At 74.3% G+C, this 453,230-nt stretch carries 387 protein-coding genes, 1 tRNA gene, 10 pseudogenes and 1 riboswitch (2 of these 399 cut by a window edge); of the genes and pseudogenes, 217 read left to right on the forward strand and 181 right to left on the reverse strand.

Going from position 1 to position 453,230, the window contains the following annotated elements; genetic code table 11:
- A protein-coding gene (locus tag QPK52_RS23725; RefSeq protein ID WP_410539495.1) for a GntP family permease crosses the window boundary here: on the reverse strand, positions 1–771 show its 5' portion. Its footprint begins 654 nt before the window's first position; only the first 771 of its 1,425 coding nucleotides appear in the window; it begins with the start codon at positions 769–771; the stop codon falls past the left edge of the window.
- Between the two features lie 576 nt (positions 772–1,347).
- On the opposite strand from QPK52_RS23725, the gene QPK52_RS23730 reads away from it, so the two are divergent.
- Positions 1,348–2,343: a glycoside hydrolase family 6 protein gene (locus QPK52_RS23730; protein ID WP_410539496.1), complete on the forward strand. Its 996-nt coding sequence runs from the start codon at positions 1,348–1,350 to the stop codon at positions 2,341–2,343.
- Positions 2,344–2,375: 32 nt separating this feature from the next.
- Complete coding sequence (locus tag QPK52_RS23735) at positions 2,376–2,816, forward strand: DoxX family protein (RefSeq protein WP_410539497.1); 441 nt, start codon at positions 2,376–2,378, stop codon at positions 2,814–2,816.
- Positions 2,817–2,896: 80 nt separating this feature from the next.
- Here the strand turns inward: QPK52_RS23735 and QPK52_RS23740 are convergent, their stop codons facing one another.
- Complete coding sequence (locus QPK52_RS23740; RefSeq protein WP_410539498.1) at positions 2,897–4,180, reverse strand: ROK family protein; 1,284 nt, start codon at positions 4,178–4,180, stop codon at positions 2,897–2,899.
- Between the two features lie 411 nt (positions 4,181–4,591).
- Between QPK52_RS23740 and QPK52_RS23745 the strand changes: the two genes are divergently transcribed.
- The 4 genes from QPK52_RS23745 (at position 4,592) to QPK52_RS23760 (ending at position 10,326) form a co-directional block, all read left to right on the forward strand.
- The gene (locus QPK52_RS23745; protein WP_410539499.1) at positions 4,592–6,277 is read left to right on the forward strand and encodes an ABC transporter substrate-binding protein; all 1,686 of its coding nucleotides are present in this window, start codon (positions 4,592–4,594) and stop codon (positions 6,275–6,277) included.
- Positions 6,278–6,354: 77 nt separating this feature from the next.
- Positions 6,355–7,344 carry an ABC transporter permease gene (locus QPK52_RS23750; protein WP_093656434.1) on the forward strand — a complete coding sequence of 330 codons (990 nt, stop codon included), beginning with the start codon at positions 6,355–6,357 and terminating at the stop codon, positions 7,342–7,344.
- A gap of 19 nt (positions 7,345–7,363) precedes the next feature.
- Positions 7,364–9,319, forward strand: coding sequence for a dipeptide/oligopeptide/nickel ABC transporter permease/ATP-binding protein (locus tag QPK52_RS23755; protein ID WP_410539500.1), 1,956 nt, complete (start codon positions 7,364–7,366; stop codon positions 9,317–9,319).
- Positions 9,316–10,326 (forward strand): ABC transporter ATP-binding protein, encoded by a 1,011-nt coding sequence (locus QPK52_RS23760; RefSeq protein WP_410539501.1) that lies wholly within the window; start codon positions 9,316–9,318, stop codon positions 10,324–10,326. The genes QPK52_RS23755 and QPK52_RS23760 overlap by 4 nt, the downstream gene beginning before the upstream one ends.
- A gap of 282 nt (positions 10,327–10,608) precedes the next feature.
- Here the strand turns inward: QPK52_RS23760 and QPK52_RS23765 are convergent, their stop codons facing one another.
- Entirely contained in the window at positions 10,609–12,810 is a 2,202-nt protein-coding gene (locus tag QPK52_RS23765) for an alpha-galactosidase (protein ID WP_410539502.1), read from the reverse strand.
- A gap of 319 nt (positions 12,811–13,129) precedes the next feature.
- Between QPK52_RS23765 and QPK52_RS23770 the strand changes: the two genes are divergently transcribed.
- Together QPK52_RS23770 and QPK52_RS23775 are read left to right on the forward strand one after the other, a co-directional pair.
- Positions 13,130–15,628: a glycoside hydrolase family 2 protein gene (locus QPK52_RS23770; RefSeq protein ID WP_410539503.1), complete on the forward strand. Its 2,499-nt coding sequence runs from the start codon at positions 13,130–13,132 to the stop codon at positions 15,626–15,628.
- Positions 15,629–16,552 carry a LacI family DNA-binding transcriptional regulator gene (locus QPK52_RS23775; protein ID WP_410539504.1) on the forward strand — a complete coding sequence of 308 codons (924 nt, stop codon included), beginning with the start codon at positions 15,629–15,631 and terminating at the stop codon, positions 16,550–16,552.
- 113 nt (positions 16,553–16,665) lie between these two features.
- Here QPK52_RS23775 and QPK52_RS23780 read toward each other — a convergent pair whose 3' ends face one another.
- Complete coding sequence (locus tag QPK52_RS23780) at positions 16,666–17,031, reverse strand: chaplin (protein WP_410539505.1); 366 nt, start codon at positions 17,029–17,031, stop codon at positions 16,666–16,668.
- Positions 17,032–17,256: 225 nt separating this feature from the next.
- Between QPK52_RS23780 and QPK52_RS23785 the strand changes: the two genes are divergently transcribed.
- Together QPK52_RS23785 and QPK52_RS23790 are read left to right on the forward strand one after the other, a co-directional pair.
- Entirely contained in the window at positions 17,257–18,066 is an 810-nt protein-coding gene (locus tag QPK52_RS23785) for an SDR family oxidoreductase (protein ID WP_410539506.1), read from the forward strand.
- 160 nt (positions 18,067–18,226) lie between these two features.
- Positions 18,227–19,012 carry a VOC family protein gene (locus QPK52_RS23790; protein WP_410539507.1) on the forward strand — a complete coding sequence of 262 codons (786 nt, stop codon included), beginning with the start codon at positions 18,227–18,229 and terminating at the stop codon, positions 19,010–19,012.
- 31 nt (positions 19,013–19,043) lie between these two features.
- Here QPK52_RS23790 and QPK52_RS23795 read toward each other — a convergent pair whose 3' ends face one another.
- The 4 genes from QPK52_RS23795 to QPK52_RS23810 all read right to left on the reverse strand — a co-directional run bounded on the left by QPK52_RS23795 (position 19,044) and on the right by QPK52_RS23810 (position 22,663).
- On the reverse strand, positions 19,044–20,849 hold the full coding sequence (locus QPK52_RS23795) for a RecQ family ATP-dependent DNA helicase (protein WP_410539508.1): 1,806 nt from the start codon (positions 20,847–20,849) through the stop codon (positions 19,044–19,046).
- A gap of 67 nt (positions 20,850–20,916) precedes the next feature.
- Complete coding sequence (locus QPK52_RS23800) at positions 20,917–21,681, reverse strand: metallophosphoesterase family protein (protein ID WP_410539509.1); 765 nt, start codon at positions 21,679–21,681, stop codon at positions 20,917–20,919.
- Positions 21,678–21,965, reverse strand: coding sequence for a BON domain-containing protein (locus QPK52_RS23805; protein ID WP_410539510.1), 288 nt, complete (start codon positions 21,963–21,965; stop codon positions 21,678–21,680). The genes QPK52_RS23800 and QPK52_RS23805 overlap by 4 nt, the downstream gene beginning before the upstream one ends.
- Positions 21,962–22,663, reverse strand: a complete 702-nt coding sequence (locus QPK52_RS23810) for a hypothetical protein (protein ID WP_410539511.1) — start codon at positions 22,661–22,663, stop codon at positions 21,962–21,964. Before QPK52_RS23810 ends, QPK52_RS23805 begins: the two co-directional genes overlap by 4 nt.
- A 593-nt stretch (positions 22,664–23,256) precedes the next feature.
- Between QPK52_RS23810 and QPK52_RS23815 the strand changes: the two genes are divergently transcribed.
- From QPK52_RS23815 to QPK52_RS23825, 3 genes are all read left to right on the forward strand, one after another.
- On the forward strand, positions 23,257–23,931 hold the full coding sequence (locus QPK52_RS23815; protein WP_410539512.1) for a DUF4230 domain-containing protein: 675 nt from the start codon (positions 23,257–23,259) through the stop codon (positions 23,929–23,931).
- Positions 23,932–24,181: 250 nt separating this feature from the next.
- A complete protein-coding gene (locus QPK52_RS23820) occupies positions 24,182–25,138 on the forward strand; it encodes an alpha/beta fold hydrolase (protein WP_410539513.1) in 957 nt (318 codons plus the stop codon).
- A 94-nt stretch (positions 25,139–25,232) separates the two neighbouring features.
- Entirely contained in the window at positions 25,233–26,057 is an 825-nt protein-coding gene (locus tag QPK52_RS23825) for a MerR family transcriptional regulator (protein WP_410539514.1), read from the forward strand.
- Positions 26,058–26,133: 76 nt separating this feature from the next.
- Here the strand turns inward: QPK52_RS23825 and QPK52_RS23830 are convergent, their stop codons facing one another.
- A complete protein-coding gene (locus tag QPK52_RS23830; RefSeq protein WP_410539515.1) occupies positions 26,134–26,883 on the reverse strand; it encodes an SDR family oxidoreductase in 750 nt (249 codons plus the stop codon).
- A 239-nt stretch (positions 26,884–27,122) separates the two neighbouring features.
- Here QPK52_RS23830 and QPK52_RS23835 point away from each other — a divergent pair.
- Positions 27,123–27,428, forward strand: a pseudogene (locus tag QPK52_RS23835) (STAS domain-containing protein); the annotation flags it as partial.
- A 66-nt stretch (positions 27,429–27,494) separates the two neighbouring features.
- On the opposite strand, the gene QPK52_RS23840 reads toward QPK52_RS23835, so the two are convergent.
- Together QPK52_RS23840 and QPK52_RS23845 are read right to left on the reverse strand one after the other, a co-directional pair.
- Positions 27,495–28,517 (reverse strand): sigma-70 family RNA polymerase sigma factor, encoded by a 1,023-nt coding sequence (locus QPK52_RS23840; RefSeq protein WP_410539516.1) that lies wholly within the window; start codon positions 28,515–28,517, stop codon positions 27,495–27,497.
- Between the two features lie 169 nt (positions 28,518–28,686).
- The gene (locus tag QPK52_RS23845) at positions 28,687–29,934 is read right to left on the reverse strand and encodes an FUSC family protein (RefSeq protein WP_410539517.1); all 1,248 of its coding nucleotides are present in this window, start codon (positions 29,932–29,934) and stop codon (positions 28,687–28,689) included.
- 317 nt (positions 29,935–30,251) lie between these two features.
- On the opposite strand from QPK52_RS23845, the pseudogene QPK52_RS23850 reads away from it, so the two are divergent.
- From QPK52_RS23850 to QPK52_RS23860, 3 genes and pseudogenes are all read left to right on the forward strand, one after another.
- A pseudogene (locus tag QPK52_RS23850) lies at positions 30,252–31,877 on the forward strand (SpoIIE family protein phosphatase); the annotation flags it as partial.
- A 408-nt stretch (positions 31,878–32,285) separates the two neighbouring features.
- Positions 32,286–34,814 carry a molybdopterin oxidoreductase family protein gene (locus QPK52_RS23855; RefSeq protein ID WP_410540454.1) on the forward strand — a complete coding sequence of 843 codons (2,529 nt, stop codon included), beginning with the start codon at positions 32,286–32,288 and terminating at the stop codon, positions 34,812–34,814.
- Entirely contained in the window at positions 34,814–35,287 is a 474-nt protein-coding gene (locus QPK52_RS23860) for a hypothetical protein (RefSeq protein ID WP_410539518.1), read from the forward strand. The genes QPK52_RS23855 and QPK52_RS23860 overlap by 1 nt, the downstream gene beginning before the upstream one ends.
- A 63-nt stretch (positions 35,288–35,350) precedes the next feature.
- Here the strand turns inward: QPK52_RS23860 and QPK52_RS23865 are convergent, their stop codons facing one another.
- The 5 genes from QPK52_RS23865 to paaI all read right to left on the reverse strand — a co-directional run bounded on the left by QPK52_RS23865 (position 35,351) and on the right by paaI (position 40,855).
- The gene (locus QPK52_RS23865; protein ID WP_410539519.1) at positions 35,351–36,451 is read right to left on the reverse strand and encodes a B12-binding domain-containing protein; all 1,101 of its coding nucleotides are present in this window, start codon (positions 36,449–36,451) and stop codon (positions 35,351–35,353) included.
- Positions 36,448–38,217: a PP2C family protein-serine/threonine phosphatase gene (locus tag QPK52_RS23870; RefSeq protein ID WP_410539520.1), complete on the reverse strand. Its 1,770-nt coding sequence runs from the start codon at positions 38,215–38,217 to the stop codon at positions 36,448–36,450. Before QPK52_RS23870 ends, QPK52_RS23865 begins: the two co-directional genes overlap by 4 nt.
- A 198-nt stretch (positions 38,218–38,415) precedes the next feature.
- Entirely contained in the window at positions 38,416–38,901 is a 486-nt protein-coding gene (locus tag QPK52_RS23875) for an MSMEG_6728 family protein (protein ID WP_410540455.1), read from the reverse strand.
- A 137-nt stretch (positions 38,902–39,038) separates the two neighbouring features.
- The gene (paaK, locus tag QPK52_RS23880) at positions 39,039–40,397 is read right to left on the reverse strand and encodes a phenylacetate--CoA ligase PaaK (RefSeq protein WP_410539521.1); all 1,359 of its coding nucleotides are present in this window, start codon (positions 40,395–40,397) and stop codon (positions 39,039–39,041) included.
- Complete coding sequence (paaI, locus tag QPK52_RS23885) at positions 40,394–40,855, reverse strand: hydroxyphenylacetyl-CoA thioesterase PaaI (protein WP_410539522.1); 462 nt, start codon at positions 40,853–40,855, stop codon at positions 40,394–40,396. The genes paaK and paaI overlap by 4 nt, the downstream gene beginning before the upstream one ends.
- Positions 40,856–41,169: 314 nt before the next feature.
- Between paaI and QPK52_RS23890 the strand changes: the two genes are divergently transcribed.
- The 3 genes from QPK52_RS23890 (at position 41,170) to QPK52_RS23900 (ending at position 45,605) form a co-directional block, all read left to right on the forward strand.
- The gene (locus QPK52_RS23890) at positions 41,170–42,027 is read left to right on the forward strand and encodes a 3-hydroxyacyl-CoA dehydrogenase family protein (RefSeq protein ID WP_410539523.1); all 858 of its coding nucleotides are present in this window, start codon (positions 41,170–41,172) and stop codon (positions 42,025–42,027) included.
- Positions 42,028–42,177: 150 nt separating this feature from the next.
- The gene (locus QPK52_RS23895) at positions 42,178–44,151 is read left to right on the forward strand and encodes a hypothetical protein (protein ID WP_410539524.1); all 1,974 of its coding nucleotides are present in this window, start codon (positions 42,178–42,180) and stop codon (positions 44,149–44,151) included.
- A gap of 5 nt (positions 44,152–44,156) precedes the next feature.
- Positions 44,157–45,605, forward strand: coding sequence for a branched-chain amino acid ABC transporter substrate-binding protein (locus tag QPK52_RS23900; protein ID WP_410539525.1), 1,449 nt, complete (start codon positions 44,157–44,159; stop codon positions 45,603–45,605).
- A gap of 60 nt (positions 45,606–45,665) precedes the next feature.
- Here QPK52_RS23900 and QPK52_RS23905 read toward each other — a convergent pair whose 3' ends face one another.
- The 4 genes from QPK52_RS23905 to QPK52_RS23920 form a co-directional block, all read right to left on the reverse strand.
- Positions 45,666–46,067, reverse strand: a complete 402-nt coding sequence (locus QPK52_RS23905; RefSeq protein ID WP_410539526.1) for an OsmC family protein — start codon at positions 46,065–46,067, stop codon at positions 45,666–45,668.
- Between the two features lie 139 nt (positions 46,068–46,206).
- Positions 46,207–46,617 carry an SRPBCC family protein gene (locus QPK52_RS23910; protein ID WP_410539527.1) on the reverse strand — a complete coding sequence of 137 codons (411 nt, stop codon included), beginning with the start codon at positions 46,615–46,617 and terminating at the stop codon, positions 46,207–46,209.
- A 101-nt stretch (positions 46,618–46,718) separates the two neighbouring features.
- Positions 46,719–48,065, reverse strand: a complete 1,347-nt coding sequence (locus QPK52_RS23915) for a 6-phospho-beta-glucosidase (protein WP_410539528.1) — start codon at positions 48,063–48,065, stop codon at positions 46,719–46,721.
- Positions 48,066–48,189: 124 nt separating this feature from the next.
- Entirely contained in the window at positions 48,190–48,426 is a 237-nt protein-coding gene (locus tag QPK52_RS23920) for a hypothetical protein (protein ID WP_093656373.1), read from the reverse strand.
- A gap of 286 nt (positions 48,427–48,712) precedes the next feature.
- Between QPK52_RS23920 and QPK52_RS23925 the strand changes: the two genes are divergently transcribed.
- The 4 genes from QPK52_RS23925 (at position 48,713) to QPK52_RS23940 (ending at position 53,221) form a co-directional block, all read left to right on the forward strand.
- Positions 48,713–50,092, forward strand: coding sequence for an MFS transporter (locus QPK52_RS23925; RefSeq protein ID WP_410539529.1), 1,380 nt, complete (start codon positions 48,713–48,715; stop codon positions 50,090–50,092).
- 102 nt (positions 50,093–50,194) lie between these two features.
- Positions 50,195–51,421 carry an anhydro-N-acetylmuramic acid kinase gene (locus tag QPK52_RS23930; RefSeq protein WP_410539530.1) on the forward strand — a complete coding sequence of 409 codons (1,227 nt, stop codon included), beginning with the start codon at positions 50,195–50,197 and terminating at the stop codon, positions 51,419–51,421.
- 12 nt (positions 51,422–51,433) lie between these two features.
- The gene (locus QPK52_RS23935; RefSeq protein WP_410539531.1) at positions 51,434–51,886 is read left to right on the forward strand and encodes an RrF2 family transcriptional regulator; all 453 of its coding nucleotides are present in this window, start codon (positions 51,434–51,436) and stop codon (positions 51,884–51,886) included.
- Between the two features lie 144 nt (positions 51,887–52,030).
- Positions 52,031–53,221, forward strand: coding sequence for a globin domain-containing protein (locus tag QPK52_RS23940; RefSeq protein ID WP_410539532.1), 1,191 nt, complete (start codon positions 52,031–52,033; stop codon positions 53,219–53,221).
- Positions 53,222–53,263: 42 nt separating this feature from the next.
- Here QPK52_RS23940 and QPK52_RS23945 read toward each other — a convergent pair whose 3' ends face one another.
- The 3 genes from QPK52_RS23945 to QPK52_RS23955 all read right to left on the reverse strand — a co-directional run bounded on the left by QPK52_RS23945 (position 53,264) and on the right by QPK52_RS23955 (position 56,083).
- The gene (locus QPK52_RS23945) at positions 53,264–53,917 is read right to left on the reverse strand and encodes a phosphoribosyltransferase (protein WP_410539533.1); all 654 of its coding nucleotides are present in this window, start codon (positions 53,915–53,917) and stop codon (positions 53,264–53,266) included.
- Positions 53,918–54,002: 85 nt separating this feature from the next.
- Complete coding sequence (locus QPK52_RS23950; protein ID WP_218158244.1) at positions 54,003–54,665, reverse strand: dienelactone hydrolase family protein; 663 nt, start codon at positions 54,663–54,665, stop codon at positions 54,003–54,005.
- Positions 54,666–54,760: 95 nt separating this feature from the next.
- Entirely contained in the window at positions 54,761–56,083 is a 1,323-nt protein-coding gene (locus QPK52_RS23955) for an endonuclease Q family protein (protein ID WP_410539534.1), read from the reverse strand.
- A gap of 84 nt (positions 56,084–56,167) precedes the next feature.
- Positions 56,168–56,231, forward strand: a riboswitch (guanidine-III (ykkC-III) riboswitch).
- Positions 56,232–56,271: 40 nt separating this feature from the next.
- Here QPK52_RS23955 and QPK52_RS23960 point away from each other — a divergent pair.
- Positions 56,272–56,586 carry a DMT family transporter gene (locus QPK52_RS23960; RefSeq protein WP_093656359.1) on the forward strand — a complete coding sequence of 105 codons (315 nt, stop codon included), beginning with the start codon at positions 56,272–56,274 and terminating at the stop codon, positions 56,584–56,586.
- Positions 56,587–56,644: 58 nt separating this feature from the next.
- On the opposite strand, the gene QPK52_RS23965 is transcribed toward QPK52_RS23960, so the two are convergent.
- Positions 56,645–56,833: a hypothetical protein gene (locus tag QPK52_RS23965; protein ID WP_410539535.1), complete on the reverse strand. Its 189-nt coding sequence runs from the start codon at positions 56,831–56,833 to the stop codon at positions 56,645–56,647.
- A gap of 254 nt (positions 56,834–57,087) precedes the next feature.
- Here QPK52_RS23965 and QPK52_RS23970 point away from each other — a divergent pair, with 254 nt between their 5' ends.
- The 6 genes from QPK52_RS23970 to QPK52_RS23995 all read left to right on the forward strand — a co-directional run bounded on the left by QPK52_RS23970 (position 57,088) and on the right by QPK52_RS23995 (position 62,882).
- On the forward strand, positions 57,088–58,197 hold the full coding sequence (locus QPK52_RS23970; RefSeq protein WP_093656355.1) for an LLM class flavin-dependent oxidoreductase: 1,110 nt from the start codon (positions 57,088–57,090) through the stop codon (positions 58,195–58,197).
- A gap of 99 nt (positions 58,198–58,296) precedes the next feature.
- Entirely contained in the window at positions 58,297–59,013 is a 717-nt protein-coding gene (locus QPK52_RS23975; protein ID WP_410539536.1) for an FMN reductase, read from the forward strand.
- A 57-nt stretch (positions 59,014–59,070) separates the two neighbouring features.
- On the forward strand, positions 59,071–60,039 hold the full coding sequence (locus QPK52_RS23980; protein WP_410539537.1) for a helix-turn-helix domain-containing protein: 969 nt from the start codon (positions 59,071–59,073) through the stop codon (positions 60,037–60,039).
- 57 nt (positions 60,040–60,096) lie between these two features.
- On the forward strand, positions 60,097–60,579 hold the full coding sequence (locus tag QPK52_RS23985) for a VOC family protein (RefSeq protein ID WP_410540456.1): 483 nt from the start codon (positions 60,097–60,099) through the stop codon (positions 60,577–60,579).
- Between the two features lie 136 nt (positions 60,580–60,715).
- Positions 60,716–61,783 (forward strand): glutathione S-transferase family protein, encoded by a 1,068-nt coding sequence (locus tag QPK52_RS23990; RefSeq protein ID WP_410539538.1) that lies wholly within the window; start codon positions 60,716–60,718, stop codon positions 61,781–61,783.
- Between the two features lie 88 nt (positions 61,784–61,871).
- Entirely contained in the window at positions 61,872–62,882 is a 1,011-nt protein-coding gene (locus QPK52_RS23995) for a zinc-binding dehydrogenase (protein ID WP_410539539.1), read from the forward strand.
- Between the two features lie 239 nt (positions 62,883–63,121).
- Here QPK52_RS23995 and snpA read toward each other — a convergent pair whose 3' ends face one another.
- Complete coding sequence (gene snpA, locus QPK52_RS24000; protein WP_410539540.1) at positions 63,122–63,778, reverse strand: snapalysin; 657 nt, start codon at positions 63,776–63,778, stop codon at positions 63,122–63,124.
- A 338-nt stretch (positions 63,779–64,116) separates the two neighbouring features.
- Here snpA and QPK52_RS24005 point away from each other — a divergent pair, with 338 nt between their 5' ends.
- A complete protein-coding gene (locus QPK52_RS24005) occupies positions 64,117–65,277 on the forward strand; it encodes a LysR substrate-binding domain-containing protein (RefSeq protein ID WP_410539541.1) in 1,161 nt (386 codons plus the stop codon).
- Positions 65,278–65,357: 80 nt separating this feature from the next.
- On the opposite strand, the gene QPK52_RS24010 is transcribed toward QPK52_RS24005, so the two are convergent.
- Positions 65,358–65,513, reverse strand: a complete 156-nt coding sequence (locus tag QPK52_RS24010) for a hypothetical protein (RefSeq protein WP_410539542.1) — start codon at positions 65,511–65,513, stop codon at positions 65,358–65,360.
- Between the two features lie 367 nt (positions 65,514–65,880).
- Here QPK52_RS24010 and QPK52_RS24015 point away from each other — a divergent pair, with 367 nt between their 5' ends.
- A complete protein-coding gene (locus QPK52_RS24015) occupies positions 65,881–66,516 on the forward strand; it encodes a hypothetical protein (RefSeq protein ID WP_410539543.1) in 636 nt (211 codons plus the stop codon).
- Positions 66,517–66,623: 107 nt separating this feature from the next.
- On the opposite strand, the gene QPK52_RS24020 is transcribed toward QPK52_RS24015, so the two are convergent.
- From QPK52_RS24020 to QPK52_RS24040, 5 genes are all read right to left on the reverse strand, one after another.
- A complete protein-coding gene (locus QPK52_RS24020; protein WP_410539544.1) occupies positions 66,624–67,502 on the reverse strand; it encodes a carbohydrate-binding protein in 879 nt (292 codons plus the stop codon).
- 76 nt (positions 67,503–67,578) lie between these two features.
- Positions 67,579–68,514 carry a helix-turn-helix domain-containing protein gene (locus QPK52_RS24025; RefSeq protein WP_410539545.1) on the reverse strand — a complete coding sequence of 312 codons (936 nt, stop codon included), beginning with the start codon at positions 68,512–68,514 and terminating at the stop codon, positions 67,579–67,581.
- Positions 68,515–68,585: 71 nt separating this feature from the next.
- Positions 68,586–70,661: a neutral/alkaline non-lysosomal ceramidase N-terminal domain-containing protein gene (locus QPK52_RS24030; protein WP_410540457.1), complete on the reverse strand. Its 2,076-nt coding sequence runs from the start codon at positions 70,659–70,661 to the stop codon at positions 68,586–68,588.
- Between the two features lie 389 nt (positions 70,662–71,050).
- Entirely contained in the window at positions 71,051–71,614 is a 564-nt protein-coding gene (locus QPK52_RS24035) for a GNAT family N-acetyltransferase (RefSeq protein ID WP_410539546.1), read from the reverse strand.
- A 91-nt stretch (positions 71,615–71,705) separates the two neighbouring features.
- Positions 71,706–71,864 (reverse strand): hypothetical protein, encoded by a 159-nt coding sequence (locus tag QPK52_RS24040; RefSeq protein ID WP_410539547.1) that lies wholly within the window; start codon positions 71,862–71,864, stop codon positions 71,706–71,708.
- A 209-nt stretch (positions 71,865–72,073) separates the two neighbouring features.
- Between QPK52_RS24040 and QPK52_RS24045 the strand changes: the two genes are divergently transcribed.
- From QPK52_RS24045 to QPK52_RS24055, 3 genes are all read left to right on the forward strand, one after another.
- Positions 72,074–73,102 carry a LacI family DNA-binding transcriptional regulator gene (locus QPK52_RS24045; RefSeq protein WP_410539548.1) on the forward strand — a complete coding sequence of 343 codons (1,029 nt, stop codon included), beginning with the start codon at positions 72,074–72,076 and terminating at the stop codon, positions 73,100–73,102.
- 177 nt (positions 73,103–73,279) lie between these two features.
- Positions 73,280–73,660 carry a DUF1304 domain-containing protein gene (locus QPK52_RS24050; protein ID WP_410539549.1) on the forward strand — a complete coding sequence of 127 codons (381 nt, stop codon included), beginning with the start codon at positions 73,280–73,282 and terminating at the stop codon, positions 73,658–73,660.
- A 137-nt stretch (positions 73,661–73,797) separates the two neighbouring features.
- Positions 73,798–74,244: a hypothetical protein gene (locus QPK52_RS24055; RefSeq protein ID WP_410539550.1), complete on the forward strand. Its 447-nt coding sequence runs from the start codon at positions 73,798–73,800 to the stop codon at positions 74,242–74,244.
- A 146-nt stretch (positions 74,245–74,390) separates the two neighbouring features.
- Here QPK52_RS24055 and QPK52_RS24060 read toward each other — a convergent pair whose 3' ends face one another.
- The 4 genes from QPK52_RS24060 to QPK52_RS24075 form a co-directional block, all read right to left on the reverse strand.
- Positions 74,391–75,047 carry a DUF433 domain-containing protein gene (locus tag QPK52_RS24060; RefSeq protein ID WP_410539551.1) on the reverse strand — a complete coding sequence of 219 codons (657 nt, stop codon included), beginning with the start codon at positions 75,045–75,047 and terminating at the stop codon, positions 74,391–74,393.
- An 82-nt stretch (positions 75,048–75,129) separates the two neighbouring features.
- Complete coding sequence (locus QPK52_RS24065) at positions 75,130–76,077, reverse strand: hypothetical protein (RefSeq protein WP_410539552.1); 948 nt, start codon at positions 76,075–76,077, stop codon at positions 75,130–75,132.
- Between the two features lie 270 nt (positions 76,078–76,347).
- Positions 76,348–76,482, reverse strand: coding sequence for a DUF397 domain-containing protein (locus QPK52_RS24070; RefSeq protein ID WP_410539553.1), 135 nt, complete (start codon positions 76,480–76,482; stop codon positions 76,348–76,350).
- Complete coding sequence (locus QPK52_RS24075) at positions 76,439–77,350, reverse strand: helix-turn-helix domain-containing protein (protein ID WP_410539554.1); 912 nt, start codon at positions 77,348–77,350, stop codon at positions 76,439–76,441. Before QPK52_RS24075 ends, QPK52_RS24070 begins: the two co-directional genes overlap by 44 nt.
- A 176-nt stretch (positions 77,351–77,526) precedes the next feature.
- Here QPK52_RS24075 and QPK52_RS24080 point away from each other — a divergent pair, with 176 nt between their 5' ends.
- Both QPK52_RS24080 and QPK52_RS24085 read left to right on the forward strand, forming a co-directional pair.
- Positions 77,527–77,994 carry an ATP-binding protein gene (locus QPK52_RS24080; protein WP_410539555.1) on the forward strand — a complete coding sequence of 156 codons (468 nt, stop codon included), beginning with the start codon at positions 77,527–77,529 and terminating at the stop codon, positions 77,992–77,994.
- Positions 77,995–78,059: 65 nt separating this feature from the next.
- On the forward strand, positions 78,060–78,566 hold the full coding sequence (locus tag QPK52_RS24085) for a GNAT family N-acetyltransferase (RefSeq protein ID WP_093656329.1): 507 nt from the start codon (positions 78,060–78,062) through the stop codon (positions 78,564–78,566).
- A 28-nt stretch (positions 78,567–78,594) separates the two neighbouring features.
- Here the strand turns inward: QPK52_RS24085 and QPK52_RS24090 are convergent, their stop codons facing one another.
- The 3 genes from QPK52_RS24090 to QPK52_RS24100 form a co-directional block, all read right to left on the reverse strand.
- Positions 78,595–79,122, reverse strand: coding sequence for a DinB family protein (locus QPK52_RS24090; RefSeq protein ID WP_410539556.1), 528 nt, complete (start codon positions 79,120–79,122; stop codon positions 78,595–78,597).
- An 82-nt stretch (positions 79,123–79,204) separates the two neighbouring features.
- The gene (locus QPK52_RS24095; RefSeq protein ID WP_410539557.1) at positions 79,205–79,675 is read right to left on the reverse strand and encodes a DUF5959 family protein; all 471 of its coding nucleotides are present in this window, start codon (positions 79,673–79,675) and stop codon (positions 79,205–79,207) included.
- A 210-nt stretch (positions 79,676–79,885) separates the two neighbouring features.
- Entirely contained in the window at positions 79,886–80,554 is a 669-nt protein-coding gene (locus QPK52_RS24100) for a class I SAM-dependent methyltransferase (RefSeq protein WP_410539558.1), read from the reverse strand.
- 168 nt (positions 80,555–80,722) lie between these two features.
- On the opposite strand from QPK52_RS24100, the gene QPK52_RS24105 reads away from it, so the two are divergent.
- Complete coding sequence (locus QPK52_RS24105; RefSeq protein ID WP_410539559.1) at positions 80,723–81,367, forward strand: CBS domain-containing protein; 645 nt, start codon at positions 80,723–80,725, stop codon at positions 81,365–81,367.
- A 140-nt stretch (positions 81,368–81,507) separates the two neighbouring features.
- On the opposite strand, the gene QPK52_RS24110 is transcribed toward QPK52_RS24105, so the two are convergent.
- Together QPK52_RS24110 and QPK52_RS24115 are read right to left on the reverse strand one after the other, a co-directional pair.
- Positions 81,508–83,019, reverse strand: a complete 1,512-nt coding sequence (locus QPK52_RS24110; protein ID WP_410539560.1) for a membrane-associated oxidoreductase — start codon at positions 83,017–83,019, stop codon at positions 81,508–81,510.
- 90 nt (positions 83,020–83,109) lie between these two features.
- Positions 83,110–84,939, reverse strand: a complete 1,830-nt coding sequence (locus QPK52_RS24115; protein WP_410539561.1) for an AMP-dependent synthetase/ligase — start codon at positions 84,937–84,939, stop codon at positions 83,110–83,112.
- Positions 84,940–85,337: 398 nt separating this feature from the next.
- On the opposite strand from QPK52_RS24115, the gene QPK52_RS24120 reads away from it, so the two are divergent.
- Positions 85,338–86,309, forward strand: coding sequence for a polysaccharide lyase family 1 protein (locus tag QPK52_RS24120; RefSeq protein ID WP_410539562.1), 972 nt, complete (start codon positions 85,338–85,340; stop codon positions 86,307–86,309).
- Between the two features lie 172 nt (positions 86,310–86,481).
- A complete protein-coding gene (locus tag QPK52_RS24125) occupies positions 86,482–90,117 on the forward strand; it encodes a substrate-binding domain-containing protein (RefSeq protein WP_410539563.1) in 3,636 nt (1,211 codons plus the stop codon).
- Between the two features lie 165 nt (positions 90,118–90,282).
- On the opposite strand, the gene QPK52_RS24130 is transcribed toward QPK52_RS24125, so the two are convergent.
- From QPK52_RS24130 to QPK52_RS24140, 3 genes are all read right to left on the reverse strand, one after another.
- Entirely contained in the window at positions 90,283–91,665 is a 1,383-nt protein-coding gene (locus QPK52_RS24130; protein WP_410539564.1) for a carbohydrate-binding protein, read from the reverse strand.
- A gap of 149 nt (positions 91,666–91,814) precedes the next feature.
- Positions 91,815–93,446, reverse strand: coding sequence for a DNA translocase FtsK (locus QPK52_RS24135; RefSeq protein ID WP_410539565.1), 1,632 nt, complete (start codon positions 93,444–93,446; stop codon positions 91,815–91,817).
- Between the two features lie 243 nt (positions 93,447–93,689).
- Complete coding sequence (locus QPK52_RS24140) at positions 93,690–94,664, reverse strand: LysR substrate-binding domain-containing protein (protein ID WP_410539566.1); 975 nt, start codon at positions 94,662–94,664, stop codon at positions 93,690–93,692.
- A 113-nt stretch (positions 94,665–94,777) separates the two neighbouring features.
- On the opposite strand from QPK52_RS24140, the gene QPK52_RS24145 reads away from it, so the two are divergent.
- Positions 94,778–95,605, forward strand: a complete 828-nt coding sequence (locus tag QPK52_RS24145; protein WP_410539567.1) for a methyltransferase domain-containing protein — start codon at positions 94,778–94,780, stop codon at positions 95,603–95,605.
- Here the strand turns inward: QPK52_RS24145 and map are convergent.
- Positions 95,592–96,359 carry a type I methionyl aminopeptidase gene (map, locus tag QPK52_RS24150; RefSeq protein WP_410539568.1) on the reverse strand — a complete coding sequence of 256 codons (768 nt, stop codon included), beginning with the start codon at positions 96,357–96,359 and terminating at the stop codon, positions 95,592–95,594. The genes QPK52_RS24145 and map overlap by 14 nt on opposite strands.
- Positions 96,360–96,480: 121 nt before the next feature.
- Here map and QPK52_RS24155 point away from each other — a divergent pair, with 121 nt between their 5' ends.
- The 4 genes from QPK52_RS24155 to QPK52_RS24170 all read left to right on the forward strand — a co-directional run bounded on the left by QPK52_RS24155 (position 96,481) and on the right by QPK52_RS24170 (position 99,074).
- A complete protein-coding gene (locus QPK52_RS24155) occupies positions 96,481–96,756 on the forward strand; it encodes a helix-turn-helix domain-containing protein (RefSeq protein WP_093656301.1) in 276 nt (91 codons plus the stop codon).
- A 202-nt stretch (positions 96,757–96,958) separates the two neighbouring features.
- Positions 96,959–97,564, forward strand: coding sequence for a TetR/AcrR family transcriptional regulator (locus tag QPK52_RS24160; protein WP_410539569.1), 606 nt, complete (start codon positions 96,959–96,961; stop codon positions 97,562–97,564).
- A gap of 11 nt (positions 97,565–97,575) precedes the next feature.
- The gene (locus QPK52_RS24165; RefSeq protein ID WP_410539570.1) at positions 97,576–98,457 is read left to right on the forward strand and encodes an alpha/beta fold hydrolase; all 882 of its coding nucleotides are present in this window, start codon (positions 97,576–97,578) and stop codon (positions 98,455–98,457) included.
- Positions 98,458–98,561: 104 nt separating this feature from the next.
- Positions 98,562–99,074, forward strand: coding sequence for a GNAT family N-acetyltransferase (locus QPK52_RS24170; RefSeq protein WP_410540458.1), 513 nt, complete (start codon positions 98,562–98,564; stop codon positions 99,072–99,074).
- A 25-nt stretch (positions 99,075–99,099) separates the two neighbouring features.
- On the opposite strand, the gene QPK52_RS24175 is transcribed toward QPK52_RS24170, so the two are convergent.
- Positions 99,100–99,357 (reverse strand): hypothetical protein, encoded by a 258-nt coding sequence (locus tag QPK52_RS24175; RefSeq protein ID WP_410540493.1) that lies wholly within the window; start codon positions 99,355–99,357, stop codon positions 99,100–99,102.
- A 269-nt stretch (positions 99,358–99,626) separates the two neighbouring features.
- Here QPK52_RS24175 and QPK52_RS24180 point away from each other — a divergent pair, with 269 nt between their 5' ends.
- On the forward strand, positions 99,627–100,001 hold the full coding sequence (locus QPK52_RS24180) for a cupin domain-containing protein (protein WP_245769892.1): 375 nt from the start codon (positions 99,627–99,629) through the stop codon (positions 99,999–100,001).
- A gap of 114 nt (positions 100,002–100,115) precedes the next feature.
- On the opposite strand, the gene QPK52_RS24185 is transcribed toward QPK52_RS24180, so the two are convergent.
- From QPK52_RS24185 to QPK52_RS24200, 4 genes are all read right to left on the reverse strand, one after another.
- Complete coding sequence (locus QPK52_RS24185; RefSeq protein WP_410539571.1) at positions 100,116–100,544, reverse strand: pyridoxamine 5'-phosphate oxidase family protein; 429 nt, start codon at positions 100,542–100,544, stop codon at positions 100,116–100,118.
- Positions 100,545–100,677: 133 nt separating this feature from the next.
- Positions 100,678–101,385 (reverse strand): response regulator, encoded by a 708-nt coding sequence (locus QPK52_RS24190; RefSeq protein ID WP_410539572.1) that lies wholly within the window; start codon positions 101,383–101,385, stop codon positions 100,678–100,680.
- A gap of 222 nt (positions 101,386–101,607) precedes the next feature.
- A complete protein-coding gene (locus QPK52_RS24195; RefSeq protein ID WP_410540460.1) occupies positions 101,608–102,222 on the reverse strand; it encodes a CBS domain-containing protein in 615 nt (204 codons plus the stop codon).
- A 132-nt stretch (positions 102,223–102,354) separates the two neighbouring features.
- Positions 102,355–102,816 carry a Crp/Fnr family transcriptional regulator gene (locus QPK52_RS24200; protein ID WP_093656288.1) on the reverse strand — a complete coding sequence of 154 codons (462 nt, stop codon included), beginning with the start codon at positions 102,814–102,816 and terminating at the stop codon, positions 102,355–102,357.
- Between the two features lie 306 nt (positions 102,817–103,122).
- On the opposite strand from QPK52_RS24200, the gene QPK52_RS24205 reads away from it, so the two are divergent.
- Both QPK52_RS24205 and QPK52_RS24210 read left to right on the forward strand, forming a co-directional pair.
- Positions 103,123–103,758 (forward strand): hypothetical protein, encoded by a 636-nt coding sequence (locus tag QPK52_RS24205; protein WP_410540461.1) that lies wholly within the window; start codon positions 103,123–103,125, stop codon positions 103,756–103,758.
- 252 nt (positions 103,759–104,010) lie between these two features.
- On the forward strand, positions 104,011–104,901 hold the full coding sequence (locus QPK52_RS24210) for a universal stress protein (RefSeq protein ID WP_410539573.1): 891 nt from the start codon (positions 104,011–104,013) through the stop codon (positions 104,899–104,901).
- 76 nt (positions 104,902–104,977) lie between these two features.
- On the opposite strand, the gene QPK52_RS24215 is transcribed toward QPK52_RS24210, so the two are convergent.
- The gene (locus tag QPK52_RS24215) at positions 104,978–106,021 is read right to left on the reverse strand and encodes an MBL fold metallo-hydrolase (protein ID WP_410539574.1); all 1,044 of its coding nucleotides are present in this window, start codon (positions 106,019–106,021) and stop codon (positions 104,978–104,980) included.
- Positions 106,022–106,104: 83 nt separating this feature from the next.
- Here QPK52_RS24215 and QPK52_RS24220 point away from each other — a divergent pair, with 83 nt between their 5' ends.
- Positions 106,105–107,112 carry a LysR substrate-binding domain-containing protein gene (locus QPK52_RS24220; RefSeq protein ID WP_410539575.1) on the forward strand — a complete coding sequence of 336 codons (1,008 nt, stop codon included), beginning with the start codon at positions 106,105–106,107 and terminating at the stop codon, positions 107,110–107,112.
- Here the strand turns inward: QPK52_RS24220 and QPK52_RS24225 are convergent.
- From QPK52_RS24225 to QPK52_RS24235, 3 genes are all read right to left on the reverse strand, one after another.
- Complete coding sequence (locus tag QPK52_RS24225) at positions 107,082–107,996, reverse strand: serine hydrolase (RefSeq protein WP_410539576.1); 915 nt, start codon at positions 107,994–107,996, stop codon at positions 107,082–107,084. The genes QPK52_RS24220 and QPK52_RS24225 overlap by 31 nt on opposite strands.
- A 69-nt stretch (positions 107,997–108,065) precedes the next feature.
- Positions 108,066–109,280, reverse strand: a complete 1,215-nt coding sequence (locus QPK52_RS24230) for an acyl-CoA dehydrogenase family protein (RefSeq protein ID WP_410539577.1) — start codon at positions 109,278–109,280, stop codon at positions 108,066–108,068.
- Positions 109,281–109,296: 16 nt separating this feature from the next.
- Positions 109,297–109,767 carry an SCP2 sterol-binding domain-containing protein gene (locus QPK52_RS24235; protein ID WP_093656276.1) on the reverse strand — a complete coding sequence of 157 codons (471 nt, stop codon included), beginning with the start codon at positions 109,765–109,767 and terminating at the stop codon, positions 109,297–109,299.
- A 79-nt stretch (positions 109,768–109,846) separates the two neighbouring features.
- On the opposite strand from QPK52_RS24235, the gene QPK52_RS24240 reads away from it, so the two are divergent.
- Positions 109,847–110,581, forward strand: a complete 735-nt coding sequence (locus QPK52_RS24240; RefSeq protein WP_410539578.1) for a TetR/AcrR family transcriptional regulator — start codon at positions 109,847–109,849, stop codon at positions 110,579–110,581.
- On the opposite strand, the gene QPK52_RS24245 is transcribed toward QPK52_RS24240, so the two are convergent.
- A complete protein-coding gene (locus tag QPK52_RS24245) occupies positions 110,567–111,586 on the reverse strand; it encodes a MaoC family dehydratase (protein WP_410539579.1) in 1,020 nt (339 codons plus the stop codon). The genes QPK52_RS24240 and QPK52_RS24245 overlap by 15 nt on opposite strands.
- 41 nt (positions 111,587–111,627) lie before the next feature.
- Positions 111,628–113,013 (reverse strand): 3-oxoacyl-ACP reductase, encoded by a 1,386-nt coding sequence (locus tag QPK52_RS24250; RefSeq protein ID WP_410539580.1) that lies wholly within the window; start codon positions 113,011–113,013, stop codon positions 111,628–111,630.
- Positions 113,014–113,087: 74 nt separating this feature from the next.
- On the opposite strand from QPK52_RS24250, the gene QPK52_RS24255 reads away from it, so the two are divergent.
- The 4 genes from QPK52_RS24255 (at position 113,088) to QPK52_RS24270 (ending at position 119,620) form a co-directional block, all read left to right on the forward strand.
- Positions 113,088–114,404, forward strand: coding sequence for an acetyl-CoA C-acetyltransferase (locus QPK52_RS24255; RefSeq protein ID WP_410539581.1), 1,317 nt, complete (start codon positions 113,088–113,090; stop codon positions 114,402–114,404).
- 163 nt (positions 114,405–114,567) lie between these two features.
- Positions 114,568–116,487, forward strand: a complete 1,920-nt coding sequence (locus tag QPK52_RS24260; RefSeq protein WP_410539582.1) for an AMP-dependent synthetase/ligase — start codon at positions 114,568–114,570, stop codon at positions 116,485–116,487.
- A 12-nt stretch (positions 116,488–116,499) separates the two neighbouring features.
- On the forward strand, positions 116,500–118,323 hold the full coding sequence (locus tag QPK52_RS24265) for a GMC oxidoreductase (protein ID WP_410539583.1): 1,824 nt from the start codon (positions 116,500–116,502) through the stop codon (positions 118,321–118,323).
- Between the two features lie 196 nt (positions 118,324–118,519).
- Positions 118,520–119,620, forward strand: coding sequence for a polysaccharide deacetylase family protein (locus QPK52_RS24270; protein WP_410539584.1), 1,101 nt, complete (start codon positions 118,520–118,522; stop codon positions 119,618–119,620).
- Between the two features lie 52 nt (positions 119,621–119,672).
- Here QPK52_RS24270 and QPK52_RS24275 read toward each other — a convergent pair whose 3' ends face one another.
- Both QPK52_RS24275 and QPK52_RS24280 read right to left on the reverse strand, forming a co-directional pair.
- The gene (locus tag QPK52_RS24275) at positions 119,673–120,068 is read right to left on the reverse strand and encodes a hypothetical protein (RefSeq protein WP_410539585.1); all 396 of its coding nucleotides are present in this window, start codon (positions 120,066–120,068) and stop codon (positions 119,673–119,675) included.
- A 67-nt stretch (positions 120,069–120,135) separates the two neighbouring features.
- On the reverse strand, positions 120,136–121,839 hold the full coding sequence (locus QPK52_RS24280; protein ID WP_410539586.1) for a SpoIIE family protein phosphatase: 1,704 nt from the start codon (positions 121,837–121,839) through the stop codon (positions 120,136–120,138).
- 450 nt (positions 121,840–122,289) lie between these two features.
- On the opposite strand from QPK52_RS24280, the gene QPK52_RS24285 reads away from it, so the two are divergent.
- The 3 genes from QPK52_RS24285 to QPK52_RS24295 all read left to right on the forward strand — a co-directional run bounded on the left by QPK52_RS24285 (position 122,290) and on the right by QPK52_RS24295 (position 124,921).
- Positions 122,290–123,414: a GDSL-type esterase/lipase family protein gene (locus tag QPK52_RS24285; protein WP_410539587.1), complete on the forward strand. Its 1,125-nt coding sequence runs from the start codon at positions 122,290–122,292 to the stop codon at positions 123,412–123,414.
- A 232-nt stretch (positions 123,415–123,646) separates the two neighbouring features.
- Entirely contained in the window at positions 123,647–123,880 is a 234-nt protein-coding gene (locus QPK52_RS24290; protein WP_410539588.1) for a DUF397 domain-containing protein, read from the forward strand.
- Between the two features lie 135 nt (positions 123,881–124,015).
- Complete coding sequence (locus QPK52_RS24295; protein WP_410539589.1) at positions 124,016–124,921, forward strand: helix-turn-helix domain-containing protein; 906 nt, start codon at positions 124,016–124,018, stop codon at positions 124,919–124,921.
- Positions 124,922–125,006: 85 nt separating this feature from the next.
- Here the strand turns inward: QPK52_RS24295 and QPK52_RS24300 are convergent, their stop codons facing one another.
- Positions 125,007–125,822 carry an SAM-dependent methyltransferase gene (locus QPK52_RS24300; RefSeq protein ID WP_410539590.1) on the reverse strand — a complete coding sequence of 272 codons (816 nt, stop codon included), beginning with the start codon at positions 125,820–125,822 and terminating at the stop codon, positions 125,007–125,009.
- 185 nt (positions 125,823–126,007) lie between these two features.
- Positions 126,008–127,024, reverse strand: coding sequence for a LacI family DNA-binding transcriptional regulator (locus QPK52_RS24305; protein WP_410539591.1), 1,017 nt, complete (start codon positions 127,022–127,024; stop codon positions 126,008–126,010).
- A 282-nt stretch (positions 127,025–127,306) separates the two neighbouring features.
- Here QPK52_RS24305 and QPK52_RS24310 point away from each other — a divergent pair, with 282 nt between their 5' ends.
- From QPK52_RS24310 to QPK52_RS24325, 4 genes are all read left to right on the forward strand, one after another.
- Complete coding sequence (locus QPK52_RS24310) at positions 127,307–128,605, forward strand: extracellular solute-binding protein (protein WP_410539592.1); 1,299 nt, start codon at positions 127,307–127,309, stop codon at positions 128,603–128,605.
- Positions 128,606–128,748: 143 nt separating this feature from the next.
- Positions 128,749–129,765: a carbohydrate ABC transporter permease gene (locus QPK52_RS24315; RefSeq protein ID WP_410539593.1), complete on the forward strand. Its 1,017-nt coding sequence runs from the start codon at positions 128,749–128,751 to the stop codon at positions 129,763–129,765.
- A gap of 18 nt (positions 129,766–129,783) precedes the next feature.
- Positions 129,784–130,710 carry a carbohydrate ABC transporter permease gene (locus QPK52_RS24320; protein WP_410539594.1) on the forward strand — a complete coding sequence of 309 codons (927 nt, stop codon included), beginning with the start codon at positions 129,784–129,786 and terminating at the stop codon, positions 130,708–130,710.
- A 112-nt stretch (positions 130,711–130,822) separates the two neighbouring features.
- Positions 130,823–132,283 (forward strand): GH1 family beta-glucosidase, encoded by a 1,461-nt coding sequence (locus tag QPK52_RS24325; RefSeq protein WP_410539595.1) that lies wholly within the window; start codon positions 130,823–130,825, stop codon positions 132,281–132,283.
- A 75-nt stretch (positions 132,284–132,358) separates the two neighbouring features.
- On the opposite strand, the gene QPK52_RS24330 is transcribed toward QPK52_RS24325, so the two are convergent.
- On the reverse strand, positions 132,359–132,796 hold the full coding sequence (locus QPK52_RS24330; protein WP_410539596.1) for a DUF1992 domain-containing protein: 438 nt from the start codon (positions 132,794–132,796) through the stop codon (positions 132,359–132,361).
- 100 nt (positions 132,797–132,896) lie between these two features.
- Complete coding sequence (locus QPK52_RS24335; RefSeq protein ID WP_410539597.1) at positions 132,897–134,432, reverse strand: ATP-dependent DNA ligase; 1,536 nt, start codon at positions 134,430–134,432, stop codon at positions 132,897–132,899.
- Positions 134,433–134,569: 137 nt separating this feature from the next.
- On the opposite strand from QPK52_RS24335, the gene QPK52_RS24340 reads away from it, so the two are divergent.
- The 5 genes from QPK52_RS24340 (at position 134,570) to QPK52_RS24360 (ending at position 143,346) form a co-directional block, all read left to right on the forward strand.
- Complete coding sequence (locus QPK52_RS24340) at positions 134,570–135,190, forward strand: dihydrofolate reductase family protein (RefSeq protein ID WP_410539598.1); 621 nt, start codon at positions 134,570–134,572, stop codon at positions 135,188–135,190.
- 152 nt (positions 135,191–135,342) lie between these two features.
- A complete protein-coding gene (locus QPK52_RS24345; RefSeq protein ID WP_410539599.1) occupies positions 135,343–135,837 on the forward strand; it encodes a DUF6069 family protein in 495 nt (164 codons plus the stop codon).
- Positions 135,838–136,210: 373 nt separating this feature from the next.
- Positions 136,211–140,254 (forward strand): HAMP domain-containing protein, encoded by a 4,044-nt coding sequence (locus QPK52_RS24350; RefSeq protein WP_410539600.1) that lies wholly within the window; start codon positions 136,211–136,213, stop codon positions 140,252–140,254.
- A 47-nt stretch (positions 140,255–140,301) separates the two neighbouring features.
- Positions 140,302–142,887 carry a SpoIIE family protein phosphatase gene (locus tag QPK52_RS24355; protein ID WP_410539601.1) on the forward strand — a complete coding sequence of 862 codons (2,586 nt, stop codon included), beginning with the start codon at positions 140,302–140,304 and terminating at the stop codon, positions 142,885–142,887.
- Positions 142,888–143,034: 147 nt separating this feature from the next.
- The gene (locus QPK52_RS24360) at positions 143,035–143,346 is read left to right on the forward strand and encodes a hypothetical protein (RefSeq protein ID WP_093659608.1); all 312 of its coding nucleotides are present in this window, start codon (positions 143,035–143,037) and stop codon (positions 143,344–143,346) included.
- Positions 143,347–143,401: 55 nt separating this feature from the next.
- On the opposite strand, the gene QPK52_RS24365 is transcribed toward QPK52_RS24360, so the two are convergent.
- From QPK52_RS24365 to QPK52_RS24385, 5 genes are all read right to left on the reverse strand, one after another.
- Positions 143,402–144,280 carry a biotin-dependent carboxyltransferase family protein gene (locus tag QPK52_RS24365; protein WP_410539602.1) on the reverse strand — a complete coding sequence of 293 codons (879 nt, stop codon included), beginning with the start codon at positions 144,278–144,280 and terminating at the stop codon, positions 143,402–143,404.
- The gene (locus QPK52_RS24370) at positions 144,277–144,900 is read right to left on the reverse strand and encodes a 5-oxoprolinase subunit B family protein (RefSeq protein WP_410539603.1); all 624 of its coding nucleotides are present in this window, start codon (positions 144,898–144,900) and stop codon (positions 144,277–144,279) included. The genes QPK52_RS24365 and QPK52_RS24370 overlap by 4 nt, the downstream gene beginning before the upstream one ends.
- Positions 144,897–145,652 (reverse strand): LamB/YcsF family protein, encoded by a 756-nt coding sequence (locus tag QPK52_RS24375; protein ID WP_410540462.1) that lies wholly within the window; start codon positions 145,650–145,652, stop codon positions 144,897–144,899. Before QPK52_RS24375 ends, QPK52_RS24370 begins: the two co-directional genes overlap by 4 nt.
- Positions 145,653–145,781: 129 nt before the next feature.
- On the reverse strand, positions 145,782–146,126 hold the full coding sequence (locus tag QPK52_RS24380; protein ID WP_410539604.1) for a DUF1232 domain-containing protein: 345 nt from the start codon (positions 146,124–146,126) through the stop codon (positions 145,782–145,784).
- A gap of 93 nt (positions 146,127–146,219) precedes the next feature.
- Positions 146,220–146,735: a metallophosphoesterase family protein gene (locus tag QPK52_RS24385; RefSeq protein WP_410539605.1), complete on the reverse strand. Its 516-nt coding sequence runs from the start codon at positions 146,733–146,735 to the stop codon at positions 146,220–146,222.
- A gap of 160 nt (positions 146,736–146,895) precedes the next feature.
- Here QPK52_RS24385 and QPK52_RS24390 point away from each other — a divergent pair, with 160 nt between their 5' ends.
- The gene (locus QPK52_RS24390; protein WP_410539606.1) at positions 146,896–147,894 is read left to right on the forward strand and encodes a Gfo/Idh/MocA family protein; all 999 of its coding nucleotides are present in this window, start codon (positions 146,896–146,898) and stop codon (positions 147,892–147,894) included.
- Positions 147,895–148,172: 278 nt separating this feature from the next.
- Positions 148,173–151,358, forward strand: a complete 3,186-nt coding sequence (locus tag QPK52_RS24395; RefSeq protein WP_410539607.1) for a glycoside hydrolase family 3 N-terminal domain-containing protein — start codon at positions 148,173–148,175, stop codon at positions 151,356–151,358.
- Between the two features lie 170 nt (positions 151,359–151,528).
- Here QPK52_RS24395 and QPK52_RS24400 read toward each other — a convergent pair whose 3' ends face one another.
- On the reverse strand, positions 151,529–152,152 hold the full coding sequence (locus QPK52_RS24400; RefSeq protein WP_410539608.1) for a histidine phosphatase family protein: 624 nt from the start codon (positions 152,150–152,152) through the stop codon (positions 151,529–151,531).
- A 45-nt stretch (positions 152,153–152,197) separates the two neighbouring features.
- A complete protein-coding gene (locus QPK52_RS24405; RefSeq protein ID WP_410539609.1) occupies positions 152,198–153,094 on the reverse strand; it encodes a hypothetical protein in 897 nt (298 codons plus the stop codon).
- A 398-nt stretch (positions 153,095–153,492) separates the two neighbouring features.
- Here QPK52_RS24405 and QPK52_RS24410 point away from each other — a divergent pair, with 398 nt between their 5' ends.
- Positions 153,493–154,701 carry a lactonase family protein gene (locus QPK52_RS24410; RefSeq protein WP_410539610.1) on the forward strand — a complete coding sequence of 403 codons (1,209 nt, stop codon included), beginning with the start codon at positions 153,493–153,495 and terminating at the stop codon, positions 154,699–154,701.
- Between the two features lie 59 nt (positions 154,702–154,760).
- Here QPK52_RS24410 and QPK52_RS24415 read toward each other — a convergent pair whose 3' ends face one another.
- Positions 154,761–155,132, reverse strand: a complete 372-nt coding sequence (locus tag QPK52_RS24415; protein ID WP_410539611.1) for a DUF302 domain-containing protein — start codon at positions 155,130–155,132, stop codon at positions 154,761–154,763.
- Between the two features lie 213 nt (positions 155,133–155,345).
- On the opposite strand from QPK52_RS24415, the gene QPK52_RS24420 reads away from it, so the two are divergent.
- Together QPK52_RS24420 and QPK52_RS24425 are read left to right on the forward strand one after the other, a co-directional pair.
- Positions 155,346–156,710 (forward strand): MBL fold metallo-hydrolase, encoded by a 1,365-nt coding sequence (locus QPK52_RS24420; RefSeq protein WP_410539612.1) that lies wholly within the window; start codon positions 155,346–155,348, stop codon positions 156,708–156,710.
- Between the two features lie 81 nt (positions 156,711–156,791).
- A complete protein-coding gene (locus tag QPK52_RS24425; RefSeq protein WP_410539613.1) occupies positions 156,792–156,941 on the forward strand; it encodes a hypothetical protein in 150 nt (49 codons plus the stop codon).
- Positions 156,942–156,975: 34 nt separating this feature from the next.
- Here the strand turns inward: QPK52_RS24425 and QPK52_RS24430 are convergent, their stop codons facing one another.
- Positions 156,976–157,266, reverse strand: a complete 291-nt coding sequence (locus QPK52_RS24430) for a metal-sensitive transcriptional regulator (protein ID WP_093659630.1) — start codon at positions 157,264–157,266, stop codon at positions 156,976–156,978.
- Positions 157,267–157,346: 80 nt separating this feature from the next.
- Here QPK52_RS24430 and QPK52_RS24435 point away from each other — a divergent pair, with 80 nt between their 5' ends.
- From QPK52_RS24435 to QPK52_RS24450, 4 genes are all read left to right on the forward strand, one after another.
- The gene (locus QPK52_RS24435; RefSeq protein WP_410539614.1) at positions 157,347–157,913 is read left to right on the forward strand and encodes a rhodanese-like domain-containing protein; all 567 of its coding nucleotides are present in this window, start codon (positions 157,347–157,349) and stop codon (positions 157,911–157,913) included.
- A 134-nt stretch (positions 157,914–158,047) separates the two neighbouring features.
- A complete protein-coding gene (locus QPK52_RS24440) occupies positions 158,048–159,100 on the forward strand; it encodes an NAD(P)-dependent alcohol dehydrogenase (protein ID WP_410540463.1) in 1,053 nt (350 codons plus the stop codon).
- A gap of 162 nt (positions 159,101–159,262) precedes the next feature.
- On the forward strand, positions 159,263–159,928 hold the full coding sequence (locus QPK52_RS24445; protein WP_410539615.1) for a helix-turn-helix domain-containing protein: 666 nt from the start codon (positions 159,263–159,265) through the stop codon (positions 159,926–159,928).
- Positions 159,929–160,041: 113 nt separating this feature from the next.
- Positions 160,042–160,623 (forward strand): tyrosine-type recombinase/integrase, encoded by a 582-nt coding sequence (locus tag QPK52_RS24450; RefSeq protein ID WP_410539616.1) that lies wholly within the window; start codon positions 160,042–160,044, stop codon positions 160,621–160,623.
- Between the two features lie 94 nt (positions 160,624–160,717).
- Here QPK52_RS24450 and QPK52_RS24455 read toward each other — a convergent pair whose 3' ends face one another.
- Both QPK52_RS24455 and QPK52_RS24460 read right to left on the reverse strand, forming a co-directional pair.
- On the reverse strand, positions 160,718–161,194 hold the full coding sequence (locus tag QPK52_RS24455) for a VOC family protein (protein WP_410539617.1): 477 nt from the start codon (positions 161,192–161,194) through the stop codon (positions 160,718–160,720).
- A gap of 265 nt (positions 161,195–161,459) precedes the next feature.
- The gene (locus QPK52_RS24460) at positions 161,460–162,911 is read right to left on the reverse strand and encodes an endo-1,4-beta-xylanase (RefSeq protein ID WP_410539618.1); all 1,452 of its coding nucleotides are present in this window, start codon (positions 162,909–162,911) and stop codon (positions 161,460–161,462) included.
- Between the two features lie 765 nt (positions 162,912–163,676).
- Here QPK52_RS24460 and QPK52_RS24465 point away from each other — a divergent pair.
- Positions 163,677–164,132, forward strand: coding sequence for a tellurite resistance TerB family protein (locus QPK52_RS24465; protein WP_410539619.1), 456 nt, complete (start codon positions 163,677–163,679; stop codon positions 164,130–164,132).
- A 178-nt stretch (positions 164,133–164,310) separates the two neighbouring features.
- On the forward strand, positions 164,311–165,288 hold the full coding sequence (locus QPK52_RS24470; protein WP_410539620.1) for a TIGR03557 family F420-dependent LLM class oxidoreductase: 978 nt from the start codon (positions 164,311–164,313) through the stop codon (positions 165,286–165,288).
- A gap of 81 nt (positions 165,289–165,369) precedes the next feature.
- On the opposite strand, the gene QPK52_RS24475 is transcribed toward QPK52_RS24470, so the two are convergent.
- The 3 genes from QPK52_RS24475 to QPK52_RS24485 all read right to left on the reverse strand — a co-directional run bounded on the left by QPK52_RS24475 (position 165,370) and on the right by QPK52_RS24485 (position 168,778).
- Positions 165,370–166,860: an MFS transporter gene (locus tag QPK52_RS24475; protein WP_410539621.1), complete on the reverse strand. Its 1,491-nt coding sequence runs from the start codon at positions 166,858–166,860 to the stop codon at positions 165,370–165,372.
- Between the two features lie 318 nt (positions 166,861–167,178).
- A complete protein-coding gene (locus tag QPK52_RS24480; protein ID WP_410539622.1) occupies positions 167,179–167,964 on the reverse strand; it encodes an SDR family NAD(P)-dependent oxidoreductase in 786 nt (261 codons plus the stop codon).
- A 55-nt stretch (positions 167,965–168,019) separates the two neighbouring features.
- Complete coding sequence (locus QPK52_RS24485; RefSeq protein ID WP_410540464.1) at positions 168,020–168,778, reverse strand: phosphotransferase enzyme family protein; 759 nt, start codon at positions 168,776–168,778, stop codon at positions 168,020–168,022.
- A gap of 173 nt (positions 168,779–168,951) precedes the next feature.
- Here QPK52_RS24485 and QPK52_RS24490 point away from each other — a divergent pair, with 173 nt between their 5' ends.
- Entirely contained in the window at positions 168,952–169,770 is an 819-nt protein-coding gene (locus tag QPK52_RS24490) for an SDR family NAD(P)-dependent oxidoreductase (RefSeq protein ID WP_410539623.1), read from the forward strand.
- A 32-nt stretch (positions 169,771–169,802) separates the two neighbouring features.
- Here the strand turns inward: QPK52_RS24490 and QPK52_RS24495 are convergent, their stop codons facing one another.
- On the reverse strand, positions 169,803–171,179 hold the full coding sequence (locus tag QPK52_RS24495) for a GDSL-type esterase/lipase family protein (protein ID WP_410539624.1): 1,377 nt from the start codon (positions 171,177–171,179) through the stop codon (positions 169,803–169,805).
- A 314-nt stretch (positions 171,180–171,493) separates the two neighbouring features.
- On the opposite strand from QPK52_RS24495, the gene QPK52_RS24500 reads away from it, so the two are divergent.
- Entirely contained in the window at positions 171,494–172,795 is a 1,302-nt protein-coding gene (locus QPK52_RS24500) for an alpha/beta fold hydrolase (protein WP_410539625.1), read from the forward strand.
- Positions 172,796–172,825: 30 nt separating this feature from the next.
- Here QPK52_RS24500 and QPK52_RS24505 read toward each other — a convergent pair whose 3' ends face one another.
- The 3 genes from QPK52_RS24505 to QPK52_RS24515 all read right to left on the reverse strand — a co-directional run bounded on the left by QPK52_RS24505 (position 172,826) and on the right by QPK52_RS24515 (position 177,028).
- Positions 172,826–173,092 carry an MW1434 family type I TA system toxin gene (locus tag QPK52_RS24505; RefSeq protein WP_410539626.1) on the reverse strand — a complete coding sequence of 89 codons (267 nt, stop codon included), beginning with the start codon at positions 173,090–173,092 and terminating at the stop codon, positions 172,826–172,828.
- A gap of 76 nt (positions 173,093–173,168) precedes the next feature.
- Complete coding sequence (locus QPK52_RS24510; RefSeq protein WP_410539627.1) at positions 173,169–174,824, reverse strand: DUF4139 domain-containing protein; 1,656 nt, start codon at positions 174,822–174,824, stop codon at positions 173,169–173,171.
- Between the two features lie 8 nt (positions 174,825–174,832).
- Positions 174,833–177,028 carry a DUF4139 domain-containing protein gene (locus QPK52_RS24515; protein WP_410539628.1) on the reverse strand — a complete coding sequence of 732 codons (2,196 nt, stop codon included), beginning with the start codon at positions 177,026–177,028 and terminating at the stop codon, positions 174,833–174,835.
- 401 nt (positions 177,029–177,429) lie between these two features.
- Between QPK52_RS24515 and QPK52_RS24520 the strand changes: the two genes are divergently transcribed.
- A complete protein-coding gene (locus tag QPK52_RS24520) occupies positions 177,430–178,308 on the forward strand; it encodes an extensin family protein (RefSeq protein ID WP_410539629.1) in 879 nt (292 codons plus the stop codon).
- Between the two features lie 134 nt (positions 178,309–178,442).
- Here QPK52_RS24520 and QPK52_RS24525 read toward each other — a convergent pair whose 3' ends face one another.
- Together QPK52_RS24525 and QPK52_RS24530 are read right to left on the reverse strand one after the other, a co-directional pair.
- Complete coding sequence (locus QPK52_RS24525) at positions 178,443–181,607, reverse strand: AfsR/SARP family transcriptional regulator (protein WP_410539630.1); 3,165 nt, start codon at positions 181,605–181,607, stop codon at positions 178,443–178,445.
- Between the two features lie 241 nt (positions 181,608–181,848).
- The gene (locus QPK52_RS24530; RefSeq protein ID WP_410539631.1) at positions 181,849–182,604 is read right to left on the reverse strand and encodes a TioE family transcriptional regulator; all 756 of its coding nucleotides are present in this window, start codon (positions 182,602–182,604) and stop codon (positions 181,849–181,851) included.
- 58 nt (positions 182,605–182,662) lie between these two features.
- Between QPK52_RS24530 and QPK52_RS24535 the strand changes: the two genes are divergently transcribed.
- The 3 genes from QPK52_RS24535 (at position 182,663) to QPK52_RS24545 (ending at position 186,180) form a co-directional block, all read left to right on the forward strand.
- Complete coding sequence (locus QPK52_RS24535) at positions 182,663–183,919, forward strand: erythromycin esterase family protein (RefSeq protein WP_410539632.1); 1,257 nt, start codon at positions 182,663–182,665, stop codon at positions 183,917–183,919.
- A gap of 165 nt (positions 183,920–184,084) precedes the next feature.
- The gene (locus tag QPK52_RS24540) at positions 184,085–185,239 is read left to right on the forward strand and encodes a Gfo/Idh/MocA family protein (protein WP_410539633.1); all 1,155 of its coding nucleotides are present in this window, start codon (positions 184,085–184,087) and stop codon (positions 185,237–185,239) included.
- Entirely contained in the window at positions 185,236–186,180 is a 945-nt protein-coding gene (locus tag QPK52_RS24545; protein WP_410539635.1) for a PmoA family protein, read from the forward strand. Before QPK52_RS24540 ends, QPK52_RS24545 begins: the two co-directional genes overlap by 4 nt.
- A gap of 40 nt (positions 186,181–186,220) precedes the next feature.
- On the opposite strand, the gene QPK52_RS24550 is transcribed toward QPK52_RS24545, so the two are convergent.
- From QPK52_RS24550 to QPK52_RS24560, 3 genes are all read right to left on the reverse strand, one after another.
- Positions 186,221–186,436 (reverse strand): peptidoglycan-binding domain-containing protein, encoded by a 216-nt coding sequence (locus tag QPK52_RS24550; protein ID WP_410539636.1) that lies wholly within the window; start codon positions 186,434–186,436, stop codon positions 186,221–186,223.
- 777 nt (positions 186,437–187,213) lie between these two features.
- Complete coding sequence (locus QPK52_RS24555; RefSeq protein ID WP_410539638.1) at positions 187,214–187,672, reverse strand: YchJ family protein; 459 nt, start codon at positions 187,670–187,672, stop codon at positions 187,214–187,216.
- 118 nt (positions 187,673–187,790) lie between these two features.
- Entirely contained in the window at positions 187,791–188,033 is a 243-nt protein-coding gene (locus QPK52_RS24560; protein WP_093659922.1) for an acyl carrier protein, read from the reverse strand.
- Between the two features lie 118 nt (positions 188,034–188,151).
- Here QPK52_RS24560 and ppk2 point away from each other — a divergent pair, with 118 nt between their 5' ends.
- Complete coding sequence (ppk2, locus tag QPK52_RS24565) at positions 188,152–189,033, forward strand: polyphosphate kinase 2 (protein ID WP_410539640.1); 882 nt, start codon at positions 188,152–188,154, stop codon at positions 189,031–189,033.
- Between the two features lie 82 nt (positions 189,034–189,115).
- Positions 189,116–190,222 carry a CapA family protein gene (locus tag QPK52_RS24570; RefSeq protein WP_410539642.1) on the forward strand — a complete coding sequence of 369 codons (1,107 nt, stop codon included), beginning with the start codon at positions 189,116–189,118 and terminating at the stop codon, positions 190,220–190,222.
- A gap of 42 nt (positions 190,223–190,264) precedes the next feature.
- Here QPK52_RS24570 and QPK52_RS24575 read toward each other — a convergent pair whose 3' ends face one another.
- Positions 190,265–190,912, reverse strand: a complete 648-nt coding sequence (locus QPK52_RS24575) for a LysE family translocator (RefSeq protein ID WP_410539644.1) — start codon at positions 190,910–190,912, stop codon at positions 190,265–190,267.
- 226 nt (positions 190,913–191,138) lie between these two features.
- Here QPK52_RS24575 and QPK52_RS24580 point away from each other — a divergent pair, with 226 nt between their 5' ends.
- From QPK52_RS24580 to QPK52_RS24595, 4 genes are all read left to right on the forward strand, one after another.
- A complete protein-coding gene (locus tag QPK52_RS24580; RefSeq protein ID WP_410539646.1) occupies positions 191,139–192,473 on the forward strand; it encodes a PLP-dependent aminotransferase family protein in 1,335 nt (444 codons plus the stop codon).
- Positions 192,474–192,645: 172 nt separating this feature from the next.
- Positions 192,646–193,842, forward strand: a complete 1,197-nt coding sequence (locus QPK52_RS24585; protein ID WP_410539648.1) for a PHB depolymerase family esterase — start codon at positions 192,646–192,648, stop codon at positions 193,840–193,842.
- A 165-nt stretch (positions 193,843–194,007) separates the two neighbouring features.
- The gene (locus QPK52_RS24590) at positions 194,008–195,642 is read left to right on the forward strand and encodes a substrate-binding domain-containing protein (protein ID WP_410539649.1); all 1,635 of its coding nucleotides are present in this window, start codon (positions 194,008–194,010) and stop codon (positions 195,640–195,642) included.
- A gap of 154 nt (positions 195,643–195,796) precedes the next feature.
- A complete protein-coding gene (locus tag QPK52_RS24595) occupies positions 195,797–196,360 on the forward strand; it encodes a hypothetical protein (RefSeq protein WP_410539651.1) in 564 nt (187 codons plus the stop codon).
- Between the two features lie 39 nt (positions 196,361–196,399).
- Here QPK52_RS24595 and QPK52_RS24600 read toward each other — a convergent pair whose 3' ends face one another.
- Positions 196,400–197,428 (reverse strand): helix-turn-helix domain-containing protein, encoded by a 1,029-nt coding sequence (locus tag QPK52_RS24600; protein WP_410539653.1) that lies wholly within the window; start codon positions 197,426–197,428, stop codon positions 196,400–196,402.
- A 270-nt stretch (positions 197,429–197,698) separates the two neighbouring features.
- On the opposite strand from QPK52_RS24600, the gene QPK52_RS24605 reads away from it, so the two are divergent.
- From QPK52_RS24605 to QPK52_RS24615, 3 genes and pseudogenes are all read left to right on the forward strand, one after another.
- Positions 197,699–201,355, forward strand: a complete 3,657-nt coding sequence (locus QPK52_RS24605; RefSeq protein ID WP_410539655.1) for a hypothetical protein — start codon at positions 197,699–197,701, stop codon at positions 201,353–201,355.
- A 23-nt stretch (positions 201,356–201,378) separates the two neighbouring features.
- A pseudogene (locus tag QPK52_RS24610) lies at positions 201,379–201,767 on the forward strand (alpha-amylase); the annotation flags it as partial.
- Between the two features lie 151 nt (positions 201,768–201,918).
- Positions 201,919–202,737: an endonuclease I family protein gene (locus QPK52_RS24615; protein ID WP_410539656.1), complete on the forward strand. Its 819-nt coding sequence runs from the start codon at positions 201,919–201,921 to the stop codon at positions 202,735–202,737.
- A 92-nt stretch (positions 202,738–202,829) separates the two neighbouring features.
- On the opposite strand, the gene QPK52_RS24620 is transcribed toward QPK52_RS24615, so the two are convergent.
- The 4 genes from QPK52_RS24620 to QPK52_RS24635 form a co-directional block, all read right to left on the reverse strand.
- Positions 202,830–203,414 (reverse strand): VanZ family protein, encoded by a 585-nt coding sequence (locus QPK52_RS24620; RefSeq protein WP_410539658.1) that lies wholly within the window; start codon positions 203,412–203,414, stop codon positions 202,830–202,832.
- Positions 203,415–203,777: 363 nt separating this feature from the next.
- On the reverse strand, positions 203,778–204,107 hold the full coding sequence (locus tag QPK52_RS24625; RefSeq protein ID WP_410539659.1) for a hypothetical protein: 330 nt from the start codon (positions 204,105–204,107) through the stop codon (positions 203,778–203,780).
- Between the two features lie 192 nt (positions 204,108–204,299).
- Positions 204,300–205,502 carry a globin domain-containing protein gene (locus QPK52_RS24630; RefSeq protein ID WP_410539661.1) on the reverse strand — a complete coding sequence of 401 codons (1,203 nt, stop codon included), beginning with the start codon at positions 205,500–205,502 and terminating at the stop codon, positions 204,300–204,302.
- A 231-nt stretch (positions 205,503–205,733) separates the two neighbouring features.
- The gene (locus QPK52_RS24635; RefSeq protein WP_410539663.1) at positions 205,734–207,839 is read right to left on the reverse strand and encodes a SpoIIE family protein phosphatase; all 2,106 of its coding nucleotides are present in this window, start codon (positions 207,837–207,839) and stop codon (positions 205,734–205,736) included.
- Positions 207,840–208,207: 368 nt separating this feature from the next.
- Here QPK52_RS24635 and QPK52_RS24640 point away from each other — a divergent pair, with 368 nt between their 5' ends.
- From QPK52_RS24640 to QPK52_RS24650, 3 genes are read left to right on the forward strand one after another with little or no spacing between them, the layout of a single operon-like run.
- The gene (locus QPK52_RS24640; RefSeq protein ID WP_410539664.1) at positions 208,208–209,866 is read left to right on the forward strand and encodes a SpoIIE family protein phosphatase; all 1,659 of its coding nucleotides are present in this window, start codon (positions 208,208–208,210) and stop codon (positions 209,864–209,866) included.
- The gene (locus QPK52_RS24645; RefSeq protein WP_410539665.1) at positions 209,863–211,068 is read left to right on the forward strand and encodes a B12-binding domain-containing protein; all 1,206 of its coding nucleotides are present in this window, start codon (positions 209,863–209,865) and stop codon (positions 211,066–211,068) included. Before QPK52_RS24640 ends, QPK52_RS24645 begins: the two co-directional genes overlap by 4 nt.
- Positions 211,065–211,454, forward strand: a complete 390-nt coding sequence (locus QPK52_RS24650) for an STAS domain-containing protein (protein ID WP_410539667.1) — start codon at positions 211,065–211,067, stop codon at positions 211,452–211,454. The genes QPK52_RS24645 and QPK52_RS24650 overlap by 4 nt, the downstream gene beginning before the upstream one ends.
- Positions 211,455–211,475: 21 nt before the next feature.
- Here the strand turns inward: QPK52_RS24650 and QPK52_RS24655 are convergent, their stop codons facing one another.
- Entirely contained in the window at positions 211,476–213,074 is a 1,599-nt protein-coding gene (locus QPK52_RS24655) for an FAD-dependent oxidoreductase (protein ID WP_410539669.1), read from the reverse strand.
- Entirely contained in the window at positions 213,071–214,333 is a 1,263-nt protein-coding gene (locus QPK52_RS24660; RefSeq protein ID WP_410539670.1) for a lycopene cyclase family protein, read from the reverse strand. The genes QPK52_RS24655 and QPK52_RS24660 overlap by 4 nt, the downstream gene beginning before the upstream one ends.
- 125 nt (positions 214,334–214,458) lie before the next feature.
- On the opposite strand from QPK52_RS24660, the gene QPK52_RS24665 reads away from it, so the two are divergent.
- Complete coding sequence (locus QPK52_RS24665) at positions 214,459–215,190, forward strand: class I SAM-dependent methyltransferase (protein ID WP_410539672.1); 732 nt, start codon at positions 214,459–214,461, stop codon at positions 215,188–215,190.
- Positions 215,191–215,264: 74 nt separating this feature from the next.
- On the opposite strand, the gene QPK52_RS24670 is transcribed toward QPK52_RS24665, so the two are convergent.
- From QPK52_RS24670 to QPK52_RS24685, 4 genes are read right to left on the reverse strand one after another with little or no spacing between them, the layout of a single operon-like run.
- Complete coding sequence (locus tag QPK52_RS24670; RefSeq protein WP_410540465.1) at positions 215,265–216,230, reverse strand: DUF5914 domain-containing protein; 966 nt, start codon at positions 216,228–216,230, stop codon at positions 215,265–215,267.
- 50 nt (positions 216,231–216,280) lie between these two features.
- The gene (locus tag QPK52_RS24675) at positions 216,281–217,327 is read right to left on the reverse strand and encodes a phytoene/squalene synthase family protein (RefSeq protein WP_410539674.1); all 1,047 of its coding nucleotides are present in this window, start codon (positions 217,325–217,327) and stop codon (positions 216,281–216,283) included.
- Positions 217,324–218,874, reverse strand: coding sequence for a phytoene desaturase family protein (gene crtI, locus QPK52_RS24680; protein WP_410539676.1), 1,551 nt, complete (start codon positions 218,872–218,874; stop codon positions 217,324–217,326). Before crtI ends, QPK52_RS24675 begins: the two co-directional genes overlap by 4 nt.
- 20 nt (positions 218,875–218,894) lie before the next feature.
- The gene (locus QPK52_RS24685) at positions 218,895–220,202 is read right to left on the reverse strand and encodes a polyprenyl synthetase family protein (RefSeq protein WP_410539678.1); all 1,308 of its coding nucleotides are present in this window, start codon (positions 220,200–220,202) and stop codon (positions 218,895–218,897) included.
- Positions 220,203–220,517: 315 nt separating this feature from the next.
- Between QPK52_RS24685 and QPK52_RS24690 the strand changes: the two genes are divergently transcribed.
- The 6 genes from QPK52_RS24690 (at position 220,518) to QPK52_RS24715 (ending at position 225,701) form a co-directional block, all read left to right on the forward strand.
- Complete coding sequence (locus QPK52_RS24690) at positions 220,518–221,438, forward strand: MerR family transcriptional regulator (protein ID WP_410539680.1); 921 nt, start codon at positions 220,518–220,520, stop codon at positions 221,436–221,438.
- A gap of 221 nt (positions 221,439–221,659) precedes the next feature.
- Entirely contained in the window at positions 221,660–222,670 is a 1,011-nt protein-coding gene (locus tag QPK52_RS24695; protein ID WP_410539681.1) for a zinc-dependent alcohol dehydrogenase, read from the forward strand.
- A gap of 112 nt (positions 222,671–222,782) precedes the next feature.
- Positions 222,783–223,529: a class I SAM-dependent methyltransferase gene (locus QPK52_RS24700; RefSeq protein ID WP_410539682.1), complete on the forward strand. Its 747-nt coding sequence runs from the start codon at positions 222,783–222,785 to the stop codon at positions 223,527–223,529.
- A 170-nt stretch (positions 223,530–223,699) separates the two neighbouring features.
- Positions 223,700–224,578: a S1 family peptidase gene (locus QPK52_RS24705; RefSeq protein WP_410539684.1), complete on the forward strand. Its 879-nt coding sequence runs from the start codon at positions 223,700–223,702 to the stop codon at positions 224,576–224,578.
- Positions 224,579–224,711: 133 nt separating this feature from the next.
- A complete protein-coding gene (locus tag QPK52_RS24710) occupies positions 224,712–225,191 on the forward strand; it encodes a nucleoside deaminase (protein WP_237879960.1) in 480 nt (159 codons plus the stop codon).
- 93 nt (positions 225,192–225,284) lie between these two features.
- Entirely contained in the window at positions 225,285–225,701 is a 417-nt protein-coding gene (locus tag QPK52_RS24715) for a hypothetical protein (protein WP_410539686.1), read from the forward strand.
- Between the two features lie 47 nt (positions 225,702–225,748).
- On the opposite strand, the gene QPK52_RS24720 is transcribed toward QPK52_RS24715, so the two are convergent.
- Positions 225,749–226,360, reverse strand: a complete 612-nt coding sequence (locus QPK52_RS24720; protein ID WP_410540466.1) for an adenosylcobinamide amidohydrolase — start codon at positions 226,358–226,360, stop codon at positions 225,749–225,751.
- Between the two features lie 145 nt (positions 226,361–226,505).
- On the reverse strand, positions 226,506–226,805 hold the full coding sequence (locus QPK52_RS24725) for a hypothetical protein (protein WP_410540467.1): 300 nt from the start codon (positions 226,803–226,805) through the stop codon (positions 226,506–226,508).
- Between the two features lie 312 nt (positions 226,806–227,117).
- Between QPK52_RS24725 and QPK52_RS24730 the strand changes: the two genes are divergently transcribed.
- A complete protein-coding gene (locus QPK52_RS24730; RefSeq protein ID WP_093659727.1) occupies positions 227,118–227,546 on the forward strand; it encodes an OsmC family protein in 429 nt (142 codons plus the stop codon).
- Positions 227,547–227,664: 118 nt separating this feature from the next.
- Here the strand turns inward: QPK52_RS24730 and QPK52_RS24735 are convergent, their stop codons facing one another.
- Together QPK52_RS24735 and QPK52_RS24740 are read right to left on the reverse strand one after the other, a co-directional pair.
- Entirely contained in the window at positions 227,665–228,336 is a 672-nt protein-coding gene (locus QPK52_RS24735; RefSeq protein ID WP_410539687.1) for a class I SAM-dependent methyltransferase, read from the reverse strand.
- Positions 228,333–229,352 (reverse strand): NAD(P)/FAD-dependent oxidoreductase, encoded by a 1,020-nt coding sequence (locus QPK52_RS24740; protein WP_410539688.1) that lies wholly within the window; start codon positions 229,350–229,352, stop codon positions 228,333–228,335. Before QPK52_RS24740 ends, QPK52_RS24735 begins: the two co-directional genes overlap by 4 nt.
- Positions 229,353–229,434: 82 nt before the next feature.
- On the opposite strand from QPK52_RS24740, the gene QPK52_RS24745 reads away from it, so the two are divergent.
- The 21 genes from QPK52_RS24745 (at position 229,435) to QPK52_RS24845 (ending at position 260,991) form a co-directional block, all read left to right on the forward strand.
- The gene (locus tag QPK52_RS24745; protein ID WP_410539689.1) at positions 229,435–230,031 is read left to right on the forward strand and encodes a helix-turn-helix domain-containing protein; all 597 of its coding nucleotides are present in this window, start codon (positions 229,435–229,437) and stop codon (positions 230,029–230,031) included.
- Positions 230,032–230,764: 733 nt separating this feature from the next.
- Positions 230,765–232,612, forward strand: coding sequence for a phage tail sheath family protein (locus tag QPK52_RS24750; RefSeq protein ID WP_410539690.1), 1,848 nt, complete (start codon positions 230,765–230,767; stop codon positions 232,610–232,612).
- Positions 232,613–232,619: 7 nt separating this feature from the next.
- The gene (locus QPK52_RS24755; protein ID WP_093659737.1) at positions 232,620–233,141 is read left to right on the forward strand and encodes a phage tail protein; all 522 of its coding nucleotides are present in this window, start codon (positions 232,620–232,622) and stop codon (positions 233,139–233,141) included.
- 16 nt (positions 233,142–233,157) lie between these two features.
- Positions 233,158–234,006 carry a hypothetical protein gene (locus QPK52_RS24760; RefSeq protein WP_410539691.1) on the forward strand — a complete coding sequence of 283 codons (849 nt, stop codon included), beginning with the start codon at positions 233,158–233,160 and terminating at the stop codon, positions 234,004–234,006.
- Entirely contained in the window at positions 233,999–234,742 is a 744-nt protein-coding gene (locus QPK52_RS24765; RefSeq protein ID WP_410539692.1) for a hypothetical protein, read from the forward strand. Before QPK52_RS24760 ends, QPK52_RS24765 begins: the two co-directional genes overlap by 8 nt.
- A 4-nt stretch (positions 234,743–234,746) precedes the next feature.
- Positions 234,747–235,724: a Pvc16 family protein gene (locus tag QPK52_RS24770; protein WP_410539693.1), complete on the forward strand. Its 978-nt coding sequence runs from the start codon at positions 234,747–234,749 to the stop codon at positions 235,722–235,724.
- Positions 235,725–235,757: 33 nt separating this feature from the next.
- The gene (locus tag QPK52_RS24775) at positions 235,758–237,764 is read left to right on the forward strand and encodes an ATP-binding protein (RefSeq protein WP_410540469.1); all 2,007 of its coding nucleotides are present in this window, start codon (positions 235,758–235,760) and stop codon (positions 237,762–237,764) included.
- Positions 237,755–238,135, forward strand: coding sequence for a hypothetical protein (locus tag QPK52_RS24780; protein WP_410539694.1), 381 nt, complete (start codon positions 237,755–237,757; stop codon positions 238,133–238,135). Before QPK52_RS24775 ends, QPK52_RS24780 begins: the two co-directional genes overlap by 10 nt.
- Positions 238,132–244,536, forward strand: coding sequence for a DUF4157 domain-containing protein (locus QPK52_RS24785; RefSeq protein ID WP_410539695.1), 6,405 nt, complete (start codon positions 238,132–238,134; stop codon positions 244,534–244,536). Before QPK52_RS24780 ends, QPK52_RS24785 begins: the two co-directional genes overlap by 4 nt.
- A 25-nt stretch (positions 244,537–244,561) precedes the next feature.
- The gene (locus QPK52_RS24790; RefSeq protein ID WP_410539696.1) at positions 244,562–245,323 is read left to right on the forward strand and encodes a hypothetical protein; all 762 of its coding nucleotides are present in this window, start codon (positions 244,562–244,564) and stop codon (positions 245,321–245,323) included.
- Positions 245,324–245,337: 14 nt separating this feature from the next.
- Positions 245,338–246,021, forward strand: coding sequence for a hypothetical protein (locus tag QPK52_RS24795; protein ID WP_410539697.1), 684 nt, complete (start codon positions 245,338–245,340; stop codon positions 246,019–246,021).
- Positions 246,022–246,027: 6 nt separating this feature from the next.
- Positions 246,028–246,408, forward strand: coding sequence for a LysM peptidoglycan-binding domain-containing protein (locus QPK52_RS24800; RefSeq protein ID WP_410539698.1), 381 nt, complete (start codon positions 246,028–246,030; stop codon positions 246,406–246,408).
- Positions 246,398–247,537, forward strand: a complete 1,140-nt coding sequence (locus QPK52_RS24805) for a phage late control D family protein (RefSeq protein WP_410539699.1) — start codon at positions 246,398–246,400, stop codon at positions 247,535–247,537. The genes QPK52_RS24800 and QPK52_RS24805 overlap by 11 nt, the downstream gene beginning before the upstream one ends.
- A 40-nt stretch (positions 247,538–247,577) precedes the next feature.
- On the forward strand, positions 247,578–248,123 hold the full coding sequence (locus QPK52_RS24810; protein WP_410539700.1) for a phage baseplate assembly protein V: 546 nt from the start codon (positions 247,578–247,580) through the stop codon (positions 248,121–248,123).
- A gap of 33 nt (positions 248,124–248,156) precedes the next feature.
- Positions 248,157–248,480, forward strand: coding sequence for a hypothetical protein (locus QPK52_RS24815; protein WP_410539701.1), 324 nt, complete (start codon positions 248,157–248,159; stop codon positions 248,478–248,480).
- Positions 248,477–248,860 carry a GPW/gp25 family protein gene (locus QPK52_RS24820; RefSeq protein ID WP_410539702.1) on the forward strand — a complete coding sequence of 128 codons (384 nt, stop codon included), beginning with the start codon at positions 248,477–248,479 and terminating at the stop codon, positions 248,858–248,860. The genes QPK52_RS24815 and QPK52_RS24820 overlap by 4 nt, the downstream gene beginning before the upstream one ends.
- Complete coding sequence (locus QPK52_RS24825; RefSeq protein WP_410539703.1) at positions 248,857–252,153, forward strand: putative baseplate assembly protein; 3,297 nt, start codon at positions 248,857–248,859, stop codon at positions 252,151–252,153. The genes QPK52_RS24820 and QPK52_RS24825 overlap by 4 nt, the downstream gene beginning before the upstream one ends.
- Positions 252,150–256,043: a putative baseplate assembly protein gene (locus QPK52_RS24830; RefSeq protein ID WP_410539704.1), complete on the forward strand. Its 3,894-nt coding sequence runs from the start codon at positions 252,150–252,152 to the stop codon at positions 256,041–256,043. The genes QPK52_RS24825 and QPK52_RS24830 overlap by 4 nt, the downstream gene beginning before the upstream one ends.
- 72 nt (positions 256,044–256,115) lie before the next feature.
- Positions 256,116–258,308 (forward strand): hypothetical protein, encoded by a 2,193-nt coding sequence (locus tag QPK52_RS24835; protein WP_410539705.1) that lies wholly within the window; start codon positions 256,116–256,118, stop codon positions 258,306–258,308.
- 75 nt (positions 258,309–258,383) lie between these two features.
- Complete coding sequence (locus QPK52_RS24840; protein ID WP_410539706.1) at positions 258,384–259,997, forward strand: DUF6519 domain-containing protein; 1,614 nt, start codon at positions 258,384–258,386, stop codon at positions 259,995–259,997.
- Between the two features lie 112 nt (positions 259,998–260,109).
- Positions 260,110–260,991, forward strand: coding sequence for a peptidoglycan-binding protein (locus QPK52_RS24845; RefSeq protein ID WP_410539707.1), 882 nt, complete (start codon positions 260,110–260,112; stop codon positions 260,989–260,991).
- A gap of 55 nt (positions 260,992–261,046) precedes the next feature.
- Here QPK52_RS24845 and QPK52_RS24850 read toward each other — a convergent pair whose 3' ends face one another.
- Both QPK52_RS24850 and abc-f read right to left on the reverse strand, forming a co-directional pair.
- A complete protein-coding gene (locus QPK52_RS24850; RefSeq protein ID WP_410539708.1) occupies positions 261,047–261,940 on the reverse strand; it encodes a virginiamycin B lyase in 894 nt (297 codons plus the stop codon).
- A 63-nt stretch (positions 261,941–262,003) separates the two neighbouring features.
- Entirely contained in the window at positions 262,004–263,668 is a 1,665-nt protein-coding gene (gene abc-f / locus QPK52_RS24855; protein WP_410539709.1) for a ribosomal protection-like ABC-F family protein, read from the reverse strand.
- Positions 263,669–263,787: 119 nt separating this feature from the next.
- On the opposite strand from abc-f, the gene QPK52_RS24860 reads away from it, so the two are divergent.
- Positions 263,788–264,444 (forward strand): TetR/AcrR family transcriptional regulator, encoded by a 657-nt coding sequence (locus QPK52_RS24860; RefSeq protein WP_410539710.1) that lies wholly within the window; start codon positions 263,788–263,790, stop codon positions 264,442–264,444.
- A gap of 33 nt (positions 264,445–264,477) precedes the next feature.
- Here the strand turns inward: QPK52_RS24860 and QPK52_RS24865 are convergent, their stop codons facing one another.
- Positions 264,478–265,299 (reverse strand): SAM-dependent methyltransferase, encoded by an 822-nt coding sequence (locus QPK52_RS24865; protein WP_410539711.1) that lies wholly within the window; start codon positions 265,297–265,299, stop codon positions 264,478–264,480.
- Positions 265,300–265,429: 130 nt separating this feature from the next.
- Complete coding sequence (locus tag QPK52_RS24870) at positions 265,430–266,416, reverse strand: pyridoxal-phosphate dependent enzyme (protein WP_410539712.1); 987 nt, start codon at positions 266,414–266,416, stop codon at positions 265,430–265,432.
- 241 nt (positions 266,417–266,657) lie between these two features.
- Here QPK52_RS24870 and QPK52_RS24875 point away from each other — a divergent pair, with 241 nt between their 5' ends.
- The 4 genes from QPK52_RS24875 (at position 266,658) to QPK52_RS24890 (ending at position 271,103) form a co-directional block, all read left to right on the forward strand.
- The gene (locus QPK52_RS24875; RefSeq protein ID WP_410539713.1) at positions 266,658–267,641 is read left to right on the forward strand and encodes an aldo/keto reductase; all 984 of its coding nucleotides are present in this window, start codon (positions 266,658–266,660) and stop codon (positions 267,639–267,641) included.
- 132 nt (positions 267,642–267,773) lie between these two features.
- Positions 267,774–268,418 (forward strand): hypothetical protein, encoded by a 645-nt coding sequence (locus QPK52_RS24880; RefSeq protein ID WP_410539714.1) that lies wholly within the window; start codon positions 267,774–267,776, stop codon positions 268,416–268,418.
- Between the two features lie 36 nt (positions 268,419–268,454).
- Positions 268,455–269,453, forward strand: coding sequence for an ATP-binding cassette domain-containing protein (locus tag QPK52_RS24885; protein ID WP_410539715.1), 999 nt, complete (start codon positions 268,455–268,457; stop codon positions 269,451–269,453).
- 12 nt (positions 269,454–269,465) lie between these two features.
- Positions 269,466–271,103, forward strand: a complete 1,638-nt coding sequence (locus QPK52_RS24890) for a hypothetical protein (RefSeq protein ID WP_410539716.1) — start codon at positions 269,466–269,468, stop codon at positions 271,101–271,103.
- A gap of 38 nt (positions 271,104–271,141) precedes the next feature.
- Here the strand turns inward: QPK52_RS24890 and QPK52_RS24895 are convergent, their stop codons facing one another.
- Together QPK52_RS24895 and QPK52_RS24900 are read right to left on the reverse strand one after the other, a co-directional pair.
- Positions 271,142–271,963 (reverse strand): SDR family NAD(P)-dependent oxidoreductase, encoded by an 822-nt coding sequence (locus tag QPK52_RS24895; RefSeq protein WP_410539717.1) that lies wholly within the window; start codon positions 271,961–271,963, stop codon positions 271,142–271,144.
- Positions 271,964–272,137: 174 nt separating this feature from the next.
- Positions 272,138–272,332: an antitoxin gene (locus tag QPK52_RS24900; RefSeq protein WP_410539718.1), complete on the reverse strand. Its 195-nt coding sequence runs from the start codon at positions 272,330–272,332 to the stop codon at positions 272,138–272,140.
- A gap of 289 nt (positions 272,333–272,621) precedes the next feature.
- On the opposite strand from QPK52_RS24900, the gene QPK52_RS24905 reads away from it, so the two are divergent.
- The 5 genes from QPK52_RS24905 to QPK52_RS24925 all read left to right on the forward strand — a co-directional run bounded on the left by QPK52_RS24905 (position 272,622) and on the right by QPK52_RS24925 (position 280,013).
- A complete protein-coding gene (locus QPK52_RS24905; RefSeq protein ID WP_410539719.1) occupies positions 272,622–273,074 on the forward strand; it encodes a DUF6098 family protein in 453 nt (150 codons plus the stop codon).
- Positions 273,075–273,170: 96 nt separating this feature from the next.
- Entirely contained in the window at positions 273,171–274,190 is a 1,020-nt protein-coding gene (locus QPK52_RS24910; RefSeq protein ID WP_410539720.1) for a hypothetical protein, read from the forward strand.
- A 57-nt stretch (positions 274,191–274,247) separates the two neighbouring features.
- Entirely contained in the window at positions 274,248–276,125 is a 1,878-nt protein-coding gene (locus QPK52_RS24915; RefSeq protein WP_410539721.1) for an HSP90 family protein, read from the forward strand.
- A complete protein-coding gene (locus tag QPK52_RS24920) occupies positions 276,125–279,082 on the forward strand; it encodes a hypothetical protein (RefSeq protein ID WP_410539722.1) in 2,958 nt (985 codons plus the stop codon). Before QPK52_RS24915 ends, QPK52_RS24920 begins: the two co-directional genes overlap by 1 nt.
- Before the next feature lie 193 nt (positions 279,083–279,275).
- The gene (locus tag QPK52_RS24925) at positions 279,276–280,013 is read left to right on the forward strand and encodes a peptidoglycan recognition protein (protein WP_410539723.1); all 738 of its coding nucleotides are present in this window, start codon (positions 279,276–279,278) and stop codon (positions 280,011–280,013) included.
- Positions 280,014–280,152: 139 nt separating this feature from the next.
- Here QPK52_RS24925 and QPK52_RS24930 read toward each other — a convergent pair whose 3' ends face one another.
- The 4 genes from QPK52_RS24930 to QPK52_RS24945 form a co-directional block, all read right to left on the reverse strand.
- Positions 280,153–280,587: a subtilase-type protease inhibitor gene (locus QPK52_RS24930; RefSeq protein WP_410539724.1), complete on the reverse strand. Its 435-nt coding sequence runs from the start codon at positions 280,585–280,587 to the stop codon at positions 280,153–280,155.
- 421 nt (positions 280,588–281,008) lie between these two features.
- Positions 281,009–281,929 (reverse strand): slipin family protein, encoded by a 921-nt coding sequence (locus QPK52_RS24935; protein ID WP_410539725.1) that lies wholly within the window; start codon positions 281,927–281,929, stop codon positions 281,009–281,011.
- 181 nt (positions 281,930–282,110) lie between these two features.
- A complete protein-coding gene (locus QPK52_RS24940) occupies positions 282,111–283,673 on the reverse strand; it encodes a sodium:solute symporter family protein (protein WP_410539726.1) in 1,563 nt (520 codons plus the stop codon).
- Between the two features lie 224 nt (positions 283,674–283,897).
- Positions 283,898–284,824: a 5-dehydro-4-deoxyglucarate dehydratase gene (locus QPK52_RS24945; RefSeq protein WP_410539727.1), complete on the reverse strand. Its 927-nt coding sequence runs from the start codon at positions 284,822–284,824 to the stop codon at positions 283,898–283,900.
- Between the two features lie 291 nt (positions 284,825–285,115).
- On the opposite strand from QPK52_RS24945, the gene QPK52_RS24950 reads away from it, so the two are divergent.
- Positions 285,116–285,946, forward strand: a complete 831-nt coding sequence (locus QPK52_RS24950) for an NAD-dependent epimerase/dehydratase family protein (protein ID WP_410539728.1) — start codon at positions 285,116–285,118, stop codon at positions 285,944–285,946.
- 22 nt (positions 285,947–285,968) lie between these two features.
- On the opposite strand, the gene QPK52_RS24955 is transcribed toward QPK52_RS24950, so the two are convergent.
- Positions 285,969–288,980 carry a SpoIIE family protein phosphatase gene (locus QPK52_RS24955; protein ID WP_410539729.1) on the reverse strand — a complete coding sequence of 1,004 codons (3,012 nt, stop codon included), beginning with the start codon at positions 288,978–288,980 and terminating at the stop codon, positions 285,969–285,971.
- Positions 288,981–289,157: 177 nt separating this feature from the next.
- On the opposite strand from QPK52_RS24955, the gene QPK52_RS24960 reads away from it, so the two are divergent.
- On the forward strand, positions 289,158–291,221 hold the full coding sequence (locus tag QPK52_RS24960; RefSeq protein WP_410539730.1) for a sensor histidine kinase: 2,064 nt from the start codon (positions 289,158–289,160) through the stop codon (positions 291,219–291,221).
- A gap of 31 nt (positions 291,222–291,252) precedes the next feature.
- Here QPK52_RS24960 and QPK52_RS24965 read toward each other — a convergent pair whose 3' ends face one another.
- Positions 291,253–291,588, reverse strand: coding sequence for an SCO4225 family membrane protein (locus tag QPK52_RS24965; protein ID WP_410539731.1), 336 nt, complete (start codon positions 291,586–291,588; stop codon positions 291,253–291,255).
- A 188-nt stretch (positions 291,589–291,776) separates the two neighbouring features.
- Between QPK52_RS24965 and QPK52_RS24970 the strand changes: the two genes are divergently transcribed.
- The 5 genes from QPK52_RS24970 to QPK52_RS24990 all read left to right on the forward strand — a co-directional run bounded on the left by QPK52_RS24970 (position 291,777) and on the right by QPK52_RS24990 (position 294,539).
- Positions 291,777–292,448 (forward strand): response regulator, encoded by a 672-nt coding sequence (locus tag QPK52_RS24970; protein ID WP_410540470.1) that lies wholly within the window; start codon positions 291,777–291,779, stop codon positions 292,446–292,448.
- Between the two features lie 311 nt (positions 292,449–292,759).
- Complete coding sequence (locus QPK52_RS24975) at positions 292,760–293,134, forward strand: SCO4225 family membrane protein (protein WP_410540471.1); 375 nt, start codon at positions 292,760–292,762, stop codon at positions 293,132–293,134.
- A 133-nt stretch (positions 293,135–293,267) separates the two neighbouring features.
- Positions 293,268–293,687, forward strand: a complete 420-nt coding sequence (locus QPK52_RS24980; protein WP_410539732.1) for a PPOX class F420-dependent oxidoreductase — start codon at positions 293,268–293,270, stop codon at positions 293,685–293,687.
- Positions 293,688–293,908: 221 nt separating this feature from the next.
- Entirely contained in the window at positions 293,909–294,106 is a 198-nt protein-coding gene (locus tag QPK52_RS24985; protein ID WP_410539733.1) for a hypothetical protein, read from the forward strand.
- A 121-nt stretch (positions 294,107–294,227) separates the two neighbouring features.
- Positions 294,228–294,539, forward strand: a complete 312-nt coding sequence (locus tag QPK52_RS24990) for a hypothetical protein (RefSeq protein ID WP_410539734.1) — start codon at positions 294,228–294,230, stop codon at positions 294,537–294,539.
- A 41-nt stretch (positions 294,540–294,580) separates the two neighbouring features.
- Here the strand turns inward: QPK52_RS24990 and QPK52_RS24995 are convergent, their stop codons facing one another.
- The 3 genes from QPK52_RS24995 to QPK52_RS25005 all read right to left on the reverse strand — a co-directional run bounded on the left by QPK52_RS24995 (position 294,581) and on the right by QPK52_RS25005 (position 296,685).
- Positions 294,581–294,811 carry a hypothetical protein gene (locus QPK52_RS24995; protein WP_410539735.1) on the reverse strand — a complete coding sequence of 77 codons (231 nt, stop codon included), beginning with the start codon at positions 294,809–294,811 and terminating at the stop codon, positions 294,581–294,583.
- Positions 294,799–295,311, reverse strand: coding sequence for an NUDIX domain-containing protein (locus QPK52_RS25000; RefSeq protein ID WP_410539736.1), 513 nt, complete (start codon positions 295,309–295,311; stop codon positions 294,799–294,801). The genes QPK52_RS24995 and QPK52_RS25000 overlap by 13 nt, the downstream gene beginning before the upstream one ends.
- 474 nt (positions 295,312–295,785) lie before the next feature.
- On the reverse strand, positions 295,786–296,685 hold the full coding sequence (locus QPK52_RS25005; protein WP_410539737.1) for an NADPH-dependent F420 reductase: 900 nt from the start codon (positions 296,683–296,685) through the stop codon (positions 295,786–295,788).
- Here QPK52_RS25005 and QPK52_RS25010 point away from each other — a divergent pair.
- The 8 genes from QPK52_RS25010 to QPK52_RS25045 are packed head-to-tail and all read left to right on the forward strand — an operon-like array spanning position 296,684 to position 307,174.
- Complete coding sequence (locus tag QPK52_RS25010) at positions 296,684–297,547, forward strand: TIGR03084 family metal-binding protein (RefSeq protein ID WP_410539738.1); 864 nt, start codon at positions 296,684–296,686, stop codon at positions 297,545–297,547. The genes QPK52_RS25005 and QPK52_RS25010 overlap by 2 nt on opposite strands.
- On the forward strand, positions 297,544–299,280 hold the full coding sequence (locus QPK52_RS25015) for an acyclic terpene utilization AtuA family protein (RefSeq protein WP_410539739.1): 1,737 nt from the start codon (positions 297,544–297,546) through the stop codon (positions 299,278–299,280). The genes QPK52_RS25010 and QPK52_RS25015 overlap by 4 nt, the downstream gene beginning before the upstream one ends.
- Complete coding sequence (locus QPK52_RS25020) at positions 299,277–300,881, forward strand: acyl-CoA carboxylase subunit beta (RefSeq protein ID WP_410539740.1); 1,605 nt, start codon at positions 299,277–299,279, stop codon at positions 300,879–300,881. Before QPK52_RS25015 ends, QPK52_RS25020 begins: the two co-directional genes overlap by 4 nt.
- A gap of 9 nt (positions 300,882–300,890) precedes the next feature.
- Positions 300,891–302,966, forward strand: a complete 2,076-nt coding sequence (locus tag QPK52_RS25025) for a biotin carboxylase N-terminal domain-containing protein (protein WP_410539741.1) — start codon at positions 300,891–300,893, stop codon at positions 302,964–302,966.
- On the forward strand, positions 302,963–304,153 hold the full coding sequence (locus tag QPK52_RS25030) for an acyl-CoA dehydrogenase family protein (RefSeq protein WP_410539742.1): 1,191 nt from the start codon (positions 302,963–302,965) through the stop codon (positions 304,151–304,153). The genes QPK52_RS25025 and QPK52_RS25030 overlap by 4 nt, the downstream gene beginning before the upstream one ends.
- A gap of 29 nt (positions 304,154–304,182) precedes the next feature.
- A complete protein-coding gene (locus tag QPK52_RS25035; RefSeq protein WP_410539743.1) occupies positions 304,183–305,781 on the forward strand; it encodes a 4-coumarate--CoA ligase family protein in 1,599 nt (532 codons plus the stop codon).
- Entirely contained in the window at positions 305,778–306,590 is an 813-nt protein-coding gene (locus QPK52_RS25040; protein ID WP_410539744.1) for an enoyl-CoA hydratase family protein, read from the forward strand. Before QPK52_RS25035 ends, QPK52_RS25040 begins: the two co-directional genes overlap by 4 nt.
- Positions 306,575–307,174 (forward strand): TetR/AcrR family transcriptional regulator, encoded by a 600-nt coding sequence (locus tag QPK52_RS25045; RefSeq protein WP_410539745.1) that lies wholly within the window; start codon positions 306,575–306,577, stop codon positions 307,172–307,174. The genes QPK52_RS25040 and QPK52_RS25045 overlap by 16 nt, the downstream gene beginning before the upstream one ends.
- A 63-nt stretch (positions 307,175–307,237) precedes the next feature.
- On the opposite strand, the gene QPK52_RS25050 is transcribed toward QPK52_RS25045, so the two are convergent.
- Positions 307,238–309,271, reverse strand: a complete 2,034-nt coding sequence (locus QPK52_RS25050) for an FAD-dependent oxidoreductase (RefSeq protein ID WP_410539746.1) — start codon at positions 309,269–309,271, stop codon at positions 307,238–307,240.
- Between the two features lie 108 nt (positions 309,272–309,379).
- A complete protein-coding gene (locus QPK52_RS25055; protein WP_410539747.1) occupies positions 309,380–309,772 on the reverse strand; it encodes a nuclear transport factor 2 family protein in 393 nt (130 codons plus the stop codon).
- A gap of 147 nt (positions 309,773–309,919) precedes the next feature.
- On the opposite strand from QPK52_RS25055, the gene QPK52_RS25060 reads away from it, so the two are divergent.
- On the forward strand, positions 309,920–310,525 hold the full coding sequence (locus tag QPK52_RS25060; RefSeq protein ID WP_410539748.1) for a PadR family transcriptional regulator: 606 nt from the start codon (positions 309,920–309,922) through the stop codon (positions 310,523–310,525).
- A 48-nt stretch (positions 310,526–310,573) separates the two neighbouring features.
- Here the strand turns inward: QPK52_RS25060 and QPK52_RS25065 are convergent, their stop codons facing one another.
- From QPK52_RS25065 to QPK52_RS25110, 10 genes are all read right to left on the reverse strand, one after another.
- Positions 310,574–310,939, reverse strand: a complete 366-nt coding sequence (locus QPK52_RS25065; protein ID WP_410539749.1) for an MmcQ/YjbR family DNA-binding protein — start codon at positions 310,937–310,939, stop codon at positions 310,574–310,576.
- Between the two features lie 59 nt (positions 310,940–310,998).
- Positions 310,999–311,619, reverse strand: a complete 621-nt coding sequence (locus QPK52_RS25070) for a GNAT family N-acetyltransferase (protein WP_410539750.1) — start codon at positions 311,617–311,619, stop codon at positions 310,999–311,001.
- The gene (locus tag QPK52_RS25075; protein ID WP_410539751.1) at positions 311,616–313,844 is read right to left on the reverse strand and encodes a penicillin acylase family protein; all 2,229 of its coding nucleotides are present in this window, start codon (positions 313,842–313,844) and stop codon (positions 311,616–311,618) included. The genes QPK52_RS25070 and QPK52_RS25075 overlap by 4 nt, the downstream gene beginning before the upstream one ends.
- Positions 313,845–313,846: 2 nt before the next feature.
- Entirely contained in the window at positions 313,847–315,424 is a 1,578-nt protein-coding gene (locus QPK52_RS25080) for a DHA2 family efflux MFS transporter permease subunit (RefSeq protein WP_410539752.1), read from the reverse strand.
- 6 nt (positions 315,425–315,430) lie between these two features.
- Positions 315,431–317,266: an IucA/IucC family protein gene (locus QPK52_RS25085; protein WP_410539753.1), complete on the reverse strand. Its 1,836-nt coding sequence runs from the start codon at positions 317,264–317,266 to the stop codon at positions 315,431–315,433.
- On the reverse strand, positions 317,263–317,835 hold the full coding sequence (locus QPK52_RS25090) for a GNAT family N-acetyltransferase (protein ID WP_410539754.1): 573 nt from the start codon (positions 317,833–317,835) through the stop codon (positions 317,263–317,265). Before QPK52_RS25090 ends, QPK52_RS25085 begins: the two co-directional genes overlap by 4 nt.
- Positions 317,832–319,133, reverse strand: coding sequence for a lysine N(6)-hydroxylase/L-ornithine N(5)-oxygenase family protein (locus QPK52_RS25095; protein ID WP_410539755.1), 1,302 nt, complete (start codon positions 319,131–319,133; stop codon positions 317,832–317,834). Before QPK52_RS25095 ends, QPK52_RS25090 begins: the two co-directional genes overlap by 4 nt.
- Positions 319,134–319,165: 32 nt before the next feature.
- Complete coding sequence (locus QPK52_RS25100) at positions 319,166–320,671, reverse strand: pyridoxal phosphate-dependent decarboxylase family protein (protein WP_410540472.1); 1,506 nt, start codon at positions 320,669–320,671, stop codon at positions 319,166–319,168.
- Between the two features lie 202 nt (positions 320,672–320,873).
- Positions 320,874–321,827, reverse strand: coding sequence for a siderophore-interacting protein (locus QPK52_RS25105; protein ID WP_410539756.1), 954 nt, complete (start codon positions 321,825–321,827; stop codon positions 320,874–320,876).
- Between the two features lie 95 nt (positions 321,828–321,922).
- Positions 321,923–322,960 carry an ABC transporter substrate-binding protein gene (locus tag QPK52_RS25110; protein WP_410539757.1) on the reverse strand — a complete coding sequence of 346 codons (1,038 nt, stop codon included), beginning with the start codon at positions 322,958–322,960 and terminating at the stop codon, positions 321,923–321,925.
- 138 nt (positions 322,961–323,098) lie between these two features.
- Here QPK52_RS25110 and QPK52_RS25115 point away from each other — a divergent pair, with 138 nt between their 5' ends.
- The 5 genes from QPK52_RS25115 to QPK52_RS25135 all read left to right on the forward strand — a co-directional run bounded on the left by QPK52_RS25115 (position 323,099) and on the right by QPK52_RS25135 (position 327,636).
- Positions 323,099–324,169 carry a FecCD family ABC transporter permease gene (locus tag QPK52_RS25115; protein ID WP_410539758.1) on the forward strand — a complete coding sequence of 357 codons (1,071 nt, stop codon included), beginning with the start codon at positions 323,099–323,101 and terminating at the stop codon, positions 324,167–324,169.
- On the forward strand, positions 324,166–325,254 hold the full coding sequence (locus QPK52_RS25120; RefSeq protein WP_410539759.1) for a FecCD family ABC transporter permease: 1,089 nt from the start codon (positions 324,166–324,168) through the stop codon (positions 325,252–325,254). Before QPK52_RS25115 ends, QPK52_RS25120 begins: the two co-directional genes overlap by 4 nt.
- Positions 325,255–325,328: 74 nt before the next feature.
- Positions 325,329–326,192 (forward strand): ABC transporter ATP-binding protein, encoded by an 864-nt coding sequence (locus QPK52_RS25125; protein WP_410540473.1) that lies wholly within the window; start codon positions 325,329–325,331, stop codon positions 326,190–326,192.
- Between the two features lie 87 nt (positions 326,193–326,279).
- Complete coding sequence (locus QPK52_RS25130; protein ID WP_410539760.1) at positions 326,280–326,984, forward strand: ribonuclease H; 705 nt, start codon at positions 326,280–326,282, stop codon at positions 326,982–326,984.
- Positions 326,985–327,141: 157 nt separating this feature from the next.
- Positions 327,142–327,636: a lamin tail domain-containing protein gene (locus QPK52_RS25135; protein WP_410539761.1), complete on the forward strand. Its 495-nt coding sequence runs from the start codon at positions 327,142–327,144 to the stop codon at positions 327,634–327,636.
- Positions 327,637–327,732: 96 nt separating this feature from the next.
- On the opposite strand, the gene QPK52_RS25140 is transcribed toward QPK52_RS25135, so the two are convergent.
- Entirely contained in the window at positions 327,733–328,425 is a 693-nt protein-coding gene (locus QPK52_RS25140; RefSeq protein WP_410539762.1) for a CAP domain-containing protein, read from the reverse strand.
- A 722-nt stretch (positions 328,426–329,147) separates the two neighbouring features.
- Between QPK52_RS25140 and QPK52_RS25145 the strand changes: the two genes are divergently transcribed.
- The 9 genes and pseudogenes from QPK52_RS25145 to QPK52_RS25185 all read left to right on the forward strand — a co-directional run bounded on the left by QPK52_RS25145 (position 329,148) and on the right by QPK52_RS25185 (position 336,954).
- Positions 329,148–329,606 (forward strand): RrF2 family transcriptional regulator, encoded by a 459-nt coding sequence (locus QPK52_RS25145; protein ID WP_410535963.1) that lies wholly within the window; start codon positions 329,148–329,150, stop codon positions 329,604–329,606.
- A gap of 70 nt (positions 329,607–329,676) precedes the next feature.
- Complete coding sequence (locus QPK52_RS25150; RefSeq protein ID WP_410540474.1) at positions 329,677–329,760, forward strand: putative leader peptide; 84 nt, start codon at positions 329,677–329,679, stop codon at positions 329,758–329,760.
- 262 nt (positions 329,761–330,022) lie between these two features.
- Positions 330,023–330,175, forward strand: a pseudogene (locus QPK52_RS25155) (dimethyl sulfone monooxygenase SfnG); the annotation flags it as partial.
- A pseudogene (locus QPK52_RS25160) lies at positions 330,172–330,276 on the forward strand (homoserine O-acetyltransferase); the annotation flags it as partial. The pseudogenes QPK52_RS25155 and QPK52_RS25160, both read left to right, overlap by 4 nt.
- A 432-nt stretch (positions 330,277–330,708) precedes the next feature.
- A complete protein-coding gene (locus tag QPK52_RS25165; RefSeq protein ID WP_410539763.1) occupies positions 330,709–331,683 on the forward strand; it encodes a sulfite exporter TauE/SafE family protein in 975 nt (324 codons plus the stop codon).
- A gap of 102 nt (positions 331,684–331,785) precedes the next feature.
- A complete protein-coding gene (locus tag QPK52_RS25170; protein WP_410539764.1) occupies positions 331,786–333,084 on the forward strand; it encodes an acyl-CoA dehydrogenase in 1,299 nt (432 codons plus the stop codon).
- A 79-nt stretch (positions 333,085–333,163) separates the two neighbouring features.
- Positions 333,164–334,045: a glutathione S-transferase C-terminal domain-containing protein gene (locus QPK52_RS25175; RefSeq protein WP_410539765.1), complete on the forward strand. Its 882-nt coding sequence runs from the start codon at positions 333,164–333,166 to the stop codon at positions 334,043–334,045.
- A 264-nt stretch (positions 334,046–334,309) separates the two neighbouring features.
- On the forward strand, positions 334,310–335,263 hold the full coding sequence (locus tag QPK52_RS25180) for an AurF N-oxygenase family protein (protein ID WP_410539766.1): 954 nt from the start codon (positions 334,310–334,312) through the stop codon (positions 335,261–335,263).
- 17 nt (positions 335,264–335,280) lie between these two features.
- Positions 335,281–336,954: an FAD-dependent oxidoreductase gene (locus QPK52_RS25185; RefSeq protein ID WP_410539767.1), complete on the forward strand. Its 1,674-nt coding sequence runs from the start codon at positions 335,281–335,283 to the stop codon at positions 336,952–336,954.
- A 50-nt stretch (positions 336,955–337,004) separates the two neighbouring features.
- On the opposite strand, the gene QPK52_RS25190 is transcribed toward QPK52_RS25185, so the two are convergent.
- A complete protein-coding gene (locus QPK52_RS25190; protein ID WP_410540475.1) occupies positions 337,005–337,895 on the reverse strand; it encodes an NAD(P)-dependent oxidoreductase in 891 nt (296 codons plus the stop codon).
- A 247-nt stretch (positions 337,896–338,142) separates the two neighbouring features.
- Between QPK52_RS25190 and QPK52_RS25195 the strand changes: the two genes are divergently transcribed.
- On the forward strand, positions 338,143–338,739 hold the full coding sequence (locus QPK52_RS25195; protein WP_410539768.1) for a TetR/AcrR family transcriptional regulator: 597 nt from the start codon (positions 338,143–338,145) through the stop codon (positions 338,737–338,739).
- Positions 338,740–338,816: 77 nt separating this feature from the next.
- Here QPK52_RS25195 and QPK52_RS25200 read toward each other — a convergent pair whose 3' ends face one another.
- Positions 338,817–339,884 (reverse strand): nitrous oxide reductase family maturation protein NosD, encoded by a 1,068-nt coding sequence (locus QPK52_RS25200; RefSeq protein WP_410539769.1) that lies wholly within the window; start codon positions 339,882–339,884, stop codon positions 338,817–338,819.
- Positions 339,885–340,182: 298 nt separating this feature from the next.
- On the opposite strand from QPK52_RS25200, the gene QPK52_RS25205 reads away from it, so the two are divergent.
- Positions 340,183–341,577: an FAD-dependent oxidoreductase gene (locus tag QPK52_RS25205; RefSeq protein WP_410539770.1), complete on the forward strand. Its 1,395-nt coding sequence runs from the start codon at positions 340,183–340,185 to the stop codon at positions 341,575–341,577.
- 126 nt (positions 341,578–341,703) lie between these two features.
- Positions 341,704–342,588 carry a septum formation family protein gene (locus QPK52_RS25210; protein ID WP_410539771.1) on the forward strand — a complete coding sequence of 295 codons (885 nt, stop codon included), beginning with the start codon at positions 341,704–341,706 and terminating at the stop codon, positions 342,586–342,588.
- A gap of 87 nt (positions 342,589–342,675) precedes the next feature.
- On the opposite strand, the gene QPK52_RS25215 is transcribed toward QPK52_RS25210, so the two are convergent.
- Positions 342,676–343,752 carry a protein kinase family protein gene (locus QPK52_RS25215; protein WP_410539772.1) on the reverse strand — a complete coding sequence of 359 codons (1,077 nt, stop codon included), beginning with the start codon at positions 343,750–343,752 and terminating at the stop codon, positions 342,676–342,678.
- Positions 343,753–344,024: 272 nt separating this feature from the next.
- Between QPK52_RS25215 and QPK52_RS25220 the strand changes: the two genes are divergently transcribed.
- On the forward strand, positions 344,025–344,594 hold the full coding sequence (locus tag QPK52_RS25220; RefSeq protein ID WP_410539773.1) for a snapalysin family zinc-dependent metalloprotease: 570 nt from the start codon (positions 344,025–344,027) through the stop codon (positions 344,592–344,594).
- Between the two features lie 173 nt (positions 344,595–344,767).
- Here QPK52_RS25220 and QPK52_RS25225 read toward each other — a convergent pair whose 3' ends face one another.
- Positions 344,768–345,082, reverse strand: coding sequence for a hypothetical protein (locus tag QPK52_RS25225; protein WP_410539774.1), 315 nt, complete (start codon positions 345,080–345,082; stop codon positions 344,768–344,770).
- A gap of 359 nt (positions 345,083–345,441) precedes the next feature.
- Here QPK52_RS25225 and QPK52_RS25230 point away from each other — a divergent pair, with 359 nt between their 5' ends.
- The 4 genes from QPK52_RS25230 to recA all read left to right on the forward strand — a co-directional run bounded on the left by QPK52_RS25230 (position 345,442) and on the right by recA (position 348,643).
- Positions 345,442–346,389, forward strand: coding sequence for an ATP-binding protein (locus tag QPK52_RS25230; RefSeq protein ID WP_410539775.1), 948 nt, complete (start codon positions 345,442–345,444; stop codon positions 346,387–346,389).
- Positions 346,386–346,928: a hypothetical protein gene (locus tag QPK52_RS25235; protein WP_410539776.1), complete on the forward strand. Its 543-nt coding sequence runs from the start codon at positions 346,386–346,388 to the stop codon at positions 346,926–346,928. The genes QPK52_RS25230 and QPK52_RS25235 overlap by 4 nt, the downstream gene beginning before the upstream one ends.
- A gap of 57 nt (positions 346,929–346,985) precedes the next feature.
- Entirely contained in the window at positions 346,986–347,468 is a 483-nt protein-coding gene (locus QPK52_RS25240; RefSeq protein ID WP_410539777.1) for a single-stranded DNA-binding protein, read from the forward strand.
- A gap of 113 nt (positions 347,469–347,581) precedes the next feature.
- Complete coding sequence (recA, locus tag QPK52_RS25245; RefSeq protein WP_410539778.1) at positions 347,582–348,643, forward strand: recombinase RecA; 1,062 nt, start codon at positions 347,582–347,584, stop codon at positions 348,641–348,643.
- Positions 348,644–348,769: 126 nt separating this feature from the next.
- Here recA and QPK52_RS25250 read toward each other — a convergent pair whose 3' ends face one another.
- The gene (locus tag QPK52_RS25250) at positions 348,770–350,404 is read right to left on the reverse strand and encodes an MDR family MFS transporter (protein ID WP_410540476.1); all 1,635 of its coding nucleotides are present in this window, start codon (positions 350,402–350,404) and stop codon (positions 348,770–348,772) included.
- Between the two features lie 165 nt (positions 350,405–350,569).
- Positions 350,570–351,262, reverse strand: coding sequence for a TetR/AcrR family transcriptional regulator (locus QPK52_RS25255; protein WP_410539779.1), 693 nt, complete (start codon positions 351,260–351,262; stop codon positions 350,570–350,572).
- A 154-nt stretch (positions 351,263–351,416) separates the two neighbouring features.
- On the opposite strand from QPK52_RS25255, the gene QPK52_RS25260 reads away from it, so the two are divergent.
- Positions 351,417–352,058 carry a GNAT family N-acetyltransferase gene (locus QPK52_RS25260; RefSeq protein WP_410539780.1) on the forward strand — a complete coding sequence of 214 codons (642 nt, stop codon included), beginning with the start codon at positions 351,417–351,419 and terminating at the stop codon, positions 352,056–352,058.
- Positions 352,059–352,154: 96 nt separating this feature from the next.
- On the opposite strand, the gene QPK52_RS25265 is transcribed toward QPK52_RS25260, so the two are convergent.
- Positions 352,155–353,756, reverse strand: coding sequence for a PH domain-containing protein (locus QPK52_RS25265; protein ID WP_410539781.1), 1,602 nt, complete (start codon positions 353,754–353,756; stop codon positions 352,155–352,157).
- 357 nt (positions 353,757–354,113) lie between these two features.
- Between QPK52_RS25265 and QPK52_RS25270 the strand changes: the two genes are divergently transcribed.
- Positions 354,114–355,004 carry a CAP domain-containing protein gene (locus QPK52_RS25270; protein ID WP_410539782.1) on the forward strand — a complete coding sequence of 297 codons (891 nt, stop codon included), beginning with the start codon at positions 354,114–354,116 and terminating at the stop codon, positions 355,002–355,004.
- A gap of 70 nt (positions 355,005–355,074) precedes the next feature.
- Here QPK52_RS25270 and QPK52_RS25275 read toward each other — a convergent pair.
- Together QPK52_RS25275 and QPK52_RS25280 are read right to left on the reverse strand one after the other, a co-directional pair.
- Positions 355,075–355,148, reverse strand: a tRNA-Met gene (locus QPK52_RS25275).
- A gap of 63 nt (positions 355,149–355,211) precedes the next feature.
- Entirely contained in the window at positions 355,212–356,150 is a 939-nt protein-coding gene (locus tag QPK52_RS25280; protein ID WP_410539783.1) for a DMT family transporter, read from the reverse strand.
- On the opposite strand from QPK52_RS25280, the gene QPK52_RS25285 reads away from it, so the two are divergent.
- The 6 genes from QPK52_RS25285 (at position 356,149) to QPK52_RS25310 (ending at position 362,721) form a co-directional block, all read left to right on the forward strand.
- Positions 356,149–357,564, forward strand: coding sequence for a PLP-dependent aminotransferase family protein (locus QPK52_RS25285; RefSeq protein ID WP_410539784.1), 1,416 nt, complete (start codon positions 356,149–356,151; stop codon positions 357,562–357,564). The two genes, QPK52_RS25280 and QPK52_RS25285, sit on opposite strands and share 2 nt — an antisense overlap.
- Positions 357,565–358,016: 452 nt before the next feature.
- Positions 358,017–358,853 (forward strand): UbiA family prenyltransferase, encoded by an 837-nt coding sequence (locus QPK52_RS25290; protein WP_410539785.1) that lies wholly within the window; start codon positions 358,017–358,019, stop codon positions 358,851–358,853.
- On the forward strand, positions 358,853–360,034 hold the full coding sequence (locus QPK52_RS25295) for an NAD(P)/FAD-dependent oxidoreductase (RefSeq protein ID WP_410539786.1): 1,182 nt from the start codon (positions 358,853–358,855) through the stop codon (positions 360,032–360,034). The genes QPK52_RS25290 and QPK52_RS25295 overlap by 1 nt, the downstream gene beginning before the upstream one ends.
- Positions 360,031–361,119 carry a type III polyketide synthase gene (locus tag QPK52_RS25300; protein WP_410539787.1) on the forward strand — a complete coding sequence of 363 codons (1,089 nt, stop codon included), beginning with the start codon at positions 360,031–360,033 and terminating at the stop codon, positions 361,117–361,119. Before QPK52_RS25295 ends, QPK52_RS25300 begins: the two co-directional genes overlap by 4 nt.
- Positions 361,116–361,634: an isoprenylcysteine carboxyl methyltransferase family protein gene (locus QPK52_RS25305; protein ID WP_410539788.1), complete on the forward strand. Its 519-nt coding sequence runs from the start codon at positions 361,116–361,118 to the stop codon at positions 361,632–361,634. Before QPK52_RS25300 ends, QPK52_RS25305 begins: the two co-directional genes overlap by 4 nt.
- A 22-nt stretch (positions 361,635–361,656) precedes the next feature.
- Positions 361,657–362,721, forward strand: coding sequence for an FAD-dependent oxidoreductase (locus QPK52_RS25310; protein WP_410539789.1), 1,065 nt, complete (start codon positions 361,657–361,659; stop codon positions 362,719–362,721).
- Between the two features lie 41 nt (positions 362,722–362,762).
- Here the strand turns inward: QPK52_RS25310 and QPK52_RS25315 are convergent, their stop codons facing one another.
- The 5 genes from QPK52_RS25315 to QPK52_RS25335 form a co-directional block, all read right to left on the reverse strand.
- Positions 362,763–364,178, reverse strand: coding sequence for an alpha/beta hydrolase domain-containing protein (locus tag QPK52_RS25315; RefSeq protein WP_410539790.1), 1,416 nt, complete (start codon positions 364,176–364,178; stop codon positions 362,763–362,765).
- 168 nt (positions 364,179–364,346) lie between these two features.
- On the reverse strand, positions 364,347–365,138 hold the full coding sequence (locus QPK52_RS25320; protein WP_410539791.1) for an ABC transporter permease: 792 nt from the start codon (positions 365,136–365,138) through the stop codon (positions 364,347–364,349).
- Positions 365,135–366,130 carry an ATP-binding cassette domain-containing protein gene (locus QPK52_RS25325; RefSeq protein WP_410539792.1) on the reverse strand — a complete coding sequence of 332 codons (996 nt, stop codon included), beginning with the start codon at positions 366,128–366,130 and terminating at the stop codon, positions 365,135–365,137. Before QPK52_RS25325 ends, QPK52_RS25320 begins: the two co-directional genes overlap by 4 nt.
- Before the next feature lie 85 nt (positions 366,131–366,215).
- On the reverse strand, positions 366,216–367,061 hold the full coding sequence (locus QPK52_RS25330) for a DUF4097 family beta strand repeat-containing protein (RefSeq protein WP_410539793.1): 846 nt from the start codon (positions 367,059–367,061) through the stop codon (positions 366,216–366,218).
- Between the two features lie 100 nt (positions 367,062–367,161).
- Positions 367,162–367,677, reverse strand: a complete 516-nt coding sequence (locus QPK52_RS25335) for a toxin-antitoxin system HicB family antitoxin (protein WP_410539794.1) — start codon at positions 367,675–367,677, stop codon at positions 367,162–367,164.
- A gap of 417 nt (positions 367,678–368,094) precedes the next feature.
- Between QPK52_RS25335 and tap the strand changes: the two genes are divergently transcribed.
- Positions 368,095–370,221, forward strand: a complete 2,127-nt coding sequence (tap, locus tag QPK52_RS25340; RefSeq protein WP_410539795.1) for a telomere-associated protein Tap — start codon at positions 368,095–368,097, stop codon at positions 370,219–370,221.
- Positions 370,222–370,224: 3 nt separating this feature from the next.
- A complete protein-coding gene (tpg, locus tag QPK52_RS25345; protein ID WP_410539796.1) occupies positions 370,225–370,779 on the forward strand; it encodes a telomere-protecting terminal protein Tpg in 555 nt (184 codons plus the stop codon).
- A 48-nt stretch (positions 370,780–370,827) separates the two neighbouring features.
- Here tpg and QPK52_RS25350 read toward each other — a convergent pair whose 3' ends face one another.
- The 7 genes and pseudogenes from QPK52_RS25350 to QPK52_RS25380 all read right to left on the reverse strand — a co-directional run.
- Positions 370,828–373,236 (reverse strand): ATP-binding cassette domain-containing protein, encoded by a 2,409-nt coding sequence (locus QPK52_RS25350; RefSeq protein ID WP_410539797.1) that lies wholly within the window; start codon positions 373,234–373,236, stop codon positions 370,828–370,830.
- A gap of 135 nt (positions 373,237–373,371) precedes the next feature.
- Entirely contained in the window at positions 373,372–373,518 is a 147-nt protein-coding gene (locus tag QPK52_RS25355; RefSeq protein WP_410539798.1) for a hypothetical protein, read from the reverse strand.
- Between the two features lie 10 nt (positions 373,519–373,528).
- The gene (locus QPK52_RS25360) at positions 373,529–373,948 is read right to left on the reverse strand and encodes a helix-turn-helix domain-containing protein (RefSeq protein WP_410539799.1); all 420 of its coding nucleotides are present in this window, start codon (positions 373,946–373,948) and stop codon (positions 373,529–373,531) included.
- A 27-nt stretch (positions 373,949–373,975) separates the two neighbouring features.
- Positions 373,976–374,281, reverse strand: coding sequence for a helix-turn-helix domain-containing protein (locus QPK52_RS25365; RefSeq protein WP_410539800.1), 306 nt, complete (start codon positions 374,279–374,281; stop codon positions 373,976–373,978).
- 98 nt (positions 374,282–374,379) lie between these two features.
- Positions 374,380–374,790: a VOC family protein gene (locus QPK52_RS25370; RefSeq protein WP_410539801.1), complete on the reverse strand. Its 411-nt coding sequence runs from the start codon at positions 374,788–374,790 to the stop codon at positions 374,380–374,382.
- A 70-nt stretch (positions 374,791–374,860) separates the two neighbouring features.
- Positions 374,861–375,208: a DUF1330 domain-containing protein gene (locus tag QPK52_RS25375; protein WP_410539802.1), complete on the reverse strand. Its 348-nt coding sequence runs from the start codon at positions 375,206–375,208 to the stop codon at positions 374,861–374,863.
- Between the two features lie 98 nt (positions 375,209–375,306).
- A pseudogene (locus QPK52_RS25380) lies at positions 375,307–375,498 on the reverse strand (ATP-binding cassette domain-containing protein); the annotation flags it as partial.
- A gap of 432 nt (positions 375,499–375,930) precedes the next feature.
- Between QPK52_RS25380 and QPK52_RS25385 the strand changes: the two are divergent.
- The 3 genes from QPK52_RS25385 (at position 375,931) to QPK52_RS25395 (ending at position 378,330) form a co-directional block, all read left to right on the forward strand.
- The gene (locus tag QPK52_RS25385; RefSeq protein ID WP_410539803.1) at positions 375,931–376,338 is read left to right on the forward strand and encodes a YciI family protein; all 408 of its coding nucleotides are present in this window, start codon (positions 375,931–375,933) and stop codon (positions 376,336–376,338) included.
- A 5-nt stretch (positions 376,339–376,343) separates the two neighbouring features.
- Complete coding sequence (locus QPK52_RS25390; protein ID WP_410540477.1) at positions 376,344–377,519, forward strand: RNA polymerase sigma factor; 1,176 nt, start codon at positions 376,344–376,346, stop codon at positions 377,517–377,519.
- 178 nt (positions 377,520–377,697) lie between these two features.
- Entirely contained in the window at positions 377,698–378,330 is a 633-nt protein-coding gene (locus tag QPK52_RS25395; RefSeq protein ID WP_410539804.1) for a hypothetical protein, read from the forward strand.
- A gap of 103 nt (positions 378,331–378,433) precedes the next feature.
- On the opposite strand, the gene QPK52_RS25400 is transcribed toward QPK52_RS25395, so the two are convergent.
- The 5 genes from QPK52_RS25400 to QPK52_RS25420 are packed head-to-tail and all read right to left on the reverse strand — an operon-like array spanning position 378,434 to position 391,050.
- Complete coding sequence (locus QPK52_RS25400) at positions 378,434–380,242, reverse strand: hypothetical protein (RefSeq protein WP_410539805.1); 1,809 nt, start codon at positions 380,240–380,242, stop codon at positions 378,434–378,436.
- Positions 380,239–383,925, reverse strand: coding sequence for a DUF5682 family protein (locus QPK52_RS25405; RefSeq protein ID WP_410539806.1), 3,687 nt, complete (start codon positions 383,923–383,925; stop codon positions 380,239–380,241). The genes QPK52_RS25400 and QPK52_RS25405 overlap by 4 nt, the downstream gene beginning before the upstream one ends.
- A gap of 5 nt (positions 383,926–383,930) precedes the next feature.
- Positions 383,931–385,100 carry an ATP-binding protein gene (locus tag QPK52_RS25410; RefSeq protein WP_410539807.1) on the reverse strand — a complete coding sequence of 390 codons (1,170 nt, stop codon included), beginning with the start codon at positions 385,098–385,100 and terminating at the stop codon, positions 383,931–383,933.
- Positions 385,101–385,135: 35 nt separating this feature from the next.
- Positions 385,136–390,199, reverse strand: coding sequence for a hypothetical protein (locus QPK52_RS25415; RefSeq protein WP_410539808.1), 5,064 nt, complete (start codon positions 390,197–390,199; stop codon positions 385,136–385,138).
- Entirely contained in the window at positions 390,196–391,050 is an 855-nt protein-coding gene (locus QPK52_RS25420) for a DUF4132 domain-containing protein (protein ID WP_410539809.1), read from the reverse strand. The genes QPK52_RS25415 and QPK52_RS25420 overlap by 4 nt, the downstream gene beginning before the upstream one ends.
- A gap of 308 nt (positions 391,051–391,358) precedes the next feature.
- Here QPK52_RS25420 and QPK52_RS25425 point away from each other — a divergent pair, with 308 nt between their 5' ends.
- Positions 391,359–392,303, forward strand: coding sequence for an RNA polymerase sigma-70 factor (locus QPK52_RS25425; protein WP_410539811.1), 945 nt, complete (start codon positions 391,359–391,361; stop codon positions 392,301–392,303).
- A 153-nt stretch (positions 392,304–392,456) separates the two neighbouring features.
- Positions 392,457–393,656 carry an NAD(P)/FAD-dependent oxidoreductase gene (locus tag QPK52_RS25430; protein ID WP_410539812.1) on the forward strand — a complete coding sequence of 400 codons (1,200 nt, stop codon included), beginning with the start codon at positions 392,457–392,459 and terminating at the stop codon, positions 393,654–393,656.
- A 102-nt stretch (positions 393,657–393,758) separates the two neighbouring features.
- Here the strand turns inward: QPK52_RS25430 and QPK52_RS25435 are convergent, their stop codons facing one another.
- The gene (locus tag QPK52_RS25435; RefSeq protein ID WP_410539813.1) at positions 393,759–394,289 is read right to left on the reverse strand and encodes a pyridoxamine 5'-phosphate oxidase family protein; all 531 of its coding nucleotides are present in this window, start codon (positions 394,287–394,289) and stop codon (positions 393,759–393,761) included.
- Positions 394,290–394,438: 149 nt separating this feature from the next.
- Entirely contained in the window at positions 394,439–395,416 is a 978-nt protein-coding gene (locus QPK52_RS25440; RefSeq protein WP_410539814.1) for a GNAT family N-acetyltransferase, read from the reverse strand.
- Between the two features lie 393 nt (positions 395,417–395,809).
- Between QPK52_RS25440 and QPK52_RS25445 the strand changes: the two genes are divergently transcribed.
- The 7 genes from QPK52_RS25445 (at position 395,810) to QPK52_RS25475 (ending at position 404,235) form a co-directional block, all read left to right on the forward strand.
- The gene (locus QPK52_RS25445) at positions 395,810–396,607 is read left to right on the forward strand and encodes a VOC family protein (RefSeq protein ID WP_410539815.1); all 798 of its coding nucleotides are present in this window, start codon (positions 395,810–395,812) and stop codon (positions 396,605–396,607) included.
- 742 nt (positions 396,608–397,349) lie between these two features.
- Complete coding sequence (locus QPK52_RS25450; protein WP_410539816.1) at positions 397,350–400,127, forward strand: cation-translocating P-type ATPase; 2,778 nt, start codon at positions 397,350–397,352, stop codon at positions 400,125–400,127.
- Positions 400,128–400,528: 401 nt separating this feature from the next.
- The gene (locus QPK52_RS25455) at positions 400,529–401,311 is read left to right on the forward strand and encodes a barstar family protein (protein ID WP_410539817.1); all 783 of its coding nucleotides are present in this window, start codon (positions 400,529–400,531) and stop codon (positions 401,309–401,311) included.
- Positions 401,312–401,470: 159 nt separating this feature from the next.
- Positions 401,471–401,779 carry a hypothetical protein gene (locus tag QPK52_RS25460; protein WP_410539819.1) on the forward strand — a complete coding sequence of 103 codons (309 nt, stop codon included), beginning with the start codon at positions 401,471–401,473 and terminating at the stop codon, positions 401,777–401,779.
- A gap of 348 nt (positions 401,780–402,127) precedes the next feature.
- Complete coding sequence (locus tag QPK52_RS25465) at positions 402,128–402,463, forward strand: hypothetical protein (RefSeq protein ID WP_410539820.1); 336 nt, start codon at positions 402,128–402,130, stop codon at positions 402,461–402,463.
- Between the two features lie 200 nt (positions 402,464–402,663).
- Positions 402,664–402,906 carry a hypothetical protein gene (locus QPK52_RS25470; RefSeq protein ID WP_410539821.1) on the forward strand — a complete coding sequence of 81 codons (243 nt, stop codon included), beginning with the start codon at positions 402,664–402,666 and terminating at the stop codon, positions 402,904–402,906.
- Between the two features lie 51 nt (positions 402,907–402,957).
- On the forward strand, positions 402,958–404,235 hold the full coding sequence (locus QPK52_RS25475; RefSeq protein ID WP_410539822.1) for a methyltransferase: 1,278 nt from the start codon (positions 402,958–402,960) through the stop codon (positions 404,233–404,235).
- Positions 404,236–404,278: 43 nt separating this feature from the next.
- Here QPK52_RS25475 and QPK52_RS25480 read toward each other — a convergent pair whose 3' ends face one another.
- From QPK52_RS25480 to QPK52_RS25500, 5 genes and pseudogenes are all read right to left on the reverse strand, one after another.
- Positions 404,279–404,896 (reverse strand): TetR/AcrR family transcriptional regulator, encoded by a 618-nt coding sequence (locus tag QPK52_RS25480; RefSeq protein ID WP_410539823.1) that lies wholly within the window; start codon positions 404,894–404,896, stop codon positions 404,279–404,281.
- Positions 404,897–404,956: 60 nt separating this feature from the next.
- Positions 404,957–405,415, reverse strand: a pseudogene (locus QPK52_RS25485) (ABC transporter ATP-binding protein); the annotation flags it as partial.
- A 36-nt stretch (positions 405,416–405,451) separates the two neighbouring features.
- On the reverse strand, positions 405,452–405,673 hold the full coding sequence (locus tag QPK52_RS25490) for an FtsX-like permease family protein (protein WP_410539825.1): 222 nt from the start codon (positions 405,671–405,673) through the stop codon (positions 405,452–405,454).
- A 305-nt stretch (positions 405,674–405,978) separates the two neighbouring features.
- The gene (locus tag QPK52_RS25495; protein ID WP_410539826.1) at positions 405,979–406,875 is read right to left on the reverse strand and encodes an RNA polymerase sigma-70 factor; all 897 of its coding nucleotides are present in this window, start codon (positions 406,873–406,875) and stop codon (positions 405,979–405,981) included.
- 119 nt (positions 406,876–406,994) lie between these two features.
- Positions 406,995–408,203: an NAD(P)/FAD-dependent oxidoreductase gene (locus QPK52_RS25500; protein WP_410539827.1), complete on the reverse strand. Its 1,209-nt coding sequence runs from the start codon at positions 408,201–408,203 to the stop codon at positions 406,995–406,997.
- Positions 408,204–408,588: 385 nt separating this feature from the next.
- On the opposite strand from QPK52_RS25500, the gene QPK52_RS25505 reads away from it, so the two are divergent.
- The 4 genes from QPK52_RS25505 (at position 408,589) to mgtE (ending at position 412,288) form a co-directional block, all read left to right on the forward strand.
- Positions 408,589–408,912, forward strand: a complete 324-nt coding sequence (locus QPK52_RS25505) for a beta-galactosidase (RefSeq protein WP_410540478.1) — start codon at positions 408,589–408,591, stop codon at positions 408,910–408,912.
- 1 nt (position 408,913) lies between these two features.
- Complete coding sequence (locus QPK52_RS25510) at positions 408,914–409,807, forward strand: beta-galactosidase (protein ID WP_410539828.1); 894 nt, start codon at positions 408,914–408,916, stop codon at positions 409,805–409,807.
- A 68-nt stretch (positions 409,808–409,875) separates the two neighbouring features.
- Positions 409,876–410,652: a glycoside hydrolase family 36 N-terminal domain-containing protein gene (locus tag QPK52_RS25515; RefSeq protein WP_410539829.1), complete on the forward strand. Its 777-nt coding sequence runs from the start codon at positions 409,876–409,878 to the stop codon at positions 410,650–410,652.
- Between the two features lie 346 nt (positions 410,653–410,998).
- On the forward strand, positions 410,999–412,288 hold the full coding sequence (gene mgtE, locus QPK52_RS25520; protein WP_410539830.1) for a magnesium transporter: 1,290 nt from the start codon (positions 410,999–411,001) through the stop codon (positions 412,286–412,288).
- Positions 412,289–412,513: 225 nt separating this feature from the next.
- Here the strand turns inward: mgtE and QPK52_RS25525 are convergent, their stop codons facing one another.
- The 3 genes from QPK52_RS25525 to QPK52_RS25535 form a co-directional block, all read right to left on the reverse strand.
- Complete coding sequence (locus QPK52_RS25525) at positions 412,514–412,669, reverse strand: DUF6131 family protein (protein ID WP_410540479.1); 156 nt, start codon at positions 412,667–412,669, stop codon at positions 412,514–412,516.
- Between the two features lie 245 nt (positions 412,670–412,914).
- Positions 412,915–413,373, reverse strand: coding sequence for a CBS domain-containing protein (locus QPK52_RS25530; RefSeq protein WP_410539831.1), 459 nt, complete (start codon positions 413,371–413,373; stop codon positions 412,915–412,917).
- A gap of 538 nt (positions 413,374–413,911) precedes the next feature.
- The gene (locus tag QPK52_RS25535; protein WP_410539833.1) at positions 413,912–414,952 is read right to left on the reverse strand and encodes a VWA domain-containing protein; all 1,041 of its coding nucleotides are present in this window, start codon (positions 414,950–414,952) and stop codon (positions 413,912–413,914) included.
- Between the two features lie 255 nt (positions 414,953–415,207).
- Between QPK52_RS25535 and QPK52_RS25540 the strand changes: the two are divergent.
- Together QPK52_RS25540 and QPK52_RS25545 are read left to right on the forward strand one after the other, a co-directional pair.
- Positions 415,208–415,624 (forward strand): annotated as a pseudogene (locus QPK52_RS25540) (HEAT repeat domain-containing protein); the annotation flags it as partial.
- Positions 415,625–416,200: 576 nt separating this feature from the next.
- Positions 416,201–416,878, forward strand: coding sequence for an esterase/lipase family protein (locus QPK52_RS25545; RefSeq protein ID WP_410539834.1), 678 nt, complete (start codon positions 416,201–416,203; stop codon positions 416,876–416,878).
- Between the two features lie 165 nt (positions 416,879–417,043).
- Here QPK52_RS25545 and QPK52_RS25550 read toward each other — a convergent pair whose 3' ends face one another.
- Together QPK52_RS25550 and QPK52_RS25555 are read right to left on the reverse strand one after the other, a co-directional pair.
- The gene (locus tag QPK52_RS25550; RefSeq protein WP_410539835.1) at positions 417,044–418,174 is read right to left on the reverse strand and encodes a DUF3103 family protein; all 1,131 of its coding nucleotides are present in this window, start codon (positions 418,172–418,174) and stop codon (positions 417,044–417,046) included.
- A gap of 331 nt (positions 418,175–418,505) precedes the next feature.
- Positions 418,506–419,315 carry an NAD(P)H-binding protein gene (locus QPK52_RS25555; RefSeq protein WP_410540480.1) on the reverse strand — a complete coding sequence of 270 codons (810 nt, stop codon included), beginning with the start codon at positions 419,313–419,315 and terminating at the stop codon, positions 418,506–418,508.
- An 87-nt stretch (positions 419,316–419,402) separates the two neighbouring features.
- Here QPK52_RS25555 and QPK52_RS25560 point away from each other — a divergent pair, with 87 nt between their 5' ends.
- The 7 genes from QPK52_RS25560 to QPK52_RS25590 all read left to right on the forward strand — a co-directional run bounded on the left by QPK52_RS25560 (position 419,403) and on the right by QPK52_RS25590 (position 428,061).
- Positions 419,403–419,825 (forward strand): winged helix-turn-helix transcriptional regulator, encoded by a 423-nt coding sequence (locus tag QPK52_RS25560; RefSeq protein ID WP_410539836.1) that lies wholly within the window; start codon positions 419,403–419,405, stop codon positions 419,823–419,825.
- A gap of 393 nt (positions 419,826–420,218) precedes the next feature.
- A complete protein-coding gene (locus QPK52_RS25565; protein WP_410539837.1) occupies positions 420,219–421,643 on the forward strand; it encodes a hypothetical protein in 1,425 nt (474 codons plus the stop codon).
- Positions 421,644–421,845: 202 nt separating this feature from the next.
- The gene (locus QPK52_RS25570; RefSeq protein WP_410539838.1) at positions 421,846–423,339 is read left to right on the forward strand and encodes a PLP-dependent aminotransferase family protein; all 1,494 of its coding nucleotides are present in this window, start codon (positions 421,846–421,848) and stop codon (positions 423,337–423,339) included.
- Positions 423,340–423,681: 342 nt separating this feature from the next.
- Positions 423,682–424,533, forward strand: a complete 852-nt coding sequence (locus QPK52_RS25575) for an EamA family transporter (RefSeq protein WP_410539839.1) — start codon at positions 423,682–423,684, stop codon at positions 424,531–424,533.
- A gap of 331 nt (positions 424,534–424,864) precedes the next feature.
- Positions 424,865–425,539, forward strand: coding sequence for an iron-containing redox enzyme family protein (locus tag QPK52_RS25580; RefSeq protein ID WP_410539840.1), 675 nt, complete (start codon positions 424,865–424,867; stop codon positions 425,537–425,539).
- A 57-nt stretch (positions 425,540–425,596) separates the two neighbouring features.
- Positions 425,597–426,880: an ATP-grasp domain-containing protein gene (locus tag QPK52_RS25585; RefSeq protein ID WP_410539841.1), complete on the forward strand. Its 1,284-nt coding sequence runs from the start codon at positions 425,597–425,599 to the stop codon at positions 426,878–426,880.
- Positions 426,868–428,061, forward strand: coding sequence for an acetyl-CoA carboxylase biotin carboxylase subunit family protein (locus tag QPK52_RS25590; RefSeq protein ID WP_410539842.1), 1,194 nt, complete (start codon positions 426,868–426,870; stop codon positions 428,059–428,061). Before QPK52_RS25585 ends, QPK52_RS25590 begins: the two co-directional genes overlap by 13 nt.
- Positions 428,062–428,241: 180 nt before the next feature.
- Here QPK52_RS25590 and QPK52_RS25595 read toward each other — a convergent pair whose 3' ends face one another.
- A complete protein-coding gene (locus QPK52_RS25595) occupies positions 428,242–429,819 on the reverse strand; it encodes an alpha/beta hydrolase fold domain-containing protein (protein ID WP_410539844.1) in 1,578 nt (525 codons plus the stop codon).
- Between the two features lie 731 nt (positions 429,820–430,550).
- Between QPK52_RS25595 and QPK52_RS25600 the strand changes: the two genes are divergently transcribed.
- Positions 430,551–430,790: a DUF3072 domain-containing protein gene (locus QPK52_RS25600; RefSeq protein WP_410539846.1), complete on the forward strand. Its 240-nt coding sequence runs from the start codon at positions 430,551–430,553 to the stop codon at positions 430,788–430,790.
- On the opposite strand, the gene QPK52_RS25605 is transcribed toward QPK52_RS25600, so the two are convergent.
- From QPK52_RS25605 to QPK52_RS25625, 5 genes and pseudogenes are all read right to left on the reverse strand, one after another.
- Positions 430,678–431,052: a transposase family protein gene (locus QPK52_RS25605; RefSeq protein WP_410539847.1), complete on the reverse strand. Its 375-nt coding sequence runs from the start codon at positions 431,050–431,052 to the stop codon at positions 430,678–430,680. The two genes, QPK52_RS25600 and QPK52_RS25605, sit on opposite strands and share 113 nt — an antisense overlap.
- Positions 431,053–431,360: 308 nt before the next feature.
- Positions 431,361–431,792 carry a hypothetical protein gene (locus QPK52_RS25610; RefSeq protein ID WP_410539848.1) on the reverse strand — a complete coding sequence of 144 codons (432 nt, stop codon included), beginning with the start codon at positions 431,790–431,792 and terminating at the stop codon, positions 431,361–431,363.
- A 51-nt stretch (positions 431,793–431,843) separates the two neighbouring features.
- A complete protein-coding gene (locus tag QPK52_RS25615) occupies positions 431,844–432,134 on the reverse strand; it encodes a hypothetical protein (protein ID WP_410539849.1) in 291 nt (96 codons plus the stop codon).
- 369 nt (positions 432,135–432,503) lie between these two features.
- Positions 432,504–432,782 (reverse strand): annotated as a pseudogene (locus QPK52_RS25620) (hypothetical protein); the annotation flags it as partial.
- A gap of 507 nt (positions 432,783–433,289) precedes the next feature.
- Positions 433,290–433,808 (reverse strand): 4'-phosphopantetheinyl transferase family protein, encoded by a 519-nt coding sequence (locus QPK52_RS25625; RefSeq protein ID WP_410539850.1) that lies wholly within the window; start codon positions 433,806–433,808, stop codon positions 433,290–433,292.
- A 673-nt stretch (positions 433,809–434,481) separates the two neighbouring features.
- Between QPK52_RS25625 and QPK52_RS25630 the strand changes: the two genes are divergently transcribed.
- The 4 genes from QPK52_RS25630 (at position 434,482) to QPK52_RS25645 (ending at position 437,900) form a co-directional block, all read left to right on the forward strand.
- Entirely contained in the window at positions 434,482–435,273 is a 792-nt protein-coding gene (locus QPK52_RS25630; RefSeq protein ID WP_410539852.1) for a DNA-binding response regulator, read from the forward strand.
- Between the two features lie 65 nt (positions 435,274–435,338).
- On the forward strand, positions 435,339–436,130 hold the full coding sequence (locus tag QPK52_RS25635; RefSeq protein WP_410539854.1) for a LuxR family transcriptional regulator: 792 nt from the start codon (positions 435,339–435,341) through the stop codon (positions 436,128–436,130).
- Between the two features lie 215 nt (positions 436,131–436,345).
- Positions 436,346–436,855, forward strand: a complete 510-nt coding sequence (locus QPK52_RS25640) for a hypothetical protein (RefSeq protein ID WP_410539855.1) — start codon at positions 436,346–436,348, stop codon at positions 436,853–436,855.
- A 259-nt stretch (positions 436,856–437,114) separates the two neighbouring features.
- On the forward strand, positions 437,115–437,900 hold the full coding sequence (locus QPK52_RS25645; protein ID WP_410539856.1) for an IclR family transcriptional regulator: 786 nt from the start codon (positions 437,115–437,117) through the stop codon (positions 437,898–437,900).
- Between the two features lie 74 nt (positions 437,901–437,974).
- Here QPK52_RS25645 and QPK52_RS25650 read toward each other — a convergent pair whose 3' ends face one another.
- Entirely contained in the window at positions 437,975–439,996 is a 2,022-nt protein-coding gene (locus tag QPK52_RS25650; protein WP_410539857.1) for an ABC1 kinase family protein, read from the reverse strand.
- 118 nt (positions 439,997–440,114) lie between these two features.
- On the reverse strand, positions 440,115–442,217 hold the full coding sequence (locus tag QPK52_RS25655) for an MMPL family transporter (RefSeq protein WP_410539858.1): 2,103 nt from the start codon (positions 442,215–442,217) through the stop codon (positions 440,115–440,117).
- A gap of 799 nt (positions 442,218–443,016) precedes the next feature.
- Between QPK52_RS25655 and QPK52_RS25660 the strand changes: the two genes are divergently transcribed.
- The 4 genes from QPK52_RS25660 (at position 443,017) to QPK52_RS25675 (ending at position 448,154) form a co-directional block, all read left to right on the forward strand.
- Positions 443,017–444,093: a polyprenyl synthetase family protein gene (locus QPK52_RS25660; RefSeq protein ID WP_410539860.1), complete on the forward strand. Its 1,077-nt coding sequence runs from the start codon at positions 443,017–443,019 to the stop codon at positions 444,091–444,093.
- A 19-nt stretch (positions 444,094–444,112) separates the two neighbouring features.
- Positions 444,113–445,693 carry an acyl-CoA carboxylase subunit beta gene (locus QPK52_RS25665; RefSeq protein ID WP_410539861.1) on the forward strand — a complete coding sequence of 527 codons (1,581 nt, stop codon included), beginning with the start codon at positions 444,113–444,115 and terminating at the stop codon, positions 445,691–445,693.
- 9 nt (positions 445,694–445,702) lie between these two features.
- Positions 445,703–445,951, forward strand: coding sequence for an acyl-CoA carboxylase epsilon subunit (locus QPK52_RS25670; RefSeq protein ID WP_410539862.1), 249 nt, complete (start codon positions 445,703–445,705; stop codon positions 445,949–445,951).
- A 208-nt stretch (positions 445,952–446,159) separates the two neighbouring features.
- Positions 446,160–448,154, forward strand: a complete 1,995-nt coding sequence (locus tag QPK52_RS25675; RefSeq protein ID WP_410539864.1) for a BTAD domain-containing putative transcriptional regulator — start codon at positions 446,160–446,162, stop codon at positions 448,152–448,154.
- On the opposite strand, the pseudogene QPK52_RS25680 reads toward QPK52_RS25675, so the two are convergent.
- The 7 genes and pseudogenes from QPK52_RS25680 to QPK52_RS25710 form a co-directional block, all read right to left on the reverse strand.
- Positions 448,110–448,268 (reverse strand): annotated as a pseudogene (locus tag QPK52_RS25680) (DUF6269 family protein); the annotation flags it as partial. The gene QPK52_RS25675 and the pseudogene QPK52_RS25680 sit on opposite strands and share 45 nt — an antisense overlap.
- Before the next feature lie 256 nt (positions 448,269–448,524).
- Complete coding sequence (locus tag QPK52_RS25685) at positions 448,525–449,352, reverse strand: helix-turn-helix domain-containing protein (protein ID WP_410539866.1); 828 nt, start codon at positions 449,350–449,352, stop codon at positions 448,525–448,527.
- Between the two features lie 376 nt (positions 449,353–449,728).
- Complete coding sequence (locus QPK52_RS25690; protein WP_410539867.1) at positions 449,729–450,580, reverse strand: ABC transporter permease; 852 nt, start codon at positions 450,578–450,580, stop codon at positions 449,729–449,731.
- A 37-nt stretch (positions 450,581–450,617) separates the two neighbouring features.
- Positions 450,618–451,559 (reverse strand): ATP-binding cassette domain-containing protein, encoded by a 942-nt coding sequence (locus QPK52_RS25695; RefSeq protein ID WP_410539868.1) that lies wholly within the window; start codon positions 451,557–451,559, stop codon positions 450,618–450,620.
- A 187-nt stretch (positions 451,560–451,746) separates the two neighbouring features.
- Positions 451,747–452,214: a YbaK/EbsC family protein gene (locus tag QPK52_RS25700; protein WP_410540481.1), complete on the reverse strand. Its 468-nt coding sequence runs from the start codon at positions 452,212–452,214 to the stop codon at positions 451,747–451,749.
- Positions 452,215–452,345: 131 nt separating this feature from the next.
- A complete protein-coding gene (gene fabG / locus QPK52_RS25705; RefSeq protein ID WP_410539870.1) occupies positions 452,346–453,092 on the reverse strand; it encodes a 3-oxoacyl-[acyl-carrier-protein] reductase in 747 nt (248 codons plus the stop codon).
- Positions 453,093–453,119: 27 nt separating this feature from the next.
- On the reverse strand, positions 453,120–453,230 hold the final stretch of the coding sequence (locus QPK52_RS25710; RefSeq protein ID WP_410539871.1) for a 3-hydroxyacyl-ACP dehydratase FabZ family protein. Its footprint extends 375 nt past the window's final position; the window shows 111 of its 486 coding nt (coding positions 376–486); the start codon falls outside the window, past its right edge; it ends in the stop codon at positions 453,120–453,122.

Genomic DNA, 453,230 nt, shown 5'->3' on the forward strand with positions numbered 1-453,230 from the left:
CAGGCCGAGGACCGTGCCGAAGGACGGCGGCCGCTCGCCGAGCCGCTCCTCGCCGGTGCCGTCCGCGCGATCCCCCTCGCCGCGCCCGTGGGCGTCGCGCGCCTCGCCGAAGACGACGTCGGGCAGGGAGACGTGGACGCGGGAGCCGAGGAAGCGCGAGACCAGCAGGACGCCGACGTACCACGCCACCACCGCGACGGGCAGGCCCACCAGCAGGGTGAGGCCGATGTCCGCGCCGAGCACCTCGGAGGCGGCGACCGGTCCCGGGTGGGGCGGGACGATGGCGTGCATGGCGGCGAAGGCGCCGGCCGCGGGCAGGGCGTACAGCAGCAGCGAACCGCCGAAGCGCCGTGCCACGGTCAGGATGATGGGCAGGAACACCACCAGCCCGGCGTCGAAGAAGATCGGGAAGCCGAAGAGGAGCGCGGCCGCTCCCAGCGCCAGCGGCGCCCGGCGCTCCCCGAAGCGGTTGATCAGGGTGTCGGCCAGTACCTGGGCGCCGCCGGTGATCTCCAGCAGCCGGCCGAGCATCACTCCGAAGGCGACCAGGAGGGCCACCGAGCCGATGGTGTCGGCGAAGCCGAACATCAGGACGTCGGGGATGTCGGCCAGGGGGAAACCGACCGCGATCGCGGTCACCGCGCTCACCAGGACCAGCGACACGAAGGCGTGCAGTCTCACCTTCATGATCAGGAACAGCAGCAGGGCCACGGCGCCCGCGGCCATCAGCAGCAGCGTCGTCGTTCCGTAGGCCGGGTCGATCGCTTCCACGAACCACTCCGTTTTCGTGTTCGCATCGCCGGTCGCCCCGCCCGCGACGGCCGACGGCGGTCAGAGACACCGCCACCCTGCCCCCGGCGCACTCCTCCTGACAAGTGAGGGGAGGGGGAGCCGGAAGTGCCGGACGGGGGAGGAGGGGTGCTTCGGGACCTGCTTTGGGACCGCTCCCATGGGAGTGTCGGTGAAAGGTGACGCCCTCGGGAGGCGTCGCGATGCCCCCTTCTGTCGCCGCATGCCTGTTCAGGTGGGCGTCGCCGTTCGGCTACCGTGCAGTTTCCCTTGACTCGGACCCCAGTGTCGCTACTCTCTTTGGGAGCGCTCCCATGCAGTGGTCCAGATCACATGCTCCGGATCGGCGGTCGGCCGCCGACGGTCGGCGTCCACCGCGGCACCGCACCGCCGATCCGGTGATCGTGCTCTCCAGGCCCCCACGCCCGGCCGAGCCCCGGGCTTCCGCATGACATGGACACACTCCGTCCAGGTCGTGCGGAAGCGGGGACCGGACTGTCCGGAGCCGCGACGGGCCGCCGGCGAACAGCGGCCCGTGTCCCCCACCGAGGAGTACGCATGCTCCGCAAGACCCTTCCATCGACCGGTCGCGCGCTCGCGCTGGCCGCGGCAGCGCTGGCGGCCGCCGGCGCGGCGCTGCTCCTGCCGGGCGAGGCCGCGCAGGCGACCGCCGACGCGGCCTCGCCCTACTACGTCAATCCCGGCACCCAGGCCGCCCGCTGGGTGGCGGCCAATCCGGGAGACCCGCGCGCGCCCGTGATCCGCGACCGGATCGCCTCCGTCCCGCAGGGCCAGTGGTTCACCACGACCAACACCGGCACGGTCCGCGCCGAGGTGGACTCGCTCGTCGCGGCCGCCGAGGAGGCGGGCGGGATCCCGATCCTGGTGGTCTACAACATGCCCAACCGCGACTGCGGCGGCGCCAGCGGAGGCGGGGCCCCCAGCCACTCCGCCTACCGGCAGTGGATCGACGAGCTGGCCGCCGGGCTGGAGGGCCGGCCGGCCGCCATCGTCGTCGAGCCGGACGTCCTGGCCCTGATGACGAACTGTCAGAGCGCCGAGCAGCAGGCCCGGACCCGGGAGTCGATGGCCTACGCGGGCAGGGCGCTCAAGGCGGCCTCGTCCCGCGCGAAGGTGTACTTCGACGCCGCGCACTCGAACTGGCACCCGCCTGCGGAGATGGCCTCCCGGCTGAGGGCGGCCGGTATCACCGAGAGCGCCGACGGCATCTCCACCAACGTCTCCAACTACAACCGCACCGCCGACGAGACCGCCTACGCCAAGGCGGTCCTGAACGCGATCGGATCGCCGGGCCTGCGTGCGGTGATCGACACCAGCCGCAACGGCAACGGGCCCGCCGGAGGCCAGTGGTGCGATCCGTCGGGGCGGGCGATCGGAACCCCGACGACCGACCGGACCGGCGACGAGAGGATCGCCGCCTTCCTGTGGGTCAAGCTCCCCGGCGAGGCGGACGGCTGCGCCGGTCCGGCCGGGCAGTTCATACCCCAGCTCGCTTACGACATGGCCGTCGCGGCACCCGCGAGGACGCGGTGAGCGGTGGCGGGACGGCCGAGAGAGGACACCTGATGGAACTGCTGGACAGGTACAGGGACCATGTGCTCGGGCTCTACCGGATCGTGGTGGGGCTGCTGTTCGCCTGCCACGGCGCGGCGACCCTTTTCAACGTGTTAGGCGGACCCCACGGCGGCCAGGTGCCCGGGGTCGGCCAGTGGCCCGCCTGGTGGGCCGCCGTCATCCAGCTCGTCGGGGGCGGCCTGGTGATGCTGGGCGTCGGCACCCGTGTCGCCGCGGTGCTCTGCTCGGGCTCGATGGCGTACGCCTACTTCGTCAAGCACCAGGCCGACGCGCTCTTCCCGATACAGAACGGCGGGGAGGCCGCGGCGATGTTCTGCTGGGCCTTCCTCCTCATCGCCGCGCTCGGCCCCGGCGCGTGGGCGCTGGGCTCGCTGTTCGCGCGCACCGCGGGCGCCGGCCGCGGCGAGGGGGTGCGGGTCACCGCCGCCTGAGGGGTACGGCCGTCGCCGGGCTCCGCGGGACCGCCGCGGGGCCCGGCCGCGCCGCGGCGTACGGACCGGCACGGACCGCCTCAGGCGCTGGACCGCTCCACCGGGGCGGGCTCGGAGTCCCTGAGGTTCTCCGGCAGGCGCAGCCCCTGGCGCAGCGGTACGAGCTCCGACTGCAGCACCATGGCGGCGGCGCCGATCGCGGGCGCGGTGGCGGCCGACCGGGAGAGCCGGACGGCGACCGGGTGCGCCGCGCGGGAGAAGAAGGCGCGGTCCAGCTCCTCGCGCACCACCGGCAGGTACACCGATCCCGCGATCGCCAGGCTCGGGCCGGTCAGCACCAGCAGTTCCAGGTCCATGATGTTGGCCAGCGTGCGGGCGGCCACCGCCAGATAGCGCGCCGATCGCTCCAGCAGGGCGCGCGCCCCCGGTTCGCCGCGGCGCGCGGCCCGGGTGACGGCCGCGAAGTCCGCCGTCACCGACGCCCGGCGGCGCCCGGAGCCCCCGTCCAGCCCGGCCGCGCGGGCCAGGGCCCGGTCGGCGCGGGCGGCGGCGACGACGGCGGAGGGACCGGCCAGGGCCTCGACGCACCCCCGGGCCCCGCACCAGCACTCCGGGCCGTCCACGGCCAGGCAGCTGTGGCCGATCTCGCCCGCGTTCCCGCTGGCGCCGCGGTAGGTCATCCCGTCGACCAGCAGGCCCGCGCCGATGCCGGTGCCCATGTACAGCGCGGCGAAGGTCGCGGCCGCGCCGACGCCGCCGGACCAGTGCTCGCCCAGGGCCGCCGCCGTGGCGTCGTTGTCGGAGACCACGGGCAGCCCGGTGGCCTCCTCCAGGGCCCGGTCGAGGGGGAAGTCCTCCCAGTGCCGCATCAGGGGCGGGGTCAGCCGCATGCCGCTGGTGGGGGTCAGGGGGCCGGGGGAGACCAGGCCCAGGCCGAGCACCCGCTCGCGCCCGACGCCGACGCCCTCGATGAGGGCGCCGACCTCGCCGGCCATGCGCTCGACGACGGCCGGGGGGTCCTCGGCCCCCGCGCCCGCCCGGGACATCCGGGCGACGACCGAGCCGCCGAGGTCGGTGAGGACGTAGGTGATGCCCGCGTGGTCGAGGTGGACTCCGACCGCGTACCTGGAGGACTGGTTGAGCTGGAGCAGGACGCGGCGCTTGCCGCCGGTGGACTCCGCGCGCCCGGTCTCCACCACCAGTCCGTCGTCGATGAGGCGGCGTACGACGGTCGAGATCGTCGCGCCGGTGAACCCGGTGGCGTTGATGAGGCCGACCCGGCTGATGGTGCCCGCCGCGCGGATCACGTCGAGGACGGCCGCCCTGCTGCTCGCGTGGGCCGTGGCCCGAGCCGGTCCGCTCACTGGTTCCTCCACCCGCGGCCCCGCCGCGGCGGGGCCACTGTCGATGTGCTCCGCGCGGTCCGCGCCGCGCGTGTACGAACCGTTAGTTTATTTGCCTATCGAAGACGGGCAAGTGCCCGCCCGGGCGGGCGTCCGCACCCCCTCGCGTCCGGCGCCTCTTCCCGGGAACGGCCCCCGCCGGGCGTCTTCCCTCGTATTCTTCCCCCTGCTTCTCCCGGTGCCCGGGCGGTCGCCTCCCGTGCCCCGTCCGGCTCTTGGTCTCACTTGCGTCTCTGTGCCCCTGGGGCCCGCAGGAGTATTGACTTTCTTTCTTCGGCGACTTAAGAATCGCCCCACTGAGCGACCCGCCGCCCCCGAGGCGGTCGAACGGCACACGGACGTGCCCCTCCAGGACGAGAGGAACCATCCACCATGTTCCAGCAAGCAAGACGCCGCCGCGCGCGCGTCGCAGCGGCCGGGATGGCCGCGATCGCCCTGCTGGCCACGGCCTGCTCGGGATCGGGCGGCAGCGGCGGCGCCAAGGACGAGACCCTGGTGGTCTTCACGGGGCAGGCGGGCGACTACCAGGCCAACTTCAACCCGTTCTCGCCGACCATGAACGAGGGGCCGGGCACGATCTTCGAGCCCCTCTTCTACTTCAACCAGGTCCGCGACGAGCCGGCCGAGCCGCTGCTGGGCACCGAGTACTCCTGGAACGAGGACGGCACCGAGCTCTCGGTCACCCTGCGCGAGGGCGTCAAGTGGTCGGACGGCGAGGCGTTCACCGCCGACGACGTCGTCTTCACGCTGGACATGATCTCCAAGTACAAGGAGATGAACGGCACCGGCTACACGGGCAGGGCCGAGGCCGTCGACGACACCCATGTGAAGATCACCTTCGACGAGCCGTCCTACATGGACGGCCCGCAGATCCTGGGCAAGATCTTCATCGTCCCCGAGCACGTCTGGAAGGACTTCGAGGAGCCCTCCAAGAACACCGTCACCAAGCCCGTCGGCACCGGCCCCTACCTGCTGGGCGACTTCAAGGGCCAGGCCTTCACGCTCAAGGCCAACCCCGACTACTGGGACGGCGAGCCCGCGGTCAAGCAGGTCCGCTACATCGCACTGTCGGGCAACCAGGCCGGCGCGGACGCCCTGAAGGCGGCGAAGATCGACTGGCAGACCGGCCCGGTCCCGGACATGAAGAACGTCGAGAAGAACTACCCGGGCTACAAGGCCGTCACCGTCCCCATCAACCAGACCGCCCTGATGACCTGCTCCGACGCGGAGATGGGCTGCGAGGGCCCGCAGACGGACCCCGCGGTGCGCAAGGCGATCTACTACGCCATGGACCGCTCCCAGATCAACTCGCTGGCCTTCCAGGGCACCTCCAGCCAGATATCGCCCGGATTCGCGCTGGTGGAGAGCAACGAGGAGCTCGTCTCGGGGAAGCTCAAGGAGAACCTGGCCCCGATGAAGCCGAACGTCTCCAAGGCCACGCGGCTGCTGGAGCAGGCCGGCTACGCCAAGGGCCCGGACGGCATCTACACCAAGGACGGCAGGGAACTCTCCCTGACCGTCCGGGTCGTCTCCGGCTGGACCGACTACATCACCGCCGTCGACACCATGGCCGAGCAGCTCAAGAAGGCCGGCATCAAGCTGACCTCCCAGCAGTCCTCCTGGAACGAGTGGTCAGAGGCACGCGGCCAGGGCAAGTACCAGCTGCTGATCGACTCGCTGTACCCGGGGCCGACGCCCGACCCCTACTACACCTACAGCTACTTCTTCAGCAGCGAGACCACCGCCGAGGTCGGCGAGACGGCGAACCCGAACTTCGCCCGCTACAGCGACCCGCGGGTGGACAGGGCGCTGAAGGAGCTGAAGAAGATCTCGCCCGAGGCGGCCGAGCAGCGCCAGAGGCAGTACGACGCCATCCAGACCCGGATCGAGGAGGACATGCCCTACATCCCGATCCTCACCGCCGGCACCACCAGCGAGTACCACGCCTCCAAGTTCGAGGGCTGGCCGACGGAGTACAACCTCTACGCCGTCCCGGCGGTCTGGAGCCGCCCCGACCAGGCCCAGATCTACAAGGCCCTCAAGCCCGCCGGCAAGTGACGGCCCGGCGGCCGGCGCGGCGGTGACACGGCAGTGAACGGTTCCGAGGAGAGGCACACAGTGATAGGCGGAGATCGGTGAGGTACTACGCCCGGAAGCTCGGGTTCTATCTGGTCGCCCTGTGGGCGGCGCTGACTCTGAACTTCTTCATCCCGAGGATGATGCCGGGGAACCCGGTGGACACCCTCATGGCGAAGCTGCAGCAGCGAGGCGGCGCAACCGACCCGTCGGTCCGCAGATCCTACGAGCTCCTCCTCGGAACCGACACCGGCGAACCGCTGGTGACCCAGTACTTCTCGTACCTGGCCAACCTGTTCCGCGGCGATCTGGGCATCTCGGTGAGCGTCTTCCCGGCGGAGGTCGCCACCGTCATCGGGGACGCGCTGCCCTGGACGATCGTGCTGGTGGGCATCGCCACCCTGCTGTCCTTCCTGCTCGGCGTCGGGCTCGGGGCCGTCGTCGGGTGGAAGCGCGGCTCCTGGCTGGACTCGCTCATCCCGGCCACCACCGTGCTCGCGGCGGTGCCGTACTTCTGGCTGGCGCTGATCCTGGTCGCGATCTTCGCCACGGCCCTGAGCTGGTTCCCGCTCAACGGCGGGTACGACGTGATCCTCACCCCGGGCTGGGACGGCGAGTTCATCGCCTCGGCGGTCTACCACGGCACCCTCCCCGCCCTGACGATCGTGATCTCCTCGGTGGGCGGCTGGCTGCTGGGGATGCGGAACATGATGGTCTCGACGGTGTCGGAGGACTACATCCTCACCGCCCAGGCCAAGGGGCTGCGCGACCGGCGCATCATGACCCGCTACGCCGCGCGCAACGCGGTCCTGCCGTCCGTCGCCGGCTTCGCGATCTCCCTCGGCTTCGTGGTCTCCGGTTCGGTCATCACCGAGCAGGTCTTCTCCTACCCCGGCATCGGATCGAGGCTGCTGCAGGCCGTGGAGAACAACGACTACGCCCTGATGCAGGGGATCTTCCTGGTCATCACGGTGGCCGTGCTGGGCGCCAACCTGGTCGTCGACCTGCTGTACGGCCTCATCGACCCCCGCACCCGCGCCGGCAACTGAGAGCTGAGGAACCGACACCGTGACGAACATCAACCCGCCCGCCGAGACCGCCGGCGCGGCGCCGGGCACCCCGGCCGGCACCACCGGCGTCTCCCCGGCCCCCCGGCGCCCCGGCTCCGGCGGCTGGCGCTCCCTGGTGCCGCGCTGGTCGCCCAAGCTCGGGATCGGCCTGGGCCTGGTGGGCGCCATCGCCCTGTTCGGGATCCTCGGACCGCTGCTGACCGGCGATCCCGACACCATCCGCAACATCAGCATGACCCCGCCCGGAGGCGAGTTCTGGCTGGGCACCACCCAGACCGGCCAGGACGTGCTGGCCCTGCTGGCCCACTCCACCCGCGGCTCGCTGCAGATCGGTCTGCTGGTGGGGGTCCTGGCCACCTTGCTGTCCGCGGTCTTCGGCGTCATCGGCGGCTACGCCGGCGGTGCGGTGGACGAGGGCTTCTCCCTGTTCTCCAACGTGATGCTGGTGATCCCCGGCCTGCCGCTGGTGATCGTCATCGCCGGCTTCGTCCCCGCGGAGCAGCGCGGCTGGTGGACCATCGCGGTCGTCCTGGCGATCACCGGCTGGGCGGCCTCCGCCCGGGTGCTGCGCGCCCAGACCCTCTCCCTGCGCAACCGCGACTACGTCGCCGCGGCGAAGGTGGCGGGCGAGAAGCCCTGGCGAATCGTTTCCGTGGAGATCCTGCCCAACCTGCTGCCGCTGATGGCCTCGCAGTTCGTGTTCGCCGTCATCCTGGCCATCCTCAGCGAGGCGGGCCTGTCCTTCCTGGGCCTGGGCGCCTCGGGCTCCGACACGCTCGGCACGATGCTCTACTACGCCCAGAACGGCTTCGCCCTCCAGCGGGAGGCGTGGTGGTGGTTCGGCCCGCCCGGCCTGATCATCGCGCTGTTCGGCTGCGGCCTCTCCCTGATCAACTTCAGCATCGACGAGATCATCAACCCCAAGCTGCGCACCGTTCCGGCCGCGTCCCGCCGCACCCGCGGGGACGGGAGCGCCGCAGGGCGCAAGCCCCGTACGGCCGCGGACCGTTCCGTCCCCGGCCGCGAGGAATCCGGCCGGGACGCCGTCCTGACGGTGGAGAACCTCAACGTGGTCTACCGGGGCGAGAAGCCCACCCACGCCGTCAAGGACGTCTCGCTCACCCTCGGCCGCGGCGAGATCCTCGGCCTGGCCGGGGAGTCCGGCTGCGGCAAGACCACGCTCGCGTACGCGATCAACCGGCTGCACCGGCCGCCGGCCGAGGTCACCTCGGGATCGGTCGTCTTCCACGACCGCGACGGCTCCGACCTCGACCTGCTCGCCCTGGGCAAGGAGGAGCTGCGCGCCTTCCGCTGGTCGAAGCTGTCGATGGTCTTCCAGGGCGCGATGAACGCCCTGAACCCGGTCATCTCCATCCGGGCTCAGCTGGAGGACGTGCTCACCACCCACCGCCCCGGGATGTCCGCGCAGGCCCGCCGCGAGCGGTGCGCCGAGGTGCTCCGCCTGGTCGGGGTCGATCCGAGGCGGCTGGACTCCTTCCCGCACGAGCTCTCCGGGGGCATGCGGCAGCGTGTCATGATCGCCATGGCGCTGCTGCTCGACCCCCAGGTGATGATCATGGACGAACCCACCACCGCCCTCGACGTGGTGGTCCAGCGCGGCATCCTGAGGGAGATCCTGCGCTTCCGCGACGAACTGGGCTTCGCCGTCGTCTTCATCACCCACGACCTGCCGCTGCTGCTGGAGCTGAGCGACCGCATCGCGGTCATGCGCGACGGCGAGGTGGTCGAGTACGCCACCGCCGACGAGATCCACCGCGACCCGAAGCACCCCTACACCCGCAGGCTGCTCGACTCCTTCCCCAGTCTCACCGGCGAGCGGGGTGCGTTCATCCGCACCGGGGAGTCCAGCGCCCGCGAGCGCACCGGCACCGGCACCGGCACCGGCACCGGCACCGGCACCGAAACGATCGTGAAGGAGGCGGGCTCGCGATGACGACGCTCGAAGTACGCGGCCTGACCAAGGACTTCTCCATACGCTCCGGCCTGCGCCACTCCCGCTTCCGCGCGGTTGACAACGTTTCCTTCACCCTGGCCCCCGGCAGGACGGTCGCACTGGTCGGTGAGTCCGGGTCGGGCAAGTCGACGGTCGCCCGCATGATCGCCCGTCTGGAGAAGCCCACCGCGGGCGAGATCACCGCCACCGGCCCCGACGGGAGGCGGGTGGCCGACCGCGCCTACCGCGACCACGTGCAGATGGTCTTCCAGGACCCCTTCGCCTCGCTCAACCCCTTCCACACCGTCGAGCACCACCTGGCCCGCCCGCTGAAGCTGCACGGCAGGGCCCGCGGGAAGGCGGAGGTCGCACAGAAGGTCGAACAGCTCCTGGAGCGCGTCAACCTGACCCCGGCCGCCGACATCGCCCAGCGCCGTCCCCACGAGCTGTCCGGCGGCATGCGCCAGCGCGTGGCCATCGCCCGGGCCCTGGCGCCGGGGGCCCAGGTCGTCATCGCCGACGAGCCGGTCTCCATGCTGGACGTCTCCATCCGGCTGGGCGTGCTCAACCTGCTCGCCCGCCTCCAGCGCGAGGACGACCTCGCGGTCCTCTACATCACCCACGACCTCGCCACCGCACGGCACTTCTCCGACGACATCCTGGTGATGTACCGAGGGCGTGTGGTGGAGAGGGGGCCGGCGGACGAGGTCATCCTCAATCCGCGGCATCCGTACACCAGGATCCTGGCGGCCGCCGCGCCCAACCCCGACGCCCGCGACCGCGCCCGGCTCACCGAGGCGCTGGGCATCGAGCCAGCGAGCGGCTCCGCCCTCCCCGGCGACGATCCGGGGTGCACCTTCCGGGACCGCTGCCCCGTGGCGTTCGAGGCCTGCACCCGTATGCCGGAGGACTTCGAGGTGGGCTACGACCACTACGCGAAGTGCTGGCTGCACCCCGGGGCCGACCGGGCCGACCGCCCGGCGGCCGAGGGCACCGCCACCGCGTAGGCCGGCCCGGCGGTACGGCGCGTCGTCGGCCGCCGGGGTCCGCGCTTCCCGGTCCCGGGCCCCGGCTGCCCGGGACCGCGCACGCCCGCGGGCGGTCCGCCCGTGGGGCCGCTCACGGCGACGAGGAGTGCCGAGGTGCCCCGGGTCCCCGCGTCCCGTCCGCACGGCCCGTGCCCGCCCTGCCGGTGCCCGGCGCACACCGGGAGCGCGTGGCGTGCCCCGTCCGCGCCCCCGCGCTCGGTGGCGGACCGGCGAAGGCCGGTCCGCCACCGAGCGCGCGGCTCACACCCGGGTCGCGCGCAGCAGCACCAGCCGCTCGGGGTGGAGCACCGGGGCCTGGAGCCCCGCGGCCGCCAGCACCCGGCCCGGCAGCCGCACACCCTCCGGCGTCCACCAGGGCAGACGGACGCCCCAGTGGTGGGCGTTGCCGTCCGGCAGGTCGCCGGGGGCCTGCGGCCGCACCCGGTAGACGGCGTCCGCGTCCAGTCCCGGCAGCCGGATCGCACCGGCCGGGTACATCGCGGAGGAGGCGGTGGCGACGAGGGCGTACACCGCGTCCGAGCCGTCCTCGGCGACCACCCCGTGCAGGCGGTGGGCCGGGTCCGGGTGGTCGGCGTGGACGCGGACGCCGGTGTGGAGCAGGCCGCGCAGCTCCTTGTAGAGGCCCACCCACTGCGCCAGCCGCGCCAGTTCCTCCGGCGCGGCGGCGGTCAGGTCCCACTCGATGCCGAAGTGCCCGAACAGCGCCGTGCCCGCCCGGAAGTCGACCGGGTGGCGGCGCCCGGTGGTGTGCGCGACGTCCGACCCCACGTGGGTGCCCATGAGTTCGAGGGGGATCAGGGCGTTCGTCCAGCGCTGGATGGCCTGGCGCTCCAGGGCGTCGATGCAGTCCGAGACCCACACCCGGTCGGTGCGCTGGAGGATCTCCAGGTCCACCCGCCCGCCGCCGGAGGAGCAGGACTCGATCTCCACCCCGGGGTGGCGGCGGCGCAGCTCGTCCATCAGCCGGTAGACCGCCCGGGTCTGGCCGTGCACGCCGGCGCGGCCCGTGGGCCGGTGCCCGGCGTCCACCAGGTCCCGGTTGTGGTCCCACTTCAGGTACGCGATGGGGTACGCCTCCAGCAGCTCGTCCAGGCGCCCGAGGATGTACGCGAACGCCTCCGGGCGGGCCAGGTCCAGGACCTGCTGGTGGCGGGCCGCGCCGGGCAGCCGGTCGCCGGCGGCCATGATCCAGTCGGGGTGGGCGCGGGCCAGGTCGGAGTCCTCGTTGACCATCTCCGGCTCCACCCAGAGGCCGAACTGCATGCCCAGACCGGTGACATGACCGGTCAGCGGGTCCAGCCCGTCCGGCCACACCTCGTCCGAGACGTACCAGTCGCCCAGGGCGCGCCGGTCGTCGCGGCGCGAGCCGAACCAGCCGTCGTCCAGGACGAAGCGCTCCGCGCCCACCGCGGCGGCCGCGTCGGCCAGGGCGCGCAGCCGGTCCAGGTCGTGGTCGAAGTAGACCGCCTCCCAGGTGTTGAGGGTGACCGGCCGGGGCGTGGAGGGGTGGTGCGGGCGGGAGCGCAGCCAGCGGTGGAAGCGGGCGGAGACCTCGTCCAGGCCGTGCTGCCCGTAGGAGCCGTACTGCCAGGGGGAGGCGTAGGACTCCCCGGGCTCCAGCACCACCTCGCCGGAGAGCAGCAGCTCGCCCGAGCCCAGCAGCGACACCGAGTGGAAGGTGCGTTCGGCGAAGGTGCGGTGGTTGCCGGACCACGCGGTGTGCACGGCCCACACCTCGCCCGAGCGGTTGCCGAAGCCCGCGGTGCCCGCGGCCAGCAGGTAGGCGCTGTCGTAGCCGGTGCGGCCGGTGCGGTTCTCCCGCATCCGCAGTCCCTGGGTGAAGGCGGTGCGCTGCGGGCTGCGTTCGCGCAGGTGGTGACCGGTGAAGTCCAGCAGTTCGACGGCTTCGGCGGGCACCGGCAGCGTGAGGTTCACGGCGTCGACGGTGAAGGGGGAGGAGCCGCGGTTGGCGATCGTGGCGCGCTGGCGCACCAGTCCGGACGCGGTCAGCTCGATCACCAGCTCCAGATCCAGGGCCGCGGCCTCGTCATGGGCGAGGACGGTGACGGTGGTGCCGCCCCCGCCGCCGCCGGAGGAGCGGGACCCCTCCGCGGGTCCGGTGAGGGCCGCCTCGCGTACGGCGAAGGCGGTGGAGAAGTCCCGGCCGCCGCGGTTGCCCACCAGGCCGGGGGTGCCCAGCCAGCCGGCCGACTGCTCGGGCAGCACCGAGACCTCGACCGGGCCGTCCACGGAGAAGCCGATGGGCTGCGGTGCCCCGGCCAGCCGCAGGGAGCCCAGCTCCTCGGGGCCGAGCGCGCCGAGGTCGGCGCCCCAGTGCAGGACCCGGGGGAGGGTGCCGCCGGTCAGGTCCAGTACGAGGCTGACGCCGGCCGCCCGCAGGTGCGTCACATCGAGGGGGAGGGGAGCGGAACGTGATGCCACGGTGTGTCTCCGTCCTGGCCAAACCGGCACCGGAGGCGCCGTTGACTTACTTTGTTCGGTGGCGTAAGAATCTCGGGCGACGATACTCGGCCCGTGAGGGAGAAATCCACCGGAGGCCGGCCGCCTTTTCCCGCCCGTCCTCCGACCGCCTTCTCTCCGCCCGACTTCGTCTCTCCCGCCCTTCCCAGCCCTGTCTCTCCCGCCCTTCCCAGCCCCGTCTCCCCCGCCCCTTCCCGACCCCCGTCTCTCCCGTCCCCTCCCGGACGCCTTCCCAGAACAGCCGCTCCGCGCCGCGGAGCCGACCAAGGAGTGAGCGCCGATGATCCGCCAAACCCTGCACGACGGCTGGCAGTTGTCGGCGACCGGGGGGCCGGTCCCCGCAGGCGTCGCGGGCCGGACCGTACCGGCCGCCGTGCCGGGCAGCGCCCACCTGGACCTGCTCGCGGCCGGCCTGATCCCCGACCCCTACCTGGACCGGGCCGAGGAGGAGCTGGCCTGGGCCCACCGCACCGACTGGCGCTACACGCTCGCCCTCACGGCCGGCGCCGCGGAGCCCGGTGAGCGGGTGGACCTCGTCTTCGACGGCCTGGACACCGTGGCCACCGTCGAACTGGACGGGAAGGTGCTGGGCAGCACGGCCAACATGCACCGCGCCTACCGCTTCGACGTCCGCGACGCCCTGACCGGCGGCACCCAGGAGCTGGCCGTCTCCTTCCGCTCCGCACTGGAGTACGCCGAGGAGGTCGAGCGGAACCTCGGCCGCCGCGACCACGTCTACCCGCACCCCTTCAACATGGTCCGCAAGATGGCCTGCAGCTTCGGCTGGGACTGGGGACCGGACCTGCAGACCGCGGGCATCTGGAAGCCGGTGCGCCTGGAGCGCTGGCACACCGCGCGCCTGGCACGGGTGCGCCCGCTGGTGACGGTGGACGCCGACGGCACCGGACGCGCCGAGATCCACGTCGACGTCGAACGCTCCGGCGCGGGCGGAGCCGGCGGGGACGCCCCCCTGGAGCTGACCGCCACCGTGGACGGCCGCACCGAGCGCGTCACCGTACCCGCGGGCGAGACGGCCGCGACCGTCACCGTCACCGTCCCCGGCGCCCGGCTGTGGTGGCCCGCCGGATACGGGGATCAGCCCCTGTACGGCCTCGCCGTGGCCCTCGGCGTCCCCGGGGATGCGGGCTCCCGGGAGCCGCTGGACACCTGGGAGCGCCGCATCGGCTTCCGGACCGTCACCGTGGACACCGCACCCGACGAGATCGGCACCCCCTTCACCGTCGTCGTCAACGGCAGGCCCGTCTTCGTCAAGGGCGCCAACTGGATCCCCGACGACCACTTCCTGACCCGGATCACCCGCGAGCGGCTCGAGCGCCGCGTGGACCAGGCCGTCGGCGCCCACATGAACCTGCTGCGGGTGTGGGGCGGCGGCATCTACGAGACCGAGGACTTCTACGACGTCTGCGACGAGCGCGGCGTCCTGGTCTGGCAGGACTTCCCCTTCGCCTGCGCCTCCTACCCCGAGGAGGAACCGCTGTGGAGCGAGATCGAGGCCGAGGCCCGCGAGAACGTCGCCCGTCTCACCCCGCACCCCTCCCTGGCCCTGTGGAACGGCGCCAACGAGAACATGTGGGGCTTCCGCGACTGGGGCTGGCCCGAGCAGCTCCAGGGCCGCACCTGGGGCCTGCGCTACTACACCGAACTGCTGCCCTCCATCGTGGCCGAACTCGACCCGACCCGCTTCTACTGCGCCAACAGCCCCTACAGCCCCGGTGCGCCGATCGACGGGACCCACCCCAACGACCAGGACCACGGCACCCGGCACGAGTGGGAGGTGTGGAACCGCGTCGACTACACCCACTACCGCGACCACATCCCGCGGTTCTGCTCGGAGTTCGGTTTCCAGGGCCCCCCGACCTGGGCGACTCTGACGAAGTGGATCCACGACGAGCCGATGACGCCGACCTCGCCCGCCTTCCTGCTGCACCAGAAGGCCGAGGAGGGCAACGACAAGCTCGCCCGCGGCATGGCACCCCACCTGCCCGAGCCGAGGACCTTCGAGGACTGGCACTGGGCGACCCAGCTCAACCAGGCCCGCGCGGTCGCCTTCGGCATCGAGCACTTCCGCTCCTGGTGGCCGCGGACGGCCGGGGCGGTCGTCTGGCAGCTCAACGACTGCTGGCCGGTCACCTCCTGGGCGGCGGTGGACGGCGACGAGCGGCCCAAGCCGCTGTGGTACGGGCTGCGCCACGCCTACGCACCCCGGCTGCTGACCGTCCAGCCCCGCGACGGCCGGCCCGTCCTGATCGCGGTCAACGACCACGACGAGCCGTGGAGGGGCGAGTTGCTCCTGGAGCGGCAGACCTTCGCGGGCATCGCACTGCGGAGCGTTAAGCTTTCCCTCGACGTGCCGCCCCGCTCGGTCACCCGTACCGAACTGGACACGTCACTGGTCAGCCCGGACGACGCACGCAGGGAGGTGCTGGTGGCCACCGCGCCGGACGCACGCGCCGTGCACCTCTTCGCCGAGGACGTGGAGCTGGACTACGACCCCGCGCCGCTCAAGGCCGAGGCCGCCGCCGTCCCGGGCGGCTACCGGGTGGACGTGAGGGCCTCGTCGTTCGCGCGCGACATCGCGATCCTGGCCGACCGGGTCGCCCCCGACGCGGTCGTGGACGAGATGCTGGTGTCCCTGCCGGCGGGGGAGAGCCACTCCTTCACCGTGCGGACCGACGCCGACATCGACCCCGCCGTGCTGACGGAGCCGCCGGTGCTGCGCTCCGCCAACGCCCTGAGCGCTCCGGTGGTGCGGTACTGAGTGGACGCTTCGGAACACACCGGGACGGCGGGCGCCGGGTTCTCGGGAGCCGTCGGGCTGGTGCTCGCGCGTCCCGCGCGGCTGCTGGGCATCGAGCCGTTCTTCATGGAGTTCATCGCCGGCATAGAAGAACGGCTCGCCGAACGCGGCCTGTCCCTCCTGCTGCACGTCGTGGCGGACCAGGAGGCGGAGATCGCCGCCTACCGACGGTGGGCGGAACGCGGGCTGGTCGAGGCGGTCGTGGTGGTCAACCGCACCGTCGACGACCGGCGGCTGCCGGTCCTGCGCGAACTGGGGCTGCCCGCCGTCCTGGCGGGTGCGGGCAGTGACGCCCCCGGAGGCGGAGCGGCGGAGGGCGGCGACGGGGGCACGCCCATGCCCGCGGTCCGCACCGACGACGCGGGTCCGGTGCGCGAGGCGCTGGCGCACCTGCTCGACCTCGGCCACCGCCGTATCGCCCGGGTCAGCGGCCCGGCGGGACTGCTGCACACCCGTGCACGCACCGAGGCGCTGGTCGAGGGGTGCCGGGAGGCCGGAGTCGAACCGGTGGTCGTCGAGGGCGACTACTCCGACGAGTCGGGGGCCAGGCTCACCGCGGAGCTGCTGCGCCGGCCGGAGCCGCCCACCGCGATCCTCTACGACAACGACGTGATGGCGGTCGCCGGGCTGGGCGCGGCCAAGGAGATGGGCGTCGCCGTCCCCGAGCGGCTCAGTCTGATCGCCTGGGACGACTCGACGATGTGCCGCCTGGCGTCGCCGCCGCTGACCACCATGAGCGTGGACGTGCACCAGTACGGCGTACTGGTGGCCGAGTCGGTGCTGGAACTGGTCGACGGCCTCCCGGTCGCCGAGCGGTGGTCGCCCACCGCCCGGTGCGTGCCCCGGGGCAGCACCGCGCGCTGCGCCGTCCACTCCACCGCCTGACGCCGGGCCGCCCGGACGGTGTCGCGGGCAGCGAAGACCTCCGGGGAGGAGGCCCGTGCCACGGGCCTCCTCCCCGGAGGTTCTCTCGGATCCGGACGCGGCCGGCGGCGCGGTCAGCGGCCGCCGTGGTGCTTCTTGCCGTAGTCCTTCTTGCCGTGGTCCTTGTTGTCGTAGTGCTTCTTCCCGTGGTCCTTCTTGGCGTGGTGCTTCTTGCCGTGGTCCTTCTTGGCCTGGAACTGGTTCCCGTTGATGCAGGTGTTGCCGAAGGCCGGGTTCAGCAGGCCGACGATGTTGACCGTGTTGCCACAGGCGTTGACCGGGATGTGGACCGGCACCTGGACGACATTGCCGGAGATGACGCCCGGGGAGCCGATGGCGGCACCCTGCGCCCCGGCGTCGGCGGCGGCGACTCCGGCGGAACCGGCCAGAGCGGCACCGGCGGCGGCCGTCACGGCGACAGCCTTGGCAATACGCGACATGAAGAGTCACTCCTTATAGCGAACAAACACCCATCCGCCCGACTGGAGGCGGTGGTGCCGTGACCAACGCCCGACCGCCCCGAAGGTCACCACGATTAGGCCGAATGGTGGTCAAAAGGCGGTCCGGGGACGGCCTTGGCGGTCCCGCCACCGGGGGACGAGCCCGTTTCGCCGCAAGGCGCCCGGGTACCGGAACCCGGCCCGGGAACCGATCCAGGAGGTCTGATGAACGCACACAGCGAATCCCCCGTCCGCGTCGCGGTGATCACGGGTGCGGACTCGGGGATCGGCCGCGCCACCGCCGTACGCCTGGCCGAGCAGGGGATGGACATCGGCATCACCTGGCACGAGGACGAGGAGGGCGCGCGGGAGACGGCCGAGGAGGTGCGCTCCCACGGACGCCGGGCCGCCGTCGAGCGGATGGACCTCACCGACCTGCCCGCCGCGGTGGACGCGGTCGACCGCCTCGCCGACGAACTCGGCAGGATCGACGTCCTGGTCAACAACGCCGGCACCGGCACCGCCACCCCCTTCCTCGACATCGGCCTCGACACCGTCCGGCAGGTACTCGACGTCGACCTCGTCGGCCCCTTCCTGTGCGGTCAGCGCGCCGCCCGCCGCATGATCCGGCAGGGCGAAGGCGGCAGGATCGTCAACATCACCAGCGTCCACGAGCACCAGCCGCGGGTGGGGGCCGCGCCCTACTGCGCGGCCAAGGGCGGACTCGGTCTGCTCACCCAGGTCATGGCCCTGGAACTGGCCGCCGACAGGATCACCGTCAACGCCGTCGCGCCCGGCGAGATCGCCACGCCGATGACCGGCCAGGAGGACACCGACGTGACCACCGAGAAGCGGCCCGGCATCCCCGCGGGGCGGCCCGGTGACGCCCGTGAGGTGGCGGCCGTGGTCGCCTTCCTCACCGGGCCGGACGCCGCCTACGTCACCGGCGCGTCGTGGGCGGTCGACGGCGGCATGCTGCGGATGGGCCCGCAGGCCGGCTCCCATCTGGAGAGCGACTCCTGGCGCCGTCCCTGAAAGGCCCCCGCCGGGGACGGCCGTTGCGCCGGTTGGTGGACGCCGGTTTCCCACCGGCGCCGCGAGAGGGCAGCATCGGTCTCGCGGGAGGGAGCCGCGGCAGCCCGGAGAAGACGGCCCGACAAGACGGCCCGGACGAGAGACGGTGTGGTGATCGGCCGTGACGGAGACCGAGCGCGTGCCGCAGGGCGCGCCCTGCTGGGTCACCCTGCTGGCTCCCAACCTGGAAGCCGCGCAGAACTTCTACGGCGAACTCTTCGGCTGGCGGTACCGGCCGGGCTCGCAGCGGCTCGGCCACTACGTGGTCGCGCTGGCCGGGGACGTCCCGGTCGCCGGACTGGGCGAGGCCAAGGACAGCCTGCGCACCCTCACCGCCTGGACCGCGTACTTCGCCTCCGACAGCGTCGACGTCGCGGCCGGGCGGGTGCGCGAACGCGGGGCGACCGTCGCCGTGGGACCGGTGCGGTTCGCCTCCGGCCGGGTGGCGTGGGCGGCCGATCCGGCGGGGGCGGTCTTCGGGATCTGGGAGGGCGGGATCGACCCGGAGTGGCAGGCCAGGAGCAGGGTCAACGCCCCCTCCTGGCTGGAGCTGCTGACCCGCGACGCCTTCGCCGCCGCGCTCTTCTACGGTGAGGTGTTCGGCTGGGACAAGGGGGATCCCGAGCGATACGACATCCGCTACGAGCACGACCGGGTGATCCTGCGCATCGACAAGCGCACCGTGGCGGGGCTGAGCGGCGGAGCGGTGGAGGACGCGCCCGACCCGCGGGTGCGTCCGCACTGGCACGTCCACTTCCGTGTCGAGGACGTGGACGCGGCGGCGGTGAAGGCGGAGGCATTGGGAGCCGAGGTGGTCTCCGCACCGGCCGACACCCCCTCGGGGCGGCAGGCGGTCGTCCGGGACCCGCAGGGCGCCCTGTTCTCGGTCGAGAACAGGGCGCCCTGAGCCCGAGGGCCGGGCCGCCGGGATGCGCGGTTCAGCCGCCTGTCCCCTCGCCGGGGCCGCCCGCCTCCTCGTCGAGGGTGAGCAGTCCCTGCCCGACCACGGCGTCCAGCGACAGGGTGCGGTAGCCGACCGTGTCGAACAGGGCGGTGATCCGGTCCTCCTCCTCGCTCATCACCAGGCCCTCGCCCCACTCGCGGTGGCGCACCCGCGCCCCGGTGCGGAACCGGCCCGCGTCCGGTCGCGGACCCTCCTCGGCACGGGGCACGGGCCGGTCGGGCAGGCCGCGCGCCCCCCGCTCCTCGTACCGCTCCGGCTCGCGGCCTTCCCCGTCCCGCGCCCGGTTCCGTTCCTCCTCGGCCGCCAGGCAGTTGTCGCAGTCGCCGCAGGGCGGCTCGTACTCCTCGCCGAAGTACCCCAGCAGGAAGCGGCGGCGGCAGCCGGTGGTCTCGGCGTAGCCGCGCATCATCTCCACCCTCGACCGTTCCAGCCTGTGCCGGGCCTCGGCCAGCTCCGCCGCGCGGTCGGCGGCCTCCTCGGGGCCGGCGTCCCCGGTCGGCACCAGTTCCCCGTCCGGGGTGACCGCCACCGCCCCGGCCTCCTCCAGGAGGTTGACGGCGGCGGTGAGACGGCTGGCGGACAGCCCGGTCCGCTCGCGAACCCGCGACGCGGGCAGCGGGGCGCCGCGGCCGTACACCGCTTCGGCGACGTCGGCCAGCGTCCCGGTGTCGGGGCGCCCGGAGGAGAAGAACTTCTGTAGCCCCAGGTCCTCGGACCGGTAGTGCAGCACGGCCGACGCCGGGGCGCCGTCGCGGCCGGCCCGGCCGATCTCCTGGTAGTAGGCGTCCGGCGAGCCGGGTACGGAGGCGTGCAGCACGAACCGCACGTCCGGCTTGTCGATGCCCATTCCGAAGGCGGAGGTGGCCACCACCACGTCCAGTCCGCCGTCGAGGAACGCCTCGTGGGCGCGGGAGCGCTCGGCCGACCGCAGGCCCGCGTGGTAGGCGACGGCCGACAGACCGAGCTCCGCCAGCTGCTCCGCGTACTCCTCCGCCTCCCTGCGCGTGGCGGTGTAGACGATGCCCGGCTTGGCCTCGGCGGCGGCCCGCTCCACCACGGCCCGGCGCTTCTCCGCCTCCTCCAGGAAGCTGCGCACCTCCAGGCGGAGGTTCGGGCGGTCGAAGCCGGCGACGATCCGGGCGGGCCGCTCCATGCCCAGGCGCTCGACGATCTCCTCGCGCACGGGAGGGGCGGCGGTGGCGGTCAGGGCGAGGACGGTGGGGCGGCCCAGCCGCCGCGCCACATGCCCCAGACGCAGGTAGTCCGGGCGGAAGTCGTGACCCCAGGACGAGACGCACTGGGCCTCGTCGACCACGAACAGCGACGGCCCGGTCCGCGCCAGCCTCTCCACCACCTCGTCCTTGGCCAGCTGCTCGGGGGAGAGGAGCAGGTACTCCGCGTCCCCCTCGCGCACGGCCCGCCAGGCCTCGGCGGTCTCGCCGGCGCCCTGGGCGGAGTTGACCGCGACGGCCATCGGGGCGTCCGGCGCCCCGCTCTCCGACAGCCCCTCGATCTGGTCCCGCTGGAGCGCGATCAGAGGGGAGACCACCACGGTGGGACCGGGCAGCAGCACCGCGGGCACCTGATAGACGGCGGACTTCCCCGCACCGGTGGGCATCACCACAAGCGTGTCCCGGCCGTGCAGCACCTGCTCCATGGCCTCGGCCTGGCCGGGACGCAGCTCGCTCCAGCCGAAGACCTCCGCGGCGACACGCCCCAGCCGGGCCCGGGCGTCGTCCGGGGAAGGGGGCCCGCGGTCGGCCCCGGTGGCGTCGTGCACGGCGTGCTCTCCTCTCGTACGCGCGGGCGGGTGCGCGGGCCGGTGCGGCGGCGGGCGCACCGGAGGCTCAGCGGGAGGCCTCGGCCAGCGCCCCGGCCCCGCGTTCCGCACCGGGTTCCAGGTGGTACACCGCGAAGGCGCGCCGGATGACCGGCTGGGCGACGTTGCGCACCCGCACCCCGCCGCTGGTCATACCGTGCTCGGTGCCCGCGTGGGCGTGCCCGTGGACGGCCAGGTCGGCGCCCGCCGCGTCCACCGCCTCGGCCAGCAGGTAGCTGCCCAGGAAGGGGTAGATCTCCAGCGGCTCGCCGGCGAGGGTGTCGGGCACGGGGGAGAAGTGCGTCAGGGCGATCCGTACGGCGCACCCCCGCCGGTCCAGCTCCTCCAGCGAGGCCCGCAGACCGTCCGCGCAGCGGCGGGTGTAGCGGATGAACTCCTTCATGATCGGTTCGCCGAACTCGCCGCCGCTGCGCCCGGCGAACCCTCCGCCGAACCCCTTGGTCCCCGCGACGCCGACGCGGGTGCCGTTCACGTCCAGGGCCGTCCCCTCGCCCTCCAGGACGGTCACGCCCGCGTCCCGCAGCACCGCGGTGACCTCCTCCGGGCGCTCGTCCTGGTGGTCGTGGTTGCCCAGCACGGCGATCACCGGCACCCGCAGGCCCGCGACCTCCTCGGCGACGACCCGCATCTCCTCGGGCGTGCCGTGGCGGGTCAGGTCCCCGGCGAGCAGCAGGAGGTCGGCGCAGTCGGGCAGGGTCTCGAAGGCGGGGCGCAGCACTCCCTTGCTGTCCGGTCCCATGTGGATGTCGCCGACGGCTGCGATGCGGATCATGCCAGCTCCTCAGGGCGGTCGGGGGCGGTGGGGTCGGCCACGACGATGTCGGTCCGTACCGGTGTGCCGCCCAGCTCCTCCTCCGCGATGCGCACGACGGTGTCGCGGCACTCGGCGGTGGGGACGGTGCCGCTGACGACCACCGTGCCGCCGCGGGACTCGATGCGCATGCCGAGTTCGGCGACCTCCTCGCGGACGAGCCTCTCCTGCAGGTGGGCGATGCGGTACTCGATGTTGTCCGCGCCGCTCGTCCGGTCCCCCCGGCTGGTGTCGGGCTCCGTCATGGCCGTCCTCCACGGTCGTCGTCCGGCGAGATGACCTGCAGGCGTTCCAGCAGGTAGAGAAAGGCGTCCGGCATCGGCTCCGAACCGCACTCGCGCCGCACCCGGGACCAGTCGACCTTCTCCCGGAGGGCCCGCGCGATCGGCAGCACGGCGCCGAAGTCGCAGTGGTGCTCGGTGAAGGCGTTCAGCAGGCTGGCGAGCAGGTCGGTCACCGACAGCACGGGCATGCGGACCGACTCCACGGGCAGCTCCTCGGCCCGCCCCAGCAGTTCGCGGGTCACCGGCTGCCGGGCCAGCTCGAAGATCAGGTCGATGTCCTGGCCCATGCACCGGGCCTTGAGCAGCCAGTCCTCCGGCGGGGTGTACACCTCCAGCCCGGCGTCGCGGAGCGTGGCGGCCACCGTGTCGGCGTCCTCGGGGAGGATGCAGAAGTCGGCGTCGTGCTGGAGGTTCCCCGGGCCGCCGTGGGCGTAGACGGCGACGCTGCCCGCCAGGGCGAAGGGGTACCCGGCGCCCTTCAGCAGGGATGCCACCTGCTTGGTGGCCTCCAGAATGGCCTGGGTGAGGTTCGGGGGCAGCTCCTCGAGCCCCTCGTCGGCCTCCCGGCGGTCCTGCCCGCCGCCGGTCCCGGTCGCCGGGCGCGGGGCGGCCGGTGCGTTCCGCTCGGCCGGTGCCGCCTCGCCCGGATGCTCGGTCACAGTCACTCCGCTCTCCAGGTCGTCTCGTCGTTCCCCACCGCCGTTGCACCGTGCCGCCGTCCTGGCGGACCGCCGGGGCCGCGGGGTGCCGGCCCGGCCTCCTCGGTCGTACGGCCGACCGGGGCCGGAGGCTTCCACGAGAGCACCGGTACCCGCCGTCGTCCGTTCGATACCGGCCGATACCGGGCGCACCGGGGCGGCAGGAGGGGCGGCAGGAGGGGCGGACACGCGGAGCGGACAAGGCGGGCGGCCCGCCGCGGGGGCGCACCGCCGTGTGTCAGTGCGCGGCCGGGGCAGGGGGCGTCACGCGCCGCCCCCGCCGGACCACCCGAGCCGCTGACCGTCTTGACGCCGGCCCGGATCCTCTCGTCGGGGACCGTGGAGGCCGGTCCCCGACGAGCGCGGTGCCGGAGAGGGCCGAGGCGATCACGGAGCGGGAAATCCCTTCCCGGGACGGCGGCGCGGGCCCGCGAGTCCGCGGGTGTGTCCCGGCCCGTCCTGCCGGCGCGGCGCCAACTCCCTGCCATGCGGCGGAAGTTTCGGGGAACACCCCACCTGACGGAGTCTCCCGCCGCTGACGGAGGTGCACGCAGATGGTCCGGCCCGACAGGTCCACGCCCTCCCCGAGGTGGATGGCCCCGCTCCTGCTGGTGGTCCTGGTACTGGCCGGAGCGCTGCTGGCCGGACAGCTCCGTCTCCTGCCCGAACTGGGAAACCCGTTCGCCACCGAGACCGAGGACCGCACCGGCCCCGCGGTGCTGAAGTCCCTCAGGGACATGAGCCGCTACGAGGGCGCCTCCGGCACCTTCCAGGTCGTCGTCGACCTGGACAAGGACGCGAAGTTCCTGCCGGACGCGGTGCGCGGCAGCCGGACGCTGTTCGTCGGCACGGGCAGCGTCGGCGCGTACGTGGACCTGGGCGGTCTCGGCGAGGAGGCCGTCACGGTCACGGACGACCGCAGGGGCGCCACGGTGCGGCTGCCGCACGCCAGGCTGGAGAAGCCCGCGCTGGACGCCGAGCGCTCGTACGCCGTCACCAAGGAGCGCGGCCTGCTCGACCGGCTCGGCGACGTCTTCTCCGACAACCCCGGCGACGAGCGGGAGGTCCACCGGCTGGCCGTCGAGCACATCGGCGAGGCCGCGAAGGAGAGCGGGCTGGTGAAGCGGGCCGAGGCGAACACCCGGGACATGCTGGAGAACCTGCTGCGCTCCCTGGGGTTCGAACAGGTCTCGGTGACCTTCGGCGAGGAGGGCGGCGGGCGCGGCTGAGCGCGGGCACCGGCGCACCCCCTCCGCCGAGGGGCGGCACGGGGCCGCGGCGGGGCTCGTCACCGGCAGTGTCCCGGCCGGGGCTTCCTCCGTTCCCTCCCGGACGCGGCCCCGCTATCGTACCGACCGGCTGGTAGGCAGCTCTCGCCCGGCGGGCCGCCGTACGGCCCGGCGACGGGCGGCGGACCGCCCGACGGCCGCAGAAGCCGACCGGCCCGGCCCCCGCCGGGCCCCGCCGAGGAGGAACACGATGCCACGCGCCCTGTCCAACGGGATGGAACTGGAGTACGACACCTTCGGCGACCCGGACGGGCCGGTGCTGCTGCTCATCATGGGCCTCGGCGCCCAGATGACCGCCTGGCACCCGGAGTTCTGCCGGACGCTCGCCGACCGCGGCTTCCACGTCGTCCGCTACGACAACCGCGACTGCGGTCTGTCCACCTTCCTGGACGACTGCCCGCCCCCGGACATCAGGGCCGTCCTGGCCGGCGACACCTCCACCGCCCCCTACCGCATCGCCGACATGGCCCGGGACGCCGCGGGCCTGCTCGACGCCCTGGGGGTCGACGCCGCGCACGTCGCCGGGGCCTCGATGGGCGGCATGATCGCCCAGCAGTTCGCGATCGACCACCCCTCGCGGGTGCGCTCGCTGTGCTCGATCATGTCCACCACCGGGGACCGCTCCGTCGGCCGGGGCGCCCCCGAGGCGCTGGCCGCGCTGGCCGCGCCCCCGCCCCGCAACCGGCGGGAGGCGGGGGAGCGGGGCGTGCGCTCGTTCTCCGTCATCGGCTCGCCCGGATACCCGGCCACCCCCGAGGAGCTGCGCGAGCGTGCCGAGGCCGCCTACGACCGCTCTCCCCGGTCCGACGGTTTCGCGCGCCAGTACGCCGCGATCCTGGCCTCGCCCGACCGCACGCCGCACCTGCGGGCCGTCACCGCTCCGGCGCTGGTCGTCCACGGCGCCGACGACCCCCTCATCGACCGCAGCGGCGGCGAGGCGACGGCCGCCGCGATCCCCGGCGCCGAGCTCCTGGTGGTCCCCGGCATGGGGCACGACCTTCCCGAACAGCTCTGGCCGCTCCTGGCCGACGCCATCGCCCGCAACGCCGCCCGCGCGGACGGCCGCGTCACCGCCCCCGCCGCTCCGGACGCAGCCTCCGCGGTTTCCCCGGGCGCGGGAGCGGGCGGCCCCGGACACGACGGCTGAAGGCTCCACGAGGGCCCCGCCCGGACCCTTCGGGACATCCGTGCCGCCCGGGCTTGACCCTGACACCGTGTGAGGCCCTGGAGTGGGAGGCGTCATGTTCACCATCGGAGACTTCGCCAGGCACGGCCGCGTGTCGGTCCGCATGCTGCGGCACTACGACGCGATCGGGCTGCTGCGCCCCGCCCGGACCGATCCGGTCAGCGGTTACCGCTTCTACGAGGCGGGCCAGCTCGCCCGGCTCAACCGCGTCATCGCGCTGAAGGACCTCGGCTTCACCCTCGAACAGGTGAGGTCGATGCTCGACGAGCGGCTGGGCACCGAGGAACTGCGCGGGATGCTCAGACTGCGGCGGGCGGAACTGGAGGACGCGGTGGCGGCCGCCACCGCGCGGCTGGCCCGGGTCGAGGCGAGGCTCCGGACGATCGAGAGCGAGGGACGCATGCCCACCGAGGACATCGTGGTCAAGAGCATTCCGCCGGTGCGGGTGGCCGAGCTGACCGGCATCGCCGACAGCTTCGGGCCCGAGCACATCGGCCCGGTCATCCAGCCGCTGTACGACGAGCTGTGCCGCCGGCTGGAGCGGGCCGGGGTGGAACCGGCCGGGCCGGGCATCGCCTGGTACGAGGACGCCCCCGGCGGGGGCGGCGCGGTCGTCGTCCACGCCGGCATCACGGTCGCGGCCGGGGCCGGCGGGGGAGAGGACTTCGAGATCGTGGACCTGCCCGGAATCGAGCGGGCCGCCACCATCGTCCACCGCGGCCCCATGGACCGCATCATGCCCACCGCCCAGGCACTGGCCCGCTGGATCGACACCGCGGGCCACCGCTCGGCCGGCTACGCACGGGAGCTGTACCTGGAGTGCCCGCAGGACAGGGAGAAGTGGGTGACCGAGCTCCAGGAGCCGATCACGCAGGCCTGACCCCGTACGGCACCGGTGCCCGCTCCCGTCCCCGCAGCGGGGACGGGAGCGGGCACCGTCCCGCCCCGCGCGCCGGTCACGGCCAGGAGGACTCGCTGCGCGGCACCACGACCACCTCGGGCATCACGCTGCCCTCGGGGACAGACAGCGCGCACATGACCGCGTCCGCCACGATGTCGGGGCTCTGCAGCTTGGAGGTGTCGGCGTCGGGGAAGCGCTCCGTCACGAACGGGGTCTCCATGCCTCCCGCGATCACCCCGGTGATCCCGATGCCGATGCAGTCGCGCTGCGCCTCCTTGAAGAGGGTGTGGGTGAAGGCGCGCAGCCCCGACTTGCCGGCCGAGTACGGGCCGGCCTCGGTCCAGGTGCGGTTGGAGGCCGTGGAAAGGATGTTGACGATGTGCCCGCCACCGCGTGCCACCATGCGCCGGTAGGTCTCCAGGCACATGTACATCGGGCCGAGCAGGTTGGTGGAGACCACCCGGGTGACCTCCTCGGCGGACAGGTGCTCGATCGGCTTGGAGACGTCCACCGCGGCGTTGTTGACCAGGATGTCCAGTGGCCAGGAGGCCTCGTCCAGCCCCCGGAAGGCCGCCTCGACCGCCTCCGGGTCGCGGACGTCCAGCTCCAGGAAGCGGACGTCCGCCCCCTCCTCCTCGCTGAGCCGGGCGCAGAACTTCTCGCCCTCCTCGCGGCGTACGTCCACCACCCGCACGGCGGCCTTGGCCCGTGCGAGACGGCGGGTGATGGACGCGCCCAGGCCGCGGGCGCCGCCCGTCACCAGCGCGTTCCTGCCCTCCAGATCCAGCCGTACCGCTCCGCCCACGGTGCTGCCTCCTCACTCGGCCGCTCGGCCGCTCGGCCGCTCGGCCGCTGCGGCCGCTGTCGCGTCCGCGCCGGAGTGCCCTTCGGACGGGGAGCCGAAACGGGCACGGCCGGACGGGGGCGGACGGGCAGCGCCCGTTTCGCCCGGACGGAGCACCGCCGGACGGGATCGCCGCACCGGCGGCCGCGCTGCGGGGCGATGAGTTCCGCCCGTCCGGCCGGTCTGTCCCGGTGACCCCCATGGCAGGAGGACCGGTCTTGGCAGCTCATGAGGAACCGCGGCCGCCCGGCGGGGAGACGGCCCCGCTCGTACTGGCCGCCGAAGGCCCGGTCACCCGCGCCGACATACCGCTGCTGTGCGAGCGGCTGCACCGGGTACTGAACCGCACCCGGGCGGACCCGGTCGTCGTGGACGCCGGGGAGTTCTGCGCGGCGGACATGGTCACCGTCGAGGCACTGGCCCGGATGCAGCTGACCGCCCGCCGTATGGGCCGCCGGATACGGCTGGGCGACGCCGACGGCGGGCTGCTGCGGTTCCTCGCCTGGACCGGGCTGGACGGGGAGCTGCTCACCGCCGGCGCGGGCACCGGCGCGGTGCCGGACCGGGGGCGTTCAGCGGGGAGCGAGGCGCGGAGGCAGCCCGAACAGCGGGAACAGCCGCGCGGTGTCCAGGAAGGAGTTGAGCGCGGTGACCCGGCCGCCGGACACCTCGACGACCTGCAGCGCCCAGGGTGAGAAGCCGCCGTCCGGATCCGGCCGGTACTGCCCGAACGCCTGGCAACCGTTCGCCGTGACCGGCACCAGGCGTGACCCCCGGCAGCCCGCGCCGTGCCCGGTGAGCCACGCCCGTATGTCGGCGTGGCCGCGCAGCCACAGCCCGTAGGGCGGCATCGACAGCGTCGCGTCGTCGTGCAGCACCGCGGTGAGGGCGTCGAGGTCGTAGGACTCGAATGCGCTGACGTAGCGGGCGAGGAGGGCGCGCTGCTCCTCGTCCATCGAATCCGTGCTCCCGTCGGGGGTGATCTCACCGGAGGCGAGCGTGGCGCGGGCGCGCTGGAGCGCGCTGTTGACCGACGCGACCGTGGTGCCCAGCAGCTCGGCGACCTCGCTCGCCCGCCAGGCGAGCACCTCGCGCAGGATCAGCACCGCACGCTGCCGGGGCGCCAGATGCTGGAGGGCCGCGATGAAGGCCAGCCGGACCGACTCCCGCGCCACGGCCGTCTCGGCCGGATCGCCGCCGCCGGGCAGGATCCGGCCGCTCGGCATGGGCTCTATCCAGGTGGCCTCCGGGAGGGCGGGCCCGGGCGGGTTCTCCGCCCCCGAGGGGGACGACAGGTCCATGGGGCGGGCGCGCCGGCGGCTGCCTCCGAGCATGTCCAGGCACACGTTGGTGGCGATGCGGTACAGCCACGACCGCAGTGAGGACCGGCCCTCGAAGCGGTCCAGGGCGCGCCAGGCGCGCACCATGGTCTCCTGTACGGCGTCCTCGGCCTCGAAGGCCGACCCCAGCATCCGGTAGCAGTAGCCCGTCAGCTCCACCCGGTGCCGTTCCAGCCGCAGCTCCGCCCGCTCCGGCTCCGCGGGCTCGCGCGCGGCCGCGCCCTTGGTGCTGCTCGCCGTCGCGACGTCACTCATCGAGGCCCCCTGTGACCCTCGTCCGGCCCTCCGCCCGGCGGCAGAGGGCGCGGCACACTTCCGGACCGGCCTGCCGGGTTCCGGCCGACCGCTTCCCAGCAAACCACCGGCCACTGACAATCGCGCCCCGGCGCGGCACGGGCACCGACCCGGCGCGGGACGGGTGTCCTCAGACCTCCGCCCGGTCGGCGTCGGGGCTGCGGCGGCGACGGCGGCTGCGGGGCAGCCGGAAGCGGCGCTTGAGCTCGTACAGCACCGGATGCCTGTCCCGCTCCTCGCGGGTGTAGCGGTCCAGCTCCTCCGCCAGGCGCGTCGAGCGCTTCTCCACGTCCAGCTCGTCCAGCACCCGGTCGAACTCCGACAGCAGCGCCCCCAGCAGGTGCCACTGGCGCGGGTGCTCCTGGACGCGGGCGAGCAGCAGGTGCGCGACCCGCTCGCGCCCGGCGCGTCCGGCCTCCATCTCGGCCGCCAGCCGGTCCTCCGCCTCCTCGGAACTGGCGCTGTCGCTGCTGGTGACCAGGACGGCGAAGCTCTGCACCGCCCTGGCGACGTTGCCGAACAGCTCCTCCACGGCCTCGGCAACCTCGTGCGGGAACAGCGGCTCCTCCTCGCGGGCCCTGGCCAGGTCGGTCAGGGTCCGCGACATCGCGCGCATCACGGTGGTGCAGATCTCCAGGGTGTCCAGGCCCGTCCGCAGCACGACCCGGGACAGCAGCGCCTCCTTGACCCGGGGGTTCAGGCGCAGGCTCTCCTCGGCCTGTACGAGCGCGGCGTCGACCTGGGTGATGTCGTTGTCCAGCCGCCGGGCCTCGTGGAGCCGGGCGGCCGCCCGGTGCACCGGCGTGGGGACGCCCAGCTGCTCGCCCATGAGCAGCAGCAGCCGCCGCATCCGGTCGGCCAGGTCCACCAGCGCCTCCTCGGCGGGCTGCACCCACACCGGAGGCACGAACAGGAAGTTGAACAGCAGGCCGACCGCGGCGCCGATCAGGGTCTCCAGCACCCGGCTCAGGGCCAGGTCCGTGGCATGGGACACCCCCAGCACCAGCATGGCGCTGATCGCCACCTCGGGGATGAAGTCGCCGGCCCGCACCAGGTGCCCGACGGCCAGTGAGGTGAGGATGAGCAGGCCCAGGCTCCACCAGCTCAGGCCCACCAGGGCGCTGAAACCGACGGCGACCGTGACCCCGGCCACCACGGCGTTGACCCGGGTGATGCCGCTGGTGATCGTGGCGTAGAGGGTGACCTGGACGACCAGCAGCGCGGTCAGCGGGGCCAGCAGCGGGGCCCGGGCGTCGGTCAGCCAGAGGGCGGCGGCGTAGGCGAGCGTCGCGGCCGCCGTGGAGCGGAGGGCCTGGACGACCACCGGCTCCCTGCGCCGCCGCACCAGCTCGATCACGGGTTCGGGAACTTCAGGCACACTACGGCCCTTCCCGTCCGTGGAAGATCGATACCGGCCGTCCTCCCACCGTCCCACCCGGCCGTCCTCCCACCGTCCCACCCGGTCGTCCTCCCACCGCCCCACCCGGCCGTCCGCCGCGCCCCGCTCACCCGGGCGGAGTACGCCCTTCCGTCCGGCGGCGCGGAATGTCTGGGAAGGCGGGAACCGGGTAGTCGGCAGTGCCGCGCACCGGGCGTACGCGGGCGCACGGCGCCGGCACGGGCAGAGCGGGACGCGGCGGCCGGCCGGGCGAGGAGGCGGTGAAGGGCAGTGGGACCACCAGGGACGGCGCGGCGATGAGCGAGGCCGACCGGACACGGGAGCCCGGCGTCCTGCGCGCGGTCTTCGACAGCCTGGGCGCGGGCATCTACGCCACGGACGCCACGGGCCGCCTGATCGCCGCCAACCCCAGGGCCGAGCGGATGGTGGCGCGGCCGTCGGCGGAGATGCTGGGCCATGACATGCACGATCTGCTGCACCGCGACGCGGACGGGGCGGAGATCCCCCGGGAGGACTGCCGGATGCTCGCGGTCCTCGCCGACGGCCGTCCCCGCGAGGGGGGCGGCGAGTACCTGCTGCGGGGCGACGGCACCACCCTCCCGGTCATCTGGTCGGCCGCCCCGCTGGAGCTGCCGGGGGAGCCGACCGGCCTGGTCCTGGCCTTCCACGACTTCAGCGTCCGCAGGGCCGCCGAGCGGCAGACGGCCGCCTACCTGAAGGCGCTGGAGGCCCTGACCACCAGGCTGACCCTGGTGTCGGAGGTCTCCTCCGTCCTCATCTCCAGCCTGGACGTCCCCCGGGTGCTCCGGAAGCTGGGCCGGATGCTGGTGCCGGGCCTGGCCGACTGGACGGCGGTGGACATGCTCACCGATCAGCAGGACGAGGTACGGCGCATCGCCGTGCACAGCGGGGCGGACCCGGCGGCGGCCGGGGAGCTGGAGGGAGTCCTGCCGCCGCTGGCGGAGTCCGCGGGAGCGGGCCTGGTACGCGCCCTGCGCGGCGCCGAGACGGTCCTGCTGGACGCCGGGGACCTCGCGCGCGAACCCGACGCACCGCTCATCGCGGCCCACCGCAGACTGTTCGAACGGCTCGGCGGTCACAGCGCCGTGGTGGTGCCGCTGCACAGCCGCCGGCGGGTCTTCGGCGCCTTCACCGCGGCGCGCACCGGGGACTCGCCGCCGTACACCGACGACGAGGTGATGGTGCTCGCGGACATCGGCCGCCGGGCCGGGCTGGCCGTGGACAACGCCCGCCTCTTCGACCAGCAGAGGCACGTCGCCGAGAGCATGCAGCGCCAGCTGCTGACCCCGCTGCCCCAGGTCGACCATCTGCTGATGGCCGCCCGCTACCGGCCCGCCCAGGTGGCGGCCGAGATCGGCGGGGACTGGTACGACGCCTTCCTGCTGGAGGACGGGGTCACCACGATGGTCATCGGGGACGTGGTGGGCCACGACCTCCAGGCCGCCGCCCACATGGCCGAGGTCCGCAACATGCTGCGCGCCCTGGCCTGGGACCGCAAGGAGCCCCCCAGCGTGATCATGCGCCGTCTGGACGAGGCGATGACCAACACCAGCGACGCGCCCATGGCCACCGTCGTCTTCGCCCGGGTCGAGGGCCGTGAGGGCGGGCCCTGGCGGCTGCACTGGGTCAACGCCGGGCACCCGCCGCCGCTGCTGGTCGCGCCGGGCGGCGGCACCCGCTTCCTGGAGGCCGGCCACGGCCCCCTGCTGGGCATGAGCGCGACCCTGAACCTGGGGCTGCACTGGCCCGACGCCTACGAGGACCTGCCGCCGGAGGCGACGGTGGTGTTCTACACCGACGGCCTGGTGGAGAGCCGCACCAGGCCGATCGACACCGGCATGGAGCTGCTGTGCCGCCACGCCTCCGCCCTGGCCCGCCACGGCCTGGAGGAGTTCTGCGACGAGCTGCTGGAGCGCATGGACCCCCGCGGCGACGACGTCGCCCTGCTGGCCCTGCGGCTGCCGCGGTACGGGGAGGGGGCCCCGGCGACCGAACCCCGCCGCCGTCGCGCGGCGAACCGTTGCGCAGCCCGGCGGACCCGTCCAGGTCGGCCCCGGGGGCCGAGGCGCTGGACGCGGACGAGGTCTTCACCCGGGCGCCCCGCGGGCCCGACCGGCCACCGCTGCCCTGAGACCCCGATCCCGCGACCGTGCGGGCGGCCGGGCCCGGCGCACCCGGACGCAGGGCCCCGGCGCCCTCCGCCGCCCCTCCCCGGAGGGAAGACGCCCCCGGGCACGCATTCCCGCCGTCTCCCCGGGGTACCGCGTGGCACGGCCGCACGGCACGGAGCAGGCAGGGAAAGGACGCGCATGGACCGGATCGCCGACATCTGGGGGCCCCGCACACCGCACGCCAAGGGGACGGTGTGGCCCGCCCGGGTCGACCGCCGCCTGGAGGAGGGGGTGGCCGAGGAGGACGTCGAGCGCTGGGTGCGCTCCGCCTGCGTGCTGTGCAGCAACGGCTGCGGCTGCGAGATCGCCGTCAAGGACGGGCGCATGGTCGGGGTGCGCGGGGTGGCCACGGACGTGGTCAACCACGGGCGGCTCGGACCCAAGGGCCTGTACGGGAGCTGGTCCTGGGCGAACAGCGCCGACCGGCTCACCCGGCCCCTGGTCCGCGAGAACGGCCGCCTGGCCGAGACCGACTGGGAGACCGCGATGGGCCGGATCGCCGAGGTCTCCCGGCGGCTGCTGGCGGAGAAGGGCCCGCTGTCCCACGGCTTCTACACCTCCGGCCAGCTCTTCCTGGAGGAGTACTACACCCTGGCCGTGATCGGGAAGGCCGGACTGGGCACCCCCCACATGGACGGCAACACCCGGCTGTGCACGGCCACCAGCGCCGCCGCCCTCAAGGAGTCGTTCGGCACCGACGGGCAGCCCGGTTCCTACACCGACATCGAGCACTGCGACGCGATCTTCCTCTTCGGCCACAACATGCCCGAGACCCAGACGGTGCTGTGGACGCGGGTGCTGGACCGCACCCGCGCCGACGACCCGCCGAAGGTGGTGTGCGTCGACCCGCGCCGCACCGGGGCCGCCGAGGAGGCCGAGCGCACCGGCGGCGTCCACCTCGCGCCCCGGGTCGGCACCAACGTGGCCCTGATGAACGGCCTGACCCGGGAACTCTTCGCAGGCGGCCGGGTGGACGAGGAGTGGGTGGGGCGCCACACCCTGGGCGTGGAGGAGCTGCGCGAGACGGTGGAGCCCTACACCCCCGAGGAGACCGCCCGGATCTGCGGTGTGGACGCCGGCGACGTGCGGCGCGCGGCACGGATCTTCGGGGAGAGCGAGCGGGTGCTGTCCACCGTGCTCCAGGGCTTCTACCAGTCGCACCAGGCCACCGCCGCCGCCGTGGCGGTGCACAACCTGCATCTGCTGCGCGGCATGATCGGCCGCCCGGGCGCCGGAGTGCTCCAGATGAACGGCCAGCCCACCGCGCAGAACACCCGCGAGTGCGGCGCCGACGGCGACCTGCCCGGCTTCCGCAACTGGAGCAACCCCGCGCACGTCCGCGAACTGGCCGAGCTGTGGAACGTCGACGAGCTGACGATCCCGCACTGGGCTCCGCCCACCCACGCCATGCAGATCTTCCGCTACGCCGAACAGGGCTCGATCGGGCTGCTGTGGATCTCCGCCACCAACCCGGCCGTCTCCATGCCCGAGTCGTCCCGCATCCGGAAGATCCTCGGCGGCGACCAGTGCTTCACGGTCGTCCAGGACCTCTTCCTCACCGAGACCGCCGAGCTGGCCGACGTGGTGCTGCCCGCGGCCGGCTGGGGCGAGAAGACCGGCTGCTACACCAACGCGGGCCGCGTCGTACACCTGTCCGAGAAGGCCGTCGAACCGCCCGGCGAGGCCAGGAGCGACCTGGACATCTTCCTGATGTACGCCGACGCCATGGACTTCCGCGACAGGGACGGCGCGCCGCTGATCAAGTGGCGCACCCCCGAGGAGGCATTCGACGCCTGGCGCGAGTGCAGCCGCGGACGCCCCTGCGACTACGGCGGCCTGTCCTACGACAGGCTGCGCGGCCCCACCGGCATCCCCTGGCCCTGCACCGAGGAGCACCCCGAGGGCACCGACCGGCTCTACGCGGACGGCGTGTTCAACACCGACCCCGAGTACTGCGAGACCTACGGCCACGACCTGCTCACCGGCGGCACGGTCACCCCCCGGGAGTACCGGGCCAAGGCCCCGGCCGGGCGCGCCCACCTCAAGGGCGCGGCCTATGTGCCGCCCCACGAGCAGCCCGGCGAGGAGTACCCGCTGCTGTACACCACCGGGCGCACCGTCTACCACTTCCACACCCGCACCAAGACCGGCCGCTCCCGCGAGCTGAACCGGGCCGCGCCCGACGCCTGGGTGGAGCTGTCCGTCCCCGACGCCCGGCGGCTGGGGATCGCGGAGGGCGACCGGGTGCGGGTGGAGTCGCCGCGCGGAGCGATCGAGGTACGCGCCCGGATCGGGCATGTGAGGGAGGGCGCGGTGTTCGCGCCCTTCCACTACGGCCGCTGGGCCCCGGACGAGGTGGCGCCCGACGGCGCGCCCCGGCAGGCCAACGAACTGACCATGACCATCTGGGACCCGGTGTCCAAGCAGCCGTACTTCAAGACGGCCGCCTGCCGGGTGGTGAAGGTCGCCGACGGCGACGGCCCCGCACCCGCGCCCACCACGACCGCCTCCGAGCCGGCCGGCGGTTCCGTACCGCCGACCCGGGGCGGACCGGAGGCGGACACCTCCGCCGAGCCCGCCGCCACCCCCGACTATCCGGGCGACCCCGCCGTCACCCACCAGGCTCCCGGCCACATCGCCGAGGTCGCCGCCCCAGGGAGGTCCTGATGCCCCATCTGGCCGTCTACGTCGGTCTGCTCCACCGCAGCGAGCAGACCCTCGCCGAGGCCCTGCGCACGGTGGGGGAGGGACATGCCGCGGAGGGCGACGTCCACCACACCTGCGACACCCTGGCGAAGATGAGCGAGGAGCACGTCCGCCGTCTGGAACCCGTCGCCCGCCGCTACGGCGAGCAGGCCGCCGGTGAGGACGTCGAGGAGCCCGAGCGGCTGCACGCCGACGGACTCGCCGGGGTCCGCGAGGGGCCCGTCGGGCTGCTGCGCGACCTCCAGGACCTGTACGTGCTGGGCACACTCGTCCAGACGACCTGGACCGCCGTCGCCCAGGCGGCCCAGGGGGCGCGCGACCGCGAGCTGCTGGAACTCGCCCACGCTTGCGAGGGGGAGACGGGCCGCCAGCTGTCCTGGCTCAACACCCGGCTGAAGGCGGCGGCCCCGCAGGCGCTGCTGGTCGCGACCTGACACCGGGCGGGCCGGGGAGCGCCTCCGCCGGACCTCGGAGGGCCCGGCCGGCCCTCCGCCGCGCTAGCCGGCGGACCCGTTCCCCCTCCCCGGGGCGGACTCCGGGGAGGGGGAACGGAGTTCGCGGCCGAGCGCGGCGCGCGCCGCGGCGATGTACGCCGAGGCGCGGGGCAGCTCGCGGAAGGTCCCGGCCATGGTCTCCAGCACCGCGGACAGGGCCTGGACGGGCAGGTCCCGGGCGGCCATGATCCGGCCCGTCCACACGGTGAAGCCCTCGAACAGCCCCGGGTCGTCGACGTAGAGCGCGGCCGCCAGGTACTCCACGACGCGGTGGAGGTCCTCCACGGTGTACTCCCGCCGGCGTCCGGTGCACTCCTCCAGCCGCGGGAACCGTTCGGGCAGCACCGCCATGACCTCGTCGACGAGCCGCCGGCCGGCCTCTTCGACCAGGGCGTGCTCGCGGTCGGCCAGGTGCGGCAGCGCCTCCTCGGCGGTCGGGGGGAGCGCGGACGGGGGCGCGATGCCCGCCGCGAGGCGCTCGGCCGCGCCGCGGGCGCTGCCGGCCCAGGCGTCGGCACCCAGCAGACGGGCGTAGCGGCCGCCCGGGCCGAACCCGGCCCCTCCCGCCAGCACCGGCACTCCGGCGGCCCGGCAGGCGGTGACGGCCGCGTGGGCGACGGGCAGCCGCACGGGCAGGGAGCAAGACAGGGCCACCGCGTCGGGGCCGGTGGAGTGCAGATGGGGCACCAGTTGCCGGGTGGACACATGGGCCCCGAGGAAGTCCACGTGCCAGCCGCGCAGCCGCAGCACCTCGGCGACCAGCCGGGCGGGCAGCGTGTGCCACTCGCCGTCGGCGCAGGCCACGGTGACCCGGCCGAACCGGGCGGGGACCCGGGCCGCCGGATGGGCGGCGACCGCGGTGACGGCGCGGTCGCTGACGGCGGTGGCCGCGTGCTCCTGGGCGACGGTGAGCCGGTTCTCCGCCCAGCGGACACCGACCCGCCGCTGCGCGGGCGCGATGACCTCCAGCAGGACGTCCTCGGGCGCGAAGCCCCGGTCCAGGGCCTCGTCGACCTGGGCGACGGCGGAGTGCTCGTCCGCGTTCTCCAGCGCCGCCCAGAAACTCTCCGCCCGGCCCTCCAGGGGCTCCGCCCCCGGGCTCACCGCTCCTCCCCGGGGCGGACGGCCCCGCCCACCGCGCTCAGCGGGGTGCGGTGGGCCGCGGTGACGGCCACCAGCGCGATGTCGTCGTGCTCCCGGCCCGCCAGCCACTCGGAGGTGAGCATCCCGACGCGCTCGACGACGGCCCGGGCGTGCAGCCCCGCGCAGGAAGCCAGCGCCTCGGCCAGGCGCTCCTCCCCGAACATCTCGCCGTAGGGCCCGCCCCTGGCCTCGGTGACGCCGTCGGAGTACAGCAGACAGGTCTCCCCGGGCAGGAGCACGGTGGAGCAGGTGGTCGCGGACGCCTTCGGCAGCACGCCGATCAGCGTGCCCGAGGTGCGGGCGGCCTCCGCCGTCCCGTCGAGCCGCAGGAGCAGCGGCGGCGGGTGCCCGGCCGAGGTCAGCCGCAGGGCGATCCGGCCGGTGGCGGGATCCGGGGCGCCGAACGAGGCGAGCACCAGGGTGACGAACCGGTCCTGGGGGCCGCTCAGCAGCGCGCGGTTGAGCAGGTCCAGCAGCCGTACGTGGTCGGACTCGACCAGCCGCAGCGCCGTGAGCGTGTTGCGGATCTTCCCCGTCAGGACGGCCGCCTCCGGGCCCTTGCCGGCCACGTCGCCGAGCACGATGTCGGTGTCCCGGCCGGGCCCGTCGGCCGGGTGCACGTCGTAGAAGTCACCGCCGACGCTCTGGGCGCTCTGGGCGGGGCGGTAGGCCCCGGCCAGCTCCACGCCCTCCGGGTGCGGCAGCGCGGGCGGCAGCAGTTCGCGCTGGAGCACGGCGACGGTGGCGACCTGCTCCGCGTAGAGCGCGGCGGCCGAGATCGCGGCACCGGCACGGGCGGCGAAGATCCGGGTCACGGCGTCCTCGCCCGGACCGGTGTCCTCGTCCGGACCGGCGCTCCCGCCCCCGGCACGGTGCAGCAGCACCATCGCGCCGGCGATTCCGCCGCTGCCCGGCAGCGGGACGACCGTCAGCGAGGCCGGGCGGCCGAATCCGGAGGGCAGCAGCCACGCGGGGACCCGGCCGGGATCGATCGAGCGGATGGACACCGGGGGGAAGCCGGCCAGCGCCTCGGCCAGCCCCGGCATCTCCTCCACGGCCGCGGACGGGGTCTCCTCCTCCAGCCGCCCGTCGGAGACAGCCCGGGTCACCTCCGGGCGGCGGTCCCGCGACAGGCGGACCACGACGGCGGCGTCGGCGAGGTGGTCGGCCGCCAGCCGGGCGGTCGCCACCACGCACCTGCGCGGGTTGAGCGACGCCTGGAGCCGGGCGGAGGCACGGGCCAGGAACGCGGTGCTCTCCCGCTCCGACCGCAGCGACCGCTCGGCGTCCTCCCGGCCGGTGACGTCCGACAGCCACCAGGCGGTGTGCCCGTCCGGCAGGGGGGCGGCGTGCGCGGTGAAGGCGCGCCCCCGAAGGGGGCCGTGTGCGGTGGCTGCCGTCGCCGTCCCGGCCGTCCCGGCCGCTTCGCCCGTCCCGGCCGCCTCGGCGTCCTCCCCGGGGTGTCCGCCGCGTACGGCGGCGACCAGCCAGCCGGGCGCCACGCCGTCGTCCAGCGGGACCCCGGGGGCGAGGCCGGGCAGCAGCACCCGCGCCGCGGCGTTCACCAGCGACACCCGCCCCCACCGGTCCACCGCGACGAGCGGCGCCGGCGCCGACTCGACCGCCGGCCCGGCCGGAGCGCGGTGGTACGGGGCGGCGGGCCCGCCACCGCCGGCCTGGGCGTGCGCGTCCCCGGAGACGTCTGGGGAGAGAGGAGGATTGCTCACGGAAGAACAAGGGCACGGCACCCGCGGTGCTCCGCCCGGTCCTCCCTTCGACGGTCGGCACAGGTGGACGGTTGCTCTACGTCAACGATCTCGCGGAGGGGGCGACAGGCGCAAACCCGCCCCACCACGCCCCCGCCTGCGCGGTCCTCGCGGCCCCTGCTCGCCTCCATCCTCCTCCCGTACCCCGGGGCCGGGCCCTCACCCCGGTTCCCGGGAGCGGGGGCCGCGGTCGGAGGCGGGCCACACATAGGGCAGGTCCGGCGGCACGTCCGGGAACAGGGGCGCGTAGTGGTCGGGGTCCTTGCGGACCAGGGAGGAGCGGTGGCTGCGGTGGAAGGACGGCTCTCCCAGCCAGGGCGGCAGCTCGCCGGCCGCCTCCAGCTCCTCCTGGGAGCGGGGGACGGCGATGCCGGTGGCGTGCCGCAGATCGGTCAGCATCGTCGCCTCGCAGGTGTCGGCACGCCCCGCCAGGCGCCAGTGGCGGCAGATCTCCATGCCGTAGCGGACCAGCGCCTCCTCGTACCCCGTCCACATGCGCACGGCCGGGTGCCGGGCCCAGCCGTAACCGGGCACGGTCAGGGCGCGCAGCACCTGCAGGGCCTCCACCCGCTGCTTCCCCAGCCGCCGGGCGTCGAGCACACGGGCGGTCCCGGCGAAGTCGGGGAGTGGCAGGAACGTCTGCACGGTGTCCCATCCATCCCTTCCGTCCCCCTCGGCGCGGAATGCGATCATCGCAGTCCGTGCCGCGCGCCGCAGTCCGGGGGCGGCCGACCGGGTGCCCGGCCGGCCGCCCCCGGACCGCGGTCCGGAACGCCGCCGGATCAGCCCTCGCGGGCGTCGACGACGCGGCGGATCTTGCCCACCGAGCGTTCCAGGGTCTCCGGATCGACGACATCGACGTCGACGGTGATGCCGACACCGTCCTTGACGTCCCGGGCGATGGCCGCCGCGGCGGCCGCGCGCTGCCCGGGCCCGGTGCCCGGGCGGGCCTCGACGCGCACGGTCATGTGGTCCATCCGGCCCCGGCGGGTGAGCCGTATCTGGAAGTGCGGGGCGACACCGGGGACCCGCAGCAGGATCTCCTCGATCTGGGTGGGGAAGACGTTGACCCCGCGCAGGATGATCATGTCGTCGCAGCGCCCGGTGACCTTCTCCATGCGGCGGAAGGCGGGGCGCGCGGTGCCCGGCAGCAGCCGCGTCAGGTCACGGGTGCGGTAGCGGACGACCGGCAGGGCCTGCTTGGTCAGCGAGGTGAACACCAGCTCGCCCTCCTCCCCGTCGGGCAGCACCTCGCCGGTGACCGGGTCCACGATCTCCGGGTAGAAGTGGTCCTCCCAGATGTGCAGTCCGTCCTTGGTCTCCACGCACTCCTGCGCGACGCCGGGGCCCATCACCTCCGACAGCCCGTAGATGTCCACCGCGTGCAGCCCGGCGCGCTCCTCGATCTCACGGCGCATCCCCTCCGTCCACGGCTCGGCGCCGAAGATCCCGACCTCCAGGGAGGAGTCGCGCGGGTCGACGCCCTGGCGCTCGAACTCGTCGAGGAGGGCGAGCATGTAGGAGGGCGTGACCATGATGATCTCGGGTCGGAGGTCCTGGATCAGCCGCACCTGGCGGGCCGTCATCCCGCCGGAGGCCGGGATGACGGTGCAGCCCGCCCGCTCGGCCCCGTAGTGCGCGCCGAGCCCGCCGGTGAACAGGCCGTAGCCGTAGGCGATGTGCACCTTGTGCCCGGGACGGCCGCCGGCGGCCCGGATGGAGCGGGCGACGACGTCCGCCCACACCTCCAGGTCGCCCTCGGTGTAGCCGACCACGGTGGGACGTCCGGTGGTGCCGCTGGAGGCGTGCAGCCGGCGCACCCGCGACATCGGGACGGCGAACATGCCGTAGGGGTAGGTGTCGCGCAGATCGGCCTTGGTGGTGAAGGGGAAGCGCGCGAGATCCGCCAGGGAGCGGCAGTCCTCCGGGGTGACGCCCGCCTCCTGGAAGGCGCGCCGGTAGTGCTCCACGTTCTCGTAGGCGTGCCGCAGGGTGGAGCGGAGCCGGTCGAGCTGGAGGGCCCGCAGCTCGTCGCGGTCCATCCGCTCGGCCGCGTCCAGCGCGGCGAGGGCGGGCGCCCGGCCCGGCCGCGGGGCCGGGGCGAGGGCCGGGGGCGCGGTATCGGCCGGTCCGCCGCTCATGACGCCTCCTTCCCCGCCGGGGTGCCGCGTTCCCCCGTGCCGCGTTCGCCGACGGTGCGGCTGCGTCCGCGGAACTCGGCGATCACCCGGCCGTCCGCGTCCCGCAGGACGGTCACGTCGTAGACGCCGCTGCGGCCGGAGCGGGTGCGCTCCTCGGCGACGGCCAGCAGCACGTCGCCCTCGTGGGCGGGAGCGGTGAAGACGACGTCCGCGCCGGCCGCCACCGTCACCGGACCGTGGCTGTTGCAGGCGCAGGCGAACGCGGTGTCGGCGAGCGTGAACAGATAGCCGCCGTGGGCGACGCCGTGGCCGTTGACCATGTCCGCGGTCACCGTCATCCGCACCGCCGCCGAGCCGTCCCCGGCCCGGAGCAGCTCCATGCCCAGGCCCCGGGAGGCGCGGTCGGCGGCGAACATCCGCTGGGCGGGGCCCTGTCCGGTCTCCGTGAGCTGTGTCATCCGCCTCCACCACTTCAGTCATGGGCCGTCGCGGGCCGTCGTAGGCCGCCAGGGGACACCGCGGGGCACCGTGGCCCGCCCGCGGCCCTTGAGCCCGACCGACCATTCGGTTAGCTTTGCGGCGACGCCAGGTAAACCGACACCCGGACCGCCTGTCAAGGGACGGGACGCCCGCCGGTACGGTCGCCCTGTTCCCGGCGTGCGTCCCGGCGCGGGTACGGCGCGTGTACACGCACGGACGGGCGCGGGACGGCAGGACGCGGCGGGCACGGCAGCGGACGCGACGGCAGAAGCGACAGACACGAGGAGAACTCATGGCAGCGGCACCGGGAACCGTCGGCGTGGTGGGCGGCGGGCGGATGGGCGCGGGCATCGCGCAGTCCTTCGCGACGGCCGGTTCGGCGGTGGTCGTCGTGGAGAGCGGGAAGGAGGCCGCCGCGGCGGCCCTGGAGCGCGTCGCCACCGGCCTGCGCCGGGCCGCCGAGCGCGGCAGGCTGGAGGAGCCGGCCGAGCGGGTCCTGGCGCGCGTCACCGCCGTCACCGCCGTGGACGACCTGCCCGCCGGCGCCGATCTGGTCGTCGAGGCCGTCCCGGAGGACCCGGCTCTCAAGGCCCGGCTGCTCGCCGCCGCGGAGAAGGCCGTGGGCGAGGCGGCGGTGCTGGCCACCAACACCAGTTCCCTGTCCGTCACCGAGCTCGGCACCGCGCTGGCCCGCCCCGAGCGGTTCCTGGGCATGCACTTCTTCAACCCCGTGCCCGCCTCCGCCCTGGTGGAGCTGGTCGTGGCCGGGCGGACCGCGGACGACACCGTGCGGACGGCCCTGGAGTGGGTCCGCGCCCTGGGCAAGAAGGACGTCGTCGTCAGGGACTCGCCCGGCTTCGCCAGCAGCCGGCTGGGCGTGGCCCTCGGCCTGGAGGCGATCCGGATGGTGGAGGAGGGCGTCGCCGAACCCGAGGCCATCGACGCCGCCATGAGCCTGGGCTACAAGCACCCGATGGGCCCGCTGCGGCTGACCGACCTCGTCGGCCTCGACGTGCGCCTGGCCATCGCCGAGTACCTCCACGACACCCTGGGCGAGCGCTTCGCCCCGCCGGAGCTGCTGCGGGAGAAGGTCGCCCGCGGCGAGCTGGGCCGCAAGACCGGCCGGGGCTTCTACACCTGGGAGGACTGACGCCCGCCCGCCGGGCCCGGTGCCCGCCGCGGAAGGCGGCGGGCACCGCGCTTCCCGCAGCGGACGGTCGCTTCCCGCTGTCGCCCGTGCACCGAAGGTGGCATCCTCCTGTGTGCCGACGGTTGGTTGTCACGGGGGAGGGCCGGTCGGATGGAGGATTCCGGGGCGGGAATGGGCATGCGGGGGCGCAGCGGCATCCTGGCCCTCGTCGCCGAGTGCCTGGACCAGCCCCCCGGTACGGAGCGGCCGGTGACGATGCTGGTCGGCCCGCGGGGGAGCGGGGCCAGCGAGGCGCACAGCGCCGTCATGAGCCGCTTCGGGGCGGAATACCCCTTCGCCTACCTCAACTTCGCCGCCGACCAGGCACTGCTGCCCCGCTACGCCCTGGCCCTGATCGCCCGGCAGCTGGAACGCAGGCTGCCGCAGTACCGCGTCTCGCGCTTCCCCCGGCTCACCCTCGGGTTGCTCGCCTCGGACCGCGAGCTGCGGATGCCAGACCGCTCGCAGGGGCGGCGCGCCGTCCAGCGGCAGCTCGAGGATTTCCGGCGGCAGACCGAGGACCGGTACGGCGACTACCTCTCCGCCTTCCTGGAGGTCGCCGGGAGTGCGCTGGGCGCGCCCAACGGCGCCCCCGCGGTGGTCGCCGCCCTCCTGCGGGACGCCACTTCGCGCGGTGGGCGCAGACTGCCGGGACGGGTCTTCGCCGGCGCCCCGCAGTGGTTCGGCGACCACCCGCTGGTGCCCTCCCGGGACCCCTGGGACGCCCTGCTGGAACTCAACATGTGGCGGCACAGCGGCACCGAGCAGGAGAAGCGGATCCTCGACCGCGTCCTGTTCGCCGCGTTCCTCGACGACCTCCGCCACGACACCACCCGCTGGTTCGCCCCCGGCTCCTATCTGCTGCTGCTCGACAACTGCCACACCGACCAGGGGCGGCTGTTCCTGGAACTGCTCACCGGCGCCCGCCGCGACGCCGCCCTGAGCGGGGCCGTCTGCGACCCCCTGACGGTGGTGGGCAGCTCCAACCGCTGGCTGGAGAACTGGGGCTCGTCCGCCGGGGACCAGTGGCCCTGGCGACTGCGCGGCCCCGACCGGGCCTGTCTCGGCGACTGGCGCGAGCGCCGTCCGGCCCACGACAGCGACGACTCCTGGTGGTATCCGCTGCGGCTGCGGGACCTGACGCTCGACGAGGTGCGCACCGGCATCGAGCTGGCCTCGCCCCGCCACTCCGGTCTCGCCCCCTTCGTGTACCGGCTGACGCGCGGCCTGCCGGTGGCGGTACGGCAGGTGATGGACGTCCTGGACCTGGCCAACACGCCCCGCCGGGGCAGCGGCGAGTTCGACCTGTGGCTGCGCTCCCTGCCCGGCCGGAGGATGCGCCGCGCACCGCACGACACCCTGGCCGACGCGGCGCTCGACCACCTCCTGGAGGACTTCCCGCAGGCCCAGCGCGACGCGCTGGTGAGGTGCGCGGCGGCCCGCGACCTGTCCATGGGCAGCAGGATCCTCGGCGCGGTGACCCCGGGCGGCACCAACGAGTCGCTGTTCAACGAGGTGCGCTCGCGCTGGCTGCTGGAACCCGGGCGCACGCAGCCGCGCCTGCACCCGTGGCTGCGCAGGCTGCTGCTGTGGCGACTGGCCGCCGACCCCGGCGAGTGGGACACCGTCCACGAGCTGATGGGCGACCACTTCGAGGCGGAGGGCCGGCCGGAGGAGGCGATGTACCACCGGCTGGCGGCGCACCGCGTCGAGGACGTGGTGGCCCATCTGGCCGACCGGTTCCGCGAGTTGAGCGCCGCGCGCTGGATCCGGCTGTTCAACGCGGTCACCTCCGCGCCCAACCGGCTGCCCGCCGACCGTTCACCGCTGGAACTGCTGGGGGACCTCGCGCCCGAGGCGCCCGCCCAATCGATCACCGACGTCTCGGTGATCCGGGGGCTGGTCTGCGCCCGCTGGCTGTGGAGCGATCCGCTCGGCGACCCCGGGCTGCGGCTGAACAGCGTGATCGCGGCCAAGTACGACCGGCTGTCCGAACTGAGGGGGAGTGACATCGTGGCTCTGTACGACGAGGCCGACCGCTACCGGCACTGGCGCCACCCGCTGACGCTCACGGACGAGGGATGACGGGCGTGGCCGGACGCCGGATCTCCCTGCTGACCGTCAAACGCGCCGCCACCGCCGCCGTGGCGCTGGCCGTCCTGGCGGGCGTGTCGCTGTACGTCCACGACTGGTACGTCCACCGCGACGACCGGTGCGCGCAGGGCGTGACGAGGATGGAGGAGCCGAGACCGGAGTGCGTCGGGGTCACCGACGGCTCGTACGTCTTCGCGGAGCACCTGTCCCCGGTGACCGGGAGGATCGAACGGGCGAACCGGGAGGTCACCGAGGGAAGGGAAGAGTACGTCACCGTGGCGTACATGACCTCCATCACGGTGGACGAGGACGACAGCAACCCCGAGGAGTCGGTGCGGCACGAGCTCCAGGGCGCCTATCTGGCGCAGCAGCGGCACAACGAGCGGTCCACCCCGAAGATCAGGCTGCTGATCGCCAACACGGGCAGCGGCTCCGCGCACTGGCGGCACACCGTCGACCAGCTGATCGGGCTCAGGGACGGCGGCGAACCGCTGGTGGCGGTCACCGGTCTGGGCCCGAGCACGGACCGCAACCTGGCCGCCCTCAAGAGGCTGTCCGCCGGAGGCCTGGCGACGGTGGCCAGCACGATGACCGCCACCGGTGTCGGCGGCGTGGAGGGCTTCGTCCGCGTCGCCCCCACCAACGTCGACGAGGCCAGGGCGGCGGCCCGGTACCTCAGGCAGAAGAAGATCCGCACGGCCATGGTGGTCCAGGACGTGGCGGAGGGGAATCTGTACGCCGACACCCTGGGCGACGCCTTCACCGAGGAGTTCCCCCGGGGCGGGAAGGAGCACAGGCTGGTCGCCGACCGCAAGCAGTTCGACTCCTCCCTGGAGGACAGCTGGAAGAACGAACTGCAGATCCTGTCGAACCAGCTCTGCTTCCACCGGCCCGAGGCCGTCTACTTCGCAGGCAGGGGGCGGCACCTCACCCACTTCCTCGACGCCCTGGCCGAACGGTTCTGCACCGAGTGGGACTTCATCGTGGTGACCGGCGACGACACCACCAACCTCACCGACGAGCAGGTCAGAAGGGCGACCGACAGCGGGGTGCAGGTCTTCTACACCGGGCTGGCCCACCCGGAGATGTGGAAGGACGAACCCGACGGCGCGCCCAGAGCGGTGCAGGCGGCCTTCCAGAAGGGGGGAGTGCTGGAGCAGTGGTTCGGCAGGGAGCGGCACGTCGACGGCCAGGCGATGATGGCGCACGACGCGGTGCTGACCGCGGCCCGGGGCGCGCAGATGGCGAGCAGGGGGACGCGTGTCACCGGCCGGTCGGTCGGCCGGATGTTCCAGCTCATGGAGGACAGCGCCCAGGTGCGCGGGGCGAGCGGCACGCTGACGTTCGAGGAGGACGGTGACGCGCACGACAAGGCGGTGCCGATCCTGAAGCTCGCGCCCAACGGCGACCCGGTCTTCGTCACGGTCCTCCCGCCCCGCGGCTGAGGCGCGGGGCGGGAACGGGGAGACCCGGGCCCCGCGTCTGCGGGGCCCGGGGCCTGCTTCTCAGGCCGGAGGAGGATCCAGCTGGTCGCTGATCGGGCAGATGCGCAGGGCCTGCTCGATGACGCGACTGCGCCGTTCCCCTTCGGCGGAGGGCAGCGAGACGTCGGCGGTGGCGTCGAAGCGGTAGTGCTGGGCGCCGCCGTTGCTGAGCCGGACGCGGGCGGTCACCTCGCTGCCGGAGGGGTCCACGCCGGTCTCGGTGGCCGCGATGACCAGCGCCTGGTGCAGACAGGTGGCCAGCGCGGCCGCGTACAGCTGCTCGGGGTCGTACCCGTGTCCGCTGCCGCCCAGCTCGCCGGGGGCGCCGACCGGGAGGCCGGCCCTCCCGGAGATGTCCACCCGGCCGGTTCCGTGCAGGGAGCGGGCCTGGGCGGTGTACAGATCCTGTTGGGTTGGGGCCATGGGGGAGATCTACCCGTGCGTTCCGGCGGGAGGCGCCTCCGAACGCGTGACGCCTCGAAGGCGCCCCGCCCGGCTTCGCGCGCCCCCGCACCGGCCCCTGCGCCTGTCCTCACGCCGGGCCCCGCCTCGGTCCGCGTCCTCAGCCCGCGTCCTCGGCGCGCATCCGCACCTCCTCCTCCAGCCTGTCCAGGCTCCGGTCGAGGGAGGTGTCGATCTCCTCGCGCGAGGGCGCGTGGCTCTCGTCGAAGAAGGACAGGTGCACGGTCACCTCGCTGGCGCCGCTGCCGATGCCCGCCACCTGGAGCCAGCCGGCGTACGCGCCCTCGTCGCGCGTACCCCACTCCGCCCGGAGCTGGTCGGGCCGGGTGCGGAACAGGGCCCGGATGTCGTGCCCGGTGCGGTCCTCGCGCACGGTCACGGCCGGGGGGTCCTCCACATGGGCGTGGAGGTCCGACGGAAGCCAGCGGTCCAGCCGCTCCAGGTCGCTGACCTGGTCGAAGACCAGCTCGGGCAGGGCGGGCATGGTGCGGGAACGCTCGTACTCGCTCACCGGATCTCGCTTTCGGGTCGTACGACATCGGACCCGGCACTGCGTACCCCCATCAGGGCCGGGCATCCCCGCATCCCCCGGCCGGACCGCCTCCGGCACGGTCAGCCGAACCCGCCCGCCGCGTCCAGGATCCGCCCGGCGACCCCCACCGAGTCCACCAGCGGGTGCAGCGCCAGCGCCCGCAGCGCCGCCTCGCGCGAACCGGTGAGCGCCGCCTCGATCGCCGCCCGCTCCACGGCCTTGAGCGTGAGCATCAGTCCGAGCTGGTCGGCCGCCACGGCGCCGGCCGCCAGCGGGTGCGCACCGGAGGCGTCGACCAGGCACGGCACCTCGACCACCGCGTCGCCGTCCAGCCCGGGGACGGCGCCGCGGCCGGGGACGTTCAGGATCAGCGTGGTGCGCTCGTCCCGGGCGATCGCCCGCATCAGGGCCAGCGCCACCCGGTCGTAGCCCCCGCCCTCCAGATCGCAGCTGTCGCGTTCCCAGCCGCCGGAGGCCTCGCGGCTCTCGGCCAGATAGGTCTCCTCGCGCTCGCGGCGGGTGCGCTCCCACTCGCCGTACGCCTGCGCGGGGTCGTCCGGCCGCGCCCGCTCGTAGAAGCGGGACTGCTGGCCGTGGAGGAACTCACCGCGTGTTTCCCCGGCCCCGCGGACGGCGGCGACCGCCTCGCGGTTGAAGTAGTAGTAGTGCAGGTACTCGTTGGGCAGTGCGCCGAGGGTCCGCAGCCAGTCGGCGCCGAACAGCCTACCCTCCTCGAAGGAGGCGAGCGCGGCCGGGTCGGCCAGCAGTTCGGGCAGCCGGTCGCGGCCGTCCACCGTGAGGCGGCGCAGCCAGCCCAGGTGGTTCAGGCCCACGTAGTCGTAGCCGGCGCGGTCCGGGTCGGCGCCCAGGGCGCGCGCGGCGCGGCGGCACAGCCCGACGGGCGAGTCGCAGATGCCGATGACGCGTTCGCCCAGGCCGCGCTCGCGCAGGACGGCGGCCATCGCCTCGGTCACCATCCCCGCCGGATTGGTGAAGTTGATGGTCCACGCGCCGGGGGCGACCTCGGCGATCCGCTCGGCGACGCGTACGGCCACCGGCAGGGTGCGCAGGCCGTACAGCACGCCTCCCGCGCCCACCGTCTCCTGCCCCAGCACCCCCTCGGCCAGCGGGATCCGCTCGTCGCGCACCCGGCCGGCCAGGCCCCCGACACGGATGGCGGAGAAGACGAAGTCGGCGCCGCGCAGCGCGTCGTCGAGGTCGGTGGTGGCGCGCAGCGCGGGGGCCGGGCCGGTGTGCCGCCCGCGCTGGTGGGCGAGGACCGCGCCGATCGCGTCCAGCCGGGTGCGGTCGGTGTCGTACAGGACGAGTTCGGTGACGCGGCCGGCCCGGTCCCCGGAGTCCTCCAGCAGCGCCCGGTGCACCAGAGGCACCCGGAACCCGCCGCCGCCCAGCACGGTGAGCCTCATGCCCGGCCACCTCCGGCAGCCGCTCCCGACGCGGTTCGCGGCACGGTCGTCACGACGTCATGTCTCACGCGGCCACGGTCTCACACCGGCCCCGCGCCGGGGTACGGGGCCGCCGTCCGGCCGCTCAGCCGTGGTCGACCAGCGCCACGTGCCCCTGCGTCCGCGCGCAGTGGGCGGAGCAGAAGAACCGCCCGTCCGCCGACTGCGAGCCGTGTCCCAGGATGCGGCACTGGCAGTTCTCGCAGATGGGCGCCATCCGGTGCGCCGCGCACTCCAGACTGTCGAAGACGTGGACGGCGCCCGCCGCGTGCACCTCGAACGCCATCTCGTAGTCGTTGCCGCACACCTCGCACACGCTCATGACATGTGTCCCTTCCGCCGGTCGTCCGCTGGGTGGGTCAGCCGCAAGGATGACGGCGGGCGCCCGGCGTTCCCCCTCGTGACGCGGCGGCCGGGCTCCGACCGGCGCACCGCAACCACCCGCCCGGCCGACGCGCCGGGGTGCCACGGCGCGGGCGGAGTGACGTGCCCGCGACAACAAGGTCCGGTGTCCGGACATCTTCTCCCCGCCGGCGGGGCATGACTGGCCGTGACACCCACGGCAGGGCCCGGCAGGGCGCGCACCGACGGACCGGGAGGGCGGGACGATGACGACGACCGCGAAGGCCGGGGACGCAGGGACCGGAGGCGGAGAGGGCGGGGACGGCAAGGGCGCGCCACCCGCTTCACGGCGCGCCCTGGTGGCGGGGTCGGTCGGCAACTTCATCGAGTGGTACGAGTTCGGGGTCTACGGCTACTTCGCGACGATCATCGCCGCGCAGTTCTTCACCCCCGAGGGCGGAAGCGACATCGAGGCCCTGGTGAAGACCTACGCCTCCTTCGCGCTGGCCTTCTTCTTCCGCCCGGTGGGCGCGGCCCTGTTCGGCCGGATCGGCGACCGGATCGGCCGCCGCCCCACCCTGATCCTGGTGGTCCTGCTGATGACCGCCGCCACGGCGGCCATCGGCCTGCTGCCGACGTACGCCACCGTGGGCGCCGCCGCGCCGTGGCTGCTCACCCTCGTCCGCGTCCTCCAGGGGCTCTCGGCGGGCGGGGAGTTCGGCGGCGCGGTGTCGGTGATGACGGAGTTCGCACCGCCCGGCCGGCGCGGCCTGTACGGGGCCTGGCAGTCGTTCACGGTGGCGCTCGGCCTGCTCGCCGGCGCCGGCCTGGCCGCCCTGCTGGCCACGGTGCTCGGCGAGGGGGACCTCCAGCGGTGGGGCTGGCGGCTGCCGTTCCTGCTGGCGGTGCCGCTGGGGCTGGCCGCACTGTGGCTGCGGCTGAGGCTGGAGGAGACGCCTTCCTTCCGGCGCTCCTCCGGCGCTTTTGCCGGGCACGCACGCGGCGCGGGGGCGGACCTCGCGCCCGCCGCGGCACGCAGGCCGTCCGCCGCCGCGACCTGGCGGGCCATCGGACTGGGGATCGGCCGTCTGATGGGCTGGTCCGCGGCCGGGTACACCTTCCTCGTCGTGATGCCCTCCTACCTCCAGAGCACCCTGGGGGCCTCCTTCCAGCAGGCGCTGCTGGCCACGGTCGTGGCGAACGCGGGCTTCGCGCTGGCCATCCTCCCCGCCGGGGCGCTCAGCGACCGGATCGGACGGCGGGCGGTGATGGTGGCCGGGACGGTCGCGCTGATCGTCCTCGCCTTCCCCCTGCTCAACCTCCTCCAGGACCCGGACGCCTCCTCCGCGGCCAGGGCGGCGGCGGTGTTCACGGCCGGCGCGGCGGTGGGGCTGCTCGCCGGGCCCGGCCCGGCGATGCTCGCCGAGATGTTCCCCACCACCGTCCGCTACACCGGCCTGGGGCTGGCGTACTCGCTGTCCAACGCGGTGTTCTCCGGTTCGGCCGGGCTCATCATCACCGAGCTGATCAAGCGCACCGGCGACGCCGACGTCCCCGCGCTGTACGTGGTGGTCGTCTGCGCGGTGGGCCTGCCGGCGCTGCTCACGCTGCGCGGCGACGACCACCGGCGCGCGCTGCGGGACTGACCGGGTACGGGCGGAGCGGGCGGTACGGATGGAGCGGGCGGTACGGGCGGCACGGGCCGAACGAGCGGAGCGGACGCCGCGGAGGGCGAGGAGGGCACGGGCATGAGGGTGATCGGGCTGATGTCGGGCACGTCCTGCGACGCGATCGACGCGGCGGCCGCCGATCTGGGGATCGAGGGCGACACCGTCGTCCTGACTCCGCTGGGCGACCTGGAGTGCGCCTTCCCCGGCGGGCTGCGCCGCGAACTGCTCGCGGCGCTCCCGCCGTCGTCCACCACCATGGCGGCGGTCTGCCGGCTCGACACCCTCCTCGGACAGGCCCTCGCGGCGGCGGCCGACCGCGCCGACCGCGAACTGTGCGCAGGGGAAGCGGAGTTGGTCGTCTCGCACGGGCAGACCTGCTACCACTGGACGGAGGACGGCCGGGTGCGCGGCACCCTCCAGCTCGGCCAGCCCGCCTGGATCGCCGAACGCACCGGCCGCACGGTCGTCTCCGACCTGCGCCCGCGCGACGTGGCCGCGGGCGGGCAGGGGGCGCCGCTGGTGAGCGCCCTGGACGTGCTGTGGCTGCGCGGCCGGCCGGGGGCGCCCGTCGCCCTCAACCTGGGCGGCATCGCCAACATCACGGTGGCGCACGGGGCGCACGGCCCGCTGGCGTACGACACCGGGCCCGCCAACGTGCTGCTCGACACCGCCGTGCGGGAGCTGACCGGGGGCCGCGCCGACCACGACGCGGACGGAGCGCTGGCCGCCGCGGGCACCGTCTGCCGGCCGCTGCTGGACAGGCTGCTGGCCGAGCCGTACTACGCCCGGCCCGCGCCGAAGACCACCGGCCGGGAACTGTTCAACGCCGCCTATCTGCGCACCGCCCTGGCCGGCTTCGGGCACCTGCCGGCCGAGGACGTGCTGGCCACCCTCACCGAGCTGACGGCCCGCACCGTCGCCGACGCCGTACGGGCGGCCGGCGGCACCGAGGTGATCGCCTCGGGCGGCGGCACCCGCAACCCCGTGCTGCTGGCCCGGCTCGCCCTGGCCCTGGACGGGGTCCCGGTGCGCGTCTCCGACGAACTCGGCCTGCCCTCCGGCGCCAAGGAGGCGTACGCCTTCGCACTGCTGGGCTTCCTCACCGCCCTCGGCCTGCCCGGCACGGTCCCGGCCTGCACCGGCGCGCGCCACGCCCGTGTGCTGGGGTCTGTCACACCGGGCCGCGGCGGGCCGCCGCCGCGGCCCTGGGACGGGCCGGCGCCCGTACGGCTCCGGGTGTCCCGGGGCGTTCCCCGGACCGGACCTTCGCAGGACCCCCAAATCGGCATCGGAAATGCGCATTGATACCGTCATGGCATGCGGCTGACGAAGTTCACCGATCTGGCGCTGCGCGTGGTGATGCGCCTGGCGGTGACGGACGAGGGCGAGGTCCCCACCTCCCGGGAGGTCGCCGAGTCGGTGGCCGCGCCGTACACGCACGTGTCCAAGGTGGTGAGCCGCCTGCAGCACATGGGGGTGCTGGAGGCCCGGCGGGGCAGGGGCGGCGGGCTGGAGCTGACCTCCCGCGGCCGGGAGGCCTCCGTCGGCTGGCTCGTCCGGCGGCTGGAGGGCACCGGTGACGTGGTGGGCTGCGAGGATCCGTCCGCGCCGTGCCCGCTGCGCGGCGCGTGCCGGCTGCGGGCCGCGCTGTACGAGGCCCAGGAGGCGTTCTACGCGGCGCTCGACCCGCTGACGGTGCGCGATCTGGTGGGCGGGCCCGCGGGGCCCGTGGTGCTCCGCCTGCTCACCGGCCCGCCGTCCCCCGCGTAGCCGTCCGGCTCCGGTCCCCTCGGGGGCCGCCGCCCGACCCGACCCCGGCCCTCACCCGGCCGGACCGCGAACCGACCGAGGTGTCGTGGAGTGGTTCCGTGCGCCTCAAAACTCGCATCTGTAGTGCGAATTAAGGAGACAGTGATGCTGTCCGAGAAGTCCACCGCCGTCGTACGCGCCACCCTGCCGGTCATCGGTGCCGCCATCGGCGACATCACCCCGGTCTTCTACCGCAGGATGTTCGCCGCCCACCCCGAGCTGCCGCGCGACCTGTTCAACCGGGGCAACCAGGCCAACGGCACCCAGAGCCGCGCGCTGGCGGGCTCCATCGCCGTCTTCGCCACCATGCTGCTGGAGCACCCGGACCGGCGTCCCGACGCACTGCTGGCCCGTATCGCCCACAAGCACGCCTCCCTGGGCATCACCGCCGACCAGTACACGGTCGTCCACCGCCATCTGTTCGACGCCGTCGCCGAGGTCCTGGGAGAGGCGGTCACCCCCGAGGTGGCCGAGGCGTGGGACGAGGTGTACTGGCTGATGGCCGGGGCCCTGATCGCCATGGAGGCGCGGCTGTACGCCGCGAGCGGCGTCGGAGACGGGGACGTGTGGCGGCCCTGGAAGGTGGTCGGCCGCCTGGAGGAGACCGCCGAGGTGGCGACCTTCATGCTCCGCCCGGCCGACAGCGGCCCCGTGCCGCCCTTCCGGCCGGGGCAGTACGTCTCCGTCCAGGTCACCCTGCCCGACGGGGCACGGCAGATCCGCCAGTACAGCATCTCCTGCGCCCCCGGCGGCGACGACCGCTGGATATCGGTCAAGCGCGTCTGCGGCGACCCGGCCGGCGAGGTCTCCAACTGGCTGCACGAGAACGTCCGCGAGGGTGACGTGCTCACCGTCGGCGCCCCCTTCGGCGACGTGGCGCTGGACGACGGCGACGGCCCGGTCCTGCTCGCCTCGGCGGGCATCGGCTGCACCCCGATGGTCAGCATGCTCGCCCACCTGGCCGCCACCGGCTCACCGCGCCGCGTGACCGTGGTGCACGGAGACCGGACCGAGTCCTCCCACGCCTTCCGTGAGCAGATGGAACTGCTCACCGCCAAGCTGCCCGACGCCGCCCTCCACGTCTGGTACGAGCGTCCCGAGGGCGAGTGGCCGGCCGGGCGCACCGGACTGGTGGACCTGTCGGGCGTCGAGATCCCCGAGGGGGCCCGCGCCTACCTGTGCGGGCCGGTTCCGTTCATGCGCTCGGTGCGCACCCGGCTGCTGGAGCGCGGCGTCCCCGCCTCCCGCATCCACTACGAGTCCTTCGGACCCGACCTGGGCCTCGACGCCGGCTGAGCACACCGGCCGGGCTTCCTCCGGCACGGGCCGCCGCGCCCCTCACCGCGCGGCGGCCGAGGCCCTCAGGGCGGCGACCACCTCCTCGTCGCCCACCTGGTGGAAGTCCTCGTACCACTGCCCGACCCCCTGGAAGGACGGCGGGGTCTCCAGACACACCAGGCGGTCGGCCACCTCCTCCATCGCCGCGGCCGCCTGCACGGAGGAGACCGGAACGGCCAGGACCAGGACCTCCGGCTCCAGGACGCGGGCGGCGTGCAGCGCGGCGCGCGCGGTGACACCGGTGGCCAGCCCGTCGTCGACGACGATCACCGTACGGCCCCGCAGCCTCGGGGCGGGACGGCCGCCGCGGTACAGGTCCTCGCGGCGGCGCAGCTCCGCCCGCTCCCGCTCGACCTGCCCGGCCAGGTCCCCGGCCGTCAGGCCGAGCATCCGCAGGGACTGCTCGTCGAACAGCGGCGGGCCCTCGCCCGCGACGGCCCCGATGCCGAACTCCGGGTTGAACGGCGCGCCGATCTTGCGGGCGACCAGCACGTCCAGCGGCGCGTGCAGTGCGCGGGCGACCTCCTCGCCCACGGGGACGCCGCCCCGGGGGAGCGCCAGGACCAGCGGATCCCTGATCTCTCCGGCGCGCTGGAGGTCCCGCAGCGGCTCGGCGAGCATCCGGCCCGCCTGCGTGCGGTCGTGGAAGCGCATGATCTGTCTCCCTTCGCTTCCCTGCGGTCCCGCCGCGCGGGGGCCGGGCGCCGGTGCGGCAGCGGTACGGCGGCGGCGGGACGGGTCACCGGGGCACCGTCTCCCGGGTCATGCGGACGAACCAGTCGCGGGCCGCGGCGGCGGCCTGGTCGAGGGTGCCGGGCTCCTCGAACAGATGGGTGGCCCCGGGCACCACGTGCACCGTGCACGGGGCCGACAGCCGTGAGGCCGCCTGCTCGTTCAGCCGCAGCACCTCACGGTCCTCGCCGCCGACGATCAGCAGGACGGGCGCGGCGACCCGGTCCAGGGCGCCGCCCGCGAGATCGGGCCTGCCGCCCCGGGAGACCACGGCCCGCACCCGGTCGGGCTGCTCGGCCGCGGCCACCAGGGCCGCGGCGGCGCCCGTACTGGCCCCGAACAGCCCGATCGGCACCCCGGCGGTGTCCGGACGGCCTCCGAGCCAGTCGACCGCCGCCACCAGACGCCGCGCCAGGAGGGGGATGTCGAAGCGGTACTCGGCGGTGACCGTGTCCGTCCGCTCCTCGTCCTCGGTGAGCAGGTCGAACAGCAGCGTTCCCAGCCCGGCGTCCTGCAGGACCCCGGCCACCGCCCGGTTGCGCGGGCTGTGCCGGGAACTGCCGCTGCCGTGGGCGAAGGCCACGACGCCGCGGGCCCCGTCGGGCATGGTGAGGTCCCCGGCCAGGGCGGCTCCTCCGTCGGTCGGGATCCTCAGTGTCTGGGGGAGCATCGGCCACCTCCCGTGCTGTGGGGATCGGTGCGCCGCAGGGGTACCCGTCGGCCCCGGCGGTATGCGTCCGCGAAGGAGCGGTGCGCCACCGCGTGCTACCGGCCCGCCCCGCCCGCCGACGCGGCCTGCTCCCCCCGCCCTCCCGGCCCCTGTTCTTCCCGCCGCTCCCCGGACTCCTCGGGGCCGAACAGCGAGATCGAGCCGAACTCGCCGTCGTAGCCGGGCTCGCGCCGCACCCGGTGGGTGCGCAGCCGCTCGATCGCCTCGGCCGCCTCCGGCTCGCCCGCCTCGCGCACCCGGCGCACCGGCACCTGGAGCAGCAGCGGCAGCTCCGGGCCCAGCGCGGCGGTCAGACCCTCCAGGGCGCGCTCGACGGACTTGGTCTTCGGCCCGACGCCCAGGATCTCGCCCGCGATCTCCGGCAGCGGGACGATCTTCAGGGCCTCGCCGCCGGTGGACGGCCTCCGCCCGGGTGGACGGTCGGCCAGCTCCTCGACCCGGTGGAGCACACCGACGGTCAGCTTCCTGCCGCACACCGGGCACCTGCCGCCGCGCTCCCTGGTCCCGGCCGGCTCCAGCCGCACTCCGCAGGCGCGGTGCCCGTCCAGGTGGTACTTGCCCGCCTCCGGGTACAGGTCCACGGTGCCGGCGTACCCCTCGCCGGTCTCCAGCGCGCGGCGGACCGCGAAGTAGTCCACCTCGGTGTCGAACACGGTGGCGTTGCGGCCCAGGATGGGCGGGGAGTGCGCGTCCGAGTGGCTGACCAGCCGGAGGCGGTCCAGGGAGGAGACCCGCCAGTTCATCTCCGGGTCCGAGGACAGGCCCGTCTCCAGCGCGAAGACGTGACCGGCCAGGTCGCCGTAGCACTCGTCCACGCCGTCGAAGCCGGACTTCGAGCCGAGGACGCCGAACCAGGGCGTCCAGGCGTGCGCCGGAACCAAGTAGGAGCCCTCGCCGCAGGACAGGACGGCCTCCAGCAGATCACGGGAGTCCATCGCCAGGGCGGGCCGCCCGTCCGAGGCGAGGTCGCCGTGCGGGGACAGGGCGCGGGCCAGCCGCTCGGCCGCGTCGAAGCCGGGCGCGTAGCACAGGTGGTGGATCCTGCGGCCCCGGCCGCCGCGCCGGTAGTTGGTGGCGACCTCCACCTGGAGCAGGAAGCGCAGGGGGCCGCGGCAGGCCGGTGGCAGGGTCTCCAGCACCTCGCGGTCGAGGTCGTCCCGCAGCCGGAACAGGCCCGGCTCCGCGGGCACCAGCGACTCGCGCAGCACACCCGCCCACACGGGGTGGAGGAAGTCGCCGGTGCCCAGCACGGTGATCCCTTTGCGCCGCGCCCACCAGGCCAGGTGGGGCAGATCGCTGTTGCGGCTGCACGCCCTGCTGTACCGGGAGTGCACGTGCAGGTCGGCGTAGTAGCGCATGTGTCCACGCGTGCCCGGGAAGCGCGGCGGCATGACGGGGGCGCGGACGGGGTGCGTCCGGGGCGCGGTGCGGGCGGTGTTACGTTGGCCGTGGCGCCCCCGCGCCCCGGACGAGCGCGTCGTACCCGGCAGGACAAGACGGCGCAGGTCATACGCAGCAAGGCAACGTCACCTGCGGAGGTCGCGTCATGGCGTGGGTCGTACTGGTCGTCTCGGGGCTCCTGGAAGCGGTGTGGGCCGCGGCGCTCTCGGCGTCGCAGGGCCTGACCCGGCTCAGGCCCAGTGTGCTGTTCGTCGTCGCCCTCGCCCTGAGCATGGGCGGCCTGGCCTACGCGATGCGCGGCATCCCCATCGGCACCGGGTACGCGGTGTGGGTGGGCATCGGGGCCGTCTGCACGGCGCTGTACGGGATGGCCGCGCTGGGCGATCCCGTCTCCACCGGGCGTGTGCTCTGCCTGGTGCTGATCGTCGCCGGTGTCGTGGGCCTGAAGATCCTGGAGTGAGCGCGGTGGGGCCCGGTCCGCGTGGGCCGGGCCCCACCGCGTCCGGCCGGAGCCGTCCTCAGCGAGGGGTGTCGCCCTCGCCGGAGGTGCCGGAGGTGCCCTTCTCGTGCCCGGTGCGCTCGGTCGTGGCCGGATCGACCCGTCCCTTGGCGGTCTCGCCGGACAGGTGTCGGACGTGCTCCTTGGCGACCTGCCTGAGCCGCTGGTCCTTCTCCTGCCGGTCTTCCTTGCGACGGCGTTTGAACATGGTGCCTCGCTCCCTGCCTCGTACGGGCTGCCCGTGCGGGCCGTACGGGTCGCTTGAGCGGTCGGCGGCGGACCGCCGCCCGTCCGCGGCCCGGCGGCCACCGCGGGTGGGAAGCCCGTTGTGGGGATTCCGGGCTACGCGGTTCCCCCGCCGCGGGTGTCCATGCCTCCTCGGTGGGGAGCGGCAGGAATAGGGAGGGACATCCGCCTGTTCGACAAAGTGATTGAACAATCAACCATTGGGATGTGAGCGCAGTGCAGTTCGGAATCTTCACCGTGGGCGACGTCACCCCGGACCCGACCACGGGCCGGACGCCCACCGAGCACGAGCGCATCAAGGCCATGGTCGCCATCGCGCTCAAGGCCGAGGAGGTGGGCCTGGACGTCTTCGCGACCGGCGAGCACCACAACCCGCCCTTCGTGCCGTCCTCGCCGACGACCATGCTCGGCTGGATCGCCGCCCGCACCGAGCGCCTGATCCTGTCCACCTCCACGACCCTGATCACCACCAACGACCCGGTCAAGATCGCGGAGGACTTCGCGATGCTCCAGCACCTGGCCGACGGGCGCGTGGACGTGATGCTGGGCCGCGGCAACACCGGGCCGGTCTACCCCTGGTTCGGGCAGGACATCCGTCAGGGCATCCCGCTGGCCATCGAGAACTACGCGCTGCTGCACAAGCTGTGGCGCGAGGACGTGGTGGACTGGCAGGGCCGCTTCCGCACCCCCCTGCAGGGCTTCACCTCCACCCCGCGCCCGCTCGACGGCGTCCCGCCGTTCGTCTGGCACGGCTCCATCCGCTCCCCGGAGATCGCCGAGCAGGCCGCCTACTACGGCGACGGCTTCTTCCACAACAACATCTTCTGGAACAAGGAGCACACCCAGCGCATGGTCTCCCTGTACCGGGAGCGCTACGCCCACTACGGCCACGGCACCGCCGAGCAGGCGATCGTCGGCCTCGGCGGCCAGGTGTTCATGCGGCGCAACTCCCAGGACGCCGTCCGCGAGTTCCGCCCCTACTTCGACAACGCGCCCGTCTACGGGCACGGGCCGTCGCTGGAGGACTTCACCGAGCAGACCCCGCTGACGGTGGGCAGCCCGCAGCAGGTCGTCGAGAAGACCCTCGCCTTCCGCGACTACGCCGGCGACTACCAGCGCCAGCTCTTCCTGATGGACCACGCCGGACTGCCGCTGAAGACCGTGCTGGAGCAGATCGACATGCTCGGCGAGGAGGTCGTGCCGGTGCTGCGCGAGGAGTTCGCCGCCAGGCGCCCCGCGCAGGTGCCGGACGCCCCCACGCACGCCTCCCTCGTCGCCCGCCGCGAGGCCGGAGCCGCCGCCGGAGCCCCCGGCGCCACGGCCTGACCCCGACGCCACATCCCACCGGACCCCGGGGCCCGGACTCCGGGCCCCGGACCGGACCCCACCGGGCACACCGGACACCACCCGCGCAGGAGAAACACCATGGAACCCATCCGGATCACGGCCGTCTCGGCCGGCCTCGGCCGCCCCTCGTCCACCCGCCTGCTCGCCGACCGGCTGGCGGCGGCGACCAGGCGGCAACTGGAGGGCGGGGAACGCCCGGTCGAGGTGCGGGTGGTGGAGCTGCGCGACCTGGCCACCGACATCGCCCACAACCTGGTCACCGGCTTCCCCGGCCCCGCCCTGGCCGAGGCGGTCGAGACCGTGACCGGGGCCGACGGCCTGATAGCGGTCACCCCGGTCTTCACCGCCTCCTACAGCGGTCTGTTCAAGTCCTTCTTCGACGTCGTCGACAACACCGCGCTGCACGGCAGGCCGGTCCTCATGGCCGCCACCGGCGGCACCCCGCGCCACTCCCTGGTCATCGAGCACGCCATGCGCCCGATGTTCGCCTACCTGCGGGCGGTCACCGTCCCCACGGCCGTCTACGCCGCCTCCGAGGACTGGGGCGGCGTGGACGAGAGGGTGGGCGAGCTGTCCGCCCGGATCGGCCGGGCGGCGCGGGAGCTGGCCGAGCTGGTCGGCGGCCGGCCGAGGCCCGGTGACGGTCCCGGTGGGACGGGGGAGACCGGCGGGACCGGCGAGGCCGACGAGGCCGACGAGGCCGACGAGGAGGAAGCCGGCGGGGCCGAAGAGGCCGGAGGGACCGAGGCCGTCGTCCCCTTCGCCCGGCATCTGGCCGCCCTCGGCCTCGACTGACACCGCCCGCCGAACAGCTCCGCCCGCCGCGTCCGCCCGGGGCCGATACTGGGCCGTATGGGTACCGCGACCGGAACCGGCCCGGCGCGCCCCGCCGGCCCCGAGGCGGCCGGCGGGGCGGTCGACGAGTACGTGTGCCGCAGCCCGGCCCCGGCGCTGCGGCCGTACGTCGCCCGGTACACCGGCTACCGGCAGGCCGGTCTGCCGCCCGCCCTCCACCGGGGCCTGCCCTCCCCGTACCTGACGCTGATCCTCACCCTGGACGACCGGCTCACCGTGGCCGCCCACCCCGACCCCCGGCAGCCGCCCGGCCACTACGACACACTGCTCGGCGGCCTCCACGCGGCGCCCGCGCTGATCGCCCACGAGGGCAGGCAGTCCGGCGTCCAGATCGCGCTCGGCCCGCTGGGCGCGCGGGCCCTGCTGGGCCTGCCCGCGGGCGAGCTGGCCCATCTGGACGTACCCGCCGACGCCGTGCTCGGCCGGCGCTGCGCCGAACTCCACGACCGGCTGCGGCAGGCCGCGACCTGGCCCGAGCGCTTCGCCGTACTGGACCGCCTCCTGCCGGGCCTGCTGCGCCCGGAGCCGGCCGCGCACCCCGGGGTGGCCAGTGCCTGGCGCCGTCTGCTGGCCTCGGGCGGCACCGCCGCCGTCCCGGAGCTGGCCGAGGAGGCCGGCTGGAGCACCCGCCATCTCACCGGCCGCTTCCGCACGGAGATCGGGCTGACGCCCAAGGCCGCCGCCCGGGTGGTCCGCTTCGACCGGGCCCGCCGACTGCTGGCCGCCCGTGCCGCCCGGACCGGGCGTCCGGCGTCCGGCGGGGGCGAGCTGGGGCTGGCGGCGCTGGCGGTGGAGTGCGGCTACTTCGACCAGGCCCATCTGGCACGCGAGTTCCGCGCGCTGGCCGGCTGCGCGCCGAGCCGCTGGCTGGATCTGGAGCGCGGCACGCTGTTCCGAAACGTCCAAGCCGGGGACGGGGCCGCGGAGCCACAGTGGGGTGCGCAGGGGCTCGCCGAGGACCGGTGAGCGATGAGGGCCCCATCGAGGAGGACGGCAGGAATGACGGCAGGGACGACGGCAGGGATGGCTGCGGCCAAGGACGGCACGGCACCGGAGCCCGCCGCGCCGGAGCCCACGGTGTGGCCGACGCTGCGGGCCCGCGACGCACTGGCGCTGATCCGCTTCCTGGCTGACGCGTTCGGCTTCGAGGAGACGCTGGTCGTCAGGGGCGGGGGAGCGGACGCGGAAACCGTCCACCACGCGCAGCTGGACTGGCCCGAGGGCGGCGGGATCATGCTCGGATCGGTGCGCGGAGGCGAGGACGACCCCTGGCCCCTGGAGCCGGGGAGCTTCGGCGCGTACGTCGTCACCGACCGCCCCGACGAACTCTTCGCCCGGGCCGTGGGCGCCGGGGCGCGCGTGCTGAGGGAGCCGTACGACACCGAACACGGATCCCGCGACTTCGCCGTACGCGACCCAGAGGGCAACCGCTGGCAGTTCGGCACCTACCGCGGCGAGCCGCGCGGGACGGCGCGCCCGGCGCGGGCCGCGGCCGGCGGGAGCTGACGGGGGCCGCCGGGCGTACGGGTGCCGGGGCCGTACGGGTGCCGGGGCGCGGAGCGGGTAGGCGTCCCGTTCCCGCGCCCCGCCGCCGGGAGCCGGACGGCCGGGACGCCCGAGAGCCCGAGAGGAAGACGGCCCCATGACGACCAGCGTCGGCAACCCCGGCAGCACGACAGCCGAGTACAAGAGGTCCCCGAGCCACTTCACGGACCGCATCACGGCCGACGGCGCCGACGGCTGGCCCGTCGAGGCCGGACGGTACCGGCTGGTGGTCAGCCGGGCCTGCCCCTGGGCGAGCCGCGCCCTGGTGGTGCGGCGGCTGCTCGGCCTGGAGGACGCGATCTCCCTGGCGGTCACCGACCCCCTGCAGGACGAGCGGAGCTGGCGCTTCACCCTGGACCCGGACGGCAGGGACCCGGTGCTGGGCATCGCCTTCCTCGGCGAGGCGTACGCCGCCCGCGAGCCCGGCTACGACGGCGGCGTCAGCGTACCGGCGATCGTCGACGTCCCCAGCGGCGTGCTCGTCACCAACGACTACCCGCGCATCACGCTCGACCTGGCCACCGAGTGGACCGCGCTGCACCGCGAGGGCGCGCCCGACCTGTACCCCGAGCCGCTGCGCGACGAGATCGACGAGGTGATGGAGGACATCTACCGCAACCTGAACAACGGCGTGTACCTGGCCGGGTTCGCCAAGAGCGAGCGGGCCTACGAGCGCGCCTACCGCAACCTGTTCGCCTGCTGGGACCGGCTCTCCGAGCGCCTGGCCGGCCGCCGCTACCTGGTGGGGGACACCATCACCGAGGCCGACGTGCGGCTGTTCACCACCCTGGTGCGCTTCGACGCCGTCTACCACAACCACTTCAAGTGCAACCGCAACAAGCTGACCGAGGACCCGGTGCTGTGGGCCTACGCCCGCGACCTCTTCCAGACCCCCGGCTTCGGCGACACGGTCGACTTCGACCACATCAAGCGCCACTACTACCAGGTGCACACCGACATCAACCCCACCCAGATCGTGCCGCTCGGCCCGGACCCGTCCGGATGGCTGACCCCGCACCACCGCGAGGAGCTGGGCGGGCGGCCCTTCGGCGACGGGACCCCGCCCGGTCCGCCGCCCGCGGCGGAGGAGATCCCGGCCCCGGGCCGGGCCGACAGCGGACCCGGCGCCGGGACCGGACCCGGGGCCGACGCCGGCGGGGCGTGAAACCGGGCGCCGGGCCGCGTTCCCCGCGCCCTGCGCGGGTACCCCGGCCGGGACGGGGGACGATCACAGGCACCGATGTGGGAGACAGGTGGTCACCGTGCTCGCCGGACGGCTGAACGTGAAGACGCGCGCCTTCTTCGTGGAGGAGGTGCCCACTCCGAGGCCGGGGCCGGGAGAGGTGCTGGTCAAGGTCGAGGCCGCGGGGGTCTGCCTGTCGGACGTGCACCTGATCGACGGCACCCTCACCCCGCTGTACCTGCGCGGGGACACCGTCACCCTCGGCCACGAGGTCGCGGGCGTCGTCGCCGAACCGGGCGCGGGCGTGACCCGGTGGCGGCCGGGGCAGCGCGTTCTGCTCCAGGCCGGGGAGGAGCGGGACGGGGTGGTGTGGACCCGCGGAGTGGACTACGACGGCGGCTGGGCCGAGTACGCGGTGGCGGCGGAGTCGACGCTGGTGGAGATCCCCGACGGACTGCCCTTCGAGCAGGCCGCGATCATCCCGGACGCCGTGTCCACCCCGTGGGCCGCCATCACCGCCACCGCCCGCGCCGAGCCCGCGCGCCCGGCCGGCGTCTGGGGCGCGGGCGGTCTGGGCGTGCACGGCGTGCAACTGCTGCGCCTGGTCGGCGCCGCGCCGATCATCGCGGTCGACCCCCTGCCGGAGGCGCGCGAGCGGGCCCTGGCCTTCGGCGCCGACATGGCCTTCTCGTCGGACGACCCCGAACTGCCCGCCCGGGTGCGGGGGGAGACCGGCGGGGCCGGGCTGGCCGCCGCGTTCGACTTCGCCGGGGCGCCGGCGGTGCGGGAGCAGGCGGTGCGCTGCCTGGGGCCGGGCGGCAGGCTGGTCCTGGTCGGTCTCACCGACAAGCCGCTGACCATCAGCGACGGCACCGCCTTCAGCTACTTCCAGCAGCAGGTGCTGGGCCACTACGGCTCCTCCGACGAGCATGTGGTGCAGCTCGTCGAACTGGTGCGGCGGGGCCGGCTGGACTTCTCGCGGTCGGTCAGCGGGGTGCTGCCGCTGGCGGAGGCGCAGGAGGCGGTGGACCGGCTGCTGCGCAAGGAGGGCAACCCGGTCCGGCTGATCCTGCGGCCCTGAGGCGGTGGTGGGCTCACGCCCCGGTGGCCGTACGGCCCGGCGGTTGTACGGGCGGTGCGGCCGTACCGGCGGTGTGAACCGTGGGCGCCGGCGCCGGGCAGGGTATCGACTCTCCTGCCCGGCGCCGGAGAAAGGCCGCCGGACCGGCGTCCGTGGGGGGAGAAGACGCCGGGCCGGCGGGCGGCCGCGCCGATCGGCGGTCGTCCGGTGAGCCGGCGCACCGGACGACCGCCCTGCTGTCAGCGGGCCTTGGCGGCGGACTCCTTCTGGAAGGCGCTCAGGCCGTACGCCCAGAGCTGGTTGACCCGGCTGCGCTCGGCGGCGTTGGGGTAGGCGTTGGTGCAGGACGGGCCGGGGCCGCCGCCGGACATCAACTCGCTGCACGGCCCGGAGTAGTTGTCCCGCAGGCCCAGCACATGGCCGGTCTCGTGCGAGGTGACGCGGGTGGAGTTGTAGACCTGGTTCTGCCGGTAGTCCAGGAAGATGTAGCCGTTGCCGCGGCCGTCGGTGCTGGCGTAGGAGCCGCGCGAGTCGTTGCCCTCGTAGTAGCGGAAGTCGGCGTTGCTGCCCGACACCAGGCGCACGTTGCTGACCGAGGAGTTCCATATCTGGGCGCTGCGGGATATCTCGGTGGCGAACGAGGGCGCCCGGCTGGCGTCGTAGACGACCGTGACGGCCTGCGCCCCGGTGGCCTGCTGCTTGGAGAGCGCGGACTCCATCACGGCCTCGAAGAAGGCCCTGGTGTTGGCCTGGTCGGCGGGGGAGCCGGAGTACGCGGCGATCGAGGCGGGGAGCCGGTCGGCCGGGGCGGGGGCTGCGGAGGCCGGCACCGCGGCCAGGCTCAGGGACATGCCCAGGCCGAGCGCCGCGGCCAGGGCCGCTCTGGAGGACTTCATGTGGGGGGTCTCCTTCTCGTCGCCGAACCCGGGTGCGGAACCTGAAGCGGAACCTGAGGGGGGCCGGGCCCGGCGGAGGAACTTCGGTCAGTCAGGATTGTGTTCGACCTCCGTGCCGCCGGGATGATGCCAACCGGCGATAGCGCCGCGTTATCACCCGTGATCGCACCGCTCGATCCCCCGCCGCCCGCCCCTCCCCGGAGGCCGGCCGGAGGAGCCCTGCCGGAGGAGCCCCGTCCGGGAACGGTCGAAGTCGTGCGCCGGGAACGCCGGGCATGCCGTTTCGGCGGCGTTTGGGCGGCTGGTGCCGCCTGTTGGGGCGTCGTTATCCTCCAGGAGTGGAGCTCGACGTGAGGCATCTGCGCGTGCTGTGCGCCATCGCCGACGCCGGCAGCGTCCGCAAGGCGGCGCTGAGCCTGGGCATGAGCCAGCCCTCCCTGACCACGCAGCTGCGCCGTATCGAGAACGCCATCGGAGGACGGCTGTTCACCCGGGAGCGCACGGGCAGCCGCCCCACGGCACTGGGACGGTCCGTGCTCTGCCGCGCACGCCCGATCGTCGCGGACATGGCGGCCCTGGTGAGCGAGGCGAGGAGCGCGGCGGCACTGGCCGGAGGCGCGCGGCTGCGGATCGGCAGCACGGCCAGCCGTGCCGTGGCCGGGTGGGTGCGCAGGCTCCGGGCCCGCTACCCCGGTGCCGAGACCGGGATCCACATCGACGTCTCCGCCAACTCGCTGCTCCAGACGGTCGCCGACGGGCAGGTGGACGTGGCGTTCGTCCACGAGCCGGAGGGCTTCCCGCTGCGCTTTCCCCCGGGAGTGGAACAGCACGTCCTGGTCGCCAGGGAACCGCAGTTCATCGCCCTGCCCGAGACCCACCCCCAGGCGGGCCGCCGGGTGGTCGACATGGCCGACCTCGCCGACGACCAGTGGATCGTCGACTTCACGGCGGACGGCGAGTGGGCCGCCACGCGCCGCGCCTTCGCGACCGCCGGGCTGAACCCGCGCATGGTCCACGTGCCCGACAACACCACCGCCGCGGCGCTGATCGCCGGGGGCGAGGCGGTGAGCGTGTGCCAGCCCGTCTCGCAGCAGCGCCAGGGAATGGTCATCCGCCCGCTGCGCGGTGACCCGCTGGCGGTACGGCTGTTACTGGCCTGCCGGTCCGACAGTCCGCTGGCGGCGGAGGCCGGGGGCCTGTGCGCCGACCTCATGGCCGCCTACGCCGAGGTCGCCTGGGCCAGTCCCGCCTACCGCTGGTGGCTGCTGCGCCACGGCAGTCCGCTGCTTCCCCCGCCGGAGGGCGGCCTCGGGCCGTCCGCCGCCGAGCTGCCCGGCGCGCCGCCGCCCGGCCGCGCCGACGCCGGGGGCGGCCTGCCGGACGCACCGCCGGAGCACGTCCTGGCCGCGGTGCCGGGCCAGCTCCTCGCCGCGCGGCGCGCCGCTCAGCAGACCACTCAGCACACCGCCGTGCCGCGCGTACCCCGGGCGCGCGGATGAGGAGCGGGCCGGGTGGGGCGGGCGGGAGGAGACGGTGCGGGGTGCGGGCGGTATGAGGTGTGTGCGGCGGGCCGCCGGGGTCAGCCCCCGCGGAAGCCCGGCGGCGGCTCGACGGTGTGGAAGCACTGGGTGCACACATAGCCGCCGCGCGGCCCTTCCTGGACGGCCCAGCCGCACTGCGCGCAGTGCATCACGGCCACGTCGGGCGCCGGGACCTCGGAGTGCGACGGGGTCATCCGGTCGCTCCGCAGTTGCCGCAGGACCAGCGCCCGTCGGGGCCCTGGATCACGGTGGCTCCGCATGTGGTGCAGTTCAACGGCAGTTCCCCTTCCGCCGTGTCCCGCCGGGTCCGCCCGCGCCGCCGGTGCGGTCACCACCGGGAGGACGCGGCTGTCACACGCCACCGTAGCCCGGCGCACGGCCGGTGACGAGACCCTCTCCGCGCGTTCCGCTCCCGCCCCGCCTCCCGGTTCGCCTCCCGGCCGGGTGTTCCCCGCGCCGTTGGGCGCCTGGTGTCGCAACTCACCCCGGCGGCCCGTGCGGGGCTCGCTACCATCGAGTCACCGAATACCGGAATCAGCCCTTCCGAAATGCGGGACCAAGGTGTCTGCTGATCTCTCCTCCGTCATAGCCGCCACCACCCGGTGGCTGGTCCGCTCCTACCCGACCGCCGGCGGCGTGCTCAGCGCGTCCCTGGCCGAGGCGCAGGCGCGCCAGGCGGTCACGGTCGCGGCCTGGCTGCGCTATCCGACGCTGCTGGATGCCGCGCTGGTGGCGGTCGCCGGTCCGGGCGGCGCCCTGCGGCTGGACCGGATCACCGGCGCGGCGGCCCCGGAGCCGGCCGGTCCCGACGGCCTCGGCGACTCCGGCGGTCCCGGCGACTCCGGCGGCGCGTCCGCCGGTCTGCCGTGGATCCCCGTGCCCCGCGAGCCCGGCGAGACGGGGAGCGCCTGGCGCACCTGGGTGGACGAGGTCCTCGCCAGTTGGGCGGCCTGCCTGCTGAGTTCGCCGGATCTGGTGGAGGAGGCGGTGGCCGGTGCCCTGCGCAGCGAGCACGCGCGGGGTCTGGCGGTCGACTTCCGCAGGCTGGCCGCTCCCGACGGGCTCGACCGGCAGGCCGCGCCCCTGCTGCGCCACCCCGATCTGATGGAGCCGATCGCCGAACTGCACCGCGCCGGACTCCTGGCCTGCCTCGGCTCCCACCGCGGCCCGGACGCCGAGGCCGTGGCGGCCGACTGACCGCGATCGCGCTTGCGGCCGGTCGGCCGCCACGGCGGTGCCGGGACGGAGCCGGTGCCGGGACGGTGCCGGGGCGGGGTCGCGGGTCGGGGCTCAGGGGCCGGGGGTCAGGCCCGCCGCCACAGGGCCGGGGTGTTCGGCGGTTCCCAGCCGGCCTGGGACAGATGCGCCTGGAGACATGTGTAGGAGGCGCCGCCGTACCCCACCCGGTCGCCGGCCCTGTAGCCCACCCCCGCGCGCCAGGTGTCGCCGGGGCCGTCCGGGGGCGGGGTGGTGGGCGGGGGCGTCTGGGAGACGTCGAGGACGAAGTCGAACGTGGCCTCCTTCGCCGAGCCGACCGTCCGCACGTTCATCAGCAGCGCGGGGTCGAAGATCGCGTCGGTGCCGTTGCGCGGCTCGCCCGGGAAGTAGAGCTGGGTGGTGAGCACGGGGCGGCCCGGGGCCTGCGCCTTGACGTGGATGTGCCGGGTGCGGCCCGGGTACAGCCCGGGGACGATCGTGGTGAGTTCGAACGCCCCACGCGCGTCGGTGTACTGGTGGCCGCGGAACCGGTAACCGGTGTTGTCGTAGGCGCCGCCCGCGTCCGCCTGCCAGAAGTCCAGCAGTACGTCCGGGAGCGGCCGGCAGGACCGGCCGAACACGTACCCGCTGACGGTCAGCCGTGTGCCCGGGGTGCCCGCGTCGACGAGCGAGGTGCGGCGCGGCGAGTTCGGCTTGAAGTAGGGGCCCTCCATCTGCGGGGGCGTGGGATCGTCCCCGTCGTCGCAGTACGGGGTGAGCGGGAGCGGTTCCCCGGCGGACGACGGCCGCAGGGTGCGGGCCAGGGCCGGCGCGCCGCCGACGAGCAGCGGCAGGGGGGCGGCCAGCAGCGCTCCCTTGAGCACGCTCTTGCGGCTGATGGGAGCGGAGCGCCCGGGGCGCGGCCCGCAGCCGGATCCGGTTCCGGAGTGGGGGGTGGTGTGGTCTTCCACGGTCTCTCCTGGCATCGGGGAAGGTGGTATGGACCTTTCGCGAGCAGGTCTGAACCTATGGGCGCGTCTGGGCTGAGGCGATGGACAGGATTCAGCGTTCGTGGTGATTCGTTCCGGTCCCGTCCCGGTCCGTCCCGCGATCCCCGTCCGCCTCCTCGTCCGCGCCCGCCCCGCCGCTCTCCCCGGCTCCGCGGCGGAAGGCGCCGGGGCTGACACCGGTCTCCCGGCGGAAGAACCGGCAGAAGTACGCCGGATCGGCGAAGCCCGTGTGCCGGGCCACCTGCCCCACCGTCATCCCCGTCCCCGTCAGCAGCCGCTTGGCCTCCAGCACCCTTGCCCACCGCAGGAGTTGCCCCGGAGTGCGCCCGGTGGCCCGCTTGACCGTCTCGTTCAGATGGCCGACCGACACGCCCAGCCGTGCCGCGCACTCGCGCACCGACAGCCGCCCCGCCTCCGACTCCTCCAGCAGCCGGCCGAAGTCCCGGGCCGTTCCACCCGTCCGCCCGGTCGCCGAAGCCTCCGCCCCGCCGCCGGACAGCCGGCTCGCGCGGACGAGGAGGACGTGCAGATAGGACTGGAGGACGGAGGCGAAGCCCCCGCCCCGGCCGCGGTACTCCCGGTCCATCTCCCGCAGCAGCGCCGAGAGCCTGACCGCCTCGTCGCGCGGTGGCCGCAGCCACGGCCGCTCCCGCAGGCCCCGCAGCGTCTCGCGGTCCTCCGGGTGCTCCAGCAGGAAGTCGTCGGTGAACAGCACCACCCAGCCGTTCAGGCCCGAGACCCCGCGCCAGTGGTGCACCTGCCCGGGGGCGACCGCGCAGAGGTTCGGCGGACTCAGCCGCCACGGCACCGCGTCCACCACGTGCGTGCCGCGGCCGCTGGTGACGTACACGATCTCGTGGAAGACGTGCCGGTGGGGGAAGGCGGCGCGTGACAGCGGGCCGATGGTGTCGAAGGAGCCGATGGCGAACGGCAGTTCGTTCGGCGCGGGCACCTCCAGCCGGTGCAGCGGTACCGGGTCGTACGTCACTCACCCCACCTCCTCGGCGGCCGGGCGGCCCGGTGGAGCATAGTGCGGGACGCCCGGCCGCCGGGGAGGGATCAGGCCGACACGGTGAACGTGCGCGTGGTGCCGGAGAAGGAACGGGCGCCGCCCACCAGGGGTTTGGCGTCGCCGTGGTAGCGGACGCGGTAGCGGCCGGGTTCGGCCCCGGCGGGCACGTCCCAGGTGACGGTCACCTTCGAGGCGGCGATCCCGTCGCGCTCCCAGCGGAAGGCCGTCGACCAGTCGCCGTCGTCGGCGACCGTGCGCCACACCCCGCCCTCGTACCGCTCCACCCGCAGATAGGTGCTGCCCCGGTGCAGGTCGTTGCCGGGATGGGCGCCGGCGAACACGGCCGTGACCCGCTCGCCGGACCGGTAGCTCTCGCGCGGCTGGGTCAGCACGTCCCCGAACGAGCGCCCGATCTGCGGGGCGTCCAGCACGATCGGCGGCTGGAGGGCGAGCGGCGCGGCGGACAGGTCGGGCGGCTCCGGACCGGTCGGCAGCGCCCGCCCGTCGCGCATCGCGCGGGCCAGCTCCGCCGATACCTGCTGGACCGCGGGCAGTTGCCAGCGGCCGAAGAGGGTGCTGCCGCCCTCGTAGTGCTGGACGTCGTACTCCTCGGGGGTGGTGAGGTAGTGGAAGTAGGAGTTGGCGTAGCCCGCCACCAGCACGTCGTCCAGCCCGGCGCCGGTGACCTCCGCGACGGTGCGGCGCAGCCGCAGTCCCGCCGCGATGGTGACCTCGCCGGGGACGCCGATCAGGTACAGGCGGCCGATCCGCACCAGCTGCACGGGCACGATCTCCTGCACCCACGGGTAGATCCGGTTCATCTCCCCGATGGGCACGGCGATCGCCTTGGGCGCGTGGGCGTCGCGCAGCTCCGGCGAGACGGTGTAGAGCACCGAGTGGGAGACGGCGTCCCAGAAGGGGTTCTCGCCCTCGGAGAAGCCGGGGAAGGCCGGCCCGTCCTCCGTGCTGCCCGCCGCCATGGCCGCGCCGACCGCGGGCTTGGCGGTCCTGTGGGTGCGTCCGTCGCCGGTGAACTCCGGTTGCACGGTGACGTCGGAGAGGTCCACGTACACCAGCCGGGAGTCCACGCCGCCGGACAGCCGGGTGCCGGGGCGCTCCAACTGCCGTGCCGCCGCCTCGTACTGGCGCAGCCCGTTGGCGCGGGTGCGCTCGAAGTCCTCCGGAGTGGTCGGCGGCTCCAGGTCGAGGTTGGGGGACATGTCGCCGGCGTTGGTCTGCGCGAAGGCGGCGATCACCTCGGGCGCGTCGTCGGCCAGGTAGTCCGCGCCCGCCACCTCGCGCTCCCAGTGGTAGGCGGCGTAACCCTTGTTGTCGGCGCTGATGAGCCGGTTGTCGCCGGACATGCTGGTGCAGTGGGTGGCGAACCAGTTGACCGCGCCCACCAGCCGCCCCTGCCGCTCGATCCGCAGCAGTGTGGTGAGCGGGTCGGTCGCGTCGGGGAAGTGCGCCTTGACGTCGGCCGGGTTGCGGTCGAAGGCGGCGCGGGACCGGTTGACGCTGGCGCCGCGCAACTCCCCTCGGGAGAGGGAGAGTTCGGCGGGCGCCAGATCGGCGTGGGCCCGGCGGACGGCCTCCGTGATGCCGCGTACGACCGCGTCGAAGGTCTTGGCGTGGAAGCCGAGCGTGGTGATGTTGTAGAGCAGGTGGTGGGAGTAGCCGCCCGGCCCGGCGTGGGTGTGGGTGGCGGTGATCATGGTGTTGCGGGCGTTGTAGAGGCCGCCGTACCGCTCGTCCAGGGCGCGCAGCACCGCCTGGTGCACGCTGGAGAAGATCATGGGGGAGTCGACCACGACGAGGGCCACCCGCTCCCCGGCGCTGCCGTCCGGGGCCCGGTCGGCGATGACGAAGGCGCGGGCCCGCAGCCGGTTGTGCAGGCCCTGGGCCTGCTGGTCGGTACGCCCGTAGCCCATCATGCCGACCTCGGCCACCTCGCCGGTGGCGTCCGCGATGCCGCGGCCCACCAGATAGGAGCCGGCCCCCGCGCCGCCGGCCTGCCCGGCGGCGGCCGGGGCGCGGAGGGCGGAGGCGCCTTCGGCGGAGTGGGCCGTGCCCGCAGGGAGCCCGGCGAGGCCGAGCCCGGCCGTCGCGGCGGTGGCGCGCAGGACGCTGCGGCGGCTGCTGCCCGGCGTGCGGGCGGGTGCGCCCGGTGTGGCCGGTGTGTTCGGTTCGTCCGGGGTGTCGCCGGACGGTGTGCGCCGCTGGGTTCGGGAATCGCTCACGTGCGGCTCCTCACGGTGCTGTAGGGGGTTACCGCCGGTTTACCGACAGGCGTTGTGAGCATGACACCCGCGGCATCCGCAGACAATCCGTCTGCGGAGGATCGCCGCCGAACGGCCGAGGGCACCCGCAGCCGCTCCGGCCGGAATCCGGCGGCCTCCCGCGGACCCGCCCGCGCAGGCCGCGATGGACCGTCCGGCGGAAGCCGCCGGACGGGTACGCCCCGCCCCGGCGCCGCGCCGGGCACCCGGCTCCGCCCGGCGGTGCCGGCCGACTACCAGAGGTCGCCCTCACGCCAGTCGCAGACCAGCTCACCGGACAGGTCCAGGGCCGCACCACCGTCCACCGGCAGGACGTGGACGCACCCGTCGTCCTCCTCCGTACGCACGGTGCCCGAAGGGGTGAGCGCCGAGGTGGGCCCCTGCCACAGCAGCCAGCCGCGCGCCGCGTAGAAGTCCAGCGCCTCGTCGCTGGAGGCCAGCGCCCCCAGGTCGTACGCGCCGCGCACCACCCGCTCCAGCGCTCCCATCAGCGCCGCCCCGTACCCGCGCCCGCGCCGGTCGGCGCGGACCCCGACCCCCTCCACATAGCCGGTGCGCAGCGCCCGGCCGCCGTGCAGCAGCCGCCGCTGCACCAGCGAGGCGTGGCCCACCAGCTCCGAACCCTCCCAGGCCAGCGCGTGCACACCGCCCAGGGCGTGCTCCCAGTCCTGGTCGGTCATGTCCCCCTCGAACACCTCGTCCAGCAGGGAGCGCGCCGCCGCCCGGACGGAGGCGTCCAGATCCACCGTGTGAACGAGGGCGATCCCGCCGGTGCCGCCCGTACCGATCTCGACCATGTCCCCATCCTGGCAGCACACACCGCCGCCCGCCGCCGTGTCTCCACGGCGGCGGGCGGCGGTACGCGAGGACGGGAGGGGACGGGGAGCCTCAGCGGCGCCCGGGCCCGCGTCCGCGCAGCCTGCTCAGCGCCTGCTTGGCCTGGGACCGCTTCCTGGGGTCGGACGCCATCCTCCTGGCCTTCGCGGTCAGTCGGCGGCCCTGCGGGGTTCGGGAGAAAATGGCGATCTTGCTCAGAATGCCCGGCACGGTTCCTCCAGCGTTCACGTGTGCCCGCCGTGGCGAGCTGCGCCCTTTGCGCTCGGTTGTCCTCTTCGCCTCCTACCCCGGCGGGCGCGGGTGATGTGCGGGTCCTCCCAAGGCCGCCCCGCGGCCTTCGGAACGGTGTTCCGGGCGTGAGCGGGCCGCTCTAGGATGAGTGCCGGTTCGCCGGTGACCGCGGGCGGGAGGGAGAAGCGTTGAAGCGTCCCACGATGGTGGACATCGCCCGCCGTGCGGGGGTGACCAAGAGCGCGGTGTCCTTCGCGCTCAACGGCCGCCCGGGGGTGTCGGAGGCGACCCGGGCCAGGGTGCTCGCCATCGCGGAGGAGCTGGGCTGGCAGCCCAACAGCGCGGCCAGGGCCCTGTCCGACGGCAGGGCCGGCGCCTTCGGGCTGGTGGTGGACCGCCCGGCCCGGTCCCTGGGTGTGGAGCCGTTCTTCATGCAACTGGTCTCCGGCGTCCAGAGCGAGCTGTCCGGGGACGGCACCTCCCTGCTGTTCACCGTCGCGCCCGACGCCGACGCCGAGACGGCCACCTACCGCGCCTGGTGGGCGCAGCGCAAGGTCGACGGCGTCTTCCTGGTCGACCTGCGGGTGGACGACCCCCGGATACGCCTCCTGGAGGAACTGCGCCTGCCCGCCGTGGTGATCGGCTCCCCCGTCGCCACCGGAAGCCTGCCCGCCGTGTGGAGCGACGACGCGGCGGGGGTGCGCACCGCCGTGGACCACCTCGCCGGACTCGGGCACCGCTCCATCGCCCACGTCACCGGGCCCGCCGTCCTGCGGCACACCCTCATCCGCGCCGAGGCCTTCGCCGCCGCCACCGCCGAGCACGGCGTCATCGGCCGGAGCGTGGAGGCCGACTACAGCGGCGAACAGGGCTGCGCCGCCACCCGCGCACTGCTGGAGAGCGACGACCGCCCCACCGCGATCCTCTACGACAACGACGTGATGGCCGTCTGCGGCCTGAGCGCCGCGCAGAGCCTGGGCGTCCGCGTCCCCGCCGACGTCTCCCTGGTGGCCTGGGACGACTCACCGCTGTGCGAACTGGTCCACCCCGGTCTGACCGCGCTGCGCCGCGACATAGCCGCCTACGGCGCGCTGGCCGCCCGCCGGCTCAAGGCCGTCGCCGCCGGTCACCGCGTCGAACACCGCCGCGCCCCCGACCCCACCCTGACCGTCCGCGCCAGCACCGCCGCCCCCGCCCGCGACGCGGCCCCGCTGTAGGGACGCGTCAGCCCGGTACGGGGGCGGCCGGGTGCCGGCGGTGCCGGGGACGCCGCCGGGCGATCCCCGGGCGGACCCGGGGTCCGCTCGCTCGGGGCGGTCGTCCTGCCCGGCCCGGCCGGCCGGGAACCGGAGTGTCGGACCACGTGCGGTCCGGAGCCCCGGAATCATGCACCCATGAACGTGTTCAGCCAGGTCGCTGCCCTGACCGCCGCAGCGGTCCACGTCTTCGTATGGCCCCTGGAGAGCTTCCTCTACGGCAGCCCGCGCATTCGGCTCTTCCTCACGGGAAGCACCGCCGACGCGCCGGAGGTCCGGCTGTGGCGGGTCAACGTCGGCTTCTACAACCTCTTTCTCGCACTCGGCCTCATCGCCGGCGTCGTGAGCCTGCACACCGGCGACGTGAACACCGGACGCTCCCTCATCGTCTACGTCTGCGCCTTCATGATCGCCGCGGGAATCGTGCTGTTCGTCTCCGACCGCAGGCTGTGGCGCGGTTCCCTGGGGCAGGCGGTGCCGCCCGCCATCGCGCTGGCCGCGCACTTCCTCCTCGACTGACGGTGATACGTCTCAAAGATTGTTTCGTCCTCTTTCGCGTGTTTGTTTTCAGCGCGGGTCTCGTGACATCGGATGACAGCGTCCCTCTGGCACGGAAAGGAGCCACCAGAGCGTGAGAGCGGTGGGAAGATGTGCCGATGGGGATGATCGACAGCGACAGCGAGGCCGTTCAGTACGTGCGGTTTCAATCGCCGCACCGGAACAGCCGAGGCCACTTCACCGGCGTTTTCGGGCTCGTCAACAATCTGGCGAGGGAGGGAAGGCTCTCGGACGAACAGGAGTCCTTCCGCCGCCGCAACAACAGTTGGTACGACGCCGCGTACACCGACCCCTCGACCGTTGACCCCAGCGTCTACGACGACGAGATCAACCCTGGTGCGGCGGCATGGTTCAAGCCGTCAGCCACTCATCTCCTCGCTCGCGTTCCGGGCTATCTGGAGATTCTGTCCGCGCACGGCGTCGACTGCCGGGTCCTGCGTTCCGCAGACCCGGGGCGGATCATCTACGAGGACGACGTACAGATCGTGGTCGTGCCACACGCACTGGACGCGACTGCCACCCACGACATCAACACCCAGATGTGACGCGGTGCGCGGCCAGGTTGTGCGTCAAGTGCCAGAGTGCTCGCCACGCGTTTTCGGCCGGCCCGGCCGGCGGTGACGGCGCACTCTTCCCGCCCCGGGCGGGGCATCAAGGGCGTCAGGGCCATGTGCGCTCGATGAGGAAGAACTCAGGCGGCAAGGCGCACCACGGCATGACACAGGGCGTCGACCTGCTCGGGGGACATGTCGAAGTCGTAGGCGATGTCCTCGACCGACTCTCCGGCCTCCCACAGATCGGTGATGGACTTGACCGGGACGCGATTCGCCGCGACCACAGGCCGGCCGTGACCGAATCGCGGATCGATCACGACGGGAACGGTCTCCGGATACTGCCTCAGCCGCAGACTCGTGGGGAAATCGTCGTCGGCGTCCCACGAGAGGTAACGGAGGTAGTCGGACACGACCTCGTGAATCGGGGCCTGCCCGTCCCGGGCCCTGCGCAGATCCCCGAAACCGTGCTCGACGAAAATGTCCACACCGTCTGTGGCGATCCGCTTCGACACCAGGCCGTAGGGGGTGGCGAAGGCGTTCCGCACGGCCGCCGCAGCCTCCCTGATCTCGCTCATCCGCAGGCCGAGCGAGCGCAGGGACCGCAGGACGTGGGCTTCGGCCACGGCGACGAACGGTACCGAGGGCTGCTCCCTCCGGACCGGCTCCACCTGGTGCACCAGAGGGACGCCGGCGGCCTTCCCCTTCAGCCAGGATGCGAGAGTCGACGACGGGGTCTCCAGGTAGGAAGAGGTTTCCGCAGGCGTCAGCAGTCCGTCCGTGAACCTGTCGACCATGATCGACCTCCCGTTGTCGTCAGGCCTCGCATCGTCGCACGTCCAGCCTTCCACCTGGGGCCGGGCAGGACACGTCCGACTTTCAGCAAGCCACACGCGGCGCCCTCCCGGTGGCTGCGGTCGCCGCCTCGGCCTCGTACCGGCAGTCGCGGCACAACTGGCCGGGCCGGGCCGCGCGGATGGCGCGTTCGCAGCCGTCGCAGGTCTGGAGGGGCAGGACGGCGGGCTTGGCGGGCGGCGGGGCCAAGGCGGGCGCGGGCAGGGGCGGCTCGCCGAGGCGGAAGGCCAGGATGCGGGCCGGACGGGCCAGGAGCCGTTCGGGCAGGCCGGCGGTGAGCGTCTCGGTGATCCGGGCGGGGGAAACGCCCGCCGCGAGCCACCGGGCCACGTCCGGGGCGAGCCGGGCGGCCTCGCTCTCGGAGAGGATCAGCCGGGGATCGACGGTGCGGAGGGAGGCCAGGACCCGCACCGCGTGCGGATCGGCCTCGCCGAGCGGAGCGGGCGGCGCCTGCGGCGACCGCACCACGGCCGGGAGCGGGTCCGGGGCAGCGGTGGCCGGTGCCGGGACAGACGGCAGGGGTGCCGGGCCGGAGGCCGTACGCGGAGCCGGCACAGGTACGCGGACGGGTGCGGGACGGCGTCGGCGGCCGGGCGGCGGGGTCGGGTCCGGGTCGTCGTCGCCCGGCGGTACGTCGTGGAAGTAGGTGCGGGTGCGGACCCGGCCGTCCGGCCCGCGCTCGCGCCGCCGCTCCAGGTGCCCGGACGCCTCCAGCTCCCGCAGGGCCCGGGAGATCAGGATCTCGCCCTCGGAGAAGTGCTCGCACAGCGCGGTGATGCTCACCGGAGCGCCGTCCGGCAGGGAGGCGATGTACGCCGCCACCCCGATGGTGACCGCGCTGCCGGGCCGCTGGGCGAGGGCGTTGGCGAGGACGGTGAAGTTGGCGGTGAGGCGGGTGCGTACGTGGATCACGCCGGATGTCGGTGCACCGGCGCGGGCGCGCGAACGCGCGCTAAAATGCGAGTCAGCCATTGGGAAGGTCGCTTCTTCCTGATCGGTCAGGCCCTCGATCGGGATGCCAGTCCCGGCCGGGGGCCGTACTTGTCTGCGGTTGTCGCGGTGAACGTAACCGCCCGCTTCTCAAACCCGCAAGCTCATCACCCGTACGGGTGATGAGGGGAAAGGGTGGGTGGGAGGGGGGTTCTTTCTCCCGGTTCTTTAAGGGAGTTCGTGGCCCGCCGGACCCTCGTGGGCGAGGGTCCGGCGGGCCGGGGAGCCGACGCGCACCGGCCCTCGGATCGCTCAGGCGCGGCGGTCGGCCTTCAATTCGCTTATGAAGGAAGCCCAGGAAGTGGGCGGGAAGGCCAGCACCGGCCCGCTCGGGACCTTGCTGTCACGGACGGGGACGATGCCGGGGAAGCCGTCGGCCACCTCCACGCAGTTGCCACCCTCCTGGTTGCTGTAGCTGCTCCTGCGCCAGTCGGCGCCGCTGAGATCGGGACGGGACACTCGCTTCACGGTTGTCCTCCAGCGCGGATCGGATCATGTCGAGCGACATGAGCGGGGGCAGGGCTGCCGCCCGCAGTCGATCGTATGTCTCCCTGTACGGCCTGATCTCCGCCGGTTCCTCGACGAGTTGGCCGTAATCGGCGCCTTCCGTGTAGACCGTCTCCGAGCCGTCCGGCATCGTCAGCAGGGTCAGGGAACCGCCCAGTGCGCCATGCTCGCCCTGGTCGAACGGCAGCACCTGCACGGTGATGTGAGGCTCTTCGGCGGCTTCGAGGAGGCTCGTCAACTGGCCCCGCATGACGGCGCGGCCTCCGATCGGACGCCGCAGCACCGACTCGTCCAGGATCACCCACAGTTCGGGACGGTCCGGTGACCAGAGTCGTGCCTGCCGCCCGATCCGGGCCGCGACGCGTTCCTCCAACTGCTCCTTGCCGCTGAGCGTCCGGCCGACGCTCAGCAGGGCTCGCGCGTAGTCCTCGGTCTGGAGCAGGCCGGGCACCACATGCGCCGCGTACTCGCAGATGGACACTGCTCGTTCCGCGTGCTCCATGAACCTGCGCGACCAGTCGGGGAACGTCTCGCGGTAGACGTACGGCCACAGGTCGACCAGCAGGTTGTCCGCTCCGAGCGCGTCGTCCAGCGTGCGCGCCAGCTCAAGCGTCGGTCTCGCCCCGGAGGCCCGCTCGACCTGGGTGATCCGGCTGGCGACCACATGCGCCTTCTCGCCCAGCTCTGCCTGGGTCAGCCCGGCGGCGACGCGGAGTCTGCGCACCCGCGAACCGAACAGGGCTGCCATCGATGCCCCGGGATCAACTTCCTTGGCCAAAACATCACTTCCGTTTCTTACGGGCTGGAAGATAAGGCTTCATCCCCTTCCGAGCCTAGGCTCGCCGGTCGATCCTGAAGCACGGAACGTAATGATCCGCCTACGTTGCGGATCGAACAAGGAAGCGAAGGACGGCTTTCGTGCTGATGACGACGACCACGCCCGACGAGGAACCGCAGCCGGGCGCGGCATACCCGGGCGACGCCGACCCCCCGCTGTTCGCAATGCGGTTCACGTCATCCGCCAAGGGGGCGCGGCTCGCCCGGAAACTCGCCGTGCGGCGCATGGAGGAGTGGGGGTGGCCGGCCGCGTCGGACACCTCGTGCACCGTCTCCCTGCTGGTCGGCGAGCTGGCCGCCAACGCGGTACGGCACGGCCGCGTGCCCGGACGCGGCTTCCGTCTCGCGCTCGAAGCGCGAGGGGACGTGGTCCGTATCGAGGTCTCGGACGCCTCCCCGGTCCGGCCTCCGGCCGCCCCGCCCTCGCCGTCCGCCGACGACGAGTCGGGGCGCGGTCTGCTCCTGGTGGACATCCTCGCCACCCGCTGGGGCGCGGTCCCGCGCGACCCCGTCGGCAAGACGGTCTGGGCGGAGGTGGCGGCCCTGGACCACTGAAAGGACCGGGCGGTCGTGCCGGGGTGTTTGCCGACGCCTTCCGGCGTGCCGTGGAGAATGCGTGCATGTCCATCCGAGCTGTGCGCCTGAACGAGCTGCCCGTCCTCCAGGACATCGAGAGGGCCGCCGGGCAGTGCTTCCGGGACATCGGCATGCCGGAGATCGCCGAGGACGAGCCGCTCTCGCTCGGTGAGCTCGCCCGCTACCACCATGCCGGGCTGGCCTGGGTCGTGGCCAACGGCGCCGATGTCCCGGTCGCATATCTGATCGCCGACCGTGTCGACGGCAACCTCCACGTCGAGCAGGTCTCGGTGCATCCGGACAGCGCGCGCCGCGGTGTCGGCCGGTCGCTGCTGGAGCATCTGGCGGCACACGCCACGAGCGAGGGCGCACCCGCCCTGACTCTCACCACGTTCGCCCAGGTCCCGTGGAACGCCCCTTATTACGCACGCTGCGGTTTCCAGATCATGGACGACACCGGGCTCGCTCCCGGTCTGCGGAAGATCCGCGAGCGCGAAGCGGCCCACGGCCTGGACCGGTGGCCGCGGGTCTGTATGCGCCGGGCACTGTGACACCACAGCGGTGCCGGTGCGGGTTCGCTCAGGGGCCGGTGGTGCCGTCGAGGCGCTCCCGGAGCAGGTCTGCGTGGCCGTTGTGGCGTGCGTACTCCTCGATCAGGTGGACCAGGATCCAGCGCAGCGAGACGTCCTCGCTGCCCATGTGTGCGGCCTCCTGCTCCGAAAGTCTGCCGGTCTCCTCCAGCGAGGCACCGGCGGTCAGTTCGCGTCCCCGCGCGACCTCGGCGCGCCAGGCGGCCAGCGCCTCGTCCATGCCGCGCTCCGGGACGAGCCCGAAGCCGTCCCAGCCGGCGTCCGCGTGGACCGGCGGCACGTCGAGACCGGCGAACACCCGCTGGAACCAGTTGCGTTCGATCTCCGCCAGGTGCTGTACCAGGCCCAGCAGCGTCATCGGCGACAGTTCCAGCGGGGCGGTACGGAGGTTGTGGTCGTCCAGCCCCGAGCACTTCAGCACCAGGGTTTCCCGGTGGAAGTCCAGCCAGCCCTCCAGCATGGTGCGTTCGTCGGCGTGCGGCGGCGGGACGGTTCGGCCGTCCGGTGTCGTGGCCATGTGCTTCCTCTCTCCGGGCTCTCCTCGGGTGTCCTCCCGGAGATCATCCCCGAGGCGGGGCCGGTGCCGCCCGGGCGGATGGTCACCGCGCACGGCCTGGGCTCCACTCGTAGGCTCCCGGAGCCGTCTCGACGACTTCGCGGGGCCAGGTCAGCCGGACCTTCTCCAGGCGCTCCCGGTGCTCGGTGATCCAGTCTCCCCGAGGCCGGACGCCCAGGACCGTCGTAAGGCGGTCCGGGTCGCTGATCTGGATCGACAACCAGCCGTCCTCGTGTACATGGATGTCGAGACTCAGGCCGCGGCCCGAGTCGATGCCGGCTGTCCGGCCCGGCCCCAGGCTGGACAGCTGCTGCTCCCAGGAGTCCAGGTCACGCTGCGAGAGGTGAAGGTCGAGTCGGGCGTCGACGAAGCTCGCGGAGGCGAGCACGTCCGCGCGCAGGATGTCGTGACCGGTCAGAATGCCCGGCCGGAACCGCCCCGTGATACGCACGATGCAGCGGTTCCCGTCCGGATCGGCGAGGTGGATCAGGTCCGTCGGAGCTGGTTCCGTCATGAGGTTGCCTCGCTTCCGTGTGCCTGTGCGGGCTGCATCGTCTCCTATCGCCGGACGGGCGGCGCAGCCAGGCCCCGGCCCGGAGGACCACGCGCCCGGAGCCGGGCCTGCCGCGAGCGCTAACCGCTCACGGCTCTCGGCTGACGGCCGGGGAACACCCGAACGGACGGCGGCGGCAGGCGCCGGGCGACGGGGCCCGGCGCCTGTTCCTCAGCCGGGGCGCTCGGCCATGACGACCACGCCCGGGCCGGTCTGCTCATCGGCGGGGAGACGGAGCTCGGCGACCGGGCGCAGGCCGGCCCGCTCGATCAGGTCCACGAGCTGTTCCGGCCGCCACTGGTGTGTCGTCCAGCGGACGGGGACACCCCCGTAGGCCTCGGTGCGCGCGATGTCCTCGTCGCCGACGTGGGTCGCCGTGATGAGGTGTCCGCCCGGCTTCAGGGCGCGCGCGAACATGGCGAGGACCTGGGGGAGGACGTCACGGGGGAGGTTGAACAGCGACCACCACCCGAGCACGCCGCCGAGGGACGCCTCACCGAGGTCGAGGTCGGTGGCGGAGGCGACGTCGAAGCGGCAGTGCGGGTAGAGACGGCGCGCGTTCTCGATCATGCGGGGGGAGAGGTCGACCCCGGACACGTCGAGCCCGCGTTCGGCGAGGTAGGCGGTCACCGTTCCGGGGCCGCAGCCGACGTCGAGGACGGGGCCGAGTCCGCGCACGGTGTCGGCGAAGGCGTCGATCGACGCCTTGAGCCAGGGATGGGTGCGGATGTCGCCGCAGCCCGTCGTCTGGACCATGTGAACGTAGTTGTCGGCCACCCGGTCATAGGACTCACGGACCGTGTCGAGATCGGCCGGGCGGTCGATGGGGTGTAAGCGCATCGGCCGAGGATAGGACAGCGGCCCTGGTCGTGGGACCGCCGGCCTCCCCGTCGGGCCGAACGGCACTGGCCGCCGGAGCGGCGCGGTGTTGTCATGGGGAAGGAGGACGGCGCGGACGGGCCGACGAGGGCGCGACGGCCCCGCCGTAACGCGGAGGAGGCCGATGCCATGCTGTACCGCCACACGGTCGGTGACGTGATGACCGAGGACGTGGTCACCTTCCGCCCCGACACACCGTTGCCGGAGGTCGCCGCCCTGATGGACGCGAACGACATCGTCGCGGCCCCGGTCGTCGACGACGACGGCGCCCCCGTCGGCGTCGTGTCCGCGTCCGACGTGCTGCGGCACGAGACCGGCATGCCCGATCCGCAGGGGCAGGACGGAGACGACGAGCGCTCCTGGGGCAAGGCCCGGGCCCGGACCGCGGGGGCGCTCATGAGCAGCCCCGTCTTCACGGCCCGCGCCGACTGGACGATCCCCCGTGTCGCGCGGGAACTGCGCAGGCGGCACGTCAAGCAGCTGCCGGTGGTCGACGACGACGGGCTCCTCACCGGCATCGTCACCCGCAGCGACCTGCTCGACGTCTTCATCCGCTCCGACGCCGAGATCCGCGACGAGGTCGAGCAGGACGTCCTGGGGGACATCCTGGGCCTGGACGAGGACACCGTCGCGGTCGAGGTCCGGGACGGGGTCGTCACCCTTCGGGGGGACGTCCCGGAAGCGCGTCTCGTCCCGGTTGTCGTGGGCCTGTGCCAGGGTATTGACGGTGTCGCCGCGGTGGAAGCCCACCTCGCCGCCGCCCGGGCGGGCTGAGCGCCCGCCCCGGGCGGGCCGGGGTGCCTGAGGCCCGGACGCCTGGCCTGCCGGGGTGAAGCGGGACCGGGGAACGCCGGGTCGGCCCAGAGCTTGTCGGGGGAGCGGTTCCCGGTCCTGGCCGCCCGCCGCGGCTGCGCTCACTGGCGGCTGAGGGCGCGGGTGACGCCCGCCGCGGTGGTCGTGGCCAGGATCCAGCCCGTGACGATGAGCAGGTACGCCAGCCACTGGTGCGCGCCCCGGGGCGCGAAGGCGGCCTCCTGGCCGAAGCCGATGATCGGCAGCAGCAGGTCGAGGGTGTAGAAGACGGGGTTGAAGTCGGGAGCCTCGTCGGCCTTGAGCGGGCGGGGACGCTCCCGGGCGAAGGCCAGTGTGCCGGTGAGCAGCAGGACCAGCAGCCATCCGGCGGCGCGCATCGGGCGGAAGCCGTAACCGACGGTCACGTCCTGGACGTACCCCCAGAGCCTGGCGTACGGAGGCAGGGTGCGACGGTGGCGCCGGAGCTTGGCCAGTTGCACGGTGCGGGCGCCCACCTCGTCGCCCGCGGTGCGGTACGCGGTGGCCAACTGCTCGTACGCGTAAGGGAGATAACCCGTCTCCTCACGTTCCAGCAGCGGCAGCCGACGCTCGGCGGGCAGATGCGGGGACAGCCGCCGGTAGGTGAGCCCGTCGATCCTGACCCGCTCGGGCCACACCTCCGGGGCGGCTTCCAGCAGGTCGATCCGGGCGCCGCGCAGGTTCACGGCCCCCTGCACCGGGGCCGTGCCGCGCAGCCACAGTTCGCCGATGGTGCTGACGCTGGCCCGCAGCGCCTGCCCGGTGGGGGTGGAGAGCCGCGCGGAGCTCAGGACGAGCCGGCGGGGGATCGTGGCGCCGCTGAGGTTGACCATTCCGCGGGCGCGCAGCCGGGCGGCGCGCAGGTCGGTGCCGACCGACAGGGTCTCGGCCTCCAGGGCGAGGCCGTCCGGGTCGTGCAGTTCGGCGTCGTCGAGGTTCACCAGCCCGCCCACAGTGGTGCCGTCCATCCGCACCCGGCCGTGGGCGGTGAGGCCGACGGCCCAGACGTCGGTGCCGACCGTCGCGTGGTTGAGCTGGAGGGCCGGTTCCGGCCGTTCCCCGGAATCCTCCCGCTCCGGGCCCGGTGGCCGGCCGCTTCGCGCTCCGGGGACACCCAGCACCGCGCCGTCGAGGAAGAGCGCCCCGGACAGCTGCGCCCCCGCGAGCCGTACGGGGCCGGTGACCCGGCAGCCGGTCATCCGCAGCACGATGTCGACGCGGAGGGTGCCGGCGGTGAGGCCGGGGAGCACCGAGTCGCTCAGGACGAGGGCGCGGACCTGCGCCCCGTACAGGTTCGGCGGCTTCTCGAAGTGGCAGGACCGCAGCCGCATGGCGGGCTCGACCGTCCCGTACATGAGGTCCAGCCGGCCGGTGACGCGCGCGCCGGTCAGCTTCAGGCCGGGCACCCGGCCACCGGTGGTGGGGCCGTCGAGGAGCAGCGCCCGCAGCACTTCGGCGCGGACGGTGCGCCCGGGGCCCCACGACGCGCCGTCCGCCGGGTCGTCGTCCGCGCTCTCGCGGAGATCGACGCCCTCGTTGAGCGGGAACGCCCGCCACACGCGGAGCTCGGCCGGGGTGAGGTCGGTGATCTCCACCCGGCGGATGGTGCCGTGGCCCCGCCGGGGGCGTCAACTCCGTTTCCGGGCACGGCTTTTCGGGGCTTCCGTGCGATCCGGGCGCCGGGTTCAGGAGGCGTAGAGGGCCTCGATCTCCGCCTCGTACATCTTCGTGATCGCCGCCCGCCGCATCTTCAGCGACGGTGTGACCAGGCCGTCCCGCATGCTGAACTCCGCGGGCAGGATCCGGAAGGCCCGGATGGACTCCGCCCGCGACACCGCGTTGTTGGCCTTGGACACCGCCCGCTGGACCTCCGCGTGCAGTTCCTCGTCGCGCAGGATCTCCCGGGGGGACAGCGGCTCCCTCTCGCGCAGGCGGAACCAGTGCTCCAGCGCGTCGGGGTCGAGGGTGATCAGCGCCGCGACGTAGGGGCGGTCGTCGCCGACGACCAGGCACTGGGAGACCAGCGGATGGGCGCGGACGCGGTCCTCCAGGACCTGCGGGGCGACGCTCTTGCCGCCGCTGGTGACGATGATGTCCTTCTTGCGCCCGGTGATGACCAGATAGCCCTCGTCGTCCAGGTGACCGACGTCCCCGGTGGCGAACCAGCCGTCCCGCAGCACCCTGGCGGTCGCCTCGGGGTCGTTGAGGTAGCCGGCGAAGACGACGTCGCCGTGCACCCAGATCTCCCCGTCGCGGGCGATGTGGACGGAGTGGCCCGGCATCGGGCGGCCCACCGTGCCGAACTTGACGCGGCCCATCGGCTGACCGGTCACCGCCGCGGTGGTCTCGGTCAGTCCGTAGCCGTCGTAGACCGTGATCCCGGCGCCGGCGAAGATCAGGCCGAGTTCGCGCCGCAGCGTGGAGCCGCCCGAGACCGCGTACCGCACACGCCCGCCCAGCACCGCCCGCAGCTTCCGGTAGACGGTGCGGTCGAAGAGCGCGTGCGAGGCCCTGAGCATCGGCCCCGGGCCGGGGCCCGCGCCCGCGTCGTGCCGTTCCACGGCCTCGGCGTAGCGCACCGCGACGTCCATCGCCCGGTCGAACACATCGCCCTTGCCGGCCTCCAGGGCGACCTGCCGCGCCCTGCGGTAGATCTCCTCGAAGACGTAGGGGACGGCGAAGACGAACGTCGGCCTGAAGGACGCGAGCGCGGGCAGCAGCAGGGAGGGCGCGATCTCGGGCTGGTGGCCCAGCAGTATGCCGTTGCGGATGCAGAAGACCTGCACCATCAGTCCGTAGATGTGGGACAGCGGCAGGAAGGCGAGGATGGACGGCTGCTCGCCCTGCGCGGCGACGAGGCCGGGCCATCCGGCGAGCAGGATGTCGCACTCGGCCGCGAGGTTGGCGTGGGTGATCACACAGCCCTTGGGGCGCCCGGTGGTGCCGGAGGTGTAGGTGACGGCGGCGACCGAGCGCGGTGCCACCGCGAGGCGGTGGCGGTCCACCAGGTCGTCGGTGACGCCGCGCCCCAGCTCGGCCAACTCCCGCACGCAACCGGTGTCGAGCTGCCAGATGCGGCGCAGCGACGGTGCCGCGTCGCACACCGAGCCCACCGTCATGGCGTGCTCCTCGTGCTCGACGACGATCGCCACCACCTGCGCGTCGGCCAGGATCCAGCGCACCTGCTCGGCGGAGGAGGTGGGGTAGACGGGCACGACCTGGGCGCCGATCGTCCACAGCGCGTAGCTGAACAGCGTCCACTCGTAGCGGGTGCGGGCCATCACCGCGACCCGGTCGTCGAACCGTATGCCGTCGGCCAGCAGGCCCTTGGCCAGGGCCCTCACCTCGTCGCGGAAGGCGGCGGCGGTGACGGTGGCCCACTCACCGCCCGCGGGGTCCTCGCGGCGGGCGAGCTGTGCGAAGCCGGGGTCGCGCTCGGCCAGTTCGTGGACCGAGTCCGCCAACCCTCCCGTCCGCATCGGCTCCACCACGGGCGGAAGGCTGAAATCGCGCACGGCACCCCCATGACCGGACCTCCGCCGCATCGCTTTCCGGGCGGCAGGGGGCGAAAAATACCGATGAACGCACCCGTTGCACAGGCCTTGATCAAAACCGTTCTCCTGTACGAGTCTTCTGGGCGGGCCGGGCGTTGCCGCACCCCCGGACGTCGCCGGGCCCGTCGCGTTCACCGCGTTCACCGGGCCGGCCGGGCCCGCGCCGTGGACTCCGCCGCGTTCACGGGCCGTTCGACCGGTGAGGGGCCTTACGGCCATGTGCGCGCCATAGTCCACACGGCAACCGTCATCGTCCACAGACGCCGCCCTAGCATCGGTGAGGAGTCGCCGCGCGGTAACGGAACGAACACACGCATGCGTATCCGTGAAATCCCCCCTCATCGGATGGAGCACCCCCCATGCGCAGGACGAGCGCACGCTTCAAGCTGATCGGCACCGTGGCCGCCACGGCCGCCGCCATGACCCTCACCGGTGTCAACGCGCTCAGCGGCTCGGCCGCGGAGGCGCCGGCGCCGAGCCCGCTGGCGGCCAACTCGCCCATCGGCTTCGGCGCCGGCACCACCGGCGGCGCGGGCGGACCCACCGTCACCGTGACGAACGCGAGCCAGTTCGTCCAGGAAGTGCAGAGCAGCGGTTCGAAGGTCGTCCGGGTCAACGGCACCATCAACCTCGGCAGCATGACCAAGGTGGCGTCCAACAAGACCATCGTCGGCGTGGGCACCTCCGGGAAGATCACCGGCAGCGGGCTGAACGTCAGCAACGTCAGCAACGTGATCATCCGCAACCTGACCTTCACCGGCTCGAACGACGACGCCATCAACGTCCAGTACTCCACCAAGGTCTGGATCGACCACAACGACATCTCGAACGCCAACGACGGCGCCCTCGACATCAAGCGCGCCTCGGACCTCATCACGGTGTCCTGGAACCGCGTCCACCACCACGACAAGACGTTCCTGCTCGGGCACTCCGACAGCAACGGCGGCGAGGACAGCGGCAAGCTGCGGGTCACCTACGACCACAACTGGTTCGACGGGACCAACCAGCGCCACCCGCGGGTCCGCTTCGGCAACCCCGTCCACGTCCTGAACAACTACTACAGCAACATCGGCAGTTACGGCGTGGCCTCCACCGAGAACGCCGGCGTGCTGGTGGAGGGCAACTACTTCGAGAACGTCAGGGACCCCTTCCACCGCGGTGAGGGTTCCTCGGACGACGGCGGCCTGGCGGCCAGGAACAACCACTTCGTCAACTCCGGCTCGGGCGAGACCGGCGGCTCCGTCGCCTCCATCCCCTACGGCTACACCGCCGACAACGCCTCGTCGGTGAAGTCGATCGTGACCGCGGGCGCGGGCGTCGGGAAGATCTGACCCGGCACCGTCCGCCGAACCACCTCACCTCACCCCACCCCACACCGTCCGGGCAGGGCAGACCACCGTCTGTCTTGCCCGGACGCGTACCCGCCGCTATCGTCCTGCGCCCCGGGGGAGGGGACACCGCAGGGCGAGGGGGGCCGTCACCGAGCGACGAGCGAGGCAGGCCATGGCGGAACGCGGACCCGTACCGGCGCGGAGGGAAGGCGCGGGGAAGGGAAGACCCACCATCGGGCTGGTCACGGCCAACATCCACCTGGGCGTCGGCGCGACCCTGTGGTCGGGCGTCCTGGCGGCGGCCGAGCGGTGCGACGTCAACCTGGTGTGCTTCCCCGGAGGCCCCCTGCGACCGGCGGGCGCGCCGCGCACCGCGCTGTACGAACTGGTCGGCCCCGAACGGCTGGACGGCGTCATCTGCTGGACATCCACCCTCGGCCTGCCGGACGACGGCGACGAGCGGGCCGCCCGGCTGGTGCGGCGGCTGCGGGAGTTACCGGTCGTCAGCCTCAACCGGGCCCTGGAGGACCACGAGACCCTCCAACTGGACAGCTACGCCGGGATGCGCGCGGCCGTCAGCCACCTGGTGAAGGACCACGGCCGCCGCCGGCTCGCCTGTGTGCGCGGGCCGCTGGCGAACCCCGTCTCCCGCGACCGCCACCGCGCCTACACCGACGCCCTCGCCCGCCACCGCATCACCCCGGACCGCTCCCTGACCGTCGCCTCGGCGGACTTCGGCGGCGGGGCCGGCGCCGCCGCGATGCGGGTCCTGACCGACGTACGGGGCCTGCGGCCCGGCCGCGACTTCGACGCGGTGGTCGCCTGCAGCGACGTCCTGGCCGCCGACGCCCTGCGCTTTCTGACCGGGCGCGGCGTACGGGTGCCCGAGGACGTGGCCGTCGTCGGCTTCAACGACTCGCTGGAGGCCCGGCTGGCGGACCCGCCGCTGACCTCGGTCGCCCTGCCCTTCGCGGAGCTCGGGGAGCTGGCCGTGGACACCCTCCTCGCCCGGCTGCGCGGCACGGCGCCGCCGGCCCGGCGCGCGGTGCCGGGCGCCCTGGTCGTCCGCCGCTCCTGCGGCTGCCACTCGCCTCTCGTCACCCAGGGGGCTCAGGAGGTCCGGGGAGCACAGGAGGGCAGGGAGGAGGCCGGGGAGGACGAGGGGCGCGGAGAGCCGTTCGGGGAACTGCCGGAACACGGAACGGCGCTGGCCGGCGCGCTGCGCGCGGACCTGGACCCCGCCGGGGGAGAGTCCGCCGGCGGCCGGGGCGAGGTCTTCCTCCCGCTGGTCGAGCGCCTGGTCGGCGACCGCGTCCGCACCGCCGGGGACGCGGCCGACTGGGACCGCTCGCTGCTGCGCGCCCGCGGCCTGCTCGCCCCGCGCCTGGCCCCCGAGGCCCGGGCGAGGGCCGAACGGCTCCTGGGGCAGGCCCGGTTGATGGTGGCCGACAAGTCCCACCGGCTGCTGGAATACGAGCGCTGGGCCGAGCAGCAGGACGCGCGCCGGCTGCGGGAGCTGGGCACCGCGCTGACCACCGCCGTGGACATGGAGGCCCTCACCGGCGCGCTCGCCCGCCATCTGCCGGACACCGGTGTGCCGGGCTGCCGTCTGGCGCTCTACGAGGGCGGTCACCTAAGCGGGGAGGGCGCCGGCCGCATCCTGGCCCGGCCGGTGCCCGCACCCGCCGGCGCACCCGGCGGGCCGGACGGACCGGGGGAGCCCGGGCGCCCCCGGCCGGAGTGGGACGACGACGGTGCGCCCCATCCGGCCCGGTTGCTGCTGCCGGACCGGCTGCTGCCCCAGGACCGCCGCTTCACCCTGGTCGTCGAACCCCTCCACATCGGCGAGGAGCAACTCGGCTTCGCCCTCTTCGACGGCGGACCGGGGCAGGGACCGGACGGGGACCCGGACGGGGGAGCGGGCACAGGCGCCGCGCGCCGGGGCGCGCTCTACCGGGCGCTCGGTGACCAGATCAGCGCCGCCCTCAAGGGCATCCGGCTCTTCGACGAGGTCCGCCGGGCCCGCGACGCGGCCGAACGGGCCAGCAGGCTCAAGACCCGCCTGCTGGACAACGCCACCGACGAACTGCGCACCCCGGTCGAAGCCATCCTGCGCCACACCCGCGCCCCCGGCCCGGGCTCCGGCACGGAGACCGGCACGGACACCGGCGCGGCCGACGCCCTCCGCCGCGCGCACGGCGACGCCGCACGCCTGCTGCGCCTGATCGACGACCTGCTGGACCTGTCCCGGTCCGAGATCGACGCCCTGGACCTGTCCCGGCGGCTGCTGGACCCGCGCCCGGTGCTCGTCGAGGCGTTCCACGGCGCCGTCCGGCACCCCCTCCTCGCCTCGGCCGACCACGGGCTCGCCCTGCCCCGCCGGCTGCCCGCCGTACAGGCCGACGCCCCGCGGCTGCGCCAGATCGTCCTCAACCTGCTGGCCGCCGCCGGGCACCTCGCCGACGGCGGACGGCTGCGGCTCACCGCCGAGGTCCTGCCCGCCCTGCTGCGCGTCCGCGTCCTGGCCACGGGACTGCGCGTACCGCCGGGCGAGGCCGAGCACCTGTTCCAGCCCTTCGCCTCGGGCGCCCCCGGCTCGCGCCTCGGCCTCGCCATCGCCCGGCGCCTGGCCGCCCTGCACGGCGGAACGGCCGCACTCGACCGCAGCCCCGCCGGCAGCGGCTTCCGCCTGGACCTGCCGCTGCCCACCCCGGCGGAGACCGCCGGCACAGCCCCTGCCCCCGCACCCGGAGCCGCCCCGGGCACCGGCCGCACCCTCCTGGTCGCCGCCGCCACCGTGCCGCCCCCCGAGGCCACCGCCCTCGCCCGGCGGCAGAACCTGCCGCTGCGCCGCCTGGACCCGGACGACGACCTCGCCTCCCTCGTCGCGGAGGGCGGGCCGGCCGCCGTCGTCTGGGACGCCGAAGGGGCCCGGCCGCAGGAGTGGTCGGCCGTCCGGCGCCTCCACGACCACCCGGCGCTGCGCCACACCCCCTTCCTGCTCTACGGCCCGGTCTCCGGCCCCGACCTGGACCGGGCGCTGCGAGCCCTGCGGCCCCCAGGGCTCACCGCCCCCGCGGTGGTCGCCGACCCCTGCGCGGCCCGCCGCGAGCAGTGGCGGCGGCTGCTGGCCGGGGCGCTGCCGGGACGTACCGTGCGCACCGCCGCGGACGGCGCCGCCGCGCTGGCCCTGATCGCCGAGGACGCCCCCTGCCTGCTGGTCGTCTGCCGCACCCTGCCCGACATGGACGGCTTCGACGTCGCCGAGGCGACGCACGACGGAGCGGAACGCTCCGACACCCCCGTCCTGATGGTCGGCGACGAGGGCTTCACCGCCGACGACGTACGCCGCGCGGAGCCGCATCCGGGCATGGTGTTCCTGGGCCGCGGCATCCTCACGGACGCGGAGACCGCCGCCCTGCTGGCCGCCATGGCACGCCGCGCCGGACCGCCGTCCCCGTCCTCCCCCTCGTCCCCGCAGCCCTCCCGCACCCGAGCCCCGGTCCGCAGCGCGCTGGTCTACCTCGAACAGCACTACCGCCACCGCATCTCCCGCTGGCAGGTCGCCCGGGCCGCGGGCGTCAGCGAGGACCACCTCAGCAGGCTCTTCCACCGCGAACTGGGAGTACCGCTGTGGGAGTACCTGACCCGGCTGCGCGTCCAGCGCGCCAAGGAGCGGCTGCGGCACAGCGGCGACAGCGTCCAGACCGTCGCCCGCGCGGTCGGCTTCCACGACCGCGCCTACTTCAGCCGGGTCTTCCGCAAGGTGACGGGCGTCGCCCCGCACGCCTACCGGGAAGTGCCGTAGAACGGCGGCCCGCTCCGGCCGCACGGCGCACGGCGCACGGCGGGCCGGAGGGCGCTCCCCCCATGGGGCGCCCTCCGGCCTTGTGCCGCCCGCGCACCCGGGCGGCTCGCGGTGGTGGTCAGGAACGGACCCGGGGCCGGACTCGGAGTCGGCCTCGGACCGTGCTCACACCCGCTGCCACAGCGCCGGGGTGTTCGGCGGCTCCCAGCCCGGCTGCGCCTGGTGGGCCTGGAGGCAGCGGTAGGTCGCGCCCCCGTAGGTCACCCGGTCGCCGGCCGCGTAGACGGTGCCGGCCTTCCAGGTGCCGCCCGGCTCCTCACCCGGCGGGTCGGTGGGCTCGGGGCCCGGGCCGCCGCCGGCGGTCTTCAGCGTCAGGCCGTACACGGACAGGATCTCGTTGACCGGCTGGTGGTAGGTGGTGCCGCCGGTGCGGCAGTTGCCGGAGCCGCCGGAGGTGACGCCCTGGGCCTGGTTGCCGGAGATGTAGGAGCCGCCGGAGTCGCCGGGTTCGGCGCACACGGAGGTCCGGGTCACGCCGGTGATGGTGCCCTCGGGGTAGGTGACGCTGGTGTTGTGCTGCTGGATGGTGCCGCAGTGCCAGCCGGTGGTGGAGCCGGAGCGGCAGATGGACGCCCCCACCGCCGCCTGCGTGGAGCCCGCCACCTGGACGCTGCCGCTGGAGGTCTTCACGTACGGGGTGGCGGTCCAGTTGGAGTTGGCCGCGACCCAGGCGTAGTCGTTGCCGGGGAAGGACGAGCCCTGGAAGGCGCCCAGCGCCACCTGGTTGTAGCCCGAGACGCTGGTGCCGGTGCGGCCGCAGTGGCCGGCGGTGGCGAAGCCCTGCTGGCTGCCCTTGGTGACGGGGAAACCGACCGAGCAGCGCCCGCCGCCACCCATGTAGTAGGCGTCACCGCCGCGCAGGTCGTACAGCGGGCGGGGCTTCTCGGCGGACTTCACCACGCGCACCAGGTCGCTGTCGGCTCCGGCGGCCTCGGCGAAGGCGCGGGCCTTGGCGGTGTCGGAGGCGTGGACGACGACGGAGTTGGTCCTGACGTCGACGTACCACACCGGCGCGGCGGTGGTGGAGTTCTTCTCGGCGGCGCGGTCCAGTCCGGCCTTGGCGGCCTCGAGTTCGGCCAGGGTGTGCTCGACGACCTTCGCCCGGGCGCCCTTCGCGGAGATCCGGCGGGCGTCGGAGGCGTCGGTGGTGGCCACGGTGAGGGTCGCGGCGTCGTCGCCGGACACCCAGGCGCCGGCGAAGTCGCCGCCGAGCGCCAGGCGCAGCTCTCCGGCGGCTGCCCCGGCCCGGCTCTCGTTCACCAGCCGGTCCTTCGCCTGGCCGGCGGTGAGGCCGAGGTCGCGCTGCATGGCCTTCAGCAGACCGGGCGGCAGGGAGGACAGGGCGGACGCGGCCTGCCGGGCGTCCGCCTTCCGCGGGGCGGACGCGGCGGGATCGGCCGTCGCGGTGCCCGGCAGCAGTGCGGTCAGGGTGAGTGCGCCGGCCGCCACCGCGGCCGCGCACGCGCCTGCGACGCGTCTGTGGAGCATGTGGATCTCCTCGGTTTCGTCGGGGTGACCGAAACCGTAGACGCGGACGCGGTGGGGAGAGGAGCTGTCAACTCCCCTCTCCCCACCGCGTTATGGAAGCCGCCGTACCCCTTGTGGCCTGCGGTTTCCGCTGCACTGCCGCAAGCGGCTCAGCGCTTGCCCACCGGGGCGAGGTGGTCCAGGGACGTGACCAGGGCCTTGCGCCGCCCGTTCTTGGCCGGGGCCGAGACCACTTCGAGCTGCTCGAGCGCGTCCAGGGCGCGCCGGGCGGCCGTACGGGAGAGGGAGAAGCGCTGCTGCACGTAGACCATGCTGGCGTTCTGCTCGGTGACGACCGCCTGCGCGATCTCGCGGAGCGTCTCGGTGTCCATTCCGGCGGCCTCCGCCTGCCGGGCGAGCGGGCCGCCGTCGGGCTCGGATCCGGAATCGGTCCGCTCGGGCTCGGGCTCGGGCTCGGCGGACGGTGTGGTGGAGGCGGCGGCCAGGGCGGGGGTGCCGGGTGCTCCGGCCTCCTCGGCCGACGGGGCGGCCTGCTTCACGATGAGCGCGGCGGGCTCGTCGGCGGTCCGCTCGGGCTCCGGGGCCGCGGACTCGTCGTCGGCTGGCTCCGTGGCTGGCTCCGTGGCGGCGGGCGCGGACTGCGCGGACGGCACTGCCCCGTCGAGGTCCTCGGCAGTCTGCTCCGTCTCCGTCTCCGTCTCCGTCTCCGTCTCCGTCTCCGTCTCCGTCTCCGGCGTACGCGGCGCCGCGTCCTCAGCCACGGGGGCGTCGGGTACCTCGGCGGCTTCTCCGGCGTCCCGCGCGGACGTCTCGGCGGGCGCGGACGACTCGGTCCCGGCGGAGGGCTCCGGGGCCGCGGCCCTGTCCTCGACGGCCTCCGCGGGCTGCACGGGCTCCGTGACCTCCACGGCGGCCGGGGCGGTCTCCTCGGCGCGGGGGGCGGGGATCTCGGCGGGGGCCTCGGTCTCCGCGGCAGGCGTCCCGTCCTTCACCGCGAGGGCGGCGGGGTCGTCGTCCCGCGTCTCCGGCTCCCGCGCCTCCGGCTCCTGTGCGTCCGGCTCCCGCGCCTCCGGCTCCTGTGTGTCCTGCTCGGGTTCCGGTGCGCGGGGAGCCGGATCCCGGCTCTCCTCCCGGTCCTCCCGGTCCTCCAGGACCGAACGCCCCGGCTTCGGGACGGATGTGCCGGGGTCGGAGATGAACAGACCGCCGACCGAGAGCCGTTCCGGTGCGCTCTCCTCCACGGAGACCGCCTCCACCAGGACGGAACCGGAGACGCTCTCCTCCCCGTACCCGCGGTGTTCCGCCGCCCGCCGCGGCTCGGCCGACGAGCCCGGCCCGGCGTGGACGGCGGCCGTCTCCTCCGCCGTCTTCTCCGTCTCCTCGGCTCCGCTCTCCTTCGCCCCGCCCCGCTCGGCGGTCCGCTCACCGGCCGCCTCACGTGCGGCACCGCGTCCGCCCGCCGAGGCGTGGCGGCTCGCCAGGACACCGGCTCCCGCCGCGAGGAGGAAGACGGTACCGCCCGCCATGTGCGGCACGGAACCGAGAACGATCCCGAGGACGAGGAGGATCAGGCCGGCCAGCGCCAGGATCACGGACAGGCGTGCGGCCGTCTTCGACAGGTCCTTCCCCGCGGGACGCGGAACGTCCTCCCGCGGGGCCGGGGCCTCCGCGGCGGTCCGTCCCGCTCCCCGGCAGCTTCGGCCTTCGCTCTCGTGGTGGCCGATGACCCCGTCGGTCACCGGCGCCCGCTGCTCGCAGACCGGGCATGTATCGCGACGCATTCAGCCCCCTTGTGGCACTTCCCAGGACGACGGACTGTAGCGGACCGGGGGATGCCGTCGCGGGGGTGGTACCGGCACTCCGCATCCGTCCGGGCGTACGCCCGGACCAGCGGCCCGCCCGCCACCGCACAACTCCGTTCCCCAGCCAGTCCTTTGGCGGCGCGGCCGAGCGGGCCGCCGCGGCACCGGTCGGGTGCTCCGGCGTGTCGTGCGGGGCGGTGCCGTCCGGCGGTTATCGGACCGTCATCCGACCGCCGTCGGGGAGGCCGCGCCGAAACCGGGGTGGTCCGCCAGCCACCGGGTGTAGCTGGTGCTGCGGGCGGCGGCCTCGGTGTGCGCCGCGCGGGCCTGGGCGACCACCGGGCCCGCGACACCCGCCGCGGGCGAGCCCGGATGCCAGCCGATCAGGTGCCGCCAGCGCAGCGGCGCCCCGGCCAGCGGACGGGTCACCACGCCCGGGGCCGGCGGGAACGTCGCCCGGCACAGGCCGACCGCCCGTCCCACCTGCACCAGGTGGACGCAGGAGGCGGTGTCGGTCTCGTAGACGCGGGCGGGGGTGAACCCGGCGCGGGCGCAGACGGCGGCGAAGCAGTCCGCGAAGCAGCCGTCCCCCGGCACGTCCGCCCAGGACTCCCGCGCCAGCGACTCCAGTTCCACCTCGCGCCGCTCGGCCAGCGGATGGTCCCGGCCCAGCATCACGAACACCGGATCGACGGCGATCTCCCGCCACACCAGCCGGTCCGCCGCGGGCGGCGGACTCTCCCCGCAGGCGCCGACCAGTGCGAAGTCCACCCGTCCCTCGACCACCAGCGCGGCGATCTCCCGTTCCGACCAGGAGGTGCGAGTGGTCACCGCGATCTGCGGGTGGGACTCCGCCAGCCGGTCCACCAGGCCGCCCAGCAGCGGCCCGTGCGTACCGCCGAGCCGGAAGCGCGGCATGCCCTCCCACGCCCGCGCGAACCGCACGGCCTCCTCCTGGAGTTCGCGCACCGCGGGCAGCAGCACACCGGCGCGGTCCAGCACCAGCTCGCCCAGCGCGGTCGGCCGGACCCCGAACCGGCCGCGGGTGAACAGCGCCCCGCCCAGGGCGCGTTCGATCCGCTTGAGCTGCGCGCTGAGCGCGGGCTGGGCCAGACCCAGCGCCGTGGCCGCCCGGGTGAGGCTGCCGGCGTCCGCGATCGCCCGGATCGTCTTCAGGTGCCGCAGTTCCAGGTCCATGCCCGACAGCTTGGGCCGCCCGGTACGCGGGGGCAATACATCGGCGGAGTATTGGTACGGACCATAACTCCGGCCTGTGATCGCCGAGTCGGCGCCCGGGTCAGGCTCCTCGCATGTCCGGGGCAGCTCAGAGGTTCGACTCGTCCATGGCCGCCTGGCGGCAGTGGCAGCAGGCGCCCTGGGGGCGGCTGCGCTTCACCCTCGCCGAGGCCAACCTCCTGCGCCACCTGGACGGACTCGGCGGCGGCCCGCTGCGGATCCTGGACCTGGCCGGGGGAGACGGAGGCGACGCCGTCCGGCTCGCGGCTCGCGGCCACCGCGTGACCGTGGTGGACTGCGCCCCCGGGATGCTGGCCGCCGCCGGGGAACGCGCCGAGGCGGCCGGAGTCGCCGACCGCGTCACCCGCGTCCGGGCCCGCATCGAGGAGTTGCCGCAGGATGTCGCCTCGGGCGGCTGGGACGTCGTGCTGTGCCACAACGTCCTGCAGTACGCGGACTGTCCGGACGCGGCGGCCGGGATGCTGGCCGCGGCCGTGGCGCCGCTGCGGGAGGGCGGCGTGGTGTCGGTGATGGCCGTCAACCGCCACTCCGCACCGCTGGTCGCGGCCGTACGCGAGCCGGACCCGGCCGCCGCGCTGGCGGCCCTCGACCGGGACCGCGCCGACGGCCGCACCTTCGGCACCGCCATACTGCTCCACACCGCCGAGGAGATCGCCTCCCGACTGGACGGCCTGGGCTGTCCGGGGGCGGCGCACTACGGCATCCGCAGCATCAGCGACTACATCACCGACGACGAGCGCAAGCACGACCCCGCCTTCTACGCCGACCTGGAGCGGCTGGAACTCGCGGTCACCGACCGGCCCGCCTACCGGCACACCGCCCGCCTCTTCCAGCTGATCGCCCGCCGGGAGCCCGGCGCGGGCCCGGTCAGGGCAGGGTGAGGATGCGCGGGCCCTCCTCGGTGATCGCCACGGTGTGCTCGATGTGGGCGGCCCGGCTGCCGTCGGCGGTGCGCAGCGTCCAGCCGTCGGTGTCGGTGCGGTAGGCGTCGCTCCCGCCGGCCATCAGCATCGGCTCGATGGCGAGGACCAGTCCGTGGCGCAGGGGGAAACCGCGCCCGGGGCGCCCGCGGTTGGGCACGTGGGGGTCCTCGTGCATGCGGCGGCCGATGCCGTGGCCGCCGAAGTCCCGCGGCATGCCGCAGCGGGCGGCTGCGGCGACGGAGCCGATGGCGTGCGAGATGTCGCCGATCCGGTTCCCGGCGGTGGCCGCGGCGATGCCCGCGTCGAGCGCCTCCCCGGTGGCCTTGACCAGTTCCAGGTCGGCGGGCCGGGGGGTGCCCACGATGAAGCTGACGGCGGCGTCACCGGTCCAGCCGTCGAGTTCCGCGCCGCAGTCGACGCTGACCAGGTCGCCGTCGCGCAGCCGGTAGCCGTCGGGGACGCCGTGCACGATCGCGTCGTTGACGGACGCGCAGATCACCGCCGGGAACGGGGTGGGCGCGAAGGAGGGCTGGTAGCCCAGGAAGGGCGAGCGCGCCCCCGCCTCGGTCAGGACGGCGCGCGCCGCCTCGTCCAGCTCCCGCAGGGACACGCCGACGCCCGCCGCGTCCCGGGCGGCCGCGAGGGCCCGTGCCACGACGCGTCCGGCCTCCCGCATGGCCTCCAGTGCCGCGTCGGTCTTGATCTCCACCATGTTCCACCGCTCCTTGTCCGTGTCGGGCCGCCCGTGCCGGTCCCGCCGCATCACGCACGCCCGGGCGAGTCGCCCGGGCGTGATGCGAGCCAATTCTTATACCGGTATTAGTATCACGGTCATGGTGAGAACTCCTCTGACCCCGTGGGAGCGGCAGCGCGGGGAGCGGCTCGGCGCACTGCTGCGCGAAGCGCGCGGTGGACGCAGCATGGTGGAGGTCGCGGCGGCGGCCGGGGTGTCGGCGGAGACGCTGCGGAAGATCGAGACCGGGCGGGCGCCGACCCCGGCGTTCTTCACGGTGGCGGCCCTGGCGGCCGTACTGGGGATCTCCCTGGACGAACTGGCCGCCGTCTGCGCCCGGAGCGGCGATGACGGTGAGCGTGCGCTGACTGCGTAGCGCCTTCCCGCCCTCTCGGCCGGCCCCGGGCGGGGCCGCTGCCCGCGCCCGCCGTCGAACCGGGTGCGGGAGCCGCGTTCGACCGATCTGTGTTCACGGGGCCTTCGGGCGAACGCGGTGGTCTGCGCCCCGCCGGGGGCGGTGTCCTGTGGCGAGGGAAGCGAGACGAGACGTGCCGTCTCGTCTGTGTTATGGTCCGGTCGTGCCCAAGCAACCGACGGCCGCCCGGCGCAGCGCGGCCTCCCGCGCCGCGATCCTGGAAGCGGCCTTCGAGCTGGTCGGAGAGGTCGGCTACCGCAGGCTCGGCATCGAGGCGATCGCCTCGCGCGCCGGGGTCGGCAAGCAGACGATCTACCGGTGGTGGCCCTCCAAGGGCGCGGTGCTGTTCGAGGCGATCCTCGTGCGCAGCTTCGGCGACGGAGAGGAGCCGGTGCCGCTGCCCGACACCGGTGATCTGGAGGCGGACCTGCGCACCGTCCTGCGGGCCACCGCGCTGGAACTCGCCAGTCCCGAGGTGGACCGTCCGCTGCGGGCGCTGACGGCCGCGATGGTCGAGGACGAGGCCCTGGCCGAGGAGTACCGCATCCGCGTGGAGGAGCCCACCCGGGAGGCCAAGCGGGCCCGGCTGCGCTCCGCGCAGCGCGCCGGCCGGCTCCCGGCCTCACTGGACCTGGACATCGCCGTCGACGCGATCTTCGCGCCGATGGCGCAGCGGTGGCTGACCCGCAGCGGGCCGCTGACCGAGGAGTACGCCGACGCGCTGCTGGAGACCGCGCTCAACGGCCTGCGGCACCACGGCCCGAACTGAAGGGGGAACACATGGAGACCTTCGTCGAAGCGGGGGACGGCTACCGGCTGTGGGTCGAGACCGCCGGAGAGGACGATCTGCCGCCACTGCTGCTCGTCATGGGTGCCGGCGCGAGCGGCCTGGGATGGCCCGACGCACTCGTGGCCCGGCTGGCGCGGCACCACCGCGTCATCCGCTACGACCACCGCGACACCGGCCGCTCCACCCGCGCCTTCCACGAACGGCCCTACGCCGTCCGCGACCTCGCCGGTGACGCCGTGGCGGTGCTGGACGCGCTGTCCGTCGACCGGGCGCACGTGGCGGGGATGTCGATGGGCGGCTACCTGGTCCAGTTGCTGCTCCTGGACCACCCGCGGCGACTGCTCAGCGCCGCGCTGTGGGGCACCTCCGTGCTGGGCGGCGCGCGCCCCGACCCGGAGATCCGCGACGAGGACCTGCCCGGCCCCGACCCCCGCCTGCTCGCGATGTGGGAGCAGATGGGGCAGGAGCGCGACCAGGAGGCCGAACTCGAATGGCGGGTGGAGCACTGGCGCCTTCTCAACGGCGACGTACTGCCCTTCGACGCCCAGGAGTTCGGCGACCTCGAACGCCGGGTCGCCGCCCACAGCGGCACCTGGCGCCAGCCGTCCGCACACGCTCTCGCCGACCAGTCCGGCATGGAGCGGGGCGAGGAGCTGGCGCGGGTGACGGTCCCGACCCTGGTCGTCGACGCCCCGGAGGACCCGATCACACCCCCGCCGCACGCGGCCCGGCTGGCCCGTGCGATCCCCTCCGCGCGGCTGGTCACCGTCCCCGGGCTCGGGCACGCGCTCGGAAGCGCGGCCGTGCCGCCGCTGGCCGACGCGATCCTCGCCCACACCCGTTCCGTCGACGCGGGCGGCCGTACGTCCTGACCACCGGCCGCGCGGGGCCGGTCCCCGGCCGGAGACCGGGCGGGGCAGGGCAGGGCAGGGCAGGGCGGAAAACGGGAGGACGCGGACGGACCGCGCCGGTGAGGATGGGGCACGTGGACACCGAACGCCGAGAGTTCTGGGACATCGCGCCCCTGCCCGTCGGGCATCCCGAGGCCGCGGCCCTGCTGCGCGCGTACTACGAGGACATCGTCGGCCGCTACCACGGCCGCCGCGCCACGCGGGAGGAGGTCGACGCGGCGCTCGCCGAGGAGCCCAGTGACGATCTCGCCCACCCCACCGGCCACTTCCTGGTGGGCCGGTGGGAGGGGCGGCCCGCCGGGTGCGCCGGCCTGCGCGTACTGGACGAGCGGACCGCCGAACTGACCCGGCTCTTCGTGCTCCCCGGCGCGCGGGGGAAGGGCTGGGGAGCGCGGCTGCTGGCGGCGGCCGAGCACGCCGCCGCCGAGGTGCTGGGCGCGCGGGTGATCCGCCTGGACACCCGCGCCGACCTGGTCGAGGCCCGCGCCCTGTACGCGCGCCACGGCTACACCGAGATCCCCGACTACAACGGCGGGAAGTACGCCGACCACTGGTTCGAGAAGCGGATCGGTCCGTGAGCCGGTCCGTGCTCCGGTCCGTGGCTCAGTCCGTCACCCCGAAGGCCCCCTTCGCGCCGCGTTCGGCGTCGCCCACGATGTGCGGGACGAACGGATAGGCGCCGGCCTCGGGGAAGGCCGGCTCCACGAGACCGCCGGAGGCCGGGGGCAGGTCCAGCACCTGTGCTCCGCCGCTGCCCGGATCGTCCGGCCGCAGCCGGTGGGCGACCTCCTGGTGGACGGTGCCGAGCTGCCCGCCGGCGACGTGGAAGGCGCTCGGCCGGTTCGGTCCGGCAGTCGGCACCCGGAGTACCGCGCCATGCCCATGGCCTGGTGCATCCCGCCGCTGTCCCCGGTCGTCGACGCGGTACGCGGCACCGGCGCCGGGACTGGTGCCACGGTGGCCGCCGACGTCGTCGACGAGGGCTACGGCGTTCGCCGTCTGGCCCTTCACCCGGTTGGTGCACATGCTGACCGCGCCGCCGGGGTACCTCACCCGTCCCTGCATCGTCTACCGGAGCCGGGACACGCGGCTGGGCCCGCGTGCCCCCGGCGCGGATGGGAGCGTGTTTGATGATCACTCCGCAGGGCGGTCCCGAGCCGGACCGCGAGAAGCACCCCGCCGGAGAGGTGGCCGGACTGAAGGCACAGGGGGAGTGGCTGCTGGCCGAGGCGGGGGCGGCCGACTCAGGGCGGAAGGCGCAGACCGTCGTCAAGGTCCCCGGGCTCAGCGTGACCCTGATGGCGCTGGCCTCCGGCCACGGACTGGCCGAGCACCAGGCGCCGGGAGCCGCGACGCTGCTGTGCCTGACCGGCCGGGTGACGCTGAGCACCGTCGGCCGGGAGTGGGAGCTGGGTCCGGACGACCTCATCGCCATCCCCGCGGAGCGCCACCGCCTGACCGCCGACACCGACGCCCTGGTGCTGCTCACCGTCCGGCTGGACTGATCCCGTCGGCCGGCACACCGTCCTGCGGGCCCGACAGCACGCTGCCGCAGCCGGCGACGGGGCCGACGTCGCACGACGGCCGGTAGGCCGGGGCAGCCGCGCGGGGTCCGCGGCTCAGACGGTCCCGGTGGGAGAGACGTCGTCCAGCACCCGGCCGGTCACCAGTTCCGGTTCGATCCGCACGTAGACCCCGTCCTCGATCGACGCCCAGGACAGGGGCCCGGACAGGCCCAGCCGCTCGGCCTCACCGGGATCGGTCACCTTCGAGGCGCGCCCGGTGACGACCACGCTCCAGCCGGAGCGCGTCGCCTCGTCGAACCGGTCCGCCTCGAAGGCCACCACACTGGTGTCCACCGCACGGGCCATCCGGGACGCGCCCGAGGTGCGCAGGACCACCGCCTGGTCGCGGTCCAGGAAGAAGTTGACGGGGAGGACGGCGGGCAGCGCGTTCTCGGTGTAGACGATGCGTCCCAGAGGGACCTGTGCCAGCAGGTCCAGGCACTCCTGCCGGTCGAGCTCGCGGAAGCCGTCGTGTCGGTGCATGCGTCCATGGTGCGCGCGCCACCCGCGCGGGGGTAGGGCCGGTCGGCCCCATCCGGGGCGAAAACGGGCGGGGGCCGCCCCGGTGCGCGGCCCCCGCCCGGTACGCCGGCCCCGCCCGCCTCCGCGGACCGGTTCAGCGCGGCTGCCGCCCCGTGGAGTGCGGGGCGGTCTGGGTGGCGATGACGGCGGCCTGGACGCGCCGCTCCACCCCCAGCTTCGCCAGCAGCCGGGAGATGTTGTTCTTGACCGTCTTCTCCGACAGGTACAGCTGCCGGCCGATCTGCCGGTTGGTCATCCCCTCGCCGATCAGGGCCAGGATGTCGCGCTCGCGGGGGGTCAGCGAGGCCAGCGCGGCGTCCTGCGGCTCCTCGGCGGGTTCCTCGGTGTCCTGCACCCGCAGGCTGTTCATCAGCCGCGCCGTGGTCGCCGGGTCCAGCATGGACTGCCCGGAGGCGACGGTGCGCACGGCGGCGATCAGGTCAGAGCCCTTGATCTGCTTGAGGACGTAGCCGGAGGCACCGGCCATGATCGCGTCCAGCAGCGCGTCGTCGTCGTCGAACGAGGTCAGCATCAGACAGGCCAGCTCCGGCATCCGCGAGCGCAGCTCGCGGCAGACGGCGATGCCGTTGCCGTCGGGCAGGCGCACGTCCAGGACGGCCACGTGAGGGCGCAGGGCCGGGCCGCGCGCGAGGGCCTGCTCGGCCGTGCCGGCCTCGCCGACCACCTCGATGTCGGGCTCGGCGTCCAGCATGTCGTGCACGCCGCGCCGTACCACCTCGTGGTCGTCCAGGAGGAACACCCGGATCGGGTCCTGTGGTGAGAACTGCTGGGCCTGGGTCATACGGATCCTTCACGCTGTCGGGCAGGGGCACGCCCCCCTGCCCCACGATCCTGCCCCGACCCGCCCGTCCGGCGCCAGGGCCCAACGGCCCCACCGCCCGCACACGCGGACGGGAACCCGGGCCGCCCGATCCCGGCACACCGCCCCGGACGCCGGCTCCGCCACCAGGGGCCCTCGACGGTCACCGGTGGCCGCCGGCGGTCGCCTTCGGCCACCGGCGGCTCACACGGACCGCTCCAGGTCGAACCCGACGTCCACCACCCCCTCCACCGACCGCGCCATCCGGGCGGCCACCGGGACCAGGGCGGTGTTGCGGATCTCGCCTGTGAAGGTCACCACGCCGTCCGCCACCCGCACCCCCACGCTCCGGTCCCCGCCGGGGAAGAGGGGCTCGACGACGTCACGGCGCACCTCCCGGGCGATGTCCTCGTCCGGGCGCAGGAAGACCTTCAGCAGGTCCCCGCGGCTGACGACACCGACCAGCAGGCCGTCGGCGTCGATCACGGGCAGGCGCTTGACGCGCCGGCGCGCCATGATCCGCGCCGCCTCGGCCAGCGTGGCGCGGGCGCGGACGCACACCGCCGGCGCCGTCATCAGCTCGCCCGCGGTCACCGCCCCCACCCGGGCCAGATCCTCCGGGCGCCGAAGCTGCTCCATGCGGCTGGGGCCGCCGTCCCGGAACTCCTCCTTGGGCAGCAGATCCGCCTCGGAGACGACGCCGACGACGCGGCCCTCGCCCTCCAGCACCGGCAGAGCACTGACCTTCCACTGCTCCATGGTCATCACGATCTGCTTGAACGGGGCGTCCCGGCCCACGGAGACGACGGTCTGGCTCATCACGTCGCCGACGGTGTGCGGGGTGTGCGGGGCGCCGTCCATGGCGTCCGCGCCGCCCGTCGCGCCCGCGCTGTCCACAGTGTCCATGCTGTCCTCCTCAGGATCGTCGGCCGTGACGCGCAGGGATGGGCGTCACGGCATGGGCCCGCTTCCGTAGGGCCCGTACAGGTCCAGCAGCCGGGTGCGGGCGGCCTGCAGCCGGTGCGAGATGATCTCGGCCATCCGCAGGGCCACCGCGCGCCCCAGGACCGGGTCGGCGTCGCACAGCTCCCGCACCCGGGCGGCGTCGAACTCCAGGGCCCGCACCGGGCTGAGCGCCTCGGCGCCCAGCTGCCAGGTGTAGGGCGGGAAGAGCCAGGACCAGCCCAGCAGGTCGCCGTGGGAGAGGGTCTCGACCGCCGCCGGACGGCGGCCGGGCACCCGCATGTCGAGGGTGACCGAGCCGGTGCGGATCACCCAGAACCGGTCGGCCCGGTGGCCCTCCTCGGAGATGCGGGCGCCGGCGGGGAAGGAGACCTCGCGCGCGAGTTCCAGCAGCCGCTCGCGGCTCTCCGGGGGCAGCGCACCGAGCAGGTTGTTGGCGGTGACGATCATGGCGGGCCTCCCTGGCGGTGAAGGGGTCGTGTGCGCGGAGGCGTCCGCTTCCGGTTCCGGTGCGGGCGCCGAGGCGGTCCGCCGCCGCTCCCTCTACTCCCGTTGTACTCCCGCGGCCGGGAAGTGGAGCCTCACCGTCATCGTCGGATTCCTCCCACCGCCGGGGCAGGGGCCGTACGGGGACCGGAGGCGGGACCTTCGGCCCCCGCACACGGGCCCGCGGACCCCTGCTGCGCCGCGCGCCGCCGCGAGACGGTGTGAACGTGCCCGACCGGCGGGCCGATTTCCGCGAAGGGGATGAGTGAGATGGCAGTCCACGGCCACACGCACGGACACCGGGGGTTCCGCCTCCCGGTGTGGCGCACCACCCGGACCGCACCCGCGTCCGGCGAGACGGCGGCCGCGGCGGCCGCGGTGCCGGCGGCGTCGGCCGCGGCCCGCGTCCTGGCCGGGCTGCGCTTCGCGACCGGGTTCGTCTTCCTGTGGGCGTTCGCCGACAAGACCTTCGGTCTGGGCTACGCGACCCCCGCCGAGCGGGCCTGGACCGAGGGCGGCTCGCCCACGGAGGGCTTCCTCAGCGGCGTGGCAGTCGGCCCCCTGGAGTCGGTCTTCCACGACATCGCCGGGGCCGCCTGGGCGGACTGGCTGTTCATGCTGGGCCTACTCGGCATCGGCCTGGCCCTGACCGCCGGCGTCGCACTGCGGCTCACGGCGGTCGCCGGCACCGTGATGATGGCGCTGATGTGGGCCGCGGAGTGGCCACTGGCCCAGCACCTGTCGGACGGCAGCCCCAGCATGTCGACCAACCCGCTCGTGAACTACCACGTGGTGTACGCCGCCGTCATGATCGTCCTGGCGGCCGCGGCGGCGGGCGACACCTGGGGGCTGGGCCGGTGGTGGGCCCGGCTGCCCCTGGTCCGCAGCCTCCCCTGGCTGCGGTGAACCCGCCGCCCCCGAGCGGACCACCGGCCCGCGGCGCCCCCGAGGCGCCGCGGGCCGGCCGTCTTCCCCGGTCGTCTTCCCCCGCCCCGCCGCCCTTGCGGACCGTCCGGCCGATCCCCCGGGACACCACGGCGGGCCCCGCAGGACATCGGGCCCGCACGGAAGGGACCAGTGACCCCTGCCGAACGCGGGTATCCGGATCGATCATGAGAACACAGCGGCACAGAGCCGCCCGTCAACGGAGGTGTTGTGATGGTACGTACGGTCACCGTGGGAGTGGACGGCTCGGCCGAGAGCCTGGCCGCCGCCGACTGGGCGGCCCGGGAGGCGGTACGGCGCGGGGTGCCGCTGCACCTCGTCCACGTGCGGGAGCCCGACCCCTTCACCCCTCCGGACTCCTTCGCCGACCCCGGGACCCGGCAGCACTGGGCCCAGCGGATCCCGCGCGAGGCGGCGAACGACCTCGCCCGCCGCCACCCGGGGCTGGAGATCACCACCGACCAGCTCACCGGCCGTCCCCCCGAGGTGCTGACCGCGGTCGCCGAGCAGGCCGAGGTGCTGGTCGTCGGCACACGCGGACTGGGACCCGTGGCCGGTTTCCTGATCGGCTCCGTCGGCCTGGCCACCGTCGCCCGTGTGAAGTGCCCGGTGGTGCTGGTGCGGGCCGGAACACCGGAGGAGGGCGGACCGGAGGGCGCCGGGCCCTCCAACGGCTCCCGCGACGTCGTCATGGGACTGGAGCTGTACCGGCCGGCCGACGAGCTGATCGAGTTCGGCTTCGAAGCCGCCGCCCGGCGCGGCGCCGCGCTGCGGGTCGTCCACGGCTGGAACCCGCCGCTGGTCTACGGCATCGACCCCATCGCCGTCGACCCCCGCCTGGCCACCGATCTGGCCGAGGAGAGCGCCCGCGCCCTGAACGAGGCGCTGCGCCACTGGCGGGAGAAGTACCCGGACGTCGAGGTGAAGGCACAGGCCGTGGTGGGCAGGGCCGCCCGCCATCTGACGGAGGCATCCGAGGACGCCTCGCTGGTCGTCGTCGGCCGCCGCGACCGCCGCTCGCCGATCGGCTTCCACATCGGGCCGGTCGCCCACGCGGTCATGCACCACTCCAAGGCGCCCGTCGCCGTCGTCCCGCTCGACTGAGACACGCCCGCCGCGACGGCGCCGCACCCCGGGCCGCGACCCTTCGGTGAAGACCGACGGGCCGTGGCCCGTCGCGTCAGGGTGTGAACGCCTCCAGATGGTCGACGACCACGAAGCGCGTGTGCGGGCTCGCCTCCTCCACCGCCCTGCGCAGGCCCTCCAGGCCGCCCCAGTCCACGGCCGGCTCGTCCAGCGGCTCGTCGAAGTCGTCCCAGTGGGTGGGCACGACGTAGGGCGGGTGGCCCAGGCAGGACAGCAGGCGCGGCACGTAGTCGTGCACGGTGGAGCCGCCGGGCTGGATCATCGCCAGGTCCGGGGCGAGCCCGGTCAGGTCGGCGGCGCTGAAGTTGGAGCCGCCGAAGTTCACCAGGGTGAAGCCGGTGGCCTCGCTGGTGACCGCGTACGCCAGGGTCTCGCCCTCGACGAGGTCGGCGATGGTCCTCGGGCGGGGCGGCGGGCCGCCGGGGCGGGTGCCGGGGAAGGGCACCCGGGCGCGCGGCCCCGGCATGGAGTGCAGGGAGCGCAGCACCCGGACCGAGTAGCCCTCGAAGCGGATGTGCTCGCCGCCGCGCACCACCGACAACTGCTCCTCCAGAGCGCGCCGCTCCTCCGGCCGGGCGAGCGCCAGCATCATGTTGGCGTGGCTCTCGGTGCCCAGCACGGTGGCACCGGTACGGGCCGCCAGATGCGGTACGTCGGGCATGTGGTCGTAGTGGCCGTGGGTGACCAGGATCTGGTCGGCGCGCAGCCGGTGGCGGTCGATGGCGGCCCGGTCGACGGTCACCGGCGTGTCCGGATCGGCCCCCTTCCGGGAGTAGGTGCCGGTGCGGAAGCGGGTCAGCCACGGGTCCACGAGCACGGTGGCGGGTGCGGCGCCGGGCCGCTCCACGCGGATCTCCCAGCCGTTGTTGCCCAGCCAGCGCAACCGGAAGCCGGACCTGCCCGGCTCGGGGCGGTCGGAACGCGCGGGGCGGGCCGCCGGCTGCGCCGCGCCGGCCGGGACGGCCGCGGTCAGGCCGGCGGCCAGACCACCGGCCGCCGAGGCGCCGAGCAGACCGCGCCGGGACACCGGGGATGTGCGGGCGGGGGAGGGGCGGGAGGATCGGGAAAGTGGTCGCATGCCGTGATCAGAGCACGTGCGACGGCGGCCCGTCCAAGATCGAAAACCGTTTCCGGCGATACCGGAAACGGTATCGTCCCAGCGTGGATCTGTTACGGCACCTGAGGTACTTCCGGGCCGTCGCCGAGGAGTTGCACTTCGGGCGGGCGGCGGAACGGCTCCACATGGCCCAGCCGCCGCTGAGCCGGAGCGTCCGCTCGCTGGAGGAGGAGCTCGGTGTGCGGCTGTTCGACCGCACCTCGCGCGGCGTACGGCTGACCGCCGCGGGCGAGACGCTGCTGGCCGAGTCCGGTGAGCTGCTGGCCCGGGCCGAGCGGATGCGGACCCTGGTCGCCCGCGCCCACCGCGGCGAGCACGGAACGCTGCGGATCGGGGTGCCCCCGGAGCTGCCCGGACGCGTGCTGGCCCGGATGCTGACCGCCTTCGCCGCCGAGGCCCCGGGCGTACAGGTGGAGCCGAGGGAGCTGAGCACCGCCGAGCAGGTGCGGCTGCTGGCCGACAGGGAGCTGGACGCCGGACTCCTCCAGCACCCGGTGGAAGTGGAACCGGCCGGACTGGTGAGCGAACCGGCCACCGGTCTGCCGCTGGGCGTCGTCCTGCCCCGGGGCTCCCCGCAGGCGGGGACGGGCCCGCTGCCCCTGGCCGCGCTCGGCGGCAGCCCGCTGGTGATCTTTCCCCGGCAGGCGGCGCCGGGCCTGTACGACGCCACCCTCGGTGCCTGCCGCGCGCAGGGCTGGCACCCGTCCCGGATCGTCCACGCGGGAAGCCCCGAGGTGGTGATGGGCCTGGTGATCGCCGGGCACGGGGCCGCCCTCGCGCACGAGGCCGTGGCCCGCAAGGAACCCCGCGTCCTGTGGCGCCCGCTCGGCACGGACGGCCCGCGGTGGCCGGTCTCCTTCGTGCGGCCGGCCGCGGCGCCCCATCCGGCCGCCCGGCGCCTGGCGGCCACCGCGACGGCCGCGCTGCGCGCCGAGGCGGGCGGGACGGGCGAGTGCCCGGCCGGGCGGCCCGGGCCGAGGACGGCGGGGCCGGACGGCGCGCCGCGCCCCTGGGACGTGGTCTACGCGGTGCGGCGGCCGGAAGAGGGCTGATCGCAGCAGCCGTACAGCGCCTCCACCGCAGCCCGCCCCGCCGCGCCGATCGCCGCGTCGAGGTCCGGGCGGCGCTGGCCAAGGCTCTCGGTCTCGGTGAACACCGCGACCGCGTAACGGCCGCCACCGGGCGGGGAGACGACGCCGATCTCGTTGCGGATGCCGGGCAGGGTGCCCGACTTCGCGGCGACGGCGACCTCCTCGGGGAAGGCCGCCGCCAGCCGGTGCCAGCTCACCTGCCGCGCCATCAGGTCCCTGACCTCGGCGCACGCCCGCGGCGGTCCGGCGCGGTCGGTCCAGATCAGGGCGAGCAGCCGGGTCATGTCCCGGGCGGTGCCGCTGTTGGTGCGCCGCGGGTCCGATGTGGGCAGGGAGCGTATCCGCTCGGGGGAGAGCGTGGGGTAGACGGCGGCGAACGCGGCGGGATCGGCGGCGCCCACCTCCGCCAGCACGCTCTCCAGCAGGTCCCGGGGCGATCCGGCGATCCGCGTGCCCTCCAGCCCCAGCTCCCGCGCCAGCAGCGCCACGGTGTCGGTGCCCACCCTGCGGAACAGCACGTCGGCGGCGGTGTTGTCGCTCACCGACAGGGCGAGGAACGCCAGATCGCGCAGACTCATCTCCACGTCGTCCCGGCAGCCGGCCGTGCCCGTGCCGCCCAGCCGGTCCGCCTGCCGCACCAGCACCCGTTCGGCCGGATCAAGCTGGCCGTACGCCGCCTGCCGGGCGAACTCCAGCACCAGCGGCACCTTGACGACCGAGGCCAGCACCACCGGCTCGTCCGCCCCGGCCCCCGTCTGCCGCCCGCAGTCCACGCAGCGCGTGTGCAGCCGCACCCGTGCGCCCAGCGATCCGAACTCCCGCTCCAGGTCCCCCGGTTCCGCCACCGGGACATCCTGCCGCACCCCGTCCCCCTCGGGCGAGCGCCCGCCCGAGGGGGACGGGGTGCGCCGGCGTCAGCGGATGTGGCGGCCGGAGACCGCGCGGGCGATCACCAGGCGCTGGATCTCACTGGTGCCCTCGAAGATGGTGTAGATCTTGGCGTCCCGGTACATCCGCTCCACCGGGTGCTCCCGGCTGTATCCGGCGCCGCCGAGGATCTGGACGGCCTTCTCGGTTGCGGCGACGGCCAGTTCGCCGGCGCGCAGCTTGGACATCGAGCCCTGGGCCGCGTCGAAGGCGCGGCCGTTGCGGGCCATCCAGGCCGCCTGCCAGATCAGCAGCCGGACGGCCTCGATCTCGGTCCGCAGATCGGCCAGGGCGAAGGCGACGGCCTGGTTCTCGACGATGGGGCGGCCGAACGCGACGCGGCCGCCCGCGTACTCCAGGGCGTACTCGTACGCGGCGCGCGCGATGCCGAGCGCCTGCGCGCCCACGGTGGGCCGGCTGACCTCGAAGGTCGCCATGGCGGCCTGGCCCTTGGCTCCTCCGCCCTCGCGGGCGCGGGCCAGGCGCGCGTCCAGCCTCTCCCTGCCGCCCAGCAGGCAGTGGCCCGGCACCCGCACCTCGTCCAGGAAGACGTCGGCGGTGTGCGAGGCCCGCAGCCCCAGCTTCCTGATCTTGCGCCCGGCCTCCAGACCGGAGGTGCCGGGCGGGACGATGAACGCGGCCTGGCCGCGGGCGCCGAGTTCCGGCTCCACCGAGGCCACCACCACGTGCACGTTCGCTATGCCGCCGTTGGTGATCCACGCCTTCTGGCCGCTGATCACCCACTCGTCCCTCGCCTCGTCGTACCGGGCGCGGGTGCGCATGGCCGAGACGTCGGAGCCGGCCTCGGGCTCCGAGACGCAGAAGGCCGCCACCTTGGGGTCGTCCTGGTCGCCGAAGCACTGCGGGACCCACTCGGCGAGCTGGTCGGGGGTGCCGGCGGAGAAGATGCCCGCCACCGCCAGCGAGGTGCCGAACAGGGCCATGCCGATGCCGGCGTCGCCCCAGAACAGCTCCTCGTTGGCGATCTGGAGGGAGAGGCCGGAGGGATCGCCGTACATGTCGGCCAGGGACTCGAAGCCGTACAGGCCGATCTTCGCCGCCTCCCGGATGACGGGCCAGGGAGTCTCCTCCCGCTCGTCCCACTCGGCGGCGGCCGGGCGCACGACGTCGGCGGCGAAGCCGTGCACCCACTCGCGCAGGTCGTTCTGCTCCTCGGTGAGGTCGAGGGAGAAACCGCTCATGACCGCAGTCCGCCCCTCACGCCTTGGGGATGTCGAAGTAGCGGGTCAGGCCGGAGGCCAGGCCGACGTCGCCGGCCAGCTTCAGCCTGCGCGTCATGAACATCGTCACGGGGCTGGCGTTGCCGGAGACGAGCCTGAGGAACTCGGCGTCGCCCATGGTCAGCGTCACGCGCGGGTCGGTGTCGCCGCGGCCCTCGCGGACCGTGCAGGTGCCGCCCGAGATGGCGATCTCGTGGACGACCTCGGTCTCCCCGGTGACCTTCCAGCGGATCACGGCGTCCAGCGATCCGGCCCGCTCGGGGCGGAACTGCCGCTCCATGCGCCGGAAGACCTCGCCGAGCACGCGCGTGCGCAGCTCGCCGCGCATGATCTCGGCGATCTCCCCGTTGGACAGGCCCTTGACGATCCGCGCGAACTCCTCGGGGGAGACGGCGGCGAAGTCGAGGGCGGCGAGGTCGGCCGGCTCCCGGCTGACGCCGTTGGTCATGGGGTTCCCCTCACTTTTCTTACTCCGAAGTAAATTTACTTGCGAGTAAGATTACGATGCGGTAGGTAGGCTGGCAAGAGTGAGCGGCGAACGCAGGCGACGGGTGCCCCGGCGGATCCGGGAACAGCAGATCATCGACGTGGCGGTCCAGGTCTTCGCCAGGCGCGGATACCACCCCGCCTCGGTGGACGAGATCGCCGAACTGGCGGGCATCTCCAAGCCGATGGTCTACCTCTACCTCGACTCCAAGGAGGGTCTGTTCCTGGCCTGCCTGCGCCGCGAGGCCGAGCGGCTGGTGGCGGCCTTCCAGGGCGCGGCGCGCGATGTGCGCACCCCGGAACTGCGGCTGTGGGCCGGGCTGTCGGCCTTCTTCGCCTTCGTGGCCGAGCACCGCGACAGCTGGGTCGTCCTCCACCGCCAGGCTTCGCAGCTCAGCGAGACCATCACCGCCGAGGTCGCCCAGGCCCGCCGCGCGGTCATGGCCGAGGTCGCGGGCCTGGTCCGGGACGGGATCGGCGAGGCCCTCGGACCGGTCCCGGTCGCCGACGAGGAGGCGGACTTCGTGGCCCACGCGCTGGTGGGCGCGGCGGACTCGCTCACCGACTGGATGGAGCGCCACCCCGGGGAGTCCCCCGAACGGGTCACCCGTCGTCTGATGAACATGGTGTGGGTGGGCATGCGCAACGTGCTCACCGGCGAGATCTGGACACCGCCGGCGGGTTCCGGGTCCCCGGACCCGGAACCCGCCGGAAGGCCCGGGGCGCCGGCGGCACCGGCGGACCCGGCCGGCCGGGGGCGCTCAGCCCAGGAGTGAGACCTCGCCGCGCAGATGCTCGCGCCCCGCGTCGCCGTCCCCGCGCAGCCGGAAGTCCCACAGCACGCCGGTGCCGGAGGACGCGGCCGGGCCCGCGGCGCGGAAGCGCACCGCCGAGGGCAGCGGGACCGGGGCCCGGAAGGAGACCTCCACCCGGCAGGCGTCGGGCAGCCGCTCCTCCAGCGCCGCCAGACAGCGGGCCTTGGTCCACATGCCGTGCGCGATGGCGCGCGGGAAGCCGAACAGCCGTGCGGTGAGCGGATGCAGATGGATCGGGTTGCGGTCACCGGAGACGGCGGCGTAGGCGCGCCCCGCCGAGCCGGACACCTCCCAGCGCTCCTCCAGCACAGGACCGCCCAGGTCGCCGGCCCCGCCGGGCAGGGCCCCGCCGGACGCGGTCCCGCCGGGCCGGGCCCCGGTGCGGGACCCGGCTCCGGCCGCCCCGCGTCCCCGGCGCAGGTACGTGCTGACGGACCGCCACACCGTACGGGCTCCGTCGTCGGCCTCGGCCGTCACGTCGAAGGCGGTGCCCTTCGGGTGCGGACGCAGGTCCCCGGCCCACACCCGGTAGGTGAGCCGCTCCCCGGCCTCCACCGGCCTGTGCCGGTCGATCCGGTTGGCGATGTGGACCAGCCCGAGCAGCGGCAGCGGGAAGTCCCGCCGGGTCATCAGCGACATCGCCAGCGGGAAGGCGACGAGGTGCGGATACGTCACGGGCAGCCGGGAGGTGTCGGCGAAGCCGCAGATCCCGGCGTAGCGGCGCAGCCGCCCGGGATCTGCCGCGACATCGCGCAGCACCAGCCGCCGCGCCGGCACCGGAACTCCCGGCCCGCCACCGGACTTGGGCAGCACCGCGCGGAGGTACAGCCCGGCCGTGCCCGGCGCGGACGGCATCTCCAGCGTCTCCGGCCCCCCGCGGCCGGCGCTCCCCGCGTCCTCCGGGCTCCCCGCCCTTCCCGCGCCCCCTGTGCTCTCCCCATCTCCCGCGCCCTCCATGCCTCTCATGCCTCTCACACCTCTCACGCCTCTCGTGTCCCTCACACCCCTCACGCTCCCAGCAGGGACTGGCCGCACACCCGCAGCACCTGGCCGCTGACCCCGCCGCTGCCGGGCGAGGCGAGATAGGCGACGGCCTCGGCCACGTCGACGGGCTGCCCGCCCTGCTTCATGCTGTTCATACGGCGGCCGGCCTCCCTCACGAACAGGGGCACCGCCGCCGTCATCCTCGTCTCGATGAAGCCCGGGGCCACCGCGTTGACGGTGACGCCGCGCTCGGCCACGACCGGTGCGAGGGCCTGGACCAGCCCGATCAGACCCGCCTTGCTCGCCGCGTAGTTGGTCTGCCCGACGTTGCCCGCGATGCCGCTGATGGAGGAGGTGCACACGATCCGGCCGCCCTCGCGCAGCACCGGCCTCCCCGAGTCCCCGGCCGCCAGCAGCCGTTCCGTCAGGCGCTCCACCGCGGTGAGGTTGACCGCGACCACCGAGTCCCACTTCGCGGCGTCCATCCGGCCCAGGGTCTTGTCACGGGTGATGCCCGCGTTGTGCACCACGACGTCCACGCCGCCGTGGCGGGCGCTCAGGTGCTCCGCCAGGGTGCCGTCGGCGCCGTCGGCGGTGATGTCCAGCTCCAGCGCGTCCCCGCCGACCCGCCCGGCCAGCTCGCGCAGTTCCCCGCCCTGGCCGGGCACGTCCAGGCAGACCACCGTCGCCCCGTCCCGGGCCAGGGTCTCGGCCACCACCGCGCCGATGCCGCGCGCCGCTCCGGTGACCACGGCCGTCCTCCCGTCCAGCGGGCGCTCCCAGTCGGCCGGTGCGGCGGTCCCCTTCACGGGCTGCCCGATCCGGACCACCTGGCCGGAGACGTAGGCCGAACGGGCCGAGAGCGCGAAGCGCAGCGTGGACTCCACCGCGTCCTCCGCCCCGGGCGCGACGAGCAGCAGATGCGCGGTCGCCCCGCGCCGCAGCTCCTTGCCGACCGAGCGCACGAAGCCCTCCAGCGCCCGCTGGGCGACGGCCTGCCGCACCCCGCCGGCCGCCTCGGGCGGGGTGCCGAGGACCACGACCCGGCCGCAGGGGGCCAGTGAACGGATCCGCGGGTGGAAGAAGTCGTGCAGGGCGCGCAGCCCGCCGCTGTCGGTGATGCCGGTGGCGTCGAAGACCAGTGCGGCGGTGGCGTTCCGGGAACCGGAGGGGCCGGAGGAGCCGGAGGAGTCCGCGGAGCCGCTCGCCGCGCCCGGCAGCGAGGCCACCAGCTCGCGCAGCGGCCCGGTCAGCCGGCCGCCCTCGGCGCCGTCCACGACCACCGGGCCGGACAGGACGGGACGGCCCGGGCGGTGGCGCTCCAGTATCTCCGGGCGCGGCAGGCCCAGGCGCCGGGCGAGGAGGGCGCCGGGTCCGGAAGCCGTCAGTTTCTGGTAGCGATCCACCATTGATTTCTCCTTACGCATGAGTAAGTTTACTCCGAAGTAAGTAGAGGGGTTTCCTACCACAAGGAGTGGTGGCCATGGCAACGGCCGTCCGCCGCGTCGCGATCGTCGGCAGCAACCGCATCCCCTTCGCCCGGGCGGACGGGCCCTACGCCACCGCCTCCAACCAGGAGATGCTCTGCGCCGCTCTGGCCGGTCTGGTCGAGCGCCACGGCCTGCGCGGCGAACTGCTGGGGGAGTTCGCCGCGGGCGCGGTCCTCAAGCACAGCCGGGACTTCAACCTCGCCCGGGAAGTGGTGCTCGGCAGCGCACTGGACCACCGCACCCCCGCGTACGACGTCCAGCAGGCGTGCGGAACGGGTCTGGAGACCGTCATCCTCGTCGCCAACAAGATCGCCCTGGGGCAGATCGAGTGCGGCGTCGCCGGCGGCGTGGACACCGCCAGCGACGCACCGCTGGGCGTCAACGACGATCTGCGGAAACTGCTGCTCAAGGCCCGCCGCGCCCGATCTCTGCCCCAGCGCCTCGGCGCCCTGGCCGGGCTGCGCCCCAGGCACGCCGTCCCCGACGTCCCCCGCAATGCCGAGCCGCGCACCGGCCTGTCGATGGGCGAGCACGCCGCCCGCACCGCCGCCGAGTGGGGCATCAGCCGTGCCGACCAGGACGCCCTGGCCGCCACCAGCCACCGGCGCCTGGCCGCCGCCTGGGACCGGGGCTTCCTCGACGACCTGGTCACCCCCTTCCGGGGCCTGGAGCGCGACCAGAACCTGCGCCCGGACAGCACGCCGGAGAAACTCGCCCGGCTCAGGACGGTGTTCGGCGAGGGCGAGGGGGCCACCATGACCGCCGGCAACTCCACCCCGCTGTCCGACGGAGCCTCCACCGTGCTGCTGGCGAGCGAGGAATGGGCCGCGCGGCGCGGTCTGCCGGTCCTGGCCTACCTCACCCACTCCCGCACCGCCGCCGTCGACTTCGTCGACGGCTCCGACGGGCTGCTCATGGCACCGGTGTACGCCGTGCCGAAGCTGCTCCGGGCCGCCGGGCTGAAGCTGGGCGACCTCGATCTGTACGAGATCCACGAGGCGTTCGCCTCCCAGGTCCTGGCCACCCTCGCCGCTTGGGAGGACGAGGAGTTCTGCACCCGCCGCCTGGGCCTGACCGGCCCGCTGGGCACCGTCGACCGCGACCGGCTCAACGTGGCCGGATCCTCCCTCGCGGCCGGGCACCCCTTCGCCGCCACCGGCGGCCGGATCGTGGGCACCCTCGCCAAGCTGCTCCACGAGAAGGCCGCCGAGCGCGGCGGGCCCGCCGACGGAGGGGAGCCGACCGTGCGCGGCCTGATATCGATCTGCGCCGCGGGCGGGCAGGGCGTGACCGCACTCCTCGAACGCTGACCGCCGGGCCCGTACGAGCCGCCGCCCGTACGGGCCCGCCCCTTTCCCGGCTCGACCCCGACGCCGCTCCCTGACCCCGCTCCCCGAAACGGAGCCGACCCGCACTTCCCACCCCCCACACCGGCCAGTGCAGTCCTCCCCACGCCGCGAACAGGAGCCGACCATGGGCGTACGCAAGGATCTGAAGAGGGCGAAGCAGCGCAGCGAACTCGCCGACCGTGTGACGGTGGAGCTGATCCGGGAAGGCGGCGCCGTACGCGAGGCGCGCTCCTCCTGGCGCACCCCGCCGCCCGCCGCCCGGGGCACCACCGCCGACATCCCCTTCACCGGCGCCGAACAGGACCCCGACGCGGTGGTGCTGCGCCGCCGGGAGGCAGGCCGGTGGGTCCCGGTCACCGCGGCGGCCTTCGCCCGTGAGGTGAACGCGGTCGCCAAGGGACTGATCGCCGCCGGGCTCCGGGCCGGCGACCGGGTCGCGCTGATGTCCCGGACCCGCTACGAGTGGGAGCTGTTCGACTTCGCCGTCTGGGCGGCCGGCGGGCAGAGCGTACCGGTCTACCCCACCTCCTCGGCCGGGCAGATCGAGTGGATCCTGCACGACTCCGGCGCCCGGTTCCTGATCGTGGAGACCGAGGAGAACGCCGTCACCGCCGCGGCCGCCTCTGTCTCCCTCCCCGAACCGCCGCGCACCTGGCGGATCGACGCCGGGGCCGTCGCCCAACTGTCCGATATGGGCGGGGAGGTGGGCGACGAGGAGGTGACCGAACGCCGCGCGGGCCTGACCTCCGACACCGTCGCCACCATCTGCTACACCTCCGGCACCACCGGCCGCCCCAAGGGTTGCGTGCTGACCCACGGCAACCTCCAGGCCGAGGCGTACAACACCGTGCAACTGCTGCACCCGGTCTTCGAGGCGGCCACCGGCCAGAAGGCATCCACCCTGCTCTTCCTGCCGCTGGCCCACATCCTGGGCCGCACCATCCAGATCGCCTGCCTCCAGGCGCGCATCGAACTCGGCCACTGGCCCAGCATCAAGCCCGACGAACTGCGGCCCGAACTCAAGCGGTTCCGCCCCACCTTCCTCGTCGGCGTGCCCTACCTCTTCGAGAAGATCCACGACACCGGGCGCGCCACGGCGGAGAGGATCGGCCGCGGTTCCTCCTTCGAGAGGGCCGACCGCATCGCCGTGCGCTACGGCGAGGCCTTCATGGACACCTTCCGCGGTGCCGGGACCGGCCCCGGCCTCAAGCTCTCCCTCGCCCGGGGCCTGTACGACCTGCTGGTGTACCGGCGCGTCCGCAAGGAGCTCGGCGGCAGACTCCACTACGCCATCAGCGGCGGCTCCCCCCTGGACCGCCGCCTCAACCTCTTCTTCGCCGCCTGCGGCATCATCGTCTACGAGGGCTACGGCCTCACCGAGACCACCGCCGCCGCCACCCTCGTCCCGCCCCTGGACCCGCGCCCGGGAAAGGTCGGACAGCCCATCCCCGGCACCGCCGTGCGCATCGCCGACGACGGCGAGGTGCTGATCAGGGGCAGTGTCGTCTTCACCTCCTACCGGAACAACCCGCAGGCCACCGCCCAGGCCCTGAGGGACGGCTGGCTCGCCACCGGAGACCTCGGCTCGCTGGACGAGGAGGGCTACCTCACCATCACCGGCCGCAAGAAGGACATCATCGTCACCTCCGGCGGCAAGAACGTCTCCCCGGCCGTGCTGGAGGACCGGCTGCGCAGCCGGCCGCCGATCGGGCAGTGCATGGTCGTCGGCGACGGACGCCCCTATGTGGCGGCGCTCATCACCCTCGAACCCGAATCTCTGGAGCACTGGCTGTCGGTGCGCAGGCGCCCCCTGGACACCCCCTTCGCCGAACTGGAGAAGGACCCCGAACTCCTCGCCGACGTCCAGCGCGCCGTGGACTACGCGAACGAGGCCGTCTCCCGGGCGGAGTCGATCCGCCGCTTCGCCCTGGTCGAGGGGGAGTTCACCGAGGAAAACGGCCTGCTGACACCGTCGCTGAAGGTCAAACGCCATGCCGTGGCCGCCGCCCACGCGGACCGGATCGACGCCCTCTACCGGAAGTGAGGGGGTACCGCCATGAGCGAGCACCACGTCGGACACCACAGCGGCCGGGGCGGTGACGACGACCGCGCGTACGACTACGACGTGATCGTGGTCGGTTCCGGTTTCGGCGGTTCGGTGGCCGCGCTGCGGCTGACCGAGAAGGGCTACCGGGTCGGGGTGCTGGAGGCGGGGCGGCGCTTCACCCGCCGGACGCTGCCGAAGAACTCCTGGGACCTGCGGAACTACCTGTGGGCCCCGGCGCTGGGCCTGTACGGCATCCAGCGCATCCACCTGATGGACAAGGTGATGATCCTGGCCGGCGCGGGGGTGGGCGGCGGTTCGCTGAACTACGCCAACACCCTCTACGTGCCGCCGCCGGCCTTCTTCACCGACCGCCAGTGGGGCCGCATCACCGACTGGCAGGAGGAGCTGAAGCCGTACTACGACCAGGCGAAGCGGATGCTGGGAGTGCGGCTGAACCCCACCAAGACCGACGCCGACACCCATCTGGAGAACGTCGCCAGGCGGATGGGCGTGGGCGACACCTTCCGGCTCACTCCGGTGGGCGTCTTCTTCGGCGACGGCGAGGACGCCCGGGGCGAGGTGAAGGCCGCCCCGGGCGCGGAGGCGCCCGACCCCTACTTCGGCGGCGCGGGCCCCTCCCGTACCGCCTGCCTGGGATGCGGCTCCTGCATGACCGGCTGCCGGCACGGGGCCAAGAACTCCCTCACCGAGAACTACCTGTACCTCGCCGAGAAGGCGGGCGCGGTCATCCACCCGATGACCACCGTCACCGAGGTGGCCGAGGACGGCACCGGGGGCTTCACCGTCACCACCGTCCCCACCGCCGGGCGCCGCAGGAGAAGACGTACCGTGCTGCGCTGCCACCGGGTCGTCCTGGCCGCCGGCACCTACGGCACCCAGACGCTGCTGCACCGGATGCGCGACGAGGGCGTCCTGCCGCGCATCTCCCCGAGGCTGGGCGAGCTGACCCGCACCAACTCCGAGGCACTGGTCGGCGCGATGACCTTCCCCCGCCGCTACCGGAAGAAGCACGGGCCGGACGCGGAGCCGGACTTCACCAGGGGGGTGGCCATCACCTCCTCCATCCACCCGAACGACAACACCCACATCGAGAACGTCCGCTACGGCAAGGGCTCCAACCTCATGGCCCTGCTCTGCGTGCCGCAGTACCGCAGGGACGGCCCGCTGCCCGGATGGCTCGCCGCGGCCCTCCAGTTCCTGCGGCACCCGGTCCTGGTGGCGCGCACCGCCACCACCTACCGGTGGTCGGAGCGGACGATCATCGGTCTGGTGATGCAGTCCCTGGACAACTCCCTGACCACCTACCGCAAGCCCAAGGGGCTGGGCAAGGGCCTGCTGACGGCGAAGCAGGGCCACGGCGCGCCCAACCCGGACCACATCCCCGAGGGCGCCGAGGCGGTCAGACTGCTGGCGGAGGAGATCAACGGCTTCCCGGGCACGAACGTCGGCGAGCTGATGGGCAAACCGCTGACCGCGCACTTCCTGGGCGGCTGCCCGATCGGCGCCTCGCCCGAGGAGGGCGTCATCGACCCCTACCACCGGCTCTACGGCCACCCGGGCATCTCGGTCGTGGACGGCTCGGCCGTCTCCGCCAACCTCGGCGTCAACCCGTCGCTGACCATCACCGCCCAGGCGGAGCGGGCGATGTCCCTGTGGCCCAACAAGGGCGAGGCCGACCCCCGCCCCGAGCAGGGCGCCGACTACGTACGGGTGAGGCCGGTGGCGCCCCGCAGCCCCGCCGTCCCCGCACACGCCCACGCGGCGCTGATCCTGCCCGTGCCGCCGGTCCCGCCGGTCCCGCCCCGGGAGTGAACCGCACGGGCCGAACCCGCCCGGAACCCGTCCGGGACCCGCCGGTGCGGCGGGCCCCGGACGGGTGACGGCCGAACGGCCCACCCCCCACCGATCGGCCGAGCGTGACAGGAGAAGAACGCACCGCTACCGGAGTCTGGGGGAGACGGCCCGGCGAACGGCCGGACGTCACCCTTCCCGACACCCGGAGGGCACCATGCGCCACATCATCCGAGGTGACCGCGCGGCGCTGGCCGCGATCGCCGTAGTCCTCGCCGGCTGCTCCGCGACAGCCGGCTCCCAGACCCCCGCGACATCCGACGACCAGGCGCCCAGGGCACCGCGGAGCGAGCAGCGGGACTCCCACCAGAACCCGCAGGGGGACAGAACCGCGAAGACGCGGGGCGATGCCGGGGGCGGCTCCGGGAAGGCCGACCCGGCGGCGGTACGGGCCAACGAACTGGGCGCCGTACCGGTGCTGATGTACCACCGGATCATGGACGAACCCGCGAGCATCGACGACCGCACCCCCCAGGAGTTCCGCGCCGAACTGGAGCGGCTGGCGCGGGAGGGCTACGTACCGGTCACCGCACGGGAGTTCACCAGTGGCGAGATGAACATACCCGCCGGAACGCACCCGGTGGTGCTCACCTTCGACGACTCGACCCCCAGCCAGTTCCGGCTCGGCGCGGACGGCCGCCCCGACCCCGGCACCGCGGTGGGCATCCTCCTGGAGGTGGCCGAGCGCCACCCGGGCTTCCGGCCCGTGGCGACCTTCTTCGTCAACGCCGACCCGTTCGGCGAACCCGGCGGCCGCAAGACGCTGAAGTGGCTGGACGACCACGGGTTCGAGGTCGGCAACCACACCCTGAAGCACAGCGTCCTGGAGGACGCCGACGACGCGATGGTCCAGTGGGACATCGCCTCCAACCAGTGGCTGATCGACAAGGCGCTGCCCGACTCGCCGGTGGTGTCGATGGCGCTTCCCTACGGCTCCATGCCCCGCAACCGGCAGCTCGCCCTCACCGGCGAGTACGGCGGCGTGCGCTACCGCCACCAGGGCGTCTACCTGGCCGGCGGCCGCCCCGCTCCCTCGCCCTACTCCGCCGACCTCGACCCCGGCGCCATCCCACGCATCCGTTCCCAGGAGGCCACCGCCGAGGAGGGGGCGTACAGCTCCTCGGCCTGGCTGGACAGGCTGGCCGACGGCACGGTCGAGCGCTACACCTCCGACGGCGACCCGGAGACGGTCAGCTTCCCCCGGGAGCAGGCGCACCGGCTCGCCTTCGACCACCGGGAGGCCGCACGGCCGTACTGACCGGCCGTCCCGGCACCGGCCGCACCAGCAGATCGCCGGGACGGGTCGTGCGCTACCCCGAGCGGGGGTGCGGCACGGCGACGACCTGGTCGTCGTCCTCGTAGACGATCCGCCCCGGGTCCGAGGACCGCAGGCACCGGTACTCGATGCCGTGCGCGGCGAGGATCTCCAGATAGCCGTCCACGCGCTCGATCAGGTGCCGGGCCGAGGACTTGAACCACGCCACCGCACCCGGGTTCACCGCGGGGTCGTAGACCGTGGGGTCGACGGAGGTGGGGTTGGTGTAGTTGGCGTCGTACCAGGCGTTGTTGATCCGCCGGAAGAGTTCCTGCCCGGCGGTCAGCCGGCCCTCCCGGGCCAGGTTGTTGACCAGTGCGAAGATCCCGGGGTGGATGTCCCGTCCACCCCGGTCCGCACCCTGGAAACGCACGTACCGCGCCTGCTCCACGCCGGCTCCCGCCCTTCTTCGGCCCGCCCGCACCCCCGCCCGCCCGCCGCCCCCCGGGGCGGGCGTCTCAGGAGACGGTGTGGGGGATGTCCTGCTCCGCCCAGACGACCTTCCCACCGGGCGTGCGGCACGAACCCCAGTTGCGGCTGAGCATGTTGACCAGCTGCAGGCCGCGCCCGCCCTCGTCGCTGAGCTCCGCGTGCTGGATCTGGGGCAGGTCGGGGCCGGTGTCGGAGACCTCCAGCGTCAGCCTCTCGTGTCGCATCAGACGCAGCTGCCCGGGCCCGCCGCCGTACCGCAGGGCGTTGCCGACCAGCTCGCTGACGACCAGTTCGGCCACGTCGGAGAGCTCCTCCAGGCCCCAGCGGGCGAGCCGTTCGGTGACCAGCGAGCGGGCCACGGAGGCGGCGGTGCCGTCCGGCGGCAGCGGCCACACGCACAGATCGGTGCCCGGCGGCAGCTTGCCGCCGGCGGCCACCAGCAGGACGGACTCGTCCAGGCGCTCCGCGCCCCCCGGCGCGATCCCGTCCGGGTTCCGGTGCTCCAGCAGCCGGTCCACCAGCTCCGGAGCGGTCTTCGCCAGCAGCCGCAGCTGTACGTCGATGTCCCCCCGGCGCGTCTTGACCAGACCGTCGGTGTACAGCACCAGGCGGCTCCCGGCCGGCACCGGCACGGTGGTGGCGTCATAGGGGATCACCCCGGCGCCCAGCGGAGCCCCGGCGGGCACCTCGACCCGCGAGACGGTCCCGTCGGCGTCCACCAGCAGCGGCGGCATGTGCCCGGCGCCGGCGATGGTGCAGCTCGCGGTGGCCGGGTCGTAGACGGCGCACAGACAGGTGGCGACCTGGTCGTCCTCCAGGTCGCGGGCGGCCAGGTCCAGCCGGGCCAGTACGCGGTCGGGGGCGGTGTCCAGGGCCAGCAGCGTACGGCCGACCGTGCGCAGCCGCCCCATCGTGGCCGCCGCGGGCACCCCGTGACCCATGACGTCCCCCACCACCAGGGCCGTCCGGCCGCCGGGCAGTGCGACCACGTCGAACCAGTCGCCGCCGACTCCGCTGGGGTCCAGGCTCGGCGTGTAGTGGGTGAGGACCTCCAGGCCCGGTGTGTTCGGCGTGGCGCGGGGCAGCAGGCTGCGCTGGAGGGAGAGGACGTGCTCGCGCTCGCGTCCGTAGAGGCGGGCGTTGTCGATGAAGACCGCCGCCTTGGAGGCCAGCTCCATCGCCAGCTCGACGTCGGCGCGGGTGAACGGAGGGCTGCCGGGGCCGCGGATGAAGTCGGCGACCCCGAGCAGCACACCGCGGGCGGTCAGCGGCACGGCCATGTAGCTGTGCACCCCCGCCTGGCGCAGCTTGGCCGCCGCGCTGGGCGTCGGGGCCACCCGCACGTAGTCGTCGCGCCTCATCCGGCTGAGCAGGACCGGCTCCTGGGCCCGCAGGCAGTGGACCGAGAGCAGCGTCTGGGGGTGGACGGAGAGCTCGCCGGGCTCGTCCGGTTCCAGATCCTCCATCTCGACGATCGAGGACACCGCGACGGCCCGGGTGACCGGCGGCTCCGCGCCCTTCCACCGCTCGCCGCCCCCGCCGCGCAGCACCGACTCCAGCAGGTCGACGGCCGCGCCGTCGGCCAGCCGTGGTACGGCGAAGTCGGCCAGCTCCTGCGCGGTCCGCTCCAGGTCGAGGGTGGTACCGATCATGGTGCTCGCCTGGTTGAGCCAGGCCAGGCGGCTGCGGGAGGCGCGGGGACGGGCCAGGGCGGCGGTCGCGCGGTGCATGCGCACGGGCGTCCGGCCGCTCCGCACGGGCCGATGCCGCCGGTGGCCACCGCTGCCGTTCGCTGTCACGACTCTCCCCACTCGCACCCCGCCACTGGTGCCTCAAGGGTCTTCCGGGCCGTGGGCGGCGGCTCGTCGGGAAGAGGTGCGCTGGACTGAACGGAGGTATCTGTTCCGCTTCCGTCGGCCCGCACCGAGGCTCAGCGACCGTTGACGGGTGCCGATCATCGCACACGGTCGTCGGCCGCGAACCCCTTTCCGGGAGTTCCGGGAGTTCCGGGCCCTTCCGCGGAGGGACCGCCGCCCTGCCTTTCGAGGGTAGGGCAACGACCCTCGGGGCGCTCCCGGAGGCGGGGGAGGGGTTTCCGGAGCCCGGCTCCTTGACGCGCCGTCGGCGCGATGGCTTGATGATTCTGATGGGAGCGCTCCCATAGCGTCGGAAGGACGAGCATGCGCAGCAGACACCTCTTACGGGCGGCCCTGACCGCCCTGGCAGTGCTTCTGGGGTTCCTCGGGCCCCTCGGGCCGGGCGCCGCGACCGCGGCCCCGGCGGCCGCCGCGGAGCCGGTGCGGATCATGCCGCTGGGCGACTCCATCACCGGCTCGCCGGGATGCTGGCGCTCGCTGCTGTGGAACCGCCTCCGGGACGCGGGCCACACGGACGTCGACTTCGTCGGAACACTCGGCCCCCAGGGGTGCGGGCAGCCCCACGACGGCGACAACGAAGGGCACGGCGGCGCGCTGGTGACCGATGTGGCGAGCCGGAACCTGCTGCCGGGCTGGCTGTCCGCCACTCGGCCGGACATCGTTGTCATGCACTTCGGGACCAACGACGTCTGGAGCAACCGCTCGCCGGACGCCGTCCTCGCCGCCTACGGCACCCTGGTGGACCAGATGCGGGCGAGCAATCCGGGCATGAAGGTCCTCGTCGCGCAGATCATCCCGATGAACCCCGCCACCTGCGGCGAGTGCGCCCGGCGCGTCGTGGCGCTCAACGAGCGGATCCCGGACTGGGCCCGGTCCAAGAGCACCCCCGGCTCGCCGGTGATCGCGGTCGACCAGTGGACGGGCTTCAGCACCGCGAGCGACACCTACGACGGCGTGCACCCCAACGCCTCGGGGGACGAGAAGATCGCCGCCCGCTGGTTCCCGGCCCTGACCGGCCTGCTGGCGGGGGACGGTCCCGGAGAGCCCGGAGAGCCCGGAGAGCCCGGAGAGCCCGGAGAGCCCGGAGAGCCCGGCGACCCGGACGACCCCGGCCGGGACGAGGCCGTGTGCAGCGCCTCGTTCCGTGTGGCGTCGAGCTGGCAGGGCGGCTACCAGGGCGAGGTGACGGTGAGCAACACCGGGACCGGGCCGATCTCCGGCTGGACGGTCCGGATCGCCCTGGACGGGGGCGGCCGGATCACCCAGGCGTGGAACGGAGTCCTCGAAGCCGGCGCGGACGGCTCCGTCACCGTGCGCAACGCCGCCTGGAACGGGACGGTACCCGCCGGGGGCGGTGTGTCGTTCGGTTTCGTGGCGTCCGCCGGCTCCGCCCCGGCGGCCGTCGCCTGCGCCGCCACCGCGGGCTGACCACCGCCGGTCCGCACGGACCGCCGGATCCGCGCGGACCGGCGTCTGTCGGAGAACCCGGCGCGGGGACCGGCCTGTCGGGGCTACTATCCTCGACTGTCACACGGCGCTGCAATTACATCTGCGCTTGCAGGTGTAATTGCAGCGCCGCCGACGCCGATACGCGGAGCAACGGAACGTCATGGACCGCGGCCCGGCCCGAGGGCGCGGCCGCGGCCAGTGAGGGGCGACAATGCAGCAGACCGTCAACGGCATGCCGGCCGCGGAGCTCGAGGGCGCGGCGTGGCGCAAGAGCCGCCGCAGCAGCATGGGCAACTGCGTCGAACTCGCCCCGCTGCCGGACGGCGCGGTGGCCGTGCGCAACTCCCGTCACCCCGACGGCCCCGCCCTCGTCTACACCCGCGACGAGATGGCGGCTTTTCTCCAGGGCGCCAAGGACGGCGAGTTCGACGACATGGTCGGCTGAGCCGCGGCCGGGCGGGGGCCTGAGGGAGGGCTTCCGCGGGATCGGCCGAACCGGCGGTCGCCGGGGGCGCTGCTGTACGGCGCGGCGTCGGCGGTGGCACACTGAGTGTCTGTCCCTTCACTCAGGAGAGCACGCATGGCCGCCGAACCGAGCCGCTCCTTGTCGATAAAGCGCTATATCGAACATCCCAAGGGCAGTCCCACGGTGCTGCGCCTGGTGGTCGGCTCCCAGCTGCGGCGGCTGCGCAAGGAGTGCGGCATCGACCTGGAGGAGGCGGCCAAGGCGATCCGCGGCTCCACCGCCAAGGTCAGCCGGCTGGAGCGGGGCCAGGGCGCGTGCAAGGAGCGCGACGTCGCGGACCTGCTCACACTCTACGGGGTGCTGGACGAGGACGAGCGGGCGGACTTCCTCGCCCTGACCCGGCAGACCAACACCCGCGGATGGTGGCACCGCTACAGCGACGTCCTCCCCGAGTGGTTCGAGCGGCACCTCGGCCTGGAGGAGGCCGCCGCGGTCATCCGCACCTACGAGGTGCAGTTCATCCCGGGCCTGCTGCAGACGGAGGAGTACGCCCGCGCGGTGACCCACCTGTGCCACCCCCACGCCTCCGTCCAGGAGAACGACCGGCGGGTCCGGCTGCGCATGGAGCGGCAGGCGCTGCTCACCCGGCCGGACGCCCCGCGCCTGTGGGCGGTCCTGGACGAGGCCGCCCTGCGGCGCCCGCTCGGCGACACCGAGGTGATGCGCGGTCAGCTCCGCCGTCTGGTCGAGGCGGCTCGGCGGCCGAACGTCACGCTGCAGGTCGCGCCGTTCGAGACCGGTGGCCTGGCCGCGGTGGGCGGCCCGGTGACGATACTGCGCTTCCCCGAGCCGGACCTGCCCGACATCGTCTATCTGGAGCAGCTGACCAGCGCGCTCTACCTGGACAAGGAGGAGGACGTCGACCACTACCTGTCCATCATGGACCGGCTGTGCGCGGTCGCCGAGACCCCCGCGGACAGCGTGGCCTTCCTGGAGGAGCTCCTGGAGCGGCTCGGCTGAGCACGGGGGCGGGAACGCCCGTTCATGCGTGTGGGGCCGCACTCCCAGAAGTGCGGCCCCACACACATGAACGGACGGCGGAGTCTCAGGGCTTGCGGGCGACGCCCCCGAACTCCTGCCACTCCCAGGTGCGCTGCTTGGGGCCCACGTCCGAGTCCGGCCGCCAGGTGGAGACCTCCACCAGACCGGGCTCGAGGATCTCCAGCCCCTCGAAGAACCGCTCGACCTCCTGCGGCTCCCTGACCCTGCCCCAGTTGCCCCCGGTGCTCCTGTCCATGAACTCGGTCACGGACCTGCGCGTCTCGGCGTCCTCGCTGACCAGTTGGCAGATCACGAAGAAGCTCCCCGGCGCCAGCCGGTCGGCCACGCGCTTGACCACGCCGGCCGGGTCGGCGGAGTCGGGAACGCAGTGGAAGACGGAGTTGAAAAGGGCGGCGACGGGCCGGTCGTAGTCGATCAGCCGGACGGTGTCCGGGTGGTCCATGATGCCGTCGGTGTCGCACATGTCCGCCTGTATGACGGTGGTGTTCTCGTTCTCCGCCAGCAGGGCGCGGCCGTGGGCCAGCACGATCGGGTCGTTGTCGACGTAGACCACGCGCGCTTCGGGGTCCACCCGCTGCGCGATCTGGTGGACGTTCTCCTGGGTCGGCAGGCCGGAGCCGTGGTCTATGAACTGGCGGATCCCGTACTCCTGCGCCAGGACGCGCACCACGCGCTGCAGGAAGCGGCGGTTGTTGAGCGCCAGCGCCTGGGTGCTGGGGACGACCTCCAGGAGCTTCTCGGCCGCCTCCCGGTCGACGGCGTAGTTGTTCTTGCCCCCCAGGTAGTAGTCGTACATGCGCGCGGCAGTGGGGACGGTGACGTCGATCTTGCTGGTGAGGGGTTCCCTGGACTGGTTCATCCGGGCCTTCACAACCTTCCGCGTGGGGGACGTGTCGGGACAGGGCGGCACCCGCCGAGTGGGGCAACCATGCTGCCAGGTGCGGTCTCCCCGCGCTGCGGAAAGCGAACACCGGCCGGACGCCTTCCGCGGCGCGCTCCGGGAGACCGGCCGGCGGCGGCTCCCGCCGCCGTGTGCGGACGGCGTCAGGTGGAGTCGCGGACGACGAGCGAGGTGGGGAGCACCACGTGCTGCCGCACGCCGCCGGGCTCGCCGATCTCCCGCAGCAGCAGTTCGGTGATCGTCCGCCCGATCTCCTCCACGGGCTGCCGCACGGTGGTCAGCGGCGGGTCGGTGTGCCGGGCGACGATCGAGTCGTCGAAGCCCACCACCGCCACGTCGTCCGGCACCCGCCGCCCCCGGCGGCGCAGTTCGGCCAGGGCGCCCGCCGCCATCACGTCCGAGGCGGCGAAGACCGCGTCCAGACGGGGGCGGCGCTCCAGCAGCCCGCGCATGGCGCGGCGTCCGCCCTCCTCCGTGAAGTCGGCGGGGGCGACCAGTTCGCCGCACGCCTCCCGCCCGGCCTCGCCCAGCGCGTCCCGCCAGCCCCGCAGGCGGCTGTCGGCGACGTCCATGTCCACCGGGCCGGTGATGGTCGCGATCTCGCGCCGCCCGCGTTCGACGAGGTGGCGCACCGCGTCGCGCGCGCCGCCGATGTTGTCCGAGTGCACGTGGTTCAGCGACTCGGCAGGGGAGCGGCGCCCGGCCAGGACGGTCGGCAGCCCGAGCTCCTCCAGCAGGCCGGGCAGGGGATCGTCGCGGTGCACCGAGACCAGCAGCACGCCGTCCACCCGGCGCGCGGTGAGGAAGCGGGTGAGCTGGTCCATCTCCCGCTGGTCGCGGACGAGGGTGAGCAGCAGCTGGATCTGGGTGCCGGCCAGGCCGTTGCTCACCCCGCGGATCACGGCAGAGAAGTAGGGCTCCGACCCCAGCCGGCTCTCCGACTCCGGTATGACCAGGGCGATGGAGTCGGTCCTGCTGGTGACCAGCGACCGCGCCACGGAGTTGGGCACGTAGCCCAGTTCGGTTATCGCCGTCTGCACCGCCCGCCTGGCCTCGTCGCTGACCAGGGGGGAGCCGTTGAGGACCCGTGAGACGGTGGTGCGGCCCACTCCGGCCCGGGCGGCCACGGTCTTGATGGTCGGCCGCCGAGTGGCCCCCATGGCGTACCCGCCTCCTCTGTCTCCGTCGCGCCGCACACGGCGTTCACCAGCGCATTGTGTCAGACGGCCGTGCGGCGACCGGTGTGGCGCCGGTGCTCGCGGAAGCCTCGGCGGGCAACGGATCCGGCGCTCGTCCTTGACAGCGGCCGTTCCTGGAGACAGTCTTCCACAACCTGATGGGAACGCTCCCACCCTCGAATGGGAACGATTCCACCCGCCGGGCCCGTGCGGCCCGCCGGGACCGCACCGCGGTGATCCGTCGCCGCCCGCAAGGAGGACGCCATGGGCAGTGCCCGCAAGCTGTTCGGTACAAGAGTCGTGGCCGTCGCGTCGGCCGCCGCCCTCGCGCTCGTGGCGGGCTGCTCGGGCGGCGGCGACAGCGGCGGAAAGACCGAGGACGGCAAGACCGTCATCACCATGGGGCTGTTCGGCGTCATGGGCATCAAGGAGACCGGCCTCCTCGAGAAGTACATGGAGGAGAATCCGGACATCGTCATCAAGGCCGAGATCGCCGGCGACGAGCAGACGTACTACACGGCGCTGCAGACCCGGCTGGCCGCCGGCAGCGGGCTCAAGGACATCCAGGGCATAGAGATCGGCCGCGCCAAGGAACTCGCCGACACCCGGGCCGACAAGTTCGCCGACCTCTCCGGAGTCCCGGACACCGACCACTTCCTGCCCTGGAAGCAGAGCCAGGTCACCACCGGCGACGGCAGGGTGATCGGGCTGGGCACGGACATCGGCCCGATGGCGGTCTGCTACCGCAAGGACATGTTCGAGAAGGCGGGCCTGCCCACCGACCGCGAGGAGGTCGCCGAACTCTGGGACGGCGACTGGGCGAAGTACGTCGAGGTCGGCAAGGACTTCAAGGACGGCTTCAAGGGCGACGCCGCCTACATGGACAGCGCCAGCGGCCTGTTCAACGCCATGATCTACGGCAGCTCCGAGCAGTTCTACGACAGGAACGGCGAGCTGATCTACCAGGACAACCCGGTCATCAAGGACGCCTGGGAGCTGGCCACCGGGGCGGCCAGGGACGGCCTGACGGCCAAACTCCGCCAGTTCCAGCCCGGTTGGGACCCGGGCCTGGCCAACAGCAGCTTCGCCACCGCCGTCTGCCCGGCGTGGATGCTCGCGCACATCAGCGAGAAGGCCGGCGAGGCCAACAAGGGCAAGTGGGACGTCGCCAAGGCCCCCAAGGGCGCCAACTGGGGCGGCTCCTTCCTCGGGGTCATGGAGGACAGCCCGGTGAAGGAGGAGGCCAAGAAGCTGGTGGCCTGGCTGACCGCGCCGGAGCAGCAGGAGCACATCTTCAAGGAGATCGGCAACTTCCCCTCCTCCGCGAAGGCACTGGAGGCACCGGCGGTGACCGGGGCGAAGTCGGAGTACTTCGGCAACGCCCCGATCGGCGAGGTCTTCGGCGCCGCGGCCCAGGACATCCCCGACGAGCAGGTGCTCGGCCCCAAGGACGGCACCATCAAGGACACCTTCTCCCAGGGGCTCCAGCTCGTGGAGCAGGGCAAGAGCCCGGCCGAGGCGTGGAAGACCACCGACGAGCGCATCAGGAAGGCCGTCGACTGACCCGGCCCGCCCGTCCGTGAGGTCCCCGGCGGCCACCGCCTCCCCGCGCGGCCGCCGGGGGCCCTTCGACACCTCCCCACCGTCCCTGCAGTCCTTGCCGTCCTCACCGTCTCCCACCACGCACCCCCAGGAAGGAAGCCCCCGTGGCCACCTCCACCTCGGCATCCGGTCTCGGCGGGCCGCAGAGCGGACCAGCCGGCCCCACCAAGGAGAGCCCCGACGACCGGAACGGGGCACGCCCCCGGCAGCCGTGGGGCACCCTCCTGCACCGCTTCGACATCAAGGCGGCGCCCTACGCGTTCGTCGCCCCCTTCTTCGTCGTCTTCGGAGCCTTCAGCCTCTACCCGCTGCTCTACACGGCCTGGATCTCCCTCCACGACGTGGAGCTGGCGACCATGGACATCATGGAGTGGGAGGGCTTCGGGAACTACTCGCAGCTCTGGCAGGACGAACGCTTCTGGAACGCGCTGGCGAACACCTTCACCATCGGCGTGATCTCCACCGTTCCGCAGCTGCTGATGGCCCTCGGCCTGGCACACCTGCTGAACTACAGACTGAAGGGCTCGGCGTTCTTCCGGGTCGCGGCCCTGACGCCCTACGCCACCTCGATCGGCGCCGCCGCGCTGGTGTTCACCATGCTCTTCGAGCGCGACTTCGGAATGATCAACTGGTTCCTGAGCCTGTTCGGAGTCGACAACGTCGACTGGGAGAACAGCAAGTGGCCCGCCCAGTTCGCGATCTCCTCCATCGTGATCTGGCGCTGGACCGGCTACAACGCCCTGCTGTACCTGGCCGCGATGCAGGCCATCCCGCAGGAGCGGTACGAGGCGGCGGCCATCGACGGCGCCTCGCGCTGGCAGCAGTTCACCAAGGTCACCATCCCGGGCATCCGCTCCACGATCGTCTTCACCATCGTGCTGTCCACCATCGGGGCCACCCAGCTCTTCGGCGAGCCGCTGATCTTCGGCCAGGGACCGAACGGCGTCAGCGGCGGAGCGGACAACCAGTACCAGACGCTCGGCCTGCTGCTGTACGAGGAGGGCTGGAAGAACTACGAGATGGGGCGGGCCGCCACGGTCGCCTGGGCGATGTTCCTCCTGCTCATCCTCGCCTTCGTCCTGCAGCGCGTCGTGAAGCGCGTCAAGTCCCGTACGTCCTGACCAGGGAGCGGCAATCCCATGACCACCGACACCGCCCGCCCCCGCGCGGACGTACCCGAGCCGTTCGCGGACACCGTCGCGCCCACGAGCCGCCGGATCCGCATGTCCCTGCGCCCGAAGGCCGGACAGCAGCAGAAGGCCGGACCCGTGGCCTACGCACTGCTCGGCCTGGCCGCGCTGCTCTCCCTGTTCCCGCTGTACTGGACGATGGTGGCGGCCTCCACCGACAACACCCGGGTCTCCCAGACCCCGCCGCCGTTCCTCCCCGGCCCCAACCTGCTGAAGAACCTCTCGGCCGCGTGGGAGGACGCGGCGATGGGCACGGCACTGGTCAACAGCCTCATCGTCGCCATGACGATCGCCCTGTCCACCGTCCTCTTCGCCACCCTGGCCGGCTTCGCCTTCGCCAAGCTGCGCTTCCGCGGCCGCAACATCCTGCTGATGCTGGTCATCGGCACGATGATGGTGCCGCCCCAGCTGAGCGTGGTGCCGCTGTTCATGATGATGACCGAGCTGGGCTGGGGGCAGAGGCTGCCCGCCGTCATCTTCCCCACCCTGGTCAGCGCCGTCGGCGTGTTCTTCATGCGGCAGTACCTGGTGGAGGCGCTGCCCGACGAGCTCATCGAGGCCGGCCGCGTGGACGGCGCGCACAGCCTGCGGATCTTCTGGAGCATCGTCCTGCCGGTCGCCCGTCCGGCGATGGCGGTGGTCTTCATGATCACCTTCGTGCACGCCTGGAACGACTTCTTCTGGCCGTTCATCGTGCTCGACATGACCAACCCCACGATCCCCGTCGCACTGACCCAGCTCAGCGCCGGGTACGTGCGCGACCAGTCGCTCATCATGGCCGGCGCGCTGCTGGGCACCCTGCCGCTGCTGGCGATGTTCGTCGTCTTCGGCAAGCAGATCGTCGGCGGCATCATGCAGGGCGCGGTCAAGGGCTGACACCCCGCCCGGGAGACCCGGACACCCCTGCGGTCCCGCGGCCCCGGGCTCCTCCCGCCCCCGAACCCACCCCCCGACCCTCCCCCGACACCACCGATTCGGAAGGACCTTCGTGGCCACCGCATCCCGTACAGCCGAAACCGCCCCGGCGACCCGGAACGCCCGGGTGTTCCCGCCCGGCTTCCTGTGGGGCACCGCGACCGCCGCCTACCAGATCGAGGGCGCCGCCGCCGAGGGCGGCCGCACCCCCTCCATCTGGGACACCTTCTCCCACACCCCCGGCAGGACGCGCAACGGCGACACCGGCGACGTCGCCTGCGACCATTACCACCGCTGGCGCGAGGACCTGGCGATCATGGCCGACCTCGGCGTGGGCGCCTACCGCTTCTCCGTCTCCTGGCCGCGCGTCCAGCCCGGCGGCAGCGGCCCCGCCTCCCGCGAGGGACTGGACTTCTACAGCCGCCTGGTGGACGGGCTGCTGGCCAAGGGCATCCAGCCCGTCGTCACCCTCTACCACTGGGACCTGCCGCAGGAGCTGGAGGACGCGGGCGGCTGGCCGGAGCGCGCCACCGCCGAGCGGTTCGCGGAGTACGCCTCCCTGGTCGCCGGCGCGCTCGGCGACCGCGTGGAGCGCTGGACCACCCTCAACGAGCCCTGGTGCTCGGCCTTCCTCGGCTACGGCTCGGGCGTCCACGCCCCCGGCCGCACCGACCAGGCGGACGCGCTGCGCGCCGCCCACCACCTCAACCTCGCCCACGGACTGGGCACCCAGGCCCTGCGCGCCGCCCTCCCCGCCGGCGCGCAGACCTCCGTCACGCTCAACCTCCACCATGTGCGGCCCCTGACCGACGGCCCCGCCGACCTCGACGCCGCACGCCGTATCGACGGCGTCGCCAACCGGGTCTTCACCGGCCCCATGCTGCGCGGCGAGTACCCGGACGACGTCCTGCGCGACACCGCGCACCTGACGGACTGGAGCTTCGTCGAGGACGGCGACCTGGCGGACATCCACCAGCCGCTGGACTTCCTGGGCGTCAACTACTACAGCCCCACCCTCGTCTCCGCCGCCTCCGGCCCCGGCACCCACAACGCCGACGGGCACGGCGCGAGCGACCACAGCCCCTGGCCGGGCGGCGACGACGTGGCCTTCCACCGGACGCCGGGCGAGACCACCGCCATGGGCTGGACGATCGACCCGAGCGGGATGTACGACCTGCTGCTGCGGGTCCGGGACGACTTCCCCGGCGTGCCGGTGGTCATCACCGAGAACGGCGCCGCCTTCGACGACTACGTCGACCCCGAGGGCCGCGTCCTGGACCCGCAGCGGATCTCCTACCTCCACGGCCATCTGGCGGCGGTGCACCGGGCCATCGAGGCCGGGGCGGACGTGCGCGGCTACTTCCTGTGGTCCCTGCTGGACAACTTCGAGTGGGGGTACGGCTACAGCAAGCGCTTCGGCGCGGTGTACGTGGACTACGCCACCGGCAGGCGCATCCCCAAGGAGAGCGCCCGCTGGTACGCGAAGGTGGTCCGCGACGGCGCCCTGCCCCCGGAGCCCGGCGCGCGGGCCTGACCGCGCCCCGGAGCCCCGGCCGCGGGCCCGGCCCCGATCCGTCTGCCGGGCCCGCGGCCGGCCGTCCCCGCGAGGTCAGGCGGGGCGCCGCCCGCCGCCCCCGCGTCCCTCACGCTCCCCGCGCCCCTGACGCCACTCCCGTACGACCTCCTCGGCGTCGAAGGGCTCCAGGCCCAGCGGAGGCCCGGGCGGCGGCATCCGCAGCGCCGCGCGGATCCTCCCGTTGATCCCCGCCACGATCCGCCGCACCTCCGGCTCCGAGCGGGCCCGGCGGGCGGCGGCCAGGGCGTCCTCGGCCTCCTTGCGCAGGGCGAGGGCGGGCGGCAGGTAGGACAGCCCCTCGCGGCTCATCTTCTTCCTGACCCACCACAGGTCGTCGTAGGGCTGGTCCAGATCGGGCAGCGGCCTGCCCATGCCCGGCAGCCCGTCGAACTCGCCGCGTTCGGCCGCCTCGCGGATCTGCCGGTCGGCCCACGTCTCGAAGCCGACGCCGGGCGGTTTGCGTTCGGTCACGGTGCGCTCCTCCCCGTGGGACGGCGGCGAAGGCGGGCTTCCGCGAAGCCGTGCTCGCAAGGCCCAGGTTACGTGGGGGCGGCCCGTGGCGCGGGAGCACTCACCCGGCCAGGGCGAGCACCGTCTCCACGGTGTCCGCCTCCGCCGCCGTCTTGTCCTCCCGGTAGCGCAGCACCCGGGCGAACCGCAGCGTCACCCCCTCCGGGTAGCGGGGGGAGCGCTGCACCCCGTCGAAGGCGACCTCCACCACCAGCTCCGGCCGAACCGTCACCGTGGACCCGTCGTCCTCCACCGCCAGTTCGCGCAGCCGCCCGGTCTGCCAGGCCAGCAGGGCGTCGGTCAGGCCCTTGAAGGTCTTGCCGAGCATCGCGAAGGAGCCGTCCGCCCGGCGCGCGCCCAGATGGAGGTTGGAAAGCCTCCCCGCGCGCCGCCCGTGCCCCCACTCGGCCGCCAGCACCACCAGGTCCAGGGTGTGCACCGGCTTCACCTTCAGCCAGGACCCCCCGCGCCGCCCCGCGCCGTACGCGGAGTCCAGGGCCTTGAGCATCACGCCCTCGTGGCCGCGGACCAGCACCTCGTCGGCGAACTCCCGCGCCGCGGCACGGGCCCGCTCGTCCCGCGGATCCTCGACGACCGTGCGCAGCACCCGCATCGGCCCGGGCACCACCCGGGCCAGTTCCGCGTGCCGCCGGGCCGCCGGCAGCTCCAGCAGGTCGCGGCCGTCGACCGACAGCAGGTCGAAGAAGACGGGCGACAGCGGCAGCGACGCCCGCGCCCGCTCCACGTCCAGCCGCGACCCGACCCGGCCGGCCACCTCCTGGAAGGGCCTGGGCCGGCCGTCCTCGCCCAGGGCGATGACCTCGCCGTCGAGGACCGCCCGCCCGGCCCGCAGCTCCCGGGCGGCGGCCACCACCTCCGGGAGGCGGCCGGTGATCTCGTCCAGGGTGCGGGTGAAGACCCGCACCTCCGGGCCGTCGCGGTGCACCTGGACGCGGATGCCGTCGAGCTTCTCCTCCACCGCGCACGGCCCGAGCCGGTCCAGCGCCTCGTCCACGCTCCCGGCGGTCTGCGCGAGCATCGGCAGCACCGGCCGTCCCACGTCCAGGCGGAAGTCCGCCAGCGCGCCGGGGCCGCGGGCGAGCAGGGCCTGAGCCACCCGTCCCAGCGAACCGCCGACCATCACCGCCCGCCGCACCCCGGCCGGCTCCGCGCCCACCGCCGCCGCCAGGCCCTCGACGGCGAACGCGTCCAGGGCCCCCTGCCGCAGCTCGCCGCCGATCAGCCGGACGAGGAAGCGCTGCTCCTCGCCGGTTGCGGCGGACAGCAGCCCGTGCAGCAGCCGTCCGCGTTCGGCCTGCGCGCCCCGGCCCGAGACGGCGGCGATCGCCTCCAGGGCCCGGTGCACGTCCGCCACCGACAGCGACGGCGCGTCCGCCGGGGGGACGGCCCGGCTCAGCGCCTTCCAGCCGATCCCGGTCCTGCGCTGGGGGAGCCTGCCCGCCAGATAGGTCACGACGACCGGGACCTCCTCGGGCCCGGCCGCGCGGAACAGCCCGGCGAGCAGGACGACCTTCTCCGTACGCGAGGAGGTCCCGGCGACCTGGTCGGAGATCCGGGCGACTTCGGCCAGCAGCATGCCCCCATCCTCACCCGGACGGCCGTCACCGGCGCAGAACGGCGCGCGGAAGGGGAGACGCACCGGGACCGATGACTTCCGGCGCACCGGCGGGTCCGTACCCGTGAGACCGAGCGGAGAGGAAGAGGAGGAGGACGATGGCGAAAGTGACGCTGACGGAGTTCCTGACCCTGGACGGGGTCGTGCAGGCGCCCGGAGGCCCCGACGAGGACCGCGACGGCGGGTTCGAGCACGGCGGCTGGCTGGTCCCCTACGCCGACGAGGACATGGGGCGGTTCGTCGACGAGGGCTTCCGGTCCGCGGACGCCTTCCTGCTGGGCCGCAGGACGTACCAGATCTTCGCCGCCTACTGGCCGCGCGTCACCGACGCGGACAACCTGGTGGCGAACAGGCTCAACACCCTGCCCAAGTACGTCGCCTCCCGGACGCTGGACGGCGTCGGGTGGCACAACTCCACGCTGCTGAGGGGCGACGCGGTACGGGAGGTCGCCGCGCTCAAGGAGCGGCTGGAGGGCGAACTGCAGATCCACGGCAGCGGGAACCTGGCGCGGAGCCTGATGGCACACGGCCTCATCGACGAGTACCGCCTGCTGACCTACCCCGTCATCCTGGGCGGCGGCAAGCGACTGTTCGACGGCGGGGCCGTGCCGGCCGCGCTGGAGCGCACCGGTGGCAGGACGACCTCCACCGGAGTGGCGATCAACACCTACCGGGTGGCGGGGCCGCCCGGCCACGGCTCGTTCGAGCTGGAGGAGTGAGAGAGGGAGCGGGCGCGCCGGGTGGTGGAGGCGCGGCCCCCACCACCCGGCGTTCACCTCGCGCGGCGGCCGTCGCGGCCGCCGCGCGAGGTGAACGCCGGGCCGTTACGGGTATCCGCGAGAGAGTCGACCTCAACGCAGCGAGGTGACCCATGACAGGTCCGGACCCCTACGGCCGGTACCCCTCTCACGGCGACCGGCGGGAACCGGCGCCGGCGCGGATCGCTGCGGGACGGCTGTGGGCCACCGGTGCGGCGACCGCCGCCGTCGCCGCCCTCGCAGCCGTGGTCACCACACTCCTGATCCGCGGTGTCCTCGGAGTCCCCGTCTTCGCCCCGAACCGGGCGGGCGCGTGGGGGGACGCCACCACCGGCCACCTCGCCGTCCTCGCCGCCGCCGCGGCCCTGGCGGCCACGGCCCTGCTGCACCTGCTGCTGGTGGCCACGCCCCGGCCGGGCCGGTTCTTCACCTGGATCGTGCTCCTGGTGACCGCCGCGATGATGCTGCTCCCCTTCACCACCGGCATCGCCACCGAGTCGAAGTTCGGCACGGCCGCCGTCGCCCTGGTGACAGGGCTGACCATCGTCAGCCTGCTGTCCTCGGCAGTCCCCTCGGTGATCGACGACCGGGACCGGTTCTCCGGCTGAGGCGGCGGCCCCTCCGCCTCCCGCCCGCGGTGCCGGAGCGCAGGTCCACGTCGTCCACGCGGCCGGCCGCCGGGTCGCGGGGGAGAGGGGCGCCGGCCGTTCCCCGACGGAACGGCGGCCGCCGGGGGGAGCCTGCGCGCACCGCCATGCCGCCCGCGCACTCAACTTCTGACATGTACGCCGGTGTTCTCAAAGACGGAGATTCGGTGACCGTCCCGGGGTGGGGTAATCTCGGCGTGTCTGCACGTTTGTCGGATGACAAGCGTGACGGCTTGTGAACGTGGTGTGAGCACACCGCCTGCCCGCCCGGGTGCGACCGGGGGAGCACGGCACGTGATGAACCCGGTGGCGGACGAGCGGAGCGATGGCGGACATGGCTGACACCACGGTTGGCGAGCCGCGCCCGGCGGGGCGCGGCAGGACCACCCGGAGCCGGAGCACCGGCAGCAAGGCGGGGGAGCAGGAGCTGAGGCAGCTCCTGGCCGGCCTGACAGCCGTCCGGGACGGCGACTTCGGCACCCGGCTGCCGGACGGCGCCGACGGAGTCCTCGGCGAGATCGCCACGGTATTCAACGGCATGGTGGACCAGCTGTCGCTGTTCACCTCCGAGGTGACCCGCGTCTCCCGCGAGGTCGGCAGCGAAGGGCGCCTCGGCGGCCAGGCCCAGGTGCCCGGAGCCGGCGGAGCCTGGCGCGACCTGACCGACTCGGTCAACTTCATGGCCGGCAACCTCACCGCCCAGGTGCGCTCCATCGCCCAGGTGACCACCGCGGTCGCCAAGGGCGACCTCTCCCAGAAGATCCGGGTGGACGCGCGCGGGGAGATCCTGGAGCTGAAGGAGACCATCAACACGATGGTCGACCAGCTCTCGGGCTTCGCGGACGAGGTCACGCGGGTGGCGCGCGAGGTGGGCACCGAGGGCAAGCTCGGCGGCCAGGCGGACGTCAAGGGCGTCTCCGGCACCTGGCGCGACCTGACCGACTCGGTCAACTTCATGGCCGGGAACCTGACCGGTCAGGTGCGCTCCATCGCCCAGGTGGCCACCGCGGTCGCCGAGGGCGACCTCTCCCAGAAGATCCGGGTGGACGCGCGCGGGGAGATCCTGGAGCTGAAGGAGACCATCAACACGATGGTCGACCAGCTCTCGGCGTTCGCGGACGAGGTCACGCGGGTGGCGCGCGAGGTGGGCACCGAGGGCAAGCTCGGCGGCCAGGCCGCGGTGCGCGGCGCCTCCGGCACCTGGAAGGACCTGACCGACTCCGTCAACGTGATGGCCTCCAACCTGACCGGTCAGGTGCGCTCCATCGCCCAGGTGGCCACCGCCGTCGCGCGAGGCGACCTGTCGCAGAAGATCACCGTCGAGGCCAAGGGCGAGGTCGCGGCCCTCGCCGACGTCATCAACACGATGGTCGACACGCTCTCGGCGTTCGCCGACGAGGTCACGCGGGTGGCGCGCGAGGTGGGCACCGAGGGCATCCTCGGCGGCCAGGCACGGGTGCCGGGCGTCGCGGGCACCTGGAAGGACCTGACCGACAACGTCAACTCGATGGCCAACAACCTGACCGGGCAGGTCCGCAACATCGCCCAGGTCACCACCGCCGTCGCCCAGGGCGACCTCACCCGCAAGATCGACGTGGACGCGCGCGGGGAGATCCTGGAGCTGAAGACCACCATCAACACGATGGTCGACCAGCTCTCCGCCTTCGCCGCGGAGGTCACCAGGGTGGCCCGCGAGGTCGGCAGCGAGGGACGCCTGGGCGGCCAGGCCGAGGTCGAGGGCGTCTCCGGCACCTGGAAGCGCCTGACGGAGAACGTCAACGAGCTGGCCGGGAACCTCACCCGCCAGGTCCGCGCCATCGCCGAGGTCACCAGCGCCGTCGCCGAGGGCGATCTGACCCGCTCGATCACCGTGGACGCCTCCGGCGAGGTCGCCGACCTCAAGGACAACGTCAACTTCATGGTGCAGTCCCTGCGCGAGACCACCCGGGCCAACCAGGAGCAGGACTGGCTCAAGACCAACCTGGCCCGCATCTCGGGCCTGATGCAGGGCCACCGCGACCTCGCCGTCGTCGCCGAGCTGATCATGGACGAGCTGACCCCGCTCGTCGGCGCCCAGTACGGCGCCTTCTACCTCGCCGAGGACGACGAGGAGGGCACCGAGCTGCGCCTGGTCGGTTCCTACGGCCACCCCGCGGCGGCCGACGGCGCCGAGCCGCCGCGCTTCAGGCTCGGCCAGTCCCTGGTCGGCCAGGCCGCCCGCAGCCGCCGCACCATCACCGTCGACGACCTGCCCTCCGGCTACGTCACCGTCGCCTCGGGCCTGGGCGCCACCGACCCCACCAGCCTGATCGTGCTGCCGATCACCGCGGAGGACCAGGTGCTCGGCGTCATAGAGCTGGCCTCGGTCACCCCCTTCACCGCGCTCCACCAGGACTTCCTCGGCCGGCTCATGGAGACCGTCGGCGTCAACGTCAACACCATCGTCGCCAACGCCCGCACCGACGAGCTGCTGGCCGAGTCCCAGCGCCTGGCCGCCGAGCTCCAGGAGCGCTCCGAGGAGCTCCAGGTCCAGCAGGACGAACTCCAGCGCTCCAACGCGGAGCTGGAGGAGAAGGCCGCCCTCCTGGCCTCCCAGAACCGCGACATCGAGACCAAGAACCTGGAGATCGAGCAGGCGAGGCAGGAGCTGGAGGACCGCGCCCAGCAGCTGGCGCTGGCCTCGAAGTACAAGTCGGAGTTCCTGGCCAACATGAGCCACGAGCTGCGCACCCCGCTCAACAGCCTGCTGATCCTCGCCCAGCTCCTGGCGCAGAACCCGACCCGCAACCTCACCCCCAAGCAGGTCGAGTACGCGGGCATCATCCACTCCGCCGGCTCCGACCTGCTCCAGCTGATCAACGACATCCTGGACCTGTCCAAGGTCGAGGCCGGCAAGATGGACATCAACCCCGAGCGCGTCCCGCTGCGCGGCCTGCTGGACTACGTCGAGGCCACCTTCCGGCCGCTCACCACCCAGAAGAGCCTCGGATTCACCATCACCACCGCGCCCGGCGTCCCCGTCGACCTGTTCACCGACGACTCCCGGCTGCGGCAGGTACTGCGCAATCTGCTGTCCAACGCGGTGAAGTTCACCGAGTCCGGCGGCGTGGCCCTGAGGATCGAGCCGGTCGCCCCGGACGAACTGCCCTCCACCGTCCGGCTGCACGGCTCGGCCGTCGCCTTCCGGGTGGAGGACACCGGCATCGGCATCCCCGAGCAGCAGCTGGAGACCATCTTCGGCGCCTTCCAGCAGGCCGACGGGACCACCAGCCGCAAGTACGGCGGCACCGGCCTGGGCCTGTCCATCAGCCGTGAGATCGCCTATCTGCTGGGCGGCGCCATCACCGCCGAGAGCGTCCCCGGGCAGGGCAGCACCTTCACCCTCTACCTGCCCGTGGCACGGCCCGACTTCACCGCCGCGCCGAACGCCGTCCAGCAGACCGCGGCCCAGGGGGAGGAGACCGGGCCCGCCGTCACCGAGGAGCCGCCCGCCGAGCCGCCGCGGCCGCAGAAGCGGCGGCTGCTGGTGATCGAGGACCGCCCCCGCGGCCTGCTCTCCCTGGTCGCGGAGAACGCCGTGGCGGACCTGGCCGAGAGCGCCCGGGACATGGACGACCCGCGCGGCCCCGTGGAGGTCGTCACCGCGGTCGGGGCGCAGGAGGCCGCCGCCGCGCTCGCCGCGGAGGCCTGCCACTGCGTGGTGCTCCAGCTCGACATGGCGGACGGGACGGCCATGGGCTTCCTGGAGGCCATGGACGGCGACACGGCCCTGCGCCGGGTCCCGGTCCTCGCGCACAACAACCGGCGTCTGGACCCCGAACAGGAGCGGGCACTGCGCTCCCGCACCGGCAGCCGGCCGATGGAACTGCTCTCCAGCCTGGACGAGCTGCGCGAACGCATCGCGCTGCACCTGACCGCCGAGGAGCCGGGCGACGTGCTCCCGCTGGTGCGCTCCGAGGAGACCGCCGTGCCGGCGGCCCCGCCCGAGGAGGCGGACGGTTCGCTGGCGGGCCGCACGGTGCTGGTCGTCGACGACGACGCGCGCAACGTCTACGCCCTCACCGGCATCCTGGAGCTCCACGGGATGCACGTCCTGCACGCCGACAACGGCCGCAAGGGCATCGAGACCCTCACCGGCCACCCCGGCGTCGATCTGGTGCTGATGGACGTGATGATGCCGGAGATGGACGGCTACGCCGCGACCGCGGCGATCCGTGCCATGCCCGAACACGCCCATCTGCCCGTCATCGCGGTGACGGCCAAGGCGATGCCCGGAGACCGGGAGAAGAGCATCGCCGCCGGAGCGACCGACTACGTGACCAAGCCGCTGGACGCCCGCGACCTCGTCGCGTGCATCCGCCGCTGCCTGGGCGTGTAGTCGCCGGCACCGTCCGTCAGCCGACCCCCTCCCCGAGGAGCAGCGCAGTGGAGACCCAGCGGCCGGACGAGCCCGTCCCCGAGGACGGGCCGCCGAGTGCCGCCCCGGCACGGGAGGCGTCCGCGGCACAAGCGTCCGCCGCGGACGGGTCCGTGCGGGAGGCGGCGGCCCCGGTGCCGTCCGTGCGGCAGCCGTACGAGGGCAAGGTGTACGAGCGCGGGGTGTACGACGGTGCCCCGCCGCGCGACGGCGCCGACGTCCGCGTCGGCAGGCTGGCCGCCACCGTCGAGCGGCTGCGCCGCGAGGTGCGCGAGGCCCACGCCGCGGCCGAGGGCCGCGCCCTGATCGAGATGGCCAAGGGCATCCTGGTCGAGCGGCTGGGCTGCGGTCCGGCACAGGCCGCCAGGCAGTTGGACACCCTCGCCGACCAGGCCGGACTCTCCCGTCTGGAGCTGGCCGCCGACCTCATCGACCAGGCCGCCCACGACCGGGTCACCGAGGCGGCCCGTGAGTTCCTGGCCAGGGCGGAGGGCGATGCCGAAGGCCGGAGCGGCACGGACCGGGACGGCGGCCGGGGAGGGGACGACGGGGAGGCGCCCTCGCTGTCGGTGCGGCTGCGCACCGCGGAGAGCGGCGCACTGGCCGCCGACGACACCCAGGCGGTCGCCGAGTCCCTGCTGGAGCACGCGCTGACCCCGCTGGGCGCCGTGGCGGTGGCCATCTGGGCCGCCGGCACCGACGCCTCCCTCACCCTGGCCGGCTCCGCGGGCTACGCGGCCGAGGAGGCCGCGCGCTGGCACTACGTACCGCCGGGGGTGGCCACCCTCGCCCGCCGGGCCCTCACCGAGCGCCGGCCCGTGTGGTTCGCCACTCCCGCCGAGACCGGGCTGCCCACCCTGGGCCGGCGGCAGGCGCCCGAGGGCTGCCGGGTCACGGTCCCCGCCGACAACGGCGGCCGCATCCTGGGCGTTCTGGAGATCTGCTGGCCCGGCCCGCTGGAGCCGCAGCCCCCGCAGGTCCAGCGGCAGATCGAGGCCCTGGCCGAACTGTGCGCCCACACCCTGGACAGCCGCGACGCGGGCGCCGAGGACTCCGGGGAGGCCCTCCAGGCACGCCACCCGGGCGTCTCGGAACTGGTGGACTTCGCCGACGGCCTGCTGGACCCGGCCCTGGTGCTGGTGCCCCATCTGGACGCCGAGGGCCGGCTCGCCGACTTCCGCATCCACCACGTCAGCGCCCACTTCGTCGACCCGGCGGGCCGTCCGCGCGGCGCGGTCGCAGGGGCGCTGCTGCTGGAGGCCTATCCGATGGCGATGGGCGAGAGCGGCCTGTTCGAGAAGATCGAGCACGTCCACGCCACCGGCGAGCCGTTCCGCGCCGAACGGATGGTGCTGCGCGCACTGGTCGGCCAGGTGCCGCTGACGGTGGAAGCGTCCGTCAGCATCAGCCGCCACGGCGAGAACGTCCTGCTCATCTGGCGTGTCCAGGACGAGGCGGCGCGACTGGCGAGCGTGCTCCAGCACGCCCAGCGCCTGGGCCGCATCGGCGGCTTCGAGGAGAACCTCGTCACCGGCGAGATCGTCTGGAACAGCCAGCTCTTCGCCCTCCACGGGCTGCCGCCCACCGCCGCGCCGATCCCGCTGGAGCGGCTGCCCGCCCACACCCACGCGGACGACGAGGCCGCCATCGGGCGCTTCCTGCGCACCCTGCTGCACCATCGCCGCCCCGCGTCCACGGCCTTCCGCCTCCAGCGGCCCGACGGGATCGTGCGCCACATCCGCGTGGTCGCCGAACCGGCCCTCGACGCCGAGGGCCGGCTGGTCGCGGTGCGCGGCGCCTACCAGGACGTCTCCGCGCAGCACTGGACGGAGGTCGCGCTGGGCGCCACCCGCGACCAGCTCGCCCAGACCGAGCAGCAGGCCGCCGAGCGCAACCGCATGACGCTCCAGCTCCAGCGCGCCATCATGCCGCCCACCCGGGGTCCCATCGACGCCGGAGGGCTGGACATCGCGGTGCGCTACCGCCCCGCGGAGAAGGACCATCTGGTCGGCGGCGACTGGTACGACGCCGTCGTCCTGCCCTCGGGCCAGGTGCTGCTCTCCGTCGGCGACGTGGCGGGCCACGGCATCGAGGCGGCCACCGGCATGGTCGTCCTGCGCAACGCCCTGCGCGGTCTGGCCACCACAGGGGCCGGGCCCGCGCAGATACTGGCCTGGCTCAACACCGTCGCCCACCACCTCACCGAGAACGTCACCGCCACCGCCGTCTGCGGCCTCTACGACCCGGACACCCGGACGCTGCGCTGGGCCCGGGCCGGCCATCCGCCGCCGGTCCTGGTGCGCCGGGGGGAGGCCGTCACGCTGCCGCTGGTCGGCGGACTCCTGCTCGGCGCCATTGCGGAGGCCGGGTACGAGGAGGAGAAGCTGGTGCTGGAGACCGGCGACATGCTGCTGATGTACACCGACGGTCTCATCGAGCGCCGGGACCGCTCCCTGCAGGAGTCCCTGGACCAGCTCATGGCCCTCGCCCGGGACTCCGGCGCCACCCTGGACAAGCAGCTCGACCGCCTGCTGACCTACAGCAACTCCGACACCGACGACGACACCTGCGTCGTCGGCGTCCGGATGCGCTGACCGGGCCCGGCGGCCCGTCCCACCCGGGCCGTCCCTCCCGCGGGGCACCTTCCCGCGGGCCGCCCCTCCCGGTCCGCCGTTTCCGGCCCCGTCCACCGGGTACCTGCGCCGTGCACCCGAACGCGACACACTGCGAGGACGACGGCCATGGGCGAGAAGAACAGGCACCACGAGCAGGGCGAGGGCGAGCACGGCCACGGGGCCGAGCGCCGCACCGACCCGGCCGACCGGGGCCCCGGAGCCCACTCCGGCCGGGAGACGCGGATGGAGCACCGCGTCGTCCCCGGCACGGCGAGCGCCGCCGAGGGCTTCTCCGGCGGCGGCACCGTCGAGGGCGAACCGCTCAAGGGCGTCGAGGCCGAGGAGGACGCCTCCGGCAAGGCGCGGCGGGCGGAGGAGGACGCCTCCGGCAGGGCGGGGCGGACGGACACCGGCTCCGGCCGGGAGTCCGGAGGCTGAGCCCCGGCGCCGGGATCCCGGTGCCCGGCGCGGGGCCGCGGCGCAGCCGGTGCGCTCAGCGCCGCAGCGGAACGAAGCGCACCGGAAGCCCCGGCACCGCCTGCGCCGCCGCCGCCAGCGCCTCCTGCGGCACCACGCCGATCACCGGATAGCCGCCGGTGGTCGGATGGTCGGCGAGGAAGACGATCGGCTCACCGCCCGGCGGCACCTGCACCGCGCCCGCCACCATGCCTTCGCTGGGCAGCTCGCCCCGCACCGACCGCTCCAGGGCGGGCCCCTCGGTCCGCAGCCCGACGCGGTTGCTCTCGGCGGACACCCGGTAGACCCCGCGGGCCAGAGCGCGCAGCGCGGCCGGGGCGAACCAGTCCTCGCGCGGCCCGGGCACCAGCGGCAGCACCAGCTCGTCCGACGGCGGCCCCGGCGCGGCGGAGGCGACCGCGTCGGCCCAGGGGACGGGCCCCGGCGCCGGCCCCACCGGCAGCCGCGCCCCCTCCGACAGCGGGGCCGGGCCGAGCCCGGACAGCAGATCGGTGGAGCGGCTGCCGAGCACCGGCTCGACGTCGACGCCGCCGGCCACCGCCAGATAGCTGCGCACCCCGGCCCGCGCGGCGCCGACCTCCAGCACCGCCCCGCCCGGCACCCGTACCGCCGCTCCCCACGGCGCCGGACGGCCGTCGATCCGCACCGGGCACGGAGCGCCGGTCACCGCCGCCACCACGGCGCGGTCCGGGCGCACCGCGCACCCGGTGAGGGTGGTCTCCAGCGTCGCCGCACCGGGCGCGTTGCCCACCAGGCGGTTGGCGAGCCGGTGGGCGGGGGAGTCCAGCGCCCCCGAGCGCGGCACCCCCAGATGGGCGCGGCCCACCCTGCCCAGATCCTGCACGGTGGTCAGCGCCCCCGGCCGCAGGACCTCCAGCACCCCCGCGCCGCTCACGGCACCGCCTCGAACCGCACCCGGGCGCCCGGGGCCAGCAGCGCGGCCGGCTCCCGGGAGACGTCCCACAGCACCGCGTCCGTCCGGCCGATCAACTGCCAGCCGCCGGGCGAGGTGCGCGGATACACCCCCGTGTACGCCCCGGCCAGACCCACCGAGCCCGGCGGCACCGAGGTGCGGGGGACGGTGCGGCGGGGCACGCCCAACTCCTCGGGCAGCCCGGTGAGATAGCCGAACCCGGGAGCGAAGCCGCAGAAGGCGACCCGGAACTCGGTGCGCGTGTGGATCGCCACGGCCTCCTCCTCGTCCACCCCCCACAGCGCCGCGACCCCGGCCAGATCGGGGCCGTCGTAGCGCACCGGCAGCACCACGGCGGCGGCGCCCGCCGGGGCGGTGTCGGGAAACTCCCGGTCCCGCAGCCACTCCGTCAGCGATCCCGGGTCCTCCAGGCCGTCCAGCAGGACGGTGGCCGCCGCCGGGACGATCTCCTCCACCGGCGGCAGCCCGCCGGTCTCCCGCAGCCGCACCAGCTCGGCGTGGAGGGCCTGGGCCCGCTCGGTGCTCCCCACCTCCAGCAGCAGGGCGCGCCTGCCCATGGGCAGCACCCTCGTCACCCTCATCGCGCGAACGCCTCGATCCGCACCCCGGCCTCCGCGAGGGCCTGGCGCACCCGCCGGGCGAGAGCGACGGCGCCGGGGGTGTCGCCGTGCACGCACAGCGACCTGGCGACGGCGGCCACCCGCCCGCCGTCGCCGGTGGCCACGCTCCCGTGCAGCGCGATGCCCAGGGCCTGGGAGGCCACGGCCTCCGGCTCGTGGATCACCGCCCCCGGCTCCCGCCGGGGCACCAGAGTGCCCCGCGCGGTGTAGCCGCGGTCGGCGAACGCCTCGGCGACCGCGGGCAGCCCGGCCTCCTCGGCGGCCCGCAGCAGCAGCGACCCGGGAAGCCCCAGCACCGGCAGCCCCCCGCCCGCCAGCAGCACCCCGGACACCACCGCCCGGGCCTGGACCTCGTCGTGCACCGCGCGGTTGTAGAGCGCGCCGTGCGGTTTGACGTACGCCACCCGCGCGCCCGCGGACTCGGCGAACACCCGCAGGGCGCCGATCTGGTAGGCGACCTCGTCGGCCAGCTCGTCCTCCGGGACCTCCATCGCCCGCCGCCCGAAGCCCGCCAGGTCGCGGTAGGCGACCTGGGCGCCGATCACCACCCCCCGCTCGGCCGCCTGCGCGCACACCCGGCGCATGGTGGAGGGATCCCCGGCGTGGAAGCCGCACGCGATGTTGGCGCTGCTGACGACCGAGAGCAGCGCCTCGTCGTGGGTGAGCTCCCACCGCCCGAAGCCCTCGCCCAGGTCGGCGTTGAGATCGATCACCGAGGCCGTGCCCTCCGCCGAATCCACCGGACCCACCGAATCCACCGGAGCCGCCGCCCCCTCGTCCCGCTGTGTCATGGGACGAGGGTAGTTCCGGGACGCGGCGGGCGGGGCGCGCGGACGTGCCCGTCAGCGCCGGCGGCGCGCCTCCGGGGCCTTCAGGGCCTTGGGGGGCGCCGTTTCCGCCTCCCCGGGGATCCGCCCGTACCTCCGCGCCACCGCGCCCAGGTGGTGGAGGGCGAGCAGCAGCAGGCCGACGTCGTCCAGGTACACCGGGTCCGGGAGCAGGTCGAGGGGGAAGACCGTGTAGACCAGCGCCCCCCAGAACGCGGTCCTGGCGCTCACGGGGACGTCCACGCCGCGCAGAAGCAGGTAGGTGCGCACCAGCCGCACCAGGAGGACCGCCGCGACGGCCAGCAGCGCGGCGGCCAGCACCGCGCCGGCGGCGATCAGTACGGTCTGCCAGGTCTCCAACGGACCTCCTCCCACAGGGGCCGGTGGAGTGATGATCGCCCCGGAGCCCGGCTTCAAACGTGGGCGCGCGGACCCGGTGTGCGCGCCGGGTGCTCAGCCGCGCGGCGGCAGCCGGTGCAGTTCGACCGCCTCCAGCCGCCCCGCCTCCACCACCGCCGTCAGACAGGTGCGGTACGGCTGGGAGCGGCGGTCGGTGGGCGAGCCGGGGTTGAGCAACCGCAGCGGCGTGCCGGCGGCCGTGGTGGCGGTGGTGTCCCAGGGGATGTGGCTGTGGCCGAAGACCAGGACGTCCAGATCGCCGAAGCGCTCGGCGCACCGCTTCTCCCGCCCCTGCTTCGGGCCCGTCTCGTGGACGACGCCCAGGCGCAGCCCGTCCAGCTCCGCGCGGGCCACCTCCGGGAGCCGGGCGCGCAGTTCGGGCCCGTCGTTGTTGCCGTACACCCCGATCAGGCGCCGGGAGCGCTCCTGGAGGAGGTCGAGGGTGGCGGTGTCCACCCAGTCCCCGGCGTGGACCACCACGTCCGCCTCCGCCACACGCGCCATCAGCTCCTCCGGCAGCCGTCTGGCGCGCTTGGGGATGTGGGTGTCGGACATGATCAGCACAAGCACGGTCCCACCGTAACCCGCAGGCCCCGCCGCCCCGCTCCCCGCCGCCCCGCTCCCCGCCGCCCCGCGTACACCATGCGGACAGCCCGGCCGCGCTCCGCGCGTCCGCCGTAGGGTGACCGCGACACGCCCAAGCCGGAACGGCCCGCACCCGGGGGAGCACATGACGCGCACCGACGACACGATCAGATGGGGCATCCTCGCCACGGGCGGCATAGCCGCGGCCTTCGCCCGCGACCTCGCGGCCCTGCCCGGCGGCGAGCTCCTCGCGGTCGGCTCGCGCTCGCCGCAGTCCGCCCGCCGCTTCGCCGACGAGCACGGCGCCCCGCGCGCGTACGGCAGCTGGGCCGAACTGGCCGCCGACCCGGACGTGGACGTGGTCTACGTCGCCACGCCCCACTCGGCGCACCTGGAGGCCGCCGCCGTCTGCCTGGAGGCAGGCAAGGCGGTGCTGTGCGAGAAGCCGCTCACCCTCAACCTCGCCCAGGCGCGGGAGATGGTCGAGCTGGCCCGCCGCAGGGGCGTCTTCCTGATGGAGGCCATGTGGACCTACTGCAACCCGGTGGTCCGCCGCATGCTCGAACTCGTCGCCGACGGAGCGATCGGCGAGGTGCGCTCGGTCCACGCCGACTTCGGCATCGTCGCACCCGTGGACGCCTCCCACCGCCTGCGCGATCCCCGGCTGGGCGGCGGCGCCCTGCTGGACCTGGGCGTCTACCCGGTCTCCTTCGCCCACCTCGTCCTGGGCGAACCCTCCTCCGTCGCCGCCTGGGCCCATCTGACGCCCGAGGGCGTGGACGAGACCACCGGAGTCCTGCTGGGCTACGACAGCGGGGCCGTCGCCACCCTCTCCTGCTCCATCGCCTCCGCCAGCCCCACCGTGGCGGCCGTCAGCGGCACCAGGGGGCGCATCGAGCTGCCGCACGGCTTCTTCGCCCCTGAGTCCTTCGTGCTGCACCGCGAGGGGCGCGAGGCCGAGGAGGTCAGGGTGCCGCGGGCGGAGGGCGGCACCGGCTACGGGCCCGAGGCGGCCGAGGTGATGCGCTGCCTGCGGGAGAAGGAGACGGAGTCCCCGCTGGTGCCGCTGGACGGGACGCTCGCGGTGATGGCGACGCTGGACGCCGTCCGCGAGCGTGTCGGGGTCCGCTACCCGGGCGACTGACGGCCCGCCGGGCGTCCGGCGGGCGGTGTGCGTGCAGGGGGCCTCCGGGGCGGTTGGGAGCGCCTCGGAGGCCCCTCATCTGCCATGATTCCGAGAGCGCTCTCATCTTCCGGTCGGCAACCGCCCCAGGAGGGCTCCCGGCTCCAAGAGATTTACGAATCAGAGGTCTTGACGGCCCATCCGGGCGCGTACAGGATCAGCGCCGTGCACATGACAGTGCGCTTGCGCCTCCGTGTGTTCAAGTGCTGAAAACGCCGACCGTGCCCGAGGGAGCCGCCATGGGACAGCCGCTGCACACAGGACCGGACCCCAGGGGAGGAGGCCGGCGAAGGCGGCGCAGACGAACGGCCGCCGGAACCCTCGGCGCCCTCCTCGCACTGCTCGCCTCCGGCCTGACCCCCACCGCGTCGGCCGCCGCGCAGGACCGAGTCCTGGACGACTTCGACAGCGCCGTCCCCGGCCCGATCGGCACCTACGGCAGTACCCCCGAGGACACCCCGAAGCTCAGCCAGGTCGCCGCCGAGGCCCGCCCCGGGGCCAACGCCTTCAACCGCGCCATGCGCGTGGAGTACGACATCACCGCCTGGGGCGGCTTCGACCACGCCCTGACCGACGCCGAGGACTGGAGCGGCCACGAGGGATTCTCCTTCTGGGTGAAGGGCACCGGCAGCGGGGAGCGCGTCCAGTTCGAGGTCAAGGACGGCGGCCCGAACGCCGGTCAGGCCGAGCTGTGGGCGGGCTACTTCACCGACGACACCGACGGCTGGAAGCAGGTGCGCACCCCCTTCGAGGACTTCGTCCGGCGCCCCGACTACCAGCCCGCCGGCGCCCCGGACGACGGCGTGCTGGACCTGACCCGGATGTGGGGCTACGCCGTCAACCTGCCCACCGCCTCCGGCGCCCTGGAGTTCGACCAGGTCGAGCTGTACGGCGTGGGCGGGGTGCGGGCCCGCGTCGCCACCGACCGGCCCGTCTACACCGTCGGCCACGGCGGCACCGCCACCGTGAAGGTGTCGGTGGGCACCACCGGCGGCGTACCGCTGGCCGAGCCCGTCACCGTCACCTACGGCACCGGCGAGGGCACCGCGGAGCCCGGCGAGGACTACACCCCGGTCGAGGGCACCTTCACCTTCCCCGCCGGCACCCCCTCCGGCACGGCGAAGACCTTCACCGTCGACACCGAGCGCAGCGCGGAACCCGCCACCGCCAAGACCATCCCCATCACCCTCTCCGTCGACGGCGGGCGCGCCCCCGACGACCTGCCCACCGTCGTCATCGACGCGCACGGCCTGCCGTACCAGAACCCCCGGCTCCCGGTGCACAAGCGCGTGAAGGACCTGCTGTCCCGGATGACGCTCGACGAGAAGATCGGCCAGATGACCCAGGCCGAGCGCGGCGCCCTGGAGGCCCAGGACCACATCGCCTCCTACGAGCTGGGCTCGCTGCTGTCCGGAGGCGGCTCCAACCCGGCGCCCAACACCCCCGCGGCCTGGGCCGACATGGTCGACGGCTTCCAGCTGCGCGCCCGGCAGACCCGGCTGCAGATCCCGCTGATCTACGGCGTCGACGCCGTCCACGGCCACAACAACGTCGTCGGCGCCACCGTCTTCCCCCACAACACCGGCCTCGGCGCCGCCCGCGACCCGAAGCTGGTCGAGGACACCGCGCACGCCACCGCCAGGGAGGTCCGCGCCACCGGAGTCCCCTGGAACTTCAGCCCCTGCCTGTGCGTCAGCCGCGACGAGCGCTGGGGACGGGCGTACGAGGCATTCTCCGAGGATCCGGCGCTGGTCACGCGGCTGGCCACGGCCGTCGAGGGCTACCAGGGCCGCGCCGACGGCCGGGACCTGAAGGACGCCGACCGGGTGCTGGCCACCGCCAAGCACTACGTCGGCGACGGCGGCACCGAGTTCGGCTCCTCCACCACCGGCACGTACACCATCGACCAGGGCGTCACGAGGACGACGCGCGAGGAGCTGGAGACCGTCCACATCGCCCCCTTCGTGGAGGCGGTCGACGAGGGCGTCGGCACCGTCATGCCGTCCTTCTCCAGCGTGGACTTCCTCGGCGACGGCGAGGGCCCGGTCAAGATGCACGCCCACGCCGACCTGATCACGGACGTCCTCAAGGGCGACCTCGGCTTCGACGGATTCGTGATCAGCGACTGGCAGGCCATAGACCAGATCCCCGGCGACTACGCCTCCGACGTGCGGACCTCGGTCAACGCCGGACTCGACATGATCATGGTGCCGTACGACTACAAGGGCTTCACCTCCACCCTGCGCGAGCAGGTCGACTCCGGCGCCGTGCCCATGGCGCGGATCGACGACGCGGTGACCCGCATCCTCACCAAGAAGTTCCAGCTCGGCCTGTTCGAGAAGCCCTACGCCGACCGCACCCACCTGGACTCCGTCGGCTCCGGCCCCCACCGCGAACTGGCCCGCCGGGCCGCCGCCGACTCCCAGGTGCTGCTGAAGAACGACGGGAACCTGCTGCCGCTGAGCGGTGACGAGAAGCTCTACGTCGCCGGCTCCAACGCCGACGACCTGGGCAACCAGGCCGGCGGCTGGACCATCTCCTGGCAGGGCTCCTCCGGCGACATCACCGAGGGCACCACCATCCTGGAGGGAATCCGCCAGGTCGCCCCGGACGCCTCCGTCACCTTCAGCGAGGACGCCTCCGCACCCACCGGCGGACACCGGGCCGGCATCGTCGTGGTCGGCGAGACCCCGTACGCCGAGGGCGTGGGCGACGTCGGCAACGGCCACGACCTGGAGCTGTCGGAGGCGGACAGGAAGGCGATCGACACCGTCTGCGGCGCCATGGACTGCGCGGTGCTGATCGTCTCCGGCCGCCCGCAGATCATCACCGACCGACTGGGCGACATCGACGCCCTGGTGGCGTCCTGGCTGCCGGGCACCGAGGGCACCGGCGTGGCCGACACCCTCTTCGGCGAGCGGCCCTTCACCGGCCGCCTGCCGGTGAGCTGGCCGCGCTCGGCCGCCCAGGTCCCGGTCAACGTCGGCGACGCCTCCTACGACCCGCTCTACCCGTACGGCTGGGGCCTGCGCACCGACAGCGCCCGCGACCGGCTGGAGGACGTCCGCGACGAGCTGCGGGACCGCCGCGACGTCGCCTCCCGCGTCGCCGCCGTCCATCTGCGCCACGCCCTGAAGCGCTCCAACTTCCGGGCCGACGGCACGGTGCGGAACGCGGACGCGGTCCTGAAGCCCCTGGCCAGGGCCGCCGCACTGCTGGAGAAATCGAAGACCGACTCCTACCTCCAGGCGGACGAACTCGCCTCGGTCGCCAGGGACATCGCCCAGGCCGCCCTGCTGAGGGCCGGGGACGGCGCCCCGGCCAAGGCCGCCGCCCTCACCGCGGACGCCGACCACGCCCTGGCCTCCGGCGACTACGCCAAGGCCGTCCGCCACCTGGCGGAGGCCCACCGCCTGACCCGCTGACCGTCCGCCCGCCCACCCGAACCGGTCCGCCGGGCCTCCCGCTTCCGCGGGACGCCCGGCGGACCGCCGCTTTCCGGGGGCGGCCCCCGCCGCGCCGCACGGCCGGGGCGCACCGCGGCAGGCCGGCCGGCCCGTACGCCCGCCCGGGAGGCGCCACACCCCGTTCACCCTCAGAGGTGGCCGGTGTCGCCGAGGCTGACGACCTGGCGGTTGTGGAAGAAGTCGTCCTCGCGGAGGACGGTGATGCTGCCGGAGGGGGCCCGGAAGCTGACGGAGCCCAGCGACTCGAACGGCATCCCGATCCAGAACGCCACGACGAACGTCAGGGCGAAACCGTGCGTCACGATGATCTGGTGCTCGCACGGGCGCCGCAGGATCCCGTCCACGGCCGCGTAGACGCGCCGGGCGCACTCCGCCCTGGTCTCGGCCCCCCGTACGCCCTCGTGGTGCCCCATCCGGTCCCCGACGGCCGGCGGCGGGACGAACCGCCGGTCCAGCCACTCCTGCGGCCTCCCCTCGGCCTCACCGTAGGACTTCTCCCGCAGCCTGCGGTCCGGCAGCGCCTCCACGCCCAGCAGTTCGGCCACGCGGTCGGCCGTCTGCCGGGCGCGCAGCAGGTCCGAGGAGACCACCTCCGCCTCGGCCTCCTCGGGAATCCGGGCCCGTAGCGCCCGGGCTACGGCGGCCGCCGCGCGCCTGCCCGCGGGCGTGAGGGGCGAGTCGTGCCATCCGCCGGCCACTTTCTCCACGTGGTGTGCCGCCTCCGGGTGGGCGATGACGTAGACGCTGCGCATCGAGTGGCCTCCTGTCGGAAGCGGCCGCCGCGGGAGGACGGTCCGTCAGCGGCCGCAGCCCACGCGCTCGGTGGACAGCGCCAGGTCGTCCAGGAGCAGGTCGTAGGAGCCCGGGGTGGGGTCGCCCTGGTAGAGCTGCCAGCCGATGCGGACGGTGTCGACGTCGGGGAGGACGAAGTCGACCGGATTACCGCCGTGGCGGGTGGTGGTGACGGTCAGGTCCGGCTTGGGCTCGCCGTCGATCCAGACCGAGACGCGGTTGTCGTCCGCGTCCATCTCCCACTCCAGGCACGTCCACTTCCCGGCCTCGGCCGGGGCGGACTCGCGCCAGTCGGTCCAGTCGCCCGTCGGCCCGCCGTCGGAGCCCACGCCCCACAGCTGCACTCCGTCGCCGACGGTCGGTACGTACTGGCCGCCGATGGGCCGCACCACGCTGCCGTCGCCGCGGCCGGTGGCCTCGACCAGGGTGAAGTGGGCCCAGTCCGGGGCGGTGGGGAAGGCGTCCACGCGGACCCGCATCCGGCCGAAGAAGCTGTTGCCGGGGGCGTCGAAGTCGTCGACCTCCAGGAAGGCGTGGCCGTTGCCCTCGGTGCGCAGGTGCAGCACCTGCCCCGGCCTGTGCTTCCCGGCGTGACGGCGGTCGCGCCCGGTGTACCGCTCCACGGCCAGCGTGCCGTGCCGGGTGTCCACGCCCCAGTCCGAGCCGGTGCCCGCGCCGCGCGGCAGGCCCTCGAAGTCCTCGCAGAACAGCAGAGCGGGGGAGGGGGCGCAGCCGCGGTGCGGCCGGCGGTCGCCGGGCCCGTCGTGGGAGGGAGCGGGCGCGGGGGCTGCTCCGCCCGTGGCGGCGAGGGTGGTGACGGCGGCCAGGGCGAGGGCGCCGAGCAGGCCGGACGGCCGCCGGGGGGCACGGGACCGGCGGGGTGAGCGGGGTAAGGAGCGCATGGGAGTTCTCCGTCGGGTGGTCGGGGCTGCCGAACCGCTCTGGGAGCGCTCCCATGCGGTCGCCCGGCACCCTACGGCAACTCGCCCTCCACGGAAAGGAGTCGAAGGGGCGCAGGGGGCGTGAGTAGCCGGGCCGCCCGCGCCCGGCGGGCGTCACGCACCCGCGCCGACGCGGGCCCGCAGGTTCTGAAGCCGCCGCACCTGCATGATGAAGTGCGCCGGTTCGCCCATCAGCAGGCCGAACGGCTCGGTGATCCCCCGCGGCCGGCTCCGGCCGCGGGTGCGGGCCGCCGCCTGCGCCCCGCCACCCGGCCGGCGGACGCTCCCTTCCCCGGGAGGGGAGGGGCGGTGATCCTTGACGGACGCCCTGTGGAATCGATCCCATCCCGGAGGAACCGATGAACGGACAGCACCGCCCGACACGGCGCACGGCCCTGGCCCTGGCGGGCGCGGCCGCCGCGGGCCTGGCGTACGCACCGGAGGCCGCCGCGCGGCCGAGGGGGAGGGAGGGGCGGCGGTTACGGGTCTACCTGGGTGCCTACACCGGCGGCGCCCCCGGCCACGGCATCGGGGTGGCGAGCGCGGATCCGGACACCGGCGCCCTGCGGCTGGAATCGGTGGTCCCCGCCGAGGACCCCTCCTTCCTCGCGCTGTCGGCGACGGGCCGTGTGCTGTACGCCGTCAACGAGGTGGAGGAGGGCCGGGTGTCGGCCTACTCGCTCGCCCCGGACGGCACCGTGCGGGGCTTTCTGGGGCAGTCGCCCAGCGGCGGCGCCCACCCCTGCCACCTCGCCCTCCACCCCGGCGGACGCCATCTGTTCACCGCCGACTACACCTCCGGTACGGTCGGCGTCGTCGAGCTGCGGCCCGACGGCGCGCCGGGGGAGCTGGTGCAGGTGGTGCGCTACACCGGCTCCGGCCCCGACCCGGAGCGGCAGGACGGGCCGCACGCCCACATGGTGCTGCCCGATCCCGCCGGGGAGCGGCTGCTCACCGCCGACCTGGGCACCGACACCGTCCGCGTCCACCGCTTCGACACCCGGCGCGGTCTGCTGACGGACGGCGCCGAGGCGCGGATGGCGCCCGGTTCCGGCCCGCGTCACCTGGCCTTCCACCCCTGCGGGCGCACCGTGTACGTGCTGGGCGAGCTGGACTCCACGCTCACCTCCTGCGCGTACGATCCCGCCCGCGGCACCCTCACGCCCGTCGCCACCGTGCCGATCCTGCCCCGGGGCGCGGATCCGGCGGGCACCACCGCCGCCGAGGTGCTGGTCTCGGCGGACGGCCGGTTCGTGTACGCCTCCAACCGGGGCCACGACCTCGTCGCCGTCCTCGCCGCGGGCGGGTCCGGCGGGATCCGCCCGCGTCCGGTCTCCCACCACCCCTGCGGCGGGAGGTCGCCCCGGCACATCGCCTTCGGGGCCGCGGCCCCGGGATTCTCCGGGGCCCTCGGGGCGGCCCAGCGCCTGCTGTACACGGCCAACCAGGACTCCGGCACGGTCGCGCTCCTGCGCCGGGACCCGGTCAGCGGTGCCCTCGCGCCGGCCGGGGAACCGCTCGCCTTTGACCGGGTGGTGTGCGTGCTGCCCGCGGGACGGGGCCGGTGAGAGGGCCCCCGCCGGAGCCGCCACGGCTCCGGGCGGGGGCTCGGACCGGCAGGTGTGCTTCAGTCCCGGGAGGCGAGGGCGGTCAGGGCCGCGTCCAGGCGCCGGGTGGCCTCTGAGGCGACGGGCTCCATGGCGGGCAGTCCGGTGAGGGTGACCATGGTGCTCGGGTCGAGCGCCTGGACGACCGTCTGGTCGCCGTCGCGGCGCACGACCACGTTGCACGGGAGCAGCAGGCCGATGCCGCGGTCGTTCTCCAGCGCCCGGTGGGCCAGTCGCGGGTTGCAGGCGCCCAGGATCAGGTGGTCCTCGACGTCCTGGTCGAGCTTCTCCTTCAGGGTGGCGGTGACGTCGGTCTCGGTGAGGACGCCGAATCCCTGCTCGGCCGGCGCGTCGCGGACGGCGGTCACGGTGGTGCCGAAGTCGGTGCCCACCCGGACGGTGCGGTCGTGGCTCGCGTCGTGACCCTCCTGTGTTCGATGGTGCCGCGGGCCGGTGCGCCGCTTCCGTTTCCGCTCGCCCCGGCGGGTACTCGCCGGGGCGAGGGGCTACGCGACGCCCTGTCTTCAAAAATACCCCCCTGGGTATATTGTGCTACGGTGGTGATCACACCCCCTGGGGTGGAGCGATCCGGAAGGAGCAACACCGTGTTCTTCGTCGACACCGTGGAGGTCCCGGGACTGGGCAACCGCGGCTACCTGGCCGGAGGCCGGTCGGCGGCCGTCGTGGTGGACCCGCCGCGCGACGTCGACCGGATGCTCGCGCTGGCGGCCCGGCGGGAGGTGCGGATCGCGTTCGTCGTCGAGACCCATGTGCACAACGACTACGTCACCGGCGGCCTGGAGCTGGCCCGGGTGACGGGCGCGGAGTACCTGGTGCCCGCCGGTGCCCGGGTGTCGTACCCCCGGACGCCGGTGGCCGACGGCGACACCGCCGGGATCGAGGAGGGGCTGGTGCTGCGCGCGCTGGCCACCCCCGGCCACACACCGCACCACACCTCCTACGTGCTGGAGGAGGACGGGCGCGCGGTCGCCGCCTTCACCGGGGGCTCGCTGCTGATCGGCGCCGTCGGGCGGCCGGACCTGGTCGAGCCCCGCATGACGCGCGAACTGGCCCGCGCCCAGCACGCCTCCGCCCGCCGGCTGGCCGACGAGCTGGAGGACGACGTGCCCGTGATGCCGACCCACGGCTTCGGCAGCTTCTGCTCCTCCACCCAGGCCGAGGGCGAGTCCACCACCATCGGCAAGGAGCGCGCGGCCAACGAGGCGCTGGTCAAGGACGTCGACGAGTTCGTCGCCGACCTGCTCGCCGGTCTGGACGACATCCCCGCGTACTACGCCCACATGGGGCCGGTGAACTCCGCCGGACCGCGGCCGGTCGACCTCACCCCTCCCCGGCGCGCGGACGCGGAGGAGATAGCCGCCCGGCTGGCCGCGGGGGAGTGGGTGGTGGACCTGCGCAGCCGGGTGGCGTTCGCCGAGGGCCATGTGGCCGGGGCGTTCAACTTCGAGGTCGACGGCAAGCTGGCCACCTACCTGGCCTGGCTGATCCCCTGGGGCAAGCCGGTCACGCTGCTGGCCGAGAGCTCCGGGCAACTGGCCGAAGCCCAGCGGGAGCTGGTCCGGGTCGGCATCGACCGCCCCGCCGCGGCCGCCACCGGCGGCCCCGCCGACTGGCTCGGCGACGGCGAGGAACCGCGCTCCTTCCCCCGGGCGGCCTTCGCCGACCTGGCCGGTGCCCGAGAACGCGGCGAGGAGGTGGTGGTGCTCGACGTGCGCCGCGACTCCGAGCGGGCGAACAGCCACGTCGGGGGTTCGGTCCACATCCCCATCCACCAGCTCCACGGCCGCCTGGCCGAGGTGCCCGACGGAACCGTCTGGGTCCACTGCGCCGGCGGGATGCGCGCGGCGATCGCCGCCTCGATGCTGGACGCGGCCGGCCGCGAGGTGGTCGCCGTGGACGATTCCTTCGACGCGGCCGAGCGGGCCGGGCTGACCGTCGTACGTCCCTGAGGGCTCTCACGCCCTCCCGTCCGCCGGCCGGGCCGCCCGTACCGCCCGTACCACCCGCACCGTCCACCGGATGAGAGCACCGTGTCCCTGCTCCGCCGCGGCCCCGGCCGCGTCGACCCGGCCAAGGCCGAAGCCGTCCTGCTGGACGTGCGTGAGGACGCCGTCCACCTGCCGCCGTCCCGCCTGGCCGAGGGCGCGGCACTGCCCGGCCGCCCCGGCGCCGTCGCGTGACACCCCGGTCCTGGCTGGCCCTGGCAGCCGGGGGTCAGGCCAGGGAGAGGAAGAGCTTCTCCAGCCGGGCCCGCATCTGCTCGCGGTCGAGGGCGGCCGCGGGGTCGCCGTCGGGGTTCTCGGTCAGGCAGCGCTGCAGGCCGGTGGCGATGACCGCGAAACCGGCCTTGTCCAGTGCCCGGGAGGCAGCCGCGAGCTGTGTGACGACCTCCTCGCAGTCCCGCCCCTCCTCGATCATCTTGATCACTCCGGCGATCTGGCCCTGCGCCCGGCGCAGCCGGTTGACCACCGTCTTCAGTTCCTCGGCCGCCATCGCCAGTTCCACGGAACCTCCCCTTTCATACCCCACCGGGTACCCTACCTGCTGGGTCGTCCTCCCCCGTGCCGGAAGGAAACATCTCACACATGTCCCCCGCCCCCGCACTCACCGTCGAGCAGAGCAGCTCCCGCATACACGAGCTGACTGTCGTCGATGTGCGCACCCCCGGTGAGTACGCGTCCGGCCACCTGCCCGGCGCCCACAACATCCCCCTGGACCGCCTCCAGCAGGCGCTGCCCGCCCTGCGGACCGCCTCCGCCCGCGGCGACCTGCTGGTGGTGTGCGCATCCGGCGCCCGCTCTGCGACCGCCTGCGCCGTCCTGGCCGAGCACGGCATCACCGCCGCCACCCTCGAGGGCGGCACCGCCGCCTGGACCGAGCGCGGCCACGACCTGCACCGGCCCGCCGGTGCCCGTACCGCCTGGGCCATGGAGCGGCAGGTCCGGCTCGCCGCCGGCTCCCTGGTCCTGCTGGGCCTGATCGCCGGCCGCCGCAGGCCGGCCGCGCGCCTGCTCTCCGCGGGCATCGCCGGCGGCCTGGTCTTCTCCGCGCTCACCGATACCTGCGGCATGGCCCGTGTACTGGCCCAACTGCCCCACAACCGCCCCCGGCCCGCCGACCTGGACGCCACCCTGGCCGCCCTGGCCGGCTGACGCGCCCCCGCCTCCCCCTTCCCGTACGTTCCCTCCCGCCCCGCGGCCGGTGGTGTCGCACCGGTACTCCGCGGGTACCGCGGGGCGGGACGGCTTCGAGGCCGTGTACGGATGGGAGGAAGCGGATGTCCGAGATGACCGCGGTGCGGCTCACCGGCTGGCAGAAGCCCCCGGAGGTGACCCGGGTCCCGGTACCGGAACCCGGCCCGGGAGAGATCCTGCTGAAGGTGGCGGGCGCGGGCGTGTGCCACTCCGACCTGCACGTCATGGACTGGCCCGCCGGTGCGCTGCCCTACGACCTGCCCTTCACCCTGGGCCACGAGACCTCCGGCTGGGTGCACACCCTGGGGCCGGGCACGCGGAACACCGGACTGCGCGAGGGCGACGCGGTGCTGGTCTACGGCCCCTGGGGCTGCGGGGTGTGCCCCGCCTGCGCCCGGGGCGCGGAGAACTACTGCCACCGGGCCGCCGAGCTGCGGGCCGCCGGCGGAGGACTGGGTCTGGACGGCGGCATGGCCGAGTACATGCTCGTCCCCTCGGCCCGGCTGCTCGTGCCGCTGGGCGACCTGGACCCGCGCACCGCCGCCCCGCTGACCGACGCCGCGCTGACGCCCTACCACGCCGTCAAGCGCTCCCTGCACAAGCTGGTGCCGGGAACGGCGGCGGTGGTGATCGGCGTCGGCGGGCTGGGGCACATGGCCGTCCAGCTGCTCAAGGCGCTCAGTCCGGCCGACGTCATCGCCGTCGACGTCGCCTCGGACAAGCTGGACCTGGCCGCCGGGGCGGGCGCCGACCACTGCGTGCCCGCCGGAGAGGGGGACGCGGACCGGATCCGTACCCTGACCGGCGGCCTCGGCGCCGCCCTGGTGCTGGACTGCGTCGGCGCCGACGCCACGATGGCCACCGCCGCCGCGTGCGCCGCCGTGGAGGCCGACATCACCGTCGTCGGACTGGCCGGCGGCACCCTGCCCGTCACCTTCGGAGCCGTGCCCTTCGAGGCCGCGGTGTCGATCCCGTACTGGGGCACCCGGCCGGAGCTGGCCGAGGTCGTCGCCCTCGCCCGCGCCGGACGGATCCGCCCGCACGTGGAGGTCCACCCGCTCGGCGAGGCGGGCGAGGTCTACCAGCGGCTGCGCGACGGCCGGATCGACGGCCGGGCGGTACTGGTGCCGACCGCCGAGGCCTGATCCGGCACGCGCCCCGGCGCCCCGCCGTTAGCCCCTCCCGGCCGCGGGTGTGCCCCTTCGGCCCTCATGGAGGAGGGCGCGATCGGGTATCCGTGCACGGGTACCCGATCGCCACGGCAGAGCCCGCGCCGGGCGGAGGGTTCGAGGAAGGAGGCGGTGGCCGTGTCCGACAAGGAGCACCACGGACTGCCGGACCCCGGTGACATCGGCCGGCGGGTGGCCCTCCAGCGCGAGCGGCTGGGCCTCACCCGGGAGGAGGCCGCCGTACGGGCCGGTATGGCGCCGGGGTACCTGGAGTACCTGGAGGAGCACCCCTCGGCCCCGAGCGGGCCGGGACTGCTCAGGCTGGCCGCCGCTCTGGAGACCTCCGTGGAGTGGCTGCGCGGCGGCGGCACCAACGCCCCGCCCGGGCGGGGGCGGGCCTCGGGCCGCCCCCGGTACCTCGAACTCGACGAGGAGGAGTGCTGGGCCAGGCTCTCCACGCACGGCGTGGGGCGCGTCGCGGTCACCACCGCGGAAGGCCCCGCCATCATCCCGGTCAACTACCAGGTCGCCGACGGGGCGATCGTCTTCCGCACCAAACCCGGCTCCGCGCCCTCGGCGGCCGTGGGGCACGAGGTGGCGTTCGAGGTCGACTACGTGGACGACGTCTTCCGGCGCGGCTGGAGCGTCCTGGTCGTCGGCCGCGCCCGGGCCGCCGGCGAGGAGGAGGCCCGGCACCTGGCCGGACAGGAGATCGGCGAGCCCTGGGCCGGGGGAGAGGGACGCGACCTGTGGGTCGTCGTCCGCGCCGAACGCGTCACCGGGCGCCGCATCCACACCGAGTGACCGGCGGGGCGCGACCGTCCCGCCGGAGCGGGGCACCATCGCCGACAAGAAATAATGTGCCAAGCGTACGATAACCCGGAAGGATCCGAGCGGGTGCGAACGGGACGGAGACCATGACGGCCGGGCAGGCGGAAGAGGCGAAGGGGCCGGACGGAGCGGCGGAGGCCCGCTACCCCAGGCCCCCGGTGTCGCTGGAGGAGGCCGAGTGGGTGTGGCGGACCCTGGCCTCGCAGGCCATGGAGGAGGGCGCGAAACCGGAGACGGTACGGCTGGCCGTGGTGACCGGGCTGGCCCGGGCCGCCGGCGCGCGCTACGGCGATCTGCTGCGGTGCACGGTGCGGTCCCTGGACCTGGGGGCGGGGTGGGTGGACGTCGAGCACGGCAAGCACCGCGTCCCGCGGCGGCACGGCCTGGACGCGGGCACGGTCCTGGTGCTGCGCCGCTGGATGGACGTCCGCGCCGACCTGTGCGCCGAGCTTGAGGGGTCGGTGCCCGAGGCGCTGCTGCTGACGGTGCACCACACGCACGACAACGGGGTGACGGTCGCCGCCGGGCTGCCCATCACCCGGCAGGGCCTGGTGCTCTCCTGGCGCCGTTTCGTGTACCGGACCAACGCCGCCCACGCCGGCCGGAGACCCCCGCTGCCCACCCGCTTCGAGCAGCTCCGCCGCGCCTGGACCACCGCCGGACTCTGACCCGCCCGCGCCGGTGCCCGGGCCCCGTCCCCCGCCCTCACGGCGACGGCGGGCGCCGCCGCAGGGGCCGGCCACCGGCGGGGGCGGCGGGCGTTCACTTCCCGGCGGCCTCCCGCAGCGCCTGGACTTCGATCTTCTTCATGCCGAGCATGGCCTTCATGACCGGCTGGGACACCGCCGGGTCGGGGTGGCTCAGCAGCTCGGGCAGCTCCCGCGGAACGATCTGCCACGACAGACCGTAGCGGTCCTTGAGCCAGCCGCACGGGCCCTCCTCGCCGCCGTCGGTGAGCCTGGCCCACAGCTCGTCCACCTCCGCCTGGTCGGCGCAGTCCACCGAGAGCGAGATCGCCTCGCTGAAGGTGAACTCCGGGCCGCCGTTGAGCCCGATGAACTCCCGGCCGGCGAGTTCGAAGGTGACCGTCATGACCGATCCCGGCTCGCCCGGCCCAACCTCGCCGTAGTACTGGACGTCCGTGATCCGGGAGTCGGGGAAGAGGGATGTGTAGTAACGGGCGGCCTCCTCGGCGCGGCCGTCGAACCACAGACAGGTCGCGATCTTCTGCTTCTGCATGGCGTGCCCTCCTGGCGTGCGTATGCCGGACGCTTTCCGATGGGTGGACCGGGCGGGCCGCCGGAACTCATCGCCGCCCGCCCGGTGAATCCGGGCGGGCGGCGGATCGTGCCCGTGCCGTCAGCCGCCCGGCCGGCCGCCGCGCCCTGGGAAGGGTGTTCTCGGAACGGGGGCGGACGCGCCGGTGGTGCGGCGGCCCGAGGGCCGCCGCACCACCGGTTGTGTGTGTGGGGGGGGTGTGCGCGGGGAGCCGCCGTGCCCGGGATCAGGAGGCGGTGCAGGAACCGATGCGGGGAGCGCTCCAGTTGCCGTTGGCCATCACCGTGAAGCCGAAGCTGGTGGAGGAGCCGGCGGACAGGGTGCCGTTCCCGCTGGGCCGCATGGTCATGACGTTGCCGCTGGAGTCCCAGCTCGGGGTGCCGTTCCAGGTGGCGGAGATCTTCTGGGGCGAGGTGACGGTCACGGTCGTGGACCAGCTGCTGATCGGGGCGCTGCCGGCCCGGACGGTCACCCTGCCGTTGAAGCGGTCGCCCCAGCGGTCGGTCTGCTCGTAGGTGACGGTGCAGGAGGCCGTGCCGCCGCCGCCGGTGGTCCCGCCGTTCGTGCCCCCGGTGGTTCCGCCCGTGGTGCCCCCGGTGGTGCCGCCGGAGCCGGAGCCGCCGAGGGCCTCCAGGACGGCGGTGTACGCGGGCTTCTTGTTGTAGTTGCCGTCGAAGAGCAGCGGGGTGTCGGAGGAGCGCCAGGAGTACTTGTCGGTCACGCCCCAGACGGTGATGCCGGTGCAGCGGGAGACGGCCAGGCAGGCCTGGGTGATGCCGCGGTACTGCTCGGCCTGGGAGGAGCCGGAGCCGGCGATGTCGAGCTCGGTGATCTGGACGTCGACGCCGAGGTCGGCGAAGTTCTGCAGGGTGGTGTGGTAGTTGCCGGGCACCGGGTTGCCGCTGTTGAAGTGGGCCTGGAAGCCGACGCAGTCGATGGGCACGCCGCGGGACTTGAAGTCCTTGACCATGTTGTACACGGCCTGGGTCTTGGCGTGGCTCCAGTTGTCGGTGTTGTAGTCGTTGTAGCAGAGCTTGGCGTTCGGGTCGGCGGCCCGGGCGGTGCGGAAGGCCTCCTCGATGTAGCCGTTGCCCAGGCGCTGCTGGAAGACGGAGTTGCGGCGCGCGCCGCTGGAGCCGTCCTCGAACGCCTCGTTGACCACGTCCCAGGAGTGGACCTGACCCTTGTACTGGCCCATCACCCGGTTGATGTGGTTGTTCATCGCCGAGCGGAGGTCGTTCGCGGACAGGTTCGTCACCCAGCTCGGAAGCTGGGAGTGCCACACCAGGGTGTGGCCGCGCAGCTTCATGCCCTGGCTGCGGGCGTGGTTGGCGATCCGGTCGGCGGTCGCGAAGTTGAACGAGTTGCGGGAGGGCTCCAGGGCGTCCCACTTCATCTCGTTCTCGGCGGTGAGCGAGTTGAACTCCCGGTTCAGGACGCTCATGTAGTCCGACTCGCCCATCCGGTTGGCGGCGATCGCGGTGCCGAAGTAGCGGCCCTTCTCCGCCGCCGCCGCGCCCAGGGTGGAGGCCGCGGAGGCGGTGCCGGTCAGAGCGGTGAGGGTGCCCGCGGCGGCCAGCGCCAGGGTGGCGCCCACGACCAGGGCGTTGCGCAGCGAGGAGCGTCCGCGTCTGCCTGGCGTTCCGGGTTCGGGCGAGGCGTGGGGGGTGTCGACCATTGCGGTCCCTTCGTCCGTGGCCCGCCTACCGTCCTGCCGGGGCAGGGCGGTAGGCCGTCGGGCCGGTGGGTGTGCCATTCGCGGCTCCTGGGTCCGCCGCCCGGCGCGAGGCCGGTGGCAGGTCCATGGCGATCGGCGGCGATCGATGTGGAGTATGCGCGGGCTGCAAGTCGCCGTCAATGCTTCCTTCCGGAAAACTTCCGGATGGGATTGCTGGTCACATCCCTTTACTCGCAAGGGCTTTGGAGGTCGGCGGGAAGGTAGTCATCCGCATCCGATGCAGCTCAGGCCAAAATTTTCGGCGGGCTTCCGGAGGGATCGAGAGACCCGTAGTCGGATGTGCGCTCCGGCCCGGACAGTGCCCGGGCAGCGTCTGGACAGGGCCCGGACAGCGCGAGGCCGCGCCGCGACGAGGGGGAGGGGGCATCGCGGGCGCGGCCGTACCGTGCGCATGCCCGGCGATCCGCCGCTCACACCCGGCCGACGGCGGGAAAGGCGATCCGTCTCCCCGTGCCCGGCCCCCGAGCCGGGTGAGGAGCCTCCGGCCCCGTCTGCGCCTCCCCGCGGGCGCCGTGACGCCGCATCACCCGATCGGCGCGCCACCCGCCCGGCCAGGGGCGATGTCGCCGACGCGGGCGCAGCACTCCTATCCTTCCCCGGAGTCGAACGGCGCGCGGACGGCCGTTGACTCCGCGCCGCCCCCGCCGGGCGGACGGTCCGGACGGCGCGCGGCCCGGACCTCTCAGCGACGTACGGAGTGTGCCCATGGCCCTGTGGAACCGCCTCAAGGAATCCGCACAGACGATGCAGGCCCAGCTGGAGGAGAGGAGGAACGAACTCAGGGGCGGCGCGTTCCGCGACGCGAGCATGGCGGTGTGCGCGCTCGTCGCCGCGGCCGACGGCACGGTCGAACCGGCCGAGCGGCGCCGTGTCGCCTACCTGATCGCCAACAACGAGGTGCTGAGGAACTTCCCCGCCGGCGAACTGCGGAGCCTCTTCGAGGACCGTCTGGACGCGATCGCCGCCGACCGCGAGCGCGGCAGGACCGAAGCCCTCCAGGAGATCGCCAAGGTCAGGAGGAAACCGGTGGAGGCCCGAGCCGTCGTCCAGATCGGCATCGTCATCGCAGGTGCCGACGGCCGCTTCGACCTCGCCGAACGGGCCGTGATCCGCGAGGTCTGCCAGGCACTGGACCTGCCCCCGCACGAGTTCGACCTCTGAGCCGCCGATCCGCGGGGGCCGTACCCAGCGCCCCCGCGCCCCGGCCGCCCTCTCTCCCGCCCTCCCTCGTCCACATGGCCCACCGCACCGTTTCGCACCGCATGTCGCGGGAACCCGGCGCGAGCGGCAACCGAACGGCATGACGTGCGGCGACACGGAACGAGGGACAGAGGGACAGATGCAGATCGGCTACAAACTGGCGGCGGAGGCGTTCGGCCCCGCCGAACTCGTCCGGCAGGCGGTACGCGCGGAGCAGGCCGGTTTCGACTTCGTCGAGATCAGCGACCACTACCACCCGTGGCTGGACAACCAGGGCCACTCGCCGTTCGCCTGGACGGTCCTGGGCACCATCGCGGCGAAGACCGAGCGCATCGGACTGGCCACCGGGGTGACCTGCCCGACCGTGCGGTACCACCCGGCGATCATCGCCCAGGCCGCCGCGACGCTCGCCCTGCTCTCCGAGGGCCGGTTCGTCCTCGGCGTCGGTTCCGGCGAGCGGCTCAACGAGCACGTCGTCGGCCGGGGCTTCCCCGCGGTCGCCGCGCGCCACGAGATGCTCCGCGAGGCGCTGGAGATCATCCGGCTGCTGTGGAGCGGTGGATACCGGTCCTACGAGGGCAAGCACCTGAGCCTGGAGGACGCGCGGGTCTTCGACCTCCCCGAGGAACTCCCGTTGATCGCGGTGGCCGCCAGCGGCCGCCCGTCGGCGCGGATCGCCGCCGAACTCGGCGACGGGCTGTTCGCGACCGAGGCCAAGCCGGAGATCCTGCGCCACTACCACGACGCCGGCGGCTCCGGACCCGCCTACGCCGAGGTGCCCGTGGCCTGGGCACCCGACGAGCACACCGCGGCCCGTGCCGTCCTGGAGACCACGCGGTGGGCCGTGACCGGCTGGAAGGTGATGAGCGAGCTGCCCAACCCGGTCAACTTCGAGGCCGCCACCACCACCGTCCGCGAGGAGGACATCCTCGGGAACTTCGCCTGCGGCCCGGACCCGGCCAGGTTCACCGAGATGGCGCAGCAGTACGTCGACGCGGGTTTCGACCGGCTGGTGCTGATGAACGCCGGCCCGGACCCGGACGGGTTCCTGGACTTCTACGCCGGCGAGCTGGACGCGCGCATCCGCGCACTGGCGCCGCACCCGGCCGGCTCCTGACGCGCCCTCCCTCGACCGGAAGAAGTGGAAAAAGGGGGCGCCCCGGCACACCGCCGGGGCGCCCCCTCTTCGGGGCCGGGGTCACTCCCGCTCGCCCGGCGCGGTCGTCACCTGGGCCGACAGCGGTACGGCGATGTCCTCCAGCGCGCGCCGCTCGGCCGGCACCGCCAGGAGGACGGCCACCAGCCCGGCCAGGGTCATCAGGCCCGCGCCGATCTGGAAGGCGAGCACGGTGTCCGCGACGACGCCGGACTCGGTGAGCCTGGCGAAGATCAGCGGGCCGCTGATGCCGCCCGCGGCCGTGCCGATGGCGTAGAAGAAGGCGATCGCCATCGCCCGCGTCTCCATCGGGAAGACCTCGCTGACCGTCAGATAGGCCGAACTGGCCCCGGCCGAGGCGAAGAACAGCACCACGCACCAGCAGGCCGTCAGCGTGGTGGCGCTCAGATGCCCGCCGCCGAAGAGCCAGGCGGTCACGAAGAGCAGCAGACCGGAGAGGATGTACGTGCCGGAGATCATCACGCGGCGGCCGACGGTGTCGAAGAACCTGCCCAGCAGCAGCGGGCCGAAGAAGTTGCCGACGGCGATGACGGCGAAGTAGTAGCCGGTCGAGCCGGTGCCCACGTCGAAGAACGTGGTGAGGATCGCGCCGAAGCCGAAGGTGATGGCGTTGTAGAGGAACGCCTGGCCGATGAAGAGCGCCAGCCCCAGCACCGCGCGCTTGCGGTACCGGGAGAAGACCGTGCGGGCGATCGTCCCGAAGCCGATGCTGCGGCGCGTGTGGATGGTGATCTCGCCGGCGGGCGGCGGCAGTTCGGTGCCCTTCTCGGCGCGGATCCCCTCCTCGACCTCGCTCACCAGCTTCTCGGCCTTGCCGCCCTGGCCGTGGATGAACTGCCACCGCGGGCTCTCGGGCACATGACGGCGCACCAGCAGGATGGCCAGGCCGAAGACGACACCGAGGGCGAAGGTCAGCCGCCAGCCGACGTCGAGGGCGAAGACGTCGGTGTCCAGCATCACGATGGACAGCAGCGAGCCGCCCACCGCGCCCAGCCAGAAGCTGCCGTTGATGATCAGGTCGATGCGGCCCCGGTACTTGGAGGGGATCAGCTCGTCGATCGCGGAGTTGATGGCCGCGTACTCGCCGCCGATGCCGAAGCCCGTCAGGAAGCGGCAGGCGAAGAACCACCAGCTGGAGAAGGACAGGGCGGTCAGCGCGGTGGCGCCCAGGTAGACGGCCAGCGTGATGATGAACAGCTTCTTGCGGCCGTAGCGGTCGGTCAGCCAGCCGAAGAACAGTGCCCCCGAACAGGCGCCGGCCACGTACAGGGCCGCGGCGGTGCCGGTGACCTGGGCGGAGGTGATGGGCAGTCCGCTGCCCTCCTCCGCCAGCCGCCCGGCGATGTTGCCGACGACCGTGACCTCCAGGCCGTCGAGGATCCACACCGTGCCGAGCCCGATCACGATCATCCAGTGCCAGCGCGACCACGGAAGACGGTCGAGCCGGGCCGGCACGGACGTCGTGACCGTGCCCGTGCCGGCCGTCGTCTCCAGGGTTTCGTCAGTCGCCATCACCACTCCCTTCGGCGCCGGGCCGAGGGGGTGCGCCTCGGCGCGCTTCCCACGGTTTCCCTGACCGTGGGTGATCCATACGTAGCGGTGGGGAAAGGGCGGGCGGACGGGGGAGGCCGCGGAGACGGCCGCTCCGCTCCTGCGGCCTCCCGGGCTCTTTCGGTGCGGGACCGCCAGGTCACGGCGGCCGGGACGGCCCCCTGCGGGGAGCGGACGGCCGGGCGTGTCGCGCAGCCGCCCGTGGCGGGCGGTGTCCCGCCGCGGGCCGCTCCCGCTCCAGCGCCGTGACGGGGATCCCGGCGGCCCGGCCCGCGGGTGTCACAGGGCGTGGCCGCCGGCGACCTGGAGGATCTGCCCGGTGATCCAGCGGGCCTGGCGGGAGGCCAGGAACACCACGGCGTCGGCGACGTCCTCCGGCTCGCCCACCCGTCCCAGGGGCACGATCGCGCGGACCTCGTCGATCCGGTCCGCTCCGATCCAGCCGGTCTGCACCGGACCGGGGGCCACGGCGTTGACCCTGATGCCCGACGCGGCCAGATCCAGCGCGGCGGCCCGGGTGAACGCCTCCAGCGCCGCCTTGGACGTGCCGTAGCCGATCTGGCCCGCGAAGGCGCGCGCGGCGTCCGTGGAGACGTTCACCACGCACGGCGCGGTCCCGCCCCGGCCCCGGGCGCGGCGCGCGAGCTCGGCGGTGAGCAGCGCCGGCGCGATGGAGTTGACGCGGTGGTGGCGCGCCAGCGATTCGGCGGTGAGCGCGTCGAGGGTGTCCGGACTCTCGCAGTGCGCGGCGTTGTTCACCAGGACGCCGACCGGACCCAGGCGCTCCTCCACCTGGTCGAACAGGTGTCCCGCCGCGTCCGGTGCGGCCAGGTCGGCGGCGACCGCGGCCGCCCCGCCCAGTTCGGCGACCAGTTCCCGGACCGCCTCCGCCGGCGGAGTGGTGTGCTCCCAGCGCGCTCCGGGAGGCGGGGCGTCCTGCGCGGGCAGATGGTGCACGGCCACCCGCGCCCCCTGGGCGGCGAACGCGCGGGCGATCGCCGCTCCGATGCCCGCGCCCGCGCCCGTGACGAGTACGACCTGTCCGTCCAGTCCGGTATCGATCACCACCGCAGCATCCGGGACCGCGCCCGCGCGGGCAACCGGATTACGCGCGGCCGGTTCAGCCGCCGAGCAGGGCATCCAGCCACAGCCGCTCGCGCCGCTCGGTGTACTCGGCGTCACGCCGCCAGACGTCGCCGTGGCCCTCCTCCCACAGCCTCGTCCACGGCTGGTCGCCGAGCGCGGCCCGGTCCCGCAGGAAGTCGTGCATGGCGCGGGTACGGCGGCCCAGCAGGGGCACCAGACGCCGGCGTTCGTCCTCGTCCAGCCCGTAGGCGTCGGCGAAGGCCCGCAGCCGCGCCCCGGCGTCCGCGCGCCGGAAGGCGGGGTTCGCCGACAGCGGGACGAAGCCGTGGGCGGCGTAGGCCAGGTCCTCCAGGCGGGAGCCGGGCGCGGCGCCGTCCCAGTCGATGAACGCCCACCCCCCGCCGCCGTCGAACACCAGGTTCCACGGAGCCAGGTCGTGGTGGGCGACGATCTCGTGCCCCTCGGCGGGAACGAGCCTCCGCCAGCGGGCGCCGGGCGGCGGGACGAAGCCCGCCACGGCGTCGTGGAACTCCCGGATCAGGCGCGCCACCCGCTCCAGTCGGTGGACCGGGTCCAGCAGGGAGAAGCGGTCCGGCCACACGGTGCGGCCCGGCAGGTACGTCAGCACCTCCCGCCCGCGGTCGTCGACGCCCAGCGGCCGGGGGGCGCCCCGGAACCCCGCCGCGTGCAGATGGGCGAGCAGGGCGTGCACGGCGGGGGTCCACGGGCCCGCGGGGCGGCGTACGGTGCCGCCCACCCGGACGACGCCCGCGCTGACGTTCCCGCCCGGCAGCGGTTCCTCCCCGGAGTCCTCCCCGAGGTTCTCGGGCTCCTCCCCGGAGCCCTCCACGACGCGTTCCACGCCGCCCAGTCTCGTCCCCGCGCCCCGCCCGCGCACCCGGATTAGGGTGTGGACGCCCGACGACCCCGACGACCGCGCCCCGCCACCCACCGAGGAGCCCCGCCGTGCAGCACCCCGACCGTTCCGAGACGCCCGCCGCCGACGAGGCCGTGTCCCCGGGGTTCCCCGGCAGCGGACGGCGCGTCCTGATCAGCGGCGCGTCGCGGGGGCTGGGACGGGCGGTGGCGGAGGCGTTCGCCGCGAACGGGGACCGGGTGGCCGTCCATTACGGCAGCCGCCGGCGGGACGCCGAGGCCACCGTGGCCCGCCTGGCCGGCGACGGGCACGTCCTGCTCGGCGCGGACCTGGCGGACCCACGGCAGACCGCGGACCTCGCGGACGCGGCGGCCGAGGCGCTGGGCGGCCTCGACGTCCTGGTGAACAACGCCGCCGTCAACACCCCCCACCCGCCCGCGACCACGGACTACGGCGACTGGTGCGCGGCCTGGCGGCGGCACGTGGACGTCAACCTGCTCGGCACCGCCAACCTCAGCCACGCCGCCGCCCGCCACATGATCGCCCGGGGCGCCGGCGGCCGGATCGTCAACATCGGCTCGCGCGGGGCGTTCCGCGGCGAACCCGACCACCCCGCCTACGGCGCCACCAAGGCCGCCGTCCACGCGCTGGGCCAGTCCCTCGCCGTCGCCCTCGCCCCGCACGGCATCGCGGTCACCTCGGTGGCGCCGGGCTTCATCGACACCGAACGCGTCACCCACCGGCTGACCGGCCCCGAGGGGGAGGCCATCCGCGCGCAGAGCCCGTACGGGCGGGTCGCCACGCCCGAGGAGGTGGCCGCGGCGGTGCTGTGGCTGGCGTCCCCGCAGGCCGGGTGGAGCGCGGGCGCGGTGCTGGACCTCAACGGGGCCTCCTACCTGCGGACCTGAGGGGGCCGGCCCGTTCGCCCGGGCGGAGCCGCTCAGGCGGCCCGGTCCGGGCGGGCGGCGCCCGCCTCCCACCGGCCGAGACCGAAGACGCCGAGGTCGATCGCCTCCGCCATCGCCGCGTGGCCGGCCGCGTTGGGGTGGTAGCAGTCCGCCTCGTACTCCGCGCGGATCCTGGTCGGGTCGGCCGGGTCCCGGACGGCGGCGTCGAAGTCGATGACGCCGTCGAACAGCCCGCCGGTGCGCACGAAGTCGTTCACCGCCAGGCGGTTGGCCTCCTTGGCGCCGTCGGCGGCGTTGCACATGGGCATCAGGGTGGCGCCGACGACCTTCAGCCCGCGGGCGCGGGCGCGTTCGGTGATCTCCCGCATGGCGTCGATGACCTGTTCCGCCGGTGCCGGCGGGGCGAACTCGCCTCCGCCCAGGTCGTTGGTGCCCTCGAACAGGACCATGTACCGCGCGCCCGCCAGGGCCAGTACGTCCTGCTCCAGCCGGTCGGGCGCGGGCGGGCCGCAGCACTGGCCCGTGGGGTCGTACGGGTTGGGCTGGCGGCTGACGGTGTTGCCCGAGATCCCGGCGTTGGCGACGGCCAGCTGCCGGTGCGGGGGCAGGGCGTTGATCCGGCGTGCCAGCAGGTCCGTCCACCGGTCGCCGCCCCCGGTGGCGTTGTGGCCGGAGGTGTTGGAGTTGCCCAGGGCGACGATGGCGCCCGCCGCGGGCGTGCGGCCGTCGACGACGTCCACCCACCACAACTGGCCCGGGTGGTAGCCCGGTTCGGCGGACAGCCCCCGGTCCTGCTCCGGATAGGAGGCGTCGCCGGTGTCACGGGTGTGGTCGCCGGGCAGCGACAGGAAGCTGCCGGGAGGGTTCGGGGTGGGCGGGGGGAAGGTGTGGTCGTTGACCGGTGCGCCGGGCGCGTACAGGCTGACCGCCAGGTTCTGCTGGGCGGACACCCGCAGCGGCACCGGATCGCTGTAGACGCGCTCGCCCGGGGCCAGGGTCACCCGGGCGCGCCCGCCGAAGGTGAGGGGGCGCAGGGAGCGGGGGACGAGGTCGGCCTCCCCGACCCGGCGCTGCAGCCCGATCGTGGCGGAGCGGAAGGTCGCCGGGCGGTCGCCGTACGGGTTGCCGATCCGCACCCGCAGCCAGGTGGCCGACACCGAGGCGCGGGCGATGTTGCGCACGGTCAGATCGGGGGAGGTGCCGTGCACCCCCTGGAGGCTCGCGCTCCAGATCGCGCTGCGGCCGTGCGCCGGCCCCCGCTCGCGCGACTCGGTCCCACCGGTGCCGGAGGCGGCGGCCGGGGGAGCCGAGAGCAGGGGAAGCAGCAGGGAGACGAGCAGTATCAGTAGCGGGGCCGGCCACACGCTCCTGCGGGCGCGGTGTCCGCCGCCTCTCGGCGAAGACGTCACGGCGTTCCTCTCGTTCGGCTGGTGCTGTGCGCGGACCGGGCGTGGAGAAGCTGAAGTCGTGCGTGGTGACAGGCGGTTCGGGAGGGCGGAACACGCGGCGCACGCGGGGTACGCGGTGCGCGGGCCGCGCCCCGCACAGTAGGAACGCCCCGGCGGGGGCGTCAACACCGCCTCGGGCCGCCCGGCCGCAACCCGTTCGGAGGGGGGCCCGTCCGCCCGGGGCGGCGCGGGCCGCGTACGGTGCGGATGGAGCCACCCGGCGCCCTCCGGCGCCTCGGCACACCCCCGACCCCGGCACGAGGAGCCCCAGCATCATGGACACGGCCGTCTACCGCCACAACGGGCTCGTCTGCGCCGACCACGACCTCCGGGTACCGCTGGACCACGCCCGCCCGGACGGCCCGGAGATCACCCTGTTCGCCCGCGAGGTGACCGCCGCCGGGCGGGAGGGGGAGGACCTGCCCCGGCTGCTGTGGCTCCAGGGCGGTCCCGGCCACCGGGCCGAACGCCCCGACGCCCCGGGCGCCTGGCTGCGCGAGGCGCTGCGCGACCACCGCGTCGTCCTGATGGACCAGCGCGGCACCGGCCGCAGCACCCCGGCCGACCGCCGCACCCTCGCGGCCCTCCCCGGTGCCGCCGCCACCGCCGCCCACCTGGCGCACTTCCGCGCCGACTCCATCGTCCGCGACGCCGAGCTGCTGCGCCGCCATCTCGCCGCCGACGGCGAGCAGGACCGCCCCTGGACGGTGCTCGGCCAGAGCTTCGGCGGCTTCTGCGCCCTGACCTACCTGTCCCTGGCGCCCGAGGGACTGGAGAAGGTGATGATCACCGGCGGCCTGCCCTCCCTGACCGCGCACGCCGACGACGTATACCGCGCCGCCTACGCCCGCGTGACGGACCACAACGAGCGCTACTTCGACCGCTACCCCGCCGACCAGCGCCTGGCCGACGCCGTGGCCGGGCACCTGGAGAGCCAGGACGTACGGCTGCCCACCGGCGAACGACTGACCGTGCGCCGCTTCCAGACCCTGGGCGCCGCCTTCGGCGGTGTCTCCTCCTTCGACTCCCTGCACTACCTGCTGGAGACCGCGTTCGTGCCGGGCGCGCGCGGACCGGAGCTGTCCGACACCTTCCTGCGCCGCGCCGAGGCGGCCGTCTCCTACGCCCAGCACCCCCTGTACGCCGTCCTGCACGAGGCCATCTACGCCCAGGGCGGCCGGCCCACCGCCTGGTCCGCGCATCGGATCCGCGAGGAGTTCCCCGCCTTCGACGCCTCCCGGGGCGGGCCGCTGCGCTTCACCGGGGAGATGGTCTACCCCTGGCACTTCGAGGAGGACCCGGCACTGGAGCCGCTGCGGGAGGCCGCCCACCTGCTCGCCGGGCGCACCGACTGGCCCCCGCTGTACGACGCCGACCGCCTGGCCGCCAACCGGGTGCCGGTCGCGGCGGCCGTCTACCACGACGACATGTACGTCGACCGGGAGCACTCCCTGCGCACCGCCGCCGCCGTGCGCGGCCTGCGCCCCTGGATCACCAACGCCCACGCGCACGACGGCGTACGGGTGGACCCCGCCGTCTACGGCCGGCTGCTGGCCATGGTGCGCGGCGAGATCTGACGGCCGCCCCGCCACCGGCGGCGGAGCCGCTCAGCCCCCGCCGCCGGCCTCCTCCGGCGCGTCGACGTCGTACCAGTCGTCGGCCAGCAGTCCGGCGTGCGACGGCTGCACCCCGGCCTGCACGGTGCCGTCGGCGGTGACGAACCGCAGATGGGCGGCGAGCGGCCGGCTCCGCCCGTCGGGGCAGACACAGACCGACTCCGGCTCCAGGTAGACGTACTTGCCCGGCTGGATCCAGCTCCGGCGCGCCACACGGCGGCCGTCCCTCAGTAGCTCCAGGGCTGCGGAGAAGTCCATGCGGCGAGCGTAGCGAGCCGTCCGGAAGGCCCTTGAACACCGGACGGAGAATGCGCTATGGGGAGCCGGAGACCCTTCAGAGCCCCACCACGCCGTCCGCGGCCGTGAGTTCGTACTCCAGCAAGATCTCGCGCCTCTCGCCGGGAGCCAGACGGAGCGTGTAGCGCACCATGCCCTCCGCGTCGATGTCCTCGTCGGGCTCCGGCAGGCACGCCGCCCTCCGCAGCCGCACCTCGACGGCGGAGACCTCCGAGACCGGGACGCGCTCGCGGACCACCACGACAGCCACCTCCCCCTGCGGGGAGGAGTCCAGCCGGGAGACGAACAACCGCACCGTACGCGTGATCACCGTGCGGTGGTTGACGCCGGACAGGCCCGCGGTGCCGCGCCTCTCCTCGACGTGGCGCACCACCCGGTAGGTGTCCTCGCTGCCGAAGGACAGCGAGATCTCCTCGCCCTGCCCGGCGAACGGCAGTTCACCGCGCCCGGTGAAACCGCCGCCGCGCACCAGGTCCACCGGCCCGGCCAGCAGGACGTGCCCGGCCCCGTTGACCGTCCGGGCCACCCGGGCCACCAGCGGCGACAGTTCGGGGGCGCACGCCAGCTCGGTGCGGCACGGCGCGGTGAACGCCGACAGGCGCACCCGGTGGGGGCGCCCGTCACAGGCCACGTCGACGGGCGACGCGGCGGTCATCACCCGCACCTCGCCGCCGTCCGACAGCCCGGGAAGCTCCGCGTCCGCCCCGGCGGACCCGTCCGCGGCCGGCTCGTGCCCGACCGTGGGCACCTCCTCCTCGCGCAGATCCACCTCGACCGTGCGCCGCTCCCCGGCCGAGCGCTCCCGCAGCACCAGTTCGTCCTCGTGCAGCGGCGGAGGGCCGGCGGCGAGGGTGGGCCGGGCGGTGGACAGCGACAGCCGCACCCCCTTCCACTCCTCGCCGGTGCGCTGCCACACCACCGCGTCGGTCTCCAGGCGCACCGACCGCTCGTCCCCGGCCAGCGTCGCCCGGTACGCGGGCCGCCACAGGGCGCAGGGCACCAGATGCGTCAGGCGCAGCACGGCGGGCCCGGCGCGATCGGCCTCGACGACCACCTCGACGGCCGCCGTCAGCTCCTGAGGCTCCTCCTCGGTGCGCCGCAGGGCCCGGCGCGCGTCCTCCAGCTCCTCCTCCGTGCGGAGCAGCCGGCGCCGCAGCAGGTGCAGTTCCCCGGTGCGCGTTCCGTCCTCCTCGTCGATCCGCTCCAGACGGTCCGCCCAGCGCTCCGGGTCGGCCGAGCCGGCCCCGGCGCCCTCGGCGACGTCCCGGTACAGATCCGCCCTGGCCTGGGCGACGACCGCGAGACGGCTCTCCAGCCGCTGCCGCAGCCACCGGGCGTCGCGCAGCTCCTCCTCCAGATCGTGGACCCTGCGGCGCAGCTCCGAGGCGTCGTCGCCGGGCCGCCCCGGGCGCGGGGGCGCGTACGTGCGCACCACGCGGGCGTCGACGACCCGGACGCCGTCCGCGCCACCGTCCCCGGCCGGGACCTCCGCGCGCAGGGAGCGGTCCACGACCAGCGGCGTCACCGGGCCGACGAGCAGCCGCTGCGCCCCCGCGGCCAGTTCGACACTCCCGTGCCGCTCGACCTGGGCGCGGTCCTCCATGCACGTCACGGCGGTGACCGGTACGGGGACCGGCTCCGGCCGGGAGGCCGGCGCGCCGCGGCCGGCCGTGTCCTGCGATGCGTTCGTCATGGCTGGGGTCAGTCCCTCCGGTTCCCGCCGACCAGTGCCTTGCCCGCGGGGATCCGCACCTCGTAACCGCCCCTGAGGACGGTGGTCCGGCCCGGCCCCAGCTCCACCCGCCAGATCCGCACCCCGCGCACATGGCGGCCGTCGCCGCCGTCGGGGTCGTCGAGGGGGCCTTCGGCGGCCGTCCAGGGCGGCTCGGCCGGGCGCTCCTCGATCCGCACCTCCTTGTCGGTGCCGACGGGGACGCGTTCGCGCACCTCCACCGTGATCCGGTGCGGCAGGCGGTTGGCGAGCTCGACCTCGACGGTGTGGTCGAGCACCGTCGTCCCGCCGCGCAGCCCGGCGGTGGACTCGCGCAGACGCGTGCGCCGCGCCGCCTTCACGCTCTCGACGGCGCCGGTCCCCACCCTGCGGCACTCTCCGGGCGCGAGGGTGGGCAGAGGGGTGGTGAGGACGAAGCCGCCGTCCACGACGACGTCGGCCGGTCCGGCCGGCAGCGGGTGGCCGGAGGCGTTGGTCAGCAGCACCGTGCCGTACACGGTCTGGTCCACCGACGGCACGCACACGTACTCCGGCACCGTCTCCACCGGGATCTCGCGTACGGGGACGGTGTGCCAGGCCCCGTCCGCGGCCACGTCCACCGGGGCGGCCGTGTCGTAGCGGTGGTGGAAGGAGCCGGCCGACCGCCGTACGTCGACCGCGTGGGAGGGGCGCGCCAGCCGTGCCACGGACTCGGCCCGCCGCCGGTGCTCGGCGACGGCCGTGCCCCGCTCGTCCGGTGCGGGCCGCAGTCTGCCGCGCCGGCCGGGCTCGTCCGGACCGGCCAGTGTCAGGCCGGCGTAGTCGAGCATGCCCTCGGCCGGGCCCGGCGGGGGAGAGTGGCCAGGTGGGGGAGGCGGGGACGGCGGGGACACGGCTGCCGCCCGAGCCGCGGCCCGAAGGCCCCCGGGGGAGGCCGGCGCGAGCGGTGCGGGGGCGGAGGCCGCGGCGGGGGCGCCGTACGCGGCGAACCCGTGATGCGCCTCGGGGAGCGTGCGACCCGTTTCCGGCTCCGCCGCGGCGCCCGTCGCCGGGGCCGCCCCGGCGACGGGGGGCGGCGCCCCGCCCGCCCGGGGCGGGACAGGGGCGGGGAGCGGCCCGGGCGGGACGGCCGCGTCGTACCCGGCGAACAACTCCTCCAGCCCCGGCGGGGGTTCGCGCCACCCCCGCGCGGCGGGCTCCTCCTGGCGCCGCCCGATCCGCAGCGACCGCAGCCGGGGGACGTCCGTCCGCCGCAGCAGGTCGGCGGTGGACAGGCCCAGCCGTACGCCCGTCCAGTCCTCGCCGGTGCGCTGGGCCACGCAGGCCCGCAGGACGAGCGTCCCGCCGGAGCGGGAGCCGGAACCGGAGGCCGTGTCGTCCAGCCGCAACTGGTACACCGGCGACCAGGTGGCCCCGGGCACGTGGTACTCGACCTCCAACTCCGCCTCGGCGGAATCCTGTTCGTCCCGGCTTCCGGCGTGCTCCGCCGCCTCCCCGGACCGCTCCAGCGTCAGGACGGCGGCGGCCGACTCGCCCGCCCGCGCGGCGGGCAGCGCGCTGGAGGCCGCCTCCAGACGGTGGGCGAGCACATCGACCTCGTACTCGGCGCCGCTCAGTTCGGCCTCCACCGCCCGCAGCCGCTCGTGGAGCAGTGCCAGCCGGCCGTCCACGAAGTTCGCCAGTGCCAGCAGGGACTCCACCGGAGCCCAGCGGGGCGGGTCCCCGCGGCGCTGCTGCGGCGGCACCGCCCGCAACTCCGCCACCTGCCCGACCTCCTCGGCGAGCCGGTCGCGCCGCTCGCGCAGCCGGTCCAGCCGGTCCTCGGCCTCCTCCAACTCAAGGCGCAGAGTGGGCAGTTCGCGATCCTGCCGGGGTGCGGCGACCCGCACCGCCCGTGCGTCGGTCACCCGCAGTCCGGGCGGGCCGGAGACGACCCGGCCGCGCAGCGAGTGGTCGTACAGGGCGATCGGCAGGCCCTCCACCCGGACACGTACGGCCGCGTCCGGGGCCGCCGGGGGACCCGGCGGCAGGACGCAGCGGGCGCGCCGGACGCACACGGCCCCGACGGCGTGCACCACCACGGACTCCAGAGCCGACTCCAGCACGGGTTCCGGCCCCGGATCCGGAGCCGGCCCCGCGCCGGCCCCCGTCCGCGCACCGCCGCCCTCGGCCGTCCCGTCCGCCATGCCGCCCCCTCGTGCCCCTCGCCCGACCGGTGACCGCACCATAGCCGCCGGACGGGGCGGGGCAGGAGGCGGCGGGGGCGGGTCCGGGACGTTTTCCCGCATCCGACCCCGCCGCGTACCGCCGCGTACCGCCGCGTACCGCCGCCCTCCGGCGGCCGTACCGCGGTCGCGGCGGGGCGAGTGAGACGGAAATGAGACCGGCAGTAGGCGCGCCGCCGACCATCACGGGGACCGGCGATCCGCCCACCCCCTCCCTGCCCGCCCCGCCCCGCGCTCCACCGCTCTCCCGGGGCCGCGGGCACGTCCGGAGCCGGTCCCCGCCGGAGGAGGCGGGGCTCCGCGCCCCTTCCCGCCGCCGGGAGCCCGGAACGGAACCGACGAGTACCGCAGAGGAGCACACCATGCAGGAACCAGTGGACAGACCCGCCCACGACCACACCGCCGGGCCGACCGCCCCCGTCCCCTCCCCGCGCATCGACCGGCGGCTGTTCCTCGGCGGGGTCGGCGCGGCGGCCACGGCGCTCGCGGTCGGCCCGGCGGGCGCGGCGGCACAGGCCGCCGAGGGCCCGGCGGCGGCCGCGCTGCCCCGCGAGATGCAGGCGCCCTCGGCCCTGGCGATGAGGACGTTCAGCAGGATCGACGGCACCCCCGTCTACTACTGGCGCGGTGACCGCGGCAACACCACCCTGCGCAGCTGGCAGTGCACCGACGCGTTCTACGACCGGCTGGTGCTGTGGATACGCGACCTGCGCAACCTCTCCGCCGACGGCGGCTTCGGCAGCGTCGACTTCCTGGTGTCCGCCGGCTTCTACGTCAACCGGAGCGGCCAGCACGGCGCCGGCACCGCGATGGACCTGGACATGGTGCGCTGGGCAGGCGGCAGGCGCTGCTCGCCGCTCGACCGCCACCACGCCGAGGGCCGCACCCTGCGCCGCCGCTACCTGGCGGTGGACGCGGTGTGCCGCAGGCGGTTCCGCTACGTCCTCGACGGCTGGTACAACTCCGCCCACCACGACCACATCCACGCCGACTTCGGCGGCCTGCCCACGACGTGCGAGAAGGGCTCCCGCAGCGACACCGTGTTCGTCCAGGCCATGTGCAACAACTTCATGGGCGCCGGTCTGGCCGTGGACGGCATCTGGGGCTCGAACACCCAGACCTGGTTCAACCGCGCGAAGAACCGGCTCGGCATCAGCGGGGACCCGCACTCCGAGATCGTCGCCTGGCGGAACATGCTGGCGCGCATAGCCCGGCACGGCTTCAGCGACACCGCGATCTGAGCCGTACGCGGACCGGGCCGTACGCGGACCGGGCCGTACGGCGGGCCCGGGCGGCGGTCCGGTTCGGCGGCCTGGGCGGCCCGGGCGGCCGGGACACCGCCCGGGCCGCCGCCCGGTCCCCGTGCGGCCACCGCTCAGTCGGCGGCGGGCAGCAGCCGCCGTACGTGCGGGGGAAGGCGCAGGCTGGCCGGCGGCAGACCGTACCGGTCGAGGGCGCTCCGGAAGGCCGCCGCGTGCCCGCCGGCCGACGGGGGCTCCCCGGCCAGCACGAGCGCCGCGCTCAACCGGGCCTCGGTACGGGCGATCTCCACGGGCGCCCGCATCCCGCGGTACAGCGACAGCGCCTCGCGCAGCGCTCCGCACGCCTCCTCCGTCCGCCCGGCCCCGATCTCGGTGTCGCCCAGGCTCCGCAGCGCCTGCGCGGTGCCCGACGCCTCGTTGTGCGCCCGCAGCACCTCCAGCGCGGAGACCAGTGCGGAGCGTGCGCGGGGCCAGTCGTGCCCCAGGACGGCGACCAGGGCGCGCACCCGCTCCACATGGGCCGCGCCGACCTCGTCGCCGATCCCGGCGGTGATGCGCCCGGCCTCCGCGAGCAGGCCCAGGGCCTCCGGCCCGTCCCCGCGGTCGGCGACGGCCTCCGCGCAGCGCAGCAGCATCACCACCCGGGTGCGGTCGGCTGCGGTGTGCCGCTCCAGGGCCCGCCGGTAGTGGTCCACGGCCCCGGCGGCGTCGCCCAGGTCGGCGAGGGTGTTGGCGAGCCCGGTCAGCGAGTACACCCGTGCGCGGTCGGACAGGTCCAGCCGCTCGCACTCGCGCACCGAGCGCCCGTAGTGCTCGGCGGCCTCCGGCAGCCGCCCCTTCAGGGCGGTCGCCTTGGCCACCTGCCAGGTCGCGTCCGCGACGATCTCCGGGTCGCCCAGGTCGCGGGCGGCGGCCAGGGCACGCTCGGCGGTCCGGAGGAGTTCTTCGTAGCGGTCCTGCTGGTACAACGTCCAGCACAGCGCGAAGTACAGTCGGCACAGCCTGCGGTCGCCGGCGGCGCTCTCGCCCCAGCAGCCGATCGCGGTGCGGACGACCTCCTCGCGCTCCTTCTCGTAGAAGCGCAGCAGCAGGTGGCCGCCGACCTGGAGGGCCAGGTCGGCGGCCAGCTCCGGACGGCGCAGCCGCGCGGCCAGGGAGACCGCGGAGATCAGGTTCGCCTGCTCGGCGGAGAACCAGTCGGCGGGCCGCCTCCGCGCGGCCCGCGCCGCGTCGGCCGGAGGTTCGCCCGCGCCCTCGACGGGGTCCAGGGCGCCGCCGTGGCCCAGCCGTTCCGCCGCCCGGGAGGCCAGCGCCGCCCAGGCCCGCAGCACCCGCAGGACGGCGGCCTCGCGTTCGGCGGGGGAGTCCTCGGCCAGGGCCCGCTCCGCCGCGAAGTCGTGGACGAGGACGTGGAGCCGGAAGCGCGGCTGGCCTGCCCGGTCCGTCCCGACGGCTTCCAGCAGATGGCGCTCGACCAGCTGGTCGGTGAGCCGGTCGGCCGTGCCGTCGGGCCGCCCGGCCAGCACGCCGAGGACCCAGGCGGGCACACTGCGCGTGTCCAGCAGCCCCAGCCTGCGCAGGGCGGTGCGCAGATCGGGCGCGAGGGACCGGTAGCCCAGGGCGATGCCGGCACGTACGTCCAGATCGCCGACGGCGAGCTGGTCCAGCCGCCGCCGGTGCCGCGCCAGACGGTCGCGGAAGCCGCCGATCGTCCAGTCGGGCCGGGCCGCCAGCCGGGCGCCCGCGATGCACAGGGCCAGCGGCAGATGGCCGCACAGCCGGGCCACCTCCGCGGTGGCGGCGGGTTCGGCGGCGGTGCGCCCGGTGCCCACCAGACGGGTCAGCAGCAGGACGGCGTCCTGGGGGGCGAGGGTGGACACGGTGAACGTACGGGCTCCGGCGAGGGCCGCCAGCCGCCGGCGGGAGGTGGCCAGTACGGCGCAGTCGGCGGTGCCGGGCAGCAGCGGGCGCAGCTGGGCCTCGTCGCGCACGTCGTCCAGGAGCAGGAGCACCCGGCGCCCGGCGAGCCGGCTGCGCAGCTCGGCGGTCCGCTCCTCGGGGTCGGCGGGGATGTCCTGGCCGTCCGCGCCCAGGCCGCGCAGCAGCCGGGCCGCCGTGTCGTACGGGTCGGCGGGCGTCTCCTGGGAGCCGCGCAGATCGGCGTGTAGCTGGCCCCCGGGGAACTCGCCGGCCAGCGCGTGCCCGGCGTGCAGGGCGGCCGCGGTCTTCCCCGCGCCGCCCGGCCCGGTCAGCACCACCACGGGCACGGTGATGCCGCCGCCGCGCAGGGCCGCCCGTACGCCGTTCAGCAGCCGGCCGCGCCCGTACAGACTCCCCGTCACCGCGGGCAGCTGGCGGGGGACCGGCGAGGGTGGCGCAGGCGGTGAGGAGGGCGCGGGCGGCGCGGTCCGCGCCGCCGCCACCGGTGCCGCCTCCGCCGGGGCGTCCGCCGGCTCCGCCGGCCCTCCGCGGCGTTCCCGCCGGACGACCCCCGCGCCGCCCGGACCGTCCGCTCCGTCCGGCGCGCCGACCACCGCTCCTTCGAGGATCCGCCGGTGCAGCTCGCGCAGCTGCGCCCCCGGCCCGACGCCCAGGTCGTCGCCGAGCCTGCGGTACGCCTCGCGGTAGCAGGCCAGGGCGTCGGCGCGCCGCCCCTGTCCCGCGAGCGCGAGCATCCGTCTTCGGTACAGGTCCTCGCGGTGGGGCTGCCGGGCGAGGAGCGGATCGACCTCCGCGAGCACCCGCTCGTACTCGCCCAGGGCCAGCCGTGCGTCCAGCAGGGCCTCCACGGTCCGCCACCGCTCCTCCTCCAGCCCCTGGCGCGCGGCCGGGACGAAGGGCTCCGAGCAACCGCTGAGCGCCGTGCCGCGCCAGCAGCCGAGAGCGGCGGAGAGCAGCTCCGCCGCCCGGCCGAACCGCCCCGCCTCCGCCTCGCCGCGGCCCCGGGAGGCGTGGTCGCGGAAGACGGCGAGGTCGGTGGTGTGTGCTCCGGACCTGAGCAGATAGCCGCCGTCGGTGGTCACCAGCGCCTCGCGCCCCGCACCGCCCGCGTCCGCCCGCAGCCGCCGCCGCAAACCGCTGACCAGGTTGTACACCTGGGCACGGGCGCTGCCGGGAGGGTCCTCCCACAGCAGGTCGACGATGCGGTCGTGGGGGAGCACGTATCCGGTGTTGAGCACGAGCAGCGCCAGCAGGGATCTCTCACGGCCGGCGCGCGGGCCCAGCCGCGCGCCGTCGTGCCGTCGTATCTCCACCGGCCCCAGGATTCCCAACTCCACTCGTACGAGCCTCCTTTCGCGTACCGGACGGCCGCGGCCGGCCGCCGAGGCCGGTGGGCCATACCTTCCCCGGCAGTTGTGGCATGTACACGAAGGCGAGGTGTCGGCTCGCCGAGGAACGGGGGACACCGTGCCGGGCCGTACACCGGGCCGTACGCCGGGCGGACCGCGGGACCGGGGCCCGCCCGGCGCGCCGACCGCACCGTCGACGGCCCCCGCCCTCCGGTCGGCGGCCGAGGTCTCATCCGCGTTCCCGGAGGTACGCCTCCAGTTCGGCGGCCCCGGCCAGCATCGCCCGCGAGCGGGCGGACAGCCGGCCGTGCCAGTCGCGCAGCACGGCCTCCAGCGGCTCCAGTCCGCCGGCCGCCCGCACCCGGTCGATCAGCGGGGCGATCTGCTCCAGCGGATGGCCGCCCCGCCTGAGCTGGTGGACCAGCCGGGCGTCCCGTACGGCGTCCTCGCCGTAGACGCGGTACCCGGTCCGCGGGTCGCGGTGCGGGCGGACCAGCCCGGCGCGCTCCCATTTGCGCAGTGTCGCGGGCCGGATGCCGAGCTTCCCGGCCAGCGGCCCGATGAACGTGCCGCCGGAGCCGGAGCCGGACCCGGATGCCGCGTCCCGCCCGGGCCCCGCACCGCGCCCTGCGCCGGGCTCCAGATCGCGCAGGGCGCTCTCCACGGCCCGGAGGGTCCGCCGGTCCTCGAGGAGCCGGGCGTGGCTCTCGTCGACGAGGCGGAACGCCTCCTCGTCCGCACCCTCGTTCACCGCCCGCATGATCGCCGTCGCCCCCTGGTGGCCGTGGCCGGGAACCAGGGCGAGGAAGGTGCGCAGCGCCCGCGCGTGCAGCGGGGTGTAGGTGCGGTAGCCGTGGGGCGTGCGGTCGGCGGCCGGGAGGATGCCGGCCGCCTCGTAGTTCCTGACCGCCTGCGTGGACAGACCGTGCCCGCGCGCCAGATCGACCGGCCTGAGCCGCTTGCCGCTTTGAAGGTTTCGCGCCATGTGGCCGACGCTATCGCGGAAAAGTCTCCACCGAGAGTTCAACGATAGCGTTGAGGTCATGACTACCGGAACCAAGGACACCGCCCATCCCGTCGAGGCCGCCGCCCTCATGGGGATGCTCCCCGGCCGGCCCCGGCTGCTCGCACTGGGCGAGCCCACCCACGGCGAGGGCGCGCTGCTGGATCTGCGCAACGAACTGTTCCGGCAGCTCGTCGAGGAGGAGGGCCACCGGACGATCGCGGTCGAGAGCGACTGCATGGCGGGCCTGATCGTGGACGACTACGTCACCTCCGGCACGGGCACCCTCGATCAGGTCGTGGAGAGCGGATTCAGCCACGGCTGGGGGGCCTTCCCGGCCAACCGCGAACTCGTGCGGTGGATGCGCGCCCGCAACGTCCGCGCCGCCGAGGAGGGCAGGCCCGCGTCCGACCGGCTCCGCTTCGCCGGTTTCGACGGCCCGCTGGAGATCACCCACGCCGCGAGCCCCCGGCAGGCCCTCACCGCGCTCCACGGCTACCTGGCGGCCCATGTGGAGGCGGACCTGCTCCCCTGCGCCGCGCGGACGCTCGACCGCCTGCTCGGCCCCGACGACCGGTGGACCGATCCCGCCGCGATGACGGACCCGTCCCGCTCCGCGGGGCGGTCGGCCGAGACCGGCCGGCTGCGACTGCTCGCCGACGATCTGGTCGCGCTGCTGGAGGAGTGGACGCCGCACCTGATCGCGGCGACCTCGCGGGAGGAATGGGACCGGGCGCGCATGTACGGGCGTACCGCGACCGGCCTGCTCCGCTACCACTGGCGGATGGCCGACACCTCGCCGAGCCGTCTGGCGCGACTGACGAGCCTGCGGGATTCGATGATGGCCGGCAACCTCCTCGCCCTCGCCGAACGGGGTCCGGTGTTCGTCCACGCCCACAACGCCCATCTCCAGCGGCACGAGAGCACGATGCGGATGGGCGGCAGGCCGCTGGAGTGGTGGAGCGCGGGCGCACTGGTGAGCGCCCGGCTCGGGGAGGAGTACGCCTTCGTGGCCACGGCCCTGGGCACGATCCGGCACCGGGGGGTGGGCACCCCGCCGCCGGACACCCTCGAAGGGCTCCTGTACGCGATCCCCCGGGACCGCTGTCTCGTCGACGCCCGGCGGCTGGCCGCAGCCCTCGGCGGCACGCGCCCCGAGCCCCGTGTGTCCTCCTGGTTCGGCTACGCCCCCCTCGACCCGGCCCATCTGGCGGACAGCGACGGCATCGTGTTCGTCAAGGACGTCACGCCCCGCGAAGCCGACCGTCCCGCAGGGGCCGCGCCCCCGCGGGGGTGACACCCTCCGCGCAGCCGGTCCTCCCGCGGCGGAACGGCCCGCCGCGGGAGGAAGGGGCTCGCGGATCGTGGCGCACGGACCCTTTCCAGATGCCCGCGCCGCTTCTAGGGTCTAGGTCGGTAAGCGCTTTCTGCCGCCGTCGGCCACCGAAGGAGCCCGAACCTGATGCCCCCGGTCACCCAACGCCTCCGCGCCGCCGTCGTCGGCGCCGGAGCCATCGCCACCGTCGGCCATCTGCCGGCCCTCCGGGCCCACGCGGACGAGGTCGAGCCGGTCGCCGTCGTCGACGTGGACGCCGGACGCCTGGACGCCTTCCGCGCGCAGGCCGGCACCGGAGTGGCGGGCTACACCGACCTGGACCGGATGCTGGAACGGGAGAGACCCGATCTGGTGCTGATCGGCACCCCGCCCTCACTCCACCGGGAGCAGACGACGGCCGCCCTGCGCGCCGGCGCGTGGGTGCTGTGCGAGAAGCCGCTGTGCCTGTCCCTGGCCGAGTACGACGAGATCGCCGCCGCCGAGGGAACGCAGGAGGAGGGCGGCCCGTACGCCACCGTCCTCTTCCAGCACCGCTACGGCTCCGGCGCCGTCCACGCCCGTGAACTGCTCGCCTCCGGCGCACTGGGCGCCCCGCTCGTCGCCCACTGCCAGACCACCTGGTACCGCGACGCCGCCTACTACTCCGCCCCCTGGCGCGGCCGGTGGGCCACCGAGGGCGGCGGCCCCACGATGGGCCACGGCATCCACCAGACGGACCTGCTGCTGCACCTGCTCGGCGACTGGGCCGAGGTGCGGGCCATGGCCGGACGCCTGGTGCACGACGTGGAGAGCGAGGACGTCTCCACCGCCCTGGTCCGCTTCGAAAGCGGCGCGATGGCCACCGTCGTCAACAGCGTCCTGTCCCCCCGGGAGACCAGCCGCATACGGATCGACTGCGCCGACGCCACCGTCGAACTCACCCATCTGTACGGGCACTCCAACGACGACTGGGTGTACACGCCCGCCCCCCACGTGGCGCGGGCCCCCGGCGGAGCCGACCGCGTCCGCGCCTGGCGCACCCCGGCGGCGGACCTGCCCAGTTCCCACACCGCCCAGCTCGCGGCCGTACTCGCCGCCCGGCGCGCGGGCGTCCGGCCGCCCGGCAGCGGCCACGAGGCCCGCCGCACGGTGGAGTTCACCGCCGCCCTGTACAAGGCCGCCTTCACCGGGCGTCCGGTGCGCGCCGGCGAGATAGCCCCCGGCGACCCGTACTACACCGCCATGCACGGCGGCCACCCCGACTGGGCGCCGCGCACCTCCTCGGCGGAGGCGGCCCGATGAGCGCGCCGCTGACCGTCACCCACGTCCACGGCGAGCGGGTCTCCGTCTCCTGCGGCGCGGTGGAGCTGATGGCCTACGTCTACCGGCCCGACCCGGACGCCTTCGAGTCCCGCAAGCCGTACGCCCACCCGCTGCGCACCCTGGCCGGCCGCACCGTCACCGGTTACCGGCCCAGCGACCACCGCTGGCACAAGGGGCTGCAGATGACCGCCAGCCATCTGTCCGGGCAGAACTTCTGGGGCGGCAACTCCTACGTCCACGGCCGCGGTTACCTGCCGCTGCGCGACCGGGTGGGGTGGATGCGGCACGACGCCTTCGACGCGGTGGACGTCCTCGGTCCGGACGGGGACCGGGTGCGCGTGGCCGAACGGCTGACGTGGATCGAGAACGGCGGGCGGGAGTGGGCCCGCGAGACGCGGACCGTCGAGGTGCACTCGGCCGAGCCCGAGGAGGGCGCCTGGGCGCTGGACTGGTCGATCCGCCTCACCAACGTCCGCGCCGAGCCGCTGGTGTTCGGCTCCCCGACCACCGCCGGGCGCGAGATGGCCGGCTACACCGGTCTCCACTGGCGCGGCCCGCGCGATCTCACCGGCGGTGACGTCCTCGGCCCCGGCGGCCGGGGCGGGAAGGGGGAGGCCGGCGCCGCGGCCATGATGGGCACGCGGGCGCCCTGGCTGGCCTTCACCGCCGAACGCGACGCGGTGGACGCGCACACCACCCTGGTCTTCGCCCACGCGCCCGAGAACGACGACGCGATCCACGCCTCCCACTGGTTCGTGCGATCCGAGCCGACCCCGGTCGTGGCCTTCTCCTGGGCCTTCTTCGAGGAGTTCGAGCTGCCGCCGGGAGAGAGCTTCGCCTACCGCTACCGCGTGGTGGTCGCGGACGGCGCGTGGGACGGCGACCGGGTGGAGTCCTGGCTCGGGGCGCACGGGTGGTGAGCGCACGGCCCGCCCGCGGGACGGCGCGCCGGTGCGCCCGTCAGGTGCGCGCCTCCAGGTCGCGCCGGGTGTCGTCGCCGTACACGCCCTCCTCGTCCCCCCGGATGCCGTACCACTGCTGGTAGCGGGCGACGGCCTCGGCGACCTCGGCGTCGTAGCGGCCGTCGACGTCGCCGCCGGGGTAGATGCCCTGGATCTGCCGCAGCCGCCGCTGGAGCTCCGCCACCTCCGGACCGCTGTCACCCTCCCGCAGCATGCCGGGCGCGGGGCGCCGCGACTGCTGGGAGGCGGGGCTGGGCGGCGGCGCGGCGGACGCCGGCGGGGTGGGGACCGGCTGTGCGGGCCCGGACGGCGTGCCGTCCGGAGAGGTGGCGGGCGTGGAGGGGGCGGGGGCCTCGGGGTCCGGGGAGCCGGACGCGGACGGCGGGCCGTCCGGCCCGGAGTCCGCCGGCTCCGAAGAGGGGGCGGGCCGCCGGACAGCGGCGTACGCGGGTCGGCGGGCGTCAGGACACCGGAGACCACCAGCAGGGTCGCCAGGGCGGAACCGATCGCGCCGGTCGTCAGGACCAGGGCGGTGGTACGCGGACCGCGGCGCCCGGTCAGAAAGCCCGTGCGCGGTTCGGGGGGTGCGACGGACTCGGCCGGCGCGGCCGGACCGCCCGGGCCGGAGCCGCCGGGCCGCCGTGGTGTGTCCGGTTCCGGACGGTCCCACGGGCCCAGGGACCGCGGCCGCCCGGCGGCCTGACGGCGAGGCTGCGGCCTCGGGTCGGGACGCAACGCCATCTCCCCCCTCCTGTTCCTCCCCGCCCCCGCACGGCGGGGCGCGAAGGGACCGCCGTGCGGGTGCGCGAACGCTCCGCGGCCGGTGCGCACCCCACCGCACCGCAGAGTACGCGGTCGCTCACGGATGGTCCCCGGAGAGGACCTTACTCGGTCACCGGCGCACCGGAGCCGGTCGTGCGCCGCCGGTGCACGGCTTCTTCACGTCTTCCCCCGCCGGGCGGCTTCCGGACGCCCGGGCACTCGACGGCGGTCAGGGGGCGCCGGAGGCGTCGAGGTAGACCCATGCGCCGGCGTGCCGTACGAAGCGGCTGTGCTCCTCCATGACGCCCTCGCGCCCCCGCTCGGTGAAGTGGGCGCGGAAGGAGACGGTCCCCTCGGTGTGGAAGGGACTGCCGCCGGTGGCGCCGAGGACCTCCAGCCGCCGCCACCGGGTCTCCGGGTCCGGCTCCAGCCGCTCCGGCGCGGTGTCCGGATGCCAGGTGCGCAGCAGGTACGCCCGGTCGCGCACGGCGAAGGCGCTGTAGCGGGAGCGCATCAGGGCCTCGGCGGTGGGAGCGGCTGCCGGACCCCGGTGGAACCGGCCGCAGCAGTCGGCGTAGGAGGCGGGCAGCCCGCACGGGCAGGGCGCGCCGGGGGAGAGGGGAAGGGGAGAAGGGGCGGGCGAGGCGGAGGGGGCCTTCTGGCGCGGACGGGATCGGCGTCGGGACATGCCTCCATGGTGACCGCCGTACGGAGTCCGGTGCGCCCCGGGGCGGAGCGGCGCCGGGACGCTCGCGGTATCGCCGTGCGCGACCGCGGGCGCCCCGGTCCGCCGAAGGGGATCGGGGCTACTGGGCCGCCGGACCCGCGTCCTCGGTACCGGACAGCTGCGCCAGGTACTTGTGGCACTGGGCGGCGCGCCGCGAGTCCTCCTCCATCACCTTGCGGAAGAAGTCGGCGATCTCCTGCTTGCCCGCGTTCTCGGCGTCGCGGACGTACTGTCCGTAGTCGTGTCCGGCCTTCAGCGCGTGGTACTGCACCGAGATCAGGTCGTAGACGACGTCGCTGAATCCGGTCTCTCCGGTTGCCATGCTCATCATCTCCGGGTCGGGTCACGTGGATCGGTTTTCCGTGTTTCCCGGTTTCACCTGGGAAAACAGTATTCGTCATCGGAAGTGGTGAACATCCGGAAAACGCGGGAGGGTGCGTATGCCGCGACAGGACGGCGGGAAGCGGTCGCCGAAGGGGCCCGAAGGGCGGCGCGCCAAGCTGCCCCGCCCGGTGTACGAGAGGGAACTGCTCCGGCTCCAGGAGCGGTTGGTGATGATGCAGGAGTGGGTGCGCTCCACCGGTGCCCGGCTGGTCGTCGTCTTCGAGGGGCGCGACGCGGCGGGCAAGGGGGGAGCCATCAAGCGTGTCACCGAGTACCTCAACCCGCGCGTGGCCCGTATCGCCGCCCTGCCCGCGCCCACCGAACGCCAGCGCACCCAGTGGTACTTCCAGCGCTACGCCGAGCAGTTGCCGGCGGCCGGCGAGATCGTGCTGTTCGACCGCAGCTGGTACAACCGCGCGGGCGTCGAGCGCGTCATGGGGTTCTGCACCGACGAGGAGTACGCGCGCTTCCTGCGTCAGTGCCCCGTCTTCGAGCGGCTGCTGATCGAGGACGGCATCCTGCTGCGCAAGTACTGGTTCTCGGTGAGCGACGAGGAGCAGGAGAGGCGGTTCCGGTCGAGGCTGGAGGATCCGATGCGGCGCTGGAAGCTGTCCCCGATGGACCTGGAGTCCCGCGTGCGCTGGGAGGCGTACTCGCGGGCCAAGGACGAGATGTTCGCCCACACCGACATCCCGGAGTCCCCCTGGTACGTCGTCGACGCGGACGACAAGCGGCGGGCCCGGATCAACATGATCGCCCATCTGCTGTCCGGTGTTCCGTACCACGAGGTCGAGCCGCCGGAGCTGAGCCTGCCGCCCCGGCCGCCGTCCACCGGCTACCGGCGGCCGCCGAGGGAGACGCAGACCTGGGTGCCCGACCACGCCGCGACCCTGGAGGGGGCCGGGCGGGAGCGGGGCGGCGAGCCGGGCGGCGCGTAGCGGCACGCCCATGCCGTGTGCCCGGCGTACGGGGGTCACGCCGGGCCCCGGAACAGGGCGGGAGGGTCCTACGCTTGGAAGCGTGCGCGGGGCCGCGGTCACCCTGTTCCTCTGCGGTGACGTGATGCTCGGCCGGGGTGTGGACCAGATCCTCCCGCACCCCGGTGATCCGGCGCTGCGCGAGGCGTACATCCGGGACGCCCGCGCCTACGTCGAGCTGGCGGAGGCGGCCAACGGCCCGATTTCCCGGCCGGTCGGCTTCGAGTGGCCCTGGGGCGAAGCGCTCGCGGCGATCGACGAGGCCGCCCCCGACGTCCGGATCGTCAACCTGGAGACCGGCATCACGCGCAGCGGCGCGTTCGCGCCGGGCAAGGGCGTCCACTACCGGATGAGCCCCGCCAACCTCCCCTGCCTGTCGGCCGCCCGCCCCGACGTCTGCGTCCTGGCCAACAACCACGTCCTGGACTTCGGCCGCCCCGGTCTGGAGGAGACGCTCGACGCCCTGGCGGACGCCGGGCCGGCGGCGGCCGGAGCGGGGCGGGACCTCACCGCCGCGCGGCGGCCCGCGCCCGTGCCTGTGGGGCACGGGCGGCGGGTGGTGGTCCTGGCCTTCGGCATGCCCTCCAGCGGCATACCGCCGTCCTGGGCCGCCGGCCCCGGCCGGTCCGGCGTGGACGTCGTGACCGAGCCCTCACCGTCCGCCGCCGCCGCCGTGGCCGAGCGGATCCGCCGGGTCAGGCGGCCGGGCGACATCGTGGTCGCCTCGGTCCACTGGGGGCCGAACTGGGGGTATGAGGTCTCCCGCGAGGAGACCGGCTTCGCGCACGCCCTGGTCGACGGCGGCGCGGACGTCGTCCACGGCCACTCCTCGCACCACCCCCGCCCCCTGGAGGTGTACCGGGGCAGGCTCGTGCTGTACGGCTGCGGCGACCTCGTCGACGACTACGAGGGCATCACCGGCCACGAGCGGTACCGGGACGACCTGCGGCTGCTGTACTTCGTCGGCCTGGAGCCGGACGGCCGGGCGGCCGGCGTGCGGATGGTGCCGCTCCAGGCCCGGCGGATGCGGCTGCGCCACGCCTCGCCGGAGGACGCCGGGTGGCTGCGGGCGGTCCTGGACCGCACCGGCCGCGACCTCGGCACACGTGTCGACCGCGAGCCGGACGGGACGCTCGCCCTGCGGTGGTGATCCGCCCGCGCCCCTCGGCCGTCCGCGGCGCCCGCCGCCGCGTCAGGCCGTCCGCGCGGGGCGCGAGTCGTCGACGGCGAGGGTGACGGCCAGCGCGCCGAGGACGGATCCCATGGCGTACCGCTGGATCCTCAGCCATGAGGGGTGGCGGGACAGGAGGGTCGCGATGGACCCGGCGGCCAGGACGATGGCCAGGTTCACCGCCAGGCTGACCGCCACCTGGACCGCCCCGAGCGCGAATCCCTGGAGGAGGACGTGCCCGGCCCCCGGATCGACGAACTGGGGGATGAGCGAGAGGTACATGACCGCGATCTTGGGGTTGAGCAGGTTCGTCGTCAGCCCCATGACGAACAGGCGCCGGGGCGGGTCGTGCGGAACGTCCCGCGGGGCGAAGACGGCCGCCCCGCCCGGCCGGAGGGCCTGCCAGGCGAGCCACGCCAGATACGCGGCTCCGGCGAGCTTCACCGCGGCGTACAGCCCGGGGACGGCCAGGAAGACGACCGACAGGCCCAGGTTCGCGGCCGTGAGGTAGACCAGGAAGCCGAGGGCGACGCCGCCGAGCGACACGATCCCGGCACGCCGCCCCTGGGCGATGCTCCGGGAGACGAGGTAGATCATGTTCGGTCCGGGGGTGAGGACCATCCCCAGGGAGACCGCCGCGACGCCGAGCACCGCACCTGTTCCGAGCATGGCCTGTGTCCGCCTCTCCGGGGGCCGGCCCGCGGCCGCCGGGCCGTCCGCGGGGAGTGCCGCCCGCCGAGCGTATGTGCCATCTGCATCTCGATGCAATGTTTGGTATTGCTCTCGGTGCAATGAAGTGATTGCCTTGCGGTGGCGGCAGCGGTGCCAGCGGTGTCAGCGGTGCCGGCGGTGCCGGCGGTGGCCAACGCGGACGGCAGTGGACGAAGGGAGCCCCGTGGACGATTACCGGCGGATCGCCGACGGCGTGGCGGCCGGCATCGCCGCGGGACGGCTGAGGCCGGGCGACCGGCTGCCCACACAGCGGGAGTTCGCCCGGCGGCACGGCATCGCGGGCTCCACCGCCGCCCGTGTCTACCGCGAACTGGCCCGCCGGGGTCTGACCGTCGGCGAGGTCGGCAGGGGGACCTTCGTCCGGGCCGGCGCGCGTACGGCGGACCCGGCGACGGCCGAGCCGGCCGAGGGGCGCATCGACCTGGAGTTCAACCACCCCGTGGTGCCCGAGCAGTCGGCGCTCCTCGCGGCCGGGATCGCGCCGCTGCTGCGCCCGGACGTCCTGGAGTCCGCCACGCGCCCGGTCGGTCCCGCGGGTACGGCCGCCGCGCGCGACGCCGCCGCCGGTCTGCTGGCCCGGGGCGGCTGGCGGCCGGACCCGGACCGGGTGCTGTTCGCGGGGGGCGGGCGCCAGGCGATCGCGGCCGCGATCGCCGCGCTGGTCCCGCCGGGCGGGCGGCTGGGCGCCGAGGAGCTGACATACCCGGTGCTGCGGTCCGTCGCGGGCCGGCTGGGGGTGGAGGTCGTACCGCTGGCGGTGGACGGGCAGGGGGTGGTGCCGGAGTCCGTCGCCGAGGCCCACCGCGCCGCGCCGCTGAGGGCCGTCTACCTCCAGCCCGCCGTCCACAACCCGCTGGGCCTGGTGACGCCGCAGCGGCGGCTGGCCGAACTGGCCGACCTGCTCGGCCGGCTGGGCGTGGCCGCGATCGAGGACGCCGTCTGGTCCTTCCTCCGCGACGGGCCGCCGCTGGCCGCACTGCTCCCGGAGCGCACGGTCCTGGTCGACAGCCTCTCCAAGCGCCTGGCCCCCGGGCTGACCACGGGGTACGCCGTCGTCCCGCGGGCCTTCGCACCCGCCGTCGCCGCGGCGCTGCGCTCCGGGGGGTGGGGGCCCGCGCGCTTCGCCCTGGACGCGGCGGGACGCTGGTGGGCCGACGGGGCGGTGGAGGCGGTCGTACGGGCCAAGCGGCGGGACGCGTCCGCCCGCCGGGAGATCGCCGCCCGTCACCTGGACGGCTTCGCGGTGAGCGGCGACCCGTCGTCGTACTTCTGCTGGTGGGAGCTGCCCCACCCGTGGCGGGCCGACACCTTCGTCGCGGCCGCGGCCCGGCACGGCATCGCGGTCACCCCGTCGGCGGCGTTCGCCGCCGACGGGCTTCGAGCCCCCCACGCCGTACGCCTCGCCCTGGCATCGCCGCCGCCGGACGTCCTCGCCCGCGCGCTGGACACCCTCGCCGCCATCGCCCGCTCGGGGCCGGAGGAGTCCTCCGCCGAGTGACTCCCGCGGCCGGTGCGGGAGAGGGCCCGTCCGCGGCCTCCCGGGGCAATGTGGGCGGCGGCCACCGGCGTGCCGGCGGCCCTGTGGCCCCGGCATGTTCGAGTGATCCGCGTCACGGCCTACGGTACGGGCACCGATTGTCAGGTCCCTTTCAGGTGTAAGGACCCCCCTCATGAGAGCCACGAACCTCCTGCGCCGCGCGGGTGTGCTGCTGGGCACGCTCGCGCTGGCGTTCACCGGGCTGTCCGCCGCCCCGGCGGCGGCCGCCGAGCTCGAACGCGTCACCGGCTTCGGCTCCAACCCGGGCGCGCTGACCATGTACCGCTACATCCCCGACGACCTGCCGGCCGGCGCTCCGGTCGTCCTCGTCCTGCACGGCTGCACCCAGGACGCGCCCGGCTTCACGGCCACCTACGGCTGGCGCGCGTACGCCGACGCGCGCGGTTTCGCGCTCGTCGCGGCCCAGCAGGAGACGGCCAACAACAGCTCCCGCTGCTTCAACTGGTTCCAGGCCGGGGACACCTCGCGCGACCGGGGCGAGGTGCTGTCGCTGCGCCAGATGGTCGCCCACACCGTGGGCGCGGTGGGAGCCGACCCGTCCCGGGTGTACGTCGCCGGGTTCTCCGGAGGCGGAGCGATGGCGGCGAGCGCGCTCGCCGCCTATCCGGACGTGTTCGCGGGCGGCGCCGTGCTGGCCGGCGTCCCGCACGGCTGCGCCACCAGCATGGTCCAGGCCTTCGGCTGCATGAACCCGGGCGCCGCGAAGACCGCCGCCCAGTGGGGCGACCTCGTCCGGGCGCAGAACCCCGGATACGGCGGCCCGTGGCCGTCGGTCGCCGTCTGGCACGGCACCGCCGACACCACGGTCGTCCCGGCGAACGCGGACGAGCTGGTGGAGCAGTGGACGAACGTGCACGGCACGGACGCCACCGCGGACGGCACGGCCTCGCTGCCGGGCGGGGTGACGCGGCGGGACTACGGGTCCTCCGCCGGCACCGTCGTGAGGGACTACCGCGTCTCCGGCATGGGGCACGCCGTCCCGGTGCGCCCGTCGGAGGGCTGCGGCACCGCGGGCGCGTACACCGCCGACCTGATGTGCTCGACGGCGTACATCACCGCCGACTGGGGCCTGGGCGACACCGGGCCCGGTGACCCGGGCGATCCCGGGGAGCCGGGCGACCCGCAGACGCCCGCCTGCTTCACCGCGAGCAACTACACCCATGTGCAGCAGGGCCGCGCCACCACCCGCTACGGCTACGCCTACGCGGTCGGCTCCGGTGACGCGCTGGGGCTGTGGAACGTCTACACCGTCACCTCGCTCACCGAGACCGGGCCCGGATGGTACGAGAGGACGGCCTCCTGCGGCTGAGGCCCGCGGGTGCGCCCGCCGTACGGTGTGCCGTACGACGGGCGCACCGCTTCCCAACAGCCGGTGAACACTCGCCGAAAGCCGGATACACCACTTCGCCGGAGCCCGGCCCGCTCATATGTTTGACGGCCCTTCACCATGTTCTCCACGGGGGTCGGACAGGCCATGGACATGCTTCGGTGGGAAGTCGTTCTCGCGGTGCTCGGTGTGCTCGTGCCGATCGTCGCCGCGCTCTACGAGTTCGTCTTCGTCGGACGCAAACGGCTCGGTTACCGGGTGCAGATGGACACCACCGCCACCGACGCCGTCCACGCCCGGTTCGCCGGAATCCAGTACGCGGGCGCACTGCAGCAGCTGCAGGACGGCGACGGCACCCGGCTGGTGGACCCGTCGTTCGTCCTGCTGCGCATCGAGAACAGCGGCGCGACCCACATCGACATCGACGACTACGCCGTCCTCCCCGACGACAGGGTCGGTGTCCGGGTCGAGTTCCCCGGGCGCAGGGTGGCCGGGATGGTGGTGACCGAGCTCAGCGACGACTTCCTGCGCCCCTGCTTCAGCGACGACTCGGGCCTGAGCGTGCGCGACGGCGTCATCGAACTCCCCAAGGTGCCGCTCAACCGCTCCGCCCACTACAAGGTCCTGGCCGCCCTCGAACGCACCGGCGAGGCGGGGACGGGCGCGGACCCGCAGGCGCCGTTCGAGCCGCCCAGGGTCATCGGCGGGATCAAGGGCGGCGTGGGCAACGGCGGCATACAGGAGACCAGGAGCCAGACCGGGACGCCGTGGCAGGCCGTCGCGCTGGTCTGCTTCCTGGTCCTGGTCATCCTCGGGCAGCTCGCCTTCTCCGTGTTCGGCCGCGAGGACGTTGCGGCGCCGCTGGACTGCGCCGGCGGTGAGCTCACCCTCACCGGGTCCACCGCCTTCGAACCGGTACTGCGGGAGGCCGCGAAGGCGTACCAGGAGACCTGCGGCGAGCAGGGCGTGACGTTCCACCACGACTACCGCGGCAGCAAGGAGGGGCTGGACGCGCTGGCGAGGGAGGGCGCGCGGGAGGGCGAGGGGAAGACGCGGATGCTGGCGTTCACCGACGGGGGCAAGCGGGACGACCAGCCGCTGCTGCTGCCGCGTCCGGTCGCCTTCACCCTCTTCACCCTCGTCGTCCACGAGGACACCGGGGTCCGGGACCTCACGCTGGAGCAGATCGGGGACCTGTACGGCGGGAAGATCACCAACTGGAAGGACGTGGGGGGAGCGGACCTGCCCGTCCGCCTGGTGAGCCGCCTGAGCAACTCCGGTACCCGCGACGTCTTCGAGGAGCGGATCTTCAGCGGATCGCGGCGGCTCGTACGCACCTCCGACGACTGCCGCACACCGCTGCCCGGCACGCCGCGCGGCCCTCTCAACTGCGAGCGGGGGTCCACCGCCGGGGTGCTGGACGAGGTGGCGCGCACGCCCGGGGCGATCGGCTACAGCGGTCTCGACGACGCGTCCGGCCGCAGGGACCTGCGGCTGGTGCGCATCGACGGGCAGCGGGCCACCCTGGAGGCGGCCGACCACGGGGCCTACCCCTTCTGGGAGACGGAGTACGCCTACACCTACGGCGAGCCGCCCGCCAGGTCCCTGGCCGCCGGTTTCCTGCGCTACCTGACGAACGAGGTCGGCAGGGACGTCGTGCGTTCCCGCGGTCACCGTCCGTGTGCCGAGCTGCAGAACCCCGTGCTGTGCCGCCCCGCGGCGCAGTCGGCGCGGGCCGTGTCCTCGCGGGAGGCGGGGGCGGGGGAGGGCTCCGGCGGGTGACCGCCGCCGCGCTCCGGGGGGCGGGCGTGAGCGCCGCCCGGCCGTACAGCTCCGGGCGGCGGTCCCCGAAAACCTCTGGTATGCCTTGAATGCCGCGAAATTCTCGAATGTCGTGGACAACGCTCGAACAGGACAAGGCGAACTGGAGATCATCGTGTCCGAACGCAACACGCTCGCTCGCAGCCTGCACGACCTGGGGATGGGCGCATGGTTCGGCGGCTCCCTGATGGGTGCCGTGGGGCTCAACGGCGTCGCCAGGGAGTGGGAGGACGCCGCGACCGGCGACAGGATCGCGAGCATCGGATGGGCGAAGTGGACGCCGGTCAACGGGCTGGCCATCGCCGCCCACCTGGCGGGTGCCGTCTCCCTGCTGGCGTCCAACATGTACCGCGTGGAGCACCAGCGGGGTGTGGGAGCCTCCTCGGCGATCAAGACCGTCCTCACCGGAGCAGCCCTGGCGGCCACCGCCTACAGCCGCGTCATGGGCAAGAAGCTGGAGATGGCCACCTCCTCCGACCCGGAGAAGGCGGCCGGGGCCCAGCACCACCCGGCCTCCACGGAGGACGCCGAGCGCCAGCTGCGCTGGGCCCAGTGGAGCATCCCCGTGCTGACCGGCGCGCTCACCGTCGTCAGCGCGCTCCAGGGCGAGCAGCAGAAGCCGGTCGAGCAGAAGGCCGGCATGCTGCGCAAGGCCGCCGCCCGCCTGGACATGGGCTGATACCGGCTACCGGCTACCGGCACCGGGCCACACAGCGCGTCAGCGGCCCGCGGCGTTCGCCACGAGGCCGCCCCGCACGGCCGCCGGCGCACCGCCGCGGGCCAGCGCGCGCTGCCGGTGGTCGCTGGGCGACGTGCCGTAGGCGACGCGGAAGGCGCGGCTGAAGGCGGAGGGGTCGGTCAGGCCCCACCGGGCGGCGACGGCGTGGATGGGCGTGCGGTGCAGGGCGGGGTCGGACAGGTCCTGCCGGATGCGCCGCAGCCGCTGGTCGCGCAGGAACGCCGAGACGGTGGAGCCCTCGTCCCGGAACAGCCGGTGCAGATGGCTCAGGGAGATGTGGTGCGCCGCCGCGATCGCGGGCGGGGACAGGTGCGGGTCGTGCAGGTGCCGGCGTATGTAGGCCTTGACGCGCAGCAGCAGGGCCCGCCGCTGGTCCTCCGGCGGCAGCGCGTGGTCGCTCTCCAGGGTGTGGGCGAACAGGGCGGACAGCAGGTCGACCGCGACCGCGGCCAGCCGGGGCCCGTCGGACGGCCGGTAGCGGGCGGAGTCCGCCGCCACCGTGGTCAGGAACTGCGCCAGCAGCGCCCCCATCCCCTCCCGCGCCGACAGCCGGTGGCGGGCCAGCCCGGCCAGCCGCTCCGGTGGCAGGTGCAGCAGGTCCCGGGGCACCTCCAGCCCGATGCCGCTGTACGGGCCGTCGCCGTCGCCCGCCCACATCTCGCACGGGCGCGAGGTGTCCACCACGCACAGGGAACCGGGACCGTAACCGTCCGCGCGGCCCTCCCGGGCGATCCTCAGCCGCCCCCGCAGCGGCAGGGACACATGGACGGTCCGCGGATCGTGCCGCCGGACCAGTTCCGGGGTGCGCCGCAGCACGGCGGGCCGGAACTCCGCGGGCCACACCGTCACGGCCCCGACGCTCAGCACGCGCACCCGGGCCCGGAAGTCCGCCCGGTGGGGGCTGTCCGCCTCCAGGGGCGCGTGGGCCCGCCGGACCAGCTCGCGCCAGCGGTCGAACCGCTCGGCCGCGGGCACGTCCTCGCTCGTGAACGCCGTCTCGTACACCATGTGCTCCTCCTTCTCCCCGGTCGTGTCCTCCGCCGCCGGCCCGGCCGGAGCACACCGGTCCGTCCGGCCATGCCCGGCACCGAGTCTCGGGGGGTACGGGTTGTCAGGCAGGCCCGTTCCGCCGCTCCGGACAATTCGCGTCCGGCGCGCGGCGCATGCCGGGGCGGCCGGAGACGGGACCGGGCGCGGGCTTGTCGGCCGGTCGCGGGGGGCCTACGGTGGCGCCCGATCGCGGACGCGGCGGGCGGACGCGGCGGGGGAGGACACGCGATGGGGCGCCGGGAGAAACCACTGGATCCGGCCGCCGGTCCGGTGCAGCGGTTCGCCGCCGAACTGCGCGAACTGCGCCGGGCGTCGGGCGGCACCACCTACCGGGCGATGGCGCAGCGGGCGCCCTACTCGGCGGCGACCCTGGCCGAGGCGGCGGCCGGCCGGAGACTGCCCACGCTCCCGGTCGCCCTGGCCTACGCGCAGGCCTGCGGCGGCGACCGGCAGGAGTGGGAGGAGCGCTGGCGCCGGGCGTCCGCCGACGCACTGGCCCGGCCCTCCTGCGCGGAGGACGGCGCCGACGCCCCCTATCCGGGGCTGCGGCGCTTCCAGCCGGAGGACGAGAAACGGTTCTTCGGACGCGAGCAGCTCACCGGCGACCTCGTACGCCTGGTGGGGGAGGGCCGGTTCACGGCCGTCGTCGGCGCCTCCGGCAGCGGCAAGTCGTCGCTGCTGCGCGCGGGGCTGATCCCCGCCCTGCGCTCCGGCACCGCCGCGGTGCGGCCGGCCGCCGTCCGCGTCTTCACCCCCGGCCCGCACCCGATGAGGGACCACTCCCGCCTGCTCGCGCCGGCCTCCCACGCCCTCGACGCGGACACGGTGGTCGTCGTCGACCAGTTCGAGGAGGTCTTCACCCTCTGCCGCGACCCCGGGGAGCGCAGGGAGTTCGTCGGCCTGCTGCTGTCGGCCCGCCGCCCCCGCAGCCGGCTGCGGGTCGTCGTAGCGGTCAGGGCGGACTTCTTCGGCCACTGCGCGGGCCACCCCGACCTCGCCGACGCCCTGCGGGACGCCACGCTCCTGGTCGGGCCGATGACCCCGGCGCAGCTGCGCCGGGCCATCGTCCGCCCGGCCGCCGACGCGGGCCTGATCGTCGAACGCGCACTCACCGCGAGACTGGTGGACGAGGCGACGGGCGAGCCCGGAGGGCTGCCGCTGATGTCCCACGCCCTGCTGGAGACCTGGCGCCGGCGCCGCGGACGCGCGCTGACCCTGGCGGCCTACGAGGCGGCCGGCGGTATACGCGGCGCCATCGCCCAGACCGCCGAGGACCTCTACACCCGGCTGGACCCCGAGCGGGCCGCCGCCGCCCGCAGGGTCCTGCTGCGGCTGGTCAACCCCGGCGAGGGTGCGCCCGACACCCGGCGCCCCACCGACCGCGGCGAGCTGGGCGCGGACGGCGCGGGCCGCACCGCCGAGGCGGAGGTGCTGGAGCGGCTGGCACGGGCCCGTCTGGTCACCCTCGACGGCTCGACGGTGACCCTGGCGCACGAGGCGCTGATCGCGGCCTGGCCCCGGCTGCGCGGCTGGATCGAGGCGGACCGGCGGCGGCTGCTCGTCCACCGGCAGCTCACCGAGGCCGCACAGGTCTGGCACTCCCTGGACCGCGACAGCGGAGCCCTCTACCGGGGCGCCCGGCTCGTGGCGGCCCGGGACCGGCTCGGCGGCGCGGGGGTCGGCCTCACCGCGCTGGAGCGCGAGTTCCTGCTGGCCAGCGAGGCCGCCGAGGAGGCGGAGGCGGAGGAGGCCCGTGCCCGGACCACGCGGCTGCGGCGTCTGTCGGTGACGCTGTCCGCCCTGCTGGTGCTCTGCGCGACCGCGGTCGCGGCGACCTTCCAGCAGTACTCGATCGCCCGTGAACAACGCCGCGTCGTCACCTCGCACGAACTGGCCGCCCAGGCCGACTCGATGGCCGGGGAACGCCCGGAGGCGGCGGCGATGCTGGCCCTGGCCGCCTTCCAGCGGGCCGACGTCCCCGAGACGCGCAGCAGTCTGCTGTCCGCCTACGCCCGCTACCGGGCCGACCGGTTCGCCGCACACGCCGGCACCGTCTCGGCGATGGAGTTCTCCCCGGACGGCCACACCCTGGCCACGGCCGGGGACGGCCACGGCGTCAGACTGTGGGACACCCGGGACCGCCAGATCGCCGCCACCCTCGCCGGGCACACGGACCGGGTGAACGACGTGGGCTTCTCCCCGGACGGCCGGCTGCTGGCCACCGCGGGCGACGACCGCAGCGTCAAGCTGTGGGACACCCGGACCCACCGGGTGGCCGCCACCCTCACCGGCCACACCGGCCAGGTGACGGCGGTGGCCTTCTCGCCGGACGGCCGCACCCTGGCCACCGGCGGCGGCGACGGCGCCGTACGGCTGTGGGACACCGGGAAGGAGCGGCAGTCGGCCGTCCTGTCCGGACACACGGGCGAGGTGACGGCCGTCGCCTTCTCCCCGGACGGCCGCACCCTGGTCACCGGCGGCGTCGACGCCACCCTGCGCATGTGGGACACGGTGTCGGGCCGGGAGAGCGCCACCCTCGCCGTCATGAGGAGCGCGTCGACGGGGCAGCGGAGCCCGGTCTACGACGTGGCGTTCTCACCCGACGGCCGCACCCTGGCCGCGGCCGGCACCGAGATCACCCGGCTGTGGGACACGGCCACCTACCACTACCGGAAGACCGCCGCGGTGACGGGCCGCCGCGGACACGCCCACCGGGAACTGGCGTTCACCCCCGACAGCCGGACCCTCGCCGTCACCGCCGCCGACGGCACCGTCCGGTTCTGGGACACCGGCGACCACCGCACGACCGCCACCATCACCGCGGGAGAGGAGCCGGCCGCCTACGAGACGGCGCTGTCCCCCGGCGGCCGCGTCCTGGCCGTGGCCGACGGCGAGGGCCGGGTGCAGCTGTGGGACACCGCCGCACAGCAGCGGACCGCCGTCCTCGGCACCGCCGCGCCGTTCTCCCGGCTGGCGGCGTTCTCCCCCGACGGCCGCACCCTGGCCACCACCGGGTCCGCCGACGGGGCGGTGGAGCTGTGGCGGGCGGGCGGACACCGCCGGCTGCGCACCCTGGGGCACGGAAGCGACGTGCACACGGCGGCGTTCTCCCCGGACGGCCGCACTCTGGCCACCGGTTCCGCCGACGGCACGGTCCGGTTGTGGGACGCGGCCTCCGGACGGCGGCGGGCCGCCCTCACCGGCCACACCGACGCGGTGACGGCCGTCGCCTTCTCCCCGGACGGCCGCACCCTGGCCACCGGTTCCGCCGACGACACCGTACGGCTGTGGGACGCCGGGAAGGGCCGGCAGGCGGCCGTCCTCAGACGGCACACCGACCGGGTGCGCGCGCTGGCCTTCTCGCCGGACGGCCGCACCCTGGCCACGGCCTCCGCCGACCGCACCGTACTGGTGTGGGAGGTGGGCGCCCGGCGGGTGCGGACCTCCCTCACCGGTCACGAGGGCCCGGTCACCGGCGTGGCGTTCGCCCCCGGCGGCCGTCTGCTGGCGACCGCCGCCGGGGGACGCGTACGGCTGTGGGACACGGCCTCGTACCGCACCGCCGCCACCCTCACGGGCCATCCCGACGGCGCGGAGCACGTGGCGTTCGCCCCGGGCGGCGGAACACTGGTCACCGCGGGGGCGGGCACGATCCACCTGTGGGACACGGTCTCGCACGACACGGCGGCCACACTCACCGGCGGCGGGGAGATCTCCGCCATGGCCCTGAGCCCGGACGGCCGGACGCTGGCCACCGCGGGTGAGGAGAAGCGCCTGTGGCGGATCGACGCGGGCGAGGTGGCGGCCGAGGTCTGCCGGGCGAGGCGGACCCACCGGTGGTCCGAGCTGGTCCCGGACCTGCCCGCCGCCCCTTCCTGCCCCTGAGACCCGGGCCCCGGGGCCCGGGCCACGACCGCTGGATCGGCAACCGGGAGGGCGAGGGCTCCCGCTCCCGCTGGATCCACGTGGGCCCGGCCGACTTCGGCGCCGGGAGCGCGGCCGTGCGGAACCATCTGACCGGCGCCTACGACGAGTACGCCGGCACGGGCGTGGACGGCTTCCGCGTCGACACGGCCGTCCACATTCCGCGGACCACCTGGAACCGCCGCTTCCCGCCGGCCATCCGGAGCGCGTCACACAGCGCCTCGGAGCGGAGGCTGCGAGGAATTTATTCGCCTTCGGCGAGGTCGCGGCCTTCGCCGGCGACAAGTGGAACCGCGGATCGGTCACCCACTCGGCGCAGTTCCACACCCGGGAGGAACGGAAGGAGTGCGGCGCCGACGACGCCTGGGCCGCGGGCGGTCCCTCCGGCGGGGCCGGTGTTCCCGCGGCGGTCACGGGATCTTCCCGTTGCGCTGTTGGCAGGGACATGTCCGTATGGGAGGCTCCGCATATCGAACAGCCGTTGGCAGTCCCTGATCCGGGGCTTACCGAAAGGACATCCCCACATGTCCCGCTCCCGTGGGTCCGCGGCCGGAGGCATAGCCCTGGCCGCGGCCGCCCTGCTGGCCGTGGCCGCCCCCACCCCCGTCTCGGCCGCCCCCGCACCACTGTCGCCCGGCGCGGGCCAGGCGTCCGCGCCGGCCGACGCCTACTACGCGCCCGCCGAGGGGAAGACCGGCGCCGCCCTGAAGGCGGCGCTCAACGACATCATCAGTGAGCAGGCCAGGCTCTCCTACAGCCAGGTCTGGGACGCGCTCGGAGACACCGACGAGGACCCCTCCAACCCGGACAACGTGATCCTGCTGTACACCGGCCGCTCCCAGGCGAAGTCCGAGCACGGCGGCGATCTGGGTGACTGGAACCGCGAGCACGTGTGGGCCAAGTCCCACGGCGACTTCGGCACCAGCGCCGGACCCGGCACCGACCTGCACCATCTGCGCCCCACGGACGTACGGGTCAACAGCATCCGGGGGAACAAGGACTTCGACAACGGCGGCAGCGCGGTCTCCGGGGCCCCCGGCAACTACACCGACGGCGACAGCTTCGAGCCCCGCGACGCGGTCAAGGGCGACGTGGCCCGCATGATCCTCTACATGGCCGTGCGCTACGAGGGCGAGGACGGCTTCGCCGACCTGGAGCCCAACGACCGTGTGGGCAACGGCTCGGCGCCGTACCACGGGCGTCTGGGCGTCCTGAAGCAGTGGCACCGCGAAGACCCGCCGGACTCCTTCGAGCGGAACCGCAACGAGGTCATCCACAACGAGTACCAGTACAACCGGAATCCGTTCATCGACCGTCCCGAGTGGGTCGAGGCCATCTGGTGAGACCGGTGCTCCGGCCGGGCCGCCGCTGAGAGGGGTGCGGGGGCGCTGCGGCACCGTTCCCACCGGTCCGCGGCGCCCCCGCCCTCATGCCTTCACGCCTTGCCTGACCCGGCCGCCGCGGTGCGCTCCCGCCTCGCGCCCCGCTGCCACCGGCGGCGGCGGGGCGGGTGGACGGCCCGGCCGATGCGGCGGCCGAGCAGCAGGTAACCCAGCAGCGCGCCGGTGGTGTTGAGGATGACGTCGTCGATGTCGAACGCCCGGCCCGGCACGACGGCCCCCTGCACCAGTTCCACCGCGACCATCACCGCCGTGGTCAGCAGGACCACCCGCAGCAGCCCGCGGGCGCGCGGCCAGGCCACCGGCAGCAGAACCCCGAAGGGCACACCCAGGGCGATGTTGCCGCCGAGCTGTTTGACGGTGTCGCGGAACGCGGGCTGGTTCAGGTAGTTGCGGATGGAGTCGCCCGGCCGCAGATTGCTGTGCGTCAGCGCCTCGGAGGCGTACGACGGTGTCAGGGTCAGCCTGGCCAGGACGACGGCGAACAGCACCGTCGCCGCCAGGGCCACCACCATCACCAGCGCCCGCACCAGGGGTGACCGGGGCGCGGCGGGATCCTCGCGCGGCGTGTCCCGCGCCGGTTCGGTACCCGTGCCCCTCGACAGGAGACCGCGCCTCATCCGCTGCCACCCCCGGTTTCTGACGGTTCGCCGGCTGGAGCGGCGCGGGTCACCGCGCCGTGGTCGCCGGATACCCGGAGTGAGGGTCCGTATGCGGGCCTTGCCGGACGGGGTCTGATCGCGCACGGGGCCGGGCGGGGAGGGACGTTGGTCCCTGCGGGGTGTTCCCTTTCGGCCCTGTGGCGGATGCGCCGGGTCGGGCAGCATCGTCGTGCGGCTGTGGGGAGCCGCGGGGGGGAGAGGCCGAAGCGGCCCGGGAGGAGCGGCCCGGGCCGCCTCGCCGTGTCCGGAGCCCTTCCGGCCCCGCCCGGCCTCCCGGCGCATCCGTCCGGGTCGTGCGGGCCGGGCGCCGGGGGGGCCGGGTCAGAAGGAGGGGAAGCCGGGCGACGCGGGCCCGAAGGACGCGGAGGGGGGCGGGGACGGGAGGGCGCCGGGCGTCGTGGTGGCCTCGCGCTCCGCCAGGGCGGCCTGGTCCAGGAGCCGCCGGGCCAGTTCGCGCGCCTCCCGGGTGGTGAGAGAGGCCCAGGCCCCAGGTGCGCTGCCGCGGCCCGGGCCGAGATCCAGAGTGACCCGGCTGATCGGCCGGCCCGCAGTGGGCAGCCGCAGACACTTCACGGTGATCCGCCGGTCGCAGGAGGTGACCATCGGCGTTTCGCCGGCCGGCTGGGGAAGCGCCCGTCCTGTCTCCGCCACTGTTCCCACACCTTCCATCTCATACCGCTCATAACGCAGGGGCACAGTGGGTAGCGCTGTCCGGGCCCGGGATGTTCCCGACCGCCGACCGCCGACCGCCGACCGCCGGCCCCGCGCACGCGTACGGCCCGCCGGTCGCACCGGCGGGCCGTACCCGTCCACCCGTGGCCGCCCCGGGGAGGGGCGGCGGCCTCAGGCCGCCGCGTCGGCCAGCCACAGGTCGGGCCCGAAGACCTCGTACCGGATCTCCCGAGCCGGCACGCCCGCGCGCAGCAGCTGCTCGCGGACGGAGCGCATGAAGGGCAGCGGGCCGCACAGGTACACGCTCGCGTCGGTGTCCACCTCCAGGTCACCGAGGTCCATCACCCCCTCGCGGGCGCCGGGCTCCTCGGCTCCGGGCCGCTCGTACCAGAACACCGAGCGCGCGCCCGGAAGCCGCTCCACCAGCCGGTCGGTGCCGGCGCGCAGCGCGTGGTCCCCGGGGGAGCGGTCGGCGTGCAGCACCGTCACCGGGCGGGTGGAGCCGGTGACGGCGAGGTGTTCGAGCATGCCGACCATGGGGGTGCAGCCGATTCCCGCGGAGACCAGCAGCAGCGGCCGGTCGGACCGGTCCAGCACCACGTCCCCGAAGGGGGCGGACAGAGTGAGTTCGTCGCCCGCCCGCACGGTGCGGTGCAGCAGGTTGGAGACCTCGCCCTCCGGGGCGCCGCCGCCGTGGACCCGCTTGACGGTGATCCGGCGCGTCCGGTCCCCGGGGGCGGAGGAGAGGCTGTACTGGCGCAACTGGTGGACGCCGTCGGGCATCCGCACCCGCACGCTCACGTACTGGCCCGCACGGGCGGCGGGCGCGGGCGCCCCGTCGGAGGGACGCAGCAGGAAGGACACCGTGTCGGGGGTCTCCTCGCGCCGCTCGACCACCGTCCACCGCCGCCAGGGGTGCCCCGGCTTCACCTGCGCCATGAGGTAGAGGCGGGCCTCCTGCGCGATCAGGGCGCCGGCCATCAGCCAGTACACCTCGTCCCAGGCCGCCGCCACCTCGGGGGTGACCGCGTCGCCGAGCACATCGGCCATGGCGGCGAAGAGGTACTTGTGCACGATCGTGTACTGGTCCTCGGTGACGCCGACGGCGGCGTGCTTGTGGGCGATGCGGGCCAGCAGTGTGTCGGGCCGGGTGCCGGGCTCGGCGACCAGGGTGCCGGCGAAGGCGGCGATGGAGCCCGCCAGGGCCCGGCGCTGCGCGCCACTGGCCTGGTTGCCGCGGTTGAACATGCCGTCGAGCAGCTCGGGGCGGTCGGCGAACATGGTCGCGTAGAAGCGGGCGGTGATCTCGTCCAGCGCCCCGCCGACGGCGGGCAGGGTGGCGCGGATCACCGAGGCCGATTCGGCGGAAAGCATGACGCTCCTAGGAGGGCGGGGCACGGGGTTCGTCGGCCGCCGAAGCGCGGCCGCAACCTGTCTAGCAGCGGCGGGCCGCGCTTTCGGGCGCCGAGCGGTGATCAGGGCCGAAGGGCCCCGCCGCCCGGGACGTACGGCCCCGGCCGCCGTCTCCGGGCGGGGACGTGCGGCCCCGGGACGGCCCGCGATCGCTGCCCCGTACGGCCCGCCGCCCGCGTCCGCCGCGGCGGTTCAGCGGCCGGGAACGGGCAGGCGCAGGGCGATCAGGGCGATGTCGTCGCGTCCGGTGGCCGGGGTGGTGGTCACCAGGGTGTCGCACAGGGCGCCGACGGGTTCGCGGGCGAGGGCCGCGGCGTTGCTCCGCAGCCGCTCCAGCCCCCGGTCGAGGGGCTCCCCGGGACGTTCGACCAGTCCGTCGGTGTAGAGCAGCAGGGTGCAGCCGGGCGGCAGGTCCTCGGTCGCGCTGCCGCGGGGGGTGCTGGGCGGCAGGACACCGAGCAGGGGGCCGTGAGCGCCCTCCAGGAAGCGGGTGCCGCCGTCCTCGGCGATCAGCAGGGGCGGAGGGTGCCCGGCGACGGTGTACGTCAGCCGCCACGGCCCCTGCGCGCCCCCGCCGTCCGCCTCCGGCGCCGGGCCGCGCTCCACCCGGGCCATCACGCAGGTGGTGGTGCCCGTGTCCGGGTCGAGGGTCTGCACGGAAGCGTCCAGTCGCCGCACGACCTCACCGGGCGGCCGCCCGCCGTGGTCGGCGGCGAGCGCGCGGAGCATGTTGCGCATCATGCCCATGGTGACGGCGGCCCGCAGGTCGTGCCCGGCCACGTCGCCGATGACCAGGGCCAGGGCGCCGCCGGGCAGCGGGAAGGAGTCGTACCAGTCCCCGCCCACGTCGGCCGCGGTCGGACTGGGCAGGTAGCGCGCGGCGATCCGCAGGTACGGGTGGTCGGGCGGTTCGGTGAGCAGGCTGTGCTGCAGCGCCCGTGCCACCCGCTGGGTGCGCTGGAGCCGCAGTGCCTGGCTGAGCGCGTCGTGGGCCTGCTCCACCACCTCCCGCATCAGGTTCCGGTCCTGCGGGCCGATCGGCGCGCGGTCCCCGCAGACGAAGGCGGTCACCACGGCGGCCACCGCCCCGTCGACCAGGACGGGCAGCACCACCCCGCTGTGCGCCCCGGTGCGGGAGAGCCAGGGCCGCATGCCCGGCGGTGCGACGTCCGCCGGGACGGCGCCCGGGGAGAAGGAGCAGTGGACCGGGCGCCGCTCACGGACGGCGCGGGCGAGCGAGTGGCCGGGAGCGACGTGCTCCTCGCGGCGCGGCGGCAGGCCCGCGGGCAGCCCCTCGCGCGCGGTGGCCGCGACCCGCTCCACGGTCAGGCGGCCGTCCCCGTGCGGCTGCCCGGCGGGCTCGGGCAGCAGGTAGATGCCGCACTCGTCGGCCAGGGCGGGGACGATCACCCGGCTCAGGGCGGCGAAGGCGTCCGGCGCGTTGCCCGGCTCCGTCACCGCCGCGGCGGCACGGCCGAGGAGGGAGTCGCGCAGTTCCCGCCGCCACCGCTCCTCGATGTCGATGCAGGCGGCCATCCACTCCAGCACGCCCCCGCCGTCGCGCACCGGCACGGCACGCAGCAGGCAGTGCCGGTAGGTCCCGTCGGCGTGCCGCAGCCGGTACGTGTGCTGGAACCGCTCGGGCACCTCCCGGACGGCCCGGAACCACGCCTCGGCCAGGGCCGCGCGGTCGTCGGGGTGCGCGGTGCCGAGCCAGCCGGCACCGCGCAGTTCCCTCCAGGGGAGCCCCGTCGCACGCTCCCACCCGTCGCTCCCCTCCACGAGGAGCCCGTCGGCGTCCGCCACCCACAACTTCTCGGTGCTCGTCGCGACCAGACTCTCGTAGCGCAGCAGCGTCCGGCGCCGTTCCTCGGCGAGAGTCCGGGCGTGCTCGGCCGTGGTGACCTCCCCGGTCACCTCGGCGGCGACGATGAGCACCCCGGACTCCCCCTCGGCCGAGGCGATCCTGGACATGCTGAACGAGAAGAACCGCCGCTCGACCTCGCCGTGGGCGTAGCAGACGGTGACGGGTGCGGCGGAGACCCGCACCGGCTCGCCGTCGCGGAGTACCGGATCGAGCAGTTCCAGATAGCCCCGCTCCTCCAGATCGGTGAACGCCCGCCGTACTGGCACCCCCAGGGGCCGGTCCCCGAAGATCGCGCGGTAGGCGGCGTTCATGTACGTCACGACATGCTCGGGGCCCTGGCACACCATGACACCGACCGGGGCCGGATCGAACACCTCCAGGGGCAGCCCGGTGAATTCTCCGCTCTCCGAGGATCGCCGCGAAAACGACATAGTGCTCATTATTCAGATATGCCGTCTTCGTGGAGTGCCGTACGGGTACGGCCGCGGGCGGCTGTGGTCCCCGTTCACGACCGAGGCGTGTCTCCCGGCTCTCCCGACCCGCAGGCCCGGCAGGCCGTGACCGCCGCCCGCCCTGCTGCCGGGGCGGGCGGGAGCGGGGGTGCGACGGGCCCTCCCGCCGCCGGTGCCCGGCCCGCCCCTGGGGCGGGGGACGGCCCGGGTGCCGCGGTTGCCTTGGTCACGGCATCTGGGAGAAGGTTGCCGGACGGCAATTCTCTGTTCGGCGTCCCACCCGGCGTTCCGTTCAGCGTCCATCCAGCAGGAAGGTGGTGGAGCCCGCGGCGCGCGGGCTCCCGGTTGTGGCGATTCCCGAGGACTCATCCGCCCGGCCACGCGGCGTCGGCTCCGGCACCGCGTGGGACGACGCGCCCTGCGCAGTGGTGGCGGTGGATCCGTCCGGCGCGGTGACGGGGGCCAACGCGGCCGCCGTCGGGCTCCTCCCGGACGCGGTGCCCGGCGCACGGCTGGCGGAGGCGGTACCGCACTGGCTGGCCGACGCCCACCGGCGCCTCACCGCGTCCTCCGCCCCCGACCCCGGGCCCGGGCAGGCGCCCAGGGGCGAGGCCCGCGGGCGGAGCCTGCGGGCGCACCCGGCCCGCGGCGGGAACGGCGACGTGGTGTGGTGGCTGGTCGACGACACCGATCTGCGCCTGGCCGAGGAAGCCCTCAGGAGCGAGCGGGAGCGCACCGCCTTCCTCGCGGAGGTGTCCGAGACCCTGTCGGCCACCCTGAACGTCGAGCGGTGCATGGAGGCGGCCACACGCCTGGCCGTCCAGCACCTGGCGGACGCGGCCGTGCTGATCGCCCCGGCGGCCGGGCGCGGGCTCCCGGTCACCTGCAGCACCCCCGAGGGCCCGGTGCACGGCACGGTCGACGCGGACCCGGAGACGGTGCCGGGGCTGAGCGAGGCGCTCCAGGGGTTCCCGCCGGTGCCCTCACGCTGGATCGACCCCGCGCTGCTGCCCGACTGGGTCGTACCGCCGGGGTTCGACGGGCCCGCGGGGTCGGTGGTGGTCACCCCGCTGCCCGGCCACGGCGTCCCGGCCGGGGCGCTGGTCCTGCTGCGCCGCACCGATCACGCCGTGTTCAGCGAGACCGAGGAGACCTTCGCGAGGCTGTTCGCAGCCCGGGCCGGGGCCGCGCTGTCGGCCGCGCGCCTGTACGCCGAGCAGGCCCGCATCACCGACACGCTGATGCGGGAGCTGTTCCCGCCGAAGCTGGGCCGGGTGCACGGGGTCGAGTTCGCCGGCGGCTACCGCGCGTCGGAGCTCAAGGAGTGGGTCGGCGGCGACTTCTACGACATCCACCCCGCCGCCGAGCCGGGCCAGGAGTCCCTGATCGTCCTGGGGGACGTGTGCGGCAAGGGACTCGAGGCGGCCGTCCTGACCGGGAAGATCCGCAACACGCTGCACGCGCTGCTGCCGATGGCCGACGAGCATCCGCGCATGCTCGGCCTGCTCAACGGCGCGCTGGTGAACTCGCACCACACCCGCTTCGCCACTCTCGTACTGGCCTCCGCCGTCCGTGTGGACAACCACGTCAGGCTCCGGCTGACCAGCGCCGGCCACCCCCCTCCGCTGATCGTGCGCGCGGACGGGAGCGTGGAGGAGGCCGACACCCGCGGGTCGCTGATCGGCGTGCTGCCGAAGACCAGGGCGCGCACGGCCACGGTCGAGCTCGCGCCGGGCGAGACGTGCCTGCTGTACACCGACGGCATCACCGAGGCCCGCGGCGGCCCCCTGGGCGCCGACATGTTCGGGGAGCGCCGGCTCAGGGACGCGCTCGGGGAGTGCGCGGCCATGCCGGCCGAGGCGGTGGTCGAACGCGTCCAGATGCTCGCCGGTCAGTGGGCCGGGGGGAGAAGCCACGACGACATGGCCGTCGTCGCCATCACCGCGCCGCGCACCGTGCACCTCAGCGCGGTGGACGGCCACACCCGGGGCAGGTACACCGCATGACCACTCACACGGACCACCTCTCCACCGCCGCCGGATCCGCCGCCGGATCCGGCGAGTCCGCGGCCGATCCGCGCGCGGCGCGGGAGAGACTGTGGGACGCCGTCCGCGAGGGCGACGAGTACGCGGCCTCCGAACCGGTCTTCGCCGCGCTGGACGCCGGCGTGGACCCCGAGACGGTGCTGCTGGACGTCATCGCCCCCGTCCAGCGGAAGGTGGGCGCCGAGTGGGCCGCCGACCGCATCACCGTGGCGCAGGAGCACGCCGCCACGGCCATCAACGACCGGATCATCGCCGCGCTCGCCCACCGTGTGCGCGGCGGCGAACGGCCCGGCGCCGGTGCGGGCCGCGTCACGGTCGCCTGCGTGGACGGCGAGTGGCACGCCCTGCCCGCCCGGCTGCTCGCCGAGGTGCTGGCGCTGCGCGGCTGGCAGGTCGACTTCCTCGGCGCCCAGGTCCCCGTCCCGCACCTGATAGCGCACCTGCACCGCACGGGGCCCTGTGCCGTCGCGCTGTCCTCCTCCATCGCCACACGGCTGCCCACCGCCCACGCCGCGATCACCGCCTGCCAGGCGGCCGGCACCCCGGTCCTGGCCGGCGGCGCGGCCTTCGGCCCCGACGGACGCTACGCATATCTGCTCGGCGCCGACGCCTGGGCCCCCGACGCCCGCGCCGCGGCCGACCGGCTGGGCGAGGGCGTGCTGCCGCCGCCCGGCCTGTGGTCCGCGCGCCACCCGGTCGACGACCTGCCCCATCTGGCCGGCCAGGAGTACACGATGGTCTCCCGCGCCGCCCCCCGGCTGGTGGGGGAGACCATGGCCGGGCTGGAGGAGCGATTCCCGGCCATGCGCGACTACACCGAGCGCCAGCGGCTGCACACCGCCGAGGACATCGCGCACATCGTCGACTTCCTGTCCACCGCCCTCTACGTCGACGACGAGGAGCTGTTCACCGGCTTCCTGCTCTGGACCGCGCAGATCCTCACCGCCCGCAAGGTCCCCGCGCACTCCCTGCGCCCCGCGCTGGACCTGCTGGCCGGGCGGCTGAAGGACTTCCCCCGCGCCACCCGCCTGCTGGAACGGGCCCGCCTGGCCCTCGACGCAGGTCCAGCTTCCGACACCTCCGCTCCCGACACCTCCGCTCCCGACACCTCCGCCCCCGACACCACCGCCCCCGACACCACCGGACACGGAAAGCCCGAATGACACCCATGCACCGTCCCTCCTTCGCACTCACGGTGGAGACCGGCCCCGGCACCGTCCGGCTCCACGTCACCGGCGACCTCGACCACGAGACCACCGAGGAGCTGGTCGGCGCCGTGCGCCCGCGGCTCGCCGCCCGGCCGGCGCCGGGCGATCTCCACCTCGACTTCGCCGCGCTGAGCACCTGCGACTCCACGGGACTGTCCGGGCTGCTGCTCATCCACCGCCTCGCCGGCGCCCACGGCACCCGCCTCCACCTCGACAACCGCCCGCGGTTCCTGGATCGCTTCCTGGAGATCACCGGCACCCTGGAGCACCTCACCGCGCCGCCCGGGGAGGAGCCCCCGGGGCAGGCGGAGGACCCGGAGCGGCAGCCCGGCGCCGTCTGACCGGCGCCGCCTGACCGCCCGTCAGCCGCCGAGGGCGGAGGCCAGCAGCCGCAGCGGTGCCGAGCGGCCCCGGCGCGGCACCGTCAGCAGCGGGTGGCCGCGCACCCCCCAGGTGGCCAGCAGGGCGTTGGCCGCCTCGAAGCCGGTGGTGGCCGCCCGCTCCATCAGTGCCACCGGCAGCGTGGTGCGCACCAGGTCCCCGGCGAGCACCAGCCGGGGATGGCCGGTGCGCACCCCCGGCCGGTCCCGCCAGGTGCCGGTGGCGAACAGCGGGCAGTCCTGCCGCCACTCGTGCCGCTCGTCGACGACCGGGGCGCCGGCCGTCTCCGGGTAGACACGGGCCAGTTCGGCCAGGGCCGCCCGCTGGACGGCGGCGCGGTCCGCGCCGGGGCCGACGGCGTAGGCGTGCAGCTCCACCACGCTGCCGCCCGTCCGCGCGGCCCAGCGGGCGGCCTCGCCCTCCCAGCGTTCCAGGACGCTGACGTTGTCCAGCGGGCCGTAGCCGCTGGTGCCCAGGAAACCGGGCCGGTCGGCGGCCACGGGCCGGCCGAGCCAGTAGCGGGAGACCAGGAAGGGCGGGGCCTCGCGCAGCCGCCCGACCGACGCCCGCCAGCCGGGACCGCCCAGCCCCGGGGAGTTGCCGACCACGGCGCGCAGGCCCGCGCCGTCCACGGCCAGGACGACCGCGTCGTAGCGCTCGCCGCGCTCCGCCCCCGGACCCCGGCCGTCGGCCGTCACCACGGTGAAGCCGTCCCGCTCGGGACGCACCAGTTCCACGGCGGTCCCGGTGCGCACCCGTGCCCCCAGCCGCTCCAGCCGGGCGGCCAGCGGGTCCCACAGGGCGGCGGGGAAGGGGGCGTCGGGGACGTCGAAGAGCAGGCCCTCGGCCGAGCCCAGGAAGTAGATGTGGAACATCAGGGCCAGTTCGGCCGCCGACAACTCGCGCGGATCGGCGAAGAAGCTGCGGGAGAACACCTCGAAGGCCAGGTGCCGGGCCGGTTCGGGGAAGCCGACGGAGTCCAGGAACTCCGCGGCGCTGACGCCGTCCAGCCGCTCGTGGACCTCCGGCACCCGCACGTCCAGCAGGGGCAGCGCCGCGCGGGGGTTCATGCCCGCCAGCCCCGAGGGGGTGAAGGTCGGGCTGAGGGCGGTGAAGCCCAGCACGCTCCACGGCGGGGTGCGGGGCACCCGCGCGAAGCTGTCCCGCGCTCCGCCGCTGTGCCACAGCGGGTAGTCCGGCAGCGGGGTGAGCATCGACAGGGCCGGGTCGATACGCCGCAGCAGATTGCGCAGGTTGTAGTACTGCCGGAAGAAGGCGTGGAAGCCGCGGCTCATGGTGACGGACGTACCGTCGGCCAGCCTGGTCGGCCAGCCGCCGACGCGCCCGCCCAGCACCTTCCGGCGCTCCAGCAGGTCGACGGCCACACCGCGTTCGGCCAGCGCGGTGGCGGCGGTGAGCCCTGCGATGCCGCCGCCCACCACGGCGGCGCGCACCTCGCGGTCGCCGAGACGGGCCGCCCCCGCCGGGGCGGGCCGGTGCACGGCGTACCGGTCGCGGGCGAGCCGGGTACGGAACCGGCCCGGGAGCGGGTGCGGGAACGGGTTTCTCGCGTCTGTCACCTGGGGGCCTTTCGCTGGTGGGAGCCGCCGGACCGCGGCACGGCGGCGGATGGCCCGCGCGGCAGGAGGGGGAGTTCGGCCAGGGAGCGCGCCATCGGCCACACGGGGGAGCGCAGACCGATCGCCACCTCCTCGTGGAAGGCCGAGCTGCCGTCGAGGAAGCGCAGGACGCTGTCCAGCCGGTTGCGGCGGAAGAGGCGGGCGAAGAAGTCCGCGCCGTCCACGCGGCCGGTGGCCAGGGCGCGCAGCAGCGCGGCGTCCATGGCCAGGTGCCGGCGGGCGTGGGGCCGGGGCGGCAGCGGGGTGCGTCCGGCCGCGAGGGCCGCGGCCACCCGCGCGCTCTGGCGCCGGACGGTGGCGAAGGTGTAGCCGGTCGAGGGGCGCGTGGCGCCGCCCGCCGTGCCGATGCGGAACACCGAGCGCCCGGTCCGGCGCGCGAAGTGCCCGTCGGTCATGGGGATGACGCCCTGTTCGGTACCGGTGACGGTGAACTCGCCCAGCGGCCGGACGCGTTCGGTGTAGTGCCGCAGCGCGGCCTCGTACTCCCGGCCGGTCAGGGGCGAGGGGGAGAACTCGGTGTACTCGACCAGGGCCTCGCGCGGGCCGAGGGGCAGGACGTAGGCGAAGGACAGCCCGCACCGCGGCTGCGGGGTGCGCAGGTCCATCAGCTCGGCCGTGCCCGGGTCGAAACGGTCCTCGCCGGTACGCACGAACCAGCCCCGGAAGTGCTGCAGCAAGGTGGTGCGCGCGGGCGGCAGGACCCGCGGCGGACGCGAGTCGAACACCCAGCGGCCGGTGAGCGCGAAGGGCCGCCCCGCGGCGTCCGTGCCGCTCACCCGCGCACCGTGCGGCCCGTCCCCGACGGCGGTGACGGTGCCGGTGACGCGGGTGACGGAGGGGGCGGCGGCCAGCCGGGCGTCCATCGCGCGGGTGAAGTCCGCGGAGCGGACCATCAGATAGCGCCGGGGGCTGTCGCCGCCCAGGCTCTCCCCGCCCGGGCCCCGCACCAGCAGGCGCCGCCAGGAGGCGGCGACGGGCGCGCCGAGCCCGGCACCGGGCCCGCCGCCCTCCTCCTCCCAGAAGCACCAGGTGCGCTCGGGGCTGCGGGCGGGACCCGGCGGCGGCTCCACCACCGCCACCGACGGGGGAGGCGAGGAGGCGGCGTCGAGGAGGTGCCCGGCCAGCGACAGGCCCGCCGCTCCCGCACCCACCACGATCACGTCCGCGTCCAGGTCCGCGTCCGTATCCGGGCGGCTCATCCGCGGTCCCTCCCCTCGCAGGCGCCCCCGGCGCTCCCCCCGGCGCGTTCCCGGTGGCGCACGCCGGGTAGGCGTGCGGCCGTGACGGCACACCCCGGGCCCGTACGGGCGGAAGGACGGACGCGATGACCCTCCTGCAGGACGGCGCGCTGACCGCAGCGTTCGACGGCGCGTCCGCCGCCTACGACCGCCTGGTCGGCGCGAACCCCGGCTACCACCGGCAACTGCGCCGCTCCGCCCGCAGACTGGCCCTGCCGGACGGGGGCGAGGGGCTGCGCGTACTCGACCTGGGCTGCGGAACCGGAGCCTCCACCGCCGCGCTGCTGACCGCGGCGCCCCGCGCCGAGATCACCGCGGTGGACGCCTCGGCCGGGATGCTCGAGCGGGCGGCCGCCAAGACGTGGCCGCAGAACGTCGCCTTCGCCCACACGTCCGCCGAGGACCTGGAGCGCGCCGGGGTGCGCGGGCCGTTCGACGCGGTGTTCGCCGCCTATCTGGTGCGCAACCTGACCGACCCGGACGGGGTGCTGACCGGCGTACGCCGCCTGCTGCGCCCCGGCGGACGGCTGGCCGTCCACGAGTACGCGCTGTCCGGCGCGAGGCGGCACCGGCTGGTCTGGACGGCCGTGTGCCGTTCGGTGATCATCCCCGCCGGCTCCCTCGACCCGGGCGGGCCGGATCTGTACCGGCACCTGTGGCGCAGCGTCCTGGAGTTCGACACCGCCCCGGAGCTGGCGCAGCGGCTGACGGCGGCGGGCTTCGAACTCGTCCGCACGGTACCGGTGCCGGGCTGGGAGTACGGCATCCTCCACACCCTCCTCGCCCGTGCCCCCCGCCGGGCCGGGTACGGGACCTGACGCGAGGCCCGGTGCGGCGTCCGGGACGGCGCCCGGTGCGGTGCCCGGGTTGGGGGCCGCCGCCCCCGCGGCCCTCACACCGCCCCCGGGAAGCGGCCCCGGGCGCGCAGCAGCCGGCGGCGTTCGGCATACGCCAGGTCGTCGCGCCACAGCCGGGCCGCCGCCCGCCGCATCAGCGGCCGCAGCAGCGGCGCGGCCGCCCGCGCCACGGCGAAGCCCGGCCGGTCGGAGGCGGCCAGCACGGCCTCGATCACGGCGGTGCGCGGGTTCGGATCCCCCGGGGCGGTGAGCGGCGTGGCGTGGGTCTCCACCGCCGACGTCTCGCCCTCGCCGTCGACGATGTGCATCACCAGCGTGCGCGGCTCCGGCGCGCTGAACGCGGCCCGCACCGGCACGCCCGCCCGGGAGCCGACGCGGTAGGCCACGTCCACCAGGAAGCGGTCGCCGTTGACGGCCGGGTCGGGTTCCTCCACCACCGTCAGCCGGGTGAAGGCGTACGGGTGGAACCAGGCGCCGTGCCAGGGGTCGAGCCGGTTGGCGATGACGTCCTCCGGCTCGCAGGCGCCCACCAGGGTCGTCACCGCGTCCACCGAGACGGCCGGGTCGGGGCGTTGCGGCAGGCAGGGCCGCTCCAGCGGCTCCTCGCCGCCCACCGCGTCCAGCCGCACCCACACCAGCACCCCGTCGTCGTACACGGGGAAGGGCTCCCAGCCCGGCATGCCCCGCTCGGTCAGGCCCAGACCGTGCCAGTGGCAGATCAGGCGCCCGGACTCCACCACGCTGTCGCACAGCGGCGCGCCCAGGTGCGGGCAGGCGCCCGGACCGGCCGCCGGACGCCCGGACTCCGCGCGCCAGAGCACCAGCTCCACTCCGGCGACCGTCCGGCCGAGGGGACGGCCGGGGCGGATCTCGCGACTGGCCGCCACCACGTACCAGTTGCCCGAGGGGCGGGCCACGGCCCGCTTCAGGGCGTCGGCGATGAGCTGGGGCCGGGCCGCCCGCCACGTCGGCTCCTGGCGGCTCCAGCCGGGGTCGGACATCAGGCGCAGGGGGCTGCGCCAACCGGCCGAGCCCCCCGCACGGCGCTTCCTCAAGACAGCACTCCTCCTCGCTGCGCGTCCCGCTCACGGGTCCGCGGGGCTTCCTCCTGCTTCTGAGCGGGGCCTGGCGGACGGCCGGGCACTCGCGGCAGGTCGCCGCTCACGGCGCCGCGGGCGCGGGACGCGGCCACGCCCGCCAGCCCGCCCAACGCCACGGCGGCCCGGCGCCGGCGGGGGACCACGGCACGCCTGTGGAGCACCGCGTACCCGGCCGCCTCGATCCGCTCCAGGATGGCGCGGTAGAGCACGAACGCGGTGCGCACGCACGGCCGCGAGACCGGATGGAGCATGGCGATGCCCGGCTCGGCCTCCCGGTAGACCTCCCGGGTGGTCTCGCACAGCTCCCGCAGCGCGGCCCGCACCCGGGCGTCGGTGCGCCCGGTGCGGCGGCACCACAGCAGCAGGCCGCGGTCGACGCCGTGGGCGGCCAGCCGGTCCAGCGGCAGGTAGATCCGGCCGCGGTCCAGGTCCTCGCCCACGTCCCGCAGGAAGTTGGTGAGCTGGAAGGCCACCCCGAGCGCCGCGGCGTGCGGGGCGGCCTCCTCACGCGGCGCGACCGTGTCCAGCACCGGCAGCACCTGGAGGCCGATCACGGCCGCCGAACCGTGCATGTACACCCGCAGGTCGTCGAGCGTGGGGTACTCGGTGGTGTGCAGGTCCATGCCCATCGAGCGCATGAAGTCGCCGAAGTGCGCCGGGTCGATGGCGTAGCGCGCGGCGGTGTCGGCCAGCGCGGCGATCACCGGGTGCTCGCCGCGCCCGGTGCGCAGGGCCCTGCGCAGATCCCCGTCCAGCTCCGCCAGCGCCCGGGCGCGCTGCTCGGGGGACAGGGCGGGATCGAGGTCGTCGACGATGTCGTCCGCCCAGCGCGCGAAGCCGTACAGGGCGTGGACGGCCGGGCGCTGGCGGGGCGTCAGCAGCCGGGTGGCCAGGAAGTACGTCCTGCCGTGGCGGGAGTTGAGTTCGCGGCAGCGGGTGTAGGCCGCGCGCAGCGCCGGGTCGTGGACGCCCGCCGCGTCCAGCTCGCGCGCCGTCATACGGCCGCTCCCCCGGCCGCGCCGGCGCCGGTGGGCGCCTGCGCCGCGCGTCCGGGCGGGCGTGGGCGGCCGCCGCCGGTGATGCGGGCGGCGGCGAGCTTGCCGGAGACCACCACCGTCGGCACGCCCACCCCGGGCGTGGTGCCGCAGCCGGCCAGGACCACGTTCTCCCAGCCGCGCGGCAGGTTCCGCGGCCGGAACGGGCCCGTCTGGGCGAAGGTGTGCGCGGCGGAGAACGGGGTGCCGGCCGCATGCCCCCGGCGTGCCCAGTCGGCCGGGGTGACCAGGCGCTCGGCCTCGATCGCGTCACCGAAGCCGTCCAGTCCGCGGCGCTCCAGCTCGGCGACCAGTGTGTCGCGGTAGCGGGGGCCGACGCGGTCCCAGTCCCTGGGGCCGGTGACCAGATTGGGGCAGGGCGCCAGCACGTAGTGCAGGTGTCTGCCCTCCGGGGCCAGCGCGGGATCGGTGGCGGTGGGCCGGGTGATCAGCAGGGAGGGGTCGCTCATCAGCTCGCCGGTCCGGGTGAGCTGCCGGAACGTCGACTCCCAGGCGGAGCCGAACGAGATGGTGTGGTGGGCCAGTTCGGGCCAGGTGCGGTCGCCGCCCGCGTGCAGGACGACCGCCGAGGGCGCGTACCGCAGCGGCACGGGCCGGCGCGGCGCGCCGCCCAGCAGGCGGTGGGCGATCGGCAGGTCGCAGGTGAGGACCACCGCGTCGCAGGCGATGCGCTCCCCGCGGGCGGTGCGCACCGCCGCGGCGCGTCCGCCCGGCGAGCGCTCCAGCTGCGTCACCTCGGAGCCGTGGACGAAGCGGGCCCCGGCGCCGGCGGCGGCGTCGGCCATGGCCCGGGGCACGGCGTGCACGCCGCCGCGCGGGAACCACACCCCGGCGACGGTGTCCATGTACGCGATGACGGCGTACGCGGCCAGCGCCCGGGTGGGCGGCACCCCGGCGTACAGCGCCTGGAAGGAGAACACGCGGCGCAGCCGCTCGTCCTTCAGGAAGCGCGCGACGCGCCCGTGCCAGGTGCCGAACCCGCCGAGCGCGGCCAGCCTGGCCAGGTCGGCGCCCAGCAGCCCCAGCGGCGAGTCGAAGTTGGCGTCGATGAACGAGCGCATCTGCACCCGGTACAGCCGCTCCAGCCAGTTACGCAGCCGCCGGTATCCGGCGGCCTCCTCCGGCCCGGCCACCCGGGCGATCTCGGCCTCCATGGCGTGCGGGTCCGTGTGCACGTCCAGGGGTTCGCCGTCGGCGAAGCGGGCGCGGTAGGCGGGGTGGAGCCCGACCAGCTCGACGTGGTCGGCGAGCTTGGCGCCCACCGCCGCCATGGCCTCGTCGACCAGGTCGGGCATGGTCAGCACGGTGGGGCCGGTGTCGACGCGGTACCCCGCCCACTCCTCGCGCCCGGCCCGGCCGCCCGGCCCGTCCTCCCGCTCGACGACGGTGACCGAGCGCCCGGCGCCCAGCAGGTGCAGTGCGGTGGACAGCCCGGCCAGCCCCGCCCCGACGATGACGACGTGGTCGCCCGGCCCGTGCACTCTTCTCATCCGGATTCCTTCGGCAGGTGTCAGTGGGTGGAGAGGGCGGCGTCGCGGGGAGCGCCGCCGCGGGGGCGGTGGGCGAGGGCCGGTTCGCCCAGGACGGCGTACAGCAGCGCCGACAGCTCCCGGGCCGGGACCCCGTCGAGCGCGGCCTCCTCCAGCGCGGCCAGCGCGTCGCCGGCCAGGCCGCCGATGCGCCGCTCGACGGCGTCACGGGCCCCCAGCTCGGTCAGCACGGCGCGTACGCGGTCCAGTTCCCCCTCGGACAGCGCGGGGTTGCCGAGCGCGTGCTCCAGCAGTTCCCGGGCCGTGCGCAGGCCGCGGACGCGGGCCAGGCGCAGGCCGACGGCCATCAGATGGGTGGGCTTGCCCTGCCGCACGTCGTCGCCCGCCGGCTTCCCCGTACGGGCCGGGTCCCCGAAGACGCCCAGGATGTCGTCGCGCAGCTGGAACGCCACCCCGGCGCACCGCCCCGCCCGCCGCAGCGCCGAGGTGGTGTGCGCGTCCGCGCCGGCCAGCGCCGCTCCCAGGTGCAGCGGGCGCTCCACGGTGTACAGCCCGCTCTTGAGATGGGCGACGCGCAGGGAGGAGGAGGGGGAGGGCGCACCGGCCGCCTGCCCGTACAGGTCCAGGTACTGCCCGGCCACCATCTCGGTGCGCATCGCCCGCCAGACGGGGCGGGCCCGCCGCCGGGCCTCCTCGGAGGGGGACGCCGCGTCCCACAGGTCCTCCGCCCACACCAGGGCCAGGTCGCCCGTCAGGAGGGCGGCGGAGGCCCCGAACGCCTCGGCGTCCCCGCGCAGGCCCTGGGCGCGGTGCCGGCGGGCGAGGGCCACATGGGCGGCCGGCGCGCCGCGCCGCAGCGGCGAGTCGTCCATCAGGTCGTCGTGCACCAGCGCGCAGGCCTGGATCAGCTCCAGCGCGGCGGCGGCGTGCAGTACGGCCTCCGCGTCGGCGTGCTCGGGTGCGCCGCCGCCCGCCCGCCAGCCCCACCACAGGAACGCCGGGCGCAGCCGCTTGCCGCCGCGCCGCACCAGGTCGATCAGGCAGTCGGCGACGTCGGCGGTGAACCGGTCGCTGATCAGCCGCGCGTCGGCCCGGCGCAGCGTCAGGTGCTCGGTGAGGACGGCGTCGACGGCGGCCGCGACATCGCGGTCGGGGCCGTGGGGGAAGGGGGCGCGGTCGGCGGGGCGGTCCGCGCGGACCTCGTCCGGGTGACGCGGCGGCAGGGGTGCGGCCCGGCCGGGTTGCTCCCCTCCCAGGGCGGCCGGCGCGGGACGTGCGGGTGCGGGGCTGGCAGGGGCGAGGGCCAGGTCGGTGGCCTGGTGCCGCATCGCGGCTCCTTCCCGGCGCGGGGCCGAGACGCCCGGCGCACGTACGGACAGAAGTTTTCACACCCGAACATTGAGGACAATGTTCTCAGTTCGGGCGCTCTGGATGGGTGAAGCGCAGGTACCGCGCGGCGCGGATGGACGACAGGAGGAGCGCGGTGCCCGCGCACGTGCGGCAGCCCCCTCCATGGCGCGCCGGGCCGTTCGGCTGGTCCGTCGCTCCGCGGGTGCCCGTGCCCGGCCGATCCAAACGAACTTGTGCAGAACTTGTACAGCAGGCGACTTGCGCCCGGTCCGACCTGGGCGGACGATGGCCCCATGTCTTCCGCTCATCCCCCCCGCGCCGCCGTGCGGCCGACCTTCGGTCAGGATGCGGAGGAGGTCCTGCTGCCGGTGGGCGTGGTGGCCGAGCGCCTGGGGATGAGCACCGCCGCGCTCCGCGCCTGGGAGCGGCGCTACGGCCTCGCGCCCTCCGGACGGACCCGTGGCGGACACCGCCGCTACTCGGCACGGGACCTCGAACGGCTGGAGCGCATGCGTACGCTCGTCCGCCGGGGCGTACCCGCCGCCGACGCGGCCCGCGCGGTGGGCGCGGCCGGCCCGGCGGACGCACGGGCGGGTGCGGCGGAGCTGACCGAGGCCATGCACGCGCTGGACGCCGCCGCCGTCCAGACGGTGGTGTCGGCCGCGCTGACCCGGCTCGGGGCCGCCGGCGCCTGGACGGCCGTGCTCGCGCCCGCCCTCACCGCCATCGGCGACCACTGGGAGGAGACCGGCCGCGGCGTCGAGGTGGAGCACGTCACCAGCGGCATCGTCGAAGGCGCCCTGCGCCGCCACGCCCAGGACCGCGCCGCCGCGCTCCCGCCCGCCCCCGGCGCCCCCGGCCCCGTACTCCTGGCCGCCGCGCCTGCCGAGCACCACACGCTGCCGCTGACGGCCCTGGCCGCCGCACTGGCCGAGGAGGGCCGCGCCGTGCTCCTGGCCGGCGACCTGCCCGTCCCCGCCCTGACCGACGCCCTCGTCCGCGCCCGCCCCGGCGCCGTGGTGCTGTGGGCGCGCTCCCCGGGAACGGCCGATCCCTCCTGGCTGCGGAGCGCGCTGGAGACGACCTCCGCCCCCGTCCACCCCGCCGGGCCGGGCTGGCCCCCCGGCATCCCCGGTGCCGCGGCCCCGCTGCACGACCTGCCAGGCGCCCTGGCCGCACTCCTGGGCGCGCCGGACGGACGCCGCCCCGTCTGATCCGCCTCCGGTGCGCCGGTCCCGCATGACCGGCGTACCGCCTGGCGTACCGCCACCCCCGCGGCCGCGCCGGCCGAGGCCGAACGGCACCCCGGACGAGGGCCGTTCGGCCCCGCGGACTGCTCCTGTCGGACCTGCCGCCGCCCCCTCGCCGCGCGGGAGGCTCACAGGCGAAGAACAGGACTCCGGTACGCCGGAACCGGACACGAGGAGCCAAGGCCATGAGAGCAGCAGTCGTCCGAACACTCGGCGCGCCCCTGGTGATCGAGGACCGGCCCGATCCGCGGCCCGGCCCCGCGCAGGTCAGCATCCGCGTCGAGGCGTCGGGTCTGTGCCACACCGACATCCACGCCGCCCGCGGCGACTGGCCGGTCAAGCCCAACCCGCCCTTCGTCCCCGGCCACGAGGGCGTCGGCATCGTCGAGCGGCTCGGTGACGACGTCACCCACCTGTCGGTCGGCCAGCGGGTGGCGGTCCCCTGGCTCGGCTGGGCCTGCGGGCGCTGCGAGCACTGCCTGTCCGGCTGGGAGACGCTGTGCGAGCGGCAGAAGAACACCGGGTACGGCGTCGACGGCGGACACGCCGAGATGATGCTCGCCCACGCCGACTTCGCCCAGCCGGTGCCCGACGGCATCGACCCGCGCGAGGCGGCCCCGCTGACCTGCGCGGGCGTGACGACCTACAAGGCGGTCAAGGTCGCCGGGGTGGGCCCGACCGATCTGGTGGCCGTCTCCGGGGTCGGCGGGCTGGGGCACCTCGCCGTCCAGTACGCCAAGATCGCCGGAGCCACTGTCGCGGCCGTCGACGTCACCGACGACAAGCTCTCCCTCGCCGGGGAGCTGGGCGCCGACATCCTGATCGACGCCCGCAAGGAGGACCCGGCCGAGGTGCTCCGGCGGCACGGCGGAGCACACGCCGCCATCGCGCTCGCCGTCGACGACCGGGCGACGGAGGCGCTCCAGCGCGGCCTGCGGCGCGGTGGGAAGCTGGTGCTCGTCTCGCTCCCGGCGGGCGGCGCCCTGCGCGTCCCGGTCTTCGACACCGTGCTGAACGGCACCTCCGTCATCGGCTCGATCGTCGGCACCCGGCAGGACCTCGCGGAGGTCTTCGCCCTCCACGCGGCCGGGCGTACGAAGGTGATCTACGAGACCCGCCCGCTGGAGGCCGTCAACGACTGCATCCAGGAGATCCTCGGCGGCCACGTCAGAGCCCGCGTCGTCTTCGAGATGTGAAACGCCGCCGGCCCCGGCCGGCCCCCTCCGCCCCCGCCGCAGCCCCCGCCGGCAGGGGCGGAGGGGGACCGGGGGTGACGGGCGGACCCGCCCGCTCGTTACGGTGGGCGCCATGTTCACCGCCCAGGGCCCGTCCCTCCCCGAACTCGCCGTGCAGGCGCTGTCGTCCGTCGAGCGGGGCTACGACCTGCTCGCGCCGAAGTTCGACCGCACGCCGTTCAGGACCTCGGACCGCCTGCTGGACGCCACCGCCCGCGCACTCCAGCCGCTGGGGCCGTTCGGGACGGGCCTGGACGTGTGCTGCGGGACCGGCGCGGGGGTGGGCGTCCTGCGGCGGCTGTGCGAACGGCGGGCCGTCGGCGTTGATTTCAGCGCCGGCATGCTCGGGCAGGCCCGCGCCGCCCACCCGCGGTCCCCCGGCGGGCCGGCGGTGGACTGGGTGCGCGCCGACGTACGGCGGCTGCCCTTCGCCGGGGCCTTCGACCTGGCCGTCAGCTTCGGGGCGTTCGGGCACTTCCTGCCCCGGGAGCGACCCGGTCTGTTCGCGGGGGTGCACGCGGCGCTCCGGCCCGGGGGCCTGTTCGCCTTCCCCGTCGGCGCGCCGCCCCAGGTCGGGTCGCGCGCGTACTGGACGCTGTGGGGTTTCGACGCGGTGATGCGGGTGCGCAACGCGCTGTGGCGTCCGCGGTTCGTCATGTACTACCGCACGTTCCCCCTCCCCCGGGTGCGCCGCGAACTGGCCGACGCGGGGTTCGAGGTGGGCACGCTGCCGCTGGAGGAGCTCGGCCGGCGGGCGGACGGCAGTCCCCGCTGCCGGCTGGTCGTGGCCCGGCGTGCCCGAGGAGGCGGCCGGGTGTGAGGGCGGGACGGGGAGGCGGTCTTGTACGGATCGCCGGGCCGGTCCGATACTCGCTCCATTGATGTCAGGTACGCGTCATCAATGGCCTTCGGTGGACACGTCTCCGCGCGCCGCGCGACACCCCCACGTGCCGTTGCCCACCGGCTTCCCCACCACGAGGAGGAGACCACGTGAGGACCAGGCGCACCACCAGATGGAGCACCGTCCGCCGCACCCGGCTGCTCGCCGCCGCGATCGGCCTGGGAGTCGCCGCCGTGGCCACCGCGCCGAGCGCCACCGCGGCCGCCCCGCGCGCCTACGGCGCGGCCGAACTCTCCCGGGTGAGCGACGCCGTGCTCCGGACGGACGTCGACGGCATCGCCTGGCACGCCGACGACCGCACCGGACGCGTCGTCGTCACCGCCGACAGCACCGTCTCGCCCGCCGACGTCGCGGCCCTGCGGGAGGCCGCCGGCGCGGACGCGGGCGCGATCAGGATCGAGCGGACACCGGGCGTCATCGCCCCGCTGGGCTCCGCCGGCGACGCCATCTACGGCAGCGGCTACCGCTGCTCGCTCGGCTTCAACGTCCTCAGCGGCGGCACGTACCACTTCCTCACCGCCGGGCACTGCGGCGACGTGGTCGGCACCTGGTACGCCGACTCCGGTCAGCGCACGCTCATCGGCCCGACCGTGAAGTCGAGCTTCCCCGGCAACGACTACGCCCTCGTCCGCTACGACAACACATCCCTGGGCCACCCGGGCGGATTCACCCCGGCCGACGCCTACGTGGGCCAGTCGGTCAAGCGCACCGGTTCCACCACCGGCACCCACAGCGGCACCGTCACCGCCCTGAACGTCACGGTCCGCTACAGCGGGAGCGGCACCGTCCGCGGCATGATCCAGACGAACGTCTGCGCGGAGCCCGGCGATTCCGGCGGCCCCCTCTACGACGGCTCCCTCGCCCTCGGCATCACCTCCGGCGGCAGCGGCGACTGCCGCAGGGGCGGCACCACCTTCTACCAGCCGGTTCCCGAGGCGCTCAGCGCCTACAGGGCGACCATGTACTGACCCGGCCGGGCGGGGGCCGTCCGCCCCCGCCCGCTCCGGAACGCCCGCCCGGCGGGGTGTCCGCGCGGCGGGGCGGGGCCCGCCCGGGGGGCGCAGTAGCATCCGGGCCGGAACACACACCGGGGAGGCCGTCATGGTGGACGATGCCGGGCTGCGCCATCTGCGCCGCTGCGTGGAACTGGCGACCGAGGCGCTGGAGGCGGGCGACGAGCCGTTCGGCTCCGTACTCGTCGGCGGGGACGGGACGGTCCTGGCCGAGGACCGCAACCGGGTCGCCCTCGGCGACCGGACCCGCCACCCGGAGTTCGAGCTGGCGCGCTGGGCCGCCGCCCACATGACACCGGAGGAACGCGCGGCGGCGACCGTCTACACCTCCGGCGAGCACTGCCCGATGTGCGCCGCCGCGCACGCCTGGGTCGGGCTGGGCCGCATCGTCTACGCGAGCTCCTCCGCGCAACTGGCCTCCTGGCTCGACGAACTGGGCGTGCCCGCGCCGCCGGTGCGGACGCTGCCGGTCGAGGAGATCGCGCCCGGTGTCGCGGTGGAGGGGCCGGTACCCGGTCTCGCGCGGGAGGTACGAGAGCTGCACCGGCGTCTCCACGGCGCGGCCTGAGCCCGGGGCGGGGACGACTCTGCCGCCGGGCAGGACGGTTCGCCGGGGAGGGGCGTCCCACGGCGCGGCGGCCCGCCGCTAGGCTTCGGCTCCATGCAGCAGCCATCCGAAACCCCGACGCACCCCGCCCGCCGCCGCGCGGGTGCGCTCATCACCGCGCTGGCGGCCGGACTGGTGATCGGCGGCGCAGGCGTCGGAGCCGCCTGGGCCCTCACCGGCGGAAGCGGCGGCGGGGGCGGCCCGGAGGCCGACGCGCGGGCGGCGTGCGGTGTCCTGGAGCGCTTCGAGGAGTCGGAGTACACGGAGAAGGGACCGGCCGGCGAGGCGGCGCTCAACCGCTGGGGAGCGGCGCAGGCCCTCTCCGCCGCGGCGGCCGCGGGCGACGAGCGGTACGAGCCGCTCGCGGAGGCGCTGAGGAAGTCGTACCACCGGGTCCTCTCGGCCTTCGAGTTCGACGCCCGGGCGAAGAAGGACCTGGAGCGGGCGCGCGGGATCTGCGCGGATCTGTGAACCGGTCCGCGCGGTACCGAACCGCGCGTCCGGAGCCGGGCGGACCGTCAGCCGCCGGCCGCCGCCGTACGCGTACAGGCCAGATAGGTAGCCCGGTGCACCGCACGCGCCAGGCGGGCGCCCCACAGGGAGCGGGGGCCCGCGAAGGGCTCGACGGCGGCCGGGCGGCCCGGCGGGGGCGGCGCGGCAGCGACGCACACCGCGTCGGTCGGCGTGCCCGAGGCGTCCACACCGGCGTCCCGCAGCGCCTGGACCTTGGCCTCGGTGGCCGTGGCCACGGCATTTACCAGAGCGGCGTCCGAGAGTGCGACCGGTACCGAGACCAGGATGTTGATGGTCCCGGCGGGCAGCGGCCCACCGCTGCCCGCGCCCGGCGCCGCCGCCCAGCCGTGTACACCGATCCCGGCCGTGACCAGGGCCTCGACCCCCTCGTCCACCGCCAGGCAGCGGTCCAGCACCCGGGCCGCGGTCATCAATCCCACGCCGGGGCCCTCCGCGCCCGCCCGCCCGGCCAGTTCGGCCAGGTGCCGCTCGGCGTCCAGCCGTGCGTAGCCCGGGGGCACCTGGACGTTGAGGACCCAGCCGCGCCCGCCCAGCCCGCCGCCCAGCAGCGCGCTGCTGATCATCCGCCGCCCGGCCCCGGGTCTCCAGAACAGCATCGGCCAGGAACCGCCCTGCTCCCGGTGGTGCAGGACGCGTACGTCGGCCAGGGAGCCGTGGTGGGATCGCAGGAGCACGCTGCACCCTAGCGCGGGGCGGGCGAGCGGGCGCGCGGGGTGCCCGGCCGCGGGGAGCGCCGGCGGATCAGCGGAACTCGCGCACCACCCGGATCCGTCCGGAGCTGTGGGCGTTGAACTCGTCGAGTTCCTCCGCCGGAACCCGCAGTTCGAGGATGCTCTCCCCGCCGGCCTGCCGCACCGGACACCGGGACAGGAAGTCCGTCTCGACCTCGAAGCGTGTGACGAAGCCCGCTCCGTCGTGCTTCACGTTCCACTCCCTGGCGATCCTGATCGCGTAGTCCTCGTTCAGCACCGGGTAGAGGATCGGCTGTTCGGGCAGACGGGGCGGCCAGGCACGCCACCGCGACTCCCGCACCAGCGCCAGTTCCTAGGGCCCGGTCGGGCGCCACAGGGGCGTCGTCGGGGGCCGGCCGGTCATGGGCATCGCCCTCGGTGCGTGCGGGAGAGAAAGAGGAAGAGGAAGGGACGGATGTGTGCCGCCGTGTCGTACGGGAAGGGACGCTACCGGCGCCGCGGGCCGCGGGCCATCGGTTATCCCTCCCGCGGCCCGCGGACCCCCACCCCGGTGGGGCACGCGCCGGGCCCCTACCGTTCCGACGGACCGGGGCCGTTCCACTGCATAAACTGATCACCGCAGATCTCTCTCTTCACTCACGACCCGTCAGGAGCGACCGCCATGGCAACCACTCGTACTGCCAAGACCCGCTGGGAAGGCAACCTCCTCGAGGGCAAGGGCAACGTCGCCCTCGAGTCCTCCAGGATCGGCACCTACGACGTGAGCTGGCCCGCCCGCGCCGAGGAGCCCGGTGGCAAGACCAGCCCCGAGGAACTGATCGCGGCGGCCCACTCCGCCTGCTACTCGATGGCCTTCTCGCACGGTCTGGCGGGCAAGGGCCACACGGTGGAGAAGGTCGACACCCAGGCGGACGTCACCTTCCAGCCGGGCGAGGGCATCACCGCCATCAAGCTGACCGTCCGCGCCACCGTCCCCGGACTGTCCGAGGAGGACTTCCAGGCGGCCGCCGAGGAGGCCAAGGCCAACTGCCCGGTCAGCCAGGCCCTGGCCGGCGTCAAGAACATCACCCTGGACGCCAGGCTCGTCTGACCCGCCGTGCCCGGGGCACGGCCCCGCGTACGGCAGGGCCGGCCGGGGCCGCGTGTGCGGTGCCGGCCGGCCCGGTCGTGTCCCCGGAGCCGGCCCGGAGGGCCCATCCGGGGAGGGCTCAGCGGGAGAGGGACCGGCCGGGCCGCCGCCGCAGTTCGACCACGGCGTCCTCGAGGACCGCCCGCTGTCCGTCGGGCCCGGTCGCGTCGCGCCGGTACTCCCCGGTCACCAGCGGCTCCCACTCCTCCTCCGACAGGCCGAGCGAGCCGAGGACCTCCGCCGACGTGGGCAGGGGCGGGTGGTCGTCGTGGCCGTGATCGGCCGCCCACGGGGGAGGACCGGCGTGCCCGACGACCAGCAGCACGCCGCCCGGCGACACGGCCGCCGCGGCGTCGCGCAGGATCCGCTCCCTGGGCAGCCCGACGGAGGACGGGGCGTGGAGGAAGTGGGTGGAGACCAGATCGAAGACGCCCTCGGGGAAGGACTCGGCCAGATCGTGCCGCTGCCAGTCGATCCGGTCGGCCACACCCGCCCGCCGGGCCTGCTCGGCTCCGCGCTCCAGGGCGACCCCTGACACGTCGACCGCGGTGACGCGCCAGCCCTGCCGGGCGAGCCAGATCGCGTCGGCCCCCTCACCGCAGCCCAGGTCCAGGGCGCTGCCCGGGGGCAGATCCGCCGTCTCACGGACCAGGACGGCGTTGGGCTCGCCGCTCCAGACCCGATCGCCCGCACCGTAGAAGTCGTCCCAGAACTCCCCGGCCGAGGCACCGTCCACACCCTCGCCGCTCATCGCAGGACCTCCCTTCCCAGACCGGCGCGGGCCGCGACGGCCCGGCCGGTCTCCTCCTCCACCAGATCGGCGTTGATCGCCGCGGCGGCGCCCACGCCCGCGGCGGCGGCGCCGACGACCTTCCCGGCCAGGTCGGCGACGTCCCCGGCCACCCATACCCCGGGGACGGCGGTGGCACCGGTCGCGTCGGCGGCGACGCGCTCACCGAGAACGTGGCCGCCTGCCGTCTGCTCGGCCGTTTCCAGGCCCAGACCGGCCAGGAAGCCCGCGCGGGCGGTGAAGCGCGGGGCGACCACCAGCGCCCGGCAGGGAACGGTCCGCCCGCCCGCGAGCCGTACGCCGGCGAGACGGTCGCCGCTCGTGTCCAGGCCGGTCACCTCGCCGTCGACGACGGCGACGCCGCGGGCGGCGAGCCGCTCGTACTCCCGGTCGCCGGGCTCGGGGCCGATGTGCCGGAACAGCGTCACATCCGCGCTCCACTGCCGCCACAACAGCGCCTGCCGGACGGCCGCCGGCCCGGTGGACAGCACGCCGATCGGCAGGTCGCGCACCTCCCAGCCGTGACAGTACGGGCAGTGCAGGACGTCGCGCCCCCACAGCTCCGCCAGCCCCGGCACCTCGGGCAGCCCGTCGGCCAGGCCCGTGGCCACCAGCAGCCGGCCCGCCGCCACGGAGGCGCCGTCGTCCAGGAAGAGGCGGAAACCTCCGGTGGTCAGGCGTTCGGCGGCCGTGACGGTGCCTGCCGTGATCTCGCCCCCGTAGCGGAGCACCTCGGCGCGCCCGGCGGCCGTCAGCTCCAGGGGCGGTGTGCCGTCGAGCCCCAGATAGCCGTGGACACCGGCGGCCGGGGCGTTGCGCGGCCGCCCGGAATCGACCACCAGGACCGAACGGCGCGCCCGGGCCAGGGTCAGCGCCCCGCTCAGCCCGGCGGCGCCGCCCCCGACGACCACCACGTCGTAGAGCCGCTCGGAGCCCCGGGCGAGTGGGACCTCGGCGCGCCCGTCATATCCGGTCATGTCTCTCCTTCCGTCATACGGCAAGCCTCCGCCCGCGCCCGTCCGCTTGACAAACATCTTTGCCGGATCGGCAAATAGGGGGATGGCCGACGACGACCTCGAGAACGTCCTGACCGGTGTGGGCCCCAGGCTGCGGACCCTGCGCCAGGCGCGCGGCGCCACACTCTCCCAGGTGAGCGAGACGACCGGGATCTCGCTCAGCACCCTCTCGCGACTGGAGTCGGGGCAGCGCAGGCCCACCCTGGAACTGCTGCTCCCCCTGGCCAGGGTCTACCACGTCCCGCTGGACGAACTCGTCGGCGCGCCCGCCACCGGCGACCCCCGCGTCCACCCCCGCCCCTTCACCCGGTACGGGCAGACCTTCGTGCCGCTGACCCGCAGCCTGGGCGGTCTGCACGCCTACAAGCAGATCATGCCCGCCGGGTACGGCGGGGGAGGGCGGCCCGAGCAGCAGACGCACGAGGGCTACGAGTGGCTCTACGTCCTGTCCGGGCGGCTGCGGCTGGCCCTGGGCGAGCACGACCTCATCCTCGGCGCGGGGGAGGCCGCCGAGTTCGACACCCGTACCCCCCACGGCTTCGCGAACGCCGGGGAGCGGCCCGTCGAGTTCATCAGCATCTTCGGGCCGCAGGGCGAGCGGATGCACGTACGCGCCCGGCCCTCGAAGAACGCGGGGTGAGGGCCGCCGCGCACGCCCGGAGGCACGGGCGAGGGCGCGGCGGCCGGCGCCGTCGCGCCGGTCACCGTCAGCCCCGTCGCCGCTCGCGGGAGGCGGCGTCTGGCCCACCGTTCGTACGGTCCTCGATCATTCATGCGGACACGCGAGGACCCCGGAGTGCCCCCATCGGGCCGTGCGGGCGATGGTTTCGCCCGTACGGGGTACCGGATCCCCGGGCCACCGGCCGACCCTCCGCGGGCTGCCCGCACAGTCGGCCGGAGCGGGCGTGAACCGGTTCCGGCCACGGCGCCGGGCCCGGCCCGGTCCCCGGGCCGCACGGGATGCGGCGCAGGCCTGCGCCGGCCGCAAATCGACGCGCCGAGGGGATCGCGCATTCGTCCTGTTGTCGATGCTCGATTTCCCGGAACAGGTTCCTCGTTGATCTTATTTCCATATCTTTTAATGTCTATAAATCGGCTCGTGCGAGCGGAATTCGAGGAAGTGGCGCGTCGGCCGAGCGTGCTTTCCGGATGACCGAAACCCCTCCTTGACCCCTCGTGCAGCAGGGCTCGACACTTCTTGGGGAACTCATGCATCAGGGGTTACGGGCCGCCCGGCCCGGCCGTGCGAAACCGACCGCGCACGGGGTGTGTGACGGGGGAATTGGGCAAGACGTGCGTAGTGCGTCGCCGCCTGCGCGCATTCTCTTCACCCTTTCTCCTCAACCCTCGGTGCGCGAAGGGAATGGAGGGGAATGCCGGTGCAGACGGGCCATCCCGGCGTATACATCGAGGAACTTCCCAGCAGCGTCCGCACCATCTCGGCGGTCACCACCTCGGTCACCGCCTTCGTGGGCCACACCCGCCGAGGTCCGCTCAACCAGCCGGTGAGGGTCACCGGCTTCGCCGACTTCGAGCGCCGCTTCGGCGGGCTCACCGCGCAGAGCGCCGTCGCCTACGCCGTGCACCAGTTCTTCGGCAACGGCGGCACCGCCGCGGTGGTCGTGCGCGTCGCCGCGGCCGGCACCGGCGAGGAGGCACGCACCACCCTGGAGTCGACCGAGGGGCACAGCGCCTGCCCCGTGATGACCGTGCACGCCAAGGAGCCCGGTGTCTGGGGCTCCCGGCTGCGCCTGGCCGTCGACCACGACACCCGCGACCCCGAAGAGACCTTCAACCTGCGGATCCTGGACGCGGACGGCAGCACGCGCGAGACCTTCACCGGCCTGTCCATGGACCCGGGTCACGGACGCCACGTCGAGACGGCGGTGAACGCCGGCTCCGCACTGGTGCGGGCCGACGTCATCGGCGAGGGCAGGCCGGACCCGTCGGGCACGGTCTCCAAGCCCTTCGCCGGCGAACTGCCCGGCCTCGCCGTCGAACTGACCGTGAAGATCGGCGACGTGGAGCGCGAGTTCACGCTCCACGACCCCGACCGGGACGGCGAGCCCCCGCGGAACGTCGCCGAACTGGCCCTGCTCCTGGAGCGCAAGCTGCGCGCCCTGCCGGACGCGCCCGGCAAGCGGGCCTTCGCCGGCGCGGAGGTCACCGCCTTCGGCCGCCGCCTCCAGGTCGTCGCCGGCTCCACCGACCCCCGCGACACCGTCCGCTTCCTCGGCGAGTGCGCCAACGACCTGGGCCTGGAGGCGACCGTCAACCCCCCGGTCTTCCCGCTGACCGGAGGCGTGGACGGAGACCCGCCCGGCCCGCGCGACATCGTCGGCGACGAGGCCGGCAGGACCGGGCTCCACGCGCTGCGCGACGTCGACGACGTCAACCTGCTGTCGCTTCCGGAACTCGCGGCCTACGACTCCACCGACGACATGATCACGGTGATCTCGGCCGCGCAGGCGCTCTGCCGGGAGCGGCGGATCTTCCTCCTCGCGGACGCGCCCGGCTCCTGGGCCGACGTCGACAGCGTCCGCGCCGGGCTGAGCGCCTTCGACCCCGTACGGGACGGGCAGACGGCGCTGTACTTCCCCCAGTTGCAGATGACCGACCCGCTCACGGGACGGCTGCGCTCCTTCCCGCCCTCGGGCGCGATCGCCGGCGTCTGCGCCCGCACCGACGCCGAGCGCGGCGTGTGGAAGGCGCCCGCGGGCACCGAGGCCCGGCTGGCCGGCGTCCGCTCGCTGAGCGTGCGGCTCACCGACCGCGAGAACGCCCTGCTGAACCCGCTCGGCGTCAACTGCCTGCGCACCCTCCCGGCCATTGGACCGGTGGTCTGGGGGGCCCGCACCCTCCAGGGCGCGGACGCCCTCGACGGCGAGTGGAAGTACATCCCCGTGCGGCGGCTGACGCTGCACGTCGAGGAGAGCCTGTACCGCGGACTGCAGTGGGTCGTGTTCGAACCCAACGGCGAGCAGTTGTGGCAGCAGATCCGGCTGGACGCCTCGGCCTACCTCAACACCCTCTTCCGGCAGGGCGCGTTCAAGGGCGCGACCCCGCGCGAGGCGTACTTCGTCAAGTGCGACAGGGAGACCACCACCGACGAGGACGTCGCGCGCGGTGTGGTCAACGTCCTGGTCGGAATCGCGCCGGTCAAACCCGCCGAGTTCGTGGTCGTCAAGATCCAGCAGACCGCCGGACAGTTCGAGATTTAGGATTGCGATGGCTGAATTCCAGGTGAACGCGCAGCGTTTCGACCCCTACAAGAACTTCAAGTTCCTGGTGCTGTGGGGTGGGCGAACGGTCGCGGGCGTCAGCAAGATCAGCCCGCTGAAGCGGACCACGGAAGTGGTCAAGCACCGGCACGGCGGCGACCCGAGCTCACCGCGCAAATCGCCGGGCCGTTCCGAGTTCGAGGGCATCACCCTGGAGCGCGGCGTCACACACGACCCCGAGTTCGACCGCTGGGCCAACAAGGTGTGGCAGGTCGGCGCCGGGCTCGGGGCCGAGGTCTCGCTCGCCGACTTCCGCAAGGACATCGTCATCCAGGTCCTCAACGAGGCCGGGCAGGTGGCCGTCTCGCACAAGCTCTACCGGACCTGGCCGAGCGAGTACCAGGTGCTGGGCGAGCTGGACGCCAACGCCAACGCGGTGGCCATCCAGAGCCTCAAGCTGGAGTGCGAGGGCTGGGAGCGCGACTACGAGGTGCCCGAGCCCACCGAGCCCTCGTTCACCAACCCCTGAGCGGACGGTACGGCGGATGACGGCTGGGGCGGTGGAGACGGCGGTGACGGCCGCGGCGGCCGTGGCGGTGACGGCGGGGCCCGCGGAACTGCTGGCCGTCTGGGAGGCGGGACTGGGGCTGACCGGCCCCGGCCGCGCCCTCCTGCTGCACCGCACCGCCCGCCCGGAGGCCGGTGACGGCGAACTGCTGTCGGTGCCGGTCGGTGAGCGGGAAGCGGACCTGTTCGCGCTGCGCCGGGCGCTGTTCGGCGAGCGGATGCAGGTACGGGTGGAGTGCGAACCATGCGGCGAGGCAATGGAGTTCGACCTCGGCACCGATGATCTGGCCGCCCGGCGGCCCCGGCGGGACGGCCCGCTGAGGGTGGCCGAGGAGGACTGGGAGGTGGAGTTCCGACTGCCGACCGTCGCCGACCTGGCGGCCGTGGCCGAGGCGCTGGAAGCCGGCCGGGGCACGGCAGCCGACCGGGGCGCGGCGGCGGGGCAGGACCCGGACGGAGCCTCCGCCCGGGACCTGCTGGTCACCCGCTGCACGGTGTCGGCCGTACGCGCCGGGCGACCGGTCCCCGCCGACCGGCTGCCCGACCTGCTGCCCGAGACGGTGCTGCGGCGCGTCGCCGAGGCCGCCGGACGGGCCGACCCGGCCGCCGACGTGACGCTCAGGGTCTCCTGCCCCGAATGCGGCGGGACGACCCGGGCCGAGCTCGACATCGCCTCGTACCTGTGGGCCGAACTCGACGCCTGGGCAAGGGACCTGCTCCTCGACGTCCATCTGCTCGCCGGCGCCTACGGCTGGACCGAGCCGGAGATCCTGGCGCTCAGTCCGCTGCGGCGCCGCTACTACCTGGAGCTGTGCGCCGATGCCTGACTACTTCGACCGGTTGCTGACCCGGCACATCCCCGCGGCCCGTGGCGCCGGGGCCGCCCCGGGCCGCGGGCCGGGCGTCCCCGTACGGGTGCGCCCGCGGCTGCCCGAACCGTACGAGCGCGTCGAGGCGCTGCGGGGGGCGCCCTGGGAGCCGGAGGAGGCAAACCCCTTCCTCCCACCCGCCCCCCGTCCGGCCGTGCGACCCGGGGATGACCGGGCGGCGGTCCGGCACGAGCGGGAGATCCGCACCGAGCACCGGACCGTGGTGCGGACCGGGCCGGTACCGGACGGTGACCGGGCGCGACCGCCCGCGGCGGCACGGCCCGTACAGCCGCAGCCCGCCCGGCGGGCGACGGCCTCGCCGCCTCCCGCGGCCGTGCCCGCGCCCCCGCGCGGCGGCCGTACCGCCCCGGCGCGCACGGAGCGGGAGCCGCTCCCCGCGGCGGTGCCCGCCCCCGTGCCCCGGGACGCGGGCCCCGCCCCGGTGCCCACCGTTGCCGTGCCCCTGCGGCCCGCCGGCGCCCGGGCGGCGCGCGAGGCCGCACGCGCCGCCGGAGGAAGGCGCCGGTCCCGGACGGCGGAGCGGACCGTACACGTGCGGATCGGCCGGCTGGAGGTCAGCGCCGCACCGCCCGCCGCGGGACCCGCCGGCGCGGGCCGCCCGCAGCGGCCCGCGCGGCCCGCGCCCGCGTTGAGCCTCGCGGACTACCTGGCCGGCGGCGAGCGGAGGGACTGAGGAGATGAGCAACGCACTCGCCATCGCCACGGTCACACAGGCACTCGCCCTGCTGATCGAACACAATCTGCAGCCCGAGATCGACATGCAGGTCGCGGTGAAGACCGAGCGGCCACCCGCGGAGGTCACCGACGACGCCACCATCACCGTCTTCCTCCACCAGGTGACCCCGAACGCCTCCCGGGGCAACGAGGACCTGCCCACCCGCGCCCCGGACGGCACCCTGCTCAAGCGCCCGGCGGCGGCGCTGGACCTGCACTACCTGATCAGCGCCTACGGCAACGAGGCGGAACTGGTCGGACAGCGGCTCATCGGCTGTGTGGTGCGCACCCTGCACGAGTTCCCGGTGCTGCCGGGGGAGCTGATCGAGGAGGCCGCGCAGCGGCCGTACCTGGCGGGCAGCGACCTGGCGGAGGCCGTCCAGAGGGTGCGCTTCACACCGACCCGGATGGACATCGACGAGACCTCCAAGCTGTGGGGGATGCTCCACCAGACGCCCTACTCGCTGTCGGTCGCCTACCAGGCCACCCTGGTGCTCATCGAGGGCCGCGAACAACCCGTCGTGCCCCGTCCGGTCCAGCGGCACACGGTGCGCGCGCTGCCCTTCGGAGCCCCGGGCGCGCCGGAACCCCCGAGACGGCCGGGCACCGGCACCGCCGACCCCGTCGCCACCGCCGCACCCGCGGAACGCTCATCCGGGGCGGCCGCCCGGAAGGTGGCGGCCCGGGCGAGCCGGACGAGCGGCATGGCCGCCAGATCCACCGTCTCCGCACCGCGGGCCGAGGCGGAGGGCGAGCCGGAGACGTCGGCGTCGGCCAGGAAGACGCCCGCCAAGAAGGCCGCCGGCAAGCGGCGCGCCACGGCCAAGGCCGCCGCGCCCCGGCCCCGTACGCGCAAACGGTCCGGCAGCGGCTCCACACGCGAAGGCGGGAGCACACAGGCAGGCGGGGGCGACGGCACCGCGAACGACCGGGAAGGCTGAGACGAGGTGACGACGACGGGGGCGGGCGGGCGCATGGACGGCACTGCCGACGGGACGGGCACCGCCGAGGGCCCGGCGCTGGCCGCCGCCATGCGCGCCGTCCTGGCCCGCCTCGACGCCCACGCCGCCCGCGCGGGCGCCGCCCGCGCGGGCGCCGCCCGCGGGGGCGGCGCCGGCATGGGCGCTCCCGGAACCACAGGTGCCCCTGGGCCCGCCGACCCCGCCGACCCCCCTGAGTCCACCGCACTCGAGGCGCTCGTCCGCTGCTTCGGACTGACATCCTTCGAACGCGAGATCGTCCTGCTGCTGGCCGCGGCCGAGCTGGAGCCCACCACCGGCAGCCGCTGCGCCGCCGCGAGCGGAGACCCCGAGCGAGCCCACCCCACCTTCTCCCTCGCCCTCGCCGCCCTCGGCGAGCCGCACTGGAGCGCCCTCACCCCCGTCGCACCGCTGCGCCGCTGGCGCCTGGTGGAACTCGACGACGAGACCCGGCTGACCACCACCCGGATCCGCCTCGACGAACGCATCCTGCACTTCCTCCTCGGCTCCCCGTACCTCGACGCGCGACTGCACGGCATGCTCACCCGCGCCGCCGCGCCCGACAGGCTGCCGCCCTCCTTCGAGCGCGCCGCGGACCGCGTCGCAGAGGTCTGGGCCGGGGCCGGCCCCGCCACGCCGCCGAGGGTGGAACTCACCGGCGGCGACCGGCACTCCCGCCACGACATCGCCGCGGCCGCCGCCCGCAGCTGCGGACTCGGCCTCTACACCCTGAACGCCGAGGACCTGCCCACCGACCACGCCGAACGCGACCGGCTCGCCCGGCTGTGGCAGCGCGAGGCGATCCTGCTGCCCGCCGCCCTGCTGCTGGAGGCAGGCGAAGCGGACCGCGAACAGGACGCGGCGGCCGACGCGTTCACCACCTCCGCCGCCGTACCACTGGCCGTCTCCAGCCCCGACCCGAGGCGGACGGAGCGGGCGCGCGCCGAGCGCGTCACCGTGCCGGCGCTGGGGGAGGAGGAGCAACTCGGCCTGTGGGCCGACGCCCTCGCCGGAATGCCGCGGATCGGGGAACGGCAACTGCGCCGGCTGGTGGCGCAGTTCGCACTGCCGCCGCACACCGTCCGCTCCGCCGCCGCGGCCGTACGCCGGCAGAGCGGTCAGGACGGAACGGCCGGGGCGGACGTCTCCGAACTGGCCTGGCGGGCCGGGCTCGCGGAGGCCCGCATCGGCCTGGACGAACTGGGCCGCCGCATCGAACCGGAGGCAGGCTGGGACGATCTGGTCCTGCCGGAGCGCCAGCTGCGCGTACTGCGCGAGATCACCGCCCATGTACGGCAGCGGGGCACCGTCCACCAGGAGTGGGGCTTCGCCCGCACCCTGCGCCGGGGCCTTGGGGTCACGGCCCTGTTCGCGGGCGGCTCGGGCACCGGCAAGACCCTGGCCGCCGAGGTGATGGCCCGCGAGCTGGGGCTGGACCTGTTCGTCGTCGACCTCTCCCAGGTGGTCTCCAAGTACATCGGCGAGACCGAGAAGAACCTGCGCCGCGTCTTCGACGCCGCCGAACGGGGCGGCGCCCTGCTGCTGTTCGACGAGGCCGACGCCCTCTTCGGCAAGCGCAGCGAGGTCAGGGACAGCCACGACCGCTACGCCAATCTCGAGGTCTCCTACCTGCTGATGCGGATGGAGGCCTACCGGGGCCTGGCGATCCTCACCACCAACATGAAGAAGGCGCTCGACACCGCCTTCATGCGCCGTATCCGCTTCGTCGTCGACTTCCCCTTCCCCGGCGAGGCCGAACGCGCCGAGATCTGGCGCCGGGTGCTGCCCGACAGCGCCCCGGCCGAGGACATCGCCCCCGAACTGCTGGCGCGGCTGACGGTCGCGGGCGGCTCGATCCGCAACATCGCCCTCTCCGCCGCCTTCCTGGCCGCCGAGGAGGGGGACGCGCTGCGGATGCGGCACATGCTCGCCGCGGCGCGCACCGAGTACCTGAAGCTGGAACGCTCCCTGACGCCCTCGGAGGTCCGCGGATGGGTGTGAACGAGGCGCCGCGCCATGCCGTACACGACGCCGTACACGATGCCGTGCGCGGCGCGGAGCGCGGCGCGGTACGCGACACGGCGGTCCGGGTGGACATCGGCGAGCTGGTGTTCGACGGCTTCGACGCGCGGATCGACCCCGAACGGGTCGCGGCGGCGTTCGAGGCCGAGCTGACCCGGCTGGTGCACGAGCGCGGCGTACCGCTGGCGGCGGATGGCGAAGGACGCGTGCTGGAGGCGCTGTCGGGCCTGCCGCCGCTGCCCGCCACCACCTCGCCGGCCCGCCTCGGCGAGGCACTGGCGCGCGCGGTGCACGCGGGCCTGTCGGGGCGCGGCGAGGCCGGGCCCGCGGGCGGGAGGAGGCGCCTATGAGTTCCCACACCGCGTCACAGGACTCCCGCCCGGCGCAGGAAGCCCGGCGCCGCAAGCGCAGGGAGCGAAAGGAGCGCGGCGCCAAGCCCCCCGTGCCCGAGCCCAAGGACGTCGTCGGCGGCGCCGGCCTGCCGCTCGACGCGAGCGTCCGCCGCGAACTGGAGGAACGGCTCGGCCACGACCTGGGCCGCGTGCGCCTGCACACCGACCGGGACGCCGCCGCCCTCACCGAACTGCTCGGCGCGGACGCGGTCGCCGTCGGCCAGGACATCTTCTTCCGCGAGGGCGCCTACCGGCCGGGCACCGCCGACGGCATGCGCCTGCTCGCCCACGAGCTGCTCCACACCGTCCAGAACCCCGACGGCCTCGGCGCGCTGCGCGCCGGCCGCGACCTGGGCGCGGTGAGCCTGCCGCAGCAGACGGTGGAACGCGAGGCGGAGACGGCGGCCCGGGAGTCGACGGAGCAGGGCGCGGCCCGCGGTGGCGGGACGGACGGCTCGGCGGCCGAGCGCGTCGAGGAGGGCCGGGCCACCCCGGGCTGGCTGCGCTACGCCACGGTCGACGCCGACCGCCGGCGCATGGAGCAGATCGACCCGGCGATGCTGCTCGACCGCCTGACCAACGGCCTTCTGCGCTCGCTGCGCGGCGACCCGCAGGACCGCTCCAGGCGCGTGCGCATACAACTCGCCCGATTCTCCCCGGAGATGCGGGACGCCGTTCTCGACCGGCTGGAATCGCGCCTGCTCTCCTCGGAGTTCGACCGGCTGGTCGGACTGGTCGAGAGGACCGAGGACGAGGGCACGCTCGGACCGGAGGCGCTCGGCGCCCCCGAGGCCGTTCCGGACGCCACCGAACTGCTGGAGGACGAACGGGAGGACGCCGAAACAGCCGAGCGGCGGCGACAGGCGGAGGACGAGCGGTCCCGCGACGAGCGGTCCCGCGACGAGCGGAGTGGCGAACAGGACGGCGGACAGCGCACGGACGAGGAGCGGCGGGGCCGGGAGCGGCCGGGCCGCGGAGGAGGTGATCGCGGCAGCGCGGACGCGGTACGTCCGGGAACCGGGCGCCCCACCGGGCGATCAGGGGAACCAGGACGGCAGGCCGGGAGCACGGGCCCCTCGGGGCCGAGCGGCGACCGCGCCACGGCCCCGGGAGGCGGAGCCGCCCAGCCCCGGCAGCGGGACGGCAGCGGTACGGGCGGCCGATCCGGGGAGCCCGGAGCCGGCGGCGCCCCCGCGGCGAGCGAGGAGGAGTCCGCCGCCAGGAACCGGCCCGGAGCCGTTGAGCCCTTGGTCGCGGGGCAGCGAACGGGCCGGGCGGACGAGCGGGACACGCGCGACGGCAAGCGGGCCGGCGTGGAGCCCGGCCCCCTGCTGAGGACGGCCGACCCGGGCGACCGCAGCACCTTGGAAGGGAAGCGCCCCCAGGACGAACCGGCGCTCGCACAGGACGAGCCGATCGGTCCGGAGCCCGGCCCGAGCGGTGAACCCGGAGCGCTCGACGGACTCGAGGACGAGCGGGCCGCCGACCGGGACAGCGCGTGGAACACCGAACTCGAACCCGGGGACTTCCTCCCCGCCACCGACCTCGACGTCTCCGGCGTACCGACCGCCGACGAGATCGCGCCCGGCTCGGACACCGGCGGGCGGAGGATGCCGGGCTTCCCCGAACCGCCCACCACCAAGGCCGAACAGGTACAGGCCAGACGGGACGAGGAGGACGCGGAGGAGGCCGCGTCCGAAGACGCCGGGGTCACCGAACCGCTGCCCGCCGACAGCGGTGCGTCCGTCTCCCCGGCGACCGGTGCCGAAGCCGGTGACCGTACGGCGCGTGATCTCGGCACCGGGACGCCGGACCGGCAGGAGGCCGATCCGCGGCCTTCGTCCTCCGACACCGCCGACGACCGCACCGAAGCCCCTGAGCCGAAGCCCGAACCCACGGCTCCCGAAGGCCCGCAGCAACAGGAGGAGCGACAACCCGAACCGGACAAGGGCCCGGAACCCGAGACGGCCGATACCGGAGCCCCGAAGGAGGGAGCGACTGAGTCCGGAATCTCCGCTTCCTCCGGCACCGGCACCTCCTCCGGCACGTCCACCGCCTCCTCCGCCCCGGCTCCGACCGCGGGCACCTCGGGCGCGCCTTCAGGGGGCGGGACGGCCGGTACGACTGCTCCCGGCGCTCCCGGGCCGGCCACGGACACTCCGGCCGAGGCGTCCCCGGCCCGGGACACCCACGTCTCGGGTGCGGACGGCGGTGACGGCTCCACCACCGGTGCCGCGCCGGAGGGCGGGGCGGGCTCCCGGCAGCGGCAGGAGCCTGCGGCCCCGGCTCCCCGGCCCGAGCCCGCTCCCGCACCGAGGTCCGGCTCCAGGCCCTCACGGTCGGTCAGCGGTGGTGGCGGCACCCGGAGCGCATCGGGCGGCGGCGGGGGAAGGGGCGGCGCCCGCCCCACCGGCTCGTCCCGGCCGAAGAAGGACCCCGCGGCCCCCAGCCTGTCGAAGGTGACACCGGAAGCCGGCCTGTCCACCGCCGCCAGGCTGAAACCGCACCGCGCTCTCGAAGCGCTGGGCGGAGTGAACGGCGCGGTCGACAAGACGGTCGGCGACGAGCACCGGACCCTCCGGGAAGCGCCGCCGACGACGGAACGCCCCGCGGGCGCCCCGCAGACCCTGCACGGCGCGCCGAGGACCTCGGCCCCGGGGCAGTACTTCGGTGACCCGGCCGCCCGTATCGACGCCCCGGAGAAGGAGAGGGCCGAGGTCACGGGAGACAAGGCCCCGGAGGGCGAGATCCCGGGGGAGGACATCGAGGAGCCCAGCACCCTCGAAGGACTTCTGGCGGGCGGGGCCCAGCTCGTCGTGGGGGCGATCAACGGCATCGCTAGCGCCTTCGGAGCCGACGAGGACGTCATCGACTCCGACGCGGTGGTCCAGTGGATCCTCGACCTGCCCACCGAGGACGAGATGCTCGCCCAGGCGAACGTCGGAACGGCGCCCGGGGTCGGCCTCCGGGGTGAGACGGACGGGCGCGCCGGCGAACAGGGCGGTGAACTCGACGCCAGAGGTCGGGAACTCCACGCCTCCGGCCGCGACGACGCCGGGCGCCCCCTGGGCGAGGACCAGATCTACCCCGATGTGCCCAAGGAGACCCTGACCGCCAAGGTCCCGCGCGGAGAGGGGCGGGGAGGACCCGGCGGGGGCGGCGGTCCGTCCATGGGCGGACGCATCCCGCCCGAGGCCGTGTCCGCGGTGGCGGAGCACGAGCGCGGACCGCAGATCCAGGCCGCGTTCGCCGACGGGCAGAAGCAGATGTCCGACGAACGGCAGGCCAAGGACAGGGGTTTCCGGGACTCCCAGGAGCGCCACAGGCGGCAGGTCCGCAGCGAGGTCGAGAGCAACACCCGTACACAGGCCGCCGAACGCCGGAGGACCAAGGCCGAGGTGGAGGCCTCCCGCGAGCAGTGGCGCAAGGAGCAGGACGGTGAACTCGACTCCCTCGGCACCAGGAAGACCGAGAAGATCGAGAAGATCCGCAAGGACGTCAGGGACAAGGAGGAGCAGACCGACAAGGACGCCGAGGAGCACCGCAAGAAGAAGCAGGAGGACATCGGCAAGGAGAGGACCAGGGCCGAGGACGAGGCCAGGAACAAGCGCGACACGGCCAGGAACGACTCCGGCAACTGGCTCTCCAGGGCGTTCGACTGGATCCGCGACAAGCTCATCGAGCTGAAGAACGCGATCGTCGGCTTCTTCCGCGCCGCCCGCGAGGCGATCACCAGCCTCATCAAGGACTTCAAGGGCACCGTGACCCGCTGGATCGAGGCGGCCCGGCAGTTCATCGTCGACAAGTTCGAGGAGTTCACCGAGGCCCTGGTCCGGCTGGGCAAGGACCTCCTCGACGCGATCGTGGAGATCGCGAACCGGCTGCGGACCCTCATCATCCGCATCCGGGACGCGGCCATCGCCCTGGTCAACCGGATCGCGGACGAACTGAAGCGGATCGTCACCGAGCTCCTCGACGGGATCGGAAAGATCCTCAGCGGCATCCTCGACGCCCTGATGGAGGGCCTCCGGGCGGCGGTCGATGCCGTCAGGAGTGCGCTCAAGGGCGTCATGGACTTCGCCATGGGCCTGCTCAACGCCCTGGGGGAGTGGGCGATGATCGCCGCCGACATCCTCTCCGACCCGGGCGGCTGGCTCAGCGGCGCCAAGGCCTCGGCCGAGGACGGAGCCAGGAACCACCTGTTCCGGGAAGTCACCTCGGCGATCAAGAACTGGTTCAACGAGAAGATCCAGGAGATCCTCGGGCTCCCCAAGGCCGTCTTCGACAAGCTGATCGGCGGGGGCGTCAGCAGGGAGCAGATGGCCGAGGAGGCGTGGGACGCGGCCCTGCCCCAGCTCCCCGTCATCATCGGCGAAATCGTCATCACCAAGATCATCGCCAAGCTGATCCCCGGCGCGGGCTGGGTGATGGCGATCATCGACGCCTTCAAGGCGGCCTGGGAGTCGCTGAGCGAGATCCTGCGGGCCTTCGGCGCCTTCATGGACTACCTCAAGGCCGTCAAGGGCGGCAACGCCGGTGTGCTGTTCGCCAAGGCCGTGGCCTCGGGCGTGGTGGCCCTGCTGGAACTGGCCTACCAGGCGCTGCTCAGCGGCATCGGCAAGTACGTGGGCAAGGTCGGCGACCGGCTCAGGGGCGTGGCGGCCGGCCCCGGGAAGAAGCCCGGAAGCAAGGACGAGGCCAAGCCGAAGGACGACCACGCCCCGAAGAAGCGCCCGGACCCGCAGGAGGAGGCGAGGAGGGCGCAGGAGCGCACGCGCCGGGCGAACGCGGAGCTGTCGCGCAGGCCGCCGGCCAAGCCGAAGCGCCCCCGCCCGCAGCCCCGCCCGACCCGGCGGCCCGACTCGTCCCAGTCCCGCCGCGGCTCCGCGCGCCGCCCCGACACCCGCCGCCCGGACGACCGCACCCGTACGGACCGGCCCGACCGCCGCGCCCAGGACACCGACCGGGACCAGTCCCGAACCCCCGCGCGCCGCGAGACGGAGGGCACGAAGCCCGCCCCGCGCCCGCGCCGCACGTCACCGGAGACCCGCGCCGCGAACCGCGCGCGGCAGACGGTCAGGGCTGCCCAGAACCGCATCCGCAGAGCCCGGCAGGCCCTCGACCGCAAGGACCGCGACGGCCGCCTCGACCGCTCCCTGGACAACAACGCCCGCCGCGTGCGCGACGCCTACCGCCGCCGCGACCTCCTGCTCGACCAGCGCCGACGCCGCCGGGAACAGAAGCGCCGGTTGCGGGACGATCGCAGGAAACGGGAGAACTCGCCGGAGTCGAAACAGGAGCGCCTTTCCCGGATCGTCGCAAAGCTTCGCCGGATTCTACTGCCGCTTCTGAAGGCAGGGATACGTGGGCCTGTGTACCATGCACTGCTGGGGACGCTGCGTGCTTGGTACAGGCTGACGAGGCTGTACGCGTCGGGTTTTTCCGAGCCTCGTGTCATCGCCACGCTCAATCCGTCCAGGACCGTCAGTCCTTTCGAGTGGGACGAGGACGAAGAGGGTTACACGGTAGCCATCTTCGAGTCCTTTGACACGGAAAACCGATTTCCGCAGCGAAGCCGGAAGAAGGACAAGCGGCCGGCGGAGGACGATCCGAGGGTGGCGGAGTTCCGTCGGATCATCGCAAGGGAGCTGGGCAGCCTTCCGGAGGATTCCGACCTGGAGACGGTCAAGGAAATGTGCCGGTCGATCGCGCGAAACAACCCGAGGCTTGATGTGAGGGCGAACCACCTTAGGTGGCTGGACGAATCGGAGGACTCCTCCACTCTGCTTCTGAACCACCCCGGTGCGGCCGTACCGGCCGTCGGCAGGTTTCAGAAGAACAACTACTACGCGCCTACCGGGGAGCGAAACGCGCAGCTCGTGATTGCCGACGTGTACGGCAATGAATATGTTCGGGACAAGATGGGGAAAAAGGTCCCCAGGCGTGTTGCGCGTAACTTGTCGAAGCAGGACAAGAAGACCTATGGAAGTACGGGTGTAAAACCCCGCGACCCGGACGCGAACGTGCCCGTTTGGCTGCATGTCGCTGGCGCGCAGGACTCCCCTTTCATATCGACCACAAAAGTGAGGAGCGGGAACATCACAAACCCGGAAGGGAGGCTGTTCGGTGAGGGCGAGGGGTTCGACTACTTCGGAACCGTCGAGATCGACCTCTCCTACGTGGCCCCGTCGAACATCTATGACCTCACCAGGAGGGAGGGGCAGGACGAGTGGCAGTTGAGTGCGCCGAACACGCCGATCAAGCAGCAGGCGCTCAGTGACGTCGTGAGGACTCAGGAAGTCCTCGTGAAGGGGCCGATTCCCAAGAAGGCCATCAAGCTCATCAGATCCCAGAGGTAGGGTTCGGACTCCGCAGAGGATGGTAATGCGGCAATTTGACAGCTATCACTGGCAGGACGCTGTTCTGGATGATCCCGACCTGCGGGTCGCCAGGGACCGCCTGGGGCGCTCGCCGGGTGGTGAGGAGGGTGTGCGCTCCTTCTTGACGCTCCTGCGCAGTTCTGAAGAGGCGGCCCGAGGGATCGCCCTGGACCACTATCACCACGCTGCTTCACGGGAGAGATACGGGTCTCCGAATCCTTTCTCCGGATTTCGTTCCGAAGTGCTGGAGACGGCACGGAACACACTGCGCACTCCCGCTCGTCCGGCCCGTGAATCCGGCGGCGACTTCGACGGGGCAGAGCATGCGAGTGCGCTTGTCGTCCTGGCGAACGAGGCAACCGAGCAGGATTCCGATCTGGTGGTCGATGCTCTGCGGAAAGCGTCGAGCTTTGACACCGTATCGGCGGCACTCCAGGCGGCGGGGCGAATCATGCGGTGGTCGGACCCGCCTCCCGGTGACCTGATTTCATCCCTTCTGCTGATTGTTCACGACGAAGATCTTGATCTGGACGAGCGCCTGGAGGCCCTGCAGGCCCTTGCGAGGGGGAAGACCCCGGAAACCCTTCGCGAGCTTGCCCGGGTGGCGGAACTGCCCGATCTGGTGCTGCAGGTGACGGCGACGCACGCCCTGGCCTTCCACGACCTGGAAACATACAGGTCTTTTGTCGAGGAGCGATTCGCTTCCTGGCCGGACGATGCCCCTTACCCGGCGAGTGAGGTTCGAGACCTGCTGAGCAGCGAGTGATCGAGGGAAAGACGATGACCCGATACGCGGACATTCCCAAGCCCATCCGGTCCGGGATCGTGATCGTCGATCCCGAGCGGGGGATACCGCAGCGCATCATCATGCTGCAGTTCAACCCCGACACCCTGGAGCGCAGCATCAGCCCGCAGGCCGCGGGCGGGAGCGGTGACGCCGGGGGCGGGGGGAGCGGAGGGGACCGGAACGAGGCGCTGCGGCTGAAGGGGCCGGCGCAGGAGACGTGGAAGTTCACCGCCGAGATCGACGCCACCGACCAGTTGGAGCTGGCGGCGCCCGACGGGATCCATCCGCAGCTCGCGACGCTGGAGATGCTCGTGCAGCCGACCACCGCCCAGCTGAGGGAGGCCACGCGGCTGTCCAAGAAGGGCACCATCGAGATCAGCCCGATCGAGATGCCGCTGACCCTGTTCACCTGGGGCAGCAAACGCGTCATGCCCGTGCGGCTGACGGAGCTGTCGGTCAACGAGTCCGCCTTCGACGTGAACCTGAACCCGATACGGGCCTCTCTGAGCATCGGGATGAAGGTGCTGACGGTGAGCGATCTGCCCGCCGGGCACCGCGGCGCCGAGCTGTACCTGGCGCATCTGGCGCAGAAGGAGCGGCTGGCCGGCACCGCGCGGGCGGGGACGCCGGGGGCGCTCGGACTGACCGGGGCCGACATCGGGATGGGGAGGGTGTGAGAGGCCGTGGCCGATGAGAGCGGAGTTCACGGGAGCCCGCCGGGCGGGATCCCGGGGTCGCATCCGTATCCGAGGACGAGCCGGTACCACGACGCCGAGGTCGCCGTGCACCGCATGCCCGACGGCACCGAAGTCCGTTACGCCAGGCGGCGGTTGCTGCCCCCGCTTCCGGAAGAGGGGGACGAGGACACCGCCGTCCACACCGTCAGCGGCGGCGAGCGCCCCGACCAGCTCGCCCAGCGCTACTTCGGCGACCCCTCCCAGTGGTGGCGGATCGCCGACGCCAACCCCGTCCTCGACCCGCGCGAGCTGACCGCCGAGCCGGGGCAGGAGATCGACATCCCGCTGCCCGGCGGCTTCCCGCGGGGAGGCGCGCATGGCCGGTGAACACGTCGGCGGCGGGCCGATCCACCTCACCCTGAGCATGGGCCCCCACCTCACCCGGCCCGTTCCCCAGGCGGTGAGCGAGGCGCTGCTGTCCGCGCAGATCACCAGCACCGCGGGTGAACGCTCCGGCTTCCAGCTGGCGTTCGACCTCACCAAGAAGGGCGCGATCATCTCGAACCTGCTGCCCGAGGGGTTCTTCGACCCGCGCACCCGCGTCGTCGTCACCACGGTGATCAGGGGAACCCGGACCGTCCTCCTCGACGGCCTGATCGTGCGGCAGGAGGTCGGGGTGAGCAACCAGCCCGGCCAGACGACCCTGACCGTCACCGGCGAGGACCTCTCGCTCCTGATGGACCTGGACGAGCGGGTGGACCGCTACCCGAACCTCTCCCCGGCCCGCAGGGTCGAGCGCATCCTGGCCAGGTACGCCGACTACGGCATCCACCCGGACGTCCACCCCGAGCAGATCGTCCAGCAGCCCCGCGCCGAGCACCGCGTGGACTACCAGACGGGCACGGACCTGGCCTACGTCAACGAACTGGCCCGCGCCAACGGCTACGTCTTCTACCTGGAGCCCGGCCCGCGGCCCGGCCGCTCCACCGCCTACTGGGGCCCGCAGCGCCGCGTCGGCCTGCCGCAGCACGCGCTCAACGTCAACATGGACGTCCACTCCACCGTCGACCAGCTCACCTTCGCCTACGACGGCGCCGCCCGCGAGGAGCCGCAGGCCCACTGGCAGGACCCGCGCACCCGCGAGTCCACCCTGATCCCCCAGCCCGACATCGGCCCGCTGCGGCCGCCGCTGGGCAGGCGCGCGAGCCCGGCGCTCAAGCGCCGCCGGCTGACCGGCACGGCCAAGAAGGACGAGGCGCAGGTCCGGGCCGAGGCGCTGGCGCGGGCCGCGACGTCCGCCGACGCGATCTCCGGCTCCGGACAGCTCGACGTCAACCGCCACGGCTACGTACTGCGCCCGCGTGAACTCGTCGGCGTGCGCGGCGCGGGCGTGACGTACGACGGCGAGTACTACGTCACCTCCGTCACGCACAACCTCACACCCGGCTCGTACCGGCAGAACTTCACGCTCTCGCGCGAGGGCCTGATCGCGCGCGGGGACACCGTCCGCCCGTAGGGGCCACCGAGGCCACACAGACAGACCAGGAGCAGTCCGCATGGCGCCAGCACCGAACAACCGCTTCCTCGGCAAGTTCAGAGGCCGGGTGGCGGACAACGACGACCCGCTGGGGATCGGCCGGATCACCGCCCACGTCCCGGACGTGCTCGGCGACGAGGCCTCCACCTGGGCCATGCCCTGCCTCCCCTTCACGGGCGAGCGGTCCGGCCAGTACGTGGTCCCGGGCCGGGGGGCGGGTGTCTGGATCGAGTTCGAGCAGGGCGACCCGAGCTACCCGATCTGGACGGGCTGCTGGTACGGCGAGGCGGACGAGCTGCCGGAGGACGCCCGGGCCGCGGCGCGTACGGGCGCCGAACCGGTCGTCATCCAGACCCGCGGCGGGCACAAGGTCGTGCTATCCGACGACCCGGAGACCGGGATCCTGCTCCAGGCGCCGGGCCCCGGCGAGGGCAGGCCGGGCCCGTACGTCCGCGTCACCCGGGACGGGATCCACATCGACAACGGGCAGGGGGCCTCGGTCTCGGTGGCCGGGGACCGGGTCGACGTCAACCAGGGCCGGCTGATCGTGCCCATCAAACGCTGAACGGACGGGGGAGAAGCCTTGTCGGGAGAAGTCATGCACACGGGCACCGCGGTCGGCTGCCCGCACGGCGGCCGGGCGAGCGCCGCCGGCGCCGACGCGCACGGAGTGCTGGTCGACGGCCTGCCGGCCGCCACCGGCTCGCTCGTCCACACCGTCACCGGTTGCCGCCACACCGTCGACGGGGTGCCGGTGCCGTGCACCACCGTCCGCTGGACGCCGCGGGGGAGCGGGGTGACCGCGGACGGGAAGCCGCTGCTGCTGGAGGGCACACCGGGCATGTGCTTCACCGCGCGGCTCGTACCGCAGGGGCAGCCGGTCGTCCCACCGGCGGTGCACGAGGGGGTGGTCTGCGGATGAGGGCCGGGGCGGTACGCCGGGACATCGCCTTCCCGTTCCGCGCCGACCGGCGCGGCCGCACCGCGCACGCGGCGTACGAGGAGCATGTGCGCGATCTGATCGAGCAGTTGCTGTTCACCAGTCCCGGAGAGCGCGTGATGCGCCCCGACTTCGGCTGCGGGCTGCTGGACCTGGTGTTCACCCCCAACAGCCCGGAGCTGGCCTCGGCACTGGAGTTGTCGGTGCACGCCTCGCTCCAGCGCTGGCTGGGCGAGCTGATCGCCGTGGAGGACCTGGACGTGGTCAGCGAGGAGAACGTCGTCCGCGTCCACCTGCGCTACACGGTGCGCGCCACGGACGGCAGGCGCGACGAGGTCTTCGAGGGGAGGGCCGAGGCATGAGCGGCGGTACGGGGACGACGGTCCCGCACCGGGGAGACCGGCGCGGCAGGGTACGCGCGGCACGGCTGAACGGCGTGGACGCGGTGGAGGTGGGCGACGACGGGCTGACCCTCACGGTCACCTTCCTGGGCAAGGCGCCGCGCGGCCTGTGCCCGGAGAACATCCGCATCGACGGGAGGCGCGGGACCGCGGACATCCGGGCCGTCGCCGTGGAGGTCGAGCGCGAGGAGGACCCCGAACTCGACGACCTGCTGTACGTCACCGTGGACCGGGCGGGGGGCTTCGGCCGCCACCGGCTGGCGATCGTCGAGACCGACCCCTACGGCCGTCCGGGCACCGAGCCCTACCCCGGTTTCGACCAGCGCTACCACGCGGCCGAGTTCTCGTTCGGGCCCGGCTGCCCCTCGCCCCTGGACTGCGCGGATGCGGAGGCGGAGGAGGAGGGGGAGGGGGAGGCGGCGGAGGTGCCCGGGACCTTCCGGCCCGCGCCCGTGATCGACTACACCGCCCGCGACTACGGCACCCTGCGCCGCCTCGTCATGGAACGCCTGGCCCTGACGGCGCCCGACTGGACCGAACGCAACCCCGCCGACCTGGGCACCACCCTGGTCGAGCTGCTGGCGTACACCGCCGACCAGATCAGCCACCAGCAGGACGCGGTCGCCACCGAGGCGTACCTGGACACCGCCCGCCGACGCGTCTCCGTGCGCCGCCACGTACGGCTCGTCGACTATCCGATGCACGACGGCTGCAGCGCCCGCGCGCTGGTCGCCGTCGAGGTGGCCCGGCCGCTGACGCTGCTCGCCGGGACGTACCGCTTCGCCGCCGTGGACGTACGCACCCTCGGCCCGCGCGACCGGCCGCGCACCGGCACGGTCATCGACGACCGGGACCTGGCGGTGCTGGAGGAGCGCGGCTCGGTGGAGGTCTTCGAGCCGGTCACCGAAGCGCCGCTGCGGCTGCGGCCCGAGCACAACACCATCCGCCTGTGGACCTGGGGCGGCGAGCAGTGCGCACTGCCGAAGGGCGCCACGTCCGCCACCCTGCGCGACGAGTGGGCCGGAGGGAGGTCTGGAGAAGGGGCCGGTGAGAGGGGCGGCGAGGGGAGGGGCGGGGGACGCCGGGAGCGGCGACTGGACCTGCGCCCCGGAGACCTGCTGGTGCTGGAGGAGGTCAGGGGCCCGCGCTCGGGCACCCCCGGCGACGCCGACCCCACCCGCCGGCAGGCGGTACGGCTGACCTCCGTCACCCCGGCCGTCGACCGGCTGTGCGACCAGCCGGTGCTGGAGGTGTCCTGGGCCCGCGAGGACGCGCTCGCCTTCCCCCTGCACCTGACCGTGCTCGGCGGCCGGGACTGCGAGCCGGTGGAGGACGTCACCGTCGCGCGCGCCAACGTGGTCCTCGTCGACCACGGCCGTTCGCTCACCTTCCCCGGGCACCTCCCCGAGCGTCTGGAGGTACCACCGGTGCCCGCCGTCGTCCCGTCCTGCGGGCCGCCCGCGTTCGGCTGCCGGACCGGTGCTTACGAGGCGGAGGGCAACCGGCCCGGCAGGCTGGTCCTGGACCGGCTCCGGCAGACCGGCTGCGGACGGCTGCTGACACCGGCCCACATCCGCGAACTGTCCGAGGTCGTCGGCGAGGAGGCGGTACGGCGCGCCGGGCTCGGAGTGGAGAGAGCCGGGCGGAGGGGGGAGAAGGCGGTGCCCGGCACCGCCTACGAGCAGGAGGCCGCCCTGGAGACGCTGCTCGCCCAGTCCGTCTACCCCGGCATCGCTCCGCGCCTCCGCCCCCGTCTGCACCGTTTCCCCGTCGCCCAGACCGCGCCGTTCCCCGATCCGCGTCATGTCTCGGCCGGCCAGGCCGAACGGCTGGCCGCCATCCCCGGGCGGATGCGGCGGCGGCTGGTGGAGCTGTGGCGCGGCGCCCGCGACCGCGACCGGCTGGACGAACGCGAGATCGCCGAACTGGCCGTGCTGTTCGGGCTGAAGACGCTGGAACGGCTGGAGCTGCGCCGCCGCCCGGTGCCCGCCCTGCGCGAACTGCTCCACCGCAGTGAGCGGCTGCTGGCGGCGAAGCTGCGCCGGCTGGAGGTGCTGACGGCGCGGGCCCGCGCCGGACGCGTCCTGGACGGGCGCACGGCCTGGGAGATCGCGCACAGCTGGGGCCCGGCGTACGCGGCCGGACTCCACCCGGGCGAGCCGGAGCTGCACGGACCCGCGTCCGCGCTCGTGCCCGAGCCGCGCGCGGCGCTCCCGGCCGTACGGCTGACCGGAGGTGCGGGGAGCGGGGACGGCGGGGACGGAGAGGGGGCCGTGTGGGAGCCGCGCCGCGACCTTCTGGGCAGCGGCCCCCGCGACCGCCATTTCGTCGGCGAACTGGAGGACGACGGCCGGCTCGCGCTGCGCTTCGGCGACGGGCTGCACGGGGCCCGGCCCGAACCGGGCACCACCCTGGAGGTCCACTACCGGCTGGGCGGCGGCAGGGCCGGCAACGTCGGCGCCGAGGCCATCAACCACCTGGTGCTGTGCCGGGAAGGCGAGCGGGGCCCGGACGCGGGCGAGCCGATGCCCGTGGCCGGGGTGCGCAACCCGCTGCCGGCCGCCGGCGGCACCGAGCCGGAGCCCGTCGAGCAGGTGCGCCGGTTCGCGCCGGCGGCCCTCGGGCGGGTGCGGCTGCGCGCCGTGACCGCGGAGGACTACGCCGAACTGGCCTCCGCCCTGCCCGGCGTACAGCGGGCGGCGGCCGAGATCCGCTGGACGGGCAGTGTGCGGGAGGCGCACGTCGCGGTCGACGCCGACGGCACCGGGCAGGCGCCCGCGGAACTCCTCGACGCGGTGGCGCAGTCGCTGGAGTCCTACCGTCTCATCGGCCACGAGCTGGTGGTCGGGCCCGCGCGGCAGGTGCCGCTCGACATCGAGGTGGAGGTGTGCGTGACGCCCGGTCACCAGACGGGCCGGATCCTGGCCGATCTGCGCCGGGTGCTCGGCAACCGCCGGCTGCCAGGCGGCCGGCCCGGCCTCTTCCATCCGGACGCGCTCGGCTTCGGCGAACCGGTGCGGCTCAGCCGCCTGGTGGCCGTCGCCGCGGCCGTCCCGGGCGTGGAGGACGTACGCGTCACCCGGCTGCGGCGGCTGTTCGCGGACGCCTCGACCGACGCCCCGGACCCGACGGACCACTCGGCACTGGAGGACGGTGTGCTGCGGCTCGCCCCGCTGGAGATCGCCCGATGCGACAACGACCCGGAGCGGCCCGAGAACGGCCGTCTCATCCTGAGGCCGGGAGGTGCGCGATGAGCTGCGACCACCGCGCCGGCCGCTCCTGCGGCTGTTCCCGCGACCGCGCGTCCGGCGGAGGCGGGCGCCACGACGAGCGCCGCGCGCCGCGGGCCCTCCACAATCCGCCGGGCCGCACCGCGCTCGACCGCCGGGTGGGCGAGTACGGCTCCTTCCTGGCCGCGATGCTCGACCGGCTGGCCTCGCCCGCCTACCCGGCCCTGCGCCGGCTGACCGTCCGCACCCCCGACGACCCGGCGATCGCGCTGCTGGACGCCTGGGCGGTCCTGGGCGACCTGCTGACCTTCCACTCCGAGCGGATCGCCGACGAGGGCTACCTGCGCACCGCCGACGACCACCGCTCGCTGGTACGGCTGGGCCGGCTGGTCGGGTACCGGCCGCGCCCCGGGATCGCCGCCGACACCCATCTGGCGTACACGGTGGACCGGGACCCGCGCAGCCGCGAGGACGTCCCCGTGCTGATCCCGCGCGGCTCGCGCAGCCACAGCGTGCCCGCCTCCTCCCGCGAGGAGGCGCAGACGTTCGAGACGACCGAGGACCTGACGGCCCGATGGTCGTGGAACGACCTGAGGGTACGGCGGCGCCGCCCGGCCCCGCTGACCCCCGATGACCTGCGGGAGCGGTCGGAGCTTTACGTCGCGGGCACGGCCAACGCCCTCTCGGTGGGCGACCGCCTGCTGTTCGTCTTCGGCGGCGGCTCCGGAGGTCCCGCGGGCGCCGAAGGGTCCGGCGGCTCCGCCGGTTCCGGGCAGCGGCTGCTGCTGCCGGTGACGCGGATCCGTATCGACCGGGACGACGACAGCACCGCCCTGGGCCTGCCGGTGTCGCCGCCCCCGACCCTGGCCGAGCTGGTCGGGGAGTTGCGGCGGTGGATCACACCGGCCGCCGACAGCCCCAATCCGAGGCCGGTGGGCAGCGTGCCGGTCGAGGAGTTCGACGAGCAGGTGCTGAGCCGGCTGCGGGCGGACCTCGATCTGCTGGACACCCCCGAGGCGTTCGCCCGGCGGCTGGAAGAACCCGTGGAACGGCTGGAGGAGGCGCGGGCGCTGGCCGAGCCCCATGAGGGGAGCGCCGCCTGGTTCGAGCGGCTGGCCGCTGTGCTCGTCGACCTCCGTGAGAAGGCGGCGGAGCTGGAACCGCTGCGGCCGGACGGCGCCCGGTACCGGCTCGCCGCCGGGAGCACCGGCGGAGACGCGGGCGGGGACGCCGAACCGGGCGATGCGGCGGCCCGCGTGCTCGGTGAGCTGCTGCCCGCACTGCGCTCCCGGGGGGCGGAGGGAGTACGCCGCCCGACCGCGGCCGGCGCCGTACCGGCGGACCCGGCGCGGCTGTTCGGCCCGGAGTCCGACCTCGGCGCACGGCTGGCGGCGGCGCTGGACCCGTCGCTGTCCGGCCGGCTCTACGAGGCCTGGCGCCGTTCCGCGCCGGCCGCGTCCCCGGCCCCCGCGACCCTCACCGACCTGCTGGCGATGCGGGTGACGGCCGCCCCCTTCGGCTCGACGGCGCCGCTCAAACCGGTGCAGGACGAGCGCGGCCGGGTGATCCGGCAGTCCGACTGGCCGCTGACGGGCAACACGCTGACCACCGTGCGGGTCGTGTTCGACACGACCGGGAAGGTGCCGGTGAGGGCGGAGTTCGTGCACGCGGAGACGACCGCGTCGGTGCAGCGCACCGAGAACCTCCCCGCCGACGTCCGCTTCGCCTTCGGCCCCGGCGAGGTCCGGCTGTCCACCCGCACCGGGCAGGACAACGACCCGAGCTGGCTCAGGCGGCGTCCGGTCGATTCCCGGGAACCGGGCGTCACGGCCGAACTGAGCGGCGGGCTGCCGGAGTTGACGCTGTTCGTATCCCGGCCCGGGGCGGACGCCCGGGTGCAGGTGGCCATAAGGAACGGCGAACCGCCGCTGCAGTGGCACCTGGCCCCGGACAGGGCGGAACGGGCCACGTACGGCGGTCACGAGCTGACCGTCGCCTACCGGACCGGCGGAGGGCCGGCGGGCGTGGAGATCGGCATCGCCACCGTCCCCGAGGCCGTCCACCGCAACGTCCTCGCCCTGGACACCGTGCACGAGAAGATCACCGCGGGCAGCTGGGTCGCGATCGAACGCCCCCGCAAGGGCGCCCCGGACGGCATTCCCGGCGACAGCGGGCTCTCACTGGTCACCACCCGTGTGACGGCCGTGCGCACCGGCTCCTACGCCCGCTACGGCATCACCGGGCGGGGCACCGAGCTGACCCTGGCCGACCCCTGGCTGGACGAGCACGACGTACTGCTGTCCCACGTCCGGGACACCACCGTGCACGCGGCAGGCGAGCCGCTGCGGCCCGCCGACGAGCCGCTGGGCGACGACGTGGGCGGCAACGAGATCGAACTGGCCGAGCTGTACGACGGGTTGCGGCCCGGCCGGACGCTGATCCTCTCCGGCGAGCGCACCGACCTCCCCGGGACCACCGGGGTGCGCGGCACCGAACTCGCCGTGATCGCCGCCGTCGAGCAGCGGGTCGACCCGGAACTGCCCGGCGACCACGTCCACACCGTGCTCACCCTCACCGCCGACCTCGCCCACCGCTACCGGCGCGAGACCCTGGCCGTCCACGGCAACGTGGTGGCGGCGACACACGGCGAGACCCGCGACGAGGTCCTGGGCAGCGGCGACGCGGGCCGGGCGGGCCAGACGTTCGCCCTCTGGAACGCGCCGCTGACCTGGCTGCCCGCGGACGACACCCCCCCGGCCCCCGGCCGGGGGTACCCCCACGGCGCCCGCCCCGCCCTGGAGGTACGGGTCGACGGGCTGCTGTGGCACCCCGTCGACAGCCTCGCCGGACGCGGTCCGCTGGAGAGGGTGTACGTCATCGGAGCCGACGCCGACGGCCGCACCACCGTGACGTTCGGCGACGGCGTGAACGGCGCGCGCCTGCCCACCGGGCACGAGAACGTGCGCGCCCGCTACCGCTTCGGCACCGGCGGGGCCGCCAACGTCGCGGCCGGCCGCATCACCCAGGCCGTCTCCCGGCCGCTGGGCGTCACCGCCGTCACCAACCCGCTGCCCGCGACGGGCGGCGCGGAGGCCGACGGCCCGGAGTCGGCCCGGCGCGGCATCCCGCTCGCCGTCTCCGCGCTCGACCGCCTGGTCTCCGTCCGCGACTACGAGGACTTCACCCGGTGCCGGGCGGGCATCGGCCGGGCCAGTGCGCGGGAGGTGTTCGACGGGCGGCGGCAGGTGCTGCACGTGACGGTCGCCGGCGCGGGCGACGCGCCGATCGGCGCGGACGCCGACACCCTGCACGCCCTGCGAGCCTCCCTGCACGCCCACGGCGACGCCCGGCTGCCGGTGCGCGTGGACGTGCGCGAGCTGGTGCTGCTGCTCCTGGCGGCCCGGGTGACAGTGGAGCCCGACCACTCCTGGGCCGTCGTCGAGCCCCGGCTGCGGCAGGCGCTGCTGGGCGCGATGGGCTTCGAGGGGCGGGAGCTGGGGCAGCCCGCCCGGCTGTCGGAGGTCCTGGCGGCGGCCCACTCGGTGCCCGGTGTGGACCACGTGGACGTGGACGTCTTCTCGGGCGTGCCCGCGTCCGCCCTGCCGGCCGGTGCGGTCCTCCCCGGCGGCGGACCGCGCCGGCCGCGCACGGTCGTGCCGGCCCGGCCCGCCCGGTACGACGAACAGGTCCACACCGTCACCGCCGAGGGAGGCGAGACGCTCGGCTCCATCGCCGCCCGCCACGGCATCACCCTCTCCGAACTGCTGCGGCTCAACCCCGGCATCACCGACACCCGGCCGCTTCCCAGGGGCCGCTCGGTGTACGTCTTCCGCGGCGTCCGCCCGGCCCAGCTCGCGATGTTCTCGCCCGCGGTGGCGGCGGACACGCTGATCCTCACGGAGGCCCCCCGATGAGCCCGACGCTCCCACGGCCGGGACGACCGCCCCGGCCCGCACGACCCCGGCGAACGACGGAAGGAATCGGCCATGAGCAGGGAGCCGGACGGGCTCGCGGAGCTGCTGCCGCAGTGGCACAGACTGCGGGACGGCGGGCGCGGGAAGCAGGGGGCGCGGGACGAGCCCCTGCGCGCCCTGCTCGCCGTGATCGCCGAACAGGTCGACCTCGTACGCACCGGGGTCGAGCAGGCCTACGACGACTGGTTCGTGGAGACCGCCGCCGACTGGGTGCTGCCCTACCTCGGGGATCTGGTCGGCTACCGGCCGCTGCCCGGCTACGAGCGGGTCCTGGCCACCGGCCTGCGGGACGGCAGCCCGGAGGAGGTCTCGCGGCAGCGGCTGGCCCGTGCGCTCGCACCGCGCCGGGACGTGGCGTCCACGGTCGCCGACCGGCGCCGCAAGGGCACCCCCCACCTGCTGGAGGAGCTGGCGCTGTCGGTGGCGGGCCGGCCCGCGCGGGTGGTGGAGTTCTCCCGGCTGGTCGCCCACCACCAGCCGGTCAGGCTCTACGGCGCGGGCACAGCGGCGGCCGACCGGCGGCGGCTCTCGCGCGGCCGCCTGGCCGACCTGCGCGACGGGGCGGCGCTGGACCTGGCGGGCGGCCCCTTCGCCACGACGGCGCGCTCGGCCGACGTACGGCGCGCGGACTCACGCCGTACGCCCGGCGGGCACACCCCGGCCGGAGTCGGCCTGTACGTGTGGCGGCTCAGGCCGTACCCGGTGACGAACGCCCCCGCCTACTGCGTCGACCGGGCCCGCAGCCTCTACACCTTCTCCATCCTCGGCAACGACACCCCGCTGGTGACCCGGCCCGAGCCGGAGCCGTCGGCCACCCACGTCGCCGCGATCGACAACGTCCCCGCGTACATCCGGCGCCGGCAGCTGAGCGACCGGCTCGCGGACTACTACGGCCCGGGCAGGTCCTTCGCGATCCGGCGGGACGGGGACGGGGAGCCGGTGCCGCCGTCGGACATCGTCGTCGCCGACCTCACCGGCTGGCGCTACCGCCCGCGCCGCGGCCAGGTCGCGGTCGACCCGGTGCTCGGCCGGATCGCCTTCGGCTCCCGCTCCGCCCCGCGCCGGGGGGTGTGGGTCGACTACCACCACGCCTTCCCCGACGACACCGGCGGCGGGGAGTACGCCCGCCCCGGCCGCACCACCCCCGACGCCGCCACGGTCCACCGGGTCGGCCCCGGGTGCGCCCACCAGCGGATCATGGACGCGTACGCGCGGTGGCGCGAGGACCGGCGGGCCGGGCGCTGCGGCCCCGAGGGAATCATCGAGATCACCCACAGCGGCGCCTACCAGGAGCAGCTGGACTTCGACCTCGGCCCCGGCGACCGGCTCCAGTTGCGCGCCGCGGAGGGCACCCGCCCGGTGATCCGCCTGCTGGACTGGTACAGCAACCGGCCGGACGCGCTCAACATCCGCGCGGACGAGGAGTGCGCACCGGGCCGGGACGCGCCGCGCGTCACCCTGGACGGGCTGCTGGTCGCCGGGCGCGGCCTGAACGTCACCGGGCCGGTCGGCGAGGTCGTCATCCGGCACTGCACCCTGGTGCCGGGCTGGTCGCTGCGGCCGGAGTGCGAACCGCAGTCGCCGGACGAGCCGAGCCTGGTCCTGGAGCGCACCACCGCGTGCGTGCGGATCGAGCGCAGCGTCCTGGGCACCGTCCAGGTGGTCGGCGACGAGGTGGGCACCGACCCGCTGGAGATCCACATCCGCGACAGCGTCCTGGACGCCACCGGCCACGACCGGGAGGCGCTGTCCGCGCCCGACTGCCGCCACGCGCACGCCGTGCTGTACGCGCACCGCACCACCGTGATCGGGGAGGTGTACGCGCACGCCGTCGCCATCGGCGAGAACAGCGTGTTCACCGGGCGGATGCACGTGGCCCGGCGCGGGACCGGCTGCCTGCGCCACTCGTACGTGCCGCCGGGCTCGCGCACACCGCGCCGGTACCGCTGCGTGCCGGACCGTCCGGCGGGGCGGGGCGGGGCGGAGCGGGTGCGCCCGCTGTTCGCGAGCGAGCGATACGGGACGCCCGCGTACGCGCAACTGGCCGACGACTGCCCCCGGGAGATCCTCCGGGGCGCGGAGGACGGAGCCTCCATGGGCGCCTTCCACGACCTGTACCTGCCGCAGCGCGAGGACAGCCTGCGCGCCCGGCTCGCCGAGTACACGCCCGCCGGCACCGACGCGGGGGTCCTGTTCGTGACCTGAACCGCCGGGCGGCCAGAAGCCCGGATCCGCAGACCTCGCAGACGTACGGAAAACCTTTCGAGGGGGACCCCATCCATGCACGCTGATCTCTCCCGCATCACCTTCCGGCCGGAGCGGCACTACTCGGCGGTGCTCGCCCAGCAGGGCCGCGTACAGCTCGACGCGGACGCCAACGAGCAGACCGCGATCCAGCTCCACCAGGCCCGTACCGTCGCCGCCGACCTGATCGGGCGGCACGGCGGGCCGGCCGGTGCCACCGGCTTCGCCATCGGGCTCGACAGCCGCGGCCACGAGCTGGACGACCTGACCATCGGGGGCGGCCGCTACTACGTCGACGGCATCCTGTGCGACGCCTCCCGGCCCGCCCCCGGCGAGGCCGTCGAGGACGACGGCGATGGCGACGGCGGCGGCCACGGCGGCGAGGACGGCGGACGCGACGGTGACGGCCGGGACCGGGCGGGAGGCCGGGCCGGGGACAGGGCCGGCGGAGCGGACGCGGCACCCGCCCACTGGACGTACTGGGACCAGCCCGACGGCCACCGCGACCCCAAGCGCCCCGGTGACCGGCTGCCCACCGCCTTCCCCTACCTGGCCTACCTGAAGGTGTGGGAGCGGTCGGTGACCGCGGCCGAGGACCCGGCACTGCGCGAGGTGGCGCTCGGCCCCGACGTGCCGGACACCGCCGCCCGGGTCAAGGTGGTCTGGCAGGTGCTGGCGCTGCCCGGCTCCGAGCTGGGGGTGGAGGACGGCGAGACCGGCAAGGACGCCCTGCGCACCGCCTTCCACCGGTGGGCCGACGAGCGCTCCGCGCCCGGTTCGCGCATGGCGGCGCGCAGCCGGCGCCCCGAACGGGCCGACGAGGACCCGTGCCTGCTCCGGCCCGACGCCCGCTACCGGGGCCCGGAGAACCAGCTCTACCGGGTGGAGGTCCACGAAGGCGGGACGGCGGACGGGGCGACCTTCAAATGGTCCAGGGAGAACGGCTCGGTGGTCCTGCCCGTCGACGGCCTCGACGGCACCTGGGTGGAGCTCGCCACGCTCGGCGGCGACGGCAGGCTCGACCTGAACACCGGGGACTGGGTGGAGTTCGCCGACACCGCCTACACCAGCCGCGGCGAGCCGCTGCCGCTGCTGAGGGTGGAGGAGGTGGACCTGCCGGGGCGGCGCGTGAGGCTGTCGGGTGAGCCCGGGGGCGGCGTCGGCCGGCGCCCCGAGCTGTACCCCTGCCTGCGCCGCTGGGACCACCGGGAGGAGACGCGGCGCGGCGGACGCGGCGCGCGCAGCCGTCTGAGGGGCGGGGCGGTCCGGGTCGAGGAGGGCCGCTGGCTGCCGCTGGAGGACGGCGTCGAGGTGTACTTCGAGCCGGGCGGCGCCTACCGGCCGGGGGACCACTGGCTGGTCCCGGCCCGTACCGCCACCGGGGCGGTGGAGTGGCCGGTGAACGCCGCCCGCAAACCGCTGCTGCGCGCACCGGCCGGCATCCGGGTGCACTACGCGCCGCTGGCCTGGGTGATGGGCGAGCACGGCGTCTCCGACCTGCGGCTGTCCTTCGGCCCGCTGGCCGGTCCCGTTCCGGCGGCGACCGAGGAGGAGCTGGCGGCCGAGGCCCGGGCGGAGGCCGAGGCGCGGGCGCCGGCCGCCCAGGGAGAACCGGAGATCCCGACGGACACGGCCGGACCGCGGGCCTGACACGCGGACGGGAATCCCCGTGCCGGACCCGGCGCCGGGTCCGGCGCACACCTTGGCGCGAACCCCGGCGCGAACCCCGGTGCCGGGCACATCCGAGAGGAGCGAGTGACGCATGGCCACACCCCTGAGCGCCTCACGACTGGTCAAAGCGCTGCGGGACGAGGGTCTGGAGGTCCGCGAATACCGCAACTGGCGCACGCACAACCGCAACGGGAAAGGGCCCTGGGGCCCGGTGAACGGCGTCATGATCCACCACACCGTCACCAGAGGCACCGACCACACCGTCGAGCTGTGCTACGAGGGGCACTCGACGCTGCCGGGCCCGCTGTGCCACGGCGTCATCGACAAGGAGGGCGTGGTGCACCTGGTCGGCAACGGCCGCGCCAACCACGCCGGGCTGGGCGACGGCGACGTGCTCAGGGCCGTCATCGCCGAACGCGCCCTGCCCGGCGACAACGAGGCCGACACCGACGGCAACCGCCACTTCTACGGCTTCGAGTGCGTCAACCTCGGCGACGGCAGGGACCCGTGGCCCGAGGCGCAGAAGCTGGCGATCGAGAAGGCCGCGGCCGCCGTCTGCCGGGCGCACGGCTGGACCGAGAAGTCCGTGATCGGCCACCGGGAGTGGCAGCCCGGCAAGGTGGATCCGCGCGGATTCTCGATGGATACCATGCGGGGCCGCATCGCCAAGCGCCTGGGCAGGAAGGCGGACGGCCCCACCAAGCCGGCGCCCAAGCCGCCGGCGCGGTACGAGCCCTTCCCCGGAGCGGACTTCTTCCGGATCGGCCGCGAGAGCAGGATCGTCACGGCGATGGGCGAGCGGCTCGTGGCCGAGGGCTGCGGGCGCTACAAGGTGGGCCCCGGTCCCCGGTGGAGCGAGGCAGACCGGCAGTCCTACGCCGCCTGGCAGCGCAAGCTGGGCTTCACCGGCAAGGACGCCGACGGCATCCCCGGCCCCACCAGCTGGAAGAAGCTGCGCGTCCCCGACGTGTGAGGCACGGTACCGCGCGGCACGCGTCCCGCCGCCCTCCGCGCGTCCTCGTGCGCGGCTACACCTCCAGCCTGGCGATCTCCCCGATCTCCAGAGCCACGTACAGTGCCCCGTCGGGACCGAAGGCGAGACCGTGCGGCTCCGAGGAGGCCACCGGGAGGTCGTACTCCTCGACGCGGCCGTCCGCGTCGACGGAACCGACCCGGCCCGCCCCCCACTCGGTGAACCAGCACAGACCGTCCGGCCCGGCGGTGATCGCGTGAGGGCGGCAGGCGGGGTCGGGCAGGGGGAACTCGTCGATGCGGCCGCCGGTGGTGATGCGGCCGATCCGCCCGGCGCCGATCTCGGTGAACCACAGCGCGCCGTCGGGGCCGCGCGTGATGCCGACCGGCGCGGCCTTCGGAGTGGGAAGCGGATGGACCACCACCTTTCCGTCGAGGCCGATCCGTCCGATCGCGTCCGCCTGGTTGAGGGTGAACCACAGTGCCCCGTCGGGCCCGTCGGCGATGGCGGAGGGGAAGGCGCCGGCGGCCGGCAGGCAGAACTCCGTCATCCGGCCGTCGGTGGTGACGCGGCCGATCCGGCCGGTGCGCGTCTGGGTGAACCACAGTGCCCCGTCGGGACCGCACACGATGCCGAACGGGCCGCTGTCCGGGGCCGGGACGGGATACGAGGCCGTCCGCCCGGACACGGTGATCCGCCCGATCCGGTGATCCCGGAGACGGGTGAACCACAGCGCCCCGTCGGGACCCGGGGCGATCACCGAGGGTCCGCAGGAAACGGAGTCGAGCCGGTGGACGTCGAGCCGGCCGCCCGGTTCGAGTCGGGCGATCCCTCCGGAGTGGACCAGGGTGCACCACAGGGCTCCGTCGGGCCCGGCCGTCAGGGCGTAGGGACCCGCGCCGGACCCGGGCACGGGTATGCGGTCGATGGAGCGGGCGGGGCGTGGCATGAGGCGTCTCCTCGTGGTCGTGGCGTGGGCGGCCTGTCCGGCGGATCCGGTCCGTGGCGGGGGTCAGTTCGCGGCGGCGGGCGTACGGACCGCCCGCAGTTCCAGATGCCGGCCCCGCCACCGCCGCCGCAGCAGGCGGTCGTGGCTGACGACGACGAGGGCGCCGCCGAAGCCCGCCAGAGCGGCCTCCAACTCCTCGGCGAGGGCGGGGGAGAGATGGTTGGTCGGCTCGTCCAGCAGCAGCACGTCGGCCGGTTCGGTGACCAGCCGCGCCAGGGCGAGGCGCTGCCGCTGGCCCGTGGACAGGCCGGTCACCGGCACCGAGAGCCGGTCGGGCGCGAACAGGCCGAGGGAGAGGAGCCGTTCGGCGTGCTCCTCGGCCGTTCCCGCCCGGCCGCGGGCGAACGCGCTCAGCAGCGTCTCGCCCGGCCGCCCGGGCGCCGGCTCCTGGGGAAGGTGGCCGATCCGGCCGCGACGGGCCACCCTCCCGGTGTCCGGCGGCAGTTCGCCGGCCAGGACGCGCAGCAGGGTGGACTTGCCCGCCCCGTTCGGCCCGGTGACCAGCAGCCGCTCACCCGGTGCGACGCTCAGGCCGGTGCGGCCGAGCCGGCCGGTGACGGTGATGCCGTCGGCTTCGAGCACGGCACCTTGCGGGGCTTCCCGGGCCGGGCCCTCCGGGGACGCGGCCTCCCCGTGCGGGCGGCCGGTACGCGGCACGGCGGTGAACCGCAGCGGCTCGGGCGGGGGCGGCACCGGGGCGGCCTCCAGGCGGCGCAACCGCTCCTCCGCGCTGCGCACCCGGCCGGCGATGGACTGCTGTACGCGGCCCGCCGCCCGGTCGTAGGCCATCTTGTTGCCGTCCCTCATGGCCCGGCCCGGGGCCACCCGGCGGGCGGTGGTGGCGGCGGTCTCGCGGAGCCGGTCGACGTCGGCCCGCCACCTGGCGTGCGCCTGGGCCCAGCGCTGCCGGGCCGCCGCCTTCTCGGCGAGATAGCCGGAGTAGCCGTCGCCGTGGCGCACCGCCGTGCGGCGATCGGCGTCCACCTCCAGCAGGGTGGTGGTGACGCGCTCGAGGAAGACCCGGTCGTGCGAGACCGCCACGGTCGTGCCGCGCCGGGTGCGCAGATGCTCCTCCAGCCAGGTCAGGGCGTCGTCGTCGAGGTGGTTGGTCGGCTCGTCCAGCAGCAGCACCTCGGGCGCGGCGGTGAGGACCGCGGCCAGCCGCAGCCTGACCCGCTCGCCGCCGGAGAGGCCGCCCACCGGGCGGTCGCGGCGCAGCCGCCCCAGGCCCAGGCCGTGCAGGGCGCGCTCCGTCCGGGCGTCGGCGTCGTAACCGCCGCGCAGCTCGTAAAGCGTCAGCAGGTCCCCGTACTCGGTCAGGTGCGACTCGTCGCCGTCGGCCATCCCGGCCTCCAGGCGGCGCAGCCGCTCCTCGAGCGCACGCAGTTCGTGCAGGGCGCGGTCCAGGACGTTCTGGACGGTCAGGTGCGCCGGCAGCCGCTCGTCCTGGGCGAGGTGGCCGACGCCGCCCTCGGCGTGGAGGACGACCTCCCCCCGGTCGGGGTGTTCCCGGCCTGCCAGCAGACGCAGCAGGGTGGTCTTGCCGGAGCCGTTCTCGCCGACGATCCCGGTGCGCTCACCGGCGGCGAGCGAGCACGTGACCGAGTCGAGGACGATCCTCCCGCCGTAGGACTTGGTGACGGCGCGGACGGCGATCTGCGTGGGCATGCGGGCACTCCGAAGCATTCGTGGACGGTGCGGCCGACAGGGGCCGCAGGGCCGGGTGAACGCTTCGGAAGAGCATCGGCGACTCCTTAACGCGACAACAGTTGCGTTATCATGGTGCCATGGCACCGTCCCAGGGGGCAACCGGAGTCCCCGGCCCGAACCCCACCGCACCCGCTCCGGCCCGCCGCCCTGGAGGTCGCAGTGCCCGCGTTCGGGAGCGGGTCCTCGACGCCGTCCGCGCCCAGCTGGTGGAGCACGGCTACGACGAGCTCACCGTCGACGCCGTGGCCGCCCGCGCGGGCGTGCACCGCACCACGGTCTACCGGCGGTGGCGGGATGTGGGAGGCCTGCTCGCCGACGTCCTCGACGCAGCGGGGGACGACGGGTGGCGGCCGCGGGACACCGGCGACCTGGCGGGCGATCTGACGGCGCTGAACCAGGAGGTGTACGCCGCCCTGACCGAACGGCCGTCCGTCACCGCCGCCCTGATCGCCGCGTCGTTCCGCTCCGCGGAGGCGGCCGATGCCCTGCGGCGCTTCTGGGACGACCGGTACGCGCGCTGCGAGGCGGTCGTCCAACGCGCGGTACGGCGCGGGGAGACACCGGCGGGCACCGACGCCCGGGCCCTGCTCGTCGCCGCCACCGCGCCGCTCTACCACGAGACGGTCCTCCTGCGCACCCCGCCCGACCTCCGGCTGCCCGGCCGGGCGGCCCGCGCCGCCGCCGTCGCCGCGTCCGCCGGCGCCTTCACCGAACCGCCGACGGGCGGCGCCTGACGGCGGTCCGGTCCGGACGACCCCGGGCGTCCGTCAGGGCTTGCGGGCCACGCCGCAGTAGAAGGCCACCTCGTCGGGGAGCTCACCCGCCGGCGAGGGCTCCGGCCGCCATCGCGAGCACGACACCACGCCCGGCTCCAGCAGCTCCAGCCCGTCGAAGAACCGCGAGACCTCCTCGGGTGTGCGCTGGTGGAGCTTCGGCGTGCCGACGCTGTTCCAGTACTCGACCGCCGCGTCCACGTCGTCCAGCCCGGGCGCGGTGATGGTGTGCGACAGCACCAGGTAACTGCCGGAGGGAACCGCGTCCACGAGCCGCTTCACGATCGCGTGGGCCCGGTCGGTGTCCTCGATGAACATCACGATGCCCAGCAGCATGACCGCGACCGGCTCGGTGAAGTCCAGGGTCTTGGCCGCCTCCCGCAGGATGGCGTCGGGGTCGTGCAGATCGGCGTCGAGGTAGTCGGTGACGCCCTCGGGGGTGGAGGTCAGCAGGGCCCTGGCGTGCGCCAGCACGATGGGGTCGTTGTCGGTGTAGACGATCCGGGCGTCCGGCGCGATGCGCTGGGCGACCTCGTGGGTGTTCTCACTGGTCGGCAGACCGGTGCCGATGTCCAGGAACTGCCGGACGCCCGCCTCGCCGGTCAGATGGGTCACCGCGCGGCCCAGGAACGCCCGGTCGGCCCGGGCGTAGTCCAGGATGCCGGGGTGGATCCTGCGGACCTGGTCGCCGGCGGCCTTGTCCACCTCGTAGTAGTTCTTGCCGCCCAGCCAGTAGTCCCACATCCGGGCCGAGTGCGGGACGGTGGTGTCGATCCGGGCCGACACCTGCTCGGACGTGGTCGTTCCATCTGCCATGGGAGCTTCCTCCTGAGGTCCTGCGCGATTGCTCCCGTCAAACTACGCGCTCCAACCCGCTCTGGCAGCAGGTCTGTTGATCAGAGTTGACCAGGCAGGACGGGAAGCCGCCCCGAGGAGGCCGGGGGAATCAGTCCGCGTCGGTCAGCCCGGCCTCCGCCGCGGCCAGCGCCGGTGCGTGGCCGAAGAGCCCGGGCAGGCCGCCGGAGTGCAGCAGGACCGTGCGGCGCCCGGGGCGGACCGTACCGTCCGCGACGGCCGCCGCCAGACCGGCCAGGGCCCGGCCGGTGTAGACGGGGTCGAGCACGAGTCCCTCGGTGCGTGCGGCGAGGAGCAGCGCGGACCGGGCCGGTTCCGTCAGTGTGCCGTAGCCGTCCCCCACCTGGTCCGTGCGCAGCCGCAGCGACTCCGGCGGGCAGTACGCGCCGGTCAGGCCGGACGCCAGGCGGGATACGGTGATGGCGGGGGCGGACACGGCGCCGACGTGGACCCCCAGGACCCGGTGCGCGCCCAGCTCGCCGACGAGTCCCGCCATGGTCCCCCCGGAGCCGACGGCGGTGACGACCGTGTCCAGGCCGGGGGCCTGGGCGAGGAGCTCGCGTCCGCACTCGGCGTAGCCCCGGGCGCCGAGCGCGCTGGAGCCCCCGAAGGGGAGGAGCGCCGGAACGGCGCCCTGCCGGCTCAGCTTCTCGGCGATCTCGTGTGCGACGGAGTCGAGCGAGGCGGCGTCGGTGTCGCCCGCCCACACCACCCGGGCGCCGAGGAGGCCGTCGAGCGCGAGGTTGCCGGACGAGGAGGCCCCCGGGCGGCCGGCGAGCACCAGTACGGCCCCCAGGCCGAGCCGGGCGGCCGCGGCCGCCGTCAGCCGCGCGTGGTTGCTCTGGGGCGCGCCGGTGGTGACCAGGACGGTGGCGCCGCCGGCCAGTGCCTCCCCGCACAGCCACTCCAGCTTGCGCACCTTGTTGCCGCCGCCGCCGAGACCGGTGAGGTCGTCCCGCTTGATCCACAGGTCCTCCGCCTCCAGCCCGAGGGCGAGGGCCAGGCGCGGCGCGGGTTCGAGCGGTGTGGGCCAGGTGCCGAGGACCGCCCGCCGCGGAGCGCCGTCCGATGCTGTCATCTGCGTGGTCACTCCGGTGTGCCGTCCGTGGGCGGAGCTTCGGTGGAGGACATGGTGGCACACGGCGGCGGCGCGCCGGGGAATCCGGGCCGCCGCCAGGGCACCGGTGTACCGCGGCGTATCGCACGGGATCCGCCGCCGGGCGGCCTTCCGCAGGGAGTCGCGGGGACGGTTCACCTCCGTAAGGGTCTCCCGTGTCCGGAGGCAGCGGCGGCGTGACGCAGGAGGAGGGAACGGCGGGATGAGGAAGAACCGGCTGGGGCGCAGCACGGTGGAGGTCACGGAACTGGGCTTCGGCGGCGGACCGCTCGGAGGACTCTTCGAACCGCTGGACGACGACACCGCGACCGGGGCGCTCACGGCGGCCTGGGAAGGCGGTGTCCGCTACTTCGACACCGCCCCGCACTACGGGATCGGGCACTCCGAGCGCCGCATCGGCGACTTCCTGCGGGACAGGCCGCGGGAGGAGTACACGCTGTCGACCAAGGTGGGCAGGATCCTGGTCCCGCAGGACCCGCAGGGCCGCACGGACGAGAGCTTCCAGGCGCCCGCCACGCACCGGCGCGTACGGGACTTCTCCCGCGACGGGGTGCTGCGCAGCGTCGAGGACTCCCTCGCCCGCATGGGCGCCGACCGTGTCGACGTGCTCTTCCTCCACGACGCGGAGGAGTGCTTCGAGGACGCGCTGCGCCGCGGATACCCGGCGCTCGCCGAACTGCGCTCCCAGGGCGTGGTGGGCGCCATCGGCGCTGGGATGCACCACACCGGCATGCTGACCAGGCTCGTGCAGGAGGCCGACGTCGACGTGGTCATGCTCGCCGGCCGCTACACCCTGCTGGACCACAGCGCCCTGGACGACCTGCTGCCCGCGTGCGCCGGACGCGGCGTCCCCGTGCTCGCGGCCGCGGTGTTCAACTCCGGGATCCTCGCCGAGCCGCGTCCGGCCGACGGGGCGCGTTACGAGTACGCGCCGGCCCCGCCGGACGTGCTGCGGCGGGCGCACCGCATCGCCGACGTCTGCGAGGCGCACGGCGTGACGCTTCCGCGGGCCGCGGTGGCGTTCCCGCTGCGCCACCCCGTCGTCGCGGGGGTCGTGCTCGGCATGCGCTCGGCCGGGGAGGTGCGGCGCGACACCGAGGCGTTCGGGGCGGGCGTCCCCGAGGGCCTGTGGACCGATCTGCGCGAACAGGGCCTGATCGACGAGCGTGCGCAGGCGCCCGGCTGAGGAATCGCCCGTCCCGTCCCGGCCCGTCCCGTCCCGGCCCGTCCCGTCCCGGGCGCAGGGGCACCCGGCGGGGCATCCTGGACCTCACGGGGTGATCCGCCGGAGCGCCCCTTCCGGCCGGAAAGGGTGCCCATGGTGAGGAACGCCCAGCGGTTCCACGGATGGATCGCCGGTGTGGGGACGTCCTCGGGGACGCGGATCGTCCTGGGGCACTGGCCCCGGTCGCCGTTCGGCCCGTTCAGCGACGTGATGCTGGAACGGGCCGGCGGGCAGCGGCTGCTGCTGGCCCCGGCCGGACGGATCGCGGACTTCGTCGCCGCGGTCTACCGCTTCGACCGGGTGCTGGCCGTCCCGGTGGAGGTGGACGCGGCCCGGGGGCACTGGCAGGTCGTGGCCGGACCGCTGCGGATGCGCTTCGCCGCCGGCCGCCGGGGCGGGCTCGGGCTGCTGCTGCGGTGCGTACCCGCCCCGCTCGCCGCCCGGCCCGCCTGGGTCGCGCTCACCGACATCCCCGCCCGGCTGATGCCCGGGGTGCGGACCAGGGGCAGCGCGGGCGGCGGGTACCGGGAGTGGTACGGAGTGCGGGACCTGCGCCGGATCACCGCGGTCGAGGCGTCATGGGAGGGCCGGGACCTGGGTCCGCTCGCACCGGTCGATCCGCCGGTGCGGTTCGGGTTCGGCTCCGCGCCCCGCACACCCGCCCTGGTACGGGTGGTCACCACCGTCGCGGGGCCGCGGGCGCACTCTCCCCCTGCCTCCGGCCGCAGAGGTCTGTAGCGTGGGAGACGTCCTTCCGGACCTCGGAGGTGCGGCGTGCGCGTTCCGGCCATAGACACCGAGGGGCTGACGAAGCGCTTCGGCACGGTGACCGCCCTGGACGGGCTGGACCTCCGGGTGGAGCAGGGTGAGATCTTCGGCTTCCTGGGCCCCAACGGGGCGGGCAAGTCCACCACGATCCGCCTGCTGCTCCACCTCGTCCGCCCGACCGCCGGGACGGCGCGGATCATGGGCGTACCGGTGGAGGACGTCGAGCGCGCCCACCGGCACGTCTCCTACGTCTCGGGCGACGTCTCCCTGTGGCCGCAGCTGACCGGCATGGAGATCCTCACCCATCTGGCCAACCTGTCCGGCGGCGCCGACGACGCCTTCCGGGACGAGCTCATCGAGCGGCTGAGGGTCGACCCGAGCGTGCGGGCCCGCTCGTACTCCAAGGGCAACCGGCAGAAGATCGCACTGACCGCCGCGTTCATGACCCGGCCCGACGTGCTGCTGCTGGACGAGCCGACCAGCGGTCTAGACCCCCTGATGGAGGCGGAGTTCCAGGCGCTGGCCCGGGAGGCCGCCGACCGCGGCCAGACGGTCTTCCTCTCCTCGCACCTGCTGGACCAGGTGGAGGACATCTGCCACCGCGTGGCGATCCTGCGCGCGGGGCGGCTGGTGGAGGTCGCGGCGCTTGAGGACCTGCGCGGGCTGAACACCACGGTGTTCGAGGCGGTCCTGGACGGTCCCGTACCCCGGCTCGACGGAGTGCCGGGCGTGGTCGCCGTGGAGCGGATCGACCGCGGCCTGCGGGTGTCCGTCACCGGGCCGCCGTCGGCCGCGCTCTCCCGGCTCGCCTCGGCCGGACTGGTCCGGCTCCGCAGCCGGGAACCGAGCCTGGAGGAGATCTTCCTGACCTACTACGAGGCCACCTCCGGGCAGCGCGGGGCCGTCGCCGCCGCGCACGGCGCACTGCCGGACGGTGCCGGACCCGGCCCCGGACCCGGTGCCCGGAACGGACCGGACGCGCCGGACCCGCGGGCCCCGCGGTAGGAGGCGGTCCCCATGGCCAAGACCGTGCCCGCACCCCCCGCCGCCCGCCCGGCGCGGCGGTACCGCACGGAGGCGGCGATCGCCCGGCTGGGGATCCGGCTGGTCCGCCGCGGCACCCTCGTACTGGCCCTGTCGACCGCCCTCTACGCGGCCGTCGAGGTCCTCGCCTACCTCGCCGCCTACCCCGACGCCGCATCGCGCCGCACCATCGCCACCTTCCAAGACAGCCCGGCCGTGCGGATGCTCCAGGGCATCCCGCACGCCGTCGACACCCCCGGCGGCTTCGCCGCCTGGGACGCCGGCTGGATCCTGGCCGCGATCACCGGCATCTGGGCGGTGCTGACCACCGGACGGCTGCTGCGCGGCGAGGAGGAGACGGGGCGGGCCGAGTCCGTGCTGGCGGCGCCGGTGCGGGCGGGCCGCGCCCTGCTGACGCACCTGCTGGTCCTCGCCGCCGCGATCGCCGTGACCGCCGCCGCGATCGCGGCGGCGCTGACGCTGTCGGGCGCCGCCGCGGCGGGCTCGGCGCTTTTCGGGCTGGGCGTCGCGGGCTTCGCGGCCACGTTCGCCGGGGTCTGCGCCGTCACCGCGCAGGTGTTCGAGGTGCGTCGCCGTGCCACCGGCGTCGCCACCGCGGTGCTCGGCGCGTCCTTCCTGCTCAGGATGGCCGCCAACAGCAGCGACTCCCGCGGCCGGCTGCGCTGGCTGACCCCGTTCGGCTGGATGGACGAACTCCACGCCTACGGCGACCCCCGGTGGACGGCCCTGCTCCTGCTGCTGGCCGCGCCGGTGCTCCTGGGCGCCGTCGCCGTGCGGCTGCGCGCGATGCGCGACACCGGCGGCGCCCTGATCGCCGACTCCGACAGCCGCCGCGCCCGGCTCGGGCTGCTGGGCGGTCCGGCGGCGTTCGCCTGGCGCGGCACGCAGGGCATGCTGGTCGGCTGGCTGACCGGCATCACCCTCTACGCCCTGGTGACCGGGTCGTTGGCCAAGGCGGTCACCGACTTCGTGGCCGGGCAGGCGTCCTACCGGGAGATGCTCCAGCGGCTCGGATGGGACCTGCAGCGGGTCACCGAGGGCTATCTCGGCACCATGGGCCTGCTGTTCGGCCTGCTGCTCTCCCTCCACGCCTGCTGGCGGATCGGCGCCGCACGCGCCGAGGAGGCCGCCGGACGGCTGGAGTCCACCCTCACCAGGCCGGTCTCCCGGCGCCGCTGGCTCGGCGGCCACATCCTGCTGGCCCTGGCCGCATCCCTGCTCCTCGCGGCCGCCGCGGCACTGGCCGTGTGGGTCGGCTCGGTGGCCGGCGGGGCCGACGTGGAGGCGGCGGGCGCGTTCGGATCGGTACTGAACACCCTGCCCGTGGTGGTGCTCCTGACGGGCCTGGCCGTCCTGGTCTACGGCATGGCGCCCCGGCTGACCGTCGGCCTGTCGGCGGCCGTCGCGGTCACCGCCTACCTGGTGGAGACGATCGGGACGGCGCTGGACTGGCCCGGCCAGGTGCTGGACCTGTCGCCGTTCCACCACCTGGCCACCGTGCCCGTCGAGCCGTTCGAGCCGCTGCCCGCGGCGGTTATGACCGGTCTCGGACTGCTGGCCGTGCCGGCGGGCGTCGCGGCCTTCGAGCGCCGGGACGTCGCCGGGGACTGAGAGCGGCGGAGGCGGGCCGGCCCGCCTCCGCCGCCGTTTCAGGAGGACTTCTCCGGATCGCCGGATCCGGGCTCGGCCATCCTGCGGTGGGCGGCCGCCTTGAGGCGGTCGGGGACCACTGCGTTGGCCCGGCCCTGGGCCCGTGACTTCAGCGAACCGGCGAGCTTCTTCCCCTCGCCCTCCATGAGGGCCTCGAAGCCCTGCCGGGCGACCAGCGCGGGATCGTCGGTGGCCTGCTCCGCCAGCTTGGTGTCCTCCAGGTCGCCGCGGCGGAAGAAGTCGGTGTCGGTGGGGCCCGGCATCAGCGAGGTGATCGTCACCCCGGTGTCCCTCAGCTCCTCGGCGACGGCCTCGGCGAAGGACTGCAGGAAGGACTTCGAGGCGTTGTACACCGCCTGGAAGGGCCCGGGCATGGTGGAGGCGAGCGAGGAGGTGATCAGCACCCTGCCCTCGCCGCGGGCGGCCATGTCCCGCAGCAGGAGCTTGGCCAGATGCACGGTGGAGGTGACGTTGAGGTCGATGAGGGCGAGTTCGTCGTCGAGGTCGGTCTCGGTGAACGCGCCGCCCCGGCCGATGCCGGCGTTGAGGGCCGCGGCGTCCACCGGCCGTCCCGTCTCGGCGACGGCCGCCCACAGCCGTTCGACCTCGTCGCGGCGGCGCAGGTCGGCCCGGACGGCCCGTACCTCGGTACCGGAGGCGCGCAGTTCCCCGGCCGCGGCCGTCAGCCGGTCGTCCTCGGCGTTGACCAGCAGGTCGAAGCCGTGCTCGGCGAACTGCCGGGCGAGTTCGAGCCCGATGCCGCTGGAGGCTCCGGTGACCAGGGCCAGCGGCCGGTGTTCGGCGGTGTGGTGTTCGCTCATGCCGCCCGGGTATCCCGTCGCGGGCGGTCGTCACCCGCGGATCCGGACGGAAGCGCCGTTCCGCCCGCCCGGCGCCGCACGGCGGAAGCGGGGGCCGCCGGCGCTCGAAGCGCCGACGGCCCCCGCCGTCCGTCCGCGGGACCCGCCTCGGCTCGCCCCGCCTCGCCCGCCGCCTTATCGCAGCTGGTCCTCGTCGTTGCCGTAGGAGCGGCGCACGGACTCGGCGGCCTTGTCCGTCTGGGCGTCGTACTTGTCGCCGGTGCGCTCGTCGATCGTCCGCTCGGCGCGGTCGACGCCCTTGTCCGCCTTGTCGGGGTGGCCCTTGGCCATCTTCTTGGCCTTGTTCGCCATGTCACCCAGCTTGCCCATAACGGCCTCCTCGCGGTGGTTTCGTGCCGTCTTGCTCCATACCGCCTAACCGCTGGCAAATGGGGGAAACATGCCGCGCCCCGGCGGGCTGCCGCCGGGCCGTACGCCCGGGCTGCGGTCCCGGCCGTGCCGATCTCCGCAGGTCACCGAGGCCGGCCGGGTTTCCTGTCCCCGCGCGGGGGCACGCGGTCGTGTGCCGTTCCGGTGCCCCGCTCTCCGGGTGCGAGGGCCCGGCCCAGCGGGCCGGGCCGGGACCGGGCGGCAGCGACACCCAAGGAGCGAGCACCGTATGACCCTCCCCTCCGAGCTGCCTCTGATCACCTCCCTCGACGAGCTGGCCCGTCTGGTCGAGAGCGGCAGGCGTCTGTATGTGCGCTGGTCCCGCGGCCCCCGGACCGACCTGGGGGAGACGGCCAGCACGGACGACCTGACCGGTGTCCCGCTGCCGGGGCTGTCCGTCAACGCCCTGGACGTCGAGTCGTGGTGGTCCAGCCGGCCGGTCCGGCTGTGGGTCGCCCGGCGCCTGTACGACTACTGCCATCTGCGCCGTTCGAAGGGGCCCGGGGTGCGGCCCTGGGTGCTGCGCGGCCGTGAGGTCGGACGCGGGCCCGACAACGAGCCTCTGGTCAGGGAGGTGGAGCCGATCGCCTGGGTCGACACACGGGTGATCTTCGAAGCGGAGGAGGAGGTGGCCCGGCAGAGGGGGAACTGGGGCCCGCTGGACCGGACCGCCGGCCACTGACCGGAAAGCCCTGGCCGACGCGTTGTCGGTGCCGCATGATATTCGTTCTCCAGACGATGATCAGCGGCCCCGGCGAGGGCCCACGGGGGGATCCACATGACAACCATCAGTCGGCACCCGGCGGCTGAGGAGCAGCCGGCGGGCGGCCGGCGCCGGCCGGCGTTCCCGCTCGGGCTGTGGAGGCGCAGGCCGGCGCCGCGCCTGGTCACCGACTTCGACGACCCCGCGCTGGCCCGGCTCCGGGAGGCGATCGGGGCGGGGGACTGGCCCGCCGTCCGCGAGCGGCTGGCGGCCGCGGCCGACGGTGAGGAGCTGTGCTGGCTGGTGTGGCACGCCTCCGGGACACCGGGCACGACCGAGCTGATGGGCCGTGTCATGGACCGCGAGCCGGACGGGACCCCGGCCCTGCTCATGGCCGGCGCACACCACATCGACTGGGCTTGGGAGGCCCGCACCGGCGCGCGGGCCTCCCAGGTCTCCAGAGAGCAGTTCCGGGTCTTCCACCAGCGGCTGGAGGTCGCCGAGGACCTGCTGTACCGGGTGGCCGAGCGCGAGCCGGACTGGGTCGCCCCCTGGTTCATGCTCCAGGTCTCCGGGCGCGGCCTCCAGGTCGGGCCGCAGATCGCCCGCCTCCGCTTCGAGGCGGCGGTCCGCCGCTGCCCCGGGCACCTGGGCGCGCACCGGCAGCACCTGCAGCAGGTGTGCGCCAAGTGGGGCGGCTCGCACGAGGAGATGCACGACTTCGCGCGCGAGTCGATGCTCTCGGCCCCCGAGGGCAGCCCGCTGGGCGAACTGGTGGCCCTCGCCCATCTGGAGCACTGGCTGGACCTGGAGCCGGGTGAGGACGCGGAGTACATCGGCCGCCCCGACGTACGGGCCCGGCTGCTGGAGGCCGCCCACCGGTCCATCGGCGACCCGGCCTTCGGGCGTCCGCGCGACTGGATCGGCGTGCACAACACCTTCGCCATGGCCCTCTCGCTGGCCGGCGAGAAGGAGGCGGCGGCCGCCGCCTTCGCACCGCTGGAGGGACGGGTCACCGAGTTCCCCTGGCAGTACCTCGACTCCGCCGACCCGGTCGCGGCGTTCCGGAAGTGGCGCTCGCGCGCCGGCCGCTGACGCGCCGACCCGCCGACCCGCACCCCCTCCCGCCGCCCACGGAAGAAAGCCCATCCGGTGTCCCAGCATCAGACGTCCCACACCTTCCAGGTCGATCTGCGCGGCCTGGTCGACCTGCTCTCCCACCACCTCTACTCCAGCCCCCGCGTCTACCTGCGCGAACTGCTGCAGAACGCGGTGGACGCCATCACCGCCCGCCGGGCCCTGCACCCGGACGCCCCCGCCCGGATCACGGTGGAGACCGGCGAGACGCTCACCGTCACCGACACCGGCGTCGGCCTGTCCGAGAAGGACGTCCACACCTTCCTCGCGACGATCGGCCGCAGCTCCAAGCGCTCCGCCGACGGAGGCCTCGACGGAACGGCCATCGCCTCGGCCCGTTCGGAGTTCATCGGCCAGTTCGGCATCGGGCTGCTCGCCTGCTTCGTGGTGGCCGACGAGATCACCGTGGTCAGCCGCTCTGCGGCCACTCCCGACGCGCCGGTCGTCGAATGGCGCGGCCGCGCCGACGGCAGCTACACCATCCGCACCCTGCCCCCGCACACCAGGCCGGAGCCGGGCACCACGGTGCGGCTGACCCCCCGCGCGGACGGCACCGAGTGGACGCGCCCCGACCGGGTGGTGGAGCTGGCCCGGCACTACGGCGGCCTGCTGCGGCACGAGGTCACCGTGACCGACGCCCGCGGCACGGCCACCCGGATCGATCGGACCCCGCCGTGGGAGGAGCGCCACGCCTCCCCACGGGCCCGCCGCGAGGCGCTGGCCGAGCACTGCCGCTCCACCTTCGGCTTCACCCCGCTGGACACCGTCGAGCTGGACCTGCCCGTCGTCGGGCTGCGCGGCGTCGCCTACGTCCTGCCGACCGCCGTCAGCCCCTCCCAGCGGGCCGGCCACCGGGTGCACCTCAAGGGCATGCTCCTGTCGGACCAGGCGTCCGAGCTCCTGCCCGACTGGGCGTTCTTCGTGCGCTGCGTGGTGGACACCACCGGCCTGCGGCCCACCGCCTCCCGCGAGGCGCTGTACGAGGACGAGACGCTCGACGCCGTACGCGAGGCGCTCGGCAACCGGCTGCGCGACTGGCTCACCGGCCTGGCCGCCGGCGACCCCACCCTCCTGCACCGCTTCATCGAGACCCACCACCTGGCCGTCAAGGCGCTGGCCCGCCACGACGACGCGCTGCTGCGGATGCTGCTGCCGTGGCTGCCCTTCGAGACGACCGACGGCAACGTCACCCTGGACGAGTTCGCCCGCAGCCACCCCACGATCCTGGTCACCCGGAGCGTGGAGGAGTTCCGGCAGGTCGCGCCGATCGCCGCGGCGGCCGGCCTCGGAGTCGTCAACGGCGGCTACACCTACGACCGGGACCTGGTGCACCGGCTGCCGGAGATACGCTCCGGCACCACCGTCGACGACCTGGACCCTGCCACCGTCACCGCGCACCTGGACGCGGTGGAGCCCGCCGCCGAACTGGCCGCGGCCTCCTTCCTGGCCGTGGCCCGCGAGGTGATCGGCGTCCACGACTGCGACGTGGTGCTGCGCAGCTTCCAGCCGGTGACCGCTCCCGCCCTCCTGCTGGACAACCGGGAGGCCCGGCACGAGCGCACCCGCTCCGAGCTGGCCGGTGCCGGCGACGGGCTGTGGGCCGACATCCTCGGCTCACTTCGCACCGAGGCCCCCCGCGCCCAACTGGTCCTCAACCATCTCAACCCGCTGGTCCGCCGCGCGGCGACGATCACCGAACGCGGGCTGGCCACCGCCACGGCGGAGGCGCTGTACGGACAGGCGCTGCTGCTCAGCCGCCGCCCGCTGCGCGCCGCCGAGAGCGCGCTGCTCAACCGGGCCTTCCTCGGCCTGCTCGACCACGCCATGCACGACCACGCCACGCACGACCGGGCCGGCGGCCAGGGCGGCCCGGCCCCCCGGAAGGAGCCGTGATGCTGGAGACCCCGGAGGCCGTGCTCGACGCGCTGCGGGAGAACAACGACCGCCCCTACGGCCTGCCCAGGACGGTGACCGCCGAGGAACTGGTCGAAGCCGCCGAGCAGTTCGAGGACAAGGGCGTCCTGGTCACCGCGCTGCTGGAGCTGATGGAGGCCTACGAGTACACCGGCGAGCACCGCAAGTCGCCGGTGGTCTTCGCCCGTCTGCTCCGGCTGTGGGACGACGACCGGAGCGCCTTCAGCGAGTGGGAGGGCCATCAGGTCTACTGGCGCTTCAAGTGGGTGACGACCTCGCTGCTGGAGGTGCCGGACGTACCGCTGGCCACCGTCGAGCAGTGGATCGGCCGGATGCGCGAACGCTACCGCGAGGCCGGCCACGGCATGCAGCCGGTGGCGGCCATGGCCCACCGCGTCGCGCTGCACACCGGCAGCGGCCTGGAGTCCGCCTACGACCTGTGGGTGACCCGCCCCCGGGAGCGGCTGAGCGACTGCGAGGCGTGCGAGATACGCCACCGGGCGCTGCACCACGTCCTCCTCGGGGAGGACGAGCAGGCCCTGCGGATCTGGGAGCCGCTGTTCGCCGGGGCCGTGAGCTGCCAGGAGGAGCCCTACGTCAGCCACGCCTTCGCGCTGCTGCCCCTGCTGCGCACCGGCCGTGCCGACGAGGCCCGCTCGCACCACCTGGCCGGATACCGCTACGCCCGCGGAAAGACGGGGATGGCCGAGGAGATCGGCCTCCACCTGGAGTTCTGCGCCCTGACCCGCAACGAGGGCCGCGGGCTGGAGATCCTGGCCGAGAACCGCGAGCTGTTCGGCGTCACCGGCGCCCCCAAGGCGCGGCTGGCCTTCCTCACCGGCGTGCAGGTGCTGCTCGGCCGTCTCGTGGCGCAGGGGTACGCCGACACCCCCGTCGCCGGACCGCCCGGGCGGCAGTGGACGGCGCGGACGCTGAACGACGAGATCGGGGCCGAAGCGGACGCACTGGCCGCGGCCTTCGACCGGCGCAACGGCACGGCGGCGGTCGGCGAGCGCCGCCGTGCGCGCCTGGAGCGGCACCCCCTGCTGGAGGAGCCCCTCGCGCTGGGGCTGCGCGTCACACCGCTGACCGGCCCGAAGGACGGCGCGACCGCCCCGGAGCCCGTGCCCGCGCCGGCCGCCGCGCACCGGGTGGCGATCCCCGGGGACTTCGCCGAACTGGTCGCCGAGGCACGGCGGCTGGCCGATGAGGGGCACCCCGGCGACACACCGCTGTGGGAACGCGTCGCCGAGCGCGTGGCCGCCGACGGATACGTCCACGACCCCGCTCTCGGCCCCCTGGACCTGCTCCTGGCCGAGCTGGCCGAGCAGCGCGCGTTCGCCGCGGACGAGCGGGGCGGGAGCGGTCGGGCCGCGATGGCCGAGGCGGTCGCCCTCTACGCCCGGGCCGGCCTGCCCTGGCACGAACTGGCCGCCCGAGCCCGCCTGGCCTGCCGGCCCGAGGCCGGACAGGGGCGGAGCGGGGGGCCCGGCGGGGAGACCGCCGACCACCTCGCGGTACGGCGGGAGCTGGCACCCCTGCTGGAGTCGGCCGAACGGATGCTCCCCGGCGGGGACCGGGAGCCGGAGGCGGACTTCCGGCCGGACAAGTACCTCGTCGTACTCCACTGCCGGGCCTTCGCCGCGCACAACGAGCTGGCCGACGCGCTGCCGGACGCCGGCCCGGAGGCCGTGGCGCGCTTCGAGGAGGCGGTCGGGGCACTGCACGCGGCGGCCGAACGCTGGGAGATCCCCCACCAGAGGGCCGCCGCCCACCTCTACGAAGCCGACGTCGCCGCCCGTAGCGGGCGCATCGAGGATGCCGTCGAACGGCAGCGGCGCTCCCAGGAGATCCTGGAGCAGGCCGGCACCCCGTGGCGTGCGACCCGCGGCATGCTGCTGCTGGGCCAGATCCTGATGCGCACCGGCCGGCCCGGGGAGGCGGCCGAGGTGTTCCGGCAGGCCATGGCCCGGGCCGCACGGTACGACGACCGCTCCTTCCCGGCCACGGCCGTCCACGCGATGCTCGGCCACGCCTGCCGGCACGCCGGTGAGCTCTCCGGAGCGGTCCGCCACCTGTCCGAGGCCGCGGCCCGGATGGACCGGGAGGGCGACCACAACGGCGCCGCCGAGTGCCGTCTGGAACTCGCCGACGCCCTGGCCGCCTCCGGGCAGCCGGAGGACGCCGTCGCGGTGCTGGAGTCCGTGGCCCGCGGGGGCGGCGCGGAATCCGGCGATCCGATCGACGAGAGGCTGCTGGCCCAGGTCCGCCTCACCCTCGCCCGGGGCCTGACGGAGCTGGCGGAGCACCGCGCGGCGGCCGAGGAGTTCCTGGGCCTGGCCGACACGGTGGCCGGGTGGGAGGAGCAGTTCACCCACACCATGGTCGCCTCCCAGGCGGCGGCCGCGCTGGCCCGGGCCGGCCGCCCGGAGGCGGCCGGGGCCGCACGCGAGCGCGCTCTGGAGTCCCACCGCCGGGCGCCGAGCCCGGTACCGGTGCTGGAGATGCTCCGGGACTTCGCCGATCTCGCCACGCGCGGTGAGGAGGACGGCCTGGAGGCGGCGCTCGGCCACCTGGCCACCGCCGACGAGCTGCTGGCCGAGGTCCCCGAGGACCCGGAGGAGTTCCCCCACTGGTACCACGCCGGCCACAACCACCTGTGCCGCGCCCGCTGCCTGGCCCGCGCCGAGCGCTTCGAGGAGGCGCTGGCCGAGGCGGACCGGGCCGACTCGCGCCTGGCGGAGGGCGGCCCGGACGGGGAGGCGGGCCGGGCGGAGACGGCGCGGCTGGCCGCCCTGGTCGAGGGCAACGGGCTGGGCCGGCCGAAGGACGCCGTGGCCCGCCTGGACGCGGCGGCCGGCCGCTGCGCCGAGGCGGGCCTGGAGGAGGCGGCCAGGATCCTCACCGCCCTGCGCGAGGACATGGCCTCCCGCTGAACCGCGCCCGGCCGGGCCGGCACGCCGCCCCGGCCGGGCGGTCCACGTTCCGCCGCGCGGCCGGGCCGGCCCCGCGGCCATGCCCTTTTCCGGCCCCTGAGCTGCGCGAACGCCTTCCCCGGGGGCTGTTTGCCGTCACCCGACCGGCTCCGTCGGCCGCGAGATCCGCGACACGCGGGGGCAGTGTGGGGGCATGTGGTACCCACGACTCGTGCTGGGCGCCGCCCTTCTGCCGCTGGCGCTGCTGGTGGCGCGGGACGTTCCCGCCCACCTCCTCGAACCCCCGGTGCCGGAAGCCGCCGGCCCCGCCGACCCGTACACCGCGCCACAGCCCGCGGTCGTCAGCCGGAAGGCCTGGCGCGCCGACGAGAACCTGGTCAGGGAGGAGGCCAGCTACACGGGTCCGGTGAGCGCCGTCTTCGTCCACCACACCGGCCACCCCAACGGCTACGACTGCTCGGACGTCCCGCGGATGCTGCGGGCGCTGGAGGCCGACCACATCGAGGGCCAGGGGTGGGACGACATCGGCTACAACTTCGTCGTGGACAGGTGCGGGACCATCTACGAGGGCCGGGGCGGCGGCATCGGGCGCCCGGTGTACGGCGCCCACACCAAGGGCTTCAACCGCAACAGCGTCGGTGTGGCGGCGCTGGGCACCTTCGGGGCGGGGGAGGAGGTGCCGCGCGAGGTGGTCGAGGCGATCGCCGAGGTAGCGGCGTGGAAGCTGCGGCCCGGCGCGGACCCGCAGGGCAGGGTGCGGCTGGTCTCGACGAACGACGAGAGCCGCTACGACAAGGGCGAGTCCGCGACGTTCGACGTCATCTCGGGTCACCGCGACAGCCACCGGACCGACTGCCCCGGCCAGGCGCTGTACGACCGCCTGCCGGAGATCCGCGCGGAGACCACCCGCCTGCGCGGCCCCGGCTCCTGACGGCCCCGGCGCCACCGGCTCCGCGGCCCCGCGGGACACCGGCCCGGCCCGCAGGCACGAGGCCGCCGCCGTGCGTACGGCGGCGGCCTCCGGGGTGTCCGGGTACGGTGCGGGTTCCGGGCCGGGACCGCACCCGGGCTCAGAAGGAGAAGACCGCGGGCGCGGCGTCCGCCATGACGCAGGCGTTGGAGAAGGTGTGCGCGTACGAGATCCTGCGGCCCTCCCAGACCCCGTCGGCGGTCACGGTGACCGGATCCCAGACCATCGGGCACATGCGGTCGCCGCCGGACTCGACCAGCGAGGCGAACTCGCCGTCCACGGAACGCAGCTCGCCGCATGCCTCGGCGGGGGCCGGGTGGGTGCCGCCCGGCGCCGGCGAACAGCTCAGCACGGCGGCCCGCAGCACGGCGGCCGTCACCGGGTCCTCCCCCTTGCCGACGGTGAGCACCAGGGCCGAGGAGGCGTACAGCCCTCGGGGCTGCGCGGGCGAAGCGGCCGCGGTGGCCGCCGAGCCCGCCAGGCAGGTGACGGCCAGGGCGGTGCCCACCCCCAGGCCCTTGATGGCGTACCGCATTTCGAACACTCCTTGGTTCGGTTCGGCAGATTCCGGACAGGAGTCTTGCCGGAGCGAACCGCGAGCGCACATCGGACGGATCACTTCAGGTCACCTTCGGCGACGTTGTGGTGGCCCAGAGTACCGGCGGGCAGCTCATGAGCCCTCCGAGCCCCTTGGGGGAGGTGTCCGCCATGCGGACGAAGGAGGGCGCGGAATCCGGAACCAAGGCGGTGAACTGCCGTTTCGCGGAAAGAACCGCCTCGTCCGGGTGCTGCACCTCGGCCGGAAACCGCCGTGGCCTCCCTTCGGCCGGCGGCGCCGGGTGCGGGCGGGGCCCCGCGAGCCCGTCCGCGGCGTGCGCGGCCCCGGCGCGGCCGCGGTCACGACACGCCGTGACGCCCGGCGGCCCGGGGGCGTCCCGGGCCGCCGGGCGCGTGCCTCACCCTTCCCCGGCCCGCTGTCCGTCGCTCCCGGATTCCGCCGGAGCCCTGGCGGGGGAAGCCGCCGCGTACGAGGTCTGCGCGGGCGGGACCGCGGCCTGTGCGGAGGGCGGGGGCGCCGCGCCCGGCCGGGGGCTCTGCTGCGGAGCCTGCTGCGGGGCCTGCTGCGCCTTCTCCAGGAACCGCAGCAGTTCGACGGGGAAGGGCAGGACCAGGGTGGAGTTCTTCTCGGCGGCGACGGCCACCACCGTCTGCAGAAGCCGCAGCTGAAGCGCCGACGGCGTGTCGGCCATCTGCTGCGCGGCCTCCGCCAGCTTCTTCGACGCCTGGAACTCGGCGTCGGCGTTGATGACGCGGGCCCGCCGGTCGCGCGCGGCCTCCGCCTGGCGGGCCATCGACCGCTTCATCGTCTCCGGCAGGGAGACGTCCTTGATCTCGACCCGGTCGACGTGGACGCCCCAGCCCACGGCCGGGCTGTCGATCATCAGCTCCAGGCCCTGGTTCAGCTTCTCCCGGTTGGACAGCAGATCGTCCAGATCGCTCTTGCCGATGATGGAGCGCAGCGAGGTCTGGGCCATCTGGGAGACCGCGAAGCGGTAGTCCTCCACCCGGACGATCGCGTCGACGGGGTCGACGACCTTGAAGTACACGACGGCGTCGACCCGGACGGTCACGTTGTCCCTGCTGATGCCCTCCTGCGCGGGCACCGGCAGGGTCACGATCTGCAGGTTGACCTTGCGCATCCGGTCGACGAACGGAACGATCATGGTGAAGCCCGGCCGGCGTACGTCCTTCATGACCCGTCCGAGCCGGAAGACCACCCCGCGTTCGTACTGTTTGACCACCCGGGCCGCCAGCGCGACGTAGACGGCGCAGACGCAGAGCAGCACGATCCCCGCCGCCGCGAGTCCCTGGAGCATCGCAGACACCTACTGTCATGGATTGAACTGTTTTCCTGTCCCTTTTGCCCGATATTTACGATAGCTCCGTATGGGTGTCAGGGGGAGACCCGTCTCCGGGGCGCCGGGGACCGTGCGGTGGTGGTGGCCGCTCCCGGACGCGGCGGCGCCCCGGGCGCACCGGGCCCGGGGCGGTTCCCGCTCAGCGGGTGGCGACCGTGCCCGACACGGCGTCGCCGTCGGAGGAGGGCGGATGGTCGACGAACCTCCGCTCCACCTCGGCCCTCTCGGCCTCCGACGGGTCGCTGTCGAGGGAGTCGAGCAGCGCGTCGCGCGCCGTGCTGCCCTCCGGCCGCACCAGCCCGACGACGATGTACAGCGTCAGCGAGGTGAGGACCGGCAGGCCGACGCTCGCGGTCTGGCCGGCGTCCTCCACCCCCCAGTAGAGGTACGCCCAGACCGCCAGGCCGCCCGCCCAGGAGATGAGCGCCGCGCGCGGTCCGTGGCGCCGGAACCAGGGCAGCAGGCCCAGCATCAGCGGAATGGAGATCGGCCCCATGGTGGCGGCGACGATGCTCACCACGACCGTCATGATGAAGCCGTCCGGGTCGGCGAGGAGCGCGAGGACCATGCTGAACGTGACGAAGGCGACCGTGGTGATCCGCGCGAACAGCAGCTGCCCGGCCTCCGTCAGGCGCCGTACGCGAGGGACGACCACCGGGGCGAGGTCGCGGGTGATGACGGCGGTGATGACGTTGGAGTCGGAGGCCACCATGGCCATGGTGTGGGAGAAGAAGCCGGCCAGGAGCAGTCCGATGAGACCGGCGGGCAGCAGTTCCTGGGCGAGCATGATGTACGACCTCTCGCCGTCGTCCAGGCCGGGGACGACGAGCGGTGCGGCGATCATCGGGACGAAGAGGATGAACGGCCACACGATCCACAGGAAGCTGGAGAGCAGCGCCGACCTCCTGGCCCGGGAGCCGGAGGGCGCGGCCATGTAACGCTGCGCCAGGTTCCACATGCCGCCGTTGTACTCGAAGGTCTTCACCAGCAGGAACGCCATGATCAGCCCGGTGGTCACGGGGCCGTTGACCGGGTCGCCGCGGTCGGCCGGGAGGTCGCCCCACATCGTCCAGAGCGTGGCCACCCCGTCGAGGTGGGCGAAGAGCGCGAAGAGCATCGCGAAACCGGCGACGGCCTGGATGACGAACTGGCCGAAGTCGGTGAGGACGTCGGCCCACAGTCCGCCGAAGGCCATGTAGAGCATGGTGCAGGCGCCGGTCAGGGCGATGCCCCACACCAGCGGGATGTCCGCGAAGCCCTGGAGCAGCAGCGCGATGGCGACCCACTTCGCGGCGATGTCCACCACCTTGAGCGCGGTGCCGCTGTAGGCGAGGACCTGCTGGGTGGGCAGGTTGTAGCGGACGGCGAGGTAGGCGAGCGGCGAGTTGACGCCGTGTCTGGCGCGCAGCCGGTTCCAGCGCGCGGCGAAGAGGAAGGCGCCGACACCGATACCGACCCCGATGGTGAGGGGCCACCAGAAGTAGACGGTGACGCCGTGGTCGTACGCGACCGCGGCGAAGGTCACGAACATGATCGCGCTGTAACCGGACATGTGGTGCGATATCCCGGAGAGCCACCACGGGATGCGGCCGCGGGCCGTGAAGAAGTCGGCGATGGTGTGGATGCGTTTCCTCGACCAGAGGCCGATGCCCACCATCACGAGGAAGTACGCGCCCAGCACGGTCCAGTCCAGTGCGGCCATGACGGCTCCTTAGTTCATAGATGTGAACTTCTGTCAACTCTATGAATGCGTGCCGTCACAGTAGAAGCGCCCTCATGGGGCGTCAATACGCGTGAACGGACCGGAGCGGCAAGGAGGCGGGGAGGGTTGGGCGCACAGGCTGCCGTTCATGTATGTATATGTCGTTCCGTTCCATGCCGGGAAGGTGCGTGCGCGGAGACCCTGTCCGGGCCTCCGCGCACGTCTCACGCCAGCAGGGTGCGCCCGTGTTCCATCAGGGCGGACAGCTCCTCGATGTGCGCGCCGTCCGGCTCGCTCAGCGGGGGCCGCACTCCGCCCACGTCCAGGCCGCGCAGGCGCACCCCGGCCTTGACCAGCGAGACCGCGTAGCCGCGGCCCTTGTTCCGCAGCTCCACCAGAGGGCGGTAGAAGCCGTCGAGCAGGCGTCGCACGGTGGCGTCGTCGCCTCCGGTGAAGGCGCGGTGGAAGGCGACGGCGATCTCCGGCGCGAAGCAGAAGGCGGCGGAGGAGTAGAGGCCGACCCCGATGCCCCGGTAGGCGGGGCAGGTGAGTTCGGCCGTGGGCAGCCCGTTGAAGTACAGGAACTCACGGCCGGGCTCCGCGGTGCGTACGGCGCTGACGATCCGCTGCATCAGGTCGAGGTCGCCGACACCGTCCTTCAGGCCCGCGATCCCGGGGTGGCGGGCGAGCTCGGCCACGGTGGCCGGAGCGAGGACGGCGTTGTCCCGCTGGTAGACGATGACGTCCAGCCCGGTGGCGTCGGCCAGGGCGGTGTAGTGGTTCCGCAGCCCCTCCTGGTCGGGTGCGACCAGATAGGGAGGCATGGCGAGGAGCCCGTCGGCGCCCGCCTCCTCGGCGATGCGGGCGTACCTCACGGCGAGGGCGGTGCCGTAGCCGGTGCCCGCGACCACCGGCACCCGTCCCGCCGCCTCCGCCACCGCCGCGGAGACGCACGCGCCGAACTCCTCGGGGGTAAGGGCGTGGAACTCGCCGGTGCCGCAGCAGGCGAAGACGGCGGCGGCGCCGGCGTCCACGCCGCCGCGCACGTGGGCGCGGAACACGTCGGTGTCGAGGGCGCCGTCCGGTCCGTACGCGGTGACGGGGAAGAAGAGCAGGCCGTCGAGCCGGGCGGCGAGAGGAGGTTTGGTCACGGCACTCCCTGGGTGTCACGGGGCGGCAGATGATGTACACATTCACGACCGCTGTCCATATTCATGAACGCCGTTACGGTAGGACAGGGATTCGCTGCGGTCAAGGCGGTCGATTGCCGAAGGCATGTTGCCGGGGTGAGGGTTGAGAAAGCGCTTTCCCCTACACTTGACGATGTTGGGGCGAGTCCATACCGTCTCCACAGTTGTGAATGACGTTCGGTGACCGCTCCTGCGTCGAGCCCGCTCCGGCGTGTGCGCGCCGGCCTCCCCACCGCACCGAGGAGACAGCCCATGCCCGCCCCCAGAACCGTCCTGCTCACCGGTGCCGCGGGCGGCCTCGGCACCCTGATGCGGGAACTGCTCCCCTCCCACGGCTACACCCTCCGGCTCCTCGACGTCGCCCCCGTCGGTCCGCTCCCCGGAGCGGAGGAGCGGACCGAGGAGACGATCACCGCCGACCTCGCGGACCGGGCGGCGCTGCGGGAGGCCGTGCGGGGCGTGGACGCCGTCGTCCACCTCGCCGGGATCTCCCTCGAGGCCCCCTTCGAGAAGATCGTGCGGGCGAACATCGAGGGCACCTACAACCTCTACGAGGCGGTCCGGGAGGAGGGCGTCGGGCGTGTCGTCTTCGCCTCCTCCAACCACGCCGTCGGCTACACCCCCCGTCCGGGCGAGGGCGATCCGCTGATCCCGGTGGACACCCCGCGCCGCCCCGACACCTTCTACGGGCTGTCGAAGTGCTTCGGCGAGGACCTGGCCCAGCTCTACTGGGACCGGCACGGCATCGAGACCGTCTCCGTCCGCATCGGCTCCTGCTTTCCCGAGCCCACGACGGTGCGGATGCTCTCGGTCTGGATGAGCCCCGCCGACGGGGCCCGGCTGCTGCACGCCGCCCTGACCGCCGAGGGGGTCGGGCACACCGTGGTCTACGGCTCCTCCGCCAACACCCGGCTGTGGTGGGACCTCTCCTCGGCGCGGGCTCTGGGGTACGAGCCGCAGGACGACTCGGAACCGTACGCGGCCAAGCTCATCGCCGAGCAGGGCGAACTCGATCCGGGCAGGCCGGAGCACGCGTGTCTGGGCGGCCACTTCACCACCGACCCGCCGATCTGGCCGCACTGATCCGCCGCCGCGCGGCGGCGGATCAGCCGAGGTCGTCGAACATGGCCAGCAGCGCCTGCTCGTCCGCCTCCTCCGGCGCGGGCTCCCCCCGGTCCCCGCCCGAGTGCCCGGAACCGGGGCGCCCGGAGTGCGGCACCTGCTCGGCCCACACCGTCTTGCCCCGCGCCATGTAGCGGACTCCCCAGTTCCTGGTGAACTGCGCCACCAGGAACAGGCCGCGCCCGCCCTCCTCGGTCACTCCGGCGCGCCGGATGCGCGGAGAGGAGTTGCTGCGGTCGGAGACCTCGCAGATCAGGGACGCGCCGCGCAGCAGCCGCAGCCGCACCGGCCCCCCGCCGCCGTACCGCACGGCGTTGGTGAACAGTTCGCTCACCACCAGGCCGGTGCCGTACTCCAGGTCCGGCAGGCCCCACTCGTCCAGCTGCCGCCGTGCCAGTGCCCTGGCCTCGGACACCACCGAAGGGTCGGAGGGCAGCTCCCAGGACGCCACCCGGTCGGCGGGCAGCGCGTGCACACGGGCCAGCAGCAGCGCCACGTCGTCACGGGTGCTGTCACGGGGGCCGTCCGGCGGGCCGTCGCGCGGGCCGTCGGGCAGCAGGGTGTCCGTGACCCGGCCGCAGATCCGTTCCAGCGACACCTCCGGCCGCGGTGAGGGCTCGGGCTCCGGCGAGGAGTCCGGCGGCGGCTTCGGGCCGCGCAGCGCGGACGCGAGCAGCGCCATGCGTGCGCCGATGTCGCCGTAGGCGCGGCCCTCCTTGAGGAGGCCGTCGGTGTACAGCGCCAGCAGACTGCCCGAGGGCAGCTCCACGGTGGCGGACTCGTAGGGCTGGAGTCCGCCGAACCCCAGTGGTGGGCCGGCCGGCAGGTCCAGCGTCCGCGTTCCCCCGTCGGGAAACACGGCGACGGGCGGCGGATGCCCGGCCCGGGCGGCCGTGCAGCGGCAGATCACCGGGTCGTACACCGCGTACAGGCAGGTCGCGGCCGTGGCCGGGTCGTCGGGCGCGCGGCCGACCAGATCGTCCAGGTGGGCCAGCACCTCCTCCGGAGGCATGTCCAGGTCGGCGAGGGTGCGCACCGCCGTGCGCAGCCGCCCCATGGTCGCCGCCGCCTCCAGCCCGTGGCCCGCCACGTCCCCGACGACCAGGGCCGAACGCATCCCGGACAGCGGGATCGCGTCGAACCAGTCGCCGCCCACCCCGCTCCTGACGTCGGCGGGCAGGTAGCGGTGGGCGAGGTCCACGGCGGCCAGCCGGGGCGTGTCGCGCGGCAGCAGGCTGCGCTGCAGGGTCAGGGCGGCGTCGCGCTCCCGGCTGAAGCGGCGGGCGTTGTCCACGCTGATCGCCGTGCGGGCCGCCAGTTCGCCCGCCAGGGCCAGGTCGTCCTCCTCGTAGGGACGTGCCCTGCCACGCCGGTAGAAGCCGGCCAGGCCCAGGACCGCGCCCCTGGCGCGCAGCGGTGCGGCCAGATACGAGTGCTCGCCCTCGCCCAGCAGCCCGCGGATCAGTTCGGCGGGGTGGGCGTCGTCCGGGGAGGACGCCGCCAGGAGCTCGGTCCGCACCGAGTCCGCGACCGGCCGCCCGGTGCCGAGGCACCTGGCCTGCGGCGTGCCGGGCGCGTAGTCGACGGGGGCGTCCGCGCCGCCGCCGCGCGGGTCGTCGGCCTCCCCGCCGGTCCGCACGGCCCGTACGGCCACCCGGCGCAGCGCCGGCGCCGCGCCGGGAGCTCCCGGCGGAGGCTCCTCGCCGGCCAGGACGTCTTCGGCCAGGTCCACCACGACGACGTCGGCGAACCTCGGTACGGCGATCTCCGCCAGCTCCTCCGCCGTGCGCCGTATGTCCAGTGTGGTGCCGATACGGGTGCCCGCCTCGTTCAGCAGCGACAGCCGCCGGCGGGCCTCGACGGCCAGGCGGCCGACGCCCGGCTCGCCCACCATCAGCAGCCATGCGTCGGGGCCGCCGCCCTCCGTCCCGCCGGGCCGCCGCTCCCGCTCCGCCTCCCGTGCCCCCGCCGTCTCCTCCCGCGCCCCCGCTCCCTCCCGTACGCCCTGAGGCCGCCCGGTGGGGGACGGCGGGCGCAGCAGAGGCACCCTCCGGCCGTCCGGGCCGTCCGCCGTGGCCGCGGGCGGTCCCGGGACGGTGGCCGTGGAAGGGGGCTTTCGGAAGCTGATCTCGACGGCGGCGCCCTCCGCGTCGCCGTGGTGCAGGAGCCTGCGCCGCAGTGCCGCCACCCGCCCGCCCGTCAGCGGCACCTCGGCGAACGTCTCGCTGCTCGAGGAGATCAGCTCGGTGGCGGTCTCCAGCAGCGCCAGTTCCTCCCGCGGGGCCAGCCGGGGCGCCGCCTCGCTGCGGCGGATCGGCGCACCCGTGGCGAGATCGATCTCGGTGTGCTCGCCGCGCCGCCTGGCCCGCAGGAAGGACTCCATCAGGCCGCGCTCCCTGGCCGACCCCATCTCCAGCAGCCGCTCGCCGATGCGGTCGGTGGCCTCCTGGAGCATCAGCGCCATCCCGGGCCTGGCCAGCTCCATGGGGACGGAGAGGTTCACCGCCCCCTGCACGGTGCCGCCCACCGGATCGCGCACCGGGGCGGCCATGCAGGTCAGGGTCTTGAGGCTGTGCAGGAAGTGCTCGTGTCCGACGACCACGAACGGGGCCCGGGTGCTCAGCACCATGCTGACGCTGCTGGTGCCCATGAACCGCTCGTCGACGTTGGCGCCCGGGGCGAGGGAGGCGGCGTCCATCAGCTCCAGCCCCCTGGCCTCCCCGAGCCGGTCGACGATGGTGGCCCGCGAGTCGGTCAGCACCAGGGTGACGGGCATCCCGGAGAACCGCTCGTACAGCCGCCGCAGTACCGGCATGGCGGCCCTGACCAGCCGGGAGTCCGGATCCAGGTCGCTCGCGACGGGCAGCGCGGGGTGCTCCTGGTCGATGCCGAGCAGACGCGATCGCTGCCAGGAGGCGAGGATCTCCGCGCGCACCTCGGGAGTGGACGGCCGCTCACCGCGACCGTCCCCCGCGAGGATCGGGAAAGAAGTCACCAGAACAAAATAATAGGACAAAAGGTGCACACGTTCATGTTGGTGCGCTCGGTGGCGGCCGGGAGGCCGCGCAGCGGTGCGGCACGGCCGACCCGTCCGCGTGTCCGCCCGCCGGCCTGTCCGCGGGCCGGACGCGCCGGCGGACGGGGCCGGACGCGCCGCTATGGTTCCCGGAACATGGAGCTACCACGGTCCTGGCTGCCGCCCGCCGCCCTCGCCGCCGCGCAGGTCGCGTGGTGGCCCCTCGACGCACTGCGCTCCGGCGGCGCCGCCCCGGGGCCGGTGGCGGTGGGCGCCGGTCTGCTGGCGGTGTGCCTGGCCGCCTCCGTCCTCGGCCTGCGGCGGCAGGCACCGGTGGGCGCGCTGGCAGGCGTCACCGCCGTGGCGGTCCTCGGGCCGGCCGCCTCGTTCCCCGGCGCGCTGGACGTGTTCGGCAGCGCCGGTGTGGCCCTCGCCCTGCACGCGGTGGCGGTGCGGTGCGAGGCGGCCGCCATCGTGATCGCGGGCGCGGCCCACCTGTGCTGGCAGCTGCTGTGGGGCACCGTGCTGTACGGCGGGAGCCGGGGCGCCGCCGCCGGCCTCGTCCTCGCCGCCCTGCCGCACCTGGTCGGCATCGGCACCGGTCTGGGCAGGCGCCGCCGGCTGGCCGCCCGGCACGCCGCCGCCGCACGGCTGGCCAGGGCCGAGGAGGAGCGGAGCAGGGCCGCCGACGAGGAGCGCCACCGGCTGGCCCGCGAACTCCACGACGTCGGCGCCCACCATCTGACCTCGGTCGTGGTCACGGCCGAGGCCGCGCGCAGGCTCGGCGGCTCCAGGCCCGAACTGGCCGCCGAGGCGCTGGAGACCGCGGCGCGCGACGGCCGCGAGACCGTGTCCACACTGCGTGAACTGGTGGCGGTGATGCGCACCGAGGCGGAGGTGGAGCCCCGCACCTGGAACGGCCGCGTCGCCGAACTCGCCACCGGTGTGGGCGGGTTGGGCGGCCCCGTGGAGACCGACATCCGGGCGGACCTGCCGGGGCGGGTGGGCGAGACCGTCTTCGGGATCGTGCGGGAGGCCCTGACGAACACGCTGCGCCACGCCCCCGGCGCGGCCGTACGGGTCACCGTCGGACACCGCGGCGGCCTGCTGGAGATGACCGTCGACAACGACGCCCCGCCGGCCGGCACGGTGCCGCACGCGTCCGGCGCCGTGCACGGTCTGGGGGCGGGGCGCGGCCTGGCCGGGATGCGGGAGCGCGCGGCAGCGGCCGGCGGGCGCCTGACCGCGGGACCCCGCCCCGGCGGAGGCTGGCGGGTGCGGGCCGAACTGCCCGCCGACGGTCCGGCGCCCGCGGCGGCCCCGTCGGACGGGCGCGGGCCCCGCCGGCTCGCGCGCGTCCGGCGGCCGAGCCGGCGGCGAGTGGCCCAGGTGCTCCTCGCCCTGTTCGCCGTCCTCAACCCGCTGGTCCCCGCGCTGACGACCCGGACGGTCGGCTCCGCGCCCCACGGGCCGGCGGCCGACGCGCTGTACCTGCTGCTGACGGCGGTCCACGCACTGCCGCTGCTGTGGCGGCGGCGCGCCCCCCTGGCGGCGCTGGCGGCCGCTCTGGCCACCGCGTGGCTGTGGCCGGCGGCGGCCCTGTCCGGAGCGCTGCCCCCGGAGGCGCTGCCGCTGCTGTGGGTGGGCGCGGGGGTGGAGATCGCCGCGGTGTACTCCGTGGCGGCCCACGGCCGGTACGGCCGCGGAGCCCGGTGGGCCGCCCCCGCGACGGGACTGCTCCTGGGCGCCGCGGTGGGCGCGAGCGCCGTCGCCGCCGGGCTGCTGCCGGACCGGTTCACCGGACCGGCGGCGCATCTTCCGGTCACCGTGCCGCTCACCGCCGCCCTGGTGTTGGTCTTCGCGGTGGTGTGGCGGGCGGGCGCCGCCGTGCGCGCCCGTGGCGCCCGTACCGCCGCCCGTGAGCGGGCGGCGGTCCAGGAGGCCGTACGGCAGGCGGCGGAGGCGGTGCGCGCCCAGCGGCAGCACGTCGCCGAAGGGCTGCGCGGAACCGTCCTGGAGCGGGCGGGCCGGGTGGTGCGCAGCGCCGAGGAGGGACGGCTGGAGGACGTGGCGGCCGAGGCGCGGGCGGCGCTGGCCGCCATGCGCGAGCTGCTCGCCACCCTCCACGAACCCGGCGGCCGGCCCGCCCGGACGCCGGACGAGGGGACCCCGGCGCGGGAAGGCGCCTCCGCGCCGCCGCGGACGGCGGTGGGCCCCTGAGCGAGGCGCCGCGGGCAGGCGGGACGTCAGCTCACCGGGCGTCGCCGGTGCTCCTCCTGCCCCGCCCCAGCGTACGTACGCACCAGTTGATCAGGGCGGCGTTCGCCAGGGCGCTCACGACGACGATCGACAGATAGGCGAGGATCCCCTCCCCGGGCGCGAGCAGGAACAGCACGCTCAGCGGAGCGGTGGCCAGCAGGGGGACGACCCCCGCCATGGAGGCGTCCTCGTGGCTCACGAGGAAGGCGTCCGCCAGCACCCACACCAGCAGGGCGCCGCACAGCGCGAGATAGGCGCGGGCCGTCCACGTCCCGGCCACCGCCGAGGCGGCGCGCCGCACACGCCGCCGGTGCCGTGCACCGTCCACCCCGCCCCCCGATCCATCCCCGTGTCCCCGTGCCCGTCCCCGGTCCCCGCCGCCGGCGGGGGCGCCGTCCAGACTATCCCGCCCACCGGGACGGAGCCGGGCGGACGGGAGCGGACGGGCCCGTGCGCATGGGACGATGAAGCCCAGTCGGCCGGAGCGTCCACCGGCCCGGGGCAGGGGGTGGACCCATCGCCGTTCGTGTGCTGGTCGTCGACGACCAGGCCGTCGTCCGCGCGGGCTTCGCCGCGATCGTCGACGCCGAACCGGACCTGTCGGTGGTCGGCGAGGCCGCCGACGGCGCCACGGCCGTGGAACTGACGGCGGAACTCGACCCCGACGTGGTGCTGATGGACATCCGGATGCCCGGCATGGACGGACTGACGGCCACCCGGCTGATCGCCGGCGGCCCGGCCCGGGCCCGTGTCCTGGTGCTCACCACCTTCGACCTGGACTCGTACGTCTTCGAGGCCCTGTGCGCCGGGGCCTCCGGATTCCTGCTCAAGGACGCCCGGGCCGACGACCTCCTGGCCGCCGTCCGCGTCGTCGCCTCCGGCGACGGCATCCTGGCACCGGCGGTGACCGGCCGCCTCATCGCCGCCTTCGCACAGGGCGGGCCGGTCCGCCCCGAGGCCGGCGGGGCGTTGGAGCGGCTCACCCCCCGCGAGCGGGAGGTGCTGCTCCTGGTCGCCTCGGGACTGACCAACGCCGAGATCGGCGAGCGCCTGGGAGTCTCCACAGGGACGGTCAAGACCCATGTGAACGCCCTGTTCGGCAAGTTGGGGCTGCGCGACCGGGTCCAGGCGACCATCCTGGCCTACGACACCGGGCTGATCAGGCCGCGCACCACCTCCACGCGGTAGGCGCGCCCCGCCGGTCCGTCCCGGCCGGTCCGCCCTCGGCCGGGCGAAGGCCGCCCGCGGTGCCCGGCCGACCGCCGGTACGAGACCCCTCTACCCAGAGGTAGAGGAGAGGTTCCTGCCGGTGGCCGAGGAGTTCGCGGGTTCCCCGGCGCGATCCTGGAGTCACAGGCCGGCACGGCCCACCGGACCCCGCACCCCCGGGAGGGACGGTGTGTGCCGCACGTCGGCCGACGAGCGCCGCGAACCCCCGTGGAACGCGCGGCACGACGGGCAGCGAACGACGAACGGGAAGAAAGAGACAGGTGAGCGAGATGGCCGTGCACGACGGTACGCGGGGCAACGGGGACAGGGACGGGAACGGGGGCGGCAAGGGGCGGCTTCCGCTGCGCGTCGGAGGCGTCGCGGACAACTGGCCCGCCCGGATCTACCTGGCGGTGTGCGCGGCACTGGTGCTGTGGGTCGTGCTGGACGCGGCGGTCCTCCCGCACGAGGACGCCTCGATGGCGGGGGTGTGGCCCGTGGCGGCCACCGCCCCGACCAGTCTGCTCGCCCTCGCCGTGCCGCTGCCCGACGGCCCCGTCGGGGCGGCGCTCCTGCTGGGCCTGGTCTCACTGGCCGCCGTGGTCAACGCATGGGTGTTCAGCGCCGTGCTGCGCCGGGTCCGCACGCGCACCGCACACGCCTGAGGCCTCGCGCGGGTGGCGCGACGCCGCCGCCCGCACCCGTGAGTGCTCCCGCGATCGGCGCCGGCGGTGTGTGATGCTGGGCGGGACCAAGCCGGTCGGACGGCGTACAGCGATGTGCCGAGGAGTGCCACTTATGTCGAAGCCACCGCTTCCCGAAGCGGCCGTGACCATGCTGGAGAAGGCCAATCCGGCCGTCATCACGACCCTGCGGCCGGACGGCCAGCCGGTGTCCACCGCCACCTGGTACCTGTGGGACGACGGCCGGGTGCTGGTGAACATGGACGAGGCCCGCAAACGGCTGCGGCACGTGCGCGACGACCCCCGTGTCACCCTCACCGTGCTCGACGAGGGCAACTGGTACACCCACGTCAGCCTCATCGGCCGCGTCGCCGAGATCCGCGACGATCCGGAGTTCGCCGACATCGACCGGCTGGCCCGCCACTACCTCGGCGAGCCGTATCCGCGGCGGGACCGCCGCCGCGTCAGCGCCTGGATCGAGATCGACCGCTGGCACGGCTGGGGCTCGCTGAAGGACAGCGACCAGCCCGGATGACACCTCACCGGCCTTGTGCCCGCCCCTCACATGAGGGGGCGGGCACAAGGCCGTCCGGATGCGGGCGGGCACCACGGGCCCGGCGGCGGACCGCGGGGCGGAAGACGGGCCGTGCCCGGGCCGCGAGGCCCGGTCGAGGGGGCCGCGAGCCGGCAGGAGTGTTCTCCTCCGTACGGGGCACCGGTCGATGACAGCCCGGTTCGGTTGTTCCAGGAGGCACCGTGACGGAAACCATCGTTCTCATCCTCGGCCTGGTGGTCGCGCCCATAGCCGCCCTGGCCCTGCTCACCTGGGGTCTGAACGGCACCGTGTGGCTGCTGGACCGCTTCGCCGGCCGGAGGGAGGCGGTGGCGCGGACCGTGCGGTGGCGAGCGCCGCGGACGAGCCCGGGCGGTGGCGCCGAGACCCTTCCCCGCTGACTTCCCGCCGCCTCCCCTGCAGCCTCCATGCCGGTTCTCCGCGGGCTCTCCGCTGACCCTGCCGGGGCATGGACGGGGGAAACCGGCATGGCATCCGGCCCGGCCGGTCACACGTCGAGCCATGAGCGATTCACCGAGCACACCCCCCACGGGCCCGGCGGACGAACAGGCCGTCCGGCGCCTGGTACCGGTCTGGCTGGAAGAGGCGGCCCGCCATGACGCGGAAGCGGCCGAGCGGGCCCGGCAGGAGTGGGAACAGGGCCGCCTGTCCTCCGACGCCGCCAGGGAACTGGCCGACTGGGTGACGGCCCGGGTCACCGACACCGGGTTCAACGAGGACGAGGGACCTTCCAGGCAGGGCCCCGCGCACGTCAGCGTGGCCGACAAGGCCGCTGTCCACCGGTGGCTGGCCGCCCGGGGGCACGACGTGTGAGGCGGTGCCGGAATCCGGCAGTCCGGCAGCGGGGCGGCGGTTCAGGTCCAGGTGTACTTGTCGCCGCCCACCCAGCGCACGGTGGCCGGGTCGTCCAGGTCCACCGGACTCAGACCCGCGTCGTACGCCAGCCGGACCACGTCGGTGAGGTCATGGGCGAGGCCCACCGGCCCCCCTCTGACCTGGACGGTGCGGAACGGCCGGTCCCCGTGTGTCACGCCCCAGACGATGATCGGGGGCTGCGACGGCGTCTCGTCGGTCACGTCTCCCATCGTGTACCGCCGCGGGCGGCCCCGCACTCCGGCTCCGCGTTCCGGCCCGGGCCGGCCTCGCGCCCGATCAGAGGCCGGTGGGACTCCTGCAGTCCCCCGGGCAGGTCACCGGGCGCGAACCACCTCGCCTCCAGGATCTCGAGGGGGTCGATCCGGAGGGTGCCGCCGACGAGCCGGGCCTCGTAGGCGACCTCCGCCCGCAACCGGTATCCGCTGGTGAGGCGGACGAGTCCGCCGACGCGCACCTCGAGCCCGGTCTCCTCGCGCACCTCGCGGACGACCGTCTCCTGGAAGGTCTCGCCCTTCTTCGCGTACCCCGTCGGCAGGCCCCAGGGGCGGTCCTCGCGCCACATGCGGTGTCTGAGGAGGAGCACGTTGCCGTCCGCGTCGCGCACGACGCCGGTGACGCCCACCATGAACTTCGGGTTGGCAAGCCACAGCAGGCGCCACTGCAGCCGGCCGCCGATGCGGTGCCAGATCCGGGCGGCGATCCTCTTCACGGGGTCCTCTCCTTCGGTGGGGCCGTGGTGGGGCGCCGTCCGCGCCGCGCCGGTGCGCGGCCGTGCGGAGGCGCCGCCGTTCACGATGACGCACCCGCATCCCCCGGCGCGTCAGGCGCTCGGCGAGGGCCGGTGCGCGCCGCTCGCCGGCCGGGTGTGGCGCGCACGCTCAGCAGGAACGGGCAGCGTCCTGTTCCGGGTCCACGGCCGCTCCGAGGGATCGGCGAACAGCCGCCGCCCGGCCGAGCGTGTCGCGCCGATCGTCGCCCGCGCGACATCCCTCACCCGGTTCCGGCCGCTGAGGCCCCTGGTGCGCGAGACCCGCGAACTGCTCAGCGACTTCATGCCGACGGCGGCCGCCATGCCGACGGCGGCAGGCATGGCGGCGAGCGGCCCGCAGCGCGAGGAGCCGGGAAAGCCGGGGAGGGGGAGGGGAGGGCCGAGGGCGCCCGGCGCAGGACGCCCGGCCCGGCGTCAGGCGCGGAAGTCGGCCGGCCGCTCCGGGGACGCCTCGGCCAGCGCGGCGGCGACCTCCTCGGCGCCGGCCCGCAGCCCGTACACGGGCGTGCCGGGCTGCTGGCGCCAGGAGTCGTCGATGCCGCCCGCGTCGACGGTGTCGAAGCCCATCTCCTCGATGAGGTCCCGCACGCGGCGCTTGGCGTCCTCGTCGTCCCCGGCCACCGGCAGGGCCATGCGCTCCGGATCGCCCGAGGGACGCGGCCTGTCGACGATGTCCTGGGCGTAGGTGCCGTTGAACGCCTTGACCACCGGGTGGCCGATCTGCCGCTCGGTCCAGCGGCTCTCGGTCAGCCCCTCGTCCTCGATGGCGTCGATCCGGCCGTCGCGCTGCCGCGGGTAGTAGTTGCCCGTGTCGATGACGGCCACCCCGGGGGCGGCTCCGTCGAGCAGCCCGGAGGGCAGGTCGGGCACGGCCTTCAGCGGGACGGTGACCACCACGACCTCCGCGCCGCGCGCCGCCTCGGAGGCGGCGACGGGGGTGGCCCCGGTCTCCTCGGCCAGCGCGGTGAGGGTGTGCGGTCCGCGCGAGTTCGCCACCGACACGTCGTGGCCGAGCGCCGTCAGCCGCCTGGTCAGATTGCCGCCGATGTTGCCCGCACCGATGATGCCGATCTTCATCGTTCGCCCTTCCGTCTCCGTCGGTCGGGGCGACCGGCGGCCGCCCCCTGCCGCCCCGGCCCGGGCCGGGGCGGCTCCCTGCGCAACCCCCGTGCCGGATGATCTGTTCCCCGGCTCATCGCCCGCCTCTTCCGGTGTCGGCCGCAGAAAACCATGCATGCACGCTTGATTGTTTCCGTCGTCCCTGTCACGCTCGCCGGGCGGGGCCCACACGGCCGAGGCGAGGGAGGGCGGCATGCCGGGCACGGCTGCGGACGAGGTGCTGGAGGACCTGCGGAGCGAGGGCGAGGAGCTGGACGCGCTCGTCGCGCCCCTGGCGGAGGAGACCGGCGAACGGTGGACGGCCGCCACCCCGGCGCCCGGCTGGACCGTCGCCCACCAGATCGCCCACCTCGCCTGGACCGACGAGCGCGCTCTGCTCGCCGCCCGCGATCCCGGGGCGTTCCGGCGGGAGGCGGAGGCGGCTCTCGCGGACCCCGCCGCCGTGGACACCTACGTCGACGACGGAGCCCGCCGCGGCGCCGCGCTGCCGCCCGGTGCGCTGCTGGCCCTGTGGCGCGCCGGGCGGCGAACGCTCGCCGGTGCGCTCCGTGAGCTGTCCGCACGGCCGGGCAGGCACCGCATCCCCTGGTACGGGCCGCCGATGAGCCCCGCCGGCATGGCCACGGCCCGGCTGATGGAGACATGGGCGCACGGCGAGGACATCGCCGGGGCCCTCGGCGTGCGGCGCGAGCCGACCGCCCGTCTGCGCCACGTCGCCCGACTCGGCGTGCGGACCCGGGACTTCGCCCACCTGGTGAACGGGCTGGAGCCGCCAGCCGATCCGTTCCGCGTCGAACTCGTCCCGCCCCCGGCGGCCGGCGGCGCTCCCGGCGAGCTGTGGACGTACGGCCCCGCCGACGCGCCGCAGCGCGTCGGCGGGCCCGCGCTGGACTTCTGCCTGCTCGTCACCCGGCGCGTCCACCGCGACGACACCGCCCTGCGCGCCACCGGCGCCGCCGCCGAACGCTGGCTCTCCGTCGCCCAGGCCTTCGCGGGCCCGCCCGGCGCCGGGCGGGCGCCGGGGGCGCGCAGCCACGGAGACGGAGGCACGCGATGAGCCCCGCCCCCGACGGCGGGGTGCTGCGGATCGGGAACGCCTCCGGCTTCTACGGCGACCGCTTCGACGCGGTGCGCGAGATGCTCACCGGCGGTGAGCTGGACGTCCTGACAGGCGACTACCTGGCCGAGCTGACCATGCTGATCCTGGGCCGGGACCGGATGAGGGACCCCGGCCTCGGCTACGCCAGGACCTTCCTGCGGCAGCTGGAGGACACCCTCGGCCTCGCAGTCGAACGCGGTGTGCCGCTGGTGGTCAACGCGGGCGGGCTCAACCCGGCCGGACTGGCCGGAGCGGTGAGGGAGTTGGCCGCCGGGCTCGGCCTGCCGGCCAGGGTGGCCCATGTCGAGGGCGACGACGTGACCGCCCGAGGCGGCTGGGGCGGGGGCGTCCTCACCGCCAACGCCTACCTCGGCGGGGCCGGCATCACCGCCTGCCTGGAGGCGGGCGCCGACGTGGTGGTGACCGGCCGGGTCACCGACGCCGCACTGGTCACCGGAGCCGCCGCCGCCCGCTTCGGCTGGGACGCCGGCGACCCCGCCGGCCGCGACGCGCTGGCCGGCGCCGTGGTCGCCGGGCACGTGCTGGAGTGCGGCACCCAGGCCACCGGCGGCAACTACGCCTTCTTCGCCTCCGAGGGGATCGACGTGCGCCGCCCCGGCTTCCCTCTGGCCGAACTGCACCGCGACGGCAGCTCGGTGATCACCAAGCACCCGGGCACCGGCGGAGCCGTGACCGTCGGCACCGTCACCGCCCAGCTGCTGTACGAGACGGCCGGCGCGCGCTACGCCGGGCCCGATGTGACGGCGCGGCTGGACACCGTACGGCTGCGGGCCGACGGCGAGGACCGGGTGCGGATCGAGGGCGTGCGCGGCGAGCCGCCGCCGCCCGCGCTCAAGGTGGGCCTGACCCGCCTGGGCGGCTTCCGCAACGAGGTGACCTTCGTCCTCACCGGCCTGGACGTCGAGGCCAAGGCGGCGCTGGTGCGCGAGCAGATGGAGGACCGGCTGGACGCCGCGCCCGGCGGCCGCCCCGCCGAGGTCCACTGGACCCTGGCCCGCACCGACCGCGCGGACGCGCCCGTACAGGAGGAGGCGAGCGCCCTGCTCCGCCTCGTGGTGCGGGACGCGGACGCCGACCGGGTGGGGCGGGCCGTCAGCGGCGCCGCCGTCGAGCTGGCGCTCGGCAGCTACCCCGGCTTCCACGTCACCGCCCCGCCGGGCAAGGGGGCGCCGTACGGCGTCTTCGAGACGGCGTACCTGGACGCGGCCGAGGTGCCGCACACGGCCATACTGCCGGACGGGCGGCGGATCGCACCGCCGCCGCCCCGCGCCACCCGGTCCCTGGAACCGGTGGCCGAGCCCCCGCTGCCCGAGCCGCTGCCGCAAGAGAGCCTGAAAGCCACCCGGCGGGCGCCGCTGGGCGCCGTGGCCGGGGCGCGCAGCGGGGACAAGGGCGGCAGCGCCAACATCGGCGTGTGGGCGCGCGACGAGCGGACGTGGCGCTGGCTGGCGCACACCCTCACCACCGACCGGATGCGCGAACTGCTGCCGGAGACCGCCGCGTTGCCCGTCACCAGACACGTGCTGCCCGGCCTGCGCGCACTGAACTTCGTGATCGACCGCATCCTCGGCGAGGGTGTGGCCTCCCAGGCCCGCTTCGACCCTCAGGGCAAGGCGCTGGGGGAGTGGCTGCGCTCCCGCCGCATCGACGTACCCGAGGAGCTGCTGTGACCGTGCTGCGCTCGGCGCTGGACACCGCGGCGCCGGAGTACGCCGCCAACCGCGAGGCGATGCTCGCGAAACTGGACGCGCTGGAGGCCGAGCACGCCAAGGCCCTGGCCGGCGGCGGCGAGAAGTACGTCGCCCGCCACCGCGGACGCGGCAGACTCCTGGCCCGCGAGCGGATCGAGCTGCTGCTCGACCCCGACACCCCCTTCCTGGAACTGTCCCCGCTGGCGGCCTGGGGCAGCGACTACACCGTCGGCGCCTCGCTGGTCACCGGCATCGGAGTGGTCGAGGGCGTCGAATGCCTGATCACCGCCAACGACCCGACCGTGCGCGGCGGAGCCAGCAACCCCTGGACGCTGAAGAAGGCGCTGCGGGCCAACGAGATCGCCCGGGCCAACCGGCTGCCGCTCATCAGCCTGGTGGAGTCCGGAGGGGCGGACCTGCCCAGCCAGAAGGAGATCTTCATCCCCGGCGGCGCACTCTTCCGCGACCTCACCCGGCTCAGCGAGGCCGGCATCCCCACGATCGCGGTCGTCTTCGGCAACTCCACCGCGGGCGGCGCCTACGTACCCGGCATGTCCGACCACGTGATCATGGTGGACCGGGGTGCCAGGGTGTTTCTCGGCGGACCGCCGCTGGTGAGGATGGCCACCGGCGAGGAGGCCGACGAGGAGGAACTGGGCGGCGCCGGCATGCACGCCCGCGTCTCCGGCCTCGCCGACCACTTCGCGGTGGACGAGCCCGACGCGCTGCGCCAGGCCCGCCGCGTCATCGCCCGCCTCAACCGGCCCAAGGCCCACCCCGCCCCCGACCCGGCGGCCGTACGCCCGCCGCGCCACGACGAGGACGAACTGCTGGGCGTCGTGCCCGGCGACCTCAAGACCCCCTTCGACCCGCGCGAGGTGATCGCCCGGATCGTCGACGACTCCGACTTCGACGAGTTCAAGCCGCTCTACGGCACCAGTCTGACCACCGGCTGGGCGACCCTGCACGGCTACCCCGTCGGCATCCTGGCCAACGCCCGCGGTGTGCTGTTCAGCCAGGAGTCCCAGAAGGCCGCCCAGTTCATCCAGCTCGCCAATCAGCGCGACACCCCGCTGCTGTTCCTCCACAACACCACCGGCTACATGGTCGGCACCGAGTACGAGCAGGGCGGCATCATCAAGCACGGCGCGATGATGATCAACGCGGTCTCCAACTCCAAGGTGCCGCATCTGTCCGTGCTGATGGGGGCGAGCTACGGCGCCGGCCACTACGGCATGTGCGGCCGGGCCTACGACCCGCGCTTCCTCTTCGCCTGGCCCAGCGCCAAGTCCGCCGTCATGGGCCCGCGGCAGCTCGCCGGAGTGCTCTCCATCGTGATGCGCGAGTCCGCGGCGGCCAGGGGCAGGCCCTACGACGAGGAGGGCGACGCGACGCTGCGCGCCGCGGTCGAGCAGCAGATCGAGGCCGAGTCGCTGCCGGTGTTCCTGTCCGGGCGGCTCTACGACGACGGCGTCATCGACCCGCGCGACACCCGCACCGTGCTCGGCATGTGCCTGTCGGCCGTGCACAGCGCACCGGTGGCGGGCGCGCGCGGCGGCTTCGGCGTCTTCCGGATGTGAGGAGTGGACGTGTCGACAGAACCGGATGCGGGACGGACCATCGGCTCCGTCCTGGTCGCGGGCCGCGGCGAGATCGCCCGGCGTGTCTTCCGCACCTGCCGGGAGCTGGGCGTCGCCACCGTCGCCGTCCACTCCGACGCGGACGCGGACGCCCCTCACGCGCGGGAGGCCGACGCGGCCGTGTCGCTGCCCGGCGACGCACCCGCCGACACCTATCTGCGCGGCGACCTGATCGTGGCGGCCGCACTGGCGGCGGGCGCGGACGCCGTCCACCCCGGCTACGGCTTCCTCTCGGAGAACGCCGGCTTCGCCCGGGCGGTGCTGGAGGCGGGCCTGGTCTGGATCGGCCCGCCTCCCGAGGCGATCGAGGCCATGGCCTCCAAGACCCGCGCCAAGGAGCTGATGGACAGGGCCGGGGTGCCCCTGCTGGCGCCGGTGCGGCCCGGTGAGGCGCGCGAGGAGGACCTGCCGCTGCTGGTCAAGGCCGCGGCGGGCGGCGGTGGGCGCGGCATGCGGATCGTGCGCGAACTGGCCGCGCTGGAGGGCGAGGTGCGTGCCGCGTCGGCGGAGGCGGCGGCCGCCTTCGGCGACGGGGAGGTCTTCACCGAGCCCTACGTCGAGCGCGGACGCCATGTGGAGGTGCAGGTCCTGGCGGACGGCCACGGCACGGTGTGGGCCCTGGGCACCCGCGACTGCTCGCTCCAGCGCCGCCACCAGAAGGTGATCGAGGAGGCCCCCGCACCGCACCTGACCGGGGAGCAGCGCACCGGACTGCACGGTGCGGCCGAGCGTGCGGCGCGCGCGGTCGGCTACCGGGGCGCGGGCACGGTGGAGTTCCTCCTCGCGCCGGACGGGCGGGCGTACTTCCTGGAGATGAACACCCGCCTCCAGGTCGAGCACCCCGTCACCGAGTGCGTGTACGGCCTCGACCTCGTCGCACTGCAACTGCGGATCGCCGAGGGCTCCCCGCTGCCCGCCGCGCAGCCGCCCGAGCCGCGGGGCCACGCCGTCGAGGCCCGCCTCTACGCGGAGGACCCGGCCCGGCAGTGGCGCCCGCAGACCGGGCGGGTGCACCGTCTGGAGGTGCCCGGCGGTCCCGGGGTGCGGCTGGACGCGGGGGTGGCCGGCGGTGACGAGGTCACCGTCCACTACGACCCGATGCTGGCCAAGGTCATCGCCTGGGCGCCCACCCGCGCCGAAGCCGTGCGGAAACTGGCCCACGCGCTGGAGCGGGCCCACATCCACGGGCCGGCCACCAACCGCGACCTGCTGGTGCGCTCGCTGCGGCACCCCGACTTCACCTCCGCACGCCTGGACACCGGCTTCTACGACCGGTATCTGACGCACCTGTGCCAGGAGCCCCCGGACGGCGAACGGCGCCTGCGCGCGGCCGCGTTCGCGGCGGCACTGGCGGACGCCGAGGCGCGCCGCACGGCCGCGCGGACCGTCTCCGGGCGGCTCGGCGGCTGGCGCAACATCCCCTCCGGCCCGCAGACCGGGCGCTACCGGGCCGAACCCGGCGGGACCGAACTGGAGGTGCGCTACCGGCCCGCGCGCGGCGGCCCGCCGCTCGCCGAGAACCTGCCGGGCGTACGCGCCCTGCGCGTCGCCGCCGACCGCGTCGAACTGGAGGTCGACGGCGTACGGCACGGCTTCGACGTCGCGGCGTACCCGGGCGGGCCGAACGGGCCGGGCGGAGGGGAGGAGCGGGCGAGGGTCTTCGTGGACTCGCCGCTGGGCGCGTACGCCTTCACGGCGCTGCCGCGCTTCCCCGATCCGCACGACCGCACCGAGCCCGGCTCGCTGCTGGCGCGGATGCCCGGCACGGTCGTGCGCGTCGCCGACCGCCTCACCGCGGGCGACGCGGTGACGGCGGGACAGCCGCTGCTGTGGCTGGAGGCGATGAAGATGGAGCACCGCGTCACGGCGCCGGCCGACGGGGTGCTGCGGGAGCTGCGGGTGACCGCCGGACAGCGCGTGGAGGTCGGCGCCGTCCTCGCGGTCGTCGTCTCCGAGGAGCAGGGCCGCACCGGCGGCGCGGAACCGCCGGCGAGTCCGGCAACCGACGAAGGGGCAGGGGCATGACCACCGAACAGTGCGCCGGGCACACGGGAACGGCACTGCTGGAGACCGGCGAGCAGCGGGCGCTGCGCGCGGCCGTCGCCGCACTCGGCGGGCGCTACGGCCGCGAGTACTTCGAGCGGGTGCGCCGGGCGGGCGGGCAGACCGACGAACTGTGGCGGGAGGCGGGAAAGCTCGGCTACCTCGGCGTCAGCCTCCCCGAGGAGTACGGGGGAGGAGGCGGCGGCATCACCGAGCTGTCGATCGTGCTGGAGGAACTGGGCGCGGTGGGCTGCCCGCTGCTCATGCTCATCGTCACCCCCGCCATCACCGGCACCGTCATCGCCCGCTTCGGCACCGAGGAGCAGAAGCGCGCCTGGCTGCCCGGACTGGCCGACGGCAGCCGGAAGATGGCGTTCGGCATCACCGAGCCGGACGCCGGCTCCAACTCCCACCGCATCACCACCACCGCCCGCCGCGCCGGCGGGGAGTGGGTCCTGAACGGCCGCAAGGTCTTCGTCTCCGGCGTGGACATCGCCGACGCCACCCTGATCGTGGGCCGTACCGAGGACGCCCGCACCGGACGCCTCAAGCCCTGCCTGTTCATCCTCCCCCGGGACGCCCCGGGCTTCTCCCGCAGCATGATCGAGATGGAACTGTCCGCCCCCGAGAAGCAGTTCGAACTGGTGCTGGACGACGTACGGCTGCCCGCGGACGCGCTCGTCGGCGACGAGGACGCCGGACTGCTCCAGCTCTTCGCCGGACTCAACCCCGAGCGGATCATGACCGCCGCGTTCGCCCTCGGCATGGGCCGCTTCGCCGTCGGCAGGGCGGTGGACTACGCCCGCACCCGGCAGGTGTGGAAGGAGCCGATCGGCGCCCACCAGGCCGTCGCCCACCCGCTGGCCGAGGCGCACGTCGAGATCGAACTGGCCCGCCTGATGACGCGCAAGGCGGCCCTGCTGTACGACGCCGGCGACGACGCGGGGGCTGGCGAGGCGGCCAACATGGCCAAGTACGCGGCGGCGGAGGCATGCGCGAAGGCCGTCGACCGCGCCGTGCACACCCTCGGCGGCAACGGCCTGACCAGCGAGTACGGTCTGGGCTCCCTCGTCACCGCCTCCCGCGTGGCCCGTATCGCGCCGGTCAGCCGGGAGATGATCCTCAACTTCGTCTCCCACCGGACCCTGGGACTGCCCAGGTCCTACTGAGCCACTCCGCCCTTCCTCCGGAGGACACCGTGTTCCGCAGCGAGTACGCCGATGTCCCGCTCCTCGACCAGCCCGTCCACGACGCCGTCCTGGGGGCTTCCGCCCGCGACTTCGCCGACCGCCCCGCGCTGGTCGACGGGGTGGAGGGCACCGAACTCACCTACGCGCAACTCGACGGCTCCAGCCGCCGCATCGCCGCCGCGTTCGCCGCCTCCGGCCTGCGCAAGGGCGACGTGCTCGCCCTGCACAGCCCCAACACCATCGCCTACCCGGCCGTCTTCTACGCCGCCACCCGGTGCGGCGCCGCGGTCACCACCGTCCACCCGCTGGCCACCGCCGAGGAGTTCGCCCGGCAGCTCGCCGACTCCCGCGCCCGCTGGATCGTCACCGTCTCACCCCTGCTGGCCACCGCCCGGCAGGCGGCCGAACGCGCGGGCGGGATCCGGGAGATCGTCGTCTGCGACCGGGCCGACGGACACCGTTCGATCCAGGACATGCTCCTCACCGACGACCCCGAGCCGGACGTCGCCATCGACCCGGGCGAGGACCTGGCCGCCCTGCCCTACTCATCGGGCACCACCGCCGCGCCCAAGGGCGTGATGCTCACCCACCGCAGCATCGCCACCAACCTCGCCCAGCTCCAGCCGGTCGCGCCCGGCGGCCCGGAGGACCGGCTGCTGGCCGTGCTGCCGTTCTTCCACATATACGGGCTGACCGCCCTGATGAACGCGCCCCTGCGGCGGGGCGCCACCGTCGTCGTCCTGCCCCGCTTCGACCTGGAGCAGTTCCTCGGCGCCGTGGCCAGGCACCGGATCACCGATCTGTACGTGGCGCCGCCCATCGTGCTGGCCCTGGCCAAGCACCCGGCGGTGGACTCCTACGACCTGTCCTCGGTACGCCATGTGGTCAGCGCCGCCGCCCCGCTGGACGCCGGCCTCGCCCGGGCGTGCGCCCGGCGGCTGGGCCTGTCCACGGTGCGGCAGGCGTACGGGATGACCGAGCTGTCGCCGGGCACCCATGTGGTGCCGCTGGCGGAGGAGCACCCTCCGCCGGGGACGGTGGGGAAGCTGCTGCCGAACACCGAGATGCGGATCACCGCCCTGGACGATCCCGGCCGCGACCTGGGCGCCGGGCAGGAGGGCGAGATCTGGATCCGCGGACCGCAGGTGATGAGGGGCTACCTGGGCCGCGCGGACGAGACCGCGGCCATGGTCGACGCCGACGGCTGGCTGCACACCGGCGACGTGGGACGGGTGGACGACGACGGCTGGCTGTACGTCGTCGACCGGGTCAAGGAGCTGATCAAGTACAAGGGCTACCAGGTCGCCCCGGCCGACCTGGAGGCCGTGCTGCTGGCCCACCCCGGCATCGCCGACGCGGCGGTCATCGGCGTCCGCGACGAGGACGGCAACGAGGTGCCCAAGGCGTACGTGGTGCGCCGCGAGGGCGCGGACCTCACCGCCGGGGACGTGCTGGCGCACGTGGCCGCGCACGTCGCCCCCTACAAGAAGGTGCGGCGGGTGGAATTCACCGACACCGTGCCGCGCGCCGCCAGCGGCAAGATCCTGCGGCGCGAACTGCGGGCCCGGGAGCGCGAGCGGGGCGGGGAGAGGGGGGCCACGGCATGACGGACACGGGCTGCGGGACGGACACGGACGGCGGGGGCGGCAGGGACGGCGGGCCCCTGGTGCGAAGCTCGGCCGGTCGGGGCGTCACCACCCTCACCCTGGACTCGCCGCACAACCGCAACGCCCTCTCCGCCCGGCTGGCGGGCGAGTTGCACGCGCACCTGGAGGCGGCCGGGCACGACCCGGACACCCGGGCGGTGCTGCTCACCCACACCGGCACCACCTTCTGCGCCGGCGCCGACCTGAACGAGGCGGGCGCGGCGGCCGGGCCGACCGGCGCCCCCCTGGGCCTGGCACGGCTGCTGCGCAAGGTCGTGGCCTTCCCCAAACCCGTCGTCGCCCGCGTCACCGGGCACGTACGGGCGGGCGGTGCCGGACTGGTGGCCGCCTGCGACATCGCGGTGGCCGGTCCCGGCGCGACCTTCGCCTTCACCGAGGCACGGCTCGGGCTGGCCCCCGCGGTGATCTCCCTGCCGCTGCTGCCGCGGCTGGACGCGCGGGCGGCCGGGCGGTACTACCTGACCGGCGAGCGGTTCGATGCGGCCGAGGCGGCCCGCATCGGGCTGGTCACCATCGCGGCCGAGGACGTGGACACCGCGCTGGAGCCGGTCCTGGACGGGCTGCGGCGCGGCTCGCCGCAGGGCCTGGCGGAGTCCAAACGCCTGGTCACGGCGGAGGTGCTGCGGGTGTTCGACCGGGACACCGATAGCCTGGCGGAGCTCTCCGCGCGGCTGTTCGCCTCGGACGAGGCGCGCGAGGGCATGTCCGCCTTCCTCGAACGACGGGACCCCCGATGGGTGCACCACTGACCGCACGGGGCAACGCGCCCAAGCAGGACCGCAGCCGCGCCACCCGGCGGCGTCTGCTCCAGTCGGCCGTGGCCTGCCTGGCCGGGCGCGGCTGGGCGGGCAGCACGGTCGCGGTCGTGGCCGAGCACGCGGGCGTCACCCGCGGGGCGGCCCAGCACCACTTCCCCACCCGTGAGGACCTGTTCACGGCGGCGGTGGAGTACGTCGCCGAGGAGCGGTCGGCCGTCCTGCGGGACCTGCCGCGCCCGGCCGGCGTCCGGGAGGCCGTCGAGGCGATCGTCGGCCTCTACACCGGCGAACTCTTCCGCGCCGCGCTCCAGTTGTGGGTCGCCGCCTCCAACGAGCCCCAGCTCGCTCCCCGGGTGACCGCGCTGGAGGCGCGCATCGGCAGGGAGACGCACCGTATGGCGGTGCGTCTGCTGGGCGCGGACGAGAGCGTGCCCGGAGTGCGGGAGACCGTGCAGGGCCTGCTCGACATGGCCCGCGGACTGGGCCTGGCCAACCTCCTGACCGACGACAGCGCCCGCCGTGAGCGGGTCGTGGCCCAGTGGGCGGCCGTCGTGGAGGCGGCCCTGCGCGGCTGACGGGACGGGCGGGGCCGTCCGCTCCGCGGAGGCCGTCCCGCCCGTCCCGCGCCCTGCGGTGCCCTACAGGGCGGCAGCCAGGCGGGTGCCCTGGTCGATCGCCCGCTTGGCGTCGAGTTCGGCGGCGATGTCGGCGCCGCCGATGAGATGGGCCTTGACGCCGCGCCCGGCCAGCTCGTCGTACAGGTCGCGCCGGGGTTCCTGTCCGGTGCACAGCACGACGGTGTCCACCGGCAGCACCTGGGGGCGCCCGTCGACGGTGATGTGCAGGCCCTCGTCGTCGATGCGCTCGTAGGTGACGCCGGCGAGCATGGTGACGCCGCGCTGCCTGAGCTCGGTGCGGTGGATCCAGCCGGTGGTCTTGCCCAGGCCCGCGCCGACCTTGCTCGTCTTGCGCTGGAGCAGGTGGACGGTGCGCGCGCCGGCGGGGTGGACGGGCTCGGTCAGGCCGCCGGGGGAGCGGTACTCGGTGTCGACGCCCCAGCGGGCGAGGAACGCCTCCGCCGTCTCCGGCTCGCCCGGTGCGCCGTCCGGCCCGGGGTGGGTGAGGTAGGCGGCGACGTCGAAGCCGATGCCTCCCGCGCCCAGGATCGCGACGCGCCGGCCGACGGGCCCGCGGCCGTGGAGGACGTCGAGGTAGCCCACCACGCTGGGGTGGTCGATGCCGGGGATCTCGGGGACGCGGGGGGTGACACCGGTGGCCAGGACGATCTCGTCGTGCCCGGCGTCCGCGAGCCGCCCGGCGGTGACCTCGGCGCCCAGGCGCTGCTCGACGCCGAGGGCGTCGAGCCGGTGGCGGTAGTAGCGCAGGGTCTCGTCGAACTCCTGCTTGCCGGGGACCCGGCGGGCGGTGTTGAGCTGCCCGCCGATCTCGGGGGCCGCGTCGTACAGGGTGACGGTGTGGCCGCGCTCGGCCGCGGAGACGGCGAAGGCGAGCCCGGCCGGTCCGGCGCCGACCACCGCGATGTCCTTGACCCGGCGGGTGGGCTCCAGGACGAGCTCGGTCTCGTGGCAGGCCCGGGGATTGACCAGACAGGAAGTGATCTTGAGGTTGAAGGTGTGGTCCAGACAGGCCTGGTTGCAGCCGATGCAGGTGTTGATCGCCTCGGGCGTGCCGGCGGCCGCCTTGGCGACGAAGTCGGCGTCGGCGAGCATGGGGCGGGCCAGGGAGACCATGTCGGCGTCGCCGTCGGCGAGGATCCGCTCGGCCAGCTCGGGATTGTTGATGCGGTTGCAGGTGACCAGGGGGACGGAGACGGATCCCATCAGCCTGCGGGTGACCCAGGTGTACGCGCCGCGGGGCACGGAGGTGGCGATGGTGGGGATGCGCGCCTCGTGCCAGCCGATGCCGGTGTTGATGATGGTGGCGCCCGCGGCCTCGACGGCCCGGGCCAGCTCGACGACCTCGGGGAAGGTGGAGCCGCCGGGGACCAGGTCGAGCATGGACAGCCGGTAGACGATGATGAAGTCCTCGCCGACACGCTCGCGGACCCGGCGCACGATCTCGACGGGGAAGCGCATGCGGTTGGCGTACGAGCCGCCCCAGCGGTCGGTGCGGTGGTTGGTGGCGGAGGCGATGAACTCGTTGACGAGGTAGCCCTCGGAGCCCATGATCTCCACGCCGTCGTAGCCCGCGGACCGGGCGAGGGCGGCGCAGCGGGCGAAGTCCTCGATCGTCTGCTCCACCTCGGCGTCGGTGAGTTCGCGCGGGGTGTGGGGGCTGATCGGGGCCTTCAGCGGGCTCGGGGCGACGAGGTCGGGGTGGTAGGCGTAGCGGCCGAAGTGGAGGATCTGCATCGCGATGCGGCCGCCCTCGGCGTGGACGGCGTCGGTGACGGTGCGGTGGCGTTCGGCCTCCTCCTCGGTGGTGAGCATGGCGCCGCCGGGGTAGGGGCGTCCGGCCTCGTTGGGGGCTATGCCGCCGGTGACGATCAGGCCGACACCGCCGCGGGCGCGTTCGGCGTAGAAGGCGGCCATCCGGGAGAAGCCGTCGGGGGCCTCCTCCAGCCCGACGTGCATCGAGCCCATGACGACCCGGTTGGGCAGGGTGGTGAAGCCCAGGTCCAGCGGCCGGAGCAGATGGGGGTAGGCGGTCATGCGGTCGTTCTCCCGGTTCGGTGCGCGTGGGGGCGGCGGGGCAGGGCGGTGCGGCGGGACGGTGCGGTGTGACGAGGCTGCGGGGCGAGGGGCCGGGCGGGCCGGCGGTCAGCGGCCGGCGGCCTCGCGCGAGATCCGCTCGAACTGCGCGCCCATGGCCTCGGCGAGCGCCTGGGCGGCGGACAGCGGGCGGACCATGACGGTGAGGTCGTCGATCCTGCCGTCCTCGTCGAAGTGCAGGAGGTCACAGCCCTGGACCCGCCGGCCGCCGACCGTGGCGGTGAAGACGAGGGCGTGGTCCCGGCCGCCCGGATCGGAGATCTCACGGGTGTAGGAGAAGTCCTCGAAGACCCGCGTCACACCGCGCAGGATCGCCGCGGTGATCGCCTTCCCCTCGTAGGGCCTGAACGCGACAGGGCTGGTGAAGACGACGTCCTCGGCCAGCAGATCCGCCATCGCCTGCTCGTCGCGGGCCTCCACGGCGCGCCGGAAGGGGTTCATGCCGACCACCTCTATGGACAAAAAGTTTACTAAGTGCGTTGGAGAGTAGATCCCGGCGGGGAGTCTGTCCACACTCGGCCGAAACCGCGCCCGCGGGCACGGAACAGCCGATTTGTCGGCAGGTCGCCCCCGTGCTCCAATACGGGGATGGCTCTGCGCAACGCGGTGATGGCGGCCCTGCTGGAAGGCGAGGCGTCGGGCTGGGACCTGGCCAAGGGATTCGACTCCTCGGTCGCGAACTTCTGGACCGCCACCCCCCAGCAGCTCTACCGCGAACTCGAGCGCATGGAGCGGGAGGGGCTCGTCGCCGCCCGCGTCGTCCAGCAGGAACGGCGGCCCAACAAGCGCCTGTTCTCCCTGACCGAGGCCGGATACGCCGCACTGCGCGAGTACACCGCCGCCGCTCCCGCCCGGCCCACCGTCATCCGCGACGAACTGCTGGTGAAGGTCCAGAGCGCCGACGTGGGCGACGTCGAGGGCGTCCGGGCCGCCGTCGAGACGCAGCTGGAGTGGTCGACGGCCAAACTGGCCCGCTACGAGCGGGGGCGCGCCAAGCTGCTGGACGGGCGGACCGAGGAGGAGTACCTCGCGCAGGCCCGGCGTGTGGGCCCCTACCTCACACTGCTGCGCGGCATCGCCTTCGAGCGCGAGAACATCCAGTGGTGCGAGACCGCCCTGAGGGTCCTGCGGCAGCGCGGCGCCGGCGCCGGCGGGCGCGGGGACGCGGTGGAGGCGTCCGGCCGCCACCGCTGAGGGGGGCCGGGCGCCTCCACCGCGCCCGGCCCGGCCCCGGGGCCGCGCCTACGGGCCCACCGCACCGCCCGGCACCAGGTCCGGATGCGCCTCCAGCAGCCGCTCGGGGGCCGCCTGCCGCCACGAGTCGACGAGGATGTCGCGCAGTTCGGCGACGTCCTCCAGGGCGGCCAACCTGACCCGCACCCATGCCGAGGACGCCTCGTGGGGCGGCACCCAGAACTTCTCCGGCTCGGCCGCGATCAGCTCGGTGCGCTCGTGGCGCGGGCAGCGCACGGCGACGGAGGTCTCGTCGTCGGGGACGGTGATGTACATCTTCCCGGCCACCCGGAAGGTGGGCATGCTCCATGCCTCCTTCTCCACGGTCTCCGGGAGGGACAGCGCGATACGGCGGACGTCGTCGGAGTCGATCACGACAGCACCGTAGCCGTGCCCACCGACACACCCGGACCATGCCGGGCGCCCCCGTCCCCTCAGGAGGGCCGGGACGAGGCGCGGGAGAGGAAGGCGTCCCGGTCGAGGAAGACCAACCGGGCCCGCTTGTGCGGCAGTTCGACCTCGGGGCCGAGGACGAAACCGGTCCGCAGCAGCCGGGAGACGGCCTTCTCGTTGCGGGCGTCGGGCTCGGCGACGATCCGCCTGCGGCCGGGGTCCTCGGCCAGCAGGTGGGCCAGGAAGACGGTCAGCAGGGTGCCGGTGAAACCCGGACGCGCCCCGCCGTCCGCGGGGCCGACCATCAGATGGATGCCGAAGTCCCCCGGCCGCACCTCGTAGTACTCGCCGACCGGGTCGGCGTCCGGCTCGTAGGTCTGGAAGAGGGCGACCGGCCGGTCGTCGAGGTGGATCAGGTAGGCGTGGTGCGTGGACAGGGAGTCCAGGTACTCGTAGGTCTCCAGGACCTCTTCGCGGGTGTGGTCGAGCATCCCCCAGAAGCGGGCCCGCTCCCGGGTCACCCAGCCGTACAGCAGGTCGATGTCGCGGGCGGGGTCCACGGGGACGACGCGGACGGTGCCGAAGCCCTCGACGCGGGTCTCGTGCACGGCTTCGCGGCGCCGGGGGGACGGGGCGCCGGAGGGCGAGGCTGGGGTGGTCACTTCTCTCCTCGGTCGTGCGGTGCGTGCGGTGAGTGCGGTGCGGACCGGTCGTGCGGTACGGCGGACTCCTCGGTGAGCCGGTCCCAGTCGGTGACGACCGGGACCAGCTCGCAGCGCGCCCACAGCGGGAGCTGATCGCGGTGGTGCGGGTCCCCGGGCACGCCCGAGGCGCCGAGCGGCACCACCCAGACGCTGTCATCGCGTCGGGCCAGGTCCCACACGTAGCGTGCGGCGGAGGCACGGGCGCTGAGGTCGGTGACCCCGGGCACGCTGGAGGTGGCCAGTACGCAGTCGTGGTCGCCGGCCAGGGCCGGCCAGGACTCGCCGGGGCCGGCCGGCAGCGCCCGCCAGGGCGCGAGCCGGTGGGTGTCGCCCCACCGCGCCGGCGGACCCTGGGCGGCGGCCTCGCGGGCCGCCACCTCCTCGACCGCGCCCCGTACGGCCCCGGCCCGGTCCGCGAGCGGCAGCAACCCGGTGGCCAGCAGGTGCTCCAGGGCGTATCCGACGCGGGGCACGAGCGCGAGCCAGGGCCGGAAGACCTCCGGCGCGGGCGGCGGGTCCGCCAGCGGCCGCAGCAGCGGGTGGTCCGCCAGCCGCCGCACCGTCGCGGTGCGGACGGCGGCGAAGGAGGCGGCGCCGGCGCTGTCGGCGTCCATGCGGCGGTCCCAGTCCAGCAGCCGCTCCCGCAACCGCCGGGCGGCCGGCGCCAGTTCCCCGGGGTCGGTGCGCGCCAGCAGGTCCAGCAGGGGCGCGGCCGAGGCCAGCAGGGTGTCGCGGTGGACGGCGGGCATGTCCTGCGCGGACCACCCGGACCGCTCCGCCAGCAGCTCCCGGATGCGCTCGGCCCGGTGCGGCGGCGCGAACTCCACGCCGAGGGGCTCGGCGATCCCGCGCTGGTTGGCCATGACCGCGATCCCCTCCACGCGTTCGCGCGGCACCGGTTCGTACCGGCCCCGCCAGGCGTGCCGGGGCTCCCAGGCGGGCACGACCCGTGTCCGGTTGTCCGGGTGGCGCGCGGGGACGGCGCCCGCCACCCGGTGCAGCGTCCCGCCCGCGGTGTCGGCGGCCAGGACGACGTTGACGGGTTCCGCCCAGCCGTCCAGGGCGCGGTCGACGTCGGCGACGCTCCGGGCCCGCAGCAGGGCGGGAAGCACACCGAAGCCGAGGTCCGCGCGGACGCGCGGGGGGTGGCGCAGGGTGATCGCGCCGAAGACGCCCGGGGCGGAGGAGTCCCGAGCCGGGGGCTCCTGAGCCGGGGGCTCCTGAGCCGGGAAGTCCCGATCCGCCCACTCCGCCGCCTCGTCGCCGTCGGCGATGACGGGGCCGCGCCCGGTCTCGATCACCTCGACCGTCACGGGCTCGCCGCCGGCCACCTCGATCGTCTCCACGTGACGCTCGGCGGGCCGCCATCCGTCCGGACCCAGCGCCTCCACCCGCTCGCCGTCCGGCCCGGTGCGCCGCAGCCGTTCGCGGTAGAGGTCCTGGTAGTCGGCCATGGCGTTGGTGATGGCCCAGGCCACCTGGCCGGTGTGGCCGAAGTGGGCGATGCCGGGGACGCCCGGGACGGCGAGACCGACGACGTCGAACTCCGGGCAGGCCAGCCGGATCTGCTGGTAGACGCCCGGGTCCTCGATGAACCGGTGGGGGTCGCCCGCGACGATCGCCGCGCCGGTGGCGGTGCGGTCTCCGGGGACGAGCCAGCCGTTGCTGCCGGAGGTGCCGGGCCCGTCGGTGGCGAACACCCCCACCCACTCGGGCCCCAGGCGGCGGGCGACGGCGTCGCGCCAGAGCTTGGCCGGGAAACCCGCGAACAGGATGTGCGCCGACAGCCAGACACCCATCGGGCTCCACGGCCGCCACAGGCCCGGAACGAGCCCGGCGGCGGCGAACTCCGGCGCCCGGCGGGCCCCTTCCGCCAGCCCGTCGTTGACCCCGTCGACGTAGGAGCGAACCCAGGCGGCGGTGCCGGGGTCCTCCCGCTCCAGGGCGTCCATGCACCGCCGGGCGGTGTCGTCCAGCCGGACCCGCCGGGCGAACCGGTCCCAGGAGACGGCCTCCGCGCCGAGGAACGACGCGGAGGTGCCCTGCGAGCGGTGCCGCTCGACCTCCATCTGCCAGGCACGGTCCCGGGCCGCGTTGCGGCCCTGGGCGTACGCCAGCTCGTTCGCGCCGTCCGCGCGCAGATGCGGTACGCCCCAGGCGTCCCGGTAGACCTTCACGGCCATGCTCAGCGTTCCTTCCCGGCGGTGGGAGGCGGGTCTGCCGCCGGACCCCGTACGGTGGACCGCCCGGCGCGGCCCAGCAGCAGACCGGCCGCGCAGCCGCCCGCGAGGATCGCCGCTGCGCCGGCCAGCTGCCCGGTCCGTAGTCCGGAGGCGAACGCCTCGGCGACCGCGGCCAGGTCCGCCTCCCGGGAGACCCGGGCCAGCGCGGCGGGCAGCGACTCGGCGGTGCCGGCCGAGTCCGGCAGCAGGGCGGCGAACCGGGAGGCGAGTACGGCGCCCAGCACGGCCACCCCCAGGCCGGCGCCCATCTCCGAGAGGGTGCCGTTGACGCCGGCCCCCGCGCCGGCCTTCTCCTTGGGGATCGAGCTCATGATGGCCTCGGCGATGGCCGGGTTGGCGCAGCCGCAGCCCGCCCCCATCAGCACCAGGCCGGCCAGGGCCCAGCCGTAGCCCCCGTCGCCGACGAGGGCGACGACCGCGAGCCCGGCCGCCATCACGGCCATGCCCGAGGCGATCATCACCGGCAGGCCGAGGCGCGCGATCAGACGCGCGGAGGCGCCGGTGAAGTTCACCAGCACCACCGTCAGCGCGAAGGGCGCCACGGCCAGGCCCGCCTGGAGCGGGCTGTCGCCGCGGACGAACTGGAACTGCTGCGTGAGCAGGTACAGGGCCCCGCCGCTGCCGAAGGTGATCAGGACTACACCCGTCACGGCCCCGGTGAAGCGGCGGCTGCGGAACAGGGCCGGGTCCAGCATCGGGTGCTCGGTGCGCCGCTCCCAGCGCAGGAAGACGGCCAGGACGGCGGCGCCCAGCACGGCCGGCACGAGGACGCCGGGGGAGGTCCAGCCCTCCTCCGGCCCGGTGATGACGGCGTAGACCACGCAGGTCATACCGGTGACGGAGAGCACCAGGCCCGGCAGGTCGAGGCGACCGCCGCGCGGATCGCGGCTCTCGGGGACGAGGACCGAGGCGGCGACCAGGCCGACGAGCACGACCGGGATGTTGATCAGGAAGATCGCGCCCCACCAGAAGTGGCTGAGCACCAGCCCGCCGACGACCGGTCCGGAGGCGAAGCCGAGGGCGTTGACGGCGCCCCACAGGCCGATGGCCCTGGGCCGCTCGCTCGCGTCGAAGACCTGCATGACGACGGCGAGGGTGGTCGTCAGCAGCAGCGCCGCGCCCACGCCCATGCCCGCGCGGGCCGCGATGAGCTGGGCGGAGGAGGAGGCGAGCCCCGCCGCCAGCGAGCCGGCCCCGAACAGGGCCAGCCCGGCCAGCAGCATCCGCTTGCGGCCGTAGCGGTCGGCGGCGTTGCCCGCGGCCAGCAGCAGACCCGCCTGCACCAGGGCGTAGGCGTTGATCATCCACTGGATGTCGGCGGTGGACGCGCCCAGCTCGCCGGTCAGCGACGGGATCGCCACGTTGAGCACGGTGTTGTCGAGCACCACGACGAGCTCGGCGAGGCAGACCACTGCGAGGATCGCCCAGCGGGCGGGGTGTCCGCCGGGCGGTCCGGCCGCCGGGCCGGATACCGGATCGGGTGCCGGGCCGGCGCCGGCGCCCGGGTCGGTCGTCACCACGATGTGTCAGGCCCTTCCCGGGGCGTAGGGGGCGATGGGGTTCTTCAGGCTGCCGACGAGCTGGAGCGCGCCGGAGGGGTCCGCCAGGTCCACCATCTGCCGGTTGTCGCGCAGCTGGAGCCGGTTGAGGCAGGACAGCGCGAACTCCTCGGCGAAGATGTCGTACCGCTCGAACCGTTCGGCCAGCTCCGGCACGGACTCCCGGTAGCGGATCACCGCCTCGGCGACGGTGCGCCAGAAGGCGTCCTCGGTGAGCACGCCCCGGTCGGCGAGGATCGCCCCGAGATGGCGCAGGAAGCAGTCGAAGACGTCGGTGAGGATGGCCAGCAACCGCATGTCCTCGGGCGTCTCGGCGCGGATGCGCTCCACCTCGGGGGGCAGCTCAACGCCGGGGTCCATCACGACGATCTCCTCGGCGATGTCCTTGAACACCGCCCGCGCCACCGCGTCGTCCTCCAGGACGAGGATGACGTTCTCGCCGTGCGGCATGTACGCCAGGTCGTAGGCGTAGAAGCTGTGCAGCAGCGGGGTGAGGTAGGCGTCCAGGTAGCGGCCCAGCCACGCTTCGGGGGTGAGGCCGGAGCGCTCGATCAGCGCGGCGGCCAGCGAGCCCCCGTCGGTGTCGGTGTGGAGCAGGGACGCCATGGTGGCCAGGCGCTGGCCCTCCTCCAGCCGGGGGACGGGGCTCTCGCGCCACAGGGCCGCGAGCATCTTGCGGTAGGGCGAGTAGCGGTCGGTGGCGGCCTCGTAGCCGGGGTGGCGGTAGCCGACGGCGGCGCGCTCGCGGATGATCTCCAGGCCGGTGGCGCGCAGTACGGGGTCCTTGGCCACCAGCTCGGCCAGCCAGTCGTTGATGGCCGGGGTGGCCTCCATGTAGGCCGCCGAAAGGCCCCGCATGAAGCCCATGTTGAGCACGGACAGGGCCGTCTTGACGTAGTGCTTGCCCGGGTCGGAGGTGTTGAAGAAGGTGCGGATGGACTGCTGGGCCAGGTACTCGTCCTCGCCCTCGCCCAGCAGCACGATCCGGCGCTGGGCGACCTCGGCGGAGAAGGTCACGGCGAGCTTGTTCCACCACTGCCAGGGGTGGACGGGGACCAGCAGGTAGTCCGCCGGGTCCAGGCCCTGGCCGCGCAGGACGGAGTCGAAGCGGTCGAGTGCGGCCCGGCCGAGCTCGGCGCGCAGCAGCGTGTCGTAGTCGGTGTCGGCCGAGCAGGTGAAGGTGGTGTGGTCGCGGTGGGCCGCCACCCACAGCAGCCGCACCGGGGCCGCGGTCTCGGGCGCGTAGGCCAGGTACTCGTGGATCCCGAAGCCCAGGCGGCCGTTGTTGGCGACGAAGCAGGGATGGCCCTCGGTCATGCCGGTCTCGATCGCCTGGAAGTCGCCGCCGGCCAGTTCGGCGGCGGTGACCGGCTTCTTCGCGAGTTTGTACGCGGTGCTCGCCAGGGTGGAGCTGATCTCCTCCAGGTAGACGGGGAGGATCTCGTCGCTCAGGCCCAGGGCGCCGCGGAACTCGGTGAAGAACGCGAAGGCGTCCAGGGGCAGTTCGGCGCCGCCGCGGTGGCGGGTGATGCTGTCGGCGTCGATCTGCCAGTGGTCGAGCGCCATCAGGCGGGCCGTGAAGCGGTACTCGACCCTCTCGCCGCCCTCGTCCTCGTCGCCGCCGGTGACGGCGTAGCGGCCGCCGCCCAGTGCGACGGGGGTGAGCAGGCGCTCGTGGGAGAACTCCGACAGGGCCTTGCGCAGCAGCAGCCGTACGGCGGTGCCCCAGTTGCCGGGGGTCAGATGGGCCACGGCCCTCTGCGGATCGGGGTGCGGCACGGCGTGGGGGGAAGCGGCGGTCACAGGGCGGCTCCTCGTACGGCGGCCTCGAAGCGCTCGCGGGTGCAGACGCTCAGCAGGGCCTCCTTCTCCGGTTTGGCGATCGTGCCGACGACCTCGAAGCCGACGGCGGCGTTGAGGGCGTGCACGGCGGTGTTGCGGGCGTCGGGCTCGACGACCACGCGGGAGGCGGCCGGGTCGTCGAAGAGCATCGCCATCACCGTGGTGATGACGGCGAGGGTGAACCCGTGGACGGGGGTGTCGGACGGCGCGGTGAGGAAGTGCATCCCGACGTCGCCGGGCCGGTGGTCGTACAGCCCGGCCAGTTCCACGTGGGCGGGGTCGTAGCGCTCGACGAGGAAGGCGGGGCTGCCGCGGTGCAGGCCCAGGAAGGCGTCGTGGTGCGGGTGTCCGGCGATCCGCCGGTACTCGTCGGCGACCTGCCGCTCGTCGGCGTCCTGCATCATCCAGTACACGGCCTTGGGATGGGTCACCCAGGAGTGCAGCAGGGGCGCGTCGGCGTCGGGGTCGAGGGCGACCACGGAGAATCCCCCCAGCCGGGGGTCCTCGCGGTGGAAGAGGACGTCGCTCACGCGATGCCCCCCTCGGGGGCGCCGAAGTCCTGGAAGGCGATGGACTTCTCGACGGGGTAGACCTCGCGGCCGAGGATGTCGCGGATGATCCAGGAGTTGCGGTACGGGCCCATGCCCAGGTCCGGCGAGGTGACGCTGTGGGCGTGGACGGCCCCGTTCTGCAGGAAGACGCCACGGCCGGTGACGTCGACGCTGTAGTTGCGGGCGACGTCGAAGCGGCCCGAGGAGTCGAAGCGGAGGCGGTCGCGGATCCCGTCCAGGAAGGCGGGGACGCGGTGGCGGTAGCCGGTGGCCAGGATGAGGCCCTCGGTGGCGAGGGTGAACTCCTTGCCCTGTTCGACCTGGTGCAGCCCGAGGGTGTAGGAGCCGTTCGCCTCGTCGTAGGAGGCGGAGGTCAGCGCGGTGCTGGTCAGCAGCCGGGTGGGGACGGGGCCGGCGGCGCTCTTGGCGTACAGCAGGTCGAAGATGTCGTTGATCAACGCCTCGTTGATGCCCTTGAACAGGCCCTTCTGCTCGCCCTCCAGCCGGTGCCGGGTGGGTTCGGGCAGGGCGTGGAAGTAGTCGATGTAGTCGGGGGAGGTCATCTCCAGGGTCAGCTTGGTGTACTCCAGCGGGAAGAACCGCGGGGAGCGGGTGACCCAGTTCAGGCGGTAGCCGCGGGTGTCGATCTCCGAGAGCAGGTCGTGGTAGATCTCGGCGGCGCTCTGCCCGCTGCCCACGATCGTGATGCTCCCCTTGGCCTGGAGCGCCTCCTTGTGCTCCAGGTAGCGGGAGTTGTGGATCACGTCGCCGCCCAGCCCCTCGCAGGAATCCGGCACGTACGGCGGGGTGCCGGTGCCCAGCACCAGGTGGCGGGCCCGGTGCTCGCTGCGCTCGCCGGTGGAGGTGTCGCGGGCGGTGACGGTGTACAGGCCCTCGGCCTCGTCGTGGGAGACGGCGACGACCTCGCGGCCGAAGCGGACGGAGGACAGCCGGCCGGCGGCCCAGCGGCAGTAGGCGTTGTACTCGGCGCGCAGCGGATAGAAGCTCTCGCGGATGTAGAAGGGGTACAGGCGCCCGGACTGCTTGAGGTAGTTGAGGAAGGAGTAGGGGGAGGTGGGGTCGGCCATGGTCACCAGGTCGGCCATGAAGGGCGTCTGCAGGGTGACGCCGTCCAGCAGCATGCCGGGGTGCCAGTCGAACTCCGGGCGGCTCTCCAGGAAGAGCCCGTCGAGGTCGTCGATCGGCTCGGTCAGGCAGGCCAGCCCCAGGTTGAAGGGGCCCAGTCCGATGGCTATGAAGTCGTGAGGGGTGGACACGTCGTCTCCGTGGGTCTGGTGGATCCGGTGGTTCAGGCGGCCGGTGAGCCGCTCCGGCGGGCGGCGGAGGAAGCCAGGTGCTCCTGGGCGTGCCCGGCGATCAGGTCGAGGACGGCGCGGATGTCGTCCGTCGTCGTCTCCGGGTTGAGCAGGGTGAACTTCAGGTGGTGGCGGCCGTCGACCACCGTTCCGGCGACCACGGCCTCGCCGGAGGCGGCCAGGGCCTCGCGGGCGTGCAGGTTGGCCAGGTCCACGGCCGTCTCGTCGGCGCCGCCCGCGTTCGCGCCGGCGTTTGCGGCGGGGCTGTAGCGGAAGACCAGGGTGGAGAGCGTCGGCCTGGTGACGACGGTGAAGCGGGGGTCGTCCTCCAGGATCCGCCAGGTGTCGGCGGCGAGGTCCACCACCTGGTCGAAGAGCGCGCCGACGGCGTCGGCGCCCATGATGCGCAGGGTCAGCCACAGCTTGAGCGCGTCGAAGCGGCGGGTGGTCTGCAGGGACTTGTCGACCTGGTTGGGGATGCGCTTCTCGGCGCTGCGGGCCGGGTTGAGGTAGTCGGCGTGGTACGTGGCGTGCCGCAGGGTGGCGCCGTCGCGGACGAGGACGGCGCTGGAACTGACCGGCTGGAAGAAGGACTTGTGGTAGTCGACGGTGACCGAGTCGGCCCGCTCGATGCCCTTCAGCAGATGGCGGCGCGTGGTCGAGGCCAGCAGCCCGCAGCCGTAGGCGGCGTCGACGTGGAACCACGTCCCGGCCTCCTGGCACAGCTCCGCGATCTCGGGCAGGGGGTCGATGGAACCGAAGTCGGTGGTGCCGGCGGTGGCGGAGACGGCCATCACCGTCAGGCCCTCCTCCCGGCAGCGGCGCAGCTCGCGGGCGAGGTGGTCGGTGCGCATCCGGCGGTCGCCGTCGCAGGGGACGGAGATGACCGATCCCGGCTCCAGGCCGAGGAGTTTGGCGGCTTTCAGCACGGAGAAGTGGCCGGCCTCGGAGGTCAGGACGCGCAGTTTCGGCAGCATCTCGGAGACCGGCGGCGGGGTGGGGGAGTTCTTCCGCAGCAGCCGGAGGGCCTCCTCACGGGCCAGCAGCAGCGCCTGGAGGTTGGACTGGGTGCCGCCGCTGGTGAAGACGCCGTCGGCGGCGCGGCCCAGACCGATGCGCGCGGCGGTCCAGTCTATGAGCCGGCGCTCCATCAGGGTGCCGCCGGCGCTCTGGTCCCAGGTGTCCAGCGAGGAGTTGACGGCGGAGAGGACGGCCTCGCCGAGGAGGGCGGGAAGCACCACCGGGCAGTTGAGGTGGGCGAGGTAGCGGGGGTGGTGGAAGTAGACCGCGTCGCGGAGGTAGACGCGCTCCAGCTCGTCGAGGGCTGCGGCCGGGTCGCCCAGGGGGCGGTCGAGGTCGATGCCGTCCACCAGCGGGGCCAGTTCGCCGGGGGTGACCCCGGTGAACGGGCGGCTGGTTCCGGCGACCGTCCGGGCGACCCGCCCCACGCCTTCGGAGACCAGCCGCCGGTAGTACTCGGCGGTGGAGTCGTTCAGCAGGTGGGAGCGGGGGTCGGCGCCGGCGGGGTCGGCCTTGTCGGCAGGAGCGAGAGGGGAGGCGGATCCCTGGGGGCTCACGCGCGGGTCCTCCGAATCGAGGGAGCGGGAAACTTAGGTAAGGCTAGCCTAACTTACTCTGATCATGTAAGAGCCCCGCGTACCGCAGGTGGTACGTGGGGCTCCGTGCGGGCGTGACCCCGCGTCAGGCGGCGCCGGCCAGCGCCTCGGCGCGCAGGTCCTCCTCCGAGGCGCCCAGCCGCCAGTACCCGGAGAACGCCACCCGGCCGCGGGCGAAGCCGCGTTCGGACACCAGATGGCGGCGCAGCGCCCGCACCGCACCGGCCTCGCCCGCCAGCCACGCGTACGCGCCGCCCGGGACCTCGTCGGGCAGCGCGGCCTCGCGCACGGCGTCGACCACCGCGCCGTGCCGCCGGAAGTCCTCCCGGACCAGCCAGGTGACCTCCGCGTCGGCGGCGGTGGGCAGCGGCCGTACGTCCCCGGCCCGGGGCACCTCGATCCACACCCGCGCCCGGACACCGGCCGGCAGCCAGGACAGGATCCCGGCGACGGCCGGCAGCGCCGTCTCGTCGGCGGCCAGCAGCACCCGGTCCGTGCCCGGGGGAGGGCGGAAGCCGACGCTCTTGTTGTCCGCGGTCACCGGGCCCAGCAGGCGGACCCGGTCGCCCGGCCGGGCACGCCGCGCCCAGCGGGTCGCGGGTCCGGTGTCGCCGTGCAGGACGAAGTCGACGTCCACCTCTCCGGCCTCCGGGCGCTGGGCGGCCACGGTGTAGGAGCGCATGACCGCGCGCACCGCCGGGTCCATGCCCCGCCAGGCCGCGAACCAGCCGTCGCCCAGCTCCACCGGGACGACGGGTTCGCTCTGGCCGGGCTGCGGCAGGAAGAGCGAGAAGCTCTGGTCCCTCCCGCCGCCCGCGAACCCCCTGAGCCGCTCCCCGCCGAAGGTGATCCGGACCAGGGACGGACCCAGCCGCAGGCTGCGCACGACCGAGGCATCGAAGAAACCGAACGGCGAGGTCGGCCGGGCGGCGGGGGCGCGGCGGGGCGCCGCCGGCCGGGGGGCCGTGTGGGAGACGGCGGGGGAGGCGGCGTGAGAGGTGGCGGGAGAAGCGACGGGGGTGGCGGTGCGCGGTGTCATCTGCGGGCTCTCCTTCTCGGAGGTTGCTGTCCTGCGCGGTCTTGGGTGGCGCGAACCGGGCCGGGGAGGCGCCGCGGCGCCTCCCCGGCCCGGGCTCAGCCGAGCTTCTCGGCCTTGGTGATGGCGTCGGCCAGGTTCTCCATCAGCGGGGCGGCGCCCTGGTAGGAGAAGCGCGGCACCGGGTCCCACTCGGCGACCTGGCCGGCCTTGACCGCCGGGAGCGACTCCCAGGTGGGCTTGGACTTCAGGTCCTCGGGCTGCAGGGCGGTGCTGCGGTTGTCCAGGATGATGAGGTCGGCCTCGTACTGCCCGGCGTTCTCCCAGCTGAGGCTCTCGAAGTAGCCACCGCTGGCCTTGACGTCCTCGGGGATGACGAACTCGACGCCCAGCTCGGCGAAGTACTTCAGGTCGGCCGCGGGCGCGGGGGTGGAGACGTAGAAGTAGTCCGCGCTGCCGGAGGCGGCCAGCACCCGCAGCCCGCCGCTGGCCTTGGCGGCCCTGCGGAGCTTCTCGGCCGCCGCCTCGAAACGGGCCTTGCCCTCGGTGACCTGCTTGGACTTCAGATCGGCGCCCAGTGACTCGGCCAGGGCGGCGTAGCGCTGGATCGGCTTGAGCAGGGAGACGTTCGCGACCTGGACGGCGACGCTGGGGGCGAGCTTGAGGATCTTGTCCGAGCTCTCCTCGGGCACGTACCACAGCGAGCCGGAGTCGTACTGATGGGTGACCAGCAGCTCGGGGTTCAGCGCCGCGTACTTCTCGATGTCGAACTCGCCCCAGGCGTTGCCGATGACCTCGACCTTCTTCACGTCCAGATCGCCGGCCTGCGGGTGGGCCGAGCCGTCCTCCAGCAGCGTCTCGCCGAAGACGCCGACGATCCGGTCCTTCAGACCGAAGTCGGCCAGGGCGGCGGCGGTGCCGGTGAAGGCCACGATGCGCTCGGGCGTCTTGTCGGCGGTGACCTTCTTCTTGCGGTCGTCGGTGAACGACCAGGGGCCGCCGTCCTTCTCCGAGGCATTGCCCGACGCCTTCGAACCGCCGTCCCCGCACGCCGCGAGCAGGGCGCCCAGCCCGAGGGCGCCGCCCGCCGTGAGGAGGCCCCGGCGGGAGAGGTTGGCGGTTCTTGCGTAGGACATGACTGGGCCTCTCTGAAAAACGCACACGGAAGCGACAGGTGTTCAGGCGACCGGCCGCGGCTGTTAGGTTAACCTAACCAAAGTTCGAGCCCAAGGGGGACGGTCGCCGACCTCCCCCCGGCACACCGGAGTCCGCACGTGTCACTCATCAAGCCGAGTCCCGCGGGGGAGAGAGCGGCGCCGGCGCCGCCCCCCGCCGTCGAGGGGCCGCCCACGCGCACCCGTACCGCGTTGCGCTCCGCCGGGCTGGCGGGCGCCGTGGCCCTCCTGCTCGTCCTGCTGGTGCTGAGCCTCGGCTTCGGCGCCCGGCCGCTGTCGGCGGGCGAGGTCTGGTCCGGCCTCTTCGACAGCGGCTCCGCGACCTGGAGCGTGGTGCACGAGATGCGGCTGCCGCGCACCCTGCTCGGACTGCTCATAGGCATCGCCCTCGGCCTGGCCGGCGCGGTGATGCAGGCGCTGACCCGCAATCCGCTGGCGGATCCCGGGCTGCTGGGCATCAACGCCGGAGCCTCGGCCGCCGTGGTCACCGCCATCGCCTTCTTCGGGGTGACCGGCTTCACCGGCTACGTGTGGTTCGCCCTGGCCGGCGCGGCGGTCGTCTCCGTCCTCGTCTACGCCGTCGGCGGCGGGCGAGGGGCGACCCCGGCGCGGCTGGCCCTGGCCGGCGCGGCGCTCAACGCCGCCCTGTACTCCTACGTCAACGCCGCGATGATCCTGGACGCCGCGTCGCTGGAGCGGATGCGCTTCTGGACCGTCGGCTCGCTGGCCTCGGCCCGGACGGACGCCGTGGTGCAGGTGCTGCCGTTCATCGCCACCGGTGCCCTGGCCGCCCTCGCCCTCGCCCGGCCGCTCAACGCCCTCGCGCTCGGTGACGACCAGGCCCGCGCCCTGGGCGCCCGGCCGGAGAAGGTCCGCGCCGCCTGCGTCGTCGCCGTCACCCTGCTGTGCGGCGCGGCCACCGCGGCCGCGGGCCCCATCGTCTTCGTCGGGCTGATGGTGCCGCACCTGGTCCGCGCGATCACCGGCCCCGACCTGCGCTGGGTCCTGCCGTACTGCGCGGTGCTCGCCCCCGTGCTGCTGCTCGGCTCCGACGTGCTCGGCCGGCTGCTGGGCCGCCCCGGCGAGCTCCAGGTCGGCGTCGTCACCGCCGTCCTCGGCGGCCCCCTCTTCCTCTACGTCCTGCGACGGCGGAAGGTGGCCGCCGCATGAGGACCGTCACGGGAACCGGTGCGGAAGCCGGCGCGGCGACCGACACGAGGACCGGTGTGAGAACCCTCCGCGCCGGATCGGCGCTCAGCCTCCGCTTCCGCCCCCGCGCCCTGGCCGCCGCCGCCGTCTGCCTGCTCGCGGCCCTGGCCGCCGGCGTCGCCACCATCGGCAGCGGCGACTACCCCATGAGCCCCGCCGAGGTGCTGACCACCCTCACCGGCGGCGGCACCCCCGCCCAGGACTTCATCGTCAACGAACTGCGGCTGCCGCGCGTACTCGCCGCCCTCCTCGTCGGCGCCTCGCTCGGCCTGGCCGGGGCCGTCTTCCAGTCCGTGGTGCGCAACCCCCTGGGCAGCCCCGACATGCTCGGCATCACCCAGGGCGCCTCCACCGGCGCGCTGCTCGTCGTCCTCGCCGGCGGCAGCAGCGCGGCCCTGGCCGGCGGCGCCATCGCCGGAGGACTCCTGACCGGACTGCTCATCCACCTCCTCGCCTGGCGCCGGGGAATCCACGGCTACCGGCTGGTGCTCACCGGCATCGGCGTCCTGGCGATGCTCACCGGCGTCAACGGCTACCTGCTCACCCGCGGCAAGCTGATGGAGGCGTCCCGCGCGATCCTGTGGATCACCGGCAGCCTCGACGGCCGCGGCTGGCCCGAACTCACCCCGCTGCTGATCGCGCTGGCGGTGCTCGGCCCGGTCGTCGTCCTGGGCTGCGGACGGGCCCTGCGGATGACGGAGATGGGCGACGACGCGGCGCACGCCCTCGGCGTGAGCGTCGAGCGCTCCCGCACCGCGGCGCTGGGCTCCGCCGTCGTCCTGGTCTCCTTCGCCGCCGCCTGCGCCGGCCCGGTCTCCTTCGTGGCGCTCACCGCGCCCCAGCTCGCCAAGCGGCTCACCCGCGCGCCCGGCCCCAACCTGCTGCCCGCCGCGTGCATGGGCGCGGCCGTACTGGTCACCGCCGACTGGGCCGCACAGAACCTCTTCACCGGACGGCAGCTTCCCGTGGGGGTCGTCACCGGCCTCCTCGGCGGCTGCTACCTGGTGTGGTTGCTGGCCACCCAGCGCAGGGCGGGCCGGATATGAACACTTCAGCGGTGGTCCGGGACCTCCAGAACCTCCAGGACCCGGTCGGACACCTTCAGGACGGAGCAGAACGGATGACGCAGGGCAACCACCGCGACCACGGCGCCCCGGCCGCCGGGGGGACGAGGCTGAGCGGCGAGGGCCTGACCCTCGCCTACGAGCGGCGGACGATCGCCGAGGACCTCACGGTCGCGATACCGGACCGCTCCTTCACCGTCGTCATCGGCCCCAACGCCTGCGGCAAGTCCACCCTGCTGCGGGCCCTGTCGCGGATGCTGAAGCCGGCCGCCGGGACGGTGCTCCTGGACGGCAGGGACATCTCCTCGGCCAACGCCAAGCAGGTCGCCCGCACCCTCGGCCTGCTGCCGCAGTCCTCCGTCGCACCCGAGGGCATCTCCGTCTCCGAACTGGTCTCCCGGGGCCGCTACCCGCACCAGAGCCTGCTGCGCCAGTGGTCGGCGGAGGACGAGCGCGTCGTCGCGGAGGCGATGGCCTCCACCGGCGTCGCCGAGCTCGCCGACCGCCCGGTGGACGAACTGTCCGGCGGGCAGCGGCAGCGGGTGTGGATCGCCATGGCGCTGGCCCAGCAGACCCCCCTGCTGCTGCTGGACGAGCCGACCACCTACCTCGACCTCGCCCACCAGATCGACATCCTGGACCTGTGCGCCCGCCTCCACCAGGAGGAGGGCCGCACCCTGGTCGCCGTCCTCCACGACCTCAACCACGCGGCCCGCTACGCCACCCACCTGATCGCCATGCGCGAAGGACGGGTGGTGGCCTCCGGGCCGCCGGAGGAGGTCGTCACGGCAGAACTGGTCGAGAAGGTCTTCGGCCTGCCCTGCCGGGTCATCGACGACCCGGAGACCGGGACTCCGCTGGTGGTGCCCGCGGCGCGGCGCCGCGCCCGCGAACCCCAGGCGGCCGGGCAGCTCTCCTGATCCCGGACGCCTCCGTCCGGGCCGGCACCGGGCCACGCCCCCGGGCCCCGTCCCCCGGCCCCGGTGCGGGGATGGCAGGATCGCAGGGTGCTGGAACGGATCATCGCCGCATGCGACGGCGCGTCGAAGGGAAACCCCGGGCCCGCGGCCTGGGCATGGGTCATCGCCGGTGCGGACGGTGACGTGGAGCGATGGGAGGCCGGCCCGCTGGGCCGGGCGACCAACAACGTGGCGGAGCTGACCGCGCTGGAGAGGCTGCTCCAGGTCCTGGACCCGGCCGTGCCGGCACAGGTGCGGATGGACTCCCAGTACGCGATGAAGGCGGTCACCACCTGGCTGCCGGGCTGGCGCCGCAAGGGGTGGAAGACCTCGGCCGGCACACCGGTGGCCAACCGGGACCTGGTGGTGCGCATCGACGAGCTGCTGTCCGGACGGGACGTCGAGTTCGTCCACACCCCGGCCCACCGGGCGGACGGCGACCGGCTCAACGACGCCGCCGACCGGGCCGCGAGCCACAGCGCCCGTACCCAGCGGCCGATCGGCTCCGCGGCGGGGGACGACCTGCCGCCGCCCGAGCCCGGCGCCGCCACCGCCGGAGGGCGTTCCCGCCCGGCGGGGGCGAAGCCCGCGCGGAAGCCCGGGCCGGGCGGCTCCTCCGGGAGGTCGCTCAAGGCCCGCTTCCCGGGCCGGTGCCGCTGCGGCCGACCGTACGCGAAGGGCGAGACGATCGCGAAGAACCCCGACGGCTGGGGCCACCCCGCCTGCGCCGCCACCGGAGCGGGCGGGGCGTGACACCGGCGGGGCGGTGAGGGCGGGCGGTGGGAGGCGGACGGCGGCCCGTGGCCTGTGGCCCGTGGGCGAAAAATCTTGTTTACGGTGCAACCACCGGGGTTCGTCGCAAGTCCTTCACGTGCAGCACGATTTCCGCACGACGTGGAGGAGAACTCCCTTGCGCAAGCGCCCAGTCATAGCCGTGGCCGCCACCGCCGGCGCGCTGGCCGTCCTCACCGCCGTTCCGGCCCAGGCCGCCGAGTACAGCTCGGCGCTGAAGATCCGGGGCGTCCAGTACGACGCGCCCGGCCGGGACTCCAACAACTGCTCCACCGGGAACACCGACCAGGAGTACCTGACGATCAAGAACTACTCGTCCTCCGCGACCGTCAACCTCAAGGGCTACGTCGTCAAGGACGCCTCCGGCAACCGCTTCGCCTTCACGGTGAACCACTACCTCCAGCCCGGCGACTACGTCCGGCTCCGCGGGGGCCGCGGCAGCGACTCCGACAAGTACAACGTGGTCTACCGGAACAACTGCAACTTCATGTGGAACAACGACCGCGACACGATCTACCTGTACAAGCCCTCCGGAAGCCGCGCGGACGTGCACTCCTACACCAGGAGCGGGTCCGACCCCGACGGCGACGGCTACATCACCTTCCACAAGTGATCCGGGCGCCTGCGGGCCGCCGCCTCCGCACGGCGGAGAGGCGGCGGCCCGCAGGCCGATGCCGGTGAGGCGCGGCAGGGGCCTGCCGGCGCGTCCTTATCGGGCGGCGCCGAAGGTCTGCGTCCAGTAGTCGCCGGGCTGGGCCAGGCCGACGCCGATCTCCTCGAACGAGCAGTTGAGGATGTTGCGCTTGTGGCCGGGGCTGGACATCCAGCCGTTCATCACGCTCTCGGGGGTCCGGTAGCCGTGGGCGACGTTCTCGCCGTAGGTCCTCCACTCGTAGCCGGCCCTCGAGATCCGGTCTCCGGGGCCGGAACCGTCGGAGCCGGTGTGGGACATGTTCCGGTGGTCGGCCATGTCCCGGCTGTGGGCCCGGGCGGCCTCGGCCAGCTTCTCGTTCATCTTCACAGGAGCGCATCCCGCCTTGGAGCGCTCGCTGTTGACGAGCTCCACGACGCGGGCCGCGGCATCGTCGGCCGGGGCGGGCGTGGAGGGGGCGGAGGCGCGGGGGGCGGGGGAGGTGCTCGGGGAGGCGCCGGGTGTACGGGTCTTCTGCGGCGTGGACCGCGAGGTCCGTGTGGACGCGGGTGACCGGCCGTCGGAGTACCGGCCCTGCCAGGAGTGGGCACGGTCGTCGGAGTAACGGCTCTGCCAGGAGCGGGGGCGGTCGTCGGCGGTCGCCGGCCGGTCCGCGCACGCCAGGGCCGCGGCGGGCACTCCCAGGGCGGCCACGGCGAGGGCGGCGACGGATATCTTCCGGTAGCGCCTCGTTCTGCGGTGCTTGCTCATGTGTGACCCCAATCGTCGGATCGCCGAATCCCCCCGGGTTCTGGCCGATTCGCCCAGCACCCGCCTCTGATCTGCGGGAACGTGGTGCGGGCCGTCATTGTCGGGACCGCCCGACGGATGAGGCAACGAGCGTTGGTACTACGCCCGCTCGTAGGAGCCCCGCCCCCTTGCGGGGGCCGCGCGGACGTGCCGGGGCGGGCCCCGGGGCCGCCGGGGTGTCGTGTCGCTCCGTCAGGAACCGCTCCGTGCCGCCGCGGGCGGACGAATGCGCCGGGTGGGACCCGGGTTTCGGGTCCGCGCGCGAAGTATGTTCACACCGATGCGGACAAATACCCTATGCCGCCTGAGGCGCATCTACTATCCCGGAGGAGTAGTAGCGGTATCCGCTGTGACGGTTGTCACGGGGCGTCCGCGTGGCGGCTGCCGGCCGGTCCGCCGGGTACGCCGGGTCCACCGGGTCCGCCGGCGCACGCGGACGCCGCCCGGGCGACGAGAACGGCCGCACCCGGCTCGGCTTCTCCGCCGGAGCGGCGGTCTCAGCCACCGGTGCGGTTCCCCGTCCCGGCGGCACCGACTCCGCCGAGGCTGTGCCGAAGCTCGCCCGCGAGGTCAGCGGCCGCCGTTCCGGTGGTCTTCCCGCCGGCCCGGGGGTGTACGCGCGGCGGGGAGGCGGCAGGGACCCCGCGGCCCGCTCGTGACGGGCGGTGCGGGACAATGCGGCCATGAGGATCTCGGCGAAGGCGGACTACGCGGTGCGTGCCGCCCTGCACCTCGCCGCGGCCCGGGATGCCGGTCCTTTGAAGGCGGAGGCCATCGCCGAGGCCCAGGAGATCCCGCACAAGTTCCTGGAGGGCATTCTCGGCGACATGCGCCGCGGCGGGCTGGTGGTGAGCCGGCGCGGCTCCAGCGGCGGCTACCGGCTGGCCAGGTCGCCGGAGTCGATCAGTGTCGCCGATGTGATCCGGGCCGTGGACGGCCCTCTGGTGTCGGTGCGCGGGGTGCGCCCGCCGGAGCTCTCCTACACGGGGGCCGCCGAGTCGCTGCTGCCGTTGTGGGTCGCGCTGCGGGTCAACGTCCGCCGGATCCTCGACGGGGTGTCGCTGGCGGACGTCGCCTCGGGTGCGCTGCCCGGAGAGGTCTCCGGGCTGGTGGACAACCCCGCCGCCTGGCGGAACCCCTGACCTGTCCGGCATGCGAGACCGCTGCCGGAACCTCTTGACCCGCCGATTCCCTACTGATTTGGTCGGGTATATGAAGCGAACCGGTCTCACGCGGCGCCGCCACGTCGACCTCGCGCGCGTTTCCAGCGCCTCCTGTCGTCACCGCCGGGCCTGACGGGCTTCGAACCCTTCCCGCTTCCGGGCAGGTGCCGCACCTCCCCGCCGGGCCGACCCGCATCTGAACGCTCCGGTTCCGGCGCCGTACACCCGCGGGCCGCCATCTCCGTGATGTCCGCCGCCGTGCGCTCCCCGCCGGGGCGGCAGCCTGCGGTCCGGGCCGCTCGGCCCTCCGGTTCCTCACGTATCCGCGTCCCCCTCCCCGCGCCGGGCCGCGCGTGCGTACTCGACCTACCCACGTTCAAACACCCGGAGTAACAATGTCCGCGCCCTCCGTTGCAGATCCCGTCCGGTTCGCCTACTGGGTGCCGAACGTCAGCGGCGGACTGGTCACCAGCACCATCGAGCAGCGCACCGACTGGGGCTACGACTACAACCGCGAACTCGCCCTCCTCGCGGAGAACAGCGGGTTCGGGCGGCCCTGCGCCGCGCCACGATGCCCGCCCTCGTCGCCGGGATCGACTCCGACCGGCTCTACCCGCTGCGGCAGCAGGAGGAGCTGGCCGGAGAACTGCTCGCGGGCGTCGCCGGCACCCCGCGGATGCCGGAGTGACGCCGGAGCGGTGCCGGTCCCGGCGGTGGCCCCGCTCCTTTGCCCGGTGCGGGCGGGGGCGGGGCTGCCGCGTGCGGGACACGCCCATCGTCCTGCCGGCCCCGCCGGAGGCCGTCAAGCATGCCCTACTGAATTGCCGGGAAAAGTGGGGAAAGGGAGAATCCGGGCATCCGGAGGGTCTGGGGCGTGGGCTTTCTCAAGTGTGCGGCGGGGTTCCCTCTGGTCCGCAGAGAGTCCTGGGCAGTCCGGAAACTCCGGATTGCGGGGGATTATGACGCCCTTTATCCGGATGGTGAGATGCGCCTGTCCGAATGATGAATGGCCACTTGTCGCACCGGGTGTTCTTCTCCACTATCCCTATCTATCCAGTGGAGAAACTAGGAATTATGCGAGGTGGCTGTGAGAACGCTGATCCTGCTGGCCCTGGCCGGTCTCGGTGCCCAACTGGTGGACGGAAGCCTGGGCATGGCCTACGGCGTGACCTCCACCACCCTGCTGCTCGCGATCGGCACCAACCCCGCCGCGGCCTCCGCCACCGTCCACCTGGCGGAGATCGGCACCACCCTGGCCTCGGGGGCCGCCCACTGGCGCTTCGGCAACGTCGACTGGCGCGTGGTGGTGAAGATCGGCGTCCCGGGCGCGATCGGCGCGTTCGCCGGCGCCACCTTCCTGTCCTCCCTCTCCACCGACACCGCCAAGCCCGTGATGGCCCTCCTCCTGCTGGGCCTGGGCCTGTACGTCCTGACCCGGTTCACCTTCGCCGGGATCCCCCGGAACAGGATCGGCAAGCCGCTGCGCAAGAGGTTCCTCTCCCCCCTCGGACTCGTCGCGGGCTTCCTGGACGCCACCGGAGGCGGCGGCTGGGGCCCGGTCGGCACGCCCACGATCCTGGCCAGCGGGCGCATGGAGCCGCGCAAGGTGATCGGCTCCATCGACACCAGCGAGTTCCTCGTCGCCGTCGCCGCCAGCATCGGCTTCCTCGTCGGCCTCGGCTCGGAAGGCGTCAACGCGAGCTGGGCGGCGGCCCTGCTGGCCGGCGGACTCATCGCCGCACCCATCGCCGCGTGGCTGGTCCGCCACATCCCCCCGCGCGTCCTCGGCTCGGCGGTGGGCGGCCTGATCATCCTGACCAACACCCACACCCTGCTGCACAGCGACTGGGTCGCCGCGGGCGACGCCACCCAGTGGACGGTGTACGGGACCGTCTACGCGGTGTGGGCGGCGGCTGTGGCCCACGCGGTCCGCGAGCACCGCCGGCAGGTCGCCGCGGCACGGCCCGCAGAGGCCGCAGAGGCCGCGGACGCCGCGACGGACCACGCCGGCGACACCGAGCGGGCCCGGCCGGCGGAGAACGCCACCGCTCTCTGAGGCGGAGGAGACCGGGCGGGATCATCCCGGCCCGCCCGGCCCCGCACCCATCGCGGGCAGGCGCCCGGACCGGCGCCCCTGCGCCCCACCCAGGAGGTGCCCATGCCACCCATCACCCCCACGACCCCGCCGTCCGCGGGACCCGCGCCCGGCCCTGCGGCCCTGAGCGCACCCGGCGGCACGGTGGACGGGACGGAGCACGGCACGCGCGCCGGGCGGGCCGCCCTTGCCACCGACTTCTGGCCGCGCGTCGCCCGCGAGCTCGCCGACGACCTCGCCGCCGACGTCCTCGCCCGTGAGCGGGCGTGCGGGCCCCCGCTCGACGAGGTGTCACGGCTCCGCGAGTCCGGCCTCCTCGGGCTGCTGGCCCCGCCCGGACCGCGGGGGAGGGGCGCCGACTGGCAATGGGCCTGCGCCCTCGTCAGGGAGATCGCCGCGGTCGACAGCTCCGTCGGCGAACTCCTGGGGCGCCACTACGCCCTGTCCTGGGCCGCCCGCCTCGTCGCCGGTCCCGAGCGTGCCGCCGGACTCGAACGCCGCGCCGCGGAACGGCAGTGGCTGTGGGCGGGGGACATCGGCGCGCCCGGCGCGGGTGCGGACGCCGGATGCGCCCTCACCCCCGTCGGCGGCGGATACGTCCTCAGCGGGCACCGGGCCCTCGCCGCGGGGGTGGCCGTGGCCGAGCGGCTCGTCCTGGACGCGGTGTGCACGGTCACGGACACGTCCCTGGTCGTGGTGGTGGATCCGGCCCATCCCGGTGTGGTGTCCGACACCGTGTGCGACCGCCTCGGCCAGCGGCTCGCGGGAGCGGGCGGAGTCCGCTTCCACGAGGTCCCGGTGGACGCGGACCACGTACTCGGTCCCGGCCCCCGCGACGAGCACGTCGCCCGGGCGTCGGCCGCGCTCGCCCCCGCGGCCCTCCGGCTCGCCCTCGCCCACGTCGAACTGGCCGTCGCCGAGGGCGCCCTGGCGGAGGCCCGGGACGTGAGCCGCAGGAACGCGTCCGCGTGGGCGTCCGCCGGCGCGGAGCGGGGGTACGGCCCTGCGGAGGGGGAGGCCGACCTCCTGCTCGCCTACGGGAAGCTGGCGGCCGCCGCCCACACCGCCGCGGCGGTGGTCGAACGCGCCACGCGGGCACTGGCGCGCGAACTCCGTGCCGTAGGGGACGCCGACGTCCCGCACGACGCCGACACGGCGGTGCTCGTGGCCACCGCCGAGGCCGTCACCGGCAGGACGGCGCTGCACGTCACCGGGCGCGTCCTGGAACTCGCCGACAGCCCGGGGCTCGACAGGTTCTGGCGCAACGCACGCGTCCTGGCGGCGCAGAGCCCGACCGCCCCCCGGCTGCGCGACATAGGCGACCACTACCTGCACGGGGCGCGCACCCCCTCCACGGTGTAGGGCGGACTTCCGGGCTCCGTGCCCGCTCCCGTCGCCGTCCGCACGACCGCGCACTCGTTCCCGGCCCCCAGGAGGAAAGATGTCCGCCACGTCCCCGACAGCCGCGCCCTCCTTCCGGGGCAGGATCGGCCGCGACGCGCGCAGCGGTCACTACGCGGTGCCCCGCCGCTACCGCCTCCACCTGTCGCCGTCCTGCCCCCGCTGTCTGCGCATCGCCGTCACGCACAGCCTGCTCCGTCTCGGGGGCGCTGTCCCGGTGACGCTCCTGCCCGCCGTGCCGGACGAGACCGGGGGCGGGTACTCCGCCCTGCGTCCGCTGTACGAGGCCAGCTCCCACCGCCACCCGGGAGCGGCCGTGGCGCCGGTGCTCAGCGACGACTGGACCGGGCGGATCGTCAGCACGGACGCCGACGGCATCCTGCGGGACCTGGCACGGCGGTTCGGCGGTGACGGCCCCGACCTGTACCCGCCGGGAGCCGAGGCGGGGATCGAGGCCGTCGGGCTCCTGTGCGAGCGAGGCATCGCGGAGGCCGTGCGGTGCCCCGGGCGCACCGGCGCCGGCGGCGTCGACCTCGGCACTCTGCTCCGGTCCCTGGACGCGCTGGAGCAGCGGCTCGCCCGCGGCCGGTACGTCCTGGGAGGCGGGCCGACCGCCGCCGACGTGCACGTGTGGGCGACCCTGGTCCGGCTCGACACCGTGCACCGCCGGCACCTGGACGCCGCCGCGGTGCGCCACGTCGCCGGGCACCCCCGGCTGTGGGCCTACGCGCGGCGCCTGACCGCCCACCCCGCCTTCGGGCCTCACCTCGACCCGGACGGCATCGCACGCGGGCACCGCGCACGCTGCCGGGGGCCCGAGGGAGCCGGTGCCGCGGTGCACGTCGTGGACTGGAGGGCCCGTACGGCGGCCGGCTCCGTGCCCCGCCCGGCCGAGCGCACCCGGCCGACACCGCCCGGCTGAGCGCGCCGTGGCGCGGTCGACCGGGCTCCGGGCCCGCGCGGGTTCGGAGCGGGTACGCCGGGCTCCGCCCTCGCCCCGCCGGCCGGGGCAGAACTTGTTACCGAAGGTAGCACTGGGTCCCGCCTTTGCTTTACATTTTGTCTAACAAGGGCGGAGGGGTGTCTTCCCGGGATCCGCCGGGCACGGAGGCGAATCGGCGGCGGCCCGGCCACCCCTCGGCACGACGGGCGGACAGGAACGTCGCACACGGTTCGAGGAGCGCACATGGCGAGCAGCACGGGCATCGTTCGACCGACGGGACGGGCGGCAGGGCGGCCGGCGGAACACGACCGGCACGACGAGCAGGACGAGCAGGACGTCGCCCGCCGGCTGCTCGACTCGGCGGCCAGGCTGGCCTACGACCCGGCCGTGGAGGTGGACTGGGAGACGCCGCTGGACAAGGACTTCCACGGAGCCAGCCCCGAGTGGAGCACCCTCTACGGAACCCCGTACTGGGACGAGCTGACCGAGGAGCAGCGCAAGGAGCTGACGCGGCAGGAGGCCGCCTCGGTGGCCAGCACCGGCATCTGGTTCGAGATGATCCTCCAGCAGATGGTGCTGCGCGACATCTACTCCAAGGACCCGACCAGCGCCGAGTTCCAGTGGGCGCTGACCGAGATCGCCGAGGAGTGCCGGCACTCCATCATGTTCGCCCGCGGAGCCCGGAAACTGGGCGCCCCGCCGTACCGGCCGCACCGGATCGCGTTCGAACTCGGCCGGGCGTTCAAGACGCTGGCGTTCGGCGAGGCGGCGTACGCGGCGATCCTGGTCGCCGAGGAGGTCCTCGACGTCATGCAGCGCGACTGGATGCGCGACGAGCGGGTCGTGCCGTTCGTCCGCACCATCAACAACATCCATGTCGTCGAGGAGTCCAGGCACATGAAGTTCGCCCGCGACGAGACGCGCAAGCGCCTGGCGGGCGCCGGCCGGCTGCGCCGCCGGATCCACGCCCTGGTGATCGCGATAGCGGCCTACGTCATCGTCACCAGCATGGTGAACCGGAAGGTGTACGCCAATGCCGGGCTCGACGAGAGGCGCGCGGTGCGGGAGGCGAAGACCAACGAGCACCACAGGGCGATGTTGCGCTCCAGCTGCTCGGGTCTGATGGAGTTCCTCGCCTCCGCCGGCCTGCTGACGAAGCCGGCGCTGGTGTTCTACAAGCGCGCCAACCTCATCTGAGCCGGACGGGCCGCGACATGACCCACGTCATCACCCAGAACTGCTGCGGCGACGCCACCTGCGTCGCCGTCTGCCCGGTCAACTGCATCCACCCCACCCCGCAGGAGAGGGACTTCGGCAGCACGGAGATGCTGTACGTCGACCCCGGGGCGTGCATCGACTGCGGAGCCTGCGCGGACGCCTGCCCGGTGGACGCGATCCTCCCGGAGGACCGGCTCTCCGGGGCGCAGCGGGAGTACGCCGCTCTCAACGCGGCATACTTCGAGAGCGCCGCGGACGCCGCGGACGGCGGACCGGGTTCCGGACCCGCCGACCACGCGCCCAACTTCCACGCGTGGGGCAGGCCGGTGTTCGAGCGCACCCTGCCCTCCGACTTCGCGCCGCTGCGGATCGCGGTCGTCGGCACCGGCCCGGCCGGCATGTACGCCGCCGAGGACCTGCTGCTCCACACAGGCGCCGAGGTGACCCTCATCGACCGGATGCCGGTTGCGGGCGGTCTCGTGCGCTACGGAGTGGCCCCCGACCACCCGGGGACCAAGGGGGTCGGAGACACCTTCGCACGGCTGTACGCGCACCCGCGGGTCCGGATGTACCTGGGCCTGGAGGTGGGCGCGGACGTCACCGCGGAGGAACTCGCCGCACACCACGACGCGGTCGTCTACGCCGTCGGGGCCCGCGCCGACCGCCGTCTGGGGATCCCTGGCGAGGACCTGCCCGGAAGCATCTCCGCGGCCACGCTGGTGGCCTGGTACAACGCCCATCCGGAGACCGCCCCGGACGCCGTCGACCCGTCCGCCGAGCGGGTGGTCGTGGTCGGCAACGGAAACGTCGCCCTCGACGCCGCCCGGATCCTGACGGCCGGTCCGGAGGAGCTGGCCGGCACCGACATCGCCGCCCACGCGCTCGAAGCGCTGCGCGCCGGGAAGGTGCGCGAGGTGGTCCTCCTCGGACGCCGGGGGCCCGCGGAGGCGGCGTACACCAGGCCGGAACTGCTCGCCCTGAAGCACCTGCCCGGTGTGGAACTGATCGTGGACGACCACGACCCGCGCATCGCCGGGAGCATCGACGCGGCCGGGCCGGGGGACAAGGCCGCGGTGCTGCGGGACGTCACCCGGCAGACGGTGGACTGGTCCCTGCCGCCCGCGCCGGGCCGGCGCATCGTGCTGCGCTTCCACAGCGCGCCGGCGGAGGTGCTCGGCGACGGGCGCGTACGGGCGGTGCGCGCCACGGCGGCGCGGGGGGAGCTGGAGATACCGGCCGGCCTGGTGGTGCGGGCGGCCGGCTACCGCGGCGCACCGGTGCCCGGGCTGCCCTTCGACGAGGCGGCCGGCACCGTCCCCCACGAGGGCGGGCGCGTGACCGGGCGGCCGGGGACGTACGTCGTGGGCTGGATCAAACGCGGGCCCTCGGGCGGCATCGGAGCCAACCGCGCCTGCGCGGCCGAGACGGTCGGCACCCTGCTCGCCGACGCGCTCGGCGGTCTGCTGCCCTCGCCCGAGCACGGAGCGCGGGCCTTTCGCCGGCTGGTGAGAGGCCGCAACCGCCGTCTGGTCGACGCCCGCGGCCAGGCCGCGATCGACCGGGTGGAGGTGGCCCGCGGGCTCCGGGCCGGCCGGCCCCGGGAGAAGCTGGCCACCGTCCCCGAACTGGTGGCGGCGGCCCGGAGCGGCCGTCGGCGGCTTCCGCGCTGAAGCGCCCGTCCCGCTCCCCGGCCCTCCGCCCCGGATCCTCCCGGGGAGCGTCAGGGGGCGGGCGGCCGGGCGCGGTCGGTCCTGGCCTCGATCGCGTGCAGCACGGCCACCATGTCGCGGTCGCCGTGCCCCAGGGCGACCGTCTCGCCGAAGAGGGTGTGGCAGACGTCCAGCAGGGGGGAGGCCAGGCCGGCCTCCCGGGCCGCCTCGAAGATCAGCCGGTTGTTCTTCAGGACGTCCAGGGCGGCGGCCTGGACGTCGAAGTCGCGCGCCAGCAGTTTGGGTGCCTTCATGCGCGAGACGCCGCTGGCCATCGGCCCGGCGTCGAGCACGTCCAGGAACAGCCGCCGGTCCAGGCCGTGGCGGTCGGCGAAGTGGAACGCCTCGGTGAGCCCGGTGACCATGGTGATCAGGAACAGGTTCACCGAGAGCTTCATCAGCAGCGCGTTCGGGGCCGGCCCGCACACGAACACCTCCCGGCACATCGGCCGCAGCAGCGGGCGGACCGGCTCCACGGCCGCCGGCTCCCCGGCCACCATCGCCACCAGCTGCCCCGTCTCGGCGGGCACGCGCGAGCCGGAGACGGGCGCCTCGACGTAACCGCCGCCGGCCGCGCGGACGTCGGCCTCCAGCCCGCGCGAGTAGTGGGGGGACGTCGTCCCCATGTGCACGACCGTGCGCCCGGCGACGTGCGAGGCGAAGTCCGGTGTGCCGCGGCCCAGTACGGCGTCGGTCGCCGCCTCGTCGGCCAGCATCAGGAAGACGGTGCCGGCGCGTTCGAAGACCTCCGAGGGGCTCTCCGCCACCTCGGCCCCGGCCGCGCGCAGCGGTTCGCTCCTGGCGGCGGTGCGGTTCCAGACGACCGGCGCCGCCCCGGAACGGGCCAGATTCAGCGCCATGGGCTGCCCCATGACACCCAGGCCGATGAAACCCACGTCCACCCCGCGCCGCCCTTCCGGCCGGAGGGCCGCGGCCTCCGCCGGCCCGCCGGTCCCACCGGTCCCGTCGTCTGTGACAGCCGTCATGGTAGCGGCGATTATGACGTGTGTCATAGCGCGAGCGCGTGCCGGTCCGGGAGGCGACGGGCGGACTCCCGCCGCACCGGGCGGTCGCGGCGGCACCGATAAGCTGGCCGGACGGCGGGCCGAGTGCCGCCCGCCCGGTTCGCCAGGGGATCGGAGGTCGGCGATGGCGGTTTCCCGGCGGGGGCCGCGCGAGCGGATGGTCTTCAGCGCGGCCCAGCTCATCCGGCGCGACGGGGTCTCCGCGACCGGTCTGCGCGACATCGTCGCGCACGCCCGGGCCCCGAGGGGGTCGCTGCGGCACTACTTCCCCGGAGGCAAGGAGCAGCTCGTCAACGAGGCGGTGGAGTGGGCCGGCCGCTACGCGGCCAAGCGTGTGGCCCGGTTCCTGGCCGAGATGCCCGAGCCGTCGCCGAGCCGCCTGTTCGACGCGATGGTGCGTCAGTGGACCGACGAGTACCGGTCGGCCGGATTCGCGACGGGCTGCCCCGTGGTCGCCGCGACGGTGGACCGCGCCGGCTCCGCGGAGTCCACCAGGGAGGCCGCCGCGGCCGCGTTCGCCGCCTGGAACCGCCCGGTGGCCCGGGCGCTGACGGAGATGGGCGTGCCGGCCCGGCGGGCCGCCTCGCTGGCGACCCTGATGATCAGCGCGCTGGAGGGGGCGATCGTGATCGCCAGGGCCGAGCGCGACATACGCGCCCTGGAGACGGTGGCCCGGGAACTGGGCCCCCTCCTGGACGCCGGCGTCGCCCCGGGGGACTGACGCCTGCGCCCCGGAACGCGGCCCGGCCGCTCCCCGGAGGAGCGGCCGGGCCGTCGGCCACCGGGTCTGTCAGGCGGTCAGCACAGCTCCTCGGGCCGGTAGTCCTGGCACATGTTGTCCCGGAAGACGTTGCCCGTGCCCGCGCCGCGGTCGGCCAGATCGGCCGCCCCGTTGTCGCGCACGATGTTGTCCTCGATCAGGTTGTTCTCGTTGCGGGCCCCCACGAAGCTCTTGAACAGCACGATGCCGCCAGACAGGGGCGAGGAGCCCACGTTGTCCTCGACCAGGTTCTCGGCCACCAGCGTGTCCTCCGCACCGGTGAGGACGATCCCGGAACCCTGGAGGAACGGCAGGCGGGGCGTCGCCGGGCAGTGCTTGTTGTTGGAGTGGACGTCGTTGCGGAAGACCGTCAGCGCCCCGGCCCGGGGCTTGGTCTCGTCCCCGACCACGAACATGGCCGCGCAGTTCCCGGCCATCTCGTTGTTCCTGACGACGAGGTTCCGCAGCCGTCTGACGGTGACGCCGATGCGGTTGTCCAGCAGGTGGTTCTCGCGGACGACCGTACCGCCGGAGTCGGCGGCGCCCTTCTCCCTCTCCACGGTGTTCGACAGCAGCAGCCCGGCGTCGCCGTTGCCGCGGGCGGTGTTGTAGCTGATGTCCGACCGGGTGGAGCGCTGCTGGGCGATGCCCCACTTCCCGTTCTTCTCGGCCGTCACGTGCCGCACGCTCAGCCGGTCGGTGTGGGAGGCCCACAGCCCGTTCTGCTCGAAGCCGCGCAGGCTCAGTGAGGACACGGTGGCGTCGGTGACGGGCTGCTCCTCCGTTCCGGACACGCAGATCCCGTGGCCCTGGCGGGCGCAGTCGTTGTCGGCGTCCTTGGCCCGGCCGGCCGGCGGCATGAGGACGGTGTCCGGGCCCGACCCCCGCAGGGTCAGACCGGAGGTGGTGATCCGGACGCTCTCCCGGAAGGTGCCGGGGGCGAGGACGACCGTGTCCCCGGGCCTCGCGGCGTCCACGGCCTGCTGGATCGATTCCCCCGGACGGACCTGGTGCGTGTCCTGGGCGGCGGCCGGAGGGGTGGCGGCCAGGCCCGAGGCCGCGGCGACCGCGGCCCATCCGAGGCGAGTGAACTGTCGTTTCATCATGATTTGAAGCTATGGGTGATATGTCGGGAACCGCCACATGTGTTGACCCGAAGCAGGGGGCACTGCAGCCGCATGGCACTGCCCGATGCCCCGAGCGGCCCAGAACGCGCCGACCCGAACGCGCCGACCCGAACGCGCCGACCCGAACGCGCCGACCCGAACGCGTCGTGACCCGGCATCAGCGGCAGCACCGCACCGGCGGGCAGGCGCCGGGGAGGCCGGACGGTGGCGGGGCGTAGCGTGGGCATACGGAGGCCAGGGCCGACGCGCGCCCGACACGGTGAAGGGAGGACACGCCATGGCGACCGCGCAGCGCATGGTGGTCATCGGAGGCAACGCGGCGGGCATGTCGGCCGCATCCCAGGCGCGCAGGCTGAAGAGGCCCGGGGAACTGGAGATCATCGCCCTCGAACGGGGCGGCCACGCCTCCTACTCCGCCTGCGGCATCCCCTACTGGATCGGGGGCGACGTCGCGGCCGCCGGCGACCTGATCGCACGGACCCCCGAGCAGCACCGCGAGCGGGACATCGACCTGCGGCTGCACACCGAGGTCACCGAGCTCGACCCGGAGGGCTGCCGCGTCCGCGTCCGCGACGGCGGCGGCGCCGGGCAGTGGCTGGGCTACGACCACCTGGTCATCGCCACCGGCGCCCGCCCCCTGCGTCCCGACCTGCCGGGCATCGACGCGCCGGGCGTGCACGGGGTGCAGACCATGGACGACGGCAGGTCCCTGCTGGAGGCCCTGGAGCGGACCGAGGCGGCGAGCACCCGGCGCCGGGCGGTCGTGGTCGGCGCCGGCTACATCGGCGTGGAGATGGCCGAGGCGCTGATCCGCCGCGGTCACCGGGTCACGGTGCTGGACCGGGCCCAGGAGCCGATGACCACGCTCGACCCCGACATGGGCAGGCTCGTGCGCGAGGCGATGTGCCGCATGGGCATCGAGACGGTCACCGGAACCGCCGTCACCGCCGTCCGCACCGGTGAGGACGGCCGGGTGCGGGCGGTCGCCACCGAGGACGCCGAGTACGAGGCCGACCTGGTGGTCCTCGGGCTGGGCGTACGGCCCGAGACCGGGCTCGCACGCGACGCGGGACTGCCGCTGGGGGAGTCCGGAGGGCTGCTCACCGACCTGGCGATGCGGGTGCGGGGCCGGGAGAACGTCTGGGCGGGTGGCGACTGCGTCGAGGTCCTCGACCTCGTCTCCGGCCTCGACCGCCACATCGCGCTGGGCACGCACGCCAACAAGCACGGCCAGGTCATCGGCACCAACATCGGCGGCGGCTACGCCACCTTCCCCGGCGTCGTCGGCACGGCCGTCAGCAAGGTCTGCGACCTGGAGATCGCCCGCACCGGTCTGCTGGAGAGCCAGGCCAGGTCCGCGGGACTGCGGTTCGTGACCGCGACGGTCGAGTCGACCAGCCGCGCCGGCTACTACCCGGGAGCCGCGCCGATGCATGTGAAGATGCTCGCCGAGCACCGCACGGGCCGCCTGCTGGGTGTGCAGATCGTCGGACGCGAGGGCGCGGGCAAACGCGTCGACGTGGCCGCGGTCGCCCTGTCCGCGTCGATGACGGTCGAGCAGATGACGTTCCTGGACCTGGGGTACGCCCCGCCGTTCTCCCCGCTGTGGGACCCGGTGCTGGTGGCGGCCCGGAAGGCGGCCGCGGCGGTGCGCCGGGCCGGCACGCACTGACGGGGCGCACCGCCGCCTCGCGCTCCCGGCACCGTCCCCACCTGCGAAACTCCGTGCGAACTTGTCATGACGGTGACATAGGATGCGCGCACCATTCATGAATTTTCCCAAGAGGATGTACGCGTCATGACAATCCGTGCGCCGTTCCGCTCCCCGCGCGGCATATCCGCCGCCGTCGCCCTGCTCGCGATCGGGGCCGCGGGGTGCTCCGACGTCGTCGACAGTGCCAAGAACGGCGCGACGAAGGTGGCCCGCCAGCGGTCGGTGTTCTCGCTCTCCACCGGGGACTGCTACAACCCGAACAGCGAGAAGATCGAGGGCGAGGCGCTCGCCATCGAGCTCGTGCCGTGCGACGAGCCGCACCGGGGCCAGGTCGTCGGCGAGTTCGACATCGAGGAGAAGGGCGAGTTCCCCGGCGACGAGGCGGTCACGGCGATCGCCGACGAGCGATGCCCGGCCGAGGCGGGCGAGTTCGTCCCGGACACCTGGGCGCTGCCCGAGGGAGTCGGCCTCTCCTACTACACCCCCACCGCGGAGAGCTGGGCCACCGGCGACCGCGCCGTGAGCTGCACCTACACCAAGGAGTCGGGCGAGTTCACCGGCTCGCTCAAGGCCGGCGCGAAGTCGCTGAAGCCGGAGCAGAAGACCTACCTCAACGGTGCGAACGCCGTCTACGAAGCCCTGTGGACGAACCAGCCCGAGGCGGAGAGCGTCGAGGAGGACCTCGAGGGCTACAAGGCGCAGGCCGACGCCGTCGCCACCGCTCTCGACGCGCACCTGGACGGCCTGCGGGGCATCGAGGGAACGGAGGCCGGCAAGCTCCGCTCCCGGCTGGAGAAGACCGCCGGCCACTGGAAGGACGCCGCGAAGGCGGGCGACGCCGAGGCGTTCTACGTCGCCTACGACCCGGCCTTCACCGGCCTGGACCCGAACGACACGGTCGCCGCCCGCAAGGAGCTCGGCCTGGCCACCACCGTCCCGGCCGACGAGGCCGAGATCTGGGCGAGCTGACCCCCGCCGCCGCCCCCGGCCGGGCGGCGGCACCGGTCCACGGCGGCCGGTCCCGTCGCCCGGCCGGGGCCGCGAACGGCGTCGGGTTCACGCGCCCCGGCCGGCGGGCGAGGCGCACTGCCCGCCGACCCGGTGGATCTCCTCCAGCGGGTACGGGGTCTGCCTGCTGCGGTGCCGGAACCCGCGGAAGAAGTCCGCCATCACCGCGGCGAGTGGTGAGTGGCGGGTGAGGATCGCCGCCGCCGTCGCCGGGACCGCGGTGGGGCGCTCGCCCCGGGCGTATGCGCGCACCTGTGCCTCGCGCTCCTCCCTCCCGTGTCCGTGCAGGGCGGCGACCAGCCAGTTGACCAGGTAACCGGCTGTGTAGCAGCGGTCGTAGCCCTGGTGCCTTTCGAAGAAGGCGAGTTCCTCCCGGGACAGCCGGAACCGGGAGGAGAGGGCGAGACCGTAGTCGGTGAAGTACAGGCGCTGCCCGTCGGTCAGGATGTTCTCGAAGTGGGCGTCGAAGTGCAGCAGGCCGCGGCCGTTCATGAACGAGACACCGGCTTCCAGGCCCTCCTCCACCATGGCGCAGGCCCGGTCGGCGGCCCGGCCGCCGGCGGCCACCCGCTCGCCCAGCCACTGGTGCAGGTTCTGCGGGATGTACTCCAGGAACAGCGCGAGGCTCGCCGAGGACTCCCGGAGGGCCTCGATCCGGTAGCGCACCTGCGGCGCGCCGCCCCAGTAGGCGACGGCCCGTTCCACGTCGGCCAGTTCCTCGGGCAGCGGCATCGAGTCCGGCAGCACCCGCCAGTGGTGCATCAGGGGGAAGCCCTCGTGCTCCCCGGCGAGCACCCAGTCGGTCGTCATGGTGTGCGCGGCGAGCTCCCTCCAGGCCCCGAAGCCCGGCCCGCCGATGGCGCCGACACCGTACTGGCAGAACAGCGGCAGTCCGAACAGGTTCGCCGTGGACCGGACGTTCTCCGGCCGCCGCTCCAGATCGGTGAGGGGCACGCGTTTGACGAAGACCGGGACTCCGGCGACCTCCAGCAGGGCAGAATTCCCGCCGATGCCGGCACCGAGCGGTGCGGCCGAGTCCACCAGTCCGTGCAGCTCGCGGTCGCCGTACAGGGCCAGGGCGGTGGAGACGGCACCGTGGGCGGCCAGCCGCGCGCCGTGTGACATGTCGGGGAACCGCACTGCCGCCTCCGTCCGGGTACCGGATACCGGGCGCCGGACCCGGTGCCGCAACGGCCACTCTGCCCCAAGCACCCCGGGCGAGGCACGTACTTCCGGCGACCGCACGGCCGGACGGCCGGGCCGAGGGAGGTTTCGCGCGATACGGCCCCGGGAGGAGAGCGGGACCGCGCCGATTGACGGATTGCGGCGCGCCGAGGCTGGGCAGGGAGCTTGCAGCGTGTCATGAGCACGCCTAACCCCCCACAAGGAGGACGACCATGCACGTCCGCACACTCGTCCGCGGCCTCACCGCGGCCCTGGCGGTCACCTTCGCACTGGCCGGCGGTCAGGCCGCCGCCGCACCGGCCGCCCCCGCCGCCGAGGACCGCACCCTCGCCCCGCGGATCCTCACCTACGACGCGAGCGCGGCCGCGGAGTTCAAGGCCGCGGTCGACCGGGGCGCGGCGATCTGGAACGAGAGTGTCGACGCCGTCGAACTGCGGCCGGTGGCGGCCGGACAGCGCGCCAACATCCGGATCCTCGCCGACAACGGCTGGCCCCGCGCCTACACCTCTTCGCTGGGCAACGGGACCGTCTACATCGGCCGCCAGGCCGTCACCCAGGGCTACAACACCGTTCGCATCTCCTCCCACGAACTGGGCCACATCCTGGGCCTGCCGGACCGCAAGCCCGGCCCCTGCTCGAGCCTGATGTCCGGTTCCACCGCCGGGGTCGCGTGCACCAACCCCTACCCGAACGCGGCGGAGAAGGCGGAGGTCGAAAGCGACTTCGGCGGGGCGTTCGCCCGGTCGGCCGGGGTGCCGCGCAATGTGATGACCGTGGACTGACGCACGGGGGCGGGGAGCCCCTCTCCGGCGCCGGCCCCTGCCCGCGCGCACGCGGCGAGGGCTCGGAACCGGCGCCCTGAGGCTGGGAGGGTCCCGGCGCGCACCTGCGGAGGTGCGCGCCGGGACCCTCTGTCCGTACCGGCGCCGCACTCGTGCGGCGGTGTCCGTCCCGGTCAGCGGTCGCCGTGGCGGATCAGGGAGCGGACCATGCCGCAGGTCGTCCTGGAGGGCGGGCGGACGCCGATCTGCTCGGCCGTGGTGCGGATCCTGCGGTCGGAAGCCTGCTCCGGGCGGTGGACGCCGGTGTCGAGCAGGGCTATGGCCAGGCGCATGGCCTTCAGCCGGCGGTTGTGCGAGACGTACCACTCGCGGGGCCGGCCGGCCGGGAGCGGCTTCTTCGGCAGGGTGGTCAGGGTCGTCAGCGCGGTGGGGGCGGGTGTGGTCGGGGCCTTCGAACGGTGCTCGGCGGCGAGCGCGGCAGAGGCCATCGGCTTCCTCCTGGGGTGGTCGTCCGGCCGTCTCGATCTACCCCCGATTTTACTCCGGGCCACTGACAAAAGACCTGGTCAAAGAGGATTGAAGCGTTCCGGGATGCCGCGTTCGCAGGTCGTGCGCGGCGGTCCGGGGTCGGCGGCGGGCCGGGCGCGGCCGCCCCCGGGATTCCCTCTCCGGCGGGTGTTGATTTGTCGACATATCGGGCCTACTGTGTGACCCAGGACAGATTTCGAACATGAATTCGAACTGAAGCTTCGGCCGCGTGGGTGCACGTCTCGCCGGGCCGGGACCGCGTCCCGCCACCCCCGAGCCCACCCCGAACCGCCGTCGAATGCGCCAGAGGAGAAATGGCGTGAACACCTTCACCTTCACACCCGCCACCAAGGAGCAGGCCAAGGCCCGCATCGCGCTCACCGGACCGACCGGATCGGGCAAGACCTACACCGCGCTCATCACCGGCACCGCGCTCGGCGAGCGGGTGGCCCTCATCGACACCGAGCACGGCAGCGCGTCCAAGTACGCCGACGAGTTCGCCTTCGACACCCTCCAGCTCACCTCGTTCGAGCCCACCGGGCTCATCGACGTCCTCGCGGTGGCCGCCCACGAGGGCTACGACACCGTGATCGTCGACTCGCTCTCGCACTTCTGGTCCGGCGCGGGCGGAGTGCTCGAACAGGTCGACAACGCCGCGAAGCGCTACGGGACGGGCAGCAGCTTCGCCGCCTGGAAGGAGACCCGCCCCATGGAGCGGGCGATGATCGACGCCCTGCTCGCCTACCCCGGCCACCTCATCGTCACCATGCGCACCAAGACCGAGTACGTCGTGGAGACCGACGACCGCGGGCGCAAGGTGCCGCGCAAGGTCGGGCTCAAGCCCGAGCAGCGGGAGGGCATCGAGTACGAGTTCGACATCGTCGGCGACCTCGACCACGAGAACACCCTGGTGATCTCCAAGTCCCGCGCCAAGCCGCTGTCCGGGCTGGTGATCCGCAAACCGGGCACGGAGTTCGCCGACTCCGTCCTCGACTGGCTCAGCGCGGGCAAGCCCACCCCGAGCGCGTCCGACTACCTCGCCACCGCCACCGCGCCGGACACCTCCTACGAGGACCTCCGCGCCCTCTACGAGGAGGCCCGCCGGCACAACCTGCTCGCCGCCGCCGTGCTGGACCCGGCGGGGGAGCCCACCACGCTGGGCGACCTCATCGTGCGCCGCGGCACCGAGGCGAGGAAGGAGGCCGGAAAGGCCGGGAAGGCCGGGAAGACCGGGCAAGAACCCGAGCGGAAAGCCGTGGCGGCATGAACCTCAAGGAGCACGCGACCAGGGTCGCCGTACTCAAGGTGCTGCGCGACGCGGTGGAGGAGCAGTACCAGGCCACACGCCGCGAGGTCCTCGACGAACTGCGCGCGGCCCGCGAGGAGTACGCGCTGAAGTCGATACGGGTGACCCTGCGGGACGGCACGCCCATCGCCACCATCACGCTCATCGACCCCAAGCCGGAGATCGTGGTCGCCGACGAGGACGCCTTCACCACCTGGGTGGTCGAGAACCACCCGGACGAGGTGGAGACCCTCGTCAGGGTCCGTCCCAGCTGGCGCAGGCAGTTCACCGCCCGGCTCACCGCCTGGCCGGGGCCGGCCACCGATCCGCACACCGGGGAGGTGGTCCCGGGCCTGGAGACGGCCCCGCCGGCGGAGCCGCGTTCGTTCAGCCTCCGGCCCGTGCCCGGCGGTACGGAGCAGGTCGCCCGGGCCTGGCGCACCGGTGAGATCGACCTGCCCCGGCTGCTCGCCCTCGACAGCGGCGAGGAGCGGGGCGAGGCCCGGGGCGAGGAGCGGTGACCGCCGGCACCGCGCCCGCGGCCTCCGCAGCACACCGCCGCACGAGAGGAGCCACCCATGGCCGGTGAGCCCGTCATCACCGTCGTCGGCAACCTGACCGACGACCCCGACATCCGCACCACCCCGTCCGGAGACACGGTCACCCACTTCACCGTCGCCTCCACGCCCCGCACCTTCGACCGGCGGAGCAACGAGTGGAGGGACTCCGCCGAGACTCTGTTCCTGCGCTGCTCGGCCTGGAGGCAGGAGGCGGAGCACGTCGCCGAGTCCCTCACGCGCGGTACGCGCGTCATCGTCCAGGGGCGGCTGCGCCAGCGGACGTTCGAGACCCGCCAGGGCGAGAAGCGCACCGTGGTGGAGTGCGAGGTGGACGAGGTCGGCCCCTCGCTGCGGTTCGCCAGCGCGACGGTCACCGGGGGCGGCCCGCGTACGGGCGTCCCCGCGGGCGACCGCTTCGGCGCCGCACCGGCGGCCGGCGGCCCGCCCGGCCGGGACGACGGCGGGCGGCACGCCCCCGGGGAGAGCGAACTCCCCTTCTGACCGCGGCGGTCTCCTGAGAGACCGCGGACCCGCGCCTCGGCGGCGGGCGGCCGTACCGACCCCTTGCGGCCGCCCGCCGTGCCGGCGCAACCCGACCCCACCGAGGTGGACCAGTGAAGGAACAGGACCGCGAGAAGGCGCTCGACGCCGCGCTCGCACAGATTGAACGGCAGTTCGGCAAGGGCGCCGTGATGCGCCTGGGCGACGAGGTGTGGGATCCCATCGAGGTGATCCCGACCGGGTCGACCGCCCTGGACGTCGCCCTGGGCGTGGGCGGCCTGCCGCGCGGCCGGGTGGTGGAGGTCTACGGGCCGGAGTCCTCCGGCAAGACCACCCTGACCCTGCACGCGGTGGCCAACGCCCAGCGGATGGGCGGCACGGTCGCCTTCGTCGACGCCGAGCACGCCCTGGACCCGGAGTACGCCAAGCGGCTGGGCGTGGACGTGGACTCCCTGATCCTGTCCCAGCCCGACAACGGCGAGCAGGCGCTGGAGATCACCGACATGCTCATCCGCTCCGGCGCGCTGGACCTGATCGTGATCGACTCGGTGGCGGCCCTGGTGCCGCGCGCGGAGATCGAGGGCGAGATGGGCGACTCCCATGTGGGTCTGCAGGCGCGGCTGATGAGCCAGGCGCTGCGCAAGATCACCGGTGCGCTCAGCCAGTCCAAGACCACCACCGTCTTCATCAACCAGCTCCGCGAGAAGATCGGCGTGATGTTCGGGTCGCCGGAGACGACCACCGGTGGCCGGGCGCTGAAGTTCTACGCCTCGGTGCGGCTGGACATCCGCCGGATCGAGACGCTCAAGGACGGCACGGAGGCGGTGGGCAACCGCACCCGGGTGAAGGTGGTCAAGAACAAGGTGGCCCCGCCGTTCAAGCAGGCGGAGTTCGACATCCTCTACGGCATCGGGATCAGCCGGGAGGGCGGGCTGATCGACATGGGGGTGGAGCACGGCTTCATCCGCAAGTCGGGCGCCTGGTACACCTATGAGGGCGACCAGTTGGGGCAGGGCAAGGAGAACGCCCGCAACTTCCTGCGCGACAACCCCGATCTGGCCAACGAGATCGAGAAGAAGATCAAGGAGAAGCTCGGCATCGGGACACGGCCGGAGGCGGAGCCCGGGCCGGAAACCGGGCAGGACGCCATCCGCACCCTCGCCGCCGGGTTCTGACCCGCCGCGCCGCACCCCGCCGCGCCGGTGGCACACCGGCCGTACCGCTCCCGGAGGACCGCGGGGCGACCGGGACCGGGAGCACGGCCTGCGGCCCGCTCCCGGTCCCGGTCGGCTCTGCCGGGCTCAGCCGACCGGGGCCGCCGGCTCCCTGCCGGCCTCCCCGCCGACCTCCGGAGCACCGTCCGCGGGCCGCTGCGCCGGGCCGCCCTGGCCCCGGGCGCCGGTGCTGCCGGCCTCCTCGGCGAGCCGTTCCATGCCGCTGGTGGTCTTCAGCGGCTTCTCCTTGACGAACACGACGGCGACCAGGGCGAGCAGGGCGAAGGGCGTCGCGATGAGGAAGAGGTCCGCGGTGGCGACGCCGTAGGCGTGCTCGACGATCGCCCGGACCGGCGCGGGCAGGGCGGTGATGTCGGGCACGCCGCCCTCCGCGCCGCCGGGGGCCCGGGCCCCGTCGGCGGGAACGCCCGCCTCCTCCAGGCCCCGGGTCATCTCGGTCGCGACCCGGTTGGCCAGGATCGCGCCGAGCACGCTGGTGCCGATCGTGCCGCCCATGCTGCGGAAGAAGGACAGCACGGAGGTCGCGGCGCCCAGTTCGGCGGCGGGGACGTCGTTCTGCGCGGCCAGCACCAGGTTCTGCATCAGCATGCCGACGCCGGCACCGAGCACCGCCATGTAGACGCCGAGCAGGCCGAAGCCCGTGCCGGAGTCGATCGTGGAGAGCAGTCCGAGTCCGGCGGTCATGACGACCGCGCCCGCCACCAGGTACGCCTTCCACCTGCCGGTGGCGCTGATGACCTGGCCGGTGACCGTGGAGGAGACCAGCAGACCCAGGATCATCGGCAGGCTCATCAGACCGGCGACGGTCGGGGACTTGCCCAGGGAGATCTGGAAGTACTGGGAGAGGAAGACGGTGCCGCCGAACATGGCCACACCCACCAGCAGGCTGGCGACGGTGGTCAGGGCCACGGTGCGGTTGCGGAAGATGTCCAGCGGGATGACCGGCTCGGGCACCCGCGACTCGACGCGGACCGCGGCGATCAGGAGCACCACGCCGCCGCCGGTCAGGGCGGCGGTCTGCCAGGAGAGCCAGTCGAACCGGTTCCCGGCCAGCGAGGTCCAGACGAGCAGCGCGCAGACGCCCGCGACGATCAGGAAGGCGCCCAGGAAGTCGATCCTGACCTCGCGCCGGACGCTGGGCAGCCGCAGGGTGCGCTGCAGCAGCACGATCGCCAGCAGCGCGAACGGCACGCCGACGAAGAAGCACCAGCGCCAGCCGAGCCACGAGGTGTCCACCAGGACGCCGCCGATCAGCGGCCCGGCCACGGTGCCGACGGCGAAGACGGCGCCGAAGACGCCGGCGTACCTGCCCAGCCTGCGGGGCGGGATGACGGCGGCCATCACCACCTGCGCCAGGGCGGTGAGTCCGCCCGCGCCGATGCCCTGGACGACCCGGCTGAAGATCAGCAGCTCGACGCCCTGGGAGAACCCGGCCAGCAGCGAACCGACCACGAACACGCCCAGGGAGAGCTGGAGCAGCAGCTTCTTGTCGTAGAGGTCGGACAGCTTGCCCCACAGCGGCACGGTCGCCGTCATGGCCAGCAGCTCGGAGGTGACGACCCAGGTGTAGGAGGACTGGCTGGCCCCCAGGTCGGTGATGATCCGGGGCAGCGCGTTGGCGACCACGGTGCCCGCCAGGATGGCGACGAACATGCCGGCCATCAGGCCGGACATGGCCTGGAGTATCTGCCGGTTGGTCATGGAGACGGGTGACGCCTGGCCAGGCGCCTGCGATGCGGTCACAACGTCCTTCTCTGGGCTCTCGGTGGCTTGGGGGCTCACAGGCCGGCACGGGGCACACGGGGGTGCGGACGCACGGGGTGCTCCGGGACGGCCGGGGAGCGGTGGCGGGTCGGCGCCGCCGGGTCAGGACCGCCGGGACTCTCCGGAGGGCGCGGGCAGTCCGGCGGCCAGGTGCTCGAACACCTGCCGGAAGACATCGGTGAAGGCGATCCGGTCCTGCCGTGCGCACCAGTGCTCGACGGAGACCCGGACGGCGGTGCCGCCGACGGCGGCCAGCAGCCTCGGGTACAGGTCCAGCGCCCTGCGCCGCTCCTTCTCGGTCGTGGAAGGCGTCGACCCGGCGGCGGTGGTGGCGGGACCGCCGAGGCGCTCGGCGAGCGCCTCGGCCAGGCCGAGTTCGTCGGCCAGGTGCGCGGCGAGGCTGCGGGCGAGCAGATGGGGCGACGCGCTCAGCACCCTGGCGTGGAGGTCCCAGACCTCGTGGCGCTGCTCGATCTGCGCCAGCTCCGCCGCCATGGCCTCGCGCAGCGCCTCCAGCGGGGAGAGGCCGGCCGGTGCTTCGAGCACACCGTGGCGGACCCGCGCGCCCGACTCCGCGTCGACCATGGCGAAGGCGTCGTCGCGGGAGTCGAAGTAGTTGAAGAACGTCCGGGGGGAGACACCGGCCGCCTCGCTGATGGCCTCGACGGTGACGTGCTCCGCCCCGTGCTCCGCCGCGAGCCGTACCGCCGCTTCCGTGAGAGCGGCACGCGTGGCCCGCTTCTTGCGCTCCCGCAGCCCGCTTACCGGGGCCTTCGTCTCCGACACATCTTGCATGCTAGGAAAAAATGCATGCTCTGTAAAAATTGATTCCGGCCGCCTCGGTGCCGGGAACGCCCGCCCCGTCGCCGCGGGCCGCGGGCGCCGGGGCGCCCACGGCGTGTGGCAGTCTGACCGGGATCACCGGCGCAGGACGAGGGGGAGAGCGGCCGTGGGCCGGACTCTGGCGGAGATACTGGACGCGGCGGCCCGGGGGCGGTTCCCGCCGCCGGACGGCGGCACGACCGTGGTGCCGCAGCCGGCCCGCCGCGACGCCGGGGTGATCGCGTTCACCGCGCACTCCGTGGTGTTCACCGACGAGGACCCGCGGTGGGTCCACGGAACGCTGGCGGCCACGGACTGCGACGAACTGGCGGCCACGATGAACCCGCGGTTCCTGGCCGCGCTCATGGCACGCACCGGGCGGTCGGCCGACACGGTCGACCTGCTGACGGTGGCCGGCCCCCTGCCGGGCGCTCCTGCGCTGGAACTGCGCGAGATCACGGACCCGGACCATCCGCGGGTCTCCCGGGCGCGCGAACGCCGTGACGGTGTGCGGGTGTGGGCGGCCGACGGCGGAGTGGTCGTCCTCGGCCGGGGTGTGGCGGGCCGCTGGGAGGCGGCGGTCGAGGTGGACGAGGGGGCGCGGCACCGGGGGCTGGGCCGGACGCTGGCGAGGGCCGCCCGGCACCTGGTGCCCGGCGGGGAGCCGGTCTGGGCGCAGCAGGCGGCGGGCAACGCACGCAGCGTACGGGCCTTCCAGGCGGCCGGATTCCGGCCGGTGGGAGCCGAGGTGCTGCTCACCCTGCGGTAGGGGCGCCTTCCCGCGGCACCGGCCGCGGATCTCCGCCGCCCGTTCCGGATCCCGGGACCCCGGACCCGCGTGCCGTCCCCCGGCCGCCGCGGGCGCTCACGACCCGGCGCCCGCAGTGCCTGCGGCGCCCCCGGTGCTTGCGGTACCGGTGGCGTCGGTGGCGGTCCTCGCGCGCTCCAGCTCGCGCAGGATGCGGGCCAGGTCGCCGGGTGCGGCGGCGAGACGGACCGGGCGGCCGGCGTCGTCGAGTTCGGCGACGTGCCAGTCACCGGGGACGGCCTCACGGTCACCGCCGCGGACGCGCCGCACCTCCTTGAGCGTGAGCCGCTCCACAGGGATCGGCTTCGCCGCGAACCGGCCGGGACCGGAGTGGGGCGTCACCGAGGGCGGTCCGCCGCCGATGACGACATGGGTGCCGAAGGAGTACGGGTTGTAGTCGGTGTGCTCCAGGAAACGGGCGGTCAGGAACACCTCCTCGTCCTCTCCGGCGGGCTTCCCGGCCCCCGGGCCCCAACCGGGCGGGCGGACGCGGGTGGCGCGCCACGCCCGGGCGAACAGGCCCAGCGTGACCAGTGACCCCGCGGTCGCCCACACGGTACCGGCGGGGGAGCCGAAAGGGCCTGCGGGGTGGAAGTAGGCCAGCGGCAGCACCCACAGGGCCGTGCCGGCGAGCGCGCCCGCGAACGGGAGCTCCGGCGGGAGGGCCTCGTCGTCGGGCAGCCGCCGCCAGCGCAGCCGCAGCAGCACCCGCGTACCGGGCCAGCCGGCGGCGAGGGCGAGCACGGCCGCGACGACGGCCGTGCTCCCGGGAGTGGGAACGTGCTCGCGCCAGACGTGGCGATCCCCGGCGGCCTCCATCACCTCGCCCCGCCACAGCGTCAGTTCGACCCGGTCACCGGGCCGGAACTCCTGGGCGGCCTCGTAGGAGACCTCGAGCCGCTCCATCGGGCGGCCGCCGGAGAAGTACAGCCAGCTCTGCCTCCTGGGCCGCTGGGCCTCGGTCCGCTCGACATGGGCCGGCAGGACGGTCAGGCACTCACCGCGCGCCTCGGCGGGCACTCCGGCGGTGCACGGGACGGCCGACCTCCACGCCCGCTCCCGGGCCGCGGTGGCCGACACGGACCCCGCCACCAGGGCCGCCGACGAGAGCAGCAGCACGCACAGGACCAGCGACCCGATCCAGCCGTGCCCGGCGGTGTGGTGCGAGACGACCGGCAGGTGTTCCGACCGAGGGCTCCCGTGACGGCGGTGCAGCGCACGGAGCGTCTCCAGAGCCGCGTCGAAGTCCGGGTCGTCGGGGGACCAGCTGCTCGGCAGGGGCAGCAGCCGCCTGCGCCCGTCGCGCAGCACCACGCCGACACGGCGGGCCTCCTGGACCCGGGGGTTCCTCTCGTGCCTCAGACGCACCTGCAGATCGGCGACGTCGGGCCACGGAACGCTCCGTTCGCCCAGCAGCGTCCGGATGCGCAGTCCGTACGCGTCGGCGCTCACCCGGGCGACGGCCCCGCGCAGCGAGGCGAGGCCCGCCAGCGCCGACAGCAGCGCCGCCCCCAACCACACCCCCCAAGGTCCGCCGAGGTACGCCGTGTACACCGCGGCCAGGGCCGCCGGAGCCGTTCCGGCCGCTCCCAGGGCGGCGAGGAACCACAGGGCGCGTCTGTAGGGGGAGCGGCAGATCACTTCCCGCGCATCGGTCATGGACGCGATTCTGCCGCCGCCCGGCCGGGACTTCCTGTACACGATGCGGCAGCTTTCCCCCCTGTGACGCTGCCGGGTGCGGGGGCTCCGGCCCCGTGGGGCGGGCGAGCCGCCGTACATCCGTCCCGCACCGAGGTTCCGCACCGAGATCCCACGCCACCGGGAGCCGAGCGCCCGGGCGGAACCTCATGACTTCCTTAGGGCTTCATGAAGAAGCCCTTCCCCGGCGCCCCGCGGGCCGCCGGCCTGCCTAGGCTCTCGCCCGACCCCCCGAGGACTGGCGGTGGACGCGACCGCGCCCATCGAGACCCTCCTCGAAACCGGCCTATCCCGACAGACCCCCGAGGTACCGCCCGCATGAGCTCCCACAGAGCCGGCCGTTCCCGGCCCCGCTCCCGTTCCCACGCCCGCCCCAGGGGCACCCCGCCGGCGCGCGGCATCGCCCTCGCGCTCAGCGCGGTCACCATGGCGGCGGGCGCCGGCCTCACCGTGGCCGCTGGCGGAGGACAGGACGGGCCGGCCGACCGCGTGGCGGCGGACGCGGCCGACACCGCGCACGGCACGGCGGGCGGGGCTGCCGGCGGCGCCTCCCTTCCCGCCCCGCCCACCCCGGAGGAGAGCGCATCCGCCTCGCCCGGCGCCGGCAGGGCCGGGAAGCCGGAGAAGCCCGCACGCAGCGCCGCCCCCTCCGCCTCCGCGCCCACCTCCGCCCCGGCCCCCGCCCGGGGAAAGGAGGCGGACAGGGCGGCGGGGGGCGAGCAGGGCCGCGAGGCCGGCTCCGAAGGCGCCGCCGGGTCCGGCGGCAACGGAGGCGAGGGGCACGGCGCCGGTGCTCCCGGAGCGGACACGGCGCCGAAGGACAGCGGGCCGGAGGCACAGGTGCTCGCACTCGTCAACAAGGAACGGACCGCGGCCGGTTGCGGCCCGGTCACCGCCGACGCCCGGCTGACGCGGGCCGCGGACGACTACAGCGGCACCATGGCCGCGTCCGGCGTGCTGTCCCACACGGGACCCGACGGCTCCACGATGGCCGACCGGGTCGAGGCGGCCGGATACGCCTGGAGCAATCTGGGCGAGAACATAGCCCGGGGGCAGCCGGACGCCGCCTCGGTCATGAACGCGTGGATGAACAGCCCGGGCCACCGCGCGAACATCCTCAACTGCGCCTTCGAGGAGCTGGGCGTCGGCGTCCACTTCGGCGACGGCGGCCCGTGGTGGACCCAGAACTTCGGCACCGGCCGCCCGTAGCGGCGCGGTGCCCGCAGGCACGGAAGCGGTTCGGCCCCGGTGCCGAGAGCACCGGGGCCGAACCTTCCAGTAGCGGGGACAGGATTTGAACCTGCGACCTCTGGGTTATGAGCCCAGCGAGCTACCGAGCTGCTCCACCCCGCGGCGATGCCCCCACTGTACGGCATGCCGCGGCTCCCGGCGAAACGGACGGACCCGGCAGGGAGTTCAGCGCGCGCCCGCGGTACGCCCCGGCCGGGTGCGCACGGTGGCGCCGGCACAGGCGATCACGGCGAGGCCGCCGAGGACGGTGGGCCAGGTGACCTGCTCGCGCAGGAACAGCGCGGCCCAGCAGACGCTCAGCACGGGCTGGACGAGCTGTACCTGGCCGACCTGTGCCATCGGGCCGATCGCGAGCCCCCGGTACCAGGCGAAGAAGCCGAGGAACATGCTCACCACCCCCAGGTAGGCGAACGCGGACCACTCGGCCGGAGTGCCGCTCGGGGGACGCGACGAGACGGACAGGACGGTGAGGGCGGCCATCAGCGGCGCGGAGAGCACCAGCGCCCAGGAGATCGTCTGCCAGGCGCCGAGCTCGCGGGCAAGGATCCCGCCTTCCGCGTAACCGATGCCGGCCGCCGCGACGGCGCCGAGCAGGAGCAGGTCGGTCCAGTGGAGCCCGCCGGACCCGCCTCCCCGCAGCGAGGCGAACGCGACCGCGGCGGCCGCGCCGACGGCCGCCATGACCCAGAACGGGACCGGAGGGCGTTCGCGCCCGCGGAGCACGGCCATCACCGCGGTCGCGGCCGGCAGGAGCGCGATCACGACGGCGCCGTGGCCGGCCGAGGCGGTGGTCAGGGCGAAGGAGGTCAGCACCGGGAAGCCGACGACCACGCCGCCGGCGACGACCGCCAGGCGGCCCCACTGGGCGCCGCGGGGCGGACGCTGCCGCGTGAGTGCCAGCACGGCGGCCGCGAGCAGCGCGGCGATCACCGCACGGCCGGAGCCGACGAACAGCGGGGACATCCCGCCGCCCTCGACGGCGGCCCGGGTGAAGGGGACGGTGAACGAGAACGCCCCGACCCCGAGCAGCCCCCATCCGAGACCGGCGCGGGACGGGGATAGCGCAGGAGCTTGAACAAGAGTAGCGCTACTGTTGTCTGTCATGAAAAACGATAGCAGTTCGCGGATCGTCGCCGATCTCCGCGAATGGATCGCGTCAGCCGCCCCGGGAGCGAAACTGCCCCCCACGCGCACACTGGTCGCCCGGTACGGGGCGAGCCCCGTCACGGTCCAGAAGGCGCTGCGCACCCTGGCGGCGCAGGGAGCGGTGGAGAGCCGGCCCGGCGTGGGGACCTTCGTCCGCGCGGTCCGCGTGGCCCGCCCGAACGACTACGGGTGGCAGACCGCGGCGCTCGGGTCACCGCGGAACCGCGCACCGCGGCTCTCCACGGCACTGCGGACCACCCCGAACGACGTGATCGCCCTCCACTCGGGCTACCCGGACCGGGAGCTGCTGCCCGAACGCCTGGTCCGGGCCGCGTTCACCCGCGCGGCGCGCGGCGACGCCGCCGTCAGCCGCCCTCCGGCCGCGGGACTGCCGGAACTCCAGGCGTGGTTCGCGGCCGAACTCGGCGCCGCGACGCCGGCCGGGACCACGCCGTCGGCGCCGGGCGACGTCGTCGTCTTCCCCGGCAGCCAGAGCGCACTGGGCACCGCCTTCCGCGCCCTCGTCGGCGCGGGCCGCCCGCTGCTGCTGGAGTCGCCCACCTACTGGGGCGCGATCCTGGCCGCCGCGCAGGCAGGAGTACAGGTCGTGCCCGTTCCCAGCGGGGCGCACGGCCCCGATCCGGAGGAACTGGCACGGGCGTTCGCACGGACCGGGGCGCGCGCGTTCTACGCCCAGCCGAACTTCGCCAATCCCACCGGAGCCCGGTGGCCGCCCGATCTGGCCGGCCGGATCCTCGACACCGTCCGCGGGCACGGCGCGTTCCTGATCGAGGACGACTGGGCACACGACTTCGGCATCGGCGCGGACCCGGTACCGCTCGCCGCCCGGGACGACGGCGGGCACGTCGTCTACCTGCGCTCCCTGACCAAGAGCGTCTCACCGGCCGTCCGCATCGCCGGGGTCGTCGCCCGCGGCCCGGCCCGCACGCGCATCCTCGCCGACGCCCAGGCCGAGTCGATGTACGTCAGCGGCATCCTCCAGACCGCCGCGCTCGACGTCGTCACCCAGCCCGCCTGGCAAACACACCTGCGGAACCTCCGCCACCAGCTCGCCGCCCGCCGGGACCTCCTGATCGCATCGCTCCGGGAGCACGCACCCGCCGCCCGCCTCGAAGCGGTGCCGCAGGGAGGGCTGAACGTATGGGTCCGGCTGCCGGACGCCACCGACCTGGCACGGCTGGTACGTGACTGCGAGAGCGACGGGGTCCTCGTCGCCCCCGGCGGCGAGTGGTTCCCCGCCGAACCGACCGGGGCCTACCTCCGGCTCAACTACTCGGGGCCGAACCCCGGCGCCTTCCCCGACGGCGTGCGCGCCGTCGGGCGGGCGCTCGCGCGGCAGCGGACGCGGTAGCGTCGACCGGGACCCCCACGAGGCGCGCGTACGCCTCGCGCCGATCCCGGGCCGATCGGTCCTCCGCGGCGTGTCCGCCGGGCGGTACGGGCCCGCGCCTTCGTACGGCACGGCATCGAGCGCGCCCTGGCCACGGACACGGGGCCCGAGAGGCCGCCGCAGTCCTCGCCTGCGGAACCGGCCGCCCGAGCGCCGTCCGGGTGCCGCCGGTATCCGCCGGATGCCGGAGTGCACCGTGTGAGCCGGCGGCGGCGCGGGCACCGATCCCGCATGCTCATCGTGGTCACCGGGGCGACCGGGAACACCCGCTGTGCCGTCGCAGGACGCCCGCGCGCCGAGGGCGCGTACGGCGGTGCAGGCTCCGCCGTGCCCTGCGTGCCCGCCGTGTCCGGCGTGCACGGCCCACCGAGCGGCGCGGCCCCCGGCGGGCCGGTCGCGGTACGGCGGTGCCCGTGACCGCCGGAGAGGTCCGGGCGCGCCCCGGACCGCCGCCCGCGCTCGCGCTGCTGGCCGCCGCCCACGGCGGGCCCGCCCTGGCCGTCACCGCCATCGCGGGCCTGCTCGCGCTCCGCGGCGCACTGCCCCCGCCGGACGCAGCCACCGTCACCGCCGCGGTGCTCGCCGGCCAGCTCACGATCGGCTGGGGCAACGATCTGCGCGATCTTCCCCGCGACCGCGCCGCCGGCCGCGCCGACAAGCCGCTGGCCACCGGAGAGCTCCCGGTCGGCACGGTGGCGTGTGCCCTGGCCGCGGCCGCGCTCGCCTGCCTCGTGCTGTCCGCGCTCACCGGCTGGCGCGGCGCGCTGGCCAACGTCCTCCTGGTCACCGGCGCGGGCCACGCCTACAACCTCGGCCTGAAAGCGACCCGGTGGTCCTGGGCGCCGTACGCCTGCGCCTTCGGTGCGCTGCCCTCGGTGGTCACCCTCGCCGGCCCGGGAACGGCCTGGGCGCCGGCGTGGGCCACCGGCGCCGGCGCCGCGCTCGGGGTCGGGGCGCACCTGCTCAACACGCTGCCCGACCTCGCCGACGACGAACGCGCCGGGGTGCGCGGCCTGCCGCACCGGATCGGCGAACGCCCCTCGCGCGCCCTGGCCGCCGTGCTGCTGGCCGCGGCCTCGCTGCTCGCCGTGCTCGGCCCCGCGGGAAGTCCTCCCGCCTGGGCGCTCGCCGCCCTGGTCCCGGTGGCCGTCCTCACGGTGCCCGTCCTGACCGCGCGGGGCCGCACCCCCTTCCGGGCCGCGGTGGCCGTCGCCCTGCTCGACGTCGTGCTGCTCGTGGCGGCCGGCTGATGGCGCCGCCGTCCGCGCACTGGGACCTCGCCGTGGTCGGCGCCGGGCCGGCGGGCGCCGCCGCCGCGCTGGGCGCGCTGCGCGCCGATCCCGGCCTGCGCGTCGCCCTCCTGGACCGGGCGGACTTCCCCCGGGACAAGGCGTGCGGAGACGCGGTGGCCCCGCACGCCCTCGACCTCCTCGCCCAGGTCGGCGTCACCGGTCTCGTCCACGACCGGACCCCGGTCGGCCGGATCCGCCTGGGCCGCGGCGGTCTGACCGCCGAGCGGCGGACGGCCCGCCCGGCATGGGTGGTGCCGCGCCGGATCCTCGACGCCCGGCTGGTCGACGCCGCGGTCGCCGCCGGCGCGCACCTCCTGCGGCACCGGGTCCGCGAACTGCGGCAGCACACCGGCGCGGTGGTCCTGGACGGCGAGGTCTCCGCCGCGGCCGTCGTCGGCGCCGACGGCGCCCACTCGGCCGTCCGGCGCTCCCTCGGCCTGCCCCGCGGCCCGATGGCCCTGGCGCTGCGCGGTTACGCCCCGGTCGCCCCCGGGCGGCGCGGAGTGCAGGTCATCGAGTTCGGCACCCGGCACCAGCCGGCGTACGCCTGGTCCTTCGACCGCGGCGACGGCCTCGCGAACGTCGGATACGGCGAGGCCCTCGGCACCGGCCGCACGGCTCCGGCCCGCGCCCGGCTGCTCGAACGGCTCGAGGCGCTGCTGCCCGGGGCGGCCGAGGGAGGGCGGCAGTGGGTCGGGCACCATCTGCCGCTGTCGACCGCGCGCTGGCGCCCTCCGGCCGGCCGGGTGCTGCTCGCGGGCGACGCCGCCGGCCTGGTGAACCCGCTGACCGGCGAGGGCATCTACTACGCGGTGGCCACCGGCATCGCGGCCGGACGCGCGGCGGCCGCGGCCCTGCGCGAGGGGCGGCCCGGCCGGGCGGGGGAGCGTTACGCCCGCGCCACCGGCCGGATCCTGCTGCCCCATCTGCGCCACACCGCCCTGGCCGCCCGTCTCGCCCGCGGCCGCCGCACCGTCGAGGCCGCCCTGCGCGCCTCCGCGGCCGACCAGCGCGTCTTCGACGACCTCGTCGAACTCGGCCTCGCCCGGGGCCGGTTCACCCCCGCCCTCGCGTTCGGCCTCGGCCGGGCGCTCGCCGCATCCGCCCGCCCGACCGGCCGAACCCGGGAGCCAGTATGAGCACGCGCGTCCTCAGCGTTCGCGGCACCCTGCCCGAGCACCGCCACCGGCAGGAGGAGATCACCGAGTCCCTCGTCGCCATGCTGGCCGGCGGCACCGCCGACCGCGGCGTCGTCGAGCGGCTGCACCGCAACGTGTGCGTCGAGACCCGGCACACCGCGCTCCCGCTTCAGGAGTACGCCCGGCTGGGGGACTTCGGCCGGGCGAACGACGCCTTCATCCGGGTCGGCACCGAGCTCGGCGGCCGCGCGGTCGTCGAAGCGCTCAAGGACGCCGGTCTCGCCCCCGCCGACGTCGACTGCATCGTGTCGTGCACGGTGACCGGCCTGGCCGTCCCCTCGCTCGAGGCCCGCGTGGCGGCGGAGATCGGACTGCGCCCCGACGTGGCGCGCCTGCCGCTGGTCGGCCTCGGCTGCGTCGCCGGCGCGGCCGGTCTCGCCCGTCTGCACGACCTGCTGCGCGGCCGGCCGGACGGGGTCGCGGTGCTGATGTCGGTCGAGCTGTGCTCGCTCACCCTCCAGCGCGACGACGCCTCGGTCGCCAACCTCGTGGCCGGAGGCCTGTTCGGGGACGGCGCCGCGGCGGTGGTCGCCGTCGGCCCCGAGCATCCGCTCGCACACTCCGAAGACCCCGCCCAGCCCCTCGTACTGGCCTCGCGCAGCCGCCTCTATCCCGACTCGGAGCGCGCGATGGGCTGGGACGTCGGCCCCGGCGGGCTCAGGATCGTGCTCGACGCCTCGGTCCCCGACCTGGTGCGCCGGTACGTCGGCGGCGACGTCCGCGACTTCCTCGCCGACCACGGTCTGACCGCCGACGACCTCGGCTGGTACGTGGCGCATCCCGGCGGCCCCAAGGTCCTCCGCGCGCTGCAGGACGCGCTCGGGGTCGGGCGGGACGCCCTCGGCGTGACCTGGGACTCGCTGCGCCGGATCGGCAACCTCTCCTCCGCCTCGGTGCTGCACGTCCTGGCGGACACGCTCGCCGAACGCCCGCCCAGGCCCGGTTCCCACGGGTTGATGCTCGCCATGGGACCGGGCTTCTGCTCCGAACTCGTCCTCCTGCGCGCCCCGGGCGGTGCGGAATGAGCGGCGAGCTCCTGTTCACCGTCCTGGTCGCGGCCGTCGGCCTGGAACGGGTCGCCGAACTGGCCGTGTCCCGCCGCAACGCCGCCTGGAGCTTCGCGCGCGGCGGTGTGGAACTCGGGCGGGGGCACTACCCGTTCATGGTGGCGCTGCACACGGGTCTGCTCGCCGGCGCGCTGGTGGAGGTGTGGGCGCGCCGGCCGGAGGTCCTGCCGGTGCTCGCCTGGACCATGCTCGTGCTCGTCGCGGCCTCGCAGGCGCTGCGCTGGTGGTGCATCGCCACCCTGGGCCGGCAGTGGAACACCCGGGTGATCGTCGTGCCCGGCGCCGCGCGGGTGACCGGCGGCCCCTACCGCCGCCTGCCGCACCCGAACTACCTCGCCGTCGTCGTCGAGGGACTGGCCCTGCCGCTGGTCCACTCCGCCTGGATCACGGCGGCCGTCTTCACCGTGCTGAACGCCTTCCTGCTGGCCGCCCGCGTCCGCACCGAGGACGCCGCGCTGGCGCGACTGGCCTGAGATGCCCGGGGGAAGGGCCACCGTGGACCTGCTCGTCGTCGGCGGAGGGCCGGCGGGTCTCGCCACGGCCCTGCACGCGGCCCGGGCGGGACTTGAGGTCACCGTCTTCGAACAGCGCGCCGGCACCGTCGACAAGGCGTGCGGCGAGGGGCTGATGCCGGGGGCCGTCGCCGCCCTGGCCGCGCTCGGAGTGCATCCGGCCGGGAACGCGCTGCGGGGCGTCCGGTACGTGGCCGGGCCCCACCGGGCCCGCGCCCCCTTCCGGGCGGGCCCGGGCCGCGGGGTGCGCCGGACCGTGCTGCACGCGGCGCTGCGCGAGGCGGCGCTGGCGGCGGGCGTACGGATCGAGCACCGCGCCGTGCGCGGCGTCGAGCAGGACGGGCACGGTGTGGCGGCCGGCGGTCTCCGGGCCGCCCACCTCGTCGCGGCCGACGGCCTGCACTCGCCGATCCGCCGGGCACTGGGCCTGGACCGGCCGCACCGCACGCGCCCGCGGTACGGACTGCGGCGCCACTTCGCCCTGGCCCCCTGGAGCGACCACGTCGAGGTGCACTGGGCCCGTGGCGCGGAGGCCTATGTGACCCCGGTGGCCGACGGCCTGGTGGGCGTGGCGGTGCTCACCGGCGACCGAGGGTCCTACGACGACCACCTCGCCGCCTTCCCCGAGCTGCGCGAGCGGCTGGCCGGGGCCCGGCCGGCCGGGCCGGTGCGCGGGGCCGGCCCGCTGCGCCGGAGCGCGAGAGCGCGCACCGCCGGCCGGGTGCTGCTCGTCGGCGACGCCGCCGGCTACGTCGACGCGCTGACCGGAGAGGGCATCGCGCTGGCGCTGGCACAGGCGCCGGCGGCGGTACGGGCGGTCACCGGCGGCGACCTCGCGGCCTACGAACGGGACTGGCGGCGGATCACCCGGCGCTACCGCCGGCTGACCCGCGCACTGCTCGCGGCGACCGGGCCGCCCCCCGCCCGGGCGGCACTGGTCCCCGCGGCGCAGCGGCTGCCGTGGCTGTTCTCCGCCGTCGTCGACGCGCTGGCCCGCCCGGCGGGGGAGTGCGCCCCGGCGGGCGGGCCGTACCCGCCGGACGGGTGAACGCGGTGCCCGCGGGGGCCGGTCCGCCCCTCCGGCGGCGGTCAGCGCCTCCCGACGTCGGAGGCGGCCGCATCCCGGAAGTTGCGGAGGGCGTCGCCGGGAAGCAGATAGCCGGACAGGACGTTGCGCGCGTCGGCGCGGCGCACGGCGGAGACGTAACCGGCGTGCGAGGGATGCAGCCGGTCGAGCCGGGCCCTGTCGAACGGGACGTGGGTGCCGAACAGGATGCAGAAGGTCTCCCCGGAGTTGTCGCCGGTGTTGAGCGCGGTCGGCACCTCGACCTGGGAGAGCCTGATGCCGCCGCGCGCCAGGCCGAGTTCGTCGCGGGCCTTGGTGCCGTCGGGGGCGAACTCCAGCGGAGGCGCGGACGGCGGGCGTACACCGCGCTCGGCCCAGCGCACCAGGTGACCGTAGGCGGCGGCGATCACATGGTGCAGCGGGACCCTGCTGAACGCCGGCCGGTCGCAGGCGTAGGTGGGCGCGGAGCCGAGGTCGCGCTCGAGGACCGGCCGGCGGTATTCCTGGCCGTGCCAGCCGGAGTGCGCGCTGCCGGCGACCTCCCAGCGCCGGTAGCGGTCGTCGTCGGCACGCCGTTGCGGGGTGCGCACGTCGGTCTCCGACAGCACGTGGAACACCGGTTCGGCGCCCTTCCGGGACGGCGCGGTGCCGACGATGTGGGCGTAGGCGTCGAAGACGGGCTCCGTCCGGGGCAGGACGCGGTCGTAGTAGACCGTCATCCGCGCGGCGGACTGCGACGCCCCGACGCCCAGCACCGTCTCGGCCCGGAGCGGGCCGAGGAGGGCGGCGCCCTCGCGGCTCCGCAGGGCCTTGGCGGCCTGCGCGAACACGTCGTAGGACAGCTCGTCGGCGGTGAAGCGGCCCCGGCCGGTGACGTCGAGCTTCCCGTAGCGGGCGGGGCTCCAGCCGCGCAGTCGGTCCACACCGACCCGCTGGGCGGAGACGCCGACCCAGGCGTACCCCCCGCGCATGATCTGCTCGGGGGACCACAGGGCGTCCAGGTCGTACCCGGCCGAGACGTTCTGCCACTCGGTCAGGACCGTGCCGTTGAAGTCCCCGGGGTCGGCGGGGCGGCGGACGATGACGCGGGTGGTGTACGGCACGTCGGAGGCGAGGAGTTCACCGGTGGTGCTGTATCCGTCGGCCTCACCGGACAGGTAGAACTCCTCCTCCACGTATCCGGCGGCGGCCAGGTCGGTGACGGTGGACATCCACGGGTGGGTGTCCTCCACCTCCGGGGCCGACGGGTCGCCGGGGGCCGTACCGGCGATGGGCCCCTGGACGACCGGTGTGCCGACCGCCGCTCCGCTTGCCGCCCCGGCCGCCGCTCCGGTCGCCGCCGGGGCGGGCGGCGGGGCGGCCTCGGCCGCTCCCGTGGCCAGGGCCGCGGCGACCAGAGCCGCCGATAAGATCCGCGACGTTCTGCGCCATGTGCTCATATGCGTCCGGCTCCTCTTCCCGGGCGGGGCCGTATGCCCGCCCGTCCCCGAAGAGGATGGCCGGTGCGGGGCCGGGGCCCATCGGCCGAATCACCGGTCCTGACGGCGACCGCTCACCGCCCCCGGGGCGGGACGGACTGCGGGCGGCGGCCCGCGCGGCCGTTCCGGCTACTTCGGGTCGCGGTCGAACAGGGACTTGGACCAGAAGTAGCCGAGCGTGGTCAGGCCCAGGCACCAGGCGACGGCGAGCGGGCCGTTGTGGCCGATCCCGGTGCCGAGCAGCAGGCCGCGCAGGGTCTCGATGGCCGGCGTGAACGGCTGGTACTCGGCGATCGGCCGGAGCCAGCCCGGCATCGCTTCGACGGGGACGAAGGCGCTGGAGACGAGCGGCAGGACGATCAGCGGCAGCGCGTTGTTGCTGGCCGCCTCGGCGTTCGGGCTGACCATGCCCAACCCGACGGCGATCCAGGTGAGTGCCAGGGCGACCAGCACGAGCAGCCCGAACGCCGCCAGCCACTCCAGGGCGGTGGCGTTCTCGGCCCGGAAACCGATGGCCACGGCGACGGCACCGACCAGGACCACGCCGGCGACCGACTGCAGCACACTGCCGACGACGCGTCCGACGAGCACGGAACCGCGGTGGATCGCCATCGTGCGGAAGCGGGCGGTGATGCCCTCGGACATGTCCATGGACACGGACACCGCGGTGCCGATCGTGGCGCTGCCGACGGTCATCAGCAGCAGGCCCGGCACGAGGTAGGCCAGGTACGCGGAGCGGTCGGCCCCGCCGCCTCCGATGCCCGCGCTCATCACCTCGCCGAAGACGTGGACGAACAGCAGCAGCAGGACGATCGGTGTGAGAAGGAGGTTCAGCGTCAGGGACGGGTAGCGCCGCACGTGCAGCAGGTTGCGGCGCAGCATCGTGGACGAGTCGCGCACGGCGAGGGACAGGGAGCTCATCGGACGGCCTCCTCGGAGGGCTGGTCGGTGCCGCCGGTCAGGGCGAAGAACACGTCGTCGAGGTCGGGGGTGTGCACGGTCAGTTCGTCGGCCTCGATGCCGGCCGAGTCCAGCCGGTCGAGGATGGAGCGCAGCTCGCGCTGGGTGCCGTCGCCGGGTATGGACAGCGCGAGGGCCTCGTCGTCGCGGGCGGCATCGCGCAGGGCGCCGGCGGCGGACCGGTAGGCGGCCGGGTCGGTGAACCGCAGGCGGACATGGCCGCCGGGTACCAGCCGCTTCAGCTCGCCGGGGCTTCCCTCGGCGGCGATCCCGCCGTCGTGCAGCACGGCGACGCGGTCGGCGAGTTCGTCGGCCTCCTCCAGGTACTGGGTGGTGAGGAAGACGGTGGTGCCGCCGGAGACCAGCTCGCGGACGATCTGCCACATGTTGTGACGGGAGCGGGGGTCGAGGCCGGTGGTCGGCTCGTCGAGGAAGATGATCCGCGGGCCGCCGACGAGCGTCATGGCGATGTCGAGGCGGCGCCTCATACCGCCGGAGTAGGTGGAGGCGGGCTTCTTCGCGGCGTCGGTGAGGCCGAAGCGTTCCAGCAGTTCGGCGGTGACCCGCCGCCCCTCGCGCCTGGGCAGGTGGTGCAGGTCGGCCATGAGGAGCATGTTCTCCTCACCGGTGATCAGGCCGTCGACGGCGGAGAACTGCCCGGTGACGCCGATCGCGGCGCGCACGGCCTGCGGTGATGTGGCGATGTCGTGGCCCGCGACCTGGGCCCGGCCGCCGTCGGCGCCGATGAGGGTGGAGAGGATCTTGACGGCGGTGGTCTTGCCGGCGCCGTTGGGCCCCAGCAGCGCGAACACCGAGCCGGCCGGGATGTGCAGATCGATGCCGTCGAGGACGGCCTTGTCACCGTAGGACTTGCGCAGCCCGACGGCGGAGACGGCGGCGGGAGGCCGGGGGCCGCCGCTCGAATTGGACGTGGACATGACAGATGAAGGCATGGAGTCCTCCCTTTCGGGGACTGAGGCGGTGAAGGGGGCGAGGCGGTGAAGCGGCGGAGGGCGGGCGAGCCCGCGGGGCCGGGGCTCAGACCCGGGCGCGGCGGATGTCGATGTTGCCGTAGCGGGTCCGGGCGTGGACCTCGACGGTGTCCTCGCTCTCCTCCGGGGCCTCGGAGGCGGTGAGCGTGTTGCGTACCTGCCCCCGGCCGGAGCTGACGTCGAGCCAGGCGGCGGTGCCCTCGCGGACACCGACCTCGATGGCGCCGTAGGAGGTCTCCAACCGCACCGTTCCGCGGGCGACTTCGGCGACGCGCAGGGTGCCGTGGGCGGTGGTGGCGACGACCGGCCCCTCGGCGCGTGTGATGTCGATGTCGCCGTTGGCGCCGCTGACCCGCAACTCGCCGGTCGCGGTGCCGACGGTCGTGGTGCCGTGCGAGTTCTTCAGGACGGCGGGACCGTGGACGGCGCCGACGCGCAGGCTGCCGGAGCTGGTGGTGATCTCGGCCGGTCCCTCGACCCGGTCGACGGTGATCGAGCCGTGTGAGGCCGTCAGCTTCAGCGGGCCGGTCGCGTCGAGGCGGACGTCGCCGGACGAGGTCTTCACCCGGACCTCGCCGAGCCGGCCCTCGCCGAGCACCTGGGCCCAGGCGCCGGTCAGGTCGACGTGCGAGTCCGCGGGCAGTTCGACCGTCACATCGACGATGCCGGTGCGCCCGACGAGGTGCCGCCGCCTGGGCGTCCTGACGGTCAGGGCGCCGCTCGCGTACGTGACCTCGGTCTGGTCGGCCGCCCGTACGTCCTGTTCCCGCTTCGGGTCGCGGGGCCGCACCTCGACGACGGTGTCGAGGCGGTCGCCGGCGGTGAACCGGATGGATCCGGCCTCCACGTGCGCCGTGGCCGAGATCGGTTCGGGTGTGTCGAAAGAAGGCATGGCTGTCCCGTCCTCCTGGGTCTTCGGGGCGTCCCCGCTGGTGGGACGTGGTGTGGGTGAAGTGATGCGGGCGCGCGGGGTGCGGGGTGAGGGGCGCGGGTTAGCGCACCCAGCCCGTGTAGCTCTGCCCGATGGTCTGGGTCCTCTCCGCCGGGCGGGGACGGCCGCCACCGTCGAGCGCGGCCGACACGGCGCGCACCAGCCACGCGTTGACCGACAGGCCCTCGCGACTCGCGGCCTCCTCGGCGCGGGCCTTGAGATGGGCCGGCAGGCGCAGGTTGACGCGGGCGGTGCCGCCCTCCTCGCCGTCGGCCGGGGCCGGTGCCGCGATCGGTTCGGCGGGTGCGGAGGGCCCGGCCGGGGCGCCGCCGGCGGGCGGCGGCGTCACCACGAAGTCGGGGTCGAGCCCGCGCAGCCGTACGTCGACCGAACCGGGGGCGAGTTCGCGGGTGATCTCGTTCATCGCGGCGGAGAGCACGTTGAGCATGGTCAGCCGGGCCGCCGACTCCAGGGGGGCGGTGAGCCTCTCGGCCAGCTCGCGGGCTTCGCCGCCGCCGGCCTCGGCGGCCACCGCCAGTTCGCGGCGGAGGGTGTCGACATACGGAGTGAGGTCCATGGCGCTATAGTGGCACCATGTGGTGCCATATGCAAGCCCGGATGGCGCCTTGCGTGGGCGGGGTGCAGGGATAACGCTCTGATCTGCGAGAACGCCAGGAGTTCGGCCTGGGTGGTCGCGGCTCCATGGGTCCCCGTGCAGCCTTGAGGGTGTTGAGTGGCGCTGCCTGGCACCTGATGGCGTCAGATGGTGCCAACGGGTGCCGTTATGGCTCCTCCTTGTCGCCCGGCCCCGTCGGCGCGGACCCGCCTCCACCGGAGCGGGCGGACATGTGCTCGGGGTGCGGAGGCGCGGGGACCGGCGGCCGCGTGCGCTCCCGGCCCCCTTCGCGGGATGGAGGACGGGGGTGAAGGAGCTGGTTAAGAGGCAACGAGGGAAAGGGTTAAATCTGATAGCTTCCGGGCGGAGGTGACAGGCGTGCCCACCGAGGAAGAGCTGTTCGCGTCCGTCGACGCCCTGCTGGAGGAGGAGCCGCAACTGCCGCCCCCGGCGGAGCGGGCCCGCCTGCGGGAGGCCGCCGGAATCACCCAGGCCCGTCTGGCCCAGGCGATGAAGTCGACGCTGCAGACGGTGAAGAACTGGGAGAACGGGCGCGCGGAGCCGAGGCCGCCCCGGCTGCAGGCGTACCAGCGGCTGCTGGAGGGCTGGGCCGCGAAGTACCCCGGGCCCGACGCTTCCTCGCCCCCGTCCGCGCCGGCGCCGGAGACGCCGGCCGCGGCCCCCGCCTCCCGGCGGCCGGCCGCCGCGCCCGCCTCGCCCCCGGCCGGGCCGGAACCCGCCGCCGCACCCGATGCGGAGCGGCCTGCCGCGCCTGCCGCGCCCGCCTCCCCTCCCGCGCCGCCAAGCCGCCCGGCACGCGAGCGGCCGATGCCGGACATCGCAGGCGCTCCCTACCGGCACGGCCCGCTGGCCGTCCTGGACGGCGACGGCATCGCATACGGCGCGCAGGGCATCCTCCTGGAGTGCCCGGCCACGACCATCCCCGAGCTGGTGGAGTGGACGCTGGCCGAATCCGGCCTGGGCGCGCCCCGACTGCACCGCGCGGGCAAGGACTCCGACCCGCTGATCGTGCTCACCGCCTCCGCGGCGGTGAGGCTCGGCCTGCCCGAGCGCCTGGAAGGACACGAGGCCCGCCGCACCCTGCGCCTGCCCGACGACCACCCGGTGGTCAAGCAGCTCGCCAAGGCGCGGTGGAAGCTCACCAAACGCGGCTTCGGCCCCTGGGCCCGCGTCTACCGCCCCGCGCAGGGCGGGCAGCGGCAGTGCGTACAGCTGGCCGTCCTGCCCTGGGACGCGCTCGACGCGCGGGCCTGGCCCGGTGCCGCCGGCCTGCCCCCGGCCCGGCTCGCCGACGCGCTGGGCCTCTACGCCGCCCGGGTCATCACCCCGCGCGGCTCGACGGCCGTGACCGGGCTGGAGCTGATGACCGCCCTGCGCCCGCCCACCCGGGCCGTACGGGACGCCGGAAGCGGCGCCTGGGTCCCAGGCCGCAACCCCGGGTCGCTCGGCACCGAACCGGTCGACCCCGCCCCGCCCGAGGCGCCCGCCGGGCACCCCGTCGCCCAGGGCTGGGAGGGAGGGTTCCTGGACGAGGAGGTCTACCAGTGGGTCCGCGACGTCGGCCTGCTGTCGGACGCCGAGTGCCTGCTGCCCTTCGCGGTCGGCCTGGACATCAACACCGCGTTCCTGGCCGCCGCCGCCCGCCTCGCCGTCGGCCTGTCCGGCCCCGAGCACGTCACCCGCCCGGTGTTCGACAAGAAGATCCCCGGCTGCTGGTACGTGGACCTGTCCCACATCGACCTCGACCCGCGCCTGCCCTCCCCCTTCACCCCCACCGGCGAGCGCCCCACCGGACCGGCCTGGTACGCCACCCCCACCGTCGCCTACGCCCAGGAACTGGGATACGACGTCCGGCCCGCCGAGGCGTACCTGCGCCGGGAGACCGGCGCGTACCTCGACCCCTGGCACGACCGGCTCAAGGCCGCCTACCTCGACACCCTCGCCGACCTCGGTGTCACCAAGGACCTCACCGACACCGCCTTCCTCGCCGCGATGGAACGCCACAGGCAGGCCGACCCGGCGCTGGCCATGGTCCTCACCGCGATCAAGGCCACCGTCAAGGGCGGCATCGGCAAGCTCCGCGAGCGCCCCCAGGGACGCCACCACCGGGACGGGGAGCGCTGGCCCGCCCTGGAACGCCCGACCTGGCGCCCCGACATCCGCGCGGCCGTCATCTCCAGGGCCCGCGTCAACATGCACCGCAAGATGCTCAGGACCGCCGAGGCGACCGGCCTGTACCCCCTGGCCGTCCTGTCCGACTGCGTGGTCTACCCCAGCCCCGGCGAATCGCCGCTGGACTTCCTGCCCTACACCGCCTCCGGCAAGCCCCTGCCCGGCTCCTTCCGCCTCGGCCCCAGCCCGGGCCTGTGCAAGGTCGAGGGCGTGGCGCAGCTGGCCTGGGCGGTCGACCTGATGGAGCAGGGCTACAACCCCGCCCGCCACATCAAGGACGGCGTCGACGCCGTCCTGGACGAAGGAGAGTGACCCGTGGGCGAGATCGACGACGCCCTCGAGCGCGCCGAGGCGGAGGCGTTCACCCGCAACCCGCCCAAGTCCCTCCAGGCCCGGATCAACTTCCTGCTGAGCAAGCTCAAGACCACCCGGGCCGTCGCCGAGGAACTCGGCGTCAGCCAGCGCTCGGTGGAGCGCTACCGCCGGGGCGACCGCAAGAGGCCGCCCCGGCACATCGCCGACCGCATCGACGCCGCCGTCCGCGCCCGCTGGCAGCCCCTGGTGCGCAAGCGCCGCCGCCGCGAGGCCGCCACCACCGGCGGCATCACCATCGAGACCCGCGCCCGGTTCGGCTACTCCGCCCCCATCGGCTCCACCGACGACCCCCGTCTGCGCCGCCTGACCGTCCACCTCCCCCCGGCCTACGCCGACCGCCTCTTCGCTGCCCGGCAGCAGGGGGCCGGTGACCAGCAGCTGCGCGACATCGTCGCCGAAGGCCTTCAGGAGGAGTACTTCCGCGACGGCGGCCGCCGCGCCGACCGCCTCGAAGTCGCCCTCACCGACATCGACTACATCGACGTGTCCTTCTGAGCGCCGGGCCCGGCCCGCCGCCGTCGCGGCGGGCCGGGGTCCCGCCGGTCAGGCGCCGACGTAGGACGCGAGATGCTCGCCGGTGAGGGTGGAGCGGGAGGCGACGAGGTCGGCGGGCGTCCCCTCGAAGACGACCCGGCCGCCGTCGTGTCCGGCGCCGGGGCCGAGGTCGATGATCCAGTCGGCGTGCGCCATGACCGCCTGGTGGTGCTCGACGACGATGACGCTCTTCCCGGAGTCCACCAGCCGGTCCAGCAGGCCGAGCAGCTGCTCGACGTCGGCGAGGTGGAGGCCGGTGGTCGGCTCGTCGAGGATGTAGACGCCGCTCTTCTCGCCCATGTGCGTGGCCAGCTTCAGCCGCTGCCGCTCGCCGCCGGACAGCGTGGTGAGCGGCTGGCCGAGGGTGAGGTAACCGAGTCCGACGTCGACGAGCCGGCCGAGGATCCGGTGCGCGGCCGGGGTGCGCGCCTCGCCGGTGCCGAAGAACTCCTCGGCCTCGGCCACCGGCATCGCGAGCACCTCGCTGATGTCGCGGCCGCCGAGGCGGTGTTCCAGCACCGACGCCTGGAACCGCCTCCCCTCGCACTCCTCGCAGACGGTGGCGACACCGGCCATCACCGCCAGGTCGGTGTAGACGACGCCGGCGCCGTTGCAGGTGGGGCAGGCCCCCGAGGAGTTGGCGCTGAACAGCGCGGGTTTGACTCCGCCTGCCTTGGCGAACGCCTTGCGGATCGGGTCGAGCAGACCGGTGTAGGTGGCCGGGTTGCTCCGCCTGGAGCCGCGGATGGGCGTCTGGTCGACGCAGACCACGCCGGTGCCGTCGGCCTTCGACCGCTGGAGCAGCGACCCGTGCACCAGCGAGCTCTTGCCGGAGCCCGCCACGCCGGTGACCACGCAGAGCACCCCGAGCGGGATGTCGACGTCGACGTTCCGCAGGTTGTGCGCCGTCGCGCCGCGGATCTCCAGGGTGCCGGCGGGCTTGCGCACCGCCTCCTTGAGGGCGGCCCGGTCGTCGAGGTGGCGGCCGGTGGGGGTGTCCGCGGCCCGCAGACCCTCGACGGTGCCCTCGAAGCAGACGGTGCCGCCCGCCGTACCGGCACCGGGGCCGATGTCGACGACGTGGTCGGCGATGGCGATCGTCTCCGGCTTGTGCTCCACGACGAGGACGGTGTTGCCCTTGTCGCGCAGGCGCAGCAGAAGGTTGTTCATCCGCTGGATGTCGTGCGGGTGGAGGCCGACGGTGGGCTCGTCGAAGACGTAGGTGACGTCGGTGAGCGAGGAGCCGAGGTGGCGGATCATCTTCACCCGCTGCGCCTCGCCGCCCGACAGCGTGCCCGACGGCCGGTCGAGCGAGAGGTAGCCCAGCCCGATCTCCACGAACGAGTCGAGCGACCGCTGCAGGGAGACGAGCAGCGGCGCCACCGAGGGTTCGTCGAGGCCGCGGACCCACTCGGCCAGGTCGCGGATCTCCATCGCGCAGGCGTCGGCGATGGAGATCCCCTCGATCTTCGACGAACGGGCCTGCTCGCTGAGCCTGCTGCCGCCGCACTCGGGGCACTCGGTGAAGGTGACCGCCCGGTCCACGAAGGCCCGTATGTGCGGCTGCATCGACTCCCGGTCCTTGGAGAGGAACGACTTCTGGATCTTCGGGATCAGCCCCTCGTAGGTGAGGTTGACGCCGTTGACCTTCACCTTGGTCGGCTCGCGGTACAGGAAGTCGTGGCGCTCCCTCTCGGTGTACTCGCGGATCGGTTTGCCCGGGTCGAAGAAGCCCGACTCGGTGATGACCCGCACCACCCAGCCGTCCCCGGTGTAGGTGGGGATGGTGAACGGGTCCTCGGAGAGCGACTTGGAGTCGTCGTAGAGCTGGGTGAGATCGATGTCGGAGACCGCGCCCCGGCCTTCGCAGCGCGTGCACATGCCGCCGGTGCGGCTGAAGGTCACCTTCTCGGTCCTGGTCCTGTCGGCGCCGCGGTCGACCGTGAACCCGCCGCTCGCCGAGACCGAGGCGACGTTGAAGGAGAACGCGGCGGGCGGGCCGATGTACGGCCGTCCGAGCCGGCTGAAGAGGATGCGCAGCATCGCGTTGGCGTCGGTGGCGGTGCCGACGGTGGAGCGGGGGTCGCTGCCCATCCGCTGCTGGTCGACGATGATCGCGGTCGTCAGCCCCTCGAGCACGTCGACCTCGGGCCGGGCCGGCGTGGGCATGAAGCCCTGGACGAAGGTGCTGTAGGTCTCGTTGATCAGCCGCTGCGACTCGGCGGCGATCGTGTCGAACACCAGTGAGCTCTTGCCCGAGCCGGAGACCCCGGTGAACACCGTAAGCCGGCGCTTCGGGATCTCGATGCTGACGTCCTTGAGGTTGTTCACGCGTGCGCCGTGCACGCGGATCAGGTCGTGGCTGTCGGCGGCGTGCGGCTCGGGCGCACGCCTGTCCGTCCCCCTGGCCATGCTCATCGTCTCTCCGTATCCGTCGGGCGGGGCCTTCTTCGCGGCCCTTCGGTGTCGCCCGGTCCTGTCCGGCCCGTCTCGGGCACGTACGTTCTGGTCTCTATCGTCGGCGCTGTCGCGCCAGGCCCACGGGACCGGGGGTCACCGTCCGCGGGGCTGGGCGAAGCGCGGCATCCCCTCGAACGCGACGTCGTCGCGCACCTCCCGGCCGAGGAAGTCCCGGTGGAAGGCGAGCGCCTCGCCGTGGTCGTCGGCGGCGTTGAGGCACTGCGAGAGTTCGATGTCCATGGGCCTCACGCTACGGACGGGAAGCGGGTTTCGCTTCTCCGTTCCTGACCGGTCGCGTGTGGATCTTGGCGATGCAGGCCGGTACGGCGGCCCCCTCGTCGTGCCGTCGGGCCCGGTAGGCGCTCGGGCTCTCGCCGACCAGCTCGGTGAAGCGCGAGCTGAACGACCCCAGCGAGGTGCAGCCGACCGCGAGGCAGACCTCCGTCACCGACATGTCCCCCCGCCGCAGCAGCGCCTTGGCCCGCTCGATCCTGCGCGTCATCAGGTAGCTGTACGGCGTCTCCCCGAAGGCGGCGCGGAAGCTGCGGGAGAAGTGCCCCGGCGACATGAGGGCGGCGCGCGCCAGGGCCGGGACGTCGAGCGGCTCCGCGTAGTCGCGGTCCATCAGGTCACGGGCCCGGCGCAGCCGGACGAGATCCTCCAACGTCACACGACCACCATCCCACGGCACCGGGCATCACCGGCACTGTTTCCGGCACGCGGCGGAGCGGACCCCGGCGACGCCGAGGCCGCCGCGGAGCAGCAGCACCGCCGCCCGCTCGGTCCTGCGCGCCGTCAGGTACGCGTACGGCGACCGGCCGTAGGCCAGGCGGAACTGACGGGCGAGGTGCCCGGCGGGCATGTCCGCATCGCGGGCGAGCACCTCGACGTCCAGCGGCAGCGCGTACTCCCGGTCGATCCGGTCGCGGACGCGGCGCAGTCGCGCGAGGTCCTCCAGGCGCCGGGCCTGGGCGAGTGCGCGCCCCCACGCGGGGTGGCACATGGGAGAACTCCCTTCGTCGGCGGCCGGGCGCCGGCCGCCGCGGCCGTCACGGCCGTCACGGCCGGAGCGGCGCCCGGCCGGAACGGCGGATCGGCGGCTCAGCGGAGTTCCTGGATGCGGACCAGGTTGCCCGCGGGGTCGCGGAAGGCGCAGTCTCGGACGCCGTACGGCTGCTCGACCGGCTCCTGGACGACCTCGGCGCCTTTGGCCTGCACCTTCTCGAAAGTGCCGTCGAGGTCCGGGGTGGCCAGCAGGATCCAGCCGTAGGTGCCCTTGGCCATCATCTCGGCGATGGTGCGGCGCTCGTCCTCGGTGATCCCGGGGTCGGTGGCCGGCGGCGCCAGGAGGATGGACGTGCCGGACCGGCCGGCGGGGCCGACGCTGATCCAGCGCATCCTGCCCTGCCCGACGTCGCTGCGGACCTCGAACCCGAGGACGTCGCGGTAGAACGCCAGGGACGCGTCCGGGTCGTCGTGCGGGAGGAAGGTCGTGTGAATGGTGATGTCCATGAAGGCCACGCTAGAAGCACTACGCGGTCCGCGCTTCTCCGTTCCTGACCGGTCTCCCGGCCGGTCCGGCTCACCCGGCGGGCAGGGCCTCCCTCATCGCCTGCGCGGTGGCGGTCGGGTCGTAGCCCTCGGGGACACCCTCGACCAGGATGATGTCGCCGGCGATGTGGCGGGACCGCAGCGGCGCGATCTCCCGGTAGGCAGGTGAGTCCCACCAGGCGCGCGCCTCGGCGATCCCGGGGAAGGCGATCACCACGACGTGCCCGGGCCAGCTCCCCTCCTTCACCTCGTGCTGCGCGGCGTGCACGAGGAAGCGGCCGCCGTACGGCTCGAAGGTGGCGGGGATGCGCTCGATGTACTCGGCGATCTCCGGGTGCGGGGCGGCTTCCCGCAGATGGGCTATGGCGTAGGCGGGCACGATGATTCCTTCCGGCCGGCGGGGCTGCGTACGCGGGTGATCCTGGCATCCGGACGCGCCGGAGGCGATTACCCCTCAGGTCATCGCCTCCGGCGCACGGCGCGGTCGTGGGTGACCAAGGACGGTCGCGGTGGCCTGCCGGCGGGTGAGGCGGGTGATCAGGTCGACGACGGCGCGCCGCGTTCGTGGTCCGGGGCGCCGGTGGACTCGTCGACCAGGAGGACGGTGGGGCCGTTCGTCAGGGCACGGACGATGTTGACGCGCTGACGCCGGCCGCCGGAGAGCCGGTGGCGGAGGTGGTGCTCGGGGCGATGACGGTGGCCGTCGTCCCGTCGGCCCCGCCCGGCCCGTCGTGAAACACGCCGAGGAAGGCGAGCATGCCGATGGCCGCGACCGCGGACGCCGCAGTGAGGCCCGGTTCCGGGACAGGGCCGGATCGAGGGATCGGGGAACCGGCTGGGCGAGCCGGGGGAAGGGCGTCGGCGCCGAGGCCGTTGAGCGCGGCCCGGCACCGAGCGGAGACGGGAGGGGCTGTGGCGCAGGCGCGGGAAGCGACGGCCGTCCGCCCCGACGCCGGGCAACGGGTGCCGGGAGACGGCTCGTGCGGGCTCGTCCATGCGGGCCGGAAAATCCCGCACGGCGATGTCGAGAACCCGCGGCCGGCTCCGTCCCCGGGGTGAACGCGGCCACAATGGGCCGCACCAGCACCGAGGAGAGACACGATGGCCAAGTACCTGCTGCTCAAGCACTACCGCGGCGCCCCGGCCCCGGTCAACGACGTGCCCATGGACCAGTGGAAGCCGGAGGAGATCTCGGCCCACGTGAAGTACATGCAGGACTTCGCGGCCCGGCTGGAGGAGACCGGCGAGTTCGTCGACGCCCAGGCGCTCTCCCCGGAGGGGACGTTCGTCCGGTACGACGGCGAGGGCCGCCCGCCCGTCACCGACGGCCCGTTCGCCGAGACCAAGGACCTCATCGCCGGCTGGATGGTGATCGACGTCGACAGCCACGAGCGCGCCGTCGAGCTGGCCGGAGAACTGTCGGCCGCCCCCGGGGCGGGCGGCAGGCCGATCCACGAGTGGCTCGAGGTGCGCCCGTTCCTGACCGCGCCGCCCACCATCACGGAGTGACCCCGATGGACGAGGCACTGCTCCGGAGTCTCACGCCGAGCGTGCTCGCGATCCTCGGCCGCCGCGGAGCCGACTTCGCGGCGGCCGAGGACGCCGTGCAGGAAGCACTCCTGGAGGCGCTCCGCGTCTGGCCGGACCGCCGGCCGCGGGACCCCAAGGGCTGGCTGGTCACCGTGGCCTGGCGCAAGTTCCTCGACGCGGCCCGGGCGGAGACCGCCCGCCGCCGGCGCGAGGAGCGCGTCGAGGAGGAGCCGGCGCCCGGGCCCGCGCCCGCGGTGGACGACACCCTCCAGCTCTACTTCCTGTGCGCCCACCCGTCGCTGACACCGTCGTCCGCGGTCGCGCTCACGCTGCGCGCCGTCGGGGGACTGACCACCCGCCAGATCGCCCGGGCCTACCTGGTGCCCGAGGCGACCATGGCGCAGAGGATCAGCCGGGCCAAGCGCACCGTGGCCGGCGTACGCCTGGACCGGCCCGGCGACGTCGCCACCGTGCTGCGCGTCCTCTACCTGGTCTTCAACGAGGGGTACTCCGGCGACGTCGACCTCGCGGCCGAGGCCATCCGGCTCACCCGGCAGCTCGCGGCCGCCGTCGACCACCCGGAGGCGGCGGGGCTGCTCGCCCTCATGCTGCTCCACCACGCCCGGCGCGCCGCCCGGACCGCGCCCGACGGCAGCCTGGTGCCGCTCGCCGAGCAGGACCGCGGCAGGTGGGACACCGGGCTGATCGCCGAGGGCATCGGGATCCTGCAGGCGGCGCTCGCCCGCGACCGGCTGGGAGAGTTCCAGGCACAGGCCGCCATCGCGGCGCTGCACGCGGACGCGCCCACCGTCGAGGAGACCGACTGGGTGCAGATCGTCGAGTGGTACGACGAGCTCGTGCGCCTGACCGACAGCCCGGTCGCCAAGCTCAACCGCGCGGTGGCCGTCGGCGAGGCCGACGGACCGCGTGCCGGCCTGGCGGCGCTCGCGGCGCTGGAGGACTCCTCCCGGAGCGCTTCGGGCAGGGGCCGCCCCGTGCCCCGTCACGCCGCGGTGGCGGCGTACCTCCACGAGCGCGACGGCGACCTCGCGACGGCGGCGCGGCTGTACGCCGAAGCGGCCGACAAGGCCCCCAACCTCGCCGAGCGCGACCACCTGACGCGCCGGGCCGCCCGGCTCAACGCCCGCAGGCACCGCTGACCGCGCCACCGCCGACGGCAGCGCCGGCAGCACCGCCGGCAGGGCCGCGCCCGGACCTGCCCGGGGCACCCGGCGTGTCCGCGGTGTCCCGCCACCGGCTGCCCGGCACCGCCGTCGGGTGCCCCGCGCCGCGCGAGGCGGTGGCCCGCGTCCCCGGCCCTGGGCCATCATGTGCCGGATGACGATTCCTTCACCGGACGAGGTAGGGGCCGCGCGTACCCCGGCGGGCGGCTGGCGGCGGGAGCAGCTCGCCGCCTGGGGTGTGCCCTGGCCGCCCCCGGCGGGCTGGAAGCAGCGTCTGGCCGACCAGTGGCACGCCGCCCGGCAAGCTCCGCACCGGGACACCACTCCCTCGGCATCCGGTGGGGGAGAGGAGCCCGCGGCCGCACCCGGCACCGGTGTGGTCCGGGTGCCGGGGCCCGAGCCCGACTGGCAGCCCGCGGCCGTCCCGCCGTACCACGTGGGCAACAACCCCGTCTCCCAGGTGAGCCCGTGGCAGTACGCGGCGAGCTTCTACCGGATCGTCGCCGGGCTGACACCGTCGCTGGAAGCGGTCGCGGCCCGGCTGCGCCTGGAAGTGGAGCGCACCTGGGAGGAGCTGGGCGAGGTGGATGTGGCCCTGTTCCGCATCCAGGGCGCGGAGTTCGCCCTCAGCCGCTTCGTGCACCACGAGGAGCCCCGCCTGTTCGTGTGGCTGAACCGCTCGCAGCGCGATGTCGAAGCGGCCCTGGACATCCTGCTCGGCGCGCTCGGGGTGGGCCGCGAGGCCGTGGCCTTCATCGAGGACCAGATGGCGGACCGGTCCGGCTGACTCCTCCGTCCCGTCGCACCCGCAAGGGCCTTCTGCGCCGGCGGTCGCACCCACCGGGCGCTCCCGGTGCCACCGCCTGGCACCCGCCGCCAGGCCTCCGGCCTCACGGCTCCGCACCCACCTGGCAGCCGGGGTCCGGGCAGCGCGCCTCGGCCGAAGCGGCTCCCCACGCGCCCGCGCACAGCGCCCGTTCGACCGTGTCCAGGTAGACGGCGGCAGCCAGCCAGGCCCGGGCGAAGCGGCCGGTGTCGGCAGGCAGCAGGCGGCCGAAGGCGTCGCGGGAGCGGTCCGCGGCGGCGGCGTGGAGGCCGTCGAGGAGATCGGCCGCCGTGGTGAGGCCGATGCGGCGCAGACGGGTGCTGTCGCCCGGCCCGCTCCCCGCGAAGGCGAGGACGCGGCGGCCTCCCGACACCGCCTGGTGGACGCGGCGGCGCAGCAGGTGCAGCGGGGCGGTGGCGTCGCGGTCCCCGGCGGGGGCGGCCGGAGGCTGTGGCGCGACCGCCCCGGCGGGCAGGTCCGCGTGCTGGAGGCGGTCCAGGCCGAGGTCCACCCGGGCGGCGGGGTCGGTGGGGTGCTCGGCGGCGAGCAGCAGGGCGCGGGGGAGCGGTCCGGGCACCAGGCGCGCGATGATCCGCAGCCTGCTGCCTCCGGCGGCGGCGAGCAGGCGGAGGTTGTCGCGGCAGGGGAGCGCGGGATCGTCGTGGGCGGCGGCCAGCCGCAGGGGAAGGCCCGCACAGTCGGCCAGCAGGCAGTCGCCCGCCGTCTCCCGCACCGTGCCCGTGACGGTCACCTCCAGGAACAGCAGGTCCTGTCCGCCGTTCAGCGCCCGGGCCACCTGCTCGGCGGCGGGCACGGCCCACAGCCGGTCCAGCGGCTCGCCGCGCCAGGCGGCGCCGGAGGCGCGGACCGCCCGCACTCCGGCCCCCGCGCCCAGACGGCCCGTCGGGGAGACGGTGGCGCCGGACACCGCCAGCCCCGCACGCGAGAGCTCACGATGGGTCAGGGCGGTGTCGCCGATCCGTACGGCCAGGTCGGCGGCGCCGGTCGCCCGGGCGGGCCCGCCCGGCGCCACGTCCGACACCGTGTACAGGCGTCCGTCCGCGTCGGCGGTCCAGGTGACCGCGCCCGCGTAGCCGGTCGCCGTGAGGACGGGCTCGCAGAAGAGGCCGTACAGGCGCAGCGAGCCGTCCGGGCGGTACGGCTGCCGGGCCGTACCGCGCAGTTCGGCCAGGTCCGGGCCGGTGGCGTGCGGGAGGCGGTGGGCGGTGCCCAGGACGCCGGTCAGGGCGCCGGCGAGATCGGCGAGACGGTATCCGGGGTCTGCGGAGCGGGCCGAGCGTACCCCGGTGACCACGGAGACCGCCGTGGCACAGGCCCGTGGGAGACCGGCGAGGCGGGCGGTGTGCGCGGCGCGCAGGAGCTCCGCCTGGAGTACCGCGCCGGCGCCGTCCGTGCCGGCTTCCAGGACGGCGGCGGCCGCGTCGAACACCGCCCGTGCGGCGGCGCGCTGCCCGGCGGTGGCGGCCTCCGCCTCCTCCGGTTGCCCTTCCTCTTCCCGGGCCTCTCCGGTCTTGGCGGCCTCTCCGGTCTTGGCGGGCTCGGCGGGCTCCGGGGCCGGGGTCTCGTCGGCGACCGGCGCGGCCGAGGCCGCCGCCGCGCGGTGCAGGCAGTCGGGGGCCAGCAGGCATCCGCAGCGGATCGCGTCCGCACCGGTCACCGTTCCACCGGGCGCGTGCAGTACGACGTCGGTCTCGTCGTCGACGGCGATCCGCACGGTGTCGCCCTCACGGACGGCCGGGCGTGCCGCGAGCTTGGCGACGCCCGCGTCCAGCCGCCTGCGGAGCCGGGGCGGGAGCGCTTCGACGAGTTCTGCGGTGACGGACGGGGCGACAGGGGGCAGGTTCTGGCTCAAGCGATCTTCTCCCCTATCCAGCGGGCGAGTTCGAGTGGACTGAGGGCGGCGACGGGCATGCCGGCGTCGACGAGCCGGCCGGCGACCGACGTGGAGTAGCGGGGCCGGCCGGTGTCGTCGAGACTCGCGCAGCCCAGGACGTGGCAGCCGGCTCCGACCAGTGCGCGGACCTCTGCGAGCAGGCCGCCGAGCGGATGGCCCTCCTCGAAGTCGCTGACGACCACGACGAGGGTGCGCGAGGGCACGGTGACCAGCTCGCGCGCGTGCCGCAGCCCCGCGGCGATGTGGGTGCCGCCGCCCACGCTGACCTCCAGCAGCAGCGACAGCGGGTCGTCCACGTGCCCGGTGAGGTCGATGACCTCGGTGGAGAACGCCAGGAAGTGGGTGGAGAGCGTCGGCACCCCGGCCAGTACCGAGGCGGTCAGCGCGGCCCACACCGTGGACGCCTCCATGGACCCCGACACGTCCGTGACCAGGATCAGCCGCCAGTCGGCGGCCCGCCGCCCCCGGGCGCGGAAGACCGGGCGCTCGGGGATCACCCGCACCGTGCCGTCCGGGCCGCGGCGGGCCGTCGCCAGGTTGGCCCGCAGCGTACGGGGCAGGTCCAGGCCGCCGCCGGGGCGTCTGCTGGGGCGCGGCAGGGCCGTGCCGTGCAGGGCGGGGCGCAGCCGGGTGGCCAGTTGCCGGGTCAGCGCGTCGACCAGCCGCCGCACCAGCGGGCGCAGCGCGGCCAGCCGGGCCTCGGGCAGTCCGCCCGCGTGCCGCAGCACGGTGCGCAGCAGGTCCACCGAGGGCCGTACGCTGTCCGCGTCCAGCTCGGCCAGGACATCCCTGCGGCCCGACGCGGCGGCCGCCGCCAGCACCTCCTCCCGGATGCCCGGCCCGAACAGCGCGGCCAGCTCCTCGGACCACTCCCGCACCCCGGGATAAGGGGCTTCCCGCCCGCCGCCCCCTCCCGGGCCGGTGAGTTCGCCCCGGCTGCCCTCACCGCGGCCGCCGCCGTACAGCTCGTCCAGCGCGGTCGCCAGCGGTGCGGCGGACGGCGCAAGCCGGTCGGTGCGGCGGCCCAGCAGGAGGCGCCAGCGGTCGGCGGGGGCGAGGAGGAGTTCCCCGGCCGGGGGCACGGCGGGTGCGGCGGTCCCGGTGGCGCCCGGCGTCGTGGCGCCCGGTGCGGGCCCGGCGGCGTCCTTCGGGAGGCCCTCTGCCGGATCCCCGGCCGGCGCGGGCAGCAGCCCCATCGAGCGCAGCGTCTCGCGGGCCGCGAGGTCCGCTCCGGCCCAGGCGGCGAGGGCGGCCGGGTCGGCGCCGCCCGTGTCGGCGACGTGCGCGGTGCCCAGGCGCTCCTCGACGGCCGCGAGGAGACGGTCGCGTGCCGCTGGGCTGAGGGTGTCGAAGCCACCGCGCAGCGCGGGGAGCCGGTCGAGGAACGCCCGGTCGGGCAGCTCGGCGACCCGGGCGAGCAAGGGCTCCAGGGCGGGCGGTGCCGCCTCCAGCAGCGGGCCCGCGGCGGTCAGCAGCCCGCTGAGCCGTGCGGTGAGCGCGGCGCGGGAGTCGGGGTCGGTGGCCCCGTCGACCCAGGAGGCCACGCGGTCGCCGAGGGCCTGTGCGTCCTCGTGCCCGAGCAGGACGCGCACGGCTCCGGCGGCGCCGCGCATCAGGGGGGAGCCGTCGGCGGACAGGCGGGCCAGGGCGTCGGAGAGCCGGATGCCGCCCAACAGGTCGGCCCGGGAGGAGAGTTCGAGCAGGGCGCGGGCGTCGGCCGGGTCCTCGGACCCGGTCAGGCCGTCCACCTGCCGCACCGCCGCCGCCGTGAGCGGTTCCGCGGCGGCGGCCGCCCGCGCCCCACGGCCCGCCTCGGCGCCGAGTCCCGGGACATGGCCGGCCCGCAGCCGGTCCAGCAGGGCCAGGCCGGCCAGCAGCTCCGGCAGGGTACCGGCCCGGGGCAGGATGTCGGCGACCTCGCCGAGCCGTTCGTCCGCAAGCCCGGCCAGACCGCACTCCGCCGCCTGCCGGAGTCCTTCGAGGACCTGCGCGGCCGTCGGCCCGCCCTCGTCGTGCTCCAGGCGCCGCCGTTCGCGCAGCACGCCTTCGGCGGCCTGCGCGGGGGTGACTCCGCGTACGCCGGCCGCGGTCAGCATGGCGTCCGTGGCCGGTGTCCAGCGCACCTCCCAGCGGGAGGTGAGGGCCTCGGCGCCGCCCGCGCCGACGACCCCCCTGGGCTCCCCGTAGGGCACCCCGCACACCGCCAGGCGGCGCAGCAGCAGCTCACGGCGGCGGTCGAGGTCGGAGCGCAGCGGGTCCAGCCGCATGTCCCGCGAGGGGCCGGGGCCGCCGGCCCGGGGGCCGGGCAGACCCAGCCGGGCGGCCTCGGCCTCGACCGCGGGCGCCAGGCCGCTGCGCGGCGCCCGCGGGGCGGGACGCCCGCCGCGCGTGCCGACGAGCACCCGCTCCATCGCCCGCGCCACGGCCCGCCCCCGCCCGTACGGCTCGCCCTGCGCGAGCACCGTCTGCACGGCCTCGACCAGTTCACCGCGGCCCGCCGCGGGCAGGCCGCGCAGCCGGGCGAGGTCCGAGGCCAGTCGGCTGATCTCGCGTGCGTCGGCGGGGCCCGAGGGGTGCCCCAGGCTCCGCAGTTCGGCGCAGACGCGTACGGCCGCCCGTGTCAGGGCCTCCTCCAGCGCGGCCGGATCGCCCGCCGCGCGCAGGACCATGTCCTGCCACTCCGGATCCCGGATGCCCGCCGGGTAACCGGACCGCTCGTCGAGGAGGGCGTAGGTGTAGGGGATCAGGGAGGTGGTCCAGGCGGGCCGCCGCGCACCGGCGTCCGTTCCGGCTCCCTCCCCGGCGCCTTCCGCACCGGTGCCTTCCCTCTCCGCGCTCCCTTCCCCGGTGCCCCCTTCGGCCTCCCGGCCCGCGAGTGCCGGGGCGTGGAACGCGCCCACCACCACGGCGGCCCGCTCCCCGTGCGAGGTGGCCTCGGCCAGCCGGGCCCGCATCCAGCGCTCGCGCCGCAGGTCCAGCTCCGGTACGCCGCCCGAGGCGGCCGCGTCCTCGCGCAGCGCCCATCCGGTGAGCAGGGCGGCCCGGCGCAGGGCCTCGGGCGGGGACCCGGGGGCGGCCGCCTCCACGAGCCGGTCCCACAGGTCGTCGCCCGCGCGGCCCGTCAGCCCGGCCCGCAGAGCGGCGGCGAGGCCGGGGCCGCCGGCCCGCCCGCCCGCGGCAGGCCGGCCCTCGCTCCACGCGCGGTCGGCGAGCGGCAGATCGCAGGCGACCACCGGCACACCGCGCCGGACGGCCCAGCGCACGGCGGCCAGTTCGGGCGAGAAGTCGGCGAACGGGTAGAACGCCGGGCCCCCGCCGCCGTCCGCCGGGGCGGCGGCCAGCGCCACCGGGGCCCGCGTCTCCTCGTGCCCCAGCCAGGGCAGCCACGGCTGCATCTCGGCGGGCAGCTCGACGAGCAGCACCTCCGGCTCCGCCTCGTCCAGCAGCGCGGGCACGGCGGCGGCCAGGGAGGGCGCGTGGTGCCGTACGCCGACGAGGTAGGGCGCGGAAGCGCCGGTGAGGGCGGCGATCGCCTCCTCGGGCGAGACCGGTGCGGAGGGGCCGACCGCGGCAGGGGAGGCCGGGGCGGGGGAGAGGGCCGCGGCGGGGGAGGCCGCGGCGGCCCCGTGGGAGAGGGACACGGCCGTCAGCCCTCCAGAACGGCGCGCAGGTCCCACAGGGTGCGCCAGGTGGCGGACCCCTGTTCGGCGCGGCGGCGCACGGGGCCGTCCCAGTAGCCGCGCAGCCGGGCGGCGTCCGCGGGGTCGTCCTTGCGGACCACGCCGAGCAGATGGCCCGGCAGCAGGGACAGCACGTCCCGGTCGCCGGGGAAGTACGCCGCCGCCAGGGCCAGTGCCCCGGCGACGGACACGGCCTCCGCGGTGCTCATCACCGTCGACGGCCGCTCCACCTCCCAGCCCTCCGCCGACCGGCCCTCGCGCAGGTCCCGGAACGCGGTGACCAGGGCCTCCAGCACGGCGTCGTCGACCCGGAACGGCGCCCCGGCCCGCTCCACGGACGCCCGCGCCTGGCCGCGCACCAGCGCGGTCTCCGCCTCCAGGTCCCCGATGGGGCCGACCGTCTCGAAGTTGAAGCGGCGCTTGAGGGCCGCGGACATCTCGGAGACGCCCTTGTCGCGGAGGTTGGCGGTGGCGATGAGGGTGAAGCCGGGCGCCGCGTGCGCCAGGGCGTCCTCGGTGCCGGCCAGTTCGGGAACGGCGATCCGCCGCTCGGAGAGCAGCGACACCAGCGAGTCCTGCACCTCGGGCAGGCAGCGGGTGACCTCCTCGACGCGGGCGACGGCGCCCCGGGACATGGCGGTCAGGACGGGGGAGGGCACGAGCGCCTGCCGGGTGGGGCCCTGCGCCAGCAGCAGCGCGTAGTTCCAGCCGTACCTGAGCTGGTCCTCGGTGGTGCCGGCCGTGCCCTGCACCACCAGCGCGCTGGTGCCGCACACGGCGGCCGACAGCAGCTCCGACAGCATCGACTTGGCGGTGCCGGGCTCGCCGACGAGCAGCAGGCCGCGTTCCCCGGCGAGGGTGACCACGCACCGCTCGACCAGCGCCCGGTCGCCGACGAACTTGTCCTCGACCACCAGGCGGCGCGGCACCCCGTCGGGCGCCTCGACGCCGTCGGGCAGCTTCAGGGCGGCGCCCCCGCTGCCCATGACGAAGGTGACGACCGCACGCGGGGTCAGCCGCCACGCGGGCGGGCGCGGCCCGCCGTCGTACGCGGCGAGGAAGGCCAGCTCGGTCGCGTACCGCTCCTCGGGCGGGACGATCTGGCGGGCCGGGGCGGAGGGGAGGGTGGTGGTCATCGATTCGGTTTCTTCCGGACGCGGGCGGACGGTGGTCATCGGCGGCGGCCCTTGCGGGTGGCGCGGGTGGTGAGTTCCTCGTAGGCCGGGGCGTCACCGGCGCGGACGCGGTCCCACGCGCGGGCGAACAGCTCGGGCACCGGCACCAGGAGCACCGCGCGGGAGCGGTCGGGGACCGGGTAGAGGCCCTGCTTCCAGACCTCCACCGGCAGTGCGGGGGACTTGAGGTCGAGCCAGCCGCACGGCAGGAAGAGGGTGCGCCCGGCGCGCGCCCGCTTCGCCTCGACGACCAGGCCGGTGGCCGCCAGCTCGGCGCGGGCCCTCTTCGTCCGGGCGGGCTTCCAGCCCGTCCAGCGGGCGAGGTTGCGGTCCGTCGGGTCGGGCAGGGCCAGCAGTTGCAGGTAGAGCGCCGCCGCGTCCTCGCCCAGGCCGTGGGTCCGGGCGACCTCGGCGACCAGGCCGGGCACGACGACGGCCGGGTCCTGGGCGTATCCGGCGGGTCCCTGGGGATCCGTCCCGGCCGCGAGGGCGCGGGCGAGCCCGCCGTCCAGGATCGTCCGCAGCGCCCGCATGCCCTCGCCCCGCCCCGGTCCGACGATCCCCTCGACCAGTCCGAACACGGGGTCGTCCGCGCCGGTGAGGGCGCCGGGGCGGAGCAGGACGGCCTCCTGGTCGCCGTACCAGGGACGCAGCACCAGTGCGTCGCCGACGTGCGTCAGACCGTGCGCGTCGGCCCCGCCGGTGGCGGGCAGCCCGTACACCCTGCGCAGCTCGGCGGCGGACTGCGAACCCTTGTGCGTCCACGACAGGTCCAGGTCGAGCAGCAGATGCGGATCCGCGACACGGCGGCGCAGCGCGGCCAGCCCTTCCGGCAGGACGGCGCGCAGCGGGTGCCCGTACGGCAGGTGGTAGGCGAGAGCGGCCAGGGCGGCCACGGCACGCGTCAGGCCGTACCGCCCGGGCATCGCAGCGGGGTCCTCGGCCACCAGATCGCCGTCCTTGCCGGGCCGCTGCACGGTGGTGCGGCTGATCCAGGGGGTGCGGCCCGGGTTGAGCACCTCCTCGGCGGCGCCGGCGGGCAGACCCGCCGTGAAGAGCTCCTCGGCAGTGTCCTCGGGCAGGCGGACGAGCCCGGCGAGGCGCTCCGCCCACACCCGGCCGGCCGCGTCCGTGTCCGGCCCGGCCGTCCACAGATCGTCCGGCTCCTCCGGCAGCAGCGCACCGACGAGGGCCGTCAGGTCGCCGGGCTCCAGCGAGTCCAGCAGCGCGTCGCCGAGTTTCTTCCGCCGCGGCTTCAGAGCGGTGACGGCGGCCACCTCGGCGGTGAGCTGCGACGGCCTCCCGGCGAGCAGCAGGGCCGCCTGCACGGGCCCCAGACCGCCCCGCGTCGCGGCGGCCAGGGCGGCGGGCGCGTCCGGACGCCAGGGCGCCGGGCCCTTGTCCCGGATCAGCCCGGTCACCGCCGCCAGCGTCTCGGCCGGGAACACCGGCGGGTGCGCGCTCTCCTCCTCCAGCGTGAAGTGCGCTACCGCGCCGAACGCGCCTGCCGGGTCGTGGTCCAGGGCCAGCCAGTTCACACGCCTGTTGCGGTGGTCGACGTTCCGGCAGCCGAGGAGGACGACGGTGCGGCCCTCCCGGCGCAGCACCTGGCCGACGCGCTCCTGCCCGGTGTACGGCTCGCCCAGCACGATCTCGCGCAGCGCGCCCCCGGGCGCGGCCAGCGGCCCCTGCGCGATCACCTCGAACAGCAGCAGCAGCGCCCGGCGGTGCGCCTCGGGCAGGGCCGGTGAGGCGGCGCGGTAGGCGAGCGGGCGCAGCACGTCCAGCACGGGCAGCCACACCGCACCGATGCCCGGAACGGTGAACTCCTCGCTGCGCCACCCGTCGGCGACCCCGGCGAGCCGGGCGGATTCGGGCAGGGGCCTGCCGTCGGCGGGCTCGCCGGACAGGACGTGGTTGACGGCGCGGATCTGACGCAGCGTGCTCCAGCGCTGTCCGCTGCCCCACCAGCCGTGCAGCCAGGCGAGGCCGCCGACCGCCTCGCGCAGCGTCTGGTCGTCGCCGTCCTCGGGGCTGTAGTCGGCGAACATGCCCTCGACGCGCTTGCGCTCCACCCCGGGCCGCTCCACCGGAGGCGCCGCGAACCCGGCCACGGACACCGCCAGCCGCAGCACCGCGCGCACATGGGCGGCGACACCGGCGAGCAGACGCGGCTCGGCGAGGGCGGGCAGAAGGCCGGAGACGGTCTTCCGCAGGACCTCGTCGGCGGTCGGAAGGTCGGGCTCGCCGGTGGTGGCCTCCGGACCGCTCGCCTCCTTCCTCCGTGCGGCCGCCGCCTCGGTCCTCGCCCGCAGCTCCGCCAGCGCCTGCGCCCCGGCGCACAGCAGCTCGTCCGCCTGCTCGTCGCTCAGTGCCCGCAGGACCGCCGACGCGCCCTCGTCGCGCGGCCGCAGCGCGTGCCAGAAGTCCACCGGCGGGACGAGCCGGGTGCCGGCGGCGAACTCGCCGCCCCGCTCCAGCGGTGTCACCCGGCCCGACTCCCACGCACCGGCGTTCTCGCCGCCGGCGTACAGGGCTATGTGACGGTGCTGGGCGACGACGACGGGCTCGGCGCCGCCGGGCAGCCGCAGCACGCCGAGCGGAACGCCCGGCGCCCGCCCGCCCGCCGCCGGCAGGGTGACGGTCCGGCCGTCCGGCGTACCGGCGGTGGTGCGGGCCTGATCGCCCTCGCCCTCGGTGCGCACCCAGCGGCCCAGGACCGTGCCGTCCGTGCCCAGCGGGCTGTGCTCCAGGCCGGGCTGGAGGGGCAGCACCGCGCAGTGCTGCTGGAGCAGGGTGGCGCCCTCGCGGATGCCGGACCGCAGGAACGCGGGCAGCGAGGCGCGCCCGTGCGCACCGGTGGCCGGGTCGTACTCGAGCCACACCTGCTGCCGCCCCTGTCGGCCCTGGCGCCAGTACGAGGTGCCGTCCCCCAGGACGCGGCGGCCGGGCGGCACGACCGTGTCGCCGGCGTGCAGGGCGCGCCCGCCGGTGGCGCGGCCGCCGCCCGGCAGGGGGATGGAGGTCTCGCCCACGCCGCCGCCGTACCAGTGCGGGAGCTTCTCGCCGCCGAGCGGGAACACCTCGGCGGGGCGGGCCGACCAGTAGCCGTACTGCCTGCCGTCCTGCCGCCACGTCACCAGCAGTTCGCCGTCGGTGTAGCGGAACGACGGGCGGTTCCAGCGGTCCGGCTCCACCGGCAGCCGCAGATCGTGCTCCAGCAGGACGCCCTGGGGGCCCACGACGATCGCCTTGTGCCGGCGGGAGAGGATCAGCGCCGGCCAGGCCTCGTGGACGGTGAGCGTGTCGTCGCGGTCGTGCCGGGTCTCGGCGTCCAGGCGCCGCAGCGCCTCCTCCAGCGCCGGCCAGCCCAGCTCGTCCAGGATGCCGGCGCGCAGGGTGCGGCCCAGCAGCGGTGCGGCGTCGAACGCGGCGGCCCCGGCGACGGCCTGCGGGCTGACGCGGGCGGCGACCGCGTGGAACGGACGCAGCCGCTCCAGCGCCGCGCGCGCTGCGGGCAGACCGGTCGCGGCCGTCAGCTCCGCGGCCGCGTCGTCCAGCCACTCGCGCAGCACGTCGGCGAGTACGGGGTGCCCGGCCAGCTCCTCCAGCAGCCCGGCGCCGGTGCGGTGGCCGCTCAGGTTGCCCACGGAGCGGTACAGCAGGCGCCGGCAGTGCGGGTCGGCCGCGACGGCCGCCAGGTCCCGCCGCCCGGGCAGGGTCTCCCTCAGCCACCGGTCGAGGGCGAGGAAGACGCCGGCGCCGTCCCCGGGCAGCGTCAGCGGTACGCCCTCCGCCACGCACAGGTCCAGCAGGTCGAGGTCGGCGCCGGCGTGCCAGCGGCCGGTGAAGAGGTCCACGGGGCGGCCCCGGGCACGCAGGCGCGGTGCCATGCGTTCCACCAGGGCGAGGGTGGCCGGCGAGCGGCCGCTGACGGAGGAGCCGTGCTTGCGGTGCAGCGCCCAGCGGCTGAGCCAGTCCGCCGCATCGACCCCGCCCGCCCCGCTCCCGTCGGCCCCGGCTCCGCCCGCCTCGGCCTCGCCCGTCAGCAGCCGGTCGGCGCCGGTCTCCGCGAGCAGCGCCAGCCAGAACTCGTCGTCCTCCGTCGAGCGGCCCAGCCCGGACGGCATGATCTCCAGCAGCCGGACCCGTACGGCGGGCTGCCGCCCGGCCAGGACGGCCAGCGTGGACCGGTAGGCGTTCCAGAAGGACGCGGGGGCCCGTACCGCCGCGGGCGACGCGAGCAGATCCGCCACCAGTGCGCACTCCTCGGTGACCCGGTCCAGCCCCGCGGCCCTGATCAGGCCGCGCGCGTCCTGCGGCAGGGAGGCGTACGGCGGCATGCCCGCCGCGCAGCGCTCCACGGTCAGCTGCCGGAACTGCGCCCACGCCTCGGCCGGGGCGAGCCGCGCCGAGAGGGCCTTCACGTACTCCTTGAGGGCCTTGACCGTCAGTGCCCCGGCGAAGGCGAACTCCAGGAACACCGCCCGCTGCCGCTCCTCGTCCACGGCCAGCGCGTGCACCCGCTCCGCCTCGCGGGCCTTGCCGAAGAAGGCCGCCGCGTACGTGGTGTTCTCGTGCCGGAGGAAGACGCGGGCGGCCTGCTCGTAGAAGGTGGGCAGGAAGTGCGGCACGGCCCGGCCGAGCCGCTCACCGAGCTCCTCGAAGCCCTCCTTCGCGGCGCCGGGGCGGGACTTGGCCTGCCGGGCGAGCCGCTCGACGTCCCTGACCAGCGCCAGTGCGTGGTGCCCGTTCGCCGGGTCGTTGACCAGCGCCCACGCGGGGAAGCCCAGGGTCTCCCGGCGCACCTGCCCGACCTCGTGTACCACCGGCTCGCGGACCAGCCCGAGGAAGTCCAGGGCGAGGTCCTCGGCCTCGCCGAGCATGCCCGGCACCAGCCGTACGATCCTGCGCTCCTCCAGCGCGGGGTGCGTGTAGGCGCGGACGGTGAGGACGTCGGCGTCCTCCCGGTCCGTGGCGCCCGGGGGCAGTACGGCGCCGGCCTCCAGCAGCGCGGCACAGGTGGTCTCGTCGTACGTGATGCCGTCGTACGCCGTCATGCCGCACGCTCCTCGTCCTCGATGTCGCGTCCGGCGTACAGCGCGGCCGCCATGCGCATGCCCTCGGACCAGGCCACCGGCCCGACCCGGCCGAGCTTCAGGACCCGGCCGGCCGGGTCGGTGAAGACCAGGGGACCGGTCTCCGTCTCCTCGTAGCCGTCGTAGTCGCCGACCCACACCCGGGCCTCGACACCGCGGCCGTCCTCCAGCACGGAGCACACCGCGTGGCCGCCGCGCACGCGGTAGCCCAGCTGGGCCGCGCGCCCGTGCAGGAACCTCAGCTCCTTGAAGACGCCGCCCGCGTAGTCCTCGACGCAAGCCGCCTCGGCGTCCAGCGCCGCGGGCCGGCGCCACACCTCGCGGAAGAGCTGCTGGGCGCGCTGCTCGACGCCCAGTTCGACGGCGAACTCGCGCAGCTCCTCCAGCTCCTCCAGCAGCACCGGGTGCGGCAGGCGGACCAGGCCGGGGGTGAGGCGGACGGTGTCGCCGTCGAGGTCGACCACACCGAGGCCGCGCTCGGGGTCGGCGTCCCGCAGGAACCCGGCCACCGAGCCGTCCGCCCCCGTGACCACCAGGTCGCGGAGGGCGGCCTGCCAGGCCGGGTCCGGCCACACCCGTGCCAGGACCGCGAACGGCACCGGCAGCGAGCGGACCATCCAGCGCTCCACGTCGGCCAGGCACTGCCGTTCGTGCCGCTCCAGCCACTCGGCGAGCTGACGCAGCCCCACCACCGCCGGATCGTCAGCGATCTTCGGCGGTACGGACTTCAGCCGCCGCCCGGCCGCGTTCCGGCACACCACCTTCCCGCCGTCGAGGGCGACTTCGTAGCCGCCGGCCGACACCCACCCCATGCGTGCCTCCCGCATCCGCAGTGATCAAGTGACGGGAACTGTAGAGCAGGGCGCTGACACCGCAGGACGGGCGGAAGCGGCGGGAGGTGACGGCCGGTCGGGCCCCGCGCCCCGGACCCGTGCCCCGGCCCGTCCGAGGGCCCGCGGCGTCCCGGTCGCCACCGGCCCCGAACCGCCCGGCGGCGCGCGCCCGTTCGCCGGACGGCCGCGGAGGAGCAGGCCGCCGGCCCGGGTCCTGCCCCGGCGCGCGGCCCGTGGGACCCCGCAGGGTCCCGGATCCCCCGCGCCGCCCGGCTAGGATCCGGACCATGCCGCTGACCGTGAAGGACGTGGACCGGTTCGAGGCCGCCAGACCCCGTCTGGAGGCCATCGCCTACCGCCTCCTGGGCTCCGCGAGCGAGGCCGAGGACGCGGCGCAGGAGACCTTCCTGCGCTGGCAGGCCGCCGACGTCGAGCGGATCGAGGTCCCCGAGGCCTGGCTGACGAAGGTGCTCACCAACCTGTGCCTCAACCAGCTCGCCTCGGCCCGCGCGCGGCGCGAGACCTATGTGGGCCAGTGGCTGCCCGAGCCGCTGCTGGAGGGGGATCCGATGCTGGGTCCGGCCGACACCGCCGAGCAGCGCGAGTCGGTCTCGTACGCGGTCCTCGCCCTCATGGAGCGGCTGTCCCCGCACGAGCGGGCGGTGTACGTGCTGCGGGAGGCATTCGACTACCCGCACCGGGAGATCGCCGGGGTCCTCGGCATCACCGAGGCCGCCTGCCAGCAGATCCTCCACCGCGCCAGGAAGCACATCGCGGACGGCAGGGCCCGCACCGAGGTCGACGAGGCCGCCGCCCGGAGGATCGTCGAGGAGTTCCTGGCGGCCGCCGCCGGCGGGAGGACCGAGCCGCTGGTGCGGCTGCTCACCGCCGACGCCGTCTCGGTCGGCGACGGCGGCGGGAAGGTCCCGGCCCGCGCCAGGCCGGTCGAGGGCGCTCTCGCGGTCGCGAAGTTCATGCGCGGCCTGTTCAGGCCCGCCCGGGCCAAGCGCGCCCTGGTCGGCGGCTCGCCCGGACTCCACGTCGCCACCGCCAACGGCGGGCCCGCCGTCGTGGCGGCCGTGGACGGCCGGGTCGTCGGCGTCGTGTGCCTGGAGGTCACCGCCGAGGGCATCGCCGCGATCCGCAGCCAGGCCAACCCCGACAAGCTCGGACGCGCGACACGGGTGTGGGCGGTCGCCGATCACGGAGAACCCCTGTTCCACGCCTTCTGACCGCGGAGCGGAGCGCCCCCGGCCCCGGCACGGGCGCACTCCGGCCCGGATGTGACCCGCTTCACATCGCGTTCCCGTCAGGAAACGGCGCGCTGCCCGGTTCAAGGGGCGAACCGCGCAAGGGACGGAACCGCGCAGACAGGAGCCAGGGAAATGAAGCACCGCATCATCGTCCTCGGAGCCGGCTACACCGGAGCCGCCGCGGCCGGCCGCCTCGCCAGGCGGCTGCACCGTGACGACGTCGCCATCACCCTCGTCAACGCCGACCCCGACTTCGTCGAACGCGTCCGGCTGCACCAGCTCGCTGTCGGCCAGGAATTCAGGCACCGCCCGCTCGACGCGATGTTCGCGGGCACCGGCGTCGAGCTGAGGACGGCGAGGGTCACCGGCGTCGACGCCGACCGCAGGACCGTCGCCGTCACCGACACCACCGGAGACGTCCGGGAGCTGGAGTACGACACCCTGGTGTACGCCCTCGGCAGCGGCTGGAACGACCAGGGCGTCCCCGGCGCCGCCGAGCACGCCTGCGAGATCGCGAGCCGGCCCGGAGCACTCCGGCTGCGTGAACGCCTGGCCGGCCTGTCCGCCGGGCAGCCCGTGGTCGTCGTCGGCGGGGGTCTGACCGGTCTGGAGGCCGCCACCGAGATCGCCGAGGCCCGCCCGGACCTCGCGGTCTGCCTCGCCACCGAAGGCGGCCTCGGCGACCGGCTCTCGGACAGGGGACGCGCCCACCTGCGGAAGGTCTTCGACGGGCTCGGCATCACCGTGCACGAGCACACCGCCGTCACCGCCGTCGAGGCCGACCGCGTCACCACCGCCGACGGCGAGGCCGTCCCGGCCGCGGTCACCGTGTGGACCACCGGCTTCGCGGTCCACCCCGTCGCGCGGGCCACCGCCCTGGAGACCACCGCCACGGGCCGGATCGTGGTGGACGCGACCATGCGCTCGGTCTCGCACCCCGACGTGTACGCCGTCGGCGACGCCGCCATGGCGACGGGCCCCGGCGGCAAGCCGCTGCGGATGTCGTGCGCCTCGGGCACCCCCACCGCGTGGCAGGCCGCCGACGCCATCGCCGCGCGTCTGACCGGCGGGAAGCTCCCGAAGATCCCGATCCGCTACTTCAACCAGTGCATCTCGCTGGGCCGCCGGGAAGGGCTGATCCAGTACGTCACCGCCGACGACCGGGCCACCGGTGCGGCCCTCACCGGCCGGCTCGCCGCCGTCTACAAGGAACTGGTCTGCAAGGGCGCGGCATGGGGCGTCGCCAACCCGACCCTCGGCCTGCCGGTCCGCCGCCGCCGTGTCGCACGGGAGGCGGCCCGGACGAGTCCGGCCATCAGGACGTCGGCCTGACCCGTGCGGCGCGGCGGGCGCCTCCCGTCGCGGGCGCCCGCCGCGCCGACCTTCCTCGGAGCCGCCGTCTCCCGGCGCTCCCGGCCCGTCCCCCTCCTCCGGTCAGGCGGGGCCCGCCGCGGCGAGCTTCGCGGCGTCGGGGGCGTAGACGGTCATCCAGTGCGGACGCAGCCGGTAGTAGACCACCTCGTCGTCCCAGTCGAAGGCATCCTCGCCGTAGAAGTCCTTGAGGTACGAGAGCAGGTCCGGCCAGTCCGCGGCCGGTTCGCCGCCGCGGGGGTTGAGGACCTCCACCGTGCCGTGGGTGAACACCCCCAGGTCCTCGCCCCGCATGTGCGCGGCGCTGACGGCGGGACGCGCGGCGAGGTGGCGGGCCTTGGCCGCGCCGCGCGCCGTGCCGAAGTGCCACTTCCCGTGCAGGAAGTGACCGTCCACGCCGCTGATCCGCGGTTCGCCCTTCGCCGTCACTGTGGCCAGGGCGAGGGTGCACATGCCGGTGAGGACCCGGGTGAGCTGTTCCGCGTTCAGCGTCCGCTCGGTGCTGACGATCGAGCGGAGGTGGGAGGTGGAGCGGGAGAGCGAGGAGTCGAGGAGGGCCTGGAGCTCCGCGAGCTCCTCCGGTGTTTCGCGCATCGGGATCCTTGTCCGTCCGTGGGAATCCGGCCCGCGTTCACCGTCGACGCCGGCCGGTGAGGCCATGCTCGACCCGAAACCCGACACCTTGTGTCGTGTTTCCCTCCGGCCTGACCGTGTCGGGGGCCGGTTCGCCGCGCTGCGCCGCTTCATCCCGGACGACGCCGGTCGCGCCGGCCGCCGGCCGCGGTCCTGATCAGCGGTACGTCCCACGTGAACTGCCGGAACCCGACACCGTAGTACAGCCCGCGCGCCTGGGGATGCCCCGGCGCACCCAGGCAGGCGACCGTCATGTGGGTGGCCCCGGCCGCCCGTGCCCGGTGCATCCCGTGCAGGAGCATCGCCCGTGCCAGCCCCCGGCGCCGGTGGTCCCGGTGCGTCCCGACAGGCTCGAACTCGGCGGTCCTGTTCACTTCGTCGAGCCACATGATCGTCGAGGCCGCCATCGTTCCGTCGGGTGCCTCCACCAGGACGTGCAGGTCACCGCGGTACGCGGCCGTCCGCCGGACGCCCCGGTAGCCCTCGGCCGTGTACGTGGAGGGGCCCCAGGCGTCCAGATGGGCCTGGACCGCGGCCTTCGGCCCGGCCTCGTCGGCGGTGCGGAAACGGAACCCGTCCGGCAGGACCGGCGTTTCCAGGCCGGTGAGGTCCCGCTCGTTGAGCTGGGTCCAGGAGCCGGTGTCGCCGAGCGAGGCCGGGTCGGTCCGGTAGCCGTGCGCCGCCCAGCGCCGCAGGGCGAACTCGTCGGCGGCGTTCGGCGACACCGTACGCTCGAAGCCCGCCGCCGTGCCGTCATACCAGTCGATCACCTCGTCCACCACCCCGGCATGGCCGGGGTGGACCTGGTACGCCAGATAGGCCGCGGTGATCTCCTTCACCGACCCGTCGCTCCGCCTCACCCTGCGGGGGAGAAAGACCCAGCCCCACGCCACCAGGTCCCCGCCGGAGAACCACATCCGGTGCCGCCAGCTCGCCCCGTCGCAGGCGTGTCCCCTGCCCCAGTTCCAGGCCAACTCGCCGAACGAGGCGTCGCTGTTGACCAGCTCCGGGCGGGTGGCGGTGACCCGCTGCGCCAGGTCCTGCATGAGCTCCAAGTCCGCGGCGGTCACAGGCTCGGCGTCCGTCATGGTGCGCCACTGTGCCAGGACCGTACGAAGCCGTCGAGCCGTTTTCCGGGACCGCTGATCACGGCGGTCGTACGAGCACCGCCGGGTGGGCGCTTCGCACGTACGCGTCGGCGCGTCACGCACCGGCCGCGATCGTGCCGTCCCGCCGGCGCCGCGGACACCGGTTGACAAGGGGCCCGCCGCCGAGAAGGCCGCCGCACGCCGACTGCCGCAGGAGACCGCTCAGGTCCTGCGGACCCCACGGGCCGGGCGCCGGGGAGCGCGAAGTCAGGCTGGCGCGGGACGCGGCGATGGGTTTCCCCGGCCCCGGCACCCGAACGACCGGGCCGACGGGCGGGTGCGGGCGCCGGCTGCCACGCTGAGGTCACACAGGACTCGTGAAAGGGAAGCGCCGTGATCACCACCGACTTCGTCCCCGGCTCCCCCTGCTGGATCGACCTGGGAACCCCCGACGTCCGGGCCGCCGCGGCCTTCTACGGTGCGGTGTTCGGCTGGGAGTACGAGCCCATGGGGGAGGCGGAGGGCATCGAGGGCGGGATGCTCCGGAAGGACGGCAGGACCGTCGCCGGGCTCGGCAGGCTGACCGAGGAAGGCGCGCGCTCGGCGTGGATGATCTACTACTGCGTCGCCGACGTGGACGCGGTGACCCGGGCCGTCGAGCGCGCGGGCGGCACCGTGCGCGTGCCACCGACGGGTCTCGACGAGTGGGGCCGGATGGCGCAGTACAGCGATCCGCTGGGCGGTCAGTTCGCCGTTCTGCAGCCGGGGAAGGACACCGGCGCCGAGTTGATGGGCCGGCCGGGCTCGCTGTCCTGGACCGAGCTGTACACCAGCGACGCCGCGGCGGCGAAGGAGTTCTACGGGGGCGTCTTCGGCTGGCGGTTCGACGACATGGAACTGCCCGGCGGCGCGGGCACGTACTCCACCGTCACGCCCGCCGGGCTCTCCGACGAACGTGCGCAGGGCGGCATCATGGGGATGCGTACCGAGGACCTCGCCCTGGCGAACGGGCGGCCCTACTGGCACCCGGTCTTCGAGGTCGCCGACTGCGACGCCGCGGTCGCCGCGGTCACCGAGAACGGCGGCGGCGTGCAGATGGGGCCGGAGGACGCGGAGGGCGTCGGCCGGCTGGCGGTCTGCCTCGATCCGGCGAACGCGGACTTCGTGGTGCTCGCCCCGAACCCGAGCTGAGCCGCGCTCCCACGGCCGGTGGGACGATGTGCGCGGCCGAGCGCGGCCGGCCCCGGGCCGGCCGCGCTCGGCCGCCTCCGGGAGCCTCCTGCTGTGACGGCGGCGGCGCCGCCCAGGGGTCCTCCGGTGTGCCGGGGCAGACCCTCCGGGAGGGCGTCCAGGACCGTGCCGGGCTCGCCGGGAGGGGGACGAGGGGGACGGGTGCGGGGCCGTGGCGGACGCCCAGGCGGTCGCGGGCCTCCCCACCGGTCCGCCAGCGGACACCACCAGGGCCGATCGGCCCCCCGAGGGGCCTGACGGCCCCTGGCCGCAGTGAGCGGCGGTACCGAGACTGGGGGACGAAGAGGCCGCCCGCCGGTGGCCTTCCGGGACGGGAGCGCGCGATGAGCGATCCGGCGATCTCCTGGGCGGGCGTTCTCGCCCCCGGACGTGACGCTGCCGCCACGGCCTGGGAGACGTGACCGCTCGGAGCGCCGCCGCGGAACGTGTGCGTTCCCGGCCGTCTCCCCGGCACGCCTGCCGCCCGGCGCGGCCGCGCGGTTGCACGGAGTCTTGGCCGGCCATGGCCCGGGAAGGCGGTACGAGGGGGAACCGAACCCTGCCGGGAACAGGCGCGTGGCCGCGCCGCCGGCCGGGGCCCCGGCGGAGCAGCGGGCCCCCGTCCGGTTCGGCCGCCCCGGCGCACCCGCCGCACCGCGCCCGCCACCGCGTCGCCGACCCGCCTGCGAAGGAGCAACCGAACATGACCCGACAGCCGTCCGGCACGGTCCCGCGACACGACTCGGAACCGGTGGCCGACGCCCACCGGCGCGGTGCCGCGCAGGTGGCCGGGCTCCTCGGCGTGGACCCGTCCGAGGGACTGCCCGAGGCGGAGGCGCAGCGGCGGGCCGCCGCCTGGGGCACCAACTCGCTGGCCGAACCCGCTCGCCGGCCGCAGTTGCTGCGCCTGCTCGACCAGTTCCGCAGCTGGCTGATCGGCATCCTGCTCGCCGCCGCGGTCGTCGCCGGCGTCATCGGTGACATCAAGGACGCCGTCGTCATCACCGTCGTCCTCGTCCTCAACGCCGTCATCGGCTACCTGCAGGAACGCCGTGCCGAACGCAGCCTGGAGGCACTGCGGCAGATGCTGGTGCCCACAGCCCGGGTGCGTCGCGACGGCCGGGTGCAGGTGGTCCAGGCCCGCACCCTGGTGCCCGGCGACGTGGTCCTGCTCGAAGCCGGCGACCGCATCCCCGCCGACGGCCGCCTGGTGGTGGCGGAGTCCGTCGAGGCCGCCGAGGCCACGCTGACCGGCGAGTCCCAGCCCGTCGCCAAGTCGACCGCGCCCACCCGGGCCGACGGCGACGACCCGGTGCCCGTCGCCGAACGCACCGGCATGCTGTTCATGAACACCGCCGTGACCCGCGGACGCGCCGAGATGATCGTGACCGCCACCGGCATGGGCACCGAGGTGGGCCGGATCGCCGCGGCCCTGCGCACCGGCACCGAACCGCCCAGCCCGCTGCAGGTGCAGATGGACAGCCTGGGCCGGCGGCTGGCCGTGGTCAGCGGTGTCGCGGTGGCCGCCTACGCGATCGTGTCCCTCGTCCGCGGGGAGGACCTGGCCGACCTCGCCCTGCGCGCCGTGGCGCTGGCGGTCGCCGCGATCCCCGAGGGCCTGCCCGCCGTCCTCGCCCTCACCCTGGCCCTGGGCGTGCACCGGATGGCCCGCCGCGGCGCCATCGTCAAGCGCCTGGCCTCCGTGGAGGCCCTCGGCTCCGCGACCGTGGTGTGCAGCGACAAGACCGGCACCCTGACCCTGAACGAGATGACCGCCCGCGCCCTGTGGTCGGCCGGGCGCTTCTACGAGGTGACCGGCGACGGCTACGACACCGCCGGCAGCGTACGGCCGGCGGCCGGCACCGGTCCGGCAGCAGGCACCGGCCCGGCGGCCGCGGACCCGCAGGACGCGATCCTGCCGTTCGCGCTGTGCAACGACGCCCGCCTCACCGGCGAGGGCATCATCGGAGACCCCACCGAAGCCGCCGTGCTCGTGCTCGCCGCCAAGACCGGCCTCGACCCCGAGGCGCTGCGCGCCCGCACCCCGCGCACCGGCGAGGTGCCCTTCGACCCGGCCGCCAAGTACATGGCCACCTTCCACACCGAGGCCGACGGATCCGTCCGCATCCACGCCAAGGGCGCCGTCGACGTCCTGCTGGACCGCTGCACCCACGTCCTGACCGAGCACGGCCGCGTCCCCATGGACGACGAGCGGCGCCGGGAGGTCGTGGCCGCCGCCACCCGGCTGGGCGGTCAGGGCCTGCGCGTCCTCGGCGCCGCCACCGCCACCACCACCGGCCGACCGAACTCGCGGGAGGTGACGGGGCTGACCCTGACGGCGGTCGCCGGGATCGCCGACCCGCCCCGCTCCCAGGCCCGCGACGCCGTCGCCCTGGCCCAGGCCGCCGGCGTCACCGTCAAGATGATCACCGGGGACCACGCCGACACCGCCGCAGCCATCGCCCGCGAACTCGGCATCACCGGTGATGTCGTCACCGGCGCCGAACTGGCCCGGATGAGCGCCGAGGAACTCGCCTCGCGCATCGACGGCGTCGGCATCTTCGCCCGCGTCGCCCCCGAGCACAAGGTCACCATCGTCCGCGCCCTCGCGCAGCGCGGCCACATCGTGGCCATGACCGGCGACGGGGTCAACGACGCCGCCGCCCTGCGCGCCGCGCACATCGGCGTCGCCATGGGCGTCACCGGCACCGACGTCGCCAAGGAGGCCGCCGACATGGTGCTGACCGACGACGACTTCTCCACCATCGTCCGGGCGGTACGCGAAGGCCGCGCCATCTACGACAACATCACCACCTTCGTCCGCTTCCAGCTGTCCACCAACGTCGGCGCCATCCTCACCCTGCTCGCCACCGTGCTGGCCGGGCTGCCCGCCCCCATGACCGCGATCCAGCTGCTGTGGGTCAACATCATCATGGACGGGCCGCCCGCGATGGCCCTGGGCATCGACCCGCCGCGGGAGGGCATCATGCGCCGCCCGCCCCGGCCGCCCGGCGAGCGCATCCTGGGCGTCCGACGGCTGGGCGCCATCGCCCGCGCCGGCGCGGTCATGGCCACCGGCACACTGGCCGTCTTCGCGGTCGCCCGCGACCTCACCGATCCCGCGACCGCCGCGACCATGGCCTTCACCACGTTCGTGCTCTTCCAGCTGTTCAACGCCCTGAACGCGCGCAGCGAGGACGGTCCCGTCCTCGGACGCCACCAGCTGCGCAACCGCATCCTGTGGGCCAGTCTGGCAGCCGTCCTCGTGCTGCAGATCGTCGCCGTGCAGGTCCCCCTCGCCCACGGCGTCTTCGACACCGTCTCCCTCACAGCCGCCCAGTGGGCGGTGTGCGTGGCCACCGCCTCCACCGTGCTGCTCGTGGAACACCTCTGGCGGTCCCTCCGGGCGCGCGGCGGCCACACCTCCGGCGCACCCGCACCGCACCCGCACCACCGCGCCGCGGCACGCCCCGGCGAGTGAGACCGCCTGGTCTCCGGAGGCCACCGGGTACGAACGAACCCGGCTGACAGGGCCGGCAGAGGGGGGAGCCGCGACACAGCGGTTGGTGGAGGGCTGGATCCGGAGCGGCAATGTGCGGCCGCTGCTGGAACCGCTCTCCCGCTACGTCGGTCACCGGTTCGACGACATCGACCACGAGACCGTGGAAGCCGCCCTGCCCGGCACCGACGACGAGCGCCCCGACGGCTGGTACGCCTACTCCCTGGTCGGTGCCGATCGCGTAGCCCAGGTCCGGTTGACCTCCTGCGGTCGCAGCGAGACCGCGGGTGGCGGAAATCGGCGGGAAAGACGGTGCCGGGTGCCGCTACGCTCCACTCCCGCTCCTCGGAGGCGGGGCGCAGCGACGAGACATGGGGGCATGTGTGGGGGCGATCGATGCGGGTTGTGTGCTGACAGGCGACGACGAGGACGAAGCGTGGGGGCGTGCCCGGCGGTTCAGCGGCCTGTTCGCACCGCTGGCGGACGGATCCCGGCGGGTGGAACTCGCCGGGTGCGCCCCCACCGGCGGGCTGCGAGCGGCGACCGGCCACATCGGCGGCAGGCGTGCCCGTGCGGGCAACGCCCACTTGGTGCTGCTGGACGCAGTGGGCACACCCATCGGGCAGTACTTCGTCAACGACGTGACCGCCGAAGCGGTGAAGCCCTCCGTCCACGGCGCCCACCTGGTCGACCTGACCGTGCGCCTGTGGTGCCAGGACGCGTACGCCGGGGCGGCCTGGCCCTGGCACCTGCGCCGGACCGGGCGGCTGGACCGCCCCGGTCTGTGGCACCGGCTGGACCGGGCCGGCCGCCACGGCTGGTTGTCCGCCGCACTGATCCATCACGCCTTCCGCTCCGTACCGGATCGCCCGCCCGACACCGTCTACCGTCTGGACGGGCGGCACATCACCGATGTGGACGGCTTCTACTGCGCTCTCGGAGAAGCCGTCAACGGTCCCGGCGGCTACTTCGGATGGAATGCCGATGCCCTGGAGGACTGCCTGCTCGGCCATTGGGGAGCCCAGGCTCCCTTCGCCCTGCGCTGGCACGCCTTCGCCGCCGCCCGGTCCCATCTCGTGCGACCCGACGACCGCAGCGGCAGACCACCGCTGGAGGTCATCGAGGAGGTCTTCCGCGATCACCGCATCGACGTCATCGCCTGCTGACCGGCACACCAACCGACACACCGGACGCGGTCCCGCCCGTGGTGAGACGCCCGGCGCCACCGTTCGCCCCTGCCGTGCCGGTCAGTCGCGCACCCCACCTTCCGGATCCGTACCGGTCCGTCCCCGCCATCCGCCGTCGCTCTGGGAAAGGACACATGTATGGCAGTGCCGGGAAAGGGATCGCGGCGGTTGAACGTCGAGGGCGTCGCCTACCGCTGGAGGGTTCGAGGAAGGCCGACCTATGAACAGGGGCTGGCCACGTCCCCCCTGACCTATGCGGTCGAGCTCGCCGAGGCGCCCGGTAGCACCTTGGTGGTCACCACAGGCCGGGCACACCCCGGCAACTGGATCGGCGCCCCGGCCGACCCGGTCCTTCCCTCCCAGGTCGCTGCCGCCGTCCTTGCCGCCCTCGCCCGCGGATGGGCGCCCCACCGCCCCGGCTCTGCATTCCACCTCGACCAGCTGTAGTGCTTCCCTCCGTACCGGGGCCACGCGGCGGGAGCCGGACGGGTTGTCACAGGTCACTGAAAGGAGGTCGGTCGGGAGGAACCTGCCCCTGCAGCAGTGCGACGCCGGCGGCCGACCGGGGACAGCGTGGCGCGCCGTCTTCCGAAGCGGCGGGACTCCGGAGGCGAACCTGGTGGGCGGGTCGGCGGGGCGGTGCGTATCGTGCGTCCGGGTCATCCGTTGCCGTGCCGCCTGCGCGTCCGGTCGGTCCGGCGCGCCGGAGACCGGATCGACCCGTGAGAAGGGAACCCCGATGATCGCGCGCACCTCACTGCCTCCCTGTGCCGGTCCCGCCGGAGAGGCCGGCTCTTGAACGCCCGCCGGCGGATCGCCGTGGGGTGGGCCGTGCTCTGCCTGGCCGGCCTCGCCGCCACCCTCGCCCTCGGTACCGAGCCGTCCGCGGACACGCGGCGTTCCCCCGGCGGGGAACCGACGCCGACCGGCACGTACGCCGTCGACTGCCGGGAACTCGCCGACGACGTCGCGCAGGCCCGTGCCGAGGCCGAGGCCGAGGCCGAGCGCGAGCGGCGCGAAGCGCTCGCCCCGTCCGCGACCCCGGTGCGCCCGAACGCGACCCTCAGGACCGTGATGGTGCCGGAGGAGTGCGCGGACGAGTTCGAGGACCGCGGTCTGATGACACGTTGAGCACGGCGCGTCCCGCGGTCGGCCACGGGACCTCGCCGTCCGCCTCGTTCCGCGTGATCTCCGTCCACCGGATCCCGCCGTGCGGCCGCCGCGGGGCGATCGGTCCGGCTGGTACGCGGAACCCGCTGTGACCGTTACGGGTGCGCCCCCGCGGCCGTTATCGGAGCGTCTGTGCCCAGCGGCTTCGCCCCGGAGGAGCGGTGGACCTGTTCTCCGTGCTCGTGCACGGTCCCAAGGCGTTCGGACGGCGGCGGCCCCGGCGCCGTCCGGAAGCGCTGATCGGCCGCTACCGGGCGCGCCCACCGGGCACCGAGTTCGGGCGATGGGCTCTGGAAGCGGCCCGGGAGCGGCTGGCCGTACTGCCGGCGACCGAGCGGATGCCGGCCGGGCCCTTGGGGGCACAACGGGACAGGCGGCTGTACACCGAACCGGGCTGGACCTGACCACCCTTCGCAAACCTCCCCGCCCCCGACTCGCTCACGGAGGTCACCTCGGTGCCCGACCACATCCCGTCCGCGTCCCCCACCGGTGCCCCGGCCGCGCGTGCGGCGCGGGACCGTGCCGCCGCCGCCCGGGCGGCGATGGTCGCCCGTCTGGAAGAGGCCGGCGACCTTCGCCCCGGACCTGTGCGCGACGCCCTGCTGGCACTGCCCCGGGAAGTGCTGATGCCGCAGGCGTACGTGCGGCGCAGCGCACCGGAGGAGACACCGCCGCGCTGGGCGCTGCTGGACTGGTCGGCGGCCGCGGACCGGCCGGAGCTGCTCGATGTGCTGTACGACGGAAGGAGCGTGCTCATCCAGCACGGTGGCGAGCCGCTCCTGGGCCGGAAGCGCGGTGTCCGCTCAGGAGGCGCGATCACGTCGATGGCCAGCGTGACGGGAATGACGGCCCGACTGCTGCAACAGCTGGATCTGCGGCCGGGGCAGCGGGTGCTGGACATCGGCACGGGCGCGGGGGTGACCGCCGCGGTGGCGTGTCTCCTCTGCGGTGATACGGGCGTGGTCACCCTCGACCGGGATGCGCACCTCACCGCGGCCGCCCGGGCGCGCCTGGCCGACCTCGGCCACCGGCCCGTCGCCGTGACCGGAGACGGTGAGGCGGGCTGGCCCGGCCGGGCACCGTACGACCGGATCCTCGTCTCCTTCGCCGTCCCCCGCGTACCCGGGGCGTGGTTGGAGCAACTCGCGCCGGGGGGTGTGGCGCTGGCGACGGTCGGCACCAGTTCGCCGTCGTGGCCGGGCCTGGCCACGGTCACCAGGACACCGGGCGGCCGGACTGAGGCGGAGCTTCGGGCAGTGGAGTTCGGGCACCGCGCCGGGCACGGCCTGGAGCGCGTTCTTCTCGATGCCGGTCTCCGTGCACGGATCGCCGCCGGCGACGGCCGGACCGCGTACAGCCGTCTGGCACCGCCCCCGGACGCCGCCCGGGGAATGTGGCTGGCCCTGGACCATCTCCATCCCGGACTGGTGCGTGACTTCGGCGCCGAGCACCTGGGGATCGGAGCCCCCGCATGCGGCTCGTGGGTGCGCGTCCGTCCGGACGGCGGCGGGGTGTGGGCCGTCACCTCGTCGGGGCCACGCGACATCTGGGAGGAGGTCCAGGGCGTCGCCGCCCGGTGGCGGGCCGCCGGGCAGCCCGCGGCGTACCGGCTGGAGTTCGGACCGGGCGGGGAGCAGTGGGCGAGTGCCGGCCGCGGCCGAGGCACCCTGTCCTGGCAGCTCACCGATCAGCGCCCGAAGGACCCCCGAACAGGGGATGGGGAGACGCGGTGACGAGCCGGCGCCTCGGGCGAGGCCGGCGATCCGGCCGGGCCGCTCAGGGCCGGTCGCCCTCGCGCCGGTCGCGGACCGCGCCACCGGCCGGGGAGAGGCAGCGGCGTACCAGTTCGAGGGCGCGGTCGGTCACGGTGTCCAGCGGGGCGCCGTGCTCCACGGCGGTCAGGGCCGTGTGCAGCATCCCGGCGATCAGGTCGGCGGCCAGTTCGGGGTCGGGGGCGCCGATCTCCCTGACGGCGGCGCGGAACGGCTCGACCTGTTCCAGGTGGAGTTCCATGAGCCGTTCCTGGCAGGCGGGAGGCAGACCGGCGCTCATGAGGTCGGCGGCCGGCCGGTGCGCCCCCTCGGCGCCCAGGCGGAGGCTCTCCCGGAAGAACGCCTCGACGCGTTCCACCGGGCCGCTCACCGCGGCCATGGCGCCGGTGAGCGCCTCGTTCGACCGCCGGAACGCCTCCTCGGTGATGGTCGCCAGCAGGGCCGCCGAGGAGTCGAAGTACTGGTACACGCCGGAGCGGGCCAGGCCCGCCCGGGCGCCGACCGCCGCCGGGGTGACGGCGGCGGCGCCCTCGTTCACCAGGATGTCGATCGCCGCCCCGACCAGCGCCTCGCGCCGGCGGGCACGGTGCTCGGCGACGGTGGAGGCGCTGATCTTCGGCATTCGGTGGGGCTCCGGGGGTGGCGTACGGTGCCGGGAGCGCGCGCCGGCCCACGGCCCCGGTCAGGACAGGCGGCCGTCGACCATCTCGTACGCCCGGTCGGCAGCGTCCATTATCGCCGTGGCGTGGGTGACCATGACCGTGGCCGTGCCGCGCTCGTGGGTCTGCTCGGCGATCAGGTGTACGGCCTCGGCCGATCGCACCCGGTCCAGCGCGGAGGTGGGCTCGTCCACCAGCAGGACGGCGGGGGAGGTCATCAGCGCGCGGGCCAGGCCCGCGCGCTGGCGTTCGCCGCCGGACAGCCGGTGCGGCCGGGAGCCGGCGCGGTGCGCGAGCCCGACCGCCCCGATGAGTTCGTCGGCCCGGGCCCGTGCCGCTCCGTCGAGGCGCCCGTCGATGTGCAGGGGCAGCAGGAGCTGTTCCCTGACGGTCAGCGAGGCCGGCAGGTTGGACTGCTGGAAGACGAAGCCGATGTGGCGCCGGCGGGCCGCGGTGCGCTCCCTGTCCGACAGGGCGGCCAGCGGCCGGTGCGGACAGGGGGAAAGGCGCCTTGCCGATCATCGCGCTCCCAGCGCCAGACCGGCGGCGGTGCCGACGGCCGTCGCGCCGACGAGCACGGCGACGACCTGGGCGAGCGCGTCGCGAAGGATGTACCCGGTGGGCGCGCCGAGTGCCTTCAGCAGTGCGATCTCGGCCTTGCGCTGCACGGTCCAGACGGTGAAGAACGCGCCGGCGACGAGCGCGGAGATGGTGTACAGGGAGCCCTTGATCAGGGCCATGGTGCTCGACTCGGCCGTGCAGCCCGGGGACGCGCCGAAGGTGGCCTCCTTGACGTCGGCTCCCTGTGCTCGGCGCTCCGCACGGCTGCCGGACGCCCCGCCCCCGCAGGGCGAGGCGCTCCGGCGGACCGGCGTCCCGGGGCGGCCTCTACCCGCCCTCCGCCCCGGCGGCCGCTGCCGCGCCCCCGATCCCGCCCGCCCGGCGAGGCGCCGCACGGGCGGGCGGTGACGGAGCGAGCGGCGGCCGCGGAACACCGTTGCGGGGCCCGGAAGGGGGGCGTCCGTGTGCCGGGGACCACCGGCGTTCAGCGCAGGGTGAGCGGTGTCTCGGAGGTGATGTGGGACAGCTTCTCCGGATTGCGGACGTAGTAGAGGCCGGTGACGCGGGCGTCCTCGACACGTACCGCCAGGACGCCGTCGATCTCGCCGTCCAGGCGGACCAGGAGCGCCGCGCCGCCGTTGACCACGGCCGGCTCGGTGGTGAGGGTGCCTTCGAGCCTGCCGATGCCGCCGGCGAACATACGGGCCACCCGCTCCGCGCCGGTGACCGGCCGCAGCGCGGCGTGCCTGACGCCGCCGCCGTCGCTCATCAGGACGACGTCGGGGGCGAGCACCTCCAGGAGGGCCTGCGGGTCCCCGGTCTCGACCGCGCGCCGGAACGACTCCAGGACCGCCCGGCCCTCCTGGGAGGAGGCCACCCGGCGGGGGCGGCGCGCGTCGACGTGCCGGCGGGCGCGGTGGGCGATCTGGCGGACGGCCGAGGGGCTCTTGCCGACGGCGGCCGCGATCTCGCCGTAGCCGACGTCGAAGACCTCGCGCAGCACGAACACGGCGCGCTCGGCCGGTGACAGCGTCTCCAGGACGAGCATCAGCGCCATCGACACGCTCTCGGCGAGCTCGGCGTCCTCGGCCACGTCCGGCACGGTGAGCAGCGGCTCGGGCAGCCAGGATCCGACGTACGCCTCCCGGCGGCGCTTGACGGTGCGCAGCCGGTTGAGCGCCTGACGGGTGGTGATCCGCACCAGATAGGCGCGCCGGTCGCGCACCTGCCCCAGGTCGGCCGCGGCCCAGCGCAGCCAGCTCTCCTGGAGGACGTCCTCGGCGTCGGCCGCCGACCCGAGCATCTCGTAGGCGACCGTGAAGAGCAGGGCGCGATGGGCGAGGAATACCTCGGTCGCCGGGTCGGCGGCGTCGTCGCTCATCCCTCGTCCCCTCTCTCCGTCGTCCCGGTCGCCCCAGTCACCCCGGTTGTCCGCGGCCGGCCCCGGCGGCCGGCCGCGTCCGTGCGCGTCCACGGCGTGATCCTCGCAGCACCCACCGGTCAGGCCGCCCGGCCGGCGGCAGCAGGCGCCCCGGCGCGGTGGGCGCGCAGCAGCCGCCGGCGCTTGGCGGCGCCTCCCGGTATGCGATGCAGGTTGAACGAACCGGGCCTGCGCGCCTCCTTGGCCAGATGCCCGGTCATGCCCTCGCAGGCCAGCTCCTTGAGCCTGGCGCCCAGCCCGCCCTCGACGTACAGCCGCACCGCGACGTCGGACCGGTCGGCGAGCTGGTAGACACCTGCGCTCCGGCCCAGGCTGAGGCACTGGGCGTAGAGCGACTGGCGGAGGCTGTCCGGCCGCTCGCCCGCGAGCCGGCTGAGCACGGTGTCGGCGGCCCGCGCGCCCAGCGGCATCGCGTTCAGGCAGCTCATCCGCGGCGGCAGGCCGGACGGCGCCGCCGAGTCCCCGGCCGCGACGATGCGCGCGTCGTCCACGCTCGTCAGCGTCTCGTCCGTGAGCAGGCGGCCCGCGGCGTCGGTGCTCAGCCCGCTGCGCGCGGCCAGGTCCGGCACGCCGAAGCCGGCGGTCCAGACGGTGACCTCGCTCGGCAGCTCGCGGCCGTCGGCGAGCCGCACGGCGTCGCGGGTCACCACCGTCACCTTCGCGCCGGAGCCTTCGAGGACCGTCGCGCCGAGCCCGGTCAGCCGCTTGGCGACCGAGTGTCGGGCCCGGGGGTGCAGGTACGGGCCGAGCACGCCGCCGCAGACCAGGGTCACCCGGCGGCCCTGCTCGGCCAGTTCGGCGGCGGTCTCGATGCCGGTGGGGCCGGCGCCGACCACCGTCACCGGGGCCGTCGCGGGAGCGGCGGCGACGGCCGGGCGCAGCCGCCGCGCCTCCTCCAGGGTGGCGATCGGGTGGGCGAACTCGGCCGCCCCCGGCACGCCCGGCTCGGCGCTGCCGCTGCCCACGGCGTAGACCAGGTAGTCGTAGCCGAGCGTGCCGCCGTCGGCCAGCGCCACGCCGCGCCCGTCCGCGTCGATCCGGGCCGCGGAGCCGACCACCAGCCGGACGCCCTCGGCCAGGACGTCCCGGTAGGCGACGACCGCGTCGTCGGACCCGCCCACCAGCTGGTGCAGGCGGACCCGGTGGACGAAGTCCGGGCGCGGATTGACCAGCGTCACCGCCACGTCGTCGCGCAGCGTCAGCCGGTTCGCGGCCATCACGCCCGCGTACCCGCCGCCGATCACGACCACGTTCGTGTTCCCCGTCATGGTGCCTCCTCCGTTTTCGGGTGTCCGGCCTCAAGACACCGCGCGGCAGGCCGCTGTGACAGGATGTGAGCCGGATCACTCAGGTGCGGCCCGGCCGGAGTCGTGCCCGCCGGTGCGGAGCGGCTCGGCGTCGGCGTCCGGTCCGGCGCGCGGATGCGCGGCTTCGGCTCCCCGCGGGCATCGGTCACTTCGACGGCCGGGCGGCCGACCGCCCGGCCGTAGGCGAGCGCCGGCCGGGCCCGGAGAGGGAGGGGGACCGGGAGCCGCACCCCTCGGACGGCATGCGCACCTTCGGCGCGGTCGTCCAGGCGCTGCGCGGGCACGCGGGCCCCAGCCGTGCCAGGGCGACGCCCACGCCTTCGCAGGCGAGTGCGACCTGGTCTCCCTGGACCACTACCTGCCCGCCGCCGACCCGGACGGCCACATCGACCTGGCCCTGAACGCGGACCTCGCCCGCGGCATGGCGGCCGGCCGCCCCCGGCTGCTCATGGAGCACTCCACCTCCGCCGTCAACTGGCAGTCCGTCAACGTGGCCAAGGAACCGGGGGAGATGCGCCGCAACAGCCTGACGCACCCGGCGCGCGGCGCGGACGGCATCATGTTCTTCCAGTGGCGGCAGTCGCGGGCGGGCGCCGAGAAGCGGCACAGCGCGATGCTCCCGCACGGCGGCACGGCGGCACGGCGGCACGGACACCCGGGCCTGGGGTGAGGTGCGCGCACTGGGCGCGGAGCTCGCGGCGCTCGGCGAGGTGACCGGGACACGGGTCCGGGCGGACGTCGCGCTGCTCTTCGACTGGCACAACTGGTGGGCGCTGGAACTGGAGGCCCGCCCCTCCGGCCGGATGCGCTACCTGGACGCGGTGCGCGACTGGTACGAGGCCCCGTGGACCTCGAACATCACCTGCGACGTGGTCCCGCCCGGGACCGACCTGGCGCCGTACAAGGCGGTCGTCGCGCCCAACCTCTACCTCCTCGCCGACGAGCACGCCGACGACCTCAGCCGGTACGTGCACCGGGGCGGACACCTCGCGGTCGGCTGCTTCAGCGGTGTGGTGGACTCCTGCGACCGGGTGCGCCCGGGCGGCCACCCCGGTGCCCTGCGCGATGTGCTCGGACTCCGCGTCGACGAGTACCTGCCGCTGCGGCCGGAGGAGACCGTCCGCCTGAGCGACGGCTCGCAGGCCCGGCAGTGGGCCGAACGCGTCGAGCCGCGCGGCTGCGACCCGGTGCTCCGCTTCGCCGGCGCCCCCGACGGCGGCCCGGCCCGGGGCGGGCCCGCCGCCACCCGGCACACCCACGGTGAGGGAATGGCCTGGTACGTGGCCACCCGCGCGTCCGTCGCGACGCTGCGCGGACTGATCCGGGACCTCGGCGAGGAGGCCGGCCTGCGTCCCGCCGCCGCCGTCCCCGAGGGAGTCGAGGCGGTGCGCCGGACCGGCCCGGAGGGCTCCTACCTCTTCCTCGCCAACCACACCGGCCACGGCGTCGAGGCCGCCGTCGAGGGGACCGCGCTCCCGGACGCCGCGGGCGGCGGCTCCCGTGTGGAGATCCCGGCCGGAGGAGTGGTCGTCGTACGCGAGGAGAAGCGCGCGCACCGGCCCTGACCCGCGCGGCCGGATCCGCCGCACCCCGCCGCTTCCCCGCCCGGTCCAGCACCCCGAGGAGTCCGCCCATGCCCGCCCGGAGCGCTTCACGGCCGTCCCACGGGGGAGTGGGGATCGACGAGGCCGGCGGCACCGTCGTACTGCGCACCCCCGCCTCCTGCTACGTCCTGCGCGTCGACACCGCGGCGGGCACCGTGTGCCACGTCCGCTGGGGCGCGCCCGTCCCCCTGGCCGACGCGGCGGCGCTGCCGGTGTGGGCCGACCACGACGACAGTTTCGCCGGGCGCCTCGACGGGGTGGAGGAGTACCCCATCGAGGGCGGCGCCCGGTTCGGCGTACCGGCCCTGCAGGTCCGCTTCGCCGACGGCAGCGACCCGGTCGAACCCCGCGTCGAGGACTGCCGGATCGTCGCGGAGGGCCATGTCGCCGTCTCGCTGCGGGACCGCTCACGGCCGCTGGCGTGGGAGCCGCACTACCGGACACCGCCCGGCACGGACATGCTCGAACGCTGGACGGAGATCACCCACACCGCCGGACCGGGCGCGGAGCCGCTGCTCCTCCTGCGGTGCGCCTCCGCCCACTGGCCGCTGCCCCAGCGGCCGGACTGGCGGCTGTCCTGGTCCACGGCGGCTGGTTCGCGGAGAACCGGCTGGAGCGGACCGCGCTGGCCTTCCGGTTCCGCTCGGCCATGGCCGGCGTCCTGGGCATCGGGGGCGACCTGGCGCGCTGGAACGCCGAGGAGACCGCCGAGGCCGCCCGCCTGGTCGGGCTGTACAAGGACATCCGCCCGGTGGTGCAGCACGGCCGCCGACACCGGCTGCTCGCGCCGGGGGAGGGGCCTTTGACGGCCGTCCAGTACACCGATGCCGACGCCGACCGGTCGGTGGTCCTCGTGTGGCGCCCGAGCACTTCCTTCGGGCCCGCCCACCCCCGCTGCCCGACCTGCCGCGCGGCGACTGCGCGAGCGCGCTGGTGCGGCTGCGCCGGGTGCGGTAGCCGCCCCGTACGGCCGCCGTCCCGCCTCGCGGCCCGGTGAGGCGGCCGGGGCCGGGGCGTGGCAGGTGGGCGGAACGGGGATGTGACGGCGGGCTGTGGGCAGAGCTCACATAGGTTGGCGATGCTGTGACCGGAGCCGGCGGAAGGACAGGTGTGGGGACGCAGGTGCTGCGGCGGTTGAGCGACGGTGAGGACTTGTCCGCTGTGCAGCGGTGGCTGGACGAACACCCGCCGCATGTCATCGCCGACGAGTTGGCCCGGATGGACGCGGTCTCCGCGATGGTTCCCTTCCGGTTGCTGGACAAGGACCGGGCGCTGGCCGTCTTCGAGGAACTGGATCCGGTCGATCAGCAGCAGCTCCTGATGGGGCTGCGCGACCGGGCGTTCGGCGATCTGGTCGAGGCGATGGATCCCGACGACCGTGCCCGGATGCTCCAGGAGGCCCCGGCGAAGGTCGTCCAGCGTGTGCTGGCCGGGCTGAGTCCGCAGGAGCGGCGGATGACGGCCGCCCTGCTGGGGTATCCCGAGGGGTCGGTCGGCCGGGTCATGACTCCGGAGACGGTGCCTCTGCCCCGGCAGCTCACCGCGGGGCAGGCACTGGAGGTGGTGCGGGACAGGGGCGCCGACGCCGAGACGGTCTACACCCTGCCCGTCGTGGACGGCGAGCGGCGGCTGGTCGGGGTGACGGGGCTGCGCGAGTTGTTCCTGGCCCCGCCCGGGCGGCCCGTGGCCGAGCTGACCGACACCGGCGTCGCCCGCGTCCGTGACATCGAACCGGCCGAGGACGCCGCCCGGCTGATGCGGGAGACCAACCTGCTGGCCCTGCCCGTCGTGGACAGCGAGGACCGCCTCGTGGGCCTGCTGACCATCGACGACGCCGTCGAGGTCATCGAGGCCGCCGATACCGAGGACGCGACCCGGCAGTCCGGTGCCGGCCCGTGGCCGGGGCACTACATGTTCGTCAGCGTGTGGCAACTGGCCCGTTCCCGGGCGATCTGGCTGTTGCTGCTGATCGTGGCCGCCACCCTCACGGTCAACGTGCTGCAGATCTTCGAGGCCACCTTGGAGGAGGTCACCGCCCTGGCCCTGTTCATCCCGCTGCTGGTCGGCACCGGGGGCAACGCCGGGGCGCAGGCGGCCACCGCCACGGTGCGGGCCCTGGCCGTCGGCGAGGTGCGTGGTTCGGACCTGCTGCGGGTGGTGTGGCGGGAGTGCCGGGTCGGGCTGCTGCTGGGGGCGATGCTCGCCGTCGTCGGCATGGTCGTCGGAACGATCCTGGTCGGAAGCGACATCGCGCTGGTGGTGGCCCTGTCCCTGGTGGTGATCTGTTCCTGGGCGGCCACCGTGGGCGCCGTCATGCCGCTGCTCGCCAAGCGGCTTCGTATCGACCCTGCCGTGGTGTCCGCCCCCATGGTCACCACCCTGGTCGACGCCTCCGGTCTGATCATCTACTTCCTCACCGCCCGTGCCGTCCTGGGCCTGTAGCGCCGGTGTCCGGACCGGTGGTCTCGCGGCGCCGCCGGCCGTCCGGCCGGTCCGTGCCGCCGCGCCCCGCGGTACCGGGGTGATGACAGGGCACCGTCCGTGTCCACTGAGCCGTCGCCCCCTTGGCGCCGTGCACCGGGGCAGGCCGACCGGCGGCCGGGACCGGCCCCTCGGCCGTGACTCACAACAGGGCCCTGTGCCTGCTCGCCGCCCGTGCGGGTCCGATCACCAGTAGTGCCGGCGTCCTGCCACGGCGTGCCCGGCGGTGCCCAGGATCCACAGGATCGCGCCGATCACCACCAGGAGAAGCCCGATGGTCCACAGGATCGATATATCGGCGAGGAAGCCGATGACGAGCAGAATGACGCCGAGGATGATCATGGCATCTCCCACGTGTAGCGGTATTAATCTCATTATGTGCCTAAAGTCACACAAAAGGTAGAGGCGCTCTGTCGAGGCGGCACCCCCGCTGACACGCCATTGCGTGCCCGCCTCCGTGCCTGACGAGCATGCGGCAGGGCGGCCCCGCCGGGTTCTCCGGGCGGCGTGCCCGCCCGGCCCTGCGGCCGCGGATCACCTCCGGCCGTGGACGACGGCGGCGCCCCGGCGGGCTCCCGCGCCCCGGTTCACCCCTGGGCGAGGAAGTACTCCATCAGCCGCGCCGCGGTGACCGCGCCCACCGTCCGCGTCCGCTCGCCGTCGTTCTCCACCACCGCCACCAGCGGCGTATGCGTCCTGGCCATCAGCGCGGCGATCCGAACGGCGCTGGTGTCCCGCCCCACCACGGCGGGAACGGTCCCGTGCCGGGGAATCCACTGGGCCACCGTGAGCCCGTGGAGCTTCTCCGCCAGGCGCTCGACATGGTCGTCCCGCAGGATGTCCGCCAGGACCGGCTCGTTCAGGGCGAAGTCCGGCACGGCGGCCCTCAGCAACTGCGACCCGGGCACCACCGCGTACGGCCGCTCATCGGGATCCACCACCAGCAGCGCCGGCAAGCGCCGCTTCGCGAACAACCGGGCCGCCGTCATCGCGTCGTCATCGGTCGTCACCCACGGATAGGGATCCGCCAGGTCGTAGGCACGCACAGCTCCGCCACCTCGCTTTCCCGGTCGGCACAGGCGCAGGAGAGGGAAGGCCGGACCCTTCCCGGTCTCGTCCAGAGGACGGGCCTCCGCACGTGACATGTGTTCTGCGGCTCCTTCACCTCATTGTCCCGGCTCTGTGCCGGAAGCGGCCAGCGAGACGGTGGTGTCGCCGCGTGGTCGTGGGCCCCCACCCGCACATGTGGACCGGCAAGGTGAGGTGATGTGCTCGCGAGGGACCCGCGGGCGGGCCGAGGAGCCGGTCGGCAAGGGCGCCCGACCAGCTCTCCGCTCCCGTGCGGCAGGTGTCCGGGCCCGGTCACAGGGGCGTGCCCGGGCCACGGCCGGTACCGGCCGGCTCGGGAGGGCGAGGGCCGGGTCCAGGGGATCGGCGGCTCCACCGGCCGGTGCCGGCCTCGGACCGGCGGAGGTGGCGGCCGTCCGAGTACCGGGTGCCCCTACGCCGGGCCTGCCCCGCCGGCTCCGCCGCCGAGGGCCGGCCCGGCCGAGTCCCCCCGGACACGGCGGGATTTCCAAGGCGTCAGAGCATGAGCAGCAGCCTTGTGTTCGGCACGAGTTTCCGGTTCACGCTGGTGCTCTGCACGAAGATCGTGAAGTCCTCGTTGTGGTCCGGCTTGACGCGCACCTCCACGCCCGGCAGGCCGAGCAGAGCCCGGGCCTCGGGCCCGGTGTACACCCGGTCCGTCTTCTTCTCCAGCACCGCGATCTGCTTCTGCGCCTGGATCCTCTCCGACTTGCTCAGCTGGTAGAACGCGCCACCGGTACGGTAGGTGTGCCCGCACTCGACGACCCAGTCCCGGATCGCCGCGTCACGGGCCACCGGTATCAGCTGGTACTTCGACGGATCCACCGGGGTGAGACCGGCCGCCTTGATGGTGTCCTTGTTGACCGCGTCCGCACCCGTGGAGAACACCGTCCGCGATCCCCGGATGCCCTGGGTGCGGCCCACCATGAACTTCTCGGTGGCCTGCCTGATGACCTGCCCGGCCTCCTCCAGCCCCTGTGTGCTCGTGGCGTCCCAGATGGCGATGTTGTCCTTCGGGAAGCCGCACTGCATGGCCTCGCGCCTGCCCATCTGGTCCGGCACGAGGACGGCCAGAGTCCAGTTGTCCTCCTGCGTCCTGATCATCTCGGCCACGGCCTGGACCAGTTCACGCGGATTCCTGGCAGGGGCGTCCGGGCAGCGGTGACTGGCGTTCTCCTGCCCGTCGGTGAGCACGAACGTCAGGAAGCTGTGGTCGCCGTACAGTTGGGCCGTCTGCGCCAGCTCCCGCTGCGACTTCAGCGCGGCCGCCAGCAGAGCCGTCATCCCCCCGACCCGGTACAGCTGCTTCAGCGACGGCATCCGCAGCACGTCCTTGTCGTAGATGACGCACTCCACCCGGTCCGCGAAGACGTACACCGTGACGCGGGTCTCCTGGTCCAGTTCCCGCGACCGGCGGGCGAGATAAGCGATCTGCTGGTCGGCGACTTCGACGACCTTGCTGCTCAGGTGCGACATGGACGAACTGGCGTCCAGCACGAGGGCAACGTGGTTGATGTAGTTCTGGCTTCCGGACACGGCGGCTCCCCCTCTTTCCGGCTCGATGCCCCTACCGTTCCATCCGCCACTGACATCGACGGTGGCACGCGGGTCCCGGCGGCCGTGGCTCGCCCCGGATCGGCACAGGCCGACCGGGCGGCCGAACGCGAAGCCCCCGGGAGGACCTCCGGCCGCCCACCGGCCTGGCACCGCTTGGCCTTGACACGGTGACAAGGTCTTCACTGCGGCCGGGGAGGCGGTCCCGATGACCGCGCGGAAGGAGACACGAACCCGATGCGAGTCCTTCAGAGGCTGGAGAGCGACAGTGCGCCGGTCCGGCCGCAGGCAGCGCTGGCGGTCGGTACGGCCCCGGACCCGGGCTTCATCGGCAGGCTCGTCGAGCGGTGCGCGATCGAACCCGATTTCCACGTGCGCGAGACGCTGACGTGGGCGCTCACCCGCCACGCGGCGTCGGCGACGGTCCCGGCGCTTCTCGCCGAAGTCCGCTCGGAGCGTGCGCAGGCACGGAGCCGGGCGCTGCACACGCTCTCCAAGATCGGGGACCGGCAGGCGTGGTCGGCGATCACACCGGCGCTGCTGTCCGACGCCGACGACGAGATGGCCCGGAGCGCCTGGCAGGCAGCGGTCGTGCTCGTGCCCGAAGGCTGGGAGGGGGAGTCGGCCGTGGTGTTGGCGGCACAGCTCGGGCGCGCGCTCGACGACCCCGGCTTCGAGCCCGCGGAGCTCGTCGACGACTTCATCCGCCGGACGCGGGACCGCATCGCGGCGGAGACGGAACTGCTCACGCGGCTCAGTCGGACCGGTGCCGCGGCGCCCGCCGGCTGGGAGGGTGTCCTCCGGGGCGTCACGCTCCTCCGGGCACTGGGTTCCAAGAGCGCCGGGGCGCGACAGCGCGCGGCCCTGTCCATGACCGAGGGCGTTCCCGTGCCGGTGGAAGCGCTGGTCGAGGCCGTGCCGCCGGAACACCCGCGCACCCCTGACCGGACGGGGGACCGGATCCGGTCGCCCGGAAGGTCTTTTCGTGAGGAACTCCGACGACTCCTCGCACGGCCTTGTCCGCCTGTACGCGCGGTGACCTCTCCCGGAGGAGTCGATCCGGCGGCTTCCGTGGATCACACACCGTGATGTACCCGTGATGTCAACGGAAGGCTACGTGTGAGTAACCTGGCGTCGTCCGAAGCACACCGGTCTGCTTCCGACGCGGGACGCGCGCTCCCTGAAACCTCCCACACAGCAGCCCCCACCGCTCGCCCGACAGGAGTCCAGATGCGCCTGCGTCACGTCCTGCCCTCACTGTGCGCCCTGCTGGCCGCCGTGCTGGTCGTACCGCTCACCCCGACCACCGCACAGGCCGAAGCCTCCGAGCCCGTCGTCTTCGTGCACGGCTTCGCCGGCAAGAGCGGCCAGTTCTCCACGATGACCGGCAACTTCAGGGCGAACGGCTACTCCGACGACCAGCTGTACGTCTTCGGATACGACTCGTTCCGCTCCAACGCCACCACCGCGGGCCGACTGTCCGACTACATCGACGGCGTCCTGAGGCAGACCGGCGCGGACAAGGTCGACATCGTCACCCACTCCATGGGCGGCCTCTCCTCGCGCCACTACATCAAGAACCTCGGCGGTGCCGACCGGGTCGACGACTGGGTGTCGATCGGCGGGCCGAACCACGGGACCGCGATCGCCGGATTCTGCGACATCCTCATCACCTCCTGCAGGGAGATGCGCGCCGGGTCGGACTTCCTGAGGAACCTCAACGCCGGTGACCCCACTCCCGGCAACGTCAGCTACACGACCTTCCGCTCGCCCTGCGACCTCGTCATCAACCCGGTCGGCAGCACGATCCTCGACGGAGCCGACAACCGCCGGACCGCCTGCCTCGGGCACATCGGGATGATCTCGAACACCGGGGTCATCGACGCCGTGCGCGACGTCGTCTCCTAGACCGTACGCCGCACCGCGGTCAGCCCGCTCCGAAGCCGAACCGGCCTCGGAGCGGGCTGACACGCCGACAGGCGGCTTGTCCCAGAGCCGTCCGCGTGTGCCGCGGCGGTGAGGCGCACCGGCGCCGACCGGCGTACGCCGGCCCCGTGAGCCGGGGACGGCGGTCTAGAAGGCCGACACCCAGTAGGGTTCGAGCGCCATGGTGCCGTTGCCCCGCGCGCCCCTGAACGACCCCGCGCTGTTGCGGGCGAGGGTGTACCAGGAGTCCACGTAGTCGGGGTCGTCGGTCCACCAGTCGTCGGGCATGGCGTCCAGCACAGCGTTGACCAGCGGCACGTAGGCTCCCATGTCGATGATGGTGAGCAGGGCGTCGGCGAGGGCCTTGGCGAGCGACCGGTAGTTGGTGCTGCCGTCCTCCTCCATCATCACGACGTCGGCGAGGTTGTACTTGTAGTACGACCAGTTCACCAGAATCTGGTTGGGGTAATAGGTCCTGCCGTCCTCGTCGAGATACGGCATGTCGACCGGATCGACGCGCACTTTGCCGTCCTGGCCGAAGCCGGTCACCAGCGAGAAGATCTCGGCATCGCCCTTGATCCAGGGCTCCTCGTCGTCGGACAGCCTCACGGAGGTGATGCGGCTTGTCCAGAAACCGTCGCTCGCGGTGCTCGCGGAGTCCACCGGGCCGGCCGTGGAGAGGCTGTTCCGGGCGAGTTCCTCGCGCAGGACGGCCATGCCCGCGGTGACGGCCCGCTCGGCGTCGACACCGACCACGTAGACGGGACGTTCGGGGATCCGGTGCGCGTCCAGCGCGTGGGTGCGGCCCGCGCTGTCGTAGGCGGTGACCGTGGTGGCGCCGTCATCGGCGGGGACGGCCGCCACCAGCGGCTCGACCCCGGCCCTGAGCGCCCCGCGCATCGACTCGTCGGCGAGGCGGAGTCGCAGCAGAGGGCCGGCCTTCGCGCCGAGCCCCTTGGCCTCAGCCAGGTCCCGGTCGGCATCGGCGACCACCGACCCGAAGCCCTTCGCGGCCTGCGAGGGGTCCTTCCTCGCGAGATCACCGAGGCCGACCCCGTCCGAGGTGAGGGCCGCTTCCCGGACCCGGGTCCGCCAGGCGGAGTCGGAGAGGGTCGCCGCGAGCGAGCGGGCGGCGCCGTCCTCGATCGCGGCTACGGTCCCGGAGTCCCGGACGGTGTCGGGTGGCGCGGAGGCCGAGGCGACTCCCTGGAGGGGGACGAGGCCGAAGGCGAGGAGGGTGGCGCATACGACTGAGGTTCTGAACCGGTGTCTGATCACGCGGGTCTCCTGCGGAGAAGCGTAGGCGGATGCGGTCAGGAGCGGTTACGCGGGCGCGGACGGCTTCTCCTCTATGCGGGTAGAAACCGCCGCGCCGCCAAGGATGATGCCGACATGCCAACGTCACAAGGGGTGTGATCAGGACACCCCGGGCCCTGACCCGGAGCTTCCAGGGGCGCTGCGGATACCCACCGGGACCACCCGCCGCCCGGTGCTTTCGGCCCCGGGCGCGCCCGGGGCTGTGCCGTCTGCCGGAGGGGGACGTGGTCCGACGAGCCGACCAGGCTGTCACTCCCGCGGCGGCCAGGGGGATCTCGCGCTGCTCTGCGCGTCACCTCCGCATGGCCGCGGCCGCGGCTGTGACGGCTGTGGCCAGCGGGTCGCGCACCGGGCGGCCGAGGATGCCGGCGAGGTCGGGGCCGGTGCCGTCCAGGAAGCCGTGCCGGATGCCGGTCGCGATCGAGACGAGCATGGGTGGCTGGAACGGCAGCAGTTGCGGCATCGCGTCGAGTCTGCGCCGGTACTCGCCCAGGCCGATGGTCCGGTGCGGAACGCCGAGTCCGTCGGCGACCTGTGCCGCCGTGACCGGCGTGCCGGTCAGATCGTAGGTGCGCCCGCCGTGCGGTGCCGGGTCCGCCGCCACGACCGCCGCTGCCTCGGCGAGGTCCGCACGGGCGACCGCGGCCAGGGCGCCGTCGCCGAACGCGGACTCCAGCGCGCCGTCGGCCCACATCAGCAGGCCACCGAAGAGTTCGGCGTACAGGCCGTTGCGCAGGATCGTCCACGGCAGGCCGCAGGCGCGTACGAGCCGTTCGGTCGCGCGGTGCGCCAGTGCGAAACCGAGATGGTCACCGGCGCCGGCCAGGCTTGTGTAGAGGACATGCTGGACCCCGTCCCGGGCTGCGGCGTCCAGGGCGGCCGCGTGCCGCCCGATGACCCGGTCGTCCTCGGCGTAACCGGCGGAGACCAGCACCAGGGTCGACACGCCGGCGAGGTCGACGCCCGCGGGATCGTCGAAGTCGAGCAGCCGCATTCCGCCGCGCGGGGTGCGGCTGCCGCCTGTCGCGTCCGCGCCGCGGGCGCGCAGCGCCGCGAGCGTGGCCGAGCCGAGGTTCCCGCTCGCTCCGGTCACCAGGATCATGTCGGTCACAGCCCTCCGCCGTGGTTCTCTTCGGTAACTACGATCGATCCTGATCGGCCCGTGTACCGGCCACAAGGAGGCAGTTCGATGTCACCCACGCACACCGGGGTAACCACAGCGCCCGCCGACCTCGCCCCCTGCGGGCAGGAGGACCATCCGGACTGCGGGATCCGTGACATCCTGGACCGCATCGGGGACAAGTGGTCGGTGCTCGTGATCGTCGAACTCGCCGGCGGGCCGCGCCGCTTCCGGCAGTTGCAGCGCGCGATCGACGGCATCTCCCAGCGCATGCTCACCCTCACCGTGCGCAGGCTGGAACGCGACGGGCTCGTCCTGCGCACCGTGTACCCGACCGTCCCGGCCCAGGTCGACTACCGCCTGACCGAGACCGGGGCCGGCCTGACCCATCTGGTCAAGGCGCTGGCCGACTGGTCCCTCACGCACCGCGCCGCCATCGCCGAGGCACGGCACCGCTACGACCGGGCTCACCCCGGCCACGACATCCGGTGACGGGGAACGCCGGTGCCCCGCACCGAACGTGCCGGCGGTGATGTGCCCAGGGATGTGCCAGGACAGCCCCACGGCCGGCGGCGTCCCTGCGGGGCTGCTCCCTCCGCACCCGGACGGCCGCCGGTCCAGGACTTCCGTGCCGGACCCCGTGCCGGAGGCGGCTCGGGGCAGGCAGGGCAGGCCGGCGGGCACCGTCCGGGCCGGGTGGCAGGGCCCGGCCGACCGTCGTCCCCCGGCTCCTTCGGGCCGGCCGCGGAACCGTGGCCTTCGCTGCGGAGCCGGATGAACGGCCCGCCCCGCGCACCCGGCCGAGCGGTCGTATTTCCGCGGGACCCGCACACGCTCCGGACCCTAGGATCACCCGGTACGACCGAGTGGTACGGGGGGACGGCGATGAACGGGGACGCCAGGGACGGAACGGCGGTGGCGGTACGCCTGGCAGGAGGCGTGCCACTGCGGGACGCCCTGCCCGCGGCCGGCCCCGGTGACTGGCTCGCGCTGGACACGGCAGCGCGGCAGGTGACCTGGCACCGGGGACGGCTCCTGCCGCAGTGGGAGCACACCGCCGCGCTGCCCGCCGACCTGTCGCGACTGGACGAGTCCCGGCTGGCGCTGGCCCTGTGCCACCGGGACGGGCGGGTTCGCCAGGCGGCACTGCGCCACGCGGCGCGGTATCCAGGTCTGCTGCCTCTGGTGGTGATCCGCTGCGCCGACTGGGCCGAACCGGTGCGCGAGTGCGCCCGTAAGCTGCTGCGCCGGACGCTGGACGCGGACACCGCCGCCGACCTCGCGCCGCTGATCCTGCGCATCGGCCACCGCGACCGGGGCGCCTTCGGTGCCGAACTGCTCGGGGAGGTCCTGATCGGGGCGCCCCGCGGGCGGCTCGCCGCCCTGTCCGCCCATCACGACCCCACGGTGCGGCGGTTCGGATACCGGCTGGCCGTCGACCACCACCTCCTCCGTTCCGTGGAGCTGGCCCGTGCGGCCGCCCGGGACGGCGATGCGGTGGTCCAGGATCTGTGTGCCACCGCGGCGCTCGCGGCCCTGTCCGACGAGGAGAGCGCCTACGACGAGGTGCTCCCGCTGCTGCTGGGCGCGCGCAGTCCGCGCACCCGCTCGGCCGGAGTCACCGCGCTGCGGCGAGCGGGAAGGCCCGATCGGGCGGAGCCCTTCCTCGGCGACCGGTCCGCCCTGGTGCGCGCCTGCGCCCGGTACGTGGTGCGCCAGTGCGGAGGCGATCCGGAACCCTGGTACCGGACGCGCTGTGCGGCACCCGATGACCCCGGCCTGCCGCCCGGGGCGGTCATCGGGCTGGCCGAATGCGGAAACCGCGCGGACGCCGGCCTGCTGTCACCACTGCTCGCGCACCCGGTGGCCGCGGTACGGGCGCAGGCGGTCGCCGGGCTGCGGGCGCTGGACCTCGCGGACGCGGAACGGCTGCGGCCGCTGCTCGACGACCCGTCCCCCGCCGTCGTCCGTGGGACGGCCACGGCCCTGCTGCCGTCGGCGAGGCGACTGTCCGCCGGCTGGCTGCTGGAGCGCACCGAGCCCGAGCGGCCACGGCATGTACGGGTCGCCGCGTTCCGGCTCCTGACCGCGTACGGCGGGGTCGTGGCGCTGAGGGCGGCGGTCGGGCTGCTGGAGGACCCGGACGTGAAACTGCGCACCTGGGCCGGGCAGGCCGTGCAGCGCTGGCACCCGGGAGCGGACACCCGGCGCGGCGACGCGGAAGTGGGCGAGCTGCTCGACCGCAGCCGGCACCTGTTCAGCGACTACGTGCTGCGACGCCGCAAGTGGGAAGCCGGGCTGGACGGCTGAGTCCGGGACTTCGGCGCCGCGGTCGCCGCCGCCGACCTGGACGGGACGGCGCGGGCGGCGAGAGGCGGGGCAGGCCGGTGCCCTGCCCGATCTGCGGCATGACGTCCCGAGTCCAGCCTCGGCGGTGGCCTGTCGCATGACACTCCGCGGCCCGGAAGATAAGGTCGGCCATGGCCAATTCGGGAAAGGTGCACTGGTTGGTATGACGCAGTGGACTTCTGTGATTGGCTCCACGCGACTCGCCTGGCTGATCGGTTCCCGGCAGGACCGCCCCGCCGGTGCCCGCCGCCCGCCCGCCTACCGCGCGCTGGCCGACGGCATCCGGCTCCTGGTGCTCGAAGGCCGTTTGCCGGTGGCGGCGCGGTTACCCGCCGAGCGGGAGCTGGCCCGGGCGCTGAACGTCAGCCGCACCACCGTCGCCGCCGCCTACGAGGCGCTGCGCAGCGACGGCTTCCTGGAGTCCCGCAGGGGGGCGGGCAGTTGGATCACCGTACCCGCGGGCAACCCGCTGCCCGCGCGCGGACTGGAACCGCTGCCGCCCGAAGCGCCCGGCTTCGTGATCGATCTCGGGTGCGCGGCGCTGCCCGCGCCCGAACCCTGGCTCACCCGCTCCGTGCAGGGCGCGCTCGAAGAACTCCCGCCCTACGCCCGGACACACGGCGACTGTCCGGCCGGGCTGCCCGTGCTGCGGCAGATGCTCGCCGACCGCTACACCGAGCGCGGCATCCCGACCCTGCCCGAGCAGATCATGGTCACCACCGGTGCCATGGGCGCGATCGACGCGATCTGCCGGCTCTTCGCGGGCCGTGCCGAGCGCATCGCCGTCGAGTCACCGTCGTACGCCAACATCCTCCGGCTCATGCGCGAGACGGGCGCCCGGCTGGTGCCCGTCTCGATGGCCGAGGGGCTGACGGGCTGGGACATGGACCGCTGGCTCCGGGTCCTGCGGGAGTCGGCGCCCCGCCTCGCCTATGTCGTCGCGGACTTCCACAACCCGACCGGCGCTCTGCCCGGCGACGACCAGCGCCGCCGCCTCGTGGACGCCGCACGTTCGGCGGGCACCGTGCTCATCGCCGACGAGTCGATGGCGGAGCTGTGGCTCGAACCCGGCCTGGAGACGCCGCGCCCGGTGTGTTCGTTCGACCCGGCGGGCTCCACCGTCATCACCGTCGGCTCGGCGAGCAAGGCCTTCTGGGCGGGTATGCGCATCGGCTGGGTGCGCGCCGCGCCCGAGGTGGTCCGCAGTCTCGTGGCGGCGCGCGCCCACGCCGGCCCGGGCACGCCCGTACTGGAGCAGCTCGCGGTCAACTGGCTTCTGAGGACGGGCGGTTGGGAGAAGGGCGTGGAGGTCTGCAGGACGCGGGCCAAGGACAACCGCGACACCCTCGTCGCGGCGGTGCGAAGGGAGCTTCCCGACTGGGAGTTCGAGGTGCCCGGTGGTGGCCTGACGCTGTGGGCACGCGCGGGCGGGCTCTCCGGGTCGCGCCTGGCCGAGGCGGGCGAACGGCTCGGGGTGCGGGTGCCACCCGGGCCGCGCTTCGGCCTGGACGGGGCCTTCGAGGGCTATGTGCGCCTGCCGTTCACGGTGGGTGCCCCGCTGGCGGACGAAGCGGTGACCCGTCTGGCGGCCGCGGCCCGTCTGGTGCGGTCCGGCGCGGGCACGGGTACGGAGCCGGCGGGGGTATTCGTGGCGTGAAGGCTTCGTTGCGCGACCTGGAATCGCCGTTCTCCAGCCACAAGTGGCCGGAACCGGCAGGATTTGGTTGACACCCGGACCGGCCAATGCTTGAGTGCACGTCGAGGCCGAGGCATTCCCTTCAATGGCTGGGACCAGACTGCAGCCTTAAAAGACGCATACGGCCGCAGGGGGAGGAATGGGCTATATCCTTCTCCAGTAGCAATTCGATGCACTACTGGTTCCTGCTCTGCAGCATCGCCCATTTCGTCCGTCCAAGCGAAAAAGATTCAGAGGGAAGCCTTGTCAGCCAGGTCAGTTTCCACGAGGTCATACGGTCCAGCCGGGCTGGTCGTGATCGCGATGATCAGCGTCCAGTCCGGCGCTGCGGTCTCGACTTGGATGTTCGACGAGATCGGCCCGATGGGCACCGCTTTCACGCGTCTGGCCTGGGCCGCTGTCTTCCTTTTGCTCTGGGCTCGTCCCCGGCTGCGCGGGCGCGAGCCGGGGGATCTGCGAGTCGCCGCCACGCTCGGCGCCATGAGCGCGGCGATGACCATCTTCTACTTTCTTGCGGTGGACCGGATTCCGCTGGGCGTCGCGAGTTCCCTCGAATTCCTCGGACCTCTCGTCGTGGCGATCTTCGGGCTGCGCCGCCGGCGACTCGACCTGCTCTGGCCCGTCCTTGCCACCGTCGGCGTACTGGCCCTGGCCCGCCCCTGGGAGGGCTCCGCGGACCTGGTCGGGCTGCTGTTCGGCGCGCTGTCGGGGGCGTGTCTCGGCGGCTATGTCGTCTTCACCCAGAAGGTCGGCGACCGGTTCGCCGGCGTCGACGGGCTCGCCCTGTCCCTGACGGTCGCGGCGCTGTGCGCGGCACCGTTCGGCCTCCCCCAGGCAGTGGGCCACTTCAGCATCACGGTGGTGGTGGGAGCCGCCGCGGCCGCGCTGCTGCTGCCGGTCCTGCCGTACGTACTGGAGTTGGTCGCCCTGCGCAGACTGACCACTGCGGCGATGGGCACCCTGATGAGTTTCGAGCCGGGCATCGCGGCCGTCGTCGGCCTCGTCCTCCTCAGCCAGTCGATGACGCTGCTGCAGTGTTTCGGCCTCCTGTGCGTGGTCCTGGCGAGCCTCGGTGCCGTACGGCGCGGCAGCCGTCCGGAACTCGTACCCGAGCCGCTCGGCGCCTCAGCGGGCGTCGAATCGGCCCGCAGCTAGCCGCCGGATGCGGAAGGACCGCACCCGTTTCCACCGTCGTCCGTTCCGGTTCGATTCTCCTCCTTCGGGGCGCACTCGTTCCGCTCCGCGCCCAGGTACTGCACGCCCTTTGACAATCGGGGTCCATGGCTGCCGGTGAGCCGGCCCCCTATATGACAACCGCCTCCGCTCATTCCCTCGATGCGGTTCGACGAACAGGAACACGGCGTTCGTCCTGAGGGTCTGAACAGTTCGCGAGGTGGTGGACCTCGGCCGGAATCGGCTGTCACAGCGATGCGCCGAGGGGCACGCACGAAAGAATTCACACTGTCGTGCAACGGAAGGGACTCACATGTCACGCGAGCGTCTCGAGAAGCTGGCCGCCGAGGGAATGGAGCGGCTCTTCGAGAAGGTTCCGAAGGCCCGGGAATTCCACGCCGCCGAGTGGACCGACCCGGACTACTACCGCCGCCACCTGGTCGAGACCGTACTGCGCATCCGGCTCAACAACGAGGTGGACGCCTACGGCCTTTACAAGGTGGGCTACAAGGACCACCGTCTGGCCGCGACCCTTGCCAGGTATCTCTCGGAGGAGAACAACCACGAGGGAATGTTCCTCAGGGACCTGAAGGAATTCGGCCTCACCAAGGACGAAGTGGACGCGACGCGTCCGTTCCCCTCGACCGAGTACCTGATCGGGTACATGTACTTCTCCATCAACCAGGAGGGCCCGCTCCCGACCACCGTCTGGAACTGGTTCGTCGAGTGGTACTCGGACCGCTACAACCCCGCCATCACCAAGCACGCGGCCGAGGTGTACGGCCTGGAGAAGGTCAAGGGCTCCCAGGCCCACATTGACTACGACGAGTCCCACGACCACGACGAGCTGATGTGGTCCACGGTGGACCGCGCCATCAAGGGCTGGGGCTCCCTCGAGGACGCGGAACGGCACCTGGTCAACTTCACCGACCTGATAGCGCTCTACTTCACCGAGCTCTACGAGACCACGGTGGGCAGCAAGGACTGAACCCGCCCGTGCCCGCCCGCACACCCGCGTGAAGCCCTCCGACCGTAAGGATTCGTAGTGCCCGATGCGACCGTCCTGATAATCGAACCGGAGTCATCCGGAATCGACCTCATCCCGGCAGCGCTCGGGCTCGGCTTCGGCGTCCACGTGGTTGACCGCCGGGCCGCCCACGAGCTGCCGTCCGCGGTGCGTGACGCCGTCGCCGCGGGGAAGGCAGCCCACCTCCGGGTGGACACGCGGTCGGCCGGGGCGGTGGCCGACGCGGCCGCCGCCCTGGCCCGGCGGACCGAAGTCGCCGCGGTGGTAGCAGCGTTCGAGTACGCCGTGCCCGTCGCCTCGGCAGTGGCCGAACGCCTCGGCCTGCCGGGGATCACCCCCCGCTCGGCCGAACTCCTGCGCGACAAACGCAAGATGAAGCAGGCACTGTCGGTCGGCGGCGTACGCGTGGCGCACGGCGTCTCGCTGGCCGCGGAGCGGGCCGATGACAAGGCACTCCAGCACGTGGCCCGCAGAGTGGGCTTCCCCGCGGTCGTCAAGCCCGTCAACGGCTGCGGAAGCCTCGGGGTCCGCCGTGTCGAGGGATTGGGGGAGTTACGCAACCAGGTGGAGCTGTCCCGGCGCGACCCCATCGACGACATGGGCCTCAGTCTCGGCAACCTGCTGCTCGTCGAGGCGTACGTGACGGGCCCCGAGGTGAGCGTCGAAGGGTACGTGGCGGACGGCACCGTCCGGATCGTGGCAGTGACCGAGAAGCAACTCGGCCCGGAGCCGCACTTCGTGGAGATCGGCCATGTCGTGGGCGCCGGACTCGAACCGGGGGTGCGGGCCGACGTGGAGCGTGTCGCCCGGGCCGCGGTCGAAGCCCTCGGCATGCACGTGGGGGCGTTCCACCTGGAGGCGCGGCTGACGCCCGCCGGCCCGGTCGTGATCGAGGTGGCCGCGCGCCTGGGAGGCGACCGCATCCAGGAGCTGGTCTCGGCCGCGTACGGATTCGACCTGCCGCGAGCGATGATCGAGGCCCTGGCCGGACTCCCCGTGACCCCACCGGATCCGGGCCTCCGGCCGAGGTTCGCCGGTGTGCGCTTCTTCACGGTCCCGTTCCCGGCCGTCCTGCGCGATCCGGAGCGGCTCGCAGGGCGCGTGTCCGCGGTGGCCGGGTGCCGCAGCGTCTCGGTCAGCCACGGGGAAGGCGCGCTCCTGCGGCCCGCCGCCGACTTCCGCGACCGCTTCGGCCACGCCGTCCTCGTCGCGGACGACCGGCCGGCGCTGGACGCCGCGCTGGCCCGAGTGGACGCACACGTCGCGCAGTCCGTGGGGAGCGCCGTCGCATGCATATCCTGATCATCAACCGCTACAGCGACGACTTCGCCGACTACGGCCGGTACCTCGACCACACCCGCCACCGGGTCAGCTACGTGACGATCGCCGGCCATGTCCCGATGATCCCGCCGGGCACCGGTCATGTCGAGGTCGTCGAGGACGTCCGCGACGCCGACTCCGTGGTGGCGGCCGCGAGCCGCTGCCACGCCGCGGCGGGCGCACTCCAGGCGGTGCTCGCACCCTCCGAGTTCGACCTCCTCACAGCCGCCCTCGTCCGGGAGAAACTCGGGGTGCCGGGCCCTGACACCGAGGCCACCTCGCTGTTCCGGGACAAGGTGCGGATGAAGGCGGCACTGTCCGCGGAGGGAGTACGCGTCCCCCGGTTCCGCGCGGTCCGCTCCCTGGAGGACGTCGCCGCGTTCGCGGCCGAACACCCCGGACCCGTGGTCGCCAAGCCCAGGGGCGGCGCGGCTTCCGTCGGCTGCTTCGTCATCGCCGAGGGCGAGGACCCCCGGCGCGCGCTGGCCGGCCGGGACCTCTCCGACTACGAGGCGGAGGAGTTCGTCGAGGGACCGATCTGGCACGTTGACGGGCTCCGCTACCGGGGCGAGGACATCTTCACGCTGAGCTCCCGCTACCTGGACACCTGCCACGGGTTCTCCCAGGGGCGCTGGCTGGGTTCGGCTGTCCAGGGAGGCCCCGAGGCCGCGGCCGTCTCCCGCTTCGCGGCCCGCTGCCTCGACGCCCTCGGCCTGGCCGACGGCCCGTACCACCTCGAGGTCATCGAGCACCGCGACGGTCTGGTGTTCCTGGAGGTCGGCGCGCGGGTGGGCGGCGGCGAGATCCCGTTCGTCGTCCGCGACGTCTACGCCGTGGACCTGTTCGCGGACTGGTTCCGGATCGCGCTCGGGGAGCCGCCCGCGGTTCCGCCGAAGGCGGCCGGGGGCGCGGTGCGGGAGTACACGGGCTTCCTGATGCTGCCCGAGCCGGTCGGCTCCACTCTGCTGTCCCGCACGTCCCTCCTCGGGCAGATCCCCCACCTGTACGCGGAGGACCTTCCGGAGCCGGGGCACGTGTTCTCCGGCGACGGCGGCTACGAGAACATCCTGGGCCGCTTCCGCTTCCGCGCCTCGTCTCCGCAGGAGGTCGAAGAGGCCATCAACCGTACGGTGGACGCGTACCGCTACGAGCTCTCGGTGTAGTACTTCTCCCCGCGACGGGCCGAACCCGCGATCCCGGGGCGATCGAGGCCGGGGCGGGCCGCCCCGGGGGCTCGGCCGGTGGGTGGCCCGGCGGGCCGTCGCGAGGGCGCCGCACCCGTTCGGTGCTCGTGCGGCGGCGGCCGGGACGCCGGGCGGCCCGGCCGGGGACGAGGCGGGCGTTCACGGCGCGGCGGCGCCTCCGCTGCTGTCGGCGAACGCGCGGGTGAAGTGGTCGGCGGCCTGCCGCTGGGCCTGTTCGGCCTTGTCCAGGACGGCCGAGGCGCCGAAGAACTCGTGCATGACCCCGTCGTAGCGGGCGAGGGTCGTGGCCACTCCGGCGTCCTGCAGGCGGCGTGCGAACTCCTCGCCCTGGCTGCGCAGGACATCGCGCTCGGCGGTGATCACCAGGGTGGGGGGCATGACCGCCAGCCGGTCGGCCGGCAGCCCGAGCAGGTCGACCCTCGGGTCCTTCGCGGCGTCGGGCCTGCCGTCGAAGGCATGCGCCGCCATCCAGCTCAGCAGCGCACGGTTGAGGGGCCTGCCGTCCGCGGCGTCCTCCATCGACTCCCCGTACTGCTCGCCGGTCGTCAGGGGGTAGACGCAGACCTGCGCCGCGGGGACCGGCTCCCCGGCGGCGGCGAGCTGCAGGATCGTCGCGGGCGCCATGTTCCCGCCGACGGACTCCCCGCCGATGCCGATGCGGTCCGGGTCGCCGCCGATGCGGGAGGCATTGGCGACGGTCCAGCGGTAGGCGGCCAGGACGTCGTCGTGGGAGGCGGGGAAGACCGCCTCCGGCGCGCGCCGGTAGCCGGGGGAGACCACGATCGCGCCGGTCTTGTTCGCCAGCCCGCGGCAGGACGCGTCGTAGGTGTCGATGTCGAACAGCACCCAGCCGCCGCCGTGGATCCACATGATGACGGGCCGCGGACCGGAGGCGGGGGCGGAGGGGGTGTAGACGCGCAGGGTCTGCTCGCCGCCGGCCGCGTCGGGGATCGTCAGGTCCTCCACGGACCCCACCGGCTCGGGCCCGTCGATCCCCCGCTCCTCCATCACCTTCCGCACGGCGGCGTCGGGGCCGGGCTGCTTGCGGGCCTGGTCCGGGGTGAGGGTCTCGAACGGGAGGGGCTCCAGGGCCGAGTGGGCGTCGACGACGGCCTGTGCCTGGGGGTCGAGCAGCCCGGACGCGTCGGTGGCCAGCCGCTTCTTCTTGCCCGTGACCGAGGCCCTGCCCTCGTCGACGGGCTTGGCGAGCTTGCCGGCGGCCTTCTCGGCGGCGCCGCCGCCGTCGGGCGCGTGCGGGTGCGGGGCGGGCGGCGCCTGCCGCTTGGCGGCGATGAACTGCCTGCCGAGCTCGGCCATCCGCTCCGGGCCCACCTTGGCGCGGAAGGCCGGGAGTTCCTCGCCCTCCTCGTCGGCGACGTGGTGACGCACCAGGGTGATGAGTTCGGTCAGCGCCCGCTCGAACCCGGCCTCGCCCGGGTCCGTGCCGTCGAGGGTCACCAGCAGTTCCTTCATGCCGTGGTGCTCCTCGCGGGCGTCGTGGTTGGCGTCCTCCATGCCCAGCTCGGGCCAGAGCGGGTAGAGCACGACCTCCTCGGCGAAGGCGTGCAGCGAGAGCTCGAAGCAGATCTGGTCGACGAGGGTCCGGCGGTCGCCCCGGCCGGCCTCCAGGTGCTGGAACTGCCTCTCCACGATCGCGTGATCGTCGGCGATCAGGTGATCGATGTCGCCGGGCTGGGTGGGGTAGGACAGGGCCACGTCGTCAACTCCTGAAGGGGGGCGGGTGTCCGGTCGCCGGAGTGCGGTGCCCAAGAAGTACCTCTTCGATCGGGAAACATGCTTCCTTCCCACCGTTGGCCCACCGCTGTGGGAGTGTTCCCCGGGCATCCGTCGCTCTCGTCATGACCGCCCGGACGGCAGTGCGCACCGGTCAACGGACAGAACGTCCGGCCGCCGCGCAGCCAGCGGTCGCGCGGTGCCCTCCTTGCTTGTTCAAGCGGTCCGCACCGCGCCGGGCGCCCGTGGTACGGAGAGCGGGCGTCGGGAGGCGGAAGCCCGCGCCGTACAGAAGCGGCAGTTGTCCGCCGTTCGCCGTTGCGGCGCTTGTCCGGGGTGACCAGGGAGCCTGCCGGGGCGGCCCGAAGACCGCGGAGTGAGTCCCCTGCCGCGCGTCGTTGCTCCGTTCAGGCCGGATCCGGTGGGCGGGGCGGGTGCGCACGGCCGCGCCTCGGCGCTGTGGGATGGAGTGGGAAGGGTGCGCGGTGAGGGCTTGGGTGGCCGGAGCCGGGCTCTGGGGACGGTCTCGCGGGAGGGCTCCTTGTACACGCGACACCCTCACAACACGATGGGCGGCAGAGAGGCTACGCCGCCGATTCGGGTGTGCTCCCCGAGCGGTTCGGCGGACCAGGCGGGTGATTTTCCCGTCCGGACGCGGACGAACGCGCGGCGGGGAGTGCGCATCGGCGGCGACAGGGGGTACCCGCCCCGGCATGACGGAACAGAATCCGGACAAGGACGTTGAGGACTGGGCCACCGGAGAGGAGCCGGCGACCGGGCCGCAGCTGAGTTACCTGCGGACTCTTGCCCGGGAGGCGGGGGAGGAGGTCCCTGAGAACCTCACGAAGGCCCAGGCGTCGCAGATGATCGACCGCCTGCAGGGAAGGTCGCCCAGAACGGCCGGGCGGAAGGACGGGGACGGCGAGGAACCGGAAGAGGGGCGCGCTTCCTGACCACGGAGCGTCCTCCCGGCCCGCGCGTGCCCACGGTGTCCGGCGCACCGCGCCACACGGCCCGCCTGGCGTTCCCCCTCTGCCGCGCGCCGTGGTGGACCCTGCAGCCGCGCTCGGCGAGCGGGGGCCGCGCTTCGCCGATGACGCGGGTGATGGTGGAGCGGTCCACGCCGAGCCGGCAGGCCGGCACGTCGCGCGTGGTCGCGTGCCGGAGACGGACCAGGGCGGCCGGGAGGTGGGTGTCTGGCCCGGCGCCGTTCATGCCGCAACGGACCCGGCTCGGCCACCAGCTCAGCGATCACGTCGGCGACAAACCGGTGATCCCCCGGTCGCTGGCGATCGCTGCACGCGTCACGTTCGCCACCACACAACCATGATCAGCGATCGGCGGCTCGACGCCTCACCGCCCACCGTGCACGACTTCGTCAGCCGCTGGAGCGCACGGGTCTCCGCGGGGCAGCGTTCTGCTGCCGGTGAGCGGCCATTTCGGCAGGGCTGCCGTGAAAGGCGACAATGCCGCGACGCCCGTGAGGAGCGGCATGCACAACAGGAGTACCTGCCCGGTGCGGATCAGGAGCAGTCGCAGGCCGGGCTCGGCGGGGAACCGCTGCGGCCGCCGCTGTCCGCGTAGGTGAGCACGTAGTGGGTCGGCGTGCCGCGCACACCGGCGAGCCGCTTGGCCACCTCCTCCACCGGACCGGGGTCCATCGTCACGTACGCGCTGGTGTCCTTCGCCGTGCAGATACGCGGCTTGGAGCCGGTGCATTCCAATGGGACGGGGTCGGGTGCCGCACGGTAGAAAAGACCGTAGTAGGGGTGGTGCGAGAATGAGGTCACCCAGGTCGGGGTGGGGGCCGTCACGATCAGACGCAGCGCGGCCAGGCGCCGGTGACGGGCGCACAGGAGCAACGCCGTTGCGGCCAGGGCAAGGAGTACGGCGGACACGAGCCAGGGCAGCCACTTGGGCGGTGTGCCGAAAGCGTAGCCGAGGCAGGCCACCATGGCCTGCGCCGCGATGTCCGAGGTGATGGCGTCGAGTGGAACGGAACTCCGCTACACGGTCTTCGAGAGAGTGAACCCCACCACGGTGACCACGAGCAGATAGCCGCCCAACGGCCAGAGCACAGCGGGCGCCACCGCCGTCATGACGTGCGGCAGAGGCCGTCGGGCGGCCGTGACGCCGAGCCAGTCCGTGTGTTGCCGGGCGTCCGCACCACCCAGCCAACAGGCGAAGGCGGCGGTGATGGGCAGTCCCGTCGAGAGCAGCACCGAACCGGCGGTGGTGACCCCCATCGCCCAGTTGTTCCACCACTGCTCGATGTCCCCGAGGATCTGCCGCAGCATGACAGCCGTTCCCAGAAGCGCCCCGAGTGCGGCGATACCGTGCCGCAGTTGGGGGGACAGCGCAGAAGCATGCCCGCCGCTCCCCCTGAAGGGCCTCCGCGCCCACGTGCGCTGCAGCGAAATGCCTAAGTCCATGCCTCTTCGGCCCCCCATGCGCCGGAGCCTACCCACAGTCACCGAGTCCTTTCAGGCTGGTCCCCGTGCGGGTGACGGGCGGGCCGACCGCAACGCACGGAGCTCCCGTGCCGTTGAGTGAGGTGCTGGACGCCTCAACTCCACAACCCGAGAGCCCTGTGGGTTCCGTGGCGCCGACGGCTTCGACGAAGGTGGCACGGTTACGGACCGCCACCTCCCACATGGCGTGGACTCCCGCATGGCGTGGACGGTGGACTCGCGGGAGCCGCCGCAGGAGGCGCCCGGCGGCAGCTCGCACTCGAACCACGGGCACCGCGGACCGTGTACGAAGGGGGTCTCCTCGCGGTCACGGACCGGACAGCGTCGCGCCGGGGACAGACCCTCCCCGGCCGTCAGCACGGCCGAAGGTGCTGCCTCGCTCGCCGCCACAGCGCGGCGGACCTCGGGATGCGGATGTGCCGCGAGTTCTGCGGCTGCATCCGGTGTGGCCCACAACGCGAGCTCGGCGACGATCCCTTGGTGCCCGGACGGGCTCATCGTCCGCGATGCCGGCATCAGCAACATGAACGGAGGCCGGCGCGCATCTGAGCCGGAGGCTACACCGGACACCTCACCGACCGGACCGGCCGGCACCTCGGAGTGGTCCTCGACATCGTCCGCCGCAACGACGACGTCCAAGGTTTCCAGATCCTGCCCCGCCGCTGGGTCGTGGAGAGATCCTCCGCCCGGCTCCCGCGCAGCCGGCGCCCTGTCCGTGACTACGAGTGCCGCACCGACACCAGCGAGACCGTCGTCCTGTGGCCGATGACCATGCTCATGAGCCGCCGCCCGGCCGCCCCCAGGACGTCTCGGCCGGTAGCGGGCCAAGACTCCCGCAGCAACGGCGATCCCATGCCTGACCGGCAGGAACCGCACAAGAGGTTCGGAAAGGGAACGACCTCCGACGCGCAGGTGATGCCGGGTCTTTCTTCGGGTTTGTCTGCCTGTGGGGGGCGGAGGTGCCGGGGGTGCGGCGGTTGTTCAGTGGTGTTGGAGGGTGACGGCGTGGGGGGTGTGGTGGGGGAGGGCGAGGGCGGCGATCCAGGGGTGGGGGAGGGGGAGGGTGTCCACGCGCCAGGTGGTGGGGGTGCCGGTGGCGTTGGTGGTGATGTGGGCGGGGCCGGGGGCCCAGAAGCGGGTTTCCAGTTGGTTCAGGTCGGAGCCGATGCCGACGCCGGTGGCTTTCAGGACGGCTTCCTTGCGGGTCCAGCAGCGGAGGAACGCCGTGCTGCGGGCGGTGCCCGCTGGTTGGGCGAGCAGTGCGCGTCGTTCGGCGGGGGTGGTGGTGGTGTCGGCGAGTTCGTCGGTGCGTACCTGGCGGACCGCCTCGACATCGACGCCGACGGGGAAGGGGGAGACGGCCAGCAGGCCGAGGCCGGCGGTGTGGGAGATGCTGATCCACCGGTCGGTGGCGGGGCGGTGGATCGCGGGTGGGCCGTGCTGCCGGCTGTGGCACTTGGGGCAGGGGTTCCGGCCAATTGTTATCGAGCCGGTCGGCACTTGAAGAAACTCGGACAATATGCGACGCACTGCTGCTCGGCAGGTAATGAACTCGTTGGCCGCGGCGGCGGATTTCATTTGGTCTGCACGACTGCGTTCTGCGGTGTCGAGAATGGCGATATCGGTCCTGCTTGATCCTTTGGGTGACACTTTCCACCACCACACGTGAGTGACGGTGGCGTGGCGATTGGGCGTCAAAGAGGTTGCGGGACCGGGAGGCCGTATGTGTCCTGTAGGCACCGGGTCACCGTAGGTTCCCGTGTCAGAGAGAGGCCAGGGTCGGCCATCGGATGTCCGCAAGCGGACACCGATATCACTCTAGGTGGCGAACCGTAGGCCAGGAGTGACGGATGTGGAATCGGAACCACTGATTCCGTTACCTGGCTTGCATCTTGCTGACAGCGCGGTAGGGGGAAAGGTCGAATATTGGCGAAGAGTTGTGGTTCTCTGCATTTGATTTCAGCCATACTGCGAGACGATCTCACTGGCTGAGACGTAACGTGCGGATCACTGTCCGGGGGGCAAGGCGTCATGCGTTCGGTGCGAAGTATTTGCTTTTTCAATAAGCGCCGGGCGGATCGGCGGTGGCAGCCCGGGTCGCCCGGCTGAGGAACCGGGGCTGAGACGCGCGAAAGGGCACGCAGGCTTTGAACGATCATGGGGGGAATCACACGTGGCAGGTACTGCATTCGATCTTCCAGGTGTCAGCGGGCTGGAGGGGAGCGCTGCCCAGAGCCACGCCGCTCACCTGGAGCAGACGCTGTTGCAGGCTCGTGCACTGATCGAGTCCACGGTCTCCCTGCACCGCCGGCGTCCGGCCGCGGTGTCGGGGGTGATGCGGACCGACGGCGCGGTGACCGCCGAGACCCTGGAGCGGCTCGTGCTGCGGGCCCGGCGCTCGGTGAGCGTGACGCTCACCGGCTGCGCCGTGTTCGCCGAGGCTGTCCTGAGGAGTCTGGAACAGGTGCCGAGCGGAGTGGTCGTGCGCGTCCTGTGCACTCCCGCCGCCGTCGACGTGGCGCTCAACCGGTCCCGCCGCCCGTCGGCGGTCCGGGTGTTCCGGCACGAGCTGAACGGACTGGTGGTGGTCGACGGCACGCTGGCGTTCCTGCGGTCCGCCTCCGGCGGGGAGGGGGGCGGCCGGGCGGCGATCGTCACCGACACCACGGCGGTCAGCGCTCTGGAGCTGCTCTACGCGAGCGCGTGGTCGCGCGGGCGCAGGTTCCTCGGCCACACGGAACTGAGCCCCCGGCTGCGCACCGAGTTCACGCGCCGCATCCTGGAGCGGCTGCGGGCCGGGGACACCGACGCCACCGCCGCGCGTGACCTGCAGGTGTCGCTGCGCACCTACCGGCGGCATGTCGCCGAGATCATGCGGGAACTCGACGCGTCCTCCCGTTTCCAGGCCGGCGTGCGCGCGGTCGAGTTGGGGTTGCTGCCGCAGGAGCAGCGACCCGCCGTGTGACGCGGTGCGGCCGGTGTGAAGTAACCGTGAGAACGAACTGCCGACGGTGATTGTGGGGTCACAGCGTGTGCAGACGTCCCGGGGACGAGTTCGAGTACGCCCTTCTACAGGTCAGGGAGCTGATTGAGTCGACCATGGTCATCCATCGCGACCGCAGCAGGCGGGAGCAGCTCATCACGGCGGTCACCGGGGGCTACGGGAAAATCATGCGTGTCGCCCGGGAACTGATCGAGAGGGCCGAGGAGAGCGTCGACGTCCTGCACTCCCGGGCGCCGGGCCCCGGCGAGCAGTTGGAGGGCGTCGGATGGATGGAGAACGGTCTGTTGCAGTACGCGCGGGACACGGTCCCGACGCGGCTGCTGGTCAGTCCGGAACTGATCGAGAAGTCCCTGCTGCGCCGGCGGCCGGACGGGGACGGGCCGGTGGCGGTCCGGGTGGCCCGGTTGCCGCCGTTGGAGGTGTTGACCACGGACGACACCGCCGCCCTGGTGGTGGCCGGGTCCGCGGCCGGCCGCCGGGCCTCCCTCATCAAGGCTCCCGAGGTGCTGCAGGTCCTGCACACCCTGTTCGAGAGCATCTGGTGCAGCTCGGTGCCCGTCGGCGAGCGCATCGTCTTCGGCGACCGTGACAGGGCACTGCTGATCCGGCAGATTCTCTCCGCCCTGCGGGCCGGGGTCACCGACGAGGTCGCCGCCCGCGAACTGACGGTCTCCGTGCGGACCTACCGGCGCTACGTCGCGGAGATCATGACGCTGCTCGGGGCCAGCTCTCGCTTCCAGGCGGGGGTCCGGGCCGCGGAGCTGGGACTGCTCCCGCCCACGACGGGGCCCGGACAGGGCGGTGATCCCGGCCCGTGAAGCGGCCTGGCAGCTTCATGAAACGGGCGTTGCCCCTCTCCCGCGCCGCACAGTTGGATGGGGCCGGGGACGGAGTTCCGGTTCAAGGGCCTTCCCGTCCCCGGCGGCCCGCCACACCCCCCGCAGGCCGCCGGTACGCGGGGACCCGCATGCCTTGGCCCTGGCACCGGCGGGTCCCCGTTGCCTCGGTGCATTTCCGTGCGGAAGGCGGATCCATGACTCAGCGGCCGGTCGGCCTGGTGTTCCCCGGCCCGGGGAGGCCGAGGCAGGCGATGGGCGGGCCCCGGAACGGCCCCCTGTCCCGGGACGTGACCGCGGGAATCCCCCGGGCCGCCGGGGAGGACCTCCCCGAACCGCTGCTCCGCACCCCGGCCGGAGGGCTCCGGCGCGCCGGCCCGGCGCAGCTCCCGATGTACGCCGGCGCGGTGACCGTCCCTTGCGGGGCGGTGCGGGGCGGGGCGCCCGGCGGGCCCGCGGCCGCCTGCGCGGGCCGCCGCCTGGGCGGGTACGCCGCCCTCGCCGCCGGGGTGGCCAACGCCGCCGCGCGGCCGTACGGCGGCGACCGGACCGGGGCCGCAGCCCGCCGGCTCACCTCGCCGGCAGGCCGGGGGCGGAACGTGCGCGCCCACACCGGCCCCCTCGGCGGCAGCCGGGCGGGACTGATCCGCCGGACCGCCCCGGACATCGAAGCGGTGTCCGGGGACGGTCCCGGCGCCCTGGACTGACGACCATCCCGCGCGGGGGAGGAGAGCGGAACACCATGCCACCTGGCACCGACCACATCCGGCTGTGTCCTCACGCCGTTTCGGCGCCGCTGCGCAGGCGGCTGCCGGGCCGCCAGGCGGTGGCGTGCGTCGACGGCGGCGGCCCGGGCGACACGGCGGGCCACGCCGGGCGCGCCCGGGCGCGGACCGCTGGTGAGGGCTCCGCCGCGGAGACGCCCTCCGGCGGCCGCCTCCGCCGCAGACCTGCGGCGGTCCGGCGATGACCACGGCGGCCCGGGAGTGGGTCAGCGGGGTGGGCGTGCTCGACAAGGCGTCCGTACTGCTGGAGATCGTGGAGCAGGCCCCGGCGCCGTTGAGCGAACTGGTCTCCCGCAGCGGCCTCGCCCGTCCCACCGTGTACCGGATCGCGGTGGCACTGGAACGGCTCGGGCTGCTCACCCGCGACTGCCGCGGACGGTTCGTCCTCGGCCCCAGGTTCGGCGCCCTGGCGGTGCAGGCGCGCTACGACCGGCTGGTCCGGGCGGCGGCTCCGGTGCTGGCCGAGCTGCACGCCGCGACCGGGCTGGAAGCACGCATCGTGCGGCGCCGCGGGAGGGTGCAGGTCTGCGTCGCGACCTCCGCGGACGGTGCGGCCGGACCCGGCGGCGCCGAGAGGGCGCCGGTGGGCACGGCCAGACCCGTCACCGCTGGTGCGGTCGCCCTGGTGCTGCTCGCCTGGGAGGAGCCCGAGGAGATCTACCACGGGCTGCGCGGCGCCCGGTTCACCGCCGGCCATCTCTCCCAGGTGCGTCGCCGCGGCTGGGCCAGGGGAGCCGACGTCATGGTGCCCGGCGAGGTCGCGTACGCCGTGCCCGTGCGTGGCGGGGACGGCCGGGTGGTCGCCGCGCTGTCGGCGTCGGGTACGCCGAGCCGGATGGGCCTGGTCCCCAGCCGGCGGCTCGGCGCGGCCATGTTCGACTCGGCTGCCGAACTGGGGGACGCGCTGCAGCGAGCCCGCACCGCACCGGCCGCGCCGCGCGCACCGGCCGTGCCGAGGGGGCGATGACGGCGGTGGCCACCCGCCGCGACCGCTGCGGGCAGGGCCCGCCGGTGTCCGGCCGCGGCCGGACACCGGCGCCCTCACTGCTGCGGCTTGGTGATCGTGAAGAGCACCCGCAGCACCAGCACCGTACTGACCAGCAGCAGGTTGTAACCGAAGACGTCGAACAGCCTCAGTGAGTCGGAGATGCGGGGGCCGCCCTCGGCGGCCAGCAGCAGCATGCCCAGGACCCCGGTCAGTCCGCCGAGGAAGGCGAGCAGCACGTCACGGACGATGCCCCGTATGAAGCGTCGGTCCCGCTCGTCCGCGAGCAGCCGTACGCTGACGCTGAGTCTGCCGTGCTCGAGCGCGCTGCTGATGCGCTCCACCCGGCGCGGCAGCCGCAGCAGCATCGGCAGCACGGCGGCGGCCTCGTCCGCCAGGGACCGGCTCAGGTGCTCGGGGGAGAGTCTGCGGGTGAGCTCGCGGGAGGCGAAGGAACGTGCCTCCTCGACGATGTCGAATCCCGGCATGAGCCGGTTCAAGGAGCCCTCCACGGTGGTCAGCGCGCGGAAGGCCGCGGCCACCTCGGGCGGCACGGTGAGTCCGTACTGGGCCACGATCACGAACAGGTCGGTGAACATCTCGTGGCTCGGGGGAGCGCCCGAGGTCAGGTGGCGGGCCGTGAAGCGGCCCAGCGCGCGCTTGAAGCGCTCCTCGTCGATCTCCTCGGGGCGCTCGACCAGTTCCAGCAGGGCGTCGGACATCGCCAGCGGATCGCCGCGGTCGATCGCCATGAGCAGGTTGCGCAGGCTGGAGCGGAGCATCTGGTCGATCCGGCCCAGGGAGCCGAAGTCCACCAGGCCCAGCCTGCCGTCCTCCAGGATCAGGATGTTCCCGGGATGGGGGTCGGCGTGGAAGACGCCCTCGGACATGATCTGCCCCAGCAGGCAGCCGAGCAGGTCACGGGCGAGTTCCCCGCGGTCCAGGCCGCGCGCGTCGATGACGGCGTCGGCCCGGTTCAGGGTGACCCCGTCGAGCCACTCGACGACCAGCACCCGTTCGCTGCACAGTTCCTGGTGGACCCGGGGGAACCGCACGCGCGGCGCGGTGTCAAAGCTCTGGTCCTTCGCGCTCTGCTGCGCTCCGCCGCCGGCCCCGCCCGCGGGCCCGGTGTCCCCCGACGGGGCGGCGTTCGCGGCCACGGCCACGGTGTTGCGGGCCTCGGTGCGGAAGTCCAGTTCCTCGTGGAGCGAATCGGCGAATCCCTGCACCAGCTCACGGGAGCCGACGGTCCGGCCCCACTGGGTGTGCCGCTCCAGCATGTCGCTGATCCGGAAGAGGATGTCCAGGTCGCGCTCCACGATCTGACGGGCGCCCGGCCGCTGCACCTTGACGGCCACCGCCTGGCCGCCGCGCAGCCGGGCCCGGTGCACCTGGGCCATGGAACCGGCTGCCAGCGGCTCGGGGTCGAACTCCGCGAACACCTCCACCGGCGAGGCTCCCAGTTCCTCGGCCAGCACCCGCTCGATGTCGGGCCAGGGTTCAGGGGCGACCTCGTGCTGCAACGAGCTCAGTTCGTCGACGAACACGTCGGGCAGCAGGTCGTAACGGGAGGAGAGCACCTGGCCCAGCTTGACGAAGGTGGCTCCCGCCTCCTCCAGCGCCAGCCGCAGGGACCGGGCCAGTTCCGCCTGTTCCTGCGGGCTCTTGCCGGCGCGTCGGGGCCGGCCGGTCAGGAAGCGCCGCAGCCCGTGCCGCACGGCGATTCTGCTGAGTTGCGTGTAGCGCCGGCTGCGCGCCAGCCTGCGGCGCACCGCACCGGGCCAGCGGACCACGCCGCGCACCGACCCGCTGGGGACCACGGCCTCGGAGAGCGCCAGGAAGATCATGGCGGCGATCAGAGCCGCGCCGAGCTGCACGGTCACCAGCGGGGCGCGGCTCGCCGCGGGACCCATCGGAGTGCCGACCACTCCTGCGGCCAGCAGTCCCACGCACCCGGTGAGAAGGGCGCGGACCCTGCCGATTCGCAGTCCGAGCAGTCTGCGGGCCACGACAGCCATGATCATCGGGCCGAGCAGAGCGCCGGCCGCGGCTATCAGGAGAACGGCGACTGGTTTCACCCCGCTGATCGTAGGAGCTGTTCCGTGCCGTCGGACGACACGGGCACAAGATGCCCGGCGCCCCTCCGCGAGGAGGAGCGCCGCCCGGCCCCCGGGGGCCGGGCGGCATTCCCGTCCGTCACCCGTGCCGGGCGAGGGCGGGTTCCGGCGCCGGAGCCTCCTCCGGCTCGGTGTCCGGCGTGACGCGGCCGGGCCACCACGTCCGGTGACCGAGCAGGGTCGTCACGGCGGGCACCAGCAGCAGGGCCATCACGAAGGCGGTGAGCAGGATGCCGAAGGCCACGGCGAAGCCCATCTGCTGAAGCATGGAGTTCTGGGCCAGCAGCAGGACGCCGAAGGTGCCCGCGAGGATGGCGGCCGCCGTGCCGATGGTCGACGCCGAGTGGGTGATCGCCTGGCGGACGGCCTGCGCCGGGGCGTTACCGCGCTTGACCTCCTCGCGCAGCCGGGCCACCACCAGGATGTTGTAGTCGGTGCCGATCGCGACGACGAACAGGTAGACGATCACGGGCAGTGTGAAGGGCAGACCGGCCTCGCCCATGAGGTTCTGGAAGAGCCAGACGGTGGAGCCCAGCGTCGCGGCGAAGCCCAGGCCGACCGCGAGCATCAGGTACCAGGGGGCGACGACGCTGCGCAGCAGCAGACCGAGGATCACCATGATCGCGATTCCGGCGGCCGGGAAGACCACGGAGTAGTCGCGGTGGGTGGCGTGCTGGATGTCGGCGAGCACCGCCGAGGTGCCGCCGACCAGGACTCGGGTGCCCTCCGGCGCGGCCTGGTGGGCGGCGTCGCGCAGCGGTCCGGAGACCACGTCGATGGCCTGGGTGCTGTCCGGCTTGTGCTTGAGCACCACACCGAACCGGGCGACGCTGCCCTCGGGGTTGAGGACCGCGGGTGTGACCTGCCCGAGGCCGGCCGCGGACAGCTCCTTCTCGTAGGCGAGGACCTGGCTCCGCTCCAGCTTGCCGCCGTCCTCCGCCTCCAGGAACACCTGGGTCGGGTCGGTCTGGCCGGCCGAGAAGCCGCGCTCGAGCGTCTCCGCCGCCTGTACCGACTCCAGGTTCTTCGGCAGCGAACCGGCGTTGTCGAAGACTGTGGTGAGGTTGAGGACGCCCGCGGCCAGCACGGCCAGCAGACCGCCGGAGGCGGCGGCGACGAGGGCGGGGCGGCGCGCGGTGAGGGAGGCGGTCCGGGCGGCGAGCCCGTGCCGCGGTTCCCTGCGCCATGCCTTGGACGGCCAGAACGCCTTGGTGCCCAGCAGCGAGAAGACCGCGGGCACCAGCGTCAGCGCGGCCAGCAGGGTGACGGCGACCGAGATCGCCAGGGCGGGCCCCATGGCCCGCAGCATGCCCAGGGAGGACAGCAGCAGGGCGAGGAACGCGGCGATCACGGCGCCGGCGGCCGAGGCGATGGTCTCCCCGACCCGGGCGACGGCCTCGCCCATGGCCTCCTTCGGCTCCTGCCCCAGGCGCAGGAACTCCCGGTAGCGGAAGAGCAGGAACAGGATGTAGTCGGTGCCGACGCCGAACAGCACCACGATCAGGATGGACCCGATCGAGGCGTCCGCCTGGAACCCGCCGAACTCGGCGGCGGTGGAGATCAGCCCGGTGGCCACCACGAAGACCAGGGTGATGACCAGGACCGGCAGGATCGCGATCAGCGGGCTGCGGAAGATCGCGGCCAGCAGCACGACGATCAGCACCAGGGTCGCCATCATGATCATGGCGTCGGTGTCACCCGAGGACTCCAGGGTGTCCAGCGTGGTCGCCGAGGCTCCGGTGATCCCCATGTGCAGGGAGGTGCCCTTCAGAAGGGGCTTGGCCTCCTCCCGCATCTGCTTGATCGAATCGAGCAGATCGGGGTTGTAGGGGTCCTTGGTGGTCGCGACGATGCCCGCCAGGGCGATCTCGCGGTTGGGGGAGACGGCCTGCGCGCTGGTCTCCACCTTCTTGATCTTGTCCAGCCCGGCCTTCTCCAGACCGGCGGCGACCTTCTGCACGTCCGCCAGGTCCTCCTCGGTCAGCTTGCCGCCGTCGTCACGGCGGAAGACCATCACGGAGGCAGGCTGCTCCTGCTGCGGGAAAGCACGTCCCTGGAGTTCCCCGGCCCGCACCGACTCGTAGTGCGAGGGGAGGAATTCGGCCTGGTCGCTGACCGGTTTCAGGGGCGGAGCCAGAGCCGCCGTGCCCATCGCCGCGATCACCCACACCAATATGGTCAACCAAGGATGTCTGACGGCGGACCGTCCGACCCGTCCGAACATGGGGGGAGGCTCCTTCGAAAGGGGGTTCATAAGGCGGACCGATTGTCTTCCGCGCGCGTCCGTCACCGTCGGCCACCAGCGGCATCTGGCATCAAGTTGCCGTTCGCCGCCGGCAGGCCGTCCCGCCCCCGCCGGAGCGCGGCCGGCGGGAGCGCACCCGGGAAGCGACCGCGACGGCTGCCCCGGCCGAACCCTCACCGCCCGCGGGCCGATCCGGCCGGCGCCTGCCGAATTCCCGCAAACCGTATGCCGGAACGAAGCCGGCGGTAAATCATCGGGACCTCCTCGGCCACCGCGCTTCCACGGCATGGTGACGGAGGGTGAAAAATCCCGCCCGAAGCTTCCGGATCAAAAGGAAAACCGTTGCCGGCAGAACAGTTCACGGGACTCGCCGTTCGTTTCCTTCGGCGCGTCCGGCGCCGCCACCGGGTTCCGGAGAACCCCGCGGCGGCGGACGGTCCCGGCGTGCGCGCCCCGCCCCGGAGACGTCCGGCGCCCTGGGGGCGCTCCCCGGCCGGACCCGGCGGCACACGGCCGGGGCGAGGACCGCGGGCCGGACGGCCGGACGCGGAATTACCGCCCATGTCGTTCGCCGTTTCACCGTTCCCCCGAATCTCCGTTTCCGGACTTCGGGCCTCGCGGCATCGGGGCGGACGGTGGCACCTTCATGTCAGGCCGGTTGTCGCTCGTTTGGCGGACTGCGAGGATCACGGTCGAAGGCAACCGACCGAGATTTCCGTCCCGTAGGCTCGACAGGATGAGTTTCCTCGTGACCGCAAAGCAGTTGTACGAGGCTCCGCTGCCCGCTTCACCGGACGGCCCTCTGTCGTATTCCTCCGTGCTCCTGAGCCGGCTCGGTCCGAACCGGCCGGACTTCGAGGCCCGTCTGGGCCGGGCGCTGGCCGCTGCCGAAAGGCGGCTCCGGGCCTGCTCCCGAGACGCCCCCGATCCCAGGGCGGCGGAACTCACCGGGCATCTGACGGCCACGGGCGGCAAGCGGCTGCGAACGCTCCTGGCACTGCTCGCTGCGGAGTTCGGGGACCCGTCGCGGGAGGGCGTCGTCCAGGCGGCCGTCGTCGCCGAACTCGTCCACGTCGCCTCGCTCTACCACGACGACGTGGTGGACCGGGCCGCCACCCGCCACGGTGCCCCCACCGCCAACGTCCTGTGGGGCAACCGGATGGCCGTCCTGGGCGGGGACTGGCTGCTGGCCAGGGCCGCCCGGCTCGCCGCCGACCTGGTGCCCGGGGCGTTCAGCCTCAACGCCGACACGGCGAACCGGCTGATCGCGGGCCAACTGCGCGAATTGGCCGGGCCCGCGCCGGGGGAGGACCCCGTCGAGCACTACCTCCAGGTGACGGCCGGCAAGACCGCCGCGCTGCTGGCCATGGCCCTGGGAGTCGGCGCCCTCCAGGCCGGCGCGCCCGAAGCGGTCGCCGACATCCTCATCGAGTACGGCGAACAGCTCGGCATCGCGTTCCAGATCGCCGACGACCTGCTGGACCTCTCCTCCCCCGATGCCTTCACCGGCAAGGAGCGGGGCCAGGACCTGCTCGCCGGAGTCCCTAGCCTCCCGGTGCTGCTCGCCCGGGAGGACACCGACCCGCGCGACGCCGAACTGCGCGAACTGATCGAGGCCGGGTCCGCTGCCGGAGCCGACTGGCACCTGCGGGTCCTCGAACTCTTCCCCTCCTCGCGGGCCACCGCCCGTGCCGAGGCGATCATGCACCAGCGGCTGGCCAGGGCGAAGGAGGCGCTCGAGTCTCTGCCGCCACTGCCGGCGCGCCGCACACTCGACGCCCTCTGCGACTTCGTGGCCTTCCGTACCGGCTGAGAGGAACAGGGAGTTGGCCATGCCGCAGGAGACAGCCCCTCGAACCGAACGGGCGGCCACGCACCACAGGGTCGCGGAACTCGCCCGCAGGCGCCGGGAGGTGCTCCAGGGCGCCCCGAAGGCCACCGAGGCCCAGCATGCCAAGGGCAAGCTGACCGCGCGCGAGCGGATCGAACTGCTGCTGGACGAGGGGTCGTTCCAGGAGGTGGAGCCGCTGCGCCGGCACCGCGCCACCGGTTTCGGCCTGGAGGACCGCAGGCCGTACACCGACGGGGTGGTCACCGGCTGGGGCACGGTCGAGGGCCGTACCGTCTTCGTCTACGCCCACGACTTCCGCATCTTCGGCGGGGCGCTGGGCGAGGCCCACGCGAGCAAGATCCACAAGATCATGGACATGGCCATCGCGGCCGGTGCGCCGCTGGTCTCCCTCAACGACGGGGCCGGCGCCCGCATCCAGGAGGGCGTGGTGGCGCTGGCCGGCTACGGCGGCATCTTCCGCCGCAACACCAAGGCGTCCGGGGTGATCCCGCAGATCTCGGTGATGCTGGGGCCGTGCGCGGGCGGGGCGGCGTACTCGCCGGCGCTGACCGACTTCGTGTTCATGGTCCGCGAGACCTCGCAGATGTTCATCACCGGCCCCGACGTGGTCCAGGCGGTCACCGGCGCGCAGGTGAGCCAGAACGGGCTGGGCGGGGCGGATGTGCACGCCGCGACCTCCGGGGTGGCGCACTTCGCCTACGACGACGAGGCCACCTGCCTGGAGGAGGTCCGCTATCTGCTGTCCCTGCTGCCGTCCAACAACCGGGAGAACCCGCCGCGCACCGAGTGCGCCGACCCGGCCGACCGGCGCAGCGAGGTGCTGTACGACCTGGTGCCGGCCGACGGCAACCGCCCCTACGACATGCGGGCGGTGATCGAGGAGATCGTCGACGACGGCGAGATGCTGGAGGTCCACGAGCGCTGGGCCACCAACATCATCTGCGCGCTGGCCCGGCTGGACGGCCAGGTGGTGGGCGTGGTGGCCAACCAGCCCCAGCAGCTGGCCGGGGTGCTGGACATCCACGCCTCCGAGAAGGCCGCCCGTTTCGTGCAGATGTGCGACGCGTTCAACATCCCCATCGTCACCCTGCTGGACGTGCCCGGTTTCCTGCCGGGGGTGGACCAGGAGCACGGCGGGATCATCCGGCACGGCGCGAAGCTGCTGTACGCGTACTGCAACGCCACCGTGCCGCGGATCTCGCTGGTGCTGCGCAAGGCCTACGGGGGTGCGTACATCGTGATGGACTCCCAGTCCATCGGTGCGGACCTGACCTATGCCTGGCCGACCAACGAGATCGCGGTGATGGGCGCCGAGGGCGCGGCGGGTGTGATCTTCCGGCGGCAGATCGCCGCCGCCGACGATCCCGAGGCCACCCGGGCGGAGCTGGTCAAGGAGTACAAGGCCGAGTTGATGCACCCCTACTACGCGGCCGAGCGCGGCCTGGTCGACGACGTCATCGACCCCGCCGACACCCGCGGCGTCCTCATCGGCGCCCTGGCCATGCTCCGCACCAAGCACGCCGACCTGCCCGCCCGCAAGCACGGCAACCCGCCCCAGTGAGGAGACCCCGTGTCCGCGACAGCACTCGAAGGGCCGCTGGGGCCCGTCCTGTTCAAGGTGATCAGCGGCAGCCCGGCACCGGAGGAACTGGCCGCCGTCGCCGCCCTGCTCACCGCCCTGTCCGCGCCGCTCCCTTCCGGCCGGGCCGCCCGGCCCGTCGCGCCCGCGATGTGGCGACGCCCCTGCGTACCCCCGCCCGCCTCCTGGGCGGCCGGAAGGACGGAGGCGTGGACCGGCGGCGCGCCGTCCACGGCGTAGGGTCGCAAGGACTGCCTGCCGACCGGGCCGGGCGGGCCAGGCCGTGCGGGCGCCCCCGATAGCGGAGCGCTCCACGACGGTCTCCCGGCACCCGGGACGCGCCGGGGCCGGCAGGCGAGGGACGGCACCGGGAAAGGCCCCCGGAGAGCACGGTTTTGCGGCAGTCGGCCCCGAGAACCAGCGGGTCCGCGGAACGAGGAGACTCCTCATGGACTTCAAGGTCCTCGGCCCGGTGACGGCCGAGGTCGACGGCCGCGCGATCCCGCTCGACGGCTGCAAGCAGCGCACCGTTCTCGCGGCGCTGCTGCTCGCCCACTGCCGGAGCCTGACCGACGATCGGCTCGTCGCCCTTCTGTGGGGCTGGGAACGGGTGGCCGTCCGCACCAGCCGGCTGTACACGTACGTGTCGCGGCTGCGCACCCGCATCGGCTCAGGACTGAAGCTGGAGCGGATCGGCCGCGGGTACCGGATGGACATCGGCGACGCCGTGTTCGACTGGGACGTCTTCCGGCGGCTGGCCGAGGCCGGCCGCGCCGATCTCCTCGCCGGCCGGTACGCCGGTGCCGAACGCCGTCTGGCCGAGGCGCTCGCCCTGTGGCGCGGCCCCGCCCTGCGCGACGTCACCCCCTACCTGGCCGACGCCGAGGCCCCGGGCCTGGAGGAGGCCCGGGTCAGCGCCCAGGAGAACCATGCCGACGCCGCGCTCGCCCTGGGCCGGCACGCCGACATCGTGACCGCGCTGACCGGCCTGGCCGCGCAGCACCCGGTGCGCGAGCGGATCCGCGGCCAGTTGATGGTCGCCCTGTACCGCTGCGGTCGTCAGGCCGAAGCGCTGACGGTGTACGAGGAGGGGCGCCGCGTCCTGGCGGAGGAGCTCGGAATCGACCCCGGTCCCGCTCTGCGCGCCCTCCACCAGCAGATCCTCAGGGGCGTCCTCCCCCCTCCCCGGGCCCCCGAGCGCCACAGCGTCACCCTGTCGGCACCGGAGGTCCGCGCGCCGCACCACGGCGGCGGCCTCGGGGACGGGCTCGTCCCGGTGATGCTGCCCGCCGGAGCCGGGGACTTCACCGGGCGCACGGCCGAGACCGCGGACGTGCTCGCCGCCCTCCACGCCCACCAGGACGTCCTCGTCACCGGACCCCCCGGCACCGGGAAGTCCGCGTTCGCCGTGAGGGCCGCCTGCCGGAGCCGTGCCGAGTTCCCCCACGGTCTGCTCTACGCCGACCTGCGCTCCCCCGACGGCACCCCCCGCGATCCGGCGCAGGCCCTCGGCTGGTTCCTGCGTGCCCTGGGCGCCGTGGACGGCGAGCTGCCCACCACGCTCGACGAGCGCGCCCACCTCTACCGGACCCTGATGGCCGGACGGCGCGCGCTCGTCGTCCTGGACAACGCCGCCGACGACGCCCAGGTGCGCCCCCTGCTGCCGGGCGGCGACGGCAACCGCACCCTCGTCACCGGGATCCGCTCCACCCTGGCCTCGCTGGAGGGCACCAAGCTGGTGCGGCTCGGGCCCATGGACGCGGACGAGGCCCGTCGCCTGCTGGCCGCAGTCGTGGGAGAGGAACGGGTCGCGGCCGAACCCGAGGCGGCCGCCCGGGTGGTGCAGGCATGTGACGGGCTGCCCCTCGCCCTGCGCGTCGCCGGATCCCGTCTGGCGGCCTGTCAGCAGTGGCGGATCGCCAGGCTCGCCGACCGGCTGGCCCCCGAGGGGCGCAGGCTGGACGAACTCCGGTTCGGCAGCCTCGACGTGCGCGGTCGCCTGCGTGCGGCCCTGGACCCGCTGGACGAGGCCGCCAGGAGGGACTGCGGCGCCCTGGCGGCGATCGGGCCCGTTCCGCTGACGCCTCCGGACGCCGCAGAGCTGCTGGGCACCTCCTGCGACGAAACCGAGGAACTGCTGGAAAGCCTGGCCGGCGCGGGGATCCTGGAGACGCGGTGCGCCGACGGCGAGGTGTGGCTGCGATACCGCTTCACACCGCTGATGCGGCTCGCGGCCCGGGAAGAGGCGACGACGCGCGCCGGCGGTTCTGGCCACCCGCCCGCCCGGCTCTCCGCCGGCCGGCCGGTCGGCGCCCTCCCTCCGGGGAGCGGCTCAGGCGTCGGCGTGTCCTTCGTCCAGCCGGTGCGTCAGCTCGAACGCGCCGGGGTCCGGATCGTGTGCCTGCCCTCGGTCCACCAGGTGTTCGACGTAGGCCGCCAGTAGGATCGCGCTGTCGTGCACCGGCAGCTCCCGGTCCGTGGCGCCCCGAAGTTCGATCTCCGTCAGAACATCCAGAAGATGCTGGACGTGGAACGGGTCGTCCGTGTCGTCGTGCATCGTTCCTCCCTGTGCTTCCAAGCTCTTCCCGGCCCTCGCGCCACCACGTTCGCACGACCGTGCATACGGATTCCTGCGGCGGCCTGTACTCCCTCTGTACCGGCCCGCCCCCGGGCCCGGGGTGCGCCCCCGCCCGGAACCCTGCGGCGGGGCCGTGCGCCGGTTTCCACCACGAGACGGGGCAGGCCCGCCACGTGGGCGGGCCTGCCGGGGGAGGGTACTGCGGATGCCGGTCACGGCGGTTTCGGGGCGCCGGTCAGATCAGTCCGACCTGCATGGCGCGGGCTCCCGCCTGGAACCTGCTACGCGCGTCGAGTGCCACCATGGCCGACGCCACGTCGTTGCGCACGGTCCGGACGCTGCAGCCCAGCCGGCGGGCGATGGCGTCGTCGGTGAGGCCTTCGGCCAGGAGGCGGAGGACGATCTCCGTACGGGGGCGGCGGGTGGTGGGGGTGCCGGGATTGCGTCCCAGTTGCCGTACCGCCGCACCGCGCTCCCAGAGCCGCTCCGCCAGGGCGCACAGGGGCTCCAGCTCCGTGGCGGACCGCACCACGCGGGGGCCCTCGGACTCGTCGATCACCACGGCCACCGCACCGTCCATGATCATTGCCCGCAGCGGCACCGTGCCGACCGTGCGCGGCGGAACATCCTGCTGGGCCAGCCACCGCGCGTACGCCATGACGGGAGGTGCCTGGAAGACGCAGGACGACCACACGGCCCGCAGGCGCACACCGCGCCGCAGCGCCATGTCCACGATGGGGCGGGAGAACTCGAAACCGCCCTCGGTGTGGTCGGGGACGAGGAACACCACGTCGCGCTCGGCCTTGGCGACCATTCGCTCGATCATGGTGGACGTGTCGTTGCGGTCCCCGCTCCCGTCGGCGGACTCCCTGACACGCTCGGCCGCACGCTCGTGCAGGGCGATGAACCGGTCGATCTCGACCGGGCGGGGCTGCGGCGAGCGGCCCTCGCGCATCGACCGGGCCAGCAGCGTCGGCAGGGCTATGCACGGCTCGACCGCGCGAAACGCCGTATGATCGTCCTCGGAGACACTGGCCAGGCCCTCGGCCCGCAGGATCTCCATCGCTTGCGCGACCTCGTCTGTCGGCCACCCCAGGGCCTGCGCCAGTTCCTGCGTTCGCCAGCTCGTCCGCAGGAGCAGCTTCCGATAGAGAAGCTCCGAACGCCCGTCCAGACCAATTCCGGATTCCGCCACGCCAACCTCTCGGAAGGTTTCTTCCCAGGGCAGGTTTTGCCCGCTGACGAGGTCAACTTAGGCACGTGCGAGCCGGCTCGGAACGTTCGAACATCGGTTTCGTCAGCTTGGTGCCACGGCGGCGCGGGTTTCACGCATCCCGCGGACGGACGGAGGGCACAACCGGTCACCGGTCTCGTGGCCGGCCGCCGCGCAGGGCAGCATGACGCCCCGGCAGGCGTGGAGCCGGCCGGGGCGCACGGGGTCACATCACTCGGAACGAACGCTTCGAAATCGGTGCGCAGACGCACACCAGGGCGAGGCACGCCGCAACGGTGGTGAGCAGTTCCGCGAGGGTGATCTGGCCGGCGACCATGCTGCGCGTGGCGTCGTTGGCGTAGGAGATGGGATTCGCCTGGGCGATCACCCGCAGCCAGGTGGGCATCGACTCCGGCGGGACGAAGGCGTTGGAGGCGAACAGCAGCGGGAAGGTCATCAGCGTGGTGATCATGCGCAGGACGTCGCCGTTGCGCAGCACCGCGGCCATCATGATGAAGATCCAGCTCATGGACCAGCCCACGAGCAGGCTCATGAGGACCGTGCCCACCACGCCCAGGAACCCGCCGGGAGGCGCGAACCCGAAGAACAGAGCGGCCAGGACGGCGACGGCGATCAACTGGTAGAGCGCCCGGGCACCGTCGGCGAAGCTCCTGGCCAGCAGCACGCTGAACCTGTTGATCGGCAGGGTGTGGAAGCGGGTGATGACGTCGTTGCGCAGGTCGTTGATGAGACCGTTGCCCGCCTGGGCGCCAGCGGCGACCGCGGTGATGATCATGATGGCGGGAGCCAGGTTGTCGATGTAGGCCATGTCGGTCGGCATCCCGGGCGCGTCGCCCAGCACCTTCAGCACGCCGGCGAACATCAGCAGCATGACCAGCGGCTCGACGAACGTGACGATGAGCACGCCGGCTTGCAGGTAGGGCCGTATCGAGCGGCCGGTGAGGGCGGCGGTCTGGGAGAACAGGCCACTGCTGCCCCATTGCTCGGACGGGTGCCCCTCCCGGTCCGACGCTGTCCGCTGCCGGCCGGGTTCGGCCTCGGCCTCGATGACCGTCATCGGTGTGCTCCTTCTTCGGTGGGAATGGTCGGGACGGTCACGCGGGCACCGACGTCCCGGTGGGTTCGTGGGTCAGCCTCAGGTAGACGTCGTCCAGGGTCGGCTCGGAGAAGCCGAGTTCGGTGATCTCGGTGTGCGCCTCGTTCAGCGTGCGCACGATGGCCGCGAGGTCGGCGGAGGCGGCGACCGGGACGCTGATGGTGGACCCGGACTCCTGGGGGGTCGCCTGGATACCGGTGGCTCCCAGCGCCTTCACCGCGGTGGGCACCTCGGACTGCGCCGACAGCGTCACGGTCACCATGCGCTGGCCGACGTCGGCCTTGAGCTCGTCGGGCGTGCCGCCCGCGACCACCCTGCCCTTGGACAGCAGGGTGATCCGGTCGCAGAGCTGGTCGGCCTCTTCGAGGTACTGCGTGGTCAGCAGCACCGCGACGCCGTCCTTGGCCAGCCGCTTGACGATCTCCCACACGCCGATCCGGGAGTTCGGGTCCAGGCCGGTGGTCGGCTCGTCGAGGAAGATGACCTGCGGCGAGCCGACGAGGCTCGCCGCGATGTCCAACCGCCTGCGCATGCCGCCCGAGTACTGGGAGACCGGCCGCTTGGCGGCCTGGGACAGCTCGAACAGCTCCAGCAGTTCGTCCGCGCGGGCGTGGGCCTGGCGCTTGCTCGCACCGAGCAGGCGTGCGATCAGGGTCAGGTTGTCCCGCCCGGAGAGCTGCTCGTCCACCGAGGCGAACTGCCCGGTCAGACCGATGCAGCGGCGGACCTTCTGCGCCTCGGCGGTCACGTCGAGGCCGCAGATCCGGGCGGTGCCGCCGGTCGGTTCCAGCAACGTGGAGAGGATGTTGACCAAGGTGGTCTTGCCGGCGCCGTTGTGGCCCAGCAGACCGTGGATCGAACCTTCGGGAACCGAGACGTTCACGCCGTCCAGTGCGGCGACGTCCCCGAACGTCTTCGTTACGTTGATTGCCTCAATCATGGGCTTGGCCACGTGCTCGGCCTCCGTTGCTCTCTCCGGCGGCCTGGTGGCAGGCCACGGTTCGGACATGTGATCGAGAATTGCCGCCACCGCTGCATCGTGATGCTAGAGCGGCACGGGCACGGAGGCGGAAGTGTCTGCAGGTTGCTGAAATGCGGCAGATGGTACGAGTTCGGCGTCCCAGCGGTCAGGGGCCGGCCGGTTCGGTGATCCGGGCCGTGCGCGGACGTGCCATCCGCAGGTAGTCGTCGGTGGCCAGGGCCATCGACACATCGAGCCGGGCGGCGTTGAAGTACAGGACGTCGCCGCGCAGCAGGTCCTCCTCGACGATCAGTTCGAGGTCGGGGTGGAAGGAGAAGGGGATGATCGAGCCGCTGACCGAGCCGGCGAGCCGCTCGGCGGTCTCGCGGTCGGCGAAGCCGGCCCTGCGCCCGCCGGTGCACTCCGCGACCCGGCGCAGATCCAGGCGCCGGTCGCCGGGGATGACTGCCAGCACGTACCGGCAGGTCCGTTTGTCCGGCCGCACCACCACGACCAGACACTTGGCGCTCTGCGCCAACGCGTGCCCGCGCAGGGCGCTGGCCGCCTCGGTGCGGCCCTCCGGGGGGTGCTCGATCAGCCGGTAGGAGGCCCCGTGGCGGTCGGCCAGCGCCATGAGCCGTAGGTAGGCGGTCCGGTCGTGGGGCGAAACGCCGCCCCGCCCGTCGGCGCCGGCCCCGGTGGCCGGGACGGAGTCGACGGGGGCGGGGCGGCGTTCGGTTGTCGTCATCTTTGCTTCCCGGCGGGTCAGACGGTCATACCGCCGTCGATCTGGAATACCGAGCCGGTGATGTAGGCGGCGCGCTCGCTCGCCAGGTAGGCGACGAGGTCCGCCACCTCCTCGGCTCGCCCGAAGCGGCGCAGCGGAACCTGCTTGGCCGCTTCCTTCTTGACCTTCTCGGAGAGCTCGGCGGTCATGTCGGTCTCGATGTAGCCCGGCGCCACGACGTTGGCCCGGATGTTGTACCGGCCGACCTCCTTGGCGAGGGCCTTGGAGAAACCGATGATGCCCGCCTTGGAGGCGGAGTAGTTGGACTGGGTCGCGTTCCCGTAGACGCCGGCGATGGAGGAGATGTTGACGATGACGCCGGACTTGCGCTTCATCATCTCGAATATCACCGCGCGGCAGACGTGGTAGACGCCGTCGAGGTTGGTGTCCAGGACACCGTGCCAGTCCTCGTCGGACATGAGGACCAGCGGATTGTCGCGGGTGATGCCCGCCGAGCTGACCGCCACGTCGATCGGCCCCAGCTCGGACTCCGTACGGGCGACCCACTCCTTGACCGACGCGGCGTCGGTCACGTCGGCCCGGACGGCGAGCGCCCGGTGGCCGAACTCACCGGCCTCCTTCTCCAGTTCCAGCGCGGCCTGCTCGTTGGACTGGTAGCAGAAACCGACGTCGTACCCCTCGGCCGCGAGCCGTAGGACCACGGCCCGGCCGATTCCCCGCGATCCGCCGCTCACCAGGGCGACCGGCGCTGTGCTGTCCGTCATGACACTCTCCTTAACTGACTGTGCTGGTCAGCCGGCCGCCGGTCCGGCGTGTGCGGGGTTGAGCCGTTCGCCCGGGCGGAAGGCCATGGTGATCCGGCCGATGGTCAGGACCGGTTCGCCGTCGACCCGGCTGTCGCC

This window comes from Streptomyces sp. KL2 (genome assembly GCF_046529545.1).
GTDB lineage: Bacteria > Actinomycetota > Actinomycetes > Streptomycetales > Streptomycetaceae > Streptomyces > Streptomyces radiopugnans.

Excerpts from the sequence above, each read along its gene's own strand:
- QPK52_RS23730 (WP_410539496.1), top strand. The coding sequence starts at position 1,348 with ATGCTCCGCAAGACCCTTCCATCGACCGGTCGCGCGCTCGCGCTGGCC.
- QPK52_RS23735 (WP_410539497.1), top strand. The coding sequence starts at position 2,376 with ATGGAACTGCTGGACAGGTACAGGGACCATGTGCTCGGGCTCTACCGG.
- QPK52_RS23745 (WP_410539499.1), top strand. The coding sequence starts at position 4,592 with ATGTTCCAGCAAGCAAGACGCCGCCGCGCGCGCGTCGCAGCGGCCGGG.
- QPK52_RS23760 (WP_410539501.1), top strand. The coding sequence starts at position 9,316 with ATGACGACGCTCGAAGTACGCGGCCTGACCAAGGACTTCTCCATACGC.
- QPK52_RS23770 (WP_410539503.1), top strand. The coding sequence starts at position 13,130 with ATGATCCGCCAAACCCTGCACGACGGCTGGCAGTTGTCGGCGACCGGG.
- QPK52_RS23780 (WP_410539505.1), bottom strand. The coding sequence starts at position 17,031 with ATGTCGCGTATTGCCAAGGCTGTCGCCGTGACGGCCGCCGCCGGTGCC.
- QPK52_RS23785 (WP_410539506.1), top strand. The coding sequence starts at position 17,257 with ATGAACGCACACAGCGAATCCCCCGTCCGCGTCGCGGTGATCACGGGT.
- QPK52_RS23800 (WP_410539509.1), bottom strand. The coding sequence starts at position 21,681 with ATGATCCGCATCGCAGCCGTCGGCGACATCCACATGGGACCGGACAGC.
- QPK52_RS23805 (WP_410539510.1), bottom strand. The coding sequence starts at position 21,965 with ATGACGGAGCCCGACACCAGCCGGGGGGACCGGACGAGCGGCGCGGAC.
- QPK52_RS23815 (WP_410539512.1), top strand. The coding sequence starts at position 23,257 with ATGGTCCGGCCCGACAGGTCCACGCCCTCCCCGAGGTGGATGGCCCCG.
- QPK52_RS23820 (WP_410539513.1), top strand. The coding sequence starts at position 24,182 with ATGCCACGCGCCCTGTCCAACGGGATGGAACTGGAGTACGACACCTTC.
- QPK52_RS23825 (WP_410539514.1), top strand. The coding sequence starts at position 25,233 with ATGTTCACCATCGGAGACTTCGCCAGGCACGGCCGCGTGTCGGTCCGC.
- QPK52_RS23840 (WP_410539516.1), bottom strand. The coding sequence starts at position 28,517 with ATGAGTGACGTCGCGACGGCGAGCAGCACCAAGGGCGCGGCCGCGCGC.
- QPK52_RS23855 (WP_410540454.1), top strand. The coding sequence starts at position 32,286 with ATGGACCGGATCGCCGACATCTGGGGGCCCCGCACACCGCACGCCAAG.
- QPK52_RS23860 (WP_410539518.1), top strand. The coding sequence starts at position 34,814 with ATGCCCCATCTGGCCGTCTACGTCGGTCTGCTCCACCGCAGCGAGCAG.
- paaK (WP_410539521.1), bottom strand. The coding sequence starts at position 40,397 with ATGAGCGGCGGACCGGCCGATACCGCGCCCCCGGCCCTCGCCCCGGCC.
- paaI (WP_410539522.1), bottom strand. The coding sequence starts at position 40,855 with ATGACACAGCTCACGGAGACCGGACAGGGCCCCGCCCAGCGGATGTTC.
- QPK52_RS23890 (WP_410539523.1), top strand. The coding sequence starts at position 41,170 with ATGGCAGCGGCACCGGGAACCGTCGGCGTGGTGGGCGGCGGGCGGATG.
- QPK52_RS23895 (WP_410539524.1), top strand. The coding sequence starts at position 42,178 with ATGGAGGATTCCGGGGCGGGAATGGGCATGCGGGGGCGCAGCGGCATC.
- QPK52_RS23905 (WP_410539526.1), bottom strand. The coding sequence starts at position 46,067 with ATGGCCCCAACCCAACAGGATCTGTACACCGCCCAGGCCCGCTCCCTG.
- QPK52_RS23915 (WP_410539528.1), bottom strand. The coding sequence starts at position 48,065 with ATGAGGCTCACCGTGCTGGGCGGCGGCGGGTTCCGGGTGCCTCTGGTG.
- QPK52_RS23920 (WP_093656373.1), bottom strand. The coding sequence starts at position 48,426 with ATGAGCGTGTGCGAGGTGTGCGGCAACGACTACGAGATGGCGTTCGAG.
- QPK52_RS23925 (WP_410539529.1), top strand. The coding sequence starts at position 48,713 with ATGACGACGACCGCGAAGGCCGGGGACGCAGGGACCGGAGGCGGAGAG.
- QPK52_RS23930 (WP_410539530.1), top strand. The coding sequence starts at position 50,195 with ATGAGGGTGATCGGGCTGATGTCGGGCACGTCCTGCGACGCGATCGAC.
- QPK52_RS23935 (WP_410539531.1), top strand. The coding sequence starts at position 51,434 with ATGCGGCTGACGAAGTTCACCGATCTGGCGCTGCGCGTGGTGATGCGC.
- QPK52_RS23940 (WP_410539532.1), top strand. The coding sequence starts at position 52,031 with ATGCTGTCCGAGAAGTCCACCGCCGTCGTACGCGCCACCCTGCCGGTC.
- QPK52_RS23945 (WP_410539533.1), bottom strand. The coding sequence starts at position 53,917 with ATGCGCTTCCACGACCGCACGCAGGCGGGCCGGATGCTCGCCGAGCCG.
- QPK52_RS23950 (WP_218158244.1), bottom strand. The coding sequence starts at position 54,665 with ATGCTCCCCCAGACACTGAGGATCCCGACCGACGGAGGAGCCGCCCTG.
- QPK52_RS23955 (WP_410539534.1), bottom strand. The coding sequence starts at position 56,083 with ATGCGCTACTACGCCGACCTGCACGTGCACTCCCGGTACAGCAGGGCG.
- QPK52_RS23960 (WP_093656359.1), top strand. The coding sequence starts at position 56,272 with ATGGCGTGGGTCGTACTGGTCGTCTCGGGGCTCCTGGAAGCGGTGTGG.
- QPK52_RS23965 (WP_410539535.1), bottom strand. The coding sequence starts at position 56,833 with ATGTTCAAACGCCGTCGCAAGGAAGACCGGCAGGAGAAGGACCAGCGG.
- QPK52_RS23975 (WP_410539536.1), top strand. The coding sequence starts at position 58,297 with ATGGAACCCATCCGGATCACGGCCGTCTCGGCCGGCCTCGGCCGCCCC.
- QPK52_RS23980 (WP_410539537.1), top strand. The coding sequence starts at position 59,071 with ATGGGTACCGCGACCGGAACCGGCCCGGCGCGCCCCGCCGGCCCCGAG.
- QPK52_RS23985 (WP_410540456.1), top strand. The coding sequence starts at position 60,097 with ATGGCTGCGGCCAAGGACGGCACGGCACCGGAGCCCGCCGCGCCGGAG.
- QPK52_RS23990 (WP_410539538.1), top strand. The coding sequence starts at position 60,716 with ATGACGACCAGCGTCGGCAACCCCGGCAGCACGACAGCCGAGTACAAG.
- snpA (WP_410539540.1), bottom strand. The coding sequence starts at position 63,778 with ATGAAGTCCTCCAGAGCGGCCCTGGCCGCGGCGCTCGGCCTGGGCATG.
- QPK52_RS24010 (WP_410539542.1), bottom strand. The coding sequence starts at position 65,513 with ATGACCCCGTCGCACTCCGAGGTCCCGGCGCCCGACGTGGCCGTGATG.
- QPK52_RS24020 (WP_410539544.1), bottom strand. The coding sequence starts at position 67,502 with ATGCCAGGAGAGACCGTGGAAGACCACACCACCCCCCACTCCGGAACC.
- QPK52_RS24035 (WP_410539546.1), bottom strand. The coding sequence starts at position 71,614 with ATGGTCGAGATCGGTACGGGCGGCACCGGCGGGATCGCCCTCGTTCAC.
- QPK52_RS24050 (WP_410539549.1), top strand. The coding sequence starts at position 73,280 with ATGAACGTGTTCAGCCAGGTCGCTGCCCTGACCGCCGCAGCGGTCCAC.
- QPK52_RS24055 (WP_410539550.1), top strand. The coding sequence starts at position 73,798 with ATGGGGATGATCGACAGCGACAGCGAGGCCGTTCAGTACGTGCGGTTT.
- QPK52_RS24060 (WP_410539551.1), bottom strand. The coding sequence starts at position 75,047 with ATGGTCGACAGGTTCACGGACGGACTGCTGACGCCTGCGGAAACCTCT.
- QPK52_RS24065 (WP_410539552.1), bottom strand. The coding sequence starts at position 76,077 with ATGGCTGACTCGCATTTTAGCGCGCGTTCGCGCGCCCGCGCCGGTGCA.
- QPK52_RS24075 (WP_410539554.1), bottom strand. The coding sequence starts at position 77,350 with ATGGCAGCCCTGTTCGGTTCGCGGGTGCGCAGACTCCGCGTCGCCGCC.
- QPK52_RS24080 (WP_410539555.1), top strand. The coding sequence starts at position 77,527 with ATGACGACGACCACGCCCGACGAGGAACCGCAGCCGGGCGCGGCATAC.
- QPK52_RS24085 (WP_093656329.1), top strand. The coding sequence starts at position 78,060 with ATGTCCATCCGAGCTGTGCGCCTGAACGAGCTGCCCGTCCTCCAGGAC.
- QPK52_RS24090 (WP_410539556.1), bottom strand. The coding sequence starts at position 79,122 with ATGGCCACGACACCGGACGGCCGAACCGTCCCGCCGCCGCACGCCGAC.
- QPK52_RS24095 (WP_410539557.1), bottom strand. The coding sequence starts at position 79,675 with ATGACGGAACCAGCTCCGACGGACCTGATCCACCTCGCCGATCCGGAC.
- QPK52_RS24100 (WP_410539558.1), bottom strand. The coding sequence starts at position 80,554 with ATGCGCTTACACCCCATCGACCGCCCGGCCGATCTCGACACGGTCCGT.
- QPK52_RS24105 (WP_410539559.1), top strand. The coding sequence starts at position 80,723 with ATGCTGTACCGCCACACGGTCGGTGACGTGATGACCGAGGACGTGGTC.
- QPK52_RS24120 (WP_410539562.1), top strand. The coding sequence starts at position 85,338 with ATGCGCAGGACGAGCGCACGCTTCAAGCTGATCGGCACCGTGGCCGCC.
- QPK52_RS24125 (WP_410539563.1), top strand. The coding sequence starts at position 86,482 with ATGGCGGAACGCGGACCCGTACCGGCGCGGAGGGAAGGCGCGGGGAAG.
- QPK52_RS24130 (WP_410539564.1), bottom strand. The coding sequence starts at position 91,665 with ATGCTCCACAGACGCGTCGCAGGCGCGTGCGCGGCCGCGGTGGCGGCC.
- QPK52_RS24135 (WP_410539565.1), bottom strand. The coding sequence starts at position 93,446 with ATGCGTCGCGATACATGCCCGGTCTGCGAGCAGCGGGCGCCGGTGACC.
- QPK52_RS24140 (WP_410539566.1), bottom strand. The coding sequence starts at position 94,664 with ATGGACCTGGAACTGCGGCACCTGAAGACGATCCGGGCGATCGCGGAC.
- QPK52_RS24145 (WP_410539567.1), top strand. The coding sequence starts at position 94,778 with ATGTCCGGGGCAGCTCAGAGGTTCGACTCGTCCATGGCCGCCTGGCGG.
- map (WP_410539568.1), bottom strand. The coding sequence starts at position 96,359 with ATGGTGGAGATCAAGACCGACGCGGCACTGGAGGCCATGCGGGAGGCC.
- QPK52_RS24155 (WP_093656301.1), top strand. The coding sequence starts at position 96,481 with ATGGTGAGAACTCCTCTGACCCCGTGGGAGCGGCAGCGCGGGGAGCGG.
- QPK52_RS24165 (WP_410539570.1), top strand. The coding sequence starts at position 97,576 with ATGGAGACCTTCGTCGAAGCGGGGGACGGCTACCGGCTGTGGGTCGAG.
- QPK52_RS24170 (WP_410540458.1), top strand. The coding sequence starts at position 98,562 with ATGGGGCACGTGGACACCGAACGCCGAGAGTTCTGGGACATCGCGCCC.
- QPK52_RS24180 (WP_245769892.1), top strand. The coding sequence starts at position 99,627 with ATGATCACTCCGCAGGGCGGTCCCGAGCCGGACCGCGAGAAGCACCCC.
- QPK52_RS24185 (WP_410539571.1), bottom strand. The coding sequence starts at position 100,544 with ATGCACCGACACGACGGCTTCCGCGAGCTCGACCGGCAGGAGTGCCTG.
- QPK52_RS24190 (WP_410539572.1), bottom strand. The coding sequence starts at position 101,385 with ATGACCCAGGCCCAGCAGTTCTCACCACAGGACCCGATCCGGGTGTTC.
- QPK52_RS24195 (WP_410540460.1), bottom strand. The coding sequence starts at position 102,222 with ATGAGCCAGACCGTCGTCTCCGTGGGCCGGGACGCCCCGTTCAAGCAG.
- QPK52_RS24200 (WP_093656288.1), bottom strand. The coding sequence starts at position 102,816 with ATGATCGTCACCGCCAACAACCTGCTCGGTGCGCTGCCCCCGGAGAGC.
- QPK52_RS24205 (WP_410540461.1), top strand. The coding sequence starts at position 103,123 with ATGGCAGTCCACGGCCACACGCACGGACACCGGGGGTTCCGCCTCCCG.
- QPK52_RS24210 (WP_410539573.1), top strand. The coding sequence starts at position 104,011 with ATGGTACGTACGGTCACCGTGGGAGTGGACGGCTCGGCCGAGAGCCTG.
- QPK52_RS24215 (WP_410539574.1), bottom strand. The coding sequence starts at position 106,021 with ATGCGACCACTTTCCCGATCCTCCCGCCCCTCCCCCGCCCGCACATCC.
- QPK52_RS24230 (WP_410539577.1), bottom strand. The coding sequence starts at position 109,280 with ATGAGCGGTTTCTCCCTCGACCTCACCGAGGAGCAGAACGACCTGCGC.
- QPK52_RS24235 (WP_093656276.1), bottom strand. The coding sequence starts at position 109,767 with ATGACCAACGGCGTCAGCCGGGAGCCGGCCGACCTCGCCGCCCTCGAC.
- QPK52_RS24245 (WP_410539579.1), bottom strand. The coding sequence starts at position 111,586 with ATGAGAGGCATGGAGGGCGCGGGAGATGGGGAGAGCACAGGGGGCGCG.
- QPK52_RS24250 (WP_410539580.1), bottom strand. The coding sequence starts at position 113,013 with ATGGTGGATCGCTACCAGAAACTGACGGCTTCCGGACCCGGCGCCCTC.
- QPK52_RS24255 (WP_410539581.1), top strand. The coding sequence starts at position 113,088 with ATGGCAACGGCCGTCCGCCGCGTCGCGATCGTCGGCAGCAACCGCATC.
- QPK52_RS24260 (WP_410539582.1), top strand. The coding sequence starts at position 114,568 with ATGGGCGTACGCAAGGATCTGAAGAGGGCGAAGCAGCGCAGCGAACTC.
- QPK52_RS24265 (WP_410539583.1), top strand. The coding sequence starts at position 116,500 with ATGAGCGAGCACCACGTCGGACACCACAGCGGCCGGGGCGGTGACGAC.
- QPK52_RS24270 (WP_410539584.1), top strand. The coding sequence starts at position 118,520 with ATGCGCCACATCATCCGAGGTGACCGCGCGGCGCTGGCCGCGATCGCC.
- QPK52_RS24280 (WP_410539586.1), bottom strand. The coding sequence starts at position 121,839 with ATGCACCGCGCGACCGCCGCCCTGGCCCGTCCCCGCGCCTCCCGCAGC.
- QPK52_RS24285 (WP_410539587.1), top strand. The coding sequence starts at position 122,290 with ATGCGCAGCAGACACCTCTTACGGGCGGCCCTGACCGCCCTGGCAGTG.
- QPK52_RS24290 (WP_410539588.1), top strand. The coding sequence starts at position 123,647 with ATGCAGCAGACCGTCAACGGCATGCCGGCCGCGGAGCTCGAGGGCGCG.
- QPK52_RS24295 (WP_410539589.1), top strand. The coding sequence starts at position 124,016 with ATGGCCGCCGAACCGAGCCGCTCCTTGTCGATAAAGCGCTATATCGAA.
- QPK52_RS24300 (WP_410539590.1), bottom strand. The coding sequence starts at position 125,822 with ATGAACCAGTCCAGGGAACCCCTCACCAGCAAGATCGACGTCACCGTC.
- QPK52_RS24305 (WP_410539591.1), bottom strand. The coding sequence starts at position 127,024 with ATGGGGGCCACTCGGCGGCCGACCATCAAGACCGTGGCCGCCCGGGCC.
- QPK52_RS24310 (WP_410539592.1), top strand. The coding sequence starts at position 127,307 with ATGGGCAGTGCCCGCAAGCTGTTCGGTACAAGAGTCGTGGCCGTCGCG.
- QPK52_RS24320 (WP_410539594.1), top strand. The coding sequence starts at position 129,784 with ATGACCACCGACACCGCCCGCCCCCGCGCGGACGTACCCGAGCCGTTC.
- QPK52_RS24335 (WP_410539597.1), bottom strand. The coding sequence starts at position 134,432 with ATGCTGCTGGCCGAAGTCGCCCGGATCTCCGACCAGGTCGCCGGGACC.
- QPK52_RS24340 (WP_410539598.1), top strand. The coding sequence starts at position 134,570 with ATGGCGAAAGTGACGCTGACGGAGTTCCTGACCCTGGACGGGGTCGTG.
- QPK52_RS24345 (WP_410539599.1), top strand. The coding sequence starts at position 135,343 with ATGACAGGTCCGGACCCCTACGGCCGGTACCCCTCTCACGGCGACCGG.
- QPK52_RS24350 (WP_410539600.1), top strand. The coding sequence starts at position 136,211 with ATGGCTGACACCACGGTTGGCGAGCCGCGCCCGGCGGGGCGCGGCAGG.
- QPK52_RS24360 (WP_093659608.1), top strand. The coding sequence starts at position 143,035 with ATGGGCGAGAAGAACAGGCACCACGAGCAGGGCGAGGGCGAGCACGGC.
- QPK52_RS24370 (WP_410539603.1), bottom strand. The coding sequence starts at position 144,900 with ATGAGGGTGACGAGGGTGCTGCCCATGGGCAGGCGCGCCCTGCTGCTG.
- QPK52_RS24390 (WP_410539606.1), top strand. The coding sequence starts at position 146,896 with ATGACGCGCACCGACGACACGATCAGATGGGGCATCCTCGCCACGGGC.
- QPK52_RS24395 (WP_410539607.1), top strand. The coding sequence starts at position 148,173 with ATGGGACAGCCGCTGCACACAGGACCGGACCCCAGGGGAGGAGGCCGG.
- QPK52_RS24400 (WP_410539608.1), bottom strand. The coding sequence starts at position 152,152 with ATGCGCAGCGTCTACGTCATCGCCCACCCGGAGGCGGCACACCACGTG.
- QPK52_RS24405 (WP_410539609.1), bottom strand. The coding sequence starts at position 153,094 with ATGCGCTCCTTACCCCGCTCACCCCGCCGGTCCCGTGCCCCCCGGCGG.
- QPK52_RS24410 (WP_410539610.1), top strand. The coding sequence starts at position 153,493 with ATGAACGGACAGCACCGCCCGACACGGCGCACGGCCCTGGCCCTGGCG.
- QPK52_RS24435 (WP_410539614.1), top strand. The coding sequence starts at position 157,347 with ATGTCCCCCGCCCCCGCACTCACCGTCGAGCAGAGCAGCTCCCGCATA.
- QPK52_RS24440 (WP_410540463.1), top strand. The coding sequence starts at position 158,048 with ATGACCGCGGTGCGGCTCACCGGCTGGCAGAAGCCCCCGGAGGTGACC.
- QPK52_RS24450 (WP_410539616.1), top strand. The coding sequence starts at position 160,042 with ATGACGGCCGGGCAGGCGGAAGAGGCGAAGGGGCCGGACGGAGCGGCG.
- QPK52_RS24455 (WP_410539617.1), bottom strand. The coding sequence starts at position 161,194 with ATGCAGAAGCAGAAGATCGCGACCTGTCTGTGGTTCGACGGCCGCGCC.
- QPK52_RS24460 (WP_410539618.1), bottom strand. The coding sequence starts at position 162,911 with ATGGTCGACACCCCCCACGCCTCGCCCGAACCCGGAACGCCAGGCAGA.
- QPK52_RS24465 (WP_410539619.1), top strand. The coding sequence starts at position 163,677 with ATGGCCCTGTGGAACCGCCTCAAGGAATCCGCACAGACGATGCAGGCC.
- QPK52_RS24470 (WP_410539620.1), top strand. The coding sequence starts at position 164,311 with ATGCAGATCGGCTACAAACTGGCGGCGGAGGCGTTCGGCCCCGCCGAA.
- QPK52_RS24475 (WP_410539621.1), bottom strand. The coding sequence starts at position 166,860 with ATGGCGACTGACGAAACCCTGGAGACGACGGCCGGCACGGGCACGGTC.
- QPK52_RS24500 (WP_410539625.1), top strand. The coding sequence starts at position 171,494 with ATGGACACGGCCGTCTACCGCCACAACGGGCTCGTCTGCGCCGACCAC.
- QPK52_RS24505 (WP_410539626.1), bottom strand. The coding sequence starts at position 173,092 with ATGGACTTCTCCGCAGCCCTGGAGCTACTGAGGGACGGCCGCCGTGTG.
- QPK52_RS24510 (WP_410539627.1), bottom strand. The coding sequence starts at position 174,824 with ATGACGAACGCATCGCAGGACACGGCCGGCCGCGGCGCGCCGGCCTCC.
- QPK52_RS24515 (WP_410539628.1), bottom strand. The coding sequence starts at position 177,028 with ATGGCGGACGGGACGGCCGAGGGCGGCGGTGCGCGGACGGGGGCCGGC.
- QPK52_RS24520 (WP_410539629.1), top strand. The coding sequence starts at position 177,430 with ATGCAGGAACCAGTGGACAGACCCGCCCACGACCACACCGCCGGGCCG.
- QPK52_RS24530 (WP_410539631.1), bottom strand. The coding sequence starts at position 182,604 with ATGGCGCGAAACCTTCAAAGCGGCAAGCGGCTCAGGCCGGTCGATCTG.
- QPK52_RS24535 (WP_410539632.1), top strand. The coding sequence starts at position 182,663 with ATGACTACCGGAACCAAGGACACCGCCCATCCCGTCGAGGCCGCCGCC.
- QPK52_RS24540 (WP_410539633.1), top strand. The coding sequence starts at position 184,085 with ATGCCCCCGGTCACCCAACGCCTCCGCGCCGCCGTCGTCGGCGCCGGA.
- QPK52_RS24545 (WP_410539635.1), top strand. The coding sequence starts at position 185,236 with ATGAGCGCGCCGCTGACCGTCACCCACGTCCACGGCGAGCGGGTCTCC.
- QPK52_RS24550 (WP_410539636.1), bottom strand. The coding sequence starts at position 186,436 with ATGCTGCGGGAGGGTGACAGCGGTCCGGAGGTGGCGGAGCTCCAGCGG.
- QPK52_RS24555 (WP_410539638.1), bottom strand. The coding sequence starts at position 187,672 with ATGTCCCGACGCCGATCCCGTCCGCGCCAGAAGGCCCCCTCCGCCTCG.
- QPK52_RS24560 (WP_093659922.1), bottom strand. The coding sequence starts at position 188,033 with ATGGCAACCGGAGAGACCGGATTCAGCGACGTCGTCTACGACCTGATC.
- ppk2 (WP_410539640.1), top strand. The coding sequence starts at position 188,152 with ATGCCGCGACAGGACGGCGGGAAGCGGTCGCCGAAGGGGCCCGAAGGG.
- QPK52_RS24575 (WP_410539644.1), bottom strand. The coding sequence starts at position 190,912 with ATGCTCGGAACAGGTGCGGTGCTCGGCGTCGCGGCGGTCTCCCTGGGG.
- QPK52_RS24585 (WP_410539648.1), top strand. The coding sequence starts at position 192,646 with ATGAGAGCCACGAACCTCCTGCGCCGCGCGGGTGTGCTGCTGGGCACG.
- QPK52_RS24590 (WP_410539649.1), top strand. The coding sequence starts at position 194,008 with ATGGACATGCTTCGGTGGGAAGTCGTTCTCGCGGTGCTCGGTGTGCTC.
- QPK52_RS24600 (WP_410539653.1), bottom strand. The coding sequence starts at position 197,428 with ATGGTGTACGAGACGGCGTTCACGAGCGAGGACGTGCCCGCGGCCGAG.
- QPK52_RS24605 (WP_410539655.1), top strand. The coding sequence starts at position 197,699 with ATGGGGCGCCGGGAGAAACCACTGGATCCGGCCGCCGGTCCGGTGCAG.
- QPK52_RS24615 (WP_410539656.1), top strand. The coding sequence starts at position 201,919 with ATGTCCCGCTCCCGTGGGTCCGCGGCCGGAGGCATAGCCCTGGCCGCG.
- QPK52_RS24620 (WP_410539658.1), bottom strand. The coding sequence starts at position 203,414 with ATGAGGCGCGGTCTCCTGTCGAGGGGCACGGGTACCGAACCGGCGCGG.
- QPK52_RS24630 (WP_410539661.1), bottom strand. The coding sequence starts at position 205,502 with ATGCTTTCCGCCGAATCGGCCTCGGTGATCCGCGCCACCCTGCCCGCC.
- QPK52_RS24635 (WP_410539663.1), bottom strand. The coding sequence starts at position 207,839 with ATGTCGTTTTCGCGGCGATCCTCGGAGAGCGGAGAATTCACCGGGCTG.
- QPK52_RS24645 (WP_410539665.1), top strand. The coding sequence starts at position 209,863 with ATGACCACTCACACGGACCACCTCTCCACCGCCGCCGGATCCGCCGCC.
- QPK52_RS24650 (WP_410539667.1), top strand. The coding sequence starts at position 211,065 with ATGACACCCATGCACCGTCCCTCCTTCGCACTCACGGTGGAGACCGGC.
- QPK52_RS24660 (WP_410539670.1), bottom strand. The coding sequence starts at position 214,333 with ATGAGCCGCCCGGATACGGACGCGGACCTGGACGCGGACGTGATCGTG.
- QPK52_RS24665 (WP_410539672.1), top strand. The coding sequence starts at position 214,459 with ATGACCCTCCTGCAGGACGGCGCGCTGACCGCAGCGTTCGACGGCGCG.
- QPK52_RS24670 (WP_410540465.1), bottom strand. The coding sequence starts at position 216,230 with ATGTCCGACCCCGGCTGGAGCCGCCAGGAGCCGACGTGGCGGGCGGCC.
- QPK52_RS24675 (WP_410539674.1), bottom strand. The coding sequence starts at position 217,327 with ATGACGGCGCGCGAGCTGGACGCGGCGGGCGTCCACGACCCGGCGCTG.
- crtI (WP_410539676.1), bottom strand. The coding sequence starts at position 218,874 with ATGAGAAGAGTGCACGGGCCGGGCGACCACGTCGTCATCGTCGGGGCG.
- QPK52_RS24685 (WP_410539678.1), bottom strand. The coding sequence starts at position 220,202 with ATGCGGCACCAGGCCACCGACCTGGCCCTCGCCCCTGCCAGCCCCGCA.
- QPK52_RS24690 (WP_410539680.1), top strand. The coding sequence starts at position 220,518 with ATGTCTTCCGCTCATCCCCCCCGCGCCGCCGTGCGGCCGACCTTCGGT.
- QPK52_RS24695 (WP_410539681.1), top strand. The coding sequence starts at position 221,660 with ATGAGAGCAGCAGTCGTCCGAACACTCGGCGCGCCCCTGGTGATCGAG.
- QPK52_RS24700 (WP_410539682.1), top strand. The coding sequence starts at position 222,783 with ATGTTCACCGCCCAGGGCCCGTCCCTCCCCGAACTCGCCGTGCAGGCG.
- QPK52_RS24710 (WP_237879960.1), top strand. The coding sequence starts at position 224,712 with ATGGTGGACGATGCCGGGCTGCGCCATCTGCGCCGCTGCGTGGAACTG.
- QPK52_RS24715 (WP_410539686.1), top strand. The coding sequence starts at position 225,285 with ATGCAGCAGCCATCCGAAACCCCGACGCACCCCGCCCGCCGCCGCGCG.
- QPK52_RS24720 (WP_410540466.1), bottom strand. The coding sequence starts at position 226,360 with ATGCTGTTCTGGAGACCCGGGGCCGGGCGGCGGATGATCAGCAGCGCG.
- QPK52_RS24730 (WP_093659727.1), top strand. The coding sequence starts at position 227,118 with ATGGCAACCACTCGTACTGCCAAGACCCGCTGGGAAGGCAACCTCCTC.
- QPK52_RS24735 (WP_410539687.1), bottom strand. The coding sequence starts at position 228,336 with ATGAGCGGCGAGGGTGTGGACGGTGCCTCGGCCGGGGAGTTCTGGGAC.
- QPK52_RS24740 (WP_410539688.1), bottom strand. The coding sequence starts at position 229,352 with ATGACCGGATATGACGGGCGCGCCGAGGTCCCACTCGCCCGGGGCTCC.
- QPK52_RS24745 (WP_410539689.1), top strand. The coding sequence starts at position 229,435 with ATGGCCGACGACGACCTCGAGAACGTCCTGACCGGTGTGGGCCCCAGG.
- QPK52_RS24750 (WP_410539690.1), top strand. The coding sequence starts at position 230,765 with ATGCCGGTGCAGACGGGCCATCCCGGCGTATACATCGAGGAACTTCCC.
- QPK52_RS24755 (WP_093659737.1), top strand. The coding sequence starts at position 232,620 with ATGGCTGAATTCCAGGTGAACGCGCAGCGTTTCGACCCCTACAAGAAC.
- QPK52_RS24760 (WP_410539691.1), top strand. The coding sequence starts at position 233,158 with ATGACGGCTGGGGCGGTGGAGACGGCGGTGACGGCCGCGGCGGCCGTG.
- QPK52_RS24765 (WP_410539692.1), top strand. The coding sequence starts at position 233,999 with ATGCCTGACTACTTCGACCGGTTGCTGACCCGGCACATCCCCGCGGCC.
- QPK52_RS24770 (WP_410539693.1), top strand. The coding sequence starts at position 234,747 with ATGAGCAACGCACTCGCCATCGCCACGGTCACACAGGCACTCGCCCTG.
- QPK52_RS24775 (WP_410540469.1), top strand. The coding sequence starts at position 235,758 with ATGGACGGCACTGCCGACGGGACGGGCACCGCCGAGGGCCCGGCGCTG.
- QPK52_RS24780 (WP_410539694.1), top strand. The coding sequence starts at position 237,755 with ATGGGTGTGAACGAGGCGCCGCGCCATGCCGTACACGACGCCGTACAC.
- QPK52_RS24785 (WP_410539695.1), top strand. The coding sequence starts at position 238,132 with ATGAGTTCCCACACCGCGTCACAGGACTCCCGCCCGGCGCAGGAAGCC.
- QPK52_RS24790 (WP_410539696.1), top strand. The coding sequence starts at position 244,562 with ATGCGGCAATTTGACAGCTATCACTGGCAGGACGCTGTTCTGGATGAT.
- QPK52_RS24795 (WP_410539697.1), top strand. The coding sequence starts at position 245,338 with ATGACCCGATACGCGGACATTCCCAAGCCCATCCGGTCCGGGATCGTG.
- QPK52_RS24805 (WP_410539699.1), top strand. The coding sequence starts at position 246,398 with ATGGCCGGTGAACACGTCGGCGGCGGGCCGATCCACCTCACCCTGAGC.
- QPK52_RS24810 (WP_410539700.1), top strand. The coding sequence starts at position 247,578 with ATGGCGCCAGCACCGAACAACCGCTTCCTCGGCAAGTTCAGAGGCCGG.
- QPK52_RS24815 (WP_410539701.1), top strand. The coding sequence starts at position 248,157 with ATGCACACGGGCACCGCGGTCGGCTGCCCGCACGGCGGCCGGGCGAGC.
- QPK52_RS24820 (WP_410539702.1), top strand. The coding sequence starts at position 248,477 with ATGAGGGCCGGGGCGGTACGCCGGGACATCGCCTTCCCGTTCCGCGCC.
- QPK52_RS24825 (WP_410539703.1), top strand. The coding sequence starts at position 248,857 with ATGAGCGGCGGTACGGGGACGACGGTCCCGCACCGGGGAGACCGGCGC.
- QPK52_RS24830 (WP_410539704.1), top strand. The coding sequence starts at position 252,150 with ATGAGCTGCGACCACCGCGCCGGCCGCTCCTGCGGCTGTTCCCGCGAC.
- QPK52_RS24835 (WP_410539705.1), top strand. The coding sequence starts at position 256,116 with ATGAGCAGGGAGCCGGACGGGCTCGCGGAGCTGCTGCCGCAGTGGCAC.
- QPK52_RS24840 (WP_410539706.1), top strand. The coding sequence starts at position 258,384 with ATGCACGCTGATCTCTCCCGCATCACCTTCCGGCCGGAGCGGCACTAC.
- QPK52_RS24845 (WP_410539707.1), top strand. The coding sequence starts at position 260,110 with ATGGCCACACCCCTGAGCGCCTCACGACTGGTCAAAGCGCTGCGGGAC.
- QPK52_RS24850 (WP_410539708.1), bottom strand. The coding sequence starts at position 261,940 with ATGCCACGCCCCGCCCGCTCCATCGACCGCATACCCGTGCCCGGGTCC.
- abc-f (WP_410539709.1), bottom strand. The coding sequence starts at position 263,668 with ATGCCCACGCAGATCGCCGTCCGCGCCGTCACCAAGTCCTACGGCGGG.
- QPK52_RS24860 (WP_410539710.1), top strand. The coding sequence starts at position 263,788 with ATGGCACCGTCCCAGGGGGCAACCGGAGTCCCCGGCCCGAACCCCACC.
- QPK52_RS24865 (WP_410539711.1), bottom strand. The coding sequence starts at position 265,299 with ATGGCAGATGGAACGACCACGTCCGAGCAGGTGTCGGCCCGGATCGAC.
- QPK52_RS24870 (WP_410539712.1), bottom strand. The coding sequence starts at position 266,416 with ATGACAGCATCGGACGGCGCTCCGCGGCGGGCGGTCCTCGGCACCTGG.
- QPK52_RS24875 (WP_410539713.1), top strand. The coding sequence starts at position 266,658 with ATGAGGAAGAACCGGCTGGGGCGCAGCACGGTGGAGGTCACGGAACTG.
- QPK52_RS24880 (WP_410539714.1), top strand. The coding sequence starts at position 267,774 with ATGGTGAGGAACGCCCAGCGGTTCCACGGATGGATCGCCGGTGTGGGG.
- QPK52_RS24890 (WP_410539716.1), top strand. The coding sequence starts at position 269,466 with ATGGCCAAGACCGTGCCCGCACCCCCCGCCGCCCGCCCGGCGCGGCGG.
- QPK52_RS24895 (WP_410539717.1), bottom strand. The coding sequence starts at position 271,963 with ATGAGCGAACACCACACCGCCGAACACCGGCCGCTGGCCCTGGTCACC.
- QPK52_RS24900 (WP_410539718.1), bottom strand. The coding sequence starts at position 272,332 with ATGGGCAAGCTGGGTGACATGGCGAACAAGGCCAAGAAGATGGCCAAG.
- QPK52_RS24905 (WP_410539719.1), top strand. The coding sequence starts at position 272,622 with ATGACCCTCCCCTCCGAGCTGCCTCTGATCACCTCCCTCGACGAGCTG.
- QPK52_RS24910 (WP_410539720.1), top strand. The coding sequence starts at position 273,171 with ATGACAACCATCAGTCGGCACCCGGCGGCTGAGGAGCAGCCGGCGGGC.
- QPK52_RS24920 (WP_410539722.1), top strand. The coding sequence starts at position 276,125 with ATGCTGGAGACCCCGGAGGCCGTGCTCGACGCGCTGCGGGAGAACAAC.
- QPK52_RS24925 (WP_410539723.1), top strand. The coding sequence starts at position 279,276 with ATGTGGTACCCACGACTCGTGCTGGGCGCCGCCCTTCTGCCGCTGGCG.
- QPK52_RS24930 (WP_410539724.1), bottom strand. The coding sequence starts at position 280,587 with ATGCGGTACGCCATCAAGGGCCTGGGGGTGGGCACCGCCCTGGCCGTC.
- QPK52_RS24935 (WP_410539725.1), bottom strand. The coding sequence starts at position 281,929 with ATGCTCCAGGGACTCGCGGCGGCGGGGATCGTGCTGCTCTGCGTCTGC.
- QPK52_RS24940 (WP_410539726.1), bottom strand. The coding sequence starts at position 283,673 with ATGGCCGCACTGGACTGGACCGTGCTGGGCGCGTACTTCCTCGTGATG.
- QPK52_RS24950 (WP_410539728.1), top strand. The coding sequence starts at position 285,116 with ATGCCCGCCCCCAGAACCGTCCTGCTCACCGGTGCCGCGGGCGGCCTC.
- QPK52_RS24960 (WP_410539730.1), top strand. The coding sequence starts at position 289,158 with ATGGAGCTACCACGGTCCTGGCTGCCGCCCGCCGCCCTCGCCGCCGCG.
- QPK52_RS24975 (WP_410540471.1), top strand. The coding sequence starts at position 292,760 with ATGGCCGTGCACGACGGTACGCGGGGCAACGGGGACAGGGACGGGAAC.
- QPK52_RS24980 (WP_410539732.1), top strand. The coding sequence starts at position 293,268 with ATGTCGAAGCCACCGCTTCCCGAAGCGGCCGTGACCATGCTGGAGAAG.
- QPK52_RS24990 (WP_410539734.1), top strand. The coding sequence starts at position 294,228 with ATGAGCGATTCACCGAGCACACCCCCCACGGGCCCGGCGGACGAACAG.
- QPK52_RS24995 (WP_410539735.1), bottom strand. The coding sequence starts at position 294,811 with ATGGGAGACGTGACCGACGAGACGCCGTCGCAGCCCCCGATCATCGTC.
- QPK52_RS25010 (WP_410539738.1), top strand. The coding sequence starts at position 296,684 with ATGCCGGGCACGGCTGCGGACGAGGTGCTGGAGGACCTGCGGAGCGAG.
- QPK52_RS25005 (WP_410539737.1), bottom strand. The coding sequence starts at position 296,685 with ATGCCGCCCTCCCTCGCCTCGGCCGTGTGGGCCCCGCCCGGCGAGCGT.
- QPK52_RS25015 (WP_410539739.1), top strand. The coding sequence starts at position 297,544 with ATGAGCCCCGCCCCCGACGGCGGGGTGCTGCGGATCGGGAACGCCTCC.
- QPK52_RS25030 (WP_410539742.1), top strand. The coding sequence starts at position 302,963 with ATGACCACCGAACAGTGCGCCGGGCACACGGGAACGGCACTGCTGGAG.
- QPK52_RS25040 (WP_410539744.1), top strand. The coding sequence starts at position 305,778 with ATGACGGACACGGGCTGCGGGACGGACACGGACGGCGGGGGCGGCAGG.
- QPK52_RS25045 (WP_410539745.1), top strand. The coding sequence starts at position 306,575 with ATGGGTGCACCACTGACCGCACGGGGCAACGCGCCCAAGCAGGACCGC.
- QPK52_RS25050 (WP_410539746.1), bottom strand. The coding sequence starts at position 309,271 with ATGACCGCCTACCCCCATCTGCTCCGGCCGCTGGACCTGGGCTTCACC.
- QPK52_RS25055 (WP_410539747.1), bottom strand. The coding sequence starts at position 309,772 with ATGAACCCCTTCCGGCGCGCCGTGGAGGCCCGCGACGAGCAGGCGATG.
- QPK52_RS25060 (WP_410539748.1), top strand. The coding sequence starts at position 309,920 with ATGGCTCTGCGCAACGCGGTGATGGCGGCCCTGCTGGAAGGCGAGGCG.
- QPK52_RS25075 (WP_410539751.1), bottom strand. The coding sequence starts at position 313,844 with ATGGCCGTGAAGGTCTACCGGGACGCCTGGGGCGTACCGCATCTGCGC.
- QPK52_RS25105 (WP_410539756.1), bottom strand. The coding sequence starts at position 321,827 with ATGACACCGCGCACCGCCACCCCCGTCGCTTCTCCCGCCACCTCTCAC.
- QPK52_RS25110 (WP_410539757.1), bottom strand. The coding sequence starts at position 322,960 with ATGTCCTACGCAAGAACCGCCAACCTCTCCCGCCGGGGCCTCCTCACG.
- QPK52_RS25120 (WP_410539759.1), top strand. The coding sequence starts at position 324,166 with ATGAGGACCGTCACGGGAACCGGTGCGGAAGCCGGCGCGGCGACCGAC.
- QPK52_RS25125 (WP_410540473.1), top strand. The coding sequence starts at position 325,329 with ATGACGCAGGGCAACCACCGCGACCACGGCGCCCCGGCCGCCGGGGGG.
- QPK52_RS25140 (WP_410539762.1), bottom strand. The coding sequence starts at position 328,425 with ATGAGCAAGCACCGCAGAACGAGGCGCTACCGGAAGATATCCGTCGCC.
- QPK52_RS25145 (WP_410535963.1), top strand. The coding sequence starts at position 329,148 with ATGAGGATCTCGGCGAAGGCGGACTACGCGGTGCGTGCCGCCCTGCAC.
- QPK52_RS25150 (WP_410540474.1), top strand. The coding sequence starts at position 329,677 with ATGAAGCGAACCGGTCTCACGCGGCGCCGCCACGTCGACCTCGCGCGC.
- QPK52_RS25170 (WP_410539764.1), top strand. The coding sequence starts at position 331,786 with ATGCCACCCATCACCCCCACGACCCCGCCGTCCGCGGGACCCGCGCCC.
- QPK52_RS25175 (WP_410539765.1), top strand. The coding sequence starts at position 333,164 with ATGTCCGCCACGTCCCCGACAGCCGCGCCCTCCTTCCGGGGCAGGATC.
- QPK52_RS25180 (WP_410539766.1), top strand. The coding sequence starts at position 334,310 with ATGGCGAGCAGCACGGGCATCGTTCGACCGACGGGACGGGCGGCAGGG.
- QPK52_RS25185 (WP_410539767.1), top strand. The coding sequence starts at position 335,281 with ATGACCCACGTCATCACCCAGAACTGCTGCGGCGACGCCACCTGCGTC.
- QPK52_RS25195 (WP_410539768.1), top strand. The coding sequence starts at position 338,143 with ATGGCGGTTTCCCGGCGGGGGCCGCGCGAGCGGATGGTCTTCAGCGCG.
- QPK52_RS25200 (WP_410539769.1), bottom strand. The coding sequence starts at position 339,884 with ATGATGAAACGACAGTTCACTCGCCTCGGATGGGCCGCGGTCGCCGCG.
- QPK52_RS25205 (WP_410539770.1), top strand. The coding sequence starts at position 340,183 with ATGGCGACCGCGCAGCGCATGGTGGTCATCGGAGGCAACGCGGCGGGC.
- QPK52_RS25210 (WP_410539771.1), top strand. The coding sequence starts at position 341,704 with ATGACAATCCGTGCGCCGTTCCGCTCCCCGCGCGGCATATCCGCCGCC.
- QPK52_RS25215 (WP_410539772.1), bottom strand. The coding sequence starts at position 343,752 with ATGTCACACGGCGCGCGGCTGGCCGCCCACGGTGCCGTCTCCACCGCC.
- QPK52_RS25220 (WP_410539773.1), top strand. The coding sequence starts at position 344,025 with ATGCACGTCCGCACACTCGTCCGCGGCCTCACCGCGGCCCTGGCGGTC.
- QPK52_RS25225 (WP_410539774.1), bottom strand. The coding sequence starts at position 345,082 with ATGGCCTCTGCCGCGCTCGCCGCCGAGCACCGTTCGAAGGCCCCGACC.
- QPK52_RS25235 (WP_410539776.1), top strand. The coding sequence starts at position 346,386 with ATGAACCTCAAGGAGCACGCGACCAGGGTCGCCGTACTCAAGGTGCTG.
- QPK52_RS25240 (WP_410539777.1), top strand. The coding sequence starts at position 346,986 with ATGGCCGGTGAGCCCGTCATCACCGTCGTCGGCAACCTGACCGACGAC.
- QPK52_RS25250 (WP_410540476.1), bottom strand. The coding sequence starts at position 350,404 with ATGACCAACCGGCAGATACTCCAGGCCATGTCCGGCCTGATGGCCGGC.
- QPK52_RS25255 (WP_410539779.1), bottom strand. The coding sequence starts at position 351,262 with ATGCAAGATGTGTCGGAGACGAAGGCCCCGGTAAGCGGGCTGCGGGAG.
- QPK52_RS25265 (WP_410539781.1), bottom strand. The coding sequence starts at position 353,756 with ATGACCGATGCGCGGGAAGTGATCTGCCGCTCCCCCTACAGACGCGCC.
- QPK52_RS25270 (WP_410539782.1), top strand. The coding sequence starts at position 354,114 with ATGAGCTCCCACAGAGCCGGCCGTTCCCGGCCCCGCTCCCGTTCCCAC.
- QPK52_RS25285 (WP_410539784.1), top strand. The coding sequence starts at position 356,149 with ATGAAAAACGATAGCAGTTCGCGGATCGTCGCCGATCTCCGCGAATGG.
- QPK52_RS25280 (WP_410539783.1), bottom strand. The coding sequence starts at position 356,150 with ATGACAGACAACAGTAGCGCTACTCTTGTTCAAGCTCCTGCGCTATCC.
- QPK52_RS25295 (WP_410539786.1), top strand. The coding sequence starts at position 358,853 with ATGGCGCCGCCGTCCGCGCACTGGGACCTCGCCGTGGTCGGCGCCGGG.
- QPK52_RS25300 (WP_410539787.1), top strand. The coding sequence starts at position 360,031 with ATGAGCACGCGCGTCCTCAGCGTTCGCGGCACCCTGCCCGAGCACCGC.
- QPK52_RS25305 (WP_410539788.1), top strand. The coding sequence starts at position 361,116 with ATGAGCGGCGAGCTCCTGTTCACCGTCCTGGTCGCGGCCGTCGGCCTG.
- QPK52_RS25315 (WP_410539790.1), bottom strand. The coding sequence starts at position 364,178 with ATGAGCACATGGCGCAGAACGTCGCGGATCTTATCGGCGGCTCTGGTC.
- QPK52_RS25320 (WP_410539791.1), bottom strand. The coding sequence starts at position 365,138 with ATGAGCTCCCTGTCCCTCGCCGTGCGCGACTCGTCCACGATGCTGCGC.
- QPK52_RS25325 (WP_410539792.1), bottom strand. The coding sequence starts at position 366,130 with ATGCCTTCATCTGTCATGTCCACGTCCAATTCGAGCGGCGGCCCCCGG.
- QPK52_RS25330 (WP_410539793.1), bottom strand. The coding sequence starts at position 367,061 with ATGCCTTCTTTCGACACACCCGAACCGATCTCGGCCACGGCGCACGTG.
- QPK52_RS25335 (WP_410539794.1), bottom strand. The coding sequence starts at position 367,677 with ATGGACCTCACTCCGTATGTCGACACCCTCCGCCGCGAACTGGCGGTG.
- QPK52_RS25350 (WP_410539797.1), bottom strand. The coding sequence starts at position 373,236 with ATGAGCATGGCCAGGGGGACGGACAGGCGTGCGCCCGAGCCGCACGCC.
- QPK52_RS25355 (WP_410539798.1), bottom strand. The coding sequence starts at position 373,518 with ATGGACATCGAACTCTCGCAGTGCCTCAACGCCGCCGACGACCACGGC.
- QPK52_RS25365 (WP_410539800.1), bottom strand. The coding sequence starts at position 374,281 with ATGTGCCACCCCGCGTGGGGGCGCGCACTCGCCCAGGCCCGGCGCCTG.
- QPK52_RS25370 (WP_410539801.1), bottom strand. The coding sequence starts at position 374,790 with ATGGACATCACCATTCACACGACCTTCCTCCCGCACGACGACCCGGAC.
- QPK52_RS25385 (WP_410539803.1), top strand. The coding sequence starts at position 375,931 with ATGGCCAAGTACCTGCTGCTCAAGCACTACCGCGGCGCCCCGGCCCCG.
- QPK52_RS25390 (WP_410540477.1), top strand. The coding sequence starts at position 376,344 with ATGGACGAGGCACTGCTCCGGAGTCTCACGCCGAGCGTGCTCGCGATC.
- QPK52_RS25395 (WP_410539804.1), top strand. The coding sequence starts at position 377,698 with ATGACGATTCCTTCACCGGACGAGGTAGGGGCCGCGCGTACCCCGGCG.
- QPK52_RS25410 (WP_410539807.1), bottom strand. The coding sequence starts at position 385,100 with ATGACCACCACCCTCCCCTCCGCCCCGGCCCGCCAGATCGTCCCGCCC.
- QPK52_RS25415 (WP_410539808.1), bottom strand. The coding sequence starts at position 390,199 with ATGACGGCGTACGACGGCATCACGTACGACGAGACCACCTGTGCCGCG.
- QPK52_RS25420 (WP_410539809.1), bottom strand. The coding sequence starts at position 391,050 with ATGGGGTGGGTGTCGGCCGGCGGCTACGAAGTCGCCCTCGACGGCGGG.
- QPK52_RS25425 (WP_410539811.1), top strand. The coding sequence starts at position 391,359 with ATGCCGCTGACCGTGAAGGACGTGGACCGGTTCGAGGCCGCCAGACCC.
- QPK52_RS25430 (WP_410539812.1), top strand. The coding sequence starts at position 392,457 with ATGAAGCACCGCATCATCGTCCTCGGAGCCGGCTACACCGGAGCCGCC.
- QPK52_RS25435 (WP_410539813.1), bottom strand. The coding sequence starts at position 394,289 with ATGCGCGAAACACCGGAGGAGCTCGCGGAGCTCCAGGCCCTCCTCGAC.
- QPK52_RS25440 (WP_410539814.1), bottom strand. The coding sequence starts at position 395,416 with ATGACGGACGCCGAGCCTGTGACCGCCGCGGACTTGGAGCTCATGCAG.
- QPK52_RS25450 (WP_410539816.1), top strand. The coding sequence starts at position 397,350 with ATGACCCGACAGCCGTCCGGCACGGTCCCGCGACACGACTCGGAACCG.
- QPK52_RS25460 (WP_410539819.1), top strand. The coding sequence starts at position 401,471 with ATGGCAGTGCCGGGAAAGGGATCGCGGCGGTTGAACGTCGAGGGCGTC.
- QPK52_RS25480 (WP_410539823.1), bottom strand. The coding sequence starts at position 404,896 with ATGCCGAAGATCAGCGCCTCCACCGTCGCCGAGCACCGTGCCCGCCGG.
- QPK52_RS25490 (WP_410539825.1), bottom strand. The coding sequence starts at position 405,673 with ATGGCCCTGATCAAGGGCTCCCTGTACACCATCTCCGCGCTCGTCGCC.
- QPK52_RS25495 (WP_410539826.1), bottom strand. The coding sequence starts at position 406,875 with ATGAGCGACGACGCCGCCGACCCGGCGACCGAGGTATTCCTCGCCCAT.
- QPK52_RS25500 (WP_410539827.1), bottom strand. The coding sequence starts at position 408,203 with ATGACGGGGAACACGAACGTGGTCGTGATCGGCGGCGGGTACGCGGGC.
- QPK52_RS25515 (WP_410539829.1), top strand. The coding sequence starts at position 409,876 with ATGCCCGCCCGGAGCGCTTCACGGCCGTCCCACGGGGGAGTGGGGATC.
- QPK52_RS25525 (WP_410540479.1), bottom strand. The coding sequence starts at position 412,669 with ATGATCATCCTCGGCGTCATTCTGCTCGTCATCGGCTTCCTCGCCGAT.
- QPK52_RS25545 (WP_410539834.1), top strand. The coding sequence starts at position 416,201 with ATGCGCCTGCGTCACGTCCTGCCCTCACTGTGCGCCCTGCTGGCCGCC.
- QPK52_RS25555 (WP_410540480.1), bottom strand. The coding sequence starts at position 419,315 with ATGATCCTGGTGACCGGAGCGAGCGGGAACCTCGGCTCGGCCACGCTC.
- QPK52_RS25560 (WP_410539836.1), top strand. The coding sequence starts at position 419,403 with ATGTCACCCACGCACACCGGGGTAACCACAGCGCCCGCCGACCTCGCC.
- QPK52_RS25565 (WP_410539837.1), top strand. The coding sequence starts at position 420,219 with ATGAACGGGGACGCCAGGGACGGAACGGCGGTGGCGGTACGCCTGGCA.
- QPK52_RS25570 (WP_410539838.1), top strand. The coding sequence starts at position 421,846 with ATGACGCAGTGGACTTCTGTGATTGGCTCCACGCGACTCGCCTGGCTG.
- QPK52_RS25575 (WP_410539839.1), top strand. The coding sequence starts at position 423,682 with ATGATCAGCGTCCAGTCCGGCGCTGCGGTCTCGACTTGGATGTTCGAC.
- QPK52_RS25580 (WP_410539840.1), top strand. The coding sequence starts at position 424,865 with ATGTCACGCGAGCGTCTCGAGAAGCTGGCCGCCGAGGGAATGGAGCGG.
- QPK52_RS25590 (WP_410539842.1), top strand. The coding sequence starts at position 426,868 with ATGCATATCCTGATCATCAACCGCTACAGCGACGACTTCGCCGACTAC.
- QPK52_RS25600 (WP_410539846.1), top strand. The coding sequence starts at position 430,551 with ATGACGGAACAGAATCCGGACAAGGACGTTGAGGACTGGGCCACCGGA.
- QPK52_RS25605 (WP_410539847.1), bottom strand. The coding sequence starts at position 431,052 with ATGAACGGCGCCGGGCCAGACACCCACCTCCCGGCCGCCCTGGTCCGT.
- QPK52_RS25610 (WP_410539848.1), bottom strand. The coding sequence starts at position 431,792 with ATGGTGGCCTGCCTCGGCTACGCTTTCGGCACACCGCCCAAGTGGCTG.
- QPK52_RS25615 (WP_410539849.1), bottom strand. The coding sequence starts at position 432,134 with ATGCTGCGGCAGATCCTCGGGGACATCGAGCAGTGGTGGAACAACTGG.
- QPK52_RS25640 (WP_410539855.1), top strand. The coding sequence starts at position 436,346 with ATGACTCAGCGGCCGGTCGGCCTGGTGTTCCCCGGCCCGGGGAGGCCG.
- QPK52_RS25645 (WP_410539856.1), top strand. The coding sequence starts at position 437,115 with ATGACCACGGCGGCCCGGGAGTGGGTCAGCGGGGTGGGCGTGCTCGAC.
- QPK52_RS25660 (WP_410539860.1), top strand. The coding sequence starts at position 443,017 with ATGAGTTTCCTCGTGACCGCAAAGCAGTTGTACGAGGCTCCGCTGCCC.
- QPK52_RS25665 (WP_410539861.1), top strand. The coding sequence starts at position 444,113 with ATGCCGCAGGAGACAGCCCCTCGAACCGAACGGGCGGCCACGCACCAC.
- QPK52_RS25675 (WP_410539864.1), top strand. The coding sequence starts at position 446,160 with ATGGACTTCAAGGTCCTCGGCCCGGTGACGGCCGAGGTCGACGGCCGC.
- QPK52_RS25685 (WP_410539866.1), bottom strand. The coding sequence starts at position 449,352 with ATGGAGATCCTGCGGGCCGAGGGCCTGGCCAGTGTCTCCGAGGACGAT.
- QPK52_RS25690 (WP_410539867.1), bottom strand. The coding sequence starts at position 450,580 with ATGACGGTCATCGAGGCCGAGGCCGAACCCGGCCGGCAGCGGACAGCG.
- QPK52_RS25695 (WP_410539868.1), bottom strand. The coding sequence starts at position 451,559 with ATGATTGAGGCAATCAACGTAACGAAGACGTTCGGGGACGTCGCCGCA.
- QPK52_RS25700 (WP_410540481.1), bottom strand. The coding sequence starts at position 452,214 with ATGGCGCTGGCCGACCGCCACGGGGCCTCCTACCGGCTGATCGAGCAC.
- fabG (WP_410539870.1), bottom strand. The coding sequence starts at position 453,092 with ATGACGGACAGCACAGCGCCGGTCGCCCTGGTGAGCGGCGGATCGCGG.